A 458339-nucleotide genomic window follows, 5' to 3' on the forward strand; every position below is an offset into this window, starting at 1 on the left:
GAAACGCAATCGGATCCAGCTTGAGCGCTTCAGCCATTTCGTCCATCGCGATCTCGATGGCCATCGATCCCGGGGTTTCGCCGGGTGCCCGCATGGCATTGGCCTCAGGCAGGTCGACCACGGCAAGCCGCGTCGCCGTCATGCGGTTGGCGCCAGCGTAGAGCAGACGTGTTTGCGCCACGCCGGATTCCGGCTTGCCTTCTGCCAGGTCGCCAGACCAGCTTTCGTGTGCAATGGCGGTGATTTTTCCTGCTGTGGTCATGCCGATGCGAATCCGTTGGATGGTGGCAGCGCGATGGATGGAGTTGTTGAACGTGAACGGTCGAGTCAATGCAAGCTTGACCGGGCGCTTGGCCGCCCGTGCACCCAACGCTGCGAGCAGTGCATCGGCGCGCAGGAAGAGTTTGCCGCCAAAGCCGCCGCCGATGTAGGGCGAAATGATGCGCACGTTTTCTTTCGGGATATCGAGCGTGAGCGCCAGGTCGGTCGCGGTCCAGTCGACCATTTGGGTCGACGTCCAGAGCGTCAGGTGCGCGCCGTCCCATTTCGCTGTCGAGGCGAACGGCTCCATCATGGCGTGGGCCTGGTCCGGCGTGGTGTACATCGCGTCCAACTGCACTTCGGCCGCAGCGAAGGCGCCTGCGAAGTCCCCCACCGCCGTATCCGGCGGCCCGCCGCCGCCAATGGTCTTTGGCATCACCCCGGTGTCCTTTACCGCGGCCACATCGTAAACGCCACGAATGCGCTCGTAGTCGATTCGGATAAGTTGGGCGGCAGCGCGCGCCGTCTCGAAGGTGTCGGCAACGACGATGGCCGTTGCTTGGTGATAGTGCTGGATGTCGGGGCCCGCCAGCAGATTGGCGGTGTTGAACTTGCCTTTGCCCAGTTTGCCGGCATTGCGATACGTGACGACGGCGATCACGCCAGGGGCGCGCTCAGCTTCGGTCACGTCGATCGATCGGATGCGGCCCTTTGCGATAGCCGAACCCACCACATAGCCGTAAGCGGGATTGTTGACCGCCTCATGATGCTCGTAGGCGTAAGGTGCGGTGCCGGTCGTCTTGAGCGGCCCATCGATCCGATCGACGGGCTGGCCCACGATCTTCATCTGATCGATGGGGTTTTCAGTGGCGGGGCGATCGAATTTCATGGTTTAGATCCTCGCGTCGAGCAGCACCGCGCTCAGCGTCCGTTGGGCCAGCAGCAGCTTGAATTCATTCTCGTGCGTCGCCCGCGCCTCGGCAAAGAGCGTGTCGGTAACGGCCTTTGCCCCCTGCGGCAGATTGCGATCCGCCACACTGCTGCGCCAGGGTTTGTGCGCCACCCCGCCGAACGCGACGCGGCCGGTACCATCGGCCTGCACGATCGCCGCAACGGAGACCAAGGCAAACGCGTAGGACGCACGGTCGCGTACCTTGCGATAAATATGTCTGCCACCGACAGGTGGCGGCAGGGTGACTGCGGTGATCAGTTCGCCGCGTTCGAGCACCGTTTCAATGTGCGGCGTATCGCCCGGCAGGCGATGGAAATCGGCAATCGGGATGACGCGTGCCGTGCCATCGGGCCGAATGGTTTCCACCTGTGCATCCAACGTGCGCATGGCCACGGCCATATCGCTGGGATGCGTGGCGATGCACGCGTCGCTTGCGCCCACCACGGCATGCTGTCGGCTGAAGCCGCCCACTGCCGCGCAGCCACTGCCTGGCACGCGTTTATTACAGGGCTGATTGGTGTCGTAGAAGTAAGGGCAACGCGTGCGCTGCAGGAGATTGCCCGAGGTGGTGGCCGCATTGCGCAGCTGGCCCGAGGCGCCAGCCAGCAACGCACGCGACAGCAAACCGTAATCGCGCTTGATTCGGGTGTCCGCGGCCAGGTCGGTGTTACGCACGAGGGCGCCGATCCGTACGCCGCCATCGGGTGTGGCGTCGATCGTGTCGAGCCCCAGCCCATTGACGTCGATCAGGTGCGCCGGCTTCTCGATCTGCAATTTCATCAGGTCGAGAAGATTGGTGCCGCCGGCAATGAACTTGGCATCCGGAATGCGCGCGGCGGTTGCAGCGGCTTCGGCAGGTGAGCGCGCACGCTCATAGGTAAATGCCTTCATGCGTTGCTCCCGGCGACTTCCGTGATGGCGTCGATGATGTTGGGATACGCAGCGCAACGGCAGAGATTGCCGCTCATGCGTTCGCGAATCTCTTCGGCCGAGAGCAGGGGTTGCGCCATGAGGTCGGCGCTCACATGACTGGGTACACCGTCATTGATCTCGCCTAATACGGCGACGGCCGAACAGATCTGGCCGGGCGTGCAGTAACCACATTGATAGCCGTCATGCTTGATGAATGCGGCCTGCATGGGATGCAGGGTGTCCGGCGTGCCGAGCCCTTCGATCGTCGTGATCTCCGCACCCTGTTGCATGACGGCAAGCGTGAGGCACGAATTGATACGCCGGCCGTTCACGATCACCGTACAGGCACCGCACTGCCCATGATCGCAGCCCTTCTTGGTACCGGTGAGGTTGAGGTGATCGCGTAGCGCATCGAGCAGGCTGGTGCGCAGATCCAGATCGAGTTCGTGAATCCGACCATTCACGTTGAGGGTGGTTGTCGATGTCAGGCGCGATCCCGCTGCACCCGGGGCGCCTGAAGCGCCTTGTGCCCCGGCAAGGGTAGGCACCGCCATGGTCGTCACGGAAGCTGCGCCAACCTTGAACAGGTCGCGCCGGGATATCTTGAATGGGGTGGGGTCTTCCATGGGGCTATTCCCTTGTGGCGTGAACGTTGCGGTGACGACTGCCAGGCGGCGCCGGTGGCGAGCATGAGGGTCGACAGGGCTTTCGAGGATGGTACGTGTGCGGTGGCGACCTGATTAGGGGGTCAATTGCGCATACGGCCATTAGCAGCATTCATGAATCTGTCAGCAACGAGATGCGTCAGTTGTGGCGCTTGCAAACGGCGCGACGGCGCATACCTCACGCGCGACGCCGCAGGCTTAGCGATCGACACGCTGCTGCAGATGCGCGGAGTAGCGATCGCCGGTGACTTCGATGGTCGATACGGTTCGTTCGATGTTTGCCAGGTCGTCCTTCGATAGTGCGACGTTCGCGGCACCAAGATTCTCTTCAAGCCGGTGAAGTTTGGTGGTGCCGGGAATCGGCACGATCCATGGTTTTTGCGCAAGCAGCCAGGCCAGCGCGATCTGAGCAGGCGTCACATCCCGATCTTGTGCGATCCGCCCGAGCAGGTCGACCAAGGCTCGATTGGCTTGACGCGCCGCGGTCGAAAAGCGCGGCACCACATTACGAAAATCCGTACTGTCGAACGCGGTATTTGCATCGATCGCGCCGGTGAGAAAGCCCTTGCCCAGTGGGCTGAACGGCACAAACCCGATGCCCAGTTCTTCCAGCGTGGGCAAGATCGTTTCTTCAGGCTCGCGCCACCACAACGAGTATTCGCTTTGCAGGGCAGTCACGGGTTGCACGGCATGCGCACGTCGAATCGTGGCCGCGCCCGCTTCGGAAAGGCCGAAGTGCTTGACCTTGCCTGCGGCGATCAAATCCTTGACCGCGCCAGCCACTTCCTCGATGGGTACATTGGGATCGACCCGATGCTGATAGAGCAGATCGATCACATCGGTATTCAAGCGCTTCAACGAGTCGTCCACTGCCTGCCTGATGTGTTCCGGACGACTGTTCATGCCGCGCTGCGCGCCGGTTTCCGGATCGAAATCGAAACCGAATTTGGTGGCGATCTTGATGTGCCGGCGAAAGGGCGCAAGCGCTTCGCCCAGCAGCGACTCGTTCGTGAAGGGGCCGTAGACTTCTGCCGTGTCGAAGAAGGTCACGCCGCGCTCGTAGGCGGCGCGGATCAGGGCGATGGCCTGATCTTTGTCTGTGGCCGGGCCGTATCCATAACTTAATCCCATGCAGCCTAAGCCAAGCGCCGAGACTTCAAGACCGGATTTGCCCAATGTGCGTGTTTGCATGATCGTTCTCCTTTAATACGTCAAAGCTGGAACGACTTCACTCTACGCAGCGTGGGCGCGGGGGACTAGACCGTTAAGTCGGCAAAGGTTTATGAGCTGCGCTCATGAAATGTCAGGACGGGAATGCCATCCGATGACGTCACGCATCTCGATCAGGCCATTCTCCGCGCATCCATCGATGCACATCGCCCTCAAGCCAACCTTGCGCCAAGGCGTCGTTGTCAATCGGGCTGGGAAAACGGTTTCCCCGCATCAGATCCTGAATGCAGTGCCGGCTCAACCCGGTCAATGCCGTGACATCGCTCCAGCCGATCGCGGCCGACGATTCGGCCATCTGGCGCAAATCATGTGTGCGCAAGTCACCGATCATTGCGGTTGCTGGCTGTATTGTTCATCGGTCACTTTTTCCAGCCATTCGACCGCTTTCCCGTCCACGGCTTCGGCAACGGCGATATGCGTCATGGCTGTATTGGCGCTTGCGCCATGCCAGTGTTTGACTGCAGGTGCGATCCAGACGATGTCGCCAGGTTTGATGGTTTGCACAGGTTTGCCCAGCTCTTGAACCAGGCCGATTCCCGAGGTGACAATCAATGTTTGACCCAGCGGGTGGGTGTGCCAGGCCGTGCGTGCACCCGGCTCGAACGTAACAGTGGCACCCCCGATGCGTGCGGGTGCTTCGCCTTGAAAAGGCGCGTCGATGCGAACCGTACCCGTGAAGTAATCGGCCGGACCTTTGGCTGAGGGATGGGTTCCTGCTGATGTGATTTTGATCATCGAGACTTCCTTGGCAGATTGAGCGCATGCGCCTGATCCAATGAGCGAGAGCAATGCTGCGATCAGGGTAAACCGCTTCATCATAGTGTTCCTCCGCATTTGCGACGCTTGCTTTAAGCCTCTCGAATCTAGCAGTTCGCCGCCGTGCTGATTAGCCGTTCAGGCGTGCATGGTCTTATGAGGTCAGTTCATGATTGGGAACCAGGCAACAGTCTGCGCGTCGAATGGCGGTGTAATGTGTTTGATTAATCGGCAGCAGTCGCATGCCACCCTGGGGCAAATTGATAAATGGCGCGAGAGAACTACAACGATCTGCTTGCCTTTGTGACGGTGGCGCGAGAGGGCAGTTTTACGCGCGCGGCCGCGCAGCTGGGCGTTTCGCAATCTGCGTTGAGTCACACCGTGCGTGGACTGGAAGCGCGGCTCGGTATCCGGTTGCTGACGCGCACCACGCGCAGCGTTTCGCCTACCGAAGCGGGCGCGCGCCTGCTGTTGACGATCGGCCCCCGATTTGAAGATATCGACGCCGAAATCGCCGCCGTGACGGAATTTCGCGATAAACCGGCGGGCACCATCCGCATCACCAGCGCCGAAAACGCCATCGATACGGTGCTCTGGCCCAAGCTCATCGACGTGCTGCCGAAGTACCCGGATTTGAACGTGGAAATCACGGTGGATTACGGCCTGTCGGACATTGTGGCGCAGCGATATGACGTTGGCGTGCGCTTGGGCGATCAGGTCGCCAAGGACATGATTGCGATGCGTATCGGCCCCGATCTGCGGATGACGGTCGTGGCTGCACCAGCCTATTTTTACGATCGCCCAGTGCCGACCACGCCGCAGGCGCTGGCCGATCATCGCTGCATCAATTTGCGGCTGCCCACGCATGGCAGCTTGCTCGTCTGGGATTTCGAAAAAGACGGCCACGTCGTCAAAGTCCGCGTCGAAGGGCAATGGGTGTTCAACAGCAGCTCGCAGATCCTTCGCGCGGCGCTCGCAGGCTGCGGGCTGGCATTCCTGCCCGAGAGCATGGTGGATGAGCATGTTGCCGAAGGCCGGCTGTGCAAGGTGTTGGAGGACTGGTGTCACGTTTTTCCCGGTTACCACCTCTACTATCCCAGCCGCCGCCAGAAGTCGGCCGCGCTCGGCGTACTCCTGGACGCATTGCGCTATCCGAGTGAGCCGGCCGTTCGCGATTGATACGGATGTTCGTGCACGTGTGCGCGGAAAGCCTGCATCGCCTCGCCGATGGCCGATGCCACCGCTTCGTCGCCAAATACCAAGCCCTGCAACGGAATGAAGTGCACATTCTCAATTCCGATCGAGGCCAGCGCATACTTCAGATAAGGCGTCAGGAAGTCGACCTGCCTGGCCCGGTCGCCAACGTGAAAGCCACCCGAGCTCACCAGGACGAACGTCGGGCGATCTTTCAATGATCCCACCTTGCCGTGTGGCGTCGCTGTGAAGCTGCGATTGATGCGGATGATGTGATCGAGCCAAAGCTTCAGTGCTGCCGGCACCGTAAAGTTGTGCATCGGCGTCACGATAAAAAGCACGTCGTGCCGCTCCAGTTCCGAGATCAGTGCTTCGGACTCGACAAACGCCGATGCATCGTGCGGTTGGTTCGAGGTGATGGCATGCGCGTAATCGGAGCCGATCGGTGTGATGGGGGTGCGCACCAGATCGCGTACCGTAAGTTCGACGCGATCCCAACCCGCATCCGCGATCATGCGATTGGCCAGGCGATAGCCATGACTGTCGCAACCGTAGGGGCCACTGTTTACGATCAAAATGCGTGTCATGCCGTGGATACTCGCGACTGAGGGTGGGCGGTAGGGTGTTCGTCGGTGGCCAGTGTTGCATCGTCATGTGGCATATCGTGTGGCGTGGCAAGCGGCTCGACGAAATGCATGCCGCGCGCGAGCAACCCCTGCCGGAAGTAGAAGCGCTGCGCCAGGGCCATGTGCAGTCCGGTATCGAGCACCAGATGATCGCAGTGCAGGTGCGTGGCCTCATTGCGCACGGCCTGCAGCAGACGGCTGCCGATGTGCGCGCGCTGCAGCGTGTGCGCAACCACCAGGTCGTCCACATACACGAAGCGGCCATAAAGCAGATTGTCTTGTTGGCGATAGCCCGCGACACCAACGATCGTCTGCTCGCGATACGCTGCAAGCAGGCGATACCCCTGCGCGCACTGATGGCGAATTCTTGCGGCAAAGCCGGCCGGATCGTCGAGATGCGGGCGCAGTTCCTTCATGACTGAAAACGCGGCGTGCAAGGCGTCGTCGTCATGCTCGATATGCATGATCTTCATGACGGCATTCACTCCGGCATCTTACGAAACGCGATGGCAAACCGGTTCCAGCTATTGATCGACGTCACCAGCAGCGTCAGTTCGACCAGTTCGGCATCGGTAAAGTGGGGACGCACCTCCTCCCAGACGCTATCGGGCACATGATTGTGCGAAACCAGCGTCAACGATTCCGTCCAGGCCAATGCCGCGCGCTCGCGGTCGCTGAAGAACGGCGTCTCGCGCCAAGCGGAGACTGTGGCCAGGCGACGCTCGTTTTCACCCGCGCGGCGGGCGTCGGTCACATGCATGTCCAGGCAAAAGGCGCAGCCGTTGATTTGCGACGCTCGCAGCCGCACCATTTCCTTGAGTAGGATATCGAGCGTTCCTTTGTCGATCTGCGCCTCAACGCCGCGCATCGCGCGGATCGCTTCTTTGTTGGCGGTGTAGAAATCGAGTCGTTGTTGCATGGCAAGCTCCAGAATGAAAGTGGACGGCGTGGGAGGAAGACGGGGGCGGGCGGCGCGTTTCCTTTGGTATGTAGTATGCGAAGATCATGGCTTCGTTAGAAGATCCAAGAAATGTCAAAACGACTAGTCCAAGATTTGCGTCTTCCGGTCGACGTCGCGCTTGATCGCTCGACGGCGCTGCCGATGTACCTGCAGATCTGCCGCCGGTTCAAGACGGCGATCGAACAGGGTCATCTCAAACCGGGCGATCGCGTGCCGAGCGCGCGGGCGCTGGCAACGGAACTCGCCGTCGCCCGCGGTACCGTCGATATGGCGTACCGGATCCTGGCCGACGAGGGATACGTGCAGGTAAGAGGCGCGGCGGGCACGGTGATCTCGCCCACGTTGCCGGCGCCTGAAGCGGGAACCGTTAGGCCGGTACCTGCGGCGGATCCGGACACGCATCCGTCGCACATCGACCATGACGGCAATATGCCGAAGCCGCTGCAGATGGGGCTGCCGGCGTTGGACGCGTTTCCGCGCAAGGTGTGGAATCGGCTGGTGGGCCACCGGCTGAGAAGCGGTGACGTCTCCCGGCTGGCCTATCCGCATCCTGCGGGTCTCGATCAATTGCGGCAGCGTATCGCGACCTATCTGGGCGTATCGCGCGGCGTGAGTTGCCTGCCCGAGCAGGTGTTCATCACGACCGGGTTGCGGGCCACGCTGGAACTGACGTTACGCAGCCTCTCCAAAGCGGGCGATGGGTTCTGGTTCGAAGACCCCGGCTACATTCTTGCGCGGCCGTTTCTGTTGAACACCGGGCTCAGGGTGGTGCCTGTGCCGGTGGATCGGCACGGCTTGCAGGTGGACGAAGGTAAGCGGCTGGCGCCGGATGCGAGGTTTGCGATGGTGACGCCTTCGCACCAGAGTCCGCTGGGCGTGACCTTGTCGCTGGAACGCCGGATGGCGCTGCTCGATTGGGCGAGCAGTGTGGGCAGCTGGATCATCGAAGATGACTACGACAGCGAGTTCCGTTATCAAGGGCGTCCATTGCCCGCGCTCAAGAGCCTGGATCGCCACGATCGTGTGATCTACAGCGGCACGTTCAGCAAAGTGATGTTTCCCGGTCTGCGGCTCGCATATGTGGTGGCGCCGCTGAGCGTGGTCGATCGCTTCGAGGCGGTGGCCTACAACCTGAATGCCGGGTGCCCGTTTCTGTTTCAGGCCGGCGTTGCCGACTTCATGGCCGAGGGCCATTTCTCGCGGCATTTGAAGAAGATGCGCGCGCTGTACGCGCAGCGGCGCGCCATCACGCAACGCGTCTTCAATCACCTGCTGGCAGACCAGTTGCGCATCGATCTGCTTGCGGGTGGCCTGCATGTGCTGGCCACGCTGCCCGATGCGGCGGACGACGCCGGGATGGCGGCGCACGTGCATGCAGCGGGCTTGGCCGCCAATCCGCTATCGCCCTGGTATATGGCCGCACGGCCAAAGAAAGGACTGCTGCTGGGATTCGCCAATCTCGTTGACGAAGACGATGCCATACGTGTGGCGCGCCGGTTACGGCATGCGTTGTCGGCGGCCGCCGATTATTGAAGATTATCGATAAGTGTGTGCTGAGTTTCTGCACTAGTCGCCGGGATGGACCACGGGTACATTTGTCGGCTGATGCATTCAGCGCGATGTCAGCCTGCTTTTGCCGTGACGTTGAGATCGTGCTGAGCCCCCCTCGACACTACTCGGAGCATGCACGATGAAGAAACGCCATGTTTGGCTGACGGCGATCACGTTGGCCACCGTCTTGGGCGCCCAAGCCCCCACGTACGCGCAAACGGTGCAGGCGCCAACCTCGCCATCGCGCACCCCCGATGTGATTTATGTGCCAACCCCGAGGCCGGTGGTCGACGCCATGCTCAAAGTGGCGAAGGTGGGTAAGGACGACGTGCTGTATGACCTGGGGTCGGGCGACGGTCGCATCCCGGTCACGGCGGCCAAGCAGTTCGGCACCCTTGGCACGGGCTTCGATCTCGATCCGAAGCGTATCGAAGAAGCCAACGCAAATGCGAAAGAGCAGGGCGTGACGGACAAGGTGAAGTTCGTTCAGGCCGATCTGTTCGAACAGGATTTGTCCAAAGCCACTGTGATCAGCCTTTACCTGCTGCCGTCGTTGAATTTGAAACTGCGGCCCAAATTGCTGGCGTTGAAACCCGGCACGCGCATTGTGTCCCATGCGTTCGACATGGGCGATTGGACGCCCGACCAGACACTCACGGTCGAGGGATCGACGGTGTATTTCTGGACGGTGCCCAAGCGCTGATCGCGCCGCTGATCGCGCCGCTTTGCTGCGCGCGTTCAGCGATTCCAGCTTGGGCTAACGCGACGCGCCTGAGCTCGCGTTCATGAAAAATCTCAGCATTTCGCGGCTGGCATCGGGGCCGGCGGCGTCGGTATAAGACCCTGCCGCATCGCCGCCCGACCATGCATGGCGCGCGCCGTGCACCACCCAGTATTCTGCGATCACCGTGCCATCCCCGGCGCGCTTCACGGTGCGGGTGGCGCCGCGGCCTCCGGCTTGCGCTGCGCCGATCTCTTCGACCTGATTGGCGGCCTTGGGATCCGCGCAGGCCGCAAAGGCACGCTCGCCATTGATGGGATGTACGGTTGAATCGGCATCGCCGTGAAAGACGATCGTGCGCACCGCGCACGTCGATGTGGCTTCACCGCCGCCACCCACCCCGTTCATGGCCATCATCGCCGAGGGCAGATCCGTGGCGGCACCCGCTGCCAGGCCCGAATGCACGCCAACTGCGGCATACAGATCCGGGTAGGCGCGGCCCATGATGGCGGCCATCGCGCCGCCGGCCGACAGGCCCGCCACGAATACGCGCTTGGGATCGATCGGAAGCGTTGCCATCACCTCGCGCGTTGCGCCCGCAATCATTGCCGGTTCGCCGCGATCGCGCGCTTGATGGTTGTGCTTGAACCAGTTCCAGCAGCGCTGCGGATTGGCCTGCTGCGATTGGGCTGGGTAGAGCACCGCAAAGCCCTGTTCCTGGGCCAGGCGATTCATCGTGGTGCCTGCGGCGAAGTCGTCAGGGTTTTGTGTGCAGCCATGCAGCATCACCAACAATGGCATCGGCGCCTGCGTGGTGCGGGCAGGGATGAAGAGCTTGTAATCCATCTGGCCGGCCGCGCCGCTATAGCGTTGCGCCTCGAACGTGGCCGATTCTGGCGCTCTGGTTTGCGGCGCAGGCGTGTCAAGGACGACCGGTGCTGCCGGCGCAGCGTTCGTCGCCTGTGCCGTGTGGATGGGGCGCGTGGGTTCATCGACATCGCGCGCGTCGACGTCGATGATGTCGGCCGCTGCAAACATCTGCGGGCGGTTGGACGCGGCCCCACTCGCGTCGGTCGGATACGCATCGGTCGTGTGTGCATACGCAGCACGGGGCTCGGCCGCGCGCGCCGCGGTGGTTCGCGCCTTGGGCGGTGCGATCGGTGCAGGCATCATCGCGCGCTGAATGGCGGCCGTGGCGGCGTGCAGATTGCCGGCACGGGTGTGGCGGGTGGCCTCGTCCATCAGGTACTGGAAGTCGCTGGGCATGAGGGGTCTCGATGGTCGGTAGGTCAAGTCAGCGGATGCGCTGCTTGAGGGCGGTCTTGACGGCCGGGCTTGCGTGAAGCGCGCCCAGTACGGTCAAGGACTCGATGGTGGCCAGTGCGAGGGCCGGGGTGACGTCGGTCGCAATCGACGCCAGGCCCAGCACGCGGATCTGGAGCGTTTCTCCGGCGGCCTTGACGGCTTCGAGATCGGCAGCGGTGTAGTGCTGGATGCCGAGCACGAGCGTTTTGCGTGCCACTGCCTGGCGCACAGCATCGTTGTGCACCGAGAGCTGGTTGCGGATCGCGGTGCGGATGAGATCGGTGCGGTTGGCATAAAAGCCTTCCTGCACCAGCAGATCGATCTGACCCAGGTCGACGCAACCGACGTTGACGGTGATTTTTTCATCGGCGGGTTTGGGCGCCGTGGCGAGGGTGTGGCTACGAGGAGGCATAATGCATCATACCATCCAAGTGGATGGTATGTGGAATTTTCTGACTATCACTACAATCTGATCCGCAGCGAACATCGGGCGGCAGGGCGCCCGGGGCCGGATGGCCACATTGCGTGTTCGCCGGGTGCACGACACACCAAGAAGCTGGGGTGCCGCGCGCGTGGCAAGAATTGCTTCTCCAACGGCCGACTCGACATCGCGATACCCATGTTTACCGACAGCACCACGCCGCGTGCCGCGACGACGCGCCTCTTCATGGCCGCCATCGCGCTCTACAGTCTGATCGTCTGGCCCATCATTCGCGCCGATCGTTTTTATATCGACGATCTGGGGCGCTCGCTTTCGGGCTACCTGGGATGGGCGCGCGACGGCAGGCCGCTCGCCAATGTGCTGATGGAGTCGCTGAGCCTCGGATATCCCATCACCGACATCGCACCCATTCCGCAGGTGCTGTGTCTGCTTCTGCTGGCCTACGTGGCGGTGATGATCGGACGGCGTTTCTCGCTCGATGGCTTATGGCGGGCGCCGTTGGTGGCCTTGCCCATCGCCGCCAATCCCTTCTATCTCGAAAACCTCTCCTACAAATTCGACTCCGTCACGATGACGGCCGCCGTCGTGTTCGCGGTGGCGGCGGCGGTCGCCATTCCCACGCGCGGATGGCGCCTGGCCCTGGGGGCCCTGGCATTGATCGCGAGCCTGTGCCTCTACCAGGCGGCGATCGATATCTTCCTGATCTTCGCGCTGGTCGAAGCAGTGTGGGGCATGAAGACGTTCGAGGCACCGGGCCGCTTGCTCAAGCGTTTGCTGGGCCGGGGCGTACAGGCGGTGTCGGCGTTGGCGATCTATCAGAAGATCGCTGCCGTCACCGTGCAGGGCGACTACGCGAGCAGCCATGCGGGCATGGTGTCGCTGGCTGAAGCGCCTGCCGCAATCCTGCTCAACCTGCAGCATTATTGGGAATTCGTGCTCGGCACGATCACCTCGATCTGGGGCACGTTGCTGCTGATCACGATCGCTTTGGGTGTGCTGGCAGCTGTGGCGATCGCGGTGCGCTACCTGCGCGCGCAATGGGCGTCGATGTCCGTGCTCATCCGAGCGGCCTGCATCGTGGCGGCGGTGTGCCTGCCGGTTGCCCTGGTCGTCGCGCCCTGGGGGCCGCTCCTGTTGCTGAAAGCGCCAGTCTTCGCGCCGCGTGTGATGTTGGGTTTCGGTGCGTTGGTGTCGGCATCGTTGCTGATGTTGCTGGGGCTGCTGATGCTGGTCGGTGCATCGCGCCGCTGGCAGATCGCGGTCTTGTCGATACCCGCCTATGGCCTGATTCTGCTGGCGGTGGCGTACGGCAATTCGTTGACGCTGCAGAAGGATTACGAAGCACGCATTGCAGAGACCTTGAGCGACGATCTGGCCGAGATGGAAGCCACAAGCGGCGTCACGCAATACACACTGCGCGGCAACGTGGGCCGACCGCCGGTGCTCGAGCACAACATCAGAAAATTCGCGCTGCTGCGCGCGCTCGTGCCGGTCCATCTCACCGAAGCGTGGGGATGGGCCGGCGTGCTGCTCAAGCACTACGGCGTCGAGCTGCCGTATGTGGTGCCGCCGTACGAGGCCGCGCTGACGGTGGACTTCTGCGCCTTGCCCCGAACCATCGTGCGACGCAACTATCAGATCGCGCAAGTGGGCGCGACGGCCGTCGTGATCTTCAGGCGTTCGGACTGCGCGCGGTTGAAGACGAAGTGACGGCAGCCCGCTGACGCCTCAGCGCCTGCGTGACGATGCCGTGCGATCGTGGCTGCGCACTTTGCGCTTGACGCGCCGCCACCCGATGACGACACCGGTCGCGCTCAGTGCGAACCCGCCCACGCTCAGCACGATCAGGACGATGTCCCACAGCGGGCGTCGCGTGAGCAGCGGCAACGCGTCCCAACTATGCAAAAACGCGAAGAGCCAGCGCCCGACCCGTTTGCGCGCATCGGTCTGTTGCACGATCCGGCCGGTATGCGGATCGATGTACACCCATGTGGCCTGGGCATCGTCGAACGTCACCCGCCATATCGGCAAGGGCTTCTCCACATGGCCGAGCATGGCATGCGCTTCCCGCGCGTAGTAATAGGTGTCGTAGTCGGGCAGGATGTCGATCGCCTGGATGCTCGCGTGCGGCCGCAAGCGCGCGGCGGCCGCACGCAGCGCGGTGGCATCAATGGTGGCCGGCGCGGCGGTCACGCCATCGAAGACGGCCGGGCGGCCGTTCTCGGCTTGCGCGAGCAGGAAAGGCTGCCCGGCTGCGACCGTCCAAGTCAGCTCCTTGATCGGTGCCGCGTGGGTGTCGCGCAGATGGTCCTCCACGGCCGCCAACGGGGTCAATGACTTTGCACGATCGAGACGCGCGTCACGATAAGCCGCCACGTCCAGCGGCGGCGCATCGCTGCTGAACACCTTCCAGGGATTCATCGACATGAGCCCGCTGAAGATCCACGTGAAGGTGATGGCTGCGAACGCCAGCCCCAGCGCGTGATGCCAGTGCATGAACGGCTCGCGATACGGCGAGCGGCTGCCGCTGGCGTAGGGCCGCGAAAAGCGCCAGCGCAGAATGCCCACAATGCTGCCGGTGATCGTGAGCACCACACCCGCCACCGACAGCCACACCACAATCTGGTGCCAGTAGCCGTCGAACCGATTGCCCCGAAGCGGGTACAGCCAATGTATCCACGCGCCCACATAGTTCCAGCCGCGCTCGGTGCGCGTGGCGTCGAGCACCACCTCGCCAGTCATCGACGACACGTAAAGCCGTGTTTGCGCGGGATCGTGCATGTCGATGCGATGCAGGGGGCGATGGCGGTCCAGCGCACCCGAATGCGTAAACACATCTTCTTCGAGCGTGCCCGCATAATCGCCGGTGTAGCGGCCGGCGAAGTAAGCCCGCGCCGTGGCCTGTGCCACGGTGGCATCGGCAGCTGCCGCGCGTTGCCCGCTTGCGGCGTCGACGATCGCAATGGGCCCGCGCGCGGGTGTGATGCGATACACGGGCAAACCGGCACGCGACGCCGCCAGGCTGAGCTCCAGCGGATCGGCCACACCGGCCGCGTTCAGGGCTTGCAGCGGATCGATCCGAACGCCTGCGGCGTTCAACGCGGGCAGCGCACTTCGCCGTTCCTGCGGCGTGAGCTTCGGGTAGCCCACATACATCATCACCACACCCGAAAAGAACCACATCGCCAAGAACGCGCAGAGCCCGATGCCCGCCCAACGATGCATGAGATACAGCCCGCGCTTGAACCGGACGTTCATCAGAAGCGCGCCTGCAGCGACAGCTCCACCGATCGCGGTGCGCCCAGGTAATACATCGGCGTGCCGGTCACGCTCGAGGCGTACACCTTGTCCGTCAGATTACGCACGCGCGCCGTGACCGTGAAGTTGCGGTCGATGCGATGCGAGAGTGCGGCGTCCAGCGTCAGATACGACGGTGCCCACACCGTATTGGCGGCATTGGCGTAGGTCTTGCCCACATAGCGCGCGCCCAATCCTGCCCGCCAATCGGGCAGGAAGGCGTAGTCGGCCCACAGGTTGGCGACCTGTCGCGGCGTGCCGGTGGGCACCTTGCCATGGCGCGATATGGCCACGCCACCCACATTCTGCGAAAAATCGTCGTATTGCGGATCGATGAAGGCGATGTTGCCTTGAACCGAGATCTGGCGCGTCACTTGAAAGCCGCCGGCCAATTCGATCCCTCGCGCAGACTGCTCGCCCACAGGCAAGCTGACGGTCGGGTTGAGCGGATCCGGCGTCGACAGATTCTTGCGTTTGATCTCGTATACCGCGATCGTCGCGGTGCCGCGGCTATCCCAGAAGTCGAACTTGGCCCCTACCTCCGCCTGCCTGCCGGTCGTCAGCTTATCGTTGTTCAACACATCCGCAAACGACGCGGTGGACAGGATGCCCGAAGGGGGGTCGGCCGCCGTGGCGTATTGCGCGTAGAGGGTTGCCCCTGGATTGACCATCCAGTTCACGCCCAGGCGACCCGTAAGTGGCGAATACTTACGCGATGCGCTGGCCGGTGAAGTCGCCGTAACGGCGCGACGGTTGGTCAGATCGAGGTCGATGAAATCTTTACGCAACGCCGACACGATCGAGACGCCGGGCAGCACTTCGGTACGATTTTCCGCCGTCAGTGCAAAGGTCGTGACCTTGTTTTCGCGGTCGGGCACGAATCCGGGTTGCATGCCTGGAATGCTGTAGAAGCCGCGATTGGTGAAGTCGTAGGGATTGACGGTATCGAGCGTTGACGACAGGCTGGTGGGATAACGCGTTTGCTTGTTGACGCTGATATCAGCGCCAACGGACCAGTCGCTTTTCAAGCTGCCCAGCATGCCGCGATACAGGCCTTCCACGCGATTGCCGATCAACTGCTGCCTGTGCCGTTGCAGCAGGGGGCTGGATCGCAGCACACCGGTGTTGGTGGCATTGAAGCGATACACCTCCAGATTCTGGAAGTCGCGCTGCGCCTCGTAGTAATAGAGGGTGTTCTTCAGGCTTAACTTGTCGCTGGGTTGCCACTCGGTGAGCGATCGCGCCCAGATCACGGATTGCGCATACAAGCCATCGTCGATGTTGTAGTTCTTGAAGCGCGTGCCGGAAAGGATCTCGCCTTCGCCTTCGACCATGCCGTTTTCGTTGACCTTCAGCGGTGTGCCCCAATAGGGGCGATGCACCTTCTCGCGCTGATATTCGAATGCCAGGGTATGGGTGAGGGTGGGGCCCAGATCGGACAGCAGCGACGCGGCCACCTGGTCGGCGCGCGAGCGATTGCCGTCCACGTACCCGTCGCTGCGCGTCGAGTTGGCGTCGATGCGGAAGAAGTTGCCGCGCCCGCCAGGCTCGCCCGTGAGCTGACGATTCAGGCCAACGGAAAACTGGCGCGTGTTGAATGAGCCCAGCCGAACCTGACCCTCGGAGAAGGTATCGCGTTGCGCCGTCTTGGTAACATAGTTGATGGCGCCGCCCACGGCGCCGGCACCAAACAGAAAGGTCGACGGTCCGCCAATCGCTTCGACGCGATCGTAGATCCAGCTATCCACCGGGCGCGCGGCCACGGCATCGTATTGCACGGAAATGCCATTGAACAATTGGCTGATCTGCGTGCCACTGAAACCGCGGTAGCTGACCGAACCGGCCGAGCCGGGAGGCGAAGCATTGTCGACGCCCGGAATGCCGCGTGCAATCTCTTGCGTATTGAGCGCGCCACGGGCCTCGATCTGCTCGCGCGTGATCACCGTGACCGATGCGGGGGTTTCGCGAATCGTCAGACCCAGGCGGCTACCGGTGCCGTCGACCGCGTTGAGGTCGATCGGCCCGTTCGGCTCGGCAGTGCCGCGGACAGTGATGGGGGCCAGTTGCGGCACCGCGGTATCGGTGGCCGGGGTCGCTTGTGCGAACGCCGGTGCGGTCACGCACAGGCCGAGCGCGCACAGCGCCGTGGGGAGTGTGAAGGATGTGTTCATGAGGCGTACACAGGTCTTGACCGCTCGCGCGCGATAGGGTCGCGGAGCTGTCCGCCATGCGAACGAAGACGCATGGCGCGAGTGGATGAACGGCGTCGATCGCCGAGCGATGCAGGGGGGTCTACCCGTGCGCGGCCTGGCTAGCCGGTCCGCACGCCGGGCAGCTTACGTACGCTGCGGTGGCGCACGCGCAAGCGCAGCCGTCCAGGCATGGAGCCGGGCGGGGGCTTGATAGAAAAGCGGCGGATACGCGATGCGCTCGGCGCTGGGTTGTGTGAGCGACAAGGCGGGGGGCACGATCGCCAGATCGGCATGGGCATGCCGGCAAAAGGGGCAGTGCTGCCCCTGGTGCTCATCCGAGTGCGAGGAATGATCGCTTGAGGGCACGTCGATTTCGATCGCGCCCACGCCGGCGTGGGTGCAGAGCTCGACCAGTACCCGTGAGGGCGTTGACGAATGCGGTGCGAGGTGAGCGAATGACGGCGCAAGCATCCCCCACAGGAGGGCCAGCAGGGCCATCCCGATCAGAGGTTTGGAGAGCAAGGTGTGCCGTGTCATCGGCGGCGAGTATATCGTTTCAAATCGACTGTCGCTATCCGGGATTGCCGCCAAGCGCTTGGCAAAGTGTCACCTTTGCGTGGAAGACGCCAATGACATGAAGTGTTGCGCCCCGATCGGCGGATAATGGCGGCGGCCTCGAACCTGGCCTTCCGCTTATCGTTCTCAATCGAATCGTTCAATGATGACGCTGTATCTCGTGGTGGCGCTCGGCGCTGCCGTTGCCGGCTTTGTTCAAGGATTGTCGGGCTTCGCCTTCGGGTTGGTGGCGATGTCGTTCTGGGTGTGGGTACTCGATCCCCCGGTGGCTGCTTCGCTGACCGTGTTCGGAGGGCTGCTGGGTCAGTTGATTGCAGCATTTTCGGTCAGGCGCGGCTTCAGCTGGCGTCAACTGCTGCCATTCGTGTTTGGCGGCGTGGCGGGCATTCCGGTGGGCGTCTGGCTGCTTCCCATGGTCGATGCCGGCACCTTCAAGATCGGTCTTGGCATCGTCTTGCTCATTTGGTGTCCCACCATGCTTTTTGCGCAGCACATTCCCAGGATCACCTTCGGCGGAAAGATCGGCGATGCGCTTGCCGGCGCAGCGGGTGGCGTCCTGGGCGGGTTTGGCGGATTTACCGGCGTCATCCCCACGTTATGGTGTGTGCTGCGAGGCTTTCCTCGCGAAGAGCAGCGCGCGATCATCCAGAATTTCAATCTGGCCATGCTGATCGTGATCATGGGCACCTACATTGCCTCAGGACTCGTCTCGCTCAACACGCTGCCCCTGTTCGCGATCGTGGCGCCCGCAATGCTTATTCCCACGCTATTGGGAACGCGGCTGTACAAAGGCATATCCGATCTGCGATTTCGTCAGATCGTACTGGGCTTGCTGACGGCGTCGGGGCTCATGATGCTTGCGTCGGGCCTGTCCAGCGCGTTGCGATAGCCCCGCTTCAATTGCCGGCGTTGCCGTGCGGTACCGCCGTCCCGGCAGAATCCTGCCCCGGCCCGACAGCCTCGGGCTAAGATGCCCCATTCATTTTTCTCACATCATGGCTGATATCGATAGCGCGCCGAAGGCATCTTCACGCAACGCTCGCGCGGCACACACCGTGACGGCGCATGACGTGGCGCGGGTGGCTGGCGTCTCGGCGATCACCGTTTCACGCGCGTTGAATACGCCGCATCAAGTTGCGGCCGAAACGTTGCGCCGCGTGCAGGCCGCGATTGCGCAAACCGGCTACGTGCCCAATCTGCTCGCCAAAAGTTTGAACGCGAACACCAGCACACGCCTGGTGGCGGCCGTGGTGCCCACGATATCCGGCCCGATCTTCGCGGCCAGCATGCAGGCGCTCACCAAAGCCCTGGCGGCCGAGCGCTATCAACTGATGTTGGGGCAAACCTTCTATGAAGCCGGCCGTGAAGACGATCTGCTCGATGCCATCATCGGGCGCCGCCCCGACGGCATCGTGCTCACCGGCGTCATGCACTCGGCGTTGGGCCGCCGCCGATTGCAGGCGGCCGGTATTCCCGTGGTCGAAACCTGGGACCTCACCGACGATCCCATCGACATGGTGGTGGGTTTTTCGCATGAGAAAGTGGGCGCGGCCGTTTGCGACTTTCTGCATCGCAAAGGGTGCCGCAGGATTGCCGTGATCGCTGCGCGCGATGTGCGGGCCGAGCGTCGCACGGCGGCGTTCCAGAAGCATGCGCGAACGCTGGGTTTACCGGAGGTGCCGGTGGTGTTCGCCGAGGCTCCCGGTACGCTCGCCGGTGGACGCGTATGCTTCGCGCAACTCATGGCCCTGCAACCCGATACCGATGCCGTGTTTTGCAGCTCCGATATGCTGGCGCTGGGTGCACTGACCGAAGCCCAGGCGCTGGGTATTTCGATTCCGGAGCGCATGGCCGTGGTCGGTTTCGGCGATCTCGATTTCGCGCGCAGCCTGCATCCGGCACTGGCGTCGGTGCGGGTGGACGGCGATGCGATCGGCGGCCAGGCGGCACGTTTCATCATCGATGCCGCGCAAGGTAAACCGATTGCCGAGCGGGTGGTCGATGTGGGCTTTACCATCGTCGATCGCCACAGCAGCGAGCGGTGATCGAGCCGCAGTCTGTCCCAAACCTAGGGTAATCCACTACAAACGGAAGGATGTACGACAACGATGTTAGCGCTAACATAAGTCACTCAAAAAAACGATACCGGTAGGAGACACCATGAAATTGCACGCTTTGTTTGCAGTGGCTGCGCTGAGCCTCAGCGCGTTGGCGCAGGCCGCCAGCTATCCTGAACGCCCCGTCACGATCGTCGTGCCGTTCCCACCGGGCGGCTCGACCGACAATATCGCGCGCATCATCGGCGCCAAGCTGACCGAGCGCATGGGCCAGCCGTTCCCGATCGAAAACAAGGCCGGCGCTACGGGCGCGATCGGCGCAGCGCAGGTCAAGCGTGCCGCGCCCGACGGCTATACGCTGCTGGTGTCGTCGCTGGCGGTGTTCGTGGTCAATCCGCATTTGCAGAAAAACCTGCAATACGATCCCACCAAGGATTTCGATCTCATCACGGTCGCGGTGCAAGCGCCCAATGTGCTGGTCGCCGGACCCGCCGGCACGGCGGCCGACGTGAAGGCACTACTTGCCGACGCGCGTGCCAAGCCCGATTCGCAAACCTTCGCCTCGTCGGGTAGCGGGTCTTCCGATCACCTCACGGCGGAATTGTTCTGGCAGCAAAGCGGTACCAAGGGCGTTCATGTGCCCTACAAGGGCGGTGCACCAGCCATCTCCGATCTGCTGGGCGGCCAGGTGCAGTACTCGTTTGCCAACATCAACGCGGTGCTGAGTCATATTCAGGCCGGCAAGCTGCGCGCGTTGGCCGTGACGGGCGACAAGCGTTCGCCGTTGCTGCCCAATGTGCCCACGATGACGGAAGCGGGTGTGAAGAATGTGGACGTGTATTCGTGGCAGGCCGTGGCCGCGCCCAAGGGATTGCCGCCCGAGATCCGCAGTCGCCTGAACAAGGAAATTGTGGCTGCCGTCAACGATCCTTCGGTCAAGCCCAAGCTGCTGGAGCAAGGCTTCGAGATCGTGGGCAATTCGCCAGAAGCGTTCGACAAGTTTCAAGCGCAGGAACTCGCGCGCTGGAAGACGGTGATCGACACCGGCAACATCACGGCCAATTGATTTCCGGCAACGGATTCGCCGTCCGCGCCGTACCGCATTCACTTCGTAGACCAGGACCCTCATGACCGCCGTTTCCACCCCCTCAGATTCCGCAGCGCCCGTCGTTGTGGACATGCAAGTCATCCCCGTTGCCGGCCACGACAGCATGCTGCTCAATCTGAGCGGCGCGCATGGTCCGTTCTTCACGCGCAATATCGTCATACTGAAAGACAGCGCAGGCCATACCGGCGTGGGTGAGGTACCCGGAGGCGAAGCGATCCGCACCACGCTCGAGCAGGCGCGCGATCTGATCCTCAATCAATCGATCGGTGCTTACCAACGCCTGCTGCATCGCGTACGTACGCGCTTTGCCGATCGCGATACGGCGGGGCGCGGCAATCAGACCTTCGATCTGCGCACGACCGTGCATGTGGTGACCGCGCTGGAATCGGCTTTGCTCGATCTGCTGGGTCAGCATCTGGGCGTGACGGTGGCCGAACTGCTGGGCGAAGGCCAGCAGCGCGATGCCGTCGAAATGCTGGGCTATCTGTTTTACGTGGGCGACCGCCGCGCGACCGATCTGGCTTACCGCAGCGAAGACGATGCCGATTCGGATTGGTTTCGCCTCCGCCACGAGAAAGCGCTGACGCCGGACGCGATCGTTGCCTTGGCGCATGCCGCACGCGAACGTTACGGCTTCAACGACTTCAAGCTCAAGGGCGGCGTGTTGCGAGGCGAGGAAGAGATCGATGCGATCCATGCCCTGCATGATGCGTTCCCCGATGCCCGTATCACGCTCGATCCCAATGGCGGCTGGTTGCTCAAGGATGCGATCCGCCTGTGCAAGGATATGGGCGGCATCATGGCGTATGCCGAAGATCCCTGCGGCGCGGAAGGCGGATACTCGGGACGCGAGGTGATGGCCGAATTCCGGCGCGCCACGGGGCTGCCGACGGCCACCAATATGATTGCCACCGATTGGCGCCAGATGGGCCACGCCATCACGCTGCAGTCGGTCGATATCCCACTGGCCGATCCGCATTTCTGGACGATGCAAGGCTCGGTGCGCGTGGCGCAGATGTGCCACGACTGGGGGCTGACCTGGGGGTCGCATTCGAACAATCACTTCGACATTTCGCTGGCCATGTTCACGCAGGTGGCCGCTGCGGCACCCGGCAAGATCACGGCAATCGACACGCACTGGATCTGGCAGGATGGACAACGCCTCACGCAGAATCCGCTGAAGATCGAAGGCGGCATGGTGCAGGTGCCCAAGCGCGCTGGCCTGGGTGTGGACATCGACATGGATCAGCTCGAGCGAGCGCATCGCCTGTATCTCGAACACGGCCTGGGCGCGCGCGACGATGCGGTCGCGATGCAGTACCTGGTGCCCAACTGGACCTTCGACAACAAGCGTCCTTGCCTGGTGCGCTGACCGCGGTCAGTGCACGATCTGACTCAGGAACGCCCGCGTGCGCGCATGCTGCGGGCGATCGAAGAAGGCGTCGGGCGTGTTGGTCTCGATGATGCGGCCGCGCTCCATGAACACCACGCGATCCGCTACCCGCCGCGCAAAGCCCATCTCATGCGTCACGCAAAGCATCGTCATGCCGTCCTGAGCCAGGCTCGCCATCGTATCGAGCACTTCTTTCACCATCTCGGGATCGAGTGCCGAGGTCGGCTCATCGAACAGCATGATGCGCGGCGTCATGCACAACGACCGTGCAATGGCCACGCGTTGCTGCTGTCCACCCGATAGCTGCCCCGGAAATTTGTGCGCCTGTTCGGGGATCCGTACCCGCTCCAGAAACTGCATGGCGAGTGCCTCGGCATCGGCACGCGATTGCTTGCGCACCCACATCGGCGCCAGTGTGCAGTTCTCGAGTACGGTGAGGTGGGGAAACAGATTGAAGTGCTGGAACACCATGCCGGCGTCGCTGCGCACCTGATCGATATTGCGCAGGTCGTCTGTAAGGTCCACGCCATTGACCACGATGCTGCCTTGTTCGTGACGTTCCAGGCGGTTGACGCAGCGGATCAACGTCGACTTGCCGGACCCCGATGGCCCACAGATCACCAGGCGTTCGCCATCCTTGACGGTGAGATTGATGTCGTCCAGCGCATGAAAGTCGCCGTACCACTTGTGCATGCCGGCGATCGCTACGGCGGCGCTCGGTTGAGGGGCATTCATCGATGATTCTCTTTGCGAAATGAAGTGTGAAACGCCGGCCGCTCAGCGCGCCGCGGTGCGTTGATATTTGCGTTCGAGCCACATGGCATAGCGCGAGAGGCTGAAGCAGATGGCGAAGTAGATGCCGGCGATGAACAGGTAGGTTTCAACATAGGGCGTGGGCCAGGCCGGATCGGTAAGCGCCACGCGCCCCGAACTCAACAGATCGAACAGGCCCACGATCAGCACCAGACTGGTGTTCTTGATCATGACGATGGCGGTATTGGTAAGCGGGGCAATCACGGCGCGCACGGCCTGCGGCAGCACCACCAGACGGGTCATCTGCCACCACGTCAACCCCAGCGCACGCGACGCCTCGCCTTGCCCCTGTGGGATGGCCTGGAGCCCGCCACGGATCACCTCCGCCAGATAAGCCGCGGAGAACACCGTGAGGGCAGCGCCCGCGCGCAGCAGGCTGTCGATCGACATGCCTGCCGGGAGCATGATCGGCAGCAGGATCGACGCGATGAAGAGCAGACTGACGAGCGGCAGTCCGCGAATCAATTCGATGAGCGCGATCGAGAGCATGCGTGCCACGGGAAGCTCGGAGCGCCGCCCCAGGGCAAGCACGATGGCGAACGGAAAGCCCAGCCCCAGCGCGCATACGGCCAGCAGGAGGGTAACGGGCAGGCCGCCCCACGATGCCGTGGGCACCGCTTCCAACCCCAGCATGCCGCCGCGCATGAGCAGCACTGCGCCCACCATCGCAACGATCCACACCACGCCGAGTGTGCGGCCCCAGAAGCGGGGCGGCAGGCTGCCTGCGCTCAATGCCAGCAGCATCACGCACACCACGGCAGGGCGCCATTGCTGTGCGGGCGGGTAGATGCCGAACAGGATCTGCCGCATCTTCTCGCCAAGGAACGCCCAGCAGGCGCCGCCGGCCGCACGGCACGCGCCGCCATCGGCCCCCGGCCACACGCTCTGGATGAATGCCCAATCGATGACGTGCTTGGCGGCATACACCAGAATCGCCAGCGTGACGACGGTGGCCAGCGCACTGATCGCATCGCCGAACAGACGCGACATGACCTGCGACCGCTCGGCAGGCGGCGCGATCGCCACGGCTTCGGCGGGCAACGCCAGGGTGGGTGCGGGTGGAGTGAGCGTATTCATCAACGTTGCACCAGGCTGATACGACGGTTGTAGGCATTCATGAAGAGCGATACCGAGAGGCTGATCGTCAGGAACACGGCCATCAGCACCACGATGCCCTCGATCGCCTGTCCCGTTTGATTGATCGTGGTGGCGACCACGAAGGCGAGATCGGGATAGCCCACGGCAAGCGCCAGCGTGGTGTTCTTGATGATCGATAGATACTGGCTGGTCATCGGCGGCACGATGATGCGCAGGGCTTGCGGCAGAATCAATAGCCGCATGATGTGCCAGGGCCGCAGTCCCAGCGATCGTCCGGCTTCCCACTGTCCGCGGCCGACGGCTTCGATGCCGCCGCGGATGATCTCGCCGGTGAAGGCGGCCGAGTACAGCACGAGGCCGATCAGCAGCGCCGAGAATTCCGGCGTGAATGCCATGCCGCCCGTGAAGTTGAGGCCGCGCAGGTAAGGCAGCTCCCATGAGGCGACCGCACGACCCGACAACAGGACGGCGGTGATGGCGACGGCCGCCATTGCGATGGCGATCGACACCATGGGAAGACGCGTCTTCCAGTGCTTGCGGATCACGGGCTTCGCCAGCATCACCGCCAATACGAAGAGCAGCGCTGCACACACCACACCCCAGAACAGGGTGCTATTGCCGGCCACGGCCAGTTTGGGAAACATGAAACCGCGGATCGACAGGAATACGCCGGGCAGGGGTTGATAAGCCTGGCGCGCCGAGGGCAGGTTGACCGTGACCATGCCGTACCAGAACAGCAGTTGCACCACGAGCGGCGTATTGCGAATGACCTCGACGTAGGTGGCGGCAATCGCGGTGATGAGCGGATGCGTACTGCGGCGGGCCAGGGCGAGGGCGAAGCCCAGTACCGTGCTTGCCGCGATCACGAGCACGGAGATGAATACCGTGTTGACGATTCCCACCACAAACGCATGGCCGAAGGTATCGGTGGTCTGGTAGGCAAGCAGACTTTCCGAGATCGGAAACCGTGCGGCCTGATCCATAAAGTCGAAGCCGACGGTGATGCCGCGGCGCATCAGGTTTTCACGCGCGTTCAACACCAGCCACACAATGCCGCCGACGGCGCCGCACGCCAGCAAGCCTTGCAGCCACCACGCACGCACCCGGCTATCGAACCACAGTGCTCTGAACATAAGCTATCCCACTGCCCTTCTCAGGCGTCGATCAGTTGAAGACGTACGGGTACATCAAGCCGCCGTTGCGATAGAGCCGGTTCATGCCACGCTCGAGCTTGAGCGGGCTGTTCATGCCGACGGTGCGTTCATAGATTTCGCCGTAGTTGCCCAGTTGCTTGACGATGTTGTACGCCCAGCGTTCGTCCAATCCGAGCGCCTTGCCGTTGCCGGCCTCCACGCCGAGAAAGCGGGCGATACGCGGATCGTCCGACTTCAGCATTTGATCGACGTTGGCCTGCGTGATGCCCATGTCTTCGGCGGCAATGGTGGCCTGAATCGCGTATTTCACGATATCGAACCATTGCTCATCGCCATGCCGCACCGATGGCGTGAGCGCCTCGCTGTTGCCGCTGGCCGGAAAGATGATGTAGTCGTCGGGCTTTTGCGCCTGGCTGGCGCGCACCGAAGCGAGCGCCGAGGCATCGGTCATGAGGGCATCGCAGCGGCCTGAAAAGAAGGCCTGGCGCGATGCCGCCACGTTGTCGAACACCACGGGTTTCAGATCCAGCTTGAACTTGCGCGACAGGTCGGCCACGGTGACTTCGTTGGTCGAGCCCGTTTGCACGCAGATCGACGCGCCGGTCATCTCCTTCGTCTCCTTGATCCCGAGATCGCGGCGCACCATGAAGGCGTCGTACTCGTAGTAGTTGGGATAGGTGAAGTTGATGCCATTGGCGTCGCGGCGCAAGGTCCACGACGTGGTGCGCGGCAGCACATCGATTTGACCGGTCTGCAGCGCGGTCAGGCGTTGTTGGCCGTTGAGCGGCACGAAGCGCGCCTTGCTCTTGTCGCCCAATACGGCGATCGCGATGGCGCGGCAGGTGTCCACATCCAGCCCCTGCCATTCACCCTTTTGGTCGGGTGCCGAGAAGCCCACAGTGCTGCCCCCCGCGCCGCAAATCAGATAGCCCCGATCGCGCACTTGCTTCAAGGTGGTGCCGTCGCCCGCCGGGGTCACTTGCGCCGGCGCGGCTGTGGCTGGTGTGTCTGCGGCATGCGCGACGGTGCCGCCGATGAACGACAGGGCGCAGGCGATGACGGTGGTGTTCAGCAATTTCATTGGTATTCCCCTTGGATGTTCTGGTGCCGTAAATGCCGGGAACGAGGTCTCGGCAGAACGATGACTTCAAATCGCTTATTTCTAATGGCTACTTGCTGATCGATACTTGCTTGCTCACTTCCGCCGGCGCGCCGGGTGCACTGACGTCATCGTGAGCGAGCGGTCATGCCGTCGCGTGGTGGGCACGTTCGATGTTGCGGAAAAGCGCCTCGAGATCCTCGCGTAGGTCGTCCGGATCCTCGAGTCCGACGCTGATGCGCAAGATCGTGGTGGCCTCGTCCCAGGTGGACAAGGCGCGGTCGCGGGCAATTTCCATCGGCACGATCAGGCTGTGCGTGCCGCCCCATGAGGCGCCGATCTGAAAGACGTTCATCTGCGACAGCGCATCGGCCACGCCGGCTTCGTAACCGCGCCGCAACACCACGCTGAAGACGCCGGTGGCACCCGTGAAGTCTCGTTGCCACAACGCATGCCCGGGGCACGACGGCAGGGCCGGATGCAACACGCGCTCGGCGGCCGGTGAGTTCACCAGCGCCTGGGCAAATGCCAGGGCATGCTGTGCCATGTGACGCACACGCACGCCCATCGTTTCGAGGCCGCGCAATACCAGGAAGCAGTCATCGGGCGACACGCCGATGCCGAGCATGCGCATGGTGTCTTTCAGGCGCCGGTGATGCTCGACCGTGTTGACCGAGATCGAGCCCATCAGCAGGTCTGAGTGGCCACTGATGTATTTGGTGATGGCTTCAATCGAGAAATCCACGCCGTGCTTGAGCGGTTTGAAGTTCAGGGGCGTGGCCCAGGTGTTGTCGCACCCGACCAGTGCTCCGTGCGCATGCGCGGCAGCGGCGATCGCCGGGATGTCCTGCACTTCCATGGTGGTGGAGCCGGGCGATTCAACCCACACGAGCTTGACCGTATCGTCGATCAGATCGGCAATGCCGGCGCCGATGTTTTGGTCGTACACCCGATGGTGGATGCCGCGCGGGGCCAGATAGTTGGCGGCGAAGCCTTTGACCGGCGGGTAGGCCGAGTCCGGAATGAGGACCGTATCGCCGGCATTCAGCAGGGTCAGCAGGGTCACGGCGATCGCGGCCTGGCCCGAAGGCAGCAGCGCGGTTCGCACGCCGCCCTCGAGCGCGGTCAGCCGCGCTTCCAGCGCCCGCGTCGTGGGTGTGCCGTGCAGCCCGTAGGTAAAGCCGTCCGGACCGCGATATTTGCGTTCGAGATAAGACTTGGCATCGGGAAAGACGATGGTCGAGGCTCGGTGGGTGGGCACCGATAAGCTGGCAAAACCCTCGCTCGATACGGGCGGGTTGTTGACGCAGTGAGTGAGATCGCGCATGAAAGCTCCTAACAGGATGGCTTCAAGCGTAGGACTCGGATCTACAAATAACAATGATGAAAACATCGAAGGCTATGCAATAAACTGATAGGTTTACGACGGGTGCAGCGATGAACTTCAAGCAGATCGAAGCGTTCAGAACGGTCATGATCAGCGGCTCTGCCTCGCTGGCGGCCGATTTGCTGCAGGTTTCCCAACCAGCGATCAGCCGCAGCATCCAGGAATTGGAGAAGTCGCTGGGGTTTTCCCTATTCGACCGCATCCGGGGGCGGTTGGTGCCCACTGCCGAGGGCCAGCTCTTCTTTCGCGACGTGACGGCCTCGTTCATCGGGCTGGATCATTTGCGCGCGAGCGCCGCGCGAATCCGGGAGTTTGGGTCGGGCGAGATCCGCCTTGCGTCGCTGTCGGCGTTGGGGGCGACCTTGGTGCCCAAGGCGCTCAAGCGGTTTTTCGAACAGCATCCTGGCACCGCCGTCACGCTGCAGATCATGACCTCATCGGCCATCCGGGATCTGGTGGCCGAAGGGCGATTCGATGTGGGGCTCGCGGCCGACGAGATCGACATCTCGGGAATCGACCATCAAACGTTCACCACGCCGGCCGCCGTCTGTGCGATTCCCGCGGCGCATCCTCTGGCGCAGCGCGCCGTGATCCGGCCGCAGGATCTCGACGGTCAGCGGTTCATCGCGCTGTCGCCTGAAGATACGGTGCGGCGTCAGCTCAATGAGGTGTGCGATCAGGCCGGGGTTCGGCCGGTGGTCGTGGTCGAGACGCCTAATTCAGCCACGGTTTGCGCCTTGGCCATGGAGGGTGTGGGCATCGGCCTGACCAATCCCTATGCCACCGATGGGTATGGCTTGCGGGGCGTGGTGTTTCGGCCTTTTGCGCCCGCGATCCATTTCAAGAGTCTGCTGATTTTCCGTCCCGATATGCGCAAGTCGCGCATCGTGCGCGATCTGGTGAAAGCCTTGATGGCGGCGCGCAACGCGCGCGCCGGGCAAGATCGTGGGCCTATCCGGGTAACACCTGACTGATATAAACGTAACTCGGCGTTGTACAATTGGGTTGGGTGTTTGATTCGCGCCATTGCGGATCGGCAGGTATATGCGCAAGGTCGGGCCGCCGCGCGGAGTTTCGACGACTATGCCTCGCATCACCTCTACTGGCCCTCACCGCCATTCGAGCGGTTATCTCCTGCTCCAGCGCCCTTTCGCGCGCTTCAATCCCGCCTTGTGGCAGGGTCCATGAACGTTGCTTTTTGGCTCGCACTGGCTGGCGGCTGGCTGGTATGCATCATGGCGATCTGGTTCCTGCTTTGGCGTGCCGGACGCAGCGAGCAAGCCATGCTGCGTATTCGCCTCCAGCGCGTCACGCATCCCGGTGTGTCGATCACCGGGCAGGGCTTTTTCTTCATTCGCTACACGAAATCCCATTCGAACTGCATCGAGTACTTTGCGCATCGGCGTATGAAGCGCCAGCGCTTGCGTGCATTGCAATTGGACGACGATGTGAACGTGCTTGAGCATGGCTCGGCGCGTTCGTTCGATTGGTTGCGTTGGTAGCGCAACACATCGCTTCAAAGGTTATTTCATGAAGACCGAAAATTCCGGCCGTCTCTGGGCTGTGTATGGCGCCATGCGCGCGTTCGTTCAAAATCAGGCCGCGGGCGGCATCCTGCTGATGGCCGCGGCAACGCTGGCGCTGATCGTGGCCAACAGCCCGGTGGCACCGATCTACTTCGACACCTTAGCCTCGTACGTGGCCGGCCTGAGTGTGCTGCATTGGATCAACGATGCGCTGATGGCTGTGTTCTTTCTTCTCGTCGGGTTGGAGATCAAACGAGAAGTGCTGCTCGGCCAGCTCTCCACATGGTCGCAACGCGCTCTACCTGGTTTCGCGGCGCTGGGCGGCATGGTGCTGCCGGCGCTCGTTTACCTTTCGGTCAATCTGGGTGAGGGCGGAGCGCCGATGGGATGGGCGATTCCCGCCGCCACCGACATTGCGTTTGCGTTAGGCGTGTTGTCGTTGCTCGGCCCGCGTGTGCCCGTGTCACTGAAGATCTTCCTTACTGCATTGGCCATCATCGACGACCTTGGCGCTGTGCTGATCATTGCCGCGTTCTACACCGCCGACGTCAATTTCATCGCATTGGGTAGTGCAGCGCTGGCCGCGGCAGTGCTGGTCGGCATGAACCGCGGCGGCGTCCAGCGATTGCTGCCGTACGTACTCGTAGGTGCGCTGCTGTGGTTCTGCTTTTTGAAATCCGGTGTGCATGCCACGCTGGCCGGGGTGGTACTGGCATTGACCATTCCTTTGCGCGTACCGACGCTTCGAGAGCCCGACGCCGCACCGCTTTTGCGCTTGGAGCATGCCTTGGTGCCATGGGTCACGTTTCTCATCATTCCCATCTTTGGATTTGCGAATGCCGGCGTGTCGTTTGCCGGGATGTCGCTGGCGAGCCTGAGCGAACCGGTGCCGTTGGGTGTGGCGCTGGGCCTTTTCGTTGGCAAGCAGGTTGGCGTGTTCGGCTTTGCCATGCTTGCCATCAAGTTGCGGTTGGCGGTGATGCCTTCCGGCGCGGGCTGGGTGCAACTCTACGGCGTTGCGCTGCTATGCGGCATCGGCTTCACGATGAGCCTGTTCATCGGCTTGCTGGCATTCAACGATGCGCCGGCGCTGCAGGATGCCACCAAGCTCGGGGTATTGCTGGGCTCGGTGGCATCGGCGATCTGCGGCGCGCTGTTGCTGCGCTGGCGCGCTTCGGTCGCACCCGCTGATGGCCAGGCGTTGTCGCGACACCCATCGGGACCGACATCAATGTAGTTGTTTAAATCAACGATTTGGCCTATATTGTCTTCACATCAGATCGGCGCCGGCGATGTCTCGGCGCCGTCCCTTGCGAGGAGACAATCATGTTCAAACACTTTGTGTGCGCGGCCGCACTCAGCGGCTTGGTGGCGTTTTCGTCTGCGCACGCCGCCGATACGGCACGGCATCGCGATGTCTTGAAAACCGGCGACGTCACACTCGACGTGATCGTGGAAGGGCAGGGCGACCCCATCGTGCTCCTGCCTTCACGTGGCCGCGATTCGGAGGACTACGACCGCGTGGCCGAGGGCCTGGTCAACGCCGGCTATCAGGTACTGCGTCCGCAACCGCGCGGCATCGGCAAGAGCACCGGGCCCATGCAGGGGGTGACGCTGCACGACTTTGCCCATGACACCGCCTACGTCATTCGCCATTACGGGCAGGGCAAGCCCGCCATCGTCGTGGGCCATGCCTTCGGCAACTGGGTGGCGCGCATGACGGCGGTCGATCATCCCGAACTGGTGCGCGGCGTGGTCATCGCGGCTGCGGCCGCAAAAAACTATCCCCTGGCATTGAGCGAGAAAGTCGGCAAGAGTGCCGACATGCGCTTGCCGGAAGCGGAGCGCATGGGATACGTGCGCGAGCTCTTCTTCGCGCCACGTAGCGATGCCAGCGTATGGAAGGAAGGCTGGTACGCGCAAACGAGCACCATGCAGAGCGAAGCGGGGAAGGCCACCAAGCAATCCGACTGGTGGTCGGGCGGCAAGGCGCCGCTGCTGGACCTGCAGGCGGCAGACGATCCCTTCAAGCCGCTGACGAGCCGCAATGAGATGAAGGATGAGTTTGGCGACCGCGTCACGATCAAGGTGATCGATCGGGCCAGCCATGCGCTGATCCCGGAGCAACCCGCCGCGGTGGTGGACGCCATCGTGACCTGGGCCAAAACCCTGCCGCCCGCCAAATCCTGAATCGCTATCGAGACGCCGAGCATGACACTTTCCCTGACCACCCTGCGCTACGGCGTGACCGACCATATTGCGACCGTGACCCTCAATCGCCCGGATGCACGCAATGCACTCAACGTGGCGATGTGCGGTGAACTCGTCGACGTGATGAATGCCGCAGCCACCGACGATGACGTTCGCGTGGTGCTGATCGCGGCCGAAGGCACCGCCTTTTGCGCGGGGGCGGACCTGAAAGAACGCAAAACGATGACGCATGCCGACATGACGGCGCGCCGCGTGCGCGGCTTTGCCGCCTATGCGGCGATCGAGCGGCTGGCCAAACCTGTGATTGCGGTGGTGCATGGCGCGGCTTTTGGGTCGGGATGTGAGATTGCTGCCGCCAGCGACTTCATTCTTGCCTCCGAGGCCGCTGCGTTTTGCTATCCCGAGGTCGGGTGGGGTACGGTGGGCGCCACGCAGCGCTTGCCGCGTGTGGTGGGACCGCGCATGGCAAAGGAACTGCTCTTCACGGGCCGAAAATTCGATGCGCATGAGGCCCTCGCGATGGGACTGGTCAACCACGTCTACGACGCTGATCGCTTGACGGCAGAGGCGCACGCAATGGCCACGAAGATTGCGGCCGCCAATCCGCTGACGGTGCGGCTGACGAAGCATAGTGTGGATACCGGATTGGAAGGCACGCGCGAAGGTGCGATGGCCGTCGAGTTGCTCGCGATCGAGGAGAACCTGCGCGGCTCGGATTGGCAGGCCGCCATCGCCGGCTTCGGACGCGCGGCGGCGTCCGATGCATCCAGGGCATCCGAAGGGCGGGGCGCTTCGAAGGGAAACCATGATGGCGAATGACGTATTGACACTGCCGAAGGTGCTCGCAAATACCGTCGCCGCACGTGGCGCATGTGAAGCCTTCGTCGCACCCGGCGAACGTCTGGATTGGAACGCGCTGGCACAAGGCGCCGACCGCATCGCGCGGGCGCTGCAGGCTGCGGGCGTGCGCCATGGCGATCACCTGGGCATCATGCTGGGCAACGGCGGCTTGTGGCTGCAGTGTTTCTTCGCGTGCGCCACCCTGGGCGCCGTCACCGTGCCGATCAACACGCGATTCAAAACCGAAGAGTTGAACTTTTGCTTGAAGCAGGCGGATGTGACGTGCCTGATCGTGGCGGACGCGTTCCTGGGCATTGACTACATCGATCTGCTTGCGCAGGTTGAACCCGCCATCCAGACGGCGCTGCCGGGCAAGGTGTTGCCGTTGCTCAAGCGCGTAGTGGTGGTTGGCGCGAACGTGCCGGCTGCCGGTGTCGGGTTCGATACCTTTCTGGCGCAAGGCGACGCGGCGCTGGATATGGCGGCAGTGACGGCACAGGTACGCCCCGACGATGTGTTGCTGATCCAGTACACGTCGGGAACCACATCCTTCCCGAAGGGCGTGATGCTCACGCATGCGAACATGCTGGGCAATGCGCGCGCTGCCGCTGTGCGGATGGGCGTGCACGCCGAGGATCGGTATTTCAGCATTCGCCCTTATTTCCATGTGGCGGGCACGACGTTATCGATTCTCGTGGCCGTGGTCACCGGATGCTGCCTGCTCACGCTACCGAAGTTCGAAGTGGGCGAGGCGCTGCAGATGCTGGCGCAGGAGCGTTGCACGTTGACGTCCGGCAACGACACGATCTTTCTGATGCTCATGGGTCATCCCGAATTCGACCGCAGCAGGCTGCACTTGCGCGGGGGTTGGGCCGCGGCGGGGCCCGAGGTGATGCAGAAGATCAAGGATGTGATGGGTGTGCCCGCGATCTGCAATGCCTACGGTCAATCCGAAGCGTCGCCAAACATCGTCATGTCGCAGCATGACGACGCCTTCGCGCTGCGTGCCCATGGGTGGGCGTTGCCGCATCCCGGCATGCAGGTGCGGATCGTCGAGCCGGGCACGACGCAGGAACTGCCGCGGGGTGAGCGGGGCGAGATCCAGGCGCGTGGCTGGAGCGTGATGAAGGGCTACTACAACATGCCCGAGGCGACCGCGAATGCGCTGGCGCCGGACGGTTGGCTGAGTACCGGCGACCTGGGTGAAATGGATGCCGAGGGGCGCATGCGCATGGTCGGGCGCTTGAAGGACATGTTCCGCGTTGGGGGCGAGAATGTGGCACCGGCCGAAGTGGAAGAAGTGCTGCATGGCCATGAGGCGGTTCAACTCGCGCAGGTGATCGGCGTGCCCGATCCGCGTTTAGGTGAAGTGGGGGCCGCGTTCGTACTGTTGAAGGCCGGCCGGCACGCCACACCCGAAGAACTCACGCAGTGGTGCAAGGCCCGTTGCGCCAATTTCAAGGTGCCGCGGTATCTCGCCATCGTGGATTCGTTCGAGCACATCGGCATGACGGGCAGTTCGAAGGTGCAGAAAAACAAGCTGCGCGCGCATGCGATCGAGGTGTTCGGGCTGGCGCAGGGAGCATCGGCATGAGCGATGTGGTGTTGTGCGAGTGTTTCGCCCGCGACGGCCTGCAGCATGAATCCGACTTCATCGCGACGGCGATCAAGGGGGAGCTGATCGCGCGCTTTGCGGCGATGGGCTTCACCCGTGTGGAGGCCACGTCCTACTCCAATCCGAAGGTGGTGCCGCAGTTCGCGGATGCGAGTGAGGTTCTGGCCGCGCTGCCACGGCGCGAAGGCGTGTTCTACAAGGCCACGTGTGCCAACGTGCGTGCGGTCGAGCGCGCGGTGGCCGATCATGAAGCGGGCATCGGCGCGAACGAAATCAGTCTGCTCGTGTCGGCCACGAATGCGCATTCGGCGCGCAATCTGAAACGCACGAAGGCCGAGCAATGGGAAAACGTGGACGCCATGGCGGCCGCTGCCTCTGCCCGTTTTCGGTTGATCGGCACCATATCCGTGGCGTTTGGCTGTCCGTTCGAGGGCGCCGTCGATCCGCACGCGGTGCTGGACGATGTGGGGCGCTTTGCCGCGGCAGGGGTGACGCATGTGACGTTGGGCGATACGACGGGCATGGCCACGCCGGCTGCGGTGCGCGCGCTCTATGGCGCCATGCAGGCGCAATATCCGAATGTGACACCGATTGCGCATTTTCACGATACCCGCGCGACCGGACTGGTCAACTACGTTGCCGCCCATGAGGCCGGCGTGCGTTATTTCGACTGCGCCTTCGGCGGGGTGGGCGGCCACCCTGCCAAGGTGAAATACGGCGGCGGCTTTACCGGCAATGTGTGCACCGAGGATCTCGTCAATCTGTTTGAATCAATGGGCATCGACACCGGCATCGATCTGGACGCCATGATGCACGTTGCGATGCGCTGCCAGGAGGTGCTTGGGCGCAGCCTGCACAGCCGGGTCGCCGAGAGCGGGCTGAATCCGTTGATTGTTCGCGCAGTCCCGTAAAAAGGCACACGACCTGCGCCCGACACGATGGCATTGTTTATGATGCGGGACGCAGGCACGTGATGGCGTGCATTCATTTCTCTCATCGACTCTACTCAGCTTCCCTATGGCCTCACGCGAAGACAGCAAGCCCGCCGCCGCCAAGCGTTCCGCGCCAACGGATCTCAAGGCGCTTTTCTCCTATCGCCTGAATCGGCTGGCCTTCGTGTCGAGCCGCTTGGCCGCCGCTCAGAACGAAACCAGTTACGCAATGGGTCCGCGGGATTGGCGCGTGATTGCCTTGTTGGCGGCGCATGCGCCCATGTCGTTGAACGCGTTGGCCCGCGAATCGAATATCGACAAGAGCCAGGCCAGCCGAACGGTGGCGGATCTGATCGAGCGCAAGCTGATCAAGCGCAGCGCGGATGAGACCGATGGCCGCGGCGTGAGCCTGGATCTCACGACTGCGGGTCGTACGCTGTACAAGAAGGTTTTTCCTGCCGCCATCGCGCGCAATGAAACGCTGCTCAGCGTGTTGAGCCCGGCAGAGCGCGAGGTGCTCGAACGCGCCGTGGACAAGCTCACCGATCATGGCTTGAGCCTGCTCGATGCCACGCCGGATACCCTGGCGCCGCGCCGCGGCCGCAAGGCCGGCCCCAGGTAGACCATCGCCCGCTGCGGCGCTATTCCGTCAAGCTGCCCAGGCAGTCGCGATTCGCCGCATGGATCGCGGCGGCAGGTGCTTGCCTGCGCGATAGCGTCAGTCGTTCGGCTGGCGTGTTCCGGCAGGTATCGAGGCGGTGAACATGCTGTCGCCCTGGGCGCGAAACGCTCGGTCGAGATGTTGTAGTTGATTAAATCAACTAAATAAAAGAAAATGATTGCAAAGCCATTAGCTTGAACAGCAGGAGACAACATGACCGAGCTCGTCGTCGATACGCATGGTGCGGTACGCGTTTTGCGTTTGAACCGCCCCGAGAAACACAACGCACTGAACACCACACTGACGCAATCGCTGCTCGATGCCTTGCACGCGGCCGACCGCGACGATCAGGTGAATGCGATTGTGCTCACCGGCAACGGCAAGTCGTTCTGCGCCGGCGCGGATACCACTGAATTCTCCAGTCTGACGGTGGAGCAACCCCAGGCCGTGATGCGCCGTGCCGATCTGACGACCGCTTTGCACAGCGCGTTCTCCCAGATCGCCACCCCGGTGATCGCCGCCGTACATGGCAACGCGCTGGGCGGTGGCGCGGGCCTGGCCCTGGCCTGCGATCTGACGGTGATGGCCGACGATGTGCGGTACGGCTACCCCGAGCTCAAGCACGGCATCGTGGCCGCCGTGGTGATGGCCAATCTGGTGCGCCAGGTTGGCCGCAAGCATGCCTTCGAGTTGCTGGCGATGGCCGAGCCGATCGACGGCGCACGCGCGCTGGCGTTAGGTATCGCCAATCGTGTCGTTTCAAGTGCCCAGGTGCTGGAAGCAGCGATTGCGATGGCCACGCGCCTGGCAAGTTGGAGCCCCGTTGCGATGGGGCTCACAAAGCGGTCGTTTCATCGCGCGGCCGACCTGGCGTTGGTGGATGCCTTGGGCGTCGGCCGGGATGCCAACGTCATCATGCGCAGTTTCCGATAGCGCATGTCGCTTGGCGCGGCCCACGTCACGCCTTTTTTTGTCCTGGTAGTTGACGATATCAACTACCAATATCAACGACCAATATCAACGACCAATGACGATGATGCCGGTGCCGGGAATGCATGGCGGCGTTGTCGAGGAGATGCCCATGTCGACCCTTGATTCGCGCTTCCCCATGGCGGCGCCCGATTGCTGGAGAAACGTATGCGGCCACTAGACGGCATCACGATTCTCGATTTGTCGCGCGTGCTGGCGTGCCCATTTGCCTCGATGATTCTGGCGGAGATGGGCGCAACCGTGATCAAGGTGGAGCAACCCGACGGCGGCGACGAAACGCGCGCGTTCGAGCCCAAGGTGAAGGGCGAGAACGGTACCGAATCGGCTTACTACCTCGCCTTCAATCGCAGCAAGCAGTCGATCACGATCAACTTCCGCACGGAAGCCGGCCAGGCGCTGGTGCGCAAGCTGGCAGCGCAGGCCGATGTGCTGGTCGAGAATTTTCCGGTGGGCACATTGAAGAAGTATGGCTTGGATCGTGCTGCTATTGCGCCGTCCAATCCAGCGCTGATCTATTTCTCTTGCACAGGGTTTGGCATGACGGGGCCCTATGCCCCGCGCAAGGGATACGACACGGTGTTCCAAGCCATGGGCGGCATCATGAGCCTGACCGGTGAGCGCGGCGGAGGGCCGGTGAAGCCGGGCCTGCCGGTCGCCGATCTGACGTCAGGGTTGTGGGCCGCGATCGGGATTCTCTCGGCCCTGGTGGGCCGCGCGAAAACCGGGCAGGGCTGCCACATCGACTTCTCGATGCTGGACGGTCAGGTGGGATTGCTGTCGTTGGCGGCGGCGCGCTATTTCGCGCTGGGAGAAGTGCCGCCGCGTCTGGGCACCGAGCATCCCGGACGCGTGCCGTCGGCCGCGTTCGAGTGCGCCGATGGCAAATGGGTGCAAATCACCGGCAGCGATCAACACTGGAAGCCGTTGTGCACGGTGCTCGGTTTGACGGCGTGGGGCGACGATCCCGAGTTGGCCAGGAATGCCGTGCGCGTGGCGCGACGCGCTGAGGTCTCTCGGGGGCTGGCCGAGGCGATTGCCACCTTCGATCGCGAGACCTTGTGCCAACGCTGTGATGCCGTGGGCGTGCCGGCCGGTCCCATTCTCGATGTGAGCGAGATCCTGAGCAACGAGCACGTGCTCGCGCGCGGCATGGTGGGCCAGTACGACCATCCGCATATCGGTCAGTTCAACGCGATTCCGGTGCCGTTCAAGTTCGAGGGCTACGACAACCCCAGTCTCGATCGCCCGCCGTTGTTGGGCGAGCACACGCAACACATTCTGCGCGAGCGTCTCGGCCTGTCCGATGACGATATTGCGTTGCTGTCCACACAAGGCGCCATCTGAGCGCATGTGCTTTCCAGAACCGGTGAGGAGACCATCATCATGTCAGTATTGAAAGGAATCGGCCTGAGCCTCGCGCTGAGCCTGAGTTGTTCGGTGGCTGTCGCGCAGGACTATCCCACGCAACCCATCATGCTCGTCAATCCTTATGCCGCAGGCGGCCCGGCCGACGTCGTGGCGCGTGCGCTGGCGCGCGAACTGGAGAAGCAACTGGGCCGCGCCGTGGTCGTCGAGAACAAGCCCGGCGGCGGTGCCTCGATCGGCACTGGTCTGGTGGCACGTGCCAAACCGGATGGATACACGCTGCTGCTTGGCACATCCGCCGCGCACGTGGTCACGCCCCTCATGCAAAAGACGCCTTACGATGGGGTGAGCGATTTCGACTTCGTGGCGATCGTGGCCAATCAGCCGAACATGGTGGTCGTCAATCCGAAGGTCGGTGTGAAGACCCTGGCCGAGCTGATCGACAAGGCGCGCAGTGCGCCGGGAAAGATCAATTACGCATCGGCCGGCCCCGGCAGTTCGCCGCATCTTGGCGGTGAGCTGTTTCGGCAACGCGCGAATATCGACATCGTCCACATTCCCTACAGCGGTGCCGCCCCTGCCATCAACGATCTGGTAGGCGGTCAGGTCGACATGGCGTTGCTCAACCTGTCGGCCAGCCTGCCGTTCATCAAGGATAAGCGCTTGATCCCGTTGGCCTACGCAGCGAAGAAGCGCTCGCCGTTATTGCCGGATGTGCCCACGCTGGAGGAGTCGGGTGTAAAGGGTGCCGAGTCGGCCTCCTGGTACAGCCTGGCCGCACCGAAAGGCACGCCGCCGGCCGTGATCGAGAAACTGAATAAGGCGGTCGCCACGATCAACAAGGACGATCGCTACAAGCAATTGATGGATGCCCAGGGGGTTGAGGTGCTGACGCAATCTGCTGCCGACGCCACGGCCTTCGTCAACAAGGATCGCGAAGCGATGAAGGTACTGGCCAAATCGGCTGGACTGGTGCAGCAGTAAGGGCAGGGGCGATCCGGGCGTTGCCCGCCCGGTCGGCCCAAACGCCCAGGCATCACCACATAAGCATCACCGCAGCGACGCTGCGCGATCGAGTGCGGCTTCGGTTTCCACCACGAGCCGGCGCAGCAGGTCACCCGCCGGCACGATGTCGTCGATCAAGCCGGCGCTCTGTCCGGCCTCGGTCTTGCCATCGGCCACATCGCCATCGAGCGCCGCCTGTTTGAGCGATCGACTGGCGAAGAGCAGATTCAGATCGTCATCGCCGGCCGCCGACCCCTCGGCGTGCTGATAAGCCTGCGAAAACGCATTCTTCAGCATGCGGATGGGCGATCGGCCGCGGCCGACCAGCGTGGTGTCGGCCACCCCTGCCGCTTGCACCGCCGCCTTGTAGGCCGGGTGCACGCCCGCCTCCGGCGTCATCATGAAGCGGGTGCCCAGTTGCGCACCGTCGGCACCCAGGCACAACGCTGCCGCAATCCCGGCACCATCGGCGATACCTCCCGCGGCAATGATAGGAATGGACACCCGGCTCGCGATCGCCCGCACCAGCACCAGGGTGCCGATCTCGTCAGGCCCGGGATGGCCGCCGGCCTCCAGGCCCACAGCGATGACGCCATCCACGCCCGCCTGTTCGGCCTTGGCCGCATGCAGCGGGCTGGCCGCCACCTGCAGCCATGTGGCGCCGGCATCCTTGAACCGCGCCAGATATTTCTGCGGTCCGCCTTGCGAGGCGATGATCACGGGCACCTGCTCGGCCAGTGCGATCGCCACGTAGTCGGCGGCGCGCTTGTTGTAGAGCGGGATATTGACCGCAAAGGGCTTCGCGGTGATGGCACGCAGCGCGCGGATGGCCGCTTCGAGCGCTTCCGGATACATCGGACCCGCAGCGATCACGCCCAGCCCACCGGCTTCGGACACTGCGGCAGGCAATGCCGCGTTCGACGACGCCCAACTCATGCCCGCTTGCACGATGGGATATTGAATGCCGAGCAGGGTATTCAGACGGGTATGAAGGGGCATGGGCGCGAAACCTGACAAGAAAAACGATGCACGATTATCGGCTATATAGTTGATATATACAACTATAACGGCAGGTCTCGTCGTGACGAAGGCGGGGCGAGGCGTTCGGTTTTTCGGCGTCGGCCCTTGTTCCGGCGATGAATTGATATAACATTGCGATTCTCGCGCCGATCGCTCTTCGACGCGCATACCAGGTTCCCCAGTGGCCCGCTCACTGATTCATCGCATGTCGCTGCCCCGGTTTTCGCCTCTGCGCGCAAGCCGGCGTTTGCACGCCGTCATGTTGGTCTGGGCGATGTTGACGCTGCTGTGTGCACCGGTCGCCGCCACGCTGCATGCGTTTACGCATCTTCATTCGGTCACGACGGTGTTGTCGGCCGATACCGCGGCGCTCCCACAGCCGGGCGAGCATTGCGATATGTGCGCGCAATGGGAGGCCTTCGGTGATGGCCTGATCGGCAAGACGGTGTTCTTTCACCCCGATCTGCACATCGTTTTCGACTTCCGATCGCCGGCTGTGGCGGTCGATACCGCCACCACGCGCTGGTACATGCAGCGCGCACCCCCGCTCGCCTGAGCGCATCGTCTTCCCACTCTCCGATCCGACTTGGCCGTACAACGCGCCGATTCCTGTTGCGCGTTTTGCGATGCGGGCAGGGCGGCGTGCGGCCGCACTCAGGCTGATTCACATGTTTATCGATCATGGCACCTCGGTGCCCTGCGTTCAACGCCGACGCTTGCGCGTGGCGCTACTGACGCCCCTGGCCCTTTCCGTCACGCTCGGCTGCGCGGCGCATGCACAGGCCAGCGACGTTGCCGCCTCGTCCGCCGACGTGTCGGCGTCTTCCAATGCTGCCGCCCTGGCACCGATCATCGTGACCGGTAATCCCCTCGGCAGCGATGCGCTGTCGTCGCCGACGGCGGCGATCGATGGCCGCGATCTCGACTTGCGCCGGGCCGCCACGCTTGGCGAAACGCTCAATGGGGTGCCGGGGGTTTGGACCAGTACGTACGGACCGATGGTGGGCCGGCCCATCATCCGCGGCCTGGATGGCGACCGCATTCGTCTGCTGCAGAATGGGGTGGGCACGTTGGACGCATCGTCCCTTTCCTACGATCACGCGGTGCCTCAGGATCCGTTGTCCACCAATCGGATCGAAGTGCTGCGCGGTCCTGCCGCATTGCTTTACGGCGGCAACGCGATCGGTGGCGTCATCAACACCATCGATAATCGCATTCCCACCGAGCCGATCGACGGCATGCATGGCGAGGCCACTGCCAACTACGGCAGCGGCAACAACGATCGCGATGGCGCCGTCCAACTCGAAGGTGGCGACGGCAAGTTTGCGATTCACGCAGACGTGTTCGGTCGCACCACCGACGACCTGCGCATCCCGGGCGACGCCCGATCCGCTCGCCTGCGCGCCCTGGATCCGCAAGACGACGAGGCGCGCCGTCGCCTGCCCAACAGCGATGGTCGCGACAGCGGCGGTGCCCTGGGCATGTCATTGACGGGTGAGCATGGCTACGGTGGCCTGTCATACAGCGGCTATGACTCGAACTATGGCTCTGTGGCGGAAGACAGCGTGCGCATCAAGATGCGGTCGCAGCGCTTCGGCGCGGCAGGCGAATTGCGCGATCTCGACGGCTTTTTCAAAAGCGTCAAGGCCAGCTTTGCTTACACCGACTATCAGCACAAGGAGGTCGACGACGGCGAGACGGGGACCGTGTTCAAGAATCGCGGCTACGAGGCGCGCATCGAAGCAAGGCACCGCGACTTTGGGCCGGTGCAGGGTGTGGTCGGTGTGCAGTTCGGACAGACGCAGTTCTCGGCGTTGGGCTCAGAAGCCTTGGTGCCCACCACCGATACCAACACTGGCGCAGTCTTCCTGCTTGAAGAATGGACGGTCAACGATCGCCTCACATTGAGCGCCGGTGGCCGTATGGACTTCACGCGGTTGTCGCCCTCGGCCGGCGGCAACGACCGCTTCGCGGATGCGCAGAAGCGCAACTTCAATGCGGGCAGTCTATCGCTGGGCGCGGTGTACAAACTCGATCCGATATGGTCGCTGGCGGGCAATACCGCGTATACGGAACGGGCACCGACCTTCTATGAGGTGTATGCGAACGGGCCGCACGAGGCGACTGGACAGTACCTGTTGGGCGATCAGAATCTGAGCAAGGAAAGGGCCTTCTCGACCGATCTCGCGCTGCGTTTCAAGGACGGGCCGCATCACGGCAGCGTGGGCGTGTTCTACAGCCACTTCAACAACTATCTGGCTGAACTCAATACGGGTCGGTATCGCAACGACGACGGCGACGTGGTGGGTGCCGGCACCGACGACGCGCTTCCTGAAGCCATGTATCGTGGCGTTCCCGCCGACTTCTACGGCTTCGAGGCCGAGAGCAGCTTCCGGGTGCTGCAGCGTGATGGACACGCGTTGGATCTGTTGCTCTCGGGCGATTACACCCGCGCGCGCAACCGCGACTCAGGCCAGCCGTTGCCGCGCATCCCGCCGCTGCGATTGCGGGCCGGGTTGGACTATGCCTATGGCCCGTTCGATGCCGGCGTGAGCGTCACACGCGCTTTCTCCCAGCATCGCCGTCCCGACGAGGATCTGCCTACCGACAGCTACACCAGCCTGGACGCGACCAGTGGCTACCGGTTCAAAGCGAGTGGTGTGCAGTGGCGCGCGTACGTGAAGGGGATCAACCTGACCAACGAAACGATCCGGTACGCGACCTCGGTACTGCGCGATATCGCGCCGCAATCGGGCCGCGCCGTACTGGTGGGGATACGCGGCAGCTTCTGAGCCGAGGGCCGCCGGGATCAGTTCTCGGCGGTGATCTTGCCGTCGGTCACGATCTGATCGGTCGCGCGGGGTACGTCTCCGCTGCGTGTGCTGCGGTCATGCAGCAATAGGGGACCAGCAGGATGCCAAGGCGCTGCGCCCAACGGGGGGTGTTCATGTCTCTCTCCTAGGCGGCCGTCGATGCAGCCGGGTTTTTACTTAATTGCATTTTAGGACGGCAAGATGCAAAATTAAAACCTATGGAAAACACCAATCCTCGCCCGGTTTACGGAAGTCTTGCGATCGACGGCACGCAAGCGGCCTTCATCGATATGCCCGCCATGTTTGGCGATGCCTACCGTCGCCTCCCCATCGTGCTGCGATTGCTGCTCGAAAACGTGCTGCGCAACATGCAGGGGGAAGAGCGGGATGCCGCGGTGGCGGCGTTGTTCGCCTGGACGACAACGGGCAGCAGCCAGGCCGAGATTGCCTTTCAACCCGGCCGGGTGCTGATGCACGACACCACCAGCACACCGGCCCTGGTGGACATTGCCGCCATGCGGGATGCACTGCGCGAAGCGGGCGCCGATCCTCACCTCCTCAATCCCGGGTTGCCGGTGGATGTGTCGGTCGATCACTCGTTGGCGGTAGAGGCCTTTGCCCGCCCCGATGCGGCGTACATCAACCTCGGCTTTGAAATGCGGCGCAACGCCGAGCGCTATCGTTTCCTGCGTTGGGCGTCCTCGGCACTGAGCAATGTGCGCATCAACCCGCCCGGCACCGGCATCATGCACACCCTCAACATGGAGCAGTTGGCCACGGTGGTGAAGCACGATCCGCAAGCAAATGGCCCTACGGTGTACCCCGACATGATGTTGGGTACGGACAGCCACACGCCGATGATCAACGGACTGGGTGTATTGGGATGGGGCGTGGGAGGCCTGGAAGCGCAGACGGTGATGTTCGGCATGCCCACCATGCTGCGCATTCCGGACGTGTGCGGGGTGCGGCTCGCAGGCGCGCTGCGGCCGGGCGTGACGGCGACCGACCTGGCGCTGACGATCACGCAGCGGTTGCGCGCGTTGGATGTGGCGGGTGATTTCGTCGAGTTTTTCGGGCCGGGCGTGGCCACGCTTTCAGCGGGCACGCGGTGCGTGGTGGCCAATATGGCGCCGGAGTATGGCGCAACGACCGGCTACTTTCCGATCGACAACGCAACGCTCACCTACTTGCGCGAGACGGGGCGATCGGCCGCTCATATCGCCTTGGTCGATGCTTATGCGCGTCGTGTTGGCATTGCACTCGACCCCGATGCAACACCGGTTTACTCGCGCACCCTCGATATCGATCTTGGCGCGATCGACATGCATGTGGCGGGGCCAAAGCGGCCCCAGGATTTGCTGCCGTTCGGCGCCACGCGCGCGACGCTGCGGGCGTTGAATGTCACGCCGCGCGGGGCGAGCAATGCGATGTTGCCGCGGCACGCGATTGCCATTGCCGCCATTACCAGTTGCACCAATACCTCCGATCCGCGCCTGCTGGTGATGGCGGGCCTGGTCGCGCGGCGTGCGCGTGAGCTGGGCATGACCGTGCCCGCGTGGGTGAAAACGTCTTTGGCGCCAGGGTCACCGGCGGCCGCGCGCTATCTTGAGCGCGCGGGGCTGCTCGACGATCTGTCGGCGGTAGGGTTCGACATCGTGGGGTATGGCTGCACCACCTGCATCGGCAATTCCGGCGGCTTGCCTGCGGTCATTCAAGCGGCGATGGCGGCCGGTACCGTGCATCCCGTTGCGGTGCTCTCGGGCAATCGCAATTTCACCGGGCGCATTCATCCCGATCTGGATCTCGGTTTTCTGATGTCGCCGCCGCTGGTGGTGGCGTTTGCGTTGGCGGGCGATGCCGAGCGCGACTTGAGTGAGGAGCCGGTCGGACTCAGCGCGACGGGTGATGCGGTGTATGTGCGCGACCTGTGGCCCACCGATGAGGCGATCGACCACGCGCTCGCCGCGAGCGCCGAACCCGCCGACTACCGCGAAGCCTTTCGCATTGCGAGCGAGAGCCCGGCGTGGCGGCAACTCGACGCGCCGAACACCCCCTGTTTTCCGTGGGACGACACATCGACCGCGCTGCGCCGGCCGCCGTTTGCATCGCGCGATGAGGGCAGCCAGTTGGGCATCTACACTGCCTACCCCTTGCTGATCGTGGGCGACGATATTACGACCGACCATATCTCGCCTGCGAGCGCGATCCCGTCGGACAGCCTCGTCGCCGATTTCCTCGTGGCGCGCGGTGACGATCGCCACGATCTCAATGTGTTCGCTTCCCGCCGCGGCAACTGGGAAGTGATGATGCGCGCGGCCTTTCACAGCAAGAGTCTGAAGAACCTGCTGTGCCCGGCCGCGCCGGTCGCGCACACCCTGCATGTGCCCAGCGGCGAGATCCAGCCGATCTGGGAGGTGGCCGACCGCTACCGCCGCGAGGGCAATGCGGTCGTGCTGGTGGCTGGCGCCCGGTATGGCACAGGTTCGTCGCGCGACTGGGCCGCGAAAGGGCAGCGGCTGCTGGGCATCCGCGCGGTGCTGGCCACGAGCTTCGAACGCATTCATCGGTCGAATCTGATCGGCATGGGTATCCTGCCGCTGCAGTTTGCCGAAGGGGTGGGCCCGGAGACGCTACGCCTGGCGCCGGGCGATCGCATCGAGGTTCAGGCCGAGGCGGCACACATCGCGCCGCGCGCCGCGGTGGCGGCGTTCGTTCATCGCCGCAACGGCACCCGCACGCCCGTAAGCGTCACGGCAGCCGTCGAGACGCAACTCGAAGTGGCCTTGCTGCGCGCAGGTGGTGTGATTCCAGCTATTCTTGAGCGCACGCTTGCGGCGCAGCATCCGGCCGCGCCCGAGGTTAGCCGATAGTCCGCGGTAGCGGACGGGATGTCATGAGCGCTCAACACACCATTCTTTCCCAGATCATCGCGATCATCGAGCAGGATCAGTTGCCGATCGGCGCGCATCTCGCCGCGCAGAAGATCGCCGATCGCTTGCGGGTTTCACGCTCGCCGGTGAACGACGCGTTGGTGGTCTTGAGCGAGAGCGGCATCGTCGCACGCCAGCCCAATCGCGGCTACTTCCTGGCGCAGGATCCGTCGTCCATCGACCCAAGCTTGCAGAAGCGCGCCGGGTGGACCGAGGTCGACGTGGTCACCGACACCTATTTCAAGATCGCCGATGCGCTCTTGCGTGGCGAGCTGCCTTTGGAATGCAGCGAGGCACTGTTGCGCGCCCGTTATGGTTTGACGAACGAACAGGTCAAGGCATTGCTCACACGTATTTCGACCGAAGGCTGGGTAAGCAGAAAGCCGGGATACGGTTGGGCGTTCTCATCGATGATGACCACACCCGACAGTCTGCTGCAATCCTATCGGTTGCGCCTCGCGCTGGAACCTGCGGCGCTGCTCGAACCCGGCTATCGCTTGCTTCCCGGTGTGCTCGAACGCTGCCGTGCCGCAGAACAGCACTTGCTCGACGGCGGCATCGATACCGATACGGCCGATCAACTCCACGATCGCGGTGTGCGCTTTCACGAGTCGTTGGTCGAGGCTTCGGGCAACCCGTTTTTTATCGACACCATCAAACGTGTGAATCGCGTGCGAAGGTTGCTGTCGTATCGCTCGATGCGCGATCGCGCGCGCTACAAGCAGCATTGCGCGCAGCATCTCGAGGTGTTGCGATTGCTGGAACAGGAGCGTAATGAAGAGGCGTCCGAAGCGTTGGCCGAGCATCTGCGCAGCACGTTGAAAAACTTGACGCAAATCAGCGGCATGTTGCGCTCGTAAAGCACACGCGATGCGAAGCGGCGGCCTGTTCGTAAAGCACATCAGGCGTTTTATTTGGCCTTTGTTTTTGACCGATGACTGTGTTGCGGCCTTGGCCGCCTTTGACTGGAGCACCGATGAACAACCCTTCCGAAAGCGTACGTAGTGCCTTTTTGCGCGGCAACACCCTGCGCGCCTCCATCAACGTGGGCAATCCGATCCTGGCGCACGTGAAAGCGGATGGCCAGGCTGGTGGCGTGTCCGTCGATCTGGCTGGTGAACTGGCCAAGCGCCTGGGTGCCGAGCTTGAATTGGTGGTGTTCAAGTCCGCAGGCGAGTCGGTGGATGCGGTGGCGGCCGAGCAGGCCGATTTCGGCTTCTTTGCGATCGATCCCAAGCGCGGCGAGCAGATCGGCTTCACCGACCCGTATGTGGTGATCGAAGGTGCCTACCTGGTACGTAACGATTCCCCGATCAAGGCAAACGAGGAAGTGGATGCAGAGGGCGTTTCCGTCACGGTGGGCAAGGGCAGCGCCTACGATCTCTATCTGTCGCGCACACTCAAGCATGCCACGATCGAACGTGCGCCCACGTCGCCCACGGTCGTCTCCACCTTCATCGAAAAGCACTACGACGTGGCCGCCGGCGTGAAGCAGCAACTGCAGGCTGACGCCGCCAAGCTCGACAATGTGCGCATGCTCGAGGGCCACTTCATGCTGATCCGCCAGGCGATGGGCGTACCCAAAAGCCGCGGTGCGGAAGCGCTTGCGTATCTGGCGGCTTTCGTGACGGATATGAAGGCGTCGGGCTTCGTTACCGAGGCCTTGGCGCGGCATAACGTGAGTGGCGCAGTGGTGCCCAAGCCCGGCGAATAGTCCGGTCAGCACAGCAGACGCCCCAAAATGAAAGGGGCGCCATCATGGAGACGACGTATGTACGCCTACGTAGGCACGCGCACTACACGCGAACGCAACGCGCGTGGGGAAGGCATCAGTGTGTTCCGCTACCACGCGGCATCGGGTGCGCTATCACTGGTGCAGGTGCTGGGTGAACTGTCGAACCCCTCGTATTTGCTCGCGCATCCCCGGCAACCCGTGCTCTACACCGTGCACGGCGATGGTGGCGAAGTCAGCGCTTTCAAGCGCGATGCGGCCACGGGGGCGCTTACGTTCTGGCATCGTCAGGCCTGCGAGGGTATCAATCCGGTGCATCTTGCATTGAGCCCTTCTGGCCGCTACCTGGTCGTGTCGAACCATCGAACCGGCACGTTGGCCGTGCTGCCGGTGGCGGAGGATGGGCAACTTGGCGCGGTGAGTCAATTGATCGGGATCGAAGGCGAACCCGGTCCGCATCGCATCGAGCAGCCCTTTTCCAAACCGCACTTCAATATCTTCGATCCTTCGGGCCGGTATGTGGCGGTGCCTGACAAAGGCCTCGATCGGGTGTTCATTCATGCCGCCGATGCGGAGGCACTCAGCGCGACGCCGGTATGCGTCGTGCACGCGCGCGAGTCTGCCGGGCCGCGCCATGCGGCGTTTCATCCGTCGGGGCGGTTCATGTATGTGATCAACGAACTCGACAACACCGTCACAGCGCATACCTTCGATGCGGCCACCGGCACGGCGATCCCGTTCCAGCTCCTGCCGTCGTTGTCGGATGCGTGCACCGGCAACAGCCGCGCGGCCGGCATCAGCACCGATGCGGCGGGGCGCTTTTTGTATGTGTCCAATCGTGGGCATGACGGCATCGGCGTCTTTGCGATCGATGCCGCAAGCGGCAGGCTCAGCCTGGTTGAATTCGCGCAATCGCTTGGCAAGACGCCACGGTTTTTCACGCTCTCGCCCGATGGCCGATTCATGTTTGTGGCCAACGAAGAAAGCGACACGATCGTGCGCTTTGCGGTGGATCGGGAAACAGGCCGGCTCACGTCGGATGGGGCGGTGACGCAGGTGGCGAGCCCGGTCTGCATCGTGTTTGCTTGATCACAGTACACTGCGGCGCATGATACGTACGCTGGAACCCCAAGATACCGATGCCGTGGTCGCCCTTTGGCTCGCGGCATCGCTCAATGCCCACCATTTCATCGCGCCCGAGTATTGGCAGTCCCAAGTCGCAGCGATGCGAGACGATTATTTGCCCAACTCGGAAACCTACGTTTTCGAACGCGATGGTTCGATTCAGGGCTTCGTGTCGCTTCATGAGGCGAAGCTGGCGGCCTTGTTCGTGGCGCCCGAAGCACAAGGCGCGGGCATGGGGAGTCAGTTGCTTGCGCGGGTCGCGCAGCGGCATCCGGTACTGCAATTACGCGTGTACGAAAAGAATCCTGCCGCGATTCGATTTTATGTGCAGCATGGGTTCCGTTTACTGAGCATCGAAACGGACGGCAAAACCGGTGAGCGCGAGCTGCTGATGGACAGCGCCGTGGTCGACCGGCAGGACGACGGCGTCACCTTCGCGTTCGGCGATTCGCCCGAAATGGCCGACGACTTGCTTGCCCGCGTATTGGCGGGGCAGAAGACGGCAACCTGCGGGGCACTTGCCCAATACGCGGATGGAAGCGAGCCGCTACCGCGCGTTGGGCGGCAGGATACCGTGCTGGACGGCGCCGGGCGACCGGCATGCATCATCGAAACGACAGCAGTGGATATTCAACGCTTCGAAGACGTGCGTGCCGAGTTTGCCGTAGCCGAAGGCGAGGGTACGTACGACGAATGGCGGGAAGGCCACCGCAGCTACTTCGAGCGCAACGGCGGCTTCGATCCGCGCATGGCGCTGGTGTGCCAACGTTTCGTCGTGGCGCAAGTAATACCTACCAACAGCCGTTGATCCACCCTGCGCAGCAGGCGCGTGACCAGCGACCGCCCTATTCAGATTTGAGATCGAACGGCGTACACCGCTCGTGCCAGCAGGTTTATTTTGCGCCCGGCACCGCGTCATGCGAGTGGATCTGCAGCGCTTCCAGAAACCGCGACACCATGTTGTAGGCCGCCACGGTAGCGGTCAATTCCACCACCAGCTTGGGCGTGAGCTGCGCGCTCACCGCGTCGAATACGTCTTGCGGCACTTGCACGTGGCGGGTCATCGCATCGGTGTAAGCCAGCACGGCACGCTGGGTGTCGCTGTAGCACGATGCCGTTTCCCAGCCATCGAGCGCATCCAGTTGCGCTTGGGTCACCCCTTCCTTCAGCGCGATCGGCGCATGCTGCTCGGCTTCATACGGCGCGCCGTTCAACACCGCCACGCGCATGATGACGAGCTCACGAAGCCCGCCGTCCAACGTGGATTGCTGGCGAATCGCGGTGAGATAGGTCAGCCAGCCGCCTGCCACCGGGGGACTGTGCAGCAGCATTTGATACAGGTGCAAAATGCTGCCGCGCTCGGCCTTGACGCGTTCTGCAAGGTCGCGCACCTCGGGCTGCTGCAAGTCGGCATAGGGAATACGGGCCATGATGTTGTCTCCTCGTTTTGAGTGTGATGAATGTTCGTTTTAACGATCGTGGTGCGTCAACGTTCTTCCGTACGGCGTTGCGGGACTGCCGAATGACCGCCATAACGCGTTGCCGCGAGACCGTGTGCTCATGGGTTACCGAGGCGCTGCCTGACGGTATTGGCATGTAACCGCGTCATCACGCGATCGCAGGCAGATGCTGCTTCAGATGATCGATCACGCAACGAGCCCGTGACGACAGTGGCCATTCGGAACGGTGGATGAGCCAGAGCGTATCGACCACGGGGCTGCCGCAGGCGAGCACCTTGATCGCTTCGGGCTGCGGAAAGGCTTCTCGCGCATAACGAGGAATCACCGTAAAGCCCAGGCCGCGCGCCACGGGCTCGAGCATCTGCCCGATCTGATTGATGTAGCCATGGCGCGGCACTGTGCGAATGCCGGGATTGGACGGAAAGTGGCGGCTCAGCAACCGGGTGGCCATGCCTTGGCCATCCGGGTGATCGATGAACCCCATGCGATGCAGATCCGCCCAGCTTTCCACTTTTTCGCCTGCGGGGATGACCAATTCGAGAGGCTCTTCAGCAAACGGTTGCGCGGCAATACGCGCGTCGTCCGGTTTGAGCGTGACGAGCCCGAGCTCGTACTCCTTCTGCAGCACGGCCTCCAGCGCTTCGCGATCTGGCGCGAACCGATGGCGGATGGTGAGGTTGCGATTGCCCTGCTGCATGCTCAGCAGAATGGGATACAGCGCCAGCCCGACGCTGCCGGGGGTGATCAAACTGAATTCGCCGCTGCACGCATCGGCGTCGGACAGGCGCACCTTGAGCCGATTATCGGCCTGCTCGATTTCGTTGCAGTACGCCAGGAACATCGTGCCGGCAGGGGTGAGCTCGAGCTGGCGCGGACGCCGCAGGATGAGCGTGCCGAGTTCGCCTTCGAGATGCCGCACGTGCTGGCTGACGGCGGCTTGCGTGAGCCCCAGCCGATCCGCCGCGCGCGTGAAGCTGCCCAACTCGGCGATGGCAACGAACGTATGCAACCACTGCGGGTTCATCATAAAGATAACTTATCGATCCAATAAGAATGCATTAGTTTACATTGTGCTCGCGCACCCGTAGCCTTGCAACATTCGCGGAAATGCGTTCGTCGGCGGCCTTCCTGCCGGCCATCACACGCGCCGCACCCCCCATTTGAGAATTGCAATGTCAGCGCTGTTTAGTCCGTTTCAACTGAAAGACATCACCTTACGTAATCGCATCGCCGTGCCGCCCATGTGCCAATACAGTGCCGATGAGGGCATGACGAACGATTGGCATCTGGCGCATTACACCAGCCTGGCGCGTGGCGGCGCCGGCCTCGTCATCGTGGAGGCGACCGCCGTGTCGCCGGAAGGTCGAATCACCCCGGGCTGCACCGGGCTCTGGAACGATGCGCAGGCCGAAGGCATGGCCCGTATCGCGGCCAGCATCAAGGCGGCGGGCGCCGTACCCGGCATCCAGATCGCGCATGCCGGCCGCAAGGCCAGTGCGAACCGGCCGTGGGAAGGCGACGATCATATCGCCGCCGGCGATGCGCGCGCGTGGGAAACCATTGCCCCGTCGGCCGTGGCCTTCGGTGCCAATCTGCCGCAAGTGCCCCACGCCATGACGCTGGCCGATATCGCCCGCGTGAAAGCCGATTTTGCCGCCGCCGCGCAACGCGCACGTAACGCAGGGTTCGAGTATCTCGAACTGCATTTTGCCCATGGGTATCTTGCGCAAACCTTCTTCTCGTCGCACTCGAATCGACGTGATGACCAATACGGCGGCGATCTGGATGGCCGCAGCCGTTTCATGCTCGAAACGCTGGCTGCAGTGCGTGAAGTGTGGCCCGAGAATTTGCCGCTGACCGCGCGGTTTGGCGTGATCGAGTACGACGGCCGCGATGAAGAAACGTTGTCGGAGTCGATTGCGGTCACGCGCGCCATGCGCAGTGGCGGTCTGGATCTGCTCAACGTGAGCGTGGGCTTCACGATTCCGGATACTTCGATCCCGTGGGGCGGCGCGTTTCTGGCACCGGTTGCCAAACGCGTGAAGCGCGAAGCGAATATCCCGGTGGCGTCGTCGTGGGGCATCGACGATCCGATCGAAGCGGATCGCGCAGTGGCCGATGGGCAAATGGATCTGGTTATGATCGGCCGCGCGCACCTGGCCAATCCGCACTTTACCTACCAGGCCGCCCAGAAGCTGAAGGCCGATCGTCCGTCGTGGGTACTGCCGGCGCCTTACGCGCATTGGCTGGAGCGTTATCGCTCATCTGCCGCCGCTTAACGGCGCTGACGCACCGGCATGACATGCGCGCTCTGTAAGGCGAGGCTGGATCGCCTGGCATGGCTGGCGATCCCGCTGTCGATGTCAGCCTCAGCGTGACATCGCTTGAGCACGTGGGCGCCGCCCCAAGCGGCCGCCGACGCGTCAACGCTCGCGCGTTAAATCACTTGACCCTGGCACAGATATTTCACGTGCATGTAGTCGTCGAGCCCATAGCGCGAGCCTTCGCGGCCATAGCCTGATTCCTTGACCCCGCCGAAGGGCGCCGAGGCGGCAGCCAATGCGCCTTCGTTGATGCCGACGATGCCGCTTTCCAGCGCATCCGCCACGCGCCATACACGGCGAATATCCGTCGAATAGAAGTACGCCGCCAGTCCATACGGCGTATCGTTGGCGTTGGCGATCACTTGTGCTTCCGTGTCGAAGCTGCTCACGGCAACCACAGGCCCGAACGTTTCTTCGCACGAGCACGCCATGGTCGTCGTCACGCCATCGAGCACCGTGGGCGCGTAGTAATGCGGGCCATCGCGTTCGCTGTCGCGGATGCGTGCGCCGCCCACCACCACTTTGGCGCCGCCGGCCAGGGCATCTTTCACATGCGCTTCGATCTTGTCGATCGCACGCGAATTGATCATCGGGCCGATTTGCGAGGTGCTGTCGGTGGCGGGCCCCACCTTCAGTGCGCCCACCTTTGCGGCCAGCTTTTCCACAAACGCGGCATGCACGCCCGATTGCACGAAGACGCGATTGGGCGAGACGCAGGTTTGACCGCCATTGCGAAACTTCGCGACCATCAAGCCATCGACTGCCGCATCGATATCGGCGTCGTCGAACACGATGAAGGGTGCATTGCCGCCGAGTTCGAGCGACAGCTTTTTCAGTGTGTCGGCCGACGCGCGCGCGAGATGCTTGCCCACGGCGGTCGAGCCGGTAAACGTCACCTTGCGCACGCGTTTGTCCGCGAGCCACACATCAACCACTTCAGGCGTTTTCGCGCGCGAGGCGGTAACGATATTCAGCACGCCATCGGGCAAGCCCGCCTCCCGCGCCAGCTTCACAAGCGCAAGCGAGGTGAGAGGGGTGTCTTCGGCCGGCTTGGCGACCACCGTGCATCCTGCAGCCAACGCCGGCGCGATCTTGCGGGCGATCATCGCGGCCGGAAAATTCCATGGTGTGATGGCGGCCACCACACCCACCGGCTCTTTCACCGTCATGAGCTTGCGGCCCATTGCGGGCTCGGGAATCATGTCGCCATAAGTGCGCACAGCTTCTTCGGAAAACCATTCCACGTAGCTGGCGGCATACATCACCTCGCCCTTGCCCTCGGCCAGGGGCTTGCCTTGCTCGCGCGAAATGAGGCGGCCCAGGTCGTCCACATGCTCGGTAATCAGCGCCAGCCATTTTTTGAGGATCTGGGCGCGATCGCGCGAGGGCAGCTTGCGCCATGCGGGAAAGGCCGCCGACGCGGCATCCACCGCCGCGCGCGCATCGTCGGCGCCGCTGTCGGGCACTTGCGCAAAAACGGTGTCGGTGGCGGGGTCGGACACATCGAGCGTGGCACCGGAAGCGGCGGGCACCCAGTGTTTTCCGATCAGGTTAAGACCAGGCAGCAGATCCTGGCGAGCAAGCGTCAAAGGCATGGTGTGGCGTTCCGGTTCAGGCTGGGAAAGTGAAGCGTTCGATGGCGCTGCCTTGGAACAGGTCACCCGCACCAACGCGTCCGATCGGATCATAGTAATGCAACGGGATGCATGCGTTCCTTCGCCAATGCGATCCGATATCCAGTCCCGTGCGATAGCATTGCAGTCGTTTCCCGCAATGTTGCGATCGACCCCACCAAGGAGTGTGGCAGTGTGCTCTGCCGATGTTCTCGACTGCCGCCCAGGCGGCGATGTGGTGCTGCGCGAGATGACAGCATCCGATCTCGTGTTCGCGCACGCGTTGTCGCAGGGCGCGCGCTGGCCGCATCGTCTGGAAGATTGGCAGCAGGCCTGGCCATTGGGCGAGGGCGTCGTGGCCGAGCGCGATGGCGCTGTGATCGGCACGGCGATGCGCTGGCGGTGGGGTGAACGTCATGCCACCGTGGGCCTGGTGATCGTGTCGCCGCAGCATCAGGGGCAACGCGTGGGTCAGCGTTTGATGGCGAGCGTGCTCGAACCGCTGGGCGATCGCACGGTGATGTTGTTCGCGACGCCCGAGGGCCGCGGCCTGTATGCACGCATGGGGTTCGATGCGATCGGTCAGGCACGGCAGCATCAGGGCGTGGCTGCCCAGGTGCCGTCGCAAACGTTGAATACAGGCGCACATCTGCGTGCCATGGATCGTCACGATCTGGCGGCGCTTGTGGCGTTGGATACCGCCGCGCGAGGGATGCCGCGCGATCGTCTGATTGCGGCCTTGATCGAGACGGGTGACACGGTGGTGCTCGATGCCGCGGATGGCGTACAAGGCTTCGCCACGCTGCGCCGCTTTGGCCGCGGCATGACGATCGGCCCTGTCGTGGCGACGGATGTGACGGGTGCGCAGAGGCTGATCGCACACTTCCTCAATCGTCACGTTGGCTGCTTCATTCGGATCGACGTCGACCGAGACAGCGCGCTGTCCGGCTGGCTTGAACGTTGCGGCTTGGCGGGTGTGGACGCGCCTGCCGTCATGGTGCGTGGAATTCCCGCGAAACCGGAGGCCGGTGTGCAGGCGTTTGCGCTTGTGTCGCAGGCACTGGGTTGATCGCGGCTGAGGTGCCATGCCGCGATCGCCGCAACTTATTCCGAGGGCCGTCGGCGCATCGTCAGCGCAATGGGCAACACGCCCAGGAGCAGGCCCAGCAGTAGAAGTTCGAGCGGGCCCCAGGTGTAAGGCAGCACCCAGGAGGCATCGATGAATGCCCACGCATAACCGGGATGCTGCGGATCGATGCGTGCCTGCACCGGCGTGCCCTGTTTGCGAGCGACCTCCGCATCCATACGGGCATCGGTGGGGAAGAACCTGAAATCCAGCGACTCGGCCTGGCCGCGATATGTTTGTCCTTGCCACGCGTAGCGAAAGCCACAGTCGATTTGATCGTGCCCTTTCCGCGTGCCGTAATAGCGATGCTCACACTCCACAAGCGTGGCCGGCACGTTTTCAAGCGATGAAAAGCCCAGCAGCGAAACTGTCTTGCTCAAGCGATCGGATACGCCGTAGAGGCATACCAGCATCGCCAGCAGGATGATCGCGGTCCACAGGCGCCACAGATGGCGGGCGGCTTTGCGAGGTCTGTCGTTGATGGGCACGAGTTCATCGGTCGTGCGATCGAGCACATAGTCTGCACGCCTGTGCATGCTTGTGCGCGGCAAACGATATAACGCATAGCCCAGGGCGCCTGCGAGGATGGCGACCAGGAAGGCGCCGAGCGAAGGTGTGGCGAGCCAGCGCTCGTCGGGCGTGCTGGCCATTTTCTTATCGCGGTAAAACAGCTCTACCGTGCGGGTCTTGATGCCGCGCTGCGCCTGCAGTTCGCGATCGAGACTCGCCGGCGTTGCAAAGGGGCTTTTGCTGGTCCATACCGTAACGGGTGAGTGGAAGGCCGCATTCGCGTACGTGTAGTGCGCCAGACACCGGATGGCGTGCTCGCGCTTCACACCGTCACGCACCACGGTGCACGAATCGATCGATGCCGACACCCGAATGGGATCGTCGGCCCAGGTGGCAAATCTGGAGAAAGCGATTGGCGAAACGGTGTAGACGATCGCCACCAGCAACGCTGCGCCGGGCACGACAAAGCAGAAGACATTGGCGATGAGATGCTTCAACCGGTTCATGCTTGCCGGTCCGAGGCTGGTCCGAGGTGGTCAGCATTCACACATGAATTCAAAACACGACTCCTCACTTTTCAGCCGGGTTGTGGCCCTTTGGCATTCGGGATGGATTGCCAGCGCTCGGGCATCTTAATCGGCATGACCGATGTTCGGCCAACATTGACGCAGCCTGCACCACCCCAGGAAAACCCGTGTGGAATAAGTAGCGAAAACAATGGTTTACTGCAACATGGATCCAATATATTGGCTCCATTAGGGCCGTTGCTGTTGCGCTGATGCGGTGCCGCCGCGTGAGTGCCCGGTGCTGCCGCCGTTGCCGGATGCCTTCCGGTGCGCCTCCTTCACGTGAGAGTCCAACCATGACGATGCTTCGCAGCCTGACCGCTTCAACGCTATTGCTGTTCGGCGTCACGGCCTATGCCGCCGACGCCTACCCTACGCACGCGATGGAATTGATGGTGGCCTACCAGGCCGGTGGTGGCAGCGACAACACCGCGCGCGCCATTGCCGAAGCAGCTCGTCCGCTCATGCCGCATCCACTCGTGGTGGTCAACAAACCTGGCGCAAGCGGCTCCATCGGCTGGGCCTACGTCGCCAATGCGCAACCGGACGGCTACAAACTGGTGTTGATGACGCCGGAGATGCTCGTGGTGCCGCTATTGGGCATTGGCAAAACCACCATTGCCGACTTCCAGCCCGTTGCACGGTTCACCGACGACCCTTCTTCGGTAACCGTACGGGCCGATGCGCCCTGGGACACCCTTGAAGCGTTCCTCGACTACGCGCGCGCCAATCCGCAGAAGGTGACGATTTCCAATGCCGGCATCGGCACGATTCCGCATATTGCGGCCGTCGCGTTGGGTGAGAAATCGAAAAGCACGTTTACGCACGTGCCGTATCAAGGCTCGTCACCCGCCATCATGGGATTGATTGCCGGCGACGTGCAAGCGACCACAGTGGCGTATGCCGAGTTGCGCCAGCACGTGGAAACCGGCAAGCTCAAAACGCTCGCCGTGATGGCGCAGAAACGCGTGGCGGGACTGGACAATGTGCCCACGATGAAAGAGCGTGGTCTGGACCTCCAATACGGCGTGTGGCGCGGCATCGGCCTGCCGAAAGCCGCGCCTGCGGCGGTGCTCGAGAAATGGCGCGAGGTCGCGCGAGCGCTATCGCAAAATGCAGGATTTCAAACCACGATGGTCAAACAGAACCTGACGCCGGCTTATGCCGACACGCCGGAATTCGTGGCAGAGATCGATCGGCAAAGCACGGCGTTCACCGCGCTTGTGCCCACCCTCAATATGAAAGACTGATCGATCTGTCGTGAAAGCCGCCGCTTCGGCGGCGGGGTGGTGCGCTTAGAACGATGCCGTCACCGTGGCGTAGTACGCGCGGCCCGGTTCGTTATAGGTCGCGGCACCGGCTTCGGATCCACCGCCTTCGCGATAGAGCTTCTTGTCGAACAGATTGCTCACGCCCACGCGAAACTGCAGGTTCTTGTTGACCTTGTAGCCGGTGCTCAAACCCAACAGCGCGTACGGGCTCACGCTTTGCAAGCCGTCGCCGGTGCTTTCGTTGCCCGTGCGCAGGTTGAGCGTGGGCGCTTCCTGCTTGCCGAAGTAGGTCACGTTGGCCTGGAACGACAACTGTTCGGTATAGAACCAGTCGAGTGTGGAGTTCACCGTGTACTTCGGAATGATGCTCAGCGGCTCGCCGTTGTCCTTGTTTTTCGACTGCAGCATGTAGGTGAAGTTGGTGTTCCAGTCGAGCGTATTGGTCAACGGCACAAACAAATTGCCTTCCAAGCCTTCGACGACGGCCTTGCCGCTATTGGTCCATTGCAATACGCGCGAGCCGTTCGGCAGGCGATAAAGGAAATCGGTGCCCGCGACGATCTTGTTTTTGTAATCGTTGCGGAAGTACGCCGCGCTGGTGCGCCACGTACCGGTGTCGTACTCGAAACCGATTTCCTTGTTTACGCTGATCTCGGGACGCAAATCGTCGTTGCCGACGAGATAGCAGCCATTCGAGTTGGTTTGCGATGCCAGGCATCCATTGCCGCGGCTGTACAGCAAGTAGTTCGGGTTCGACTGGTAAAGGTTGGGCGCTTTATAGGCGCGTGCAATGCCGCCCTTCAGCGTCAGGCGATCCGTGGCCTGGAATGAGCTGTTCAGGCTTGGGCTCCAATTGGAGCCGAACTTGTCGCTGTGATCGAGCCGTACACCCGGCGTGAGGATGGTGCGGCTGCCGGCTTCCATATTGTTTTCGACGAAAAGCGCGTAGCTGTTTTGCTTGGTCTTCGATTCGCGATCGGCATAGCCCGTATTGCCGATCGAGCCGCTGCCGTAGGTCTGCCGCGTGCCGCTGGGATCGTCCAGCGATTCGCGCAGATACTCGGCGCCTACCGTGGCCACTTGTTTGACGCCGAGCGTAAACGGTACGTTCACTTCGCCGGCCGTGCGCAGATTGCGCAACCGCGCCGTCGAAAATCCCATGTCGACCGGTGCACCTTCCGGTCCACCCGCCAAGCCTTCCTGCTGACGCGAGTTGCGCGTGTAGTCGTAGCCGATCGACGCGCGCGAGGTGCCCCAGCTGTAATCGCCGCGATGGGTCAAGCCCAGCGTTTCGCGATACATGCGATTGGTTTCCGTACCGTAGAGGCTATCCGAAAACGCACTGTTGACGTTATTCATCGTGTCGCCGGCGTAATCGTTGCCTTGGCGGCTATATCCAAAATCGAAATCCAGCGCATTGCGCGCATCGGCTTGCCACGAAAACGTCGAGCGAAAATCCTTGTTCGTCACGCCTTCACGACCGGAGGTCGACACGACGCCGTTTGCGCCTTCATCCGCGCGCCCGGCATTGATATCACGCGCATCGGCATTGGTTTTGTTGTAGTTGCCGGACAGGCGGAAACTCACGGTATCCGACAGCGGTCCGCTCAAGCGGATGCCGACGCGATTGGTATTGCCCTCGTCGGTATTTTCCGGTTGATTCAGGTAGTACGTCATCGATCCCGAAAGCTTGTCGGTCGGGCGTTTGGTAATGATGTTGACCACGCCGCCCATGGCGCCGGAACCATAGCGTGCGGCAGCCGGTCCGCGAATGACTTCGATGCGTTCGACTTCCTCGGCAGGCACCCAGTTGGTGTCGCCGCGCGTATCGCGGTCGCCGTCCCAGCCGTAACGCACGGCATTGCGCGAGCTCACCGGTTTGCCGTCGACCAGAATCAACGTGTTTTCCGGACCCATGCCGCGGATGTCGATCTGACGGTTATTGCCGCGCGCGCCGCTGGCGCTGTTGCCGGTCAGGTTCACGCCGGGCGCGCGGCGAATGATGTCCGACAAGTCATTGGTGGGGGGGCGGCGCTCGATTTCGGCCGCGGTAATGGTGGAGGCGCCCAACGACTCCTTGATCTCGTCCTCGGCCGTGCCGAGCACTTGCACGGTGTCCATTTCCTGGACGGCAGAGGGCGGCAGAACCTGGGCAAACGCGGCCCCTGACGTGACGAGAAACACCGCCGCACTGGCGTAGCGGAGGGTGAAAAGGGGCGGGCGCATCCTGATTTCCTTAAAGAATTTCTAATTAAGAATGATTGTTATTGTTTTTTAGCGATGGCATTATGTCAGGACTCGTTCAGGAAAAGCTTTGCGCAAACACCTGTTCGCTTTGTGAAATCGCCGAGTCATCCGGCCCTCAATCCGGATGCAACCACGGCCGCTACCGCCACGCGTTTTGCCTATGTTGTCTATGTCTGGTGTGACCACGCCCTATGCGGGCCACACAGTGCGTTTCCACTCCGGCCACACCACCGCGCAGTATTACGTGCGCGCGCCGTTGGGCGTGGAGCCCACTCTGGATGGACTGTTCGACGCCACGGAGTTGGCAGCGGGTTTGCGTCTATTGCGCGTGGACTTGAAAGACGTGCGCGGTGTGAATGTGCACGGCACGCTCGAGCCGGGGTTGCGCATTGCACTGGTGATCGGCGGGAAATCCGATGTGAGCTATGGCGATCGCCGATTGGTGCTGGATCCCGCGCAGGATCAGGCCGCCCGCGGATCGATCGTGTCGCTCAAGCGTCGCGAATCGTTTTTCAGACAATCCCGGCGAGGCGAGCGCGAACGCACCGCGGCGTTGACGCTGAGCACTACCTGGTTGCAAAGCCGTCTGGGCATCGACCTCACCCACAACGCGTTCTTTGCGCGCCATCTTGCCGCACGCACCTGGACGCCTTCACAACAAGCGGTGACGCTCGTCGAACAGATGCTGCGGCCACCCGAACTCTCGCCGGCGTTGTGGCGCCTGTATCTCGAGTCGCGGGCATTGGATGTGATCGTCGAAGCGCTAAGCTGCTTCGAGCCAAAATCCGTAAGTTCGCTGCCGGACGCAACGGCATGGCAACTCGTGCGCGGAACATCGCCCACTGCATCGCTGCGCGAGCGCGATCGCATGCGGATGTGCGAGGTGCGCGACCTGCTTGATAGCGCGGAAGCGGAGTCGCTCTCGCTGCACGACATTGCGCAGCGCGCGTGCGTAAGCGTCAATACGTTGCAACGTCATTTTCGCGCGACGTGGGGCAAGACGGTCGTGAACTACTTGCGCGATGCGCGGCTGATGCGCGCACGCGTGGCGTTGGAACGCGATGGTGCCACGGTGGGTGAGGCCGCTGACATCGCCGGCTACACGAGCGCCGCCAATTTCGCGACGGCGTTCAAGCGCTGTTTCGACATCTCGCCGGGGCAAGTGCGCTCGCGGCGGTGACGGCACGTTTCGAATGCTCGCGATTGAATAGCCAGCGACGAACATCACGCAATGCGGCAAGGCGATATTGGGCAAGATGATCGTGCGCGGCACGCACCGCGCACGATGTCAATGAGGGCCTATGCAAGCGTCCTCATTCGTTGACATCAATCCACCGTCGCGCCCGACAGCTTGACCACCTCGGCCCAGCGTTTCACGTCGGCCTCGTGCACCTTCTTGAAGGCTTCCGGACTGGGATCCGCGGCGGGGGCGATACCTTGCGTATCGGTGAGCCACGACTTGAATTCCGGCGTTTGAATGATGCGCACCACTTCGGCGCTCATCTTTTTCTGAATCGCTTCAGGCAATTTCGCCGGGCCCATCAGGCCATACCACGTGCTGCTCTCATAGCCGGCCAAGCCGCAGCCATCGGCAATCGTCGGCACGCCGGGCAGCGCCGGGATCGGTTTGGACACGGTGACGCCCAGGGCGCGCACCTTTCCGCCCTTCACGGCTGCAATACTGGGGGCGGACTGATTGAACATGAAGTCGACTTCGCCAGCCAGCAGCGCCGTCATGGCGGGACCTTGGCCGCGATATGGCACATGCACGATCTCCAGTTTGCCCATGTTGCCGAACAGCGCGCCAGCCAAATGGCCTGATGCGCCATTGCCCGTGGAGGCGTAATTCAGCTTGCCCGGATTCTTGCGGGCGATGGCCATCAGGTCCTGGCACGATTTCACGTCGGGGTATTTGTCGGTATTGACGAGCAACACATTGGGCACGTCACCCAGCAGGGCGATGTGCGTGAAGTCGCGTTGAACGTCGAACGGCAGGCTCTTGTAGAGCGCTGCGTTGATCGCGTGCGTGCCGGCCGTGGCAAACAGGAACGTATAGCCGTCGGGGGCGGCGCGGGCCACGATGTCGGAGGCCACGTTGCCGCCGGCGCCGGTACGGTTGTCGGACACGATCGGCACGTTCCAGGCGGCGGTGAGTTCCTGGCCCAGCTTGCGGGTGTAGATATCGGTGCCGGCGCCTCCGGGGAAGCCTCCGACGATGGTGATGGCACGGGTAGGCCAGGCGGCCTCTTGGGCGACGGCAGGCGCGTTGACGGCAAGCGCCACGGCCGCGGCAAGTACTAAACGCAACATGATTGGGTTCCCCTTGTTGTTGTGCGTAAAGAAAGCGGACCTCCAGTAAATCGGAGGCACGTTGCACACGTTCAGACCGTCGCGTTAACAGCCGAGGCCTTGCAAACATGCGCAGGCTAGATGTCACAAATTAATTATGCCGTGAATACGTGCCTGTATACAGCTTCGTTTCATGCTCGTTTTCCCCAGTCATCCTGCTGCATGCTGGCGGGTCCAGGCCATTTGTTTCAAGGCGCCACGACCCGCCGCGCCTGATCCAACCGCTGTGATCGGGCCAGGATGCTTGTCGGGCCTAAGCGGCGATTGTTCTGCACGCTGCGTACTTCCCGCCAGAGACATGCGCTTGCAGCCATCCAAAAGGCTTACTGCTTCGTACGTATTCTTTAGGATTGGAAGGCGGCTTATCTTTGAACCAAGTGAAGCCAATCTTTCTGCTTTGTAACGAGTGATACCCCTCGCAAGCAGCCGGCATTTCAGGCGTGCCGCTCGCTACGCTTCGGGCCTCGACCAATAAGGAGAAGTCCTTGTCCACCACTGCAGCATCATCGAATTCCTGTCCAACACCATCCAAGCGCTCGTCCGGATGGCTGCGGGTACTTGTGGTCGTGGCCACCGTCATCGGACTGTATGCCGTCGATGGGCCGTCCAAAGGGCAGGTCAGTGCCAGCGATGCCGTCACGCATCCAGACAAGCCGATGACCGACAGCGCAAAGGTATCCGGTTTGGGCGCAAGCACCGTCTCTGGACTCGGCGTGAACGGCGTGGCCGGATTGAACGGTTCGGGTGTTCGCAAGTAAGCGGCGATTCTTTTCTCTGGAGTCTCCGCTCTCCTTAAGTCTCTCTTAAGTCGTCAGGCGAACAATCGGTCGGGTCTTGAATCGATCGACAGGCCGCCGCGATGAGAACCCACCAATCCCGACAGGCACTGACCGCCTGGCAGTTGATCCGCCCCTTTTGGGTTTCGGATGAGCGTTGGGCCGCGCGCGGCTTGATCGCGGCGATCATCGCGATGAACCTGACCATCGTGTACATCAACGTGCGCCTCAATGCGTGGAATGCGGGCTTCTACAACGCACTGGAAGGCAAGCAGATCGAGGCATTCGGGGGGTTGCTCTGGACATTCACCTGGCTGGCGTTCAGCTTCATCATCCTCGCCGTCTACAGCCTTTACCTGCGGCAGGCACTGGGGTTTCGTTGGCGGCAGTGGATGACGCGCCGGTATATCCACGAGTGGCTCGGCGATCATGCGTTTTATCGTATCGAGCGCGATGGGATGGCCGATAACCCCGATCAGCGGATTGCAGATGATCTGCAAGGCTTGGCGACCACGACGCTGTCTCTCTTTCTGGATTTGATTTCAACCGTCGTCACGCTGGTGTCGTTCATGTCGATTCTGTGGACGCTTGGCGGCGCGGCCAGCATCGTACTGGCCCAGCATCAGATCGATATTCCTGGCTACATGGTGTGGGCAGCACTCGTGTACGCCTTGGTGGGTTCGGTGCTGATCAAGCGGTTCGGTGCGCCCCTGGTGGCCATCAACTACCGGCAGCAGCAGGTCGAAGCCGACTTTCGCTTCGGCCTGATACGCGTGCGTGAAAATGCCGAGCAGATCGCCCTTTACGGCGGCGCGCAAGCGGAAGCGTCGGACGCGGGCACGCGCTTCGGTCATATCCGGGACAACTGGCGGCGCATCATGTCGCTCACCAAGCGGCTGACGTTCATGACGTCGATGTATTCGCAGGCGGCCATCATTCTGCCGCTGGCGTTAGCCACGCCGCATTACTTCGCCGGCGCGTATTCGTTTGGTGTGCTGATTCAGGTGGCACGCGCCTTCGGCACGGTGAGCGATTCGCTGTCGTGGTTCATCCTCAATTACGCGACCCTGGCGGAGTGGCGCGCCACGGTAAATCGATTGCGCGAATTCAAGTTGGCATTGGCGCGCGGCGAGCACCGCGAGACCTCGCTCACCCCAACCGCGATGCGTACGGGTGGCCCAGCCGCATGGGTCACCCCGCTACCGCGCGCGCTGCTGCGCACGCAATCGCTTCATCTGCAGCGCCCCGATGGTTCGCCGCTCGTGGCCATCCCTGATCTCAGCGTTGCCCCCGGCGAGCGCTGGCTGATCAAGGGCGCATCCGGGGTCGGCAAAAGTACGTTGCTGCGCGCAGTGGCAGGTCTATGGCCCTATCGCACCGGGGCGGTCGTCATCGCCGACAACACGCATATGCTGTTCGTGCCGCAACAAAGCTACATGCCGATCGGCACGTTGAAGGCCGCCCTCTGTTATCCCGATACCGAGGCGCGTTTCGACGACGCGTCCTGCGCGAGGGTGCTCGAGCAATGTGGCCTGGCGGCGTTGATTCCCGCGTTGCAGCAGCCCGATCACTGGGGACGCCGCCTGTCGCCCGGAGAGCAGCAGCGGGTGGGCTTTGCGCGTGTGTTATTGCAGCGGCCCCAGGTGGTTTTCCTGGACGAATCCACAAGTGCCCTGGATCTCGACACCGAGCGCAGGCTATATCGTGTACTGATCGAACAGTTGCCCCAAACGGCAATCCTGAGCGTGGCGCACCGCGAATCGTTGGCCGATTTTCACCCGCGCACGCTTACACTTGAGGCTGACGCCGCCGCGACCGGGTCGGCGCCCGAGGCGGGGTGGAACCATGCGCTTGTTGTTGGTTGAAGACGATCAGATGGTGGGGCAAGCCGTTTGCGCCGGATTGCGGCAGGACGGCTTTGCGATCGATTGGGTCACGGACGGGGAGCAGGCGACGACGGCATTGCGCGTCGAAACCTTCGACCTGGTGCTGCTGGATCTGGGGCTGCCCGGAAAGAGCGGCATCGAGGTGCTGCGCAGTCTGCGCGCGCGTGGCGCACAGCATCCGGTGATTATCCTGACCGCACGCGATGCGGTAGCCGATCGCATCGCCGGATTGGACGCCGGTGCGGACGACTACGTCATCAAGCCGTTCGATCTGGATGAGCTGGCGGCGCGCATCCGGGCCTTGACGCGACGGCGGGCCGGCCGGGCCGAGCCAGTGATTCAATATGGCGCGATGACGCTCAATCCCGCCACGCGTGAAGTGCGAATGGACGGGGCGCCGGTGCATCTCTCGGGGCGCGAGTTTGCACTGTTGCAGGCCTTGCTGGATCGGCCGGGTGCGGTGTTGTCTCGCGCGCAGCTCGAAGAGAAACTTTATGGATGGGATGACAGCGTGGGCAGCAATGCAGTCGAAGTACATATTCATGCCTTGCGCAAAAAACTGGGCGTGGACCTCATCAAGAACGTGCGCGGGGTAGGCTACCGCGTGCCGCAGTGAAGGCCCGGTCGATGCGTGCAATCGAGACGCGGGGCGTAAAGTCGATTCGTCGCACGCTGTTGCTGTGGCTGGCCGTGGGATTGTCCTGCGGCATTGCACTGGCCGGTTCGGCACTGTATTTTCAAGCGCGCGTCGAAGCCGATGCGCTGTTCGATTATCAGCTCAAGCAGATCTCGGCGTCGTTGCCGCGCGAAGCCTTCGCGCCGATCGCTCCCGCTCGGCAGGGCGCGATCGCCGCCGGTGAAGACATCCTGATCCAGATCTGGGACAACAACGGGTCGGTGATTTATCGCTCGCATTCGCGCATGGCGCTGCCGCAACGTGCTGAGCTCGGGTTTGCCAATGTGCCGCGAGACGACGGCATGTGGCGCATCTACGCGGCACAGATCGGCAACACCGTAGTGCAGATCGGTCAGCCGCAAAGCGCGCGCCAAGCCGTGGCCGCGCAGATGGCCATCAAGACGGTCGCCCCCTTGCTGCTCTTCTTTCCCATTTTGGGCATCATCATCTGGATCGCCGTGGGACGCGGCCTGGCACCGGTGCGCCGCGCCGCGGCTGACGTCCAGGCGCGCGATGCCGATCAATTGAGTCCGATTTCCGAGGGCGGCCTGCCCACCGAGATTCAGCCGCTGATGCATGCGCTCAACGACCTGCTGGCAAGGCTGCAGGATGCCATGCAGGCACAACGGGCTTTTGTGGCCGACGCCGCGCATGAACTGCGTACGCCGTTGACGGCGTTGCGGTTGCAGGCGCAGGTGGCGGAGCGGGCGCAAACGCCCGAGGAGCGTGCCGCAGCCTTCAATCATCTCAAACGTGGCATCGATCGCAGCAGTCATCTGTTGCAGCAGTTGCTGATCCTCGCCCGACAGGAGCCTGGCGCTTCGGACGATCACGTCGAAGACGTTGCCGTGGTGCCCATCGTGCAGGAAGCGATCGCGGATTTTGCAGCGGTGGCCGACGCTAAAGGTATCGATCTCGGTGTGATCGATCAAACGCCCGTCTTCGTGCGCGGCAACGCCGCCGCGTTGCGTATTCTGTTGGGCACCTTGATCGATAACGCGCTGCATTACACGCCGCGCGCAGGCGTCGTCGACGTTTTCGTTCGCGAAGACGCCGAAGGTTGCGTGGTGGGCATTCAGGATGGCGGTCCCGGTATCGACGACGCGGATCGCGCGCGCGTGTTCGATCGCTTCTATCGTGCGCCCAGTGCCCATCTGCATCATGCCAACGGGAGCGGTCTGGGGTTGACGATTGCCCAACGCATCGCGGATGCCCACGGTGCGCGCATCGCGTTGTCCAATACCGACCGGGGTTTGCTGGCAGAAGTGCGGCTGCCCAGAAGGCTTTGATGGGCGATGGCGAACGCAGCCTGACCATCTATTGCGTTGGCGTTCGTTATGCGCGCAGGTTCGTCGTCGCGGGCGGATGCCCTGAATGCCATTTTCCGACGCCTGGCAGAGTGATGAATATCGACTCACTGCGCTGAAAAAATTCGATCTCTTAAGTTTGCGTTAAGTCTGCCTTTCTACGCTTCTACCTCATCGGGACATCGTGTCCCCGGTCCCAAGGAGTGCATCATGAAAGGTCAAGTCTTTGCGCGTTCAGCGCTTGCAGCCGCCGTCCTGACGGCCGTTACCGGCGGAATCGTCTACTCGTCCGCAGGTGCCGCTGTGGCGCAGACGACGCCGGTTTCGCTGGTCGCGCCCAGCAGCAGTAGCGTCACCCATACCCCCGGCCTGGCCACGGCCACCGATTTCTCGGGCATCGTCGAGAAGGCCGGGCCTGCAGTCGTCAACATCAGCGTGACGGGTAAATCCACCGCGGCTGACGATGACGACTCGGCAGGCATTCCCGGCTTGTCACCCGACGATCCAATGAACGAATTTTTCCGCCGCTTCGGTCCTCAGGCGCAAATGCCGAGCAAGCCGCATATGACGCGGGGCCAGGGCTCGGGCTTTATCGTGAGCGCCGATGGCTTGATTCTCACCAATGCACACGTGGTGGATGGGGCGACCGACGTGACGGTGCGCCTGACGGACCGACGCGAATTCAAAGCGAAAGTGCTCGGCGCCGATAAGCAAAGCGACATTGCGGTGATTCGCATCGACGCCAAGGATCTGCCGGTGGTGCGCATCGGCAATCCCGGCGATGCCAAGGTGGGCGAACCTGTGCTCGCCATCGGCTCACCCTATGGTTTCGACAACACCGCCACGGCCGGCATCATCAGCGCCAAGTCGCGCAGCTTGCCCGAGGACACCTACGTGCCGTTCATCCAAACGGACGTGGCCGTGAATCCCGGCAACTCCGGCGGTCCGCTCTTCAATGCGCAAGGTGAGGTGATCGGCATCAACTCGCAGATCTACAGCCGCACGGGTGGCTATCAGGGCCTGTCGTTCGCGATTCCGATCGACGTGGCCACCAAGGTGCAGCAGCAATTGGTGGCGCACGGTCATGTGACCCGCGGTCGTTTGGGTGTGGCTGTGCAAGAGGTCAACCAGGCGTTGGCGCGGTCGTTCGGGCTTGAAAAAGCCGGCGGCGCATTGGTGAGTTCGGTCGAGAAGGACAGCCCCGCGGCCAAGGGCGGTTTGCAGGTGGGCGACGTGATCACGGGCTTCAACGGCCGTGCGATCGAGCATTCGTCTGACTTGCCTGCCGCAGTGGCTGACGCCACGCCCGGCAGCGCGGCGAAGGTTGCCGTGATGCGCGAGAAGGCGGAGAAGACCTTGTCGGTCACGATCGGCGAATGGAAGGTCGCACAGAGCGACGCCAAGAAGGGGCAATCCGACCAGGCCAAACTGGGTCTGGCGGTGCGCCAACTTTCACCTCAGGAGCGCGCGCAATCGGGTATCGAGTCGGGCCTCCTGGTGGCCAGCGCCAATGGCCCCGCCGCAGTGGCCGGCATTCAGGCCGGCGACGTCATCCTGGCTTTCAACGGCGTTCCGTTGAAAGACGTGGATCAGTTACGCAAACTGGTGGATGGCGCGGGCAAGAACGTCGCACTGCTGGTGCAACGTGACGACAGCAAAATCTTTATCCCGCTGACGTTGGGATAAGGCCCGCGATCGTTGCGTGTGTGGCGCCGCCTCGTGCGACGCCACGCACGCGCGGCGCTTTTTTGCTATGAATCGAAACGGATTCCGCGGTTCCGAAAGCCACTGAAACAGCTTATACACCCGGTATCTCGATAGCAGCGACAGACACACGAAAGCGATGCTAATTTCCCTTCAACGCCGATACATGCGGGTTTCGACGGCGTCGATTGGAGAATAAAAAATGAGCATCACCAAACGTATCAGTCAGGCTTTCCTCGTTGCCGTTCTTGCCCTGGGTGTGAGCGGCGCCGCATGGGCAGATAAGCAAACGCGCAATACCGTGATCGGTGCAGGTTTGGGTGGGGTCGCCGGCGCATTGTTGTCGGAAGGCGATCCTTGGGTCACCGTGGGCGGTGCAGCAGCGGGTGGTGTATTGGGTCACGTGATCACCGACGACGATGACCGTCGCGGCCGTCGCAACTGGGACCGCGGCGATCGCCGCCACGACGACTACCGTCGCGCCGGTTATCGCAAACATCACGATGATCGTCGCCATTGGAAAAACAAGCGTCACCATCATCGTCATTGATGTCATGCCCCCTGGCGTTTGTATCCGGAATGCCAATGCGTAAACAGGGTGTAGCAGTGCTGGTGTGACGGTCGGCAAAGTTCGATACTCCCGCTAACTGGGAGAATCGCCGGCCGCATTTCCCTTTCTTCCGATGCGAGCCGGCGTCGGGAGAACACACATGCAGCAGTCTTCATGGCGCAATACGATTGCGCCCGTCACGTTTACGGGCTCGGCCCTGATCGCACTTGGCTTGATCGTTTACGCGAGCTTATTGCCGGAGCAGGCCAAGGCCGTCTTCACCCACGCCAACGATTGGATCATCGCCGAGGCGGGATGGTTTTACCTGCTGTCGGTTGGCATATTCGTTCTGTTTCTGCTGGGGCTGGCCATCAGCCCCTTCGGCCGTATCAAGTTGGGACCTGACGAGTCCACGCCTGATTACAGTTACGGCACCTGGGTGGCCATGCTGTTCAGCGCCGGCATGGGCATCGGCATTGTGTTCTACGGTGTTGCCGAGCCGATTACGCACTTCTCCAAGCCGCCGGTGGCCGAGGCGATGACGCCACAGGCCGCGCGCGATGCCATGGAAATCACGTTTTTCCACTGGGGTGTGCATGCCTGGGCCATTTACGCGGTACTCGGATTGGCGCTGGCTTACTTCGGCTATCGCCGCGGCCAGCCGCTAACGCTGCGTTCGGCGTTTCATCCACTGCTCGGCGATCGCATCCATGGTCCCATCGGCGATCTGATCGATATTTTTGCGGTCGTGGGCACGATGGCCGGTCTGGCGACGTCGTTGGGTTTGGGCGTGTCGCAGCTGAACGCCAGCCTGTTCTACCTGTTCGATCTGCCGCAAACGCTCAATATTCAGCTCATTCTGATTGCCGTGGTCACGCTGCTGGCGACGCTCACGGTGGCGACCGGACTGGACAACGGCATCCGGCGTTTGAGCGAGCTGATCTTGATCGTGTCGTTCATCTTGATGGCGTTGCTGTTGGCGCTTGGCCCCACTGCCTTCCTGCTGCAGGCGTTCGTCGAGAATATCGGCCTTTATCTCAATGGCTTTATCGGGCGCACCTTTCACAGCTTTGCGTATGAGCCCTCCGAATGGGCAGGCAAGTGGACATTGTTTTATTGGGGCTGGTGGATTTCCTGGTCGCCGTTCGTCGGCATGTTCATCGCGCGTATTTCTCGCGGCCGCACGATCCGGCAGTTTCTGCTCGGCGTGCTTTTCGCACCGGCGGGCTTCAGCTTTATCTGGTTCACGATTTTTGGGGATCTGGCCATCTGGCTGGATATCCATCAGGCGGGCGGCGCTATCTCGAAAACCGTGGCCGACAACATGCCGATCGCGCTCTTCACGGTATTTGAGTATCTGCCGTTCTCGACCGTATTGGCATGGATCACCGGGCTGCTGGTCGCCGTGTACTTTGTGACGGCATCGGATGCAGGCGCACTGGTGATCGCAATGATCACCGCGAAGTCCGGCGAGGAAGAGCCGGCGTTGTGGTTGCGTGTTTTCTGGGCGCTTACATGCGGTGCGTTTGCGGGTTGCCTGCTGTTATTGGGCGGATTGGAGGCCGTGCAGATGGCGGCCGTGATCGCGGCCTTGCCGTTGGCCATCGTGATGTTGTTCATGTGCTGGGGAATTTGGAAGGCACTGAACGACGAGGCGTCGATGCAGGCGAGTGCGCGTTTGCAGGCGGTGCCGCTGATGCCGATCGAGGGGGCCGTGCCGTGGCGCCGCCGCCTCAGCGCAATCATCAGTCATCCCAACAAGGCGCAGATCGACAAATACTTCGCGTCGACGGTGACCCCAGCGTTGGCAGCGGTGGTGGCCGAACTGCAAAAGCGCGAACTCGTGGCCGAAACCGAAGCGCTGGAGGACGGCGTGCAATTGAAAGTCGTCCATGGCGAGAACACGCCCGAATTCATTTATGCGGTGCGTGCAGTGAGCCAGGCGATTCCGGCCTTTGCGCTGTCCGACTCGGGCAGCACCACGAGCCCGCGGCGGCGCTATTACCGCGCCGAGGTGTTCCTGACGCAAGGCGGGCGGGGCTATGACATCTATGGCTATAGCGGCGATCAGCTGATTGCCGACGTGATCAATCACTACGATCGCTTCCGGCATTATCTTTACACGACGCAGTAGGCGGTGCCCGGCTGCCCGCCATTTCAAGCCTGCGTCTGACTGGTCGTGGTGGTATTGGCGGAAGGCGCCGGCTGAACAAGCCAGTGCAAAGCGGTAAAAAAATAGGCCTCCCGTTTACGACCGGGAGGCCTATCTACTGCTTACGTACCCCGATGCATTGGGGCCGTATGTACTGCGGAACAGCATCGGTACTGCGAGGGTAATACATGAACTGCGGGTACAGGTAATACTTGAACAACGGGTACTGCATGTACTGTCTACTCAACAACGTCGATTACTGCGACTGCATGTACTGCGACTGCGGGTCTTGCTTCCACTCAAACACATGCGCGGAGAGGCATGTCCGTTGCCAGCGGATCGCACCGCGGATCGCCGCGGCGCGTGGCGCTTTCAATTAGCCCTTCGTGGGCGGGTAGTCCAACGTGCCGAACGTGTAGGTGCCGTCAGCTTTGGCTTGACGCAGTTCTTGCACGACTTGAGCGCGGCTTTCGGTGGCGCCGGTTTGGGCGACTTGGGGCGGGTAGTCGAGCGTACCGAAGGTCACTTCGCCGTTGTTTTGAGCGGCGGCCAATTCGGTTTGAACTTCAGCGCGGGTCAGGCTCGAACGTTGAACGATCGGAGCGGGGTATTCCAGATTACCGAAGGTGTAGCTACCGTCAGCCTTGGCTTGTTGCAGTTCGGCGACGACTTCGGCGCGCGTCTTGTCATGGCCGAGGTCGGCGGCTTGTGCGCTCACACCAATCAGCGAAAGGGAAAGAACTAGGGCAGTGGTAAGGGTCTTCATGGTCAATCTCCAGTCAATTGTCTCAGCGCGTCTTGCGCTGGGGTCTTATCGTCTTTGCGTCGTGTGTGACGACTTGATGACTGAATTGTGAACCTATCGAGACCTAGGATAAACCCTTATAACCGCAAAACATTATCCCAAAAAATCGGGTAATAAGCGCCATCAGCCCGGTAAGCTACGAATATTGGTAACGTGAGACGCGATTTGCAACACGATACCGTCCCGCAGCAATCCCTGATTACAGCAATGTGCCTGCCAGCGCTGCGGCAACCAGCAACGCGCCCGTCCAGAGGTTGGCGCGAAACAGCATGAAATTCTGTTCGGGCCGCTTCAAGTCGAATTTGGCGAGTTGCCAGAACAGGTGCACGGCAATGGCAGCCATGCCGAGGTAGTAGGCGGGATGCATGTCCAACGACCAGCCGCCCCACGTCCATAGCGCGATCGTGCCCACATAGAAACCGCTGACCCACGTTTTGCCGTTGGCGCCGAAGCGCAGGGCCGTGGAGTGCAGGCCCAATTGCGCATCGTCGCGCACATCCACGTAGGCGTAGATGGTGTCGTACCCAATCTGCCACAGCACGGCGCCCAACCACATCGCCACCGCGGCCAAGGGGACGGCGTTGTGCACGTCGGACCAGGCCATCAGCATGCCCCAGTTGAATGCAATGCCCAGCACGGCTTGCGGCCAATAGGTAAAGCGCTTGCACAGCGGATAAATGAAGACGATGGGCAGCAGCGCCACCGCCAGCCAGCGGCTCATCGGATTGATGAAGAACAGCAGCACGGCGCACACGACCAATTGCGCGAACAAAAACCAGAGCGCTTTCTTCAGCGTGATCTGCCCACTGGTAAGCGGCCGAAAACGTGTGCGCTCCACATGCTGATCGATGTCGCGATCGCATATGTCGTTGATCGTGCATCCCACGCCGCGCATGAGCAGGGCGCCCAGCGAAAAGATGATGAGCCGTGCGAGGGTGGGAAGCCCCGAAGACGCTTGCACCAGTGCCGCCAGGCACGGCAGCAACGTCAGCCAGGTACCGATGGGCCGATCGAGTCGGCACAGCCGGGCATAGGGTCCCCACGATGCGGGGAGCCAGCGCGCGACCCAATCGTCGGCAATGATGTCGTTCAGATCGGGGGCGGGGCGGGCGGTGACGGCCATGGATCAGCGTCCGTAATTGGCGATCAGTCGGCCCAACGTGGCAATGCCGGCGCGGATCTTGGCCTCGGGCACGGTAACGAAGCTCAGCCGCAACGTGTTGTGGACGGGCGCCGACGCATAGAAGGGCGCGCCTGGCACGAATGCCACTTTTTCAGCGATCGCTTGCGCGAGCAGCACGCTGCTGTCGATATGAGCGGGCAGCGTCACCCAGATGAACATGCCGCCTTCAGGCCGGGTATAGGCAACGTCTGCCGGGAAGTGCTCGGTAATGGCGTCGAGCATGTAGCCGCATTGCTTGCGGTACAACTCGCGCACCATGGGCAGATGCTGCGCAAGAAAGCCATCCTTGATGATTTCGTACACGGCCATTTGCGTAAGCGTGGAGGTGTGCAGATCGGTGGCCTGTTTGGCCTGCACGAGCTTATTGATGATGGTGCGATTGGCCGCGATGTAGCCCAGCCGCAGCCCGGGTGCCAGCACCTTCGAGAACGAGCCCAGGCGGATGACGTTGGCGCTTGCTGCAGGGGCGAGCGACAGCAAACTCGGCGCATGCTCACCTGCGTAGCGCAGCTCGCCATAGGGGTCGTCTTCCACCACAGGGAGGCCCAGTCGCGCCGCTTGCGTGACCAGATCCTGGCGGCGCGTCGTATCCAGCGTGCGGCCGGTGGGATTCTGAAAATTGGGCAGCGCATAAAGAAAGCGTGCCCCCTCGGCCAGCGCCGGCGTGATCGCTTCGGGCACCAGGCCGCCGTCGTCCGTTGCGACCGACGCGTATTGCGGTTGATAAAGGCTGAACGACTGCAGCGCGCCAAGATAGCTGGGCGTTTCGACCAGTACTTTGCTGTCCTTGTCGATCAATACCTTGCCCAGCAGATCCAACGCTTGCTGCGAGCCCGACACGATCAGGATTTCATCGGGCGTGACCCGTGCGCCATTGCGGCTGAGATCCTCGGCCACCCATGCCCGCAGCGGCGCGTAGCCCTCGGTGGGGCCGTACTGAAGTGCGACGCGCGGTTGCTCGGTCAACACACGATCGAAAGCCTGGCGTACCACTTCCGCCGGAAATCCGTCCGGTGCCGGCAGTCCGCCCGCAAACGACGTGATATCGGGGCGCTCGGTAACTTTGAGAATCTCGCGAATGGCGGAACTCGTCAGTTGTTGCGCGCGTTCGGAAAAAGTGCAGGCGGAGTCGAGAGGGGTGTCCATGAGGCAGCGTTCTGGCAGGCGCGAAGCGTGAAGGAAGGGAAGATTGTCCCACTTTTAGGCGGGATTTCGGCAAGCCCAAATCTGTCGCGCGCCTAAAATGTGCGATTGCCGATGGGTTTTTCGATGGAACGAGATCATGTTTGACCGCTTGATTCTGGATGGCGACACCAAAGCCGCACGCTACGAGGCGCTGGCCGGACACGCGCGTGCGCTGCTCGCCGGTGAACACGACCGCATCGCCAATGCCGCCAATCTGAGTGCGTTGGCGTTCGAAACGTTGCCCGATCTGAACTGGGCGGGATTTTACTTTTTCGACGGGACGGAACTCGTGCTGGGCCCCTTCCAGGGCCGTCCCGCCTGCGTGCGGATCCCGCTCGATCGCGGGGTGTGTGGCGCGGCCGCCAGCCAACGTCAGTCGCAGGTCGTGCCCGATGTGCATGCGTTTCCCGGCCACATTGCCTGCGACGCCGCGTCGCGGTCCGAAGTGGTGGTGCCGCTGGTGCGCAATGGCGAGCTGATCGGCGTGTGGGATGTCGATAGCCCGGTGGCCGGCCGATTCGATGAAGACGATCGCGTCGGCATGGAGGCGCTTTGCGCGATCTATCTGGACAGTCTGCGGGGCTGACGGCAGGCGCGCCGCGCCCACCAACGGGCGCATCGAGGCGTTCTCACAAAGCCAGCGCTTGCCGCACAACGTTCAGACGTCCGTGCATCGCGGTGCCGCTAGCGCGGCTGTCGCTTGATTGGCGTGCCGTTGTGCCGTCCTAATCAGGCGTCGCGTTTGCCTTCACGCTGCGGCAGTCACGCGCTGGCTGTACAGCCGGCAGAGCGGCCAGCCCGCAGCCACGATCAGCAATCCCAATACGGTGCCGGCCCCTGCATAGAGCGCACTGGCCACGGCCAGCGCGGCACACGTGAGCGCAAACAGCATCGGCGTAAACGGATAGCCGGGCACCCGAAACGGGCGGTGCCGGTCCGGATCCAGGCGCCGCAATCGCCAGACGGCGCCGGCCACCAGGGTCATGAAAAGCCAGAACGCCGGCGCCGTCACCGCCACCATGGCCTCGACGCCATTGGGCGTAAATGCACCGTACAGCACCAACAGCAGCGTCAACCCGGCCTGCAGGATAAGCGCCGCAATCGGCGCACGTCCGGCCTGGCTCCAGCGGGCAAGGGGAGCGAGCCGAGGCACATCGCGGCCGAGTGCCGCGTACACACGGGCGCCGGTCATGATGGTGGCGTTCATGGTGGTCAAGGCAGTGCAGCAGATCAGGATCCCGAGCACCCAGGCGCCGTAGGGGCCGGCCACCACCCTCATCACGTCGAGCCCGATCGCGTCGGCTTCACGCAGTTGCTCCAGGCCGAACAAGCGCAAAAATGCCAGATTGGTGAGGATGTACAGCACCGCGACCAGGCCGGTGCCCAGGAACAGCACGCGGCTCACGTTGCGCGCGGGATTGCGCAACTCGCCAGACAGATACGCCGCCTCGTTCCAGCCGCCGAACGTGAGCAGCACAAACACCATGCCCATACCCAGCGAGCCTGCGATAGGCGCGTCGCGAATGCCCGCCACGGCAGCATCGCCGGCGGCAGAGGGGGGCAGGCCGCCCGGCGCCAGCCACGCCGCAGCGGCGATCAGGCCGATCAGCGCCAGCAAGGTCAGGGCGGTGAGGATGCGCTGCAAGGTGCGCGACGTGCGGGCGCCGGCCATGTTGAGCAAGGTCAGCGCGATCACCGACAGCCCGGCATGCCAGGCAATGCCGAATTGCCCCAGCGGCATCCATTGCTGCGCGTAGCCGCCATACAAGAATGCAACCACCGCGATCCCACCGGTTTGCATCACCGTGCCGCGGGCCCAGGCAAAGAGCAAGGCGACGCGGGGTCCCCAGGCACGATTGAGATACAGATACTCGCCGCCGTGATCGGGATAGGCCGAGCCCAGTTCGGCATAGCACAACGCGCCGATCAACATCACCAGGCCGCCCACGATCCACAGGCCGAGATAGATTTCGGTGGTGGCGGCATAGCGGGCCACCATCGGCGGAAAGCCGAAGATCCCCACGCCCACGACCACCCCCACCAGTACACAGACGGCGTCGATCACCGATAGCGAGCGGCGGCCCGAACCGTGGCGCCGCGTGCCCGGCGACGCGGCAGGCGTCGGCGACGACGGCGCATCAAGCGGGGATCTTGCGGGCGGGGGTACCAGGGCCATGCGAGTCTTATAACGTACGGTTGGGGGCTTATTCATGACAAAGCCGTGGCGCTTTCGTTCCCTGCCCGCCCGAATAGGCCACAGGGCGTCAAGCCGCTTGCTGAGCGATCGCCGCTTGCTCGGTCGGGTAAAGCCGTTATGCAAAGCGATGCCGTTGCGCAAAGCAATGCCGCCCGATTGGGGCGGCATGCAGTCTGGTCTGGCAATCGATCAATGCAGGTCGTATTGACTGACGCCTTTGACAGGCCCGTCTCTATCGCCGACAGGCCTATCGCTCCGACCGATTTACTTCTTCATGGCGTCGACCGTCTTTTCCAGCGCGCGACCCTTCTCGAGATGGGCCTGCAGGCTGGGCAGCGTTTTGGCGGCGAAGGCCTTCACATCCGCATCCTTGGCATCGTCCGCCGCATCCTTGAAGGCTTCGACCGCATCTTCGTGCGCATCGACCGCGATGTCGTCCGAATAGTCATCGTCGAAATCATGGCCCGTTTTCTTGTTCAGGTCTTCGATGTCCTTGCGCATGCCGCGCGGCAGTTCGGTCGGCAGGGTGAAGCCCTTGGCTGCTGCCAGGGTTTTGAGTTCGCCGGCCACCTTGGTGTGGTCCGTGATCATCATTTGGGCGAAGTCCTTCACTTCCTGGGACTGGCCTTTTTGTACCGCGACCTTGCTGGCCTCGATTTCGAACATGCCACTTTCAGCCGCAATGCGGAGGAATTTCTGGTCACCGCGCGACAACTCGGCAGCCGAAGCCGCGCCCGCCATACCCAGCGCCAACGCGATACCTACGGCCGTCATTTTCATCTTGTTCATGTCGATCTCCTCGATTAATCGTGGGATCACCTAGGCAAGCCGTGTGCCGTGCGTGGTGCGCCCCTACCTTGCCGTCGAGTACAGTGCGGGCTGTCTGTCGCGCGCGCCCGGGCGCCGCCTTGCCATCGTTTTGGATCGAATCATGCCGTTTTCCCTTCATGTCGTGGCGACTGTGTTGTTTGCCGTCGCGATTCTGCACACCTTCTCGGTGCCCGTGTTTGCGCGCCTGGCGCACCGCGGCGGGCGGCATGCGGGCGTCTGGCATCTGCTATCCGAGGTCGAGGCGGTGTTTGGGTTCTGGGCCTTCGTGCTGATCGCCGCGCTGGCTCTTTTGGGGGGCGTCGATACCGCCGTGTCCTATATGGATACGCGCAACTTTACTGAGCCGTTGTTCGTTTTCGCCATCATGGTAGTGGCGGCCAGCCGGCCGATCCTCGAGCTGGTGAACGGCGTGGTGCGTCTGCTGGCGCGGGCAATGCCCTTGCGCCGTGAGTACGCGACCTTTTTCGTCGTGATGGCGTTTGTGCCGCTTTCCGGCAGCCTGATCACCGAACCGGCCGCCATGACGCTGGCCGCGCTGTTGCTGCGGTCGACGTATTTTCGGGTGCAAGGGCATGCCGGCTTCAAGTATCTGACCTTGGGCGTGCTGCTGGTCAACGTGTCGATCGGCGGCGTGTTGACGTCCTACGCCGCGCCGCCGGTATTGATGGTGGCGGCCACGTTCGGCTGGGATACGCCGTTCATGTTTCTGCACTTCGGATGGCGCGCGGCTGTCGCCGTCATCATCAATGCCTTAGTGCTCACGTTGATTTGCCGCGCAGCGCTCACCGCTGCCAGTCTGGACACAGCCGATCGCGACGGGCAGGCGCGCGCCGCGGTCCCCGCCATTGTGATTGCGGTGCATGTGGCGTTTTTGGTGGCGATCGTGCTGACGGCCCATCATCCCGCCTTGTTTCTCGGGCTTTTGATGTTGTTCCTGGGCTACACCGAAGCCTACAAGCAGCATCAGAGCCGGTTGATGATCAAGGAAGGGTTAATGGTGGGCTTCTTCCTGGCGGGATTGGTGGTGCTGGGGGGCTTGCAACAATGGTGGTTGCAGGATGCGCTGGGCAGCCTCTCGCCTCAGGTGCTGTTTTTCGGGGCGACGGCTTTGACGGCCATTACAGATAACGCCGCGCTGACTTATCTGGGATCGCTCGTCGAGGGTACCAGCGACGCGTGGCGCTATATGCTGGTGGCGGGGGCGGTGACGGGCGGCGGACTGACGGTGATTGCCAACGCGCCCAATCCGGCGGCATTTTCCATTCTCAAGAACCAGTTTCCGGATGGCAGCATCTCGGCGTTGCATCTCTTTTTGGCGGCGCTGGTACCCACTTGCGTGGCCGCCGGGATGTTTCTGCTGCCAGTATAGGGTCGGACGGTTTGGTCGCCGATCGGGCGATCGATTGGGCTGCCCTGGGCCACTGACCGGGCTGCCGATCTGCCTACCGAGGAGCTACCGACCATCTTCCGATAAGCTTACCGATGGGCCTACCGATGGGCCTACCGATGGGCCTACCGATGACGCCCGCCAAACGGTCCAATCGGCCTCTGGCACACATGTAACGGCCGAGATTTCCAGACGATTGCGCCGTCGGGCCGGACGCGATCTCATGAATGACGCTAAAACCCGCTAAAATCAAAGACTTTCCCTCGTTTCAGGCGCGCGGTCTGCCGATGCGCCACTCTGCCTCTTCCCGGGGTCATTCATGCCTATCTACGCTTACAAATGCAGCGCATGCGGCTACGCCCATGACACGCTGCAAAAGATGTCCGATCCTCCGCTTACGGTATGTCCCGAGTGCGGTCAAAGCACTTACAGCAAGCAGGTCACCGCGGCCGGCTTTCAGTTGAAGGGCTCGGGCTGGTATGTGACCGACTTCCGTAATAACGGCAGCGCCGGCGGTACCACGGCCCCGGCTGTCGGCGGTGACAAATCGGGAGGCGCCGCAGGCGACAAATCAAGCGAGAAGTCAACCGACAAACCGGCAGCGACCGAGTCCGCCAAACCTGCGGGCGAATCGGCCAAGCCTGCCGCCGCACCCGCGTCGAGTTCCAATACGGGCGGCTCGTCGTCCGGCCCGGCCTCGACCTGATCGTCGACGAGAGCGTGTGATCAAAAAGTATTTCGTCACGGGTCTGATCATCTGGGTGCCCCTGGTCATCACGGTGTGGGTGATCGGCTTGCTCGTCTCCACCCTCGAAGGCGTGGTGCCGGCGTTTCTGTCGTCGCAATCGCTCTTCGGCATCAATATCCCCGGGTTCCGGGTGGTGCTGGTGATCGCGACGGTGTTCGTGACGGGCATGCTCACGGCCAACTTGATCGGTCGCACGCTGGTGGAGCAGTGGGAAAACCTGCTCGGCCGCATTCCGCTGGTGCGATCCATCTACACCTCGGTCAAGCAGGTCAGCGATACCGTGCTCGCCCCGAATGGCCAGGCCTTTCGCCAGGCGGTCCTGGTGCAGTATCCGCGGGCCGGCTCCTGGACGATTGCCTTTCTCACCGGCGCGCCGGGGGGTGAAGTGGCGGCGCATCTGCCTGGCGAACACGTCAGTGTGTATGTGCCCACCACACCCAATCCCACGTCCGGTTTTTTCCTGATGATGGCGCGCGACGATGTCGTTGCGCTGGAAATGAGCGTGGACGAAGCGCTCAAATATATTGTTTCGATGGGGGTCGTGGTGCCTGCGTCGCGGGTGCCGGCCGCAGTGCCGCCGCTGGCGGACGCGGACCGCGCGGCGCCGATCGATCCCAACCTGTAAACCTTTCGCAAGAAGCCAAACAACGGAGTTATCCCGAATGCGTACCTGCTATACCGGCCAGGTTTGCCGTGACCACCTCGATCAGACCGTCACCTTGTTCGGATGGGTCAATCGCCGCCGCGACCACGGTGGGGTGATCTTCATCGACCTGCGCGATCGCGCAGGGCTGGCACAGATCGTGTTCGATCCGGACAATGCTGCGGCCTTCGCCACGGCCGAGTCGCTGCGCAATGAGTTTTGCGTGCGCATCACCGGCCTGGTTCGCCTGCGCCCCGAAGGCACGGCCAACGCCGATCTCGCCTCCGGCGAAATCGAAGTGCTGTGCCGCGAAGTCGAGATTCTCAACGCATCGGTCACGCCGCCGTTCCAGCTCGATGACGACAACCTGTCCGAAACCACGCGCTTGACGCACCGGGTGCTGGATCTGCGCCGTCCGCAGATGCAAAACAACCTGATGCTGCGCTATCGCGTGTCGATCGAAGTGCGCAAGTTTCTCGATGGACTGGGCTTCATCGATATCGAAACGCCGATGCTTACGAAGAGCACGCCCGAAGGCGCGCGCGATTACCTCGTGCCGTCGCGCGTGAACGCCGGCAACTTCTTTGCATTGCCCCAGTCGCCGCAGCTCTTCAAGCAGATGCTGATGGTGTCGGGCTTCGACCGTTACTACCAGATCGTCAAGTGCTTCCGCGATGAGGATTTGCGTGCCGACCGCCAGCCCGAGTTCACGCAGATCGATTGCGAAACGTCGTTCCTGAACGAAACGCAGATCCGCGAGATTTTCGAAGGCATGATCCGTCACGTCTTCAAGGTCGTGCAGAACGTCGACCTGCCGTCGCCGTTCCCCATCATGACCTGGACCGAAGCCATGCAGCGCTATGGTTCGGACAAGCCCGATCTGCGTGTCAACCTCGAGTTCACCGATCTGAGCGATGTCATGAAAGACGTCGACTTCAAGGTGTTCTCGGCCGCCGCCAATGCTGCGGGCAGCCGTGTGGTTGGCCTGCGCGTGCCGGGCGGTGCGGAAATGTCGCGTAGCGAGATCGACGGCTACACGCAATTCGTGGGCATCTATGGCGCCAAGGGCCTGGCCTACATCAAGGTCAACGACATCTCGAAGGGCCGTGAAGGCCTGCAGTCGCCCATCGTCAAGAACCTGCACGACGCCGCGCTCACCGCGATGCTCGAACGCACGGGCGCCCAGAATGGCGACATCGTGTTCTTCGGGGCCGACCGTGAAAAAGTCGTCAACGACGCCATCGGCGCACTGCGCGTGCGTATCGGTCACAGCGAGTTCGGTCAGAAGAACAATCTGTCCGCCAAGGGCTGGAAACCGTTGTGGGTGGTCGACTTCCCGATGTTCGAATTCGACGAGGAAGAGAACCGCTACACGGCGGCGCACCATCCGTTCACGAGCCCCAAGGATGGCCACGAAGACCTGCTCACGACCGATCCGAGCAAGGCGATCGCCAAGGCTTACGACATGGTGCTCAACGGTTGGGAAATCGGCGGCGGGTCGGTTCGTATTCACCGCGAAGAAATTCAGAGCAAGGTGTTTCGCGCCCTCAAGATCGATGCCGAAGAAGCCCGTGAGAAGTTCGGCTTCCTGCTCGACGCATTGCAATACGGCGCGCCTCCGCACGGCGGTATCGCCTTCGGTCTGGACCGCATCTGCACGATGATGACCGGTGCCGAATCGATTCGCGACGTGATCGCTTTCCCCAAAACGCAGCGGGCACAGTGCCTGCTCACGCAAGCACCGTCGCCGGTCGACGAGAAGCAATTGCGCGAGCTTCACATTCGCTTGCGCAGTACCGAGGTCAAGTAAGCGCATGGCGCAGTAACGAGAAGGGGTGACATGACAGCGCTGAGGGTGGTGAGCTACAACATCCACAAGGGCCGCTCGGCGTTGTTGAGTCGGGAGTCCCTGAATGCGCTGCGCTTGGAGCTCTACGGTTTGCGCCCCGACCTGCTCTTTCTCCAGGAAGTGCAGGGCCGCAACGAAAAAGCCTCGCGATTCGATGCCCAGCACGAATCGCTTGGCGCCGCGTTGCACATGTCCGTCGCGTATGGCCGCAATGCCATTCGCGATCAGACGGACCACGGCAACGCATTGTTGTCGCGCTTCAAGATCATCTCGTACGAAAACCAGGACATTTCCGATCACCGGATGGAGCAGCGCGGACTGCTGCATGCCACGGTGGATATCGGTGGTCGCGAGGTGCACTGCTTCGTGGTTCATCTGGGCCTCTTTGCCGGTGGCCGCTCGCGTCAGATCACGGCCTTGATCGAGCGCATTCAGCGGCTCGTGCCCGAGGGCGATCCGATCTTGATCGCCGGCGATTTCAACGATTGGGGCGACCGGTTGGCGCCGCACTTCGTGCAGCAATTGGGGCTTTACGAGGTGTTCTCGCATGCACCGCGCACGCATGGGGGCGAGGTCCCCAAGCTGCGCGATTCGATGCGGCGGATGGCCAATGTGCTGCGCGGCGTACCCAATGCCTTCGAGGCGCTCGACCGGACCCGTCAGTTGGGGATGAGCGGCTCGGCCTATTGCCCGCTGCCGCCGCCTCGCACGTTCCCCGCCGTCTTTCCTTTCCTGCGGCTTGACCGCATCTATCAGCGCGGCTTTGCCGTGCGCAGCGCGCGCGTGTTGCGTGGGCGTGAGTGGGCCAAACTTTCGGACCATTCGCCCTTGCTCACCGAGCTCGAGTTGCCGTGAGGGGCAACATCGTCCAGCTGGACTGGACCGACGGCAACGCCATTACCCTGCTCGAAAACGGCACCGATTTCTTTCCCGCATTATGCGCGGCGATCGACAATGCACGGCACAGCGTGCATCTCGAAACCTATATCTTTGTGCTCGATCGCACCGGCATCCGCGTACTCGACTCGCTGATGAAGGCCGCACGCCGCGGGATCAAGGTACGCGTGGTGCTGGATGGATTCGGCAGCGCCGACCAGGCGCAAAACGTGCAGTCGCAATTGCGTGGTGCCGGCGCGCAATGCCTGGTCTATCGGCCCGAGCCGAAGTGGTTCGTTCGCTGGGTGCCATCGCGGCAACGGTTGCGCCGCCTGCATCGCAAGCTTGCGGTCGTCGACGGCGAGACGGCGTTTGTCGGCGGCATCAACATACTGGACGATTACGACGACCTCGATCCTACGGATGGAGTACCGGTGCCGCGTTTCGACTACGCCGTCGAGGTGCGCGGGCCGGTTGTTCCCTACGTGCAGCATGCGCAGGAACTGCTGTGGGTACGCTTGAACTGGTCGCGCCTGCGCAAGCATCCACGCGACTGGCGCAAGCTGCGCCTGCGGCGTCCGCGGCCGCGCAGTACGCAGGATCGTGCTGCAGGCACACTGCGCGCAGCCCTGGTGTTGCGCGACAACGTGCGGTACCGCAAGACCTTCGAAAGTGCTTATCTGTATGGCATTCAAACCGCGCGCCGCGAGATCCTGATCGCCAATGCCTATTTCCTGCCGGGCAAGCAGTTCCGCGACGAGCTGATTCGCGCTGCCCGCCGCGGGGTTCGGGTCCGGGTACTCGTGCAGGGCAAGATCGAGTACCGCATGCAGTATCACGCCACGCGTGCGCTGTATGCGCCGCTGCTGGCGGCGGGCATCGATATCGTCGAATACATGCCTAGTTATCTGCACGCCAAGGTGGCCGTCATCGACGACATCGCCGTCGTGGGGTCGTCCAATATCGACCCGTTCAGCTTCCTGCTCGCGCGCGAGGCCAATGTGGTGGTGGATGACCGCGCCTTCGCTGCGCAGCTTCGCACGTCGCTCGAGGCGGCCATCGACGCGGGCGGCAGCCGCATCCTGGCGCATGATTATCACGGTCGGGGGTGGGTGCGTCGCTTTGCCGACGGCCTGTCGTATCGCTTGATGCGCATCGGCATTTCGTGGTCCGGCGTGCCGGGCGAGTATTGAGTCTCCGGCCGGTGCTTTCCGCTTGCGGTAATTACCTATGTAAATAGGCATGTCGCAGCGTTTTTGTTGGTTCACCGATGCGTTACGCTGGTGGCTGATAAAAAGGAGACTGAGCATGCTGCAAACCCCATCGTCCGGCGTGGCGCGTCCCGCTGCGCACATTAGAAAGATCGGTGTTCTGGGTGCCGGTGTGATGGGGGCGCAGATCGCCGCTCATTGTGTGAACGCGGGGGTGCCGGTGGTGCTGTTCGATTTGCCCGCCAAGGGCGATGATCGCAACGGCATCGCGCACAAGGCCATCGCGCAGCTTAAAAAGCTCAATCCCGCACCATTGGCGCATCCCGATCTGGCCGCGCGGATTCGCGCCGCCAATTACGGCGACGATCTCGAATTGCTGGGCGATTGCGATCTGATCATCGAAGCCATCGCCGAGCGCCTGGACTACAAACGCGATCTGTATCACAAGATCGCCGCGCATGTCGCGCCTCACGCCGTCCTCGCCAGCAACACGTCCGGCCTCTCGATCGAGTCGTTGTCGCAAGCCTTGCCCGATGCGCTCAAGCACCGCTTTTGCGGCGTGCACTTCTTCAATCCGCCGCGCTACATGCCGCTAGTCGAACTCATTCCTACGGCTGCCACCAAGCCGCACCTGCTCGATCAGCTAGAGACCTTTCTTGTCTCGGTGCTGGGCAAAAGCGTCGTGCGCGCGCGCGACACGCCCAACTTCATCGGCAACCGCATCGGTGTGTTCGGCATCCTGTCCACGATGATCGAGGCCGAGCGTGCCGGCCTCACGTACGAGCAGGTCGACGAGCTCACCGGCAGCCGATTGGGGCGGGCCAAATCCGGCACATTCCGCACGGCCGATGTGGTAGGGCTGGACACACTCGCACATGTGATCAAGACCATGCAGGATGGCCTGCCCGACGATCCCTTTCGCGCGCACTTTGCCACCCCTGCGGTGCTTGGCGCGTTGCTCGAAAAGGGCGCGCTTGGACAGAAGACGGGTGCCGGCTTCTACCGCAAGGACGGCAAGACCATCTTGCGGCTCGACCCCACAGCGGGCGAGTATGTGCCGGCCGACGCGCACGTGGATGACGAGGTGGCGGCAATCCTGGCGCAGCGCGATCCGGTCAAGCGCATGGCGGCGCTGCATGCATCGGATCATCCGCAAGCGCGTTTCGTATGGGCCTTGCTGCGCGATACCTTCCACTACAGTGCAGTGCATCTCGCGGATATCGCCGATACCGCCCGGGACGTCGATTTCGCCATGCGCTGGGGTTTCGGTCACGGACAGGGACCCTTCGAGCTGTGGCAGAGCGCAGGATGGACGCAGATCGCCGAATGGATCGAAGACGACATCGCCAGCGGCGAAGCGCTTTCCGATGCGCCCTTGCCGGCGTGGGTGCGCACGGGGCCTGTGGCCGATGCGGGCGGTGTGCACACGGCGGCGGGATCCTGGAATCCGGCCTCCGCCCGGTTTGAACCGAGATCCGATCTGCCGGTGTATGCGCGGCAGCTCTTTCCACCACTGCTGGCCGGCGAGCGGCAGACACTTTCGGGCGATACCGTATTCGAAGACGATGCCGTGCGCGCGTGGACCTTGCCCGCGCCGAATCCGGATCGCATTCTTATCGTCTCATTCAAAACCAAGATGCACACCATCAGTCCGGCCGTGACGGCGGGGCTGCTGCGCGCCATTGCGCTTGCTGAAGAACGCTTTGAGGGTGTCGTGATCTGGCAGCCGCGCGAGCCGTTTTCTGCAGGTGCCGATCTACAGGGCGTATTGGAGGCCGTGCTGCGCAACGGGCCAGGGGCCATCGAAGGCGAAGAGCGTCATCTGCAAGAGGCCGCGCAACGCATGCGCTACGCGCAAGTGCCCACGGTGGTCGCGCTCACCGGTTTGGCCCTGGGGGGTGGGTGCGAGCTTTCCGTGCATGCCACGCAGCGTGTGGCGCACCTTGAAACCTATATCGGCCTGGTCGAAGTGGGCGTGGGTTTGATCCCCGGTGCAGGCGGCCTGACGTTCTGCGCGCGGCGTGCGGCCGAGCTGCATGCGCAGGTTGCACCCGACCAGCCGCTGCTCAGCGTGCTCAAGCGCTTCGCTGAAGCCGTCGCCGGCGCCACGGTGTCGAAATCGGCGCTGGAAGCCCGCCAGATCGGTTATCTCCGCGAAAGCGATCCGGTGGTCATGAACGTCAACGAGCTGCTGTATGTGGCTGTGCACCAGGCGCACGGCCTGGCGGTGGCCGGGTATCGGCCGCCCGTGGCCGTGCCGTTCCAGGTGGCTGGCCGCGATGGCGCCGCCACGCTATCGAGCCAACTGCTCAACTTGCGCGATGGCGGCTTCATTTCGGACTACGACTATGAGCTTGGCCGCCATGTCGCCCGGATACTGTGCGGCGGGGATGTCGATCCCGGTACGCTGGTCGACGAGGCATATCTGCTCGCGCTCGAGCGTCGAGCCTTTCTGACGCTTCTGGGTCAGGAAAAAACGCAGGCGCGCATCGGCGGGTTGTTGAAAACGGGCAAGCCGTTGCGAAATTAAGGTGGATTCGACTCTCGCCAACGGCGTGGTGCCATCGTGCCAATCGTCGTGGGCGCGCCCGAACTGTTGCGGAAAAAAGACGCTAAATGAACGTCAGCGCGCAATACGCGCTACTTTGAATGCAAAGAGGCCGAGCTGACACGTTGGCGCGGTACATAACGATGTGGAGACTGATGCATGACTCGAACGCTCAACGACGCTTACATCGTGGCCGCGACCCGCTCCGCCGTGGGCCGGGCGCCACGTGGAGCCTTACGCGTCAAACGTCCCGACGACCTGTTGGCTGACGTACTTCGCGCCGCCATGGCGCAAGTGCCCACGCTCGATCCCGCAGCGATCGAGGACGCCATCATCGGCTGCGCGCGTCCCGAGGGTGCGCAAGGGCTCAACGTTGCACGCATCGCGGTGTTGCTCGCGGGTCTGCCCGATAGCGTGGCCGGCGTCACCGTCAACCGCTTCTGCGCCAGCGGGCTCACTGCGATTGCTATGGCTGCCGACCGTATTCGTACGGGCGAAGCCGACGTCATCATCGCCGGCGGCACCGAGTCGCTGAGCCAGGTGCCCATGACCGGATTTGCACCGTCTTTCTCTCCCGATATCTTCAAGCAGGACGACAACCTCGCCATCGCGTATGGCATGGGCCTGACCGCCGAGCGTGTCGCGGAGCAATGGAACGTGTCGCGCGAGGACCAGGATGCGTTCGCCTACACGTCGCATCAACGGGCGATTGCCGCGCAGGACAGTGGGCAGTTCAACGATGAGATCACGTCCGTGATGGTGACCCATCGCGGGGCCGACCTGGATACGCACGAACAGGTATCGCACACCACCGAGTTCACGCTCGATGAAGGCCCGCGGCGCGACACCACACCCGAGGCGCTGGCCAAGCTCCGATCCGTATTCGCAGCCCGCGGATCGGTCACGGCAGGCAACAGTTCCCAAACGTCCGACGGCGCAGGCGTGTTGATCCTGGCTTCCGGCGCAGCCGTTAAAGCCCATGGTTTGACGCCATTGGCCCGCTTTTCTTCGTACGCCGTGCGCGGTGTACCGCCGGAGATCATGGGTATTGGCCCAAAAGCGGCAGTGCCGGCCGCACTTAAATCGGCAGGCTTCACGCAGGACCAGATGGATTGGATCGAGTTGAACGAGGCGTTTGCCGCCCAGTCGCTCGCGGTGATTCGCGATCTCGGGTTAGACCCTGCTCGTGTCAATCCATTGGGTGGCGCGATCGCACTGGGGCACCCATTGGGCGCCACGGGTGCGATTCGTGCTGTCACGCTCGTGCACGGACTGCGGCGACGCAATCTGTCACGCGGGATGGTCACGATGTGCGTCGGGACCGGCATGGGCGCGGCAGGAATCTTCGAACGTATGTAAGTGCTTGCTAACTGGTAAGGCGTAGAAGACAGTGGACTTAAAACATACCCTTGATCTTCGGCATAAGTTGGACCTCAACAAGGTGCTCATTGGTGCGGCAGCGTTGGTCGGCGCCTTTATGCTGTATGGTCTCGTCAAAGAAGCGACGCCCGAAGGGCAGGAAATGAAAAAAGGGCGCGCTGCGATCGATTTATGTTGGCGCGAATTCGATCGGCGCCCGGCGAGCGACAACGCCGGCGTGGCTGCCACATGCAAGAAACTGGAAGATCGCTTTTCGGATACGTTTGGCCGCAGTCCTTGATTTCGAGACCAGTGAGTACGTTAATAAGACGTGGCCTAGGATCGCCAACATTCGATACTAGTAAGCGGATCGCGCGCAATCGATAAAGCGATGGTAACTGGCGCTTCGAGCGATCACGGCTCATCATTTTGTAATCTGTTTGACTGCAATTACTTGCGAGGTGCAGACTAGAATCACATATGCGTCCACCATAAGAGGTCGCGTGACCTCTACAAGTAAGAACGCACCTAGAGCATGCCAAGTACAGGCGCTAAAAAATCGCGGTCATTGCCCGCCTCGGGCCGATGCTCACAATTAATCGAAGAAAGATGATGTAGGCGACAGCTGTGCACAGCGCGGCTAGCAGGGTGATCGCCGTCCTTATCCGGAACCATGCCGGGTGCTTTGGCCATTGCGTGATCCCCAGCGTCAGGTTGCACATCTTCTGAGGGGTCTTAAGGCCTCAATTCCCCACACGTTGCAGTGTTTGCTATTTGGCTTGGCTGATGGCGTTACGGGCGTTAGCGCCGTCAATCTCTCTTCCAACGGCGGGGCGACAGCGCTTGCTATGACCGTGTCTGCGCGGGCAAAGCCGACGCGGATCATCGCCAGCGCCACTGATTCGTTGAGTTAGGCGCCAATGACGGGCTTTTTGCCGTCATTCTCGACCGATCATTGCGCAGGACGACGTGCTCGCAATCGCCTATGGCACGGGTGTGACCGCCAGGCGCGTCGCCAAGCTGTGGAAAGTGTCGCGAGAAGATCACGAAAATTGACAACGATTGTTTGCTCAATCCCCTCTAGCGGCGCATTATAAACGCGCCGTGGTCATCTACGATCTGTTGGAGATTGGCTCGTACGTGGCTTTCACGACTGAATTTTCCTGTACGGTTCGGCTCGAAAGACCAACTTTGAGTGAACCAACGGGAGGCTATTTTAAGCCGATCGAAAGCACTTTGTCTATTTAGACTAATACTTTTCACACCAAATTGCTCGACAAAAAAATGAATAGAAATGAGAGCATTTTAAACATTGAAAAGTCAAATTTAATTAGGTCTGTGCAGTTCCCAGCAATCGATGGGATAAGAATATACGCCGCAGCGATTGTATTCTTTCAGCATGTTTTAGGCGGAATCGTAATTGAGTACTATAAAATAGACATTTTGCGATTCAATTATAGATCGGATAATGGATGGTTGAGAGCTGTTAATTATCTATCGGATGGAAATCATGGCGTAGACGTATTCTTCATTCTAAGTGGTTTTTTGATGTCGCGAATATTAGTCAGAAAATCTAGCAGTTTCAGCTATGTGGGATTTATCTGGAGCAGATTGAAAAGAATATATCCCGCATTCTTCGTATCTTTAGTGGTTTGTACGGCGTGCGTGACAACTATCTTTGGTTGGGATTGGGATGGCAGTCGCTTCGTGAAAAACATGTTCTTCTTGAATGCTTTTCCTGTGTTCGGCGTTTTACCATACAATCATGTTTCTTGGTCGTTAGGTTACGAATTTGCCTTCTATTTTCTCATTCCTGTGATTATATTCTTGGCAAGATTTTTCGACGTACGGATCTGCGCAGGAATCTTATTGCTTAGCGCATATTTTTTGATACCAGACAATTATTTCCGATTTTTGGCGCTTTTTATAGGTGCATTTATTGGATCGTTCTCTGATCGATTTCTAAGTGCTGTCGCGGAGAAAGTTCCTTTGATCTTGCCCTTTGTCATCTATATTTTGTTGGGTTTAGCAAGGGCGGTATATGACTTGAAATTTTCTTCAACCTATTGCGTATTCATTTTTACTTCTTCCATCTTATTTATTTGTATTGTGTGGAATGAGGGTTGCTGGCTAAATCGTTTTTTGAGTAAGAAAGTTTTTAGAGCTCTAGGTTCTTTATCTTATTCAATTTACTTGTACCATTCTATTGTGGCTTCGCTTGTTTTGCACAAAGTGACTCCGTGGCCTGCATCAGCGTTTGGTGTAGTGTGGGCCGTAATCATCTCAATAGCTCTAACATTACTGGTTTCATATTTTTCGTATGTTCTTTTCGAGAAGTGGTATTTTTCAGATGATCGTCGAGTAAAAAAAATTGCGCCAAATCAACGTGTGCTTTAGCTAAATCTTTTTTTCGGTTTGCCCGAAATTACTAGTGCGGTTCCAGCAAGTATCACGCTGGCGCCTGTAAGGATGGGCCGCGTAATGACTTCCCCAAGCAAAAACGCACCCCAGAACATGCCAAATACAGGCACCAGAAACGTCACGGTTACTGCCCGCGTTGGGCCGATATTGGCGATCAACCGAAAGAAGATAATGTAGGCAATGGTCGTACACAGAACGGCCAGCAGGATAATCGCCGTCCATGCTCGGATCGATACTGGTTGCTCTGGCCACTGCATGATTGCGAGAGGCATCAGCATGATGGCCGCCATCGTCATGGTGCCTGTGGCGCTGGTCAGCGCATCCACGCCCGTGAGGAAGCGCTTGGTGAAGTTGGCGCCGATGCCGTAGCACAGGGGTGCCACGATCGCGGCCAGCACCGCCGGACCGCTTCCGCCGCTCGTGAAATCGAGCTTGTCCCACACCAGGGCCACAATACCCAGAAAACCTACGGCCAAGCCCAATGCGCTGGTCCACGGCAGGCGGTCCTTCAACCATAGCCACCCGATCACGCCGCCCCACATCGGTGCCACGGCATTGGCGATCGACAGAAAACCGGCGCCGAGCGAACCGGCCGCGTAGGCATACAACGCAAAGGGCAATGCTGCATTGAACGCGCCCACGCCAAATAACGGCAGCGCATTGCGCACCAGCGGCCCCAACCGGCCTTGCCATAGCGCGAAGGGCAGCAAGCACGCCGCTGCGATGCCCACCCGCAACTCAGCGAGCGCCATCGTCCCAAACTCGGGCGCAGCCATACGCATGAACAAAAAAGAGCCGCCCCACACGGCGGCCAACAGCAACAGATCCGTTAAATCGCGACTACGCATGCTTTTTCACCGACACCACGTTTTTCATTTTGACCCGATGCGCGACGACTGCCGCAAACACGCTTAGGCACGCGGCGGCGATTAGCCCTAGCCGCACCCCTTCGAGAACCGACGTGTAGGTGATGGCAATGCCAGTGGCGGCCGTGCCGACCGCACTGCCGATGGCCCGCGTTGTCTGTACCAGCGCGGACGCAATGCCGATATCGCGCCGCTCGCTGAGCATCTGCATGAAGAGCGTCATGTTGGGCAGCAAAAAGCCCAAGGCGGTACCGTTGACCGTGAACGACAGCAAAATCCACCAGGCGGGTGTACCGGCGTGGATGAACAGCACCATCACACAGCCAGTCGCCAGCAAAAGGCCACCGAAAACCATCAGCCGTTGCGGCTCCGATTGGCGCGGGAACAACTGGCCGTTGATGATGCTGCCCAGTGAAATGGCAGCCACCAGCGGCGTCATCAGCAAACCGGCGGCGCTGGGGGAATAGCCCAGCTCGCGCTGCAAAATCAGCGGGCTATAGAAAATCAGGATGAACATTACCGCGCCGATCGCGAACGCAGCGAGATTGAGCAGCCGTGGCTCCCAACCCCGCAGTACGCGCAGCGGAAAGATGGGGGCGCTCACGCGTCGCTCGTAGGGGAGCAGCAGTGCCACGGCCGCCACGGCTGCGATAGCCAGGGCAATGGCCAGCATGGGCGACCCTGCGCCACCGCGCGCGAATCCGATCTGCAGTGCGCCGAGCGGTGCGGCCACCGCTACGATCAGCAGTAATCCCCCCACCCAATCGATTTTGCGGGCACCGTCGATCGTGGGATGGAACTTGGGGAAGTAGCGCCAGATTAGAAAGAAGGAGGCCAATGCGGCTATCGGCGCCACGAAGAACGCCGCGCGCCAGCCAAATTCCTGCGTGATTGCGCCGCCCATCAGCGGACCGATGCCGCTGGCCATGGCAAACGCCGCCGACACCAGCGCCATCCATCGCACCCGCTCGCGCGCATCGGGAAACAAGTCGGCAGGTGCCGCGAACGCCGTGGCGATCATCATGCCCCCGCCGATGCCCTGCAGGGTTCGGAACATGATCAGCTGGGGCATCGATTGGGCCAGACCACAGGCCACTGAGCCGGCCGCCACGATCGCCAGCGAGATCAGCATCAATGGTTTGCGGCCGAACATGTCGCCCAGACGGCCAAAGATCAGGATCGAAGCGGCGGTGGCCAGCAAATAGCCGGTACCCACCCAGGAATACAGTGCCATCCCACCCAGTGCTTCAGCGACCCGCGGCAGAATCGTGGTCACGATCGTGGAGTCGAACGCGACCAATACGACCGTGGCGGCCACCCCCGCCATCGCGAGCAGGAGATCGCGGCGTGACCGTTCGGCGGGCTTCGGTGCTGCTGCTGCTGCGGAGGAAGAACTGCCGTCGGAACGGGTAGGTGAGGTCATGCCTCAAGAATATCACCCGTTCGTTAACGTGCTACCGAAAAAGTGTGTGATATCCGACTAAAAGAACCACGACAAACGCCGGAATTGCCCACGTAAGCATCGGATTGCGCATGCCGTCCTCAGCTACCATAGGCGGCGCGGGTGGCGCAGTGGTCGGCACGCGCGTGATGTGATCCATGAAGGCGGTCATGAAGGTGTCGACGACCTTGTTACCTGCTTTGACCAGCATTGGCTCGCCGACCTGGGCCAATTTGCCGCCTGCCATGCCTGCCACGGTGTAGGCGAGGCGGGTGCCGTCATCCTTGGTCGTCAGGTTGACCTGCGCGGTGCCGATCACCAGTCCGGCCGCGCGGCCCTTGCCTTCGAAGGCCAAGGTGCAGCTATCTGGCGCCTGGATGTCGGAAAGCAACAGTTCGCCTTCGTATTCAGCCTCGATACCGCAGGCCTTGCTGTGCAAGGTCACCCAGTACTCCGTAGGCGATCGTTGTTCCATCCGGGCGCATCCCGGAATGCATTTTTGCAGCACGGTCGGGTCTGTTAACGCATCCCAAACCTGATGTTGCGGTTTCGGGATCCAATGGGCGTCTTTGATGTGCATGGCTGTCTCCTCTGCACGGGCTGCTTGGTGCAACCTCTAACGTGGGGTTTGGTGTCTTTATTTTGCGCTTGTTTACGCTGCAAGGGAACGGTGTTGCAAAGTAGAATTACAGACGTACGCACTGTTAAAAACAAAAACAACTATGGGCGTGTTACAAATGACCTGTGCCATTAAACTAGCGGCGCTTTCGACTCTGGGCTCCGTGTGATCTACATCGTTACCGCATTCCTGACCTCCCTCGTGGTGACGCTTCTCGTCGTCAGGTACTCCCATCTCCATGCGCAGTTCACCGCCGACAGCGATCTGACGGGGGTGCAAAAATTCCATACCCGTCCGGTCCCCCGTGTAGGTGGCGTCGCCCTGCTCGTCGCGCTCCTAGTGATCTGGGGGCTGCTCTGGTTTACCGAGCGCGAGCAATTCAAAGAATTCGGTTTGCTGATCGTGGCCAGCCTGCTGGCGTTCGCCGGCGGCTTGGCGGAAGACCTTACGAAGAAAGTGCGGGCATCCGTGCGACTGGTGCTGGCCATGCTCGCGGGCGGCGTTGGCTTCTATCTGCTGGATGGCGCCATCACTCGCATCGATATCATCGGGCTCGACTGGCTGCTGCAGTTCGGGGCCTTCTCACTGATTTTTACGATGTTCGCCGTGGGTGGCGCCGCCAACGCCGTCAACATCATCGACGGCTACAACGGGCTGGCTGCCTTTGTTTCGGCCACCATCTTCGCCGGTTTCGCCTACGTGTCGTTTTACCTGGGCGATCGGCTGCTGTTGGTGTCCTCGGTGGCGATGCTGGGAGCGATCGGCGGATTCTTCGTCTGGAACTATCCCAAGGGGCTGATTTTCCTGGGCGACGGCGGGGCGTACCTGATCGGCTTCATGATCGGCGAGATCTCGGTGCTGATGCTGGCGCGCCACCCGATCGTGTCGGCTTGGTTCCCGCTGTTGATTTGCGTCTACCCGGTTTTCGAAACGCTGTTCTCTATATATAGGAAGCGCTTGTTGCGCGGCGGTTCGCCTGGGATGCCTGACGGGGTGCACTTGCACATGCTCGTCTACCGGCGCCTGGTGCGTTGGGCTGTGGGCTCGCGCGACGAGAAGCGCCAGGTGCAACGCAACGCCATGACCTCGCCTTACCTGTGGCTGTTGTCCTCGCTGGCAGTCATTCCCGCCGTGCTGTTCTGGCAGCAGCAAACGGTATTGATGATTTTCGTGTTTTTGTTTGCCGTCACTTATGTGTCGCTCTATCGCGCAGTGGTTCGATTCGAGACGCCCCGTTGGTTGGTGCTGACCAAACGGGCGCTGGGACCGCTGGCGCTGGGTCGTGGCGACGCCTCGTTCCCAGGTGCTGCGGTCGAGGTCGATCAGATCGCGCATCAGCGTGTAGCGATCTTGATGGGCTGTTACAACGGACAAACCTATCTCCGGGAGCAACTCGATTCCATCGAAGCACAGACGCACCGCAACTGGGTGCTGTGGGTGTCGGACGATGGCTCGACCGACGATACCGCCAAGATACTCGACGAGTACCGTAGCCGCTGGGGTGAAGACAAATTACGTGTGGTCGATGGACCGCATCAGGGCTTTGCCCGTAATTTCCTGAGTTTGGTTGCGCGGCCGGAGATCGAAGCGGACTTCTTTGCCTATTGCGATCAGGACGACGTATGGGTAGCGTCCAAGCTGGCGCGAGCGCTGGACGTCCTTGAGCGGGTGAGAGAGGGTGACCAGCCCCAGCTTTACTGTTCGCGCACCCTGCTGGTAGACGCCAAGTCACAGCCGCTTGGGTTTTCGCCGCTTTTTGACCGCAAGCCCGGCTTCAAGAACGCGCTGGTGCAGAACATCGGGGGCGGCAATACGATGATCTTCGATGCCGCGGCGCGCAAGATCATTGCCGATGCGGGTTGGGACCTGGACGTCGTGGCGCACGACTGGTGGACCTACATCGCGATCAGTGCAGCCGGAGGGCATACCATCTATGATCCGAAGCCTGCATTGCGCTACCGCCAGCATGGGTCCAACCTCATTGGCTCCAATGTGGGCATGGGTGCCCGATTTGGCCGTGTGTTCAAATTGTTCCAAGGCCAGTGGCATCGATGGAACGATGCCAATGCAGTGGGATTGCGGCGCATCGACCATGCATTGACGGGATCTGCCAAGCGCACGTTTACAGAATTTGAAGCCGCGCGGCTGGGATCCTCGTTGTTCGGGCGTTATGCCGCCATGAAACGCGCAGGCGTCTATCGCCAGACGACACTCGGAAATCTCGGCCTTATCGTGGCCGTCCTTTTTAAAAAAATGTAGCTATGACTATTATCGTGACCGGCGGTGCCGGCTTTATCGGTGGCAACTTTGTACTGGATTGGTTGAGGCAGTCTGACGAGAAGATCGTCAACGTCGACAAATTGACCTATGCAGGCAATTTGCAGACGCTTGAGTCGGTCGCCGGCAATCCCAATTACCGCTTTGTGCAAGCCGATATCGGCGATCGCGCGGCGATCGATGCGCTGCTGGCTGAAGAAAAACCGCGTGCGGTTCTCAACTTCGCCGCCGAGTCCCATGTTGATCGCTCGATCCATGGCCCCGGCGACTTCATCCAGACAAACGTGGTGGGCACATTCAACCTGCTCGAATCGGTGCGCGCCTATTGGAGCGCGCTTGAAGAACCCGCGCGCAGCGACTTCCGTTTTCTGCATGTTTCCACCGACGAAGTCTATGGCACGCTGAGCGCGGAAGATCCGCCGTTTACCGAAGAGAACACGTACGAACCCAACAGCCCGTACAGCGCCAGCAAGGCGGCGTCCGATCACCTCGTTCGCGCCTGGCACCACACGTACGGCCTGCCGGTGTTGACCACCAATTGCAGCAATAACTACGGTCCGTATCACTTCCCCGAGAAGCTGATCCCGCTCGTGATCGCCAATGCCCGCGCCGGCAAGCCGCTGCCTATCTATGGCGATGGCCAGCAGGTGCGCGATTGGCTGTACGTAACCGATCACTGCTCCGCGATTCGCCGCGTACTCGAAAGTGGCAAGCTGGGCGAAACCTACAACGTCGGCGGTTGGAACGAAAAGGCCAATCTGGAAGTGGTGCACACCATCTGTGCGATTTTGGATGAGCTGCAACCGCGCGCTGATGGCGAGCCGTACACCAAGCAGATCACGTTCGTGAAAGACCGCCCCGGCCATGATCGCCGTTACGCGATCGACGCGCGCAAACTTGAGCGCGAATTGGGCTGGAAGCCCGCCGAAACGTTCGAATCCGGCATTCGCAAAACGGTGCAATGGTATTTGGACAACACCGAATGGGTCGATAACGTCATGAGCGGCAACTACCGCGACTGGCTCAAGAAGCAATACACCGCATGAAGATACTCCTCCTCGGCAAAGACGGGCAGGTGGGTTGGGAGCTGCAACGCGCGCTCGCGCCCCTCGGCGAACTCGTGGCGCACGGGCGCGACCGGGCCAATCTCGAAGACATCCCGAGCGTCGTTGCGCTGATTCGCACCGAACGGCCTGACGTGATCGTCAACGCGGCGGCCTATACGGCAGTAGATAAAGCTGAAAGCGATGCAGATCGAGCCGATCTGATCAACCATCGGGCTGTGGCTGCCATTGCTGCCGAAGCGCATGCGCTGGGCGCTTGGTTTGTGCACTATTCGACCGACTACGTGTTTGCCGGCGACAAGAGCGCACCGTATGTCGAAAGCGATTCGATCGCGCCTCAAAGCGTTTATGGGTCGACCAAGCAGTTGGGCGAAGCGGCGATTGCAGCGTCAGGTTGCAAGCACCTCGTCTTTCGCACTAGTTGGGTATTTGCCGCACGCGGCGGCAACTTCGCCAAGACCATGCTGCGGCTCGCAGCGGACCGCGATGAATTGCGCGTGGTGGGCGACCAGACGGGTGCGCCGACCAGCGCCGAGCTCATCGCGGATGCGACCGCATTATGTATTTATCGCACGAAGGTGCAGCCGGATGACGCATATTCAGGCATTTACCATCTCGTGGCGGGCGGCGAAACCACGTGGCACGGCTATGCGCAATACGTGATCGGTCTGGCGGCGGCAAAGGGGGCGGTGTTAAAGGCCAAACCGGAACAGGTTCATCCCATCGCTACGACCGACTATCCCGTTCCCGCCAAACGGCCGGCGAACAGCCGGCTCGATACACAGAAAATCCAACGAACTTTCGCCCTGTCCCTGCCCGATTGGAAGGTACACGTTGCGCGACTGATCGACGAAATCGTAATTTAGGAAGAGCCATGAAACGTAAAGGCATCATCTTGGCCGGCGGCGCCGGCACCCGTTTGCATCCGGCTACGCTGTCGATCTCGAAACAGCTCTTGCCGGTGTACGACAAGCCGATGATCTACTACCCGTTGAGCACGTTGATGCTTGCAGGCATCCGAGACGTCTTGATCATCAGCACGCCGCAAGATACGCCCCGTTTCCAGCAGTTGTTGGGTGATGGTTCGCAGTGGGGCATGTCGCTGGAATATGCCGTGCAGCCTAGTCCGGATGGTTTGGCGCAAGCCTTCATCATCGGCGAGGAGTTCTTGGCCGGTGCGCCTAGCGCATTGGTATTGGGCGACAATATTTTCCACGGTCACGACATCGTCGATTTGTTGTCGACTGCAAGTCAACAAACTTCAGGTGCAACAGTCTTCGCTTATCACGTCACCGACCCGGAAAGATACGGCGTCGTTGATTTTGATGCTGCGGGCAAAGCCATCAGCATCGAAGAAAAGCCGCAGCAGCCCAAAAGCAACTTTGCGGTGACGGGTCTCTACTTTTACGATAACCAAGTGGTCGACATCGCGAAGTCGGTGAAACCCAGTGTTCGCGGCGAGCTCGAAATCACTGCAGTAAATCAATCCTATCTCGAACGCAGCGAGCTGAAGGTGCAAATCATGCAGCGGGGTTATGCCTGGCTCGATACCGGTACGCATGACAGCCTGCTGGAGGCGAGCCAGTTCATTGCCACCCTGGAGCACAGGCAAGGTTTGAAGATAGCGTGTCCGGAAGAAATTTCCTGGCGTAATGGTTTCATCACCACCGAGCAATTGCTGGAATTGGCCAAGCCAATGGCCAAGAACGGCTACGGACAATATTTAATGCGTTTGCCCACGGAGAAAGTTTGATCGTGATTGTTACCGCAACCGCTATTCCGGAAGTACTGATTCTTGAGCCAAAAGTTTTCGGGGACGCTCGAGGATTTTTCATGGAGAGCTTCAATGCCAAAGCGTTTGGAGAAGCTTCAGGTCTCGACGTCAATTTCGTGCAGGATAACCACTCCCGTTCAGCGCACGGCGTCTTGCGCGGACTGCATTATCAGCTTGAGCAGCCTCAGGGCAAACTGGTGCGCGTCACCCAAGGTGCGGTGTTTGACGTAGCGGTGGACATTCGGCGTTCGTCGCCCACGTTTGGGAGATGGGTTGGCGTGGAACTGTCAAGCGACAATCATCGTCAACTGTGGGTTCCAGCGGGCTTTGCGCACGGCTTTGTCGTGATTAGCGACAGTGCGGACTTTTTGTACAAGACGACGGATTACTATGCGCCCCATGCAGAGCGCAGCATCGCGTGGAACGATCCGGAAATCGGCATCGCGTGGCCCACGGGAATAGAGCCGAAGTTGTCGGCTAAGGACCAAGTGGCGTCAATGCTGGCCAAGGCCGAAGTTTTCGAATGACGATCGCGCCTGGGTTCGATTATCGAAGTTGGCATGTTCGCGTCAGTGACGCGCCCCAAGCAAAATTTTCAGATACGCCACGATGAATATTCTTTACATCCAGGGATCCGAGCTTCCGTGTGAGCAAGGAACCCTCGCGGATGTCATCGTGCATGGCGGCCGCTGCACGCATAGCGTCTGGCTGTTGCGTCAAATGCATGCACGACTCGGTCCTCACGGTGTGTATATCGCCTTGTTCGAAGAGGTATCGCCTCGGGCCTTGGCTGCAGCGCATGCGAATGCCGCTATTGTCTTCGCGCATGTCGATGCCGTTGAAGCGCCCACAAAAAGCGAGTCTGCGTCGTCGTCACCCTCAATGGCTGCCCCGTCGCGGCCAAGCCGGCAGATGCTGCTGGCCTGCAAAGACACCAAATCGACACCTGTATCTCCGCTGATGCTTGGCATCGTGCACGAACTCATCCGCCAGCGCGCGATCAGCGAGACGCTTGCCGGCGATCTGATTCGAGTTCAGAGTTATTACGATGGCATCCGGCAATCCCGATTCTGGCGCGCCACTGCGCCGATGCGCCAAGCCGGGAATACTGTCAAGAATGTCGCCTCGGTTGGGCGTTACGCCAAGACCGTGGCAGGCCGACATGGTGGCTGGTCCAATGCGCTGTCCGCAGCCATGAATGCTTATCGACATCTCGGGTTCAAGGGCGTGCTGCGAAAGCTCACCACCTCGGCTCGCAGCCTGCAACACGTAGAGGCTTCAAGCGCCACCTATTCCTACGCCGAGTGGGTCGCCCGCTATGACACCCTTGAAGCAGGGCGGCTCGAAACACTACGAGCCGAGTTGAACGCGTTGGATGACCCCCCGCTCATTTCCATTGTGGTGCCCGTCTTTAACGCTCCGGAAGCCACGTTGCGTGCGATGCTGGACTCGGTGATAGCCCAGATCTATGGTAACTGGGAATTGTGCATTGCGGACGACATGTCACCTGGTCCACACGTGCGTGCAGTCCTGGACGAATACGCCGGGGCTGACAACCGCATCAAGATCGTTTATCGCACGCAAAACGGCCATATTTCGGAGGCCAGCAACTCTGCTCTGGAGATCGCGACAGGCGAATTCGTCGCTTTGCTCGATCATGACGACATTTTGCCTCCCCACGCGCTTTTCATGGTGGTGAAGTATCTCGCCGAGCATCCTGATGCTGATTTGCTTTATAGCGACGAAGACAAGATCAACGAGCGTGGCGAGCGCGTCGATCCCTACTTCAAACCAGACTGGAATCCGGAGCTTTTGCGTACGCAAAATTACTTCTGCCATTTTGGCGTTTATCGGACAGCGCTGATCAGGGAAGTGGGCGGGTTTCGCATGGGTTTCGAAGGCAGTCAAGATCATGATCTCGTGCTGCGCTGCGTGGAACGGGTGCCTGCGCAAAATATCGTTCATATTCCACACGTGCTTTATCACTGGCGTATTTCTGCCGGTAGCACGGCTGCCGGCGAGTCCGAGAAGCCGTATGCACAGGATGCGGCGTTCAAGGCCATTGACGAACATCTGGCTCGATGTGGCGTGAAGGCTCATGTCGAACTGACGCCTGCCGGACAGAGGCACATCTGTTATGCCTTACCGGACCCGGCGCCATTGGTGACCATCGTCATCCCCACGAAAGATGGGGTTGGCTTGCTCAAGCAATGCATCGACAGCGTGCTGGGTATATCCACCTACCGAAATATCGAAATTCTGATCGTCGACAATGGCAGCACGGAGCCCGCCACGCTCGCCTATTTCGATGGTCTGACGGGGCAGCCCGATGTGCGGGTAATGCGCGATCCGAGACCGTTCAATTATTCCGCGCTGAACAATGCCGCGGTGCAGGAAGCGCAGGGCGAGTTCATTTGCCTCATGAATAACGACATTCAGGTCATCACGCCGGGATGGCTGGAAGAGATGGTCGGTCTGGCGATGCAGCCAGGTGCGGGATGCGTCGGTGCACGCCTCTGGTACCCGAACGACACACTGCAACACGGTGGGGTAATTCTTGGTATTGGCGGGATAGCAGGGCATTCGCATCTGAAATTGGCGCGCGGTGAGGGAGGGTATTTCTCCCGAGCGGCGCTGACGCAAAATCTGTCGTGCGTGACTGCAGCCTGTCTCGTGGTCAGTCGCTCCGTTTACCGGGAAGTTGACGGCCTTGACGAAGGGCTGGCAGTTGCATTCAATGACGTGGATTTCTGCCTGCGCGTGCGTGAGGCCGGTTACCGCAATGTGTATGCGGCATTTGCTGAGTTGTATCACCACGAATCTGCGACTCGTGGCAGCGATCTGACGCCCGAAAAGCAGCTTCGTTTTCAGAGTGAGTGCGCATACATGAAGGAACGCTGGGGTGATGCGCTGACCAATGACCCGGCTTACAACCCGAATCTGGACCTGAAGTTCAGCGTTCCGACTTTCTTGTATGCGGATCCGCCCCGCATCGGACAATTCGAATGAGAGTGTGCGATGAGCACGCTATTCCCAATAATTTTTTGGTTCGGATGCGCTTGATCGGCCGTCCGATATCCTGCATGTCGAACATTCAATGAAATTTCCAATGTCCCCTTTGAGTCTCTTCGCGGTGGTTGTTCGCCAGCGACAGCTGATTCTTCAAATGACACGACGCGAGATAACGATGCGTTATCAGGGATCGGTACTAGGGCTGGTCTGGTCCTTCTTCATACCGGTGCTGATGCTGGCTGTCTACACTTTCGTCTTCAGCGAAATTTTCAAGGCCCGATGGGGCGAGGGCGGCGACTCCAAAACGCAGTTTGCGCTGATCCTGTTTTCCGGGTTGCTGCTATTCAATTTCTTCGCTGAATGCATCAATAGGGCACCGTCTCTTATTCTGGGCAACGCGAATTTCGTCAAGAAAGTGATCTTTCCACTTGAAATTCTGCCGATGGTTGCGGTGGGCGCCGGCCTGTTCAACTTGCTGGTCAGTTTTATTGTCTGGCTACTCTTCTATTTCATCTTTTTCGGGCTTCCGCCGGTCACCATTCTGCTGTTCCCGGTCGTCGCGTTGCCGCTGGTGCTGCTTACTTTGGGCCTCTCATGGTTCCTGGCCGCACTCGGCGTTTTCTTGCGAGATGTGGCGCAGATCACCACGGTCATTACGACGACGTTGATGTTTCTTACCCCGATTTTCTATCCTGCAACGGCAATTCCGGAGCGTTACCGTTTCCTGCTGCACCTCAATCCGCTGGCCGTGGTCGTGGAGCAGGCGCGCGGTGCAACAATTTTCGGAGTAGGTCCTGACGCGCTGTTGCTGGGTGCGTCCTATCTGGGAAGTATTGTGGTTTTCTGGCTGGGTCTGGCATTTTTTCAACGCACCCGGGGAGCATTCGCCGATGTCATGTGATCTGGCCATTCGTGTTAACGGCGTCAGCAAGTGCTTCGAAATTTACGACAATCCGCGCGATCGCCTATTGCAGATGCTGTTCCGCAGCCGTCGTCAGTATTACCGCGAGTTCTGGGCCCTCCGCGATATTTCCTTTGAAGTGCCTCGGGGCGAAACCGTAGGCATCGTGGGTCGCAATGGCTCGGGCAAGTCCACACTGTTGCAGATCATCTGTGGCACGCTTTCGCCCACTGCCGGCAGCGTGATGACAAACGGGCGCGTCGGCGCGCTCCTGGAGCTTGGTTCGGGATTCAACCCCGAGTTCACCGGGCGTGAAAACGTTTACATGAGTGGCGCCGTGCTGGGCCTGACACGCAAAGAACTGGACGAACGTTTCGACGATATTCTTTCGTTCGCCGATATTGGCGAGTTTATCGATCAGCCCGTCAAATCCTATTCGAGCGGGATGGTCGTGCGCCTGGCTTTTGCGGTGCAGTCTCAGGTTCAGCCCGACGTGTTGATCGTCGACGAAGCCCTGGCTGTAGGTGACGCGCGTTTTCAGGCAAAGTGCTTCGATCGCCTGAAGCGGCTCAAGGATAATGGCACGAGCATTCTCCTCGTGACCCATTCCGGCGAACAGATCGTCAATCATTGCTCCCGGGCCATTCTGCTGAACGCTGGATCGGTTGTGGTAGAGGGGAAACCCCGCACTGTCATGAACCGGTATATGGACCTGCTGTTTGGGCGGGAGCGTGCGCTCGAGAACGATAACGATAGCGTAGCGCTGTCGCCCGATACGTTGGCAGACCAGAACGCCACGTCCGACACCAAACTGGATTTCTCGTCGGATGTGTATGCGACGCGATTTGGCTACAACGCCCACGAATACCGCTGGGGCGACGGTGCGGCGACCTTGTTGGATTTCATGCTGAAAGCCAACAACGAGGAATTTCCGACTGTGATCCTGTCGGGTGCAAAGATGCATCTGTCGCTGGCGGTACGATTCAATATGCAGATCGTCCGCCCCATCCTGGGCATCGAGATTCGAACGAAGGAAGGGGTGACGGTGGGCGGGACGAACTCGGAATTGGTGTATTGCGAGGAACTGTTTGCGCTCGGAGCCGCCGAAAGCACGGCGGTCGCAGCGGTTGATTTCGATCTCGACCTTGCCGCAGGCGACTATTTCATTTCGCTGGGCATTTCTTCGCGTCGGGGCGACGACATCATCCCGCACGACCGGCGCTACGATTCGATCCATATGACAGTGTCGCCGACGCCGACGTTTTATGGCTTGGTCGACCTGAAGTTGGCCATGACGGCTGCAACGCGCTGATGCGCCGATCACCACCGGGCCTCCTGCATGACTGGCGCAGGCACCGAGATTCAACCTGACGAGCTCGATGTAAAAATATTGATGCAGATCCCACGAGCAATTGTGTCGTTGCTTGAGTCAAAGCAGCGGCTGACCGGACAAGAAGATGATTTCAGATTTCAAGGATTTTGAGCGCGACGCGGTATCTGGCGTATGGCGTCACCGCAATGCTGCACCCTTCGACTATTCGGATGGTGACGTTCACGAGGAGTATGTTTATTCGGCCATCCGCGACGCCGGTGACGTATCGACCAGCTCTGCAGACCTGACCGACAAGATCGTCGACTGGCCATCCATGTACCATTTGAGCCGACGCCGCGCGAATCTGCTGCGACCGGCTGCATCTTGGTTTGCGGGCAAGCGCGTGCTGGAAATTGGCAGCGGTTGCGGCGCCATCTCGCGTTTCCTGGGTGAATCGGGAGCCCATGTCGTTGGCCTGGAGGGAAGCTTCCGACGCGCGAGAATTGCGCGTGAGCGCTGCCGCGATCTCGACAATGTCGAGATCTTGTGTGGCACCAGTGACGATGCGGAGAACCTGGGTCAGTTTGACGCGGTCCTGCTGATCGGCGTGTTGGAATACGCTCGCAAGTATCTTGGACCGGAGGGTACGCAACGACTTCTGGCAACCTGTCGTGCGCGCGCAGCCGAGTCCGGCGTGCTCGTGGTTGCCATCGAAAACCAGCTCGGACTGAAGTACCTCTCGGGCGAGGTCGAAGACCATCTAAGCATCGCGATGTTCGGTGTCGAAGACCGCTACAGTGCTGAAGGAGTAACCACCTTCGGTCGGCGGGCACTTGGGAAGTTGCTGGCTGATGCCGGCTTCGAACACCAGGATTGGTGGTATCCATTTCCAGACTACAAAATGCCGATTTCGGTGCTTAACGACGCGGCGATGTCCGGCGAGGTGCAAGGCGACCTGTCGCCACTCATAACGGAAACACTTGCCCTCGACCCCCAGCGCACCTACAAGGAAGTTTTTTCACCGGAACGCGCTTGGTTGCCCGTGTTTCGAAATGGATTGGGTGGTGATCTCGCCAATTCGTTTCTTGTATTTTCATCGGCCATGCCACAGCAGGTTGTTCCGACGTCATCGGTTGCCTACCATTACTCGGCAGAGCGCCGCCGCGAGTACGCCAAACAGGTCCGCATCGATGCCGACGCTGGAGGCGCGCTCAAGGTGGTTCGGTCGAAGATTTTCCCTGAAAGCGTTCCGGTTTCGAGCACTGCGGTAATGTCGATCGAGGATGATCCCCGGTTCTCCGGTGGCAGTCACTGGCAGCAGCGGCTCAGCATGATCATGGCGACCGAGGGCTGGTCGATTGAGGATTTCGAGGGCTGGTTCGACGTGTGGTTCAAGGCAATCGTGGACCGCGTCGATGTGAGCTCCGAGCGAATTGATGAAGCGTTTCTCGGTACCGAGATTTCTTCCAAATTCATCGATGCGACGCCGCGCAATCTGCTGGTGCAGGATGACACGGCAGTTCAATTCATCGATTTGGAATGGCGACTGGATCATCCTATCGAGTTGGGATATTTGCTCTTTCGTGGTGTGTATGTCTCGCTGGGCAGCCTTGGTGCTGTAGCCGTACCCAAAGCCGACACACCAATGAGGTTTGCGGAGTTTTTCGAGGCAGCCATGAGCTCCCGCGGTGTCGTCATTAACCCCGAAACGCTTGAACGATACATGCGCAAGGAGATGTCGTTTGCAAGTCTGACCAGCGGAAAGTCCGTGGACTTCAATGTCATGGTGAACGCCAGGCTGCATGTGCGACCGCCTTTTCTCGAGGAACTCACGCGCGCACGTGATCGACTGGCTTCGCTCGAAGCCGACGTGGGCTATCTGAAGCAGGTCAATGTCGAGAAAGATGACCAGATGCAAGCCGTCAATGGGGAACTATTGATAGCTCGAGATCAGATGAATTCGCTCGTGGCCGACGTTGCCTTCATGAAGCGCGCGAATCTTGAAAAAGATGTGGAACTTGAGCGCGTGAGCGGCGAGCTGATGGTGTCACGCGATCAATTGTCTTCTTCGGTCGCCGATGTGGCATTCCTGAAGCGCCTGATTGCCGAGAAGGACCTGGAAATCGATCGCCTGATGCACTCCATCCCCGTCGAATCTGGGCGGCGAGAAGATGCCGTCAATGACGCAGCTGTGGAATTGATGAGCGCACATGGCCTGGCCAGCGAAGAGCTTGCTGAAATCAAGGCTTCCAGGGCCTACGCATTGGAGCAAGCCAGCAGAAGCCCACGATCGTTGAAAACGACGGCGAGCATGATCAGCCTGGCCGCATCCATCATTTTGCCGGATGCGCTCAAAACCCCGATTCGGCGCATGCGTCAAGGCAGTAAGAAAGGCCCGAAATGAACGTTAGCAGGACATTCGCATGAGCATGGATGATCAGCACGGGAGCATTTCGCCCCTGGAGCGTTATACGCCTGGAGCCGCGTTCAGGGTGAGGCGCAACATTGCGAAGGACACCATACTCAATGCACTACCGCCCTCCCGCAAGCGGGAGGGCACGTACAAGATTTCGCACGCGCTTCCGGTTACCGCTCAAGTCGTGATCGATGCAGTAAAGGCAGCTGCGTTGAATCCGGCGCGCGCATTCGTCCTGTCGGTCAGCCACGATGACTTCATGTCGACATGCGGCGGCGTGCAAAACTGCATCGGTGACGAACAGGTTGCATTGGCGAGGGCAGGTGTGCCATATCTCTCCATCTGTCCGAATGTGCCGTTGCTCGCGCTAAGCCAGAACACTGACGTGACGACGTTCGAGGTGTTGGTAGCCGTCGATGGTCAGCGGGTCGGAATGCTTTACCTCTCTGATCTGATCAATGTCGTACGTATGCTGTCAGGCGAAGGTTTTCGTGGGCAGGCCGTGGTGCATCACATGCTGGGATATGCCCCTGAGCATCTGGTGCATCTCGTCAGCGAATGCTTGCTGGGTCGTCCCTATCTGTGGATACACGATGCGTTCACCATTTGCCCAAGCATTCATCTCCTGCGTAACGAGATGACGTTCTGCGGCGCACCGAAAGCGACGTCCATGGCATGCAATGTGTGCAATTCGGGTGCGGAACGCGTCACGCACGAAAAGCGCATCGCAGCACTCTTTTCGGCTTTGCATCCTATTGTGGTCGCGCCCTCACGCACAATGGCCGATTTCTGGAAGCGAGCGACGCACTATCCGCATGCAGACGTTCTGGTGGAACCGCCAGCAACGCTTCAATTCATCAAGGATCTCGATGGCATTGAAGATGGGCCGATAAGGATTGCGTTTCTCGGCGTTCCTGCCATTCACAAGGGCTGGCATGTGTTCGAATCTCTCGCGCGTTGGTATGCCAACGATTCGCGCTATGCATTTGTACATGTCGGGTTTTCCGATGGAGTGATTCCGGGTACGCAGTTCCAGCACGTCAACGTCACCCGTGAAAACCGCGCGGCGATGATCGATGCACTTGTGAGCCTCGATGTGCACGTAACCATCAACTGGTCATTATGTTTCGAGAGCTTCTCATTCACCACGCATGAATCATTCGCTGCCGGCGCTTACGTGATCGCGCGGGCCGGGGCGGGTCATGTGGCCACGCTGCTTCGCTCAGACTATGCCGATCGTGGACTCGAGCTCGATTCTGAAGTCCAGCTCCAGGCGCTTCTTGCCGGCGATGGCTTGGTTGAGCGTGTCCGGCAGGCGAAACGTAGCCGTGGGGTGATGACGCCGGGATCGGGAGTCAGCGCCCGCATCATTGAGGAGCTGTCCCATGCGTGAGATCGCCTGCTATACGAGCGCCACATTCAGCTACCTCGACCGAGCCCGGGTCTGGGCCGAAAGTGTGCGTCGATTCCATCCCGAGTGGGAGATCGTGCTGCTGCTCTCCGACGAGGCGCCCGCTGGATTCAAGTTCGATCCTGATCAGGAGGCTTTCGACCGGATCGTGCACATCTCCGAGCTGGGTATTGAAGATTGGCGCCGTTGGATGTTCGGTCACGACATCGTTGAGCTTTGCACGGCGGTAAAAGGCACCATGATGGACCGGTTGCTGACCGAGGGCTACCAGCGGGTGGTCTATCTCGATCCTGACATTGCACTCTTCGCGCCGTTGGACGAGATGTTGGACATGCTGGAGCGGCATTCAGTGGTGTTGACGCCTCATGTTACGCGCGCTGCCACGTTGATGCATGACATCATCGACAATGAAATCAGTTCTCTGCAGCATGGCGTCTACAACCTGGGTTTTGTGGCGGTCAACAACACATCGGCGGGGCGCGAATATGGTGCCTGGTGGCGAGACCGGCTGATGCATTTTTGTCACGACGACGTTCCGAACGGTCTTTTCACCGATCAACGCTGGTGCGACCTGGTTCCGGCGTTGTTCGACAATGTTGGTATTCTGCGGCACTCGGGTTATAACGTCGCCTCGTGGAATCTGGGCCATCGCCCTGTTACCGTCACGAAGGAGGGGGATATATTCGCCGGAGACGATCCGCTGCGATTCTTCCATTTCACGAAGGTCAACACCGTTGGCGAAAACATGCTGGAACGGTATTCCTATGGGCGAACCGACGTGTTCGAGTTGTTACGTTGGTACCGTGAACGTCTGAAATTTCATCTGGCGGATGGCTTGCCAACGGGATGGTGGGCCTACGGCACATTTGCTGATGGCACCCCCATAAACAAGAGTCGTCGGTTGATTTGGCGCAATCGAAGCGACGCTCGGGAATTATTCCAGGATCCTTATGCGTGCGGGCCCGGCTCTTTCAAGGAGTGGTGCGATGAACACGGTTTCTGAGGAATCCACGCACATGAAACACACCGATGACCCTTTGGCGACTTCCAAATCCTCAGCGGATATGACATCTGAAAATCGACGTGCTTCCCTTCTTGAAGCACAGCCGGCACATCCTGGCGACGTACCTCTTAACCTGGATTTTCCGGGCGGGACGTCGCAACCCGTTGATAGTGCGCGGGCGCAGATGGCGGCATTGGCTGCCGAGCTTCGCGCGCACGAAATCATGCTCTTTACAGAGCGCGAGCGGTATCGCGATGCGCTTGAAGCGTTGCGTTGCGAGATCGAGGGTCTTCGCCAGGAGCGGGTCGCGATGGAGCAGCAGCAGGCGGCGCTGCGACACCAGGTCGCAGCACTTTACAGCTCCATGTCGTGGCGAATGACCATGCCGGTTCGAATGACCATACGTCTGTTGAAGGGCGACTGGCGCGAGATCAAACGGATTATGGCTGCGAAATTCAAGTGAGCTGATTCGCCCCGCGACGTCGATACCTTCGGCCGGGCTGCGTACTTCACTCCCATACCAACTACCTACAGCAAACAACATGACGGCCAAAACACTCGTTTTCACCAGTGCAGCATTGAACTACATTCCGAAAGTCCGGATGCTGTTCAATTCCTTGCGGGAATTTCATCCCGAGATCGAGTTGCATCTTGCGCTGTCAGATCTCCTGCCGTCTGATGTCGACCTTTCCGGTGAGCCATTTGACGAGGTGCACCCCATCGACACGTTGGGTATCGATCAATGGCGTCCCTGGGCTTTCTGCCACAACATTGTTGAACTTTCGACGGCGATCAAACCGTTCGTGCTGCAAAAGCTATTGGCACGACCCGATGTTGCTCGCGTCATCTACTTCGATCCCGATATGGTGTTGTTCTCTCGTCTGGACGACATGCTCGACCGACTGGTCGAAGGCGATGCGGACGTTGTGCTCACACCTCATCAAACGGATCCCGATTCGTCGTTGCGCGCCGTGATGGACAACGAGATCAGCAGCCTGAAACACGGCATTTATAACTTAGGCTTTGTTGGGGTACGTACGGCTGACGAAGGGAAACGTTTTGCCAAGTGGTGGGGCGACCGTATTTACCACTTCTGCCGAGCAGATATTCCCAATGGCCTGTTCACCGATCAGCGCTGGGTCGACTTGGCCCCTGCCTTTTTCGATGGTGTGCGCATCTTGCGGTCGCCGCGTTACAACGTCGCGACCTGGAACCTCACAACCCGTTTGGTGACGGGCAATATGAACGATGGCTTCCTGGTCAACGGTCAGCCATTGGGGTTCTACCACTTTACGGGGTTCGACAGCGGTGCTCATCACACCATGGCGCAGGTAAATGCCGGCCCCGAGAGCGATATTCATCTACTTGTGGACTGGTACAAACGCGAGACGGCTGCGTTGGTAGACGATCCGCTGAGCAACCAGACATGGGCGTTCGGCCAGTATTCCAACGGTCAGCGCATCAAGCCGATCGAACGCGTCATCTACCGCGAACGCGTTGATCTTCAGCGAGCATTCCCCAAACCGTTCGACGCAGACGGTGGTTATTTGCAGTGGTTGACACATCAGGCGCCCATCGAATACCCGGGGGTGGGAACCGGTGAGCCGGACGCTGCTCTGGATGTGTTGAAGGCTCAGTTGTCCGTGGGCTTCCAGGGCGCGGCTTGAAGCTTGTGCGCGTGACGGCGCCGTTGCCAAACGGGCGCTGATATCCAGTTTTGCAGCCATTAGATCGACGGTTAGTCAAAAAGCGAGTGGGAAATGGTATTCAGCTCGGTTGTATTTGTTTTTTATTTTCTGCCACTTTTCCTGACTATCTACTATCTGACAGGCATCAGAAACGCTGTTCTCCTTACAGGCAGCGCAGTCTTCTACGTCTGGGGCGAGGGCATTTATCTGTTATTGCTGCTTGGGCTGTTGGTATTCAACCGCGCGGCCGGGGTATGGATCGAGCAAAGCAGTGATCGCCGCCGGGCCCTGATCCTGTCGATTTCAATTTTGGCGAACGTTCTCGTCCTAGGCATATTCAAATACAGTCAGTTCCTTGTCGACGTAGCCTCACAAGCAATGGGCACCGATGCGCCACGGCTTGGGATTCATCTGCCACTAGGCATTTCTTTTTTCATTTTCCAACTCGTTTCGTATCTGGTTGAAGTCCATCGGCGTTCGATTTCGGCAGAGCGCAGTTTCGTCCGGCTATCGACTTACGTCATGATGTTTCCTCACCTCGTTGCTGGGCCGATCGTTCGTTATACGGACATCGAAGGTGAGCTGAAGAGCCGCTCGGTTACGTCCGAGAAAATTGGACTGGGCATTCAGTATTTTGTGGTTGGCCTATGCCAGAAAGTGATGATCGCCAACGCGGTTGCGCCGGCTGCCGACCATCTTTTCGGCCTGCCACCAGGTGAAATCACAACATCCATAGCATGGCTCGGCACCGTTGCTTATACCCTGCAAATCTATTTTGATTTCTGTGGTTACTCAAATATGGCGATCGGGCTCGCGTTTATGTTGGGATTTCGCTTCCCCAAAAATTTCGACTACCCCTACGCTTCAAGATCGATCACCGAATTCTGGCGCCGATGGCATATGTCGCTTTCATTCTGGTTTCGCGATTATGTCTACATCCCGCTGGGCGGCAGCCGGGGCGGTCACGCCGCTACGGTGTTCAATCTGGCGGTGGTGTTCTTCGTCACAGGTTTGTGGCACGGGGCGGCCTGGACGTTCATCATTTGGGGACTATTTCACGGGCTGTTTGTCATCCTGGAGCGCCTCTTTCTCGCTGATATCCTGCGCCGGATTCCCACGCTGGCGGCCCGATGCTATACGCTCTTGGTGGTCATGATTGGATGGGTGCTCTTTCGCGCCGACAATTTCGGAGAGGCGAAGGCCGTGGTGTCCGCAATGTTTGGATTCGGAGGGCAAAGCCAGGGCTGGAACCCAATTTGGACGTGGATGACCCCCGAATGCGTAGTCGCGTTGTGTGTGGGATCGATCATTTGCTTCCCAGTGATCCCGGCGCTGCTGCAGCGTATGCGCGTCAGGACTGTCGAGGGCTCACCGGAGCCCGGATCGCGACAGCACACGATCGCGCTCGTTCATATTTTGCCCGCGCCGATTCTCCTTATCGGAGCGGTTATAAGTATGACCTTACTCGCGGGTAGTCTGTTGAACCCGTTCCTTTACTTCCGCTTCTAAGCTCCGATGACACGTCCACCGAATCGCGGCGATGAGCCCATGCTGCAGCGTACGAAGTCCCATAGCTGGCTGCCGTTGATTGTCTGGAGCGTGGTGCTCATTGCGCTCTTCCATTTGTTCCCGCTGCTGCATTTCGCGCAACCGGGCCTGCAGGAGAACAGGGTACTGGCCAGCGCCCCGTCGGTGCCCCGGACCATGGCAGAATGGTCCGAACTTCCGCGTCGCCTGGATGCTTTCGCGATCGATAATTTCGCGATGCGTCCCTACCTGATTTCCGTCTTGAATCTGGTGCGGTACAAATTGGGATATTCAGGATCCAAGCGCGTAGTCGTAGGTCAGGATGGTTGGCTTTTCTTCGATAACGACACACATCTTGGCATCGTAGCTGGCGAGCTTCGCGCGCCAGCTACGGAGGTGGCGAACTGGGCTCGTGGTTTCGAACAGCGCAGAGCATATCTACAGCGTAGAAATGCCGAATTTTTCATGCTCGTGGCGCCGGTAAAGGAAGACATTTTCCCGGAGCATCGGCCGTCATGGATGCCACGAGAGCGAGTCACCACCGAGATCGACGATTTCTTGGGTGCATTGAGTCCTGAAGACCGCGCACGAGTGGCAGATCCTCGAGACACCATCATCGCGCGCAAGCACGAAGCCATTCTGTACGACCAGTTCGATACTCACTGGACCGGCTTAGGCGCCTATTTGGGATACCAGGCGCTGATGGAAGTCATGTCCAGACGTTATCCGGACATGACTGCACTTCCCGCCAGCGCCTTTACGCCGACGCCGCAGGCCCCCAACCGCATGCAACGCGACCTAGCTCTGATGCTGGGAATATCCAATTTCATCAAGCAGGATCGGGTCTCCTACGCCACAATTCCCGAAAATGACCCTGCAAGAACCGAATTCCTGGGGCCCCGAACGGACTGGACTGCCCCGCAAATCATGCACACCGAGAGTAAAGGCGGCCGCACGTTACTGCTGCTGCGCGACTCGTTTTCATCGGAGTTGGTGCCGCTTCTGAAACCTCACTTCAGCCGCATCATTTCGGTCCACGTCCAAGACGGTTTTTTTCGTGAGGACCTGGTGGAAAAGTACCGGCCGGACGTCGTCGCGCTGGTGATGATCGAAACCGGTATGCGTTTCTCGATGGACCTGAAGCCCGCACTGGCCCAATCTATACCGCCGTTGCCGTGACGTCGCCCCGCGGCCGGTTGAAAGAGGCTGCCAGCATCAGCATTCCCACAATCGTGCTCAGCACGCCAAAATACTGGTAACGGAAGTCGCAGGCGATTCCCACCAGCAAATAGGATGCGGTGAAGGTCAAGCCCGACGCCGAAATTATCGTGGCGAGTACATCTCGGCGATAAGCGCTCACGCCACAAACAACGATGCCGAGAAGAAACCAGATCCCGCCAGCGAACCAGTACAGGTTATCCATTGCATAGCGGTAGAGAAAACTCTTGGCTTGCGTCTCGGCCGGCAAAAATACGGCAGCGTCGGGCACGGGCTGTCCTGTCGCTTGCAAAGCGGGAACCGCATCGGTCGCTATCCCAACATGCATGGGCAGGCACCGGCCACCCGCGTGATTGAGGGTCAATAACGCCTGCCACGTGGACCATCGATGTCCGATCCAGGCGCCAGGTTCGGACACGATCGACGCGCCCCACAATGACAATATCCGTTTGTTGGCCTGAAGCGGTGCGAGCGACTGGAATGTCTTGTTTAGATAGTCGACCCTTTCCGGCGAATATTCCTTTGCGGACGCGTCAATCAACGCCCGCCCGTTGATGCCATAAGATCCACTCAGTGCCTCCATTGCGACAGGCGAACGCGAGGCGACGGCAGCAATGTCGTAGCTGGCGAGAACGCCCAATCCTACTGAAAGGCCCCCTGTCGCTCGAGGCGCGATGACTTGGTTGGAAATGAATTGAAGTGCTGCGGTCGTCGCGAGAAGTCCCGTCATCAGCGCGAGGAAACTGACTAATGCCTGCTTCTTTTGCGGCCAGCAAAGCTGCACCGCTATGTACAGGCAGCCTGCCGTCGCGACGATGATGCCTTGTTGGCGGATCAACGTGGCTGCCGCGAAGAGAACCACGGCAACGAGCAGCGCCAGGGAACGCCTGCTTCGAATATGCGAAGCAACGCCGAAACCCAGCAACGCGACGTTCGCGAAAAACACGTCCTTCCAAACGGTGCCGTTGTAAATCAGTACCAGAGGCGAGAGCGACATCACGATGATGACTGCCAACACGACGATCCGGTAGCGCGGATCGTAGCCGCGCAGCAGCAGGTACGTGCCCAAGTAGAATGCCGCCGAGCTGGTCATCATGAAGCCAGCGGTCACATTGAGTTTGTAGTACGCCCCGAGCAGCGCGCTCATGATTGGCGGGTTGAAGGACATTGACTTGCCTTGAACGCCCTCGGCCAACTGAAACACGGAGTCCATCGAGAAGTGACCCGGGAAATTCAGAGCCAAGCTGATCAAATATCCCAAAAGCAGCGTCCAGGCCAGGGAGGTCTGCCAGAGACGATGCGATGGGGACTGAGTGGCGTAAGCGCTGATCTTGGTAGTTGGCATCTGGGTAAAGAATGAGGGCGTACGAGTCAGGTCAGGCCGGAGCTGACGAGTGAGCATCGATCAGAACGACATACCCGATAGCTGAATATGCGTTCGGGCAGATCAGGAAGACGGGCGGGTCGGGCTGTCAACTGCTGATTCTGACGCGTTCTTGCGCGGCAGCAACTTGCTGATTGCGCGCGACGGGGCATTGGCGACGTCGTAATTGACGAATGCCAGCAACAGCTGAATGCCGGCGATCATTGGAAGTGCCGCAAGCATTACGGTTCCGATCGGCGTGGAAATGTCGTGCGTCGAAGAGTTGATCCAGTGCACTGCACCGAAAAGCACGCCGAAAAGAAAGAAAAACACACCAAAAATCAATTCAAGCGAGGCGGCATTCATATCACGCAAAAAATACGAATAAAATATTCTCTTGAAAGCGTTCCGCGTATGTTTTCCCAGGAACTCAAGAAAGATTTTCTTGATCTTCAGGTTGGATTCTTCATCGCCATAATGCGCGTGCATCGGAACATCGGTTACGACGGCGCGTAACGTATTCAGGCGAAAAAGCATGTCGGTTTCGAAAAAATATCTGCTGCTGATTTTATCGAACGGTAATTTCGCTGCGACTCTCGTATCGATCGCCGTATAGCCATTGGTTGGGTCGAATATTCCCCAATATCCGCTCGAAATCTTTGTCATGAACGAAAGGCCGGCATTGCCAAAAAGTCGAATTTTCGGCATTTGATTAATTTCGGCGAGATCGTAGAAGCGGTTGCCTTTTGTGTAGTCGGACCATCCCTCGACAATAGGCATCACAAATCGCGGCAGCAGTTTTGGATCCATCTGACCGTCGCCGTCCACTTTCACAACGATATCCATTCCCTCTTCGATGGCCGCCTGGTATCCCGTAAGAACAGCCCCACCCACACCGGCGTTCTGCACATGCCTTATGACGCGTACGCGAGGGTCGTGACAATGCGTCTCGACATAATCGCCAGACTTATCCGGGCAACAATCGTCGACAACGTAAATACGCTGGACCTCTGGGCCAAAATTATCAAGCACGCCGATAATATGCGCCGTGACCTTATACGAGGGAATGACGACGGCGATCTTTGGATCAATAATCATATTGAATTGGATATAAGTTAACCGAAGCGGGTCACTACGACGATGCCAGCGACTACCAATGCACCCCCAACGATTGCACCTGTACTAAGTGGTTCGCGAAACAAAAACGTACTTGCGATGGGGACAAGTACGAAACTCAGCGCCATATAGTTGTAAGCTTTGTTAAGTGGAACGTACCGTAGCAGGCTAATCCAAAGAAGTGTCGTCAAGCCATAAAGGATTCCCGCCGCTCCTACGATCAAAAGCGCCTTGGTATCGAACCAAGTTCCGGCATGCTGTATTTCGCTACCGGCCTTCTTAAAAAGCAATTGTCCGCATGCGATCGCGATAACGCATGTTAATGCCCAGACGGTATGCAAAGGTGACATATAAACCTTATGATATTTGTGATTGGGTGTGCCTAAATGAGTTGGTGTGTCGTGTAGTCCGATCAAGTCGAGGACATAGCAGGCGCTCACGTGGGGCATGGCACACAACTTTTGCATCGACTGAATGTTACCGCGATTGTTGTGGGTCATCTTCCTGCGGGTTGCAGGAGTAAGCCGCCATTGGCGATATTGCGTTGTTGACCGGCCACAGAACAGTTCAGCCGATCAACCAGTCTCCACGGCATTTGGCTCTCGGATTAGATGAGCTAACTACGGTCAGTAGTGGGCATCGTTACGCAACGTCAATGTCCTTATGGCTCGTCAACCACATAGCAACTTCTAGGCGCAGCTCGCAGCTGTGGACGTTGACGTAACCTTGCTGCGTGATGACGAAGCTGCACTTGGAATGGAATGCCGGATGGGAAACGGTCGCTGCGTTGCATTGGAAATGCGCCACTCACGATATCTATGCACAGGAATTCGCGCAGATCCGCGGTGCCTTTTACGATGTATTGGTGACAACTGCGAACGTCGATTTTCCCGCACTCGAGAACGCGGGTTATTGGTTCACCGCTATGGTGGAGGCTTCGAGTACGTCGCCGTTTCACACGATGGTGGTGTACATTCGATCACCGTCGCTGCTTCGTCCATTTGGCGCGTTTGGATGAATGCACTGCGGTTGTATCGGTGGATCAGGAATCCGCTGATTTTGCGTTGCCGATGCCGCTATATTTCTCAAGCAACGCATGTCGTCGACGCCATAGCCAGCGGCTCGGGCACCACGCCTGTGTCGCGCCAAATCGTGGAATTTCTGGTCAAGATGCGTATTCTGTTGGCTCTGTTCATCATATTTTTCGCTGGATGGACCTTCTCTGCACATGCGGTGGTGGTTTTTGGCGGAACATTAAAAAACCTGATCGTCTTGGCTCCATTTCTTATCGGGGCGCTGATGTGGCTTTTCCATTTGTTCGACAGGCCGATGCCGCTTTCGGAGGGCGCCAAGCTCTCCATCCCAGGTATCCAAAGGTTTGAGCGGTCTCAAACGACAGCACTGCGCGTTTTTCTGTTAGCTGTAGCACCCTTCACCGTCGCCCTGCCTTTTGCATTTTTTCTCATTTACACCGCGTCTGTGTTAGTGGCATGTTTGATGACGCCCGACACGTGTGAAGCCCCCCCCGACGTACACGTCGAGATGCGTTGGGATTCGTGGGGCGTCGTCTTATTCGTCGGCATTGCTTTTACGATGCTGTCGTTCGCGATCTCCAGGGCCGATCTGGATGATGCTTTTTATGCAGCGGTGGCTGCGCACGCGGCCGCTAATCCCGAGATTGCCCTCCTAAGTGTTGACCCTATGCATGGCGAAGTGGGTCTGCCCATGATGTTTCCTAGCTACAAGTTCGCCTCGTTCGAATTGTTGGCTGCCGCTTTGGGCTGGATGCTCTCGTTGCCGGCGATGAGCGTTTACTACGTTGGGCTGATACCTGTTTGGGGGGCGGCGGCTACGCTTGCAACCTTCGCGCTCGCGCGCGAGTTGTTTCCACGGCGCTGGCTGGTGGGCGGGGTTGCGGCTTTCCTGCTGATGGCCCTAATGGGCGAAATGCACCGGGCTCCAGCGAACTTCTCCTTTGTTCGGATTTTCCAAGGGAAAGCGGTCTTCCTATGCGTTTTCCTTCCGGCGATCTTTTATTTCGCTTCACGATATTTTTCCGATAGAGCACGGCGTTCGGATCTGTTTCTTCTGCTGTGCTGCCAGATCGGCGCAATAGGTTGTTCGAATTTCGCCATGCTGGCCGCACCGCTGGCGACAGGCGGCGCGGTGCTTTCCCAGCTTCCCAATGTGCGTAGCCGGGGATGGCGTCCGTTCATTTTGGCAATGCTGGTGCCGCTGGTGGCCTTGCCCTATCTGATAGATGTCGCTTTGAATTCGCGTGGTTCGCCAATCCTCGGATTTTCTAACGAAAGTCCTCTTAGCGTTTGGTCAACGGTATTTGGCACCCATCAGCAGTATTTGATTGTTCTTCTTCTCATGGCGGGGCCGTTGTTAGCGAGAAATGGCCCGCTTCGCTGGGCGTTGGCAATTCCGCCCTTGCTGCTCTTCTCCATCTATCTGAATCCATGGTTCGCCGGGTTCATTTCCCACTACATCACGACGCCTGCGGTTTATTGGCGCGTAGTATGGACATTTCCAATCTTGATCTTTGGATCGATTGGAATTGCCGTGATCATGGATGAGTGGCGCCGACCGTCGGTGCCACGTATCCTGCGTGCGATGCCCGTCTTGCTGCTCGTGATCGGCATTGCGCTAGCGCTACCGTACAACACGCTGCGCCACGACAACATCGGAGCCTTTCATGGATTTGCAAAAGACAAGATCGCCAAGGCTGATGTAGTCCTAGCCCGAAAAGTCATTGCGCTCGATGTGGGGGAGGGCGGCAGGGTATTGGCGCCCGACGCCGTCGCGGGCGTAATTAGCCGCTACGAACGACATCCAAAATTGATCAGTGTGCGCGGGTCATATCTCGACATGCTGGCATATGCCATGCCAGAGGATGAATACGTCCGCCGTCGCGCGCTTTACGATTTTGTCGTGTCCGGCAAAGCTGCTAACGAATCGTTACTGCGGACGGCTCTGGATCAGTTGGATGTCAATATCATCGTCATGGCGCGCGACACAATTACAGACGGAGTTCGCAAGTCATTGGCAACCAATGACTTCTTCGAGATAGACGCCACTCACGGCTACGTCATTCTCCGACGCGGCTAGCCAGGTCGAGGCACAACAACGGGTCGCACCGCCTCTCGTTGGACCTCTGATAGCAACTGATTTCGCTCTTGTTCCTGTCGTGGGCGGTGATACTGCTCCCAGCATTAACGATCCCCCGATAGTGCGTATGGGCGTTGGTGCTACGTCGTAATGGACGGAGGGCGAATAATAAGCACCAAGGGGAAATAAATGTAAGGTGGCGACTGCCGATCGTATCGGCGAATTGCGTTGCTAGGCATGATCGCTGACATTCGGTCCAGCCAAAGTAGGGCTAAAATCGCGGGTTCGTCGGCTTATTTGCACGTCGTCCCAATGAACGCTCGCTGGCTTGGCGCATTGGTTGCAGCAGAGGATACTTAATGAATCAAGTCCCACTGGTCGTGGATCTCGACGGTACGTTATTGCGATCGGATACGCTTTTCGAGACTTGGTTGAGTGTCTTGAAAGCGTCGCCGTTGACGGCCTTGGCATCGATCTCCTGGGTGGCGAAGGGCAAGGCGTTCTTGAAGCAACGCCTCGCCGAAGAAAGCGAGGTCGACGTCGCATTGCTCCCTTTCAATTCGTCTGTGCTCGAAATGATGCACAGTGCGAGTGACGCCGGTCGCCCCGTCGTGCTCGCGACAGCAACCCACAAAATTTATGCTGATCGCATTGCCGCGTATCTCGGCGGCTTTGCCGACGTGATCGCCACGGAGGATGACGTCAATCTTTCATCACATCGAAAACGAGATGTTCTGGTGGCGCGTTATGGGTCCAAGGGTTTCGATTACATCGGAAATTCTCACGACGACATCGCGGTCTGGAAAGAGGCGCGTGAGGTGCACATTGTCGAGCCGCACCGCGGCGTGGTGCGCAAAGCCAGTGAAAACGGAGACGTGCACTCGGTGACCGCCGAGGCTACCCCCAAGTGGCGCACATGGGTAAAAGCGCTACGCCTGCACCAATGGATCAAGAACCTTCTCATCTTCGTCCCGCTTCTGGCCAGTCACCGCTTGGCCGAGGTGCCGATGATCGGCACCGGCATTCTCGCGTTCATCGCTTTCGGTTTGTGCGCATCGAGTGTGTATGTGCTCAACGATCTTCTCGATCTGGCCGACGATCGTCAGCACACGACCAAGCGAAATCGACCTTTCGCAGCCGGCAAGTTGGAGATCAAGCATGGCCTGTTCGCAGTGCCCATTCTGCTGCTCCTTGCCTTCGGACTGGCGGCGCTGTTCCTGCCGCTCGCGTTCTCTTTGGCCCTAGTCGGTTACTACATCGTTACCCTGCTCTATTCGCTATGGCTGAAACGCCAGATGATGGTCGACGTGGTTACGCTCGGCGTGCTGTATACCTGCCGCATCATCGCAGGCGCGTTGGCTTTCCAGATCGCCCTGACGTTCTGGATGCTCGCCTTCTCGATGTTCATGTTCTTGAGTCTTGCGCTGGTCAAACGTTATGCCGAGCTGGGCGAAGCGCGGCGCCGCGGCAAGGAAGGCCAAACGCGCGGCCGTGGCTACTTCCCTGACGATCTAGAGATGATTTCATCGCTCGGCGCCGCATCCGGCTATATCGCCGTCATGGTGCTCGCCCTCTACATCCAGGAACAAAACATCATCGCGCTCTACCGGCATCCGGAAGTGCTGTGGCTTTCGTGTCCCTTGCTGCTGTTCTGGATTTCGCGCACCTGGATGCTGACGCATCGGGGTGAGATGCATGATGATCCTATCGTTTTCGCCGTGAAGGATCGTGTGAGTCTCGTCGTGGGCGCGTTGTTCGGCATCATTTTCTGGATTGCGACGTGAGTTTGCCCACGCGTCTGTCATGGGGCCGTTATCCGGCCACGCCTCAAGCGGCCCACGCAGCGGCGTGGCGTGACGACGTGCCGGCTTTGCTGCAGTCTCTCGGAAAACGCTATGCCAGCACACTGCCTTTCGGCAATGGCCGCAGTTACGGTGACAGCTGCTATGCCGAGTCGAATCATGTGATTGCGATGGACGGCCTCAATCGATTCATCGAAGCCGATTGGGCCAGTGGGCGCATCAAAGCCGAAGCAGGGGTGTTGCTTGCCGACGTGCTGAGTATCGCCGTGCCCAATGGTTGGTTCGTGCCGGTTACGCCGGGCACGAAGTACGTGACATTGGGCGGGGCGATTGCCAACGACGTACATGGCAAGAACCATCATGTCCGTGGCACATTTGGGCGGCATGTGTTGTCGTTCGGACTGTCGCGTTCCGATAAAGCAGCGGAATTAGTGTGCTCGCCCACGCAAAATAAGGCGCTATTCGCGGCGTCGATAGGGGGGCTTGGACTGACCGGCATCATTACCTGGGTCGAGTTTCAATTGATGCCGATCGTGTCCCCGGCGATCGATGTGACGTCGTACAAGTTCGGTTCACTGGCGGAGTTCTTTACGCTTTCCGCCGAGCTCGATCCGGTCCATGAATATGGTGTGGCGTGGGTGGATTGCCTGGCAACGGGAGAGGCCGCGGGCCGTGGCATCTACATGGTGGGCGATCATGCACGTATTGGCGAGCTTGAGATCAAGCCGAGCAGTAAGCGAAGCGTGCCGTTCGTATTGCCAATTTCCGCGATCAATAACGTCACGCTGCGTGCTTTCAATTCGGCTTACTACGCCAAGCAGAAAGCCGGAAAACAGCAATCGCGCACCGATTTCGAGCCGTTCTTTTACCCGCTCGACGGTATTCTTCACTGGAATCGCATTTATGGCCGGCGCGGTTTTCAGCAGTTTCAGTGCGTGATTCCGGATCACAGCGCCGAACCGGCAACGCGGGCGTTGCTCGCAGCGATTGCGCGATCGGGCACCGGTTCGTTTTTGGCAGTACTCAAGCGCTGCGGCAACATTGCCTCGCCTGGATTGATGTCGTTCCCGATGGCGGGCACGTCGCTGGCGCTGGATTTTCCCAATAACGCGCGCCTGGATCGTCTGCTGCGCGAACTCGACGTTATCGTCAACGAGGCGGGAGGCAGGTTGTATCCGGCGAAAGACGCACACATGCGCGGCGAGGATTTTCGCAGCGCCTATCCCCAATGGCATGAAGTGGAAGCCTTGCGCGATCCGCTTTTGTGCTCGCAGTTCTGGAAAAGAGTGACGCAGTCATGAAAAAGATTTTGATCATCGGCGCCACGTCGGCCATTGCGCATGCCTGCGCACGAAACTGGGCAGGCGAGAAGGCCGCCTTTTTTCTGGTGGGCCGCAATACCGAGAAGCTGGCACAGGCCGCTGACGATCTGCGCGCACGCGGTGCGGTATCGGTGGATGTGCATGCCCTGGACATGAATGACTTCGATGCGCACGGCGCCATGCTGGATGCGTGCTATCGCACGTTGACGCATATCGATGTGGCGCTGATTGCACACGGCACGCTGCCGGACCAACAGCAGTGCGAGCAAAGCGCCGACCATGCACTCAAGGAATTTTCGAGCAATGGCTTGAGTGTGATTGCCGTATTGACGGATCTGGCGAACCGGATGGAGAAAGATCGTCATGGCACGATCGCGGTGATTTCTTCTGTTGCGGGCGAGCGCGGACGGCCGACCAATTATCTGTATGGATCGGCCAAGGCGGCCGTGACGGCATTCTGCGAAGGGCTGCGCGCACGCATGTTTAAGGTAGGCGTACATGTGTTGACCATCAAGCCGGGCTTCGTCGATACGCCGATGACGCAAGGACTGCCGTTGCCGGGGCCCCTGGTGGCGTCGGCCGAGAAAGTGGCTGCGATCATCTGCAAGGCTGTCGAACGCAAGTCGGATTCGGTCTATGCGCCGCATTTCTGGGCGTTGATCATGCTCGCGATTCGCAATGTGCCGACGGTGCTATTCAAGCGTTTGAATCTTTGATGGCGGTGTACGCATCGACCCAACATTGATTCACTCCCTCCATTCGAATTTGATATGACATCCTCACCCAAAATCGTTTTAACCGGCGGCGCCGGTCTTGTCGGTCAGAACCTGGTTGCGCATCTGAAGCGCAAGGGGTTTACCAATCTCGTGGTGCTCGACAAGCACAAGTCGAATCTAGAGATTCTGCGCAAGTTCCACCCCGACATCGTCGTGGAATATGCGGATCTTGCCGAAGCCGGTGATTGGGCGCGTCATTTCGAGGGCGCTGACGAAGTCGTGATGCTGCAGGCGCAGATCGGTGACCCGAATCCGGAACCGTTCATTCGCAACAACATCACGTCGACTGAACGCATTCTGGAAGTCATCAAGCGATACAACGTTCCCCATACGGTGCATATCAGTTCATCGGTAGTGGAATCGGTCGCCAAGGACGATTACACCAATACGAAGCGCGCCCAAGAGAAGATCGTGCTTGCCAGCGGTATCAATACCGTCGTGTTGCGTCCCACATTGATGTTTGGGTGGTTCGATCGCAAGCATCTGGGGTGGTTGTCGCGCTTCATGCAACGCATGCCGGTGTTTCCGATCCCGGGCAATGGCCGCTACATGCGCCAGCCGCTGTACGTGGGCGACTTCTGCAGCATTATCGTGAGCTGCATCGAGAAGGGCATCAGTGGCCAGATCTACAACATCAGCGGGCGTGAGAAGGTCGATTACATCGACATCATTCGCGAGATCAAGCGGGCGACCAATGCGCGCGCGAAGATCGTGAAGATTCCGTATGGTCTTTTTTACGCGCTGTTGAAGGTGTGGGGCACCTTCGACAAAAATCCGCCGTTTACCGCCGATCAGTTGCAGGCGCTCGTCGCTCACGACGAGTTTGAAGTGATCGATTGGCCCACGATCTTTGGTGTGACGGCAACGCCGTTTGCGCAGGCCATCGACCAAACCATGAACGATCCCGAGTACGGCAAAGTCGTATTGGAGTTTTGAGCGTGACGATGAATAACCAGAACGTGCCGCCGGCGCCCGCAACGCCTGCGAATACCGCAAACGCTGCGAATCCTTTGAACCCCGTGAATTCGCAGGCCACCGGTGTCGACGCCAGCGCCGCAGCCGGCACATACGCTGGGGCCGCAGCCGGCACGACGTTCACCGGCGCCTTGCCCGGCAAGCAGCGCATCGCCGTGCTCGGCGCAGGCCCCATGGGGCTGGCTGTTGCGTATCAGCTCGCACGAGACGGTCACGAACCCGTGATATTCGAAGCGGACGATCGCATTGGCGGCATGACGGCGTCATTCGATTTCAATGGTCTGCACATCGAACGCTATTACCACTTTCACTGCATCTCGGACCATGCTTTTTTGAAGGTGTTGGACGAGCTCGGCCTGGCCGACAAGATGCATTGGACCGAAACCAAAATGGGGTATTACTACAAGGGCAAAGTCGTGCCTTGGGGTAATCCGATCGCGCTCTTGAAGTTTCCAGGGTTGAGCTTGATTGCCAAGTTCCGCTATGGGTTGCACGCGTTTCTGTCCACCAAGCGCAACGACTGGAAGCCGCTCGATAACGTCGAAGCATCAGGCTGGATCCGCCGCTGGGTGGGCAAGGAAGCTTACGAGGTGCTGTGGCGCCGCTTGTTCGAATACAAGTTCTACAACTACGCGAATAACTTGTCGGCGGCGTGGATCTGGAGCCGCATTCGTCGTATCGGCCGCTCGCGCTACAGCCTGTTTCGCGAGAAGTTAGGGTATCTGGATGGCGGCTCGAATACGCTGCTTGAAGGGATGCGCTCGGATATCGAAAGCCACGGCGGCGTGTTTCGCTTGAAGACACCGGTAACGCGTGTGCGCATGGAAGATAGCGTGATCAAAGGTGTGGAAACGCCAGAAGGTTTCGAGGCGTTCGACAAGGTGATCAGCACGATTCCGTTGCCGCTGGTCTCGCGCGTGATGCCGGATCTGCCTCAGGATGTGCTGGCCAAGTTCGGCTCGATGCACAACATTGCAGTGGTCTGCATCATCGCCAAGCTGCGCAAGCCGGTATCCGAGAATTTCTGGCTCAACATCAATTCACCCGAGATGGATATTCCGGGTCTGGTCGAATATTCGAATCTGCGACCGATGCCGCACCACATCGTGTACGTGCCTTATTACGTGCCCGGCGAGCATCCCTTGTATCAGGAGCCGGATGCGCACTTCATCGAGAAAGTGAAGCGCTATCTAAAGACGATCAATCCCGACCTGGTGGAAGAGGATTTCATTGATATCAAGGCAAGTCGTTATCGCTACGCGCAACCGATTTGCGAGCCCGGCTTCCCGGCGCGTCTGCCTGATGTGGCGTTGCCCGTGAAAGGGTTGTGGGCGGCCGACACGTCGTATTACTACCCCGAAGATCGGGGCATCTCGGAAAGTATCGATTTCGGCCGCAAGATGGCCCGGCAGGCGGCAGCGTGACCTCGGCTTTTCTGTCGCGGCAGTTCGTGGTGTTCATCGTCACGGGCGGCACGGCCGCGCTCGTCAATTTTCTGAGCCGCATCGCCTACAACCAGGTGATGGGATATCAGGCCGCCGTGATCGTGGCCTATCTGACGGGGATGGTGACGGCATTTATTCTCGCCAAGCTTTTCGTGTTCAAGGAAAGCAAGCAGGGGCTGCACCGTTCCGCGCTGATGTTTTGCCTGGTCAATGTGGTGGCGATCGCGCAAACCTGGGCAATCAGTGTGAGTTTGGCATATTACGTATTGCCGGCGATGGGCGTCACATCCTATGTGCGCGAGATTGCACACGCGGTGGGTGTGGTGTTTCCCGTGTTCACGAGCTATCTCGGCCACAAGCATTTTTCCTTTCGCTGATCCACGGGCGGCGATATGCGCATCAATCACGCACTGATTAGTTTGGCCATCGTGACGGCGGCGTATCTGGGCGTGCTCGTGTGGCTGGATGGCGAGAGAGGCGTGTTTGCGCTGCTGCCCACGCTGGCGAGCGCGATGCCGGTGCTGCTCGCGCTTACGGTCGCCTCGTGGCTGTTGCGGTACGCGCGGTGGTGGTGGCTGCTTCGAATGGCAGGGCATCAGCTGAATGGGTGGCGGGCGCTCGCGGCCTATTTGGCGGGCTTTGCCTTTACCGCGACACCGGGCAAGGTAGGTGAGCTTGTACGCATTCGGTATTACGGCAGGCAAGGCGTGCCCGCCGAAACGGTGGTGGCGGCGTTCGTCTTCGAGCGCATGCTCGATCTGGTGGCAGTGCTGCTCTTGGCGTTCTTGGGGTGGGGCGCGTTTGGTGGCATCTACACCACGTTGTTGATATTCGTGACGGTGGTCGTCGCTGCAGTGCTTGTGTGCGCGTTCTTCCCAGCGTTGTTGCAGGCCATTGGCGATCGGTTGGTGGCGTGGTCCATGCCGCGCATTGCGGCAGTCGTGCTTACCGTGTGTGCCGGTGTGGTGGGCTTGCGGCAGTGGTTGACGGTTGGGCGCGTGCTGAAGGCCTTGCTCCTGGGCATCGCCGCGTGGGGCGTTACGGCTGGCGCCTTTGCGTGGCTGTTGTCCGAGCTGGGGATGGCGTTGCCCTGGCAGCGGGCGCTGGCGATCTATCCGGCGGCCATGCTGGCAGGCGCGGCGTCCATGTTGCCGGGCGGACTGGGATCGACCGAGGCGGTCATTGTTGCGCTATTGGGCGATCAAGGTGTGGCGCTTGGCCTTGCGTCCCTGGCTGCCGTGGGTATCCGGTTGGCGACGTTATGGTTCGCCATCGTTGCCGGACTGATTGCAGTGATTCGCCTGGAAATGCTTGATCGTGCGCATGTGCGGCGCGCCGGCGGCGGCACGTATTCATGATCGACACTCCAGATCTTTCGCCCGCGCGTAACGCTATCGGTGAGCCGACTGCAGCTCAACGATCAAGCGTCTGGAGCCGAGTCCGCGCTGGCGTGGCCCGATTGGGCGTGCTTGGCCATGCCGGCATGGTCATGGCGGTACTGGCGGTAGTGTTTATTGCTTTTGCGGTGGTGGGCGGCGTGCGGCAATACGTGCCTGTGCCGTATTGGGACATGTGGCAAGGCTATATCGGGTTCCTTACGCAGAGCGATCTGTCGACATGGCAAGCGTGGTGGGGGCAGCATAACGAGCATCGCATCCTGATTTCTCGTGCGTTGTTCTGGCTCGACTTCAATTTGTTTGGCGCAACGTTCATTTTTCTGGTGATCGTGAACTACCTGCTGGCCGCGGCGGCAGTGATGCTTTTCCTATGGGCATTGCGGGAACGAATCGGGGCCTTGGCGGCACCGTCCGGCGCGTTGCTTGTTGCGGCGCTGATACCGGTCGCGGGATTTTCCTGGGCCCAATCGGAGAACTTCAACTGGGCGTTTCAAAGTCAGTTCTTTCTGGCGCAGAGTGTGCCGTTGGCGGCTTTGCTGGCGCTGTATCGATCGCAGTCGCCCTTGCATCGCCGCTGGTTCGCCGCGGCTTGCGTGCTGGGCGTCGCCGCGTGTGCGACGATGGCAAACGGCGTGGGCGCGTTGCCATTGCTGGTTGTGATGGCGGTGCTGTCGGGTCAATCCAGACGCCGGGTTCTCGTGCTGGGCATACTGACGGTGGCGACACTGGGCTATTACTTCAGCGACTATCAGTCGTCTGCCGCCACCCGGTCGATCGATGTGCTCACGCAGCACGCCGTTGCACTTGCACAGTACACGCTGGTTTATCTGGGCGCGCCCGTGTTCTGGGCCATTTCCAATCAGGCGACGTTGCCGACGAGTCTGGCGGCGCCTTTGGCAGCGGCTGCAGGCAGCGTGCTGTTCTTGTCGGCACTTGGTTACCTGGCGCACGCGACTCGCCGGGAGCCTCGCGACGGGTTGGGCATCGCACTGTCGCTTTTCATGTTGTACGTCACAGCAACCGCGCTGTTGACCGCATTGGGTCGATATGACCATGGGATTGCGCAGGCGGCGTCCAGTCGTTATCAGACACCGGCATTGATGGCTTGGTGTGCCCTGCTTGTGCTGCTGGCGCCGGCGCTTTTGCGCGGGCTAGCGCGGCTGCCGTGGATGGGCGCCGCGGCGCTGTTGATGATTCCGCTCGCAATGTGGCCCGTACAGCACTCGGCACTCAATCATAATCGAGAGAATGCTTTCGAACGCTGGATCGCAGTGCTGGCGTTGGACATGAAGATACGCGATCAGGGGCAGATCGGACGCATCTACCCGAATGCCGATCACGCCTTGGTTTTGAGCAAGCCGCTTGATGCCGATGACGTGGGCGTGTTTGGCGATCCGTTGCTGGATCCGGTCGACCAGACCGTCGGTCTGCCGATGCAGAACGATGCGCCCATGTTGCAGTGCGGCGGATCGCTAACGCAGCTTCAACCGATTGCTGGCGATGACCGATTCCTGCGCATCGATGGCTTGATCAGCAGCCCCTGGGCGCGACGTACGCCGTCCCTGGTGTCAATGCGAAGTGCAGATGGGCGGGTGGTCGGTTTCGCCCTCACCATGGTGCGCGGGCGCGACGCGAGAAACGATGCGGCATCGCTCACTGACCTGACGAGATTTTCCGGGTATGTGGACGTAAAACAACTTGGCGCGTCGCTCGTATTGATCGGTCAGGCACCGGCATGCAGGTTGCAAGTGCAGGTGCCGGGCCGTCCCTTTACAATCCGGAACTAGTATCCAGCCCGCTTGCACGCCCGATCTTGGCGCCTGGCTTTCGTCGACATTACCTGCCGCTAGAGGCGTGACCGAGCGCACGAGACATGGTCTTCAGTTCCATTACGTTCCTGTTTTATTTCTTGCCGATTTTCTTCGGCATCTACTATTTCACGTCGTACAAGAATCTGACGCTGTTGCTGGGCAGCATCGTCTTTTACGCGTGGGGAGAGCCCAGGTTCGTTCCGTTGCTTCTGGCATCGGCCACACTGAATTACGTTTTCGGTGCGCTGGTATTTCGTGCAGCCGGACGTATGAAGTGGTGGATTCTCGTGGCGGGCGTGGCGTTGAATCTCCTGGTATTGATTTACTTCAAGTACACCGGCTTTCTGCTCTCGGCGTTCAACGATTTGATCGGACCCCACCGGTCGCCGCTGCCCGTGCCGGAGATTCTGCTTCCACTGGGGATTTCCTTTTGGACCTTCCAGGGGATTTCCTATCTGATCGACGTCTATCGTGGCGTGATACCCGCACAGAGCAGCTTTGTGAACTTCGCGATGTACAAGGCGATGTTTCCGCAGCTTATTGCCGGGCCCATCGTTCGTTATCAACAGGTGGCGCGTGAGATTAGCTCCCGCCACATCGGCAACGCCGATGTGATGAGCGGATTGGCGCAGTTTCTGGTGGGGCTGGCGCAGAAAGTGCTGATTTCAAATACGGTTGCCATCTCGGCCGATCGCATTTTCGGACTTGAGTCCGCGGGCCTGTCGCCCGGTTTGGCGTGGTGGGGCATCGTCGCTTATTCGATCCAGATCTTCTATGACTTCGCCGGCTACTCAAACATGGCGATCGGTCTTGGACGCATGCTCGGCTTTCAGTATCCGATCAATTTTGCTCAGCCTTATTCCTCGCTGTCGATTACCGAGTTCTGGCGTCGCTGGCACATCAGCTTGTCGAGCTGGTTTCGAGATTACCTCTACATCCCGCTGGGTGGCAGTCGCGTAGGTCCCTGGCGCATTTACTTCAATCTGTCATTGGTTTTCCTACTCTGTGGGCTATGGCACGGGGCAGCGTGGACGTTCGTGGTGTGGGGCGCCTGGCATGGGCTGCTGCTGGTGATCGAGCGGGCGGGTGGGTCGAACTTGCTCGCGCGTCTGCCGAGCGTGATATGCAGGGTCTATACCTTGCTGGCCGTGATGCTGGGCTGGGTGTTCTTTCGAGCGGACACCGTGCCGCACGCCGTGTCGTATCTTGCCGTGATGTTTGGGGCATCGAGCGGCACCGCTGCGCCGTGGCAGATGTACGTGCCGCACACCGCGGTGGTGGCGATCGTGATCGGCGCGGGGCTTGCCCTTTTTCGGCGCGATCAATGGCCGGGCGCGATTCAGCAGCGCATGCTCGACGCGCAGTGGTTGAAAGCGCTCGCGGTGCCCACGCTGGCCATTCTCTTCATGGTGAGTGTGGCGAGCCTGGCAGCAGGCACGTATAACCCCTTCATCTATTTCCGGTTTTGATCATGGTCCACGACAATCATCGACGACGTGGGTGGGGCCCGGTAGCTGGGTGGCTGGTCGTGGCGGCATTTGCAATACCTGCGATCATTGGCGCACTCTCGCCTCCAACGATCAAGGCGGAGAATCGTCTGTTCGCACAATGGCCCGGTTTGCCGCGCACGGTAGAGGCGACGTTTGCATGGCCGGCCAAGGTCAGCGATTACGTGAACGATCAGTTCGGCTTGCGCGATCCGCTGATTCGGCTCAATAACCGGCTGCGTTTCGAGTTGTTTGCCGAGTCGGCGAAGAAAGACATTTTGCTTGGCCGCGAAGATTGGTTGTTTCGCTCGGCAGACGGCGAGAATGCGCCTTTGGATGGCATGTTGTTGCGTGCCTGTGGCAAGGGGTCGCCGCTATGGAGCACCGACTATCAGGCGGATGTGATCGACCGGATCCTTTCGGCCACGGTGTCGCGTGGGTTCAATGCGCGCCTGCTCATCGTGCCCGCCGCCTCGAATGTTTATCGCGATCATCTGCCTGGCTGGTTCGGCGACTATTGCGGCGGCTCGTATCCGATACAGCAGGTTGTGAAGTCACCGTTGCTCGACAACGCCAATCGGACACGCGTGCTCTATCCCCTGCAACGCATGCAGCGCGAGCGCGAGCAATACGAGGTCTATCCGCGCTCCAATTTTCATTGGGACGGCGAAGCGGTGCGACGGCAGGCGGCTGAACTGGCGCAGGCGTATGGACGCCCGGCAGGGACGCCCTTGATCACTTCCGTGATCGACAAGGTGCCTGAGAATATCGGCGAGGCGCTCATCGGGGTGCCGAGTCCCCGCAATCGCGTGCTGGAACCGGATCTCGTTGCGTCTGGCATTGAAGGCTGTACGGGCGGCGCAGGATGCTTTGGATCAGTCGAGGATATTGCGGCGCGCCTGATGATCGTGTCGCACTATAAAAATCCGAAAGCCGCGCCCGGAAAACTCGTGATTATCTCGGACTCGTTCGGCCCGTATTTGAGCCGATGGATGACGCCGTACTATCGCGAGGTCGTGCAGTTGGCGACCAACACGATCCGCAGCTTGAGCGCAGAGGATATGCAACGGCTGGCGTCGTTTGTATTTTCGGAAGAGGGGGGCGATGTGCTGTTCCTCTACAACGAGCTCAACGTGAGCGAAGTGTTGCTGGCGACGAACGTCGAGACCTTCCTGCCCTTTATCACGTCACCGTCAAAGGGGGGAAGGGACGATAGCCATTTGCCGATCGGTTTCTATCCCACAAATGCCGAGTGGGTGTTTGGATTTGCGCGTGGGCGGCCGATGTTTCTGACGCGCAATGGCGACGCCGCGCGCACGCGTTATGTGCCGGGTGCCCTACTAACGTTTCGCGATGGCGAGCGACGCCGGATCACAGAGGCTGTTTCCCTGGGCGACTATCTGCACGTGTATTACGAGGGCGCGATTGTTGACGGCAATCGGGCTGGGCCACCGGATCGGGTGACCGTATCACCACCATAAGGCGGCGCAGCGCCACTCGCGTGGAGGGCTCTGCGAGCCGCTCCGCTTGCGGCGCAGGTCGCTTGCGCCGATCGGTTGCCTGAGCGCAACCTGATTTGAGATCAGGTGTTATTGCCTGCTCTGGCGGGTAGCTGAACGCTGTAGGGCTCCGGATTGATGGCAATATTTACTGCATGTCCCGCATCGATGTGTCTGGCCTGTTCGGTCCATGGTTTATGCGGATAAATGTATTTGCGCCACCATTCCAGTCCACCGTTCTCGACCGCACCGATACTTAGCACGAGCGTCAACATGCCGACGATTTTCTTCCAATGCGCGTTCGCATAGAGTGCGCCGGCGAGGATCCACACGGTGAGCACTTTGGGAATGTAGAAATATCGATCGTCCATCGTCGGAAAGTCGAGGTGGCGTGAATGCCCCGGCATGAATTTCAGCCATGTCGAACCAAGCACGAAGGCGATGAAGACAAGCAGGGCAACGTTCAAGCGCCGTTGAGTTGAGAACCATGCCAATGCGAAAACGATTGCCCCAAAGCAGAGCGTGAGCATTAGCGCATACCAGGTATCGCTACGCCAACCATACGCCAGGCTTCCCATCCAGCGATCGAGAATCGTGAGCGCCAAATGTAGCGGTTCGCGTTCGCCTTGAAAGCTCACATAGTTCGAGGCGACGGAAATGATTTGAACGAGGGCGGCGATGCCTGCCAGCGCGGCGAGCCAGACGGCGTGTCGATCACGGTGCTCGAAAGCGCGCCATAAGAACAGCGGCAAAGCGAAAAGTGAAAAAGGTCCCGACAGGCCCGCAAGCCCTACGAATATTCGTTGATTAATGCGATTGGCGAATGCCTCTGGGGTTGACGTCATGGCGATCAGCGGCAGCGCACATGCCATGATCCATTGCGCATTGGTAATGGTGCCGAAGACTTCGCCCGTGTGAGGAACGGCAAACAACAGCAGCGCCAATAACCACGCGTACGGCAATCGGCAGAATGCGACGATTAATGCGACCCACGCCATTACACCGAGATTGATCCAGGCGTAGATCGTCGGCGCCCATACTGCGCTGAATGGCGCAGCGATCAATGCGGTAAGTCGTGGAACTGCATGCACGTAGCCGGCAAAGGGCGTGAACAGCGCATCCACACCCAGCAGCAGTTGCTCCTGCAAAAAGACCTTGCCATCTTCCGCGTACAGATAAGGGCGCCAGAGTGCCGACCCGACCCGGTGTACATACAGGCCCATTGCGGCAATCGCAGCCAGCAGAGGAAGTGCGTTTCTCTTTAGCAAATGCAGTCTCCTTCGAATCGTTATTTTGATGACGCTGCTACTGCTACTGCTACTGCTACTGCTAACCGCCAACCGCCAACCGCCAACCGCTAACCGCTATTTGCGGCTCCCCTCTTAATCCACAGTCTGCCGTGGCGTTTCGGCGATCGCAGATTCGGTTTTGGGCCCGATCGTCAACGAGCGAGGCGCCGGCGGCGGTGTGACGTTCATGGGCGTCAGGCTGATGTTCATCTGCTCGGACCAGAGCTTCGGGTCGTTGGATTCGATCGTCACCGATGCCACGCGTCGTTGTCCGGGGGCGTTGAGCTGGAGGTCGCGCAACTGCTCGGGTTTATCGACATAAGGCGACGCCAGGAAGCCGCTGCGACCGATGCCCGGAATGAAGCGATGGCGAATGGTCTCGCCGTTTTCCAATTGCAGTACGATCCATACTCGCGGCAGTTTGTAGAGCGTGCTTACCGCACGGCCCAGCATCGTGGGCGAGATGTCGACGGTCATCCACACGGGGGTATCGGTGGGCAGGCGAATCGGGTTATTGGTGCGGACCCGTGTCGATTGCGTTTTTGCAGGTGTCAGGCGGTCGTGAAGGGTCTTGTCGTCCTTCTTCATCACCATCCAGCGTCCCGCCATTTCTGTCGCGCCGTAGTGCGTAAGCAGCGTACGCAGACTCAAGCTGTCGTCCAGCGCCGGCAAGCGACCATCGATGGGATCGAAGGCGAAGAGCACCGTGTCGGGTGCGGCATCGCTCGTGAGATGAGCGTTGTTGAGTTGATTAAGCTCCGGGGTGTATACGGAATAGCTTTGAAAGACGGGGCGCCCCGCCCACTTCAACCCCGCGGCAAGCAGTCCCGAAATCTCGGTGGGATAGATGTCGACTGTGCCGGTAATCGCCGGCATGGGCTCCTGGCTGCGAATGGCGGCAAGTGATGCGTCATATTGCGCCTGCAAGGCTTCGGGCGTGTTGACGCGTGTGGCGAGCCCGTCGACCGTGCCGCGCCAGGTCTGCGCGAGCCGATCGACGATGAAGGGACCATTTACCGGAAGGATCGCATTGCCCATGGCGCCCCACGCCAACGCGCTTACGATCAAACCTGCCGCCGCGTGGCGCACGGGCAGCAGCATGGCACCCATCAAGCCGATAAAAAGTAGCAATTCGCCCGAAATGAAAACGTGGCCATCCTGACGCACGAAACCTGCTTTGAAGCTCACGAACAATGTGAAGGCCAGCCCCAGCAGTAGGACATAACCTGGCAGGCCCATGTGGCGTGCGGCTCGGCGATAGAACAGGGCAAAAAGGGCGATCGCACCGACGGCATAGATCACGACGACGGCAGCGGGCCCGTTTGCAGACATCGCATTGGTGTAGCCCGATACGACAGGGGCTTGAGCCAGGAAAAAATGCGGCAATGCATCCAGAGGCTGGCCGGCGATAAGCCAGGCGCCGGCCAGGGACAGCGCAAACAGCACGGCAAAGCTGATGGCAGCCGCCACATGCCGTCGAATCAGAACAATAAAAATCAGCGCCGATGCGAAACCGCTGGTGGCAGCGAAGCTGCCTTTGATCAGTGGGGAAAATGCAATCGCGCAAGTGGCGAGGGCGATGCCGATCAGAACCGCGGGCCCAGGCCGTAGGCGCCAGGGCGATGTCTCATCCTGCGTGCAGCGTACGACAACCGCCAACAGTGCAAAGGGCAACGCCATGAATGCCGCGTCGCGATTGAGCAAAAAGGAGACGATCACCGGAAGTCCGACGAGCAGCCAGACGCGACGCGGCCAAGCCAACATGAGAAATGCCGCGCAAAATCCCAAGGCGTAGACGATACTGCCGCCGATCATCAGGCCGTCTGTTGCGGGGTGATAGCTTCTGCTATAAACCGACGCGTAGGGTCCAAAAGTAAAGACCACATCGCCACCGAAGACGGCGCCATGCGCCAAAGCGTCGTTCAAGCCGTATTTCCAGGAAGGGTCCAAACCGATCGATGGAAAATGCGGCGCCCATGGCACGAAAAATAATCCCGCCAGAATCAAACCCAATAATCCGACGAGAGTGCTTGCAACGGGCGCGTTGCGAGTCGGAGTTTGATTTTGAGTAGAGGCTGAATAACTCATAAGCGCTTGTCTTGTCGGGAAAATTTGGGCGAAGTATGCCATATGGCAGGCCATTTTCAGACTTTCTGTAAGCTGGTAGCGAGGCCGTCGGCCACTCGATTTAATCCGTGCGGGGTTCGACGTCAAACACCATTGATTGGGTGATACCGATACGCGCGACCTTCGATAACGACGGGCGCTGAGATATCAACAACGCTTCGCCAATCCGTCCTGCGGCGACGGCACTTCCATTCAAATTGTCAGGTTCGTATCATCCACATGGCCGTCCCCTCATCCCCCCGGGACCGTAATGAGTTAAATTCCCGAGGTTTCCAGCAGTCATTGGCCTAGCAACCGCTACATGCCCACAAGAATCCTGATCGTTCGCACCTCGTCGTTAGGCGACCTCGTCCACATGCTGCCGGCGATCTCCGATATCGCGCGCCATGTGCCCGATCCGCACATCGATTGGGTCGCCGAAGAGTCCTTTGCGGAGATTCCCGCCTGGCATCCGGCGGTCAATGAGGTCATCAAGGTCGCCCATCGGCGCTGGCGCAAGTCCTGGTTTTCGGCCAGCGTGCGCACCGAGCGCGCGGCCCTCAAGCGCAAGCTCAAGAGTTCGCAGTACGACATCGTGCTGGATATGCAGGCCTTGCTCAAATCGGCGTGGTTGGTACGCCAGACCCATGGCGTACGGCATGGTCTGGACTTCAAATCGGCCCGCGAGCCGCTGGCGTCGTTTTTCTACGATGTGCGGCATCGGGTGCAATTCTGGCAACCGGCGGTGATCCGGCAGCGTGAGTTGGCGGGCAAGACGTTCGGCTATACGCCGGAGGGGCCGCCGGATTTCGGGCTGCAGATGTTCAAGCGCGATACCGGCGAGCATCCCTATGCGGTCATCATGCCGTCGGCCAGCCGCGACGATAAGCTGTGGCCGGTCGAGGATTGGCATGCCGTGTTCGATCTGCTGCAGTCGCGGGGCTGCGCCTTGAAGCTGCTGGCCGGCAACGCCCAGGAGACGGCGCGGGCGCAGCAACTGATTGCCGGGCGCGCCAATGCGGAAGTGCTGCCGCGCATGGGGCTCACCGAGATCGCTGAGGTGTTGGCCGGCGCACGCATGATGGTGGGGTTGGATAGTGGGTTGACGCATTTGTCCGCTGCGGTGGGCCGACCCACCATCGGTATTTACAAGGCGTCCACTCCGGTGCGCACGCCGTTGACCGGCTCGGCATTCAATGCCAGCCTGGGCGATCGGGGTGCATCGCCGTCGCGCAGCGTGGTGCTGGCGGCGGTGGACCAAGCGTTGGCGGCGGCTTGAAGATGCGGCGGCCTCTCTACACGCTGTTGCTGAGATTGGCCGCGCCTCTGATCTGGCTTTGGATGGCCAGACGCGCCCGCCGGGCAGGCGGCGAGTGGGGCATTTTTTCGAAGGCGCGATTCGGCCATCCGGTCGAGGGTGTGGCGACCGATCCGGTGACGCGCCCGGTGTGGGTGCATGCCGTGAGCCTGGGCGAAACCCGGGCGGCGCATCCCCTGATCGCGGCGTTGTTGGCACAAGGCCATAAGGTACTGCTTACGCATACGACGGCCACCGGCCGGGAAGAGGGCGCACGTGCTTTTGCCGACGCCATCGCATCCAAACAGTTGCTGCAGACTTGGCTGCCTTACGACTTTCCCGCCTCGACCGATCGTTTCATCCAAGCTTATCGGCCTCGGATCGGTCTGCTGATCGAGCGTGAGGTGTGGCCCAATCTGCTCGCATCGGCGCGCTATTTCAAAGTGCCGATGGCCCTGGTCAGCGCCCGCTTTTCGGACAGCGCCTTGCGTCAGGCGCGCAATATGGGCCATGTGATGAAAGAGGCGTTCAGCGGGATCGATACCGTGCTGGCGCAAACCAGCGCCGATGCGACGCGGCTGCGGCAAGCCGGCGCATCGCCGGTGCGGGTGACGGGCAATATCAAGTTCGATGTGCAACTGCCGGAAGCGCAGATTGCCGCCGGCCGACGGTGGCGCGAGTTGGCGGCGCGTCCGGTCATCGCGCTGGCGAGCACGCGCGAGGGCGAGGATGAGCCGTTTGTCGAGGCCATCAAGGCGCAGGTGTCGGACCACACGCTGTTCTGGTTGATTCCGCGCCATCCCCAGCGCTTCGGCTCGGCTACCGAGACGGTGCGCCGGGGCGGGCTGGGCTTCGAGTGCCGGTCGAATATGAACCGTGCCTGCGAGTTTCCGGCACCTCCAGCGGCCGAGACGCGCGTGATGATGGGCGATACGCTGGGCGAGATGGGCTTTTACTACGCCGCGTCGGACGTGGCGATTATCGGCGGCAGCTTCGCACAATTGGGCGGGCAGAATCTGATCGAGTCCTGTGCGGCCGGCACGCCCGTGATTTTCGGGCCGCATACGTTCAATTTCGAGCAAGCCGCCGAGGACGCCATTGCAGCGGGCGCGGCGATTCGCGTGGCCGACGCGCAAGCCGCCATCGCGGCCGCCCAGGCGCTGATTGCCGATGCCCCGCGTCTGGCCCAGATGCGCACCGCTGCCCGCGCGTGGGGGCAGGGTCATGCGGGCGCCACGCGCCGCACGGTGGATGCGTTGCAGACTTGGCTGACGCCTCGCGGGTCTTGAGGGCTGCCTGAGGCGGCACGGTACGAGGCTTGCGCCTGGAGCCGTTGCGGCTACCTCAGCCGCGGAGCGCGGCCCTCATGAACCTATTCGAAAGCACCCTGCTGCTCCTGCTGGTGGCCATTGTGCTGCTGCAAGTGTCCCGGCGCTTCTCCATCCCTTATCCCACGATGCTCGCGCTGGCCGGACTTGGCGTTGCAGCCTTGCCCTGGGCGCCCGCGATCGAAATCGATCCCCAGCTGGCTTTGGCGCTGTTCATCGCGCCCGCGCTGCTGGAAGCGGGCTACGACCTGCCGCCGCGGGTGTTGCTGCGCAATTGGTTGCCGCTGTTGGCCTTGGCAGCCGTCGCGGTGTTGCTCACCACGGCGGCGGTCGCGTGGCTCGGCATGGCGATGGCGGCGTTGCCGCTGGCGGCTGCGGTGGCGCTGGGAGCGATCGTCGCACCGCCCGACGCGGCTGCGGCGGCTGCCGTGCTGTCGCGCTTCAATCTGCCGCGCCATACGGTGGTGGTGCTGAAAGGCGAGAGCCTGCTCAACGATGCCGTGGCGCTATTGATTTTCGGCGCAGCGGTGGGCTTTGCCGCAGCACCCGATGAGGGCTGGGGGCTTGTGCCCATGCTGGCGCTGGCCGCCCCGGGCGGATTGCTGTTGGGGTTCGCGATCGGCCGCCTTTATGTGGCGTTGGCGGGTCGGATGGCAGGCACGTTGGGTGGCACGCTGTTCGAGTTCGTGACGACGTTCGTGGCCTGGATCGTGGCGGAGCGTTTGCATCTTTCTGCGGTGCTGTGTGTGGTGGCCTATGCCATGACGGCGGCGCGCTTCATTCCCGAGCGGCAGGCGGCCAGCGATCGGGTGCACTCCTATGCGGTGTGGGAAACGATCGTGTTCCTGCTCAATATCCTCGCCTTTTTGATGCTGGGGCTGGAGGCACGTGTGATCGTGACCAAGCTGGCTGCGGCAGAACTCTGGAGCGCTCTGATTTTCGCGGGCGCCGTGTTGCTCGTGGTGATTGCGGTGCGGCTGGTGTGGGTGGTGCTTTACACCCGCGTGGTGCGGTCGGTCGGCAGCGATCGCGGCCATGATCAGCGGCCGACGATGGCACAGGGTGTGGTGGTTGCCTGGTGCGGCATGCGCGGCCTGGTGACGCTGGCGGCGGCGTTGGCGCTGCCGGCGTCATTCCCGTCGCGCGATCTGATCTTGTTGAGCGCGCTCGCCGTGGTGCTGGGCACGCTTGTGGTGCAAGGCCTGACGCTGGGGCCGTTGATCGGCTGGCTGGGCTTGAAAGCGGACGATTCGATGGCGCGTGAGTTGAGTGCAGCGCGGCTGATCTTGCTGGACCGCGCCCTGGATGCGTTGGGCACGCGCGAGGATGAGGCGGCTGTGCGTGTGCGGCAGAGTTATCTGGAAGACCGGGAGGCGTCCGAGGCGGGCAGCCATCCCCGGGCCGGTCAGCAGGTGCATCGTCTGTTGCGCAAGGGCATCAAGGCCAAGCGCGCGGCTTTGGCAGAGCTGCGACGCGACGACAAGATCGAAGACGACGTGTTTCATGTGCTCGAGCGCGAGCTCGATTGGGCCGAACTGGCGTCGTCGCCACCGGAGCGTTTCGAGATTCTGGAGGAGTGAGGGGTTAACGCAACGCGATATCGGCGGGTATGGCGAGCGAACACCCAACGCCGTCGTCACGATCGCCGATCGATGTCAGTACGCCTTCGGCGGTACGCGCATATCCGGAGAACGACGCGCGTTTATTGGCGCTGTCGGCTGTCAACACGCGCGTTGCAGGATCGATCATGACCCAGCCTACGATGCGTTTGTCGGCATTCGCCAGGCTCGCCGCTTTCAGGTCGACACTGGCGGCATGTTCGATCCAGCCTGCTACTTTCACATGGTCGGGATCGTCGGCAAGCGTGTCGATGTGCGTAATGCCGGCTTTGCAGGTGGCGAAGGTGCCAAGCAACTGCGAGGTGCCCATGTGCTTCGAGACGTCGCGATAAGGCGGTTGGGCGAAGATCGAGATGCCGCGCGCAGCGGCCTGCCGTGCCGTGTTTTGCACGAACGCAACCGCAGGAAACACCTTTTTGATTTGCGGTGTGTCGTGCACGGTCATGGCCAAAGCCAACGCCGATACCTCACGCTCGAAAGCCGTGCCGGAATGCGTGAGCACAGCGTGCGTTTGTGCTGCAAGTAAGCCCGTCAACGCGGCCAGTGCGACAACACCGGCGGCCTGTGCACGCCGCACGGTGGCGTTCAACATCACCGGCGCATAGATCACGGCGACGGCGACCCAGGCCATGAGCGCGGGCGTGGCGTAGCGGCTGCTCAAGGCCTGATCGGCGCCGAACATCGCCCGCCCGCCAGCGGTGGCGGCCGCCGTGGCGATCAGATAAGCCAGGTAGGCGAGCACGGCGGTGGTGGGCTTGTGGCGCGTGGCCAGCGGGAGAATTTTCCAGGCGCGCCAAGCGGTCAAGAGGCACAACACAGCGCCTGCAATCACCGCCGCCGAGCGTGCATATGCGCCACCGTCCATCAAATGAAAAACGGGTGCGCCCAGGTAGCGCAGCACATAGCGTACGAACTGGAACGGCATCGTCGTCAAGGTGCCAACGATCGAACCGTGACCCGGCGGTGACTGATAGGTGGCGAAGTAGGCGACGAGCGTTACCGCACTGGCGATCGCCAAAAGCAGGATGCGCGTGCTGCCGTGGCGCAGAACGATCGCCGTGAGCATCAGCAACGGAAGGGCGAGCACGCCGTTGGCCATCGTGACCGCAGACGCCACGCCGAGTGCGCATGCCGCGACAAACAGCCATGTGGCGCGTGCGCCATCGTCCGAGCGGTACAGGCAGATGAGCGCGGCGAGCGGCAGGAGTTGCACCAAAAAGAACTGGCTTTGAAACGCCCAGGTGAGGTTCTCGTGCTGCATCCACAGGAAGAGAGCAGCGGTGTTGGCGCACGCGAAGATGAAGCGCGGCGTGCGGTGTGCGCTGCGACGGGCACCCGCCGCCTGATCACGCAGCACCGATATCCACAGCGCGGCCGCTGCGGCAATCATCAATAATTGCGTGGCGATCAGGAAGTAGCCCAGACCGTCGAACCAGGCGATGTCGATGAAAAACAGCAGGCGCGCCAGGACGATGCGATGTTCGTTATGTTGCGCCCACCATGAATCGACCATGCCGTCGGTCGCGTTCATGTAGAACTGCAGGTAGCCGTTCCACATGTCCCAATAGGGCACCGGCGAGTGATGCTGGAAGGCGCCGGCCACAGCGAGGGCGACGATCGCCGCACTGAGCAGAAGGGCGGTGCGGCGTTGGAGCAGATCTGACATGCTGACGAGCCTGTTCGGCGCGCCAGCAGCGAGAGGTCAAGTCGTGTACGTTGGGCGCAACGATGCCGGGTGCATCGTTAACGCGGTGCGTGACTGACCGGCAACGTGGCGCTCGTGAAAAGCGCGCAGTATGTCAAAGCGCTTCCGGCCAAATGCTTCTGCCTCACTTGCTCGGCACGCGCGCAATCGGTGGCTGTACCGTGATCTTGTCGGCATTCAATTCGGTATTGGCCTTCAACGGTTCGCGACCCGCTTCGGAAGGCGGCGTACCGAAAAAGCCGGCCCCGATGCCCCAGACGATGGCGGCAGCAGCGGCGAGCACCACAAACAGAAGACGCAGCATTACGACACCTCTGCCGCTTGCGTGGCGGCGATGTGCGCCAGCCCATCGAGCACGGGATGTTCGAGCATTTCGATGGGGGCGACCGAACAATGGATGACGGCAGCCGCCTCGGCGAGCAGGCGGCGCGTTTCGTCGGCCACTTCGGGCCAACCGCCGCCGGCCACGAATACCGCAGGGGGTTGGCCGTAGTGGCGGCAACCGGCGAGCCATTGGCGCATCAAGGCACCCGCTTGCGCAGCGGCCACACCGGAGGCGATCGCCTGATGCGTATCGGTGGGGAAATCGACCACGGCACCATCGGCCAGCGGCAGGTTGGCAGTGCCTGAGACAAGTGACGTTTTCATCAACGCTGGACCGGGCAGGATCATGCCGCCTTCGAAGACGTTGTCGGGCCCCACGGTATCCAACGTGGTGGCCGTGCCGAAGCAGGCCAGCAGGAAGGGGCCATGGCCGAAATCCTGGTGTGCCGTGACGCCGACGAGCGAGGCCCAGCGGTCTGCGCCCAACTGCTGCGGCTGGGCATAGCGATTGGTGAGGCCGTACGCCTCGCCTTGCGCGCGCAACCAGCGCACGGTGACGCCTTGTCGGGCGAAGGCTGCGGCGATCGCGTCGCCTTGCTTGTCGCCAGCGACGTTCACGCCAATGGCGCCGAGGGGACGCACGGGCAGCGCCGCCAGCCAGGCGTCCACGGCAGCGATGTCGGTGTTGTCGAAGGCGGCCGATTCGGTGTCGCGCCGGCCGATGGGCGCGGCGGCGATCGCGGCGCCATCCGGCGAGACGGCTTGCGCGGCCAACCGTGCCGCATGGGCGGTTTCGCTGAACGTGCCGAGCTTGATGCGGCTGTTACCCGAATCGATCAAAATCATCATGACGACAACCGTACTGAAATATCGCCGACGGAGACCGGCAAGAGACCGCTGTCGGTGCGCAGCATCAACCGGCCCAGGGCATCGCAGCCGGCCGCGACGCCGCTGAGTTTGACAGCGCCCTGATCGAGCACATTGACCGGCTGACCCGCCAGGGCATCGATGTGGTCGAAACGGCGCAGGAAGGCTTCGAAATGCTCGCGCTCGAAGATCTGCAAGGCATCGTGCCAGGCGCGCGCGAGCGCGGCCACCACGGCGGCCACGGTGTCGGGCGCGGGCACGCGGCCGGTGACGTCGCCCCAGTCGGCGATGTCGCGCCCCAGGGCGGTGGAAAGTTGCTGGCTGTCGCGCAGGTTCATGCCCAGGCCGATGACGACGGTGAAGCCGGCATCGGCGCCGCCACGGTTGCGTGTGGTTTCGACCAGAATGCCGGCGAGTTTGGCGCCGCGCCATTGCACGTCGTTGGGCCATTTCATGCGCAGATCGTCGCCGCCGAGACCGGCCAGCGTGCGCAGGGCCTCGCAGGCGGCTATCCCGGCCAAAGGCGAGAGGGCGGGCAATTGGCTGGGGGCGGCATGCACGTCGAATGCGCAGGAGAACATCAGGCAGTCGCCCGGCGCATTGACCCAGGCGCGTCCCGCGCGGCCGCGACCCTGGTGTTGCTGATGCGTGCCCAGAAGCCACGGTTTGGGCGGATTGTGCTCGCGCGCGCGCGTCAGCAGGTCGGCATTGGTGGAGCCGGTTTCTGCCAGCCACGTCACATCGGTGAACGCGGGCAGGCGGGCGTGCACGGCATGCGCCAGGGCGGCAGGCTCGGGCGGGGACGAATGAGGGGCGCGATCGAACATGGCGGCGATTGTAGGGCACCCCGTATATGATTGCTGTTGTTTCTCCTGGGAGGTTCGGCTGCGGGGCCGCAACATCACATTTGGCCGAAGAAAAAACTGTTTCCCCTGAACCACGCGATCCGGTGCCGGTACGGCATGAGGCGGGCGCGTGCGCGGTGGCGGGCGATTGGAGCATGCAGACGTTGAGCGCCGCAGGCGAGATTGCCGCGCGCCGGCGGGCGTTGGCGCGTGCCACGCCCGATACGCGCTGGGATCTCACTGCGTTGGCGCGCCTGGACACCCTGGGCGCGCATGTGCTGTGGCGGGCCTGGGGCGACCGGTTGCCCGATCACATCACCTTGTCGGCGCCGCATCGGGAGATCTTTACCGTTCTGGGCCGTCAACCGAAGGCCGAGGTGCCCAAGGACAAGCCCGATCCCCTTGGCTGGCTGGTGTGGCTGGGCGCATTCCTGATCGAAGGGGGGCGGCACGCCCGCGCCCTGGTTGAAATGCTGGGCCATCTGGTGTTCGACCTGGGCAAATTCATCACGCATCCCACGCGGGGGCCCTGGCGTGAAATCTCGGCCCAGATCTTTCGGATTGGTGCCCAGGCCCTGGGCATTACCGCATTGGTGGGGTTTCTGATCGGGGTGGTGCTGTCGTATTTGTCTGCCCAGCAGTTGTCGACGTTCGGCGCCGACCGGTTTCTGGTGCGGCTGTTGGGCGCATCGATCGTGCGGGAGCTGGGGCCGCTGTTGGCGGCCATTCTGGTTGCGGGCCGGTCGGGCTCGGCGATCACCGCCCAATTGGGGGTGATGCGGCTCACGCAGGAACTCGATGCGCTGCGTGTGATGGGCATTTCGCACAGCCAGCGGTTGATCTTGCCCCGCGTGGTCGCCCTGGCCGTGGCGATGCCGCTTCTCGTGCTCTGGACGGATGCGGCGGCGCTTCTGGGCGGAATGCTGGCTGCGCAGGCCACCTTGGGCATGACGCCACAGTACTTCTTCGGGGCGCTCCCCGATGCCATTTCGCAGATCAACTACGCGATCGGCATGGGCAAAGGGGTGGCGTTCGGCGTGACCATCGCGTTGATTGCCTGCCATTTCGGGCTGCGCATCGAGCCCAACACGACCAGCCTGGGCCGCGGCACGACGCAATCGGTCGTCACCGCCATTACCGCTGTGATTCTGGTGGACGCCGTGTTTGCGATCGCGTTGGCCGGTATCGGCTTGCCGGGGCAAGGATGATGAAACCCGTCATCACGATCGAAAACCTGCGCACCGCCTTTGGCGATCACGTGGTTCACGACGACCTGTCGCTCACCGTGAATGAAGGGGAGATTCTGTCGCTCGTGGGCGGGTCGGGTTCCGGAAAGACCACGCTCCTGCGCCAGATCATTGCGCTCGATCAGCCCGCGGCCGGCCGGGTGGAAGTGCTCGACAAGGATCTGAGCACGTTGTCGGCAAACGACCGGCGGCGCCTGGCACGGCGCTGGGGCGTGCTGTTCCAGGCGGGGGCGCTGTTTTCGTCGCTGACGGTGTTCGACAACGTGGCATTGCCGCTGCGCGAGTTGCGCACGATCCCTGAGGATCTGGTGCGCGATCTGGTGATGAGCCGGCTCGATATGGTGGGGTTGAGCGCTCGCGACGCCGCCAAGCGGCCGTCGGATCTATCGGGCGGGATGGTCAAGCGCGTGGCGCTGGCCCGGGCGCTGTCGCTGGATCCAGCCTTGCTGTTTCTCGACGAGCCGACGGCCGGGCTCGACCCGCAGCGGTCGGACGAATTTGTCGCCTTGGTGCGGGCCTTGCACCGGCATTTGAAATTTACCGTGGTGATGGTGACGCACGATCTCGATACGTTGCTCGCCTTGTCCACGCGCATCGCGGTCCTGGCCGACAAGCGGGTCATCGCATGCGGCACGGCACAGGAGGTATTGCAGGTGGACCATCCTTTCATTCACACGTTCTTCTTGGGCGAGCGCGGACGCCGCGCCTTGGCCGAGTTGGCGCCCGAGGAGGCGGCTCATGGAAAATCGTAGCCATGCGTTATTGGCCGGCCTGTTCACATTGATCTTGCTGATTGCCGCCGCGGCCGTCGCCTTCTGGCTGGGCCGCGATCGCACCGCACTCCTGCCCTACGAATTGCTTTCCTCGCAGTCGGTGAGCGGGCTGTCGCCTCAGGCGCCGGTGCGCTATCAAGGCGTGCCGGTGGGGCGCGTGCTCACGATGTCGCTGGATCCAAACAAGCCAGGGCAAGTGCGTATCCGGATCGGCGTCAATGCCGATACGCCGATCACGTCGTCGACGTGGGCCGAATTGCAGGCGCGCGGCGTGACCGGATCGTCCGTGGTGGAGTTGCATGAGGAGGGCAGTTCGCGCGAGCGGTTGGCGACCTCCGCCGCATCCCCCGCAACCATTCCGTTACGCGGCGGGTTTTTCTCGCGCATCGAAGATCGCGGCGATGCGATTCTTGCAAACGTGGAAGCGGTAACCGGGCAATTGAAGACGATGCTGTCGTCGGCGAACATGCAGGCGCTGCAAAGCACACTGCAAAATGTCGCCAGCGTGACCGAATCGTTGCGCGGCACCGCGCAGTCGCTGCAGCCGGCCGCGCAACGGGCCGAGCCTTTGCTGGCGGCGCTCACGCGCGCGACCGAGCAGGCCAATGCGATGGCGCGCGACGTGGGCGAACTGACCCGTGCGGCCCGTCAGGCGTTGGTGCGCTTGAACGCCAACGACGGACCGATGTCGATGGCTACCCGCAGCATGGATGAACTCTCGTGGGCGGCGTCGCGCCTGGCCAACGACACGCTGCCGCGGGTGTCCGGCATGGCAGAGAATATCGGCACGGCCGCCCGCGGCGTGACCTCGACCATGCAGCGGCTGGACAACGCGCCGCAGTCTTTGATTTTCGGGGCGCCACCGGCGCGTCCCGGGCCGGGTGAGCCTGGCTTTGCCGGGTTCGGCGCCAATACGGGAGCGCAATGATGCGAGCTGCAGTTTACTTTTCACCCCAGCGCGTGCGTCGCGGTGCCTTGCTTTGCACCTTGGCCGCGGTAGTGGCCCTGGCCGGGTGTGCCGGCCGGCAGGTGTCGTCCACCCCACAACGCTACGATCTGGGGGCCGATACGGCGGCCGCGCCGGCTGTGGCTTCGCGCGCGCCGTTGGCGTTATCGTTTGCGGCGGCGCCAACGATCGGCGACGGCGGGATGATCTGGCGCATCGGCGATAGCGCCAGTCCGCAAACGTATGCCACCGTGCGGTGGGCGGCGGCGCCGGCCGATCTGGTGCGCCAGCGCCTGATCGATCGCTTGTCGCGTCAGGGGCCCGTCGTGACCGAAACGCTGGTGGCCGGCGTGCCGCAATTGCGGGTCACGCTGGCGCGCTTCGAACAGGTCTTTGCGCCGGATGGCGCCTCGAGTCGTGGCGAGATTTCGCTGCAGGCCTTGCTGGTACAGGATCGCACGGTGATCGCGCAAACGCGTATCGACGAGGCCGTCGCGGCGCCCACACAGGACGCCGCAGGTGGCGTGGCGGCATTGCGTACGGCCACGTCCCAGGCGGGCGATGCGTTGGCGGTGTGGCTGGCGCGGCAAGGTGGCGGTGCGCCACGCGGTGGCACGCAAGGCGCGATGACTCCCCCTGCGGCGCGCGGGACAAGGTAACCCCGTCGCGATCCGCAGCCCGGGCGATATCGATTCAATGCAGTGAGCAGAAAGACAGGATTCAGACATGGCAGCACGTACCGACACCATCACATTTACCGGCGAGGCCGGCGCGATCGATTGCGCCATCGACTGGCCCGACGGTGCACCGCGCGGCTGGGCGCTGGTGCTGCACCCGCATCCCTTGCAGGGTGGGGCGCGTGAGAACAAGATCGTGACGACGATTGCGCGCGCTTGTGTGCAGCGTGGCCTGGTCGCGGTGCGCCCCAATTTTCGGGGGGTGGGCGCGTCCGAGGGCAGCTTCGATCGCGCGCAGGGTGAAACGGCCGATATGGTGGCGCTCGCGACGCAGTTTCGCGAACGTTATCCCGATCAGGCCGCGCAGCCGTGGCTGTTGGCCGGCTTTTCGTTCGGTACCGCCGTCGCCGCGCAAACGTATAGCGTTCTTGCGGAAGCGGGCGACGCCGTGTTGCCGAGCACCGTGCTCTTGACGGGCCCGGCCGTGGGGCGCTTCACCTTTCGCGAGGTAACGCTGCCCGACGACACGGTATTGGTGCATGGCGAAACGGATGAGGTCGTGCCGCTTGCCGAGGCGATGGATTGGGCGCGCTCGCGTGCGTTGCCGGTCGTGGTGGTGCCGGATGCCTCGCACTTTTTCCACGGCAAGTTGCTGACGATCAAGCAGCAGACGTTGGCCTGTCTGACGCGGGTATTGGCAAGCTGATGCCGATCGCGGCGGATGCGTCGGGAGGGGTGTGCCAGGTGCTGGCCTGCACCGCTTGAGTCTTACAGCGCTGGGGCAAGTTGCCCGGTTTCGAAGCCTTCTTCGCCGCCCGCCGGCGGTGGCGTGTCGCCGGGGGGCGCGGTGCGGCTGACGTAGCGATCGAGAAAATGCTCGAACGATTCCGCCGTCATGGGGCGCTCGAGCAGAAAGCCCTGCACCTGATCGCAGTCCAGCGTGCGCAGCACCTGCAACTGGCTTTCCGTTTCCACGCCTTCGGCCACGACTTGCATGCCGAGTGAATGCGCCAGCGCCACAATGGCCGAGACCACCGCCTTGCCTTGATCGCCCTGGGCGTCAAGCCCGTTGGTGAAAAAGCGGTCGATCTTCAACTGCTGCACGCGAAATTGCTGCAGATAGGCCAGACTGGAATACCCGGTACCAAAATCGTCGATCGCGATTTCGAAACCCTGCGCATGAAAGTCGGCAAAGATCCGCGCGGTCAGATCGGGATCGTTCATCGCCACCGTTTCCGTGATCTCGAACATGATGCGCTCTGGAGACACGCCATAGCTGTCGACGATGGTTCGCATCTGCTCGACCACGGTGGCATGACGCAACTGCACCGGCGACAAGTTGACGGCCACCTTCAGCGGCGCGCGGCCATGCGCATCCCAGGCGCACAGATAGCGGCACACTTCACGCAGCACCCAGTGGCCGATGTCGATGATCTGACCTGACTTTTCGGCGATCGGAATGAAGTCGTTGGGCTGCAAGTCTCCCAGCTTCGGATCGGTCCAGCGGATCAGCGCCTCGGCACCGGTCAGATGATTGGCCATGCCGGAAAACTTGGGCTGGAAGTGCAGGGTGAAGCGGTTCTGCGCCAACGCATCCTGCAGGGCCTGCTGGATGGCCAGAATCCGGACGGCATTCTCGCCCATCGTCGATTCGTAAAAGCGGTACGTGTTGCGCCCGTCTTGCTTGGCGGCATACATCGCAAGGTCCGCATGCGACAACAGGCTGTCGACGCTGTCGCCATCGCGCGGGTAGGTCGCAATGCCAATGCTCGGTGTCACCCGCAGTGCCGTGTCGCCCGCCAGCAGATCGCGCTGCATGGCTTGCTTGATGGCGCGCGCGTAGGGGCCCGCGTCCTCGGCCGCTTCGAGGCGATCGATCAACACCACGAATTCGTCGCCCCCGATGCGCGCGATCGTGCCGCGGTCACCCATCGTTTCGCGCAAGCGTTGCGCGAAGGCCTTCAGCATCCGATCGCCGGCGGCATGTCCCAGACTGTCGTTGATCGACTTGAAACCGTCCAGATCCATGAACAACACCGCCACATGGTGCGTCTGCCGTTTGGCCAGCGTGACCGCGTCCTCGATCGCTTTGACGAGTGTGGTTCGATTGGCGAGATCGGTCAGCGTATCGGTGGTGGCCATGCGCAGCAGCACCACGTTGAGCTTTTCAAGCGATCCGGTCAGGTTGCGCTTGGACGCCGAATAGCGCGATTCGAGGGTCGACAGAATCAGCGTGGCCAACATGATCGCCACCGTAAACACCGCGACGAGAAACGTCAGGGTCTGCGGCGCCATGCCATCGCTGTTTGCCGCCATGCAAATGCTGCCCAGCGGGAAGTGCGCGGCGGCCATCCCCGTGTAGTGCATGCCGGTGATCGCAAACGCCATTACCAGCGAGGCCGCGAGCCGTTTGGCCAGCAGGAATCGCTGATCTTCCTGACGCAGGGCGTGGGCGACCCAGAGCGCGGCCAGAGAGGCACCGATGGCGATCGCGATGGATCCGGCGAACAGCAGCGGATCGTAGGCAATGCCGGGTGCCATGCGCATGGCCGCCATGCCGAGATAATGCATGCCGGAAATGCCTGCCCCCATGACCAGGCCGCCGCCGATCAAACTGCGCCACGTCATGACGCGGCGCGTGGCCACATAAAGCGCCACGTATCCCGCGATGATGGCAATCACCAATGACCAAAGCGTGATGCTCAGGTCGTAGCCCAGTTCGATGGGGAGCTTGAAAGCGAGCATGCCCACGAAGTGCATCGACCAGACGCCGACGCCCAACACCACGGCACCGCCCGTGAGCCAGATGCGGCGTGCGAAGTGCGAACTCGCCAGATAGATTCGGCCGGCGAGACTGAGCGCGGTATACGACGCCATGCCGGCCACGGCCAGCGAAAGTAATACAGTCCAGAGGTTGTAACTGCCACTCATGAAGACGGATCCGCGAGGGGGCTGAACGGCGAGCGAGCGTGGGCGGGGTTGGGATTTCTGCCTGGCGGCGCGGACGGTGAAACGGTTAGGCGCGCAGTTTAAGATGATTCAATTGGAATGACGAAGTTTGTTACTTCTTTGTCGCGGAATTGCCGATTATTTCGTTTTTTCCGGTTCTTTGGCCCGCTTGTGGGTTGCATCACGTTGCAAGTTTGTGGCGATTTGGGAACTCATGTGGCTCGAATCTGTCCCAGCCGCTGCCTATAATCATGTTCGCGCCGCGTGCCCGTTGCCGGTCGCGTGCCAATTTTCTGCGACCTACCCCCCCGCTCGATGACCCAATCCTCCGCATTTCGCTCGTTCCCGCTGATCTCCCTTCGTCGTGCCGTTGCCACTGCCGTAGCTGTTTCGATGCTCGCATCGACGCCGCTCGCCCTGGCGCAGACGGCGGCTGCGCCCGCCGCTGCCGCTGCCGCGGCAAATCCCACGCCGCCGGCGGCGTCGGGTTCGCAGGTCGCCAAAACGGATGGGTCGGTGGTCTCGCAGGTGAGCGATCTCGGCACCATTCCCGTGCCTACCGTTGCGGCGCGCGCCTGGATCTCGATCGACGTCAACAGCGGGCAGGTATTGGCCTCGTCCAGTCCCGACACCAAGGTCGAGCCAGCATCGCTCACGAAGATCATGACGGCGTACGTCGTCTTTAATGCGCTGGATGAAAAACGCCTGACGCTGGATCAGCAAGTCACCATTTCCGAGAAAGCATGGCGCACGGGCGGCTCGCGCATGTTCATCGAGCCGCGCAAGCCGGTGACGGTGGATGAGCTCAATCAAGGCGTCATCGTGCAATCGGGCAATGACGCCTCGGTGGCCCTGGCTGAGGCGGTGGGCGGCAGCGAAGCCGCGTTCGCCACGCTGATGAACCAGGAAGCCCAGCGCCTGGGCATGAATCAAACGCATTTCATGAATGCGACCGGTCTGCCCGACCCGCAGCACATGACGTCGGTGCGCGATCTGGCAACGCTCGCGTCGCACCTGATCACCGATCATCCCCAGTACTTCCACTACTACAGCCAGAAAGAGTACACGTACAACAAGATCACGCAGCCCAACCGCAACCGGTTGCTGTGGGCCGATCCGTCGGTCGACGGCATGAAGACCGGTCATACCGATGCGGCCGGTTACTGCCTGGTCGCGACCGCCAAGCGCGGTGACCGTCGCGTGCTGACCGTGGTGGTGGGTGCCAACAGCGAAGCCAGCCGTGCCGAAGAAAGCCTCAAGCTCTTGAACTGGAGCTTCCAGAACTTCGACACCGTGAACCTGTTCGACAACACGCAGCCTTCCCTTGACGCCCGCGTGTGGGAAGGCAAGACCGAAGTCGTCAAACTCGGCCCCCCGCGCCCGATCTCGATCTCCGTGCCGCGCGGCCGGGGTGCCGAGGTCAAGCCCGTTGCCAATCGCAACGATCCGCTGATCGCGCCGCTCGAAAAAGGCCAGAACGTCGGCACGCTGCAGCTCACGCTCGACGGCAAAGTGCTGCGCACCGAGCCGCTGGTGGTGCTGGAGCCCGTCGAACGCGCCGGCTTCTTTGGCCGCATGGTCGATATGGCCAAGCGCTGGTGGGCCAAGTAATCCCATCTCACGCGGCCGACGCCTTTTGGCATTCGGCGCGATAATGGAGGGGCAGGCATCACGCCTGCCCCTTTTTTGCATCAGGAGTAGGTCGGCATGATCACGGGCGTACCGGACGAGAGTCAGGTCTATTTGAATGGCGCATTCATGCGCATTGGCGAAGCGCACGTTTCCGTGCTGGATCGTGGGTTTATTTTCGGCGACGGGATCTACGAAGTCGTGCCGGTTTACAACGGGCATGCCTTCCGCATGAAGGAACATCTCGATCGCCTGGATCGCAGCCTGAAGGCGCTGCGCATCGAGCCGCCGTTCGATCGTGCCGGATGGATCGACCTCATCGAGCAACTCGTGGCACGCGCCGCCCAGCCCACGTGTTTCGTGTATCTGCAGATCACCCGCGGCGTGGCCAAGCGCGATCACGCGTTTCCCACCACACCGGTGGTGCCCACGGTATTCGGCATGACCACCGCGTTCGTGCCGCCCGGCCCGGCTGTGCGTGAAAAGGGCATGGCCGCCATCGGTATCGCCGACGAGCGTTGGCTGCATTGCGAGATCAAATCGGTGTCGTTGCTGGGTAATGTGTTGGCCAAGCAGCAAGCGGTCGACGCCGGTGTCGATGAAGTGATCCAGTTTCGCGACGGCTTTCTCACTGAGGGCTCGTCGACCAATATCTGGGTGGTCAAGGATGGCACGCTATCCGGCCCGCCAAAAAATAATTTGATTCTGGAAGGCATCCGCTACGGGTTGGTCGCCGAACTGGCCGCCGAAGCCGGCATTCCTTTCGAGATGCGGCCCATCGGACAGGCAGAAGTTGCTGCGGCCGATGAGTTGCTGTTGACGTCGGCCACCAAAGAGGTGCTTCCGATCGTCACGTTCGACGGCCAGCCGGTCGGCACCGGTCGTCCCGGCGCGGTCTATGCCGCGTTGCGCGCGGCCTACGACGCCCGCATCGCCGCGCTTTGATTGGAGAGGTGACCATGAATATGCCCGAGATTCCCCCAGAACAATCGCTCATCGAATACCCCAGCGACTTCCCCATCAAAGTCATGGGCAAGCAGCATCCGGCGCTGGCGCAAACGCTCACAGAAGTCGTGGTCAAACATGACCCGCAATTCGACCCCAACACGGTCGAGATGCGGCCTAGCAAAGGCGGCAATTACATTGGGCTGACCTTCACCGTACGCGCGACGTCTCGTGAGCAACTCGATACGCTGTATCGCGAATTGCACGCGCATCCGATGGTCAAGATCATCCTCTAGCATGCACCGCTGGTTGGAACGGCCTGCCGACTATCTCACCGTTTGGCAGGCCATGCAGGCTTATACCGCCGCCCGCACGGCGGATACCCCGGATGCCATCTGGGTGTGCGAGCATGCGCCGGTGTATACGCTCGGGCAGGCGGGCCGGCCCGAGCATGTGCTCTGCGCGGGCGACATTCCCGTCGTGCACACCGATCGGGGCGGCCAGGTCACTTATCACGGCCCGGGCCAAGTGGTCGCGTACAGCCTGATCGACCTGCGTCGGGCGGGCATGTACGTCAAAGAATATGTGGCGTGGCTTGAAGAAGCCGCCATCCGCACGCTGGCTGAGTTGGGCGTGCCGGACGCCTGTAGGCAGCCGGGTCGGCCCGGCGTCTATCTGATCGACACACAAACCGGCCTGCCCGCCAAGATCGCAGCGCTGGGTGTGAAGATCCGCAATGGCTGCGCTTATCACGGTGTGGCGCTCAATGTGGATCTCGATCTCGCACCGTTTGCTGGCATCAATCCCTGCGGCTATGAGGGCCTGGTCACCACTGACGTCGCCCGGGCCGGCGGCCGTGCCGATCTGATCGAGGCTGGGGACCGGCTGGCGGCGCATATCGCTGTGCGGTTCGGGGCAGCCTAATCCTCTCGTTCGTTGAAAAATCAGACGGTTTGAACTGTAGAATTTGTAGTCAGTGGGCTACGGTTCTATAATGAATATCGTCGCCACTTCGCAATTCAATGCTTGGTTGAGCGGCCTCAAAGATCTGAATGGTCGCGCCCGTATCCAGGCACGTATTCAGCGCTTCGCCGCAGGCAATCCCGGCCATGGGCGGCGACTGTCAGCCACTGTGTCCGAGCTGAAGATCGACGTGGGGCCGGGATATCGGGTGTATTACGCTTTGCGTAGAAATGAGCTCGTCATCCTCTTGGCAGGTGGAGACAAGTCAACGCAAGTTCGGGACATCGCGTTGGCAACGGCGCTCGCTGCCAATTTATGAGACTGAACGACGATGGCAAAAACCGAAATCTCGCGTTATGACGTGGCTAAGCATCTGAGAACGCCACACGAAATGGCCTTGTATCTGGACGCAAGCATCGAAGAGAGTGGCGGCGATGCCGCCTTCATCGCCAAGGCGCTTGGTGACATTGCGCGCGCACAGGGCATGACAAGCGTAGCGAAAAAGGCGGGCGTCTCTCGAGAAAGCTTATACAAGGCGCTTTCCGGCAACCGAAGCCCGGATTTTGCGACCATTCTCAAGGTGGCTCGTGCGCTCGGCCTGAAGTTGCACGCGGTTGCCGTTTGAATGAGCCCGGGCACCGGCACAGATAAAGAATGACCGGCTGGCGGCGCACATCGCGGCGCGGTTCGGGGCTGGGGGCTCAGCGCGGTACACTAGATTTTTGCGCCGGATCGCGTCCACAGGGGCCGACATGTGCGGCGCCGAACGCTTCAAGGGTTTCTATGTCCACGCCTAACGAACCGAGCCTGCAGCCCGCTGCTGCGAGCACCGCGCCGCCCTCCGATATGCAAGCCACGCCCGTGTCTTATGACGCGACGCAAAAGCAGAAGTCGCAAGCCAAGACGTCGCGCATTCCCATCAAGATCGTGCCCGCCGAGCGTCTGCGAAAGCCCGAGTGGATCCGCGTGCGCGCCGCGACCCCGGGCTCGCGCTTCTACGACATCAAACGCATCTTGCGGGAGCACAATCTGCACACGGTGTGCGAAGAGGCGTCCTGTCCCAACATCGGCGAGTGCTTCGGCAAGGGCACGGCCACGTTCATGATCATGGGCGACAAGTGCACCCGCCGTTGCCCGTTCTGCGATGTGGGTCACGGCCGGCCGGATCCGCTGGATACCAACGAGCCCGAGAATCTCGCGCGTACGATCGCAGCGCTCAAGCTGTCGTACGTGGTGATCACGTCGGTGGACCGCGACGACCTGCGCGATGGCGGGGCGGCGCACTTCGTCGAGTGCATTCAGCGCGTGCGCGCGCTGTCGCCCACGACACGTATCGAAGTGCTGGTGCCGGACTTCCGCGGCCGCCTCGATCGCGCGCTGGACATCCTCAACGGTGGCCCGCCCGATGTGATGAACCACAATCTCGAAACCGCGCCCCGCCTGTACAAGCAGGCGCGTCCGGGGTCGGACTATATGCACTCGCTCAAGCTGCTGGCCGAGTTCAAGAAGCTGCACCCGGATGTGCCGACCAAATCGGGCATCATGGTGGGTCTGGGCGAAACCGACGAAGAAGTGCTGCAGGTGATGCGCGACATGCGCGACCACAACGTGGATATGCTCACGATCGGTCAGTATCTGCAGCCGTCGGAGCACCATCTGCCCGTGTTGCGCTATGTGCATCCCGACACCTTCGCGATGTACGAGCGCGAGGCCTACGACATGGGCTTCTCGCACGCGGCAGTGGGCGCCATGGTGCGCTCGTCTTATCACGCTGACGAACAGGCACACGCCGCCGGCGTCAACTGAAGCCTTGGGGTGCCGGCAGCGGCATCTCCTCCCTGCGGATCTGAGGGTGCTTCAGTTGCCCGGCGCTTCAATCGTGGGAATGCGCTAGAGATAGCGGCCGCGACCCCTGGTGTCCGTCAGGCCGCAAACGCGCCGTGCACTGGCGCAGTTATCCGTTTCTGAGTCGTTCGCTGCGCCAATACACATCCGATCGACCGGCATGTGCATTGAGCGCGCGCGCCAGCACGAAAAGCAAATCGCTGAGCCGATTCAGATACTGACGCACCGGGGCGTTGATCGTCGTGTCGCGGCCCAGCGCAATCACACTGCGTTCGGCGCGCCGGCATACGGTGCGCGAGATGTGCGCGAGCGCGGCCGCGCGCGTGCCGCCAGGCAGGATGAACTCCTTGAGCGGCGCGAGTTCGGCGTTGTAATGCGCCAGTCGCGTGTCCAGAAACGCGACTTGTGCGTCGCGCAACGCCACGTGCCCGGGGATACACAGCTCGGCGCCCATATCGAACAGATCGTGCTGGACGGTCAGAATGTCGGCTGCGATGCCTTCAGGTAGTCCTTCAGCCGCCAGAACGCCCAGCGTGCTGTTGAGTTCGTCCACGTCGCCCATCGCGGCGATGCGCGGTTCGTCCTTGCCCAGGCGCGCGCCGTCGCCCCGACCGGTGGTGCCGTCGTCACCCGTGCGGGTGGCGATAACGGATAAGCGGTTTCCCATGTCGATGATGCCTTGCAATATGATGGGGTATCCTACACCGAAGGCTTGGGTCCAGCTGTGAGCGACCCTGCCGTTCCATAGGAGAACGACTATGGCATTTTTAAGACGAAAACTGTTGTGTGCAATTGCCGGTGCCGTGGTGGCCACGGCCGCGACCTCTGCCGTGATGGCGCAAACCGCCAACTCCTCCGGCGAAGTGCGTCGGGTGGACGCTGCAACCGGCAAGATCGCGATCAAGCATGGCGCGATTTCGGCGCTCGATTTGCCGGCCATGACGCTGGTGTATCAGGCTGCCCCCAATCTGCTTGAAGGCGTGAAAGCGGGCGATAAGGTCTCGTTTACCGCCAAGCGGGAAAACGACAGCTATGTGGTGACGGAGCTGAAGAAGTAGGCGAAGTTGCCTAGGTCCGCACCAGAAAGCCGCCCGAGGGCGGCTTTTGCACGTCTGGGAGGTTCCAGGGGGCCGCACCGTACCCGAATAACGCTCAGGCCATGAGTGTCGTTCTGGCCGTCTCTACGTGGCTAACGTGCGGCGTATTCATACCGGGTAAACAGCGACGCAAAAAAACCGCCCCGAGGGGCGGCTTTGGCTGTCGAGCGGCGCACGTCTTAAAGCACGTAGCGCGCCAGATCCTGGCTGCCCGCGGCTTCCTCGAGCTTGTCGTTCACGTAGGCGGCATCGATTTTCACGAATTCGCCCGAGCTGGCGGTCGCGTCGAAGGACAAGTCCTCCAGCAGCTTTTCCATTACGGTGTAGAGACGGCGCGCGCCGATATTCTCGGTTTTCTCGTTGACCGAGAATGCCAACTCGGCCAACCGCGCCACGCCTTCGTCGGTGAAGTCGAGCTTCACCGATTCGGTTTCCATCAAGGCGGTGTACTGCTTGGTCAACGACGCGTCGGTGTTGGACAGAATGCGCACGAAGTCCTCGGCCGACAACGAATCGAGCTCGACGCGGATCGGGAAACGGCCCTGCAACTCCGGGATCAGGTCCGACGGACGCGCCAGATGGAAGGCGCCCGATGCGATGAAGAGGATGTGGTCCGTGCGCACCATGCCATAGCGCGTGGTGACGGTGGTGCCTTCCACGAGGGGCAGCAGATCCCGCTGCACGCCCTGGCGCGACACTTCGCCGCCACTGGCGCCGCCTTCCTGGCGGGCGGCAATCTTGTCGATTTCGTCCAGAAACACGATACCGTTCTGCTCGACGTTGGCGATGGCGGCCGTCTTGAGGTCGTCTTCATTGACGCGCTTGGCCGCCTCTTCGTCGATCAGAAGCTTAAAAGCTTCCTTGACCTTCATCTTGCGTGGCTTTTTCTTGTCCTTCGCCAACCCGGCAAACATCCCGCGCAACTGCTCGGTCATCTCTTCCATGCCCGGTGGCCCCATGATGTCCATCTGCTGGGGCGACTGCGCAATCTCGATCTCGATGTCGAGGTCGTCGATCGTGCCTTCACGCAAACGCTTGCGGAAGGTCTGGCGCGCGGTGCTGTCTTCACCGCGTTCCGGCTCGCCACTGCTGTTGCGCGAGGGCGGCACGAGCACATCGAGGATGCGATCTTCGGCGGCGTCTTCGGCATGCGAACGGACGCGGCGCATTTCGATTTCGCGCGTTTGCTTGATGGCGTATTCGGTCAGGTCGCGGATGATGGTGTCGACATCGCGGCCCACGTAACCGACTTCAGTGAACTTGGTGGCTTCGATCTTGATGAACGGCGCGTTGACCAACTTGGCCAGACGGCGAGCGATCTCGGTCTTGCCCACGCCCGTGGGGCCGATCATCAGAATGTTCTTGGGATGAATTTCGTGGCGCAGCGGTTCGGCCACTTGCTGACGGCGCCAGCGGTTGCGCAAGGCAACGGCGACGGCGCGCTTGGCCTTGTTCTGGCCTACGATGTATTTGTCGAGTTCGGAGACGATCTCTCCGGGCGTCATGTTGGATGCGGACATGTCGGTTGAGCCTTTGTTCAGATCAGGAGCCGAGCGTTTCGATCACGTGATTCTGGTTGGTGTAGATGCACAGATCGCCGGCGATTTCGAGGGCTTTCTTGACGACCGCTTCAGGCGGCAGGTCGGTGTTCTGCAAGAGCGCGAGGGCTGCGGCTTGCGCGTAGCTACCTCCCGAACCGATGGCGGCCAGGCCGTTTTCGGGTTCGAGCACGTCGCCGTTGCCAGTGAGCACCAACGTGTGTTCGGTGTCGGCCACGATGAGCATCGCTTCGAGGCGGCGCAGCACGCGATCGGTGCGCCAGTCGCGCGTGAGTTCGACCGCCGCGCGCATCAGATTGCCCTGGTGCTTTTCAAGCTTCGCTTCGAAGCGTTCCTGCAGCGTGAAGGCATCGGCGGTGGCACCGGCGAAGCCTGCGAGAATCTTGTCGTGATACAGGCGGCGGATCTTGCGCGCCGTGCCTTTGATGACGATATTGCCAAGCGTGACTTGGCCATCCCCGCCCAGGGCGACATGGTTGCCGCGGCGGGCGCAAATGATGGTCGTGGCGTGAAATTGTTCCATGCTTGTCTTCCCTGTGAAGGGGGTACATGGGGACAAACCCGATAAAAAAAAGGGGCTGCGTCTCTTGCGAGACACAACCCTTCTTCAGTCGACACCAGGCGTCGTACGGCGGGAATCAGTCGCCGTAAAGTTTCTGACGTTTTTCGCGGCGTTCTTGCGCCTCGAGCGACAAGGTGGCAGTCGGACGGGCAAGCAGGCGCGGAACGCCGATCGGCTCCCCCGTCTCTTCACACCAGCCGTACTCGCCGCTATCGATGCGCGCAATCGATTGCTGCACTTTCTTGAGCAGCTTGCGTTCGCGGTCGCGCGTGCGCAACTCGAGCGCATGCTCTTCTTCGATCGTGGCGCGGTCGGCGGGATCGGGCACAAACTGCGTTTCGCGCAGGTGCTCGGTCGTTTGGCCGGCGTTGCTCAAGATGCCTTGTTCAAGCTTGCGCAGACGATCCTGGAAGAATGCCAGCTGGCGGTCGTTCATATAGTCGGACTCGGGCATGGCCAGCAATTCTTGTTCGCTGGGCAGATCAATCGGCGCATCGCCCGATTTACTTGATTTTTTGGTTGCTGCCTTGGTAGCCATGAAAACACTCCGTTGTGATTCGATTCCGTGCGGCGCGCACGACTGCAACTGCTACTGATTTACGCCGCCAGACACTGCTCCAATCCCCGGGTAAAGATATCCTGGGGCAACTTGCGGCCAATAAAGACCATTTTGGTCGATTTCTTTTCCTTGGCTCCCCAGGGTTTGCCGGGTTCCGCGCCCATCATCATGTGAACACCCTGAAACAGCATGCGCCGATTCAGGCCCTTCATGTACAGAATGCCTTTGTAACGCAGCAGGTCGGGGCCATAAACCTGCACCACGCCGCCGAGAAACTCTTCCAGGCGGACGGGATCGAACGGCTTGTCGGCGCGGAAGACGAAGGCGCCTATTTCATCGTCGTGGACGTGATGATGGTGATGGCCGTGGTTGTGCGCGGGATTCGTACACGTGGCCGGATCGTGGTCATGATCGTCGTGATCGTGATCGTGGCCATGGTCGTGCCCATGATCGTGGTCATGACCATGATCGTGATCGTGCGCGGCATCCGGGTGATCGGCGGCCAGGAAATCGGGGTCGATGTCGAGAATGGAATTGAGGTTGAAGCCGCTGATGTCGATGATCGACTTCAGGTCCACTTCGCCGAAATTGACCGGGGTGATCGGTGCGCGCGGATTGATGCGCGCCACGCGATGACGCAGGGCCTGGTAGTCGGCCTCGTTGACCAGATCCTTCTTCGAGATCAGGATGCGGTCGGCAAAGCCGACCTGCTTCTGGGCTTCGGGCTGCTCGTCCAGCGTGCTCATGCCATGCAGGGCGTCCACCACGGTCACGACAGCATCGAGCCGATAATATTCGGCGATTTCGTCGTCCATGAAGAACGTCTGGCACACCGGACCGGGGTTGGCCATGCCGGTGGTCTCGAGAATGACGCGTTCGAAGGTGAGCGTGCCGGCCTCGCGCTTGATGCGCAGGTCGGTCAGGGTATTCATCAGGTCGCCGCGCACGGTGCAGCACACGCAGCCGTTGCTGAGTTCGATGATCTGCTCGTCGCTGTCCTGGATGAGCAATTCGTTATCGATGCTCTCGGGTCCGAACTCGTTTTCGATGACGGCGACGCGGCGGCCGTGAAATTCGGTCAGGATGCGCTTGAGCAGCGTCGTCTTGCCCGCACCGAGGAAACCGGTGAGGATCGTAACGGGGACCATTTTGTCCAAGCTGCGTGGGGTAGTCATGACAAACCAGAAGTTCAAAGTTCGCAGCAAACAGATGTGTGCGCGATGAGGCGAAAAGGGGCCGGCCATGCGACCGGACGCCGGATTACAGCACAGTCGAGTCCAGGGGGCAAACCCCAAAGCGTCTGCCGGACATGCCTGGTAAGAACATTTACGAAGCCGTCAAAACGGAGCGCGTTCGGGTCATACCCGCTCACCCGTTTGATTACCATCGAAATCAATGTTTGTGACTATGGCCGTGCGCATGGCTGTGACTGCCGTCGTGATCCGTCACTTTTTGGCAGGCCGGACACAAGGCACGGATTTCGGTTTCGTGAGAAGTGAGGGCATATCCCGTTTTTGCAACCCGGTCGGCCAGTTGTTGGCTCATGGCGGGATCGCTGATCTCGGCCACGTTGCCGCATCGGGTACAGACCACCAGCAGATCGTGAGGTTCCCCGCCGGCGTCGTGGCAGGCGCTCCAGGCATTGACGGCGTCCAGGCGATGGATCAGCCCTTCTTCCAGCAGAAAATCCAGCGCCCGGTAAACGGTCGGAGGCGCCGCGCCCGGATGAACAGCCCGCATTTCTTCGAGCAGTTCGTACGCTTTCAGACTGCGGTCATGCTTGAGCAGCAGCTCAAGCACCTTGCGCCGGATGGGCGTTAACCGCTTGCCGCGTTCCGCACACAAGGCTTCGGCCACATCGAGACGATCGGTGACGGGCTTGGAACGGGCGGAGCGGGCGGGTGCGGTCATGACGCGAAAACACTGTTCTTGAGCAAAAGCGGGCGCATGCGCCCACGACCCCCGCACGGTATCAGAAAACAGGTCGGAAAGCCCATTGGTCAGATGGTATGATATAACATCCTTTAGTTAGACAGCGCGTCCTTCTGCATGGCATCCCCTCGTTTTACCGGCACCTCGCTGCCCCCCACCCGCCGGTCCTCTCTATTACTGGCGTCGGCTGGCGCGCGCGTCGGCGGCGCAGTGATAGTGGCGGCAGCCTTATGGGCGTTGACCGGCTGGGCGCTGGGATGGTGGACGGCATGATGGCGGGCGTGCTGCCGGCGCGCGGTGGGCCGCGCGCCTCGATCGAGCTGGAGGCCGCGTCATTCGGTTGGCGCGGGCGCGCGGCGGTACGCAACGTCACCGGGCGATTCTCGCCCGGCGCGATGACGGCCATCGTCGGACCCAACGGTGCCGGAAAGTCCACGTTGATGAAGGGCATGATGGGGCTACTGCGGCCCGGGTCCGGCCGGGTGCATGTGCGCGACGCCGATCGCGGAGCGCTGGCGTGGCTGCCGCAGGCCGGCGATCTCGATCGCAGTTTTCCGATGTCGGTCTATGACCTGGTGGCCATGGGCGCGTGGCGCCGCACCGGTCCCTGGTCGCGACTGTCGGCCGCCGAGCATGCGCGCACCGAGCGGGTGCTCGCCGTGGTGCGCATGAGCGATGCCGCCGATCGCGCAGTTGGGACGTTGTCGGGCGGTCAACTGCAGCGGGTGCTGTTTGCGCGCATGTTGATGCAGGACGCCGATATGGTGTTGCTGGACGAGCCGTTCGCGGCGGTCGACCGGCACACGACCGAAGAACTGATGGCGTTGCTGTGCGACGGGCACACGCAGGGGCAGGGCGTGATTGCGGTGCTGCACGATCTGGAACTGGTGCGCGAATATTTCCCGCGGACGTTGCTTCTGGCGGGCGACGTGATCGCGTGGGGACCGACGGCAGAGGTGCTGACGCCCGAGAACTTGCGCCGCGCGCGCGACCGTCATGAGGCAGCGCGATGACGCTATATGACTTGGTGGCCGCGCCGTTCATCGATTTCGGCTTCATGCGCCGCGCCTTGGCTGGCGCGACTGCGCTGGCGTTCGGCGCCGCGCCCCTTGGCGTGTTTCTCGTATTGCGGCGCATGAGTTTGATGGGCGATGCGATGGCGCATGCCATTTTGCCGGGCGTGGCTGCCGGATTCTTGCTGTCCGGGCTCTCGCTCACGGCGATGATGATCGGCGGCGCCTTGACGGGCCTGGCCGTGTCGTTGCTTGCTGGCGCAGTGGCGCGTCTGACGCCTTTACGTGAGGACGCGAGCTTTGCAGCGTTCTATTTGATCTCGCTGGGCCTGGGCGTGCTGCTGGTATCGGTGCGCGGCTCGAACATGGATCTGCTGCATGTGCTGTTCGGCACGGTGCTCGGGCTGGGCGACGATGCCTTGATGTTGGTCACCGTGTGCGCATCGCTGACATTGATCGTTCTGGCGATCGTTTATCGCCTGCTGGTGGCGGAGTGCCTGGATCCGGGTTTTTTGCGTGCGAGCGGCGGCGGCGGATCCTTCGTGCACATGGTCTTCCTGACCTTGGTGGTGATGAATCTGGTCGCCGGCTTTCAGGTGCTCGGCACCCTGATGGTGGTGGGCATGATGATGTTGCCGGCCGCCGCCGCGCGTTTCTGGGCCCGCTCCGCGGGTGGCCAGATCGCGCTGGCGTGCGCCGTGGGCGCGTGCTCGGCCGTGGTGGGCCTGCTCATTTCTTATCACCTGAACGTGACCGCATCGCCCGCCATCATCCTGAGCGCCGGCGCGGCCTATCTGATTTCAGTCGTTGGCGGGCCGTATGGCGGTCTCGTCTATCTGGCGCGCCGCGCCAAACCGCCAGCCGGCTCGGCCTGGCCCCCTAACGGAGAATACAAATGAACTCGACGCGCTCGGCACGCCGCCGCACTCTGGGTTTGCTATCGGCCGCACTCATGGCGCTGAACATCGGTGCGGTTCACGCGGCCGACGCTCCGATGTCCGTGGTGGCCAGCTTTTCCATTCTGGCCGACATCGCCCGCGAAGTCGGGGGCCCCGATGTCAAGGTCGACACGCTGGTGGGACCCGATGGCGATGCCCACAGCTACGAGCCCACGCCGCAGGACGCCAAACGTTTGAGTACCGCGCGCGTGTTGGTGGTGAACGGCCTGGACTTCGAGGCATGGTTGCCGCGGTTGACGCAATCGTCGGGCTTCAAGGGGCAGACGATCGTGGCCAGTACGGGTGTGACGCCACGCCCGTTTGCAAGCGGCCATGATCATGACCATGAGCATGATCAAGGTAAGGATGGCGGTCACGATCATGATCACGACAAGGCAGGCGCCGATGCCCACGGGCATAAACACGCCGCCGGTCACGCGCACGGCGCGCACGATCACGGCAGCAACGATCCGCACGCGTGGCAGGATCTGCGCAACGGCGTGCGTTACGCGCAGAACATCGCCGAAGGTTTCGCTGCCGCCGATCCGGCGCGTGCCGCTGGCTATCGGGCTCGCGCGGCCGCTTATGTGGATCGGCTGCAAGCCTTGAATGCCCGCATCACGTCACAGTTTGCGGCCATTCCCGCGGCACAGCGCAAGGTGGTCACCTCGCACGATGCCTTCGGATACTTCGGCCAGGCCTATGGCATCGTGTTCATCTCTCCGGTGGGCATGTCGACCGACGCGGAACCTTCTGCGGCCGATATGGCGCGGCTGATCGCCCAGGTGAAGCGCGATAAGATTCGAGCTGTTTTTGTTGAAAACATCAGCAGCCCGCGTCTGGTCGAGCAGATCGCCCGCGAAACCGGGGCGCGCACCGGCGGCACGCTTTACTCCGATGCGCTGTCCAAGCCAGGGCAGCCGGCTGCGACTTACCTCGGAATGTTCGAATGGAACGCCAAACAACTCGTCAACGCCTTGCAGCCCTGATCCACCGGGCGGCGCGGTTGCCCGTTACGCGGCGCCTCGCCGGGTTGGCGCTCGCGCAGGCGGTGTGCTGGCCGGTTGCGACACTCGCCCATCCGCATATGTGGATCGACGCACGTGCCGTGTTCGATGTGGATGCGGCGGGCAATCTGACGGCGATCGAGCAGCGGTGGATGTTTGATGAGATGTTTTCGACCTACGCCATGCAAGGCGTGAAAAAGCAAAAGGGCGGCGCGTATCCGCCCGATAAATTACGGGCCATGGCCGATGACTGGATGCAGGCCTTGGGGGATCCGATCTCGCACTACTTCACACGCGTGACGGTCGATGGCGAATCGCTTCAATACGCGCCGCCGCGCGACCCGGCAGTGCAATGGGATGCCAAGCTGCAGCGTTTGGTGTTGCGCTTTACGTTGCCATTGGCCAAGCCGGTCGCGCTGGCCGGCAAGCGAGCCGATATCGACATCTACGACCCCACGTATTTCGTGGCCTATGCGTTCGATGCGCCGGGCGCGATCGCGCTGGCGTCCGGAGCACCGTCGACGTGCAAGCCGACCTACCGGCCGCCTCGCCAATTGGACTACGCCACCATGCAACAACTCGCCGCCATTCCGCCCGATCCCGACAGCTTGCCCGACGAGTTGCTGGCGATCACCAAGGGACTCACGCATCGTGTCGAGGTGGCATGCGCGGCATCGTGATGCAGAGGCAGCGCCTGCGGGATCGAGGCCGATTGGGCAAGGGTGCGGCGGTACGTGCCGTAAAGCCGATGTGGCAAGCGGCGGCGTCAAAGACAGCAATGCGCATTTCGCCCGCGTTTGCCCGTCGCGTATGGCGTGACGCGATGGTGGTGATCGCTATCGGAATGGCACTTGGGATCATTGCGCTCTGGGCACCGACAGCCGGGGCACAAGGCGCGCATCCGTTCGGTGTGCCTGAATCGGCGCGGGGCGGCACCGGGCCGGAATGGTTGTCGGGCTTTTTCGGCCAGGTGTCGATCTGGCAATCGCACTTTTATCGGCAGCTCACGCATGCGGTGCGGGCGTGGCAGCAGGATGGCCATGCGGCTTGGACGCTGATCGGGCTGTCGTTCGCGTACGGCGTATTCCACGCGATGGGCCCGGGGCACGGCAAGGCGGTGATCACGGCGTATGTGCTCGCCAACCGGCAAACGGCACGCAATGGCGCCTTGCTGGCGATGCTGTCGGCACTGGTGCAGGCGTTGGTGGCCATCGCAATGGTGCTCGTGCTCGCGGCGGTATTGAACGTGACGGCGGCCACGATGAATCAGGCCACGTGGTGGTTGGAAGCGGTGTCGTACGCGGTGATTACCGCACTCGGTGCGTATCTTGTGTGGACACGCGCGGTGCGGCCGTTGTGGCGGCGTGGTGCACCTGCAGGTGAGCCGCATGCCCACCATGCCCCTGCTGATGCCCACGTCCATGTTCATGCCGATGCGCATTCGCATGCGTCTGCAGAGGACCATTCGCATCGCCATCACCACGAGGCTGCCCGGGTTCACTTGCATCACCACGATCATGTCCACGACGATGCCTGCGGATGCGGGCACGCCCATGTACCGGATCCGGCATTGGTCAGCGGCCCGCTCAATCTGCGGCGTGCTTGGTCGGCCATCGCGGCCGTTGGCCTGCGTCCGTGCAGTGGCGCGATCATCGTATTGGTGTTCGCGCTCTCTCAGGATTTCCTGTTTGCCGGCATCGCGTCGGCGTTGGCGATGGGCCTGGGCACCGGTCTTACGGTGGCGGCGCTGGCGTGTCTGGCGGTAGGTGCCGGTGCGCTGGCCGAGCGAATCGGGCGCAGCGGCGGCAGCCGTTGGATGGGTCCGCTACGCTACGGCATACAGGCGCTGGCGGCGATTGCGGTGCTGCTATTGGGGATATCGCTGCTGGGTGGGCAGATGGCCATGATGGGGTGAGGCAACACTCGCGCTGGAATGTGAATAAATAAAACGTTATATCGTTCCATTATGTAATGAAACTATATATCATTCCGTCTCGTATCGAATACCGGACAGGAATGCCCCATGCGTCTTCGCATCTCACCTTTGGCCCTGGCGCTCGCCACGGCTTCGCTTTCTCCCTTCGCAGTGGCCCAACAGCGCATCCCGGCCGCGTCCCCCGCAGCCGTCTCGCCCGCCATCCTTGCGCCCATCACCGTCTCGGCCAGCGCGCTGGGCACGGCGGTGGACAGCATGACCACGCCCGTCATCGTGCTGGACGACGATGGCTTGATGTCGCGGCGTCAATCGACATTGGGCGACACGCTCAACGGCCTGCCCGGCATTCATGCCGATACCTTCGGCGGGGGCGCAAGCCGGCCGGTGATTCGCGGGCAAACGGCGCCGCGCGTCAAGGTGCTGTCGGATGGATCTGAACTGCAGGATGCGTCGAGTGTGTCGCCGGATCATGCGGTCACGATCGAACCTTTGCTGGCCCGCAAGGTGGAAGTGCTGCGCGGCCCCGCTACCCTGCTGTATGGCGGCGGCGCAATCGGTGGCGTGGTCAACGTGCTTGATAACAAGATCCCGACGGCAGTGCCTGAAAACGGCGTTGAAGGCGAGGCCGAAGTGCGCGGTGCGACGGGAACGCGCGAGCGGGCCGGCGCCGTCGGCATCACGGCAGGCGAGGGCAACTTCGCGGTGCGCGTGGAGGGCATGAAGCGCGAGAGCGATGACTACCGCGTGCCGGACTGGTCGTCGCGGCATGTCGATGGGTCGTACAGCAAGTCGCAGCAGGGCAGCCTGGGACTCTCGTGGATCACGCCGCGTGGCTACCTGGGCGTGGCCTATACCTATCTGGACAGCAAGTACGGTTTGCCGGGCCACAACCACGAGTACGAGGGCTGCCACCCGCATGGTTCCACATTGCACTGCGGCGGTCATGGTCACGATCACGGTGAGGAAGAAGGCGATGCGCACGACCATGATCATGAGCACGGCGCCGAACCGCCGCCTTACGTCAAGCTGCGCAGCGAGCGTTTCGATCTGCGTGGCGAGTATCGCGAGCCGATCGCGGGTATCGAGAAGATCCGGCTGCGCGGCGGCCTGACGGATTACAAGCACAGCGAAATCGAAGACGGCGCTGCCGGCACGATTTTCCGCAACCGCGGCTACGACGCCCGACTTGAAGTCGAGCATAAACCGGTGCTCGGATTGCGCGGCGTCGTGGGCGTGCAAAACGCGTACAGCGATTTTCGTGCAGACGGTGAAGAGGGTTTTCTGCCGCGCAGCAAAACCCGTTCGACGGGCCTCTTTCTGCTCGAAGAGTATCGGCTTGCAGACGCCTGGCGCCTGGAGTTCGGCGCCCGTCACGATTGGCAGCGCGTGAAGCCCGTCGATGGGCAGCCGGCATCCGATCTCACGGGCAATTCGTTCTCGGCCTCGGCGATCTGGGACTTCGCGCCCCAGTACTCGGTGGCGCTGTCGTTGTCGCGCTCGCAGCGCTTGCCGACCGCACAGGAGCTGTATGCGGACGGCGTGCACTTGGCCACCAACACATTCGAAATCGGCGATGCCGACCTGAAAGCGGAAACGTCGCAAAACATCGATCTGACGCTGCGCAAGACCGCAGGCGATACGACGTTCAGTGTGAGTGCCTTTCATAATCGCGTGAAGGACTACATCTACGCCAACACCCTGGATCGCTTCGAGGATTTTCGTTTGATCGAGTATGCGCAGCAAGACGCCGAATTCACGGGTATCGAAGGCGAGATCCGGCACCGGTTCACGCCGATATTCTCAGCGAGTGTGTTCGGCGACTACGTGCGCGGCAAGCTCACTGGCGGTCAGGGCAACCTGCCCCGTATTCCAGCGGCCCGACTGGGTGTGCGAGGCGATGCCACGTGGCAGCAGTGGGGCGCGGGCGTCGAAGTGGCGCATGTGTTTCGTCAGAACGATATCGCCGACTTCGAATCGCGCACCGGTGGCTACGATCTGGTGAGCGCGATCGTGAGCTATCGCACCAGTCTGGGTCCCAAGGACGCCACCACGATCTACCTGCGTGGCAATAATCTTCTGGACAAGCTCGCCTACAACCACGCCTCGTTCATTTCGCGCGCGGCGCCGCTTGCCGGACGTTCGATCATGTTGGGTGTACGGACCACGTTCTAGACGCGGCGTAAAGGTCGTCTTGCGTTGCCCTGCTGCCTGGGGCGGCGCCTGACGGCTCAGCGTGTTTTGCGATTGGCGCGCGGATGCGCCTGGTCGTAGGCCTTTGCCAGGTGCTGGAAATCGAGTCGCGTGTAGATCTGGGTGGTGGAGATGTTGGCGTGACCCAGCATCTCCTGCACGGCGCGCAGATCCTGCGCCGATTGCAGCACGTGGCTCGCAAAGCTATGGCGCAACACGTGGGGGTGCACGTGGGTGGGCAGTCCGGCCGATTGCGCCACGCGCTGCAATTGCAATTGCACCACCCGCGGTGAAATGCGCGCGCCGCGCGTGCCCAGGAAAAGCGCCGCGCGATCGCTGACTGCGGCATCGGGGGCGAGCATCGCCGCGCGAACCGCCAGCCACGCTTCCAGTGCGGCGATCGCCTGCTTGCCCACCGGCACATTGCGGCGCTTGTTGCCCTTGCCCACCACATTGACTTCATGCTCCGGCAGGTCGAGCCAGCTCGCCGACGTGTAGTCGCCCTCGCGCAGGTATTGCACGTCAAGGCCGACCAGTTCCGATAATCGCAGGCCGCTGGCGTACAGCAACTCGAACATCGCCTGGTCGCGCAGGGCGACCGGATCGCTGCTGCCCGTGCCGGTCGGGCGGTCGAGCAAGGCTTGCGCATGTTCGACCGACAGTGCCTTGGGCAACCCGCGTGCTGCTTTGGGCGCACGCACGCCGGCAACGGGATTCGCGGCGAGGCCGACCTGCGGCCCCCACCATTGATAGAACCCCCGCCAGGCCGCCAAGGTGCGCGCCAGACTGCGCGCGCCCAGGCCCTGCGCGTGCGCGCGGCCGATGTATTGACGGATGTGTCCCTGGGCGAGCGCGGTCAGCTCGCGCCCATCGGCGAGGGCGACGAGGCGCGCCAGATCGTGCCGGTAGCCGCTCAGCGTATGCGGCGAATATCGGCGATGCGCCGCCAGATGCTGCAGCCAGTTCTCCATCGGAGCGGGAAGCATCGTCATGGCGGCATGGGTTTATGCGGGCGGCAACGGCGCGGGCGAGCCGTTGGCTGCCACGCCGTCCACGCCGAACTCAGAGGTGGCCGGGGCATTCAGGCGCTGCAGGGCGGCCGCGGCCAACTGCGCGATCACATCGAGAAAAGCGGTGCCCATCTCGGTGTGAAAGCGTTGGGCGTCATCCGAGGCGAGTACCAGTAACCCGATCGTGGGGGCATCGGCGGCGGTGCGCAGCGCTACGAGGGCCAACGACTTGGGCGGTTCGCGCAGCCAGCCGGCCGCCTCGAATCCGGTGTCGTTGCCGCAATAGGGTTTTTTCAAACTGGCGGCAAACGTCCGCACATCGTCCGATACGCCGTCGGTAAAGCCGCAACCGGCGGCGCCGGCCAGATCCCACACGCGCAAGGCGACATCGCTCAATTTGAATTGTTCGGCCAGGCCCAGCGCAATCTCGGCGGGAATGCGATGGGGCACGCTTTCGCCGAGCAAACGCGCGCTCCACTGGGTGATGTGCTGACCGATCAACTCGTTGGCGGTGGCATTGCGGATCAGTTCGGCCAGCCGCCATTCGATATCGCGGTTGCGCTCGCGCAGCGTCAGAATCTGGCGCTCGCCCAGCGAAATCGCACGGGTGCCGTGCGGCGAGGGAATCTCCAGCGTGGCGAACACGTCGGCGTGCGTCTGGAAAAAGTCCGGGCGTGCCTGCAGGAAAGCAGCGACGTCCGAAGCGTCGAGGTCTTGGGATTCGGTCATGGCATTCAACGGGTGAGGGCCAGAGAAAAGACGAGTGCGTCGATATCGATCTGGCCCGGGAAAACGGAAACGGCAGGTCCGGTCATGCGCAATGCCTGACCGTCCCACGCGATATGAAGGGTGCCGCCGCGGGTGTGCACCGCGACCGGGCTATCGAGCACGCCGCGTCGAATGCCGGCTGCGACGGCGGCGCAGGCGCCGGTGCCGCAGGCCAGCGTTTCGCCGGCGCCACGCTCATACACCCGCAAGCGGATATGGTGCCGATCGACGATCTGCATGAAGCCGGCGTTGACGCGGCGCGGAAAGCGCGGATGCGACTCGATGCGCGGGCCTACCCGTTCGACGGGGGCATGATCGACGTCATCGACGATCTGCACGGCATGGGGGTTGGAAATGGCGACGGTCGATAGCCACACCGGCTGCAGTTCGCCTTCGATGGGCAACGCCCAAAGAATGGCGTCGCCCTCGGCGCGTGACGCCAGACCGACCGTTTCGAAGGGCAGGTCGGCCGGGTCGAAGCGGGTGCTGCCCATGTCGACGGTGACCTGATTATCGTCGCCTTCGTTCAGCAGAATGACGCCGGTGGCGATTTCGGCGCGCAGCGGGTTGCGGTCGGAAAGACCCTGCTCGTGCACGAAGCGCACGAAACAGCGGGCCCCATTGCCGCAGTGCTCCACTTCGCCGCCATCGGCGTTGTAGATGCGATAACGAAAGTCGGCGTCGTCGCGCGTGGCCGGTTCGACCACCAGGATTTGATCGGCGCCGATGCCGAAATGGCGGTCGGCGAGCGCGCGGGCGCGCTCCGGCGTCATCTCGATGGACTGCCGGACGCCGTCGAGCACGACGAAGTCGTTGCCAGCGCCATGCATTTTGGTGAAATTCCAGATCATCCCGGCATTATCGCGCATAAGCCGGGGGCGAAACAGGTGTCAGTAAATTTTCGGTTCACCGGGCGGCCGCGTCTTGAAACGCCGATGCACCCAGTAGTACTGGCTTGGGCGCGCACGCACCCAGTCTTCCAGATCGCGGTTCAGTCGTGCCGTCGCGTCTTCCAGGGAATCGTCGCCTGGAAAGTCGGTCATCGGCGGCAGCACTTCGACCAGATAGCGGCCGGTTTCCGGGTCCCAGGTCTCGATCACCGGCAGGACAGCCGCGTCGAACTTGCGCGCGATCTGCGCCGTGGCGGGGATCGTGGCGGCCGGGATGCCGAAGAACGGCACAAAGATCGATCCTTCGCGGCCGAAATCCATATCGGGCAGGTAATACAGCGGGCGATCGGCACGGAGATGGCGGATCAAACCGCGAATGCCTTCCTTGCGGCTCACCAGATGGATGTCGTTGAAGCGGCCGCGCCCGGCGCGCACGATGGCGTCGATATCGGGATCGCTTTGGGGGGTATACATCGTGGCCCCGGCTTCGACCTTGATCGTCAGGATGGTCGCTGCCGCATCCAGGCCCACGAAGTGGGGCGCCAGGAAAATGATCGGCCGCTTGGCTGCGCGCAGCGGCGGCACATGCTCGAATCCGCGCACCTCGATCATCGCGTCGATGGCTTCACGCGTGCCGAACCACAAGACGCCCCGATCGACGAACGACTGCGCCAGCGCGCGCATGTGCGCTCGCACCCAACGCTCACGCACCGCCACAGGCTCGCCAGGGAAGCACAACCCGATATTGGTGCGCACGATGTGCACGCGCCGCTTGGCCACGCGCATGGCGATCCAGCCCAGCGCCGCCCCGATCCGCAGGCGGTTGGCCGTCGGCATGCGCCCGAACCACGACAGCAGCGCGGTAAGCGCGCGCGTCTTCACACTACTCATGACGCATCGGCCGACATGACATCCGACGGTTGCGGCGCGCCAGCCGGCGCCTTGTAGCGGTTATAGCTCCAGAGGTATTGCTCGGGAATGCGACGAATCAAGGTTTCCATCTGCGAGTTGAACAGTTGCGCCTGCTGGCGCGCATCGGTGGGGATAGGATCCGGAACGCGGGTGAAATGGATGCGCCATCCTTTGCCGCGCGGCAAGCGTTCGCCGACCGCGATGATAACGGCAACACCGGTCTGGATCGCCAGTTTGCCCGGCAGCGTCACGGTGTAGGCCGGCTTGTCGAAAAAAGTGGCCCACACGCCGGTGCCGCTGCTGGGCACCTGGTCGGGCAGCATACCTACCGACTCGCCGCGTTTCAACGCGCGCACGAAGGCGCGGACGCCTTGCGTCGTGGCCGGCACCGCCGTCACGCGGGGCGTATCCCGGATGTGTTCCATGATGGGCACGAGGATGCGCTGGCGCGGCGGTCGAAACATGACCGTCAGGGGGACGAGGCCCGAAATATGGCGCGCGGTGATCTCGTAGCAGCCCAGGTGCGGCGTGAGGAAAAGGATGCCGCGATTCTCGGCCAGGGCATCGGTGATGACGTGATCGTCATTCGAGAACGTGCGGGCGACGCAGTATTCGGGATAGAGCCACACCTTGGGGGTCTCCACGATCATGGCCCCCGATTCAGCGGCGGCGCGGCGCGCGAAGGCGGCCTGCGGGTAGCCCGCCTGGGCGGCATTGGCGCGCAGGCGGCTGCGGTAACGGCCCGGAAGGGCGTAGATGAACAGACCCAGAACGCGCCCCAGACCATGCAGGATGGGCAGCGGCAGACGGGCGATGAGGCGAATGATGAACAACGGCATACAGCAATCGGTTGACCGTCCACTTGAAAGGTGTGGACCTGGCGACACGCGTTGCAAGGCGTGGTCGGCGTATTTTCGCTTAAAATCATCCAAGTCGCCGAGTTAACCGACAACTTGCGGAGCGACGAAGTCCTGGAATGCGAATTGCCGTGAAGCACATCGCATGCCGAGAGACCTCAAAATCCGCTAAAGCGTCGCGCCCAGTTCGTTGCAGCAGCCTTGCCGCTACAAAGATGGGGTGCAGCGCGCCTCGTTCAATCTATTGGCAGTGCTTGCACTGCCTCACGTACGCAAGGACGCAATGCCGTGAGCAAAAACGACTTTCTCTTTACCTCCGAGTCCGTCTCCGAAGGTCACCCCGATAAGGTCGCCGACCAGATTTCCGATGCCGTGCTCGATGCGATCTTCACGCAGGATCCCCATGCGCGCGTCGCCGCCGAAACGCTGTGCAACACCGGCCTGGTCGTCCTGGCCGGTGAAATCACCACCACCGCCAACGTCGATTACATCCAGGTCGCGCGCGACACCATTCGCCGCATCGGCTACGACAACACCGATTACGGGATCGATTACAAAGGTTGCGCCGTGCTCGTCGCGTACGACAAGCAATCGCCGGATATCGCTCAGGGCGTGGACCGCACCTCTGAGGACTACCTCAACCAGGGCGCTGGCGACCAGGGCCTGATGTTCGGCTACGCCTGCGACGAAACGCCTGACCTGATGCCTGCCCCGATCTGGTACGCGCACCGTCTCGTGCAGCGCCAGAGCGAGCTGCGCAAGGACGGCCGCCTGCCGTGGCTGCGCCCGGATGCCAAGTCGCAAGTCACCTTCCGCTATGTGGACGGCCGCCCGGCCGAGGTCGACACGGTGGTGCTGTCCACGCAGCACGCACCTGAAATGACGCAGGAAGCCATTCATGAAGCCGTGATCGAAGAGATCATCAAGCCGTGCTTCCCCGATGGCCTGATCACGCCCAAGACGCGCTATCTGGTCAACCCCACGGGCCGCTTCGTCATCGGCGGTCCGCAAGGCGATTGCGGCTTGACCGGGCGCAAGATCATTGTGGACACCTACGGCGGCGCATGCCCGCACGGCGGCGGCGCATTTTCGGGCAAGGATCCGTCCAAGGTCGACCGCTCGGCTGCGTATGCCGCGCGCTACGTAGCCAAGAACGTGGTGGCGGCCGGCCTGGCGCGTCAGTGCCAGGTGCAGGTGAGCTACGCCATCGGCGTGGCCGAGCCCATCAACGTCACGGTGTATACCGAAGGCACGGGCGTCATCCCCGATGACGAGATCGCCAAGTTGGTGCGCGAGCATTTCGACCTGCGCCCCAAGGGCATCGTCAACATGCTCGACCTGCTCCGCCCGATCTACTCGGCCACGGCAGCGTACGGTCACTTCGGCCGTTCCGAGCCCGAGTTCTCGTGGGAAGCCACCGACAAGATCGCCGAGCTCAAGCGCGCGGCCTGATCCCGTCGTCGATATGTCACGCTAAAGGGAAGATGCAATGAGTCTCTGGAAACGCCGGATCGCCGGCCTCACCCTGACGGGTGTTCTGGCCGGGTCGATGGTGGGCCATGCGGGTGCTGCCGAGCCGATCAAGATCGGCGAGATCAACAGCTACAAGTCCCAGCCGGCGTTTCTCGAGCCGTACCGTAAAGGGATGGAGCTTGCCGTAGAGGAAATCAACGGGGCAGGCGGCATCGATGGCCGCAAGCTCGTGCTGATCACCCGCGACGACAACGCCAATCCCGGCGACGCCGTGCGAGCGGCCGAAGAGTTGCTCACGCGCGAACGCGTGGACGTGCTCGCCGGCTCTTTCCTGTCGCATATCGGTCTGGCGTTGGCGGACTTTGCCCGCCAGCGCAAAACCTTCTTCCTGGCGAGCGAAACGATCACCGACAAGGTCGTGTGGGAAAACGGCAACCGCTATACGTTCCGGTTGCGCACGTCGGGCTATATGTTGACCGCCATGTTGATTCCCGAGGCGGCCAAGCTTAACAAGAAGCGTTGGGCGATCGTGTATCCCAATTACGAGTATGGCCAGTCTGCCGCTGCCACGTTCAAGACCTTGCTTCGCGCAGTACAGCCCGATGTCGAGTTCGTGGCCGAGCAGGCCACGCCCTTGGGCAAGGTGGACGCGGGCAGCGTGGTGCAGGCCCTGGCCGACGCGAAGCCCGATGCCATTTTCAATGTGCTGTTTGCCGCCGACGTGGCCAAGTTCGCGCGCGAAGGCAATGTGCGCGGCCTGTTTCCGGCCACCCCGGTGGTCAGCCTGCTCACGGGCGAGCCTGAGTACCTGGATCCCATGGGCGCCGATACGCCCGAGGGCTGGATCGTCACGGGCTATCCGTGGCAGCGCATCGACACCCCCGAGCACAAGGCCTTCCTGGACGCTTATCAGGCCAAGTTCAAGGACCACCCTCGTTTCGGTTCCATCATCGGCTACACCACGATCCAGTCACTTGCCGCCGGTATCCGCCGCGCGGGTGGCAGCACCGATACCGAAAAGCTGATCGCGGCCTTTACCGGCCTCGAGCTCGGCAGTCCTTTCGGCCCGATTCAGTACCGCGCGATCGACCATCAATCGACGCTGGGCGCCTTCGTGGGCAAGCTGGGCATCAAGGACGGCAAAGGCATCATGGTCGACCCCGTGTATCGTCCCGGCGGCGACTTTTTCCCCCCCGACGACGAGGTCAAGCGCCGCCGTCCCGCGCAGTAAATCGCGGTATCCCCGATACCGTCAGGGATACCTTCCGCGGCGCTGGACCGCAGTGCTATCCTGATTTCATGACCGACTTCAAAGAGGTCGCGCGGTCCCGTGCCGCCGACGCTTCTCCCCCGCCCGCAGTGCAGAAGCGGGATTCGTTTACCGCCACCGACTCACCTTGCGTGGCGGTGTGCTCCACCTTGTTCGACGATATCTGCCGGGGCTGCGGTCGTACGGCCATGGAAGTGTCCAATTGGGTCTTCATGGACGAGGCCGAGCGGCAAGCCGTCTGGACTCGCATCCTGGCCCAGGGCTATCCGCGCCGCAACAACAAGTAGGCCTCTGCGCGTTTTCCCGCGAGTGGCGCTTTCTTCCCGCCGTCCTTCCCGTTACAATACCGGCCAGACCTGAGGAGCGTTGCGACGGCCGAGCACTGTGGTGCCGGCTGCCAGGCTCAGGTTTCCTGGTTTTGGGTGTGGCCCTCGGGGCGGCATCCAGGCAACGGCGCTCACCTTTGTCGCATGCATTGGCCAAGGGCGAGCGCGTTCAACCGTCGTGAACTGCAATCGTTCGGCCTGCATGCCTTTCCAAGGTTTGCGCCTAGGCGCCGTTCAAAATTGTGGAGCACGTATGAATACCGTTACCGATAAAAATGTAGCCCAGGGCGACTTCATCGTTGCCGATATGTCGCTGGCCGGTTGGGGCCAACGCGAAATCGCCATCGCCGAAACCGAAATGCCGGGCCTGATGGCCACGCGTGAAGAATATGCCGCATCGCAGCCGTTGAAGGGCGCGCGCATCGCCGGCAGCCTGCACATGACGATCCAGACCGCCGTGCTCATCCAGACGCTCGAAGCGTTGGGCGCGCAGGTGCGTTGGGCGTCGTGCAATATTTTCTCGACCCAGGATCACGCCGCTGCGGCCATCGCCGCCAACGGCACGCCCGTATTTGCCGTCAAGGGCGAAACGTTGGCCGAGTACTGGGACTACACGCACAAGCTGTTCGAGTGGCCCAATGGCGAACACGCCAACATGATCCTGGACGACGGCGGTGATGCCACGTTGATGTTGCATCTGGGTGCCAAGGCCGAGAAGGATATGTCGGTATTGGCCAAGCCGGGCAGCGAAGAAGAACGTGTGCTCTACGCCGCCATCAAGGCCACGATCGCGCGCGATCCCAAGTGGTACTCGACCCGTCTGGCCCAGATCAAGGGTGTGACGGAAGAAACCACCACGGGCGTGCTGCGTCTGTATCAGATGTCGCAAAAGGGTGAGCTGGCGTTTGCCGCCATCAACGTCAACGACTCGGTCACCAAGTCCAAGTTCGACAATCTCTACGGCTGCCGCGAGTCGCTGGTCGACGGCATCAAGCGCGCCACCGATGTGATGGTGGCCGGCAAGATCGCGGTCGTGGCCGGTTACGGCGACGTGGGCAAGGGTTGCGCACAAGCACTGGTCGCCTTGCGCGCCCAGGTGTGGGTCACCGAAATCGATCCGATCTGCGCGTTGCAGGCCGCGATGGAAGGCTTCAAGGTCGTGACGATGGACGAAGCGGCGGCCCATGCCGACATCTTCGTCACCGCCACCGGCAACTACCATGTGATCACCCGGGAGCACATGGACAAGATGAAAGACCAGGCCATCGTCTGCAACATCGGTCACTTCGACAACGAAATCGACGTCGCCGGTATCGAGGACCTCACCTGGGAAGAGATCAAGCCCCAGGTCGATCACGTGATCTTCCCCGATGGCAAGCGCATCATCCTGTTGGCGCAAGGCCGCCTGGTCAACCTCGGTTGCGGCACGGGTCACCCGTCGTTCGTGATGTCGTCGTCGTTCACGAACCAGACGATCGCCCAGATCGAATTGTTCACGCGCAATGACGCCTACGAAACCGGCAAGGTTTTCGTGTTGCCCAAGCATCTGGATGAAAAGGTCGCACGCCTGCACCTGAAGAAACTCGGTGTGAACCTGACCACGTTGCGTCAGGATCAGGCCGACTACATCAGCGTGCCGGTCGAAGGCCCGTTCAAGTCCAACCACTACCGCTACTGATTACCCACCCACTGCACTTTGCTCGGAGATAGGCCATGTTGACCATGCTTCTCGTTTGGATTTTGAACGCCGTCGCCTTGTTGGTGGTGGCCTATCTGCTACCCGGTATTGCCGTGGCGAGCTTCGGCTCGGCACTGATCGCCGCGCTGGTGTTGGGCTTGTTGAACATGCTGGTCAAGCCGGTGCTGGTGCTGCTCACGCTGCCCATCACCATCATCACGCTCGGGCTTTTCCTGCTGGTGCTCAACGCACTGCTGTTCTGGTTCGCCGGCAGCGTGCTCAAGGGCTTCCAGGTCAACGGCTTCTGGTGGGCCGTGGGTGGCGCGATTCTGTATTCGCTGATCTCGGGGCTGCTGTCCCGCATCATCGCCTGATCAACACAACGGTCCGCATCCATGTCTGTTACCGATACCCCGGCGATCAGCCTCGAGTTTTTTCCGCCCCGCGACATCGCTGCCGCCGAGCGCCTCGTGCGCGCGGCCAAGCAGATGCTGGCCATGCATCCGCGCTACGTCAGCGTCACGTTCGGGGCGGGGGGCTCGACGCGTGCGGGTACGGCCACGACGGTGCGCACGTTGAGCAACCTCGGTTGCGAAGCGGCGCCGCACTTGTCGTGCGTGGGTTCCACCCGTGACGATCTGCGTGCGATTCTCGCGGCGTATAAAGCCGAGGGCATCAAGCGCGTGGTGGCGCTGCGCGGCGACCTGCCGTCGGGCATGGGCGGGGATGCGGGCGAGTTGCGTTATGCCAGCGACCTGGTCGCCTTCATCCGCGAGGAGATGGGCGACTGGTTTCACATCGAGGTGGCGGCTTATCCGGAAATGCATCCGCAAGCCGCCAACCCCGAATCCGACCTCGACAACTTCAAGCGCAAGGTCGATCTGGGCGCGGATAGCGCGATCACCCAGTACTTTTTCAATCCCGATGCGTACTTCGATTTCGTTGATCGGGCACAAGCTCGCGGCGTGACGGTGCCCATCGTGCCGGGCATCATGCCCATCACCAATCACACGCAGCTCATGCGTTTTTCCGACATGTGCGGCGCCGAAGTCCCTCGCTGGATTCGGTTGCGTCTTGCCTCCTTCGGCGACGACAAGGCATCGATCCGGTCGTTCGGTGTGGACGTGGTGACCGCGCTCTGCCAGAACCTGCTCGACAACGGCGCCCCTGGCCTGCACTTCTATTCGCTCAACAGCGCCGAGGCGCCGATGGCGATCTGGAAGAACCTCGATCTGGGCGGCGAAAAGCGCGCACTCGCGGCGTCCTGAAAAGCGGACGGAAGCACCTTTTACGATGGCCATCGCCCTGCTAATTTGATCGCCCGATCATGAGCAGGGAAAGGCAGTGCGGTCTAGTTGTGAACGTTGCAGGGTATTTACAACGCGTTGGTTCGCAAAGGCGGCGGCTCGAGCGGGTATTTCGGAAGCAGCGCTTTGCAAGGCCTCGAGAGAATTATCGCTGGGTCAGGGTGACAACCTGGGCGGGGGGGTGTGGAAGAAGCGCGCAGAAAAAAATCTTTATCGTGAAATCGTGCTCGCAAAGGCGGGATACTGGTGGATATTCGTTTACCTTTTCCAAAAGCGCGATCGTGCAAATATCTCGCGAGACGAACTTCTCGCGTTTCGCGAAATGGCCGCGTTATATTCTAAAGATGCCAACCTTGCTGGAAAAAATTCGCTCTGTGTGTTGAACGAGATCTGCCAACATGAAAGCCAAACCCCTGCAAGAATTCAAGTCACCTGCCTTTGAGGCGATACACAGCGCTGTTTCTGATTTGCGCGAAGCCGGTAGGGTCGATGACACGAAAATGCTCGAATTCGATGCGATGTGCCTCAAGGCAGCGTCGCCTCTGCATCCAGACGACATCGTTCGTATGCGTCGGGCGGCAAAGGTGAGTCAAGCCGTGTTTGCGCATTACCTCAACACCCGAACAGCCACGGTGAGCGCGTGGGAAGCGGGTCTGAAGCAACCGCGCGGCATGGCTGCAAAGCTACTGCAGGTCGTAAAGAAGCACGGTCTGGAAGTGCTCGTTTAACTTAACGATACGGAGCGATCACGGTCATCGCACCGGCACCGGATCAGCGCGCATTGACCTCGATCGTCAGCTGCGGCTTGAAGTCCACCTGCTCGCCTTTCTTTTCATACCCCAGCGGGTTGGCCACGACGCGGCAGCCGTCCTTCACATAATCGAAGGCACAGTGCAGATGGCCATGCAGCCACACGTCCGCCTTGGGCAGTAGCGCATCGAGCCGGTTGCAGAAACCGGCCGTACCCGGCGTAAGTCCATAGCGCGGGTCGGCACTGGCCAGCGTGGGGGCGAAGTGCGTGACCGCCACCGTCGGGCCATCGAAGGGCGTATCCAGTGCCTCGGTCAGCCACGCTTGGCATGCCAATGCGTGCTCACGCATCTCCTCGGCCATGAACGGCATTCCATTACGCGTGGTGCCGGCCTTTTCCAGATAAAAATTGGCCGCGCGAAAGGCCTTGCCGCGTTTGCGCAGCGCCTGGGTCATATCGTCGCGTGGCTCAACGAGTGCGTCGAAATCGCTCCACAACGTGGTGCCAACAAACCGCACGCCGTCGATGATGCGCGTCTCGCGTTCCAGCCATTGAATATCCAGCCCATCGCACAATTCGCGAAGGCGCGCATGCGTGGCGTCGAAATCGGCGCTGTCGTATTCGTGGTTGCCGGGTACGAACAGCACGGGTGCCGGCCAGCCATGGCGCGGCGAGAAGCGGGCCAGGCCGTAGTCGTCCTCTTCAAGGCGCGAGCCGTTCTGATACGACCCCACGTCGCCTGCCAGCACGAGCAGGTCGGCCGCAGGATCGGGGATCGCTTCAAAGCTGGGATCGTTCTCGAGATGCAGATCCGAGAGCAGTTGGATTTTCATTTGGGTCAATGATATCGCGGGCGGCGGCGTGGGCGCAGCACCACGCAGCGGCCGCATCGACGGTGCTGTACCTGAATCACGTCAAGCCGAGTGCGTTTGCGCCGCTTTGCGCGCCGCGAGTTTGTCCTCGGCATGCTGCGCGTCTTCGTCGCCTTTGTACCGCTTGAGGCCGTCGATATCGAGCACCCGCACGGCGCCGTATTCCACGTGCAGCAGGCCAGCCGTTTCCAATGTGCTTAACGCCTGATTGGCGCGCTGGCGTGAAACGCGCGCGAGATACCCCACCTCTTCCTGCGTGATCGCCAGGCGCATGCCCATGCCGGGATAGAGCAGGGGATTGAAAAGCTCCGCCAGGCAGCGCGCCACGCGTGCATCGGCATCGAGCAGCCGGTCGTTTTCAGCCTTGCCGATGAATTGGGCGACGCGTTCGTTGAGCTGATGCAGCAAATAGCGATTGAACGGAAAGCTGGTATCGAGCAGCCATTCGAACGTGGCCGCCGGCAGGCGCGCGATGGCGCTGTCGCGCAAGGCCACCACGTCGTACTTGCGGATTTCGTGCTTGAGCAGCGATCCCTCGCCGATCCAGCCGCCGGCCGGTACGCCGGTAAGCGATGCCTGCTTGCCATCCGCATTGCCCACCGACACTTTCACCAGTCCCGACAGTACGCCGATCCAGGCCTGCGCAAGTTCGCCCTTGCGTTCGACGATGGCGCCGGCGTCGATATGGGCCACCGTGATGTCCTGCTCCACGCGCGCCCGTTGGTCGGCGTCGAGTTGACGAAACCAGGCGGCGGCTAAGTGGAGGGAGTCGGACAGCTGCATCGGTGTATACCCTTGAACGTGCGCGAATGTCATGCTCGCGACAGTTGGTCGGCGCTAAATGCTTATACCTTATGTCCTGCAATAAATCTAAACATCTAAAAGCAGCGGCATCCGGCGTTAAGTCGACGGCGGAATGACCGACAGGAGACAACGTGGAGCACGCCCTGCCCGCATCCCCACCGATGCCGGCAGCGACGGATACCTTTCCGTCGCTGTTGTTCGCCCATGCCGCCGCCCGCGGCGACCGGCCCGCGATCCGCGAGAAGGATCTCGGCATCTGGCAGACCCTGTCCTGGCGCGATGTGGCCGATGCCGCCCGAACGATGGCGCATGGTCTGGCCGCACTCGGCGTGCGATCCGGTCACCATGTGGCCGTGGTGGGCGAGAACCGGCCACGCTTGTACATCGCGATGATGGCCACGCAGATGCTGGGCGCGATTCCGGTGCCGCTCTATCAGGATGCCGTAGCGCAGGAAATGGTTTATGTGCTGCAGGATGCCGCCGTGCGCGTGGCGGTGGTGGAGGATCAGGAGCAGGTCGACAAGATGCTGGAGATCCGTGGGCAGTGCCCCGATCTGGCCTATGTGGTGTATGACGATCCGCGTGGGTTGCGCCACTACAGCGATCCGATGCTGGTGGCCTGGGAAGCCGCCGAGCAGCAGGGCCGGGATCATGCCGCCGCGCATCCCGACTACGTCACCCAGGCTGCGGCGGCGGTAAACCCGCACGACACGGCCGCGATGTTCTACACCTCGGGCACCACCGGCAAGCCCAAAGGCGTGGTGCTCACTCACCACGCACTGATCGACCGCGCGCAGGCGATTGCCGAGCTCGAAAATCTTACCGATCGCGAGGATGTACTGGCGTATCTGCCGCCCGCCTGGATCGGGCAAAACATGTTTTCGTACACGCAGTTGTTGGTGACGGGATTTACCGTCAACCATCCCGAATCGCCCGAGACGGTGGCGATCGACATGCGCGATATCGGCCCCACTTATTACTTTGCGCCACCACGCGTGCTCGAGGCCTTGCTCACGCAGGTGACGATCCGCATGGAAGACGCGAGCCGGATCAAGCGCGCCATGTACAAGCGCGCGATGGCCTTGGCCAGCCGAGTCGGCACACGCATTCTCGATGGTGAATCGGTAAGCGCCTGGGACCGATTCAAGTACGGCGTCGGCAACCTCTGCGTCTATGGCCCGCTGCGCAACAGCCTGGGCATGAGCCGCGTGCGCGTGGCGTATACGGCCGGCGAAGCCATCGGGCCCGACCTGTTCGTTTTCTACCGCTCGATCGGCATCAATCTCAAGCAGCTGTATGGATCGACCGAGACGTCGGTATTCGTATGCGTGCAGGCCGATGGCCGCGTACGGGCCGATACGGTTGGGCCGCCGGTGGCAGGTGTGCAGATCAAGATCGCCGGCAACGGTGAGATTCTGGTCAAGAGTCCGGGGCTCTTCAAGGCATACTACGGCAACCCCGACGCCACGCGTGAGGCATTCGATGCCGAGGGCTGGTTTCTCACGGGCGACGCGGGTTACCTGGACGAAGAAGGCCAACTCAAGATCATCGACCGCGCCAAGGATGTGGGCAAACTCGCCGACGGCGGGCTGTTTGCGCCCAAGTACATCGAAAACAAGCTCAAGTTCTTTCCGTTCATCAAGGAGGCGGTGGCCTTCGGCGCCAATCGCGACGAGGTGTGCGCCTTCATCAACATCGATCTCGAAGCGGTGGGCAATTGGGCTGAGCGTCGCGGCATGCCATACGCCGGCTATACCGATCTGGCGAGCAAGACCGAGGTGTACGACCTCATCACCGAATGCGTGGAACAGGTGAATGCCGATCTCGCGGGTGATCCGCAGTTGTCGGGTTCGCAGATCCATCGCTTTCTGATTCTGCACAAGGAGCTGGATCCTGATGACGACGAGCTGACGCGCACCCGCAAGGTTCGCCGCGCCTTCATCGCCACCAAGTACGCCGTGCTGGTGGACGCCTTGTTCGAAGGCCGCACCAGCCAATATATCGATACCGAAGTGAAGTTCGAAGACGGCCGCTCCGGCCGCGTTTCGGCTGACCTGCGGATCGCCACGGCTCGCACGCTTCCCGTGCGCGCGCAAGCCAAGGCCGCCTGACCATGACGCAATCGACATCCCGCAACGACCGCATCGGCGAGGTCATCCTCGATCTGCAGCACATTTCGCTGGCCTTCGGCGGCGTGAAGGCGCTCACCGATATCTCCTTCGATGTGCGCGAGCATGAGATCCGCGCCATCATCGGCCCCAACGGCGCCGGCAAAAGCTCGATGCTCAACGTGATCAACGGTGTCTATACCCCGCAGCAAGGCGAGATCCGACTGCACGGCGAACAGTTTCGCCGCATGACGCCGCGGCGCGCGGCCGAGATGGGCGTGGCGCGTACGTTTCAGAATCTGGCGTTGTTCAAGGGCATGAGCGTGCTGGACAACATCATGGCCGGCCGCAACCTGCGCATGACCAGCAGCCTCTTCGCGCAGGCGATCCGGCTCGGGCCGGCGGCACGTGAAGAGATGCAGCATCGCCAGTTCGTCGAGAACATCATCGATTTTCTGGAGATCCAGGCCTTTCGGAAGACGCCTGTGGGCCGCTTGCCTTACGGCCTGCAAAAGCGCGTCGATCTTGGGCGTGCGCTGGCGATGGAGCCGCGCATTCTGTTGCTCGATGAGCCGATGGCGGGCATGAACATCGAAGAGAAGCAGGACATGAGCCGCTTCATTCTCGACGTGAATGACGAGTTCGGCACGACGATCGTGCTGATCGAACATGACATGGGCGTGGTGATGGATATCTCGGATCGTGTCGTGGTGCTGGACTACGGCAAGAAGATCGGCGACGGCGAACCCGAAGCGGTGCGCGCCAACGAAGATGTGGTGCGCGCCTATCTCGGCGTGGCCCACTGAGCGAACAAGGGAACACACACCATGGCATTCTTTTTGGAAACCCTGTTCGGCGGCTTGATGAGCGGCATGCTGTACGCGCTGATCGGGTTGGGCTTCGTGCTGATCTTCAAGGCATCGGGCGTCTTCAACTTTGCGCAAGGGGCGATGGTGCTGGTGGCCGCGCTCGCCATGGCGCGCTTCTCGGAATGGATTCCGCGCTGGTTCGGCTTCGAGAACATGCTGTTGGCCAACGTGCTGGCCTTCATTGTGGCGGCTGCGATGATGTTCCTGCTGGCCGTGGTGATCGAGCGTCTGGTGCTGCGGCATCTGGTCAATCAGGATCTGGCCACCTTGCTGATGGCCACGCTGGGCATCAGCTATTTTCTCGACGGCGCCGGCCAGATTGCCTTCGGCAGTTCGGTGTATTCGATCAATGTGGGCATGCCCAAGGAGCCGTTGTTCATCCTCGAATCGATTTTCGAGGGCGGTTTGTTGATCAGTCTGGAGGATCTGACGGCCGCGGTGATTGCCGCACTGCTGGTCGCGGCGCTGGCCGTGTTCTTTCAATTCACCGCCACGGGGCGCGCCTTGCGCGCAGTGGCCGACGATCATCAGGCCGCGCAATCGATCGGCATTCCGCTCAATCGCATCTGGGTCATCGTGTGGTGTGTGGCGGGCCTGGTGGCGCTGGTCGCGGGTGTGATCTGGGGCTCGAAGTTCGGCGTGCAGTTCACCCTTTCGACGGCAGCGCTGCGGGCGTTGCCCGTGGTCATCCTGGGCGGATTGACCTCGGTGCCGGGCGCCATCATCGGCGGTCTCATCATCGGTGTGGGCGAGAAACTCTCGGAGGTGTATCTGGGCCCCTTCGTGGGCGGCGGCATCGAGATCTGGTTTGCCTACGTGCTCGCGCTCGTCTTCCTGCTGTTTCGGCCGCAAGGGCTGTTCGGCGAAAAAATCATCGACCGGGTCTGAGGAAACACCGCCATGTTCTATCGCGAAAACGGTCAATTCAAAACCAGCTATGCCGCCGATCAGCAGATCTTCCCGATCCTGCAGGACCGCGTCGCCATCCTCATCCTGCTGGCGATCGCGTTCATCGGCGTACCGATGCTGGCGAGCGACTATCTGCTGCGCGCCATCCTGATTCCGTTCCTGATCCTGTCGCTGGCGGCAGTGGGCCTGAATATTCTGGTGGGCTACTGCGGCCAGATCTCGTTGGGTACGGGTGCCTTCATGGCCGTAGGCGCCTATGCCGCCTGGAACTTCGGCACGCGTTTTCCCGGCATGCCGCTGCTGGCGCAGATTCTGCTGGGCGGCGCATGCGCCACGGTGGTGGGTGTGGCGTTCGGCATTCCCAGTCTGCGTATTCGCGGGCTGTATCTGGCGGTGGCCACGCTGGCGGCGCAGTTCTTCATCGACTGGGCATTCCTGCGTATCCCGTTTTTCACCAACTACTCGTCTTCGGGCAACGTGTCCGTGCCGGCCCTGTTCGCATTTGGTTTGCCGGTGCATAGCGCGATGCAGAAGTACCTGTTCGTGCTGCTCTTCGTCGTGGTGTTTTCGCTCATGGCCAAGAACCTGGTGCGCGGCGCGCTCGGCCGCCAATGGATGGCGATTCGCGATATGGATGTGGCAGCCGCCGTGATCGGCATCCGGCCGATGTACGCCAAGCTCACGGCCTTTGCGGTGAGCTCGTTCATCGTGGGCGTGGCCGGCGCGCTGTGGGGCTTTATCCACCTGGGCTCATGGGAACCCCTGGCATTCGACTTGAGCCGCTCCTTCCAATTGCTCTTCATGGTGATCATCGGCGGGCTCGGCTCGATCGTCGGCAGCTTCTACGGCGCGGCGTTCATCGTGCTGGTGCCGGTGGCGCTGTCGGGCATTCCGCGTTGGCTTGGGCTGCCGTTGCCGGTGGATCTGATCGTGCACATCGAGCACATGGTGTTCGGCGCGCTGATCGTGTTCTTCCTGATTGCGGAGCCGCACGGTCTGGCGCGGTTGTGGAGCATCGGCCGCGAGAAGCTGCGCATCTGGCCGTTTCCGCATTGAGTTGTCTTGAATGACGAAGTCTTGACGCACGAATGATGGCCGCTGGAGCACCCTCCGGCGCCAATTGAATACCTGGCAATAGACCGGGCCAATCCTGGTGTGCTGGCACACCGTCTGGAGGTAGTGGAGATGAAACGTCTGAACATCAAGTCCGTCGCACGCATATTGGCGGTCGCCGGCGTGGCAAGCGCCATGGGCGCCATCGCAATGCCGGCCCAGGCCGCCGATCAGTTCGTGCCGCTGCTGGTCTATCGCACCGGCTCGTTCGCGCCGCTGGGCATTCCCTGGGCCGATGGCAAATTGGATTACCTCAAGCTGGTCAACGCGCGCGATGGCGGCGTGAACGGCGTGAAGATCACGTATGAAGAATGCGAAACGGCGTATGCCACGGATCGCGGTGTGGAGTGCTATGAGCGTCTGAAGGGCCAGGGCCCCACGGGCGCATCGGGCTTCGACTCGCAGAGTACCGGCATTACCTTCGCCATCAGCGACAAGGCGCCGATCGACAAGGTGCCGGTCGAAACCGTGGGCTACGGTCTCTCGCAATCGGCCGACGGCACGGTGTTCGAATGGAACTTCCCGCTGTTGGGCACGTACTGGACCGCGGCCGACACCATGATCCAGGACATCGCCAAGAAAGAAGGCGGTGAAGACAAGCTCAAGGGCAAGAAGATCGCCCTGGTCTATCACGACTCGCCGTATGGCAAGGAGCCGATCGCGCTTTTGCAGAAACGGGCCGAGAAAAATGGCTTCGCGCTGTCGCTCTTTCCGGTGACGGCGCCTGGCGTCGAACAGAAATCGACCTGGTTGCAGATTCGTCAGCAACGTCCGGATTACGTGCTGCTCTGGAGCGCCGGCATCATGACGCCGACGGCCATTCGTGAAGCGCAGGCCAGCGGCTATCCGCGCGAGAAAATGTACGCCATCTGGTGGGCAGGTTCGGAAGGCGACGTGAAGGATCTGGGGCAGGTCGCCAAAGGCTACAACGCCGTCACGATTCACAACAGCGGCGCCAAGGGCAAGGTGTACGAAGATCTCAAGAAATTCGTCTACGACAAGGGTGAGGGCGCCGATCGCAGCGGCACCACGACCTTGGGCACCCTGGCGCACACGCGCGGCATGATGATCTCGATGCTGCAGGTGGAAGCCATCCGGGCTGCGCAGGAGAAGTACGGCAAGGGCAAATCGATGACGCCGGAGCAGGTGCGTTGGGGCTTCGAGAACCTCAACCTCACGCAAGAGCGGCTCGATGCGCTGGGCTTCGGCGAAATCATGCGGCCGGTGAAAACCTCGTGCGCCAATCACATGGGCGACGACTGGTCGCGCATCGTGCAGTGGGATGGTGCGAAGTTCAACATCGTGTCGGACTGGTATACGTCGGACAAGTCGATCGTGGGCCCGTTGGTCAAGGATGCCGCGGCCCGTTACGCCAAAGAGAAGAACATCACGCCGCGCACCTGCGGCTGATCGGAGACGCGTCATGATCGAATCGCCCGCTCAATTGCCGTCCGCGGCGGCTCCGGCACCCGAACTGCTGCTGGACGTCAATGGTATCGAGGTCATCTACAACCATGTGATCCTCGTGCTCAAAGGCGTGTCGTTGCAGGTGCCTCTGGGGCGCATCGTTGCGCTCCTGGGTGCCAATGGAGCGGGCAAGACCACCACGCTGCGGGCGATTTCCAATCTGCTGCAAGGCGAGCGCGGCGACGTCACCAAGGGCGAGATCCGCTACCGCAATGAGCGGGTCGATAAGCTCACGCCGGCCGATATGGTCAAGCGTGGCGTGGTGCAGGTGATGGAGGGCCGTCATTGCTTTGCGCATCTGACGATCGAGGAAAACCTGCTGTCCGGGGCGTATACACGCCGCTTGAACCGCGGCGACATGAACGCCGCGCTCGAGCGCGTGTATGCGTATTTTCCACGGCTCAAACAACGCCGTGCCAGTCAGGCGGGTTACACGTCGGGCGGCGAGCAGCAGATGACCGCGATCGGCCGCGCGTTGATGGCCGACCCGCACATGATCCTGTTGGACGAGCCGTCGATGGGCCTGGCGCCGCAGATCGTGGAAGAAATCTTCCACATCGTGCGTGATCTGAATACGCGCGAAAAGGTGAGTTTTCTGCTCGCCGAACAAAACACGAACATCGCGTTGCGGTACGCCGACTACGGCTACATCCTGGAGAACGGTCGCGTCATGATGGACGGCGAGGCCAGTGCCCTGGCGCGCAACGAAGACGTGAAAGAGTTTTATCTGGGCATCGCCAGCGGCGAACGCAAGAGCTTTCGCGACAACAAATTTTATCGTCGGCGCAAGCGCTGGCTGGCCTAACCGGCACTCCCCTTCAGAGGTTCACATGGCAGAATTTTTCGATGCATTGGAGACGCGCGCGCCCGAAGCGCGTGAGCAAGCGCTGATGCACGCGCTGCCCGCGACGCTGGCGCAAGCGGTGGCGCGCGCGCCGGCCATCGCGCGGCAACTGGCGGGGGTGGATCCACGGGCCGTCACCTCGCGTGCGGCGCTGCAGCGGGTGCCGGTGCTGCGCAAGCACGCCTTGCTCGAGGCGCAAACCGCTGCGCGCGAGGCGGGGCCGGCCGGTGCGGCCAGCGCCTTTGGCGGCTTCTCGGCAATCGGGTGGGGCGATGCCGCCCGCGTGTTTTCGTCACCGGGGCCGATCTACGAACCCGAGAGCCGCCGGCCCGATTACTGGCGGTTTGCGCGCGCGTTGTACGCCGCGGGTTTCCGCTCGCGCGAGCTGGTCTACAACTGCTTCGCCTACCATTTTTCGCCGGCGGGTTCGATGATGGAAACGGCGGCGCATGCCTTGGGATGCACGGTATTTCCTGGCGGCACGGGTCAGACCGAACAGCAGGTGCGCACGATCGCCGATCTGGCACCCGGCGGCTATACCGGCACGCCGAGCTTCTTGAAGATCATTCTGGAGAAGGCCGACGAACTCGGCGTGGCGCTCCCATCGCTCAAGCGCGCGCTGGTGTCGGGTGAAGCGTTTCCGCCGTCCTTGCGCACGTGGTTGCAGGCGCGCGGTGTGGAGGGCTATCAGGCCTACGGCAGTGCCGATCTCGGCATGATCGCCTTCGAGACGGCAGCACGCGAAGGGCTGGTGGTGGGCGAAGACGTGATCCTGGAGATCGTGCGCCCCGGCACTGACGACGCCGTGGCCGATGGCGAAGTGGGCGAGGTGGTCGTCACCACGCTCAACCCGGACTATCCGCTGGTGCGGTTCGGCACCGGCGATCTTTCGGCGCTGATGCCGGGTGCGTCGCCGTGCGGCCGTACCAATGTCCGGATCAAGGGCTGGATGGGGCGCGCCGACCAGACCGCCAAAGTGCGCGGTTTGTTCGTGCACCCGTCGCAGGTGGCTGAGGTGCTGCGCCGTTATCCGGAAGCCGGCCGTGCGCGGCTGACGATTTCGGGCGAGGCGGGCGCCGACGCCATGACGTTGACGGTGGAAACGGCGGCGGCCTCGGAAGCGCTGGCGTCGCGCATGGCCGAATCGATGCGTGACGTGACCAAGCTGCGCGCGTCAGTCACGTGCGTGGCACCGGGCAGCTTGCCCAACGACGGCAAGATCATTGACGACACGCGCAGTTTTGCATGACGAGAATGTGCGCTTTTTCAGGCACGGTCGACGCGCACGCAGCGGTCGCGGGATGTAGGATGCAGTTTGGTTATAAGGGGTTGCGCGCAAGTTATTTGGACGGCGCCGCGCGCGCGGCTAAGCTTGCCATCCGGCACGCGACCTGCGGTGCCGATCGATCTACACCCGAGGACATGTCATGCGATTAATCAAAGGTTTGGCGGGCGCAGCCCTGATGGCGGCAGTGAGCCAGGGCGCATTTGCCGCCCAACCCGCGTCCACATTGGATACGGTCAAGAACCGCGGCCATGTGCAATGCGGCACCACGACCGGCTTCGCAGGGTTCTCGGCGCCCGATGCCAAGGGCGAATGGACCGGGCTCGACGTCGACCTCTGCCGTGCCGTGGCGGCCGCCGTGTTCGGCGATGCAAGCAAGTTCAAGATCACGCCGCTCAATTCGCAGCAGCGTTTTACCGCGCTGCAGTCCGGCGAAGTGGATCTGCTGGCTCGCAACACCACCGTCACGCAGCAACGCGATACGGCATTGGGGCTGATTCATGCCGGCATCAATTTCTACGACGGACAGGGCTTCCTGGTGCCGAAGAAGTTGGGCGTGGCAAGCGCGAAGGAACTCGATGGCGCCACCATCTGCCTGCAAACCGGCACCTCGAACGAGAACACCCTGGCCGACTGGGCCCGCGCCAACAAGGTGAAGTACTCCCCTGTGGTGATCGAAACGTTCAACGAAGTGGTCAACGCGTTTGCCACGGGCCGCTGCGACGTGTTCAGCACCGATGCGTCGGGTCTGGCCTCGATCCGCATTTCGCGTCTGCAAAACCCGGACGATTACGTGGTGCTGCCCGAGATCATCTCGAAAGAGCCATTGGGTCCGTTTGTGCGCCAGGGTGACGATGCGTGGCTGAACGTCGTGAAGTGGACGTTGTCGGCCATGATCGAAACGGAAGAGTATGGCGTCACGTCCAAGAATGTGGACGAACAACTCAAGAGCCCGAATCCCAATATCCAGCGCATCCTCGGTGTTACGCCCGGTTCCGGCAAGAACCTTGGGCTTGACGAAAAGTGGGCCTACAACATCGTCAAGCAAGTGGGCAACTACGGCGAGAGCTTCGAACGCAACGTGGGGCAGGGCAGCCCGCTGAAGATCAAGCGCGGCTTGAACGCGCAGTGGACCGATGGCGGCTTGATGTACGCGCTGCCGATTCGCTGAGTGCATTGCGCTGGACCGACGCAGGAGGTCCGTCTGGCGCGTGCTGCCTGACCGCCAACCACGCGGTCAGGGCTCGGCGTTCAACTGGAGCGCCGTGCTGATGCATCGGTTGCGCGCGCGCGGCGCATGTCGCTCGGGCGCGCTTATTTATGCTGCGCGTTTTGCCGCGACGGCGTTGCCGGCGCGGCTCGATCCTTTGCGGTCCAGGTGCGCGGCCATCCATTGGCCGATATCCACCACGGCATCGAAATCCACGCCCGTTTCGATATTCAGGCCCCGCAGCATGTACAGCACGTCTTCGGTCGCCACGTTGCCGGTCGCGCCCTTGGCATAGGGGCAGCCGCCCAGGCCCGCCACCGACGTATGAAAGATCGCGATATCCGTTTCGAGTGCAGCGAGGATATTGGCCAGCGCCTGACCATAGGTGTCGTGAAAGTGACCCGACACCCGTGCGGGATCCACATGCGCCGTCACGGCGCGCATCACATTGCGCACGTGCTGCGGCGTGCCCACGCCGATGGTATCGGCCACATCGATTTCGTCGCAGCCCATGTCCATGAACGTGCGTGCTACGCGCACCACGTCTTCGATCGGCACGTCGCCTTGATACGGACATCCCAATGCGGTGCTGATGCTGCCGCGCAGACGGATGCCGGCAGCCTTGGCCGCTTCCGCCACCGGCGCGAAACGCTCGAGCGATTCGGCAATCGAGCAATTGATGTTCTTTTGCGAGAATGCCTCGCTGGCGGCACCGAAGATCACGACTTCGTCTGCGCCCGCAGCGCGTGCGGCATCGAAGCCTTTCATATTGGGGGTGAGCACCGAATACACCACGCCCGGGCGGCGCTGAATGCGCGCCATCACCTCGGCGGCATCGGCCATCTGCGGCACCCATTTGGGCGACACGAACGAGGTGGCTTCCACGTTGGGAAAGCCTGCCTGGGTCAGGCGGTCGACGAGTTCGACCTTGACGTCCGTGGGCACGATCTGCTTTTCGTTCTGCAGACCGTCTCGGGGCGACACTTCAACAATCTTGACGCGGCTGGGCATGGACATGGCGACTTCCTGAAGGCCCGCCGATCGTGTTGTCTGCCACTACGCGCCGGGCTTGTTATTGAGTATGGGAATAACGGTTAGTGTAAGCGGACATCGTCATCGGCGAGCCCGGCGCTGATAGCGATCGCCCGTCAGCGCATGCACGTCGCCGGCGAGTTCGAGGGTGACCAGCCGCGCACTCAAGCTGGCCGCGTCCAGGCCCGTGCGTGCGGCCAGCGTTTCGATCGATACCGGGTCGAAGCCCAGGGCGGACAAAAGAGGGTCTGCCTGATCGGCACGGGCGCGGGTTTGCGCCTTGACGCGGGCGACGACCGACTGCGCGGTACGGCTGCCGCCGTCGCCATTTCCCTCGCCATCCGCTTCATCGCCATCGATCACCGCGTCCTCCCCGGTCTCCACGATGCGCGTGCGACGTGTGTCGGCGAGGGGATTTTTGCGGCCGAACAGATCGGGTGCGCGCAGTTCTTCCAGGATGTCCTCCGCGGTTTCGACGAGCTTCGCACCTTGCCGGATCAAGGCGTGGCAGCCGCGCGCCAGCGGCGAGTGGATCGATCCCGGGATGGCGAAGACCTCGCGGTTGGCGTCGGCCGCCAGACGGGCGGTGATCAACGAGCCGCTTTGCACCGCGGCTTCGACGACCAGCACGCCCTGCGACAGGCCTGCGATCAGCCGGTTGCGGCGCGGAAAGTGGTGCTTGCGTGGGCCGCTGCCCAGCGGCAATTCGGAGATCAGCGCACCGTGGGCTGCGATCGCGTCGGCAAGTTTGCGGTGACGCGTCGGATAGACGAGATCCACACCTGTCCCCATGACGGCGATTGTGCCGGCGGCCTGTGGACCGGCCTCGATGGCCCCGCCATGTGCGGCTGCATCGATGCCTTGCGCCAGACCGCTCACCACGCACCAGCCGCTGCCGGCCAAGGTACGCGCGAACGCGCGAGCGTTATCGAGTCCGTCAGCGGTAGCGCTGCGGGCGCCGACGATGGCCAGCGCGGCGCGTTGTAGCGTCGGCAGATGACCGCGAACGTACAGCAGCAGGGGTGGGTCGGGCAGCGTGAGCAGCGCCGGGGGATAGGTGGGGTCGGCCAGCGTTACGATGTGGCGGTCGGCGTGCGCGAGCCAATCCTGCGTGGTCTCGATCGCTTCCACGATGTCCGATAGCGGGGGCCGGTGCAGCGTTTCGGCTATGGCGGGCGGCACGACGGCCAAGAGTCGTGCTATCGGTTGCTCGAAGATATCGCGGGGCAAGCCAAATGCCTTGAGGAGGGCATAGGCGTGCACCCCCAGATGCGGCGTGAGAGAGAGCCGCAGCCAATAGGGCAGGTCATGAGGGGAAGGGAGAGCATCCATCGAACGAGTGTCGCACGTCAAAAACACCGCGCTCAGGCGATAGGGATGACATTGTCATACCTGAAATAGGCGCAGGCACATCGGCCACGTTGATAGGCACAGACGCATCGGTAACGTCGCGACGGCCCGATCGGCAACGGCAACGCTCGCTTCGGGATGGCAACGGCGTGGCTGAGGAATCACCTTGTATTCCTGGGGATCGTCGGACGTTTCAGGGAACGGATGACCTGGCCCTGGGGATCGCAGCGGCCCGATACGAGAACGCGATGGCCGCAGTAAATGGGGCCGGTAGAGAAAGACGATTAGAAATCAAGGACATGATGAATTATCATAGGGGTTATTTCACTTTTTCCGCGATTCGCGATCCCTTTCCATGGCTTTGCTTTCCATCCTCCAATACCCCGATGCGCGCCTGAACAAGAAGGCCAAGCCTGTGGCCGTGGTGGACGATCGTATCCGCAAGCTGGTGAAGGATATGGCCGAAACCATGTATGACGCCCCCGGCGTCGGATTGGCTGCCACGCAGGTCGACGTGCACGAACGCGTCGTCACGATCGACGTGTCGGAAGACGGGTCGGCGCTGCAAACCTTCATCAATCCGGAAATCGTCTGGAAAAGTGAAGAGTTGCGCACCTACGAAGAAGGCTGCCTGTCGGTGCCTGGCGTCTACGACGAAGTCGAACGTGCAGCGCGTGTTCGCGTCAAGGCGCTGGATCGCGACGGCAAACCGTTTGAAATCGAATGCGATGGTCTATTGGCCGTATGCATCCAGCACGAGATCGATCACCTCGACGGCAAAGTTTTCGTCGAGTACCTCTCGTTGCTGAAGCAGAACCGCATCAAGACCAAAATGCGCAAAGCCGAACGCGAAGCGATGCGCGCGTAACGCGCGGCGATCGAGATGCGTATCGTTTTTGCGGGCACGCCCGAATTCGCCCGTCTGGCGCTCGTCGCGCTGATCGAGGCCGGTCACACCATTCCTCTTGTATTGACGCAACCCGACCGGCCTGCCGGCCGTGGGCTCAAGCTCACGCCCAGCCCGGTCAAGCAGGCCGCGCTCGACGCCGGTATTCCCGTGGCGCAGCCGCGCAGTCTGCGGCTGGACGGCAAGTATCCCGATGAAGCGGCAGCGGCGCATCGACTGCTGACCGAGGCGGCGCCGGATGTGATGGTGGTGGCCGCCTACGGTTTGATTCTGCCCCAATGGACGCTGGATCTGCCGCGCTTGGGGTGCTTGAACATTCATGCCAGCTTGCTGCCGCGATGGCGCGGCGCCGCGCCGATCCAGCGTGCGATCGAAGCGGGCGACGCGCAGACCGGCATCACGATCATGCAGATGGACGTGGGCCTCGATACGGGCGATATGCTCGATATCCGCTCGGTGCCGATCGGCCCGAACGATACCGCGGCCACGCTGCACGATGCGTTGGCTGCAGTGGGTGCGCGCGCCATTGTGGATGTGGTGCAGGCGATGGCAGATGGGCACGCGCCTGCGCCGCAGCCGCAACCTGAAGCGGGCGTGACCTACGCCGCCAAACTCGACAAGGCCGAGGCTGCGCTCGACTGGTCGCTGCCGGCCGAGACGCTGGCGCGCCGGATCCGCGCGTTCGATCCCGTGCCCGGCGCGACCACGCGTTTGCCCGGTCTGGCCGACCCGGTCAAGGTGTGGGCCGCGCACGTGCTCGCGGCCGATGCGGCCGGGACATCGTCGGGCACCGCCAACCCTGGAGACGTGCTTGCCGCCACGCCCGAAGGCATCGACGTGGCAACCGGTGCCGGCGTGTTGCGCCTGACGGTGCTGCAAAAGCCGGGCGCGAAGCGGCAGCCGGTCGATGTGTTCGTTCGGGGCTGGTCGCCGGCTTAGTTGGCGTCCATAGCCTCAGCATTTACGGCGGCAAATCCGCCTTGTCGCCAAGCAGCCAGTCGCCCATTTCCTGCGGTTTTGTAAACAGCCGATCGGGCGATTCGGCTGCGAGTGTGTCGCCGTCGTTGTAGCCCCAGGCGACTGCACCGGCGAGCCAGCCGCTGGCGCGCGCCGCCGCGATATCGCGCAATTCGTCGCCGATCAGGATCGCGCGATCGCCTGCGATGCCGTTGTCGCGCGCCAGGCGTTTGAGCTTGGCAGGCTTGCCGAAGACGTCAGCGCCGCACGCAAAGGTGTCGATGCAGTCGGCAGCAGATCCCAGCACCTGGCGCACATTGTTCTCGGCGTTCGAGCTCACGACCGCCAAATGTATGCCGCCCGCCTTCAGCCGCGCCAATTGATCGGCCATGCCGTCAAAAAGCAGCAACTCGGGCGTGACGGCCGCCATGCGGCTGCGCACATGCGACAGGATGATCGGTGCCTTCCACAAAGGGATGCCGAGAAACGCCATGATCCCGCGCGCGTCGCGCGTGCGCAGCATCTTCTTCTCCTCGGCCGTGGCGTGACGAAAGCCGTAGCGCTCAGCCACGCTGTCGAAGATGCTGTCGAACCAGGGAAAGGTATCCGCCAGGGTGCCGTCGAAATCAAAGGCTGCGAGCTGCACGCGCACTTAGAGCTTCTCCGCGCGGATCCATTTCGATACGGTGGGCGGTTCATAAGCCGCGAAGCGGTCGAGCAGGCTTACGGGATCGCTCTCGATGGCGAGCATCGCGCGATGCTGCGGCTGCATGAAGGATTCTTCCACCGTGTGGTCCAGAAAGCCGGCGAGTTGATCGTAGTAGCCCGCCACGTTCAGCAGGCCCACCGGTTTCTTGTGAAAGCCGAGTTGCGCCCACGTCCACGTTTCGAAGATTTCTTCCAGCGTGCCCACGCCGCCGGGCATGGCGATGAAGCCATCGGCGCGCTCGGCCATCAGCGTCTTGCGTTGATGCATCGAATCGACCACGACAAGTTCGGTGAGTGACAGGTGCGCAAGTTCTTTCTTCATCAGCGCATCGGGAATGATGCCGGTAACGCGTCCACCTGCCGCCATGACGGCGTCCGCAACCACGCCCATGATGCCGACACTGGCACCGCCATAGACCAGGCCGATATCGCGTTCGGCAAGCGCGCGACCGAGTTGCTGCGCGACTTCGGTATACACGGGTTGACGGCCGGCGTTGGAGCCGCAATACACACAAACGTTTTGAATAGGCATAAACATCGCTAAGAAAATGGTGCTGCAGAACTAAAAGATGGAAGCGTTATCACTCGCATCTTGGCAACGAGAATCACTGTTAAGTGTACGAAAAATGGCTCGCGAGGCACGGAAAATGCTGAATCCATGACCGATGACATCAGCACGGCGCGCGAGTTGTTGTACTCCTTGCACGCGAGTGTGAAGCATACCGAAGTGAATCGAATGTTGTCGCACGTCGATGAGGCGGGCGATGCAAGGCCAGCGACACAGAGTGGTCGCCGTGCTTAACTTATTTGGAGTGAAAAGCCATGGATCAACGTACACAAAACACCAATACCGAAACCGGCGAATTTGAAATCGACGTCGAAAGCATTCGCCAACGTGCTCGCCAAAGCCTGGAAGACGGGGCCGTTACCGATGGCTATCGCGGCGATCGCGAAACCGTATTGAAGTTGTTGAATGAAGCCCTCGCCACCGAGCTGGTCTGTGTGCTGCGCTACAAGCGCCACTACTTCATGGCCACGGGTTTGAATGCCGAACCGGTCGCCGCTGAGTTTCTCGAGCACGCCAATGAAGAGCAGGGCCATGCCGATACGTTGGCCGAGCGGATTGTGCAATTGGGCGGTGAGCCCAATATGTCGCCGAAGGGCCTCCTCGAGCGCAGCCACTCCGAATACGTCGAGTGCAATACGCTTGACGAAATGATTCGCGAAAACCTGGTTGCCGAGCGTATCGCGATCGACAGCTATCGTCAGATGATCGACTATATCGGCGACAAGGATCCCACGACGCGTCGTGTATTGGAAGAGATTCTCGCCGTTGAAGAAGAGCACGCCGACGATCTGTCGGACTTCCTGTAATCCGCTTTTTTTACTGGCGCGGCGGCGAACCGTGAGTGGCATCGCCTAAACCGTCAGCTCGTCGTTGCCTGCGCGTTGCCGTCGCGCATGGCATGCGGCGAAAAAAATGCCCCGAACGCACTCTCCGGTGTTCGGGGCATTATCTTGTTCAAGCGAACGATTGTTCAGTCGAACCCACGCGCGCTCGACCTCAGACCGTATCGGCCCACAGGTCGTATTCGTCTGCATCGGTAACCACCGTGCGCACCAGATCGCCGGGCTTGAGCACGCGATCGCTGGCCACGTACACACAACCGTCGATTTCGGGCGCATCGGCACTCGATCGGCCCACTGCGCCGTCTTCGTCGACCTCGTCGATCAGCACGTCGATTTCACGACCTACCTTGGCTTGCAGGCGTGCCGCCGAGATGGCTTGCTGATGCGCCATGAAGCGCTCCCAGCGCTCCTGCTTCACTTCGTCCGGTACCGGATCGGGCAAATCGTTGGCCGGCGCGCCGCCCACGGGCGAGTACTGGAAGCAACCCACGCGATCCAGTTGCGCTTCGGTCATCCACTCGAGCAGATACTCGAACTCGGCTTCGGTTTCTCCGGGGAAGCCCACGATGAAGGTCGAGCGGATGGTCAAGTCAGGACAGGCCTGGCGCCATTGCTTGATGCGCGCGAGCGTTTTGTCTTCGAACGCCGGACGCTTCATCAGCTTCAGGATGCGCGGGCTGGCATGCTGGAAGGGGATGTCGAGGTAGGGCAGTACCTTGCCGTCGGTCATTAGCGGGATGATTTCGTCGACGCTGGGGTACGGATACACATAGTGCAAACGCGTCCACACCCCCAGATCCGACAACGCCGAACAGAGCTCGGTCATGCGCGTCTTGACGGGGCGGCCGTTCCAGAAGCCGCTGCGATATTTCACGTCCACGCCGTACGCACTGGTGTCTTGCGAGATGACCAGCAGCTCTTTGACGCCGGCCTTGACCAGGCGCTCGGCCTCGCTCAGCACATCACCGACCGGCCGGCTGACCAGATTGCCGCGCATCGACGGGATGATGCAGAAGCTGCAGCGATGGTTGCAGCCTTCGGAAATCTTCAGGTAGGCGTAGTGGCGCGGCGTGAGCTTGATGCCTTGGGGCGGCACGAGATCCACGTAGGGATCGTGCGTGAGCGACGGGGGCGCGGCATCGTGCACGGCGCGCACGACCTCCTCGTATTGCTGCGGGCCGGTAACCGAGAGCACGCTCGGATGAACCTCGCGAATCACCGAGGCATCCACGCCCATGCAGCCGGTGACGATAACCTTGCCGTTTTCGGCGATGGCCTCGCCGATGGCGTCGAGCGATTCGGCCTTGGCGCTATCGATGAAACCGCAGGTGTTCACGACCACCACATCGGCGTCTTCGTAGGAGGGCGACACCACGTAGCCCTCCATGCGCAGTTGCGTCAGAATCCGTTCGGAGTCGACGAGGGCTTTCGGACAGCCGAGCGAGACGAACCCCACACGCGGGCTCGAGTCTTTGGTAGCTGTTAATTCTGAAGGGTTTTTCACAGTGCGATCTGGAAGAGGGGCTGCCGGGCGGGAAAGATCTGCGCGGCAATCAAGGCCAATCGGGCATTTTAACCGCCCGGCATCATTTCACGGCCTGTTGTCACCAAACAGGGTCTGACGTGTCGCCGTATCGCATCATTCCGGGGCGCGATAGCCATGCGGCGGGGCTTTCATGGCGTTCAGCACGTCAGGGGCGCCCTGCAGGTGGCGAATGGCCGCGTGCAGTTCGGCCGCCTGCGGCCAGGTGCGTTTCAGGTAGCTCAGCCACAATTTGACGCGGCCGTGCTCATGCAGGCAATCGACGCGATCCTGAAGCTTCTTCAGGTACATGGCAATGTGTTGCACCACCAGCGGCCATTCGTCCGGCGTGGGCGTATCTGCCATCGTGCCGCGGATGCGCTGGGTCAGAAAGGGGTCCGATACGGCGCCGCGGCCGATCATCACGTCGGCGCAGCCACTGATGGCGCGGCACCGGGCCCAGTCGGCCACCGTCCAGACCTCGCCATTGGCAATCACCGGTACCTTCACGGCGGCGGCGATGTGCGCGATCCATTCCCAGTGCGCCGGCGGGCGGTAGCCGTGATCGCGGGTACGGGCGTGCACCACGAGCGCCTCGGCACCGCCGTCGGCCAGCGCCGTGGCGCAGGCCACGGCCAGCGACGTGTCCGAAACGCCCAGCCGCATTTTTGCCGTCACGGGGATGCCGGCGGGCACGGCGGCGCGCACGGCGGCCACGATCCGGTGCAGCACGTCAGGCGTGGCCAGCAGCATGGCGCCGCCGCCATGCCGGTTCACGACCTTGGCGGGGCAGCCGAAATTGAGATCGATGCCGTGCGGGGAAAGGGTTGCGGCGAAGGACGCATTGCGCGCCAGCCAGTCCGGGTCGCTGCCGAGCAGTTGGATCACCATCGGCGTGCCGCCCGGGGTAAAACCGCCCGCCATGATTTCGGGGCAGTCGCGCTCGTACACGCGGGCGGGCAGGAGCGATCCCGTGATGCGCACGAACTCGGACACGCAGCCGTCGAAGGCACCCGTGCTCGTCAATACGTCGCGCAGCACGTAATCCGCCAGCCCCTCCATGGGGGCGAGGAAGAGGCGGCTCATGCGGCGAGTGGTCGCTGGGCGGGACTGACGGGCGTAGCGGCATGCGATCGGCGGCGCGCAAGCGCGGCGGCATGGGCCTTGGGCGGCAAAAACATGGCGGTGGGGCGTAGGGCTCGGCGCGCGATGCGCCGGCAGCAAAAATAAGGGGCGATGCACGCACATGGCGTTCGCGGGCCCGAGTTTACCCCGATCGCGGGGTTTGGCTGCACGACCAACAGGGCAATGGCACCGGTACAACGCGTCCAGCAGTTACCATATCGATCCTAACCTGCTTTATGAACACCATGTCCGACGTCGATTCTTCCCGCGCCAGCCCGCCTTTGTCCTCGCTTTTGCTCGCCACGGCCCAGGTCACGGAGGCCGTTTTGGGTGGCCAGTCGATGACGGAGGCGCTTGCCGCCGTCTCCACGCCGTCGCGGGCGGCGACGCAAGCCTTGGCGTTCCACACCATGCGGCAACTGGGCTGGGCCCGGGCCGTCAAGAATCAACTGATCGCGCGCACGCCGCCCAGCCCCTTGCTCGATGCGCTGGCCCTGGTGGCCATTGCACTGCTCAAGCCCTCGGATGCCGCCAGCAAAGCCGCCATCATCGATTTTCATACGGCGGCCATGCCGTCGTACGCGCCGCATACCGTGGTCGACCAGGCCGTGACGGCCGCCGCCAACGATGAAGAGATGGCGCGGTTCAAGGGGTTGCTCAACGGCAGCCTGCGGCGCTTCCTGCGTGAGCGCAACGACGTGCTGCGGATGATCGATCGCGATCTCGAGGCCAAGTGGAATCACCCGATGTGGTGGATCGCCCTCGTGCGCAACACCTATCCGCAGCAGTGGGAAGAAGTGCTGGCCGGGGCGCAGCGTCCCGCGCCGCTCACCCTGCGCGTCAATCGCCGCCAAGCCACGCCCGAGCAGGTCATCGCCGCGTTCGCCGAAGCCGGTGTGACGGCCGTGCCGGTGGGCGAGAGCGGTCTCATGCTCACCCAGCCGCGTCCCGTCACGCAGTTACCGGGATTCGCCGAAGGTTGGTGGTCGGTGCAGGATGCGGGCGCGCAGTTGGCTGCGCCGTTGCTGCCGCTGAAGGATGGGATGCGCGTGCTCGATGCGTGCGCGGCGCCCGGCGGTAAAACGGCGCACATGCTGGAGCTGGCCGATGTAGAGATGCTGGCGCTGGATTCGGATGCCAAGCGGCTTGCGCGCGTGACCGAAAATCTCGATCGCCTGAAATTGAATTCGTCCAAGGTGACGGTGAAAGCCGCCAGTGCGCTCGATCTGGATAGCTGGTGGGACGGCAAGCCGTTCGACGCCGTGCTCGCCGATGTGCCGTGCACCGCGTCGGGCATCGTGCGCCGGCACCCCGATATCCGCTGGTTGCGTCGTCAGGACGACGTGGCGCGCACTGCCACGCTGCAGAGCCGCATGACCGATGCCCTGTGGCGCACCGTTGCGCCCGGCGGTCATATGCTTTACGTCACGTGCTCGATCTTTCCGGCCGAAGGCGCGCGTCAGGCGGCCGCGTTCTCGCGTCGTCATGCCGATGCCGAACGTTTGAATGCGCCCGGTCAATTGCTGCCGATTGCTGCGGAAGCAACAGCCGAAACACAGCGCGACGGTTTTTTCTACGCCCTGTTTGCCAAGCAGTCCTGAATCGCCAAGAATAGGACTCGATCCTTACGTCACCCCAGCCGATGATGTTGCGCCTGTTGCTCGTGTTGATGCTGCTCTGCTCGCCCTTTCTCGGCGAGCCTGCTCAGGCCGCCTCGCCGGCCGTCACGCGCATCGAGCCCCGCATCGAGCGGGATCGGCTGCTGATCGACGCCGATGTCGATTTCGAGCTCAACAATCAGTTGCGCGATGCGGCGCAGCGCGGCGTGCCGCTGTATTTCACGGCCGATGCGATCATCACGCGCCATCGCTGGTGGTGGTTCGATCGCACCGAGGTGGATACGCAGATGACCTGGCGCATCGTCTACAACGCGTTGACGCGGCAGTGGCGCGTGGGCGTGGGCGAATTGACGCTGCCGGTATCGTCGCTGGACGATGCCATGGATGTGATGCGGCGCATCCGCAATTGGGACGTCGGCAGCACCGAGGGGCTCGACGTGGGCACCCATTACACCGGGCAGATGCGCTTGCGCCTGGACACGGCGCTGTTGCCGCGGCCCTTTCAGGTGAATGCACTGAATAACAGTTCCTGGACTCCCGCGACGCCGTGGGCCGAATTCGAATTCTCGATTTCCTCCAAGCAGGACGGGGCGCAATGAAGCGCCTGCTCAATATCGCTTTTGTGATTGGCGGGTTGAGCGGCCTGATGCTGCTGGGGCTGCTGGCGTGGTCCACTGGCAATGCCTCGCGGTTCGCGCAGTACTACGACGTGCTGTTGATCCTGAACGGCGTGTTCGCCACCGCGATGTTCCTGTGGGTGGTGTCGCTGATCGTCAAGCTGGCGCGGCAGATTCGCAGGCGCCAGTTCGGCGCGCGCCTCACTGCCCGTTTTGCGCTCGCCTTCGCCCTGGTGGGCGTGGTGCCGGGCGCGTTGATCTACGTGGTGTCGGTGCAGTTCATGTCGCGCTCGATCGAGTCGTGGTTCAACGTACGGGTCGATAGTGCGCTCGAAGCCGGCTTGAACCTGGGGCGCGCCGCGCTGGATTCGCTCCTGGCCGATCTGGATGCCCGGGGCAAATCCATGGCCAATGAATTGGGCAATACGCCCGATAGCGAACTGGCGACTGTGCTCACGCGGCTGCGCAACGCGAACGGCATCCAGGATGCACTGATCTTTACCGGTGCCGGACGCGCCGTCGCCTTCTCGACCAATCAGTACGGTCAGTTGTTGCCTGAAGTGCCGCCTTCCACCGTGCTCAATCAGTTGCGGGTGGCGCGCGGCTATTCGCAGGCCGAAGCGGACGAGCCCAACGATCTCGACAACGATGGCGGCCTGCATCTGCGGGTGATTTTGCCGCTGCCGGCGCCGGCGCGTTTCGACAGCCTCATCGGCGCGGCAGCCGAGCCGCGCTGGTTGCAACTGGTGCAGCCGGTGCCCGAGCAGATCGCCCGCAATGCCAACCGCGTGCAGCAGGGCTTCCGCGATTATCAGGAGCTTGCGCTCTCCCGCCTGGGCCTGCGCAAGCTTTACGGCATCACGCTCACCCTGGCGCTGATGATGGCGGTGTTTTCCGCGATTGCGGTCGCGCTGTCGTTGTCGAAGCGGCTCGTGCGCCCCTTGTTGCGCCTGGCCGGCGGCACGCAGGCGGTCGGGGTGGGTGACTACACGCCATTGCCCGAGCCTCCGGCGCGCGACGAGGTGGGCCAGTTGACGCGGTCTTTCAATGCGATGACGCGTCAGCTGGACGAGGCGCGCCGCATGGTGGAAACCAATCGCCAGCAACTGCTGCGGTCCAACGTCTATCTCGAGAATGTGCTGTCCAACCTGTCGTCGGGCGTGCTGGTGTTCGACGAAGGATTTCGCGTGACCACGGTCAATCAGGGCGCGCAGGATATCCTGCAGGCCGATCTGCGCCATGTGATCGGCCGTCCGCTCGAAACGGCCGACGGCATGCTGTCGTTTGCCGGCGTGGTGCGCGAGGCGTTTGCGGCCCACAGCGCCGTCGGTTCGGAGCGTCAGCACTGGCAGCAGCAGTTCGAGATCACGATCACGCCTACCGGCGCCGACGATACGGTGCAGATGCTCACGTTGCTTGCACGCGGCAGCCATCTGCGCGTGGATGGCCGGGGCAACGGGTATCTGGTGGTGTTCGATGACATTACCGAGGTGATCTCGGCCAACCGCACCGTGGCCTGGGGCGAAGTCGCCCGCCGCCTCGCGCATGAGATCAAGAATCCGCTTACCCCGATTCAGTTGTCGGCCGAGCGTCTGGCCATGAAGCTGGCCGATAAACTCGCTCCTGCCGATGCGCAGATGCTGGCCCGTTCGACCAACACCATCGTCAACCAGGTCGCTTCGCTCAAGCATATGGTGGACGACTTCCGCGAATTTGCGCGCACGCCGCCCGCCGTGATGCAGCAGATCGATTTCAATGCGTTGGTGGCCGATGTGCTGGCCTTGTACGGCTGGGATCCGGTCGACGGCCATGCGCGTGAAGGTGAGAAGGTTCTGCCGCTCGAAGTGGAGCTGGCACCGGAATTGCCTACGATCGAAGGCGACCCGACGCAATTGCGTCAGGTCATCCACAATTTATTGAGCAATGCGCGCGATGCACTGGTCGATCGTCCCGATGTGGGACTGGTGCGGGTGACGACGCGTTTGGTCGATAGCGATCCGGCCGATTCGGCGGCACCGCAGGCTGTGCGTTTTACCGTGATGGACAATGGCCCTGGGTTTTCGTCCAAGGTCATGCAACGGGTGTTCGAGCCGTACGTAACCACGAAATCCCACGGTACTGGGTTAGGATTGGCTATTGTGCGCAAGATTGTGGAAGAACACGGGGGAAGAATCGATGTCGCCAACCGCCGCGAAGGCGGTGCGCGAGTCTCGGTTCTATTGACACGACTCGCGGTGCCAGGCAGCGTTCTGGACGGGAACCCGCAAGATCGGGATAATGCGGCTACGCAATAGGTGGACGGTTTATGGCCAGAATTCTGGTGGTTGACGACGAAGTTGGGATTCGAGAGCTTTTGTCGGAAATTCTCTACGACGAAGGGCACACAGTCGAGCTCGCCGAAAACGCTGCGCAAGCGCGCACTGCGCGGCTGCGTGCGCGTCCGGATCTGGTGCTGCTCGATATCTGGATGCCGGATACCGACGGGGTCAGCCTGCTGAAAGAGTGGGGCTCGCAAGGGCTGCTCGATATGCCCGTCATCATGATGAGCGGCCACGCCACCATCGATACCGCCGTCGAAGCCACACGTATCGGCGCCATGGACTTTCTTGAAAAGCCCATCACGCTGCAACGTCTGCTCAAGACCATCGCGTCCGGGCTGGCGAGGGGGCGGGCACCGCAAGCCGTGGCGGCCACGCCGGTATTTGCACCGGCAGCGCTAGCGGCCAGTGCGGCGGATACCGATCGTCCGGTCACCATTCCGGCCGCCGCGCCCGCGGTGCCCGAAGATACGTCGCCCAATGCCACCGGGTCGCTCGGCAGCATTTCGCTCGATCAGCCGCTGCGCGACGCGCGCGACGAATTCGAGCGCATCTATTTCGAGTATCACCTGGGCCGCGAAAATCACAGCATGACGCGCGTGTCCGAGAAAACGGGTCTTGAGCGTACCCATCTGTATCGCAAGCTCAAACAACTGGGTATCGAGTCGGCGCGCAAGCGGAACGCATGAAGGTGTTGATCATGGGCGCTGGCCGAGTCGGGTCCAGCGTCGCCGAGAATCTGGTGTCCGAGCAAAACGACATCACGATCATCGACGCCAATCCAACTGATCTGCAGTATCTCCAGGAACGCTTCGATCTGCGTGCCGTCCATGGCGACGGCACGCAGGTGTCGGTGCTGCGCAGCGCCGGCATCGAGGATGCGGATCTGTTCATCGCCTGTGCGGCTTCGGACTCTGCCAATCTGGTGGCGTGCAGGATCGCCCGGCAATTGTTCAATGTGCCGCGCCGCATTGCGCGTATCCGATCGCCGGAGTTTGCCGAGCACGACATGCTGATGGGTGACGACGGCTTTTGCATCGACGCCCTGATCAGCCCCGAGCGCAGCGTCAGCAACTATCTGCATAGCCTGATCGAGTTTCCGGAAGCCCTGCAAGTGGTGGAGTTTGCCCATGGCCGTGTGAGCGTGATCACGGCGCGGGTGGAAACCGGCAGCCCGATGGCGAATCACTCGTTGAATTCGCTGCGTGAAGTGTTCCCCGACGTGACCGCACGCGTGGTCGACGTACTGCGCAATGGCCGCCAGATTCAAACCGGTCCCGACGTGGTGATCGTGCCGGGCGACGAAGTGATTCTGGTGGTCGATACCCGCCACGCCCGCAAAGCGGTGCGGCAGCTGCGCGATGGCGAGAAAAGCGTGCGCCGCGTCATGATCGCCGGCGGCGGCAATATCGGGATGCGCCTCGCCAAGCAACTGGCGCAGGAAAAATACAGTGTGCGCCTGATCGAGCGCAGCCCGGTGCGCTGCGAGTATCTCGCTGCCAATCTGCCCGACAGCGTGCTGGTGCTGCAGGGCAACGGTACCGACGAGGCGCTGCTCGCGCGCGAGAACATCGACGATATGGACACGTTTCTGGCGCTCACCAGCGACGATGAAGACAACATCATGTCGTCGCTGCTCGCCAAGCGGCTGGGCGCGCGCAAGGTGATTGCGCTGATCAACCGCCAGGCATACGGCGAGTTGATGCAGGGCAGCCTGATCGATATCGCGGTGTCGCCCTCGCAGGCCACCATGAGCGAGATTCTGCAGCATGTGCGCCGGGGCGATGTCGTGGCGGTACATCGGTTGCGGCAAGGCGTGGCCGAGGCGCTCGAGGCGATCGCGCACGGCGATCGCAAGAGTTCGCGTGTGGTGGGCCGTCGGGTGCGCGAGATCCGCCTGCCCAAGGGAGCGGCCATCGGCGCGATCGTGCGGGGTGACGAGATCTTGATGCCGGATGACGATACGGTGATTGCGTCGGACGATCATGTGATCGTATTTGTGCCCAGCCGCGATCAGATGGCCCAGGTCGAAAAGCTGTTCCAGGTTTCGGCCTCATTCTTCTAAGTCCGCGTCGAGCGCGCAATCATGGCAAGCCTCTTGTCCCTTCGCGATACCACCCTCACGGTGCGCCAGAAACTATGGATGGGCACGGGCCTCATCACGGTCTGTGCCTGCTCGCTCGGGTTCTGGCTGATCTGGCTGGGCTATGCCGACTACCGCCGTACCGACGACAGCCGGGCCAACATGGCGCTGTTTCGGGCCGCCATCCTGGCGTCGGACGCGGTGTCATCCGAACGCTCGCCAGGCAACGAGGCCATCAGCGAAACGGGCGACGCGACGGACGAAGCGTTGCGCCGGCTCGAGGCTGCGCGGCTGCAGAGCGATCTGGCGCTGGATGAGCTGGCCAATCGCTGGAACGATGTGGTCGGCATTCGGTTGCCGAGCGCCGATGCACAGTTCGAGAAGGTGCGGGCGAGCCTGGAAGCGGCCCGCCGCGAAGTCGATTTTCAAGCGCATCTGCCGCGCGAGACGCGCGAGCAATCCGGTGTCGAGGCCTCCGTGGTGGGCATGTTTGCCGTGGTCGATGCACTGCAGCCGGTGATCGTCGAGGCCGGGCAACGCCTCTTTCGCACCGATCCCGCCATGGCCGATGCCGTCGTGCTGACGTCGATGCTGGCACGCATGCGTGAATATGCCGACCGGATTTCGGGCAAGTTGCTGGCGCCGATGGTGACCGATAGCGCCATGTCGCTGGGACGTCAGATTGACCTGGGCGAGATGATGGGCCGGGTCGTGCAGACCTGGGACTATGTGTCGTTCATGCTGCAGCTGTACCGCGAAGACGAACACATCGGTGAGAGCTATCGCCAGGTCGCCACGAAGTATTTTGGCGAGGGCCACGTCCTCATCGAGACGATGATTCGCGAAGGCCGGGGGCGCGGTAATTATTCCATCGGCAGCGCCGAGTTCACGCGCCGCATGGTGCCTTACGTCGAAGAAATCGAAAACCTGCGGGACGCGATTTTTGCGCTCAACAGCGCGCAGATCCAGCAAGCCCTCGACGACGCGCGCTGGCGCATGTGGGCGTCGGCCCTTATCACCTTCGCGATCCTGGCGGTGCTGCTTGCCGCCCTTGTGATCAGCCACCGCGGCGTGTTTGGACCGTTGCTCTATGCGCGCGACGAGATCGTCGCCCTGGCGCGCGACGGGGGCGGGCATGCCCTGCCGCCACGTCCCACGGGAAGCGCCGAGATCCAGGCGCTTTTCGGTGCGCTCGATATCCTGCGCGCCACGCAACGCCGCCGCGAACGGCTCGAGAAAGAGCGCGAGTTGCTCTCGGTGCACTTGAAGCAGCAGGCACAGACGGATGCGCTCACCGAATTGCAGAATCGCCGCGCGCTCGAGATGATCGGCCAGAATCTGGCGCAGTATTCGCCGCACGAGGCGGCGCTGGCGGGACTGATCCTGCTGGATGTGGATCATTTCAAGGCCGTCAACGATGCGCACGGTCATCCCGTGGGCGACGTGGTGCTGCAGCAGGTGGCGCAGACCCTGAAAGCCCAGTGCGGCGAGGCGGATATCGTGGCGCGCTACGGCGGTGAAGAATTCGCCGTGCTCGTGTTGGACACCAATGTGATCGCCATTGGAATACTGGCCGAAAGGATTCGCGAGGCGTGCGAGCAACTGGTCATCCCGGTGAAGGACGACGTGCGCGTGCAATTGACGGTCAGCGCCGGTGCGGTCGTCGGCCAGCGTGGACTGGACAGTTGGCAGCCTCTGGTTGAACTCGCGGACGCCGCGCTCTATCGCGCCAAGCGGGCCGGGCGCAATCGGGTGGTGGTCGATCCGGGTGTGGACGCCGGTCAGGCTTTCAAACGGGGACGGGTATGAAGGGTCTGCCTGCAATATTGAACGTGGTCGGCCTCACCATGGTGCTGTTTGCGCTGACCATGTTGATTCCCACCGTCGTGGCCTTCGTGGGCGCCGACGCTGCGCAGGATGCGTTCGTGGACGGTTTTCTGCTGGCCCTTGGCATCGGCGGCGCAATCTGGCTGGCGACCCGCCGCTTTCGCGGTGAGTTGCGGCAGCGCGATGGCTTTCTGCTGGTGTCGCTGGTTTGGGCCGGCCTGCCGGCCTTGGCCGCCATCCCGCTGTTGATTTTCTTCAATCGCGCAGGGATGCCGCTGTCCTTCACGGACGCGTACTTCGAAGCGATGTCCGGACTCACGACCACCGGGGCCACGGTGCTGAGCGGCCTTGACCGCTTGCCGCCCTCGATCAATCTGTGGCGCGCCACGCTCGTGTGGATCGGCGGTATGGGCATCCTGGTGCTGGCCGTCGCCATTCTGCCGCTTCTGGGCGTGGGCGGCCATCAGGTGTTCCGCGCCGAAACGCCGGGCCCGATGAAGGACGAGCGCCTCACCCCACGCATCGCAAGCACCGCCAAGGCGTTGTACGCCGTGTATGTGAGCCTCTCGGTGCTGTGTCTGCTCGCGTATCGCGTGGCCGGGTTGTCCTGGTTCGAGGCGTGGTGCCACATGGCGACCACGATGGGCCTGGGCGGCTTTTCCACCTGGGACGATGGCTTTGCGCATTTCGATTCGATCCCTGTCGAATTGGTCGCGATCGTGTTCATGCTGATCGCGGGCATCAACTTCGCCACGCATTTCACCGCGTTCCGCAGCCGTAGCCTCAAGCCCTACGGGCGCTGTCCCGAAGCGATCCCCTATCTGCTGGTGACGCTGGGCGCGGGGCTGTTCGTTTCGGCCTATCTGTACTTCGACAATATCCATCCGGAATTCTGGGAAGCCTTGCGCTACGGCATGTTCAACACCATTTCGGTGGCGACCACTACCGGCTATGCCAACACCGATTACGTCCAGTGGCCGCTGCCGTTGCCGTTGCTGCTGTTGGTGCTGGCGGGCTTCGCCACATCGGCGGGATCGACGGGCGGCGGGATCAAGATGATTCGTGCCGTGCTGCTGATCAAGAATGCCCGCGCCGAGCTGGTGACCATGCTGCATCCGCATGCCGTGCATCCGGTCCGGATTCGAGGCCGCGTGGTGCCCACGCGCGTGATGGCCTCAGTGCTCGCGTTCGTGCTCGTCTACATTCTGTCGATCGGTGTGCTCACGGCCGTGATGCTGCTGTCGGGCTTGGAGCCCCTGCTTGCATTTTCCGCCGTGCTCGCCACGGTCAATAACACCGGCCCTGGCCTGGGCGCGATCGGCCCCATGGGCAGCTTCGGCATGCTCACCGACTTCCAGACCTGGGTGTGCACCTTCGCCATGCTGATCGGACGACTGGAGCTATTCACCGTGCTGGTGTTGTTCACACCGGCATTCTGGCGGCGGTAGTCAGAAGGATGGCGCTATGTCATCCACCGGGACGGGCGTCCGCATTGCTTCCTGAACTGCCGCGTCTTCAGGCTGGACATCCTCCGTGTTTTCCCCACCTCGGGATATCCCGATAGTCAGTTAAATCGGCTTGAATGGGCCGTTTGCGCGACACGTGCCGCCGAGAGCCGCACCATTGCACGGTTGTGAGTGCTTGCTCACATGCCGGCTAGGCGGCTTTATGCGTGTTGGCGTGAGATGCGCACATTTGTCACGATTTTGACTGCATGTTGCAGCATCGGGCCGCTAGAATCGCGCCATAAATTACGCCCCATGCAGCGCCGGTCCGCGGGCCGGTACGCATAACGGGATGCTTCACCCCAGAACGATTATCAGGAGCCAGGGAGATGGAACTCATCACGTTTGTCCCGTCGACGCCGAACAGTTTGGGTATCGAACTCGAGCTGCAACTCATTCACCCCCGTAGCAACGATCTCGCCGCCGCATCCGAGGAGCTGTTGGCGCAGATTGCCGACCAGCGTTTCGCTGACCGCGTCAAACCCGAAATTACCCGCTCGATGATCGAGCTCAATTCCTCCGTGCACGAGCATCCTATGGGACTGCTCGTGGAGATGCGCGAGATGCGCGATGCCCTGTGCGAAGCGGCCGATGCCGTGGGGGTTGCCGTGTCGGGCGGGGGCACACATCCGTTCATGCGCTGGCAGGATCGTGCGATTTCCGACACGCCGCGTTTCCAGTACCTGGCCGAAATGTACGGTTATCTTGCGCGCCAATTCACGGTCTTCGGGCAGCATATTCACGTTGGTGTGAAGTCCGGCGACGAGGCGATCGGGCTGGTGCATCGCTTGTCGCCTTACGTCCCGCATTTGATTGCGATGTCGGCCTCGTCGCCCTACTGCGAAGGCGTGGACACGATGTTCTCGTGCTCCCGATTGAACGCAGTCAACAGCTTTCCGTTGGCCGGTCACATGCCGCCCGAGGTGCGCGACTGGTATGGCTTCGAGGCGCACATCGCACAGCTGCGATCGTATGGGCTGGCCGAGAGCATCAAGGATTTGTACTGGGACATCCGCCCCAAGCCAGAGTTCGGCACGGTGGAAGTACGCATCTGCGATACGCCGCTGACGGTCGAGCGTGCGTGCCGCCTGGCGGCGTTCACGCAGGCATTGGCGATCCTGGTGATGCGCGACCCGCCGCCGGTCGAGGGGGCGTTTCTCACTTATCGCACCAATCACTTTCAAGCGTGCCGGTTCGGGCTCCAGGGCAATTACGTGACGCCGGACGGCCAGCGGATGCGCCTCATGGATCACCTGCGCGGCACTTTCGGGCGGCTTCTGGCGGTGGCCGACGAGTTGGGCACACGCGACATGATCGAGACGCTGCGAGATGAGATGTTCAAGTCGGGCAACGATGCGCGCTGGCTGCGCAGCCAGTTCCATCGGGTGCACGATCTGCCCCTGGTGGTGGAAAGCATGACGCGGGCGTTTCGCGGCCAGCGCGAAGCGATCGAACAGACCGCGGCGCGCAAGCGCATCCGGGCGCTATCGGAGCCCATGCACGATGTGCAGGCGCTTGCCGCACCTGAAGTCGCCATCGTGACGGAGCAGTTGCACTAATCCCGGTTGGGCTTACTTACCGGGACGTGAAATGGCGCTGACGGACAAGTAAGTCTCATCCAGCGAGCGGCGCGAACCGGCGCGCCATGCGTGGCCGTAAGCGACTTCAATAGTGAGCTTGATCAAGCCATCATCGCCGCGTTGCGCCTCGAGGGCGGCCAGCAAGCGATTTCGCCAGGCAGGAGTGGCAAGCCCCGGGCGGCGTTGCGTGCTGGGATTGCCGCCCAGCGCCCGCACGTCCGCGAGCAACCGAACCGGATCGCGATAGGTGAGGGTGAGCGTCTCCTGATCCATCACCGGATCGGCAAAGCCTTGTTCGACCAGCAGGTCGCCAAAGTCGTGCATATCCACGAACGACGGCGTTTGCGTGCGCAGGCCTGCGGCGGCCACGGCGTCGCGCAATTCACGCAGCGTTCCTGGTCCCAGACAGGAAAACATCGCCAGGCCGTTGACCTTCAGGATGCGTCGCCACTCGCCCAGCACAGCGTGCGGCGCGGGATGCCAGTGCATGGCCAGGTTCGACCACACCAGATCGAGCGACTCCGGCGCCAGGCCCGTGGCCGCGAGATCGGCCTGCACAAATTCAGGCCGCGTCGCGCCCTGTTTGCCGAGGCGGCCCAGCCATTGGCGCAGTCCGCCGGTGTCGTATTGCTTGCGCGCGAGCGCCAGCAGCGGTTCGCATGCGTCCAGTCCGAGATAGGCGGCCTGTGGATAACGTTCGCGCAGTAACGGCAAGTTGGCGCCGGCGCCGCACCCGGCATCCAGGAGTTGCGTGGGATCGTTGCGGATGTAGCGCAGGCGGCCGAGCATGCGTTGTGCAACTTCACCGTAAAGAAACTGGGCGTCGCTGAGATCGCCGCGGCGTGCGAACTGGCGCGCGACGGTGGCCGCGTGAATGGGCAGGGTGGGATAAGTAGCGGGTGACATAACTGTCGCGCTCGGCTTGCCGAGCGCTTGAAAGATGATCAGATGAGTGTGCGGCGCGCGAAACGGATGCGATCTGCCGCAGTTTCATCCAGGATGGTTGGCATTATGGCGCATTCGTTTTCTGGCGGCGCACGGCGGCCGCGTTCAGGCATGCCACGCCGGGCAATTGCCCCTTGTGCGGCGCCGCTGCACGGGGTGGCCTGCTGTGCCGCGGATGCCGCCACCAGGTGTGCACGCCCCGCGATCCCGAGCGGCCCATCCGTTGCCCACGATGCGCGCTGCCCCTGGGCTTGGGTAAGCCTTGCTTTGACTGCATCGGCGCGCCGCCGGCATTCATGCGCGCCATCGTTGCCTATGACTATCTGATGCCGGGCGACACCTTGATGCGCGCGTTCAAAAGCAGTGGCGATGCGCGGCGGGCCGACGCACTGGCCGAATTGCTGGCCCGGGCTATCGATGCAACGCCGGCGCTTGATGCACGCGCGTCGTCTGGCTCAAGGTTGGCGGCTGGTGCCTGCGCTGCCGCCAACGCTTCACCGGTGTCGCCAGCGCTGCTGGTGCCCATCCCGGCGAGTGCCGCCGGATTGAGGCGTCGCGGCTTCAACCCGGCCGGCGAAATTGCCCGGGCATTGCGCTGGCGCTTGCGCGTGCCCCTTGCGCGCGGGGCCTTGTTGCGTACCCGCGAAAGCGGTCAGCAAAGTGCGCGCACTCGCGAGGCGCGATGGCGTGAGGTCGAAGGCCTCTTCGAGTCGCGCACGCTCGTGAATGGGTATCACGTGATGCTCGTCGACGATGTGATGACTACGGGCAGCACGCTGGATGCGGCGGCCCGGGCGGTACTGGCGCAGGGTGCTGTCGCGGTGACGGCGCTGGCGGTTGCCCGTGCCGTACGATAACGGCGGGCGCTGGCACAATAGCGCCCGTGCGCAATGCTCGCGCCATACAGGAACCCAAACAGATGTTTCACGTCGTGCTGGTCTCGCCCGAGATCCCTCCCAATACCGGAAACGCCATTCGTCTTTGCGCGAATACCGGGTCGCAGCTGCATCTGGTCAAGCCGCTGGGCTTTGAACTGGACGATGCGCGCTTGCGTCGCGCGGGGCTGGACTATCACGAGTGGCAGCCGATGCAGGTGCACGATCACCTCGCCGATGCATTGGCGGCGACGGGCGCGGCGGTCGACCGCATTTTTGCGCTCACCACCCGTGCTTCGCGCAGCGTGGCGGACGTGACCTTTGCGCCGGGCGATGTCTTCGTGTTCGGCCGTGAAACGGCCGGCTTGTCCGACGCGGATCACGAGCGCTTTGCGCCTGCGCAGCGTCTTCGCCTGCCGATGCGCGCAGGACAACGCAGTTTGAATTTGTCGAACGCCGTGGCCGTGATGGTGTTCGAGGCGTGGCGCCAGAACGGCTTCGCAGGCGCGAGCTGAGCGTGGCCGTGCTCCGCCTGCGTCAGCCGATCAATCCAACGACAGCTTCAGCGTATCGATCACCGTGTCGTAGCGTGCCTTTTCATCGCGCATCCGGCGCGTGAGCGCTTCGGGCGTGGATGCCGCCGGCGTGAAGTACTGCAACGCCATTTGCTTGCGCAGCGGTTCGCTGGTGATGATGCGGGCCAGTTCGCTGTTCAACCGCTCGATGATGGGAGTGGGCGTGCCGGCGGGGGCCAGCACGGCATTCCAGGAGATCGATTCGAAGCCCGGATAGCCTTGCTCGACCATCGTGGGCAGATCGGGCAACAGGGGGCTGCGCGCGAGGCTGGTCACGGCCAGCGCACGGGCTTTGCCGGCCCTCACTTGCGGCATGGCGATCGCCGGCACCATGAAGCCGGCTTGGACGTCGCCTGAAATGATGGCGGTGATGACCTGCGGAAATCCTGAATACGGGATGTGTGCCAGATCGACCTTGGCCTGCTGCTTGAACATTTCCATGGCAAGGTGGGCGGAGCTGCCCGGGCCCACAGAGCCGTAGTTCAACGCGCCGGGGCGCGACGTGGCCAGCTTGGCCAGATCCCCCGCCGTGTAGATGTTGGCCATGTCGCCGGACACGGTCAGCACATTTGGGCTGGTCGCCACCAGTGAAATCGGCGCGAGATCGGTGAAGGGGTCGTAGCCGAGCGTCTTCTTGTAGAGCGTGGGGGCGGTAACCAGGGGGCCATTGATCGTGTAGAGCAGCGTGTTGCCGTCCGCCTCGGAACGGGCCACGAACCGCGTACCGATATTGCCGCCCGCGCCGGGCTTGTTTTCGACCACGATGGGCTGCCCCAGCGATTGCGACAGCGGTTCGGCGATCGCGCGGGCGAGGGTGTCGGGTGACGACCCGGCCGGAAACGGCACCACCAGGTGAATGGGGCGATCGGGCCATGCAGCCAATGCGGTTGCGGAGAATCCGCCGGTCAGCACGGCAAGCAGCAGTCCGGCGGCGAGGCGCGCGCGATGCCGCCCCGTTCGTAGGCGATCGGCAAAAACCATGATGGATGTCTCCTGGTCGGGTAGGTCTGTTCTAGGTAGGGGTAATCAGGCCGGCGGGCGCAGTGTCGGTGCTCGACTCATAGCGCGCCTCGCGCGCCAGCAGCGCGGAGACTGCGGTTTCTGCGGCAACACCGTCAAACAGTACGGCGCACACTGCTTCGGTAATCGGCAGGTCCACATCCATGCGATGCGCACGGGCCAATGCCGCGCGTGCGCACCGTACGCCTTCGGCAGTGATGCCGGAGGCAAGAATATCGGCCAGGGGGCGGCCAGCGCCGATCTCCAGGCCCACGCGCCGGTTGCGCGACAAGTCGCCCGTGGCGGTGAGCACCAGATCGCCCAGTCCGGTGAGGCCGGAGAACGTTTCGGCTTGCGCGCCGAGCGCCACGCCAAAGCGCGCCATTTCAGCCAGTCCGCGGGTGATGAGCGCCGCGCGGGCATTCGTGCCCAGCGCCAGCCCATCGGCCACGCCGCAGGCCACCGCGATCACGTTTTTAAGCGCACCGCCGACTTCGACGCCGACGACGTCTGTGCCGGCATAGACCCGAACCGCCGCGCCATGCAAGGCGCGGATCGTGAGTTCGCAGGTAGCTGCATTGTGGCTCGCCACCGTCAGGGCAACGGGCAATCCTTGCGCCACTTCGCGGGCGAAGGACGGGCCGGACAGGACGCCGATGGGAGGTGGGGCACCTTTCGCGCCGGGCGGATAAAGCGCGGCGAGCGCATCCTGCGCGATCTCGTGCGGCAGGCGCGCCGTATCGGATTCGAACCCTTTACAGGTCCAGACGATATGGGTTTGGGTGGCGCCGCGGCGTTTCAACCGCGCGGCCACATCGCGGCACGTTGCGGCGAGGCCGGCAACGGGCACGCCGAGAATGATCAGAACGTGCGCGCCGTCGCGATGCGCGTCTTCGAAGGCGGCATCGAGATCCGCCGTGATCGACAACGCATCAGGAAGCGCCACGCCTGGGAGGTAGCGGGCATTGTTGCCCGTTTCGCGCATGAGCGCGGCCTGGCCGGCATCGCGAGCCCACAATGTAGTGGGTGCGCGCCGGCTGGCGGCTGCTGCCAATGCGGTACCCCAGCTTCCCGCGCCGAGGACGAGAACGCGCAATGACGGCTCGGTGGCGGGAGGAGGCATGGTGGGGTGTTGCAGTGGCGGCAAGGGATTACTGACGCGTGGCGCTGGCCGGCAGAATGATGCCGGGGTCGGCGTCTTTCGTGGCGTCGTTCTGGCTTTGGGCGACTTCGGCCAGGCGCTGTTCGTACAACGCCTGGAAGTTTACTTCGGCCAGGTGCAGCGGGGGCAGCGACGTGCGGGTGATCGCATCGGCGATGTTGGCGCGCAGGTAGGGGTAAAGCATGGTCGGGCATACGATGCCCAGCAGCGGATCGAGCTGATCTTCAGGGATGTTGGCCAGTTCGAAAATGCCGGCTTGCGTGCCTTCCACCAGGTACAACGTCTTGTCGTTGATGCGCGTGGTCACCGTTGCCGTCACGGTCGATTCGAACACGGTTTCAGCCAGGCGCTGACCGCCGACGTTGATCGTGACTTCGACTTGCGGGGTGTCCTGTTCGAGGAACACGTGCGGCGCATTGGGCATCTCGACCGACAGGTCTTTCAGATACACACGCTGCATGTTGAAGGAGGGGTCGCTGCTGGCTTGAGCGGCTTGGTCTTGGTCGGCCATGAGTAATTCCGGTGAAGGTGAGAGGGAGAGGGCTGGACTCAGGCGGCGAGCATGGGCTCGAGCTTGCCTGCGCGATCGAGCGCGAACAGGTCGTCGCAGCCACCGACGTGCGTATCGCCGATGTAAATCTGGGGCACCGTACGGCGGCCCGTGCGCTCGATCATGGTCTGCTTGAGCGAGGGGTCTTGATCGACACGCAATTTCTCAAGCGTCTCGACGCCTTTTTGCTTGAGCAATTGCTCAGCACGCAGGCAGTAAGGGCACACGGCGGTGCAATACATCACGACTTTATTCATCTTGCATTCCAATCGAAGGCGGGTAAATGAGGGCCGCTTGAAGCCGCATCCTACGCTTTTTGCGTGACGGGCAAAGCCGCCTGGCTCCAGGCGCGCATGCCGCCTTCCATGACATGCACGTTTTCGAAGCCCAGGGTTTTCAATTTGGCCACGGCCCGCGTGGAGTCGCGACCGAGTGCGCAAACCAGGACGATCGGCTTGTTCTTGGGCAAAGCGGCGACTTTTTGCTCGAGTTCGGCAAACGGCACGCTGCGTGCCTGCGCGATGTGGCCGGCCTGATACTGGTCAAGGGGACGCAGGTCCACCCAGACCGCTTGTTGCCGGTTGACCATCTGGATGGCCTCGCCGGTGGACAAGCCGCCGCGGCCGCCCGATCGGCCGCCACGGATGGCGGGCCAAGCCAGCATCCCGCCGGCGACGAGCGCGATGGCGACGATGAAAAGGTTGTTCTGGCTGGTCAAAAATTGCACAAATTCCACGGAGTATCCCGAAAGCGCGGCAGCCGCGATAAAAGTTGCCGGATTAAAAATGGTCGATTCGGGGCCGAAATTCCCCCCGCCGACACGGTTGATATCGAAGGCAAAGCAGGCAATTATAAAATGACGCTCATTCTTCGTCCTTCAATAGCATTCTCACGGGCTTTTTCATGCACAAACTTGTACTGATGCGTCACGGCGAAAGCCAATGGAACCTCGATAACCGTTTTACCGGATGGTACGACGTCGACCTCACCGATACCGGCCGCGAACAGGCCCGCAAGGCCGGCGAACTGCTCAAGCAGGAAGGCTACCGCTTCGATATCGCGTATACCTCGGTGCTCAAGCGCGCCATCCGTACATTGTGGATCGCTTTGGATGCGATGGATGCGATGTACACGCCCATCCATAACAACTGGCGCCTGAACGAGCGGCACTACGGCGCACTGCAGGGGTTGAACAAGGCCGAGACGGCCGCCCAGTACGGCGACGAGCAAGTGTTGGTGTGGCGCCGTGCCTACGCCATTGCGCCTAATCCGCTCGAGTTGGACGATCCGCGTCATCCGCGCTTCGACAGCCGCTACGCCAAGGTGCCCGCAGACCAACTGCCGGCCACCGAATGCCTGAAGGATACGGTCGAACGCGTGCTGCCGATCTGGAACGAATCGATTGCGCCCGCCATCCGCGCCGGCCGCAACGTGCTGATCGCTGCGCACGGCAATAGCTTGCGCGCCTTGATCAAGCATCTGGACGGGATTTCGGACGACGATATCGTGGCGTTGAACATCCCCACGGGTCAGCCGCTGGTTTACGAGCTGGACGACGACCTCAAGCCGATTCGCCATTACTATCTGGGCGATCCCGCCGAAATCGAGGCGGCAATGGCGGCAGTGGCCGCCCAGGGCAAGGCAAAGAAGGACTGACGATGCGGCGGGCGGTAGGCGTGCTGGTGATGGCGGGGCTGTTGGCGCCGTCAGTGGGTGTGTTCGCCGCCGATCTGGCGGCGCGGCAGACCGAGGCGGCACGCGAGCAGCAAACGCTGCGCGCCCGTATCGACGACTTGCAGACCGCGCTGGAGCAGCGCGAGTCGGCACGCAAGGAGGCTGCCGACGCGTTGCGGCAGTCTGAAACCGAGATTTCGCGCATCAATCGCCGCCTGGCAGAACTGGCCGAGCAGCAGCGTGGGGCAGAACGCGAGCTCGCCGATCTCAAGCGGCAGATCGTGGTGCAGCAAGGCATTCTGGCCAAGCGCCAGACCGAACTCAGCGGCCAGTTGCGGGCGCAGTACAGCAGCGGGTTGTCTCCCTGGACAGCGCTCTTGTCCGGCGACGACCCCCAGCAATTGGGACGCAATCTCGGCTATCTGGATTACGTCGCCCAGGCGCGCGCCCGGGCGTTGACGCAATTGCAGCAGGATATCGAGCGGCTGGCGTCGCTGCGCAAGCAGGCCGATGGCCGTGCGGCGGAACTCGAATCGGTGGCCGTCGAAACCCGCACCGAGAAAACGGCGCTGGTCACGCAGCAGAAAGAGCGTGCCACCGTCGTCGCCAAGTTGGAAGGACAGATTTCAGCCCAGCGTGCCGAGGCGGCTCGCCTGGGACGTGACGATCAGCGGCTCGGCCGCCTGATCGACGATCTGGATGCGGCCTTGGTGAAGCAGGCCGAGGAGGCTCGCCGAGCGGAAGAGGCGCGCCGCGTGGCGGCCGAGGAAGCCCGCCGCCAGGCCCAGATTCAGGCCGAAAAGGCGCGCGAAGCCGAGGCCGTCCGCCGTGCTGCGCAAGAAAAGAAGCTGGCCGACGCGCGTCGCGAGGCCGAAGCGACCGCCAGGCAGGCCGAAGCGGCGCGGGCGGCCGATGCCGCACGTCAATCAGCCGAATCCACCAAACGCGCCGAGGCCGCGCAGGCCGCCGCCCGCGATGCGGCGCGGGTGCGTGAACAGGTCGAGTCCGCAATGCAGCGCGACCGAGAGCAGGCGACGCAGGCGGCAGAGCAAGCCGCAATGGCCCAGCAGGCCGCCCAGGCGCAGCAAGGCCAGTCGCCGGAACCGTCCGGCGTGCGGGCCGGCGCGCGGCCCATTCCGCAGTCCGAAGCGCGGGGCACGCTCGACGTGGCGTCGTTGCGCCGGGCCGGCGAAGGCGTCAGCCCCCCGCCGGCACGCGTCGTGCGTGAGGCTGACGACACCGATCGGGCGCATGCTGCCAGCGGCAACGGCTTGCGACGCGGGTTGCAACCGCCGGTGCGGGGTGAGATTCAAGGCCGATTCGGCGTGGGCCGGCCCGACGGGGGCACCTGGCGCGGCATCGTGTTGCGGGCGGCCGAAGGCACCCCCGTACATGCCGTGGCACCCGGAACGGTGGTCTATGCCCAGTGGTTGCGAGGATTCGGTAACCTTGTCATCGTCGATCACGGGAACAAATACCTCACTGTGTATGCCTATAACCAAAGCGTCCTGAAAGCCGTCGGCGATTCTGTCCGGGCGGGTGAGACCATCGCCCTGGTGGGCGCTACGGGCGGCCAAGTGGAATCGGGCCTATACTTTGAAATTCGCCATCAAGGCGCTCCGGTTGATCCAGCCCAGTGGCTGGCGTTATAGCCGGCGTCAACATCAGGAAGTGTGTATGGGCGCTCGCAAATCTCGCAGTGTTGGTCTCCTTGCCGTCGGCGCTATCGCCGGCGCGTTGCTTAGTGTGGGCGTAACTGCGGTCGCACAGCGCGGCAGCCCCTTGCCGCTGGACGAATTGCGCCAGCTCAGCAATGTCTTTGGCGCCATCAAGAACAACTACGTCGAAAACGTCGACGATAAAACGCTGATCAATAACGCCATCGCCGGCATGGTCTCCAATCTCGACCCGCATTCGGCCTATCTCGACGCCGATGCGTTCAAGGATATGCAGACGGCCACGCAGGGTGAGTTCGGCGGTCTGGGCATCGAAGTGGGTGCCGAAGACGGATTCGTCAAGGTCATTTCGCCGATCGAAGATACGCCGGCCGCGCGCGCCGGTGTGCTCGCGGGCGACCTGATCGTCAAGATCGACGACAAGCCGACCAAGGGCATGGCGCTCAACGATGCCGTCAAGCTGATGCGCGGCGCGCCCAAAACGCCGATCGTGTTGACGATCATGCGTGGCGATCAGGCCAAGCCCATCGTGCTGAAGGTCGTACGCGACGTCATCAAGGTGCGCAGCGTGCGCAGCAAGATGCTCGACAACAATATCGGCTATATCCGCGTGGCGCAGTTCCAGGAAAAAACCGGTGCCGATCTGGCACGCCAGTTGAAGGACCTGGGCCAGAAGCAAGCCCCGCGCGGCTTGGTGCTCGATTTGCGTAACGATCCGGGCGGCCTGCTCACCGGCGCCATCGGCGTTTCGGCGGCTTTCCTGCCGCCAGATGCGCTGGTCGTGTCCACCGATGGCCGTACGCCCGATTCGCGTCACAAGTATCTGGCGACGCCTTCTGAATATGCCCGTGGCGAAAACGATTACCTGATGGGCTTGCCCGCTTGGGTGAAAACGGTGCCGATGGTGGTATTGGTGAACGTGGGTTCGGCGTCGGCGTCCGAGATCGTGGCGGGCGCGTTGCAGGATCACAATCGCGCCAAGGTGCTCGGCAACCGCACGTTCGGCAAGGGTTCGGTGCAGGTCATCCTGCCGCTGTCGCCCGACACGGCCGTCAAGCTGACCACGTCGCGCTACTTCACGCCGAAGAACCGCTCGATCCAGGCTACCGGCATCGTCCCCGACATCATCGTGGCCGATACCTCGGAAGGCGATCTGTTCCGCCTGCCGCGCGAAGCCGATCTGGAACGCCACCTGTCCAACCAGCAGACGGCTGACGAGATCAAGTCTTCGCAAGAGCAATCCGAAGCCACGCCGCCCAAGATGTTCGAGTTCGGTGCAGCCGACGACTTCCAGCTCAAGCAAGCGATCAACGTGCTGGACGGCAAGCCGGTGCAAAAGGCCGTCGTGCCCAAGCCCGCGCAAAAGGCAGCCGACGCGTCCAATGCCGGCAACGCCACGCGCGGCGCCGGCAAGGGCACGGCAGCGCCTGCGGCATCGTCGCCGGCGGCGCCGGCCACGCAGCACATGCGCATCACGCCGTCCGGAGCGGAACCCGCCCGCGCGCAATGAACGACGAGCAACTCCTGCGGTATGCCCGCCACGTGCTGTTGGACGAGGTGGGCATAGAAGGCCAGGAAAGTTTCCTGGCGACGCGGGCGCTGATCGTCGGGGCCGGAGGCCTGGGGTCGCCGGCGGCGCTTTATCTCACCACAGCCGGTCTTGGCGACATCACGCTCGTCGATGACGACACGGTCGAACTGAGCAATCTGCAACGCCAGATTTTGCACCCCACAGCCCATCTCGGTCAGTTCAAGGCCGAGTCCGGCCGCACGACGCTTGCCGCCTACAACCCCGAAACGCGGGTGCATGCCCGTGTCGAACGCTTGAGCGCGGATGCGCTGGATGCGGCTGTGGCTGCGGCCCACATCGTGCTGGATTGCACCGATAACTTCGCCACCCGTCACGCCATCAACCGTGCGTGCGTGCATCACCGCAAGCCGTTGGTGTCGGGTGCGGCCATTCGATTCGACGGGCAGGTCGCCGTCTTCGATCTGCGCCGCGACGACGCACCGTGCTATCACTGCCTGTTTCCCGAGGGTGAGGACGTCGAGGCCGCCAACTGCGCCACGATGGGCGTTTTCGCGCCCCTGGTGGGCATCATCGGCAGCATGCAAGCCGCCGAAGCGCTCAAGCTGGCTGCCGGTATCGGCGAAAGCCTGTCGGGACGATTGTTGATGCTCGATGCGCGCTACATGCAGTGGCGCCAGGTCAACGTGCGGCGCGACCCGCACTGCGCCGTCTGCGGCGATCGTGTGCGTTCGGATAACGTTCTTGAAACGAGTCCTTCCGCTGAGCGTGCGCCCGGCGCGTGCGACGATCGCACTCATGGTGTCGTCGACCAAGACGATCATGGCCACGACGATGACGTGAAAGTGCAGCAAGTGGGCAGGGCCCAACCGCTTGCGACGGCCACCTGATCGCGCGCCATCTTTTCGCTTTATCTCGATCGCTTTCCTCCTTACCAACCTCTCCCGCTCGCCTTTTTCATGACGACTGAATTCGCCTCTCGCCTGCTGCAAGCCCTTGGTTCCGAATGCGTGCTCACGCAACCCGACGACATCGCGCCGTGGTTGACCGACTGGCGCGGTATCTATCGCGGCAATGCGCAAGCCGTGGTGCGGCCCCGCACGGTGGAAGAGGTGTCCAAGGCGTTGGCAATGTGCAATGACGCTGGCGTGGCCGTGGTGCCGCGCGGCGGCAACACCGGGTTGTGCGGCGGTGCCACGCCCGATGCCGAACCCACAAACGTGGTGATCTGCCTGGACCGGATGACGGCGGTGCGCAGTATCGATACGGTGGCAAACACCATGGTGGCCGAAGCCGGCTGCATCCTGGGCAATTTGCGCCGCGCGGCACAGGATGCCGACCGCTTGTTGCCCTTGAGCCTGGCGGCCGAAGATTCGAGTCAGATCGGCGGCAACCTCGCCACCAACGCGGGTGGCGTCAACGTGGTGCGCTATGGCATGACGCGAGAGCTCGTGCTCGGCATCGAAGCCGTGCTGCCCAACGGCGAGATCTTTCACGGCTTGCGCACGCTGCGCAAGGACAACACCGGCTACGATCTCAAGCAACTTTTCATCGGCTCGGAAGGCACGCTCGGCATCATCACGGCCGTTGCGCTGCGCCTCTATGCGCGCGCCGATGTGCGCTCGGTGGTGCTGGCGGCCGTGGAGTCGCCGGCGCAGGCGCTGGAACTTTTCGAGCGGTTGTTCGCCAAGTGCGGCGCGCGCATGCAGGCATTCGAGTTTTTCACCGGCGATTGCCTGGACATCACCTTGAAGCATGCAGAAGGGCTGCAAGAGCCCTTCGATCAACGCTACCCCGGCTATGTGCTGCTCGAGTTGGCCGACACGACCGACGAGGCCGCGCTCAACGCGCTGCTCGAAAGCGTGATCGGCGATGCCCTGGAAGACGGCTTGTGCGTAGATGCCGCCGTGTCGGCGTCGCTCGCGCAACTGCAGACGTTGTGGAAGCTGCGCGAAGAAATTTCCGAGGCGCAGCGTGCCGATGGCCCCCATCTCAAGCACGACATCTCGCTGCCCATCGAGCACATTCCGGCGTTCATGGTGTCCGCCGAGGCACGGATTCGCGCGGTCGAACCTGGCGTGCGGCCCTTCATTTTCGGCCACTTCGGCGACGGCAACCTGCACTACAACCTGTCGCGTCCCGAAGGTGCGCCCACCGATTGGGCAGCCAAGGAGGGCTACGCGTTGACAGCCGAAGTGCTGGACGAAGTGATGCAATATGGCGGCAGCATCAGCGCCGAGCACGGCATCGGCCAGTTGAAGCTGCAAGACTTCAAACGATTGAAGAACCCGCTCGAGCAACGCATGATGCACGACATCAAGCGCCTGCTCGATCCCAAGGGCATCATGAATCCGGGCAAATTGTTGTCTTGAGGGCAGCCGGTGCGTGCGCAACGCACCGGGCGCGATGCACCTGCGCATTGCCTTGAAAGCGCGGAGGGGGGCGGGATGAGCGAGGTCTCACGCACAGGGCACTAGTCATATGTCACGAGGCATGAGGCATGAGGCATGAGGCATGAGGCATGAGGCATGAGGCATGAGGCACGAGGCATGAGGCATGAGGCACGAGGCATGAGGCATGAGGCATGAGGCATATGTCGCGAGTCATACGTCACGAGGCACGAGGCAAGCCGCCTCCCGAACGATACGCGCCGCGTGGCGTCGCGTGCAGCGACGTCAGGCGATCGCCGGCCTCAGCCCAGCAGAATCTTGATCTGCGGCTCGATGTGCGTAGTGGGGGCCACGCGCCAGCCGCTTTGCGCGTAGCGCAGCCACCGGCCCAGCACCACGTGTGTCAGCAGGCTCGCGTGCGCGGCGATGTCGGCGTCGGCGGGGAGGTCGCCATCCGATACGGCAACCCGTAGCGCCTGCTTCAACGATGCCTCGATGCGGTCGTTGATGCGGTTGATGCGCTCTTGCAGCCGATTATCTTCGGTGACCAGGGCGTCGCCCGTGAGCACGCGTGTGATGCCGCGATTGCGCTCTGAAAACGTGACCAGCATCATCACCATGTGCCGCGCCTGCGGCAGCCCTTGCGGATGAGCGTCGATGATCTGATTGATCAGAGAAAAGACGCTGGTTTCGATGAAGGTGATAAGCCCCTCGAACATCTGCGCCTTGCTGGCGAAGTGACGATAGAGTGCCGCTTCGGAAACCTGCATTCTCGCTGCCAATGCGGCCGTGGTGACGCGAGCCGCATGCGGCTGCTCCAACATCTCGGCCAGCGTTTGCAGAATCTGGGTTTTGCGTTCGCCTGGTTGAGTTGCCATCAGCATGCAACGCCCACGACAAGCGGGAGCGTAGTGAGGGTTATGACGCTGCCGATATCAGCGCAGCGGACGCCGGCGAATCAGCAGATCGGTCACTGAGTTTACCCGCAAGTCGACGTATCCCGGCCGTGCACGCCCACGTTTTGCAAATGGTGTGCCGGGATGAAAAACGTGCACGGTGCGCAGGCCGGCACGGCGCGCCCCGCGCAGATTGGCCAGCGTGTCTTCGACCAGAACGGTCTGCTTCGGCAGGGCGCCTTCACGTGCCAACACATAGCGCAGGAGCGCAGCAGAGGGCTTGGGGCGGTACTGATTGTGCCAATGCATATGCTCGATGCCCCACAGGCTCTCGAACTGCTGCAGGATGCCCAGGTGACGCAGCACCGAACGAGCATAGTCGAGCGGTGCATTGGTGAGCAGCACCTTGCGGCCGGGCAGGCGCCGCAGCTTTTGCGCCAGTCCTTTTTCGGCGCGGATCAGCGGCGCCAATTCGAAATCATGGCAGCGCGCCAGAAACGTTTTCGCGTCCACCCCATGGTGCTTGACCATGCCGATCATCGTCGCGCCGTACTGCTTCCAATACTTCACGCGGTACTGGTTGGCGGTCGCATCGTCGACGCCGAGCGCTTCGGCCACCGCAGCCGTCATCCCCCGGTCGATATAAGGGAAGATGGCGTGTGAGGTGTCGTGCAGCGTGTTGTCCAAGTCGAACAGCCACAAGGGCCCCGACGTGCGCCCGCCCGCGCCCGGCACCGAGCCGGCCCTGCGGTTGCGGCGCAGCCGCAGGGCCGGGCGCAGCAGTTGTCGCCCAGCGGGCATCAGAACGAGCTGATCATCGTGCCCACGCCCTGATCCGTCAGGATCTCGAGCAACAGGCAGTGCGGCACGCGGCCGTCGACGATGTGAACCGAATTGACGCCGTTCTTTGCCGCATCCAGTGCCGACGAAATCTTGGGCAGCATGCCGCCGGAGATCGTGCCGTCGGCAAACAGCTCATCGATGGTTTGCGCCGACAGGCTGCGCAGCAACTTGCCGTTCTTGTCCAGCACGCCCGGGGTATTGGTGAGCATCAACAGCTTTTCCGCGCCCAACACTTCGGCCATCTTGCCGGCGACGATGTCGGCATTGATGTTGTACGCCGTGCCGTCTTCGCCATAGCCGATCGGCGAAATCACCGGGATGAACTGATCGTCCTGCAGGGCCTTGACCACTGCCGGCTCGACGCGCTTGATGTCGCCCACGAAACCAATGTCGAAAGGCTCGTTGGGATTGTCCTTGTTGGGCAGGTACTTCTTCTGCGCCAGGATCAGGCCGCCATCCTTGCCGGTGAGGCCCACCGCCTTGCCGCCGACTTCGTTGATCATCATCACGATGTCTTGCTGCACCTGGCCGCCCAGCACCCACTCGACCACTTCCATGGTTTCGGCGTCGGTTACGCGCATGCCCTGGATGAAGGTGCCTTGCTTGCCGATGCGGCGCAGGGCGTCGTCGATTTGCGGGCCACCGCCGTGCACCACGATCGGATTCAAGCCGACCAGCTTGAGAAGAACGACGTCGTGGGCAAAGGCGCGCTGCAGGCTCTCGTCCGTCATGGCGTTGCCGCCGTACTTGACCACGATCGTCTTGCCGTGGAATCGGCGCAGATAGGGCAAGGCTTCGGACAGCACGCTGGCTTTGATGGCGGGAGACATTACGGCAGCAGGCTCGGGGGTGTCGGTCATGGCGTCATCGCAAAAAGATGGAAAAAAAGCTTGCTGCTCCCGGGTCAAGGGTGCGATCGCAAGCCGTCCGCGTCGATTGTAGACTGCTTGGGCGATGCTCGCAGGGAGCACGGCATATCGTTATAACAAGTGGTTTCGCACCTTGCGTTACAGTGCGTGAACCGACGCTTCGAACCTCGGCGTTTCATCATCAGGAGACATTTCAATGCGCATTTCGGCACTCACTCGGGCCTTGCTGGCCTCAACGCTCTTGTTCGCCGCAGGCGCGCAAGCCGGCACCCTGCACATCGCCGCCTCCGAGGTGCCGCATGCCCAGTTGCTCGAGTTCGTGAAGCCGCAGCTCAAGAAGGAAGGGGTCGATCTGGATATCAAGGTGTTCAGCGACTACGTTCAGCCCAATCTGCAGGTCGCCGATAAACAATTGGATGCTAATTTTTTCCAGCACCAGCCCTATCTGGACACGTTCAACAAGGATCGCGGCGCCACGCTCGTGTCGGTGGGCGCCATCCACGTCGAGCCGTTTGGCGCGTACTCCAAGAAGGTCAAGGCTGTGGGCGACCTGAAGCAAGGCGCAACCGTGGCCATCCCCAACGACCCGTCCAATAGCGGCCGGGCGCTCCTGCTCCTGCAGAAGAACGGCCTGATCAAGCTCAAGGATCCGAGCAACATCACCGCCACGCCGATCGATATCACGGATAATCCCAAGGGGCTGAAGTTCCGCGAGCTCGAGGCCGCGATGCTGCCGCGTTCGCTCGATGATGTGGATCTCGCGCTGATCAATACCAACTACGCGCTGGAAGCGGGCCTGGTGCCTACCAAAGATGCCTTGTTCATCGAGGGTTCGGATTCACCTTACGCCAATCTGATCGTCACGCGTACCGACAATCGCGATTCGCCCGACGTGAAGAAATTGGTTGAGGCGCTGCACACGCCCGAAGTGAAAGCCTTCATCGAGAAGCAGTACAAGGGCGCCATCGTGCCCGCGTTCTGATCCGACGCGGCGGAACCGCCGGCACCGATTGCTGGCTGCCGGAATGTAAAAACGCGCTGGCCTCTGGAACGAGGGCAGCGCGTTTTTCGTTGTGGGGTGTAGGGCGGGGGCGTATATCGAGGCGTGCATCAGCGATGCGCACCAGATGCCTGCGATTGTGCCCCCCGTGTGAGCACAACGACCTGCGTGGCAGCGGTCAGCCTGCGGCGAGCGCTTTCTGGACCGTGGCCTGGAATTCGCCTTTGTCGTACTCACCCAGATAGCGCTTGATGATGTGACCTTGCTTGTCGATCAGAAAGGCCGTGGGCGTGAGTTTCACGTCGCCGAAGGCGCGCGCGAGCTCGCCCTTGGCATCCACCGACACCATGAACGGCAACTTGCGCGTCTGCGCGTAATTGAGCACGTAATTGGGCGGGTCGTACTGCATCGCCACCGCAACGGTCTCGAAGCCCTTGGGCGAATAGGTGTTGTAGTTGGCAATGGTGTCGGGCATCTGCGCCACACAGGTCACGCAGCTCGTGGCCCAGAATTTGACCAGCACGACCTTGCCGCGCAGGTCTTGCATGCTCATGGTCTTGCCGTCCAGCCCGGTGAACGTGACGTCGGGCGCGGCCTGCACCGGCCGCCAGACGAACCACGAGCCGATGCCGGCGATCACCGCCACGGTCAGAACGAGGATGAGCTTTTTCATCGGATGGGCATCGCTTCCACGCCGCCTGAACCGCCGGTGGGCGCAGTGAGGTTATTGCCGGAGCCGTTCTCGATCGGCGCGGGCGTTTGCTCGGCTTTGGGCTCGGACTTGTTCTTGTCGTCGCCCGCTTCGCTGCCGGACAGTGCCACGGCCTCGTCGCGTGTGATGATCTCGAAGAGCTTGACCACCCGCTTCACGCCGCTCACGCCTGCTGCGGCATTGCCGGCGTACTGGCTTTCCTTCTCGGTAACCTTGCCCAGCAGATAGACCACATTGGCGTCGGTCGTGGTCACGATCGTGGCCGAGGGTACGAACTTGGTGTTCAAGAGGGCCGACTTCACCTTGGATGTGATCCAGGTGTCGCTCGTGCGCCCGCTGAAGTCGCGGGTGAAGCCGACGTTGAGCTGGTTGTACACCACCTTCACGTTTTGCACGCCGCGGGCGACATCGGTGGCCTTGGCCTTCACACTCTCGTTGGCGGCATCGCCCGACAGCAACAACCGGCCGTTGTAGGCCGTGGCATTGATGCGCGAGGTATCACCGAAATTCTGGCGCATCAGGCTTTGCACCTTGAACTCGATGTTTTGATCGTCGAGCTGCGTGCCTGACGACCGGCGATCGGTAATCACGACTGCCGATCCAGCGGCGGCACCACCGACGACCAGCGGAACGCACGCGGTGAGCGATGCAGCCCCGGCTGCCAACATGAGGGCGAGCGCCAGCGGGCGAACGTAGGATTTGCGGCGGATCGTCGTCATTCGGAATCTCCCAACAGCAATGCATCGATGCCGTCGCACAAGGCGTGCAACAGCAATATGTGAACTTCCTGGATACGCATCGTGCGATCGTGGGGCACGCAGAGATGGACGTCGTTTGACGTCATGAGTTCCCCCAGCACGCCGCCATCCTTGCCCGACAGCGCCACGATGTGCATGTCGCGCTCGTGCGCAGCGCCCACGGCCCGCAGCACGTTGGCCGAATTGCCGCTGGTGGAAATGCACACCAGCACGTCACCGGCTTGCCCCAGCGCATTTACCTGCCGCTCGAAGATTTCGTCAAAACCGTAGTCGTTGCCGACGGCGGTCATGATCGAGGTATCCACGTTGAGGGCGATACCGGCGAGCGGCAGGCGCTCGCGTTCGAAGCGGCCGACGAGTTCGGCAATGAAGTGTTGTGCATCGGCCGCCGAGCCGCCGTTGCCACAGGCGAGAATCTTGCCATTATTGGCGAGCGCGGCAAACATCAGATCCACCGCCTGGGCAAGCGGATCCACGAGTGCGGTGCGGCTATCTTCGAAAGCCTGGACGGCATCGGTGAAATGCGACGCCATGCGAGAGGTCATATCCATGGCGCGCATTATCTCACGCGCGCGCAGCGGCTGCGCAGCCTCGTCAACGTGTAAACGCACTGCGTAGCCAATGGACGCGATCGCCTTCGAACGCGATCACATCGAAGCGGCAGCACGGCGTGCGGCCCCGGAACGCGCGACGTGCGAGGGCGGGGAGGAACCACTGTGCCGCCCGTATCAGGCGCCGTTGCTTGGCCGTACCCACGCTGCCGGCGGCCCCGCCAAACCGGGCGGCCTGGCGTGCGCGCACTTCGATGAAGACGAGGTCGTCGCCGTCGCGGGCGACCAGATCGATTTCGCCCAACGGGCACCAGAGGTTGCGCGCCAGGCACTGCAAGCCGGCATCTTCGATCAGCCGCAGCGCAGCCGCCTCGGTTTGCATGCCGCGCTGTTGGGCGGCTGTCGGCACGGCGGGTGGCCGGCAGGTCGGCGACGTCGACAGTGAGTGCGCTGCCTGCACCCGCTGGGGTGCCGATCCCGCCGACGATTGGGGTGTGGCCGGCGCCGTGGCGCGCTTTTTGTCTGCGGCCTCGCGTCGCTTGCGCTGCCGTTGCTGCGCCTTGAGCGCTCGCGCCTGCGCCTGTTGGGCCGCGGCAAAGGCGGTGGCGTGATCGGTGGGTAACCCAGGCTCAGCGAGCGACGCAGGCGCCGTAGGCTGAGCGTCTGGCGTCGCCATTTCTGGCGGAACGGGAGGTACGGTCTGCGGCACGAGAACACGTGAGAAAGCGGGCAAAGTACCCCGGGCGTCTACACTGGCACATCTTTTACGTGACGCGCGCCGCAATGAATCAAACTCTCCCTTTGTCGCCCACCGGCGAGATCTGGCAACGCCAAGCCGAGCGCGTCGTGCAGCAGCATTGGCCGCGCGGGGCGCTTTACGTGGTGGCCACGCCCATCGGCAATCTGGGCGACATCGGATTGCGCGCATGGCATGCATTGGCGCACGCCGATGTGATTGCCGCCGAAGATACGCGCGCCACCCGCACGTTGTGCGAGGCCTGGGGCATCGGCACGCCGTTGATCGCGGCCCATCGCCACAACGAAGCCACTGCCGCCGAAGCCATTTGCGCCCGGCTCGAGGCCGGCGAGCGCGTGGCGTTGGTGTCCGATGCCGGTGCGCCTGCCGTCAGCGATCCCGGCGCCCGAGTGGTGCGTGCGGTGCGCGAGCGCGGCCTGCCTGTGATCCCGATTCCAGGCCCCAGCGCCGTGATCACCGCGCTGATGGGCAGCGGCGTCACGACCGATGAGAATCCCGCCTTCGCTTTTGCGGGCTTTGCGCCGCCCAAGTCCACGGCGCGTGTGCGGTGGCTCAAGCAATGGTCGGCCTTGCCGGCCCCGGTCGTCTTTTTCGAGTCGCCGCATCGATTGCGCGCCACCGTGGGCGATCTGCGCGAGGTATGCGGGCCGACGCGCCGGCTCACGATTGCGCGCGAGCTCACGAAGCGCTTCGAAGAGATTGCGACGGTGGCACTGGACGAGGCCATCGCGTGGCTGGATGGCGATGCTCATCGCGAGCAAGGCGAGTTCGTGCTCATTCTGCACGCCGCGCCTGTGATCGCGGCGCCAACGGACGATGAGGACTTACTTGCCACGTCCGGCACGTGGAATCGCGACACGCTGCTCGATGCGTTGTTGTCGCGCTTATCCGTGCGCGACGCCGCGCGCGTTGCGGCCGACATCACCGGGCTGTCGCGCGATGCGCTTTATCGGCAGGCGCTGGCACGCAAGGCTGCCGGCGAAACGGACGACGCTGAGGAATAGGACTGACTGGCGCTCCAGGTACATGCCGGGGCGGGCGCTGGCGCTCGCTCGAGGCCGAAACCAAGAAGACGGCAGGCGCCGGTGCGTAGGGCACTCGCCGGCATTGCGCGACGCGTTGACGTTCACAACGGGCGTCGATTCAGCGCAGGCAGACGATTACGGCAAGGCCAGGCTCGGCATGATGCCGGTGCGGGCATGTACCGTTTGTGCGGCCGACAGGGCGGCTTCGCGGCTGGCGAACGGACCGAGTTTCACCCGGTACAGGCTGTCGCCGGAAGGTTCGAGCATTGCGGGCGGCGTCTGGCCGGCCATCTCGCCGTTGACCCGGGACACCAGCGTTTGCGCATTGGCCGGCTGGCTGAAAGCCCCCAGCTGCAGAAACACGCCGCTGCCCGAAGCGGCCGAGGCAGATGCCACGGCTGCCGGGGGAGGCGTATAGGCCGGCGCGGGCGGTGGCAGGGGCGCGGGCGCCGATGATGCCCGGTCGCCCTCGAACGATGTCGTTGCCGGCCCGGGCGTGAGGTCTGCCGGCAGTGGCGGGGGCGACGAGGACGGCACATCAAGATTGCTCGTCATCGTCGGGCTGCCGGCATAGATGGGGGTGGCTGCCGGAGCGCCGGCCATCACTGGCGGGGCCGCAGGTGCCGGCGCGCTCGAGCCGCCGGCTGCCATCATGCGGATTTCATCGGGCATCAACCGTTCGACCACGACTTCACCACTACCGGGGCCGACGATACCCAGCCGATGCGCAGCCGCGTAAGACAGATCCATGATGCGATCGTCGTGAAAGGGGCCGCGATCGTTGACGCGCACGATGACCGATTTGCCGTTGATCATGCTGGTGACGCGGGCATAGCTGGGCAGCGGCAACGTGGTGTGCGCTGCCGTCATGCTGTACATGTTGTACGACTCGCCGATGGAGGTCGAGTTGCCGTGAAATTTCTTGCCGTACCAGGAGGCCAAGCCGCGACGCTTGTACGCCGAGTTGCTGGTATCGGGCACGTAGCGCTTGCCGAACACCACATAGGGCTTGTTGGCGCCGCTGGCAAAGGGCTCGATGCGCGGCACGGCATCGGGGATATTGTCGATATCGGATGGGATGTCGGTGCCCGGGCCATCGTCCTTGTAATAGCCGCCGCCGCGCTTCTTACCGCCGCCGCTCGTGCCGCAGCCCGCGATGGCCAGTGCAAGCAGAACGGTTCCCGCCAGCCCGAACCAGCGTCGGGCGTGGCCTGAACGCGCGCTCATTCCGTTTCGGCCGGCAGTTGCCGGCGATGGCGCACCAGGAGCGGTTGATGGTCGGCAAAACGCTCGGCCAGCTTCTCGACCACATACACCGAACGATGCTGGCCACCGGTGCAGCCGATGCCCACCGTGAGATAACTGCGCGTGTCCTGGATGTATTGCGGCAACCATTTGCGCATGAACGCGGCGATGTCGTCGATCATCTCGGCCACGCTGTCGAAGGTTTCGAGCCAGTCGGCCACGGGCTTGTCGCGCCCGGTGAGCGGGCGCAGGGCGCGATCGTAATGAGGATTGGGCAGGCAGCGCACGTCGAACACCAGATCCGCATCGCGCGGCACGCCGCGTTTGTATGCGAACGATTCGAAGGTGAGCACCAGCGGCGGACGATCCGTCTGGATCAGATCGCGCATCCACGCGCGCAGTTGCCCTGGCGTGAGGTCGGACGTGTCGATGACATGACCTTCCTCGCGCATGGACGCGAGCAGTTCGCGCTCCAGCGCAATGCAGTCATGCAGCGAGGCCGGCTTGTTGGCCAGACGCAGCCGATCCGTGAGGGGATGGCGGCGGCGCGATTCGGAGTAGCGCTGCAGAAGCGTATTGTCGTCTGCGTCAAGAAACACCGCGCGCAGATTGGTATTGAGCGCGCGCAGCGACGCGATCACCGCAGGAAGCTCGACGAGTTCGCCAGGCGATCGGACATCGATGGCGACGGCAACGCGGCGCATCGACGGATCGTTACGCGCATTGGCGATGAATTCGGACAAGAAGCGCACAGGCAGGTTGTCGACGCAGATATAACCCGCGTCTTCAAGCATGCGCAGGGCAACCGACTTGCCGGAGCCGGAAATACCGGTGAGTAGGACGACGCTCAACATGGGCATGATTGTGCATGATTTTTGGAAGTGCTGTCACCGCGCGTTGTCACACATTGGCCTACACTGGCCGATCGCGCATGTTTTGCGCATGTCGCGCCATCGGCGCGCAGCACGATTTGGTGGGTGAGTATGCTTCGATCGTTCCGTTGTTCTCGCTCGCGCTGGGCGATGCACACGCTGCTGCTGGCGCTCGCCTGTCAGAGCGCAGCCCTCACGCAACATGCCGCTGCGCAGTCCAACGCGTTCAGTGCGGTGAGTGCGATGAGTGACACGAATGCGGCAAACGCGTCCAGCGCGTCGGCCGCGCCGGCGATCGCACCCGTCACGGCAACGACGGCAGCGGCAGGCGATCCGGCACCGTCGTCCGGCTCGCTTCGTCCCAACACCATGGCCGCGCGCGTGGCAGCCTGTACCGCCTGTCATGGCGAGCAGGGCCGCGCCGGCGCCGACGGCTACTACCCGCGCCTGGCCGGCAAACCGCAGGATTATCTGTATCAGCAACTGCTGCATTTTCGCGATGGCGATCGCATCTATCGGCCGATGACGCATTTGCTCGCACCGCTTCCGGATGCGTACTTGTACGAGATCGCCGGCTACTTCGCCGCACAGCATGCGCCGTATCCTGCGCCCGCGCGCGGCCCGGCCTCATCCTCGCTGCTCGAGCGGGGACGGATGCTCACACAGCAGGGCGACCCGGCGCGCGATGTGCCGGCGTGTGTGGCGTGCCATGGCGCCAGGCTCAGCGGGCTGGCACCTGCGATTCCGGGGCTGTTGGGATTGCCGCGGGATTACATCGGCGCGCAGATCGGCAGTTGGCGAGGCGACCTGCGCCGCGCCGCCGAGCCCGATTGCATGGCCGAGGTGTCCAAACGGTTGACGCCTGAAGACGTCGCCGCGGTGGCGGCCTGGCTGTCGTCCTTGCCGGTGCCCGAGCCTTATGCGCCCGAGGCTGCGGCGAGTCTGACGTTGCCATTGGCCTGTGGCTCTCAAACCTTTCCCATGCCGGTCGCCGGGGGTGCGCAATGAAGCGCCTGCTGCTCGTGGGTGTGGCGGTGATCGTGCTGGCCGGCGCCGGTCTGGCGGCGATGTATACGGTCGGCATCCGCGACGACGCGGCACCGCCGGCATATTCGAAGGTGGCCAGCGACCCGCCCGAGGCGCGCATCGAGCGCGGCCGTTATCTGGCGCGTCTGGGCAACTGCGCGGCGTGTCACACGGTCGCGGGCGGCCAGCCCTACGCCGGCGGCACTGCGATTCCCACTGCGTTCGGCACGCTGTACGGACCCAACATCTCCAGCGATCCCGAGCATGGCATCGGCTCGTGGACGGAAGACGATTTCTGGCAGGCCCTGCATAACGGCAAGGCGCCGGATGGGACGTTGCTGTATCCCGCCTTTCCCTTTACCGAGTACACGCGCATGCCGCGCGATGACGTCGATGCGTTGTTTGCCTTTCTGCGCACGGTGCCGGCGTCCGATCAGGCCAGTCGGCCGCACGATCTCGCCTACCCCTACGATCAACGCGTGCTCCTGGCCTTCTGGCGGGCTCTGTATTTCAAGGCTGAGACGTGGGTGGCCGATGCCACGCAATCGTTGCCGTGGAATCGCGGCCGTTATCTGGTCGAGGGGCCGGGACACTGTGCGGCCTGTCATACGGCGCGCAACAGTCTAGGCGCGAGTGTCGCAGGCGCGCCGTTGGGCGGCGCCATGATCGACGGTCTGGGTTGGTACGCACCGCCACTCACCGGCGACACAGCCACCGGGCTTGGACAATGGTCGCGTGCGGATATCGCCGCGTTATTGACCTCCGGGGTATCGGCGCGCGGGGCGGCTTCCGGACCGATGGTGGAGGTGGTGACCGGCAGTACGCAGTATCTGACGGCGGAAGATGCCGATGCGATCGCGCAGTACTTGAAATCATTGCCGGCGAGCGCTAGGCCAAGCACCGGTGCGCGGCCATCGCAAGCCACGATGGACATCGGCGCGCAACGTTATCGGCAGTACTGCGTGCAGTGTCATCAAGCCAACGGCGAAGGCAGCGGCACCGCCTGGCCCCCGCTGGCCGGCAATCTTTCGGTGACGGCGCCGTCGCCCATCAACGCCATTCGCATGGTGCTCGATGGTGGCTATGCCGCATCGACTGCCGCCAATCCGCGTCCGCACGGCATGCCGCCCTACGGTCAGGTGCTCAATGACAACGACATCGCTGCGTTGACGACGTACATCCGCAATAGTTGGGGCAATGAAGCGAGCGCCGTGACGTCGCTGGAGGTCAAACGCGCGCGCGGCCAGTAAGGCCTTCTTACTTGCTGCCTTCCAGGATCGCCATGGCCTGGCGTTCCATGAATTCGCCCAGCGTATCGATGCCGCGCAACTTCAAGATCGTGTTGCGTACGGCCGCTTCGACCAGCACCGCCAGGTTGCGGCCTGCAGCCACTTGCAGCATGACCTTGCGAATGGGCAATCCCAGCATGTCCTGGGTAATGTCTTGCAGGGGCAAGCGTTCGAATTTGTCTTGTGCGGTAGCACGCACCAGGTGCACGATGAGCTTCAAGCGCATCTTGCGGCGTACCGAGGTCTCACCGAAGATGGTGCGGATATCGAGCAGTCCCAATCCGCGCACTTCGAGCAGATTGCGCAGCAGTTCGGGGCAGTGGCCTTCGATGTAATTCGGGGCCGTGCGCGAGAATTCGACGGCATCGTCCGCCACCAGGCCATGGCCGCGCGAAATCAATTCGAGCGCCAGTTCGCTCTTGCCGAGGCCCGACTCGCCGGTGATCAGCACGCCCAGTCCCAGCACGTCGAGAAACACACCATGCACCGTGGTGGTGGGGGCGAGCTTCTTGCCGAAATAGATGCGCAACAGATCGATCAATTGCGCCGCAGGTACCGGTGTGGACATCAGCGGCACATGGTGCTGCTCGCACTGGTCGATCAGGTCTTGCGGCGGGCTCAACCCATCGCCGAGCAGAATGGCCGGCACACCGCCGATCAGCAGCTCGTCCATGTGATGCATGCGGCGGCGCATGTCGATACGGGTGTAGTACGACAATTCGACCTGGCCGAACACCTGGATGCGCGAGGGATGAATGAGGTTCAGGTGGCCGACGAGATCGGCGGCAGCCATGCCGTCATCCGGGATCGGCCGGTCCGCAGCGTCGGCGCCGGCGATCCACGTAAACGGAATGCTTTCGGCGTTATCGCGAACGAGATCCTGAACGGTAAGCATGGCTGAGAACTCAGAGTTCGCCGGTGGTCAGCATCCGATGAACCACAGCGGGATCGGTTTCGGACACCAGGGCGTGGCGCAAGGGTTTGTTGGACATCAACTGCGCCAACTCGGCCAGGATATCCAGATGCTGTTGCGTGGCGTTTTCGGGCACCAACAGGAAGAGCAGCAGCGTGACGGGCTGACCATCCGGGGCATCGAACGACACGGGCTGCTCGAGGCGGATAAACGCGGCGAGCGCCTGGTCCAGGCCCTTGACGCGGCCATGAGGCACGGCCACACCCTGGCCCAGTGCGGTCGAGCCCAGACGTTCGCGTGCGAACAGGCTGTCGAAGACGACGGCACGGGTCAATCCGTGATGATTTTCAAAGAGAAGCCCGGCTTGCTCGAAGGCCCGCTTTTTACTGGTTGCAGCCAGATCGAGCAGGACGTTGCTGGCGGGCAGAATGCGCGACAAATGGTTCATGAACACATTATATGGGGAGTATGTCGCGGTGCAAAAAACGTTTCGGGATGAGTCGCTGCCACCCATTTGGGGGAGCACATTGGCCGACGTTGCAAGAGATAGCGAGGAGTTGTTTGCAGGGGGCTGTTGGCCGATGTCCGCGCGAGCGGCGGAGCATCGGAACCATCAGAACAAATCAAAAAGTCACACAGAACGCAAATGCGCATGCATGTCGCTCAAGCGCGATGGCCTCTAGACAACGGGGGCCACAATTTGCCGCTTGGCGGGCTCTGCCGCATGGTTCTGTACCTTGTCCTTGTGTTTGATGACCTGTCGATCGAGTTTGTCGGCAAGCAGATCGATGGCGGCATACAGATTCTCTTCCGTTGCCTCGCAATGAATGTCCTTGCCGCTAAGCCGCATGGTGACTTCTGCTTTGTGTCGCAGTGGCTCGGCCGATAGGATGACCTGGGTGTCGATGACATGGTCGAAGTGCCGTAGCACACGCGCCAATTTGTTCATGACGTACTCACGAACAGCTGGGGAGACTTCAAGGTGACGACCGCAAATACTCAGGTTCATAGGGTGCTCTCCTATCAAAGATAAAGGGTGCGCAAAACTGCGCATGACGTCGTAAGGCAAGCTCCTGTCATATCGATGAACGAGTAACTAGTGTATAGGCTTTGGCCGCTCGCACAAGCCCCCAAAACCTTCTAAATGTGGCGCGGGCCCGGCGCTCATAGCGCGCGGGCCCGCGGCGTGAAACCATTGGATTGCGAGCATCACATCTTGAAATGTTCGCCCAGGTAAACGCGCCGAACGGCGGGGTCGCCCACGATCTCGTCGGGATGCCCATCCGTAAGCACCTTGCCTTCCGAGATGATGTAGGCGCGGTCGCAGATGCCGAGCGTTTCGCGCACGTTGTGATCGGTGATCAGCACGCCGATGCCGCGGCTTTTCAGAAAGCGCACGATCCGCTGAATTTCGATCACCGCGATGGGGTCCACGCCGGCAAACGGCTCATCGAGCAGGATGAAGCGCGGCGCCGTCGCCAAGGCGCGGGCGATCTCCACGCGGCGGCGCTCGCCCCCGGAAAGCGAGATGGCCGTGTTGGAGCGAATGTGCGTGATCTGCAGCTCTTCCAGCAGCGCTTCGAGGCGCTCGTTGACCTGGGGCGTCTTGAGCGTTTTGTCGTGCTCGTCGCGTTGCAGCTCGAGCACGGCGCGAATATTCTGCTCGACCGTCAACCGCCGGAATACCGAGGCGTCCTGCGGCAGATACGATAGCCCCATGCGCGCCCGCTTGTGGATGGGCATGGAGGTGATGGGGCTGCCGTCGATCTCGATCCGGCCGGCATCGGCGGGTACGAGACCCACGATCATGTAGAAGCTCGTGGTTTTGCCAGCGCCGTTGGGGCCGAGCAGCCCCACCACTTCGCCGCTATCGACCGATAGCGACACGTCCTGAACGACCGTGCGCCCGCCGTAGGTTTTGCGAAGACCCGTCGCAACCAGACGCCCTTGTTTGACGTCGGTGCTGGACAGGGCGGTGGCTTGCGTGGAAGTTGTTTGAGTCATGCTGCAAAGGATTGGGTGACGACGGCGCGGCCGCTTCAGGGCGCCTTGGGCGCGGGAGCTTTCGATTGGCGGCAGGCCGCGATGGCAGCGTCCGACTTGGCACGCGGCTCGGCCACGGAGCGCACGCGCCCGCCGGCCGCGGAGGAATCGGGTCCGCCCATGGCTTCATAGGTGCCGGTGGATTCGATATAGCGCACGCGTTCGCCGCGGATGCTGTCGAAGGGTTTGCCGCAGGCATAGCGGGTGACGATGGCCTGTCCGATCAGGTCGAATTGCTTTTTCTTGTCGTCATACTCGGCGCGCAAGCCGGTGCCGACCACGGTTTCGAACGTTTCAGGGCGTTCCTGGCGAATCTCGACGAGCTTGCCCTTATTGGCTGTGGCCGTGCCTTGCTGGTTGCCGTCCGGCAATTCGCGCATTTCGAGCGTGTCGGACGTCAGTTTCATCAGGCCGCGCGTCATCACCACATTGCCGGTGAACGTGCTGATCTTCTTTAGGTCGTCGTACTTGAGGGTATCGGACAGAATCAGCGTGCTCGGCTCTTCGGCCGCCGGTTTGGCGCCGGAGGTGGCACCGGCAGGCTTCGCGCCGGCGGCAGGCGCCGGTTGTGCGGCGTACGCGGCGCCGGCCATCAGCGTGGCGCAGAGTGCCGCACCGGCGAGCCATGCGTGAGGACGGAGGGGGCGATTCTGGGTCATGGTTGTCGGGGCGTGGAAGGAGGGAGGGTCGTCGCGTTGCGGCGTCGCGTCTGCGCGCCATCGATCGTCACATCGCTGGAAGAAAACACCTGCAACTGGCGCGAATTGTTGTCGTAATGCATGCCGGTGCCGTTCATGACCGAACGGCCTTGCGTGACCTGCGCCGGCAATGCGGTCTCGACCACATTATCGTCCGGCAGCACGGTCAACGACTGGCTGCGCACATCGAGGGCGTCGCGCTCGGCGTCGGCCTTGCGGTGGACGTGCGCATCGCCGTTCATCACGATGCGCGAGCCGCCTTTGTCCATTGTGGCGGTTTTCGACGTGGCGACTGTGACGGGGGTGTCCGGTTGGACGCCGAACGCGCGTGGCGTCTCGATGTCGTAAGAATCGTCGTCGGGGAAATGCTGCAGATAATCGCCTTCGAGGCGATTGATCGGAATGCCGGCAGGATCGGTGCGCAACATGACGAAGTTACGCGACCACGAATCCATCTCATGGGTAAGCCGGCGCGGCGGATCCACCGCGATGGAGCGCTGTGCGTAGTCGGCCGCCCACCACGTGCCGGCGACCAGCACCAGAAGCAGCAGCAGTGCGATCAGCGTAGGAAATCTATCTCTCATGCATCCGTTCGCAATTCATGTTTATTGGATGGCGCCAGGGCCGAGCAGCCCCGGGGACGACAGGAACGCGCCCAGGCGCCCGCGGGCGGCCAGGAGCAGGTCGCAGCACTCGCGTACCGCGCCGTTGCCGCCGGGCAACGTCGAAATCCAATGGGCCGATTGCGCCACGTAGGCCGGGGCGTTGGGCACGCTGGCCGCAAACCCGGCACGTTGCAGAGCGGACAAATCGATGATGTCGTCTCCCATAAATCCTGTCTCTGATAGTGAGACGCCAATACGCTGCGCCAGTTCCGCCAGCGCCGCACCTTTGTCGCGCACGCCTTGCATGACGTCCGAAATGCCGAGCTCCGCGGCGCGGCGCGCCAGAATCGGACCCGAACGCCCGGTCACGAAGGCCACCGCAAGGCCACCTTCACGCAGGAGGCGCAAGCCATGCCCGTCGAGCACATGAAAGCGCTTGAGCGTTTCGCCGTGCTCGCCATAGTACAGGCTGCCGTCGGTCATGACGCCGTCCACATCGAACACCATCAGGCGTACTGCTGCGGCACGTTCGCGCACGGCGGGCGCCACGCGGGCCAGAACCAGCGCGTCGACGGGGTGTGTGGGGCTGGGGGTACCGGTCATCAAGGTGGTCATATCACTTTCGCTGCCATCAAATCGTGCATATGCAAGGCGCCGATCAATACGCCTTCCTGGTCGCAAACAAGCATTTGCGTAATGCGGCCATCGTCCATTTCGCGGGCGGCCGTGGCGGCCAGCGCGTCCGGGTCGATCACGCGGGGATCGCGCGTCATGACGGATTCGAGCGTCAGGCCGCGAATATCGCCCCGGCGTTCGATCAGGCGCCGCAAGTCGCCGTCGGTGAAGATGCCCTGCGGCCGCTTGCCGGGGTCGACGGCGATCGCCATGCCCATCCCTTTGGCGGACATGATTTCGAGCACGTGCGAGATCGAGGCATCCAATTGCGCAACGGGCAGGGCGTCGCCTGCGCGCATGACGTCCGAGACGTGCGTAAGCAATTGGCGCCCGAGTGCTCCGCCCGGGTGGGAGCGGGCAAAGTCTTCGCTGCCGAAACCGCGGGCTTCCAGGCAGGCCACCGCGAGGGCGTCGCCCAGCGCCAGCGCCACCGTGGTGCTCGCCGTGGGGGCGAGGTTGAGCGGACAGGCTTCCTTGGCCACGCCCACGTCCAGATGCACGTCGGCATCGCGGGCCAGGTCGGAGGCGGCATTGCCGGTCATGGCGATGACGGGCGCGCCCAGCCGCCGTGCCGCCGGCAGGATCGTCAGCAGCTCCTGGCCGGAGCCGGAGTAGGAGATCGCCAGCAGCACGTCCTGGCTCGTCAGCATGCCCAGATCGCCGTGCACGGCTTCGGCAGCATGCAGGAAGAATGCGGGGGTGCCGGTCGAGGCCAGCGTGGCGGCGATCTTGCGCGCGATATGGCCGGTTTTGCCGATGCCGCTCACGACCACGCGGCCGGGGCAGGCGAGGATGAGCTGTGCGGCGCGCACGAAGGCGTTGTCGAGCCGCGCTTGCAGCGCAACGATGGCCTCGGCTTCCACAGCCAGAGTGCGTCGCGCGGAAGCCAGCATGGCGTCAGGAGTTGCAGCGGAAAGAGCTTTCATGGCGGGATTTTAATCTCAGCTTGGCGTCAGGCGCAGGATTTGCCGCTATGCGAGGGCTATGGCATTCTGTCGGCCACCTTTTCCGGGCTGATCCAAGCCTCTCCGCCTTGTTTTCTGAAGACACCCCATGACCGCTTATCCCGCTCCCGTGTTGGGCTCGCCCCTTTCCTCCCGTGCCACCCGCGTCATGCTGCTGGGCTCCGGCGAGCTGGGTAAGGAAGTCATCATCGCGCTGCAACGGTTGGGTGTGGAGGTAATTGCCGTGGATCGTTACGCCGACGCCCCGGGCCATCAGGTGGCGCACCGCGCCCATGTGGTGTCGATGACGGACGCCGCCGCACTGCGCGCGGTGATCGCCGCTGAGCGTCCCGACGTCATCGTGCCGGAAATCGAAGCGATTGCGACCGATCTGTTGGTCGAACTCGAAGCCGCCGGCGAGGTGCGCGTCACGCCCACCGCACGCGCCGCGCAGCTCACGATGAATCGCGAAGGCATCCGCCGCCTGGCCGCCGAGACGCTCGGCTTGCCCACGTCACCTTACCGATTCGTCGACACCGAAGAGGAACTGCGCGCGGCGATTGGCGACGGCATCGGCTATCCCTGCGTCGTCAAACCGGTGATGTCGTCGTCCGGCAAAGGGCAGTCGGTGCTCAAGTCTGACGCCGATGTGGCGACTGCCTGGCAATACGCGCAGGAGGGCGGCCGGGTGGGCAAAGGCCGCGCCATTGTCGAAGGCTTTATCCGTTTCGACTACGAAATTACATTGTTGACCGTGCGCGCCCGCAATGCCGCGGGTGAAGTAGACACTTATTTCTGCGATCCCATCGGTCACGTGCAAGTCGACGGCGACTATGTGGAAAGCTGGCAACCGTGCGCCATGTCGCCTGCGGCCCTGGATCGTGCCCGCGAGGTGGCGCGTGCAGTGACCGGCGAGTTGGGCGGCCTGGGCATTTTCGGCGTCGAACTGTTTGTGGCCGGCGACGAGGTCTGGTTTTCTGAGGTCAGCCCGCGTCCGCACGACACCGGCATGGTCACGATGGCCACCCAGGCACAAAACGAATTCGAGCTGCATGCGCGCGCGTTGCTGGGATTACCCGTGGACACCGCCTTGCGCCAGCCCGGTGCCAGCAGCGTGATCTACGGCGGCGTGGACGCGCGTGGCGTGGTGTTCGAAGGGGTGGCCGATGCGTTGTCCGAGGCCGGCACCGATATTCGGCTATTCGGTAAACCCGAGTCGTTCGTCAAGCGCCGCATGGGCGTGGCGCTCGCCGTGGCGGACGACGTCGAGTCCGCACGCGCCAAGGCGAAACGCGCGTCTGCCAAGGTGCGCGTCATCGTGTGACGGCCAACCAAACGTAAGTTTTCCCTCAAGCGCGGCGATGCCGCGCTTTTTCTTGCGCAATATCAAAGCGCTGCTCCCCAGTCAGGCGTAGCTTCACGTCCGTCGTCTCAACACAACGTTGGGCGGGACCCCGTTACGTTCGCTTGCGTTGCTTTCCTGGATGTTCGATAATTTCAGTAATTACTGAAATCAATGTAACTCAACATCGCAACGCTTGCCGGACGCTCCCCACAATGCCCCTCAGCCCACAAAACGAACGGTTCATCTTGCACTTCGGCGAGATGGGCAGCCGATGGGGCGTCAATCGCACCGTTGGTCAGATTTACGCCTTGCTCTTCATTTCCGAACAGCCGCTGCATGCCGACGACATCTCGGAAACCCTTGGGTTTTCGCGCTCGAACGTAAGCATGGGTCTGAAGGAATTGCAGTCCTGGCGTCTGGTACGCATGGGGCATCAGGTGGGCGACCGGCGCGATTACTTCGAAACGCCCAAGGACGTTTGGGAGATCTTTCGCACGTTGATGGAAGAGAAACGCAAGCGCGAGATCGATCCCACGCTCACGCTGTTGCGCGAAAACCTGCTCGAGGCGCCCGCCAGTGACAAGGAAGCGTATGCGCAACAGCGCATGCGGGACATGTTGGAACTGATCGAGCTCTCGACGGGTTGGTTCGACGAAATTCAGCGCCTGCCGCCGGAAACGCTGCAGGGACTGATGAAGCTGGGATCGCGCGTACAAAAAGTATTGGGCTTCGCAGGCAAGCTCGGAGGCGCCGGCCGCAGTGCCGCGCATAACAAGGAAAAACCATGATCGACTTTGACGTCGTCAATTTGTCGCGGCTGCAGTTCGCCGCGACGGCGATGTACCACTTCATCTTCGTACCCCTCACGTTGGGGCTGTCGTTCATGCTCGCCATCATGGAGAGTGTGTACGTCATGACGGGTCGCAAGATCTGGAAAACGATGACGATGTTCTGGGGCACGCTGTTCGGCATCAACTTCGCGCTAGGCGTGGGCACCGGCATCGTGATGGAATTCCAGTTCGGCATGAACTGGTCCTACTACAGTCATTACGTGGGCGACGTCTTCGGCGCACCGTTGGCGCTGGAAGGCCTGATGGCGTTCTTCCTGGAAGCCACCTTCGTGGGCCTGTTCTTCTTCGGCTGGAATCGCCTGTCGAAGATCGGCCACCTCACCGTTACCTGGCTGGTGGCATTCGGCACCAACTTCTCGGCCCTGTGGATTCTGATTGCCAACGGCTGGATGCAAAATCCGGTGGGTGCCGTGTTCAATCCCGACACGATGCGCATGGAAATGACGGACTTTGCCGCCGTGGTGTTCAACCCCGTTGCACAAGCCAAGTTCGTGCATACCGTCAGTGCCGGCTATGTGGCGGGTGCCATGTTTGTGATGTCGGTCAGTGCCTGGTATCTGCTGCGTGGCCGTCACATCGATCTGGCCAAGCGTTCGATGGTCGTGGCCGCAAGCTTCGGCCTGGCCGGCGCGCTGTCCGTGGTCGTGCTGGGTGACGAAAGCGGTTACCTCAATACCGAACATCAGAAAATGAAGATCGCGGCGATGGAGTCGATGTGGCACACCGAGCCTGCGCCCGCCGCCTTCAACCTTTTCGCCATTCCCAATCAGGAGAAGCGCGACAACGACTTCGCGGTCGAGATTCCGTATGTGATGGGCTTGATCGGCACGCGCTCGCTGACCACACCGCTCTTGGGCATTCACGATCTGGTCGATCGTGCCGAAGATCGTATTCGCGACGGCATCACGGCCTACGCAGCATTGCAGCGCATCCGCGCCAACCCCGCCGATAGCGATGCGCGGGCCATCTTCGATAAAACCTGGCCGCACCTGGGCTACGGCTTGTTGCTCAAGCGCTACCACGAGGATATTACGCAGGCGACCGAAGCCGACATCGAAAAGGCCGCTTGGGATACGGTGCCCAGCGTGGGGCCGCTGTTCTGGGCGTTCCGCATCATGGTGGCCGTTGGGATGTACCTGATCCTGTTCTTCGGCGTGGCGTTCTGGCTGGCCTCGCGCGGCCGGCTCGAAGGGCATCCGCGTTTGCTCAAGATCGCCGTGTGGAGCTTGCCGCTGCCGTGGATCGCCATTGAAAGCGGTTGGTTTGTGGCCGAAGCCGGGCGCCAGCCCTGGGTGATCGAGGGCGTGCTGCCCACGTACTACGCCGCATCGGGCCTGTCGTTTACCGATCTCGTGATCAGCCTGAGCATCTTCCTGGTGCTCTACACGGTGCTGTTCATCATCGGTACGCGGATTCTCCTGAAGGCCATCAAGGCCGGGCCGAAGACCGACGCCGGCGCCGCCCAACCTGACGACCGCGATCCCGTGCGCGCCGCGCTCGCCGCATCCTGATCGAGAGTAACCATGGAACAACTTATCCCTTTCGAGTACGGCACCTTGCGTGTCATCTGGTGGGCCCTGATGGGCGTGCTGCTGATCGGCTTCGCCGTCATGGACGGCTTCGATCTGGGTGTGGCGGCGCTGTTGCCGGTGCTGGGCCGCAACGACGGCGAACGCCGCATTCTGCTCAACGTGGTGGGACCGGTCTGGGAAGGCAACCAGGTGTGGCTCATCACTGCGGGTGGCGCGTTGTTTGCCGCCTGGCCGTTGATCTACGCCGCATCGTTTTCGGCGTTCTATCTGGCGATGATGCTCGTGCTGGTCGCGCTGATCTTGCGTCCGGTCGGCTTCAAATATCGCAGCAAGCTGACGGATCCCACCTGGCGCCGCACCTGGGATGGCGTGCTGTGCTTCTCGGGTGTGGTGGCCGCGCTGGTCTTCGGTGTGGCGATGGGCAATCTGATCGGCGGCACGCCGATAGGCATGGATGCCAATAGTCTGCGTCCGATGTGGCACGGCAGTTTCTTCAGCCTCTTTACGCCGTTCACCCTGTTTGCAGGCGTGCTGTCGGTGGTCATGCTCGCAATGCATGGCGCGGTGTTGCTGGCGTGGCGCACGGGTGAACCGATCGCCTCGCGGGCGCGCGCCTGGGGAATGCTGTTCGCGGTGTTGACCGCGGCACTGTTTGCCCTGGGCGGCGTGTGGGTGGCGCACGGTATCGATGGTCACGTCATCACCAGCGCCGTCGATCCGCACGGGCCAGCCAATCCCATGCTCAAAACCGTCGCGGTGAGCGCGGGCGCGTGGATGAACAATTTCACGACCTATCCGGCCATGTGGCTGGGCCCGATCGCCGGCGTGGCAGGCGCGTTGCTGGCGGCGGTGCTCCTGGCAGTGCGTGCCCGGGTCACGGCGTTCCTGGCATCGGCCGTCTCGATCGGCGGTGTGATCGCCACCGTGGGCTTTGCGATGTTCCCCTTCATCATGCCGTCGTCTTTTGAGGCGCGTGCCGGCCTCACCGTATGGGATGCGTCGTCGAGCCTGATGACGTTGTGGATCATGTTGCTCGCGGTGTGTTTCTTTCTGCCCATCATCACCGTCTACACCTCCTGGGTGTATCGCGTGATGCGCGGTGAAGTCAATCAATCGACGGTGGACGACAGTCCCCACGCATACTGATCAGGAGGCATGCACCATGTGGTACTTCTCTTGGATTCTCGGCTTGAGCCTGGCCTGCGCATTCGGCATTCTGAATGCAATGTGGTTCGAGTTGCGCGAAGGGCATTCACACGATCCCTTCCGTCCCGTCGACCCGATGTCGCCGGCTGACGAGTAAGTCGTATGAGCCACGCTGCGCCTCGCATCGCTACATTGCCGGGACCGCTCGCGCCCGCCGGCAGGCGTCTGGCGCCTGCTGCCGAAACGCGCGTGCCCACCGCCGATTCGGGCGAGCGGGTGCGCGCACGGGTGCACATGCGGTGGCTGTCGGGTCATGCGCGACTTGCACGTCGGGCGTTGCTATGGGCAACGGCGCTGCCGTTGGTTGCCGGCGTCGCGTTGGTGGTGCAGGCCTGGCTGCTGGCCGCGGTGATCGATCGCGTCGTGACGCACGGTGCGCCGCTTGCCGACGAATGGCGAAGTGTGGGCACGGTCGCCGCATTGTGGGCGCTGCGCACTGGGTTGAACTGGGCGGGCGAGCGGGCGGGCACGCGCGCCGCCGAAACCATCAAGTACGACATTCGAACCTCGCTCTTCGCGCGACTGGCGGCGCTGGGGCCAGGATGGACGCGGGCCCGGCGCTCGGGCGAACTCGCCGGTGCCCTGGTCGATCAAGTCGACGCGATCGAAGGGTATTTTGCGCGCTATCTGCCATCGATGATCGCCGCCACCGTGTTGCCGATTGCGTTTTCGGTGGTGCTCATGCCCGCTGATATCGTGGCGGCGCTGGTGCTGCTGGTGACCGCGCCGCTGATCCCGGTATTCATGGCGCTGGTGGGGTGGGGCGCTGAAGCGGCCAGCCGCCGGCATCAACGTGCGATGTCGCGGTTGACCGGGTTCTTCGCCGACCGGCTGCGCGGTGCAGCCACCCTTAAATTGTTTGGCCGCGCGCAAGCTGAAAGTCAGGCCGTTGCAGCGGCCAGCCATGCGCTGCGCGAACGCACGATGACGGTGTTGCGCATTGCATTTCTGTCTTCTGCCGTGCTGGAGTTTTTCGCGGCACTGGGCGTGGCGGGCGTGGCCACCTATTTCGGATTGAGTTATCTGGGATTTCTCGACCTGCGCAGCACGCCGCTGACGTTGAGCATCGGCATGTTCTGTTTGTTCATGGCGCCTGAGGTCTATGCGCCGCTGCGGCAGTTTGCCGCGAATTATCACGACCGGGCGGCGGCACGCGCTGCCGTCGCCCAACTCGACGTCATGTTCGAGGGGCTGCCCACTCAGGATCGGGCGCAGCACGAAGGCGTGCGTCCCGCTGTGAATGCGCGCGGCGCCGCGGTGCTGGTCGAGGGGCTTCGCGTGTCGCACGCGCCTGACGCCACGCCGGTGCTGTGCGACGTCGCATGGAGCGTGGCGCCCGGCGAGCACGTCGCCTTGATGGGGGCGAGTGGCGCTGGAAAATCGACGCTGCTGGAGGTGTTGGCACGGCTGCGCACCGATGGCGACAGTGTGCGGCTCGATGACGTCGCACTGAGCAAGTGGGACGAAGGCGCATTGCGATCGCGGGTGGCCTGGATCGGTCAAAAGCCCTTTCTGCTTGCGGGCTCGATTGCCGACAATATCAGGGTGGGCGTGCCTGACGCGAGCGATGACCAGGTAAGGCATGCCGCCGACATGGCGTGTGTGACCGATTTTGCCCGGCACCTGCCCGATGGGTTGAACACCTTGCTCGATGCACGATCGCGCGGCGTGTCGGGGGGACAGGCACAACGCATCGCGCTGGCGCGGCTTTATCTTCGCGACCCCGCATTGATTCTTCTCGATGAACCCACCGCACATCTGGATGCGCAGACGGCGGCGCGGGTGATCGACAACCTATTGCAATTTGCCGAGCATCGCACGCTGGTCCTGGCCACGCATGATGCCGCCATCGCTGCGCGCATGCAGCAGACCGTTACCCTGGCGGCAGGCCGGATCGTGGCGTGCGGCGCGGCGGCCGCCGAGTGCGGCAAGAGGCACGTATGACAACAGTATGGCGCTGGTTGTTGCCCTTGTATGCCGAGCGTGCCGGGCGTCTGGCCGCTACCGTGGCCCTGGCGTTGATCGCCGTGGCCGCCGGCGTGGGCCTGCTCGGGGTGTCTGGGTGGTTTTTGACGGGGGCGGCGTTGGCGGGTGCGTTATCCACCTTCAATCTTTTCGTGCCGTCGGCGCTCGTGCGCATGCTGTCGTTCGTGCGCATCGGCGCGCGCTATTCGGAGCGGCTCGTGGGGCATGCCGCCACGCTGCACCTGCTTGCCGATCTGCGTCAACGCGTGTTCGACAATGCGTTGCAGCGCTCGCCGCGCAAACTTGCCGCTTTTCGCGGCGGCGATCTGGTCGCGCGCCTTACGGGCGACGTGGATGCGCTCGATGCCGTGTTCTTGTTCGTGGCGGTCCCTTTGGTGACCGCGCTGCTGTCGGGCGCCGTGATGACGGCCGTGCTGCATGCCTGGACCCCGGCCGCCGCGCCGATCTTTGCCGGCTTGGCGCTGGCAGTCGTGCTGGGTACTCCGATGCTGCTCGTTTCAGCATCGCGTCGTCCGGGCCGCGACGCGCAGGCCCAGGCCGGCGCATTGCGCACGGAAGTACTCGATCTGGTCGAAGGCCACGATGCCTTGTTGGGGCTGGGCGCCTTGACCGACACGCAAGCGCGATTTGCGGCGCAGTGCGCACAGGCCGCGGCGGCGCGCAAGCGCCTGGCTGGATTGGCCGTCAATGGGCACGCCCTGGCGCATCTGGTGGCGGGTGCCGCCACACTGACGGTGCTGGTCGCGGGGATCGATGCCGTACGCGACGGCACATTGAGCGGTGCCTTGATGGCTGGCCTGGTCTTCGCCACGATGGCGTATTTCGAATCGGTGGGTGCGGTGGTGCGCGGCGCGGCGCGGCTGGGCGCGGCGCGTGCCGCCGCCGAACGCATCGACGCCGTGCTGCAGGCCGGTGACGATCCGCGCGATCCCGCACAGCCGCAGGCCCTCCCGGCGCAAGGGGCCATCGTGCTCGACGGTGTCGATTACGCCTACCCGGCGCGCGGGTCGCTGCCGCCGCAGCGGGTGCTGCACCAAGTGTCGTTGCAGATCGATGCCGGCGAACGAGTGGCGTTGCGGGGCGCCAGCGGTTCCGGTAAATCGACGTTGCTCAATCTCTTGATGCGTCTGGAAGACCCCACCGCGGGCGCGGTGCGCTACGCAGGCCGCGACTTGCGTGATGCCGCTCAGGCCGAGGTGCATCGGCGTTTCGCGCTGCTCACACAGGATGCGCCGATCTTTCTGGGCACCTTGCGCACCAATCTGCTGGTGGGCAACGGCGCGGCCGGCGAAGCGGATCTATGGCGGGTGCTCGATGCGGCCCGGCTGGGTGATTTTGTGCGCACGCTGCCACAGGGCCTGGACACCTGGACCGACGAGTCGGGCGGTTCGCTCTCGGCCGGGCAGGCGCGCCGCTTGTGTCTCGCGCGTGCGCTGCTTTCGCCGGCACCTGTATTGGTGCTGGACGAGCCGACCGTGGGCCTGGACGACGTTACCGAACAGACCTTCCTCACCGATCTGGCGACGGCGGCGAGCGGTCGCACGGTCATCCTGGCCACCCATGCCGCGCTGCCGGCGGGTGCGGTGCATCGCGTGTTGCGATTGATGGACGGAAATCTGGTCTAAGCGCGGCGGCGCGGTTATAGTTGCCCCTGCTTCATTCTCCCAGGCCGCATTTTCATGCAGACCGACAACGTCGAACTGATTCGACGCACCATTCGCAGCGTGTCCGATTGGCCCAAACCCGGCGTCACGTTTCGCGACATCACCCCGGTGCTCCAGGACCCGCGCACCTTTCGCGTGCTTATCGATCTATTCGTTTATCGATATATGCGGCAACGACTCGATGTGGTGGCGGGCGTCGATGCGCGCGGCTTCATCGTCGGCAGCGTGTTGGCCTATGAACTGAACCTGGGTTTCGTTCCCGTACGCAAGAAGGGCAAGTTGCCCTCGCGCACGGTCACCGAGGATTACACGCTCGAGTACGGTAATGCGTCGGTGGAGATGCATGCCGATTCGGTGCGCACGGGCCAACGCGTGCTGCTGGTCGACGATCTGATTGCGACCGGCGGCACCATGATCGCCGCGATCAAGCTCCTGCAGCGGTTGGGCGCCAACGTGGTCGAAGCCGCGTCGATCATCGATCTGCCGGAACTCGGCGGCTCGGAAGCGATTGCGAAAACGGGTACGCCCCTGTTCTCGGTGTGCAGCTTTACCAACGACGCACCCTGATCCTGCCACGCTGGTTGCACGGCGGCGCATCACCTCGCGCCGTCATGTGACGGCCGTGCGCGCAGCATGCCTTCCAACGTCGCGCTACGCTGTGCTTTCCGTCAGGCGCGGCTGGATGAAATCCAGAAACGCGCGCGTCTTGGCGGGCGGCGTGCGTGACGGCAGCAGCGCGAAAAGCGGGATCGGCGTCAAGCTCCATTCCGGCAACACCCGCACCAGCCCACCGTTGGCAATCGCGCGTTCCATCGCCGCGAACACCGGCAGCGGCGTGATGCCCAAGCCTTGGCCCGCTATGCGGCCGCTTACCCCGATGTTGTTTGCCGCCAGGCGTCCCGAGACCTTGACGCGCTGCACCTGTGCGCCCGAATGCAGCATCCAGTACGAATACGCATCGGTCATGTCGGGGCGCAGACACTCGTGATGTGCGAGATCGGACGGCACGCGCGGCTCCCCATAGCGTTCAAGATACGCGGGCGCCGCGAACAGATGATGCTGCATCAACACGAGTTGTCGTGAGATCAGCGTGGAATCGGGCTGCTGGCCGAACCGCAACACCAGATCGAATGGATTGCTGATCGGATCGATGGGCCGCATGCTCAGGTCGAGATCGCATTCGATCTCAGGATACGTTTCGGTAAACGGTCCGATGACGGCGGGCAGGAACAACTGCGCCAGGCTGGTCGGGATCGAGATGCGCAACCGGCCCTTGGGCTGCACCGCCATCGTCAGCAACTGATCGTGCGCCACGCGCGCTTCGTCGACGATATGCCTGCAGCGCTCGAAGTACAGCGTGCCGGCCTCCGTAAGCGTCAGGCGCCGGGTGCTGCGCGTCAACAACTTCATTCCGATCGCTTGCTCGAGCTCCGTCACGCGCTTGGACACGGTCGTGGTCGGCAGGCCGAGCGCCTGCGCGGCGTGGCTGAAATTTCCTAGTTTGGCGACTTCGACGAAAACGGCAATGTCGTTGAGTTGGACGTCTTCCACGCGTGGCCTGTGTGTTGGATGGCGATCGGATGGGGACCGCGACGAGAGCGTGATTGTATGCCGCGAGCCGGCCGCGATGTGGCGGGCGACGTGCCGAGATATGGACGACGCGACCGGTGCCGCATGGGCCTTGCGCGCAATGGCGCATGCCGCGTTCGATGTGGGCGAAAAGCAACTGATTGCGGGGTTTGGCAGACGCCAGCCCCCGTGAATCAGTCTGAGAATGTGGGCTTGCCACACCGCTCCCAGGCGGTGCGAAAGAGACTTGAATTCACCCGGTCAAGGCCGGAGATCAACAGTCTTTTTCGATCACCATCAAGGGCGACATCATGCAAAAAATCTGGACGAAACGCGCGCTGGGCGTGGCATTGGCAGCAGCGGGCCTGGCGGGTGCCGCCACCGCATCCGCGCAAGAATCCGCCATCACGCTCTATGGCATTCTGGACGCCGGCGTCGGGCACGAGCGCGTGTCCTTCGATACCTACGCGCCGCGCGCGAATCTGAACGCGCCGCGCGTGGCCAACGGCCGCGTGCATCAAAGCCGCACCGGTGCCATCGGCGGCGTGCTGAGCGGCTCGCGGTTCGGCATGCGCGGTACGCACGGCCTGGGCAACGGCAGCTACGCCAACTTCAAACTCGAATCCGGATTCAACACGTTGAATGGTCAATCGGGGCAGGGCGGCCGCCTGTTCGGGCGCGACGCCTGGGTGGGTCTGGGCAATTCGAGCTGGGGCGAGTTGCGCGTGGGCCGCCAGGGCAACGGTGGCGACAAGTACCTGGGAACGATCGATCCCTTCGGTACGGCTTACGGTGTGTCGGGTGTGGATACCGTCATGGGCGTCTCGGTGCGCGGCGACAACATGGTGTCGTACCACACCCCCAATATCAACGGCTTCGAAATCATGACCGGCTACTCGTTCCAGGTGGACGATGGCATGAACGAAGGCGACGAAGCTTTTGCCACGGCAAACAGCACGCGCCTGTTCACTGCCGGGCTCAAGTATGCGTCGGGCCCCTTCACGATGGTTGCCACCTACGATCGCCTCAATCCGCGCAACAACGCCACGAACGATCGGGACGATGGCCGACCCGGCAAGGCCGAGGCGCGTCTGCAGGCGTTCATGGTGGGCGGTGTGTACGACTTCGAAGTTTTCCGCTTGAGTGCCGCCTACAGCAACACGCGCGACGGTTGGCTGGGCACGAAAAACCTGGGCCGCATGCCGTTCGGCAGCGATGTGGCATTCGATCCGGATAGCGGCGGCATTGGCGGCATGCAAGAGCCGAAAGCGCGTTGGGGCGACTTCGCCCTGGCCAATGGCTTCCGTTCACACGCGACGATGTTGGGTGTGGCCATTCCGTTTGGCGCCAATGAGGTCTATGGCTCGTGGCAGCGCGCCACGGCCAACAACAAAAAGCTGACGGGTGGCGATTCCACGTTCAGCGTGTATGCCTTGGGCTACAAGCACGCGCTGTCCAAGCGCACGGATCTGTATGCCTATGGCGCTTACACCACAAACTACGCGTTCGTGGATAACGCGAAGGGGCAATCCTTCGGTGTGGGCATGCGCCACGCGTTCTGATCGCAGGCGCTAGCGCAGGTTCAATGCAAAACCGTCTCCTGGCCAGAGACGGTTTTAAGGTCATTCAGCGCTTAGGCATTCAGCGCTTAGGCATTCAGCGCTTCAGCCATTCAACGCGTCTGCCATTGAACGCGTCGGCCATTCAACGCTACAGAAACAGCTTGTACGCCGGGTTGTCGGTCTCGTTCCAGTTGGGATAACCCAGATCTGAAACGAACGCCTTGAATTGCTTCTTGTCCGACGGCGGCACCTGGATGCCAACGAGGATGCGGCCGTAGTCGGCACCCTGATTGCGATAGTGAAACAGGCTGATGTTCCAATCCGGATTCATGGCGTTCAAAAAGCGCATCAACGCGCCCGGGCGTTCCGGGAACTCGAAGCGATAAAGCAGTTCGTTGGAGGCCAGTCCCGAGCGCCCGCCCACCATGTGACGCAAATGGGTCTTGGCCATTTCGTCGTGGGTGAGGTCGAGCGTATCGAATCCGTGACGGCGCAGCGTGCTGGCTATCTTGGCCGGCTCTGCGGCCGACGACACCTGAATGCCCACGAATACATGCGCACGATCGGCGTCCGAAATGCGGTAGTTGAATTCGGTCACGCTGCGATCGCCCACCAATTCGCACAGGCGCCGGAAGCTGCCGCGTTGCTCGGGCATCGAGACGGCGAAAACCGCTTCGCGCATCTCGCCCACTTCGGCCCGATCGGATACGAAGCGCAGGCGATCGAAGTTCATGTTCGCGCCGCACGCGATGGCGACGACGGTTTTGTTCTTCCACTTGTTTTCAGTGACGTATTTCTTCGCGCCGGCGATGGCCAGTGCGCCGGCGGGCTCGAGCACGCTGCGCGTTTCCTGAAACACATCCTTGATTGCCGCGCAGATGGCGTCGGTGTTCACGACCACGAAATCGTCCACGTACTGACGAACGAGCCGGAACGTTTCGACGCCGACCTGCTTAACTGCCGTGCCGTCCGAAAACAGACCGACGTCGGTCAACATGACACGGCGGCCTGCGCGCACGCTGCGCAGCATTGCATCCGAATCTTCAGTTTGCACGCCGATGATTTTGATGTCGGGCCGCAATTGCTTGATGTAGGCAGCCACGCCGGATATCAGACCGCCGCCACCTATCGCGGCGAAAATCGCGTCGATCTGGCCGGGATGCTGGCGCAGGATTTCCATGCCGATCGTGCCCTGGCCGGCGATCACATCGGGATCGTCGAAGGGATGCACGAACGTCAGCTTTTGTGCGCGCTCGAGTTCTTGCGCATGCGTGAAGGCGTCGGAAAAGCTTTCGCCGGCCAACACCACTTCGCCGCCCATGCGGCGTACCGCCTCGATCTTGACCTGTGGCGTGGTGGTGGGCATCACGATCACGGCGCGGCAACCCAGCCGCTTGGCCGACAGCGCCACCCCTTGTGCATGGTTGCCCGCCGATGCCGCGATTACGCCGCGCGCGAGCGCAGCTGGCGGCAAGTTCGCCATCTTGTTGTAAGCACCGCGCAACTTGAAGCTGAAGACCGCTTGCGTATCTTCGCGCTTGAAGTAAATCGAATTGCCGAACCGTTGCGAAAGCAGCGGGGCGAGCTCGAGCGGCGATTCGACGGCGACGTCGTACACCTTAGACGTAAGAATGCGTTTGAGGTAATCGGTGGACATGGACGACACTAAGAAGGGGGGAACCGGCAGCCGGGCAGATTACCATAGCGCTCTTGATGGGCCGAGCGCGGTTTTACGCACTTATCGGACCGATTTACGGATGGCGTGATGGAAGCTTCGCTGCTGGCGTTCATACAGAGTGCACTGGCCTATCTGGCCTTGCCGCAGGTCGGGTTGTCCGCGATTTTCGTGATCGCGTTGGTGTCGGCCACGTTGCTGCCGCTGGGCTCCGAACCGGCCGTGTTTGCCTATATCAAGGTCGCGCCCGATATGTTCTGGCCGGCGGTGCTGATCGCCACGGCCGGCAATACGATCGGCGGCGTGATTACGTATGGCATGGGATGGGCGGCCAAGCGCGCCGCCGACCGCATTCGTCATCGCGATGCGGCCGCAACGCACACCGGAGACGCATCAGCGGCATCGGCAGCGCCAGCAGCATCGGCAGCAACGGCGGCACAGACTGCTGTGGCCCCTGGCGGACGGTGGCATCAGCGCAGTCATGCCTGGCTCGATCGTGCCGGGCCTCCGGCCTTGTTGCTGGCCTGGTTGCCGGTGATCGGCGACCCGCTGTGCGCGGTAGCGGGTTGGCTGCAACTGCGCTTTTGGCCCAGCGTCATCTACATGACAATCGGCAAATTCGGACGCTATGTGGTGATGACCGGTGGCCTGCTCTGGTTGTTTCCGAGCGCATGAAAGTTTGCCGGTGCAAAACGTTTCCAACTGCATGAAAGTTTGCCGGCGGATAACGGTTCCCGATGCATGAAAGTCTCCCGGCGCATAGAAACAGGATGGCTCAGGCGGCATTGGGTTCGAGCGACCCCGCGGTTTTGCTTATATGTTCCGGCACCAAAACGAGGCGGGTCTTATAACGCGGTGGGATATGGCGCCAGTCGGAAAGCCGCCCTGTTGCATCGTGCGCCGCCCTTGCAGAAGCCGCTATTTCAGGCCCTTGTGAGGCCGCCGACGCTACATTTGGCATGAAAAATCGGGGTTTCCCAGGGAAAACCCGTCATCGCGGCGTCCCTTGCCTTAAACTACCGCTTTAAGAGCCCTCACTCTGCTCCCCTCATGAATGCCCCCGTCGCCAGCCACCTCCTGACCGAGGCCATCTCGCCCGCATCGCAGTCGCGCTTGCGTGAAATCCCCTACAACTACACGTCGCTCTCCGATCGCGAGATCGTGACGCGGTTGCTCGGCATCGATGCCTGGCAGTTGTTGTCGGACCTCCGGGGCGAGCGCCGCACGGGGCGGTCGGCGCGAATGCTGTACGAAGTGCTGGGCGACATCTGGGTCGTGCAACGCAATCCGTACCTGCAGGACGACCTGCTCGATAATCCCAAGCGCCGCAAGCAACTGATCGAAGCGCTGCATCACCGTTTGAACGAGATCGACAAGCGTCGCGGAAGCGGCGTGGATCACGGCCCGCAAGCCGATGCGATGCGCGATGAGCGCGTGGTGGCCTTGCTGCAGCGGGCGCACGGTGCGGTCACGGCGTTCGAGAACAGCTTTGCCACGACCGATGGCTTGCGCCGCCAGACGCTCAAGGCGCTGGGTCGCATTACCCATAAAGACAACATCAAGTTCGATGGCCTGTCGCGCGTGTCCCACGTGACGGACGCGACCGACTGGCGCGTCGAGTACCCCTTTGTGGTGCTCACGCCCGATCGTGAAGACGAGATCGCTGCACTGGTGCGTGCCTGTATCGAACTCGATCTGACCATCATTCCGCGTGGGGGCGGCACCGGCTATACGGGCGGGGCGATTCCGCTCACGTGGAAGTCGGTGGTGATCAATACCGAGAAATTCGACGCGATCGGCGCGGTCGAGTCCTGTACGTTGCCGGGGCTTACCGAGCCCGTGGCCGTGATTCATACCGGTGCCGGTGTGGTCACCAAGCGGGTGTCCGAAGCCGCCGAGCGGGCGGGTTTCGTGTTTGCCGTGGACCCCACCTCGGCCGAAGCGTCGTGCGTGGGCGGTAACGTGGCCATGAATGCAGGCGGCAAGAAAGCCGTGCTGTGGGGCACCGCGTTGGACAACCTCGCCAGCTGGCGCATGGTCGATTCCGACGGCAACTGGCTCGACGTCACGCGACTGGCCCACAACATGGGCAAGATCCATGATGTGGAAAGCGTGCAGTTCGAGCTCGCCTGGTCGGATGGCCGTCACAAGCCGGGGCAGACCCCGCTCAAGCGCGAAACCCTCACCATCGAGGGCCGCAAGTTCCGCAAGGAAGGCCTGGGCAAGGATGTGACCGACAAGTTTCTCGCTGGCTTGCCCGGCGTGCAGAAAGAGGGCTGCGACGGCCTTATTACGTCGGCCACTTGGGTGCTGCATCGCATGCCGAAGCACACGCGCACGGTGTGCATGGAGTTTTTCGGCCAGGCGCGCGACGCGATTCCGTCGATCGTCGAAATCAAAAGTTATCTGGATGGCGCGGGCCGCGAGCGTGGTGCCATCCTTGCCGGCCTGGAGCATCTGGACGAGCGCTATCTGCGCGCGGTGCGCTACGCCACGAAGAGCAAGCGCGGCGTGTTGCCGAAGATGGTGTTGATCGGCGACATCGTGGGCGACGACGACAGCGCGGTGGCGGCCGCCGCCAGCGAAGTCGTGCGTCTGGCCAATACGCGCCATGGCGAGGGTTTCGTTGCGGTAAGCGCCGATGCGCGCAAGACCTTCTGGCTCGATCGTTCCCGCACGGCCGCCATTGCGCGTCACACCAACGCCTTCAAGATCAATGAAGACGTCGTGATTCCGCTGGGCCGCATGGGCGAGTACACCGATCACATCGAACGCATCAATATCGAGCTGTCCACGCGCAACAAGCTGCGATTGCTCGATGCCTTGGATACCTTGCTTGCGCAGCCGTTGCCACGCGCCAAGGTGGACACGTCCGACGAGTCGGATAATGCACGCGCCGAGTGGCTGGACGAAGGCGCGCGCCAAGGCGTGGCGCTCGTGGCGCAAACGCGCTACCGATGGCAGTGGCTGCTCCACAATCTGGATGTGCCGCTGGCCGACCTGATCGCGCACCTCGAGGCGTTGGCGCTCACGCCGTTGCGCGATGCGCTTACCGATCGGCTGGCCGCGCAACCGCAAGCGCGCGTGTTCGACGTGGTGCAGGACCGCACGATCCGCTTGTCGTGGAAGACGGAAGTGCTTACGCCGTTCACACAGATTTTCGCCGGCTCGGCCGGAGAGTGCGTGCTGGACGAGATTCGCGCCGTGCATCAACGCGTGCTCAAGAGCCGCGTGTTCGTGGCGCTGCACATGCATGCCGGCGACGGCAACGTCCACACGAACATTCCCGTCAACTCCGACGATTACGAGATGCTGCAGGAGGCCAACGAAACGGTCGTGCGCATCATGCAGATCGCGCGCGATCTGGATGGCGTGATTTCGGGTGAACACGGCATCGGTCTGACCAAGTACGAGTTCCTCACCGCCGAAGAGCTGGCGCCGTTCCAGGCCTATAAGCGGCGCGTCGATCCGAACAATCACTTCAACGCCGGCAAACTCATGCCCGGTGCGGATTTGCGCAACGCCTGGACGCCCAGCTTCAACCTGATGGGCCACGAATCGCTCATCATGCAGCAGAGCGAGATCGGCGCGATTTCGCATGCGGTGAAGGATTGCTTGCGTTGCGGCAAGTGCAAGCCGGTGTGCGCCACGCACGTGCCGCGCGCCAACCTGCTGTACTCGCCGCGCAACAAGATTCTGGCGACCTCGCTGCTGATCGAAGCCTTCCTGTATGAAGAGCAAACCCGGCGCGGCGTGAGCCTGAAGCATTGGGAAGAGTTTGAAGACGTGGCCGATCACTGCACGGTATGCCACAAGTGCTACAACCCCTGTCCGGTCGATATCGACTTCGGCGATGTGTCGATGCAGATGCGCGCGTTGCTGCGCCGCATGGGGCAGAAGTCATTCAACCCCGGCACCACGGCGGCGATGTTCTTCCTGAACGCGAAGGACCCCACCACGATCAACGCCACGCGTCAGGCGATGGTGGGCGTCGGCTACAAGGTACAGCGCGCGGCGCATGACCTGCTGGCCGGCTTTGCCAAGAAGCAGACCAAGGCACCGCCTTCGACCGTGGGCCGCGCGCCGTTGCGCGAGCAGATCGTGCACTTCGTCAACAAGAAGATGCCGGGTGGACTGCCCAAGCAATCCGCGCGCAAGTTGCTGGATATCGAAGACGCGAACTACGTGCCGATCATCCGCAATCCCAAGACCACCAGCTCGGAAACCGAAGCGGTGTTCTATTTCCCGGGTTGCGGATCGGAGCGGCTGTTTTCGCAGGTCGGCCTGGCCACGCAGGCCATGCTCTGGCATGCCGGCGTGCAAACGGTGCTGCCGCCGGGTTATCTGTGCTGTGGCTATCCGCAACGCGGCAACGGCATGACGGACAAGGCCGAGCAGATCATTACCGATAACCGGGTGCTGTTCCACCGCGTGGCCAATACGCTCAACTACCTCGATATCAAGACGGTGGTCGTGAGCTGCGGCACCTGCTACGACCAGCTCTCGGGTTATGAATTCGAGAAGATTTTCCCCGGCTGCCGCTTGATCGACATCCACGAGTACCTGCTCGAAAAGGGCATGAAGCTCGAGGGTGTGAACGGCGTGCGGTACATGTACCACGATCCCTGTCACACCCCCATGAAGCTGCAGGAGCCGATGAAAACGGTGCGGGCGCTGGTGGGCGAAGAAACCATCAAAAGCGACCGGTGCTGCGGTGAATCCGGCACGCTGGCGGTGACCCGGCCCGATATCTCGACGCAGATCCGCTTCCGCAAGGAAGAGGAAATGCAGAAGAACATCGACCAGGTGCGCGCGACCGGCCATGGCGGCGACATCAAAGTGCTCACGTCATGCCCGTCATGCCTGCAAGGCTTGTCGCGCTATGAAGGCGATACCGCCGCGCAGGCCGACTACATCGTGGTCGAAATGGCGCGCCATGTGCTGGGTGCGTCGTGGATGGAAGACTACGTGCGTCACGCCAATGAAGGCGGCATCGAGCGCGTGCTGGTGTAGTGCCAGCCAGCATGGCTTGAACAGAGGAATGGGGGCGGCCTGCGTATGTGTTGGGCCGCCTTTCATTTCGCCGCACGCTCCGGCGTAAGCGGTGCGCAATGAACCTGGGCGCGCACGCCTGCCGCGTGCCCGGTCCCTTTGCTTCAATATCGCAGCGTGGCGTCCCGCCCGGCGGATGCTGCCTGCGCCAGGGCTTTCGTAATCACGCTGGTGGTCACGTTGGCAAAATAGCAGGCGCCCAGTGCGCCGTATTTGTCTTCGTCCTGCGGCGTCAACGCGATGATCCCGGCGCATTTGCCGGCGCCGACGATTGCCGCCAGACCTTGTGCGATCGCCGCCTGAACCGGCGGGGCGTTCCAGTCGCTGCCATGACCCATCGCATGCGCCAGATCGTTGGGCCCGATGAACACGGCGTCCACACCTTCGACGGCAGCGATCTCACTGGCGCGTGCAATCGCTTCCGGCGTTTCGATCATCACGATCAGGCTGATGCCGTCGTTGCTGCGCTGTGTGTGACCCGCGCCGCCGAATGCGCCATAGCCCGCCGCACGGGTGCTGAAGGCGCTGCCGCGCTTGCCCAGTGGCGGATAGCGCACCATGTCGACCAGGCGCTGCGCCTGGTCTGCGGTTTCGACCATCGGCACTTGTACGGCACTGGCACCCATGTCCAGGATGCGCGGGATATCGCGCTCGAAGCAGCGCACCACCGGCACGATGCCGCTGGCACGCGCCGCGCGCAGCATGTGTTCGGTGGTGCCGAAGTCCGCACTGCCGTGTTCGTTGTCGATGATGATGAAATCGAATCCGGCATAGCCGCACATCTCGACGATCGCGGGGCTGGGCAAGCCGTTGAAGACGCCGCGCAGGCGTTTCCCGCTGCGCAGCATCGCGGGCATGGCGCCGTCCAGGGGATAGCGGGGTTCGGTCATGCGGGTCTCCTTTTTTGATGCGCTATTGTCATTCGCTCTTGATGCCGGCGTCTTTGATCACGGTACGCCACTTCTCGATCTCGGCGAGCTGGAAGGTGGCGAATGCGGCCGAATCGCGGCCGTCCGGCTGTACGCCCAACTGCAGCAACTTGGCCCGCACTTCGGGGATCTTGACGACTGCGGCAATCTCGGTCGCCATCTTTGCCACGATGGGAGCGGGCGTGCCGGCGGGTGCAAAAATGCCTTGCCACGACTGCATCTCGAATCCCGGCAAGCCCTGTTCGGCCAGGGGCTTCACGCCCGGCAAATCGTCGAGCGGTTTGGCCGACGTTACGCCGAGTACCTTCACGCGCTTGGCGTCGATCATGGGGCGAGCGGCTGCGACGGTTTCGAAGATCACATCGATCTGGCCGCCGATGAGATCCACCATCGCTTGCGAGCCGCCTTTGTAGATGATCTGACGCATGCGGGTTTTGGAGATCGACTGAAACAGCTCGCCCGACAAATGCTGCGAGGTGCCGGCGCCAGCCGAGCCGTAGGTGAGACCATCGGGATCGGCGCGCGCGGCATCGATCACATCCTGCACGGTGTTGAAGCGGCTATCGGCCCGCACCACGAGTGCGTTGCTCACCATGCCCACGAGCGATACCGGAACGAAGTCCTTTACCGGGTCATAGCCCAGCGATTTGATGAAGAAGGGATTGACTGCATGCGTGGTGATCGTGCCGCCCATCACGGTGTAGCCATCGGGCTCTGCGCGGGCTACCTGCTGCGTACCGACGAGCCCGGAGACGCCGGGCTTGTTTTCCACGATGACCGACTGGCCCAGACGGGTGCTCAATTGTTCGGCCATCAAGCGTGCCACACCATCCGATACCCCGCCCGGCGAAAACGGCACGATGTAGCGGATGGGTTTGGTGGGCCAAGCCGGGGCGGCCTGCGCGTGCGCAAGCGGGCCGGCGAGCGCGAGCGCTGCGGTGCAGATCGCGCTGCGGATCAGATGCCATGTCATTATTTTGTCTCCATGAATGAATCGGTGGGCTGGTGGCGCCAGAGGCGCTCCAGTCCTGTGTTGTCGAATACGGTCAATGTGTTGGTCGGGTCTTGTATGTTGAGTCGTGGCATGCGGCCAGTGTGGGGTCGCCTCTGATGCGTTGAGTCGTCGCTTGTCTCGGTTCGCACCGGCGTCAGTTCGTGTCGGTCGGGTGGTCGATGACGTCAGATCGCCAATGGCCTCATGCATGCCGAATCGTGTCCCGTTCCACGAGCAGGCAGGGCACGACCACATCGCGTGCGCGCAATACACCGTGCATCTGCTCGCTGAGCAATGCCACCGTGGCATCCACCATGGGTTCCACTTCCTGACGCACGGTCGTCAGGCGATAGCCGCCCCAGGCCGCTTGCGGTACGTCGTCGAACCCGATCAGGCCCACGTCGTTCGGCACATCGAGCGCGAGTTCGTGACGCATCACATCCAGCGCGGCAATCGCCATGTGGTCGTTGGCGGCAAAGAGCGCATCGAGATCGGAGCCGGGAGCGAAGAGGCGGCGGGTGGCGGCGCGGGCGAGATCGAAGTTGTACTGGCCAACCTCGCGGCGTGCGACGGTCATGCCGGCTTGTGCCAAGGCGTCGTTGAAGCCGCGCTCGCGTTCGCGGCTGGTCGACGAATCTTCCAGCCCCGCAAGAAAACCGATGCGGCGGTAGCCGCGTGCGACCAGAAGTTCAGCCGCCATGCGCCCGCCGGCATAGTTGTCGGACGTGACGGAACTGGTGGCATGCCGCGCCAAGCCGCCGATATCCGAAATCCGGTTGAACTGCACCACCGGAATGCCCAGATCGGCGCAACTGCCGGCCAGGGTGCGCGAGAGCCGGGCGGAGGCCATGACCACGCCGTCGGCCTGGTATTGCAGGATTTCGGCGAGCACGCCATCGGCAGCCTCGTCGATCTCGGCGATGAACATGAGCACGTGATAGCCCTCGCTCTGCAACTTCTGCGAGAGCTTTTCGATCACCAGGGGATAGAACTGATTTTCGAGATAGCTCATCACGAGCGCCACGATGTGACTGCGGCGGGTGATCAAGCTGCGTGCCAAGGCGTTCGGACGGTAGCCGAGCTTTTGCGCGGCAGCCAGTACCTTGCGGCGCGTCTCTTCGGACACGCTGGCCCCGGGTGTGAACGTGCGGCTCACAGCCGACTGCGACACCATCGCCAGGTCGGCCACATCCTGCGCACGCGGCGCACTTTTCATGCGGCGCTCCAGCCGCCATCCAGCATGAGCGCGCTGCCGGTCATCAGGCTGGCGGCGTCGCTCGCCAGAAACACCACCGCGCCCATGACTTCGCTCACCTGCCCCACACGGCCGAGTGCGATGCGGTCGCACACCCAGCGCCGGAAATCGGGCGCCTCGAACATGGGCGCCGTCATGGCGGTTTCAATGAAGGTGGGGCAAAGCGTATTCACGCGGATTTGCTGCGGCCCAAGTTCCCAGGCGAGCGCCTTCGTCATGCCCTCTACCGCATGCTTGCTGGCACAGTAAAGGGTGCGCCCCGGGCTGCCCACATGGCCCATCTGCGAGGAGATGGTGATGATCGAACCGGGCTTGCCGGCGGCGATCAGGCGGCGCGCCACGGCACGGCTGGTATAGAACGTGGCTTTCACATTCAGTTCGAGCACGGCGTCTATATCGCCATTGCTCAAGTCCACCATCGGCTTGGGCCGGTTCATCCCGGCGTTGTTGATGAGGATATCGAAGGGCTCGCGTTCGGCAACTTCCCGGTCGACCGCTGCGCAGTCCGTCACGTCCAGCACCAGCGGGTCGCAAGCGATGCCGTCCGCGCGCATGGCGTCGCACGCCGCGTGAAGTTCGGGCGCGCGCCGGGCCACCACCGTAACGTGTGCACCCGCGCGGCCAAGCGCCACCGCGGCGGCCAGACCGATGCCGCCGCTGCCGCCCGTGACCAACGCGCGGCGGCCATCGAGCCGAAAGCTCGGCCCTTGAGGCAATGTGATCATCCGCGCGCCTCGATCGGTTCGTACCAGGGCAGATCCGGGCGGTTGCCGTAGCGGCGCACGCGGATATTGGCCTGTTCGCCATGGCCCGAAAAATTTTCCATGTGGCACAACCGTGAACCGTATTCGCCGATCGTCACGCTGGCTTCATCGGTGAGCACGCGTTGGTAGGTGCAAGTCTTCAGGAACTTGCCTACCCAAAGCCCGCCCGTGTAGCGCGCGGCGCGGTTGGTGGGCAGCGTGTGATTGGTGCCGATCACTTTGTCGCCGTAGCTCACATTGGTGCGGGGCCCGAGGAAGAGGGCGCCGTAGTTCGTCATGTGCGCAAGAAAGTAGTCCGGATCGCGCGTCATCACCTGCACGTGCTCGAAGGCCAGATCGTCGGCCACCTGCAGCATTTCTTCGTACGTATCGCACACGATCACTTCGCCGCAATCCGCCCAGCTTATGGCGGCCATGTCGGCCGTGGGCAGAATGGTCAGCTGGCGGTCGATTTCGGCCAGCGTGTCGCGCGCCAGTTGTTCGCTGTTCGTGAGCAGGATGCAGGGCGAGGTGGGGCCATGCTCGGCCTGCCCGAGCAGGTCGACGGCGCACAGTTCACCGTCGACGCTGTCATCGGCGATGACCAGGGTTTCGGTCGGGCCGGCAAAGAGATCGATGCCCACGCGGCCATACAACTGTCGCTTGGCTTCGGCGACATACATATTGCCCGGGCCCACCAGCATATCCACGGCCGGCACGCTGGGCGTGCCCACCGCCATCGCGACCACGGCCTGTACGCCGCCCAGCACGAGGATCTCATCGGCACCGGCCATGGACATGGCCGTCACGATCGCAGGATGGGGCTTGCCTTGGTAAGGCGGTGCGGTGGCCACCACACGCTTCACGCCGGCCACCTTCGCGGTCAGCACGCTCATGTGGGCCGAGGCCAGCATCGGATACTTGCCGCCGGGGATGTAGCAACCCACTGCATTCACGGGAATGTGCTTGTGGCCCAGCACCACACCGGGGTGCGTTTCCACTTCCACGTCCTGCATCGAATCGCGCTGGATCTGCGCAAACTTGCGGATCTGTGCTTGCGCGAAGGTGATGTCTTCGATTTCGCGGGCAGACAACTGGCGGCGGGCCGCCTCAATGTCGGCTTGCGATAACCGGAAGTCGGCCGGCTCCCAATTATCGAACTTGCGGCTGTACTCGCGAACCGCGTCGTCGCCGTTGGTCTCGATGTGCTGGATGATCCCTTCGACCGTGGCGCGCACCTTGGCATCGTCGCCGGTTTTCACGTCGGCCGAGCGGCCGCGTTTCAAATATCTGATCATGGTAGTCAAAGCCCCGGATGTGGAAGCACTTGCGTGGCATGCCGTGCAGTGCGGTTAAAGCGTGCCGTGTAAACAGCGAGTGGGACCACTTTCAGTGTCTTGCATACGTATGCAAATCAGTAGAAACCCTAGGTTTTGACGACTCTTGGCATTCAAGGGATCAGAAAATGAAGAATGCCCCGCAAGGCAATCTGTTCCTTTGGGGATCAGATCAGCCAGCGGGGCATCCAGGTGGGCACTATCTAGGTGGGAGCAACGACACCGGCGCTACGAAGCGGGCGCTACGAAGCGGGCGCAGCGCAGCCTGATCGACGCAGCCGTGCGACCATCGGCGCCGCTGGGGTGCCGCGATCACCGCGCTGCGGGCATCTGCGCCTGGGACTTACTTCGCGAAGAGCGAACCCAGATCGGCAAACGACTTGAATTCCAGAGCGTTACCCGACGGATCCATGAAGAACATCGTGGCTTGCTCGCCCGGCTCGCCCTTGAAACGGATATAGGGCTTGATGACGAAGTTCGTGCCGGCGGCCGTCAGCTTGTCGGCCAGGGCTTGCCAGGTGGCCATCGGCAGCACGGCGCCGAAGTGGCGCACGGGCACTTGATGATCGTCCACTGCGCTGGTGGCACCGGCGCTGGTGCACTCTTCGGGCGACAGGTGGGCCACGATCTGGTGACCGTAGAAGTTGAAGTCCACCCAGTGTTCGGAGCTGCGACCTTCCGGACAGCCCAGCAATTCGCCGTAGAACGCGCGGGCTTCGGCGATGTCGCGTACCGGGAAGGCCAGGTGAAACGGCGGCAGGGTCGTTTGGCCGGCGAGCGATTGAGCGGGGGCGGTGGCAGTGTTCATGGATGCACTCTCAAGACAAATTGAATGGGGGGAACTGATGACGCTAGTTTAGGAGCGTTTTTTTCGATTGAAAAATGATATTTTTTGGTTCTCACCATAAAATATATCGATGCTCAAAGAATTTGCGACCTTTATCGCCGTGGCGCGGGATGGCACGTTTACCGGCGCCGGGCAGCGGCTCGGATTGACGCAATCGGCTGTCAGCGCCCAGATCAAGCGCCTGGAAGAATATCTTGGCGCACCGCTTTTCGAGCGCACGCCGAAATCGGTGCAGCTCAACGCGTACGGTCGAGACGTCTTGCCCCAGGCCGAAGCCGCGCTTGCCCTGGTCGATCGAATGGGAGCGGGCGAGGAGCGGGCGCCGCGTTCGGGTTTGCTGCGGCTGGGGGCGATCACATCGGCGCAACAGGATATCGTCGTTGCTGCCATGCGGATGCTGCGCGACACGCATCCCGATGTGCGCGTGCGGGTGCTGCCCGGTGTATCGCTGTCGTTGCTGGGGCAAGTGGATGCGGGCGAAATCGATTTGGCCGTGGCGATTCTGCCGCCTTTCGCGCTGCCGCCCGAACTCTATTGGACGCCGTTGCTGTCCGAGCCGATCGGTCTGGCGATGCCGGCGCATTTGGGCGATATGCCTTGGCGCGAAGCGCTCGCCACGCAAGCGTTCGTGCGCTACGACAAGGCCTCGTTCGGCGGGCGCCTGGTGGATATGTTCTTGCGCCGGCATCGCATTACGGTGATGGAGTTGGTGGAGCTGGACGATATCGATGCGATCGGCAACATGGTGCGTCAGGGTTTGGGCGTGGCATTGATGCCCCGCACGGCGCGCCTCGATATGACAGGTATCGGCTGGTCGACCCTCGACGAACTCGCCTTCGAGCGCGAGATCGGTATCGTCGGGCGCAAGCGGGACGACGACCAGGGGTTGGCCGCCACGTTTGCAAAGTGCCTGGTGGCGGCCGCGCGGCAACGATGATGCGTTTGTGAATGGCGCGCAGCGACACGGATGCGGGCCGGCGCGGAACGATTCGTGCTGTACACGACGCTTCAGATCACGCTGGCGCTCGCGCGCAAAGGACCGAATATGGATGACACGACCCCCCGCATGTCCACGCTGTTTCAGCAGTTGGGACTGGACGACAGCGACGAAGCGATCGCCACGTTCATCAAGGATGGCCAACTGGCGTCCGAGGTGAACATCGTCGATGCGCCGTACTGGAGCGATGCACAGCGCCACTTCATCGGCGAGCAACTTGGCGCGGACGCCGCCTGGGCAATCGTGGTGGATCAGTTGAACGAATCGCTGCACGAGAACTCGGTCAAGCGTCAGACCGGTCTGGATTGAGTTCGCACCGCAAGCCGGAGCCGCCCGCTGGGGCAGTGCTCCGGTACCAGCGCCGCCAAGCGTTGGGGGCACGGCAGTGCGCGGTGGATCGACATGAGCCCCAGGCCGCGTGAGTCGACAACGATGTCGCCCTTCCCTCTGTGTGACTCACACCGCGACGGTGTTGCATTGCAATAAGTAACCGTTGTTCGTGCTGTTTTTCTCACATTCGAGAATCGTGCAGAGCGGTGACACTTGGTCCGCACGGGCCGCCACGTCGATTGCAGGCCCGATATTCGAGTCGAGTCTGAGAAATGAAAACGTTGAGTCTGAAGTCCAAGCTGCGATTGGCGATGGTGCTGATGTGGGTTGGCTTGTTGGCGCTGGGTGGCTGGTCGGCCATGAACGCACGCGACATCATGATGCAGGAGCGTCGCGATGGCTTGGAGCGCATTGTGGAAGTGGCCAGCAGCATCGTGGGGGGCTTCGCCGCCCAGGTGAATAACCGCACGCTGACGCCCGAAGAAGGCAAGAAACAAGCGCTCGATCAACTGCGCAAACTGCGTTACGACAGCGACAACTTCGTGTTCGTGGTGGATTCGGCGCCACTCTTGCTGATGCACCCCAACGGCACGTCGATCATCGGCAAAAACGTGGGCGACCGCAAGGACACCAACGGCAAGGCGTACTACCAGGAGATGGTGGACGTCGGCAAGCGCGACGGCCAGGGTTTCGTCGAGTACATGGCGGCGAAGTCGACGAATGCCGAAGACCGTGCGCTCAAGATCAGCTTCGTGTCGTACTACCAGCCGTGGGACTGGTTCATTTCGTCGGGCGTGCTGGTTGATGACGTGCAAACGGCGTTCTACAGCAACCTGATCAAGGCGCTCATCATCCTGGCCGTGATCGGCGCACTGGTGACGATCGTGATGATGCTGATCAACCGCAGCGTGACGCGCAGCCTGGGTGGCGATCCGTCGGAAGCTGCGGCGATCGCGCAACGCATCGCGTCGGGCGATCTCACGCAACGCGTGGCGGTGGGTGCAAACGATACGTCGAGCATGATGTATGCGATGAGCCGCATGCAGCACAATCTGGCGCACACGATCGGCGCGATTCGTGAAGGCACGGATAGCCTGAACGTCGCTGCGCGCGAGATATCGGCCGGCAACATCGACTTGTCGTCTCGCACCGAAGAGCAGGCCGCCTCGTTGGAAGAAACCGCGGCGAGCATGGAAGAGCTGACAGCCACCGTGCGCCAAAATGCCGGCAGCGCCGGTCAAGCGGCGACGCTGGCGCAAACCGCGTCGGGCATTGCCGCCAAGGGGGGCGAAGTGGTCGGCAACGTGGTCACCACGATGGCCGGCATCACCGACAGCTCGCGCCGCATCGCCGAAATCATCAGCGTGATCGACAGCATCGCGTTTCAGACCAATATCCTCGCGTTGAACGCCGCCGTCGAAGCCGCCCGCGCGGGCGAGCAGGGCAAGGGCTTTGCCGTGGTCGCCAGCGAAGTGCGCAATCTGGCGCAGCGCAGCGCGCAAGCCGCCAAGGAAATCAAGGCGCTGATCGATGATTCCGTGACGAAGGTGGGTGCGGGCTCGACGCTGGTCAATCAGGCCGGGCAGACGATGGAAGAGATCGTTCAAGCCATCAAGCGCGTGACCGACATCATGGGCGAAATCACGGTGGCATCCAACGAGCAGAGCTCGGGTATCGAACAGGTCAGCCTGGCCGTGACGCAAATGGATCAGATGACGCAGCAGAATGCTGCGCTGGTCGAACAGGCGGCCGCCGTGACCGCGACGATGGAAGATCAGGTGTCGCGATTGCATGAGTCGGTGTCGGCCTTTAAAGTGCCGGGCGCAGCCGCGCATGCCGGCGCGCACGCCCATGCACCCGAACGCGCGCAGATGACGTCCCCGCGTGGCCAGTCGCCCGCCGCCATGGCGCTCGCGTTCGACAACGCGGGCGCTTAATCCCCTTATTCAGGTCAGGAGGTGCGGCGCATCGCCGCCTCCTGGCCTTTTCTCTTTTTCTGGTTGAAGGAATCTCGATGCCTATTCGCTCGTCCATCTCGCGTCGCCCCGTTGCGATCCAAACCACTGCTGTGTTTGCCCTCGTCTCGGCATTGTTTGCCGCGCCCGCCGCGCAGGCGGCCGTGACTGCATTCGACGTGCAGACGCGCGACGCGCAGGCCTTGGAAGGCCGTGTGTTCGGCCCGGCTGGCACTGCAGAGAAAATCTCCGGTGTGGCCACCATCGCACTCGATCCGCAAGACGCGCGCAACGCGGGTATCACCGATCTGAGCCTGGCGCCGCGCAACGCAGCCGGGCGCGTGGAAGCGCGTGCGGATGTGGTGATCCTGCGCCCCGCCAGGCCCAATGGCACCCTGATCGTCGAAGCCCCTAACCGCGGCCGAAAATTGATCGGCGCCGTGGTCGACGAGGGCAGCGTGCCGGGCAGCAGCCGGTTGAAAGAAGCGGGCGATGCCGGCAATGGGTTTTTGCTTTCGCAAGGCTATACGCTGGCGTGGGTGGGGTGGCAGGAAGACGTGCCCGCGGATGCCGGCATGCGCATTGTGCTGCCCACGATCCCAGGCGTGACGGGTGCCTCGCGCGATGAGTGGGTATTCACGAAAGCGAGTGCCACCGAGCGTGTGGCGCTCAGCTACCCGGCTGCCACGCAAGCGCATGCCCGTTTGACCGTGCGCGCGCAACGCCTGGATGCCCGTAGCAATCCCGCCGACTTGTCGTTCCGCTTTATCGATGACAACACGATCGAGATTGCACGGCCCAAGAACATGCCGGTCGATACGATCTATGAATTCACCTACACCGCACGCGATCCCAAGCCGATGGCGATGGGCTTTGCCGCGATCCGCGACGTGACGGCGTTTCTCACGCATGACGTCACGTCCGCCAATCCCCTGGCGGTGAACGGCAAGCCGGCCATCGCCAAGACGATCGGCTTGGGTGTGTCGCAATCGGGCCGGGTGCTGCGCGACTACCTCTATCAAGGCTTCAACCAGGACGAGGCGGGACGTCAGGTTTTCGACGGGTTGCTGCTGCAGATTCCGGGCGCGCGCCGCACCTTCACCAACACGCGCTTCGCACAACTGTCGCGTAATCCCGGCCCGCACGCCGACGATCTCTATCCGGTGGATCAGTTTCCGTCGGCCTACGAGGTGAGCCGCGATCCGTTTACGGGTAAGCAAGACGGTTTGCTGCAGCAATGCCGCGCAACCGACACGTGCCCGCGTATCGTGCAGATCGATTCCGAATATGAATTCTGGGCGTCGCACGCCAGCCAGCTCGTGACCGACGGTCGCGGCCGCGATCTGCCGTTGCCGGCCGAGGTGCGCGCGTTCATGGTGGTGGGCTCGCAGCACTTCCCCAGCCCGGTCTCCAAGGCGATGCCGACGTGCGCATTGCCCACCAGCCCCGTCAGCCCGGCGCCGGCCACCCGGGCCTTGTTGACGGCACTCAATCAGTGGGTGACCGTGGGCACGCAGCCGCCGGCGAGCCGTTATCCCACGCGTGCGCAGGGTACGTTGTCGCAGGCTCAAGGCTTGTATCCCGCCATTCCCGGTTTGCCCTATCGCGCGGCGTACGTGGCCTCGCATCGGATCACCGAGGGCGCCCGCTTGCCGATCGCACAGGGCGAGTACCCGCTCTATATGCCGCGTGTGGACGCCGACGGCAACGGGATCGGCGGACTGCGTCTGCCGATCGTGGCGGCGCCGCGCGGCACCTACGTGGGCTGGAATCCGAAGAGCAACAATCCGGAAGGGTTGTGCACGCAGATGGGCAGCGCCGTCCCCTTTGCGGCGACCCGCGCCGAGCGCATCGCGCGCAAGGATCCGCGTTTGTCGATCGAAGAGCGTTATGCGGACGACGCCGCGTATGTGGCGGCCGTCAAAGCTTCCGCGGATAAGCTCGTTGACCAGCGATTGTTGTTGGCCGACGATGCGGCGGCTGCCGTGGCTGAAGCGCGCGCAGGAAAGCTCGCCAAGCTTGATCAGTGATCATGACGGTCGCACCGCATCGGCATCATGCGGTGCAGCGCGCGGCGCTGAACGGTGTGCCGTTTTCATCGTCATGCTCGCGCGGTATCGCTGACGATGACCTCGACCGTCGTGTCGCGCGCTGTGCGGTATCGTTGCTGCTTTGGGTGCGTCGATGAAGATGCGCAAGAAGGGCGACCTACCCACCAAAATCTGCGTGCGCTGCGGCCTGCCGTTTACCTGGCGCAAGAAATGGGAAAAGGTGTGGGACGAGGTGAAGTACTGCTCCGAGCGCTGCCGCCGTGGCGGCTGACGCGCGTCGTGAACACGTCTGCGGCCGGGCTCCGGCGCGATGCGCCTGGCCCTACTTGCCTTTGAACGCAGGCGGCCGCTTTTCGGCGAACGCTTTCATACCCTCCAGATAGTCGTCGGTATACCCCATCGTTTTCTGAATCTCGGCCTCCAGATCGAGCTGTTGCGAGAGCGTGTTGGCCGCGCTTGCCTGCACCAACTGCTTCGTGCCGCCATACGCGCGCGTCGGCCCGAGGGCCAGCCGATTCACGATTTCGTCCAGCGTCTGGCTGTAGGCGTCATCGGGGATGCACTTCCAGATCAGGCCCCAGGCTTCAGCCTGCGCCGCACTCACCGGTTCGCCAAATAGAAAGGTGCCCATCGCCCGTGCGGTGCCGATCTGGCGCGGCAGAAAATACGTGCCGCCTGCATCCGGCACCAAACCGATCTTGCTGAAGGCCTGGATGAAGGTCGCCGACGCCACGGCAAACACCACATCGCAGGCGAGCGCCACGCTGGCACCGGCGCCGGCCGCCACCCCATTGACCACCGCTACCACCGGTACCGGCAGCGCGCGGATGGTTTGAATCAATGGCGCGTAATGCGCCGTCAGTCCGGCGCTCAGGTCGCGCCGCTCGCCTTCGGATAGCGGCTTGCGATCGTTCAGGTCCTGGCCCGCGCAAAACCCGCGTCCGCGGCCTGTGATGACGACCCCACGCAGATCCTGCTGCGCTTGCAGAAACGCAAAGGCATGCTTGAGTTCGCCGTGCATTACATCGGTGAAACTATTCAGCCGGTCGGGCCGATCGAGCGTGATCACGCCCACGCCTTGACGGTACGCGAAGGCAATCGCGCCATAGTGACCCGCGTGACCGTCGTTTTCGGCCGTTGCAGAAGCCTTGGCGGCAGCAGAGGCACCATAAGCAGCAGAAGCACCAGAAGCAGTAGAAGTCGGACCCGTCATGCCAGCGTCTCCAGGATACGAAAATGCTCGGACGTATCGCCGAGCAGCAGTTCCAATGCGGTCAAGCGTTTGAAGTAGTCGCCGATTTCCATCTCGTCGGTCATGCCCATGCCGCCGTGCAGTTGAATGGCTTGCTCGCCGATGAAGCGGCCCGCACGCGCGGTTTCGATCTTGGCTTGCGAGATCATTTTCGCGCGGCGCGGTGCATCCGTCTCGGACAAGGCGGCCACCGCGACGTAAGCCATCGACAGTGCCATTTCCTTGGCCACGAGCATGTCGGCCAGGCGGTGCTGCAAGGCTTGGAACGACGCCAGCGGCTGACCGAATTGCCGCCGGTCTTTCAGGTAAGTGGCCGTGAGATCGATCGCGCGCTGCATCGCACCCGCCGCTTGAATCGAGAGCGCAGCGATGCCCCATTCGATGCCGGTGGCCAGCGCGCGATCGGCATCGCGCCCATCCACCAGCAAGGCGCTGTGCGGCAAAGGCGCGTTCTCAAACACGATATCCGCACAGCGGCTGCGATCGAAGGTGGGCGCGTCGATCACGCGAACATGAGCGGTGTCGGCGGGCACCACGAAAATCGCCGTGCGACCTTCTTCCGTGCGCGCCGACACGATCCAATGGGTGGCGGCAGCGCCGTGCCACACCTGTTTCTTCAGGCCGGTGAGGCGATAGCCATCCGGTGCCGCGGTCGCATGCATCGACATGGGCCGCGTGTGATAGCGGCGATTGGGTTCCTGGTAGGCCACGGCGAGCACGACCGTGCCTTGCGCCACGCCAGGCAGCAGCGCGGCGTGATGGGCTTCGTTGTCTGTAGCGGCGATGAGCGCGGCGCCCATCACGGCGCTGGGAATCACGGGTTCATCGACCAGGCCGCGGCCCAGCGCCAGATGCACCGGCACCAGACTCGACGGGTCTTCGCCAAAACCTTCATACGCCGGCGCGATCGTGAGGCCCAACACGCCCATGTCGGCCAGGGTCTCCCACGCGCCGGCATCCACCACGCCCTGCGCCTGGCGCGCGCGTCGTTTCGGCATCGTCCATTCGGACTGCACCAATCGCTCCAGGCTTTCAGCCAGCATGCGCTGCGATTCGCTATATACAAAATCCATGGTTGTCTTCTCGCTTGGTTTGCTATCGATCGGGCGGTGGCGGCGTCACAGCCCCAGCAGCATCCGCGCGATGATGTTCTTTTGCACCTCGGTCGAGCCGCCGTAGATCGTGGTCTTGCGCATGTCGAGATAGCCCGCGCCCATGGCGCAGGCCACGTCGTCACCGGGCGCATCGTCGGCATCGTCGGCGATCATCCAGCGCGGATCGTAGGCCCAGGCGTCGGGGCCGGCGGCCTCCATCTGCAAGCGGGCGAGCTGCTGCTGGATCTCGGAGCCGCGGATCTTCAGGATCGACGCCTCGGGGCCCGGCGCACCCTCATTGGCGGCCGCGACGCGCAGGAGCAGCATCTCCAGCGCGGCGATGTCGATCTCGACTTGCGCGATCTTGTCCTTCATCCGCACGTCGTCGGCCATTGCGCCGTCGCCGGTTTGCTGATGGCGGCAAAGCGACTTGAGCACCTCGAGTTCGCGGTAACAATGCCCCAGGCCGGCGATGCCGGTGCGTTCGTGCCCCAGCAGATACTTGGCGTACGTCCAGCCCTGGTTTTCTTCGCCGACGCGATCGCCGACCGGCACGCGCACGTTCTCCAGCCAGACTTCATTGATGTCGTGCCCGCCGTCCAGCGTGGTGATGGGGCGCACCGTGACGCCCGGCGCGCGCATGTCGATCAACAGCATCGAGATGCCGCTCTGCTTCTTTGCTTGCGGATCCGTGCGTACCAGGCAAAACATCCAGTCGGCGTACTGCGCCAGCGTGGTCCACGTCTTTTGACCGTTGACGATATAGTGGTCGCCGTCGCGCTCGGCCCGGGTCGAGAGCGAGGCCAGGTCGGACCCCGATCCCGGTTCGGAGTATCCCTGGCACCACCAATCCTGCATCGTGACGATCCGAGGCAGCAGTCGGGCTTTCTGTTCGTCACTGCCGTACTTCAGCAGTACAGGACCGATCATGGTGAGGCCGAACGGCAAGAGGCGCGGGGCACCGGCCTTGTAGGTTTCCACCTCGAAGATCAGGCGCTCCATGGCATTCCATCCGGTGCCGCCATGGGCGACCGGCCAATTGGGGGCGCCCCAGCCTTGCTCGGCCAGCGCCAGGTGCCAGCGCACGTAATCGTCTTTTTCAAGCCGTCGATGGCGCATCACCTTGTCGCGGATATCCGCCGGCAGCTTGTCAGCCACGAATGCGCGCACGGTATCGCGAAAGGCACGCTCTTCGGGCGTCCAGTTGAGATTCATGATGTGTCTCCTCCTTCTCCAATCTAGTCCCAGGGTGGGGTGGGGCGCAATTTCCCTTTTTGGAACACGCGCTTATCCTGAGCCGAATGGTGTGCCTGGCAAATGCCTGACACGCGTCAGCAGGCAATCCGGGCCGGTCGCCCACGATGGCGACGCTTCGTGTGTCCGGAAGGCCCGGTTAAGCAATGAAGAATGGTCAAGCGCGCAACGGATACGCAAAACTCGACGTTCTGTTCCTCTCTTGAAGACGAGCCATGCCGAATACTGAGTCCGCCGCGATGCCGCAGGGCGCCGATCTGCATTACCGCACTGCGTTGGACAGCGGGCAGTTCCTGATCCAGCATTGCGTGGCCTGCGATCGGGCGGTGTTCTTTCCCCGCATGCTGTGTCCGCATTGCGGCAGCGTCGATCTCACCTGGATCGCACCCACCGGTGCCGGCATCGTGTATTCGACTACCGTGGTGCGCCGCAAGGCCGACGCCGGCGGCGACTATAACGTGGCCCTGATCGACCTGCAGGAAGGCGTGCGTCTGATGTCGCGAGTGGAAGGAATGCCGCCCGCCGACGTGCGCATCGGCATGAAGGTGCAGGCCCGCGTCGATCAGGTCGACGGACACGGCTTGCTGGTTTTTACCCGCCAGGGAGAACAGCAGTGACCATCGAATCCTTGAGAGGTGATGTCGCGATCGCAGGGGTGGGGCAGGCCGGCCTGGGCGATGCCACCGGCTTCACCGAAATGGAGATCCTTGTGCAGGCGGCGCAGCACGCGGTGGCCGACGCGGGCCTGACCATGCAGGATATCGACGGCATCTGCACGGCCAGTGTCGCGGCCACCATGTGGGTGATGCCGGTGATCGAGCATCTGGGCATTCGGCCCACGTTCATCGACAGCACCATGCTGGGCGGATCGAGTTTCGTGGCGCACATCATGCCGGCGATTCAAGCCCTGGCGAGCGGGCAGTGCAACGCCGTGCTGGTGTGCTACGGCAGCACGCAGCGCACGTCCACCGTCAACCGGGCGGAAGTGGGGCGCATGCGCAAGCACATGGATCCGCAACCGTACGAGGCGCCGTACGACCCCTTGTCGCCGATCAGTTCGTACGCGCTGGCGGCGGCGCGTCACATGCACCAGTACGGCACGACGCGCGAGCAATTGGCCGAGGTGGCGTTGGCCGCCAATCAATGGGCACAGCGCAATCCGGAAGCGCTGGCGCGCGAGCCGCTCACGCTGGACAAGATTCTGGGCGCGCGGATGGTGTCCGATCCCCTGACGGTGCGCGACTGCTGTCTGGTGAGCGACGGCGCAGGGGCCTACGTGCTCGTGCGTGCCGACCGCGCCCGCGATCTGCCGCAAAAGCCGGTGTATGTGCTGGGCAATGCGACGGCGGTCTGGAATCGCCAGATTTCGTCGATGCACGATCTGACGATCACCGCCGCGCAGGAGTCGGGCCGGCGCGCCTTTGCGATGGCCGGCGTCACGCCCGCCGATATCGATGTGGTGGAGGTGTACGACGCTTTCACGATCAACACCATTCTCTTTCTTGAAGATCTGGGCTTCTGCAAAAAGGGCGAAGGGGGTGCGTTCGTGAGCGGCGGTGCAATCGCGCCGGGCGGGCGGTTGCCGGTCAACACCAATGGCGGCGGGTTGTCGTGCATCCACCCTGGCATGTACGGCATCTTCATCATGATCGAAGCCGTGCGGCAATTGCGCGGCGTAGCGGGTGAGCGTCAGATCGACGATGCGCAACTGGCGGTCGTACACGGCAACGGCGGCACCTTGTCGAGCCAGTCCACCGCTATTTTGGGGACGGCCAACACACTTTGATTTCAAGACGCCCACGGCACTCGATTGCGGTGGCACATATAAGAGCAACCCAACCATGGGTTGAGGAGACAGGGCATGACGTTCAAGGGCATTTCGGCCGGTGCGGCCGTGGTAGTCGCGTTGATGACAGTACCTGTGGCGCACGCCGCCGACTGGCCCGACCGGCCCCTCCGGCTGGTCGTGGGTTATGCGCCGGGAGGTCCGGTGGACACCACCGCGCGTGTCTTCTCGAAGTATCTGGGCGATAAGCTCGGGCAGACGGTGGTGGTGGAAAACCGGTCGGGCGCGAGCGGCATCATCGGTGCGCAGGCCGTCACGAATGCGCCGGCCGATGGCTACCTGCTCTATTTCGCGGCCAGCCCCACGATGACCATGTCGCCGCTGGTACAGAAAACGGAAAACTTCGATCCTCGCCGCGACTTCAGTTATCTGGGGTTGATCGTCAACTACACGAATGTGCTCGTGATCGGCCCGCAATCGCCGGCCACGTCGGTGAAGGAACTGGTCGACGCGGCCCGTGCCAATCCGCAAGCCGTGTCGTTCGGGTCGGCCGGCATTGGCGCCTCGAATCATTTGTCGGCCGAGCTGATGAAGATCAAATCCAATGCGCCCATGCTGCATGTGCCTTATCGCGGCAATTCGCCTGCCATGCTGGATGTGGTCAGCGGCAAGATCACCTTCATGTTCGACATCACGAGTACGGCGATTCCTTTCATCAAGAGCGGCAAGGCGCGCGCGCTGGCGGTGACGTCGCGCACACGCAATCCCGAGCTGCCCGATGTGCCCACGATGATCGAAGCGGGTATTCCGGACTACGAAGTGACCGGCTGGTATGCGCTGGTGGGGCCCAAGGCCTTGCCGGCCAACATCGCCGCCAAACTCACGCAGGCCCTGGCCGACGTATCCGCGGATCCCGCATTCAGGAAGTCGATGATCGACGGCGGCTACACCATCGACAACGGTGGGCCGGCTGTCTTGCAAAAGCGCATCGCCAACGAGTACGCGCTGTGGGAAGACGTGATCAAGAAAGCCGGCATCAAGGCGGAGTGATGACGCGGGCGCTATTCGATCTTGATATCGGCGGCTTTGATCACCTTGGCCCATTTGGCCAGTTCGGCGCCGATGAACTGGCCAAATTCGGCGGGGGTGCCGGGCTTGGGTTCCGCGCCTGCCGCGATCATGTTCCTGGCCAGTTCCGGATCGGACATGACCGCGACCAGATCGGCATTGACGCGGTCGATGACCGCCTTTGGCGTTTTGGCCGGCGCGAGCAATCCCGTCCACGAATACGCTTCGTAGCCGGCCAGGCCTTCGGCGGCGATCGTCGGCACGTCGGGGACCAGCGCCGAAGGCTCCAGATTGCCCACGCCCAGCGCCCGCACCCGGCCTGTCTTGATGTGCGGCACGGCACTTGGGCCATCGGCAAACATCACCTGCACCTGCCCGCCCAGCAGATCCTGCATGGCCGGCGCGCTGCCGCGATAAGGCACATGCTGGATCTTGATGCCCGCCATGCTGTTGAAGAGTTCGCCTGCCAGGTGCGTGCCGCCGCCCGTGCCCGACGAGCCGAAGGAGAGCTTGCCCGGATTCGCCCGGGCGTAAGCGATCAGCTCTTTCACGCTCTTGACCGGCAACGAGGGGTTGACCACGAGGATGATCGGAAAGATCGCCACCATGCCCACGGGCGCGAAGTCACGCGTGACGTCATAGCTCAGGTCGCTGCGCAGGCTGGGCAGCACCGTGTGATGGATCGACGCGAAGAAAAAGTTGTAGCCGTCGGGCTCGGCGCGGACGGCCAGTTGCGCGCCAACGATGCCGCCGGCGCCGGCTTTGTTGTCGACCACGGTCGGTTGGCGCCAGCGCCGGCCCAGCGGCTGCGTGACGAAACGCGCGGTGACGTCCACCGGGCCACCCGGCGGAAAGGGCACCACGAAGTTCACGGCATGGGTGGGCCAGTCGGCAGCGCGCGCCCATGTGGGCAACATGGCGCTCCCGCACGCGGCAGCCAAAGCGGTCAATACGTGACGGCGGTTGAGGTCGGTCATGATTGTGGTCTCCATATGAGTGCCGCTTGCCCATCGCCGGGTGACGTTGGGGGGCCGCATCCCGTTCATCGCGCCGCATGCGGACGCGATAGACGGCCATTATTTACTGCGCACCGTCATTCGGGTTTTGGCTTTGCGAAACCCTGCCTTTACGGCTACCGATATGCCGTGATGCAAGCGTTGCCGATCGCACTTGCCGTGCGGCGGCACGGCAAGGCCGGCTTATCCGAAGGATTGCGATCCAGGGAGTCGAACGCGTGAAATACGACACGATCAAGCAATGGGACTTTCCCACAGTCGAACAGACCTACACCGAGAAGGACACCATCCTGTATGCCCTGGGCATCGGGCTTGGCGCGGATCCGATGGATACGCGGCAGTTGGCGTATGTGTATGAAGCCAATCTGCGCGCGTTTCCCACGCAAAGCGTGGTGCTGGCCTATCCCGGCTTCTGGATGCGCGATCCGCGGGCTGAAATCGACTGGGTGAGACTCGTGCATGGCGAGCAACGGCTGCAGATGCATTGCCCGTTGCCTGCCGCCGGTACCGTCACGGCCAAAACGCGTGTGACGCATGTGATCGACAAAGGCCCCGAGCGCGGCGCGCTGGTGGTGAGCGAGCGCACGTTGCTGGGCGGGAACGGCGAGAAGATCGCCACGATTTCGCAAACCACGTTCTGCCGTGGCGATGGCGGATTCGGGCAGGGCGACGAGAGCCCGCCGCCATTGCCTCCCACCCCCAATACGCCGCCCGACCGAACCGTCACGCTGGCGATCTCACCGCGTGCAGCGCTGATCTATCGGTTATCGGCCGATCCCAATCCGCTGCACATCGATCCCGACGTGGCGCGGCAAGCCGGATATCCGCGCCCGATCCTGCATGGGTTGGCGACCTATGGGGTGGCGGCGCAGGCCGTCGTGCAAACCTATTGCGGGCACGACGCGCAGCGATTGACCGGACTCGACCTGCGCTTTTCGGCGCCGGTGTATCCGGGCGAGACGCTGGCAGTCGATCTCTGGCAAGACGGGCCCGGACGGGTGCGCCTGCTGGCGCGCGTGCCGGCGCGAGACAAGGTCGTGCTCAGTCACGGCACGGCAACTTATAACGAAGGCCTTTAAATGACGACAACACGCAGCAGCCCGCTTTCCGATATTCGTGTGCTGGACCTGAGCCGCATTCTGGCGGGTCCGTGGTGCACGCAAAACCTCGCCGATCTGGGCGCGGATGTGATCAAGGTCGAAAAACCCGGCAGCGGCGACGACACACGTGGCTGGGGGCCACCCTATCTGAAAGACGATGCAGGGCAGGACACCTCCGAAGCGGCGTATTACTTGAGCACCAACCGAAACAAGCGCTCGATCGAAGTGGATATCGCCACCGCCGAAGGCGCCGATCTGATTCGCGAACTGGCGCGCAAGAGCGACGTGCTGGTCGAGAACTACAAAGTGGGCGGCTTGAAGAAATACGGCCTGGACTACGACGCATTGAAGGCGATCAATCCGGCATTGATCTATTGCTCGGTGACCGGCTTCGGGCATGATGGCCCTTATCGCGAACGGCCCGGTTACGACTTCATGATCCAGGGCATGGCCGGTCTGATGAGCATCACCGGCGAGCGCGACGATCTGCCGGGCGGCGGCCCGCAGAAGGCGGGTGTGGCCGTTACCGATATCGTCACCGGCATGTACGCTTCGGTCGCCATTCTTGGCGCACTCGCCGAGCGGCATCGCAGTGGGCTGGGGCAGCATCTCGACATCGCCTTGCTCGACTGCCATGTGGCGATGCTCGCCAACCAGAACTCCAACTTCTTCAACTCCGGCGTGGCGCCCAAACGCGCGGGCAATGCGCATCAGAATGTGGTGCCGTACCAGGTGTTTGCTGCGAGCGATGGCCACCTCATCGTGGCGGTGGGCAACGATAGTCAGTTTCGCGCCTTCTGCGCCATCATTGGCGCCGTCGAACTCGGTACCGATGCGCGCTATGCGACCAATAAGCAGCGTGTGATCAATCGCGTGGCGCTGATCGAGCGGTTGACCGCGATCATGGCGTCAGGCAAGCGCGACGCGTGGCTGCAAAAGCTGGAAGCCGTGGGTGTGCCGTGCGGGCCGATCAACGATATCGAACAGGTCTTCGACAACCCGCAGGTGCAGGCCCGCGGACTGCGCCAGGAGATGACGCATCCCCTGGCCGGGCGCGCATCGGTCACGGCCAGCCCGTTGCGGTTCTCGGACACGCCCGTGCAGTACCGCCGCGCGCCGCCGATGCTCGGCGAGCACACCGAAGAAGTGTTGCGCGAGGTGCTGGGGATGGATGCGGCGAGCGTTGCCACTTTCGCGGGTTCGGTGTGAGACGGCATACTCGGCTGAACTGCCGCTCAATCGTTAGCCGGCAATGTCTTCAAGCCTCGTGCAGGCGAGCGGCCAATCACCGCAAACTGCACCACGAAGAATACGCTGGATGCCCACAGGCACGCGTCGACGCCGAAGCGTGCCGCGAGGAGCGCGCCGATCGCCGCGCCGATCGGGCGCGAGCCGTAGGTGGCGGCAAGAATGACCGACGACACACGACCCAGCATCGCATTGGGCGTGACCGTTTGCCGAAGCGTGGTGGTAGCGATCGTCCATAAAATCGGACCGGCACCGAACAGAAACATGGCCACGGCGGCAAGGGTCGCCGCGGCCATGGTCGACGTCGTCAACATCAGCAACGACGCCAGCAAGGCACTTGCCGGACCGACCATGATCATCGTGCCGAACGACACCCGTTTCGATAGCGCCGGTGCAAGCAGGGCACCCGCGACCATCCCCGCGCCATAGCTGCCCAATGTCAGCCCGACCCCGGTCGCATTCAATCCGAGCCGGTCGATCGCGTACGCCACATACACCGCCTGCAGAATGAACCACGCGGTATTGAAGAACGTCGATCCAATCAATAGCGGTCGCAGCAGCGGTTGGGTCCACACGAATGCCGCGCCGTCGCGCAGATCGTGCCAGACGTGCTTGCGAGGCGGTTGGCATTGCGTGTGTGCATTGGGTAACGACGATGCAGCGGCATCAGCGGATGCCGGCGAATCGGTGGAAGCAGGCGACAGGAACCCGCGGGTCGTGGCGTGCGGCAAGCGCAGCAACAGCAACAGCGCGACGATCGAGAGCGCGGTCGCCAGCACATATGCGGCCGGCGCCCCCATCATGCCGACCAAGCTTCCTCCGGCGGCCGGCCCCGCCACAAACGCGGTGCTGCGTGCCAGTTCGATCGAACGATTGGCAGCGGTCAATTGCGCGCGCGGCACCAGTTGCGGCACCAATGCCGGCGCCGCCACGCTATAGAGCACTGTGCCGGCGGCGCCGACGAATCCTAACAAGGCCAACCCATTTAGCCCGAGCGCTTGCGCCGCCAGCAATGCCACAATGGCAAGGAGGGCGCCCGCGCGCAACGCTTCGGCAGTCACCATCAGCGTGCGCCGGGCGTAACGATCCGCGAGTACGCCTGCCGGTAGCGCGAAGAGCAGGAAGGGCAGCGTTTGCGCGGTTTGCAGCGCGCCCGTTTGGGCGGCCGTGGCACCGAAGGCCAGCACCGCCGCGAGCGGGGCAGCGGCCAGCGCGATCTGTTCGGAAAACTGCGCGGCGAAGTTGGATTGCACGAGCCGGCGAAACGCCGTGGCGCCAGTGCGGGAGCGTTGTTCGTCAACAGTAAGCGGGTGGGGAATCATGACGGCACCGAGTAGAGGTGACGCCAGTGTGGCGGGCACGGAACTTACGCACACTCCGATTCTTGCGATGGCATCAGACGTTGCGGCCGAACGGCCAACGCACTCGAAGAAAAATCGAAAGAGGGATGCGGCACTGGCGTCTCACCCTGCTTCAACCGTCTCTCAGCGGCTGCTTTCAGCTTCCCGTCATGAAACTATCATGAACGACAGTCAGTATGGCGCACCTTCAAACTCGCACGCACGCCGTCACATGCCCCGCTATCCGCTGCCTTTCCGTTTTCTACCGACCGCCATCGCGCGCGGCCTGATCGTTTGCGCAATCACGCTGCCGCTGGCAGCTTGCGGTGGCGATGACGACGATGCGCCCGCCACGCCGCCCGTGACAGCGCCGGAAACGCCCATCGTCACGCCGCCGGTGGTCGTGCCGCCGGAGACCACGCCGCCGGTCACCCAGCCGCCTGTGACCGAAACGCCGGCACCCGAGCCCGAACAACCGCAGCCGGAACCCGAGCCCGAACCGGAAGTGCCCGTAGAAGCCACCCCGCAAACGATCTCCCTCGCCTTTGCGGGCCGTTATTCGGCAGGCGCCTTCGGCGTGAGCGCGGCAGAAATTCCCGCGTTCGATCCGGCGAGCAAACGCACGTTCATCGTCAACGCCCAGAAGGGCATGGTCGACGTGCTGAACACGCTAGACCCCGCCAATCCCACGTTGATCGGCTCGATCGACGCCACGAGCATCGCCCCGGGCGCCACCGTCAACAGTGTGTCCCTGCGCGATGGCATCGTTGCGCTCGCCATCGAATCGGCCGTGAAAACCGATCCGGGATTCGTCGCGTTTTACCGCGCCGATACCCTGGCAAAACTCAGCCAGGTGGGCGTGGGCGCGTTGCCCGATATGCTCACCTTTACCCCCGATGGCAAGTATGTGCTGGTTGCCAATGAAGGCGAGCCCAGCGACGATTACCAGATCGATCCGGAGGGGTCGGTCAGCATCATCGATGTGAGCGACCTCAATGCGCCGACGGCACGCGTCGCCGCTTTTACGCCGTTCAACAGCAAGGCGGCCGAGCTGCGCGCCGCAGGGGTACGCATCTTCGGCCCCAATGCCACGGTGGCGCAGGATGTGGAACCGGAGTACATCGCCGTCTCCGCAGATAGCCGCACCGCGTGGGTTGCGCTGCAAGAAAACAATGCCCTGGCGCGCATCGATATCGGCAGCGCTACGGTCACGGCCATCTCGGCATTGGGTTTCAAGGATCATGGTCTGGAAGCCAACGCGCTGGACGCCAGCGACGAACCGGTCGGCATCAACATCAGCACCTTCGCCGGCGTGAAGGGCATGTACATGCCCGATGCCATCGCTTCGTATGCGGTGGGCGGCAAGACCTATCTCGTCACCGCCAATGAAGGCGATGCGCGGGCCTGGGGTGAAGACAATCCGGACTACTTCGGTGGCTTCGACGCGAGCAAGGGTTTCGTTGAGGAATTCCGCGTGAAGCATCTGGTGCACCGTAGCGGCTTCGATCGCCGCCGCGGCGACGATCTGCCGCCGCAATTGCGCGCGTTGGCGGCCGGCGCATTGCTCAACCCGGATGTCTTCGCTTATTGCGGCGCCAAGCCCGGCGACCCCGGCAAATGCCGTGATGACGATGTGCTGGGCCGTCTCAATGTGACGTGGACGATGGGCTATCGCCAGGACGCCAGCGGCAATCCGGTTATGTTCAATGCCGCCGGTGCCCAGGATGCGAGCGGCGACCGGTTGATGTACGACGCGCTGTATGCCTTCGGCGGCCGATCGTTCTCGATCCGCGATGAGGATGGCGCGCTGGTGTGGGACTCCGGTGAACAGTTCGAGCGCTATCTGGCCGGCGACACGTGCAAGGTGGGCCCCAACCGCGACATCGACTGCAAGCTGTATTTCAATTCGGGTCACGACGAGGGCGATGCGCAAGACTCGCGCAGCGATGCCAAAGGCCCGGAGCCCGAAGGCGTGGCATTGGGCAAGATCGGCAACAAAACCTTCGCCTTCATCGGCCTGGAGCGCATGGGCGGCATCATGGTCTACGACGTCACCAATCCCACCGCACCCACCTTTGTCGATTACTACAACACGCGCAGCGACTGGACGACTGCTGATCCGTCGACGGTGCTGAGCACCGCGGGCGATCTGGGGCCGGAAGGGTTGACGTTCGTGTCGGCCGCCCAGTCACCCACGGGCAGCGCCTTGTTGATCGTCGGCAATGAAGTCAGCGGCACAACCGCCGTATACAACATTGCGCAGACGATAGCGCCTTGATTGAAAGCTGATACCTGCTTACTTGAAAGCAGACGCCCGCTTACGCGACCGGCGCTTCGGCACCGGGCGCGTCCTGATGGCCATAGGCGCGCCGCACGTGCTCGAGAAAGGCACTCATCGCTGCACTGGCGTGACGCCGATTCGGATAATAGAGATACCAGCAGGGCAAGGTGGGGCTCCAGTCTTCCAATAGCCGCACCAGCTTGCCCTCACGTACCGGCTCGCTGACGTAATCCTCTAGAAGATGGGCCACCCCCTGGCCGGCCAGAGCAGCCTGCAGCTCCTGATGTGCCGAGCTCAATGTGAGGCGGCCCTGCGGTACGACGTTCAACGACGTGCCGTCTTTTTCAAACGCCCATGAGACGAGCGTGCCACTCGGAAATCGGCGGCGGATCGCATCGTGCGCGGCGAGCGCATCGGGTACTGTCGGCACGCCGCGGCGCTGCACGTACTGCGGCGAGGCCACGATGGCATAGCGCAACGGTGGCCCCAAGGGCATGGCGATCATGTCCTGCGCGAGCTGCTTGCCGAACCGTACCCCGGCATCGAATCCCTGCTCGACGATATCCACTAAGGCCGCATCGCTGATGAGTTCGACCTTGACGTCGGGATGTACCTGCATGAAGTCGAAGACGAGCGGACACAGCACATGATCCACCGCGGGTCCGGGCGCGTTGATCCGCAAGGTGCCCGTCGGGCTGGTGCGCAATTGATCCAGGTCATTGACCGCGACATGGATGTCGCGCAGCGCCGGCGCCAGCCGATCGAGCAGCCGCGCACCGGCCTCCGTTGGTGCCACGCTGCGCGTGGTGCGATTGAGCAACCGTATCCCCAATGACGTCTCGAGTGCATTCATGCTTTGGCTCAACGCCGAGGACGATATGCCGCGCTCACTGGCTGCCGCGCGAAAGCTGCCGCAGCGCACGATCGTGGCGAAAATCTCGAGGCTATCAAGTCGAAGCTGTGCCATTGCGCAGTTCTGCTCATCGATTCGTTAAGGGTGAGGCATCTTATCAATGCCGGTTGTGGCTGTCATAGTGCCAGCGAATGGCGGTGAGGGTCACCGCATCACCCCGCGCGGCATGACATGACATCGTGTCGCGCTCACGGCGATCGCACGCTGCATAAGTCGTGAACTTGCCGCGAAACCGATTAACGCGCCGAGTGTCGACGCGCTCACATGATGTCTTCCCTGAAATCGGAGAACTTTGATGCACGAACCGCTTCTGTCGATCAATCGCCGCAAAGTGATGCTTTCCGCCGCCGCTGCCGGCGTGTCTGGCCTGGTGCTCGGCCGCGCGTTCGATGCGCCGGCTCTCGCGCAGGGTGCCGCGACTTCAGTGGCACACTCAATGTCGAATGCGGCCCACTATCACTTTCGTGTGGGCGATATCAAAGCGACCGTCGTCAGCGATGGTTTGATTGGCGGCCCACCGAGGATTTATGCCAGCGATGCGCCGGAACTGGATCTGAGCGAAGCGCTGCGGCAGGCGTTTCTACCGTCGGATTATCTGACGCTCAATCTGAATACGTTGCTTATCGAGACGGGCGGACGTCGCATCCTGCTTGAAGCGGGGGCGGGTCAGACGATGGGTCAGCATGGTGGGAAGCTATTCGCCAATCTGGCTGCGCTTGGATTACGTCCAGACGATATCGATGTGATTGTCGTCTCTCACACGCACCCCGATCATGTCGGCAATCTTCGCGCGGCAGATGGGAGCAAGGCCTTTCCTCGAGCGACGGTGTTTGCGCCCCGCGCCGATTGGGATTTCTTTGTGCGCGGTGAACCGGATCTCTCGTATATGCCGGTGCCGGAGGAGTTTCGGCGCCGCTTCGGCGCGGCCATCAAGCGCAGCCTCGAACCGATTGCCAAGGAGGTCGAACTCTTTGACGCCGGAACGGAGATCGTCCCGGGCCTGACCACCCTGGTCGCGGCCGGGCACACGCCAGGCATGGCCACCTTTCTCGTCCACTCCGGCGATGCGCAACTGCTATTGACGGCCGACCTTGCGTATCACCCTGTGGTCAATATCGACCACGCCTGGTTGCCAGGCCCTGATCGCGATAAGGAAACCGCGCAAGCGGCGCGGCAACGCATCTTCGATCGCGCGGCGAGCGAGCGCATGCTCGTGCTCGGCTTTCACTATCCCTTTCCAGGCTTGGGCCGCATGCTCAAACTCGATCATGGCTACGCCTGGGTGCCTGCCCATTGGCAGGTGTGAGGCACGTATGCCTCACACCGCCGCCGCCACCTGCGCCGGCGCCCGTTTGATCACGGCATAAATCAACGCCGTCACAACGCTGCCCGCAAGGATGGCGAGGATATACATCCACGGCCGGTTCATCGCCCCCGGGATCAGCAGCACGAAGAAACCCCCGTGCGGCGCGACCAGGCGGCAGCCTGCCCAGGCCACCAACGCCCCCGTGACGATGCCCCCGATGACGCTGGCCGGAATCACTCGTAGAGGATCTTTTGCGGCAAATGGAATGGCGCCTTCCGAGATGAAGCACATCCCCAGAATGCCGGCGGCCTTGCCGGCTTCGCGTTCGCGCGGGTCGAACTTGCGCTGGGCGATCAGCGTGGCGAGCGCCATCCCGATCGGGGGCACCATGCCGGCCGCCATCGTGACGGCCATGGGACCATGAACGTTGGAGGCCAACAATCCCACCGTGAAAGCGTAGGCAGCCTTGTTGATGGGGCCACCCAGGTCGATGCACATCATCGCGCCCAGCAGCACACCCAGCGCGATCGCGTTGGTGGTGCCCATATTGTTCAGAAACGCGGTAAGCGACGCCAGGATGAGGGCGACCTGGCCACCGACGAGATAAATCATCACCATGCCGGTGATCAGGCTGGCCACCAGCGGAATGATCAGAATAGGCTTGAGGGCCTCGATGCTCGCCGGCAGATGCAAGTGCTTGCTGATGAGCCTGGCGCAATAGCCACCGATGAAGCCCGCCAGAATGCCACCGATGAACCCGGCGCCCAGGCTGCCGGCCAGTGCGCCGCCGATCATGCCGGGGGCGAGTCCGGGCCGGTCGGCGATGGAGTACGCGATGTAGCCTGCCAGCACGGGAATCATCAGCAAGAATGCGGCATCGCCCGTTTGCTTGAGCGCGGCGGCCAACGTGCCGGGCTCCTTGAACGCTTCGATGCCGAATACGAACGACAATGCGATCAGCAGGCCGCCTGCAACGACCATCGGCAACATGTACGACACGCCAGTCAGCAGGTGCTTGTAGAGGCCCAGGCCTTCACGCGCTTCCGAATCCTTGCCCGCACGATCCGGGGCTGGCGTGTCGCCCGCGGCAGGTGCGCTTACGCGACCTTCCGCCAGCGCGCGCTTGAGCGTTCCCGCACCGTCCTTCAGCGCGACGCCCGTCTTGCAGCGATAGATGCGTTTGCCGGCAAACCGCGCAGTATCGACTTCGATGTCGACGGCGAGCAGCACCACATCGGCGGCGGCGATATCTTCAGGCGTCAAAGGATTGCGCGCGCCCACCGAGCCGCGCGTTTCCACGGCCAGCTGGATACCGTTTTCGCGCGCCGCCTGCTGCAACGCTTCGGCGGCCATGAAGGTATGGGCCACCCCGGTGGGGCATGCAGTAATGGCGACGATGCGGGGTACTGCACTCTTTGCCGGTGACACTGGCAGATCGGTGCCCACGTCGTTGCCCTCAGCCGTGGCCGCCGGCGCGATCCGAGCGCGATCGGCAGCGGCCTGCAGGAATGCACCCGGGTCCTTCAGCGCTTCCGCAGGCGTGGCGGACACGCTGGCAAGGCCCGCCAACGGGCCATGTCGATCGGCGCCGGCTCCCACATAAAGCACCCAGTCGGCGGCGGCGATATCTGCAGCGTTCAGCGGCGCGCGGGCGGTGGTTTGGTGAGCCGCACGCACCTCGAATGCCGATTGCCATCCGAGCCGTTGCGCGGCGGCGTGCAGCAAGCGCGCGGTGATGCCGTTGGCAATCTCGCCGTCGGGGCCCGCGGATACGATGACGATATTCATGGTTGTCTCGTCCATGTTGTCGATGGTGTTGAATCGATCGCCGATACGACGACGTTATGTTCGATGCGATGCAGGGCAGGCAGATCCGGCAGGCCGAATCCAACCTGCGTGACGGCGTAGGTACCGCAGGCCGCAGCCAGGCGCAATGTGGCCTCGGGCGGGAGGTGCTGGCCAAGCGCGTGCACCATGCCGGCGAGCAGCGTGTCGCCGGCGCCCACGGTACTGCGCACGTCGACGGTGGGCGGTACGGCGTGCCAGCCGCCGGTAGCGGTCATCCACGTGACGCCGGCTGCCCCATCGGAGACGACCACATTGGCCACGCCGTCATGCACCAGACGCGCGGCCGCCGCGTGCCATGCGGCGCGGTCGTGCGCGGGTAAGCCCAGCGCGGCCACCAGTTCTTCGACATTGGGTTTGACCAGCCACGGGCCGGTGGCGAGCACGGCAGCCAGTGCCGCACCGCTGGTGTCGATGGCGATGCGGGGATTGAACGGTTTGAGTCGGGCAAGCAGCGCGGTGAGCCACGCGGCATCGATACCGCGCGGCAGGCTGCCTGCAAACACGACTGCATCATGCTGGGGCGCTAGCGCGCAAAGTTGGTCCGCCAAGTGCGCGGCCTGCATGTCGTTCACCAGGAAACCAGGGCTGTTGAGATCGGTGTTCCGGCCTGCGGCCCCGACGTCGCTCGGCACGGCGGCGACGGCATCGGCGTTCGTCGCGGCGACGGCATCACCATCGCTGTCATGTTGGCCATTGCCAGGTTCGCGGCGTTCAACCACCTTTACATTGCAGCGCGTCTCGCCAGGAACGCGGATGAACGCGTCACGCCAATGGCGTTGCGCAAACAACTGCTCGAACATCGCCGCGTTGTTCTGGCCCAGAAATCCCGTCACGGTAAGCGTGTGACCGAGATCGCCGAGCGCTTGCGCCACGTTGATGCCCTTGCCGGCGGCATGGGTGGCGACATCGCGCACCCGATGCACGTTACCCGGGATCAAGGCGTCTACCGTCATCGTCATGTCGATGGCGGGATTGAGGGTGACGGTGAGGATGCGGGCCATCACGCGTCCCCGGCAACCAGCGCGCGCACGGCTTGCGCCGAAGGCGCCGCCAGTGCGTGTTGCGCCAACGCGATTGCGTCGTCACGGCGTAGCTCGCGGATGTCGGCTTTTACGCGTGCGATGGCCGAGGTGGACATGCTCAGTTCGTCCACGCCGAGGCCCACGAGGATCGGTACGGCCTGCGTATCGCCGGCCAGCTCGCCGCAGACGCCTACCCACTTGCCCTGCGCATGTGCGGCGCGCACGGTGGCATCAATCAGCCGCAGTACGGCAGGATGCAGGCCATCCGCCTGCGCGGAGAGTTGAGGATGGCCGCGATCGATGGCCAGGGTGTATTGCGTGAGGTCGTTGGTGCCGATGCTGAAGAAGTCGACTTCCTGTGCGAAGTGTTCGGCGATGAGCACAGCTGCAGGCACTTCGATCATGATGCCCACTTGCAGATCGACCGCCGATTGCGGCCCGGCTTCGGCGATCGCCCGGTCGACCATGGCGCGCGCCGCGCGCCATTCGAACAGGTCGCCCACCATCGGAAACATGATGCGCAAGGGTCGGCCGCGGGCGGCTTGCAGCAATGCGCGCAACTGCGCTTGAAGGACCTCGGGGCGCGTCAGGCTCAAGCGGATGCCCCGCACGCCCAGAAACGGGTTGTCTTCATGGGGCATCGGCCAGTACGACAACGGCTTGTCGCCACCCACGTCCAGCGTGCGCACCACGACGGGACGGCCATCGAAATCGTCAAAGAGCCTGCCATAGGAGGCGACCTGTTCGTCGTGCGTGGGCTCGCGGTCTTGCGCCATGAACAGAAATTCGGTGCGCAGCAATCCCACGCCTTCGGCGCCCGCGGCCACGGCGGCGGCGCCGGATGCGGTGTTACCCAGGTTGACGCAGATCTCGACCTGATGGCCGTCGATCGTGCGGGCGGCTTCCTGACTATGCGCGTCGGCGCGCGTCTGACGCATCTGACGTTGCGCGCGCTGCGCGACGGCACGTTCCAAGGCGTCGGTATCGGGCGAGATGGTGAACGTGCCGCGTTCACCATCGATCAGGACGGGCACATCCGGCGCGAGCGCCAGGACGCCGTCGCCTGCGCCCACGATCGCGGCAATGCCCAGCGAGCGGGCCACGATGGCGCTGTGGGAGGTGGAGCCGCCGCGCGCGGTGAGGATGCCGGCGACGCGCGTGGCATCCAGGCGCGCCACGTCGGACGGTCCCACTTCCGTCATGATCAATACGTATGGCGTATCGGGTTCAGGTGGCGTTTCGATGCCGCAGAGCCGCGCGAGCACGCGCCGTCCGATGTCGCGCAGGTCGGCGGCGCGTTCGGCGAGCAGGGCGTCTTTCAATGCTTCCTGTTCGGTGGCTGCCTCCTGGATGACGTCGGCCCAGGCGGCTTCGGCGCTTGCCCCTTTCTTCATGCGCGCGCCGGCCCGCTCGCGCAGATCGGGGTCGTCCAGCATCTCGAGATGTGCAGTGAAAATGCCGCGAATGTCGTTGGACGTGCAGTGATCGAGCCAGGTGGCGAGATCCGTGCGCACCGTGCCCAGAGCGGCATCGAGCCGGGCGTTTTCGTGCGCGGGCGATTCGCCCTGCGGCGGATAGACGAACGTGGGTACGACCGCCAGGTAGGCGGGGCCGCTGGCAATGCCGGGTGACGCCGGCACGCCGCGATGTTCCACACCGGAGGCCGGGGGCGGCGGCGCCGCGAGCATCGGCTTGGCGGCAGGCGCAGCCCCTTTATCGGTGGCGTGTGAGCCGTTGAATGTGCCGCCGAATGTGCCGCCGAACGCAGCGTCGTCGGCCGCTTCATCGGCATCGACGATGGGGGGCAAGGGATCGAAGGCTTCGCCCAGGCCTTGCTCGACGGCGGCGACCAGTGCCGGCAGGGCGGTTTGGGCGACGGCGGGCTCGGCGCTGAACACGAGTGTTTGCCCGCGGCGCGCACCCAGGCTGAGCAGACGGCTCAAACTCTTGGCCGAGACGGCGGCGTGGCCACCGGCCAGCCGCACGCGCACATCGCCTTCGAACGCCTTGGCGATGCGGGCGAGCTGGTTGGCCGGGCGGGCATGCAATCCCAACGGATTGGGCAGGCGCACGCGCGCCTGTGGCCAGTCGGGTGCCTGCTCGGCCCCCAACGTGCGGGCCACGTTGCGGGGGTCGGTTTGATCGAGCAGTTGATCGCCTTGACCGGCCGCGAGCAAGTCGCACAGCCGCACGACGACGGCCGTGTGCGACTCGCCCATGCTGGCCAGGCAGAAGAGACCGCGTACGGCGTCGCCATCGATGGCGACGCGATCTTGCGGCGTGACGAAAGCCAGCCCGGGGCGCGACACGTCGATATCGCTATCCAGCCACCACAGGCCATCGCCCATGGGCAACGGCGTCTTGGTCATCAGCGCACTGGCAAACCCGGCGGACGCGCAGGCTGCGTGCTTCAGCAGGCGGGCGCCGGCCCACACCAGCTCTTCGAGATCGGTGGCGGGCACGCCCAGCGCGATCAGGCTCTCGTCCAGCATCAGCGCGGCGGGTCCGCCCTTGAGCAACGCCACGATGGCGTCGGCATCGGGCGCGGCGCGCAATGCCCCTTCCAGCGACTCATTGGACAGTGCGCGCGTAAGCATCTGCAGAATGCCCAGGTGCTCGTCCGATTGCGCCGCGATGCCCACGGCCAGATAGACGATCTGCCCGTCGCCCCAGTCCACGCCGTCGGGAAACTGCAGAATGCGCACGCCGGTGGTGCGTACGCTGGCGCGTGAGTCGGGGGTGCCGTGGGGAATGGCCACGCCCTGGCCCAGATACGTGGCACCTTGCGTTTCGCGCGTCTGCATACCGAGCAGATAGGCCGCATCGGTCAGGCCGTCGGCCGTCATCGCTTCGGCCATTTGCGCCAGCGCTTGGGATTTGTCGGCCGCGTGACGGTGCATGCGCACCTGGTCGGCTGTGAAGTCGAGCATGTGTGTCTCCTGGACGTGCCATCGAGTAACGCTTGGCTTGCTGAATCGATTCAGCTATGCTGTTTGCACGTTAACTCAAAATCTCGCGTTGCGCATCCGGCAGACGGTTTAATCAGACGCAACGTCGCAGATCCGCCATGAAACTCAAAGATATCGCCGCGTTGGCCGGCGTCTCGGTAACGACTGCCAGCTACGTGATAAACGGGCGCGCCCAGGATCGCCGGATCAGTCCCGAAACGGCGCAGCGCGTACTCGACGTAGCGGCTGAGTACAAGTGGCAGCCCGATGCCGGTGCGGCGGGCCTGCGGCGCGGGCAAACGCGCAGCATCGGCTTCATCGTGCCGGATCTCGAAAATCCCAGTTATGCCAAGCTCGCAAAGCGGCTTGAGCAGGGCGCGCGTGCGCAAGGCTATCAACTGCTGGTGGCCTCGTCCGACGATATCGCCGAGCATGAGCGAACGCTCGTCGCCACGTTGCGCGCGCGCCGTTGCGATGGTTTGATCGTGGCCAGTTGTCTGGCAGGCGACGATGGCGTGTATCGCCAAGCGCAAGACGCGGGACTGCCCGTGGTGGCGCTCGATCGCGAGCTGGACGCGGATCGCTTCGTCTCATTCGTGAGCGACGATCGGCAGGCGGGTGAACGGTTGACGCAGGCGCTGATCGATCCGGCCCCGCCTTCCGTCGCGTTCATCAGCGCGCGTGAAGAACTGCCCATCAGCAAGTGGCGCCTGGCGGGTTTTCGCGACGCCATCGCAGGCTATGACGGCGACGTCACCGTGCGCCACACCACCACCTTCGCGCGCGAGTATGGCTACGAGGAAATGCGCGATGTGCTGGCCGCCGGCGGGGCGCTTCCCGCGGCGATTCTCACCACCTCCTATGTGCTGCTCACCGGCGTACTGGATGCGCTGACCGAGCACCGCAGCGACTGGACCGCGCACACGCGGCTGGCGACCTTCGGCGAGGCCCAGTTACTGGATTTTCTGCCCGGCCGGGTCGATAGCATGGGCCAACAGCATGGCGCATTGGCGAGCGGCGCGCTGGACGCGTTGCTGCGCCAGATCGAAGGCGTGCCCGTCGCGCCGGGTGTGCGTCGCATCGAACGTGTATTCAAGCAGCGGCGCGTGCATTAAGCTCCTGGTTTACCCGTCGTCATTCGCCAGGACTGACCATGACTGTTGTGCACGATCCGCATGCGATTCAAACGCTCGAGCAGCTCGAATCGATTTTCGATGGCGTGAGCGAAGCCGCGCTCAAAAAGGAATTGACGTACGTGCATCCTGCCTATCGGGCGATGATCGAAGCATCGCCCTTCGCGGTGCTTGCCACCGTGGGCGCCGACGGCATGGATGCGTCCCCACGCGGCGACCCGGCTGGTTTCGTGGTCGTGCAGGATGAGAAGACGTTGCTGTTGCCGGAGCGGCGCGGCAACAACCGCGTTGATAGCCTGCGCAACATGCTGATCGATCCACGCGTCGGTTTGCTGTTTCTGATCCCGGGAGTGGGCGAAACGCTGCGTGTGAATGGCCGCGCCACCATCACTGCCAATCCCGAATTGCTGGATCGGTTTGTCATCGACGGCAAGCCACCCCGCTGCGTCGTGGTGATTGACGTCGATGCGGTGTACTTCCAGTGCAGCAGGGCCATCGTGCGTGCCAAGCTTTGGCAGACCGCCCCGCCGCGCGCAAGCGTAAACGTCCCGACTGCCGGAGCGATGCTCGCTGCGGTAACGGCGGGCGATATCGACGGCGGCAAGTACGATCGCGAATTGCCGGCGCGGGTCGAGTCCACCCTGTATTGATGCAGGCCCCGAGGGGATGGCATTCAAGACGGCACGTTGAGGTGCCGGGATGACATGCGTGCTGCCTCGATGACGTTGAAGCGGCCACTGTAGCGTCGGAAACACGACGCCACAGTGGCCGCCGAACGGCGCAGGCGTTACGCCGTGCGGTCGCAGCGGATCGTGATCGGGTGATCGCGCAAAGCCACCATCACGGCATCGGTCACGTCGCCGTCCACGTCGGTCAGCACATACCCGATCTCGCCGTTGGTCTGCAGCGTTTGGCCGACGATGTTCAAGCCGTGGCTGGCGAGCAGGCTATCGAGCGTGGCCAGTGCACCCGGCTGGTTGCGGTGTACGTGCAAAAGGCGCGCGCAGCCCGACTGTTCGATAAACGGCAGTTCGGGGAAATTGACCGCACCTTTGGTGGTGCCGAATTCCATGAAGCGCACGAGTTTCTCGGCCACTTCGCGGCCGATGTTCTCTTGCGACTCTTGCGTGCTGCCGCCGATGTGGGGCGTGAGAATCACGTTGGGCAGGCCCAGCAGGGGGCTGTCCAGCGGCTCGTCGGCGCTCTTGGGTTCGGTAGGAAACACATCGAGTGCCGCACCGGCGATATGACCGGAGGTCAGTGCCGCGTGCAGGGCGGGGATGTCGACCACACCGCCCCGCGACGCATTGATCAGGATGGCACCACGCTTCATGCGCGACAGGGCGGCCGCGTCGATGATGTTCTCGGTCGATTTGCCGCCGGGTACGTGCAGCGTCACTACATCGGCCTGTTCGAGCAATTCGGCCATCGAGGTCGCGGCCCGCGCGTTGCCCAACGGAAGTTTGGCTTCCACGTCGTGAAACACCACGCGCATCCCCAACGCTTCGGCAAGCGTGCTGATCTGCGAGCCGATATTGCCGTAGCCGATGATGCCCAGCGTTTTGCCGCGGGCCTCGAACGCGCCGGCAGCGGTCTTGTCCCAGTGGCCTTGATGCACGCGCAGATTCTTTTCGGGAATGCGGCGCAGCAGCAGGATGGCTTCGCCCAGCACCAGCTCGGCGACCGAGCGCGTATTCGAAAACGGCGCGTTGAACACCGGAATGCCGCGTTGCATGGCGCCATCCAGATCGACCTGATTGGTGCCGATGCAGAAGCAGCCGATGACGCGCGCGTTGTGCGCGGCGGCCAAGGCGTCGCGGTCCATCTGCGTGCGGGAGCGGATGCCCACGATCTCGGCGTCGCGCAGGGCGGCCTGCAGCTCGGCCGACGGCAGGGCCGACGAAAAGGTTGCGATGTCGGTGTAGCCTGCGGCGGCAAAAACCGCGCGTGCGCTGGCGTGAATGTTCTCGAAAAGGACGATCTGTGCCACGTGGAAATCCCGGTGTGTCGGTTAAAGCAATCGTCTATTTTGACCGAAAACGCCGCCGGACCCGGTTACACCCGCGCTGTCACAAGGGAGATTCGGCTTCCGCCAGACGTTCAGGCGGGAACACCAGTGAAAAGGTGCTGCCCTTGCCGACCTCGCTCTGAATGTCGAGTTCGGCATCGTGGCGCATGGCGATGTGCTTGGTAATGGCCAATCCGAGCCCGGTGCCGCCGACTGCGCGCGAGCGTCCCCGATCGACGCGGTAGAAGCGCTCGGTAAGGCGCGAGATGTGCCGGCTGGCAATGCCGATGCCGCTGTCCTTCACGGCATAGCGCGCGGTATCGCCTTCGCGCGTCCAGCGCACCGCAATCGCGCCGCCATCCGGCGTGTAGCGCACGGCGTTGGTCAGCAGGTTGGCCACGGCCGACGAGATTTCCGGTTCCGCACCCAGCACGTCGAGATCCGGGTCGATATCCCAACTGAAGGTATGGCGTCCGGCCGACAGCGCTTCGCTCTGCTGGCGCGCAGCGTCGATGAGCGGGCTCATGCGGACGCGCTGCGGTTCGGCCGACGGTGAGGATTCCAACGTCGATAGCGTGAGCAGGTCGGCCACGATCGATTGCATGCGCAACGCCTGCTCGGTCATGAGCGCCATATATTGTTCGCGCTGCTCGTCCGACAGCGCCTCTTCGGGCATGTCGCGCAGGGTTTCCAGAAAGCCCGCCAATACCGTCAGCGGCGTGCGCAGCTCGTGCGAGACGTTGGCGACGAAGTCGCGCCGCGTGGTTTCGAGCTTCTCGATCTGCGTCACATCGCGCGTGACCAGCAGGCGGTGATCGCGCGCATAGGCCGTGAGCTGCATCATCAAGAGATGATCGTGATGACCGCGCGTGACGCGCACCAGAATCGGCTCCGGCCATTCGGCCTGGTGCGCATAGGCCGAAAACTCCGGCGAGCGCACGAGGTTGAGAATGTTGTGGCCGCGATCGGCGGGCAGGCGCACGCCGAGATGTTCTTGCGCCATGCGATTGGCCCAGTCGATCTGCAGGTCGGCATTGAGCGTGACGGCACCATCGGGCAGCGCCTGCGCGGCCGCCAACATGCTCTTCATGGCTTCCCGGCCGGCTTCGATATCGCGCGACTGCGCCCGGGTGTATCGGTAGAGCGGCGCGAGAATGTCGTCCCAGCGCCCCACCGACAGCGGCGGTGTGCTGTCGGGTTGCCGGGCCCACTGGGCAACCCGCTGCATCCGCACGGCGCGCCAGATCAGGGTGATCGTCAGCGCGCCGATCATGACGAGATAGCCCCACGGAGCGCCCACACTCACATGGACGACCAGGGAAAGGATCGCCCAGGCGATCACGAGGAATGCCGTGCGCAGCCAGATCATGAACGGCTTTTTAACGCGTCGGAAGCTGTGCCGTAAACCGATACCCGCTGCCGCGGACCGTTTCGACATGCAAATCGTGTCCGCTGGGCTCCAGCGCCTTGCGCAGACGGCGAATATGCACATCCACGGTACGTTCTTCCACGAAGACGTGATCGCCCCACACCTGATCGAGCAACTGCGAGCGTGAGAAAACGCGCTCGGGATGCGTCATGAAGAAGTGCAGCAAGCGGAATTCGGTGGGACCGATCTGCAGGCTGTGACCGCTACCCGACAACCGGTGGGTGACCGGATCGAGTCGCAGGCCGCCCACATCGATCAGATCGTCGGTCAACTGCGGCGCCCGGCGGCGCAGCACCGCCTTGATGCGCGCCATCAGCTCTTTCGGCGAGAAGGGCTTGGTAATGTAGTCGTCGGCACCGGCTTCAAGGCCGTCGACCTTGTCTTGCTCGGCGCCTTTGGCGGTGAGCATGATGACCGGTACCGTGCGGGTGCGTTCGTCGTTGCGCAGCTTGCGGGCCAGAGCGAGGCCCGAGGTGCCCGGCAACATCCAGTCGAGCAGGATGAGGTCGGGCAATTCGGCGCGAATCAAGGTTTGTGCCTGATCGGCGTCGAACGCGCGTAAAACCTTATGGCCCGCGAAGGACAGGTTGACGGCAATCAGTTCCTGAATGGCGGGTTCGTCTTCGACGACTAGGATGGTGCTGGACATGTTTGACCGGGTAGAGCACGCCGATGCGGCGCGAACATTGCGATAGTATGGCCGCAATATTTCAGGTATGTGACGGTGCGTCATATTGCATCGGCTACCATTGAGCCTTACACGGGAATTTAGCCATGAATCGCTCCACCTCGTCTTCGGATCGTGCCGCCGCGCCGGGCACGACGCACTTTGGTTTCGAATCGGTCGCCGAGTCGGAAAAAGCGCGCCGCGTGGCCGACGTGTTTCACTCCGTCGCCTCGCGCTATGACGTCATGAATGACTTGATGTCGGGCGGGCTGCACCGTATCTGGAAGGCGTTCACCATCAGCCGCGCGGCCATTCGCCCCGGCATGAAGGTGCTCGATATCGCCGGTGGCACGGGCGATCTGGCACGTGCCTTCGCCAAGCGCGCCGGCGACACCGGCGAGGTGTGGCTCACCGACATCAACGAATCGATGCTGCGCGTGGGCCGCGATCGCATGACCGATGCGGGTCTCTTGCTGCCCACTGCCGTGTGCGATGCCGAGCACTTGCCGTTTCCCGACGGTCATTTCGATCGCGTCAGCGTGGCCTTCGGCTTGCGCAATATGACGCACAAGGATCGCGCACTGGCCGAGATGGCGCGGGTGCTCAAACCCGGCGGCAAATTGCTGGTGCTCGAGTTCTCGCGCGTGGCGCCGCCCCTGGCTCCCGTCTACGATCTCTATTCGTTCAAGGTGCTGCCGTGGTTGGGCAAGCATGTGGCCAAGGACGAGGAAAGCTATCGCTATCTGGCTGAATCGATCCGGATGCATCCGGATCAGGAAACGTTGTCCGACATGCTGCGGGCGGCCGGACTCGACCGGGTGCAGCATTTCAACCTGACGGCCGGCGTGGCGGCGTTGCACGAGGGCGTCAAGCTCTCCTGATCGCGCCGCGGCGTTTTCAAGCCCGCCGGGGGATGTGTCCGGCGGGCTTTTGCATGGACGCAAATAAGACGGAACTTGCTCCCCGTCCACTTGTCCATTATTCTTAGGCTATTCAGTTAACTGTAAGAAAGAGGCGACTGCGCGCCGATGACCATACCGGTCGTCGAAAACGTGCCCCTGTCGCCCTTGAGGAGCTCGACATGTCCACCTTTTCATTCCGTCGTATCGTAGCGGCTGCGGCGATTGCCATCGTCAGCACGACGATGCTCGTCACGTCGTTCGACGCCGAGGCGCGTCGCATGGGCGGCGGGTCCAGCGCTGGCCGTCAATCGACCAATGTGATGCAAAACCGTCAGGCGACCACGCCGCCGGCAACGCCGCGCGCTAATGCCGCCGCTGCGCCGGCAGCAGGCGCTGCCGCCGGTACGGCTGCGGCCGCCGGTGCCCGTTCGGGTGCATCGCGCTGGTTGGGCCCGATCGCCGGTATCGCCGCCGGTCTGGGTATCGCGGCACTGCTCTCCAGCTTCGGCTTGGGCGGCGCGTTCCTCGAATTCCTGTCGAGTGCCATCCTGGTGGCGTTGGTCGTCTTCGCGGTGATCTTCCTGGTGCGCCGCCTGCGTGGCGGTGGTGCCCGTACGGCAACCCAAGGCGCCTACGGCGGCAATGCTGCCCGTCAAGACAACCGCGATTCGGACAACAAGCCGATGTGGCGTGAAACCTTGAAGCCGGCACCTGCTGCCCCGGTCGCGGCGGCTGCTGCCGCACCGATGGCTGCAACGGCGGCATCGAACACCGGTTCGGGTACGCAAACCGATGCCAACGGCGACTGGTTCATTCCGGGCGACTTCGATACGCCGCGTTTCCTGGCGCAGGCCAAGGAGCAGTTCATCCGCATCCAGGGCATCTGGGATAGCGGCAATACCGATGAACTGCGCGACGTGCTCACCGACGACCTGATCGCCGAACTCAAGCCGCAATTGCTCGAGCGCCAAGGCACCAACAAAACCGAAGTGGTGCTGCTCAATGCCGAGCTGCTCGGTATCGAAACGGTGTCGGACGGCAATCTGGCCAGCGTGCGCTTCTCGGGCATGCTGCGCGAAGATCCGGGCGCCGAGGCGTTCCGCTTCGAAGAAGTCTGGAACCTGTACAAGCCGGCGCAAGGCGGTTGGTTGTTGGCCGGTATTCAGCAAATTCCGGTCGAGTACGCCAGCTAAGCTTTATTGCCATCACGCCTGACAGCCCATGCTGACAGGCGCGGCCCCAGGCTCACCTCAAACCCACCCATGCGGTGGGTTTGTTGCGTCTGGGGCGAGCGGGCCGTAAAGCGATTTGCAGGTGGTGCGCAGTGCGGTGGCGAAGTGTTGCTCGGCCGCGCGGCGCGGGCCCTGTGCGCGCATGAACATGGCGATCGGCGGCAGCGTCCAGTCGAATGAGTACGGCACCACGGCAACGCCCGCAATCCGCACGAGCTCATCGGCAATGTCGGCCGGCACGATCGATACTGCGCGGCTGCTCCCCACGATCAACTCCCCAATCAGCTTGGAAGAGTGGCTTTCCACCACCGGCGCGGGCGGGGTCAATCCAGCGCTCAGAAAGAGGTCGGTGACCTGCTCGCGAATCGGCGTGAGCGGTGCCCCCAGAATCCAGTCCAGTTCGGCCAGCGCCGGCCAATTCAAGGGGCCGCGCGACAGCTGGGCCGCCAGACGCCTGCTGGCGATCAGGCGTGGCGTCTGGCGGTACAGCACTTCGAAGGCGATGTGCTTGACGTCCGTGGCGGACGAGGCGCGACCGATCACGATATCCACAGTGTGATCGCGCAACTGTGCGAGCAATTGGTCGCTGTTGCCTTCGTGGATCGACACGCTCACGCGCGCTTCGCCTGCGGCAGGCGCGCGCTGCATCGCCGCCGAGAGGATGTGGCCAGACACGAACGGCGTTACGCCAACATGCACGTGCGCACCCTGGCCGGAAGCCACGGCCTCCATGTCCTGCACTAGGTGCCCCAGGTCATTCACCATCGCTTTCGCACGTGCCAGCACCACGTCGCCCAGCGCGGTAGGCGCCATCCCGCGCACGGACCGGTCGAACAGCGGCGCGCCAAACATGCTTTCCAGTTCCGCCAACGCATTGGTGATGGCGGGCTGGCTGCTGGCCATATGCTCGGCGGCGCGGGTCAATGAGCCGTGCTGCCGGATGCTCAGCAGCAGGATCAGATGCCTCATCTTCAAGCGGCCACTCAGCCGCCGGAGCACCTCGGCGGCGTCAAATGTGGCCACAGGGTCGTCCAAACATCATGAAAAAGTGATGAAGCGATAGTAAACCCAAATAATCTTCTAATGGCTCGGCTTTAAAATCGAGTTTCAAGAAGGCACCGCCCCCGAATCGGTCGGGTGCAAGCGCGCAAGAGGGCAAGACTATGAAGAGCACGGATCGTCAGACAGCGTTGGACTATCACGAGTTTCCGGTACCGGGAAAAATCGCGGTCTCGGCAAGCAAGCCACTGGTCACGCAGCGCGATCTGGCGCTGGCCTACACCCCCGGTGTGGCCGCCGCATGCGAAGAAATCGTGGCCGATCCGCTCAACGCGTTTAGGTTCACGGCGCGTGGCAACCTGGTGGGTGTGATCACCAACGGCACGGCTGTGCTGGGCCTGGGCAACATCGGCGCGCTGGCCTCCAAGCCGGTGATGGAAGGCAAGGCAGTGCTCTTCAAGAAATTCGCCGGCATCGACGTTTTCGATATCGAGATCAATGAAAGCGATCCCGACAAGCTGGTCGAGATCATTGCGGGTCTGGAACCCACCTTCGGCGGCATCAACCTCGAAGACATCAAGGCGCCCGAGTGCTTTACCGTCGAGCGCAAACTCCGCGAGCGCATGAAGATCCCGGTCTTTCACGACGATCAACACGGCACGGCGATCACGGTGGCGGCGGCCTTCATCAACGGCCTGAAAGTGGTCGAGAAGGACATCAAACAGGTCAAGGTGGTGGTGTCCGGTGCAGGTGCCGCAGCGTTGGCCTGCCTGGAGCTCATGGTGGATCTGGGCCTGCCCAAATCGAACATCTGGGTGACCGACATCGAAGGCGTGGTGTACGAAGGCCGCACGGTGCTGATGGATCCGGACAAGGCGGGGTTCGCACAGGCGACGTCGTTGCGCACCCTGGGTGAAGTGATCGATGGCGCCGATATGTTCCTGGGGCTCTCGGCGGGTGGCGTGCTCAAGGCCGATATGGTGGCACGTATGGCGCCGCGCCCGTTCATCCTGGCGTTGGCCAATCCCACGCCCGAGATCCTGCCCGAAGTGGCGCACGCCGTGCGTGACGATGTGGTGATGGCAACAGGCCGTTCCGACTACCCCAATCAGGTCAACAACGTTCTGTGCTTTCCCTACATCTTCCGCGGCGCCATGGATGTGGGCGCCACCACGATCACGCGTGAAATGGAGATCGCGGCCGTATACGCCATCGCGGGTCTGGCCGAAGAAGAACAGAACGACGTCGTGGCGGCGGCTTACGGCAGCTACGACCTGGCGTTCGGCCCGCAGTATCTGATTCCAAAGCCCTTCGATCCGCGCCTCATCGTGCGCATCGCACCGGCCGTCGCCAAAGCGGCGATGGACTGCGGCGTGGCCACGCGGCCGTTGAGCGACATGGATGCCTATGCCGAGCAACTGCAGCAGTTTGTGTATCGCTCCGGCGCGTTCATGAAGCCGCTGTTTGCCGCGGCCAAGGCCCATGTGCGTGACGGCGGCCGGGCGCGCATCGTGTTTACCGAAGGCGAAGACGAGCGCGTGCTGCGCGCGGTGCAGGTGGTGGTCGACGAGAAACTGGCCCGTCCCATTCTGGTGGGCCGGCCTGAAGTGTTGACGGCGCGCATCCAGAAGCTGGGCCTGCGGCTCAAGCTCGGCCAGGATGTGGAAGTGACGAGCCCGCATTACGACGAGCGCTTTCATCAGTACTGGACGACCTATTGGGAATTGATGTGCCGCAACGGCATCACCAAGGAAATGGCGCGCGTCGAAATGCGTCGTCGCTTGACGTTGATCGGCGCGATGATGGTGCGGTTGGGCGACGCCGACGGCATGATCTGTGGCACCGTCGGCGCGTATCACGACCATCTGCGCTTCATCGATGAAGTGATCGGCAAGGCACCGGGCGCCAAAACCTACGCCGCGATGAGCATTCTGCTGCTGGACGAGCGCACGCTGGCCCTGACCGATACGCACGTCAACGACGATCCTTCGGCGGAGCAGATCGCCGAGATCACGGTTGCGGCCGCCAAGGTGATGGAGGGCCTGAACCTCGCGCCAAAGGTGGCGTTGCTGTCGCGCTCCAACTTCGGATCGAGCAGTTCGGCATCGGGCGGGAAGATGCGCCGCGCGCTCGACCTGGTGCTTGAGCAGGCGCCCGATCTGGAAGTCGACGGCGAGATGCATGGCGATTGCGCGTTGGACGAGGCACTGCGTTCGCGCATTCTGCCCACGTCGCGTTTGAAGGGTGCGGCCAACCTGTTGGTCTGCCCCAACGTGGATGCAGGCAACATCGCCTACAACCTGCTCAAGACGGCAGCCGGCAGCAATGTGGCCGTGGGCCCGTTCCTGCTGGGGGCGAATGCGCCGGTGCACATCCTGACGTCGAGCTCGACGGTGCGCCGCATTATCAACATGGCCGCGTTGACCGTCGTGGACGCCAATCGCGCCGCGCTGAAGGCAGAAACGCTCTGACGCCGCACGCGCGTCGGCCTGCGGTCCGGTGCGCGCACGTGCGAGCCCGGCGGGCAACCTGCCACCATCCGGCCAACCGACCCGCAGACCGACCCGATACATGACCCGCCCCCCGGTCGTGAATGGCTGTCGACCGAACGCCCCCGCTGGAGATGCCCGCGGGGGCGTTCTGCCGCCCGTGCCATGCATCGCGGCAGCGGGCCGGACGTGTTACGGCAGGAGACGGCGGTGCAACTTACCGGCGTGGGCTGAATCGAAGCTGAGCGATCTATTTTTTGGCCGGGCCAATACCCGGTAAACTCCCAAGACGTGGCGAGTCCGCCACGACGATTGTCCGGATTGCCGACGCATTGCCCATGTTTTCCCTCCCTGGATTGCCCCCACCCGATCGCGTGTTTGCACGAGCGATCAATGTGCTGCTCACGCGTGAGGCGTGGGCCCGCGAGCGGCTGGCCCGGCACGGTGGGAAAACGGTGCGGTTTGCGTCGGGCAAGGTGAGTCTGAGTCTGACGGTCACGTCCGAGGGATTGCTGACCGCCGCCGATCCGGCGATCGTGCCCGATGTCGTGTTGACCGTTCCACCCGAAAAGCTGTCGTGGGCGCGGTTTGCGCCGCCCAACGATGCGGGCGCGGCCTTTTTGGAGATCACGCATATCTCCGGCGACGCGGGTCTGGCGCAGGTGGTGTCCGATCTGGCCAAGCATCTGCGCTGGGATGCCGAGGACGATTTTGCCAGGCTGGTGGGCGATGTGCCGGCCAACCGCCTGACCGCCGGCGCCCGATCGCTGGCACGTGGTGCCCGGCATGCGGGCCGGAACGCGGCGGCCAATGTGGCTGAATACTTATCGGAGGAGCGTGGTGTGATTGTCGGTAAATCGCTGATGCAGGGCTTTTCGCACGATGCCGACCGGGTTCGGCGCGATGCCGAATCGCTCGCCGCACGCGTGGCCGATCTCACCGCGCGTCTGGATCGCCGCGATATGGGCAGGTCGTAGTCCATGCTGACGCTGCTGCGGTTTTTTCGTATCGTCTGGATTTCGCTGCGCTTCGGCCTGGACGAACTCGTGCTGTCCAGCTTCAACCACCCGGTTGCAACAGGCTTGTTGCGCGTCATCCGCTTCGGTACGCGGCCCAAGTCGCCGCGCGGCGTTCGCCTGCGACGGGCGCTCGAAACGCTGGGCCCCATTTTCGTCAAGTTCGGCCAGGTGCTGTCCACGCGCCGCGATCTGATCCCCGCGGATATCGCCGTCGAGCTGGCGCTGTTGCAGGATCGTGTGCCGCCGTTTCCATCGGCGGAAGCCGCCGCCTGCATCAAGGCTGCCTTGGGGGCGCCGCCCGAAAAGCTATTCGCCCATTTCGAAGTCGACCCGGTAGCGTCGGCCTCGATTGCCCAGGTTCACTTTGCCGTGCTGCACGACGGCCGCGATGTGGCCGTGAAAGTATTGCGCCCCGGCATGCTGGGCATCATCGATCAGGATCTGGCGCTGCTCAAGCTTGTGGCGCGGGTGATCGAAAAACTGGGACCCGACGGCCGCAGGCTCAAGCCGCGCGAAGTGGTTGCGGAGTTCGACAAATACCTGCACGACGAGCTCGATCTGGTGCGCGAGGCATCCAATTGCAGCCAGTTGCGCCGTAATTTCGGTCCGGATACCGGGCGCGGCGGCATGCTGATGGTGCCTGAGGTGGTGTGGGAGTACACCGCCACCACGGTGTTCACGATGGAGCGCATGCGCGGCATTCCGATCAGCCAGATCGATCGGCTGCGGGCGGCGGGGGTCGATATCGAGAAGCTGGCCCGCAGCGGCGTCGAGATCTTCTTCACACAGGTGTTTGCGGACGGCTTCTTTCATGCCGACATGCACCCAGGTAATATTTACGTGTCCGATCAAGCGGAAACACTGGGTCAGTACATCGCGCTGGATTTCGGCATCGTCGGGTCATTGTCCGAATTCGACAAGAACTATCTGGCGCAAAATTTCCTCGCTTTTTTCCATCGGGACTACCGTCGTGTGGCGCAGTTACACATCGAATCGGGTTGGGTTCCGGCGGATACGCGCGAAGAAGAGCTCGAAGGCGCGGTACGTGCTGTATGTGAGCCGTACTTCGATCGTCCGCTTTCTGAAATCTCGCTCGGCCAGGTGTTGATGCGCCTCTTCCAGACCTCGCGACGATTTAATGTCGAAATTCAGCCGCAACTGGTACTGTTGCAAAAGACGCTGCTGAACATCGAGGGCATGGGGCGCGACCTGGATCCGAATCTGGATTTGTGGAAAACAGCCAAGCCTTATCTCGAACGCTGGATGCATGAGCGTATGGGATTTGCCGGATTGCGGCAGAAACTGAAAAAAGAAGCCGTGCATTGGGCACAGCTTCTCCCCGAAATCCCCCGGTTGGTTCACGACAATTTGAACCGACCGCACGCTTCTCCGGTCTTAATCAATGAATTGGTGCTGCTACGACGTGCGCAAGAACAAAATAACCGCCTGTTGACAGCCATTGCAGCCGTTTTGGCGGTTGCGGTGGCGGTAGGCATTTGGGCGATCACACGTTGATCAATCACAGGCAGTCCACCTGACCGGACTAAAACGGTCATGGAAATATAACAAGACGGTCACGATGCATTCGTGCCACGAGGGGATAACGGTGTATGCGACCACTCAAGCGTGCCGCCACCGACCCGCCATCCTCATCGGCCAGGACTGACTTCATGTTTGCGCGGGAACACGACATTAAGGGCTAGATCATGCTTTATCCTGAACTCTTCAAGAATATGGAAGCGGTGCGCTGGAATATGGGCACCGATATCCCGTGGCATTTGTTCGATCGCAGCAAACTCACCGATGAGCAGGCCCAAACCGTCAAGATGAACGCCATCACCGAGTGGGCGGCACTGCCCGCGGTGGAAATGTTCCTGCGTGACAACCGGGAAGATAGTGATTTCAGCGCCTTCATGTCGGTGTGGTTTTTCGAAGAGCAGAAGCACTCGCTGGTGATGATGGAGTATCTGCGCCGTTTCGTGCCGGATATGTGTCCCACCGAAGAAGAGCTGCACAAGGTGCGCTTCGATTTCGATCCGGCGCCCGAGCTCGAAACATTGATGCTGCACTTCTGCGGCGAAGTGCGCCTGAACCACTGGTACCGCCGGGCGGCCGAATGGCATACCGAGCCGGTCATCAAAGAAATCTACCGTACGTTGGCACGTGACGAAGCGCGTCACGCCGGTGCTTACCTGCAGTACATGCGCCGGGCCCTGCATAACCGCGGTGAGTCGGTCAGCCAGCACGCACGCGTCGCGTTCTCGAAGATCGGCGTACTGATGGCGTCCGCGTCGCGCACGCCCCAGGCGTTGCACCCGACCAACCTGCACGTCAACAAGGACATGTTCCCCAATGACACCGTGCAGTCCAAGCTGCCCGAGCCGGGCTGGCTGGAGCATTGGCTGAACAGCCAGATTCACTTCGACAACGATTGGGAAGGCAAGGTGGCCTCGCGCATCCTGCATATCCTGTCGAAGCTCATGGATCGCAGTTTCGATACGGTCAAGGACCTGAATCTGTTCCGCAAGGAAATGACCAACAGTCTCGCCGCTCAAAAGCATAGCGAGAGCGGCATCATCCAGGTGCCGGCCGGAGTGCTGCGTTGAGCGCAGTGCCAGCCGTGCCCCAGGCGCGGTTCGAGGTCAAGGTGATGTCGCGGGAAGCCTGCGAAGCGGCTGTCGCAGCGGGCCAATTCGCCCGGCCGCTGGTGTTTACCAATGGCGTGTTCGATCTGTTGCATCGCGGGCACGCGACCTACCTGGATCAGGCGGCTCAGTTGGGGGCCACGTTGATCGTGGCCATCAACACCGACGCTTCGGTCAAGCGGTTGGGAAAGGGCGACGATCGCCCGCTCAATACGACAGTGGATCGCGCGGCCGTATTAGCGGCGCTGAGCTGCGTGGATGCGGTCACGGTGTTCGAAGAACAGACGCCCGAAGCGCTGATTGCTGCCTTGAAGCCTGATTTGATCGTGAAGGGCGGCGACTACGACATGGCCGTGCTGCCGGAAACCGCGTTGGTCGAATCATGGGGCGGCCGCGCGGTGGCGATCCCGTTTGAATTCGAACGATCAACGACTGCGTTGGTTAAGAAAATCCGGGGGCGCTGAGTCCGGCACCTGGCTGCCATCGGGTGGTACCCATGGCGCTGAAATGCCTTTGGTTGCCGTATTCGGTGTCGAATCCGGTGCCGTATTCGGGAACGCGTTGGGCGCCGCATTGGGTGCCAGATAGGGAGCGGGAGAGGGCGTCGGCATGGCGCCCGGCGCGCTTCTCGAACGCCCAGCAGGCGCTGCCGACGACCCCGCAGGCGGGGCGACGGGGCTGCCGTAGATCGGTGCTGCCGGCGTGCTCAGACCCGATCCGCTCGTCGGTCCTCCGGTCGTTCCAGCGGCAGGCGCGATAGCAGGCCCCAACGGGCCGCCAGCGCCGCGATTGCTGCGGGCGTTGCCGCCGGCCGCTTTGCCTGGTGCCAGGCCCGTCATGCCCGACCTGCGGGTGTCCGCCGGCTTTTCGATCGCGGGCGGACCGAACCGCAACAACTGATTGATGGCATCCAGATCGGCTTCGGCCAGAATGCCGCTCGTCGCTTTCAGGCGCAAGCCGTCGATCAGGGTGTTGTAGCGCACCTGCGCCAGATCGCGCTGGGTCGCATAGAGCTGCTGCTCAGCATTGAGCACATCCAGATTGATCCGCACGCCAACTTCATAGCCCAGCCGGTTGGCCTCGACGGCCGAGCGGCTCGAGCGCTCGCCGGCTTCCAGCGCGCGTACGCGCAGCAGACCCGTCGTGACACCGGTGTAGTACTGGCGTGCCAGTTGCAGGGCCTGGCGGCGCGACGTTTCGGCATTGAAGCGCGCGCGTTGCTCGAGCTGCACACTCTCCGTGACGCGTGACGAGACGGCGCCGCCGGTATAGAAGGGCATCGACACGACGACACCGATGCTGTTGTCGATCGGTCGGCCCGAACCGGGATTAGTCAGGCGCGAGTCGGTAGCGCTGCCTGACGAGGCGCGCAGGGCGACGATGGGGTAGAAGCCGCTGCGTGCGATCTCGATATCGCGTTGCGCGATGCGGGTTTGCAGCTCTGCGCGCACCACTTCCAGGCTGGAGCTCTGCGCCTGCGACGACCATGCCTCTAGGCGTGCCGGTTGGGGCGCCGGCAGTGGCGTGCCGCTGGGCAGGCGAGCGAGGCTGCCGGGTGGGTTGCCGACGATCTGCGTCAGGCGGTCGCGCTGCACCTCGAGCAGGTTCTGCAACTGCAGTTCTTGCGCCACGATCAAGTCGTAGCGGGACTGCGCCTCATAGGTATCGGTGATCGTGGCATTGCCGAGCTCGAAGTTGCGTTGCGCCGATTCCACCTGCTCGGCAATGGCGCTTTTCTCAGCGACGGTGGCAGCAAGCTGATCCTCGAACGACAGCACGTTGAAGTAGGCTTCGGACACGCGCAACAGCAGATCCTGAAACGCCTGCTGCAGCTGGACTTCGACATCGGCGACGACGAGCTTCGATTGCTCGTAGGTTTTATAGCTGCCCCAGTCGAACAAGGGCTGCGTGAGCACGAGATCCCAGGTGCCCCGTGTGCCGGAGGTGTCGCGGCGAAAGCCCGAGGTGCTGCGCACATCCCGATACTCGCCGCCGGCCTCGGCCGACACATAGGGGAGCAGATTGGCACGGGCCTGCGGCTGCCGCTCGAGGCCGGCGCGGTAGGCGGCGCGTGCGGCCGAATAGGTGGGGTCGCTGACCAGCGCGTCGCGCCAGGCCTGCATCAGATCCTGCGAATGGCTGGTCGTCGCGCTTGCCCATAGGGCCAGCGCGCATCCGATGCGGGCGGCCAGCCGGGCGGTGTGCACCGTTTAGAACTTGAATTGCGAAACGGTCGCGCCGCGCAACGGCTTGATGACCGTTTCGAACAACGTCACGGTTTCGAAAGTGGCCGCCGTAGTGCGCGTGATGCGGCAGGCCGTCATCACGGGCGCTTGCCCGACCACGATGACCATGCGGCCGCCCACACGCAACTGATAGCGCAGGGCGTCCGGTACGACCGGGACCGAACCGGTGACGAGAATCGCATCGTATTCGGTGGAGCCCCAGCCATTGCGGCCATCGCCGGTTTCGACCTTGACGTTCTTCACGCCATTCTGCTGCAGATTGGCCTGAGCGAACCCGGCCAGACGGCTATCGATTTCGACCGACGTGACCTGCTGCGCAATATGGGCGATCAAGGCGGCCTGATAACCCGACCCCGTGCCGATTTCGAGCACACAGTCGTTGGCGTTGAGCAACAATTCCTGCGTCAGGCGAGCTTCGACCTTCGGCGCCAGCATGGTTTCGCGCGTATCGGCACCGTTCACCGTCAACGGCAGCTCCAGGTCGGAAAACGCCATCGCACGCACCGGGGCCGGCACGAACGCTTCGCGGCGCACGTCGAACAAGGTGGCGAGCACCGTTTCGTCGAGCACATCCCAAGGCCGGATCTGCTGTTCGATCATGTTGAAACGGGCTTGTTCGAGATCGGGGAGCGTGGAAGCGTTCATGATGACGGAAATTAGGAGTAGCGGATAAAAGGACGGCGCGCGGTCTATTGTACCGATTCGTGACGGCGGGCTACCACAGCGCGTGGAAGTGATGCACCGGCCCGTGACCGGAGCCCACATTGAGCGTGTCGGCAGCAGCCAGGGCCGCGGTGAGGTAGTCCTTGGCGCGCCGCGCGGCTTCGGGCACATCGTTCGTTTGCGGAATCAGCGCAGCCAGCGCAGCCGACAGCGTGCAACCGGTGCCATGGGTGTTTTTGGTGAGAATGCGGCGGCCCGGCAATTCGATCATGCGATCGCCGTCGAAGAGCAGATCGACGATGTCGTCACTGGGCAAATGCCCGCCTTTGAGCATCACCCAGCGATGGCCGGAGTACGCCAGCAGATTGCGCAGCTTCTCGGCCACGCGGCGCATTTCGCGGATCGTGTCGACCTGGCGTTCGCCGAGCAGCACGCCGGCTTCGGGCAGATTGGGCGTGAGCACGGTCGTTTGCGGCAACAGGGCTTCGCGCAGCGCGCCGACGGCTTTGCGCTCGAGCAGCATGTCGCCGCTTTTGGCGATCATCACCGGATCGAGCACGATGTGGGCCGGGGTGTGCTTGGCGAGCTTCTCGGCCACGACCAACGTCACGCGCTCCTGGCCCAGCATCCCGATCTTGACGGCCGCAATGGCTACGTCGTCGAACAGCGTGTCGATCTGCAAGCCGACGAAATCGGGGTCGACCGGCGAGATACCGGTCACGCCTTTGGTGTTCTGTGCCGTCAGGGCAGCGATCACGCCGCATCCATACGTGCCCAGCGCGCTCATCGTCTTGACGTCGGCGAGCACGCCCGCACCGGCTGAGGGATCCACCCCGGCAATGCTGAGGGTGTTGTAGATGGGATCGGCCACGGTCAACCTTTGTGCGCGGTAATCAAGCCTTCGGTGGGCGAGCTGGGCTGGGCGCTGTAGAGCTTTTTGGGCACGCGTCCAGCCAGATAGGCTTCGCGGCCGGCTTCAACCGCCTTTTTCATGGCGCTGGCCATCAGAATGGGATCGCGGGCGCCGGCGATGGCGGTGTTCATCAACACCCCGTCGCAGCCGAGTTCCATGGCGATGGCGGCATCCGAGGCCGTGCCCACGCCGGCATCCACGAGCACCGGCACGCGAGCCTGATCGATGATGAGGCGCAGGTTCCATGGGTTGAGAATGCCCATGCCCGAGCCGATCAACGAGGCCAGCGGCATCACCGCCACCACGCCGATATCTTCGAGCATGCGGCACTGGATGGGATCGTCGGTGCAATACACCATCACCTGAAAGCCGTCTTTGACCAAGGTGCGGGCGGCAGCCAGCGTTTCCGGCATGTTGGGAAACAGGTTGGTCGGGTCGCCCAGCACTTCCAGCTTCACCAGCGAGTGACCGTCGAGCAGCTCGCGCGCCAGACGCAGCGTGCGCACGGCATCATCGGCGGAATAGCAGCCCGCCGTGTTGGGCAACAAGGTGAACTGCGAGGGCGGCACGCTGTCGAGCAGGCTGGGCTCGTTGGCATTCTGGCCGATATTGGTGCGGCGGATGGCGACAGTGACGATTTGCGTGCCGCTGGCGTCGAGCGCCTCGCGGGTTTGCGCAAAATCGCGATACTTGCCGGTGCCGACGAGCAGTCGCGACGTGTAGGCCTTGCCGGCAATGGTAAGCGTGTCGGGAGCGGATGTGGTCATGGGGCGATGCGTGAGGGTCGCGGGCGAGCCGCGATGAAAGGCGTAGGAGGCCGCGCACGAGGCGGCGCTTAATCCGCCATGATAAAGCAGTGTGGCGAAATGCGGTCCGATTCAGCTGCGGCCGATCGGGCTTGCCTCGTTCAGACGCGCCAGAATGCCGTCCAACGTCTCACCAACGTTGTGCGCGCTACGTTTTGCCGTTTGATATAGCTTGATCATGAAGTCGTAGCCGTTCTCGCCGTCATCCACTGCCCAATTGTCCAGCCGCTCCCCATCGAGGGTATTCAGCGAAAACGCGACGAAGCCCAAGTCGGTATTCTCGTCGAAGCCAGACCAGATCTGAAACTTCGTTCCGGGCGAGATCTGAACTTCAAACGTGCTCGCGTGGAAGGTTTTGCCCCATTTCACTTCGCCCTGGTCGGTGCGTGAAAGGAGCTTGTGGACAATTTCGCGATAGTCGTTGGGAATAGCCATGTCAGAACGCCGCCATTGCGGTTTTGGAAGCCAAGGTTATAAATTCGTCGCGCGTGGCAGATACTCGTGCGAGTAGTTCGAGTCGATTGTCCACATCGAGCCGGTTTATCGATTGGGCGCGGCTGAGATCCGATTCGATCCTCCAGATGTTCTCTTTCATGCTTGGCCAGCGTTTGGATTCATTTACGTGTGGCCCCGTCGGGTGGCCTTCCAGTTCTGCCACCATCTCGCGAAGTCGAACTGCCGCGCTTGCAGATGCCTCGATACGTGTCTGCACCAGCACATCGTGCAATACCTTCGTTTGCGCCGCAATTTTCTGCAAGTTGGTCATCGACTCAAATCGTCGAAACGAATGTACGGTAGCAACGGTCGCGGCCTTTGCCGCTTCCGCAGCGGTATGCGTTTTGTTGATCTGCCTGACTGCAATGGCGAATCCAAGCACGGTAACCAAGAGCCCCACAATCCCGATCGTATCGGAGAACGTGAGCGTCTCAGGCCATGCCGAGAAATGCCAACGATCCAACGAAAATGCGGGAAGGAATGTGATGTGATCGGAGAGACGCATTGCACAACATGTGGCTGACGAAGCTTTGTAAGTTCGGGACCCTGCGCCCGACTTAGTGGGTCAAGTGAGGTGCCTCCTGCTGGCTTCCAGTGTAATCCTGGTGCCTTTGGCAAACACGAACCTTTACCTTCAGTCTTTCGCGTTCCGCACGCCGTCCAGCGCTGCGCAAAGTGTGGCGGTGGCGTCCACCAGGCGGGGGCCGGGGCGGTACAGCAGGTCGGCATCGATGGCGATCAAGCGGCCGCGGCGCGCGGCGGGCAGGCCCAGGCGTTGCCAGAATTGCAGCTTGGATGCCGTGTCGGCGTCGCCAGCCACGCCGGTGACGATCGCATCGATATCGCTGGCCAGCAGCGCTTCGCGCGACAGTTGCGCGGCGGCCGTCGGCAATCCGGCAAACACATTGACGCCGCCGCACAACCGTAGCGCATCGCTCACGATGCTGCTGCCGTTGAGGGTGTAGATCGGCGCTTCGGCGACTGCGATGAATACGCGTACGGGCGTGCGTTGCGCGTAGGTGCGTTCAAGCCGATCGAGTTGCTGCTCGAGCGCCGTCGCACCGGCATCCGCGACCCCAGTCGTGCCAAACACCCTGCCCATATCCTGGACCGCTTTCGGGATCGCGCGCAGGGTGGTGGGATCGCTGGCATACACGGGCGGCGCGCCCGCGCCCAGCACCTGCAGCAATCGGATTGCCGGTGCGGATTGCCATCCCAGAATAAGGTCGGGCGCGAGGGTGGCCACCCGCTCGGCGTTAGGTTGAAAACCTTCACCTACCGATGGGATGGCCGCCGCTTCCGGTGGAAAGTTGCTGCCGGCGTCACGTCCCACCAACTGGCGACCGGCGCCGGCCGCGAACACGAGTTCGGTAATGTGCGGCGCGAGCGACACCGCGCGTTGCACCGGTGCCGCGAGATGCAAGGCCTGGCCGCGATCGTCCACCACGTCGATCTCGGCACGAGCCGCGTCAGGCAGTATCGCGGCGAGCACAAACAACACACCCGCCAGAGTCGCAAAACGATGGCGGGTGCAGGCCGCGCGGCCGATCGGCCACGCCTCAACCGCCGCGTGCTTCTCAGGCGCGGCGGTCATGGCTTTACATCTTCCAGTTCAGATTGAAGAAGACGTTCGAGCCGGGCGTGTAGTAGCTGTTGGCCAAGGTGTAGTCTCGATCCAGCACGTTGTTCCAACGCACCTGGGCTTGCAGGCGATTGGTGATGTCGTACGACGCCAGAAGATTGAGCAGCGTGTAGCCGCCCAGGCGCGTCGTGTTTGCCGCATCATCGTAACGCTTGCCCGACACGAGCACTTCCGTGCCCACCTTGAACGCGCCGAAGCGATGGTCGGCACCGAAACGGAACACTTGCTTGGCGCGACGGGCCAGTTGATTGCCCGTCTTGTCGTCTTCCGGATTCGAGAAGTCGGCGCTGCCGCGCAAGGTGGTGGCACCGATGTCGTGTTCGGCAGACAAGGTGACGCCTTCGAGCGTGGCGCGATTCACGTTGTACGGCAGATAGTCAGGCGGGCCGCTGGCGATCAGATCCTTGACCTTGTTGCGGTACACCACGGCCGACAGGCGCGTGGCGTCGCCGGTGTAGCGGATGCTGGCTTCCACATTGCGCGAGCGCTCGGGCTTCAGATCCGGATTGCCGTAAAACGGGAAGTACAGATCCTGGAACGTCGGGGTCTTGAAGCCGGTGTTGCCGGCCACGCCCACCCGCACGCGCGGTGTGAGGTCGAAACCGTAGGCGATGCCGCCCGTGGTTTCGTCGTCATATACCGAGCTGTGATCATTGCGCGCGTTGAGCTGCACATGGTGCGGACCGAACTCGCCGCGATAGATCAGGCCCACCGAATTGGTGTCGCGATCGTTGGGCGAGTAGGACGTGCTGCCGGTGACGCGTTCTTCGAGGCGCTCGAGCACCAGCGAGAGTTGTTGCTGCTGCGTGAGCTTGAAGTTGTTCTGCCACGTATACGTGTGCTGTTCGCTGCCGAAGCGCGAGGGGAACGACGACAGGTTGCGCTGATCGTCGCGGCCATAGCCCAGGCGGGCCACGCTCTGCCAACGATCGGTGATGTCGTCGGTGCTGGTGATCGTGTAGACCTGCTGGCGCGTGATCGCGCGGTCGTTGTAATACGCACCGGTGAGGAAGTCAGGGCCGGCATCGTATTGGCCGTTGATGCGCGCCGAGTAAGCGGTCACACCCACGTGATGGCCGGGCGCCCAGCGATAACCCAACGAACCCGAGAAGTCATTCTGGTAGTAGCCGTCGCGATCCGGATTGTGCGAAAAATTCTTGGGCGAGGTCGCGTTGAATCCGCGGCTCTGGCCGTAGCCGGCCGACAGCGAGTAGTCGAACCCTTGCGACGCGCCCGACAAGCCCAGGCGGGTGCGGGCGGTGCCGTAGGTGCCGTAGCCCACCGAGCCGTAGGCCGACAGCGGACGGTCTTCGTTGCCGCGGCGCGTGATGATGTTGACCACACCGCCGATGGCGTCGGCGCCGTACAGGCTACTGGCCGAACCGCGCAGCACTTCCACGCGCTCGATGGCGTCGGGCGGAAAGGTCTCGAGGAACGCCAGGCCCGTCACCGGCGAGTTGACGCGAATGCCGTCCACCAGCACCAGGGTCTGGTTGGAGTTCGCACCGCGGATGAACAGGCTGGACGACGTTTGCGGGCCGCCGTTATTGCTGTACTCGATACCGGGCGCACGCGAGAGCACTTCGGCCAGGCTGCTTTGGCCGGCGGCATCCAGCGTTTGACGGTCGATCACGGTCACATCGCCCAGCACATCGCGCGCATCTTGCGGCGCACGGGCGGTGACGACGATGGTGTCGAGCGTGTTGGCGGGAGCGGTGGTTTGCGCGACGGCAAAGAGCGGAGCCAGACAGGCGGCGAGGCCTGCGCACTGGCGCAATACGGGGGATGTCATGAGAGCTTGAACCCAGGTGTGACGCGCGACCCCGCACGTCGTTCACGAAAATGGCGCGGCAGCCTCATCGGGCAGCGCACCGTGTCGAAACCGGCCGGTATCGGGCTGGCCTGCAGAACGCAGGCTGACCGTTGCGGGGGCAGCACAGGCTGGGGGCGAACCCTTCCTGTTTCCCGTTTAACTTTCGCAGTGCGCGGCTTCGAAGCTCGTTGGCTCGAAGCCGGCGCGCCGAAAGCACCGTTTCGGGGCGAAACTGTATCACGGGGTAAGCGCTCCTTCGACCTGTTTGGTACGATTGAGGGTTGATTTTTCGGCGCTTTTTGCGTTTACGCCACATTCAGGGTCACGCGTGTCCACTCCCAGACTTCATTACCCCCTCTCCGCCTATACCCACGGTGGCGCTTTTGTTGAAGCGCTGGCGCAGCGCATCCTGATTCTGGATGGCGCGATGGGCACGATGATCCAGCAATACAAACTCGGCGAAGCAGACTTCCGCGGCGAGCGTTTTGCCGACCACGATAAGGACCTGAAGGGCGATAACGAGCTGCTGTCGCTCACGCGCCCCGACGTCATTCTCGCCATCCATCGCGAGTACCTCGAAGCGGGCGCCGACGTGCTCGAGACGAACACGTTCGGTGCGACCTCGATTGCGCAAGGCGACTACGACTTGCCCGACACGGCCTACGAGCTCAACGTCGCGTCGGCCAAGCTCGCGCGCCAGGCCTGTGATGAGTTCAGTACGCCCGAGAAGCCGCGTTTCGTGGCGGGCGCCCTGGGGCCGCAACCCAAAACGGCCTCCATCTCGCCGGATGTGAACGATCCGGGCGCGCGCAACGTCACCTTCGATCAATTGCGCGAGGCGTATATCGAGCAGCTCAACGGCTTGCTCGATGGCGGCATCGATATCGTGCTGATCGAAACGATCTTTGACACGCTCAATGCCAAGGCCGCAATCTTCGCCACCGAAGAGGTGTTCGAGGCGCGCGGTGTACGGTTGCCCGTGATGATCTCCGGCACCGTCACCGATGCGTCGGGCCGAATCCTGTCGGGGCAGACGGTTGAAGCCTTCTGGAACTCGGTGCGTCACGCCCGCCCGGTCACTATTGGACTGAACTGCGCACTCGGTGCAGCGCTGATGCGCCCCTACATCGCCGAGTTGGCCAAGATCACCGACACCTATGTGTGCGTGTATCCCAATGCCGGCCTGCCCAATCCCATGAGCGACACGGGCTTCGATGAAACGCCGGAAGATACGTCCGCGTTGCTGGAAGAGTTTGCCCGCGCCGGCTTGGTGAATATGTCAGGCGGCTGCTGCGGCACCACCCCGGATCACATTCGCGCCATCGCTGCGAAGGTCGGCAGCCTCACGCCGCGCGTGGTGCCCGAGATCGCCGTGAAAACCCGGCTCTCCGGCCTGGAGGCGCTCAACATCGATGAAGACACGCTCTTCGTCAACGTTGGGGAGCGCACCAACGTCACCGGCAGCAAGATGTTTGCGCGGCTGATCCGCGAGGAAAAATACGACGAGGCGCTCGCGGTCGCGCGCCAGCAGGTCGAGAACGGCGCACAGATCATCGATATCAACATGGACGAAGCCATGTTGGACTCGCTGGCGTGCATGCATCGCTTCCTGAACCTGATCGCCTCCGAACCGGATATCGCCCGCGTACCGGTGATGATCGACAGCTCGAAGTGGGACGTGATCGAAGCCGGCCTGAAGTGCGTGCAGGGCAAGCCGATCGTCAATTCGATCTCGATGAAGGAGGGCATCGAGCCCTTCCTGCATCACGCCAAGCTGTGCCGCCGTTACGGTGCCGCCGTGGTGGTGATGGCGTTCGACGAAGAGGGCCAGGCCGATACGCTGCAGCGCCGCAAGGACATCTGCGGCAAGGCCTATCGCATCCTGGTCGACGAGGTGGGTTTTCCGCCTGAGGACATTATCTTCGATCCCAACGTGTTTGCGGTCGCCACCGGCATCGACGAGCACAACCATTACGCCGTCGATTTCATCGAAGGCACCAAGTGGATCCGCGAGAACCTGCCGCACGCCCGGATTTCGGGCGGTATCTCCAACGTCAGCTTCTCGTTCCGCGGCAATGAGTTGATGCGCGAAGCGATCCACACCGTCTTCCTGTATTACGCCATCGGCGAAGGCCTGACGATGGGGATCGTCAACGCCGGGCAGTTGGGCGTGTATGCGGATCTGGACAACAACCTGCGCGACTTGGTCGAGGACGTCATCCTCGATCGCAATCCGCCGGTGGGCAAAACCGATCCGGCCGACGAGCGCACGCCGACCGAACGTCTCGTGCAGTTGGCCGAAACGGTCAAGGGCTCCGGCGCCAAGAAGGAAGAAGACCTGGCCTGGCGCGACCAGGAAGTCGAAAAGCGGCTGTCGCACGCGCTCGTTCTGGGGATCACGGCGTTCATCGTCGAAGACACCGAAGAAGTGCGCCAGAAGATTTTCGATCGTGGCGGCCGCCCGATCGAAGTCATCGAAGGCCCGCTGATGGACGGCATGAATATCGTGGGCGACCTGTTCGGTGCCGGCAAGATGTTCCTGCCGCAGGTGGTGAAGTCGGCACGGGTGATGAAACAGGCCGTGGCCCATCTGATCCCGTTCATCGAAGAGGAAAAGCGGCAGATCGCCGCGGCCGGTGGCGACGTGCGCGCCAAGGGCAAGATCGTGATCGCCACCGTGAAGGGCGATGTGCACGATATCGGCAAGAACATCGTATCGGTGGTCCTGCAGTGCAATAACTTCGAGGTCGTCAACATGGGCGTCATGGTGCCGTGCGCCAAGATTCTCGAAACGGCCAAGGCCGAGAAGGTCGACATCATCGGGCTCTCCGGCTTGATCACGCCCAGTCTCGAAGAAATGGCCTACGTGGCGTCCGAGATGCAGCGCGATGATTATTTCCGCAGCCGCAAGATGCCTTTGCTGATCGGCGGCGCCACCACCAGCCGCGTGCACACGGCCGTCAAGATTGCGCCGCATTACGAAGGCCCCACCATTTACGTGCCCGATGCCAGCCGGTCGGTAGGCGTGGCGACCAATCTGATGTCGTCGCAGGCTGAGGCCTACATCGCCGAGATCGCGTCCGACTACGACGACGTGCGCCGGCGTCATGCGAACCGCAAGGCCACCCCGCTCTTGCCGCTGTCCGATGCGCGCAAAACCAAGCCTGCCATCGACTGGTCGACGTACACGCCGCCGCGACCCAAATTCATCGGTCGCCGCACGTTCAAGAATTACGATCTGGCCGACATCGCCCAGTATCTGGACTGGACCCCGTTCTTCCAGACATGGAGCCTCTTCGGCCAATACCCAGCCATTCTCGACGACAAGGTGGTGGGCGAGCAGGCACGCAAGGTATTGGCCGATGGCCAGGCCATGCTCAAACGCATCATCGAAAATCGGTGGTTGTCGGCCAATGGCGTGATCGCTTTCTATCCGGCCAACACGGTCAATGAGGAAGACATCGAGGTGTATGCCGACGAGTCGCGCGAAAAGGTGCTCTTTACCTGGCGTAATTTGCGTCAGCAGGGCGCCAAGCGTGAAGGCGTGGAAAACAAATGCCTGGCCGACTACATCGCACCGAAGTCGACCGGCGTCGCCGATTACATCGGCCTCTTCGCGGTAACGGGTGGGCTGGGCATCGAGAAGAAAGAAGCCGAGTTCGAGAAAGCGCTCGACGACTACTCCAGCATCATGCTCAAGGCCATGGCCGACCGCCTGGCCGAAGCGTTTGCCGAGTGCCTGCACTCGCGCGTGCGCCGCGACCTGTGGGGCTACATCGCCGACGAGTCGCTCACCAATGAGGATTTGATCGCCGAGAAGTACCAAGGCATCCGGCCCGCGCCAGGCTATCCGGCTTGCCCCGAGCACATCGTCAAGCGCGAGATGTTCGAGGTACTGGACTGCGAAGACATCGGCATGCAGCTCACCGAGAGCTACGCCATGATGCCGGCCTCGAGCGTGTCGGGCTTTTACTTCAGTCATCCGCAGTCGCAGTACTTCAACGTCGGCCTGATCGGCGACGACCAGTTTCAGGACATGGTCGAGCGCAGCGAGCGTCGCGAAGAAGACGTGCGGCGCTCGCTCGCCGCGCAGTTGGGCTGAACGCAATGACCCAAGGGGAGGCGCGCGCACCTGTTGATGTGTCGGGCGGCACGCCCATGCGTCGCCAGGCCTTGGGTGCGTTCGTGCGCGAGGCGCGATCGCGGCTCACGCCGCGCATGGCAGGCTTGCCCGATGGGCCGCGCCGGCGCACGCCCGGTTTGCGGCGCGAAGAGGTCGCGCAACTGTGCGGCATCAGCGTCACCTGGTACACCTGGATCGAGCAAGGGCGCGACGTGGTCGTGTCGCCGGCCGTGTGGGCGCGACTCGCAGGGGTATTGCAAATGGCGCGCGCCGAACGCGCGTACCTGTTCGAGCTGGCCGAATGCGCCGATCCGCAAGCCCCGCGTGACGACCCGGTCGGCATGCAGGGCGTGCTCGATGCCTGCGTTGCGGCGGTCGATGCGCCCGCCTATGTGCTGGATCGCGCGTGGAATATCCTGGCTTTCAACGGTGCGTTCGACACGCTCTTTGCGGGCTATACCACCCGCGATGCGGCCCCCAACTTGTTGCGCTACATCTTCATGGCACCGGAGGCTCGCGCGCTGGTGGTCGATTGGGAGCAGCGCGCCCGCCGCGTGGTGGCGGAGTTTCGCGCCGATGCCGGTGCCCATCTCGATGAACCGGATGTGCAGGTGCTGGCCGAGTCGCTTAGCCGCGACAGTACGGTCTTTGCCCACTGGTGGACGCGCCACGCCGTGATCGAACGCGAAGGGGGCTTGCGCGAATTCGACCATCCGAAATCGGGCCGGCTGCGCTTTCAGCAAGTCACGTTTCGCCTGGCCACGCATCCTGAGCTGAAGCTGGTGATGTTGCTGCAGGACAAGGCAGACGCCGAGTCGGCGGGGTAGTGCGGTGGGCGCTGGTTAGCCGCCCACCAGACCATACCTACAGCTTGTGATACACCTCGGCGCCGCGGCGCACGAACTCTACCGCTTTCTCCTGCATGCCCAGCTTGAGCGCGTCGCTTTCAGAAACCTTCTGATTGGCTGCGTATTCGCGCACATCCTGCGTGATCTTCATGCTGCAGAAATGCGGGCCGCACATCGAGCAGAAGTGCGCGACTTTCATCGAGTCCTTCGGCAGGGTTTCGTCGTGAAATTCCTTTGCGGTATCCGGATCGAGCCCGAGGTTGAACTGATCGTCCCAGCGAAACTCGAAGCGCGCCTTCGAGAGCGCGTTGTCGCGAATCGCCGAACCCGGATGACCCTTCGCCAGATCGGCGGCGTGCGCCGCAATCTTGTAGGTGATGATGCCGTCCTTCACATCTTTCTTGTTCGGCAAGCCAAGGTGTTCCTTGGGCGTCACGTAGCACAGCATGGCCGTGCCGTACCAGCCGATCAAGGCCGCGCCGATGCCCGACGTGATGTGGTCGTAGCCAGGGGCGATATCGGTGGTCAGCGGGCCCAGGGTGTAGAAGGGCGCTTCATGGCAGTGCTCGAGCTGCAGATCCATGTTCTCTTTGATCATCTGCATCGGCACGTGGCCCGGGCCTTCGATCATGACCTGCACGTCGTGTTGCCACGCGACTTTCGTCAGCTCGCCCAACGTTTTGAGTTCGGCAAATTGTGCTTCGTCGTTGGCGTCGTAGGCAGAGCCAGGGCGAAGGCCGTCGCCGAGCGAGAAGCTCACGTCGTAGGCCTTCATGATTTCACAGATCTCTTCGAAGCGTTCGTAAAGAAAGCTTTCCTTGTGATGCGCCAGACACCACTTCGCCATGATCGAGCCGCCACGCGACACGATGCCCGTCATGCGGTCGGCGGTCATCGGAATGAAGGGCAGGCGCACGCCGGCGTGGATGGTGAAGTAGTCCACCCCTTGCTCGGCTTGTTCGATCAAGGTGTCACGGAAAATTTCCCAGGTCAGGTCTTCGGCTTTGCCGTCCACCTTCTCGAGGGCTTGATAGATCGGCACCGTGCCGATCGGCACCGGCGAGTTGCGAATGATCCACTCGCGGGTTTCGTGAATGTGCTTGCCGGTGGACAAATCCATCACCGTGTCGCCGCCCCAGCGGATCGCCCAGGTCATCTTCTCGACTTCGGCGTTGATGTTGGAACTGAGCGCGGAGTTGCCGATGTTGGCGTTGATCTTGACCAGAAAGTTGCGGCCGATGGCCATCGGCTCCACTTCGGGGTGGTTGATGTTGGCTGGAATGATGGCCCGCCCGCGTGCGATCTCGTCGCGCACGAACTCGGGGGTGATCGTGGCCGGGATCGCGGCGCCGAACGATTGCCCGGGATGCTGGCGCAGCAACCGTTTGACCAGTTTCTCGCCATCCGGGCCGCTGGCGCGCAGCGATTCCAGATAGTGTTCGCGGCGCAGGCCCTCGCGCAGCGCCACGTACTCCATTTCGGGTGTGACGATGCCGCGGCGGGCATAGTGCATTTGCGACACGTTGGCGCCGGCCTTGGCACGGCGGGGCGGTCGCTGCAGATCGAAGCGCAGCGCCGTGAGTTGCGGGTCGGTCAATCGGGCGCGGCCGTAGTCGCTCGACGGGCCTGCCAGCACTTCCGTGTCGCCGCGTTCGTCGATCCAGGCGCGGCGCACTTCCGGCAGGCCGCGCCGAATGTCGATTTTCACGGTGGGGTCGGTATACGGACCGCTGGTGTCGTATACCGTCAGCGGCGGATTGGTCTCACCGCCAAACATCGTGGGCGTGTCGGCCTGCGTGATTTCGCGAAACGGCACGCGAATATCGGGGCGCGAGCCTTGTTCGTAAATCTTGCGGGATTGCGGCAGCGGCGCCACGGCGGCGGCATCGACTTCCGCGGTGGCGGCTAAAAACTTGGGATTGGCGTTCATGAAAGCTCCAAAAAAGTTGGAGCCGATCGGGGAGATCGATATGCCGGGCAAGCGGTTTGCTACTGCCAGCCGGAAAGCGCTCCCAGCATCGGCATTATCCGTACTGGTCAGAAGGGACTCTCTCAACCGAAACCGGGCGTAGCCCGCAATCAGTACCCCTGCGTGAGCGGCAATTATAGGGTGGCGAGTGATCAATCTCGATGTGCCAAGTGGATAATCGCTTTTACATCTTGAATCAGAACACTTGGACGAGGGCGGGTTTGCCCCTGTACACTTTTTTGTAACTGCCGATTTTAAAAATTCGGTTCCCTGGAACCAAGTACATAGGAAGAAACACTATGCCCATCAACGTCCGTAAATTGGCGCCTGCACTGGTTGTGCTCAGCTTGGCTTTGGCAGGTTGCCAAACGCCTTCGCAACGCGCCGCCGGCACCACGCCTGCGACGTCGACCGCACCTGCCGGCACGCCTGCACCCGCGACTTCGCCGGCCGAAGCGTCGACCAGTTCGCCGGTCGAGTTCTATCTGGCTCAGCCGCAGAGTGCTCCCGGCATGATGGAAGTGAAGCTGCCCGACGGCGCCCTGTACATGCAGCGTCAGGCCGTACTGACCCGTGACGACCTGTCCGAGTCGGCCGCGCTCGTCGACAAGCAAGGTGTGAACTTCGTAGGTCTGCGCTTCACTGAAGCTGGTGCACGCAAGCTGACCGACATCTCCACGCAAAACATCGGCAAGATGCTCGCGCTGGTGGTCGACCGTCAACTGGTCGCCGCACCGCGCATCTCTGAGCCGCTGAATCGCGGCGTGCTGGCCTTCAGCGTCGGTTCGGCGCAAGAAGCGACCGAACTGGCTGCCCGCATCCGCGGCGATGCCGCTGTGCCGCCCGCCGGCGTGGCACCGGGTTCGACCGGCGCTCCCGGTTCGATGGGCGTGCCGCCCGCCGCCCCGCGCCGTTAAGCGTCAAAGCCATACCCGGTAACCGCAAGGGAGCCGTTCACCGCGCCGCTGGTTCATCCACGGCGCGGTTTATTTTTGGGTGACGGCTTGGTGCGCGAGCGGGCTGCAATCGCATAGTCGTCGACCATGACGCGCGCGACGTTTTCGACGGTGCGGCGCTGGTCCTCGGTCAGGGCCTCGTATTCGCTGCGCGAGATCGATGCAAAGGGCCAATCGCCGTCGCCTGCCGTCGATGCGCGGCCTTCCATGAGCCGATGTTGTTTCGGCGGCGCGGCGGGCCCGTATCCCGGCGTCGCCGGCGCCATGGGACCCTTTCCTGATTCGAGCCACTCGGGATTGACCTCTAGCGCCCGCGCCAGATCCATGATGCGTCGCGACTGCTTGCGCTGCCGACCCTCATAGCTCGCAACGGCCGCTTGCGACATGCCTGACGCCTCGCCCAGTTCTCGCTGCGTCATCCCGCGCAGATGGCGGGTATCCCTCAATCGGTCTGAAAATGTCTTCACAACCCGATTGAATCTTGCACCTCGATCACAATGGTGATTACGACATCACGTATGTGATTTTCTAGAGAGCAAGTGCCATGCGATATCGACCTGGACTTATCGTCCTGCAAGCTGCGGGCGTCGCCGGCAGTGACTACGCGGCGTTGTTGTTGGACCAGGGCTACGATGTGCAGGCCTTTGAAAGTCCGTCAGCGTTTGCACGCCTGTATGCGCCGCATGGGGCGGTGGCCATCCTGCTGGTGGGCGATGCCCGGCCGCTCGATGAGGCAATGGCATGCATTCGTCGGGTGGATGCCGCCACGCCCGTCGTCGTCGTTCGGGCCGGTGCCGACGTCGCGCTGCGCGTGCTGGCGCTGCAGGCCGGCGCGGATGCGTGTTATGCCTCGGATGTGTCGGCGATTGAACTCGCCGCCGCGTTGCGTGCGGTCGTACGTCGCCTCGCGCAGCCGGGCGCAATGGACTTGTCCGCGAATCGGGTTGATTGGACGTCCATCCTGCGCCGATCGCATCGCGACGTGTCGCCGGGGTGGCGGTTGCTGGATGGCGGCAGCACGTTGGTCAGTCCAAGCAACGATTGTCTGCGGCTGACCGCCTCGGAACGCGTGCTGATGGTGTTGCTGATCGGCATGGCGGGGCGGCCGCTGCACCGTAGCGATATGGCCGAAGCCGCGTGGCCGAGCCATGCCGCCATCGGAATCGGTGCCAACAAACCGCGCAGCGTGGATGTGCTCGTCTCCCGCTTGAAGCGCAAGGCCGAGCGCCAGGGCATGGTGCTGCCGGTGATGGCCGTGCGGCGGTGGGGTTATATGTTTTTGGGTGACGTCATACCGTCATCGGCTGCGATGTGCAGCGATTGACGCCCGACGCTTGAAGCGCCGCAGCCGTGCTATCCAGTGCATACGTTCCACGTGGGGATGGCGGCTGGCGATCGGTAAGGGACGACCGCCAACGTTGACTACGCTTTGGGGTTCGCCACGATCACGAGGTTATCCCGATGCATCAATTCGGGATCGGTCATGCTGCCCAGTATCTGCGCAATGCGCGTTGAGGGCTCACGCAAGATGCGGCGCGTATCGGCGGCTGAATAGTTGATCAGCCCGCGCGCGCATTCGCGGCCAGCGTCATCCATGCAGGCCACCACATCGCCGCGCTCGAACTCGCCTTCGACCGACACCACGCCGATCGACAGCAAACTTTTGCCTTCCTGCGTGAGGGCGCGCACGGCACCCGCATCCAGCACCACGCGGCCGCGCAGACGCAGATGATCTGCCAGCCATTGCTTGCGTGCCGACCATACCGGCAGCACCGCGCGCAGTTCCGTGCCGATCGACTCGCCTTGGGACAAGCGCGTCAATACGTTTTGCTCGCGGCCGCTGGCGATCACCGTGTGGGCGCCGCTGCGGGCCGCGCGTTTCGCGGCCAGAATTTTCGTCAGCATGCCGCCGGTTCCCACCGTGCTGCCCGCGCCGCCCGCCATGGCTTCGAGCACGGGATCGCCCGCCTGGCCTTGTGCAATGAACGGCGCATCGGGCTGCTTGCGGGGATCCGCGCCATACAGGCCGCGCTGGTCGGTCAGAATGATGAGGGCATCGGCTTCGATCAGGTTGGTGACCAGCGCCCCTAACGTATCGTTGTCGCCGAACCGAATTTCGTCGGTGACCACGGTATCGTTTTCATTCACGATCGGCACGACGCCCAGGCGCAGCAGCGCAAACAAGGTCGAGCGTGCGTTCAGGTAGCGATGACGATCGGCTAGATCTTCGTGGGTAAGCAGGATCTGTGCGGTATGCAGGCCGTGCTGCGCAAACGCGGCCTCGTAGGCTTGCACGAGGCCCATCTGGCCCACGGCCGCCGCAGCTTGCAATTCGTGCATCACCACGGGGCGCTTGCGCCAGCCCAGCCGCGCCATGCCTTCGGCGATGGCGCCGCTGGACACGAGCACGACTTCGCGGCCTTGCTGGCGCAAGGTAGCGATCTGGGCAGCCCAGTGCGCAACGGCGGGGCGGTCCAGGCCGCGGCCCTCGTTGGTGACCAGGGATGATCCGACTTTGACCACAATGCGATGCGCGGACGCGATCGCCGAGGCCGAAGAGGAAGAAACTGCCTCACCGGCAGCAGGTGAGCCCAAGTCGGAGTGCATCATCGTTCGGTATTGGAGCGGGTCTCGTCGAAGCGGGGATCGGTGGGCTCAACCCGGCTGGCGTCGGAGCGGGTTTCGTCGAAGCGCGGATCGGGTGCGATGTAGCTGCCATCGGCGCGATCCTGCGTTTCGTGCTCGGCGCGCGCTGCGGCGTCCAGCGCATCCTGCAACGCATAGATCAGATCCTGCGTGCCGTCGCCCGTCAGGCCGGAGATGGCGAATACCGGGCCCTTCCAGCCGTAGTCGGCCACGAAGCGCTTCTTGGTTTCTTCGGCATCGGCCACCATGTCGAACTTGTTGAGCACGAGCCAGCGCGGCTTGTCGGCCAGCTCCGGATCGTAGCGGCGCAATTCCTCAACGATGGCGCGGGCGTCCGACACGGCTTGCGGAACCGGATCGAAATCCGGATCGGGCGACGACACATCGACCAGATGCAAAAGTACCCGCGTGCGCGCCAGGTGGCGCAGGAACAGGTGACCCAGACCGGCACCTTCCGAGGCGCCTTCGATCAGTCCCGGAATATCGGCCACGACAAAGCTGCGGGCTGCCGACGTACGCACCACACCCAGGTTGGGATGCAACGTGGTGAACGGATAATCGGCAATCTTCGGACGCGCATTGGACACGCGGCTGATGAACGTGGACTTGCCGGCATTGGGCAGGCCCAGGAGGCCCACGTCGGCCAGCACCTTGAGTTCGAGGCGCAGCTTGCGTTGCTCGCCCTCGCGGCCCGGCGTCCATTGACGCGGTGCGCGGTTCACGCTCGACTTGAAGTGCAGGTTGCCCATGCCGCCGTCGCCGCCGGCAGCCAGCGTGACCTGTTCGCCGTGGGTGTTCAAGTCGAACAGCTGATCGCCCGTTTCGGCGTCGTGAATGATGGTGCCTACCGGCACGCGCAGCGTGATGTCGGGGGCGGCGGCGCCGAACTGATCCGAGCCGCGGCCGTTCTCGCCGCCTTTGGCGCGATGCAGGCGGGCGTAGCGGAAGTCGATCAGCGTGTTGATGTTGCGGTCGGCGATGGCGAAGATGCTGCCGCCGCGTCCGCCGTCACCGCCGTCGGGGCCGCCGAACGGAATGAATTTTTCGCGGCGAAAGCTCGCCACGCCATTGCCGCCTTTGCCGGCGACGACTTCGATGGTGGCTTCGTCAACGAATTTCATGATGGATGTCGATATAAAAAGAGTGGGAGAGCAGAGCGGCCGGCATCACCATAGCGATATGCCGGCCCGAGCGGTCTGACGCCTTTTGGGCCGCCATGCAAAAAGCCCTGCCGCGCGCGACAGGGCTTTCAGCATACCGCTAGATCTATCGTTGCTCGCGCGAGATTACTCGGCGGCTGCGACGATGGACACGGTGCGCTTGTTCAAGGCGCCCTTGACCGAGAACTTCACGTTGCCGTCGACCAGCGCATACAGCGTGTGGTCTTTGCCGATGCCGACGTTCACACCGGGGTGGAACGACGTACCGCGCTGACGCACGATGATCGAGCCTGCATTGATGAGTTCGCCGCCAAATGCCTTGACGCCGAGTCGCTTCGATTCTGAGTCGCGACCGTTACGCGTAGAGCCGCCGCCCTTTTTCTGTGCCATGTTTAGCTCCTGCTAATTAGCGACCGATTCAAATCGGATCCGAGGCGCGAGCCTTAGATCGTGATGTCGCTGATTTGAATTTCGGTGTAGTTTTGACGGTGGCCCTGACGCTTCTGATAGTGCTTGCGACGGCGCATCTTGAAGATCTTGACTTTGTCGTGGCGGCCATGCGCAAGAACCGTTGCCGTGACCGCAGCGCCCGTGACGAACGGCGTACCAACTTTCAGTTGATCGCCTTCGCCCACGGACAGTACGTCCAGGGTGATTTCTTGCCCAATGTCAGCCGGTATCTGTTCGATTTTAAGTTTTTCACCGCTGGCAACACGATACTGCTTGCCACCGGTTTTTATGACCGCGTACATGGGATATTCCTTGGAAAATTCAGCGAATAAATGCTGAGCCAAAGATTCTAGCGCGGGATCCCGAAGAAGTCAAAAAGCTGTGCTGGGGCAAGACCTTAGCGCCGTACGGGTGTTGTTTTCAAGCGGCGCACCCTGGCGCGCGCGGATGGCTCAATCCGGCACTACTCCCGGGCCCCCCTTGCGCCCGCCCGTATAATCTCAGGCGAAATCCCGCATTGCCCCGGGCGCCGCGCATACGCTTTTCAGCGACCGCACCTCGTTGCATGTTGTTTGATGCCTGATGAGCCGTCCGGCTCCTTGATTCGGAAACGTCTTGAACCTGCCTGAACTGATTGCCCCCATCGCCGAGGACATGAAAGAGGTCGACGCGGTCATTCGCGCTCGTCTCGACTCCGAAGTCGTTCTGATCCGAACCATTGGCGATTACATCGTGGGCGCCGGCGGCAAGCGCATGCGCCCCGCGCTGGTGCTGATGATCGCGCGTGCCCTGGGTTACGAAGGGCGCAATCATCACGTCCTGGCCGCTGTCGTGGAGTTCATCCATACGGCCACTTTGCTGCACGACGACGTCGTCGACGAATCCGATCTGCGCCGCGGCCGCCAGACGGCCAACGCCGTCTTCGGCAATGCCGCCAGCGTGCTGGTGGGCGACTATCTGTATTCGCGCTCGTTCGAAATGATGGTGGATGTGGATTCGATGCGGGTCATGAAGATCCTGTCAGAAGCCACTACTGTGATCGCCGAAGGCGAAGTGCTGCAATTGCTCAACGTGCACGATCCGGATGTGTCGCAAGAACGCTATCTGCAAGTGGTGCGCTACAAAACGGCAAAGCTGTTCGAAGCCGCTGCCCGCGTGGGCGCGGTCATCGCCAATGCCACGCCCGAGCAGGAAGAGGCCGCTGCAGCCTATGGCCGCCACATCGGCACCGCCTTCCAATTGGTGGACGATGTGCTCGACTACAGCGGCGCGGCCGACGCGCTGGGCAAGAACGTGGGCGATGATTTGCGCGAAGGCAAACCCACGCTGCCGCTGATCCGCGTGATGGAAGTGGGCACGCCCGAGCAGCGCGCCATGATCCGCACGGCGATCGAAACCGGCGACGCCGATTTCGAAGCTGTGGCCGCCGCGATTCGCGAAACGGATGCCCTGGAGCATGCCCGCGAGGCGGCGCGCCAGGAGGCACAGTTGGCGCGCGAAGCACTCGCCGGCTACCCAATTTCCGTTTATCAAGAATCTCTGTTAGAATTTTGCGCTTTCGCGGTTAACCGAGATCGCTGAAGAAAAAAGGTTGAAAGACCTGGGTCAAACGACATGCGGCGAAAGCCTTCCACGTTGATTGGCCCGAGCAGGAAGTTGGGCGCATTTTGCTGACGGACGAATGTCTGGAGGCCACGTTATTGAGCGTAAAGTTCAACCGTGATGTGGGCACAACAAGCAGGTCACCGAAGTTCGCACGATAGAAAAGTACGCGCAGCACGAAAAATGCCGTGAATACCGCCTACAATGCACGACGGTAAATTGCACGACAACGGGGCGTAGCTCAGCCTGGTAGAGTACTGCGTTCGGGACGCAGGAGTCGGAGGTTCGAATCCTCTCGCCCCGACCATTGATTTGGTCAACACCTTGTACCAGCAAGGACCAAGAAGCACAGCTCAGGCTGTGCTTTTTTGTTTTCTGGCGACGCTATCATTGCTGCCGGCGTTACCTTGGCGCCATGATCTCGCTGCCACGAGCGCTGCCGGCGCCGCCAACCCGCGTTCGGCTCTGCCTCCCCCCGCTACTACCGCCGCAATCCCGCCAGCAGCGCCCGCATGCTCGCAAGGGCTTTCCCCGCGGCTGCGCGCGGATCCTCGGCACTTGCAATCCACAGCGATGCATTGAGCGCCGCGCCATTGACCAGATAAGCCGTTGCTTCGGCATCCACAGGCTTGATCACCTTCTGATCGATCAACGTTTCGATGCTGCGCTTCGTGCTGGCCAGACAGGCGCTCTGACTTGCCCAACGCGTGGGGTCGCCCAGAACGGCCGGGCCGTCGAGCAGCACGATTCGCTGAATTTCAGGTTCGAGCGCCAGCTCGATCCACGCCACGCTTTCTTCGACGAACCCGTCCCAGGGGGTGGCAGCCTGGTCCACGATCGCCTGCAGCCGCAGGGCGGATTCTGCATCGATCTGCGCAATCACTGCCTCCAGCAGGCCTTTCTTGCCGCCGAAGTGATGGTAAAGCGCGCCGCGGGTGAGATCGGCATCGGCCGTCAGATCTTCCGTGGCGGTGTCGGCATAGCCCTTGGCACCGAACGCCTTGCGGCCGGCGGCGATGAGTTTGCCGCGCGTGCTGGCGATCATGTCCGAGCGTTTTTGACGCGTCATGACGTCCCTTCTCCTGAATCATGCATTGACATACACAGTGTATGTCAATTACTTTGTTCACATACACTGTGTACGCGAGTGACGTGCGTCGTGCAAGTGCCTTTCAATTTAGGACTGACGAATGAACCCGATTCAAAACCAGCAGATAGTTCTGGCGGCGCGCCCCGACGCTGATTTGCAACTTACCGACTTCCGATTGGAAGAGGTCGATATGCCTGTTCCCGGCGCAGGCGAGGTGCTGCTCGAAACCATCTATCTCTCGATCGATCCCTACATGCGCTGGTGGATCCGCGGCGAGAAGTCCTACAACGATCCGATCGAGATCGGGCAAGTGATGGTGGGGGGCACGGTGTCGCGCGTGCGGCAATCCCGTCATCCGGAATGGCCGGTGGGGACGTGGGTATTGGCGTTCTCGGGATGGCGGCGTTTTGCCGTATCGGATGGGAGCGACCTGCGTCGCATCGATCCCGACATCGCCCCGCCATCCACCGCCCTGGGCGTGCTGGGTATGACGGGATTCACCGCTTACTCCGGCCTGCGCAATATCGGACGTCCGAAGGCGGGCGAAACGGTGGTGGTGGCAGGCGCCAGCGGTGCGGTGGGCTCGGCAGTGGGGCAGATCGCACGCATTCATGGGGCGCGCGCCGTCGGGATAACCACTGGGGCAGAGAAGCTTGCTTATGTGAGGGACGAATTGGGGTTCGATGCGGTTGCCGATTACAAGGCGCCTGACTTTGCGGCGCAGTTAGCCAAGGCCAGCCCGAATGGTATCGACGTGTACTTTGAAAATGTGGGCGGCAAAGTGTGGGACACCGTGCTGCCGAGGTTGAATATGTTTGCACGGGTTCCCGTCTGCGGTTTGATCTCGCAATACAACGCGCGCACGGGCGGCACTGGCGGCGACGATCGATTGCCGAATGCCATGGCGCTGATCATGGGCAAGAGCCTGACGTTGCGCGGCTTCATTCAAACCGAGTTTGCCGCTACGCAAATGGACGACTTTCTGCGCGATGCAGGGCAGTGGATCGCGGACGGTAAGTTGCGGTATCGCGAGCATGTCGTGCACGGACTCGACGCGGCGCCGCAGGCATTGATTGGGCTATTGAAAGGCCAGAACTTCGGGAAGACGCTGGTACAGGTCGGCGAGCCCTGAGCGAGCGCTGCGATGAGGGCGCAAGCCTATCTGAACGCGATGGCCGAAGGCGCATCAACGGCGTGGCACCCGAATGCGATCATCGTAAGCGCATGCGCCCACCACGCCGCACCTTCTCTACTGCGTTGTCGCCCAGGCCCGTCGGCTTGGTGAAAAAAATACCGCGACGACGGCATCCAAGAGTAGAGTCGCGGTAGAGCCTGCTGCTTTTCCGCGTGATGCGGATTGAGGTTCAAGCGTAGTCGCCTTTGTTATCCAACGTTCTCTGGGGGACATATGGAACAAATTCTGATTGACTTGATTGCAGGCGCGGCAGGGGGCAACGCCGTCGGAAAAACATCGCCGAAGTTCGATCTCGGCACGGTGGGCAATACGATTGCAGGTTTGGTGGGCGGCGGTATTCTCGGTCAAATCGTGACGATGCTGATGCCCGCCGTCGCAGGCGCCGTACAAAGCGGCAACTTCAGTATCCAGGCCATCATCGCGCAGCTTGTTGCCGGTGGCGCTGGCGGTGCGATTCTGACCGCAATCGTGGGTGCGGTGAAAAATCGGAACAAGACGGTCTGATTCGCATCGTGTGACGTTGGCGCCAACACACCAACACACCAACACGATTACCCGATTACCCGATTACGTTATTTCCGTCGCCGCCGCGTGCGGCGCAGGCGCGGACTGCGCGGTTTCCAAAAATTCTCGTATCTCGTTGATATACGTCGCGCGATTGTCTGTTCCTTTCCAGTGCGCAACCTTCCGTGCATGGGGCGACAACGCAACGATCTCATCGGCCACCTCGGCGGGATGGAGCAGGTCGTTGCCTGCCAGCACGAGCAGGGGCACAGGGTTGCGTTGCACGGCGTCGCGCGTCACGCTGTAGACGAAATCGCGATCGAAGAGGTTGCGTCGAAAACCGGCAATATCGTCGGCGGTGACTGACGCATTGCGCTGCTGCACGCCCGCGGCCCACTCCTCGAACGTCTCTGCACGGCTATCGGCGTTCTGTTCGGTAAGCCCGATCGGTTGCTGCAACACAGCCGCTGTCACACGGCTGGGTGCCTGTTCGCAGAGCTTCAATGCGAAGGACGCGCCGATGCATGACCCCAGCACGTGAAAGCGGTCAATGCCCAACGCATCCAGCAAACCAAGATGATCTTGAACATACGTGTGCCAACCATCGCCGGCGCGCACCGGTGCGTGTGAGCGACCGGCGTTACGCTGATCGATCGCAATCACGCGATAGTCAAGGGCGAACGCTGCGATCGGATCGGGCCAATCGCGTGGCCGGCCATCGCGCGTCGTGCGCCACAGTTCGATGTGCGAGAGCAGGCCGCCGGGTGCCAGGAGCAGCAGAGGATGGCCTTGACCGTATTCTTCGTAATAGAGGTCGGCGTCGCCGATCTTGAGGGTGGGCATGTCGATGCCTTGAAAAAGTGTGAATGATCACGCGACTGCGTAACGTCGCAACGTCGCAATGTCGCAACGGCGTAATGTCGCAACGGCGTAATGTCGTGATGGTGTAGTGGTTCAACCACATCACGCACCACGCATCACGCACCATGCACTACGCACTACGCACTACGCACTACGCACTACGCCATTGCGTCATTGCGCCATTGCGTGGTCACGGGACCGCGTGCTCGCAACCGTCGCGCGGGCGCGTTGTTTGCTCGCCGTTGTCGCAGGACGCGGTGTGAAGGACAGCTTGCTCGACGGCAATGCAAGGGTCTCAGTTGATGGCAACGTTGGCGGCCTTCAAGAGCGGCGGGAACGTTTGCACATCGCGTGCAATGCGCTCGACGAAAGTTGCCGACGCACTGCCGACGGGCTCGAATCCCAGCCCCGTCAGCTTGCCGCGCAAGGTGCCTCGCGAGACCGCGTTGCTTACCGCATGCTGGATGTCGGCAATGATTGGATCCGGTGTGCCGGCTGGGGCAAGCAAACCGAACCAGCCCGTACCGGCGTCCACGTCAAGGCCTGCCTGCTTGACGGTGGGCGTATCGGGCACGACGGCACTGCGCGTGTCCTGCACCACCGCCAACGCACGCAGCGCGCCGCTTTCGATCTGGCTCGTCACCGCCGGCAAGGCAACGATCGCAGCGTCCGTTTCGCCGCCCAGCACACCGATGACGGCCGGTCCCGCGCCCTTGTAGGGGATGTGCTGCAACGTGCCGTCGATGCGCGCCTGCAATCGCGTCAATGCGATGTGGTTGCTGTTGCCGAAGCCCGGTGTGCCGATGTTGACCACGCGTTCGCTGGCCAGTTGACGCAGGTCCTGAAGCGATTGCAGGGAAGATGCGCTGCGCACCACGATCACGGTAGGCGCTGTGGCCACGATGCTGATCGGCGAAAAGCTGCGCGTGGCGTCGTAGTTGATATTGCCTTTGAAGAGCGTCTCGTTGGCGACCAGCATGTCGCCAGTCAATAGCAGCGTGTAGCCATCGGGTTCGGCGCGAGCCACCTGTTCGGCACCGATATTGCCGCCGGCGCCAGCACGATTCTCGACGACGACCGGCACGTTCCAGCGTGAGCCGAGCGCGTCGGCAAGACTGCGTCCCAGGACATCCATGGCGCCGCCGGGGGCAAGCGGCAGAATCAATCGAACGGGCTTGTCGGGCCATGCGGCATGTGCAGCAGGGGTGAGCAGCGTGGCAGTAATGATGGCCAGGCACGCGGTGAAGCGGGAGAAGGCGTTAGGCATTGATGAACGTTCAAGTAAATGCAGAATGCCAAGTGTGAGCCTGCGTCCGCCGCACGCGAACGACCGACTGGTGATAAGGAAATAAGGCACATCGCATATGCCGCACAGCTTGTACTGCGCGAGCGAACAGTTTGTCGCAACGGACCCGGCCGCAGTGGATCGCGTGCGCCAGGTTTGGGTGAAAGGTGCAAAAGTGGGTTCAGGACAGTCCAAAGGCATTCCAAGCGCTGGTGGCAGAAAAACGCAGACCAGTCCTGAGATCATCACGCTGATTCTCACGCACCGCATGTCATCTGATCAGACGCCTTAGTCCTCCCACTTTCAGTGCTGTCTTATCCACGTTTGCGTTGCTTCCCGTTAATCGATCTGAGAGGCTGAACGCGTCGATCCGATTTGCGGGAGAGCTCATCATGGTCGCAGTGCCTCTATCGCGGCGCATGTCCGCAGAAGCGTTTGGAACGTTCTGGTTGGTGTTTGGCGGGTGCGGGAGCGCCGTTTTTGCCGCCACCTTTCCGCAAACCGGTATCGGGTTCGCCGGCGTCAGTCTGGCGTTTGGCCTGACCGTGCTGACCATGGCCTACTCGATCGGCCATGTGTCGGGTTGCCACCTCAATCCCGCCGTCACCCTTGGACTTTGGTCGGGCGGGCGGTTTCCCGCCAAGGACATTGCGCCCTATATCGTCGCGCAGCTTATCGGTGCCATCGTGGCGGCATTTCTCATCCTGCAGATTGCGGGCGGCAAGCGCGGCTTCATGCTGGCGGTCAATGGGCTTGCCGTGAATGGCTTCGGCAGCTTGTCGCCGGGCGGCTACGGCATGATGTCCGCCCTCCTCATCGAAATCGTCCTCACCTTGGGATTCGTGATCGTGATCCTCGGGTCGACCGATACACGTGCGCCGTCGGGATTCGCCCCCATCGCCATCGGTCTGGCATTGACCTTGATCCACCTGATCAGCATCCCCATCACCAATACGTCGGTCAATCCTGCGCGCAGCACCGGACCCGCGCTGTTCGTGGGTGGCTTGGCGCTGGAGCAGCTGTGGCTCTTCTGGGTCGCCCCGATCATCGGCGGGCTCTTGGGCGGGATCGCTTATCGCGGGCTGGCAGGCGATCCGCCCGTACCGGATATCGTGGGCGAATCGATTGCGGCGCGGGTCGAGCGATCCTGAGTGACTGCGCCGGCGTGACAGGGCTAAACCAGAAGGTCACCTAGAAACGCATACGCAAATCCAAAGTAGATGAACACGCCCACGAGATCCATGATGGAAGTAATCATCGGCGAACTCAGCGTGGCGGGATCGGTGCCGATCCTGCGCGCGGCAAACGGCAGCAGTCCGCCGATGATGCCACCCAGCATCGTGCAGCAGAGCATGCTCAAGCCCACGACCAGCAGCACGTCGCTGTTTACGTCCTTGCTGAAGTACGCCAGGATGGCTTCGAGCATGGCGATGCACACGCCCAATGCCAACGCCAACGGGATCTCGCGTTTGATCACGAACCACACATCGCGCCAGCGCAGTTTCAGCTCACCCAGTGCCATGGCGCGGATCACCAACGTGGCCGATTGGCTGCCGGTGTTGCCGCCCATATCGACGATGGGTGCAATGAATGCCGCGAGGATGAGAACTTCAGTCAGGATCTCTTCCTGGTGTGCGACGAACGTGCTCGTCAGGATGCCGAACACCGTGAGGATGGCCAGCCAGAACACGCGCTGTTTGAACATGCTTGCAAAGCTTGAGCTGCGCAAACTGAGATCGGCGTTGCCCAACAGGGCCGTGCCGCCGAATTGCGCGAGCCGCTTGCCCTCATGCAGTCGATCGAGGTCCATGGCGTCGTCGACGGTCACGATGCCCAGCATCCGCCGGTCGTCGTCTGTCACGGGTATCGCCAGCAGGTCGTGGCGACTGATGAGATCGACGGCGTCTTGTGCGGGCGCCTCGGCATGAACGGCAACCGGTTCGGGTCGCATCAGCGTGGCGACCTGGGCTGACGGTGGTGCCATGACCAATTCGCGTAGCGATAATGTGCCGATCAGCCGTGCGCCGGAATCGATGACATAGATCACATAGATCGTTGCCGAGCTCGACGCCGCGGCGCGCAGGGTGTTCAGTGCGTCGGCAGCAGTGAGTTGGGCGGCGACGCTGGCATAGCGTGGCGTGGCAATGGCACCGGCAGTGCCGGCGGGATAGGAAACGTGCTTGAGGATGTGGTTCATGGGGAACACTCCTTTTTTCTTTTCTTTGGTTTTTATTCAAGAGCAGACTGCGCGGCGGGGAGCGAAGATATCTTCGGGTGCGCAGGGTGCCCTCAACTGAGGCACTGTGCTGGCGGCTGCCAGCACGTCAGGGCAGAAGCGACGCCGTGGTGATGACAATGCCGACGGTGACGATGCTGTTCGCAGCGTTGCGACCGAAGGTGTGGCCCGCGCTGGCGTCGATCTGCATTCGATCGGGAATCACGTCGTGTCGCAGGCTCACCTGCCATGCCGGACGTTCGCCCGTCACGCCGTAGGCTTCGATCGCCGCGCGGGTGCGCGGTGCCACGCCCATGTCCAAGGCAGATGACCATGTTCCGCGGCCCCGATAGCGATGCGTATCTGTGTTCCACGCGCGCGTCACGCCTGCATTGACGTGTGCCATCAAGGTGTCGCCAGCGAGGGGGAATGAGGCGATACCGATGGCGCTGGTGTCGCCCAATGCATTGCGATGGCTGCGGCGATCGCGTTGATCGGCAAGCGCGACGGCAAGCCCCCGCGATACGTCGTCATAGCGCTGGATAACGTGTTTGACTTGCCACGTAGTGAGCGTGCCGCGGTCGATGCCGCTTACACCCCGCGCGCCGCCCAAACCCAGCTCGGTGCGGTCGACGGGGCTGCACGCGGCATTGAGCCACAGTGTCTTCTCGGATGGGGCTTCGTTGCCGGTGCGTTGCATCCAGCTTTCGATCTGGCAGGCGCCGGGTGCCACGACATCGGCGTCGTCGGTCATCAAGGGGCGGCCGGCGAGGGCGGGGAACGCCGCCATGACGCCGGTCGCCAGCAGGGCGGTCTTCAAGACGGCCTTCAGGGCGGGCGCCAGCGGCATGGTGGCAATGGTGAGCGGGGCCGACCGCTCGGCATGGCGGTTCGCCGGCCATGTGCCAAGCATGAACGGATACTTTTTACGGGTGGTGCGAAACATGATTGTTCTCCGGTCGCCCATGCGCAACCGGAACCGCTCATGCATCAGGAATGAGCGGTCTCGCGGCGCGGCGAAGGCATCGTTGTTTGTGGGTGTGGAAGACGGGGGGGCGCCTAGGGCCACTCGGGTCGGGATCCATAACGGTCTCCTTAGAAAAAAGCGCAACGTACAAACGCGACACCTGCGTGCCGCAACACGACTGAAGCCAGAGGCTGCACAGGGTGCAGGCGACGGACGCAGACGACGGACGCAGGCGAACGAAGCAGGCGACGGACGCAGACGACGGACGCAGACGAACCAACGCAAACGAATGGGCGCACAACAACGGAACGCTCAAGACGTTGCCGTGCTGCAGTGATCGGGTGTATCGACGGGGAACGTCGACGAACAGAACCGTCGTCGACGAATGCCGCTACTCGTGTTGTGGCGAGATAGCGGCAGGGGAAGCCTGCGCGTTATCTTGCCGAGGGTGTGGCCAATGCATCTCGCACCGGCCGACGACTTTCGCTCGAACAAGGCGCCACGTGGGCCTCCGCAGAAATTGGAACAGGCGGAAGTATAGGGAGCTCGCCGCGTCGGGTAAATGGCTTTTTCAATTGGTCCGCGCGATCAACCTGCTGTGCGGGCGCCATGTTCTGCGACACTACCGCGCTTTCATATTCAATCCGTTGACCGCCATGATTCTGAGACGCGCGATTCCTGCCGATATTCCTGAAATGTTCCGGGTGCGAACCGGCGTACGCGAAAACCATATGTCGATCGCTGAGATGGCAGCGGTGGGCATCACGGCCGACTCGATCGAGGCCATGTTGGCGGGGTCGGTACGCGGGTGGGTCCTGCAAGAGGGTGACCGCTTGGTGGCATTCGCTTTGGCGGACGGTGCGGACGGTTGCGTCTTCGCCTTGTTCGTCGATCGCGGCCACGAAGGCAAAGGCATCGGTCGCCAACTGATGAATGAAGTGGAAACATGGCTGTTTTCCCTCGGCCTGCAAGAGATTTGGCTCGAGACCGATGTCGATTTGCGTGTGCGCGCGAACGGCTTTTATCGGCGTTTGGGTTGGCAAGAGGCAGGCTTGCAGAGCGACGGTCAACAGCGTTTCGTAAAACGCGCTTGATCGATTCCCGAAATATTGCAGTGCAAGAAAAGTCTGGCGAAGAAGCGTAGAATTAGTTGGTATGTCATCTATATTCATCCTATCGACCTATCATGCCTGACGCTTCTACTGCACATTTCGGGCGATTGGTGGCCAATACCGGGCGTGTCTGGCGCCGCGCCGTCGATCGCAAGCTCCAGCCCTTCGGCCTTACCGAGGCCACCTGGCTGCCTTTGGTGCGGATTGCGCGCGCCGCTCAACCCATGCGGCAGAAGGATCTTGCTGCAGCGCTCGCGCTCGACGGCTCGTCCGTGGTGCGGCTGATCGACGCACTTGCCGAGGCGGGACTGGTCACGCGGCAGGAGGGTGCGGAGGATCGCCGGGCGCGCGAGATTGTGTGCACGCCTTCCGGCCTTGCCACAGTGGCCAAGGTTGAAATGATGGCGCTACAGGTGCGTGAGGAGGCGCTGCGGGATCTGCCGCCGACGCACGTGGCGATCGCCATGGACGTGCTGGATCACGTCTGTGCCGTGCTGGGCAACGTGGTCGAGGAGGAAACGGCATGAGCGCGATTCCGACGTCTACTGTATCCGGCGCGGTGCCGTCGGCGGGCACGGCGGCACAGGCAGCATCGCTGCCTCCACGTGTGCCGTTGTGGTTGTTGGCGCTGTTCACATTCAGCGGCACGCTGGCAATGCATATCTTCGTGCCTGCGCTAGCCTTGGCGAGCGCGGATTTGCAGGCCAGCAGCTCGGCCATGCAGATGACGGTGAGCCTGTACATCCTGGGCTTGGCGTTGGGTCAACTGGTGTACGGGCCCCTGGCGGACCGGTTCGGCCGGCGGCCGATTCTGATGGTGGGCCTGTCGATCTACACCGTGGCCGGTGTGGTGGCGATGGTTGCACCTGACGCGTACTCACTGATCGCGGCCAGGCTCTTTCAAGCCCTGGGCGGCTGTGCGGGACTGGTGCTGGGCCGGGCGATCGTGCGCGACACGGCCCTGCCCGCGCAGGCAGCAAAGCGCCTGGCGTTGATGAATTTGATGGTGACTCTGGGGCCGGGTGCGGCACCGATCCTGGGCGCGCTTCTCGCGGGTAATCTGGGCTGGCGCTCGATTTTCGTCGTGCTCACCTTGCTGGGCGTGGTCAACCTCGTGCTGGCCTGGAGGATGTTGCCCGAAACGGGCACGGCCAATATGAACGTCAGCGCCGCTACCTTCGTACGGCACTACAAGCACTTGCTGCGGTCACCTGCTTTTTTGGGCTTTGCCGTGGGCGGCGGCGCCGCGACGACATCGATGTATGCCTTCATCGCATCGGCGCCGTTCATCTTTTCGGGGCAGATGCATCGCCCGCCCGGCGAAGTGGGCCTCTATCTGGCGATTCTGGTTTCTGGCGTGTGGGTGGGCAGCATGCTCACAGGTTGGCTGATCGCGCGCGTGCCGCTCAATCGTCTGATGGTGGGGGCCAATTTGTTCAGTGTATTGGGCGCGGTCATTTTCCTGGTCGTGGTGCTGTCGGGTCAGATGACACCGGTGTGGGTGATTGCACCGATGTTCCTGTTTACGGTGGGGGCAGGGGTGGCATCGCCCGCGGCACTGACGCAAGCCGTGAGCGTAGATCCGTTGGTGATCGGGTCGGCCTCGGGCTTGTATGGTTTCGTGCAGATGGCGGTCGGCGCCCTGTGTACCGCCGTCGTGGGGTTCGGCAGTTCGCCGGCGTTGTCGGCCGCGCTCGTGTTGGTGGGGGCAGGCATCGTCGCGCAAGCGGCGTTCTGGGTGGCGTTGCGTCAGCCGGTGCGCAATCGGCACTGACCCGGCGCCACCCCGGCACTGACGTCCGGCGGCGGTGAGTCACCGGTCATGGTTGAGCCCCCGGCGGCGCATGGCGTCATGTATTCTGCTGGGCTGTCGGCGGCACGCCGGCATTCCCGTTTTTTTGTTCGAAGGACGACCCGCATGAATGCCCTCTATTGGCACGATGGTCAGTGGACCACCGAAAACCCGAAACTACTCGGCCCCGCCGACCACGCCTTTTGGATGGCCAGCATGGTGTTCGACGGAGCGCGCGCATTTCGCGGGCTCACACCCGATCTCGACTTGCATTGCCAGCGTGTGATTCGCTCCGCCGAAAAAATGCTGATGAAGCCGCAGATCACCTGGGAACGTGTATATGCGTTGTGTCTGGAAGCGGTTGCGCAGTTTCCGGAAGGCAGTGAGCTTTATCTGAAGCCGATGTTTTATTGCGCCGACGGTTTCTTGCTGCCCGACGCCGACAAAACCCAGTTCGTGTTGCACGTGTTCAAGGTGCCGATGCCGGGTGAGCAGGGCTTCTCGGCATGCATCTCGAGCTTCGCACGCTCGTGGTCGAATATGGCGCCTACCGACGCCAAGGCATCGTGCCTGTACCCCAACGGTCAGCGCGCGATTCGCGAGGCAACGAGTAAAGGATTCGACAACGCCATCATGCTCGATGGCGATGGCAACGTGGCCGAGTTCGCCACCAGCAATCTGTGGATCGTGAAGGATGGCGTGGTGGCGACGCCCGCCGACAACGGCACCTTCCTGAACGGCATTACGCGCAAACGCGTGCTGGCGTTGCTGCGCGAAGATGGTGTGACGGTTGAGGAGCGTACGATCACCCCGGCCGATATCGATCAAGCCGACGAAGTGTTTTCGTCGGGCAACTACGGCAAGGTGGTACACGTGAGCCGTGTGGAAGAACGCCATTTTGAATACGGTCCGATGGCGCGCCGGGCGCATCGTTTGTATATGGCGTACGCGGAAGGCGGTCGAGCGAAGGCCAACGTTGCTGCGTGAATAACCTGCTGCGCGATTGCTGCCTAACTTCTGCGTAGTTGCTGCGTAATTGCTGCACCGGCTGGCGCGCAAGGCAGCATCAGTGCGTGCATGTCACCCGTTTATTCGGTGCACATGTTTTCGGAAGCACGCAGATGCCGGAAGACGTTGGAAGCAAAGTGCCGAGCATGCGGAATCCATTTCGCGTCCTCGGCCTTTTCATTTTCGCCGCGCCACAATACGATTGTAAAAAGTGGGCAAGTTCGCGTCGGGCACGATAATCGCGCCCGGCAGGCGTCGCCGCATGTCGCGGCGCCCGACTCTTTTATCGAGATCAATATGAAAAAAGCGATATTGCTTCTGGCGGCAGGCACTCTGGCACTGAGCGCACTGGGTACGGCCCAAGCAGCGCAAGAATCGAAGGGCTGCGCGGCAAAAATTCAAAATATCAAAGCCGACCTGGAAAACGCGCGCGCGCACAAAAACCGCGCGCAGATTTCCGGTTTGGAAACGGCCCTGTCGCGTACCCAGGCCAACTGCACCGACGCGTCCCTGGCCAAGGAGCGCGCCGACGATGTCGCCAAGGCGCAGGACAAGGTTAAAGAGCGCGAACAAGACTTGGCGGAAGCCCAGGCAAAGAACGACAAAAGCAAGATCCGCAAGGCGACGTCCAAGCTCGATGAGGCCAAAAAAGATCTTGCGCACGCACAAGCGGAAATCGGCAAGTAAGTCGCTGGCGCGACATTACATCGCCGGCGTTTGGCGATCCGCGCCGCTTTACCCCCGTGCCGTATCTGAAACGTCCGCCACCCGTGCGGACGTTTCTGCATCTTGCGGCATGAACCGGGTGGTGCCGCTGCCTCGCGCATCATGCTGCATGACATCGCGCGGCCGTCCTTGTGCATCCAGCAGCACCTGGCCGATGCCTGAGCCATTCCATAACCGCTCGCCAGCCTGGCGGCGGTCCGGCAAGCGGTTGCGAATTTCCAGATGCCGGCGTTTGGTGAGCCAGTTCAACGGCGAATGCCGCGCATAAAGCCAACGATTCGCGCGATCCAGCCAGTTCAGGAGTTGGGATGGGAATTCATTCTTGATGCCGCTGCTGGTGATCTGCCAGACATCGGGACCGCGATCGCGATGACGGATCCGGATGTCGTACATGAACGAATAATGCACGTCGCCCGACAGCACCACGTAATTGCCCGGGGTGCGCGAGTGGCGAAAGATGTTCATCATCACATTCGCCGCGCCACGATGGGCCATCCAGTTTTCGGCGTCGACCATCAGTGACTGACCTGCCCATGTGAAGACGCGTTGCACGGTTTCGATGAGCTTTACACCAAACATCGGCGCAGCCGACACGATGACGGCAGAAGGCTCGTCAAGCAAGGCCTGCTGAAGTTCGCACAGCGACTCCCAATCCATCAGGCCCGACGGCTGGCTGGGAAGACGCGTACTGCGCCAGCGTTGCGTGCGCGTGTCGAGCACGATCACCTTGGGCTGCGTGGGCAGGACGTACCCCCACTTCGAGAACGCCAGCAGATCGCCGATAAGCGCGTCCTGATGTGCGCCGTTCATCCGATTTTCCGAGTCGACGTCCGACGTGAGTGCACGCGCTTTGGCCCGCAGGCCGACGAACGCGTCGGCGTTGTTGCCCCAGCCCTGGCATAGCGCATAGGCCAGCAAGGCATTGCCCACGATACGGCGCGAGAAGGGATGGCCGTAAGCTTCCTCTTCCCATCGGGCCGACAGATTCCAGTCGTCGGTAACGTCGTGATCGTCGAAGATCATCAACGTGGGCAAGTGCGCCATCGCGCGCGCCGCCTGCGGCAGGGTGGCACGAAACCCGGTCAGATCACGTGCTTCTGCGCGATAGGCGTCGCGATGCTCGGCGTCGATCGCCGGCATCGGGACCTCGCCGATCAGCGCCCACGGCGTAGGCGACCACACCAGCAGATACATCGCGAGCACTTCAGCAAGCGTGACCAAGTGATTATGTGCGCTCGATGTGGTGAAAATAGGCTTTTTCACGCCGCCGAAGAAGCGCTCGCGCAGGGCCTCGTTGGCACGAAACGCCGGCAACAGCGACTCGCGTCGATAGTAGGTCGCGGGATGCGCATACAGTTCCGTGCTGTCGGCTACCGTCGCACCCTCGAGGGTTTCGCCGTACAGCCCGAGCCGCGCGATCAGGGCGTGGACGGCGGCCAGCATCGGGCCCGCGACGTCGTCGGCGTACACCTGATCGCCGCACAGCATGAGCATCGACGGCCGGCTCGTCGGCTGGCCGATGCAGGCTTGCACCAGCGCATCGGCGCGCGCCATGCCGTCGTCGGCGCAATGGTGCGGCTTGCGGCAGGAGCCAAAGAGAATGTTGTCTGCGCGGGCACGCAAGACGAAGGTGGGGCAGGAGGCCCAACCGTGGACCAGGTGCGGTGCCCAGTCCGCAATGCCGGTGGTGTCGTTCCCCGCGGTCGCGTGCAAACGCAGGTCGTAATCGATCTCGGTGTCGACCGGCAAGGGGTCGTCCAGCGTGACGTCGATGAAATGCAAGAACGCATGCGTGCCGACCGGCAATATGCGCAGCATCCGGTCGTCCAGTTCAATACTTTTCACTTGGCGGTCTGCTGCCGCGGTGTGACTCAGTTGGAGGGTGATGGATAGCGGGCGGCTTCCTACCAGCCATAACAACACACGGCCGGGCTCAAGCCGCCGAAGCAGGGGGCCGGCAAGCACGGGAGGCAGATCGACAGGGGATCCAGCAGGGGTGGGAACGCGCGTTGACATGGCGCCAAGCGTAGCAAAAACAGGGCCTTCAAATGAGGAGGATCATCTATGACAAGTCATGTCGCAGAGGGTGGGATTGGTCGGCACGCGTTTCATGATCAATCCCTCGGCGGGGATGTTTTTGGTGCTTAGAAAAGATTCTGTTATTTCGTGACCGATATCGACAAAATGCGCCAGCACACCCATTTTCAGATGTTGTAACTCGTTGATTTTGTGCGACAACGTTCTCGCGTCTTCACATTTCGACGTTCGCCCTGCGTATTGCCGTTCTCGTTACAGCGCGTCCATACTCCCTGCAGAAAATCAAAACGGCAGGTAGAGGAGAGGACGATGGACAAGGCAGGAGTTGGGCTGCGCGCGATCGGTGCAGCGAGTCTGGTGGCGATGCTTGCGGGTTGCGCCGGCATGGCGCAGAACGAGGCTGATCGACTGAATGTTGCTGGGCTGACGCAACCGGTGAAGATCGTGCGCGACAAGGCAGGTGTATCGCATATCTACGCGCAAAACACGCACGATTTGTTCTTTGCGCAAGGGTTCAGCGCGGCGCGCGATCGGCTTTGGCAACTGGATCAATGGCGTCGCCAGGGCGAGGGCAAGATGGCCGAGCAATTCGGCCCACGCTTCATCGCTCAGGACCGTGCCGCCCGCATGTTCCTGTATCGCGGCGATCTCGAAAAGGAATACGCCAGCTATCACCCCGAGGCCAAGCAGATCCTGGAAGCCTTCGCTGCGGGGATCAACGCTTACGTGGATGAGGCCCGCGCCGATCCGGCGAAGCTGCCGCCCGAGTTTCGGATGACGGGCACGCAGCCCGGCTACTGGAGCCCGCAGACGTCGCTGATCCGCATCTACGGCATTACGCGCAACGTGAAAGACGAGGTGCAACTGGCCGAACAGATCGCCGCTGTGGGTACCGCTCGCGCAACCGCGCTCAATGTGTTCGAGCCGCCGATTACGCCGCAGGTGCCGGCGGGCCTGGATCTCACCCAGTTCAATACGGGACTTCTCGCCAACTACATGCTCGCGCGCGATGGGCAGAAGTTCAAGGCGGAGGACTTCCCACGCAGCCCGTTGACGTTGGCTGAACGCGAAACGCTCGCCAAGAACCTTTCCGATGCGCGCATGGCCGTGGCTGACATGGGCCAGAATCCTTATGCGCCGCGCTACGAAAGCAACAACTGGACGGTCTCGGGCAGCCGCACGGCGACCGGAAAACCGTTGCTGGCAAACGACCCGCATCGCTCGATCAGCATGCCGTCGTTGCGTTATATGGTGCACTTGAATGCGCCAGGCTGGAACGTGATCGGTGCGGGGGAACCGGCCTTGCCTGGCGTATCCATCGGCCACAACGATCGCGTGGCGTTCGGCCTGACCATCTTTGCATTCGGCGACGAAGAAGATCTCTACGTGTACGACACGCGTCCCGGTGCACCTGATGAGTATCGCTACGGTAACGGCTGGGAGCGCATGAACACGGTCAATGAGACGATCGCAGTGCGCGGTGAAGCCAACCGCAACGCCCCGATCAAATTCACGCGCCACGGTCCGGTGATCCACGAGGATCCGATCAATCACAAGGCCTATGCCATCCGCGCGGCATATCTTGAGTTTCCAGGCACGGCCGCGTATCTGGCGAGTTTGCGTTTGAATCAGGCGCAGGACTGGAATGAATTCGTGGCCGGCATGAACCGCCATTACACGCCCGGCGAAAATATGGTGTACGCCGACGTCGATGGCAATATCGGCTGGTTCGGCGGCGCCTTGGCGCCGGTGCGGCCGCAGACCGATTGGTCGGGCATGCTGCCGGTGCCGGGCGATGGCCGCTACGAGTGGAACGGGTTGATCCAGGGTGACGCCTTGCCGCGGATCTTCAATCCGCAGCAAGGCTATATCGCGACGGCGAACGCATACAACCTGCCGCCGGGATATGTGCACCGCGATGTGTCGGGGCGCACCTGGGCCGAGCCGTTCCGTCAGCAGCGGATCGACGAAGTGCTGAGCGGCAAGAGTGGCTTTACGTTGGAAGACATGAAGGCGCTGCAGTACGACGATGTGTCGCTGCCGGCACGTGAGATGGTGGGCTACGCCAAGCAGCTGAACTCGGTGCAGCCGTTGGCGGGCGAAGGCATTCGCCAGCTGCGCAACTGGAACGCGACGATGGCCACGGACTCCACTGCGGCCACGATCTATTCGTACTGGATGCCCGAGGTGGTGCAGCGCGTGACCGAAGTGGCCGTGCCCGCGAACGCGCGCAAGCAGTTCGGCAAGCTGCAGACGCGGCAAGTGCTGGACATGCTGAAACGGCCGGGCCCCGCGTTCGGCGCCGATCCGGTCGCAGGCCGCAATGCGCTGCTGTTGCAGGCGCTGGATGCCGGCATGCAAAAGCTCGTGGCCAGCCGTGGCAACGATGCCAAGAACTGGGCGTGGGGCAGTCTGCACCACATCAAGTTCGATCATGCCTTGGCGCCGTTCATGCCTGAAGATCAACGCGCGAAGTACGCCACCGAGCGGTATCCGGTCAGCGGCGACAACGACACCGTGCATCGCGGGACCTACCGCGCTTCCGACTTCCGCCAGATCAGCGGCGCGTCCTTCCGGCAAGTGATCGACGTCTCGAACTGGGATCGCTCGATGGTGCAGAACACGCCGGGGCAGTCGGCCGATCCGACGAGCCCGTTCTATCAGAACTTGTTGAAGGGTTGGGCGACCGGCGAATATTCGCCGATGCCGTTCAGCGCGCAAGCGGTCGAGCGTGAAAAGCACGATACGCTGACATTGCAGCCTTCAGGCGCGCGGGCACCCGTGGCGCGATAAGGGGATGTGCAAGGCGAGTGCGGTAAACGGAAGACATTGCCGCACTTGATGATTGCAAGACAATAAGCTGGGGCGCCAATCGGCGCCCCATTTTTTTCATATCTATCGGCTACCCGACTCGGCATGGGCGGCATCGAAAAAGTAGTCCTTCCACGATCCGGCTTTATTGCTCAGTACGCCAAGCTCCTGCAACTTCGTGGCGTACACGAATGTTTGCTGCGGCGTAATGGTGCGGTCGGCCTCGCAAAAGACCGATTCGTCAGATGCTTATAACCGCTGCGCCAATAACGACGATTGCCACGGCGATCGACCGCTACGCGCGCTTGATATTGGGTGCCGCGAGGCCTTCGATCATCACGTTGATGCAGGCTGGCTTGCCACTGGCCTGGGCATCGAGCACGGCTTGCGCCATGTCGTGCGGCGCAGTCACGAATGCGCCGAAGCCACCGAACGCGGTGGCAACCTGATCGTAGCGGGTAGGCAGCAATTCGCAGCCGATGGTGCGGTCTTGTCCGTAATCGCGCACCTGGATCTGGTACTCGGCATTCCAGCGCGCATCGTTGCCGACCACTGCCACGAAGGGCAGGTCGTAGCGTACGGCGGTGTCGAACTCGGCCGAATGGAAGCCGAACGTGCCGTCGCCCAGCACCGCCACCACTGGTGCCTCCGGGACGGCTACGCGTGCCGCCGCGGCAAATGGCAGTGCCGCGCCGATGGATCCGGCGATGCCATTGATCACCCGGTGTGGCGCCGATAGACACGCTTGCGCCCACTGTCCGATTTCGCCGCCGTCGACCACCAGGACGCTATCGGGGTGACTATCGAGCAAGGCCTGCAGTGGACGGCAAGCGGCAACGGGATGCAGCCGCTCTTCATGCGGTGAGGTCGCGTCGTCCCAGGCTGCAGGGCGAAATGCGATCGCAGCGCGAACGTCGTGGCGCCAGGACGAAGGTTTGGTGCCATGGACATGGTCAGCTGGCTCTGAAGACGATGTGGCAGGCGCCTTGGCAAGGCGCGCGCGATCTTCAGTGGCGGTGAGCAATGCCGCGATGGCCGATGCTGCATCGGCCGAGGCGGCATGCGTGAGGCGATCGCCGAACGCGTTTTGCGTACGTTCGAGTTCGTGGCGGTCGGCGTCGATCTGCATCACGACGGCCGCGCCATTGAAGGCAGGCGTTTGCCCGAATTTGAGGGTGAAGTCCAAACGTTTGCCGAGCAGCAGGATGCAATCGCTTTGCGCCAGCATCTCGCTGAAGGCACCGAGGCTGGGATCGCCGATGCCGCGCGGACTTTCCATGCCGACGACCGGCACGCCGAGCGCATGCTCGAGCGCTGCCGCCTGGCCGCGGGCCGTGCGCGTCATCGAGGCTGGGCCGGTCAAGATCAGCGGCCGGGCGGCTGCGCGCAAACGCGCGACGATGGCTTGGGCAGATGCGGGGTCGAGCGCCAATGGATGAGGTTCGAACGCGGCCGCAGCATGCGGCGTCAGGGCCGACACGTGTGCTTCCAGCACATCGGTGGGTAAGCTCACATGCACCGGTCCGGGGCGTCCGGATCGGGCCACGACGATGGCGCGCGCGATGTCCTGCGACAGCGCCTCGGCCGATTGCGCCGTCCATGAGGCTTTGGTGAGCGGGGCGGCCAGATCGGCCTGGCGCATTTCCTGAAACGCGCCCATGCCCAGTTGCGTGAGCGGTGCGTGGCCCGATAGCAGCACCACGGGCGACTCGGCCTGCGATGCGGTGTAGAGCGCCGCGATCGCATTGGCGTGGCCTGGGCCGCCCGTCACGAGCGCGATACCGACTTTGCCGGTAATGCGGGCGTAGGCGTCGGCCATGTGCACCGTGGCGGCCTCGTGACGGGTGTGGATCAGGCGAATGCCCGACTGCACGCACGCATCGAAGATCGGCATGATGTGATTGCCCGACAGCGTGAAAAGAGTATCTACGCCAGCGTCGGACAGCGTGCGGATCAGCGCGTCTGCGCCGCGGTAGGGGACTGCAGGGGGCATGTCGGTCTCCGGATTCTCGTTCTTATGGTCGTCGTCTGCCATCATCGCTGAGTCCACGTCGGCTGCCAAGCCGGTAAGCCGCGCGCGTCAGGGCAGGAGTGAGGCGGGAGGCGTTGCCGCGACTGCGCCAGCGCCGCGCGCGGCAGCCAGATCGTCGGGCGTGTTGATGTTGGCGAATGCCTGCGCCGCTTCGGGTTCGTCGAAGGGCACGGCAATCATGCCGATGGCGTTTTGCCAAAGGCCGACTTTGCGATCGCCGGCATCGAGAAAGGCAGTCAGGGCGGGGAGCAGGTCGCGCTTGAGCACCATGCAAGTGGCCTGGCGGCGTCCATCGGCAACGGCAAAGGCGCCTGGTCTGTCGGTGGCGAGCGCCGCCGCGAGCAACCGATCGACCAGATCGAGCGGAATATATGGGGCGTCGCAGGGGGTGGCGGCAAGCCAGGGCGTCTTGCAGGCGGCCAACCCGGCGGCCAGGCCCGCCAGCGGGCCCGCATACGTGCCCCAGCGGGCATCGTCGGCATACACCGGTCCGAAAGCACTATAGACGTCGTGGTGACGATTGGCGCTGACGATCAAGTTATCGACCTGGCGTTGCAGGCGTGCCGCAACGTGGGCGGCAATCGTTCGATCGCCCAGCATCAGCAAACCCTTGTCCGCGCTATCCATTCGTGCGCCTTGACCGCCCGCGAGCAGCAGGCCGGTGACCGGCGGACGAGGAATCATTTGGCGACTACGTCCATGGCCGAGAAACGGGAGAACGGTGTCGACGTCTCGGCTTTCACATTCCACACCGCGCCGGGCGCCAATTGCGAGGTGCTGTCGGTGGTGCTGCCCACTTCCTTGTTCTGCTCGTCATAGAGTTTGAAGGTGACGGAAAGCGCATCGATCAGCCGATCCGACACGTTCGTGACGTTGCCGGTGATGGTGGTGACCCCGGAGGTCATATCGCGATTGGCGGCAAGGCCGGAAACGTTCACGCCGCGTGCGAGCGTTTGCGCCAGCGAGATCTGGCAGGCGAGGGCAACGACGGCAAAGGCAAGCAGTTTTTTCATGACGAAGTCTCCAACGTGCCGAAGCGCCCAGGAGTCAGGGCGGTGGCGTCAGGCAGCACGATAGAGGGGCGGGGTGAAGTCTGCAATGTCTGCGCCCAGTCACGTTGTATCCAGCTGTCACGTTTTTGTCCCGATTCGGCTTTTGAGCAGGGTGACGCGGACGAGAATGACGAGCGGATAACGTCCAGCGCTGCTTCTCGAATGATTACTCGGTAGAACGCCACGTCGCCGATCACGCAGGGCGAGCGAATCTCGAAACCGGAGAATAAGTTTGACTTACAATATCGTAGTAACGTTTATGTATGCTGACGCGATTTGAGTGGGATGCTGCCAAAGCGGTCCTCAACTTGCGAAAACACGGCGTGAGCTTTGAGTTGGCAATGCGGGTTTTTGCAGATCCGTTCGCGCTGACCGGCCCGGACCGTGTGGTTGGTCGAGAGCAGCGCTGGCAGACGCTGGGCCTCGTAGAAAACCATCTTCTGCTGCTTGCAGCGCACACGGTGTACGAAGTGAATGAAGACGGCGTTGCGATTGAGGTCATCCGGTTGATCTCAGCCCGGGCAGCCGATCGAAAGGAAAGGCGACGATATGAGCAGGAAAACCGTTAAGCATGAGATCGATCTCGCTGACCTCCCGCCCTTGAGCGAGAAGCAGAAAGCGGAGCTGTCGGCCCTCTCTGGTCGAGCCGGGAGCGACGTGGACTATAGCGAGCTGTCCACGCTCACCGCCGCGTTCTGGAAAGATGCAGAGCGCGGCAAGTTCTACAAGCCGACCAAAACATCGACAACCGTGCGCATCGATTCGGATGTGTTGGCGTGGTTACGCTCGCAGGGAAAAGGCTATCAATCGCGCATTAACGCAATTTTGCGGCGGGAAATGCTGGCTTCATTGAAATGAGGTCCCTTTTTTCACACCGTCGCGATCGGCGTGACCGGTGAGCCGATCGCGTGCGGCAGGCGTAGCGGTGGGGCGGTCAACATGAAGCGATGGCGGCCATGGGCATGGAGCCAGTCGGCCAGGTCGCCCAGATACCAGAGTTCGGCCAAGGGCAACCCAAGCTTGAACAAGCAGTGATGATGCAGCGGCAACATCGCGCGCGGACCCGTGCCCTCACGGGCAGGAAACGCTTCGACCGCATAGTTGTCGGCGCAGATGGCGGCGATGCCGCTCGCCGTGATCCAGTCGAGCAGGCCGGCATCGGTGCCGTCCAGCGCCGCGCCGTAACTGTGCAGCACCGCCGCATCGGGCTTGCCGTTCATTTCGACCACGGCTTCGGCGAAGCCGGTGCGCAGCACGAGCATGTCGCCCGGTTCGACCTCGATGCCGTCGGCATCCAGCACCTGCTGGATATGCGACAGGCCGATCAGCGTGCGGCCGGTACCGAAGTGGCGTTTGAGATCCAGCAGCACCCCGCGGCCTTGCATGCCGTGATGCGCGAGATTTTCGATCCCCAGTTTGTGCGCGGCCGATGGGCCCTTGGCCTCGCCGTGGCAACTGCAATCGTCACCATCGGCAGGGCCGGTGATGTGCTCGCCGGCGCGATAGCCGTTGTAGTACACGCGTTCGGCCACGCCGTCACCGTCGGCGTCGAATAGTGCGCCCACATGGGCCAGGGCGTCCCATTGCGTGGAGTACTGCATCGAAAGCAGCACCTGATCGTCGCTTAGCACATCCAATGCATCGGGATTGACGCGCTGGAGCGGGAAGTTGAGATACGGCGTGCCTTCCAGGCGCGTGGGGCTGAGCTGCGGCGGATGGCGGCGCGGGTTCATCACGTTGCCGCCCGGCAGATCGAGCGGCAACGACAGGCAGAATGTCTTGCCGGTGAGGATCTCGCGCGCGCCCTTGAGCACTTGGGCTTCGGTCAGCAGATTGACGCGTCCCAGTTGGTCGTCGGGACCAAAGTCGCCCCAGTTCGACCCATCGGGTCGTTGCTTGTAGCGTGCCACGATTTACTCCTTGAGAAGAAACTCGACGACCGTGCGATTGAAGTCGTCCGCCGCTTCCCAGTTCGACAAGTGGGAGACGTCGAATTCGACATACGCCGAACCGGCGATCGCTTGATGAATGGCTTGACCTTCAGCCGGTGTGGCGGCAACGTCGTGAGTTCCTGCGATCACGAGCGTGGGGGCCACGATCTCGCTCATTTGGGCGCGCAGGTCGGCGTCGCGCAGCGCCGCACAGTTGCCGATATAGCCGGTGTCGTTGGTGCGGCGAAGGATGTCGATGAGCACTTGCGTGAGGCCAGGTTCGCGCGTGCGAAACGCCGGGGTGAGCCAGCGATCGACAATGCCGGCGGCCATGTTGTTCAGTCCCGTTTGCCGCACGGTATCGATGCGCGTCTGCCAACTCGCTTCGGTGCCCAATCGCGCCCCGGTGTTGCACAACACCAGCTTGCCTACGCGATCGGGATGCGCGAGTGCGAGCGCCAGCCCCGTGGTGCCGCCCATGGAGAGGCCGCAGAAGTGCGCACGGGGGATGTCGAGCGTGTTGAGCAATTCGACGACGTCGCCGCTCAGTTGGTCGAAGGTGTATTCGCCTTCCGGCACGCTGGAGGCACCATGGCCGCGGGTGTCGTAGCGCAGCACGCGAAAATGCTGCGTGAGCGCGGGGATTTGTCGCGCCCACATATCGGCCGACGTGCCGAGCGAGTTGGAGAGAACGACGACGGGGGCGCTCTCGGGTCCGTCGATGACGTAATAAAGACGAGTCTGGCTAAGGTCGGCGTAGGGCATAGGGGGCGTGGTCGTCGGTAGTTTGAGAAAGGTGCAGAACGTTAAAGAAAGTTCTTGCCGTCGAGATAGGCTTTGCGCCACCGCGTGATGTTTACGCGCTCGAACAGATCGACGGCCGTGAAGGGATCTTCGGCGATCAGCGCTTCGGCTTCGGCGCGTGAATCGACATCGACGATATAGATGCCGCCGCCGAGATCGGTGCCGTCATCGGCGAGCTTGGCGCCGCACGCGAGCAGCTTGGCCTTGTTGCGTTCCAGGAACTCGAGATGGGCCGCGCGGGCGCCTTTGCGCACATCCTGGTGGCCGGGCTTGTCGAACGTTTCGATCAGATAGGGCATGGTGGGTGTCCTTGGAAAACTAGATGGCAGAGGGATGACGCGCAAGCGCCGTCACCTTGACGTCCATGTAGGGAAACAGCGGCAACGACGACAGCAACTGATGCAGCGCGTCGTTGCTTTCCACGTCGAAGATGCTGACATTTGCATAGCGGCCCACGACGCGCCACAGGCTTACCCATTGGCCATCCTGCTGCAGCTTCTGCGCCAAGGCCTTTTCGTCGGCCTTGAGTTTGTCGGCTTGGGCGGCGGGCATGTCCACCGGCAGATTGACCTGCATTTCAACCATGAAAATCATTGTGTGTTCCTTGAGATTGAACCGGCGTCGTGGCGCGTGCTGGGTCACGCGCCGACGCGTTCAGTGGTAAAGAGGATGAAGTGCGTCCCGTAGGATGGGCGTGCACGCAGCGGCGATCGCCGCCACGTGCGTGCCTGCTCACCAGATCGACGGCAGGGCGTAGCCTAGAGGGCGTCATTGGGTTGCGATCAGGCCGCAAACTGCAGCGGCAGACCGGTCATGCGCTCGAGCTCGGCGCGGGTCATGTCGCCGAACATTTCGGTTACGGTTACGCCTTTCGCATCGATGTCGAACACGGCCACGTCGGTATACACGCGCGACACGCAAGCCACGCCGGTCAGGGGATACGTGCATTGTTCGACGAGCTTGCTGGCGCCTTCGCGGGTCAACAGGTCCATCATCACGAAGACTTGCTTGGCCCCGATCGCCAGATCCATGGCCCCGCCCACGGCGGGGATGGCGTCCGGCGCGCCGGTGTGCCAGTTGGCGAGGTCACCCGTCTTGGACACCTGAAAGGCGCCCAGCACGCAGATGTCGAGGTGGCCGCCCCGCATCATGCCGAATGAGTCGGCGTGATGAAAGTAGGCCGCGCCAGGCAGCTCGGTGACGGGCTGCTTGCCGGCGTTGATCATGTCGTAATCTTCCTGGCCCTTCTCGGGCGCCGGGCCCATGCCCAACATGCCGTTTTCAGTGTGCAGGATGATTTCACGGCCGGCGGGCAAATGATTGGCCACAAGCGTGGGCAAGCCGATGCCGAGGTTGACGACGTCGCCTTCCTTGATGTCCTGGGCCACGCGGGCGGCCATCTGGTCGCGATTCAAACGAGTGCTCATGCTGCCTCCTTGGCCGACGCCGGAGCGATGGCGACGACGCGTTGGACGAAAATGCCTTGGGTGGCGACGGCTTCGGGATCGAGCGTGCCCAGTTCGACAACTTCACGCACCTGCGCCACGGCCACCCGGGCGGCGCTGGCCATGATGGGACCGAAGTTGCGCGCTGTTTTGCGATAGACCAGATTACCCCAGCGATCGCCACGGTCGGCTTTGATCAAGGCGTAGTCGGCATGCAAGGGATACTCGAGCACATAGCCGCGGCCGTCGATCTCGCGCGTCTCGCGGCCTTCGGCCAATGGCGTGCCGTAGCCGGTGGGGGTAAAGAATGCACCGATGCCGGCGCCGGCCGCGCGGATGCGCTCGGCCAGATTGCCTTGCGGCACCAGTTCGAGTTCGAGTTTGCCGCTGCGGTACAGACCATCGAAAATCTGCGAATCGACCTGACGCGGAAACGAGCACACGATCTTGCGCACGCGGCCCGCACCCAGCAGCGCGGCCAGGCCGGTGGTGCCATTGCCGGCGTTGTTGTTGACGATGACGAGATCGCGCGCGCCTTGCGCGAGCAGCGCGTCGATGAGTTCGATCGGCTGACCGGCCGGACCGAAGCCGCCGATCATCACTGTGGCGCCGTCGGGGATGTCTGCCACGGCCTCGGCCGCGCTATCTAGGATCTTGGAAATCATGGATCTTCAGTGTTCCTGGGCTATGCCATAATGTTCGCTATAAGAACAAAACGTCTTTAGACGAACGAAGTGAACAAGGGGGACAAGATGTCCGAAAAACTGCAAACGACGAAAAAGAAAACACGGCCGGGCGCTGCCGCAACTGCGACCGAGCGCCAGGCCCCCGGCGACGGCTATGTGCAATCGTTTGCGCGCGGCCTGGCCGTGATTCGCGCCTTTGGCCCGGAGCACAGCAGCATGACGCTGAGTGCGGTGGCCGATCGCACGGGATTGACCCGCGCCGGCGCGCGCCGCATTCTGCTCACGCTGGTGCATCTGGGTTACGTCACGCATGACGGCCGCCTGTTTACGCTCACGCCGCGCATTCTCGAGCTCGGTTATGCGTACCTGTCGGCCACACCGTTGTGGAACCTGGCCTTGCCCTACATGGAGCAGGTGGCCGAAACCACGCGCGAGTCGTGTTCGGTATCGGTACTCGAAGGCACCGATGTGGTCTATATCCTGCGGCTGGCCACGCACAAGGTGATGTCCATCAACCTTGCCGTGGGGAGCCGGTTGCCGGCCTGGGCGACGTCGATGGGGCGCGTGTTGCTGGCAAGTTTGCCCGAGCCGGAACTCGACGACCTGCTCTCGCGCAGTGACATCCGCGCCTACACGCCCGCCACGATCACCGATCGCGCCGCACTCAAGAAGCACATCGCCCTCGCGGGCACACGGGGTTATGCCTGCGTCACGAAAGAACTCGAGCCCGGTCTGCAATCCGTGGCAGTGCCCATCATCGATCGCAGCGGCCGGGCGATCGCCGCGATGAACATCAGCACACACGCCAGCCGCTATACCCGCGCTGAAATGCTGCGCGTGTTTCTCCCGCCGTTGACCCACGCCGCCGAGCACATCAACGCCGCGCTCGCGCGCCGTTAGCGACGCCGAGGGCAGGGTCGACGGCAACGACATCGACGCGCATGATTGTCGTGGCGTCGTCCACGAAGTCGCGCGCATTGCATCGTCAGCGGTGGCAGGCCTGGACGTCATGATCAAATGGGCGCCACACCCAAGGTGGTGCCGCCGCAAACGTAGAGCGTCTGACCGGTGACGAAGCCGTTGTCCGGCGAGAGAAAGAAGAGGGCGGCGCGCGCCACATCTTCCGGCGTGCCCAAACGTCTGACGACGATGCTGTTGATGATGGCCTGGGTGCGCGGCGCGCCTTCAGGATTGCTGCGCGTGAACAGCTCGGTGGCGATCGGGCCCGGCGCGACGGCGTTGACGGTAATGCCGTCGCCGCCCAGCTCCATGGCCAGGGTGCGTGTCATGCCGATCATGCCGGCCTTGGTGGCCGAGTAGACCGTGCGCTCCGGTTTGCCCAGGGCGGCGCGCGACGCCATATTCACAATGCGCCCGAAGCCTGCCCGGCGCATGGCCGGCAGTGCCGCCTGCACCAGAATCATGCTGGCGCGCAGATGCAGCCCGACCACGAAATCGAGATCGGCCAGCGAGGCATCGTCGATCGTGGCGGGGCGTGTGGCCCCGGCATTGTTGACCACGCCGACGATGTCGTAGCGCTCGGCGATTTCGCCGGCAACGCGCTGGGTTTGCCCGGCATCGGTGAGATCGGCGGTCATATCGATCACGCCGGGAATAGGTGTGGCAGGCGGACGGATATCGATATTGACCACGCGCAGTCCTTGCGCGACCAGGCCGCGCGAGATGGCGGCGCCGATGCCGCCGCTGGCCCCGGTCACGATATAGATCTGTTCTTTCACGCTATGTTTCCTTCAGGTAGAACGTGCGCCGTTCGTTCATGCCGCCGGTGCGGGATGCACGCCCAGGTAACCCCACAACAATACGGCGACGATGTAGATCACGCCAACCCACAGCATCATGATCACGGTGTAGCCCATCACGTCGCGCAGCTTGAGCTTGGAGAGCGCCAACGCCGGCAGAATCCAGAACGGCTGCACCAGGTCGTTCCAGGCATTGCCCAGCATGACGGCCATCGTGGTTTGATTGAGTGCACTGCCCAGCGATTTGGCGGCATCGATCATGAACGGGCCTTGGATCACCCAGTGACCGCCGGCCGACGGCGCGAAGAAGTTGATGACGTAGGAGCTCAAGAGGCCCCAGAACGGCAGGCTTTCGGGCGTGGCCACATTGACGAAGGCATGCGAAATCGTGTTGACCAGGCCGGATGCGGCCATGATGGCCATGATGCCGGCATAGAACGGATACTGCAGGATGATGCCCGAGATGGTCTTGATGCCTTCGGTCAGGCGCGCCACGTAGGCGGCCGGGGTGCCCAGCAATATGATGCCCAGAAACAGGATGATGAAGTTGATCATGTTCAGATCGAGCGAGCCGCCCGTCTGAAAGTGCACGATGGCGTAGCCGATGCCCAGCAGACCGATCAGACCGCTCAGGATGCGGCTGTTGTTCAGGCGGGAGGCCAGCGTGTTTTCGGTTTCCATGTCGCCGGCCATTGCGGTCGTCTTCTCGGCCTTGTCGATATCGGGATTCACTTCGACTACCTTCTCACCGGCTTTGGGATGCAGCCAGGCATTGAGCAAGGGCAGCGTCACCAGCACCACGAGCGACGTGATCAACATCGGTGCAGAGAAAATCGTTTCCGAGAGCGGAATGGTGCCCATCTGCTTGGCCAGCGGATGGTTCGCGGTAGAGACCAGCACCGGGATGCTTGCCGACAACCCGAGGCCGTACATCGTGAAACCGCTATAAGCGGCCGCGATGATGAGGGGGTAGTGCACGCCCTTGATCTTGAGCGCCAGCTTCTTGGCGACGACGCCGCCGATCACCAGCCCGAAGCCCCAGTTCAAGTAGCTGCCCACGCTGCCCACCAGCGTGGCGACCACGATGGCCATGTAGGGCGTGTGCACGCGCGCGACGATGCGGTTGAGCATGCGGTCGGTCAGCGGTGCCGTGGCGAGCACGTAACCCATCGCCAGAATGACGGCCATCTGGGTGGTGAACGCCAGCAGGCTCCAGAAGCCATCGCCCCAGGCCTTCGTCATCTCCATGACGCCCTTGCCCTCGATGCCCACTGCAAGCAGCACGGTCAACAGGGTCAATGCAATGGCGAAAACGAACGGGTCGGGAAGATACTTGCGCATCAGCTCGGTGAAAAACGCAGTGAGCTTACTCATGATGGTTAATGCTGCCTCGAAATTATTGTGAGTGTGTCGAACGGTGGTCGCCCGGCGCGCCCGCAAGGACGTGCCGGACAACGGAAATCAGGAATCGGTGTGTGAGGCGGGCGCGGCGGGTGGCTTGGGTTGGCCCTCCGCGCGGCTGTCGAGCCACGCGGCCAGGGCACGCAGGTCGTCGCTCTTCTGGCGCAGCAGCGCTTCACGGTCGGCGTCGCTCCACCTATAAAAACCCTCGCCTGTTTTGGCGCCGAGTTGGCCATCCGCCACTTTTTGCGTAAGCAGTGCCGACGGCGTGGTGCGGTTATCGAGATCGGCGTAGAGGTAGCTGGCAATGGCGTGATGCACGTCCAGGCCATTGAGGTCGCGTTGCTCGAGCGGGCCGGATAGCGCCAGGCGAATGCCCAGGCTCCATTTCACCACCTCGTCGATATCCTCCGCGCTGGCAATGCCTTTCTCGAGCAGCGACATCGCTTCGCGCGCCAATGCGTGCTGGATGCGATTGGCGATGAACCCGGGGATGTCCTGCTTCACGAGTACCGGGCGCTTGCCGCCCTGGCGCAGGAGCGTCATCACGCGTTCCACGGTGCCGGCACTGGTGGCGGCGTTGCGGACGACTTCGACCAGCGGAATCACATCTGCCGGCATGAAGAAGTGCGTGCCCACGAAACGGTCGGGACGCTGCGTCGACTGCGCGATGCTCGTAATCGACAGGCCCGACGTGTTGGTGGCGAAGATCGTGGCGGGGTCGCACACGGCATCGAGGTCGGCAAAGATCTTTTGCTTGAGCGCCAGGTTTTCAGGCACTGCCTCGATTACCAGCGCAGCCGATGCGGCGGCCTGCAATTCGGCCGCCAGCGCGATGCGGGCAGACGCCTCGCTGCGCGCCGCGTCGGGCAGATCCGAGAGTCGCATCGCCAAGGTGCTTCGGGCGCGGTCGAGGGCGCCGGCCACGGGGTCGATCAGGGTGACGTCAAGGCCGTGCCGGGCAAACAGTGCGGCGATGCTGCACCCCATTGCGCCGGCACCCACGATGGCGACGCGCGAAAGGGAAGCGGTCATAACTGTCTCGTGAATGTTCGCGATACGAACATACGTACGTATCGCGAATGATTATTTTGGGCGATGGTAGCGAGCGGCGATGGCGCGAGCCAGAACGGACACGATAAAACGTCCGTCAGATGGACACATCAGCGCCGGGTTTTCGCATCTTTCGATGCGGCAATGCAGCAATCAGGGTTTGAATGGTCGTGGGCGGCGCGCCGCTCAGCCGTTGGCGCTGCCGCCTGCCACCCTTGACCGTGCAGAAGAATGACGGACCATCGAGGCCGCAATGTTGCGTTCATTCAGCGGACGCCGGGATGAACGCAAACGGCTATGCCGAGGCGCCCGAAAAGGGTGCGAATTTCGCCTTCATTCCTCGCCCTCATTCCTCGGCATTCGGCTTCGTGGCCCGCGGTCTTCGGCCACCAGCAGACGGCGCCAAGCCGGGAACCTTCTGCCTGCAACCGTTGGCCATGGCAATGCGCAAGGTCGGGCTCAACCCGAGTTGCGCAATCCCGCTGCGATGCCGTTGATCGTGAGGTGAATTACCCGTTGTTCGCGTTCGTCCATCGCCCCATTGCCTTTGGCCTGGCGGCTGCGGTGACGGCGGATGAGTTCGATCTGCAAATAGTTGAGCGGATCGATGTAGGCAAAGCGTTCGCGCAGCGAAGCTTGCAGCGATGGGTTGTCCGCCAGCAATTCGCGTTGCGTCAACAGCTTGAGCACCTTGAGTGTGCGGGCATGCTCTTGCGAGATGATGCCGAAGATGCGATCGCGAATCGCCTTCTGCGGCACCAGTTGCGCATAGCCGGCGGCGATCGTGAGATCGGACTTGGCGAGCACCATTTCCATATTGGACAGCATCGTGCGAAATACCGGCCAGTCGCGCGCCATGCTGCGCAAGAGCGCCAGGCGTGCGCGCTGCGTACCCGGCGCACCCTCGGCACCCTGCTCGAGATACTCTTCGATCGCCGATCCCACGCCGTACCAGCCGGTGAGCATCAGGCGGCATTGCGCCCACGAAAAGCCCCAGGGGATGGCGCGCAGATCTTCGATGCGCTGCCCCTTCTTGCGGGAGGCGGGGCGGGAACCGATATTCAACCCGGCGATTTCATTGACCGGCGTGGAGGAAAAGTAATACTGCGTGAAGCCCGAGGTGTCGTAGACCAGGCCGCGATACGCGCGCTGGGCGCGGGCCGACATATGCGCCAACGCCGCGCCGTAACGGGCGAAGTGCACTTCTTCCGCATCGCGTGCCGCGCGTTGCGGCACCAGACTCGTCTCCAGGGTGGCTGCCACCAGCAATTCCAGATGCCAGCGTCCCACCTCGGCATCCTTGTACTTGCTTTGAATGACTTCGCCTTGCTCGGTGAGCCGGATCTGGCCGTCGACCGTGCCGGGCGGCTGCGCCAGGATGGCATCGAAGCTCGAACCGCCGCCACGTCCCACCGAACCGCCGCGGCCATGGAAGAGGCGCAGTTTGACCTTGTGACGGTTGAATACGTCGAGCAGCGCACGTTCGGCTTCGTACAACGACCAGTTGGATGTGAGAAAGCCGCCGTCCTTGTTGCTGTCCGAGTAGCCGAGCATGACTTCCTGCGCCCCCTCCTGCGAGCGCGCGATGCGGCCCCGCACTTCGGGCAGCCGCAGCCATGCGTCCATGATGCCGGGACCATTTTCCAGATCGGGGATGGTCTCGAACAGCGGCACGACCATCAGCCCGTCATTGCCGCCGCGGCCCTCGGAATCGGCGGGTGATGTGAGTCCGCCTTCGCGTTGCAGCACCAGCACTTCGAGCAGGTCGCTCAAGGTTTCGGTGTGCGACACGATGGCCTGGCGAATGGCGTGCTTGCCGAAGCGCGCGCGGGCCGAAGCAGCGGCGCGAAAGACACCGAGTTCGCGGCGCGTTTCCTCGCTGTATTCGACCCAGGGGGAAGAGAGTGGGCGGCCCTGGGCAAGTTCGGCGCGCAGCAGGGCCACGCGCTCGTCTTCGGAAAGCAGGTTGTATTCGAGGGGCTTGCCGTCGTGCTGCATGCCGGCGCGCGTGAAGAGCTCGGTCAGGGTGCGTTCGTGCACGTCCGAACTTTGGCGCAGGTCCAGCGTGGCCAGGTGAAAACCGAACACGGCCACGGCTTGCCGCAGCCCGCTCAGGCGCAGGCGCGCGATGGGCGCGGCATGGTGCGCGGCGAGCGAATCGTCGATGATGGCAAGGTCGTGCGCGAAGGCGTCGGGACCCGTGTAGGGCTCGGCCTGGGCGGTGGGCCGGCGTGCCGGACTGCTGCCCGTAAGCACACGTGCCGTCGCGTCCAATCGGGCATACATGCCCACGAGGGCGCGGCGATACGGCTCATCCTGACGATGCGGAGAAACATCGCCGCCGGCATCGGCCAGCGTTTGCAGCGCATCGTCGGCATCGATGAGCAGCGTGCTGATCGACAACTCGGCTCCCAGCGCATGCACGTCCGTCAGGTAATAGTCGAACAGCACCGTGGCCTGACGCAGGGTGGCGCGATCGAGCGTTTCGGCGTCGACGTTGGGATTGCCGTCACGATCGCCGCCGATCCAGCTGCCCATGCGCAGGAAGGGGGCGAGCGGCGCGGGCGGCTGCGCGAAGGGCGCCGGCGTATCGCGCTCGAGCAGGCGCGACATATCGGCATACAAGCGCGGTACCACCGTGAGGAACGTGCTGCGGTAGTACGACAGCGCATTCTCGATTTCGTCTGCGACGGTGAGGCGCTCGTAGCGCAGCATCCGCGTCTGCCACAGCGTGGCGATGCGCCCCAGCAGATTGCGCTGCAGTTCGGCGGCTTCGTCGGACGTCAACTCGCGGTCGTGCTGCATGAGCGCGGCCGCGATTTCGCGATGCACGTCGAGCGTACTCTTGCGTTGCACTTCGGTGGGGTGAGCGGTGAGTACGGGCATGACGAGCGCGTCGTCCACCCATTTGCGCACGCGGGCGGTGCCCACGCCCTGCGCCTTCAACATGCTCAAGGCATCGCGCAGGCTGCCGCGCGAGGGCGTATCGTCAGCCAGTGCCCGTTCGCGTTGTCGGCGGTTCTGGTCGCGGTCTTCGGCGATGTTGGCCAGATGCAGAAAGTAGCTGAATGCGCGTGCGACCGAGTTGGCGTCATGTCCCTTCAACGTCCGTACCTGCTTGGCGATCGCCTCGCCATCGTGCGGCGCATCGGCGCGGCGCAGGCTGACGGCATGGCGCCGCAACGCCTCGATCGTGTCGTAGATCCGTTTGCCCTCGCACGCCTGTATGACCTCGCCGAGCAATCGCCCGAGCAGTCGAATGTCATTACGCATGGGTTCGAGGGAGACTGACTTCGGGCGCACAGCAGACATGAAAGGAATTCCAAGGTCGGGTGTTGCAGGGAAAATCCATTGTACGCACGGGGGCGCGTCGTGACACACGGACCCGCAGGCGGATTCGCGAAGACGTCGACGTCTTCGTGTGCACGTTGAAAGTCGCCGTGTGTACGTTAAAGTTCGTCTTTATCCCCCTGTCGCCGTCTGCTCAACGATATGTCTGTCTTGCCATCCACACGCCGTGCGCTCGTCCTGTTTTCGGGCGGTCAGGATTCGACCACCTGCCTCGCCTGGGCGCTCGATCGCTATGCGCGCGTCGAAACGGTCGCGTTCGACTACGGCCAGCGCCATCGCATCGAACTCGATGCCCGCCTGAAAGTGCGTGCTGCCATCGTTGCGCAGTACCCGCATTGGGCTGAGCGATTGGGGGACGATCATCTGCTGGATCTGTCGGTACTGGGTGAGATCGGCGGCACGGCGATGACCGAAGATCGCGCCATCGAAATGCAGGCCAATGGGCTGCCCAACACCTTCGTGCCGGGTCGCAATTTGATGTTCCTGACGCTGGCGGCTGCGTTGGGCTACCGGCGCCAGATCGACGTGCTCGTGGGCGGAATGTGCGAAACCGATTTTTCAGGCTATCCGGATTGCCGCGACGACACGATCAAGGCGCAGCAAGTCGCCTTGGGGCTGGGTCTGGGCGCCCGGCTCACGATCGAGACGCCTTTGATGTGGATCGACAAGGCCGAGACCTGGGCGCTGGCCGAGCAGCTTGGCGGCCAGGCCCTGGTGGACATCGTGGTTGAGGAGAGCCACACCTGCTATCTGGGCGAGCGCGGTGCGCGCCACGCCTGGGGCTACGGATGTGGGCATTGTCCCGCATGTGCATTGCGCGCGGCGGGGTGGGGGCGCTGGCAGGCGGCCAAGTCGGCCGCCTGACGTTCGACGTTTGACGCCTGACGCTCAACAAGCGAGGCGTGATGATCGACGGTAACGCTCGGGGATCAACGATCCCGCGAGTACACCCGCACGGCACGATTGCCCGCTTCACGACCATCGGCCACGCTATCGGCCTGTGCCTTGGCGAATGCGCGGCGCTCGGCTTCGGCTTCGTCGACCGTGAACGGCACGGCGGCGCGATCGAAGCCGGTGTGGCCATCCGCTTCCCAATGTTCGGCTTGTTGCTCAATGTCGATGGCGCCGGCCCGTTGAAGCACGGTCGTCGCGGTTTGCAATTGCGCCTCGTCGGCGACTTCCACGATCACCAGCGCGCCACCGCGGCGCATGGCCTCGTGATAATGGCCGGTTTCTTCAGAACGATCGTCGGGGCCAAACATATTGGCGAAAAAGTGTTCGATGGTTTCGAGCACGCTGCGCTCGGGGTGCGCATGCGCATCGGCTTCTGCATCGGTCGAACCCGGCTCGCGCGGAGCGAGCTCATGCGATGTGGTGGCAGCGCGCGCATGCACGTCGATATGTTCGATGTGAATGCCGGCATACACCAGCGCGGCCGAGGTTTCGTTCGCACGGTCATACGAATCGAATACGCCGATAACGGTTTGGGCCATGGTCGTTCTCCAAGTATCGACGAATGAAGGCAGCGGGCAAAGCAGGTGGCATGCCTGCTGCGTCAAGCGCTAGCGTAGCGCGCATTGCGCGATCGGGGAAAACTTCTCATGATCCCCGATCCGGCGGCGCCGTATCGCCTGCGCCCAAGTCGCGTTGCATCAGCACCGTATCCAGCCAGCGCCCGAACTTGAATCCTACGGATTGCAAGGTACCTGCCGTGCGAAAGCCATGGCGGGCATGCAGCGCGAGCGAGCCCGCGTTGGCGCTGTCGCCCACGTTGGCGATCAACTGTCGCCAGCCCCCGGCTTCGCATCGGGTAATCACCTCGGCCAGCAACAGGCTGCCGACGCCGCGCCCGGTCATGCCGGGTTTGATATACACCGAGTCCTCCGCCGTATGACGATAGGCCGGACGTGGCCGGTAATGGGTGGCGTAGGCGAAGCCGACGATCTCGCCGACGCTTTCTGCGACCAGATACGGCAAGCCAAGGCCGAGCACATTGGCGCGGCGCTGCGCCATCTCTGCGATCGACGGCGGCTCGGTTTCGAATGAGCCCGTGCCGTGCAGCACATGATGCGCATAGATCGCCTTGATCGCAGGGAGGTCGGCATCGGTGGCGTCGCGCACGCTCGGTGCGTCTCCAGGGGACGACGCATCATGCGGCGTGGCTTCGTTGTTGGGAGTAGCGCACATCATGATTGAGGTAAGAGGCGATTGAGAAAGAGTAAAGAGGACGGTGGATGGCGGGTGAGCAACCAAGTCAGCAAGCAACTGAACAAGCAACTGAACAAGCAACTGAAAAAGGACCTGAACAAGCAGTGAGCTAGCAACTTCACAGGCAACTGAACAGGGGAGCGAAGAAGGGATCCCTAAAAGCGCGCTGTAAAACGGAAGCCGGCCGTCATTTCAAGGCCTATGTGCGTCCGGCGTCAAGCCGCACTATCATGTCGGGTTTTCCACCCGCGACTCTCCCGCTTCTCAGACCATCATGCCGCACTATCGATCACGCACGACTACCCATGGCCGCAACATGGCCGGCGCCCGCGCTCTCTGGCGCGCCACCGGCATGACGGACGGCGACTTCGGCAAACCCATCATTGCCGTGGTCAATTCGTTCACCCAGTTCGTACCGGGCCACGTGCATCTGCGCGACCTGGGCGCGTTGGTGGCCAAGCAGATCGAAGCGGCCGGCGGCGTAGCCAAGGAATTCAACACCATCGCCGTGGACGACGGCATCGCGATGGGCCACGGCGGCATGCTGTACTCGTTGCCCTCGCGTGAACTCATCGCCGATTCGGTCGAGTACATGGTCAACGCGCATTGTGCCGACGCCATGGTGTGCATCTCGAACTGCGACAAGATCACCCCGGGCATGTTGATGGCGGCAATGCGCCTGAACATCCCTGTGGTGTTCGTGTCGGGTGGCCCGATGGAGGCCGGCAAGGTCAAGTCGCCTACCGACGGCCGCGTGATTGCCAAGATCGATCTGATCGACGCCATGATCAAGGCCGCGGACCCCAAGGTCAGCGATGCCGAGGTCGAGGCGGTCGAACGCAGTGCGTGCCCCACGTGCGGTTCCTGTTCCGGTATGTTCACGGCCAATTCGATGAACTGCCTGACCGAAGCATTGGGCCTCGCCCTGCCGGGTAACGGCACGATCGTCGCCACGCACGCGTGGCGCCGTGGCTTGTTCGAACGCGCCGGCTCGTTGGTCGTTGAACTGTGCAAACGCTATTACGAGCAGGACGATGCCTCGGTATTGCCGCGCAATATCGCATCGCGCTCGGCGTTCGAGAACGCAATGACGCTGGATGTGGCGATGGGCGGCTCGACCAACACCGTGCTGCATTTGCTGGCAGCTGCGCAGGAAGCGGGCGTGGACTTCACCATGGCCGACATCGATCGCATCTCGCGCAATGTACCTTGCCTGTGCAAAGCGGCACCGCTCACCGACAAGTTCCATATCGAAGACGTGCATCGCGCCGGTGGCGTGATCGGCATCCTGGGTGAGTTGGGCCGTGCCGGCTTGCTCGATCTGGCAACCGGCAACGTGCACAGCGGCACCTTGGGTGGTGCGATCGCCGCCTGGGACATCAACGGCGGCGCCGGCGAAGCCGCGCAGAAGTTCTATCGTGCGGCGCCCGGCGGCGTGCCCACGCAGGTGGCGTTCAGCCAGGATCAAACGTTCCTGACGCTTGATCTCGACCGCAAGGACGGCTGCATCCGCAGCGTGCCCAACGCCTATTCGAAAGACGGCGGCCTGGCCGTGCTGTACGGCAATATCGCCGAGAAGGGCTGCATTGTGAAAACGGCCGGCGTCGATGAAAGCCAATGGGTGTTCAGCGGTCGTGCGCGCGTATTCGAAAGCCAGGACGATGCGGTCGAAGCCATTCTGGGCGACGTGGTGCAACCGGGCGACGTGGTCGTCATCCGCTACGAGGGGCCCAAGGGTGGGCCCGGCATGCAGGAGATGCTGTACCCCACGTCGTATCTCAAGTCCAAGGGTCTGGGCAAGCAGTGCGCGCTGTTTACCGACGGGCGTTTTTCCGGCGGTTCGTCAGGCTTGGTGATCGGCCACGCCTCGCCGGAAGCGGCCGAAGGTGGCACGATCGGGCTGGTGGAAGACGGCGACGCCATCGAGATCGACATCCCCAATCGTCGCATCGCCTTGGGCGTTGACGACGCCACCCTGGTCGCGCGCCGCGCTGCGATGGCAGCACGCGGCGCCGACGCATGGCAGCCGATCGGCCGCGAGCGTTATGTGTCGCAGGCCTTGCAGGCGTACGCCGCATTGGCGACCAGCGCCGACCGCGGTGCGGTGCGCGACGTGTCGCAACTCAAGCGCGGCTGACCGCAGCGGGCCCGAGACTGGACCCATAACGAAGCGAAGGAAAGGGTGGCGATACGCCACCCTTTTTCTATTCCAGGCTGACACCAGCTCTGCGTCGCCACTGTCAGCAAGGCGAGAAGGTGCGCCAGTTCGCGCCGCGCCCATCCGTACAAAAGTGTACTCAGAATATTCATGGATATCAGTGTTCGAACAATACTGTTTGGCTCATGATCCGCCTCCATGACGAATGTCCGCGTGGACCGCCTGTGCACCGATGCCAGGCAAGTCTGAATTGGAGCCAACGCACATGAATATTCAAGCTCGGCAGGTTGTTGAAAGCGCCCCCCTCATGACGGCATCGATTCGAGCCGCTGGGACGGCAGCCCCGGACGCCCGCCGCTGGCTCGTCTTGGTCGTCCTGCTGACGGGCACGCTCCTGCCGCCGCTGGATTTCTTCATCGTCAACGTATCCTTGCCGGCCATGCGAACCGCTCTGCAAGCCTCTGCCGACGTCTCGCAGTTGGTGATCTCGGTGTATGCCGCGGCCTATGCTGTCACCCTGATCCTGGGCGGTCGTTTAGGCGATCTCTATGGCCGCAAGCGTGTCTTCATTGCAGGCATGCTTGGCTTTGGCGTCGCCTCAGTATTGTGTGGCTTGGCACCGTCGCCGGGCATGCTCGTCGTCGGTCGCCTGTTGCAAGGAATTTCGGCGGCGATCATGGCGCCGCAATCATTGGCATCGATACACGCCCTCTTTCCGGCAGCCGAGAAGAATCGCGCGCTCAGTCTTTACGGTGCGACATTCGGCCTGGCCTCGGTGGGTGGACAACTGCTGGGGGGTGTGCTGGTCTCGGCAAGTCCATGGGGGCTGGGGTGGCGCAGCATTTTCCTGATCAACCTTCCCATCATCATCGTGGCCGTTCCTGCTGCAATGGTGCTGCTGTCGGAAAGCCGGGCCGAGCGTTCGCCTCGTCTGGACGTGCCGGGAGCATTGCTGCTGGCGGTGGGCTTGCTGGCGCTTGTGGTGCCACTTATCGAAGGGCAGGAACGTCACTGGCCGTGGTGGTGCACAGTGCCGCTGGTCCTTAGCCTACCGACGTTATCGCTCTTTTGGCAGTATGAAAAGGCGCAAGAGCGCGCCGGCAGGACGCCTCTGGTACGCCCCTCACTTCTGGCCGTGCGTGGATTGCAACGCACTCTGGCATCGACCTTCTTCTTCTATGCGCTCGCTGCGTTCTTCCTGGTATTTGCCGTGTATGAACAGGCCGGCCTGGGACACGATGCATTGGCAGCCGGCCTGGCCATCCTGCCGCTCGGCGTCGGATTTTTACTCGGTCCGTTGTGCAGCGCATACATCGCCCGGCGACTGGGTTCGCGTACCGCCAGCTTTGGCATGGTTCTGGAGGTGCTCGGTCTGGTCTTGGTCGCAACGCTGGCGTTCGCCGGCGAGTCGTCATGGCTTGCGCTGCCCTTGTTCCTCACCGGCGTCGGGCAGGGTATCGCTCTTCCTGCGCTGGTGCGCATGAACGTGGACCATGTCGAAACACGTTGGGCCGGACTGGCTTCGGGCTTGGTCAGCGCCACCTTGCAGATCAGCGCTGCGGTGAGCGTTGCCGTGTTCGGCGGACTATTCGTTGCCATCGCACCTGATGGTGCCAGCGCTCACGATGTGCGGCTTGCCTTTGCAGTGGCTTCACTGGCCATCGGCGCGTCGCTGGCATTGGCAGCACGACTGAGTTGGAAACGCCAGAACATTTAGGTCCTCATCGATGTACGGAAGCTCAAGATTGAGCGAAAGGAGAAACGCATGACAAAGACGTGGTTGATCACTGGATGCTCTGGCGGCTTCGGTCGCCATCTGGCGGAAAAGGCGGCGGCACGTGGCGACAATGTCGTGGCGACGGCACGGGACCCCGGAGCGCTGCGCGACCTGGCGAGCCGATTCCCGGATACGCTGCGCGTTGCCGCCCTGGACGTCACCGACTCGGCGTCGATCCATGCAGCGGTGGCATTGACTGCCGAGGTATTCGGCAGACTGGACGTGTTGGTCAATAACGCCGGTCACGGATTCATGGGTGCCATCGAGGAAGCGGTTCCAGGCGAGTATCGTCCGCTTTTCGATGTGAACCTGTTCGGCTTGATCGAAACGACACGTGCGGCGTTGCCGCTGATGCGGCGCTCGGGCGGGTGCAGGATCGTCAACCTGTCATCAGGCGCCGGTCTGATCGGCACGGGCGGGCACGGCTATTACAACGCCACCAAGTTCGCGGTGGAAGGCCTGTCGGAAGCGCTCGCGCAGGAAGTGGCGCCGATGGGCATACGCGTGCTCATTGTCGAGCCTGGCCCGTTTCGCACTGCATTTCTGGGACGCTCGATTGCGGTCGCCAGGCAGCGAATTGAGGACTATTCAGCGACCGCAGGCGCGGCCCGCGCCTATCGCGACGGCAACGACGGGCGCCAGTCGGGCGATCCGGTCAAGGCCGTCGCAGTGATGATGCAGGCGATCGACGCAGAGGATCCACCGCTGCATCTACCGCTTGGTCCACGTGCGCATGCGAGTGCCGAGCGCAAGTTGGCGGCATTGCGCAAGGACATCGATGCCTGGCGCAAGATCTCGATTGACACTGATTTCGATCAGGCATCGACTTAAGCGCGCAGCCCTTTCATCGCGTCAGTAGTCGCCACGGTAGAGCTCGCCGGCCAGCACATTGCGCCAATTCTGCCAGGTCAGCCGTGTTGCCTCGGTCTCCTCGCGATTGTAGGGCGCGTCATAAATGATGTGCCGCCAGGACGGCTTCACGGCGCCTTCAATGCGGGGTTTGTCGTCGATGATGAGGTCGCCCCGCACCAGCGTTTTGTCGCGCGTGAGGATCATGCGCTGGGTGGCCTCGCGGCCCAGGTGGCGCTCTACCCACTGATACTTCTCCGCCACGCAATTTTCATATTGCGTGAGCGGCGAGGTGCAGATGCGCACATCCCAGCCCATGGCCAGGAGCGCATGAAAGGCCTCGACCGCGCCCGGAACCGGTGGCAGATCGCGAATGAAACCGGGTGCCGTATAGATCGCCTCGGCTTTGCCCCGCAAGGCGGGCGGGTAGTCGTCGAGAATCTTGAACGACCGCCGGTCCTCGTAGGCCACCGGCGGGATCTCGGGGTAATGCGTGGCCCACGCCGCGAGGAATGCATGCTCGAAATCGGCAAGGACGCCGTCCTGGTCCAGCAAGATCAACATGGGAGTGGCCGCAGTGAATGGAGGCTGCGATCTTACTAAACCCGGCCAAGGCCTATGCGCGGCACTGCCCACGCGGCCTGCTTCGGGTGCGCAGACGACGACGATGAAGCGGGCCGAACACCGAACTAGTGTGCCGAAGGCGTCCGGGTTGGCGCCGTTACGGACGGAATGCGGCACGATAGCCACAGAGTGCGTGCAATTAGCGCATAGAACGTTTAGAATCAAAATTGTTCCATTTTGTTACTCCAGCAGGGGCATGCGCGCCGCTGCTGTACGCCCTCTTTTTGGTTTACATAGCGATGACTGCGAGCGACCGGCCTGATTTTCAGGCAGAAGAAGCGCTGCTGATCGAAGCGGCCGGCATGGTGCCGCTCGAGACCGGTTATCCGGGGTCGCCCCGTCGCCGGGCGTTCGAGGCCTGGCGTGACCAAAGCCCCGCCCATCGCGCAGCGGGTGACGCCGCCGAGCGCATGCTGCATGTGTATGCCCAGCGTGCGGGCGCCTATTTCGAACAGGAAAGTGCTGCGCCCAGCCCTACGCGCCGTCAATGGCTTGGCCGCGCCGCGCTGGGCGTCGCCATGATCGGCGCGGCCGGCGTGGGTGGGAGCTATGTGTTGCCCTGGCGCGAGTGGCTCGCCGATTACCACACGGGCGTGGGCGCGCGGCGCGAGGTCGTGTTGCAGGACGGCAGCGTCCTGATCCTGAATACCGATACCTCAGTGGATGTGCGTTTCGATGCTACGCGTCGCACGATTGTGCTTACGCGCGGTGAGATCAGCGTTCGCGTCGCGCCCGATCGCGCGTTGGCGGCCCGTCCCTTCGTCGTCGTCACGGCGCAAGGGCAGATCGATGCCGCCAATAGTCATTTCGCCGTACGGCAGGACGAGGGCCGCACTCGGGTCGCGGTTCTGTCAGGATCCGCCACTTTGGTAGACAGCCGCCCGGGTGCGGCAGGATCGCGCATGCTGCTGGGAGGATGGCAAGCTGAGTTGGGTCCCGGGTTGGAGGACACGCCGCCGGTGCCGGCCGACAACCGCGTGCTGGCCTGGACGCATGGGCTCCTGATCGCCCAGGATATGCGCCTGCAGGATGTTGCCGCCGAACTCACCCGCTATCGCCGCGGTGTGGTGCGCTGTGGTGGCGATGTCGCCGACCTGAAGGTGACGGGTGTGTTTCCGGTCGAGGATACCGATCGGGTGTTGGGCACGTTGCAAGCCACCTATCCCATTCGCACGCGCTACGTGACGCGCTATTGGGTTGAACTCGTCTCACGCTAGTCCCGGGCGGCGACGCATTTTGTTTCGCAATGCTGAATGCCGACAGTCAAGGCACGCGACGTGCAAGCTATCGTCGAACCCGTTACGGGATCGACGCATTCAGATCGACGTATTCAAGGAGTAGATATGCCAGCCGACCACAGCGCCGAGGTGCAGGAAAAGCCGCGCCGCCGCCACTTTTCAATGATCCGCGAGTTTCACCTCGCGGATTTCTTTACGCTGGGCAATGCCGCCTGCGGCGTGGCCGGCGTCTTTCTCGCGATGGTCTATCTGGTCACGCAAAATCCGCAGCACTTTCTGGCGGCGGCCGTGATGGCGCCCGCTGCCTTTGCGTTCGACGTGCTGGACGGGCGTATCGCACGGTGGCGGCAGCAGCATTCGGCATTGGGTCGCGAGCTCGATTCGCTGGCCGACGTGATTTCGTTCGGCGTGGCACCCGCCGCGTTAGGCTTTGCGTCCGGCATGCACGGCGGCTGGGATGTGGTCGGCATGATCTATTTCGTGTGCTGCGGTGTGAGCCGACTGGCCCGCTATAACGTCACGGCCGAATCGATGTCCGGTGAAAGCGGCAAGGTGAGCTACTTCGAAGGCACGCCGATTCCCACCAGCGTGGTCATTACCGGCGTGCTGGCGTGGGCAGCTTGGCAGGGCCGGTTGGGCGAGGCGCTGTGGGGTGGCATCATGGCGATCGGCCCATGGGATCTGCACCCGTTGAGCCTGCTGTTCGTGCTCTCCGGTACGTTGATGATCAGCCGCACGCTGCGCATCCCGAAGTTTTAATCCCAGCATAAATACATACGGAAAAAGGGCGGACATGATGTCCGCCCTTTTTCATGCCGCCGGTCTTTTGCGTTCGGCCAGGAAAATACCGCCCAGCACGCAAGCCAACGCCACGGCGTGATAGCTCGCAAAGGGTTCGCCCAGGATCAGGACGGACATGATGGCGCCGAAGATCGGCACCAGATTGATGAACAAGCCGGCGCGGCTTGGGCCGATCAAGGCCACACCCCGCATGAACAGCAGCTGCGCGATGAATGATGGTCCCAGGCCGATGTACATCACGATCGCAAACGCCTTGGGTGTGGCGGGCATCATGAGATCGCCGGATGCCGCTTCGATCAGAAACAGCGGCAAGCTCGCTACCATTCCCACGCATGCGAGTGCGGTGAAGAACACGATCGCCGGCACCGCCGGGCGATGCGGCAGGCCCAGCGCATAGCCCGCATAGCAGATCCCGGCAATGACCACGTAAATGTCGCCGATATTGAATTGCAGCGTGGTGAGCGCTTCGAGATGACCGCGCGTGGCCATATACAAGATACCGACCAGGGTGAGCGCGACGCCAGCCAACGTGAGCGCGTTTGTGCGCTTGCGCTGGAACAGGAAGGCGCCGATCAGCACGAATACCGGTATGGCGCCCTGAATGATCGACAGGTTGATGCCCGACGTATGGCTGGCCGCCACGTAAAGCAGATTGCCGTATGCCGTCATGCCGCCGATCGCCATCGGCAGGATCAACTTCCAATGCGGCAGTAGGGCGCGCCAGTGCGTGGCGACGTCGCGGCGGGCAATGACGATCAGCGACACGGCGCAGATCAGCCAACGGAAAAAACTCAGTGCCATCGGCGAGATCTCGCCCACAGCCATGCGCGCGGCCACCATGTTGCCACCCCAGAACAGGGTCGTGACGATCAGAAGGAAGTAGGCGCGACGGGAGGTGTTTGAGGGCTGCACGCCGGGATTAGACCACGCGGTCGATGACGTCGTGCGATCTGTGCGAAGCGTCTCGTGTTCAGCGTTCGGTGGGGAAGCCTGGCGGGTGTGAAGCTTTCATCGAATGCGCGTTTTGAAAGCTAGACCGCATTTTTCGCTGGCGCGACGTCAGTCCCGTGTCAGTGATAACCCTTGGATTCAGGCAGTTGACAACGGACAGAAAGCGGGTTGGTAGCTTGACTCTCTAATCTTCGATCGCGGCCATGACAGTTAGGGCCGGCGCCGGAACCGGCGCATATCGCCACGGCTCGTTGCGGGCCTGAGGATGGAGGAGAGCAACATGGAATCAACCACGACAAAGTTCAAGAAAGACTATTACGGCGGGGCGCTGATGGTGCTCATCGGCGTAGGGGCGGTGACGGCGGCGATGAGCTACCACATCGGTACGTTGGCGCACATGGGGCCGGGCTATTTTCCCGCCGCGTTGGGTGTGCTTCTGGCCATCGTGGGCGCAATGATCGCGTTTTCGGCACGCTCCGGTCAGCCCGAAGCACCCCCTCCGGGTCATCACTCGGCGATCCCCGATATGCGTGGCAGCGTATGCATTCTGCTGGGCATTCTCGCCTTTCTGCTCTTCGGAAAATACGGCGGCTTGCTGCCGGCGACATTTGCCATCGTCTTCATCTCGGCACTGGGCGACCGCAGCAACAGCATCGTGCAGGCGGCCCTTCTGGCGGTGTGCATGTCGGCCATTGCCGTCGTCGTTTTCTGGTGGGCGCTGCAACTGCAGTTGCCCCTGTTCCGTTTCGGTTGAGCCATCATGATCCAACAATCGCTTCTCGATCTCTGGTACGGCTTCGGTGTTGCCTTTCAATGGCATAACCTCCTGTGGTCGTTCTTTGGCGTGCTGGTGGGCAATCTCATTGGCGTGTTGCCCGGCATGGGCGCGCTGTCCGCCATTTCGATCCTGCTGCCGCTGACCTACGTGATGCAGCCGGTGCCTGCCATTCTGATGCTCGCCGGCATCTTCTACGGTTCGCAATATGGCGGCGCCATCGGCGCCATTCTGCTCAACCTGCCCTCGCATCCGCCGCATGCCGTGACGTGTCTGGATGGGTATCCGATGACCAAGATGGGCAAGGGGGGGACGGCGCTCGGCATCACGATGATCTCCTCGTTCTTTGCCGCCTCGGTCGGCATCATCGTGATGATCTTCGCGTCGCCTTTGCTGGTGGAAGTGGCGTTCAAGTTCGGGCCCACCGAAATTTTCTCGATCATGTTGCTGGGCTTGCTCGCCGGCGCCACGATGTCGCGCGGATCACCGCTGAAAGGCGTGGCGATGACGCTGTTCGGGCTGATGTGCGGCGTGGTCGGCACCGATGTGAACACAGGCACGATCCGCTTTTCGTTTGGCTTGATCGACGTGTCCGATGGCCTGGAACTCGTGGCGATCTCGATGGGCCTGTTCGGCGTGGCCGACTTTCTGATGAGCGTCAATCGCATGACGGCCATCGGTGGCGGCATGAAGCTGCGTCTGCGCGATATGCGGCCGAGCCGAGCCGAGATGAAGGAGGCATTTTTCCCGATGGTGCGCGGCACATTGGTGGGGACGCTGTTTGGCGCCATGCCCGGCACGGGCCCGACCATCACCACGTTCATCGCCTACGCGCTCGAACGCAAGGTGTCGAAAACGCCGGAGAAGTTCGGCACCGGCATGATCGCCGGGGTCGCGGCACCCGAAGCCTCGTCGCATTCGAAAACGCAGGTCGACTTCATCCCGACGATGAGTCTGGGTATCCCCGGCGATGCCGTGATGGCGTTGATTCTGGGCGCGTTGCTGATTCAGGGCATCCAGCCGGGTCCGCAGTTGATTACCGAACACCCCGATATGTTCTGGGGCCTGATCGCCAGTTTCTGGGTGGGCAATGTGCTGCTCATCATCCTGAACGTGCCGTTGATCGGTGTGTGGGTAAAACTGCTGCGGGTGCCATACCGGTTTCTGTTTCCCTCGGCGCTGTTCTTCATTGCGGTGGGGGTGTACAGCACGCAGAACAGTCTCTTTCAGATCTGGGAAGTGCTGGCGTTCGGCATCATTGGCGCAGTATTGATGACGTTGAACTTCTCCGTCGCGCCCATCCTGCTTGGCTTCGTGCTCGGCCCGATGGTGGAGGAGAATTTCAGGCGGGCATTATTGCTCTCGCGCGGCAGCATGACGGTGTTCGTGGAGCGCCCGATCAGCGCGTGCTTCATTGCCGCGAGTGCTTTGCTGATTCTCGTGCAGTTGTGGTCGTTCGCTCGGAAGGGAAAAACCAAAACGTCGAACCTGCTGCCGCAAGTGCCCAAGGTCGAGGGACAACAGGAATAGTTCGCCGGCCACACGATTTTTTTGGATCACGCTCACGCGTGTGGGTTTTGTGCCGAGGGCGTTTCGCTCTCGGCAGTTTTTTTTGTGCGCGGCGACGTGTGTTGTGTCTTGGCGGCGTAGGGCTGCGCGGCAGGATGCGTAACGCGCGCGATCGCTTAATGCTCGTCTTGCGACAACGAGCTCAACAGCCGTCGCCGCTCGCGGCTGTTGGCCAAGTGAATGCGCATGGCTGTGCGGGCCGATTCGGGATCGTGGCTGGCAATGGCCGAAAGGATGCTTTCGTGCTCCACGTACACCTTCTCCAGATAAGACGTGGGACTGGTGTCGCCGGGCACCGTCTGCGCCAGCCGCGATCGCGGAATCACCGTGGCACCGAGCGCGCCGAGCATCGAACTGAAGTGCACGTTTTGCGTGGCGCGCGCAATCTCGAGATGAAACTGAAAATCGGCGACCACGGCATCTTCGCCATTGCGCACGGCATGATGAAAGGCCGCTTGCGCATCGCGCATCGCCTGAAGATTGGCATCGGTGCGACGCAGGGCCGCGAGCGACGCGGCCTCGGCTTCCAGTCCGATACGCAACTCGAGCATCGCAATCACATCGTTGATGGTGGCGAGTTGTTCGGCACCGATGCGAAAGGGGGCGCTCTCACCCAGTGCGTTGACGAACGTGCCCACGCCATGCCGGGTCTGCATCAATCCTGCCGCTTGAAGCTTCGAGATCGCCTCACGCACGACCGTTCGGCTCACGCCGAACTCGCGCATGATCTCCGCCTCGGTAGGCAACTTGTCGCCCGGCGCCAAAGTGCCGCTGCGAACGCGCCCGGTCAGCTCGTCGACCAAGGCTTGCGCCAGATTGCGCGGCTTGCGGGGGAAAGTGGGGGAACGGGCATCCATGGCTACTACTCCGATATTGCCGTCAGGCAGCTGGAGTGTAACGGAACCCTGCTGACTTGTTCTGTCGTCATACAACGATTGACGATACAACTTGACTAAGAGGCCCGTTTTAGCCGGATTTTGCAAAGGTTATTGACGATTCTGCCGTAATCGGGAAATATAGTCGTACGACAACCGACAAAATCGGGCAATTTCTTTAGGAGACAAAATGGCATTTCCGTTTAAGGCGACTGTGCGCGCCCTGGCCCTGACAGGCGCGTTGACTGCAGCGTCCACCGCCGCCTTTACCGCCAATGCGGCCGATGCATGGCCAGCCGCCAAGCCGATTCGCCTTGTGGTGCCGTTCGCGGCCGGCGGCACGTCCGATGTGCTGGCGCGTACGCTGGCCAAGGAAATGCAGGGTGAGTTGAACCAGACGATCGTGGTGGAAAACAAGGGCGGCGCGGGTGGCGTGCTGGGTGCCGATAGCGTGGCCAAGTCGGAAGCCGACGGCTACACGCTGCTGTTGGGCACCATCGCCACCAACGCCATCAATCCTGCTCTGTTGCCCAACATCGCCTACGATGCGGCGCGCGACTTTGCGCCGATCATTCTCCTGGGCAGCATCAGCAATGTGCTGATCGTGGGTGAGGCGCAGCCTTACAAAACGGTCAAGGACGTGATCGACGCGGCCAAGGCGAAGCCCGACACGCTGGCCTTCGGCTCGGCGGGGCAAGGCACCTCGCAGCATTTGTCCGGTGAAGTGTTCAAGTTGCTCACCGGCGCACAACTCACGCACGTGCCGTATCGCGGCAGCGCACCGGCGGTGCAGGATTTGATCGGTGGACAAATTCCGATGTCGTTCGAAACCGCATTGGTCGCGTTGCCGCACATCGCCAGCGGCAAGATCCGTGCACTTGCCGTGACCTCGGCCAAGCGGACGCAGGTGATGCCTGACGTGCCCACGATGCAGGAGGCCGGCGTGCCGGGCTTCGACGTGAGCAGTTGGCAAGGCATTTACGCGCCGGCCGGCACGCCCAAGCCGGTGGTGGACAGGCTCAATAAAGCGCTGACCACGATCATTGCCAAGCCGGATGTGCGCGCGAAGATGGACGCGCTGGGCCTGGAGTACACCGTCAATACGCCCGAGCAATTCGCGGCTTTCCAGAAGACCGAGCAGGCGAAGTGGGCCAAGGTCATCAAGGACGGCAACATCAAGACGCAGTAAATCACGGCCCAGTAAATCAAGGCGTCGTAGATCCAGACGCAGTAGACCTGCGTGGGCGGGGAGGGCGTCATTGGCGTCATTGGCGTCAGCCCCGCTCTTATCGATCCGCTAGGCCCCCACTCAAGTCTTACCTGCACGCGCGGCGTCCCACAGGCTCATGAGCGTGGCGATCGCCGCGTTGAGCACCGCGAGCTTCACACCGTCTCTGGCGGACACCGCCACCCCCAGCAGAAAACTGTTGAACGCGATGCCCATGGCGCGGGCATTGGTGCGCTCGTCGAGCTCGCCCGCGGTCACGCCGCGTTCGACGCATCGCACGAATCCTTGAAGCGTTCGCGCGCGCGACGCCGCCAGCGGCTGGGTCAGATGCGCGTGCGCAGGGCTGGGCGCGCTCATGGTGCCCAATGTCACCATGCAGCCCTTGGGATGCCCCGGCTCACACTGCATTTTCGTGGAGCGGCGCAGCGCAAGCTCGACGGCCGCCCTCGGAGCAAGGTCATCGTCCCAGAGGCAATCCGTGACGCGTGCGTAGGTGTCCAGGTAACACTGCACCGCCTCCGCATACAAGGCTTCCTTCGAGCCGAATGCAGCGTAGAAGCTGGGGCTGGAGATGCCGCCGCCAATGCCGGCTTTCAGCTGGCTCAGCGATGTGACCTCGTAACCCTGTTCCCAGAAAAGATGCATCGCTTGCTCGACAGCCTGCTGTCGGTCGAATGTTCTGGGGCGACCCATCTGTGCCATCGTGGCCTCCGTTTGTCATGACTTAAATACTACTCGATACAAAAGTCCTTGACGAGCGTCGAACCGGCAGCCTACATTTATACCGATCGATATATATGTAGTCCAGACTCAATGCGCTTCAGGTGCGATGGGCCCACCCCTTCGATAGGACATTCCCTTGTGAATCATTCTTCCATCCAGACGGCAGCGGCAACGCCGGATCGCTTACCCATGGCCGCGCTATTGGCTCTGGCCATGACGGGCTTCATTTGCATCGTGATGGAGACGTTGCCCGCAGGACTCCTGCCGCAGATCAGTTCAGGCCTTGGCATCAGTCAGGCGATCACGGGTCAGATGGTGACGGCTTATGCGCTGGGTTCGTTGCTGGCAGCCATTCCGTTGACGATCGCGACGCGCGGCTGGCGGCGGCGCAATGTTCTGCTGTTGACCATCGTCGGCTTCTTCATCTTCAATTCGATCACTGCGCTTTCCAGCCACTATGTGCTGACGTTGGTCGCCCGCTTCTTTGCAGGTGTTGCAGCGGGGCTCGCCTGGAGCCTGATCGCGGGTTACGCCCGACGCATGGTCGCACCGCATCAGCAAGGTCGTGCCTTGGCCGTCGCGATGGTCGGCACCCCGATTGCCTTATCCCTGGGTGTACCCCTGGGCACCCTGATGGGGTCGATCGTGGGTTGGCAAACCGCATTCTGGATCATGTCAGGGTTGGCGCTGCTCTTGATCGTGTGGGTGATCGCCAAGGTCCCTGACTATCCCGGACAATCCGCGCACGAGCGCCTGCCTCTGCGAGAAGTGTTCACCCGTCCCGGGGTCAGGCCTGTGCTCGCCGTCGTGATCGCCTGGATGCTGGCGCACAACATGCTCTACACCTACATCGCCCCGTTTGTGGCGCCCGCAGGGCTTGGCGAGCGGATCGACCTTGTGCTGCTGACCTTCGGTGTGGCAGCGCTCGTCGGCATCTGGTTTGCCGGCATGCTTGTGGATAAGCATTTGCGTGCCACCGTGTTGGCCAGCCTCGCGGCATTTGCCCTGACCGCGCTTCTGTTTGGCTTCGGTGCGCGATCCCCCATCGTGATCTACATCGGTGTGGCCGTGTGGGGGATCACATTCGGTGGCGCGGCCACGTTGCTCCAGACGGCACTGGCCGATGCGGCCGGAAGCGGTGCCGACGTGGCCATGTCGATGAATGTGGTCGCCTGGAATGCGGCGATTGCGGGAGGCGGCGTCATGGGCGGGATGCTGCTCGGCTCCGTGGGCGTGGGTGCGTTTCCCTGGACGTTGACGATCCTGATCGCGATCGCACTCGTCATTGCCTGGCAGGCGCGATCGCATGCCTTCCGGCCTGGCGTGCGCCGCGGCGGCCCGGCCGCTGTCGGGCATTGAAGCATGAAAGCAAAAAGCGCAGTCAGGGACTGCGCTTTTCGTTTTGATCGGTGGGCGCAAGCGGCCGCCATCCTCTGGCTGAGCCACTTGCCGCGACGCGTGTGAGGCGCCGGCCACCTCTCGTCTTACGCGTCGCGTGCGGGTTCGCCGTCCGTCGTGCGCACCAGCTTGAGCGGGTTGCCACGCTTGAGCGCATCGGGCAACAACGCATCGGGCAGATCCTGATAGCAGACCGGCCGCAGGAAGCGGTCGATTGCCGTGGCGCCTACCGAGGTGAACGACGCATTCGAGGTCGCCGGGAAGGGGCCGCCGTGCACCATCGCATGGCTGACTTCCACACCCGTGGGATAACCGTTGGCCAGGATGCGGCCAGCGCGGCGTTCGAGCACGGGCAGCAGCCCGCGTGCGGTGTCGATGTCGGCGTCGTCCAGCATGAGCGTGGCCGTGAGCTGGCCTTCAAGGTGCTCGGCTACCGCGCGCATTTCGGCCACATCGCTGCACCCGATCACGATGGAGCTGGGGCCGAAAACTTCGGCTTCCAGTGCTTGCGAGCCCAGCAGATCCTTGGCGCTGGCGCCAAACACCACGGGGCCTGCCGCGCAACTATCCGCTTGCGAGGGCTTGCCTTCGCCGATGGCCTTGACGCCAGGCTGCGATCCCAACTCGGCTACGCCGCGTTGGTACGCATCGAAGATGCCGGGCGTGAGCATGGTCGCTGCACCTTTCTCGGCAACCGCTTTGGCTGCGGCCGCGCGAAAACGATCCAATGCCGGGCCTTCGATGCCGATGACCAGACCGGGATTCGTGCAGAACTGACCCACGCCCATGACGAGCGAATCGACATAGCCGCTGGCGATCGTTTCGGCGCGTTGTTCCAAGGCCGCCGGCATCAGGAACACCGGATTGATGCTGCTCATCTCGGCATACACCGGAATCGGCTCGGCGCGCGATTGCGCCGTGGCGACCAACGAGAGCCCACCCTGGCGCGACCCGGTAAAGCCAACGGCTTTGATCGCGGGATGCGCGACCAAGGCTTCGCCGATGTCGCGTCCTGCGCCGATCAACAGCGAGAACACACCTTCGGGCAGCTTGTGCTGAGCGACCGCTTTCTGAATGGCGCGGCCCACCATTTCGGACGTGCCCAGATGCGCGCTGTGTGCCTTGACGATGACCGGGCAACCCGCAGCGAACGCGGAGGCCGTGTCGCCGCCGGCGACCGAGAAGGCCAGCGGGAAGTTGCTGGCGCCGAACACGGCAACCGGGCCCAATGGCAACTTCTGCAAGCGCAGATCGGCGCGCGGTAGCGGCGTGCGGGCCGGTTGCGCGGGGTCGATCGTGGCCGTGAGGAAATGGCCGTCGCGCACGACGCGAGCAAACAGTCGAAGTTGACCGACGGTGCGGCCGCGCTCGCCTTGCAGACGCGCCAGCGGCAAGCCGCTTTCCTGATGCGCGCGCTCGATCAGCGCGTCGCCCAGGTCGAGAATGTTCTGGGCGATCGTTTCGAGAAATTGTGCGCGCGTTTCGAGCGGCAGGGCACGAAACGGGTCGAACGCCTGTTGAGCCAGACCGGCCGCGCGCTCGACATCGTCGCGCGTGCCCAGGCCGAACGCGGGTTCGAGTTCGGCCCGCGATGCGGGATTGATCGCGCGTTGCGTGCCGGCGCTACCGCGCACGGCAGCGGCGCCAATCAGCATGTCGCCTTGTAAAGTCATATGCAGTTCCTTATTGAGGACCGAGCTTCTTGATCAGCGCGTCCAGCATCTCGAATTCTTCGGGCGTCAGATCCGTCAACGGCGCGCGGACCGGGCCGCCATCATGGCCGACCAGCTTGGCGCCCGCCTTGACGATACTGACGGCATAGCCTGCACGGCGGTTACGAATGTCGAGGTAGGGCAGGAAGAAGTCGTCGATCAGTTTGTTGATGGTGGCGTGATCGTCGGCAGCAACGGCCTTGTAGAAATCCATGGCCGTCTTGGGGATGAAGTTGAAAACGGCCGACGAGTACACGGGCACGCCGAGCGCCTTGTAGGCTGCGGCGTACACCTCAGCCGTGGGCAGGCCACCCAGGTACGAGAAGCGGTCGCCAAGTTTGCGGCGGATGCGCACCATCGGTTCGATTTCACCGATGCCATCCTTGAAGCCGATTAGGTTGGGGCAACGATCGGCCAATTTGACCAGGCTGTCTGCCGTCAGACGCGAATTGGCGCGGTTGTAGACGATCACACCGATCTTGACCGACTTGCACACCTGCTCGACGTAGGCGCAAATGCCGTCTTGCGACGCTTCGGTCAGATAGTGCGGCAACAGCAGGATGCCCTTGGCACCTTGACGCTCGGCTTCCTGGGCATAGGCAATGGCCGTACGGGTAGGGCCGCCGGCACCAGCCAGAATGGGTACCTTGCCGGCGCACGTGGTGACGGCGGTGCGCACCACATCCGAATATTCCTGCGGGGCCAGCGAGAAGAACTCACCCGTGCCGCCGGCAGCAAACAGCGCGGTGGCGCCATAGGGGGCCAGCCACTCGAGGCGCTCGATATAGCTCTTCGGACGGAAGTCGCCTTGTTCGTCGAAGTCGGTAATCGGGAAAGAAAGCAGGCCTTGCGAAACGATTTCTTTGAGTTCTTGCGGGGTCGTCATGGATAGCGGTCCGTTGCGAGTGGCCCAAGGGCCGGGGGCTGGAGAAAAGTAACGCGGTGGCATCGCCGGTGGCGTGGACGATAGCCATTAAGTGATAGGTCATCGTACAACATAACCGCATCGACGGCCAGGGGGGGCGCATGCCAATGCATCAAAAAACACTGTTTTTAACTGCTGCAGAAGACGAGTTGCGACGAAGCGATCGTCCTCCCGTATAATCTGGGTCGTACGATGACATAGACTTCATGGCCGCTCGGGACCCAGCCCGAAGCGGCCGCGTGCGAGGACGACAAATCATGCAAGAGGCGGTAAAAACGGCGCCCATCTCGATCAAGGTCCATCCGGCCGACAACGTCGCGATTGTGGCCAATGATGGCGGCCTGCCGGCAGGAACGGTGTTTCCGGATGGACTGACGTTGCGAGAAGGTATTCCGCAAGGTCACAAGATCGCCCTGGTCGACTTGAATGTGGGCGACCCCGTCGTCCGATACAACGTCGTCGTGGGATTTGCGGCCGTGGCATTGCCCGCGGGCAGTTGGGTCAATGAGCGCGTCACCACCATGCCTGAGGCGCTGGCGCTGCACGATCTGCCGATGGCCACGCGCGCGGCAACCGAGATGGCCCCGCTCGAAGGCTATACGTTCCAAGGCTTTCGCAATGCCGATGGATCGGTCGGCACGCGCAATATCCTCGCCATCACCACGACGGTGCAGTGTGTGCAAGGCGTGGTTGAACATGCCGTGCGCCGGATCAAGGCGGAAATGCTGCCGCGTTATCCCAACGTCGACGATGTGATCGGAATCGAGCATACCTACGGTTGCGGCGTGGCGATCGATGCGCCCGATGCCGCGATCCCGATTCGCACATTGCGCAATATCAGCCTGAACCCCAACTTCGGCGGCACCGCCATGATGGTGAGCCTGGGTTGCGAGAAACTGCAGCCCGAGCGCTTGCTGCCGCGCGGCACGATTCCCATTCGTGCGGGCGCCGGCATGACCGGTGAAACCGCCGACGACGGCAGAATCGATACCGTGGTGTTGCAGGACGACGAGAACGTGGGTTTCGAATCCATGATCGACGCCATCATGCAGACGGCCGAACGCCACCTCGCCATTTTGGATCGCCGCCGCCGCGAGACCTGTCCGGTCTCCGATCTCGTGGTGGGTGTGCAGTGCGGCGGCAGCGATGCGTTTTCCGGTGTGACCGCCAATCCAGCCGTCGGCTTTGCCGCCGATCTATTGGTGCGCGCAGGCGCCGCCATCATGTTTTCCGAGAACACGGAAGTGCGCGACGGTATCGATCAACTCACGTCGCGCGCGGCTACCCCCGAGATCGCCGAAGCCTTGATCCGCGAGATGGATTGGTACGACCGCTATCTCGCGCGCGGCATGGCGGATCGCAGTGCCAATACGTCGCCCGGCAATAAAAAGGGTGGGCTGTCCAACATCGTCGAGAAGGCGATGGGATCGATCGTGAAGTCGGGTTCCTCGCCGATCGCGGGCGTGCTGTCGCCGGGCGACAAGCTCGATCGCAAGGGGTTGATCTTCGCGGCGACGCCGGCGAGCGATTTCATCTGCGGCACGCTGCAGTTGGCGGCGGGCATGAACCTGCATATTTTCACCACCGGACGCGGCACACCTTATGGTCTGGCGCAGGTGCCGGTAATCAAGGTGGCTACGCGCAGCGATCTGGCGCGCCGGTGGCACGACCTGATGGACGTGAACGCCGGCCGCATCGCCACGGGCGACGCCACGATCGAAGATGTGGGCTGGGAACTCTTCAATCTGATGCTGGACGTCGCCAGCGGGCGCAAACAAACCTGCGCCGAGAAGCTCAAGCTGCACAACGCGCTGGCGCTCTTCAACCCCGGGCCGGTGACCTGATCGCAATTGCATCCGTCTGCGCGCCGACGCGCAGGCGGATTGCTGACGCGGACCCGGATCGCCAACGTACAGCCGGATCGCTGACGTGCGGGTGGATCACCAACGTACAGCCGGCCGGCTCACAGCAGCTTGCCGGGATTCATCAACTGGTTGGGATCGAGCGCGCGCTTGATCATCAGCATCAAATCCATCTCGACGGGCGACTTGTAGCGGCGCAACGCGTCGCGCCGGAGTTGTCCCACGCCGTGCTCCGCGCTGATGGTGCCGCCGCGCTGGACGACGATGTCGTGCACGCAGAGATTGAGCGACGTGGTGAGCCGAGCGAAGTCGTCGTCCGGGATATCCAGCGGCAGCAGCGCGTTGTAATGCAGATTGCCGTCGCCGACGTGTCCGAAATTGATCACGCTGGCCTGCGGGAACCGCGCGGCAACGGCGGCATCCGCTTCGTCGATGAACGCCGCCAGGCGCGAGATGGGGAGGGCGATGTCGTGCTTGATCGCTTTGCCGCCGCGCACCTGCGCTTGCGAGATGCCCTCGCGCACCCGCCACATCATGGCTGCGCGGGCGGCATCGTCGGCGACCTGCGCGTCGTCGATCGTGCCTGATTGTGTGGCCAGCGCCAGCGCCTGCCGCAGCCTGTCTGCGAGATCGTCATCCGGGGTGCCGGCGAGTTCGATCAACGCATGATACGCATGGGCGTCGCGCAGGGGCATCGGCGCATCGTCACGCTGCGCCGCGTCGATATCGAGGCACGATGCGGACATCATTTCGAACGCCGTCACGCTTTGCCCAAAGGTGGCCTGCAACGACGTCAGCAACGCGACGATGCTTGCAGGCGTGGACGCACCCACCCATGCCACGGCGCATGCGGGTGCAAGCGGTGAGAGTTTCAGTACCGCGCCGGTAATCACGCCCAATGTGCCCTCCGAGCCGATGAACAAGCTCTTCAGGTCGTAGCCGGCGTTGTCCTTGCGCAAGCCGCGCAACCCATCCCATACGCGGCCGTCCGGCAGCACGACTTCGAGCCCGAGCGTGAGTTCACGGGCATTGCCATAGCGCAGCACCGCAGTGCCGCCTGCGTTGGTGGCGAGGTTGCCGCCGATCGTGCATTGCCCTTGCGCACCCAGGCTCAGGGGGAAGTGCCGCGCTGCCTCGTGCGCGGCCCGCTGTACATCGGCCAACAGCACACCCGCATCCACCGTGAGCGTGTTGTTGATCGTATCCACTTCGCGAATCCGAGTCATGCGCGACAGGCTCAACACGACCTGCGCACCGCTGGCGTCCGGCGTGGCGCCGCCACTCATGCCGGTATTGCCGCCTTGCGGCACCACCGGCGTTCCCGTCTGATGGCACAAGCGCATCACGGCAGACACTTCGGTGGTCGTGCGCGGCCGCACGACCACAGGGGTACGGCCCTCATATCGGCCGAGCCAATCGCGCAGATAAGAAGCTTGCTCGTCGGGATCCCGGATCACGCCGGCCTCGCCCACGAGGTGCGAAAGGCCGCCGATCAGGTCGCGGGCGTGCATCAGGCGCGATGCCAGCCGAGCAGCACGCGGGCGACGGCCATGCCGGTGGCGGCCTGGGTCGGCTCGACCACCGGAATGCCCAATTCGTCCTGCAGCCAATCGCGATAGGCGGCCATGCCGGCGCAGCCGAGCACCACCACATCCGACTGATGATCGTCGCGCAGACGGCGACCCACGTCGAGCAACCGTTCTCGCGTACGTGTTTCGTCGGACAGTTCGACCACGCCGAGCTCGAGCGGCAGTTCGGCCGCGATGCGGCCGGTAAAGCCGCTCGCGCCGAAGAAGCGCGCATGGCGCGAAATGGATTGCCGCAGGATGGCGATGACGCCAATCCGCTGGCCCAGCGTCATGGCGGTGAGCATGCCGCATTCGCTGATGCCGAGTACGGGTTTGCGCGTGACTTCGCGCACCGCGTGCAGGCCCGGGTCGCTGAAGCAGGCAATCACGAACCCGCCGGCGGCATCGCCATGCTGCGCGTCGAGCGCGCGCACCAATCGCGCAAGCGGCAGCGTCACACTTTCGACGTCCATTTGCGTCTGTACGCCGGGTGGGCCTTCTTCGAGGGTCACGCTCACGATCTTGGGGCCGCCGGCCACCCGCAACGGGTCGAGCGCCGTGTCGAACGCCGCCGTGACGGCTTGCGTGGAATTCGGGTTGATCACGAAAATGGTGCGATCCATGGGCGGTATCCTGAAAAGGCGCGGGTGCTTCGCGGGCCGGCGGCCAGTGCGTCGAGTCTAGCAGTGGGGTCGTGCGCGAAGCCTTGTCCATTTGTGCGCCACCCTTAACCCTTTGTTATGCTTTTCCCTCACCTTCTCGCCCATTGCCCATGCAACTGAACCTGCGCCAAATCGAAGTCTTTCGCGCGGTCATGACGACCGGCTCGATCAGCGGGGCGGCCAAGTTGCTGTTCGTCTCGCAGCCGGCGGTCAGTCGATTGCTGTCGCATACCGAGCAGCGGCTGGCGTTTGCGCTATTCGAGCGGATCAAAGGCCGGCTTTATCCCACGCCCGAGGCACGGCAGCTCTTTCGGGAAGTGGAGCAGGTGTATGCGGGTGTGCGGCGCGTGGGAGAACTGGCAAGCGAACTGGCCGAGCGGCGCAGCGGCATTTTGCATATCGTGTCCAGCCCCAGTCTGGGGCACATGTTGATTCCGCTGTCGATCGCGCGCTTTCGCGGCACGCATCCCGACGTCAAGATCACGTTCTATCCGTTGCCTTATCAAGCGCTGACGCAGGCGTTGCTCGAGAGCCGCGCCGAGCTGGGCGTTACCATCGTTTCGGATGCGCATCCCAATCTGCTGCAGCAGCCATTGGGGCAGGGGCAACTGGTGTGCATCTGCCCTTACAACCATCCGCTGGCCCACCGTGCGCAGTTGACGATCGCCGATCTGCAGCCCTATCCCCTCATTTCTTACGGCGCGGACACGCCGTTCGGCGTGCTGGTCGATCAGATGTACCAGGAAGCGGGGCACACGCGGCGCGTGGCGGTCGAAGTGAGTTCGCCGCAGAACGCCTGCTCGCTGGTGCAGGTGGGTGCCGGCATCGCCATCGTGGACGCTTTCAGCGTCAAGAGCCGCACGTCGGGCGACTTCGTGGTGCGCCCGGTCGCACACGCCAAAACGTTGACGGCCAATCTCGTGCAATCGCGATTCGAACCGCTCTCGCAACTGGCGCAAGGCTTTGTCGATACCTTGCGCGCCACCATGCAGGAACAGGGCTTCGCGCTGGACCCGGATGCCGCGCCGGAAGCGATCTCCGGGTAATCCTCAGGTTAACCATGCGTTATAGGGCACCGATAAAAAAGCAAGTGGAGGCGTGATCGATCCGCATTAGGATGACTGACGATTCGACGGGTTGTGTTCCGAATCGCTTCTTCCTCACGGAGACCAGATGGCTGCGCCGCTTGACGCGAAAGGCGTCTTCACGATTTGTCCGACCCCCTTTGACGACACCCTTGCGGTGGACACCCGCAGCATTGGCACGTTGGTGGACTTCCTGCTGGGCACGGGCGTGACCGGGTTGGCGATTCTTGGCTTTCTCGGCGAGCTGCACAAGCTGTCGAACGCCGAGCGGCGGCTAGTGCTGGAAACCTTCATCACGCATACCGACGGCCGTGTGCCGGTGTGGGTGGGGGTGCGTGCGCACGGCATCACGGGCGCCATCGAGCAGGCGCGCGAGGCGCAGGAGATGGGTGCGGCGGCCGTATTTGCCGCGCCGCTCGATCATGCCAACGATGCCCTGCTGTTCGACTACTACCAGGCCGTGGCCCAAGCGATCGACATTCCGGTGGTGATTCACGACTTCCCGGATTCGTTCGGTACCGAGATCAAGCCGGAAGTGGTGGCGCGGCTGGGTCGAGAGGGCGGCGTGCACATGATCAAGATGGAAGAGCCTCCCGTGGGGCAGAAGATCAGCCGGATCCGGGCGCTGGCCGGCGATGACGCGATGAAGATCTTCGGCGGGCTGGGTGGGGTGTACTTCCTGGAAGAGCTGCAGCGCGGCGCCGTGGGCACGATGACCGGCTTTGCATTTCCAGAGATTCTGGTCGCCATCTACGACGCGTTTGCCGCGGGCGACCGGGCGGGCGCAGCCGCGATCTTCGATCGCTACTGCCCGCTGATCCGTTACGAGTTTCAGCCCAAGATCGGCCTGGCATTGCGCAAGTACATCTATCAGCAGCGGGGCGCGATTGCGAGCGATGCGCTACGCGCGCCCGGCATGCGCATCGATCCGGTCACAATAGCCGAACTCGAGGCGACCGTCGCCCGGGTCGGCCTGGCCTTGAACGGCAGCCGTCAACCGGTCAAGCGTTAAAGGACACACATCACATGGATCTGGGACTCAAAGGCAAGCGGGCGTTGGTATGCGCCTCCAGTAAAGGATTGGGGCGCGCCTGCGCGATATCGCTGGCGCGCGAAGGCGTGAACCTGGTGATGGTGGCGCGTGGCGCCGAGGCATTGGAAGCGGCTGCCGAATCGATTCGTATCGAGAGCGGTGTGACGGTGACGGCCATTGCCGCCGATGTCACCACCCAGGAAGGCCGCGAGAAAGTGCTGGCCGCCTGCCCCGATCCCGACATCCTCGTCACCAATGCCGGCGGCCCGAAGCCGGGCGATTTTCGCGAGTGGTCGCGCGACGACTGGATCGCCGCGATCGACGCCAATATGCTCACGCCGATCGAGCTGATCCGCGCCACGGTCGATACGATGATCGCGCGCAAGTTCGGGCGTATCGTCAACATCACCTCCGCCGCGGTGAAAATGCCGATCGAGATTCTGGGCCTGTCCAACGGCGCACGCGCCGGGCTGACCGGTTTCGTGGCCGGACTGGCACGCCAGACCGTGGCGCACAACGTGACGATCAACAACCTCTTGCCCGGTCCGTTCGAAACCGATCGGCTGCGGCAGACGGCCGCCAAGACGGCGGAAAACACGGGCAAGTCGATCGACGACGTGATGGCGGCGCGATTGAGCGGCATTCCCGCCGGCCGCTACGGCGATCCGGCCGAGTTCGGCGACGCCTGCGCATTTCTGTGCAGTGCCCAGGCCGGGTTCATGACCGGCCAAAACCTGGTGCTCGATGGCGGTATCTATCCCGGCACGCTTTGATTGTCTAACCGAAGAAGCACGATGACTTTGCCCTCCGAGTTCGATCTGACGATACGCAACGGCCGCATTTCGACGGCCAGCGATACTTATCATGCCGACATCGGCGTGCGTGACGGGGTGATCGTCGCGATCGGCAGCGGCTTGGCGCCGGGCGCGCGGGATATCGATGCCGCCGGCCGTTGGGTGCTGCCGGGGGGCATCGATAGTCATTGCCATGTCGAGCAGCTCTCGGGCATGGGCATGATGTGCGCCGACGATTTCTACAGTGCCTCGGTGTCGGCCGCGTTTGGCGGCACGACCACCATCATTCCGTTTGCCGCGCAGCATCGCGGCGATCTGCTGCCCGAGGTGGTGGCCGATTACGCGAAGCGCGCGGCCGAGAAGGCCGTCATCGACTACGGCTTTCACCTCATCGTGTCCGACCCCACCGAGCAGGCGCTCAAGCACGATCTGCCGGCGTTGATCAAAAGCGGCATCACGTCGTTCAAGGTGTTCATGACCTATGAACGGATGAAGCTCGACGATTTTCAATTGCTCGACGTGCTGGACATGGCCGACCGCGAAGGCGCGCTGGTGATGGTGCACGCCGAGAACAACGACATGATTCGTTGGGTGGCGCGACGGCTGGTCGAGCGTGGCATGACCGCGCCCAAGTATCACGCCGTCGCGCACACGCCCCTGGCCGAGAGCGAGGCGACGAATCGCGCGGTTGCCTTGGCGCGGATGATGGATGTGCCGCTGATGATCGTGCACGTGGCAGGCCTCGAAGCCGTGCGCGTGGTGCATTCGTCGCAGGCGCTGGGGCTGCCGATCCATGCCGAAAGCTGCCCGCAGTATCTGTTTCTCACCGCCGAAGATCTGGATCTGCCGGGGCTCGAAGGGGCAAAGTTCTGCTGCAGTCCGCCGCCGCGCGATCCCGAGTCGCAGGCCGCCGTCTGGCAGGGTCTGCTCGACGGCACGCTGCAGATGTTTTCATCCGATCATGCACCGTACCGCTTCGACGAAAGCGGCAAACTGCCCAAGGGCGAGGCCACCACGTTCAAGGATATGGCCAATGGCCTGCCGGGGCTGGAGGTACGCATGCCGCTGCTGTTTTCAGAAGGGGTGATGACGGGTCGCATGACCATCGAACGGTTTGTGGCGTTGACCGCCACCAATCACGCCCGCACCTACGGCCTGCATCCGCGCAAAGGCACGATCGCCATAGGTGCCGATGCGGACATCGGGATCTGGAATCCCGAGCGGCGCGTGACGATTTCCACCACCATGCTGCACGACAATGTGGGCTATACCCCCTATGAAGGCCGCGAGGTGCAGGGCTGGCCAGAGATCGTGGTGAGCCGGGGCCGCATCGTCGTGGAAGATGGCGTGCTCGATGCCGAGCGCGGCAGTGGCCGGTTTCTGGTGCGCGGCACGCCCGAGCCCGTGCTGCGGCAACGTTTGAACGGCAACCCCACTGCGCTGGTGCGCAAGTATTTCGGGAGCCGGCACAACCAATAGGCATGATCGTGCAGCACGCCGAGATCGCCACGCCCGCAGAGGCCAAGATGGCGCCGGTGCCGGGGAGGAGGACCGAGAGTGATGTTCGGCCAGGGCGACCTGGCATGCGTTTTTACTTTTACGCCGCACTGCTTCACCTTTGCCGCCCAGCGGCGGCCGGCACCCGACCGTTCGATCGATGAGCGGGCGAGCGCCGGACGTGCACGGGCCAAGCCGCCTCTTCCTTAAGGACTACTGCCATGACACGCTTTTCCCTTTCGCTGCATCGTGCAGGCCGCGTCGGCCTGGCGCTATTGATGAGCGGCGCCTGCGCCTCGGCGGCCTGGGCCGCCAAGCCTCTGGTCACCGGGGTCGACGCCACGTTTGCGCCGCATGCCATGCCCAAGCTGGGCGGTGGGCTGGATGGATTCAATATCGAACTCGGTCAGGCGATCGCTAAGAAACTGGGCACCACGATCGAGATCGAAGGTACCGAGTACGCCGCGCTGATCCCCGGTCTGAATGCCAAGAAATACGATTTCGTGCTGGCGCCCACCACGGTCACACCGGAACGTGCAAAGGCATTGCTGTTTTCGGAAGGCTATCTGAATACCGACTACACCTTCGTCGTGGCCAAGAAGGCGCCGGACCTCACATCGCTTGAAGAGCTGAAAGGCAAGACGGTGGCGGTGAACAAGGGATCGGCCTATGAAAACTGGGCGCGCGACAACGCGGCCAAGTACGGTTTCAAGTACGACGTGTACGCGACCAATGCCGATGCGATTCAGGCCGTGCAATCGGGTCGTGCGGATACCAACCTCGCCGGCAACACCGTCTCGGCCTGGGCGGCGAAGCAGAACCCCGCCGTTCGCACCACGATGACGATTCCTACGGGGCTCGTGTGGGCGCTGGCATTTCGCCTGGACGACAAGGCCGGCCGCGATCGCGTCTCGATGGCGCTCAAATGCCTGAAGCAGGATGGAACGGTCTCCAAGCTCGCACAAAAGTGGTTCGGCTTTACGCCGGCTGCCGGCACCGCAGCAGTGACGATCGTGCCGGGTCAGGGCGTGCCGGATCTGCCGGGTTACGACGCCACGCCGGTCAAGCTGGAATGCGCCGCATAACGCGATTGGGCGGTTGAACGACCTCGAGGGGCATGGCCGGCGCCATGCCTGCACGCATTCTGGAGTACGTGATGGCGACGCCTATCCTGCAGATTTCGAATCTGCATAAGTCCTACGGCAGCACTGCGGTGCTCAAAGGCATCGATCTCGATGTGCATCCCGGTGAACTGGTGTTCATCATCGGGCCGTCCGGATCGGGCAAGAGCAGCCTGCTGCGCTGCTGCAATCGGCTGGAGGAATCAACCTCGGGCTCGATCGTGGTCGACGGCGACGATATCACCGCGCCGCGCGCCGATCTGAACCGCATCCGTCAGAACATCGGCATGGTGTTTCAGCACTTCAATCTTTATCGCCACATGACCGTGCTGGGCAATGTGACGCTGGCCTTGCGCCGCGTGCAAAAGCTGTCGCGCGCCGATGCGGATGCGCGCGGTCATGAAGCGCTTGCCCGCGTAGGCCTGGCGGAGAAGGCGACCGCTTATCCGGACGCGCTGTCGGGCGGGCAGCAACAGCGTGTGGGCATTGCCCGGTCGCTCGCGCTGCGGCCCAAGGTGGTGTTGTTCGATGAGCCCACCAGCGCGCTCGATCCGGAACTCGTGGGCAGCGTGCTCAACGTCATGCGCGAACTCAAGGACGACGGCATGACGATGATGGTGGTCAGCCACGAAATGGGTTTTGCGCGGTCGGCGGCCGATCGGGTGGTGTTCATGGACGGCGGCGTGGTCGTGGAGGAGGGCACACCGCAGGCGGTGTTCGGCGCACCGCAACACCCGCGCACGCAATCCTTTCTGTCGCGCATGACCGAGCACGCCGCCTGAGGCGGGCCAGGAACACCATGGATCTGAAAGCACTGCAGTTTTCCTTTTTCAATGCCGAGATCGCGTGGCGGTATCTGCCCGACATCCTGCAAGGGATGTGGATGACGATCCAGTTGGGCGTGGCCGTGGCGGCCACCGGTCTGGCCCTGGGGTTGCTGCTCGCGATTGTGCGGGCGTTGCGCGTGACGCCCATCAACTTCTTCATCGTGTGCTTTGCCGACATCCTGCGCGCCCTGCCGCCGCTGGTGGTCATCATGGTGCTTTTTTTCGCGTTTCCCTATATTCAGATGCCGATGTCGGCATTCACCGCGACCTGGTTATCGCTCTCGCTGGTGCTGGCGGCGTTTTCCGAAGAGATTTTCTGGGCCGGCATTCTGTCGGTGCCCAAGGGGCAGGCCGAGGCCGCGCGCTCCACGGGCCTGTCGTGGCTGCAAAGCATGGCGTTCGTGGTAATGCCGCAGGCGTTTCGCCTGACGGTAGCCCCGCTCACCAATCGGGTGATCGCCATCACCAAGAGCACGGCGCTCGGATCGGTCGTGGGGTTGAGCGAGGTGCTCAACAACGCGCAATCGGCCAGCAGCAATGCCGGCAATGCAACGCCGCTCACGCTGGCCGCCATTGCATGCCTGATCATTTTCGTCCCCGTGGTGTTGCTCGGGCGCTGGACCGAAACCCGGTTCAAGTGGACGCATTGAGGCCCTGCCATGGACGACATTCTTCAGAACTTTTTCAATCTCGATATCTACATCAGCGTGGCGCCGTACCTGTTGCAGGGACTGGGCCAAACGTTGATGCTGTCGGCGCTTGTGATTCCGGTGGGCATCGTTTCCGGGCTGGCGATCGGCGTGCTCTCGATCACCTTGAAGCGGCGCTGGGCGCGCCTCCTGTTGGCGATCTACATCGACTTCTTTCGCGCCTTGCCGCCCCTGGTGCTGCTGATCTTCATCTATTTCGGCACGCCATTCCTGGGGCTCGACCTGCCCAAACTTCTGGCGGTGGCCATCGGCTTCATGCTGAATAACTCGTCGTACTACGGCGAGGTGTTTCGTGCGGGCCTGGAGAGCGTGCCAAAAGGGCAGGTCGAGGCGGCGCGCTCAACCGGTTTGAGCGCCGTGCAAACGCTTTGGTATGTGCAGATCCCGCAAGCCACGCGCAATGTGATGCCGGACCTGATCAGCAACACCCTGGAAGTGGTCAAGCTCACGACGCTGGCCAGCGCGGTGGCGATGCCGGAGTTGCTGCGCGTGGCGCGCGATGCGCAATCGCTGGTGTACAACCCGTCGCCGATCGTGTTGGCCGCGCTGTTCTATCTGGCGCTGTTGTGGCCGGTGGTGCGTCTCTTGAGCCGCTTCGAGCACCGCAATCTGGGCGCGAAAGGATGATAATGTTGCGGCCATGCTGCGTATTCTAGGCAAGGCCTCCTCCATCAATGTTCGCAAGGTGCTCTGGACCTGCGAGGAACTCGCTCTGCCCTTCGAGCGTGAAGACTGGGGGGCGGGATGGCGGTCCACCCACTCGGCCGAATTCCTTGCGCTCAATCCCAATGCGATGGTGCCGGTGATTCAAGACGGCGATTTTGTGCTGTGGGAGTCCAACGCCATCATTCGTTATCTCGCCACGCAATATGGCGGCGCGGCGCTCTACCCGGCACAGGCCCGGAATCGGGCGAAGATCGATCAGTGGATCGATTGGCAAGCCTCGGATCTGAACCGGTCGTGGAGCTACGCCTTCATGGCGCTGGCGCGGCAGTCGCCCGCGCATGCCGATGCGGATGCCGTTGCCGCCTCGTGCACGGCGTGGTCGGGCTTCATGCAGGTGCTCGAGCAGCAGTTGCAGCGCACCGGTGCGTATGTGGCCGGCGCCGCGTTCTCGCTCGCGGACATTCCCGTAGGGTTATCGGTCAATCGCTGGTTCAGAACGCCCTTCGCCCATCCCGATCTGCCGGCCGTGACCGCGTATTTTGCCCGGCTGGGTGAGCGTCCGGGATTCCGCAAACACGGCGATAACGGCACGCCGTAAGGGCACGACGCCCTGACGGCGTCATCCGCCCGCCGCGATACCCGGTATCCCTTGACGAATCGCTTTCGAAAAATCGTCGCTCGGCGTCGTGGCTCGGGCGCGGTCGGTGATACGGCCGCGGGCGCGATATTCCTCGATCGTCGTCGCGCCGCTGAATACGCCGAGATCGAACAGGTATTCCGGTAGATAGCCGGAAGCCAGCAGGCGGTAATCCCAAGGCAGGCCATCCACGATCCGCTTGGCCATGTGATACACGATCGTCGTGCAGTTGGCCGTCACGGTATTGTAGAAACGCGGCTCGGCGGGCAGCGCATTGGCTTGTTCGACATAAGCAAGAAACAGTGAGCGCCGCGCTTCGGGCGACATGTTCACGCGAAAGAGGTAGTCGTCTTCGTCGCGCACGTTGGTGCGCACGCGCACGATGTCGCGTTCGTCGGCCGCCACCACGCTCAATTCGAATTGCTTGAAAAAGCCGCCCAGTTCGGAAAACGATTCATGCCGCTCGCGACGGATCTCGACGGAAAAGACGATCTGTTCGCCGCCTTCGAAGCCGAACGACACCAGCGTGTGGGCGATCGCGGGCATGCCCCAATACGACACGATCATGTCGGTGGACTGAAGCTTGGTCAGATCGTAGTGGCGGGTTTCCCACCGTGGCGTGACATCGGTATTGCTCCTCCAGTCGAAGTTGCGAACGTTGGTGAGGGTGACGCGGTCGCCGTCCACCACGCCCTGAGTCTGCTGGGCCACATCCGGCGCCCAGTCGCGGTTATTCGTGGGCACGATCGTCCACCACCATAGGCAGACGCCCAGCGTGCCGATGGCGTAGAGGGCGAGGGCCTCCCGGGGACGCTGGCGCACGCAGACCAGCGCGGCGATGGCCAGGACGGCGGTCAGGAAGATCAACGAGAGCGTGCCCACAGAGGCGAGCGGACGCTGCACCCAAAGCGCCAACCCGGTCCACACTGCCGTCGCCACGATTGCCACCCGCAGCAGGATGCGGCCGATCATGCGCGCTCTCCGTTGGCCGCGACGGGATGGCGACAGGCGCGCCGGCCGCGCCGCGCCCGGTCGACGGCGAAACGGCGTGCCGACGCCCCGCGTAGTCGGTGACGGGTGGGTGCCGGACAGATCTGCGGCGAGCGCGGATCACGTCCACAGTCGGGTGCGGGGAAGGGGGCAAGCGGGGGCTGCGGCATGAGCGGACTCGAATGGGGACGGCACGATCATACCGGCGCGCGCGATGCTTTAGAATTTCGGCCATGCCGATCGCGCCACACCGACGCCGGGCGTCCCGCCCCTACCTGCACCGATTGCTGTGCCTGTTGGTGTTGGCGTTCGTCGTTCGCGCCCTGATCCCCACCGGATTCATGCCGCGCGCCGATCCCGCGCATGGGGGCGAGATGGCCCTGTCGCTGTGCACCGCCGCGGGCGACATGGTGACGATGAAGGTCGATATGGGGCGCTCGGCACCCGATGCGCCCGATCCCCAGCATGCCAGCGCGGACTGCGCGTTCAACATGCTCAGTCACCAGGCGCTGACCCTGCCGCCGTGGCCGGCGGTCATCATGTCGGCCCCCCAGGCGCGAAACGTTGCGCCGCCGGTGATTCGCCAGGCCGCGCTGCCGGCGTTGCCCGCAGCCGGCCCCCCTTTGGGATCGAGGGCACCACCGCCGCTCGCAGGCTGATTTGCCGTCGCGTGGCTGCACCCATTGGGCTGCCGGCCATAGGCGACGCGTTTCGATCTTCGGGGGTGATGGCGCCAACTCGGCGCGCGCCCGAAGTGTGTGGCTCAAGACAGGAGGCAGCAATGCCTGATACCCCCATTTTTTCACCCGTGGCCAATCCTGGCCGACGGTTTTGCCTGGGCGCCCTGGGCGCCACCGCGCTGATGCTGGCGGGCTGCGGCCGTGCCGACCCGCTCGAGGTGCACGGCACCGATATTACCGGCGCGAAATTTGCGCGTTCGTTTTCGCTCAAGGATCCCGCAGGTCGTGTTCGCACCCTCGAGGAGTTCAAGGGCCGTGCGGTGCTGGTGTTCTTCGGTTTCACCCAATGCCCTGATGTGTGCCCGACGGCGCTCGTGCGGGCGGCGGATGCAAAGAAGCTTTTGGGCGATCAGGGCGATCGGTTGCAGGTGGTGTTCATCACGGTGGATCCCGAGCGGGACGTGCCTGAAGTCCTGGGCGCCTACACCACGGCGTTCGATCCGGATTTTCTCGGACTGTATGGCGATATCCCGACCACGGCGGCCACGGCCAAGGAATTCAAGGTGTTCTATCAGAAGGTGGCCACAGGCGACTCTTACACCATGGATCACACGGCGCTGAGTTATCTGATCGATCCCCAAGGCAAGGTGCGCGTCATGATCCGCGACGATCAGAGCGCGCCGGATTTGGCCAATGACATCCGCCAGGTGCTGCGCGACGTTTGAGCGTGGCGAAAGGCTTGATGCAGGCGAATGCAGCGCGTTGGCCGATGCCTGGGACGGTTTTTGCTATCCGGCTTGAGCCACGCGTTTACATGGATAACAATCGAGAAAGAGGATTTTGTATGTCACGCAAATTTATCGGTCACGCTTTGATGCTGGCTGTCTTTGCTTTTTCAGGCACTGCCGCGGCGCAGTCGGTAGGTCAGGCGCACGATATCGTCGTGTCCGACGCCTGGGTGCGCGCCACGGTGCCGCAGCAGCGCGCAACGGGCGTATTCATGCGCGTTACCTCCGGCAAAGACGCCCGGCTGGTGGGCGCCAGTTCACCGGTAGCGGCCATTACGGAAGTGCACGAGATGGTGCGCGAGAACGACGTGATGCGCATGCGCCAGGTCAAGGCAGTCGACTTGCCAGCGGCCAAGGTTGTGGGCTTCGAGCCTGGCAGTTACCACATCATGTTGATCGATCTGAAGCAGCAGATCAAGGAAGGCGACATGGTGCCGGTCACCCTCGAGATCGACGTGGGTGGCGGGCATAAGAGCGTCGTGCTCGAGGCGCGTGCTCGCCCCTTGAATGCGCGCGCGCAACCCGCCGACGCGCACGGCGCAAAAACGCAAGGTGCGTCCGGCGCGCATGGCGCGCATTGAGCGCGGCAGCCCGTTATCCCCTCGGGTGAGCGGGCCGGTGAGGCGACACCCGCCTTACCCCGATCGCTGCCATTTGCCCTGCGGCGGGCTCACATGCCCGTCGCACCTGCTTGAACGCCAGCCGCGAGCATCTGTGCCGTCGCGGCCGATAGCGTCCACCCCAGATGGCCATGGCCGGTGTTGTAGAACACGCCGGGGCGTTTGCCGGCACCCACGCGCGGCATCATGTTGGGCATCATCGGCCGCAAGCCGCTCCAGGCCACGATGCGCCCCGTTTCGACTTCGGGAAAGTGCCGGCGGGTCCAGTCGATCAGCGGTTGCACGCGATCGGCGCGGATGTCCTTGTTGAAGCCGTTGAACTCGGCGGTGCCGGCCACTCTGAAGCGGTCGCCCAGGCGGCTGGTCACGATTTTCGCGGCCTCATCGAGCAAGCTCACGTGGGGTGCCGCCGCGATGCTGCGGGAATCGTCCAGGTGGACGCTGATCGAATAGCCTTTGACCGGATAGATATTGACGGTGTCGCCCAGCATGGCGGCAAACCTGCGGCTTGCCGCGCCGGCGCAGATGACGACGGCATCGAAAGCCAGCGTATGCGTGGTATTGGCCTGGTCGCCTTGCGAACCCTGCCTGGCGATCTGGATCAGATGTTTCCCACCCGTCTGGCGAATGCGTTGCACGTCGCTGTCCATCGTAAACGTCACACCGCGGCGTGCGCACGCGTCCGCCAGGCCGCGCGTGAATTTATGGATGTCGCCGGTCGCGTCGGAGGGCGTGAAAAAGCCGCCGTAGCAGTCCTGTGTAAGCGCCGGCTCGATGTGGCGGGCTTCGGCCGGTGTGACGGCATGACGTTCCAGGCCACCCTCCCGCAGCAGCAGGTTGGCGCGCTGCGCGGTCTCGAAGCTTTTTCGGTCGTGATAGATGTGGAGGATGCCGCGCCGCTCGAGATCGAAGTCGATGCCTTCGTCTTCCGCCATCGCATAAAGATGCTCGCGGGCTTCGATGGCCATGCGGGTGGTGGCGATGGTGTTGGCGCGGTAGTGCGGAATGTTGCCGACGAAGGCGGCCAGCCAGGTATATTTGTGCAGGCTAAACGCCGGATTCAAGCTGAGCGGCGCATCGCGCCGAAACATCCAGCGCAGTCCCTTGAGCAGGGTGGCCGTGCTGTTCCAGACTTCGGCATTGCTGGCCGAGAGCTGGCCGCCGTTGGCGAACGAGGTTTCCATCGCGGGATAGCGTTGCCGATCGATGACGGTAACGTCGTGGCCGAGTTTGACGAGGGCGTAGGCGGAGGTGACACCGGTGATACCGGCGCCGATGATGGCGATACGAGACATGAGGTGGCGTCCAGGCAAAGGGTGGTTGCGGCCCAACGGCCACAACACCCCATCTGTCCTTTGACCTGAGAGTTTCACCGGCAGCATGGCCGGTTCCCCTTCGGTGGGCGCGATCATGCGCCGCTCTCCAGATTGTCTTGCCTGCGTAGTCCGGTGTGCCTGAGAGTTTCCGGGGTGGTTGCTCCGTCGGCGTCAGCGCGAGGGCTGATCTCTTCTGCGCAGGGTTTGATCGACAGCGGTCACGATAATCGAAGGCCGGTCTCCACACAAGGGCCTGCTCCAGGTAAAAGCGGCATGAACAGGTTGAGCCGTGCGATCAAAGTGAGCGGCCTAAGCCCTAAGCAATCGGTTCAGACAGGTCAAGACGTTTTCGAATCATGGGGCCGGACCGCTTACCCGTCGTGCAAACGCCTGCGGTGGATTCACCTTTGTTACGCGGTTGCGCTGAATCCGCCTGCGGGACGGGCGAGCGTCGCCGCGAAGCGCTCGCTGTCCTGCTGCAGCACATCGATGTGTTCGACGGCACGCGCATCGCCACCCTGGCGAGCGACGTCGCGCAAGGCGTCGAAGGCTTGCGCGCTCGTGGTGGCGGTATTTGCGATCGTCATTGCGTCCCGGATCTCGATCTGTGCGCGTGAGGCGCCGGCGAGCACTTGAGTCAGATGGGCTTGCGCCTGGGCCAATGCCTGCGCGTTGCCGTTTTCGCGCGCGATGTCGATCATCGCCGTGGCGCCTGCTTCGATGGCGGTGTTGAAGGCCTCGACCTTTGCGTCGATGTACTTGTCGATCGCCGCCTGCGCAAGGCCGTGCGCGTCGCCCTCGAGCAGGCTGTCGTTAGCAGCGTCGAGCTTCATTTTCTGACTCGCGATATCGGCGGCCATCGAGGTGTCGGTCCATTGCGTCAGAGGAGACGACATGGCGCGCTGAAATGCGTCGAGCATCGCATTGGCTTGGGCAATCGATTCCGGTTTGCCCGCGGCCACGGCTGCCGCGATCTCAAATGCGTGATGGGCGGTCTGAGGGTCGGAGAAGATCGGGTGCGACAGGTCGGTGGTGGAAACGGTGTTGGCGGTCGCGCTTTGGCGCAGGCCCATCAGTGCGGCGTCGGGCTCGGTGTGCTGGGTCTCGCTAAGCGCGGCAGGCGCGGGGCGCGACGCACGCTCGGTGCGCAAGCGATCCAGTGCGCCGGCCGATAATGTGACCTGCGCGGCAGGCAACGACTTGCCGGTGATGGCGTCGCGGTCGGCGGCGCTGATCGGCGATGCGGGGGGCGTTGCGGAGATTGCGGCAAGTTCGGTAGCGGGCAGGGCAGATATGGCAGTCATGGCGCAGGCGTCCGGAAAACGTGAAGGTCCAGCGCGGTCTACGGCAGGCTAAATGTAAAACTTAAGAGGTCGTCAGTGGCCTGGGGGCGCGGCGAGAATCGCCACCGATGTGTGCGTCTGAAATGCGTTGAAGCATATTCACCGAATCCCCCCAATCCTGGGCATTCGTTTTCCCTTGCGCGGGAGTAAAGTGTGCTTATCATCGCGGCGCGTGCGTAGTGCCAAGCGGTGTCAGGAGCGTTCAAATGAAGCGGTATCAATTACGTGCAATCGGCCTCGCCCTTGTGTTGGCGACGGTAAGCAGTCAGGCACTGGCGGGCCCCGGTTGGGGTGGTCGCGGCTATGGCGGGGGTTATCACGGCGGCGGTTACCATGGGGGTGGCGGTTATCGCGGCCCGAATGGCTGGTGGATCGGCGGTGCACTGGCGCTGGCCGCTGCCGGCACGGTGATCGCCATCAATTCGCAGCCGCGTTACAGCTATGCACCGCCCGTGTATGCCCAACCCGTTTATGCGGCTCCCGTGTACGCGCAGCCGGTGTACGGCGCGCCCGTCTATGCCGCACCGCCGGTGCAATACGCACCCGCTCCGGTCTATGCGCCGCAGGTCGAATATGCACCAGTGCAACGTGTGGCATCCAGTGGCCCCGATGTGGTGGCGTATCCCAGCCGCGGTCAGGGTTCGGATCAGCAAGGGCGCGATCGCTACGAGTGCCATCAGTGGGCCGTCAACCAAAGCGGGTTCGATCCGTCCTATGTCACGCAATACACCACGTCGGCCAACACCGAATCGTATCGTCGCGCCGTAGGTGCCTGCATGACCGGCCGTGGCTACAGCGTGAACTAGCATTCACGACATCCGTGGCCCGGCGCCCGGGCTCAAAGTGGGCCGTGGAAGGTCTGGGAGCGGGTCGGATACAAACATGAATCGCGCCGTCCGTGTGGAAAACCCACATTGGACGGCGTTTTTTCGTCCATTGATTGGCCGTGGCTGCTACAGTCACAGTCCATCCACTGGACGTTTTGCATGTCATCCGCCGCCGCTTCCTCGACCCCCTCCCCTTCGAACGCCTTGCCCGCCGCCCGACCGCACTCTCTTTTCGAAGATCTCGCTGCCTTGGTCATCGGTACCTTGCTGGTTTCGTTCGCGCTGGCGCTCTACAAGCAGTCGGGATTGCTGACGGGCAGCACCGCAGGGCTGGCATTCCTGATCCATTACAAGACGCAGTTGCCGTTCGGCGCGACGTTTTTCGTGATCAACATGCCGTTTTACTGGCTCTCCCTGCGGCGTATGGGACTGGCCTTCACCCTCAAGACCATGGCGGCTGTGGGATTGATTTCGGCCTTTGCCGAGCTGCATTCCCGTTACCTGACCGTGGCGCAGCTGGAGCCGTTCTATGTGGCACCGCTGGGTGGCGTACTGATGGGCGTGGGCTTGCTGGTGCTGTTTCGCCACAAGGCGAGTCTGGGCGGCGTCAGCATCCTGTCGGTCTATCTTCAAGAACGTTATGGCTTTGCGGCCGGAAAATTCCAGATGATCGTGGATCTGTGCATTATGCTTGCGGCTCTGTTCGTCGTAGGCACGCCGGCGTTGATCGCATCGATCGTCGGCGTAACCGCGCTCAACCTCGTCGTGGCAATGAATCACCGCCCTGGCCGCTATGTCGCGGGATAAGCATCGGGCGGCTTCGGCTGCAGGGTGCCCATGTTTCATCGCGAATTAGCCTGGCTCTACCTCAAGGGATTGTTGCTTGCCGTCGTCTTCGGCGCCGTTGGCGCGTTGGCGGCGGAAGGGTTTCGCCATGGGCTCGAACTCGCCACACAGGCCCTGTTCGGCCGCGATTCGGACATCTCCGTCATCATGGGCGATCTGGCGTGGATCGCGAAGCTTGGGGTGCCGGCTGCCGGCGGGCTGCTCGCCGGATTGATCCTGGTGTACGCCGACCGCTATCAAAAAGCGCGCGGGTTTGGCGGGGGCGACTATCTCGAAACGATCGACGGCCGCACCGGTGCCATCCCCGCAGTGCCGTCGCTGCTGCGCTGCCTGTCGTCGTTCTGCTCGATCGTATCGGGCGGGTCGATCGGTAAAGAGGGGGCGATGGTGCAACTCTCGTCCACCGTCGCTTCGATGTTTGCTCGCCGCATCGACTGGCTGCGCGGCGAGCGTTTTCAAATGACAATCGCCGTGGCGGCCACCGGTGGGCTGGCTGCCGTTTATCACACGCCGCTGGCGGCGGCGATTTTCATCGCCGAAATCGCCTTCGGCGGCATCGAGTTCCGGCGTCTGGCGCTGTTGTTCACGGCCGCCGTGGTCGCGACCTGGATCGTGTCGGCCATGGGCCAGTTCACGCCCACTTATCCTTTGCCGATCCATGCCTTCGATCTGGATGCGTCGGCATTGGCCGTCACGATCGTCGTTGGCGTGGTGGCGGGATTGGGCGGCGCCTTGATGCTGGCCGCCATCCGGTCGGGCAAGAGCCTGTTTGCGCTGGTGCCGGGCGGCGTCGTGGCGCGTATGACGTTGGGCGGATTGATCGTAGGCGGCATCATTTGCGTGGCGCCCGAGGTGGCCGGCAACGGCTTCTTCCCCATCACCCAATTGCTGGGCGGCGACATGCTGACCACGGCAGTGCTCGCCCTGCTCGGCTTGAAGATCATCGCCACGGCAGCCACCGTGGGGGCGGGCGCGGTGGGCGGCTTGTTTACGCCCGCATTATTGATCGGCGCGCTCAGCGGCATGAGTTGCATCGCGGGCCTCAATGCGTTGTTCGGCACGGACCACAGCCCCGTGTTGTTTGCGGTGGTGGGCATGGCAGCAGCCTTGGCTGCCACCACACAAGCGCCGTTGATGTCGACGTTGATGGTGTTTGAAATGACGCAAGAGCCCTTGCTGATTTTCCCCATCATGCTGGCCACCGTGGTCGCCTATGGCACGGCCAACGTGGTGGGGCAGCCGGGCACGTATGCCATCATCGATCGGCACCGCCTGAGGTTCGCCAGCCGCAGCCGTTTGTATGAGCTCACCGCCAGCGCCGCCATGCGGCCGCTCGACCGCTACGTGCTCGACACCGCCACGCTGCAAGAAGCCTGGGATGTCGGGCACGAGGCCAAGAACCGCTTCGTATTTGTATTGAATGCCGATCATGCGTTCGTGGGCGCGGTCTGGATGCACGACATCGTCGACGAGATGGCGCGCGGTGAAAGCGATGGCACACCGCGTACCTTGCCGTCGCTGATCAGCCCCGAATTTCCCACGCTGTTTGCAAGCGACCGTCTCGTGGATATCTGGGAGAAAGTGGTGGCGTCCCCCGCGGAACGGTTGCCCGTGCTCGCCGACGGCACGAGCAAACGCGTGATGGGTGTGCTGCCCAAGAGTGTGGTGCTGGAACAGGCACGCCGCGCGTTTGTGTGACGTGCGCGCGGCATGAACGTCGATCAAGCGTTGCCCGGTTGCCGGTGAACAGATTCAGGCCAACCCGTCCGCTGTTTCCATGACGCGCACGCGTTCGCGTGGCGCCGCGGTGTCGTCGGGACGATCGAGTTCGGCGCGCAGCCGCGGCAGGCTGTCGGGATAACGTGCGGCGATGAACGCGATCATCCGCTCCCGAATGTGGCAGCGCAGATCGAAGGCCGTACCCGAATCGCGCGCGCTTACCAGCAGACGAACCTGCATGGCCCGATCGGTGGCATCCGTGACGTGCAGGACGCACACGCGCTTATCCCAGAGCTCGCAGGCTTTGCACAGGCGTTCGAACTCGGCGCGTACAGCATCCACCGGCACGCCGAAATCCAGCCACAAAAAGACGGTACCCAGGATGGTGGACGATTGATGCGTCCAGTTTTCGAACGGGTTCTCGATAAACCATTGCAGCGGCACGATCATCCGGCGCTCGTCCCAGATGCGAACGACCACGAAGGTACCGGTGATTTCTTCCACCCGGCCCCATTCACCATTGACGATCAACACGTCGTCGATACGGATCGGTTGTGAAAAAGCAATCTGCAAGCCGGCGATGAAATTGCCGAGCACGGGGCGCGCAGCGATACCGGCGACCAGCCCGGCCACGCCGGCCGAAGCCAGCAGGCTGGCGCCGAATTGCCGCGCGCCGGGCAGCGTGAGCAACACGAAAGCGAAGCCCAGCAAACCGGCGATGAAGTAGGCGCTGCGGGCCAGCACCCGCGTCTGCGTGAGGATGCGCCGCGCTTTCAGGTTGTCGGATACATCGAAGGGATTTTGCGCGATGATGGTTTCGCTGATCGACTGAATGCAGCGGATGGCCAGCCACGTGAGCGCCAGAATCAGCGATACCGTCACCCCATAGGAAATCGGGGTCAGGTAGGGCACGCCGGACGGCGCACCGGAGAGCACGACGCGCCAGGCGAAGAGCACGAGGCACATCCGGCTGGCGCCGAACGCAACGGTGGTCGCGTGCGTGGTGAACGGGCGCCGGCGTGCGATGCGTCGCAGCAGCGCGATGCCCACGCGATGCAGCATGACCGCCAGCAGCGTGGCGGCCAGTCCGAAGCCTAGAATGAACATCCAGGCGCGGAGCGGGTCGCGAACCGCTTCGGGAAGAAAACTAAAATCCATATCGGGAGTCGTATACGGGCTTTAATAGACCGAGGATACCTAACAATGCGCGCTGCCGGGGGTATAAATGCCGCAATGCAGCAAAGAGTTACGGTTAACCGATTGTGCAGGCGTGATCCAAGTGCGGGCCGACGAAACGGCGGTGCCGGATCAGTCGAACGCTCAAGGCGAACTGAGCGGGCAGGGATGAATCGCTTGCTTATGCACGAGCCGGGCACATCAGGCTGATCGATTGTGTACCGACGAACCGGATGCGCAGGAATGAGTCGAACAGAAAGAGGGAGATGCAATGCACGCTCAAGATGACATGCGAATCCGACTATTGATCATCGATCCGCAAAACGACTTTTGCGACACGCCCGCTGGGTTGTTGCCTGAAGGTGAGACACCTGCGCTTGCCGTACCCGGTGCCCATCAGGACATGGTGCGCCTGGCAGCGTTGCTGCATCGCTGTGGCGCGCACATCGATGCAGTGGCGGTCACTCACGATACGCACGATCGTCTTCACATCGCGCATCCTACCTACTGGCGCGATGGCGCAGGCGCAGCCGTAACGCCCTTCACGCCCATTACTGCGCAGGATCTGCGCGAGCAGCGGTTCGCGACCGCCGATCCCGACGAGCATCACTACGCCCTGGGCTACTTGGACACCCTTGAAGCGCAATCGCGCTATTCGCTGATGGTGTGGCCCGAGCATTGCATCGACGGCACGTGGGGCCACGCTGTGCATCCCGCCGTGGCGGCGGCATGCGCGCAATGGATCCATACCACCGGTAAATCCGTACTCGACATTTACAAGGGCAGCAATCCGCGCACGGAACATTACAGCGCGGTGCGCGCCGAGGTGCCGCATCCCGACGACCCCGGCACGCATACGAACACGTCGCTGCTCGAATGGACGGACGACGCCGACGTGCTGTGGGTGGCGGGCGAAGCCGCGAGCCACTGCGTGCGCGCCACGCTGGACGATGTGCTGGCCCATCGCGGTGACCTGCACGCGCGGCCGGTGGTCGTGATCGGCGATTGCATGGCGCCGGTGGCGGGGTTCGAGGCGCTGTATGCCCGATATCGCGCTGAGGCGATTGAGCGCGGGGTGCAGTGGCACGACAGTACGTCGTTGATGGTGGCTTAGGCGGGGGATGCCGCGTCAGCCCCAATCGCACACTGTGCCGACGGGGTCGATACGGTGCTGCGCCGCGTGCGGCGTATCGCTTACACCCGCTCGGCGTATGCGCTACGGGCGCCATCCAGCAGCGCCTGCACCAGGCGATTGTCCTGATCCGCCAGCCGGCAGGCAAAGGCGATCTGTCGTGATGGGCCGTGTTTGCCCAAAGGCAAGACGCGCACCGGATGCACCTGCAATACGCCGGGGCCGGGGTCCGGCAGCACCGAAACCCCCAGTCCTTCGGACACCATGGCCGTCAAGGCTGCCAGCGACTGCACGTCAATGCGGGAGCGCGCCTCGGGGGCGTGTTTGGCCACATAACGTGCGGCAATCCGCCCGCCTACGGTACTGCGGTCGAACCGGATCCATTCATAGGCGGCAAAGCACTCTGCCAGGGTACCTGTGCGCGCGGCCAGCGGGGCGATGCCAATGAGTTTTTCCTTCGCCAGCGGGGTCCACGAGAGCCGGCGCGAGCCGCCGGTCTCAGGTTGCGTGATGATCGCGGCATCGATCTCGCCGCGATTGAGTTGATCCACGAGTTCGCTCACGCGTCCTCGCACCGGCCGGACGTCAAGTTGCGGATAGCGTGCGGCAACGCAGCGCAGCAACGCCGGCATCAGACTCACCTGCAGCGGTTCGATCGTACCCAGCCGCACGCGCCCGGCCAACGCCGGCGAATGGCGGCGCCGCAAGCCATCCAGGCGCTGCAGCGTTTCCTGCACGGCATCGTTCACTTCGCGGGCGAACGCCGTGGGTCGCGCAGAGAGTGATGAACGATCGAAGAGCGGTTGGCCGAAGTAGGCCTCCATGTGCTTCATCTGCAGGCTGACGGCACTCGGGCTCAGATTCATCTCCGTTGCCGCTGCCGCGAAGCTCCCGCAGCGCAGCACGGCATTCAATGTTCCGAAGGCTTCCAGCTTCATGAGGTTTTCTCATCAAAGACTACACATAACCTCGCTTTATATCATCGGCGCGGTGCACTAGCATCACTGCACCATAACGACATCTCCCGCGCCGCATTGCCTACCCGCATCGGACCCGGGACACGGAGACAGACGATGAATAAAACCTTTGCATGGTTGCGCGCCGCCACAGTTGTCGCGATCGCCGGTGCGTGCGCCGGGGTAGCCCAGGCGGCCGATACGGCACCTGCCAAAGTGACGATCCCGCAAGCGATGACGATCGTAGTTCCCTTCCCGCCGGGCGGCAGCAACGACGTCTTAGCGCGCGTGCTGGCCGAGCGGTTGTCGGCCAAGCTGGGCAACACCATCATCATCGAAAACCGTCCGGGTGCAGGCGGCGCCATCGGTGCGGAGTTCGTCGCGCGTGCGCCCAAGGATGGCTCGGTGCTGATGCTGTCGTCCTCGACCTTTACCACCAATGCCGCCGTGCAGCCGGCGCTCAAGTACAACGTCAACGACAGCTTTGACGCGATCGCGATGCTGGCCACGAGCCCGATGGCGCTGGTGGTGGGCAAGGACAGCACCTACACCGATGTCAAAACCTTGCTTGCCGACGGCCGCAAGGAGAAAGGCAAGCTCAACTACGGTTCGGCCGGTCTGGGTTCGGTCAATCAGATGGCGGCGGAAATTCTGGCGGGGGGCGAAAAGTCGACCTATACACATGTGCCCTACAAGGGCATGTCGCAAGCCTTGAACGATCTGGCCGGCGGCCGGGTTGACTTCGTGATCGGCAGCTTTGCGTCGATCTCGTCGATGCTCAAGGGCAATCGCTTGCGCGTGCTGGCCGTGACGTCACCGCAACGTTCGCCGTTCTATCCCGATATTCCCACCATTGCCGAAGTGCAGCCCGGCTACTCGGTTGAGTTGTGGTGGGGCGTGCTGGCGCCTGCTGGCGTGCCTGCCCCGCTCGTCGAGCGTGTGAATGCCGAGGTCCGCTCGATCGTCAGTGAAGAGAAGATGAAAGAAATGTTCGCGCAGGAAAGTGCCACGCCTGCGGCGCTCTCGGTGGCCCAGTTCGAGCAACTGGTAGCCTCCGATGCTGCAAAATGGAAGCAGGTCGCGCAAGAGCGCAACATCGTCGCCGAATAACCCAGGCGTGAAGGAGCGATCGGGGCGTGCCGTGCCTGCGGATCGCCCCGCCGCCGAACCAAAGGACACCCGATGCGAAGCAAACTATTCGTGCCCGGCTCGCGCCCGGAGCTTTTTCCCAAGGCCCTGGCCAGTGTTGCCGACGGCCTGTCGTTCGATCTCGAAGATTCGGTCACCGAGCCGCGCAAGGACGAGGCGCGCGCCACGCTGCGCGCGTTCCTGCTGTCTGATGCCGCACAGGTGGCGCATGGCAAGACCGTCATCGTGCGCGTGAATGCGTTGGATACGCCGCACTTTGCGGCCGATGTGGCGGCGGTCACGCAGCCGGGCGTGCATCTGATCAACGTGCCCAAGGTCGAAACGCCGGAGGATGTGTTGCAGGCGGCGCAGGCCGTCGAGGCGGCCGAACGCGCCAATGGCGCTACGGTGCCGGTCAAGCTGCTGCTCAATATCGAATCGCCCCGCGCCTTTCGCGCTGCGGCCAGCCTGGCTTGCGCGCACGAGCGCGTTGCCGGATTGCAGTTGGGCCTGGGCGACTTGTTCGAGCCGTTGGGCATCGATCGCCGCGCCATTGCCGCCATCGATCAGGCGATGTTTCAGATTCGCATGGCGGCGGGTGAGGGAGGCGTCTTTGCCTACGATTCGGCCTTTGCGAATATCGCGGACGTCGAGGGCTTCCGCGCCGAAGCCGCGCAGGCGCGACGCCTGGGATTCCTGGGCAAGAGCTGCATTCATCCGAGTCAGGTCGCGTTGGCCAACGAGGCGTTTCGGCCCACCGACGACGAGATCGCGCATGCCGTCAAAGTGGTGGCCGCCGCGCGCGAAGCCGATGCCGAAGGCCGTGGCGCCTATGTGGTGGACGGCAAGATGATCGATGGCCCGTTCGTGCGCCGCGCCGAACGCATTGTGGCGACGGCACGTCAGTTGGGGCTGGTGGCATGAACGACACCGTCCTATCCCCACAGACCGCCGCCAGTGCGGCAGACCCCCGCACGGCGTCCCGCACGGGTCCGTTGAGCGGCATTCGCGTGCTCGATCTGAGCGCTTATATCGCCGGCCCCTATGGATGCACGCTGCTTGCCGACCAGGGCGCAGAGATCGTCAAGATCGAGCCACCGGTGGGCGATAACCTGCGCAAGTATCCGTCGACGCTCGATACCGAAAGCCGCGCGTTTCTGGGCGTGAACCGCAGCAAGCGCGGCATCGCGCTCGATCTCAAGCAGCCCGATGCATTGGACATCCTGAAGGATCTCGTGCGCACGGCCGACGTGCTGGTGCATAATTTTCGGCCGACGGTGCCGCCGCGCCTGGGCATTGGCTACGAGCAGTTGCGCGAGATCAATCCGCGTCTGGTGTATTGCGCCGTCAGTGGCTATGGCGATACCGGGCCGCTCAAAGACAAAGCCGGCTACGACCAGGTGCTGCAGACGATGACGGGCATGTGCGCGATGCAGGGCAAGGCCGGTGGCGCGCCCGAGATCCTGTACGGCTCGATCGTGGACTATTACGCCTCGGCGCTATTGGCCAGCGGCGTCGCCTCGGCGCTGTATGAACGCGAAAAGAGTGGCGAAGGCCAGTATGTGGGCATCTCGCTGATGCGCAGTGCGTTGGCCCTGCAGTCGGCGCGGTTGATCTGGGCGGACGCCGAACCGCGTGAAGTGGGTCGCGACATGCGCTCAGGCGGGATCACCGGCATCCATCCCACGCGCGAGGGTTATCTGTACATTTCGGCCAATACGCCGCATTTCTGGGCGGCGCTGTGCGAACGCACGGGCTTGCAGGCGTTGGCCACCGATTCGCGTTACGACTCGGTGCGCAAGCGTGCGCAGCATCATGCCGAGATCGTGCCGCAGTTGCATGCGGCGTTGGCTGCGCGATCGGCGCTCGAGTGGGAGCAGCTGTTTGGCGAAGCGGTGCCGTGCGCCGCGGCGCGTACCGTGGAGGATATGTTCGATTTTCCGCAGGTGCTGGCCGAAGGCATGGTGGCCGAGTACGACCACCCCGTGGTGGGCCGTTATCGTGGTTTTGCCGAGCCGATCCGCTACGGCCGCACGCCGGGCTCGGCGCCGTATGCTGCGCCGGTGTTCGGGCAGGATACGGATGCGGTGTTGGCGGAGTGTGGACTGTCGGCCGAGCAGATCGCGGCGCTCAGGGCGCGGGGTGTGGTGCTGTAGGTTGGAAGCGGTGGGCTTATGGCATCAAGCCGTGGGTGAGGGCGTAGGCACGCAGCGCGTCGCCTCACGCCCCTAAAAACGTGAAGTCCATCGTGCGGGTGTGATAGTGCAGACCGCCGTCTTGCACGATCAGGAAATCGGCGCGAGCGGGGCCGGCGTTGTGATGCGAGTGGGGCGCGCCGGCCGGCGTGACGAGCGTGGCCCAAGGGGTCCAGTCGTGTGCCTGACCATCCACCGTCGAAAAGCATTTCTCGCCCGACACCACCAACGTGAGCGCTGCGGCATTGTGGCGGTGCGACGACTGCAGGCATTGCGGCGGCAAGGTGTTGAGCGATAGCGTGAGCGTGGGATGGATGTTGCGCGACGCGATCAGCGTATCGCTGGAAAACACCAACGCCATGCCGGACGTGCCGGGATCGGGTTCGGTGGCATGAATTTTAAGAAGTTGCGCAGCGATATCGGCACCTGGGCAATGCACGGGTTGCAGGGTAGTGGCCAGTGCCGGATGCGCTTGCAGCCCGAATTGTGCGAGCAGCGGTTCGTCGCTCACGCTCCACAACACGGCTGCCTCGCCGCCGGCGCGCCAGGTTAACGCGCCACCCGGCAGTGCCAGTACATCGCCCGGCGCCCAGGCCAATGTTTCCTCGCCCACCGTCACCGTGCCCGCTCCGGCGATCACATACCAGAGCGCGCCGCTGGCCCGCAGATCGACGGATAAGGTGTCGCCGGCGTTGATCCGGGCATAGCGGGCGAGCATGAGCGGCGTGGTGGCCGGCATTGCACAGCCCAGGGCCGAAGATTGATCGCAGTCGTACAGACCGGTGGGGCTATCGGAGGCCATGGCGGCGCGTGCGGGGGTATCGAAGAGGCGTGCAGGAACAGCCGGCAGCTTGACGTTGAAGGCGTTGGCCGAGTTGAAGTAGCGGGCCCGCGCTTGCGCGTCGGTAGCGGGTTGTGCCACCGTTTGCACGCCCATGGCGGCCATCGAGGGTTTGGCCGCGGTAAGACTATTTCCAGAAGACATAACGTTTTTCCAGCATATTGACGCCGCCGAAGAACACCAGGCTAATGGCGGAGGCAACGAAGATGGCAGCCCACACTTGGACGAAGTCGATCTGCAGCACGGCCTGGAAGATCGTCCAGCCCAGGCCGCCGGTGGCGCCCAGCATCTCGGTCACGATGGCCACGATCATGGCGCGCACGGTAGACACGCGCATGCCCGCAGCGGTGAGCGGAATGGCGGCCGGTACCCGCAGTCGCCAGATGATGGCGGCGGGGCTGGCACCGAAGCTGCGCATCAGATCGACCGCGCGGCGGTCGACCCGATCCAGCCCCGATAACGCATGCAGAAAGACCGTGAAACCGACGGCAATCGCCACCATCACGATCTTGGACGTGGGCCCGATGCCGAACCACAGCAGAATCAGCGGGGCGTAGGCGACCACTGGCACCGAGTTCAGCGCCGTTGCCATGGGCAGCAATACGCGGCGTGCGCGCGGCATCATCGTGAGCGCGATGGCCAGAACGATGCCCACCGCGCTCCCGGCGAAGAAGCCTGCAATCGCCTCCCACATCGTCATGAGCGCTGCATTCCACAGCAGTTGGTGCTGCGCGACAATGGCGGCAAGAATGCGGCTGACGCTGGGCAGCACATACACCGGCAAATCCAGCAATCGGGCGGCCGCTTCCCACAAGATGATGACGCCCACGACGCCGATGGCGCCGTTGACGAGAGTGCGCCGTGAGGCGTGAGAACGTGCGCTCATGTTTGCTCAGCCTTCCAGAAGACGAATTTCCTTTCCGCCAGGGCCACCAGGCCATAGAACGTGGTGCCGAGCAAACCGGCCACCAGAATGGCGGCCCACAGCGCTACCACCTGTTCGTTGTACATGGCCTGCAGCAACAGCACGCCCAGGCCCACGGTGTCGCCGAACCACTCACCGGCAATGGCACCCAAGAGACTCAGGGTGCAGGCCAGCCGCAATGCGACGAAGATCTGCGGCAGCGCGGCCGGCAGCAGCAACTGGCGCATGAGTTTGAAGCGCGACGCGCCGAAGCTGCGCAGCAGATCGACCTGCCGCGGGTCGACCGATTCGATGCCGTTGAGCGTATTGACCGTAACGGGAAAGAACGTGAGGTAGAACGCGATCACGGCTTTGGCGAGAATGGTGTTGCCGAACCACAGCACGACCACGGCGCCGAAGGCAATGACCGGGATCGTCTGGGAGATCACGAAAAGCGGAAAGATGATCTCGCGCAGACGGCGGGATTGCGAGAAGACGACGCCGTTGAACACGCCGACGACTGCGCCCACGCTGAAGCCCAACAGCGTTTCGGAGGCGGTGCGCAAGAATCCGGCAATGTAGGCGTCGGGCACTTGCGCGATCGATTGCAGGATGACGCTCAGGCGGGGCAGGTAGTAGGGCCTGACACCGGTCGCGATGACCAGGCCCTCCCACAACGCCGCCACGACGAGCAGCGCGGCCGCGCCGCGCAGCACCGACATCGCGGCGGGACGCAAGGCTGCGGCCGCGGCGCTCATGGCAGACGATCCTGCATCGGAATGGCTTTCAGGAAACGATCGTCGAATGCGACCGACACGTCGACCTTCTTGGTCAGCACATTGTTCTTGAGCAGGAATTCCTCAGCCTTCTGCAACGCAACCGGATCGATGGTGAAAAGCCCTTCGGTTTTCGCCTTGCCCGAGGTCATCAAACGATATGCCTCGGTGAGCATGGCTTCCTGGTGCGCACGATCGAGCGTGGGCGAGGTTTTCATGACGATATCGACGGCTTCCTTGGGATTGGCCATCGCATCGCGCCAGCCGCGAATCGAGGCGCGCAGAAAGCCCTCGACGAGCTGCGGTTGCTTGGCGGCGGTATCGCGCGAGACGATCAGGGTGTCGCGCGGAAACGTGATGCCGTAGTCTTCGGCCACGAAGTACTTCAGATCGTCGGCCTTCATGCGGCCCTTGATCGTGTTCAGTTCGTTGTACCAGGTGGCGGTGACCACGTCGATGTCGCCGTTGACGAACGGCGTCACGCTCACCTGCTGCGGCTGGATGTCGACTTTCGCGCGGTCGATGCCTTCGTTGCCGAGCATGCCGAAGAGCACGTAATTGGCGCCGGTAAACCAGGTCGTGACCTTCTTGCCTTCGAAGTCCTTCAGCGTTTTGACGGGGCCGTCTTTGCGGGTGACGAACACGAACGGCGTGATCTGGTGTGCCACGCCGACGGACACGATCGGCATGCCCTTGTCGATGGCGGCCATCACGCTATCCGAGCCGCCGGAGAGGCCGAAGGTGTCTGCGCCGGTGGCAACCAGGTTCTCGGTCAACAGATTCGGGCCGCCCGGATTGATCGTGAGATCGATGCCTTCCTGTTTGTAGTAGCCCTTTTCAAGCGCGTAATAGAACCCCGCGAACTGCGTTTGCGGCAACCACTTCAGGCGCAAGGAGGCTTTCACCTGCGCTTTGGCATCGGCGGCTGCCGCAGGCGTCAATTGCGCGACCGCCAGCGTGGCGGTGCAGGCCAGTAAGGTAAGCAAACGTCGAATGGTCATGATGTTTCCCCTGTGTTGTGTGGGCAAAGCAACTGGCGTCGTGATGCGCGGTCGCGCAGCGACTTGAAAGCGGCAATCAGAACGGACGCGTTCCCGCGACCGTGGTGCGATGCATGACGCGGCGGTACCGGTTGTCGTCATACGGCGTGGCGCAATGCATGGTGCAGCGGTTGTCCCAGATGATGAGATCGCCCTGCTGCCATTTGTGGCGGTACGTGAACGCGTCAGAAATGGCGTGTGCGTTGAGGGCGGCCAGCAGGGACGTGCTTTCCTCGGCGGGCAAGCCGTCGATCTGCTTGACGATGTCCTGACCCACATACAGCGACAGGCGGCCGGTGGTCGGGTGCGTACGCACGACGGGATGGACGACGTCGGGCGTGCGCGCCTTTTGCTCATCGGTGAGCGGCGCGCGATCGGCGAAGGCGCGGCTGTAATAGCCTTCGTACGAATGCGTGGCCGTCATGTTGCGGATCCGGGTTTGCGTGGCGGGCGGCAATGATTCCCAGGCGAGATGCATGCTCGCGAACAGGGTGTCGGCGCCTTCCGGCGGGACTTCCACCGAATACAGCAGCGACCCCATGCTGGGCTCGGCCACATACGACAGGTCTGAATGCCAGTTCCACCCTTCCTTGTGGTTGCCGATCGGTTTGCCCTGTTCGCTGACGTTGGAGAGCACATAGATTTCGGGCAGGCCGGTGGTGAGGAACTGCTTGAGCACGTGGGTGAGCAGGTCGCCGAAGCGGCGGCTGATATCCACATGGCGGGCGTTGCTCAGCGTTTGGCCGCGCACCAGGATCAGCGAGTGCGTGTCCAGTGCGCTCACCAGCGCATCGACCACGGCATCGCTATCCGGATTCGACAAATCGAGATCGGTGACTTCGATGCCGAAACCGGGGTGCAGCGGGCGCGAGGCAAATGGGGCGGGGGTGGCCGTGCTCATACGTTGTGACATGGACATGATTCAGCTCCTGTAAGACGGATCGTCGCGATCGAGTTGACGGATGAAGGCGGGCCATTCGCGCTCGCCGGCGATCAGGATGTCGCCCTTGTTTTCCCAGAACTGGCGTGCGGCTTTCTCGCACACTTCGGGCGTGGGGGCGAGGATGGGGCCGGCGCCACCGGCTGTGGCGGCCTGCATGCTGAGCTGGATGCGTGCGGCGCGCTCGAAGTAATACAGCAGCATGAAGGCCTCGCCGGGCGTGCGGCCCAGCGTGAGCACGCCGTGATTGCGCATCACCATGACGTAGTGTTCGCCGAGGTCGTGCACCAGACGCTGCTGCTCGTCGAGATCGATGGCCACGCCTTCATAGTCGTGAAACGCCTGGCGCTGATAGAAACGCATGGCGAACTGCGAGAGCGGCAACAGCCCTTGCGCTTGCGCGGATACGGCAATGCTGGCATCCGAGTGGGTATGCAGCACGCAAACGGCATCGTGCCGTGCCTGGTGAATGGCGCCATGGATCACGAAGCCGGCAACGTTTACCGTGTGCGATGTGGGGCTGAGCACGTTGCCGGCGAGATCGATCCGCACAAGCGATGAGGCCGTGATCTCCTCGAACAGCAAGCCGTACGGATTGATCAGAAACTCGTTCGTCGTGCCGGGCACGCGCATCGAGATGTGGTTGTAGATCAGGTCGTCGAGCCCCAGGCGGGCCACGAGCCGGTAGCAGGCCGCGAGGGCCACGCGTGCCGCCCATTCTTCAGGCGCAACGTGCGGGCGCAGATCGGGTTGGGCGCTCATCAGTGGCTCCCGGTTTGGGCGGTGAACGACTTCATGCTTTCCTCCTCGATGGCTTCGAGCAGGATGCGTTTCTGCGCGATGAATTCGGGCGACGTGACGATATCGGCGTTACGCGGGCGGCTGAGTGTGACGGGCAGCTCCAGCTTCACGCGCCCCGGCCGCGCGGTCATCACGAGCACGCGATCGCCGAGAAACAGGGCTTCGTCCACGTCGTGCGTGATGAACAGAATCGTGCGGCGGTGCTTTTGCCAGACGTCCAGCAGCCAGCGCTGCATCATGCTGCGCGTAAGCGCATCCAGCGCGCCGAACGGTTCATCCAGCAGCATCAGGTCGCGCTTGAACATGAACGTGCGCATCAGCGCTACGCGCTGGCGCATGCCGCCCGAAAGTTGATGCGGATACTGCTGCTCGAAGCCGGCCAGGCCGAACTCCGGCAGCATGGCCAGTGCTTCGCGGCGCGCGTCGCTTTTGCGTGCGCCCTCCATCTCCACGGCCAGGATGGCGTTGTCGATCACGGTACGCCAGGGCAGCAACAGATCGCGTTGCGGCATGAACGACACCTGCCCCAGCAGATCGCGCGCGCGGCAGGGCTTGCCCAGAAACTGCAGGCTGCCGCCGTCGTCGGGTTCTTCCAGGCCGGCCACGATGTTGAACAACGTGCTCTTGCCGCAGCCGCTGGGGCCGACCACGGTGACGAATTCGCCAGGGGCGATGTCCACACTCAAGCCGTTCAGGGCCTGCACGGCGCCGAAGGTTTTTGAGATGTTGGTCAGGGCGAGGAGGCTGCTGCTGCGCGAGCGCGCCGCGGTGGTGCCGGCTGCAGTCGATGCCGGTGCTGACACCGATGCCGCCAGGGGGGCAACGCCGGCCGGGGCGTTCAGCGCGGCAGCGGCTGGCGCAGTGGCGGGCACGCCGGGAAACATACCGGAAAGTCGATGAGCGGTCATGGGGTCTTCGCAGAGGTGATCAGACGATCGAGGACGTCGGTCAATACGCGGGCGCCGGCGTAAAGATCGGCGGGCGCGGTGTATTCCGCCTCGTTGTGCGTGATGCCGTCACGGGACGGCACGAAAATCATGGCGGTGGGGCAGGTCGCATGCAGATAGCGGGCGTCATGACCGGCGGCCGACGGCAAGTCGCGATGGGGAATGGCAAGTGCCGTGGCGGCGCGATCGATGTGTTCGCGCAAAGCGTGCGGGAACGTGAGCGAATCGGCGGCCGACAGGCGCACGACCTCGACCGCGCAGGGGCCCCGATGCGCCGTACAGATGGGTTCGATCCGATCCGAGAGCGTCCGCAGCGTTTCGGTATCCGGGTGGCGCAGGTCGATCGAGAACACCACGCGGCTGGCGACCACCGACGGGGCGCTGGGCGTCACATCGAAGCGGCCCACCGTGAACTTCACGCAATCCTGCGCATCGTGGATCTCGGCGGCCAATGCCTGCACCATGGCCGTGGCAGCCAGCAGGGCATCCTTGCGTTCGGCGCGGGTGGACGTGCCGGCATGCGCCGCCTCGCCATGCACCGTGACGCGATAGGTGTGCTTGCCCTGAATCCCGGTGACCACGCCAACCTGAAGGCCTTCGCGTTCCAGCACAGGTCCCTGTTCGATGTGCGCTTCGATGTAGGCGTGCACGGCGCCACCCAGCGCGCGCGTGGGCATCGTGACAAGGCCGGGTGCCAGCGCCGCCAGTGCGTCGGCCACCGTCGCGCCCTCGGCGTCGGTGACCGCCAGCGTGTCTTCCAGGCTGCGGGCGCCGGCAAACGCGGCCGAGCCGAGCATGCCGGGGGCGAAGCGCGAGCCTTCTTCATTCATCCACGCCACGATGTCGACCGGCATGTCGGGTTGGCGGCCGGCATCGATCAGGGCTTGCACGGCTTCGAGCGCCGCAACCACACCGTATACGCCGTCGTACTTGCCGCCGGTAGGTTGGCTGTCCAGATGCGAGCCCGACATCACGGGCGCGGCATCGGCGTGCAGGCCCGCCCATCGCAGAAAGAAATTGCCGGCCGGATCGCGCGACGGCGTCAACCCCAGCGGCGCGCCCCATGCGGCCATCAGCCGCTGCGCGTCGCCGTCGGCGGGCGACAAGGCCGGGCGGTCGACGCCGCCGGCCGCAGTGGCGCCCAGGCGGGCCATCTCTGCCAGTCGATCGTTGAGCCGTTCGGCGTTGACGAAGTCCGATGCGCGGTTCGTCATGAGGTCTTCATGATTTCGGTGGGCGCCGAGCGCGGATCGCGTGCACCCCATTTATCTTGCTCGACGGTAGCGAGGAAGTCGGATACGAATTGATTGAACAGCGCCGGCTCCTCGATGTTGAGCGTGTGGCCGGTCTTGGGGAGCACCAGCAGGCCGCTCGCGGGCACCGTCTTTTTCAGGAAAATGCCCGGCTGCAAGCAATGATCGTCTTCATCGCCCACTACGATCAGTGTCGGCACGGTCATGCGCTTGAGCTCGTCTTCGAGATCGTAGATCGACGGCCGGCGCGCTTGCACACCGCGCATCGTCATCGCCGAGCCGATCGACGAATGCTCGCCCAATTGCGTAGCGAACTCCTGCCAGCCGCGTGGATCCTTGACCTGGAACACGATGCGCGATGCCGCGGTGGCATAGGTGGGTGCGAAGGCAGGCGCGCCTTTGTTTTCGAATTGATCGGCCACGGCCAGCGACACATCGCGGAAGTACGCTTCGAAGGCTTTTTCCGCACCGTACCCGGCACCCGCCACGACCAGCGAACGCGCCCGGTCGGGATGATGCAACCCGAAGTGCAGGGTGGCGAAGCCGCCCATCGACAGGCCGACGATGTGGGCGCGGTCGATGTTCAGTCCATTCAGCACATCGATCATGTCGTTGACGGCATTGACCTGAGAGTACGCATCGACGCGTTCCGGCACCTGCGAGGGCAGGTAGCCGCGCGCGCTGTAGGTGATGCAGCGATATCGGCGCGTGAAGTACCGCATCTGCGGCTCCCAGCTGCGCCAGTCGCCGCCGAACTCGTGCACGAACAGAATCGGCGTCCCCGATCCGGCTTCTTCGTAATGCAGCGCAACGCCGTCGCGCGTGGTGATCGTAGGCATCGTGTTTCCTTAGAACAGGGCAGCCGGCGCGGGCATCGTGCGCGCGCGTTCCACCATGGCGGGCAGCAGTTCGCAGAACCGGTCGGCCCAGGCTTCGGGCACCGTGAGGCTGATTTTCACGAAGCGGTGGCCGAAGCGTTGTGTGTGATACGTGCCCTGGCGGATCATGATGCCCTCGGTCTGGTACGCCGCGACCAACGCTTCGGGCGTGATGCCGGCATCGACCGTTTCCATGATGAGCAGGTTGGCCTGCGACGGATACACCGGCAGATGCAAGCCCGGCACTCCGGCGGCGGCCTTGGCCACGGCCGCCTGATTGCGGCGCTGACGGCGCTGGATCTCTGGAAACCATTCGGCTTTGGTTTCGAGGCCGGCAATGGCCGCACGCTGCGACAGCACATTGCTGCCGAGGTTGTTGGGAGGTGCCGCCGCCAGCATTTCGATGATGTCCGGATTGGCAATGATGGCGCCCAGTCGCATTCCGGCCAGCCCCAGCCACTTCGAGAAGCTGACGGTCATGATCGTCTTCTCGGGATAGAAGTTGTACGCCGGTGTGAAGTGGTCGGCGAACTGCGAGTAGGTCGAGTCGTGGATCAGATAGGCATCGGCTTCGCGCGCGATCGCGGCGATGGCTTCGATCTCGTCGGCGGTGTGGCAGGTGCCCAGGGGGTTGTTGGGATCGACCAGATAGATCACGCGGGTGCGCGGCGTGATCGCCGCTTTCAATTGTTCCGCGGTGAGTTTGTAGCCTTGGGCGGCGTCGTAGATCGGCAGCTCGATCACGGTGGCGCCAGCCTGGCGCGCGAAGTGCATCGGCCACGCCCAACTGGGATCGGTGGTGACGAAATCGGTGTCGGGCTTGCAGATCGTGCGGCAGACGTTGTAGAGGCCTTCCACGGCGCCGTCGGTGACGAAGGCGCTTGCGCCGGGCACGCCGGCATCCTCGATGATCAGCTGGCGCAACCGCTCGAAGCCTGCCGGTGGCGCATAGGCGTGATAGTCGCCGCGCTTGAGCGCGTCGATCACCGCTTCGATGACCGCCGGATGCGGGTCGAAGTGATTGGTGTTCTGACCCAACCACATCAGGCCGGGTGTATTGCACAGCGTATCGAAATACGCGTTACGGGCTTCGAAGCGGCGCATGGGGTCTCCGCTCAGATGATGGAGCGGCGCGAAGCAATGCCGCCGTCGATGGTGACGATGGTGCCGGTGATGTAGCCGGCGCGATCGGATGCGAGATACACCATCAGGTCGGCGACTTCCTCGGCGCTCGCGGGTCGCTTGGCGGGGTATTTGTCGAACAGTTCTTCCCACCGGCCTTCGTCGCCGTACCAATCGAGCGCGCGGCGCTTCATCAACTTCACCATGCGGTCGGTGGCGACCGGGCCGGGATTGACGCCGACCACGCGGATGCCGTCATCGAGACTGCGTCCGCCCACGCCGCGCGTAAACGCCATCATCGCGGCGTTGCCGGTGGTGCCGACGATGTAGTTGGCATCCCAGTTCTCGCCCGAGTTGCCGATGTCGTTGACGATGACGCCGCTGCCGCGTTTCTTCATGTGCGCGTACATCTCGCGCGTGAGCGTGACGTAGGAGAAGATCTTGAGATCGAGGCTGTCGCGCCAGACCTGATCCGATATCTGATCCAGCGGTCCGGCGGACGAGTCGGCGGCGTTGTTGACCAGGATGTCGGCCTCGGCGCACTCTTCAGCAAGGCGCAACACGTTTTCCGTGACCGACAGATCCATTGCATGCACGTGCACGGTGGTGCCATATTGCGATGACAGGGCTTCCTTCGCCGCGGCCAGGCCGTCGACCGAACGCGCCGCCAGATACAACGTCGAAATACCTTCGCGCGCAAAGCTGTGCGCCGTGGCCAGACCGATGCCCTTGGATGCGCCTGTGATCAGCGCCGACTTACCTTTCAGACCGAGTTCCATCTACCTATCGCATCCTTGGCTTAAATGCATGCAATGTGGCCGGTAATGTATTCAACCAGGCCATCACGCTTGCCGTGTTCGAAGAATCCGCGACGCCATCGGCGATTTTGCGGTGATTCACAACAAGCAACATGCATGCCAACTTTTTACTCAGGAGCGCGCCAGTGCTGGCGTTGCGCTGTGCCCCGATGCGGTGCCAAATGTGGATCAGCATGCGCCGAATGTGTGCATACAAAACGCTGGCTGATGTATACATTGAACGGTAAAATGGCGACTTGTCTGCTTACTTGATCACTCGTACAACGCCATGGCCTCTACGCTCAGCCGTTCCCAACAGATACTCGAAGCCCTTGAGGGCGAGATTTTTTCCGGTCAGTTGGGTCCGGGGGCTCGCCTGGATGAAGTCGAATTAGCCGCGCGATTCAAGGTGTCGCGCACGCCGGTGCGCGAAGCGCTGCGTCATCTGGCGTCGGCGGGATTGATCCAAATGCGCACGCGTCAGCCGGCGCTGGTGGTGTCGTTGTCTGCCCACCGCTTGATCGAGATGTTCCAGGTGATGGCCGAGCTCGAGGCGTTATGCGCCCGCATGGCGGCACGCCGGATCTCGGCGGCGCAGATCGCTGAAATGAGCGTATTGCATCGCGAGCTCGAGGCGCTGTCGAACACCAATGAAGTGGACGCGTTTTACGAGGTCAACCGGCGCTTTCATGAATTGATCTATGAGGCCGCGCAAAACGGCTTTCTGGCGGAGCAAACCCGCACGCTGCGCAATCGTATCGGCGCGTATCGCAAACTTGTTACGCACAAGCCCAGCCGCCGCACGGCGACGCTGGACGAACATGGCGAGATCTTGCGCTGCATCGTGACCGGCGATGAGGAGGGTGCCGCCAACGCCATGCGGGGTCACGTCAATCTATTGGGCGAGAAGCTGCTCGACTTCATCGCCGTGTTTCCGGCAGCCAAGGCAGCCTGAACGCGGGTCTAGCGGCTGTGCGCTACTGACGCGTATCGGCCCCGCCACCCGATCCTGATGTGGCGCCGGATCCCTGCATGCCGCCGCTGCCGGTTGATCCCGTCGTGCTGCCGCTTTTGCCTTTCGAATCACGGGTATCCGAACCGCCGTCGCCCTTGGACGACTGGGTTGGCTTCACCGCGCCCGATTGCGCCGGGGGCGCCGTTTTTTCTTTTTGCTGGGCGCGCTCTTGTGAGCGCTGCTCGACGCTTGGGCCCTGTGCTGGCGGTGCCGTCGTCGAGGAGGCCGCGGCCGCAGCAGCCCACGGTGCCGCCATCATGCCGATCGACAGCACGGCCACCCGCAGTGCGGCGGTGGTTAAGGAGGATGTCAGATATCGGCTCATGGTTTTCCCTAGAATGGGTGCGTAATGCAGAAAAAAAGCGGGCAAGCGCCATGCCGGGCAGAGCATTTGCTGCGTTCGCCGCGCGAGTCGGGGGCCCACGTATCGGCGGCCCCACCACCGGAGTGATGCATGGAAGAGAAACCGGTCCAAGGACGGCGTGGCATTTTGAAGGCCATCACGCTGGGTGTTCCGGGGGCATGGGTTGCGGGCGCACATGCGGCCACGGCACCGGCACCCGCAGCGGCGCCGGGCGCCACCCCATCCCCTCATGCGATGCCGATGGCCGGCCCGCCCGGTGACCGAACGCTCAAATTTTTCAATGCCAACGAGGCGCAGGCGATGGATGCCATCTGTGCGCGTCTTATTCCTGCCGACGATCTGGGACCCGGCGCGAAAGAGGCCGGGGTGACGTTCTTCATGGACGGCCAACTGGCGGGCGCCTGGGGCACCGGTGACCAACTCTATCGACAGGGGCCGTTCGAAAAGGGCACGCCCGAGCAGGGCTACCAACTGTCGTTCACCCCCGCCGAAATGATCCGTCGCGGACTGGCGTCGTTGGACGCGGCCACGCGCAAGCAGGACGGCAAGCCGTTTGCAGCGCTCAGTGCCGAGCAGCAGGATGCCTGGCTGCAAAAGATGCAGGCGGGTGATCTCGATTTCTCGCCGCTGCCGTCGGATGTGTTCTTTCAAGCGTTGCTCGAAGGCACGATCGAGGGATTTTTCTCCGACCCGATGTATGGCGGCAACGTCGATATGGTGGGCTGGAAGCTGGTCGGGTTCCCGGGTGCGTTCGCAAGTTTTTCCAACGACATCGAACGTCACGGCGTGATCTGGGCCGGCCAGCCGGTATCGATTGCCACGGCGAAAGCCCACAACATGATGGATGGCGACTCACATGGCTAAAACCTTACCGGCCGTGGATGTGGCCATCGTCGGCGGCGGATGGACCGGCGCCATCATCGGTAAAGAACTCGCTGCCGCCAATCAACGCGTGGTGGTGCTCGAGCGGGGGGAGGCACGGTGGCCGTCACCCGACTTTCAGGGCCCCAATGTGCATGACGAGTTGAAGTACACCCGTCGCCATGCGCTGCATCAGAATGCCGCCAGCGAGACCTACACCTTCCGCAATAACACCGATCAAAAAGCATTGCCGATGCGGCGCTGGCAGTTTGCCTATCCCGGCACGCATCTGGGCGGCGCCGGCAATCACTGGTCGGGCGCGTATTACCGTTTCGATCCTACCGACTTCAAGATCCGCAGTCACTATACCGAACGCTACGGTGCCAAGATTTTCGACGCCGATCTCACCAGTCAAGACTGGCCGATGTCGTACGACGAACTTGAACCCTACTTCGACCGGTTCGATTATCTGATCGGCGCTTCAGGTCAGGCGGGCAATCTGAAAGGGCAGAAGCAGGCTGACGGCAACCCGTTCGAACCCTGGCGCTCAAGGCCATATCCCAATCCGCCGATGAAAGTGCCTTTTGCCCCAGCCTTGTTCGGCGCGGCCGCGAAAGGATTGGGCTACCACCCGTATGTGCAGCCGTCGGCGTTGGCCACGCGGCCGTATGTGAACTCCGAAGGGTTGCACATGAGCGCCTGTGTGTACTGCGGATTCTGTTCGAACTTCGGCTGCGAGCATTTCGCAAAAGCATCGCCACAGGTCTGTATTCTGCCGGTGGCGATGAAGATGTCGAATTTCGAGATTCGCACCGGCGCCCACGTGCTGAAAGTGGAACTCACCGAAGACAAGAAGCGCGCGCGGGGCGTGAGCTACGTGGATGCTGCGGGCGAAGAGGTCTTCCAGCCGGCCGAGATCGTGGTGATGTGTGCGTTCAGCATCAACAATGTACGGTTGCTCTTGCTCTCGGGCATAGGCAAACCGTTCGACCCGGTCACCAATACGGGTGTGGTGGGGCGCAATTACACGCACCAGACCACGTCGGGCGTGAATCTGTTTTTCGACGAAGCCACCAACATCAATCCCTTCATGGGGGCCGGTGCGGTGGCCGTCACGATGGATGATTTCAGTGCCGACAACTTCGACCACGGACCGCATGGATTCGTGGGCGGCGGCTACCTGCAGATTCAGGTGGTGAGCGGTGCACCGATCGGGTATCACCCCACACCGAAAGGCACCCCGTCGTGGGGCTCCGAATGGAAGAAACAGGTCAAGCGCTACTACAACCATTCGGCCTCGATCACGATCACCGGTTCGGCGCAGCCGACCCGCGGCACCTATCTCAGCCTTGACCCGACCTACAAGGACGCCTGGGGCTTGCCGCTCTTGCGCATCACCTACGATTTTCCCGACAACGACATTCGCATGTCGGCCTTCCTTACCGAGAAGGGCGATGAAATCGGCCGTGCAATGAAAGGCGTGGTGCGCACCGAACCCGGTCCGCGCAAGAAGCCGTTTACCGCGACGTCGTATCAGTCGACCCACCTCACGGGCGGCACGGCGATCGGCGACGATCCCAACACCAGCGTGGTCAACCGTTTCGGTCAGGTGTGGGACGTGCCCAATGTGTTCGTTGCCGGCGCGTCGCTGTTTCCGCAGAACTCCGGCTACAACCCCACCGGTACCGTAGGCGCCACCGCCTATTGGATCGTCGAGAAAATCAAAGCGGACTATCTTCGTTCGCCCGGACCGCTGGTGTCATGATGCAAACCAATCGCATGGGAATGATGGTGACGGTGGGCTTGATGATCGGCTTGCCGGTGATTACTTTGGTGGCGACGGGTTATCAGATGGTGGGGTTGGGCGGCGAGGGGCTGATTCGGCCCACGGCCGTCACACCGCGCGCGGCACCGATCGCTGCGCCTGCCGCTGCTACCGGGGCGGCACCTGCCACAGGCACCGCACCCGCCAGCCCGGCTCAAGGAACGGCGCCCGCCACGTCGCCCAACACGTCGCCCACAACGACGTCCGGTGCGCCTGCTGCGGGGTCTGCTGCACCTGCTGCGGCAGCGGGGGGCATGGCCACCACGGCGGCACCGGCCGCGCCTGCTGCCGCCTCCCAAGGCACGGCACCCACGGCTTTGCCCGCACCCACACCGGTGCCGGGACGCAGCGCGCTGGACTTCTCGCCCAGCCGTCCGTCTTGGGAGGCGCCACTGCAAAAGGCCGATGCCAAGATGGGCCAGCAACTCGCCTCGGCGGGACGTCCTGCTGGCGGCGTGCAAGCCTGCGTGGCCTGTCATGGTGCGCAGGGCGTCGCGGCGCCGGGCGGCATCTTTCCCAACCTCGCCGGCCTGAGCGGCGAATACATGGCCAAGCAGCTCACCGACTACCGCAGCGGCGCCCGCAATCATCCATTGATGACGGCCATCGCCAAAGGCATGACCGACGATGAGATCGGGCAGGTCTCGAAGTACTACGCCAGCTTGCCGGCCCAGGCGGTGGCACCGAAGTTGTCTGGCCCTGAAAGCGCCCGCAAGCTCGATGTGCTGGGCGAGAACGGTCGCGCGCTGCCTGCCTGTGCGAACTGCCATGGTGTGCAAGGGCAGGGCGAAGGGCCGCTGCTTCCGCGCCTGGCGGGGCAGCCGAAGGGCTACTTCATCGATCAGATGAATGCCTTTCGCAACGGCCAACGGCAGAACGACGACGTGGGCGTGATGCGCGCGTTTGCGCAACGGCTCACGCCTGAAGAGATCGATGCGCTGGGGACGTACTACGAAGGCATGACGGCGGCAGCAAAGTAGCGGCAGCAGCCGCCGCGTCTGTTGCATCGTCACCACGAAATGGTGCAGTGCACACAAAGCGGCTCTGCCCGCATTAAACTGAATACTTCACCCCGATACGGGGTATGCCTTGTATTTGCGCACCATGCCGTTCGCCACCGCTCTTGCTCCCCTTCTTCGCCCATTGCGCCGCATGGTCGGGGCGATCAAGCATCTGGCGTCGCCGTATCAACGCTATCGTCATGCGCAGGCGCTGCACGCCATTCGCGTGGCCCTGGCGATGCTCGTCACCATCATGATCACCAGCGGGCTGCACATCCCGCATGGCGACTGGGCATCCGTCTCGATGCTGATTGTGATCGGCGGCATCCAGCATCATGGCAACATCCGCAAGAAGGCCACCGAACGCGCCCTGGGCACCGTGATCGGTGCCGTCACCGGGCTGGCGTTCATTCTCGTGCACGCCTTGTTTGGTGTGGAGTGGTTGACCTACGGGTTGCTCGCCCTGGCCGCCGGGATCTGCGGTTACTACGCGATCGGGCGCGCGGGTTATGTGGCACTCCTGACGGCCATCACCATGATCATTGTGGCCGGCCACGGGGATAACTCGATCGAAACCGGCATGTGGCGCGGCTTCAATGTGCTGGTCGGCATCGTGGTGGCGCTGGCCTTTTCGTTCGCTTTGCCGCTGCATGCCACATACTCGTGGCGCTTCGGCATGGCGCTCAATCTGCGCCGATGCGCCTCGCTTGTGCGCCGCACGCTATCGGACGATCCCTTGTCGCCGGAGGCCCGCAACGCCATGATCGGCGAACTCAACCGCCGCTCGATTTCGATGCGCAACCTGATGCCGTCGGTTGCCAAGGAGATGGAAATCCCCATGGCGCGTCTGGAAGAAATTCAGACGTTGCACCGTTCGATTTTGAGCACACTCGAAATGATGTCCGCCACGCCACTCAAGCAGGCCGACGCCGCTGCATGGCAGCGCACGATGACGTCGTTTCAAAACGAAGGCCGCTACATGAGCCTCGTACTGTTGGCCATGGCGCGTGCGCTGCGGGCCGGTGACGCCACGCAACTCAAGCGCGCGACGATCCCGGATACGCCGCCCGCCGCACCGGCCTATTTGAACGCAGCAGATGTGCCGGTGGGCTTGCAGGGGCCGTACTGGCTTTCGCATCAGCTTGCCAGCCAGATCGATCGGCTGCGCAGGTTGCTGGTGGCTACGCGCCGTGCGCGGATGCGTGCCAAGGCGAAGGGCGAGAAAGACGCCAAGGACGAAGCTGCGGCGTAAGGCGTGGTGCAGGTGTGGGCGCACTGGCGAAGCGCCCATGGTTGCTCCAACTGCATCGACGATGCCCCGTTGATTGCAGGGCGGTGGCAGAGGTGTGCAAGCGCCTGGGCACTTCGATCATGAGCGCTTCGATCGGCATGCGCGCTGCGATCACGTCACCTTGATGGCCAGCTTGCCGAAGTTTTTACCTGACAGCAGCCCGATGAAGGCTTCGGGCGCACGGTCCAGGCCGTCGACGATATCTTCGCGATATTTGACTTTGCCCTCCTTGATCCACTGCGCCATTTCCTTCAGGAAGGCCGGCTGCTGATCGATGAAGTCGAACTGGATGAAACCGCGCAACATGATGCGCTTTGCCAGCACCTGCTGCATCAACGCCGGCAAGCGATCGGGGCCGTCCGTCTTCAAGCCATCGTACTGCGCGATCAACCCGCACACCGGTACGCGCGAGAACGTATTGAGCAGCGGGAAGACGGCATCCCATACGGCGCCGCCGACGTTCTCGAAATAGACGTCGATGCCGTCCGGGCAGGCGCGCGCCAACTGCTCGGCGAAGTCCGGCGCGTGATGGTCGATGGCGGCATCGAATCCGAGTTCGTTTTTGACGAACGCACACTTCTCGGGGCCGCCGGCGATGCCGATGGCGCGCGCGCCCTTGATATGGGCGATCTGTCCCACGGCCGAACCAACCGGGCCACTCGCTGCGGCGACCACTACCGTTTCGCCGGCTTTGGGCTGGCCGAGCGTGAGCAAGCCGCTATAGGCCGTGAAGCCCGGCATGCCGAGCACGCCCAACGCCGTGGAAATGGGGGCGGCCTGCGGATCGATCTTGCGCAGTCCCTTGCCATCGGACACCGCATAGGTTTGCCAGCCTGAATGCGACAGCACGATATCGCCCACCGCAAATTTCGGATGGCGGCTCTCGATCACTTCGCACACCGTGCCGCCTTCCATCACCGCGCCCACGGCCACCGGCTCCGAGTACGACTTCGCGTCGTTCATGCGACCGCGCATGTAGGGATCGAGCGACAGATAGCGCACCTGCAGCAGCACTTGGCCATCGGCCGGCGTGGGTGCCGGCGCTTCCTTGAGTTCGAAGGCCTCGGGCGTGACGCGGCCCTGGGGGCGTTGCTTCAGAATGATCTTGCGGTTGATGTGTGGCGTGGCCATCTGCGCACCCTTTATTTGCACGCGCCGATCGAAGGAGCCGGTCGGCGCCAAGTGAAGAGGAGAATGCGCAGCAGGAGGCGTGCCGGTTCCGGCATCGCGCATTGCCTGCAAGACGCGCTGCGCAGTCGCCTCAAGCGCTACGAGCCACGCATTACGCGTCGATTTCGCTCAAGACCGCGATCGCTGCGGCGATGCCGCCCTGGCCGAACGGCACGCCCTGCGCGGTCATGCCGGCTTCGATCGCGCCCAGGCATCCCAGGATCATCGCCGGGTTGATGTCGCCCAGGTGGCCGATACGAAAGGCACGGCCCGACAACGATCCCAGGCCGCCCGCCACCGCAACCTGAAAGCGTTCGCGTGTGGCATCGCGCAGGGCTTCGGGATCGAACGCCGCCGGATCCACCGCCACCGTCGTGACCGATGCCGAACGCGCTTCGGGCACTTCGCCGAAGAAGCGCAGGGCCCCGGCCGTGCTCCATGCTTGCACCGCGGCGCGCACCGCGCGTGCCGTTCGGTCATGGCGCGCCAGTACGACGTCCAGGCCTTCTTCGAGAATCAATGCCAACGCGGCTTCCAGTCCCATCAGCAGGTTTTGCGGCGGCGTGCCGCAAAACTTGCGGTAGATGAATTCGCTTTTACGACGCACCCAGTCCCAGTACACGCGCGGCGTGGGGTTGGCGGCAGCCACCGCCATCGCCCGTGCGTCGACCGCCATGAACGACAGGCCCGGCGGCACCATCAGTGCCTTCTGCGATGCGCCCAGGGCCACGTTCACACCCCAGCCGTCCATGTCGAAGGGCGATGCACCCAGGGACGCCACCACGTCCACCACCAGCAACGCCGGATGGCCGGCGCGATCGATGGCGGCACGTACGGCAGGGATGTCGCTCGTCATGCCGCTGGCCGTGTCGGTATGCACGACGAGGACCGCTGTAACGACGTGACCCGTGTCTTCACGCAAAGCGGTCTCGATTGCCGCCACATCCACCGGATAGCCGTCCCGGTACGGCGTGCGCACGACCTTGGCGCCGAACGCTTCGGCATGCTGGGCCCAGGTTTCGGAAAAATGCCCGCTGCCCGGCACCATCACCGTCTCGCCCGGGGCGATCAGGTTGACGATGGCCGCCTCCCACGCGCCATGGCCATTGGCGGCATACATGAAGACATCCGCGTCACGGGTGCGAAAGACCTGCCGCAAGCCATCCTCGCAGGCGGCCACCATGGTGGCCAGGCGGGGATCGCCCATATCCATGGGCTGACGGCTCATCTCGTTGAGCACGTCCTCCGGCACGCGGGTGGGGCCGGGGGAGTGAAGGAAGCGCTGACCTGAAATGCGTTTGGACGGATGCATGACTACCTGAAGAGGAAAGGACGCGAGAAGGAAAGTGAGCTGACGTAATGTTTTGGGATCGAGGCAAGGGCGATTAGAAGAGCGCGGCCGCGAGCGCCATCGCGCGAAACGCGAGCGGAATCAACAACGCGGCGAGGATGACCTGCAGTCCAAGGGCCAGGCCGGCATAGGCGCCCGCGTCCGGGTCCACCTGCAGTGCGCGCGCGGCGCCGATGCCGTGCGAGGCGGTGCCCAGCGCATAACCGCGTGCTGCCCAGCCGCTGGGGTGTTTCGGGATCCGCATCGCATCGAACAGGTAGCGGCCGGTGAGCGCGCCCACCAGACCGGTGAGCACGGCAAACACCGCCGAAAGCGCCGGGATACCGCCAATCGCTTCGGCGATGCCCATGGCCACCGGTGCAGTGACGGACTTGGGCGCGAGTGAGAGCACGATATCGGTTGGCAGGCCAAGCAGCCAGCCCAGCACGACCGCGCTCAGGCTGGCGGTGGCGCCGCCGATGAGTGCGGCCTGCAACAGGCGGCGCCAGCGGCGTTGCAATTCGTGGCGCCGAAACCAGAGCGGCCACGCCAGCGCGACGACGGCGGGCCCCAGCAGGAAATGAATGAATTGCGCACCGGAAAAGTAGGTTTGATAGGGCACGCCGGAGAGGAGCAGGCCCGCAGCGATGAGCACGATGCTCCATAGCACCGGATTCGCCCAGGGCGCTTGATTGCAGCGCAGATAGGCGGCATGCGCGACCAGATACACGACCAGCGTTGCGGTAAGCCCGAACAGCGGCGTGGACGACAGATACACCCACAGATTGACGAAATCACTCATCGTTGTCGTCCCGGCCCAGGCGCAGCGCCCAAAGCGTGGCGGCCATGCCGGCCCACGTGGAGAGTGCGATCACGAGCATGATCCGTCCGCCGTATTCGCTGAGCAGGGTGAGGTGCGTCATGACGCCCACCCCGACGGGGATGAACAGCAGCGAAAGATGGGAAAGCAGAAATTGGGCGCACTCGGCAACCGGGCTGCGCACCACGGACCAGCGCAGCGCGACCAGCAGCAGCATCATGCCGATCACGGGGCCCGGCAGCGGTAAGTGGAGGGCACGGGAAATCACCTCGCCGGCGGCCTGCAGCGCGAGGAGCCAGGCGAAGCCGCGCAAGGCGTGCATGACGACAGTCTCAAACGATAGGAAGAACTGCCCGGGATGATACCAAGCCGTGCGACTTAGGGTTACTGCTTACTAAAGTTTTGAAACAACTAGCCGTTATTGGGGATGAGCCGGATCAGGCTCTTACCTTCGTCGTGCCCGGCCGTCGTGTCGTATCCCGCGCCCCTGGCCATCTCGCCCCTGGAATACATCGTGTCCTTATTCTCTCGTAGTGCCTTCGCCGATCTGAGCGTCGGTAAAAAGCTGGGTTTAGGCTTTGGCTTCACGCTTATCCTCTCTTTGGTCATCGCCGTGGGCAGCGTGCTCAGCCTGCAACGCACACTCGGCCAGTTCGACCGGGTGGCGTTGACGACCCAGATGGAAGGCGATGTGGACGATGCGCGTCTGTCGCGTACCCGGTACGGGCAGTCGTCGTCGGCGGCCGATATTCGCGACAACGAAAAAGCCATGGCTGAGATCGACGCGCGTTTGACCGAGGCGCAGACGATGGCATGGGCACCGGCCGACCAGGACGCGCTCGCCAAGATCGGCGACAACGTCAAGATCTATCGCACGCGTCGCGATGCCATGGTGCGCGAGCGTGAAGCCACGCTTGCGGCGCGCACGGCCTGGGAGCAAACGGCCGACCAGGCCACCAAGTCGCTGCAGAAGTTGCGGGATGCCCTGACCGAAGCGCTTCAGGCCGAAATCGTGATGAGCCAGTTGGTGTCGATGGGCGGATTCAGCCCGGCGGGTGACGGGGGGGCCGAAGCGACCGCGGCGGGCGGTGAACCCCTCGCCTATGTGGTGATGGATGCCGGCGCCGTGGCGCAATTGCTGGCCGAGGCGCGCTATTCGGTCACGATGCTGGCCCTGCAGCGTACGGCCGAGCGCGAATCGCAAGCGTTGACGGCGGTAGACAAAGTGTCGGCTGCCGCGCAGTTGGTGCACGACAAATTGCCCGAGAATTCGGACAACCGCAAACTGGCTCAGGACGTCCGCACGCAGGTGCAGCGCTATCGTCAGCAGGTGGCGGGCTACATGGCCATCGTGAACCGAGAGAACGCGGCAATCGCGCAAATGGGTCAAACCGCCGAAGGCCTGTCGGCCGAAATCGGCGGCATCGCCGGCCGTCAGACGATCGAAACCCGCAGCTTTGTGGGCCAGGCGGTAACGCTGACGATCATTGTGTCGGCCGTGGTGACCCTGCTGGGGATATTGTCGGCGTGGCTCATTACGCGCCAGATGACGCGCCCGTTGCGCGATGCGGTGGGTGTCGCCGAACGCATTGCCGATGGCGACCTGAGCACCCCGGTGCAGGTGAACCGTCGCGACGAAATCGGGCAGTTGCTGTATTCGATGCAGCGCATGCAGGCCTTCCTGGTCGAGACGGTGTCGCTTGTGCGCGATAGCGTGGATCAGATCAATCTGGGGTCGCGTGAGATCGCGGCAGGCAATGCCGATTTGTCTTCACGCACCGAGCAGCAGGCCGCCTCGCTGGAAGAAACGGCGGCGAGCATGGAGCAGTTGTCGGCCACGGTGAAGCAAAACGCCGATAGCGCAGCGCAAGCCAATCGCCTGGCCCAGACTGCCTCGGGGGCCGCGCACGATGGCGGCGCTGCCGTGTCGCGCGTGGTGACGACCATGCAGAGCATCTCGAACCGTTCGAATCGGATCACCGACATCGTGGCGACCATCGAAGGGATTGCATTTCAGACGAACATCCTGGCGCTGAATGCGGCGGTGGAAGCGGCACGGGCCGGCGAGCAAGGCAAGGGCTTTGCCGTGGTCGCCACCGAGGTGCGGTCGCTCGCGCAACGTAGTGCGACGGCGGCCAAGGAGATCAAGGGCTTGATCGAAGACTCCGTATCGGCGGTGAGCGATGGTTCGCGTCAGGTGGCCGATGCCTCGCGCACGATCGAGGATGTGATGAAGGCCGTGACGCAAGCGACCGATCTGATGAGCGAGATCGCCGCGAGTTCGCATGAACAGGCCAACGGCATCGAGCAAGTGAATCGCGCGGTCACGCAGATGGATCAGACCACGCAGCAGAATGCGTCGCTGGTGGAGGAGGCTGCGGCGGCGGCCGCCGCGCTGGAAGATCAGGCCGTGCATCTGGCGCAGGCCGTGGCCGTGTTTCGTCTGCAGCAGGACGCGGGCGTAGCACGCCTGACGCACGCGCGACCGGCGCTGTTGGCGAGTTAACGCAAACACCGTCATCGATCGATGTCGATCGGCACATGCCGCGATGCCCTGGGCCATCGCGGCATTTTTTCAACGGTCGTGAAGCGCGCCCGCAATCGAGGCCGACAACATATCGGCATGGGTCAAACCCGGAAACTCGACCATGTCGACCACCCAATCGCTGCGTTGCGATAATTGTTGGGTAACGGCTTTCGTGTTGTCGGGTCGTTCCGGCGGCGCCACATCGTGGCCGACCATGATGGTCAGGCGCCGCGCCGCGCCGTTGGCCGATATGGAAGCACGTGCAATCGTCTGCAGCAGATATCGGCCGTTCCACCAGAACGACGGGCTGGCTGCGACGTAGCGGGTAAACGCGTTCGGCTGCGTCAGCAGCACATGCAATGCGAACAGCCCGCCATACGAATGACCGTAGAGGGTTTGGTCGTTCGCATCGATTGGGTAGTGGGCGGCCACGAAGGGTTTGATGCGTGTTTCGAGGGTGTCGAGAAAACGGTCGGCACCGCCGCCGGGCAGCGTCTTGCCCACAGCGTCCGGATCGCGCGGTGCGCCAACGGGGCTGTCGGCGCCGGGTGAGGGGGGCGTGTAGTCGTAAGAGCGTGCGGCTTGCCGCAGGCTGGCGTCGATGTCGTAGCCGATGCCCACAATCACCGCACCTGGGCGCCTGCTGTCCTGTACGCTGGCAGCCGTGTCGGTAAGGCTTTCGAACACCGTGTCGCCGTCCAGCATATAGATCACGGGATAGCCCGCGGCGGGTGGCGGACTGGTGGGCTGCCAGATGAAAAGGCGCAAATCCGGACGCGGATCGTCGCGCGTCAGCAGGTATTGCGTCACTTCCGCCGCCGGCACACCCGTAGCGAGTTCGGCAGGCTGCGCAGGCATGGGCTTGGCGGGCGGCGGCGGATCGTATGCGGTGGCGGTAGCGGCGACGAGCGGGGTGGCGGTAGCGGCGATGAGCGCGCCGCCGCCTGCAACGCGGGCAGTGGACTTGGGCAAGATCGTGATCCTGTAGCGGGGCAGGTAATGCTGCGCTTGGGGGGCGGGACGGCGTCAGTCTACCAGCGGCGCGGTAGGGCTCGGCCGTATGCTTTCCCCATGCTGACGACAGCATCGAACGTCAAACAGGGGGTGGGAGACGGACTACCGTGTCGCTCGCCCCACCGTCATGTCGAGCGGCATGCCGTGCACGTCCGCCATCTTGGCGCGCTGCGCCAGCACGAGATTCAACGCTTGGCTCAGCGCATCCAGCGGGCGGCTGTCCGCATCGCTTTTGCGCGTGACCAGCGAAAATTGCAGTGTGGGCGCACCCGCCAGTCGCAGCACGCGCACGGGGTACGTCAGGCAGATGCTGGGGTCGGACAATTGCACCAGCGATATCCCCAGCCCGGCACTTACCATCGCGACGATGGCCTGCGCGCCATCGAGCTCCAGCGTGCTGTGCTTATCGGGCACATGCGTGTTGATGTAGCGCGCTGCCATGCGGCCGGTGACGGTGTTGCGTGCATAGCGGATCCATTCGTACTCGCGAAACAGGGCAGCGAGCGACGTGCGCGTTTCGTCGGGCGGCACGATCAGCAGCAGTTCGCGTTGCGTCAGATCCTGCCAGTTCAGCCGTGCCGAGCCGCCGGTCTCGGGTTGTGCGACTACGGCGGCGTCCAGCGTGCCGGCTTTGACGGCGTCGGTCAGTTCGGCCGTACGCCCGCGGGCAGGCATCACGCGCAAGTTCGGGTGGGCATCGCGCAGGTAGCGCATCGTGCCGGGGATCAGTACGGCCTGCATCGACTCGATCACCCCCAGCCGCAGGGTGCCTTCCACGGTCACGGTGGGCCGCAGCCGCAGGGCTTCCAGTTGATCCATGGCTTGCCGCATGGTGGCGGCCACGTCGAACGCCAACTGCCGGGGGCGCACCTGCAATCCTGATCGATCGAACAATTGCTGCCCCAGGTATTGCTCCAACTGCTTCATCTGCATGCTCACCGCGCTGGGGGTGATGTTGGTCTCCTTGGCAGCCGCCGCCAGTGTGCCGTGCTGGAGCACCGCATCCAGCGTGGTGAAGAGCGCGAGCTTCATCAGAATTCCTTACGTAGTCGCCAAATATTCATCGATTTATTCTGACTATGCCACGTCCTACACTCCTTGACTATGGTGCCGCACGGGCGGCGCGGCAGAGCGCGAGGCAGATCGCGCGCCATCCGAGGAAATCATGATGAGTGAACCCGCATTTCGTCCGCAGGCCTGGCTGGCCGCGGATCTGGATCAAGACCGGTCGTGGGTGCATCGGCTGTCGGCCGATGCCGTGGCAGGCGTGGAAGCGGCGCTGGCGGCCGCCAAGCAGTCGGACAAACCGATGCTCGAGATGACGGCTGACGATTTTCCATTGAATGCGGCGGCGCGCGACGCCTTGACGCGCGCGTTCGATGCTACGCAAGGGCGCTTCGGCCTGTGCCTGCTGAAAGGATTTCCGGTCGAGCGCTGGAGTGAAGACGATGCCCGGTTGGCCTATTGGGGCATCGGATTGCATGTGGGCGTGGCCCGCACGCAAAACCGTGCCAGCAATGTGATGACCGATGTGCGTAACGAAGGCGGTTCGTACAAGACCAAGAACGGCCGCGGCTACAACACCAACGCGGGTCTCGATTTTCATATGGACTCGTGCGATGTGGTGGCCTTGTTGTGCTTGCAGACGGCAAAGTCGGGTGGCGAGAGCAAGATCGTGAGTTCGATGGCGCTGCGCGATGCGATTGCACGCGAGCATCCCGAATTGATTCCGGTATTGCAGTCGCCGTACTTCCACAGTTATCAAGGCACCCAGGATCCGGCGCAGCCGCCGTTCTATCGCTGCCCGATTCTGGGGAGTGACGACACCTATTTCTCGTTTCGCACCAATCGCAAGAACACCACGGCGGCGCAACGCGACTTCGACGACGTACCGCGCTTGAGCGACGCGCAAAGTGAGGCGCTCGACCTGCTGGATACGTTGATGCCGGATCCCGTTTATTGCTTTTCGATGTGGCTCGAGCGCGGCGATCTGCAGTTGCTCAACAACTATGTGATCCTGCATTCACGCACCAACTTCGAAGACCATGATGAGCCCGAACGGCGGCGCCATCTGCTGCGCTTGTGGTTGGCGATTCCCGGCTCGCAGCCGCTGCCCCCCGAATGGCGCGAGTACTACGGCGATGTGCGTCCGGGTGCCGTGCGCGGTGGCGTACGAGGCAGCGCGATCACCGAGGCGTTTCTCGATTACGAGCGCCGCCAGGCACAACGGATGAAAATGCCGTTGGGGCTGTAGCAGCCTGATGATGACGGTGGTGATGGAGGCCTGGATCGCGCAGCAACGCTAAACAGGCCGGCATGCAGCGCGATGCGGCGGTGTATCGCGAGCAACGTTTACAACCTTGCAACATCTTCTGGTGCATCTGATCCGTATGTAGGGGTACAGGCGGCTTAAACGCTTGAGCACTTACCCCAAATACATCAGGAGATTGCCATGAAAGTCATCACCACCGCTGTCGTTCTTTCCTTCGCTTTGATTGGCGCCTCCGCACAGGCCGCCGACATGACCAAGAGCCGCGATCAGGTTCGCCAGGAACTGGCCGAAGCCAAGTCGAACGGCACCTACAGCTTCGGCGAACTGGCTTATGTGCCCAAGGCACAAAGCGGCCGTTCGATCATGACGGAACCCGTCAATCTGCGTACCAGCCAGCGTGCGGTGGGCAGCTTCGGCGATCTGGATTACCCGCGCGGCGCCGTGCCGCTGAACCGCATGATGTAAGCCGTTCGCAGCGGCGTGTCATTGCACGACTGCATCGTGCCGGTTTGACGCATCGCATGCGTCCAGCCCGCATCATGCAACATACGATCGACGAGGTGCCCCAAGGCATGCTCGTCGATCGGCATTTCAGGGTCGCCCGGCGCATCGTGCGCCGCCTCGCTCAATTGCGTGCCGTCCGCAAGGACGATCGAGACGGACGCACCGAAATGCGCGGGATAGCGCGCATCGATCTCAACGTCGGTGTGTAGCGTGACGCGCTCGCGCAGCGCCGCGCAGGTGGCGTCATCGATGGCATGGGCCTCGAATGTCGGCATCCATACTTCCCCCCACAGCAATGCCGCAGCCACTGTGTGCTGCAAACTGAAGCGCGCTTGCAAGGGCGTGGCGGGATGCGTTCGATCGCAGAACGCCAACGCATCGGCGTAGGTATGTATATCGATGCGCGCGATGGCATTCACCGGTCCATTTGCTTCTGGATCGATAGCAGTATCGCCATCTGCATCTATCGCTGCGCCGTCCAACTCGGCAGCAGGATACCGCTGGGGCATACGAGCCAGCAATCGCTCACGCAGTCGCAACGCTGCGGCGATCGCAGGATGAGCGTGGCGGCACGCGGGCCAGGGTTTCAGGCTGGTCTCGTGGATCTTCCAAGGTGCTTCGGCGAGCAGTACGAGCGGGCGTGCGTCGGGGCACATCGCGGCAAACATGCCTTTCTCACCTTCCAGCGCATGTGCGGGGCCCTGCAATCCTGCGTGCGCCATCCATGCCGCCTGCAGTCCGGTGTGCGCGGCTTGTGCGGTGTGCCACGCCTTGCCGTCGCAGGGTTCCATGCGGATCTGCCACAGGCCCGAGGCGCGTGTGACGGCCAGTGCCAGCGCGTGCGCCGTGCGCGTGGCGTCCAGTCCGAGAAGCGATGCGGCAGTAGCCGCTGCGCCCACATTGCCGCACGTGGCGGTGTTGTGCCACAGCGCATAGTGAGACGGTCCCATCGCCAGCCCGAGACGGATCATTGCGTCATACCCGCGCACGATCGCATCGAGAACGAGGGGCTCGCCGGCGCCGGTCAGGCGTGCCAGATGACGCGCGACCGGCATGACGATCGGACCGGGATGCACCAGCGCTGCGCGGTGCGTGTCGTCCATTTCGTAGAGACTGCCCAGCGACGCTTCGTATTGGAAGTGCGCCACATGGCGCGCATCGGCAAGCGTTCGATCCGCACGCCATTCGGCACCGGCCGCCGCCTGCCACAACGGCTCGCCCATCGCGCCCGCGGCAGCCAGCGCCGCACTGCCGCGCCAATATGCCAGATGCGTGGCGGCCCGGGCGCGATCGGCCGCTTCGATCGGGCGCGCGAGCAGCAGGGCGAGTTGCTGAAGCAACGATGGCGAGGGTGGGGTAGCGGCGTTCGTCATGGCAGGCGCGCGATGCGGGTGGGGAGCGCAGAGGCGCGCGTCACACCGGCGGGCACTGCGCCGTGAACCAGTCGGCGATATCGCTGCCGGTTTTGAAGCAGACGTCGGGATGCGCCATCAGCGTGTCGAGGATCTGTTCGAAGTACCCGAAGCGGTGCGGTACGCCCATCAAGTGGGGATGCAGGCCCAGCGCCATCACGCGCGGCCGGGTCTGGCATTCGCGTTCGAAGAGCTTGAGCGTCTGTTGCACACGCAGCAGAAACTCAGGCGACGAGTGCTTTTCCACGGCGTAGATGATCGAGTCGTTGAGCTCCAGGTTGTAGGGCATTTGCAGCAGGGCACCGCGATCCACGCGCAACCAGTTCGGTACGTCGTCCACCACCCAGTCGCACACGTATCCCACGCCCGCATCGGCCAGCGCTTCGGGCGTGCGGTCCGTTTCGCGCAGACCCGGGCTGAGCCAGCCGCGAGGTCGCGTGCCGGTGAAGGCCTGCATGGTGTCGAGGCACTGCGCGATGATGTCCGCCTCCACGCCGTCGTGATTCAGGGCCTTCTGATGCATGCCGTGGCCGATGAACTCCCAGTTGGCGTCGAGCATGGCTTCGGCTGCGCGCGGATAGGCGGCAATCACACCGGCATTGCAACTGGTGGACGCCGGCAAGCCGCGATCTTGAATCGCGCGCAGCATGCGCGGCAGCCCGGCACGCATGCCGTAGTCGGCCCAACTGAAGTTGGGCACGTCGGGCACCGTTTCCTTGCCATGCGGCGGCGTGATGATGGTGCGCGGCATGGGCTCGTCGAAGCGCCAGTGTTCGACATTGACCACCAGGTGCACCATGATCGCACCGTCGGCATGCGGCGCGAGGGCGGGGCCTTCGTCGGAGAAACGATAGGGAATGCGGGGATTGGCCATGAAAGCGGATATCCGTCGGAGATGAGAGGCGGGGCGGCGTGACGGCTCAATGCCGCATCTGCTGCATGATGTCGCGCTTGAGGCGATTGAATACATCGCCGGTGATGAGGTCGATCGAGCGCGGTCGTTCGATCGGCACCGTGATGCGGGTGGCGATGCGCCCGGGGCGAGCCGACATCACGTAGATCGTGTCGGCCAGCAGAATCGCCTCATCGATATCGTGCGTGACGAACACCACGGTCGTGCGCAGGGTTTGCCAGACGGACAGCAGCAGCTCCTGCATCGTGAGGCGCGTTTGCGCGTCGAGCGCGCCAAACGGCTCGTCCATCAGCAGCACTTTGGAGCCCAGGGTGAGCACGCGGGCGATGCCCACCCGTTGCCGCATGCCGCCCGACAACTGCACCGGCAGATGCTTGGTGAAGCCCGAAAGCCCGGTGATCTCGAGCATTTCGCGGGCACGATCTTCATACTGGCTGCGTGGCAGACCTGCGATCTTCGGGCCGAACACCACGTTTTCCCACACATTGAGCCAGGGGAAGAGTGCGGCTTCCTGGAACACCACGCCGCGATCCGGGCCGGGTTTCGTGATGGCCGTACCGGCCACCGAGAGCGTGCCGTCCGAGGCGGCTTCAAAGCCGGCGATCAGATTGAGCAGGGTGGATTTGCCGCATCCCGATGGCCCCAGCAGGGCCACGAATTCGCCGGCTTGCACCTGCAGGTCGATCTCGTCCAGCGCATGCACCGGCGTGATGCCGGGATAGGTTTTGCTCAATTTTGAAATGGCGATATCCGACATGTGCACCTCAATGATTTTGCAGCATGCGCCACACCAGCACACGACGTTCGATCCATACGATCAACCGGTCGCTGATGAAACCCATCAGTCCGATCGACACCATGTCGGCCAGCACGATATCCATGCGGCCCACGTAATACGCGTCCCAGAGCACATAGCCCAGGCCGGATTTCACGGCCACCATTTCGGAGACGATTACCGCGGTCCAGGAAATGCCCAGCCCGATGCGCAGCCCGGTGAAGATGGACGGCATGGCGGCCGGCAACACCACGCGCCGCAGCACCTGCGACGACGAGGCACCCATCATGCGCGCGGCCCGCACCAGATTGCGGTCCACGTCGCGCGCCCCTTGCGTGGTGTTGACCACGATGGCGTAGAAGCCGCCGAGGAAGATAAGAAAGATCGAGCCCATGTCGCGGATGCCGAAGAGCGCGATCGAGAAGGGCAGCCAGGCGGTGATCGGAATCGGCCGCATGCCTTGCACGAGCGGATCGAGCATCAGGGAGGTGATGCGGCTCCAGCCGATCGCCAGGCCGAGCGGAATGGCGCACACCATCGCCAACGCGAAGCCTTGCGCCACGCGCAGGGTGGAGTACTGCACGTTGCTCAACCATGTGCCCAGGTAGGGGTTCAGACCCATGCCGGGGCTGGCGAAGATCCAGTCATACCAGGCGCGGCCCACTTGCGCCGGCGTGGGCACCACGCCGGCCATGCCCGGCGACTGACCAACCAGTTGCCAGCCGATCAGGATCAGCACCGGCACGCACAGACCCATGGCCAGACGCCCCAGCGCCCGGCCCCAGTCGCGCGTGGCGGTGCGCGGTGCGGCGGGCTGCCGCAAAGCCGAAGTACTCATATGCCGATCTCCAGTAGCCCGTGCGGGCGAGGGGTGCGCCGCGCGCGGTCGTTCAAGGCTTCATGGCCGCTTGGGCGAGTGAGGGATCCCATACGGTGTCGATCGTGCCGCTGACGTCCTTGGGGATCACGCCGAGTTCGTTGAAGGTCTTGGCTTGCCGGCGCAACTGATCCAGGTCGAGCACGCCGCCGAGCTTGATGAGTTTGGCCGATTCGCGCGTCACGTCGATCGGCAGCCCGGTGTACTTCGAGTAGGCTTGCGCAAACGCTTCCGGATCCTTGGCCAGCCGTTCTTCTTCTTTCTTGTAGGCCCACATGAAGCACCGCATCGCTTCGGGCTTGCTCTTGAGCGCATCGCGGGTCGCGGCAAGCAGGCCAAGTTCGGCACCCACTGCTTTGGATTGACTGTATTCGAGCTTCGAGAAGTAGCCTTTGTCGGTCGCCACGATCTGCGATTCGAACGGTTCCCACAATGCGACGGCATCGACGTCGCCCCGTTCCAGCGATTGCACGAATGCGGTGCCGCCACCCTGGATGTTGACGGCGGTGAAGCTGGTGTAGGGCACCTTTTTCTCGGCGAGCGTCGCGGCCCATTGGAACCAGACGGCCGAGCCGGGGGCGATACCCAGCCGCTTGCCTTTCAGATCGTCCCAGTCGTCGATCTTCACGCCTTTCTTGACGACCAGATACTTGGGCGAGTCCGCCACGCCTGACAGGCCCACCAGGCGATCGCTGCCTTGCGCAAGTGCGATGGCGAGATCGGCGGGACCGATGCCCGACACATCCACCGATCCGGACAGCAGCGCCGTACGGGCATCCGCATAACGCACGAATTCCACCGGCTTGACCGTCACATTGCAGGCCTTGAGCGGTTCGGTAATTCCCAGCATGGGCGACAGATGTCCCACCTTTACGAATCCCACCGTCAACGTCTCCGGTTTGGGCGCGGCGGGTGGTTGCGGGCCGACGGCCCATGCGTGGCCGGCAGCCATCGCCAGCGTGGCGAAAAGTCCAGCGCGAAAGTGCTTGTTCATGTTTTTCCCCTTGGTCACGAATCACACTGCAACCGGCGCGGAGCGTTTCCGAACCGGCAGAAAATGGCGGGCTACCGCCCGGTGAAAACTGCCGGCCGTTTGGCCTTGAATGCCGCTTGCCCTTCCTGGTAATCGTCGCTCGCAAAGCACGCGCGCACGGCATCCGTCACCTGTGCCGCGCTTGGCGCGTCGGGCTCGTTGGTGAGGTGCCGCAACGCCAATTTTGCCGCGCGTATCGTGAGCGGCGCATTGGCGGCCACCTTGCGGATGCGCGCCTGAACCGTTGCTGCGAAGTCAGCATCGTCGAACACCTCGTGCGCGACGCCGACGCGGGCGGCCTCTGCACCATCGAACGTGCGGGCCGTCAAGAAAAGATCGGCCGTTCGCGCCGCACCGATCATCTCGGTCATGCGGGCCACGCCCGCCAACGTGTAGCCCAGCCCCAGACGGGCGGCCGGCATGCGAAAGCGGGCGCTGCGGTTGCAGTACCGCAAGTCGCACGACAGGGCCATGCCGAGCCCGCCGCCCATGCAGACGCCCTGGATCTCGGCGATCACCGGATGGGGCGAGTTGCTGAGCGCGGCCTGCGCATCGGCCACGGCATGTTCGTAGCGCAGCACTTGTTCGGGGTCGCGGCGCTGTTGGCCGAACTCCGAAATGTCGGCGCCTGACACGAACGCCCGTTCGCCTGCGCCCGCCAGCACGATCGCGCGCGTATCCGGATGGGCGTCGGCCTGTCGTACGAAGTCGAGCAACTGTTGCCACATCGTCAACGACATGGCGTTGAAGCGCGAGGGATTGTCGATCTCGATGCGGGCAACGCCGTCGGCATGGCTGAAGGTCACGCGGCCGGGCGGGTGGGAAAGCGTATCCATATCGATCCTTTAAACGGCCTGCGCGGCGCGCAACGCTTCGATGTCGCCGGCGCTATAGCCCGCTTCCTGCAGCACTTCATCGGTGTGTTCGCCCCAGCCTGGCGCCGTGCGGGCGATATGTGCTGGCGTGCGCTCGAGCGTCACCGGTTGTGAAATGACCGTGCGCGTGCCGCCCTGCCAGGCGTCGCATTCCTGTGCCACTTTGAGATGCTGAATCTGCGGATCCTCGAACATCTGCGGCACGGTATAAACCGGCCCGGCCGGCACACCGGCGGCGTTGAGCACGTCCACCCAGTGCTGCACGGAATGCGCGGCAAACACGGCCTGGATCTCGGCGTTGAGCCGCTTGCGGTTCTGCACGCGTAGCTTTTCAGTGGCGTATTCGGGATCGTTCAGCCATTCGGGTTTATCGATGACGGCGCAAAACCGCTTCCAGTTGCCTTCGCCCGAAGCGCCAAGATTGAACATGCCGTCATCGGCGCTGAACAGCCCCATCGGGCTGCTGGTGGGATGGTCGTTGCCTTCCTGCACCGGCACATCGCCTTCGTTCAAATAACGCGCCGCTTGAAAATCCATCATGGCGATCTGGCCATGCAACAGCGAGGCGTGCACCCATTGTCCTTCGCCCGAGGTCTCGCGTTCCAGCAGCGCGGTCAGGATGCCCAACGCGGCATAAAGCCCCGTGCTGGAGTCGCCCACCGCCAGGCCCGCGCGCACCGGGCCCTGGCCCGGCAAGCCCGTCACGGACATCAACCCGCCCATGCCTTGAATGATCTGATCGAAACCGGGCCGCTCGGCGTAGGGACCGGTTTGGCCGAAGCCCGAAATGCTCGCGAGGATCACGCGCGGATTGATCGCGCGCAGCGATTCGTAATCCACGCCCAGGCGGAACTTGACGTCGGGACGCCAGTTTTCAACGACCACGTCGGCATCGGCCACCAGGCGTTTGAACACCGCCAGCCCCTCAGGTTTTTTCAGGTTCAGCGTGAGCGAGCGTTTGTTGCGGTTCAGGTTCTGGAAGTCGCCGCTCCAGCGATCTGCGGCAAACATCGCTTCGTTGGGATCGATGCCGGGTGGCGGCTCGATGCGGATGACGTCGGCGCCGAAGTCGGCCAGCATGCGCACGCAAGTGGGGCCGGCGCGCACGCGCGACAGGTCCAGCACGCGAAAACGTTGCAGCGCCGGGGAGGCTGAGAGTTGGGGCATGGTGTCAGCGCCTGGGAAGAGCGGCAGGCGAGCCTGCCGATGGGGTGAAACTGCGACGGAACCCGCGGCCATCGAAGCGGCGGCGCTCGATGTCGGCGGCAAAAGCCAGCAAGGTGCCTTCGTCGCCCCGCCGTGCAATGGCCTGCAGGCAGATCGGCCGGCCATCGTCGGCATAGGCCACCGGAAATACGGCGGCGGGGAGATCCAGATAGTTGACGAAGGCCATCCAACTGAACATGGCCACCAATTGACGCGCGTCGAAGTCGGGTGACGCGGTGTGCACGTGCCGCCAATCGGGAACGCCCCGCGGCAGCGCGGGCGTCAACAGCACGTCGGCGTCGTTGAAAATCGAGTTCGCAATCAGCGCCCGGTGCGCGGTGCGTGACCGATAGGCTTGGGCATACCAAGGCGCGGGGATGACCGCGCCCGCCAGCGCCACGGCGCGCGGCAGGGCATGCAACACCGGGCCCTGCCCCGCCAGCGCCTGCGCATGCGTGGTGGCAGCTTCGGTGTGCAGCATCACGTCGGCCAGACGCGTCCATTCGGCCAGATGCGGCAGCGGCGTCTCAGTGCACGTGCTGCCCGCACGGGCAAACTCATCGGTCACGGCGTGCAATGCCTTGGCGACTTCCGCCGTCATGCCCAGACGCGTGTCTGCGCGATCCCAGCAGTGTGCAATGCGCCAGCGGCTGGGTGGGGCAGCCATCCGAATCGTGCTGCAGGCGGCGAGGAGCGCAGCGGCGTCGGCGGTGCTGCGGGTAAGCAAACCGACCGTGTCCAGACCCGGCGCCAGCGGCACCACGCCGCGGTTCGACAAGCGATGGCGTGAGGGCTTGAATCCCAGCACACCGCACGTGGCCGCCGGCATGCGCACCGACCCAGCGGTATCGGTGCCCAGGGCGCCATAGCACAGGCCTGCGGCCACCGCTGCGCCGGATCCGCTGGACGAGCCGCCAACGACGGCCTCGGTATCGACAGGATTGACCACGCGCGGGGCATGTGGGTTCTCGCCGGTCGCGCCGCAGGCGTGTTCGGCCATTACCAACGCAGCCAGCGGCGTGGCGCCCGCATTCGCGAGCCGTTGGACCACGGGTGCGGCGCGGTCAGGCACCGCGCCCGTCGCCCGGGCTTCAGCGATCGCCGCCGCATCGCGGCCGCAGCCCGCCGCACGCTCGGCGAGGTCGAAGATATCCTTGTGAGCGACGCCCACACCAGCGAGCGGCGCCGTGGGGTTAAGCGTGGCCGGCAGATCGAGCAGTGCCGCAACGCAATGCCCCGCATCGTGTGCGATCGCATCGCGTTGCGCGCGAAGTGCCACGATCGGGTCGTAGCGGCCGCTCGCGATGTCTGCGCGTAACGCGGCGATGCTGTCGGGCAGGCCGGCGGGCGTGATCATCGGGCTGTCCCGTCAAACTTGCGCGTGGCGGTAGTCGCCGGCGCCAGCCGCAGCAGGGTGCGGGCGACCGCACGCGCCTCGTCGACATTCACGGCGATGCCGGATGCCGCGAACAGCGCCGGCAAGGCTTGCGCAAGCGCGTCGCGATCGGGTAACGATGGATTCCCTGCAAGCGGATTTTCAGTAATACTCATGGTGCGCCATATGTATTTCTTGTAAATCTATAAATATATTTATAAGGTCAGGGATAATTTCGCTCAATCAGTGTTTACGCGCATGCCATGAAAGTCAGTGAACGAATCCGCTTGGGGCTTGAAGACGACATCCGGCAGGGCCTGCTCCTGCCGGGCGATCCGATCGACGAGCAAGATATCGCCGGCCGCTACGGCGTCTCGCGCACGCCGGTGCGTGAGGCGCTGTTGCAGCTGAAGGTGCAGGGCATTCTCGATAGTCAGCCGCGCGCAGGCATGGTGGTCGCGCGCATGGATGTGCAGGAACTGCTGGCGATCTGGGAGTTGATGGCCGAGATGGAGGGGGTCTGCGCCCGGTTGGCATGCGAGCGCATGACCGCAGACGAGCGCGCCGAGTTGACCGCGTTGCACCGACGTGCCGCCGAGGTGGTCGAGGCCGACGATATGCAGGGCTGGCGCGACGTCAATCACGACTTTCACGAGATGCTTTATCACGCCTGCCGCAATCCCTATCTGCGTCAGGATCTGCTGCGCTTACGCGCGCGCACGGGTGCCTATCTGCGGCACACCTTCAGCGCCGTGGGGCGCATCCGAGCCTCGTATGAACAGCATGGCGAATTGGTGGCCGCGATACAGGCCGAAGATGCCGAACTCGCGCATCGCATGATGATGCGCCACATCAGTCTGGGTCAGGGTGCCAAGGGCCTGGCCGACTTCATCATCAATCTGCCACGGTCGATGGTGAAGGCGTCGTGATCGCCCTCGCCAGGTCCTGGCGGATCATGGTCATCAGGGCATCGGTCCTGAGCTGAGGAAGATGGGCCGCCAAGGCCCCGCCGGTTCAGCGCCCGGCGGCCTTGGCGCTGATGCCGTTGGCCACGCCCATGTCCGTCTTGGGCACATCGGTCACGATGATGCGCACATCGTCCCCGGCGATGCCGAGACTGTCGCAGATCGCGCCGTTCAGGGCGGCGAACAAGGCGTCCTTCAACGCTTCCGTGCGCCCGGTGATGAGCTTCACGTCGGCGCGCGCCATCGGGTGGCCGATCTCGCCGGCGACGATCACGTGGGCCGGTTCGATTTCCTGCAGCGTAATCCGCACCGAGGCCAACGGCGCCGCGATGCTGTCCACGATGGCTTGGCTCGACGTCTTGAGCAGCGCCGTTTTCTGGGCGGCGCTATAGCCGGTCATGATCTGCATGGCAACGATGGGCATGATGGTCTCTCGTGATGGATTAGCTGTATTTTCCCACGGCGTGGCGCGCCACGAAGTGGCCGGGACCCACCTCGACCAGCGGCTGCACCACGGGCTCATCGCCCAACGCGCGTACGGTGGACGGAATCTCATCCACCAGCAGCGAACGCTGGCGATGGCGGCGCTGCGGATCCGCCACCGGCACGGCCGACATGAGTTTTTTGGTGTACGGATGCTGTGGCGCCTCGAAGACGGCGCGGCGCGGGCCGATCTCGACGATCTGGCCCAGGTACATCACGGCCACACGATGGCTCACGCGCTCGACCACCGCCATGTCGTGCGAGATGAACAGGAACGACACGCCCAATTCACGCTGCAGATCCAGCAGCAGGTTGACGATCTGCGCCTGAATCGACACGTCCAGTGCCGACACGGACTCGTCCGCAATCACGACCTTGGGGTTGAGCGCCAAGGCGCGTGCAATGCAGATCCGTTGCCGCTGCCCGCCCGAAAACTCGTGCGGATAGCGGTCGATCATCTCGGGCGACAGCCCGCACTTGTCCATCAGCCAGCGCACGCGCTCTTGCGCCTTGCGGCCACGCGCCACGTTGTGGATCAACAGCGGCTCCATGATGGAGTAGCCTACCGTCATGCGGGGATCGAGCGAGGCGAACGGATCCTGGAAGATGATCTGGATATGCTGGCGCAACCGTTGCATGGCCGAGCCGCGCAAGGTGCGGATGTTCTGGCCGTCGAACGTGATGTCGCCCGACTGGCTCTTGACCAGTTGCAGCAGCGATCGGCCGGTGGTGGTCTTGCCGCAACCCGACTCGCCCACCAACGACAGCGTCTCGCCTGGGAAGAGATCGAAACTGACCTGCTCGACAGCGTGCACGCGGCGTTGCGTGCGGCCCAGAATGCCTCCGGGGATATCGAAGCGCGTGACCAGATTGCGAATCTGCAGGATCGGGCCGTTCTCGCGGCGCACGGTGTCCGTGGGCGGTGCCACCGGCACGGCTTCCACGCCGGCGGCGGCCTGGGCGACCTCCAGCAATGGGAAGGGCGCTGGCGCATCGGTGCCGTTCATCGCACCCAAACGCGGCACGGCCGAAAGCAATGCGCGCGTGTAGGGATGCTGCGGCGCTGAAAAGATCTCGTCCGACGTGCCGTCTTCGACCTTCTCGCCGCGATACATCACCAGCACGCGGTCGGCCACTTCAGCCACCACCCCCATATCGTGCGTGATGAAGATCACGCCCATGTCCATTTCTTCCTGCAATTGACGGATCAATTGCAGGATCTGCGCCTGGATGGTCACATCCAGCGCGGTGGTGGGTTCGTCGGCGATCAGCACTTGCGGCTTGCACGACAGCGCCATCGCGATCATCACGCGCTGGCGCATCCCGCCCGAGAGCTGATGCGGATAACGATCGAGGATGGCGCGCGCATCGGGAATGCGCACCTGCTCGAGCATGCGTAGCGTCTCGGCGCGGGCGGCAGCTGCATCGAGATTCTGATGCAGCTGCAGCGCTTCGGCGATCTGTACCCCGGCCGTGAAGCTGGGGTTGAGCGAGGTCATCGGCTCCTGGAAGATCATGGCGATGTCGGAGCCGCGCACGCTTTGCAGCTGGCGGTCGGACGCACGCATCATGTCGACCGTTTCGCCATTGCGGCGGCGCAGGCGCAGGCCATCGGCGGTGATGGCGCCGCCACCGTATTCGATCAGCCGCATCAGCGACAGCGACGTCACCGATTTGCCCGAGCCCGACTCGCCGACGATGGCCAGCGTTTCGCGGCGATCGACGTGAAACGACACATTGCGAACGGCGCGCACCGCGCCTTGTTGCGTGGCGAAGTCGACCGAGAGATTGTCGACTTGCAATACGCGTTGGGTATCCAGATTGGCCGTGGTCATTTCTCTTGTCGCGGATCCAGGGCGTCGCGCAAACCGTCACCCAGCATGTTGAAACCCAGCACTGCCAGGAAGATCGCCGCACCGGGGAAGATCGACATCCAGGGTGCCTGCGTCATGAAGTTCTTTGCCGTGTTGAGCATCGAGCCCCACGACGGCGTGGGCGGCTGCAAGCCCAACCCAAGGAAGGACAGGCTCGCCTCGGCGATGATGGCCGTGGCGATCGTGATCGTGGCCTGCACGATCAAGGGCGGCATCACGTTCGGGAAAATGTGGCGGCAGATGATGCGCGTATCCGAGGCGCCCAGCGCACGGGCGCTCTGCACGTAGTCTTCCTTGGTGATCGACAGCACCTGTCCGCGCGTCAGCCGTACGAAATTGGGTGCGGCCGATACCCCGATCGCGATCATCGCATTGCTCAGGCTGGGGCCGAGGAAGGCCGCCAGCGCGATGGCGAGAATCAGGAACGGAATGGCCAACAGGGCCTCGGTGGCACGCGAGATGATGCTGTCGGTCCAGCCGCCGAAGTAGCCGGAAATCAAGCCGAAGGGCACGCCCACGGCCAGCGCGATCAGCACCGACACCACCCCGGCCATCAATGAGGCGCGGGCGCCATAGACGAGCCGGCTGAAGATGTCGCGGCCCAGTTCGTCCGAGCCGAGCCACATGGCGGCCGAGGGGGCCTTGCGAATGGCCATGAAGCTGGTCTGCAGCGGATCGTGTGTGGCGATCCACGGCGCGAAGAGGGCGAGAATGGCGAAGATCAGCACCACGATGGCGCCGAACACGGCCCCACGGTTGCGTTTGAATTTGTGCCAGGCGCGGTGGCGGCGGCGTGCCGGGGCCACCATGGCCGGGGCGGCGACGGAAGTCGCGATCGGCGTACTCATGCGTGTCTCAGGCGAGGATTGATAAGGATGTACAGCACGTCGGCCACGAGGTTCATGATGATGAAACCGGCGGCCACCACCAGGACCACGCCCTGCACGACGGCGTAGTCGCGATTGAAGACGGCATCGACGATCAGTTTGCCGAAGCCCGGGATCGTAAAGACCTGCTCGGTGAGCACGGCACCGGCGAGCAGTTCGCCGAAGAGCAGCGTGACCAACGTAACGATGGGCATGAGCGCATTGCGCAGCGCGTGGCGCAACACCACGCCGCGCGGCGAGACGCCCTTGGCGCGCGCGGTGCGCACGTAATCGGCATTGAGCGCCTCGAGCATCGACGAGCGCGTGTGCCGCATCAGATACGCGGCGAGCGCGGTGGACAGCACGATCGAAGGCATCAGCATCGTCTTGAACGACAGCCAGAGGTCTTGCGAGGGCGGCACATAGCCCGACGCCGGCAACAGGCGCCACTGCACCGAGACCAGCATGATGAGCAGGATGCCGAGCCAGAAGTTGGGAATGGACATCCCCGAGAGCGCGGCCACGTTGGCCCCGTACTCGACCTTGGTGCCTTTCTTGACCGCCGCGAGAATGCCGGCCGGTATGCCGATGAGCAGCGCCCAGAACATCGCCATCACCGCCAGTTGCAGCGTAACGGGCAGCTTTTGAGCGATGAGCGTGGTCACCGGCACATCGGTGCGCAGCGAGCGGCCGAGGTCGCCTTGCAGCACCTGACCCACCCACGCGGCGTACTGCATCGGCAGGGGATCGTCGAGCCGGTACTTGTCGCGCAGGTAGTCGAGCACGGCGGGATCGCGCTCTTCACCCGCGAGGGTCAGTACCGGATCGCCCGGGAGGATTTTCTGCAGCCCGAACACGATCATCGACACCAGAATCAGCGTCGGGATCGCGACGAGCACGCGGCGCAAAATAAGCTTGAGCATGGGGAAATCAGCCTGCGGTAACGCCCTTCAGGCGGATCATGCCGTCGGGATAGGGAACGAAGCCCTTGATCTTCTTCTGCACCGCGAAAGGCCACGGCTGGAAGTAAATATTGATCTGGGGCAACTCGTCCTGAATGATGGTTTGCGCCTGATCGTAAAGCGCCTTGCGTGCGGCCGTGTCGTTCACTGTGCGGGCTTCGCCCAGCAAACGATCGACGTCGGGGTTGCTGTATTTGCCGTCGTTGAGGGCGCCCTTGGTCGTGAGGAACCCATAGATGTTGCCATCCGGATCGACCCGGCCCGACCAGCCGATGATGATGACATCGAAGTTGCCGGCGATCGCTTCTTTCTGCATCGCGGCGTATTCGGTGGGACGCAGGCTCAGATCGAACCCGGCCTCGGCGGCCATCGCCTGGGTCATCTCGGCCATGGCCGAGGTGGTCGTGTTGTTGCCGAACATGAGCTCAGCCTTCACGCGCTCCACACCGGCTTCCTTCAGCAATGCTTTCGCCTTGGCCACGTTGCGCTGGGTCACGGGGAACTTGTCGCTGCTGTAGGGGCTGGCGGGCGGGAAGGGCTGCTGGGCCGGCTCGAACAGGCCGCCGCCGATCACTTCGTTGATCACGTTGCGATCGAGGATGAGCTGGAACGCCTGACGCACGCGCTTGTCCTTGAACGGGCTGGTCTTGGCGCGCTCACCGTTGCCGATGTTGAAGCGGAACTGCTGAAAGCCCAGGCCGGCCACGGTCGAGAGCGTCAGATTGGCGTCGCCCTTGACTTGCGCGGCGTCAGAAGGATTGATGCGTTCGACGATATCCAGATCGCCCGCGCGCAGGTTCGACAGTCGCACGGTGGTATCGGGGATCGGCAGGAACGTGAGGCGCTTGAACGCGAAATCCTTGGTGTTGTAGTAACCGTCGAATTTCTCCAGCACGATGCGATCGTTCTGCACCCGCTGCACGAATTTGTACGGGCCCGAGCACACGGGCGCACGGCCCACGGCGGCCGGATCCTGGTCGTTGAAGGTTTTGGGCGAGAGCATCATGCCGGCCCGGTCGGACAACTGCGCGATCAGGGTCGCGTCGGCTTGCTTCAAGGTCAGCACCAGCGTTTCGGCGTCCGGCGCTTCCACTTTTGCAACCGACGTCAGTTCGCTCTTGCGCAGGCTGTCCTGCAGCGTCATGGCGCGATCGAGGTTGGCCTTGGCGGCGGCAGCGTCGAATTTGGCACCATCATGGAAGGTCGCATCGGTGCGCAGCTTGAAGGTCAGCACCGTGTTGTCGGCGTTCCACGACCACGACTGCGCCAGTTGCGGAATGAACTCGAGCTTCGAATTGATGTCCACCAGCTTGTCGCACAGCGACGTAAACACGATGCGGCCCACGTACGTGCGTGCGCGGTGCGGATCCAGCACGTCGGGATCTTCCTGCAGCCCGATGCGCAGGTTTTGAGCCATCGAGGGTGTCGCGGCCAGTGCCAAAAGCACTGCGCCGATCGTGATGCGCAAACGTTTCATGCTGATTTTCCCTATGTAGGTCGTATGGTTACGTCCAGTGGCCATTCGTCTTCGCGGGCGGCCTGACCGGCGAGCTTACCGTCTGGCGACCACAAAAATCAATTTGACTTGTTTTTGTTACTGACAAGAAAAGTTTATTGATCGACGACGTGATTTCGCGGGCGTTGGCGGGCAGGCGGTACATGGCGTGCTGATGGCGCGCCGCTGATTAGACAACAAGGGGAAGCTGAAAAATGGGTTTGAACGGGATTTTTTGCGGGATAGGGCGACGGTTGCCGGTGCATCGGGCGGCGCTCGCACTGGGTGTGGGCGCCGTCCTGGCCGTACCGATGGCGTGGGCGGCTGCGGATACCCCTCGAAATGTGTTGATCAAGAACGGCTATGTGCTGACGATGGACGGGGCGCTGGGCGACTTGCCGCGCGCTGACGTGCGGATTCGCGCGGGCCGGATCAGTGACGTCGGCCCCGGGCTGACGGCCGACCCAAGCAGCGAGATCATCGACGCGGCAGGGCAGGTCGTGATGCCGGGATTTGTGGATACCCATTCGCACTTGTGGATCACGGCCTTGCGCGGGCAGTATCGCAACACGCCCGATACCGCGTTTTTCACCACCACGAACCGGCTCGCGCCCCATTTCACGCCCGACGACACCTACGTCGGCATCCTGCTCGGCACGGTCGAAGGCGCGTATGGCGGCATCACTACGATGACCGATTTCTTCGACAACGTGCAAACCCGCGATCACATGACGGCAGCGCTGGCCGCCTTGCGCGATGCGCCGTTGCGCGCCCGGCTGCTCTACGGTGCGCAAAGCAAGACGACGGCCCGGCAGACCGATCTGCCGCATGTGCAGGCCTTGGCGCAAGACTGGGGGCGGCACAGCGCCGATGGCCGCATCAGCCTGGGGCTCGCCTGGCGGTTGCCGCCCAAGCTCGACGACGCCACGGTGTGGCCCGCCAAGCTCGAAGAGCTGGATACCGCACGGCGTTTGAAGCTGCCGGTGGCCGTACACGTGAGCGGTAACGCCGAGGCGATGTTTGACGCGCTGATCTCGCGGCGGTTGCTGGGCCCCGATATGCAGGTGGTGCACGCCACAGATGCGCGGTCGGATCAGATTGCAGCGCTCAATCAGGCAGGTGCGAGCCTGGCGCTCACCCCGCTGACGGAACAGCGTGTGGGCTACGGGCTCACCGTTTTGTCGACCTATGCGGATGTCCAACGGCTGGGCTTGGGTATCGACGGCAACGCTCTGGCGGGGTCGGCCGACATGTTCGGCACGATGCGATTGGCCGCGCTGACGCAAGCGGGTGAGGCGCGCCGCGAAACGTTGGTCTCGCCACGCGACCTGCTGGCGCTGGCCACGATTCGCGGCGCTGCCGCCTTGGGGATGCATGACCAGGTGGGCTCATTGACGCCCGGCAAACGTGCCGATGTGCAGATCATCGACATGAATGCGCTGAACATCGGCCCCTATGCGGGCGGCGATCCATCGGCGTGGCTGGTGTATTCCGCGACCCCGGCCAACGTGCGCACCGTGATTGCGGACGGCCGCGTGGTCAAGCGCGACGGCGCCATGGTGGGCATCGATGTACCGGCGCTGATGCAACGCGCCCGCGCCAGCGTGGCGGGCATTCTCGAGCGCGCCGAGAAGGCCGCGCCCGTCAATGCGAAATGAGTTGGCCGAGGAAGCTGCGGGCCCGTTCGGTCTTGGGTGCGCTGAAGAAATGCTGCGGCGTATCGGTTTCGACGATGCGGCCCTCGTCCATGAACACGACGCGGTCGCCCACATCGCGGGCGAACCCCATTTCGTGGGTGACGCAGATCATTGTCATGCCGTCGCGCGCCAGCGACACCATCGTATCGAGCACATCCTTCACCATCTCGGGATCGAGCGCCGAGGTGGGTTCGTCGAAGAGCATCACTTTGGGCTGCATGCACAGCGCGCGGGCGATGGCGACGCGCTGTTTCTGGCCGCCTGAGATCTGCCCCGGATATTGACCGGCCAGTTGCGGGATCTTGACCCGATCCAGGTACGCCATGGCGCGTGCCTCGGCCTCGGCGCGCGGCACCTTCTTCACCAACATCGGCGCCAGCACGCAGTTTTCCAGCACCGTCAGGTGCGGAAAGAGATTGAAGTGCTGAAACACCATGCCCACATCGGCACGGATCGCTTCGATATTGCGGTTGTCGTCGGTAAGCTCGATGCCGCACACCGTAACGGTTCCCTTCTGGTGCTGTTCGAGGCGGTTGAGCAGCCGGATCGTGGTCGACTTTCCCGAGCCGGACGGGCCGCACAGAATCACTTTTTCGCCAGCATGCACATCGAGCGCCAAGCTATCGAGCACGCGAAAATCGCCGTACCATTTGCTCACCCCGCGCATTGAAATGATTGGCGGCGAGGCAGCAGCATCGGCTTGGAGCGCCGCACGGCGTGACGTGGCGAATGCTGCAGATGTCGGGGTGGAGGCAGGTTGCAATCCGGCCTCGGGTGAGGATGTGGGGATCATTATCGTCAAGCCTTTGTGAGATCGTTGTTCTCGCCCGAACCGCTCCAGTAGCCGGGTACCGTGAGTTTCTTCTCCGAGCGCCGGAAGATCCACGACACCACACTGCACATCGCAAAGTAGATGATGCCCACGAGCGTATATACCGTGAGCGCCTGGAACGTGGCCCCCGCCAGCATTTCGCCCGCACGCATCAACTCATACACACTGATGACGGCCACGAGCGACGTCTCTTTCACCAGCACCAGCGCGTAGTTGCCCAGCGCGGGAAAGATGGTGCGCAGCGCCTGCGGCAACACCACGTTCTTCAACCGTTGCGTCTTGGATAATCCCAAGGCGCGCGCGGCTTCGTACTGACCCGAGTCGACCGACTGAATCCCGCTGCGGAAAAGCTCGGCGAGGTAGGCGCCCAGATTGAGCGTGAGCCCCATCACGCCCGCCACGAAACCGTCGATCACGATGCCCAGTTCGGGCAAGCCGTAGTAGATGAAGAACAGTTGCAGAAGCAGCGGTGTGCCGCGGATGATCTCGATGTAGAGCTTGGCGAGCTTGCGTGGCAACGCCGCGCCCGAGAGCCGGCACAGGCACACCAGCAGGCCGAGCGCTACAGCGAGAAAGGCAGAGGCGAAGAACAGCGCCAGCGTCCACATCGAGCCTTCGGCCAACGGCACCAGGTACATCTTCAGCGTTACGAGGTCCATGCCGCGCTCCGGTCAGCGTCGTGGAGGGCCGGCGTCATTTGCTGAGCAGTTCCGAGACGCCCCATTTCTGGCCGATCGCCGCGAGTTCGCCGTTTGCCTTAATCTCGGCAATGCCTTTGTTGACGGCGGCAAGCAACTCGGCATTGCCCTTTTCGACCGCAAGCCCAACCTGCCACACCCGTTGCGGTTGATACCCTTCAACCATTTTCACACCCGGAATGTTCTTGCTCTTGATCTGATAAAGCACGCTCGGGGGATCGACGATGCCCAGCTCGACGCGGCCGGCGCGCACATCGGACAGCAACGTGACGTAATCGGGATACGTCGACACCTTGGTGTCCGGCATGTCCTTGATCATTTTGAACTGAACGGAGTCCACCAACACACCGATCTTCGATCCCTTCAGATCGTCGAAATTCTTGATCTGCTTGGTCGATCGTGTGCCTGCGACCAGACCTTCGCCCCATTCGTAAACCGGCGTGGAGAAATCGATGACGCGAGCGCGTTCTTCGGTGATGAACAGGGGCGCCGACATCAGATCCACACGCCCCGACGTGAGCGTGGGAATCAACCCGGCAAACGGCACCGACGACAGATTGAGCCCGACGCCGATTTTCTTGGCCAGCGCTTGCGACACATCGACCATGATGCCTTCGAGCTGGTTGCTCTCAGGGTTGAGAAATCCGTGCGGCGGACCGCCCGCGGTAGTCACCACATTGATGGTTCGCGCGGCTTGAACCTCGGCCAGCGATCGTGCAGAGGCTGATGGCGCCTGCGCGAACAGGGTCGCGGCGAGTGTGATTAAGGCGATGCGATGCAGTGTCATGCTTACCCCTTGTTATGTGATGTTGGCCAGGTTCAAGCCGGCCGGCCAGCCGGAAAATCGCGCACGGCAACGGCTGCCAGGGCGAGAAACTCTTGCACCACGGTTGCCGCCAGAAAGGCCGTCATGCCGCCCACGTCCTGCGGCGGCGACACCGTGTTCACATCGAAGGCGACGAAGTTCAGTCCGCTCAGTCGACGCAGCAGCGCGAGGCCTTCGCGCGCGCTGAGCCCGCCCCATTCCGGCGTGCACACACCGGGCGCGCATGAGGGATCGAAGATGTCCATGTCGAAGCACAAATACACCGGGCGGTTGCCGACCTTGTCGCGGATCTCGTCCAGCAGCGCCGCCTGTTGGGGAACGAAATCGTCGAAGGGCACGACGGCGTAGCCGACCTCGCGCGTGTATTCCCACACCCCCGTCATAAACGACATGCCGCGTGCGCCGACGTGATAGCTCGCATCCACGTCGAACAGTTTCTCTTCCGCTGCGCGCGTGAACGTGGTGGCCGTGTTGTAGCCCGCAATCGGATACGTATCGGTGTGCGCATCGAAGTGCAGCACGACGAAATCGGGATACCGGCTTGCGACGGCGCGCAGTTGCGGCAAGGTGACGGCGCCGTCACCGCCCAGCGACACGGGAATGGCACCCGTATCCAGGATGGCGCCGATCGCTTGCTCGATCAGCGGAAAGGCGGTGTCGGGGTCGCCGGCGGGGCAGCGCACGTTGCCGGTGTCCACCAGACGCAGATACGCATTGGCATTGTCGATGCCGGTGCGTTCGGCCAGATCGAAATCGCGCAGCAGACGCGATTGCTCGCGGATGGCGTCGGGACCTTGGCGCGAGCCGACGCGAAACGGGTGCGTGCCGCAATCGAAAGGCAGGCCCACGATGCAGGCGCGCGGCGCGGCGCCTGTGGGGGCGTCCGGCACGCCCATGAAAGAGGCGGTGCGGTGAAAAGCGGTGTCGTTCAACCAGGACACGAAAACTCCGATGCAAAAGAAGGGCGTCGCATGCGCTGTGGCGCTGCGATCGTCCGGCAACCGTATCGCAGTGCGATATGGCCGTGGTGAAAATACGATAGCCGGACGCGTGCCGTTTCGGCAATTGGGTATTTACCCAGGGGCCGCTTTTGATCGTTGATGGAGAGCTGAGCAGCGTCGGCCAGATGCAATAGGTGGTGGCCGTCCGGCCGACACAGCAGGTGCGGTCGGCATGCAAGGATGCAAGCGGTCAAGCCTGCCGGCGTTTTTTCGCTTGGCCGGCCTTACACCGCCGTGCCGGCGGCCTGGTCGTAGTAGGGCGGTGTGGTGTGGATCGTGCGCGAGGCGCTGATGGCCTGCGCGGTTTCGACGACTTGCGGTCCGAACACGCTTTGGGCTTCTTCGAAGCTCCAGCGGCTGGACGGCACCGACACATTGACCGAGCCCACCGGCGTACCGCCCGGGGCGACGACCGGCGCACTGATGGTGATGTCGCCAGGATAGATTTCGCCGTTCGAACGGCCGAAGCCGTGCTTGCGCGCGAACTCCACTTCCTGCGTCAGCTTGTCGAGCGTGGTGATCGTGTTGCCGGTGTAGGCGGTGCGCGAGGACTGTCGCAGGATCTCCTTGACGCGCCGGTCGTCCAGGCGCGACATCACGGCACGGCCACCGGCCGAGCAGTACATCGGCAGGCGAGTGCCCACCGCCATGTTGACGAACATCTCCTTGTGCGTGGCAAAGCGCGCCACGTACACCATATCGATGCCATCGGGCTCGGCGAGGCTGCAGGTTTCCTGGCTGGTGCGGTTAAGCGTATGGAGAAAGGCGTGTCCACCCAGTACGAAGGGGCTCGTTTGCAGATAGCGCATGCCCAGTTGCAGCGATAGAGGCGACAACGAAAACCGTTTGCTCTTGGGATCCTTGCGCAGGTAGCCCATCGTCCATAGCGTGTGGGCAAAGCGTTGCACGGCGCTCTTGGTGAGCCCGCAGGCGCTGGCCAGCTCGGGCAACGTCATGGCGGGATGCTGCTCGTCGAAGGCCGCCAGTACCGAAACGCCGCGTGCGAGCGCCGCCACGAAAAGACGCGAGTCGTCACCGGGCGGCTGGGAAGGAGTGCTGGGCATGAGGGCAAGGTGCGCGATGCGTGAAGAGAGGCCGACTTTATCGCATCGCTTGCCGCGATAAAAGGGGTGCCGCGCGTCGCGTACGCGTTGCCGCGACGATGAGACGTACGACAGTCGACGCGGGGAGCGCCTTATCCGTCGATCGGCGCAATTCCGAGGCTGGCCGCCAACGCATTCAATGCCGCGATCGAAGAGACGGCCAAGACGAGGCTGTCGCCCTGGCGCGCGCGGTTGGCCGCTTCGTACTCGCCGGGGTATTGCACGGCATCGGCACCGGGTTGTGCGCGTGCACTTTTCAGATAGGTCGTGAACGCTTCGACCTCGGCGGTTTGCCATGTGGTGTCGAGCGACACGCGCGGGTCGATGATGAGCGCGAACATATTATTCTTGGCCGCAGCCGAGCGCTTGTGCGCGGGCTGGATAGTGCCGCCGCCCGACAGCACGCCGGCGAGCAGTTCGGCCGCCAGCCCCAGGGCATAGCCTTTGTGGCCGCCAAACGGAAGCAGCGCACCGGGTGGATCGGTAAACAAGGCGGCCGGATCGTTGGTGGGGTGACCTGCGGCATCGATGAGGGCGCCCGGCGGCGCCGGCTGGCCGGTCGCGGCGAGTACGCGTGCCTTGTTCATGGCGATGGTGCTAGTGGCCATATCCATCACGAACGGCGGGCGGCCATTGGGCATGGGGCCCGCAAAACACAGCGGATTGGTGGTGAGGCGCGCCTCGCTGCCGTTGAACGGCGCCACCATGGGCGGGCGGCCGATCACGTTGGTGAAGGCGAGCAAAATGCAGCCGGCTGCGGCCACGCGTTCGCCGTAATGTCCCATGCGGCCCAGGTGGTGCGACTGCTTGAGAGTGACGATGCATTGGCCGTGCTCGTGCGCACGGGCCAGGCCGGCGTCGATGACGACCTTGCCCCCGTGCTGGCCCAAGCCCAGGTGGGCGTCGTAGCAGAGCATCACGCCTTGATCGGCGAAGCACTCGGGACGTGCCGCGCCGTCGGCATGGCCGCCGTCGAGCATGGCCACGTAATGCGGCAGGATCGACAGCCCGTGGCTGGCGTAGC

The 458339-nt window shown here is 62.7% G+C and carries 414 protein-coding genes, 1 tRNA gene, 5 pseudogenes and 4 riboswitches (2 of these 424 cut by a window edge); of the genes and pseudogenes, 227 read left to right on the forward strand and 193 right to left on the reverse strand.

Annotated elements, in window-relative coordinates; translation table 11 throughout:
* From paoC to EYW45_RS11470, 6 genes are all read right to left on the reverse strand, one after another.
* Positions 1-1150: the 5' portion of an aldehyde oxidoreductase molybdenum-binding subunit PaoC gene (gene paoC / locus EYW45_RS11445; protein WP_161135542.1), read on the reverse strand. 1061 nt of this gene lie to the left of the window's left edge; 1150 of the gene's 2211 nt are visible here — the first part of the coding sequence; it begins with the start codon at positions 1148-1150; the stop codon falls past the left edge of the window.
* A gap of 3 nt (positions 1151-1153) precedes the next feature.
* Positions 1154-2104 carry an FAD binding domain-containing protein gene (locus EYW45_RS11450; RefSeq protein WP_161135543.1) on the reverse strand — a complete coding sequence of 317 codons (951 nt, stop codon included), beginning with the start codon at positions 2102-2104 and terminating at the stop codon, positions 1154-1156.
* The gene (gene paoA / locus EYW45_RS11455; protein WP_161135544.1) at positions 2101-2751 is read right to left on the reverse strand and encodes an aldehyde dehydrogenase iron-sulfur subunit PaoA; all 651 of its coding nucleotides are present in this window, start codon (positions 2749-2751) and stop codon (positions 2101-2103) included. Before paoA ends, EYW45_RS11450 begins: the two co-directional genes overlap by 4 nt.
* 237 nt (positions 2752-2988) lie before the next feature.
* On the reverse strand, positions 2989-3981 hold the full coding sequence (locus EYW45_RS11460) for an aldo/keto reductase (RefSeq protein WP_161135545.1): 993 nt from the start codon (positions 3979-3981) through the stop codon (positions 2989-2991).
* Positions 3982-4120: 139 nt separating this feature from the next.
* A complete protein-coding gene (locus tag EYW45_RS25030; protein ID WP_407924915.1) occupies positions 4121-4351 on the reverse strand; it encodes an AlpA family phage regulatory protein in 231 nt (76 codons plus the stop codon).
* Positions 4348-4755: a (R)-mandelonitrile lyase gene (locus EYW45_RS11470; protein WP_161135547.1), complete on the reverse strand. Its 408-nt coding sequence runs from the start codon at positions 4753-4755 to the stop codon at positions 4348-4350. The genes EYW45_RS25030 and EYW45_RS11470 overlap by 4 nt, the downstream gene beginning before the upstream one ends.
* 288 nt (positions 4756-5043) lie before the next feature.
* Between EYW45_RS11470 and EYW45_RS11475 the strand changes: the two genes are divergently transcribed.
* Positions 5044-5955 carry a LysR family transcriptional regulator gene (locus tag EYW45_RS11475; RefSeq protein WP_161135548.1) on the forward strand — a complete coding sequence of 304 codons (912 nt, stop codon included), beginning with the start codon at positions 5044-5046 and terminating at the stop codon, positions 5953-5955.
* Here the strand turns inward: EYW45_RS11475 and EYW45_RS11480 are convergent.
* Genes EYW45_RS11480 through EYW45_RS11490 form a run of 3 tightly spaced genes read right to left on the reverse strand, consistent with a single transcriptional unit; the run spans position 5925 to position 7515 of the window.
* The gene (locus tag EYW45_RS11480; protein WP_161135549.1) at positions 5925-6557 is read right to left on the reverse strand and encodes an FMN-dependent NADH-azoreductase; all 633 of its coding nucleotides are present in this window, start codon (positions 6555-6557) and stop codon (positions 5925-5927) included. The two genes, EYW45_RS11475 and EYW45_RS11480, sit on opposite strands and share 31 nt — an antisense overlap.
* Positions 6554-7069, reverse strand: coding sequence for a GNAT family N-acetyltransferase (locus tag EYW45_RS11485; RefSeq protein WP_161135550.1), 516 nt, complete (start codon positions 7067-7069; stop codon positions 6554-6556). The genes EYW45_RS11480 and EYW45_RS11485 overlap by 4 nt, the downstream gene beginning before the upstream one ends.
* Positions 7070-7077: 8 nt before the next feature.
* A complete protein-coding gene (locus tag EYW45_RS11490) occupies positions 7078-7515 on the reverse strand; it encodes a carboxymuconolactone decarboxylase family protein (RefSeq protein WP_161135551.1) in 438 nt (145 codons plus the stop codon).
* 111 nt (positions 7516-7626) lie between these two features.
* Here EYW45_RS11490 and pdxR point away from each other — a divergent pair, with 111 nt between their 5' ends.
* On the forward strand, positions 7627-9090 hold the full coding sequence (gene pdxR / locus EYW45_RS11495) for a MocR-like pyridoxine biosynthesis transcription factor PdxR (RefSeq protein WP_161135552.1): 1464 nt from the start codon (positions 7627-7629) through the stop codon (positions 9088-9090).
* 157 nt (positions 9091-9247) lie between these two features.
* A complete protein-coding gene (locus EYW45_RS11500; protein ID WP_161135553.1) occupies positions 9248-9811 on the forward strand; it encodes a class I SAM-dependent methyltransferase in 564 nt (187 codons plus the stop codon).
* A gap of 54 nt (positions 9812-9865) precedes the next feature.
* On the opposite strand, the gene EYW45_RS11505 is transcribed toward EYW45_RS11500, so the two are convergent.
* Positions 9866-11095, reverse strand: coding sequence for an extracellular catalytic domain type 1 short-chain-length polyhydroxyalkanoate depolymerase (locus EYW45_RS11505; RefSeq protein WP_161135554.1), 1230 nt, complete (start codon positions 11093-11095; stop codon positions 9866-9868).
* Between the two features lie 28 nt (positions 11096-11123).
* Positions 11124-11546 (reverse strand): CopG family transcriptional regulator, encoded by a 423-nt coding sequence (locus tag EYW45_RS11510; protein WP_161135555.1) that lies wholly within the window; start codon positions 11544-11546, stop codon positions 11124-11126.
* A gap of 30 nt (positions 11547-11576) precedes the next feature.
* On the opposite strand from EYW45_RS11510, the gene EYW45_RS11515 reads away from it, so the two are divergent.
* Positions 11577-13286: a glucosyltransferase domain-containing protein gene (locus EYW45_RS11515; RefSeq protein WP_161135556.1), complete on the forward strand. Its 1710-nt coding sequence runs from the start codon at positions 11577-11579 to the stop codon at positions 13284-13286.
* 18 nt (positions 13287-13304) lie between these two features.
* Here the strand turns inward: EYW45_RS11515 and EYW45_RS11520 are convergent, their stop codons facing one another.
* The 3 genes from EYW45_RS11520 to EYW45_RS11530 all read right to left on the reverse strand — a co-directional run bounded on the left by EYW45_RS11520 (position 13305) and on the right by EYW45_RS11530 (position 17587).
* Positions 13305-14834: a PepSY domain-containing protein gene (locus tag EYW45_RS11520; RefSeq protein ID WP_161135557.1), complete on the reverse strand. Its 1530-nt coding sequence runs from the start codon at positions 14832-14834 to the stop codon at positions 13305-13307.
* Positions 14834-17044, reverse strand: a complete 2211-nt coding sequence (locus tag EYW45_RS11525; RefSeq protein WP_161135558.1) for a TonB-dependent receptor — start codon at positions 17042-17044, stop codon at positions 14834-14836. Before EYW45_RS11525 ends, EYW45_RS11520 begins: the two co-directional genes overlap by 1 nt.
* Before the next feature lie 165 nt (positions 17045-17209).
* Positions 17210-17587, reverse strand: coding sequence for a DUF2946 domain-containing protein (locus tag EYW45_RS11530; protein ID WP_161135559.1), 378 nt, complete (start codon positions 17585-17587; stop codon positions 17210-17212).
* Between the two features lie 196 nt (positions 17588-17783).
* Between EYW45_RS11530 and EYW45_RS11535 the strand changes: the two genes are divergently transcribed.
* The 4 genes from EYW45_RS11535 to gudD all read left to right on the forward strand — a co-directional run bounded on the left by EYW45_RS11535 (position 17784) and on the right by gudD (position 22178).
* Positions 17784-18530, forward strand: a complete 747-nt coding sequence (locus EYW45_RS11535) for a sulfite exporter TauE/SafE family protein (protein WP_161135560.1) — start codon at positions 17784-17786, stop codon at positions 18528-18530.
* 106 nt (positions 18531-18636) lie between these two features.
* Positions 18637-19686: a LacI family DNA-binding transcriptional regulator gene (locus EYW45_RS11540; RefSeq protein ID WP_161135561.1), complete on the forward strand. Its 1050-nt coding sequence runs from the start codon at positions 18637-18639 to the stop codon at positions 19684-19686.
* A gap of 115 nt (positions 19687-19801) precedes the next feature.
* Positions 19802-20764, forward strand: coding sequence for a Bug family tripartite tricarboxylate transporter substrate binding protein (locus tag EYW45_RS11545; protein WP_161135562.1), 963 nt, complete (start codon positions 19802-19804; stop codon positions 20762-20764).
* 61 nt (positions 20765-20825) lie between these two features.
* Entirely contained in the window at positions 20826-22178 is a 1353-nt protein-coding gene (gene gudD, locus EYW45_RS11550) for a glucarate dehydratase (RefSeq protein ID WP_161135563.1), read from the forward strand.
* Positions 22179-22184: 6 nt separating this feature from the next.
* Here the strand turns inward: gudD and EYW45_RS11555 are convergent, their stop codons facing one another.
* The 5 genes from EYW45_RS11555 to metC all read right to left on the reverse strand — a co-directional run bounded on the left by EYW45_RS11555 (position 22185) and on the right by metC (position 27690).
* The gene (locus EYW45_RS11555; RefSeq protein WP_161135564.1) at positions 22185-22934 is read right to left on the reverse strand and encodes an amino acid ABC transporter ATP-binding protein; all 750 of its coding nucleotides are present in this window, start codon (positions 22932-22934) and stop codon (positions 22185-22187) included.
* A 42-nt stretch (positions 22935-22976) separates the two neighbouring features.
* On the reverse strand, positions 22977-24089 hold the full coding sequence (locus tag EYW45_RS11560; protein WP_161135565.1) for an amino acid ABC transporter permease: 1113 nt from the start codon (positions 24087-24089) through the stop codon (positions 22977-22979).
* Positions 24089-25243: an amino acid ABC transporter permease gene (locus EYW45_RS11565; RefSeq protein WP_161135566.1), complete on the reverse strand. Its 1155-nt coding sequence runs from the start codon at positions 25241-25243 to the stop codon at positions 24089-24091. The genes EYW45_RS11560 and EYW45_RS11565 overlap by 1 nt, the downstream gene beginning before the upstream one ends.
* Before the next feature lie 31 nt (positions 25244-25274).
* On the reverse strand, positions 25275-26345 hold the full coding sequence (locus EYW45_RS11570) for an amino acid ABC transporter substrate-binding protein (protein WP_161135567.1): 1071 nt from the start codon (positions 26343-26345) through the stop codon (positions 25275-25277).
* Positions 26346-26508: 163 nt separating this feature from the next.
* Positions 26509-27690, reverse strand: a complete 1182-nt coding sequence (gene metC / locus EYW45_RS11575; protein WP_161135568.1) for a cystathionine beta-lyase — start codon at positions 27688-27690, stop codon at positions 26509-26511.
* A gap of 110 nt (positions 27691-27800) precedes the next feature.
* Between metC and EYW45_RS11580 the strand changes: the two genes are divergently transcribed.
* The 11 genes from EYW45_RS11580 to EYW45_RS11630 all read left to right on the forward strand — a co-directional run bounded on the left by EYW45_RS11580 (position 27801) and on the right by EYW45_RS11630 (position 38874).
* Positions 27801-28724 carry a LysR substrate-binding domain-containing protein gene (locus EYW45_RS11580; RefSeq protein WP_161135569.1) on the forward strand — a complete coding sequence of 308 codons (924 nt, stop codon included), beginning with the start codon at positions 27801-27803 and terminating at the stop codon, positions 28722-28724.
* Between the two features lie 210 nt (positions 28725-28934).
* Complete coding sequence (locus tag EYW45_RS11585) at positions 28935-29252, forward strand: hypothetical protein (protein ID WP_161135570.1); 318 nt, start codon at positions 28935-28937, stop codon at positions 29250-29252.
* 28 nt (positions 29253-29280) lie between these two features.
* Complete coding sequence (gene nhaA / locus EYW45_RS11590; RefSeq protein ID WP_161135571.1) at positions 29281-30513, forward strand: Na+/H+ antiporter NhaA; 1233 nt, start codon at positions 29281-29283, stop codon at positions 30511-30513.
* Positions 30514-30602: 89 nt separating this feature from the next.
* Complete coding sequence (locus tag EYW45_RS11595) at positions 30603-31466, forward strand: alpha/beta fold hydrolase (RefSeq protein ID WP_161135572.1); 864 nt, start codon at positions 30603-30605, stop codon at positions 31464-31466.
* 21 nt (positions 31467-31487) lie between these two features.
* Positions 31488-32306, forward strand: a complete 819-nt coding sequence (locus EYW45_RS11600) for an enoyl-CoA hydratase/isomerase family protein (RefSeq protein WP_161135573.1) — start codon at positions 31488-31490, stop codon at positions 32304-32306.
* Complete coding sequence (locus EYW45_RS11605; protein ID WP_161136212.1) at positions 32296-33921, forward strand: AMP-binding protein; 1626 nt, start codon at positions 32296-32298, stop codon at positions 33919-33921. The genes EYW45_RS11600 and EYW45_RS11605 overlap by 11 nt, the downstream gene beginning before the upstream one ends.
* Positions 33918-34853 carry a hydroxymethylglutaryl-CoA lyase gene (locus EYW45_RS11610; protein WP_161135574.1) on the forward strand — a complete coding sequence of 312 codons (936 nt, stop codon included), beginning with the start codon at positions 33918-33920 and terminating at the stop codon, positions 34851-34853. The genes EYW45_RS11605 and EYW45_RS11610 overlap by 4 nt, the downstream gene beginning before the upstream one ends.
* 106 nt (positions 34854-34959) lie before the next feature.
* Positions 34960-35496, forward strand: coding sequence for a MarR family winged helix-turn-helix transcriptional regulator (locus tag EYW45_RS11615; protein ID WP_161135575.1), 537 nt, complete (start codon positions 34960-34962; stop codon positions 35494-35496).
* 252 nt (positions 35497-35748) lie between these two features.
* A complete protein-coding gene (locus EYW45_RS11620; RefSeq protein ID WP_161135576.1) occupies positions 35749-36468 on the forward strand; it encodes an enoyl-CoA hydratase/isomerase family protein in 720 nt (239 codons plus the stop codon).
* Between the two features lie 204 nt (positions 36469-36672).
* On the forward strand, positions 36673-37869 hold the full coding sequence (locus EYW45_RS11625; RefSeq protein ID WP_161135577.1) for a CaiB/BaiF CoA transferase family protein: 1197 nt from the start codon (positions 36673-36675) through the stop codon (positions 37867-37869).
* A gap of 39 nt (positions 37870-37908) precedes the next feature.
* Positions 37909-38874, forward strand: coding sequence for a Bug family tripartite tricarboxylate transporter substrate binding protein (locus tag EYW45_RS11630; RefSeq protein WP_161135578.1), 966 nt, complete (start codon positions 37909-37911; stop codon positions 38872-38874).
* 66 nt (positions 38875-38940) lie between these two features.
* Here EYW45_RS11630 and EYW45_RS11635 read toward each other — a convergent pair whose 3' ends face one another.
* The gene (locus EYW45_RS11635) at positions 38941-39894 is read right to left on the reverse strand and encodes an NAD(P)H-dependent flavin oxidoreductase (protein ID WP_161135579.1); all 954 of its coding nucleotides are present in this window, start codon (positions 39892-39894) and stop codon (positions 38941-38943) included.
* Positions 39895-40120: 226 nt separating this feature from the next.
* Here EYW45_RS11635 and EYW45_RS11640 point away from each other — a divergent pair, with 226 nt between their 5' ends.
* From EYW45_RS11640 to EYW45_RS11670, 7 genes are all read left to right on the forward strand, one after another.
* Positions 40121-40471: a hypothetical protein gene (locus tag EYW45_RS11640; protein WP_161135580.1), complete on the forward strand. Its 351-nt coding sequence runs from the start codon at positions 40121-40123 to the stop codon at positions 40469-40471.
* A 112-nt stretch (positions 40472-40583) separates the two neighbouring features.
* Positions 40584-42707, forward strand: a complete 2124-nt coding sequence (locus EYW45_RS11645) for a TonB-dependent receptor (protein ID WP_161135581.1) — start codon at positions 40584-40586, stop codon at positions 42705-42707.
* 239 nt (positions 42708-42946) lie between these two features.
* Positions 42947-45598, forward strand: a complete 2652-nt coding sequence (acnA, locus tag EYW45_RS11650) for an aconitate hydratase AcnA (protein WP_161135582.1) — start codon at positions 42947-42949, stop codon at positions 45596-45598.
* A gap of 23 nt (positions 45599-45621) precedes the next feature.
* A complete protein-coding gene (locus tag EYW45_RS11655; RefSeq protein WP_161135583.1) occupies positions 45622-46518 on the forward strand; it encodes a GntR family transcriptional regulator in 897 nt (298 codons plus the stop codon).
* Between the two features lie 116 nt (positions 46519-46634).
* Positions 46635-47372: an ABC transporter substrate-binding protein gene (locus EYW45_RS11660; RefSeq protein ID WP_161135584.1), complete on the forward strand. Its 738-nt coding sequence runs from the start codon at positions 46635-46637 to the stop codon at positions 47370-47372.
* Positions 47373-47429: 57 nt separating this feature from the next.
* Positions 47430-48479 carry a lactonase family protein gene (locus EYW45_RS11665; RefSeq protein ID WP_161135585.1) on the forward strand — a complete coding sequence of 350 codons (1050 nt, stop codon included), beginning with the start codon at positions 47430-47432 and terminating at the stop codon, positions 48477-48479.
* 19 nt (positions 48480-48498) lie between these two features.
* Positions 48499-49323, forward strand: coding sequence for an N-acetyltransferase (locus tag EYW45_RS11670; RefSeq protein WP_161135586.1), 825 nt, complete (start codon positions 48499-48501; stop codon positions 49321-49323).
* Positions 49324-49408: 85 nt separating this feature from the next.
* On the opposite strand, the gene EYW45_RS11675 is transcribed toward EYW45_RS11670, so the two are convergent.
* A complete protein-coding gene (locus EYW45_RS11675) occupies positions 49409-49945 on the reverse strand; it encodes a carboxymuconolactone decarboxylase family protein (protein ID WP_161135587.1) in 537 nt (178 codons plus the stop codon).
* Positions 49946-50123: 178 nt separating this feature from the next.
* Positions 50124-51002, reverse strand: a complete 879-nt coding sequence (locus tag EYW45_RS11680; protein WP_161135588.1) for a LysR family transcriptional regulator — start codon at positions 51000-51002, stop codon at positions 50124-50126.
* 145 nt (positions 51003-51147) lie between these two features.
* Here EYW45_RS11680 and EYW45_RS11685 point away from each other — a divergent pair, with 145 nt between their 5' ends.
* Positions 51148-52254 carry an NADH:flavin oxidoreductase/NADH oxidase gene (locus EYW45_RS11685; protein ID WP_161135589.1) on the forward strand — a complete coding sequence of 369 codons (1107 nt, stop codon included), beginning with the start codon at positions 51148-51150 and terminating at the stop codon, positions 52252-52254.
* A 158-nt stretch (positions 52255-52412) separates the two neighbouring features.
* On the opposite strand, the gene EYW45_RS11690 is transcribed toward EYW45_RS11685, so the two are convergent.
* Positions 52413-53894 (reverse strand): NAD-dependent succinate-semialdehyde dehydrogenase, encoded by a 1482-nt coding sequence (locus EYW45_RS11690; RefSeq protein WP_161135590.1) that lies wholly within the window; start codon positions 53892-53894, stop codon positions 52413-52415.
* 268 nt (positions 53895-54162) lie between these two features.
* On the opposite strand from EYW45_RS11690, the gene EYW45_RS11695 reads away from it, so the two are divergent.
* Positions 54163-54981: a GNAT family N-acetyltransferase gene (locus tag EYW45_RS11695; RefSeq protein ID WP_235939050.1), complete on the forward strand. Its 819-nt coding sequence runs from the start codon at positions 54163-54165 to the stop codon at positions 54979-54981.
* Between the two features lie 35 nt (positions 54982-55016).
* On the opposite strand, the gene EYW45_RS11700 is transcribed toward EYW45_RS11695, so the two are convergent.
* Positions 55017-56054, reverse strand: coding sequence for a DUF3592 domain-containing protein (locus EYW45_RS11700; RefSeq protein ID WP_161135592.1), 1038 nt, complete (start codon positions 56052-56054; stop codon positions 55017-55019).
* Positions 56055-56410: 356 nt separating this feature from the next.
* Here EYW45_RS11700 and EYW45_RS11705 point away from each other — a divergent pair, with 356 nt between their 5' ends.
* Positions 56411-57364 carry a tripartite tricarboxylate transporter substrate binding protein gene (locus EYW45_RS11705; RefSeq protein WP_161135593.1) on the forward strand — a complete coding sequence of 318 codons (954 nt, stop codon included), beginning with the start codon at positions 56411-56413 and terminating at the stop codon, positions 57362-57364.
* 45 nt (positions 57365-57409) lie between these two features.
* Here the strand turns inward: EYW45_RS11705 and EYW45_RS11710 are convergent, their stop codons facing one another.
* Positions 57410-59611 carry a FepA family TonB-dependent siderophore receptor gene (locus EYW45_RS11710; RefSeq protein ID WP_161135594.1) on the reverse strand — a complete coding sequence of 734 codons (2202 nt, stop codon included), beginning with the start codon at positions 59609-59611 and terminating at the stop codon, positions 57410-57412.
* 181 nt (positions 59612-59792) lie between these two features.
* Between EYW45_RS11710 and EYW45_RS11715 the strand changes: the two genes are divergently transcribed.
* Positions 59793-60812 carry a helix-turn-helix transcriptional regulator gene (locus EYW45_RS11715; RefSeq protein ID WP_161135595.1) on the forward strand — a complete coding sequence of 340 codons (1020 nt, stop codon included), beginning with the start codon at positions 59793-59795 and terminating at the stop codon, positions 60810-60812.
* A 146-nt stretch (positions 60813-60958) separates the two neighbouring features.
* Here the strand turns inward: EYW45_RS11715 and EYW45_RS11720 are convergent, their stop codons facing one another.
* Positions 60959-61942 carry a Bug family tripartite tricarboxylate transporter substrate binding protein gene (locus EYW45_RS11720; protein WP_161135596.1) on the reverse strand — a complete coding sequence of 328 codons (984 nt, stop codon included), beginning with the start codon at positions 61940-61942 and terminating at the stop codon, positions 60959-60961.
* Between the two features lie 524 nt (positions 61943-62466).
* Between EYW45_RS11720 and EYW45_RS11725 the strand changes: the two genes are divergently transcribed.
* The 7 genes from EYW45_RS11725 to EYW45_RS11755 all read left to right on the forward strand — a co-directional run bounded on the left by EYW45_RS11725 (position 62467) and on the right by EYW45_RS11755 (position 71014).
* The gene (locus tag EYW45_RS11725) at positions 62467-62739 is read left to right on the forward strand and encodes a hypothetical protein (RefSeq protein WP_161135597.1); all 273 of its coding nucleotides are present in this window, start codon (positions 62467-62469) and stop codon (positions 62737-62739) included.
* Between the two features lie 101 nt (positions 62740-62840).
* Positions 62841-64622, forward strand: a complete 1782-nt coding sequence (locus EYW45_RS11730) for an ABC transporter ATP-binding protein/permease (RefSeq protein WP_161135598.1) — start codon at positions 62841-62843, stop codon at positions 64620-64622.
* Positions 64603-65259 (forward strand): response regulator, encoded by a 657-nt coding sequence (locus EYW45_RS11735; RefSeq protein WP_161135599.1) that lies wholly within the window; start codon positions 64603-64605, stop codon positions 65257-65259. The genes EYW45_RS11730 and EYW45_RS11735 overlap by 20 nt, the downstream gene beginning before the upstream one ends.
* Before the next feature lie 11 nt (positions 65260-65270).
* A complete protein-coding gene (locus EYW45_RS11740; RefSeq protein ID WP_161135600.1) occupies positions 65271-66608 on the forward strand; it encodes an ATP-binding protein in 1338 nt (445 codons plus the stop codon).
* Between the two features lie 228 nt (positions 66609-66836).
* Complete coding sequence (locus EYW45_RS11745) at positions 66837-68312, forward strand: DegQ family serine endoprotease (RefSeq protein ID WP_161135601.1); 1476 nt, start codon at positions 66837-66839, stop codon at positions 68310-68312.
* 220 nt (positions 68313-68532) lie between these two features.
* The gene (locus EYW45_RS11750) at positions 68533-68880 is read left to right on the forward strand and encodes a glycine zipper 2TM domain-containing protein (RefSeq protein ID WP_161135602.1); all 348 of its coding nucleotides are present in this window, start codon (positions 68533-68535) and stop codon (positions 68878-68880) included.
* 160 nt (positions 68881-69040) lie between these two features.
* On the forward strand, positions 69041-71014 hold the full coding sequence (locus EYW45_RS11755; RefSeq protein ID WP_202444690.1) for a BCCT family transporter: 1974 nt from the start codon (positions 69041-69043) through the stop codon (positions 71012-71014).
* Between the two features lie 394 nt (positions 71015-71408).
* Here EYW45_RS11755 and EYW45_RS11760 read toward each other — a convergent pair whose 3' ends face one another.
* The 3 genes from EYW45_RS11760 to EYW45_RS11770 form a co-directional block, all read right to left on the reverse strand.
* On the reverse strand, positions 71409-71798 hold the full coding sequence (locus EYW45_RS11760; protein WP_161135603.1) for a DUF4148 domain-containing protein: 390 nt from the start codon (positions 71796-71798) through the stop codon (positions 71409-71411).
* 238 nt (positions 71799-72036) lie between these two features.
* Positions 72037-72960, reverse strand: a complete 924-nt coding sequence (ubiA, locus tag EYW45_RS11765) for a 4-hydroxybenzoate octaprenyltransferase (protein ID WP_161135604.1) — start codon at positions 72958-72960, stop codon at positions 72037-72039.
* 3 nt (positions 72961-72963) lie between these two features.
* Complete coding sequence (locus EYW45_RS11770) at positions 72964-74166, reverse strand: aminotransferase-like domain-containing protein (RefSeq protein WP_161135605.1); 1203 nt, start codon at positions 74164-74166, stop codon at positions 72964-72966.
* Positions 74167-74302: 136 nt separating this feature from the next.
* On the opposite strand from EYW45_RS11770, the gene EYW45_RS11775 reads away from it, so the two are divergent.
* Positions 74303-74791, forward strand: a complete 489-nt coding sequence (locus EYW45_RS11775) for a GAF domain-containing protein (protein ID WP_161135606.1) — start codon at positions 74303-74305, stop codon at positions 74789-74791.
* Between the two features lie 162 nt (positions 74792-74953).
* On the opposite strand, the gene EYW45_RS11780 is transcribed toward EYW45_RS11775, so the two are convergent.
* Positions 74954-76381 carry an APC family permease gene (locus tag EYW45_RS11780; RefSeq protein ID WP_161135607.1) on the reverse strand — a complete coding sequence of 476 codons (1428 nt, stop codon included), beginning with the start codon at positions 76379-76381 and terminating at the stop codon, positions 74954-74956.
* Positions 76382-76666: 285 nt separating this feature from the next.
* A complete protein-coding gene (locus EYW45_RS11785; protein ID WP_161135608.1) occupies positions 76667-77191 on the reverse strand; it encodes a DUF4142 domain-containing protein in 525 nt (174 codons plus the stop codon).
* 142 nt (positions 77192-77333) lie between these two features.
* On the opposite strand from EYW45_RS11785, the gene EYW45_RS11790 reads away from it, so the two are divergent.
* From EYW45_RS11790 to EYW45_RS11835, 10 genes are all read left to right on the forward strand, one after another.
* A complete protein-coding gene (locus tag EYW45_RS11790; protein ID WP_161135609.1) occupies positions 77334-78602 on the forward strand; it encodes a putative Na+/H+ antiporter in 1269 nt (422 codons plus the stop codon).
* 337 nt (positions 78603-78939) lie between these two features.
* Positions 78940-79326, forward strand: a complete 387-nt coding sequence (locus EYW45_RS11795; protein ID WP_161135610.1) for an FmdB family zinc ribbon protein — start codon at positions 78940-78942, stop codon at positions 79324-79326.
* Between the two features lie 16 nt (positions 79327-79342).
* Positions 79343-79993 carry a DUF502 domain-containing protein gene (locus EYW45_RS11800; protein WP_161135611.1) on the forward strand — a complete coding sequence of 217 codons (651 nt, stop codon included), beginning with the start codon at positions 79343-79345 and terminating at the stop codon, positions 79991-79993.
* A 37-nt stretch (positions 79994-80030) separates the two neighbouring features.
* Positions 80031-81821, forward strand: coding sequence for an aspartate--tRNA ligase (gene aspS, locus EYW45_RS11805; protein WP_161135612.1), 1791 nt, complete (start codon positions 80031-80033; stop codon positions 81819-81821).
* Between the two features lie 30 nt (positions 81822-81851).
* Positions 81852-82715, forward strand: a complete 864-nt coding sequence (locus EYW45_RS11810) for an endonuclease/exonuclease/phosphatase family protein (protein ID WP_161135613.1) — start codon at positions 81852-81854, stop codon at positions 82713-82715.
* Positions 82712-83929 (forward strand): cardiolipin synthase ClsB, encoded by a 1218-nt coding sequence (gene clsB / locus EYW45_RS11815; protein ID WP_161135614.1) that lies wholly within the window; start codon positions 82712-82714, stop codon positions 83927-83929. The genes EYW45_RS11810 and clsB overlap by 4 nt, the downstream gene beginning before the upstream one ends.
* A gap of 115 nt (positions 83930-84044) precedes the next feature.
* A complete protein-coding gene (locus tag EYW45_RS11820; RefSeq protein ID WP_161135615.1) occupies positions 84045-86477 on the forward strand; it encodes a 3-hydroxyacyl-CoA dehydrogenase/enoyl-CoA hydratase family protein in 2433 nt (810 codons plus the stop codon).
* Positions 86478-86654: 177 nt separating this feature from the next.
* The gene (locus EYW45_RS11825) at positions 86655-87854 is read left to right on the forward strand and encodes an acetyl-CoA C-acyltransferase (protein WP_161135616.1); all 1200 of its coding nucleotides are present in this window, start codon (positions 86655-86657) and stop codon (positions 87852-87854) included.
* Positions 87855-87921: 67 nt separating this feature from the next.
* A complete protein-coding gene (locus EYW45_RS11830) occupies positions 87922-88155 on the forward strand; it encodes a hypothetical protein (RefSeq protein ID WP_161135617.1) in 234 nt (77 codons plus the stop codon).
* Positions 88156-89138: 983 nt separating this feature from the next.
* The gene (locus EYW45_RS11835) at positions 89139-90251 is read left to right on the forward strand and encodes an acyltransferase family protein (RefSeq protein WP_161135618.1); all 1113 of its coding nucleotides are present in this window, start codon (positions 89139-89141) and stop codon (positions 90249-90251) included.
* On the opposite strand, the gene EYW45_RS11840 is transcribed toward EYW45_RS11835, so the two are convergent.
* Genes EYW45_RS11840 through EYW45_RS11850 form a run of 3 tightly spaced genes read right to left on the reverse strand, consistent with a single transcriptional unit; the run spans position 90248 to position 93162 of the window.
* Complete coding sequence (locus tag EYW45_RS11840) at positions 90248-91123, reverse strand: DMT family transporter (RefSeq protein ID WP_161135619.1); 876 nt, start codon at positions 91121-91123, stop codon at positions 90248-90250. The genes EYW45_RS11835 and EYW45_RS11840 overlap by 4 nt on opposite strands.
* Positions 91116-92564: an MFS transporter gene (locus tag EYW45_RS11845; protein ID WP_161135620.1), complete on the reverse strand. Its 1449-nt coding sequence runs from the start codon at positions 92562-92564 to the stop codon at positions 91116-91118. The genes EYW45_RS11840 and EYW45_RS11845 overlap by 8 nt, the downstream gene beginning before the upstream one ends.
* Positions 92565-92595: 31 nt before the next feature.
* Complete coding sequence (locus tag EYW45_RS11850) at positions 92596-93162, reverse strand: CoxG family protein (protein WP_161135621.1); 567 nt, start codon at positions 93160-93162, stop codon at positions 92596-92598.
* 204 nt (positions 93163-93366) lie between these two features.
* On the opposite strand from EYW45_RS11850, the pseudogene EYW45_RS24510 reads away from it, so the two are divergent.
* The 16 genes and pseudogenes from EYW45_RS24510 to EYW45_RS11925 form a co-directional block, all read left to right on the forward strand.
* Positions 93367-94458, forward strand: a pseudogene (locus EYW45_RS24510) (MraY family glycosyltransferase); the annotation flags it as partial.
* 96 nt (positions 94459-94554) lie between these two features.
* Positions 94555-95460, forward strand: coding sequence for a glycosyltransferase family 2 protein (locus EYW45_RS24515; protein WP_235939053.1), 906 nt, complete (start codon positions 94555-94557; stop codon positions 95458-95460).
* Positions 95461-95462: 2 nt separating this feature from the next.
* Positions 95463-96524 carry a dTDP-glucose 4,6-dehydratase gene (rfbB, locus tag EYW45_RS11860; RefSeq protein WP_161135623.1) on the forward strand — a complete coding sequence of 354 codons (1062 nt, stop codon included), beginning with the start codon at positions 95463-95465 and terminating at the stop codon, positions 96522-96524.
* The gene (rfbD, locus tag EYW45_RS11865) at positions 96521-97408 is read left to right on the forward strand and encodes a dTDP-4-dehydrorhamnose reductase (RefSeq protein ID WP_161135624.1); all 888 of its coding nucleotides are present in this window, start codon (positions 96521-96523) and stop codon (positions 97406-97408) included. Before rfbB ends, rfbD begins: the two co-directional genes overlap by 4 nt.
* 8 nt (positions 97409-97416) lie before the next feature.
* Entirely contained in the window at positions 97417-98295 is an 879-nt protein-coding gene (gene rfbA / locus EYW45_RS11870; RefSeq protein WP_161135625.1) for a glucose-1-phosphate thymidylyltransferase RfbA, read from the forward strand.
* Complete coding sequence (gene rfbC / locus EYW45_RS11875) at positions 98292-98843, forward strand: dTDP-4-dehydrorhamnose 3,5-epimerase (protein ID WP_202444691.1); 552 nt, start codon at positions 98292-98294, stop codon at positions 98841-98843. Before rfbA ends, rfbC begins: the two co-directional genes overlap by 4 nt.
* A gap of 82 nt (positions 98844-98925) precedes the next feature.
* A complete protein-coding gene (locus tag EYW45_RS11880) occupies positions 98926-101325 on the forward strand; it encodes a glycosyltransferase family 2 protein (RefSeq protein ID WP_235939015.1) in 2400 nt (799 codons plus the stop codon).
* A 100-nt stretch (positions 101326-101425) separates the two neighbouring features.
* Complete coding sequence (locus tag EYW45_RS11885) at positions 101426-102229, forward strand: ABC transporter permease (RefSeq protein WP_235939016.1); 804 nt, start codon at positions 101426-101428, stop codon at positions 102227-102229.
* Complete coding sequence (locus tag EYW45_RS11890) at positions 102219-103541, forward strand: ABC transporter ATP-binding protein (RefSeq protein ID WP_161135627.1); 1323 nt, start codon at positions 102219-102221, stop codon at positions 103539-103541. The genes EYW45_RS11885 and EYW45_RS11890 overlap by 11 nt, the downstream gene beginning before the upstream one ends.
* A 145-nt stretch (positions 103542-103686) precedes the next feature.
* Complete coding sequence (locus EYW45_RS11895) at positions 103687-105945, forward strand: class I SAM-dependent methyltransferase (RefSeq protein WP_161135628.1); 2259 nt, start codon at positions 103687-103689, stop codon at positions 105943-105945.
* A gap of 19 nt (positions 105946-105964) precedes the next feature.
* Entirely contained in the window at positions 105965-107350 is a 1386-nt protein-coding gene (locus tag EYW45_RS11900) for a hypothetical protein (protein WP_161135629.1), read from the forward strand.
* Positions 107343-108371, forward strand: a complete 1029-nt coding sequence (locus EYW45_RS11905) for a hypothetical protein (protein ID WP_161135630.1) — start codon at positions 107343-107345, stop codon at positions 108369-108371. Before EYW45_RS11900 ends, EYW45_RS11905 begins: the two co-directional genes overlap by 8 nt.
* The gene (locus tag EYW45_RS11910) at positions 108355-108834 is read left to right on the forward strand and encodes a hypothetical protein (protein ID WP_161135631.1); all 480 of its coding nucleotides are present in this window, start codon (positions 108355-108357) and stop codon (positions 108832-108834) included. Before EYW45_RS11905 ends, EYW45_RS11910 begins: the two co-directional genes overlap by 17 nt.
* A gap of 79 nt (positions 108835-108913) precedes the next feature.
* Entirely contained in the window at positions 108914-110038 is a 1125-nt protein-coding gene (locus tag EYW45_RS11915; protein WP_161135632.1) for a glycosyl transferase, read from the forward strand.
* Positions 110039-110131: 93 nt separating this feature from the next.
* The gene (locus EYW45_RS11920; RefSeq protein ID WP_161135633.1) at positions 110132-111568 is read left to right on the forward strand and encodes an MBOAT family O-acyltransferase; all 1437 of its coding nucleotides are present in this window, start codon (positions 110132-110134) and stop codon (positions 111566-111568) included.
* A gap of 39 nt (positions 111569-111607) precedes the next feature.
* Positions 111608-112765 (forward strand): alginate O-acetyltransferase AlgX-related protein, encoded by a 1158-nt coding sequence (locus EYW45_RS11925; protein WP_161135634.1) that lies wholly within the window; start codon positions 111608-111610, stop codon positions 112763-112765.
* On the opposite strand, the gene EYW45_RS11930 is transcribed toward EYW45_RS11925, so the two are convergent.
* The 3 genes from EYW45_RS11930 to EYW45_RS11940 are packed head-to-tail and all read right to left on the reverse strand — an operon-like array spanning position 112746 to position 115783.
* The gene (locus tag EYW45_RS11930; RefSeq protein WP_161135635.1) at positions 112746-114206 is read right to left on the reverse strand and encodes a hypothetical protein; all 1461 of its coding nucleotides are present in this window, start codon (positions 114204-114206) and stop codon (positions 112746-112748) included. The genes EYW45_RS11925 and EYW45_RS11930 overlap by 20 nt on opposite strands.
* A 45-nt stretch (positions 114207-114251) precedes the next feature.
* Positions 114252-115265 (reverse strand): glycosyltransferase family 2 protein, encoded by a 1014-nt coding sequence (locus EYW45_RS11935; protein WP_161135636.1) that lies wholly within the window; start codon positions 115263-115265, stop codon positions 114252-114254.
* A gap of 17 nt (positions 115266-115282) precedes the next feature.
* Entirely contained in the window at positions 115283-115783 is a 501-nt protein-coding gene (locus EYW45_RS11940) for an EamA family transporter (RefSeq protein WP_161135637.1), read from the reverse strand.
* A 251-nt stretch (positions 115784-116034) separates the two neighbouring features.
* Here EYW45_RS11940 and EYW45_RS11945 point away from each other — a divergent pair, with 251 nt between their 5' ends.
* The 12 genes from EYW45_RS11945 to EYW45_RS12000 all read left to right on the forward strand — a co-directional run bounded on the left by EYW45_RS11945 (position 116035) and on the right by EYW45_RS12000 (position 130893).
* Positions 116035-116301: a hypothetical protein gene (locus tag EYW45_RS11945; protein ID WP_161135638.1), complete on the forward strand. Its 267-nt coding sequence runs from the start codon at positions 116035-116037 to the stop codon at positions 116299-116301.
* Positions 116298-118397 carry a DUF6077 domain-containing protein gene (locus EYW45_RS11950; RefSeq protein ID WP_161135639.1) on the forward strand — a complete coding sequence of 700 codons (2100 nt, stop codon included), beginning with the start codon at positions 116298-116300 and terminating at the stop codon, positions 118395-118397. The genes EYW45_RS11945 and EYW45_RS11950 overlap by 4 nt, the downstream gene beginning before the upstream one ends.
* Before the next feature lie 359 nt (positions 118398-118756).
* Positions 118757-120181 (forward strand): UbiA family prenyltransferase, encoded by a 1425-nt coding sequence (locus tag EYW45_RS11955; RefSeq protein WP_161135640.1) that lies wholly within the window; start codon positions 118757-118759, stop codon positions 120179-120181.
* A gap of 2 nt (positions 120182-120183) precedes the next feature.
* Positions 120184-121500 carry an FAD-binding oxidoreductase gene (locus tag EYW45_RS11960; RefSeq protein WP_161136216.1) on the forward strand — a complete coding sequence of 439 codons (1317 nt, stop codon included), beginning with the start codon at positions 120184-120186 and terminating at the stop codon, positions 121498-121500.
* Complete coding sequence (locus EYW45_RS11965; protein ID WP_161135641.1) at positions 121497-122237, forward strand: SDR family oxidoreductase; 741 nt, start codon at positions 121497-121499, stop codon at positions 122235-122237. The genes EYW45_RS11960 and EYW45_RS11965 overlap by 4 nt, the downstream gene beginning before the upstream one ends.
* Before the next feature lie 54 nt (positions 122238-122291).
* A complete protein-coding gene (locus tag EYW45_RS11970) occupies positions 122292-123233 on the forward strand; it encodes an NAD-dependent epimerase/dehydratase family protein (RefSeq protein ID WP_161135642.1) in 942 nt (313 codons plus the stop codon).
* A gap of 212 nt (positions 123234-123445) precedes the next feature.
* Complete coding sequence (locus EYW45_RS11975) at positions 123446-124696, forward strand: NAD(P)/FAD-dependent oxidoreductase (RefSeq protein WP_235939054.1); 1251 nt, start codon at positions 123446-123448, stop codon at positions 124694-124696.
* Positions 124693-125094: a GtrA family protein gene (locus EYW45_RS11980; protein WP_161135643.1), complete on the forward strand. Its 402-nt coding sequence runs from the start codon at positions 124693-124695 to the stop codon at positions 125092-125094. The genes EYW45_RS11975 and EYW45_RS11980 overlap by 4 nt, the downstream gene beginning before the upstream one ends.
* A 15-nt stretch (positions 125095-125109) precedes the next feature.
* Positions 125110-126075, forward strand: a complete 966-nt coding sequence (locus EYW45_RS11985; protein ID WP_161135644.1) for a lysylphosphatidylglycerol synthase transmembrane domain-containing protein — start codon at positions 125110-125112, stop codon at positions 126073-126075.
* The gene (locus tag EYW45_RS11990) at positions 126072-127901 is read left to right on the forward strand and encodes a hypothetical protein (RefSeq protein ID WP_161135645.1); all 1830 of its coding nucleotides are present in this window, start codon (positions 126072-126074) and stop codon (positions 127899-127901) included. The genes EYW45_RS11985 and EYW45_RS11990 overlap by 4 nt, the downstream gene beginning before the upstream one ends.
* An 86-nt stretch (positions 127902-127987) precedes the next feature.
* Positions 127988-129394 (forward strand): MBOAT family O-acyltransferase, encoded by a 1407-nt coding sequence (locus EYW45_RS11995; protein ID WP_161135646.1) that lies wholly within the window; start codon positions 127988-127990, stop codon positions 129392-129394.
* Positions 129395-129396: 2 nt separating this feature from the next.
* A complete protein-coding gene (locus EYW45_RS12000; protein WP_161135647.1) occupies positions 129397-130893 on the forward strand; it encodes a hypothetical protein in 1497 nt (498 codons plus the stop codon).
* A gap of 101 nt (positions 130894-130994) precedes the next feature.
* Here the strand turns inward: EYW45_RS12000 and EYW45_RS12005 are convergent, their stop codons facing one another.
* Both EYW45_RS12005 and EYW45_RS12010 read right to left on the reverse strand, forming a co-directional pair.
* The gene (locus tag EYW45_RS12005; RefSeq protein ID WP_161135648.1) at positions 130995-132134 is read right to left on the reverse strand and encodes a hypothetical protein; all 1140 of its coding nucleotides are present in this window, start codon (positions 132132-132134) and stop codon (positions 130995-130997) included.
* Positions 132135-132293: 159 nt separating this feature from the next.
* A complete protein-coding gene (locus EYW45_RS12010; protein WP_161135649.1) occupies positions 132294-134126 on the reverse strand; it encodes an MFS transporter in 1833 nt (610 codons plus the stop codon).
* A gap of 502 nt (positions 134127-134628) precedes the next feature.
* On the opposite strand from EYW45_RS12010, the gene waaC reads away from it, so the two are divergent.
* From waaC to EYW45_RS12025, 3 genes are all read left to right on the forward strand, one after another.
* Entirely contained in the window at positions 134629-135585 is a 957-nt protein-coding gene (waaC, locus tag EYW45_RS12015) for a lipopolysaccharide heptosyltransferase I (protein ID WP_161135650.1), read from the forward strand.
* A 2-nt stretch (positions 135586-135587) separates the two neighbouring features.
* On the forward strand, positions 135588-136892 hold the full coding sequence (locus EYW45_RS12020; protein WP_161135651.1) for a 3-deoxy-D-manno-octulosonic acid transferase: 1305 nt from the start codon (positions 135588-135590) through the stop codon (positions 136890-136892).
* 77 nt (positions 136893-136969) lie between these two features.
* On the forward strand, positions 136970-138511 hold the full coding sequence (locus EYW45_RS12025; protein ID WP_161135652.1) for a cation:proton antiporter: 1542 nt from the start codon (positions 136970-136972) through the stop codon (positions 138509-138511).
* Positions 138512-138515: 4 nt separating this feature from the next.
* Here the strand turns inward: EYW45_RS12025 and EYW45_RS12030 are convergent, their stop codons facing one another.
* The 4 genes from EYW45_RS12030 to EYW45_RS12045 form a co-directional block, all read right to left on the reverse strand.
* On the reverse strand, positions 138516-140216 hold the full coding sequence (locus EYW45_RS12030; protein ID WP_161135653.1) for a hypothetical protein: 1701 nt from the start codon (positions 140214-140216) through the stop codon (positions 138516-138518).
* A 163-nt stretch (positions 140217-140379) separates the two neighbouring features.
* Complete coding sequence (locus EYW45_RS12035) at positions 140380-140559, reverse strand: hypothetical protein (protein WP_161135654.1); 180 nt, start codon at positions 140557-140559, stop codon at positions 140380-140382.
* Positions 140559-141428 (reverse strand): type III pantothenate kinase, encoded by an 870-nt coding sequence (locus EYW45_RS12040; RefSeq protein WP_161135655.1) that lies wholly within the window; start codon positions 141426-141428, stop codon positions 140559-140561. Before EYW45_RS12040 ends, EYW45_RS12035 begins: the two co-directional genes overlap by 1 nt.
* The gene (locus EYW45_RS12045) at positions 141425-142273 is read right to left on the reverse strand and encodes a biotin--[acetyl-CoA-carboxylase] ligase (protein ID WP_161135656.1); all 849 of its coding nucleotides are present in this window, start codon (positions 142271-142273) and stop codon (positions 141425-141427) included. The genes EYW45_RS12040 and EYW45_RS12045 overlap by 4 nt, the downstream gene beginning before the upstream one ends.
* Before the next feature lie 173 nt (positions 142274-142446).
* On the opposite strand from EYW45_RS12045, the gene EYW45_RS12050 reads away from it, so the two are divergent.
* The 5 genes from EYW45_RS12050 to EYW45_RS12070 all read left to right on the forward strand — a co-directional run bounded on the left by EYW45_RS12050 (position 142447) and on the right by EYW45_RS12070 (position 146640).
* Positions 142447-143499: an MlaE family ABC transporter permease gene (locus EYW45_RS12050; protein WP_235939017.1), complete on the forward strand. Its 1053-nt coding sequence runs from the start codon at positions 142447-142449 to the stop codon at positions 143497-143499.
* Positions 143496-144290, forward strand: coding sequence for an ABC transporter ATP-binding protein (locus tag EYW45_RS12055; protein ID WP_161135658.1), 795 nt, complete (start codon positions 143496-143498; stop codon positions 144288-144290). Before EYW45_RS12050 ends, EYW45_RS12055 begins: the two co-directional genes overlap by 4 nt.
* Positions 144277-145239: an MlaD family protein gene (locus tag EYW45_RS12060; RefSeq protein ID WP_161135659.1), complete on the forward strand. Its 963-nt coding sequence runs from the start codon at positions 144277-144279 to the stop codon at positions 145237-145239. Before EYW45_RS12055 ends, EYW45_RS12060 begins: the two co-directional genes overlap by 14 nt.
* The gene (locus tag EYW45_RS12065; RefSeq protein WP_161136218.1) at positions 145239-145916 is read left to right on the forward strand and encodes an ABC-type transport auxiliary lipoprotein family protein; all 678 of its coding nucleotides are present in this window, start codon (positions 145239-145241) and stop codon (positions 145914-145916) included. The genes EYW45_RS12060 and EYW45_RS12065 overlap by 1 nt, the downstream gene beginning before the upstream one ends.
* Positions 145917-145983: 67 nt before the next feature.
* Positions 145984-146640: an alpha/beta hydrolase gene (locus EYW45_RS12070; protein WP_161135660.1), complete on the forward strand. Its 657-nt coding sequence runs from the start codon at positions 145984-145986 to the stop codon at positions 146638-146640.
* Between the two features lie 62 nt (positions 146641-146702).
* Here the strand turns inward: EYW45_RS12070 and EYW45_RS12075 are convergent, their stop codons facing one another.
* On the reverse strand, positions 146703-148865 hold the full coding sequence (locus EYW45_RS12075) for a putative bifunctional diguanylate cyclase/phosphodiesterase (protein WP_161135661.1): 2163 nt from the start codon (positions 148863-148865) through the stop codon (positions 146703-146705).
* A 333-nt stretch (positions 148866-149198) separates the two neighbouring features.
* On the opposite strand from EYW45_RS12075, the gene EYW45_RS12080 reads away from it, so the two are divergent.
* The 7 genes from EYW45_RS12080 to lipA all read left to right on the forward strand — a co-directional run bounded on the left by EYW45_RS12080 (position 149199) and on the right by lipA (position 154226).
* On the forward strand, positions 149199-150494 hold the full coding sequence (locus tag EYW45_RS12080) for a D-alanyl-D-alanine carboxypeptidase family protein (protein WP_161135662.1): 1296 nt from the start codon (positions 149199-149201) through the stop codon (positions 150492-150494).
* A gap of 96 nt (positions 150495-150590) precedes the next feature.
* Entirely contained in the window at positions 150591-151457 is an 867-nt protein-coding gene (locus EYW45_RS12085) for a D-amino acid aminotransferase (RefSeq protein WP_161135663.1), read from the forward strand.
* 20 nt (positions 151458-151477) lie between these two features.
* A complete protein-coding gene (locus EYW45_RS12090) occupies positions 151478-151753 on the forward strand; it encodes a DUF493 family protein (RefSeq protein ID WP_161136219.1) in 276 nt (91 codons plus the stop codon).
* 1 nt (position 151754) lies between these two features.
* Complete coding sequence (lipB, locus tag EYW45_RS12095) at positions 151755-152381, forward strand: lipoyl(octanoyl) transferase LipB (protein WP_161135664.1); 627 nt, start codon at positions 151755-151757, stop codon at positions 152379-152381.
* Between the two features lie 70 nt (positions 152382-152451).
* Positions 152452-152739 carry a type II toxin-antitoxin system RelE/ParE family toxin gene (locus EYW45_RS12100; RefSeq protein ID WP_161135665.1) on the forward strand — a complete coding sequence of 96 codons (288 nt, stop codon included), beginning with the start codon at positions 152452-152454 and terminating at the stop codon, positions 152737-152739.
* A gap of 12 nt (positions 152740-152751) precedes the next feature.
* Positions 152752-153045: an addiction module antidote protein gene (locus tag EYW45_RS12105; protein WP_161135666.1), complete on the forward strand. Its 294-nt coding sequence runs from the start codon at positions 152752-152754 to the stop codon at positions 153043-153045.
* A gap of 221 nt (positions 153046-153266) precedes the next feature.
* Complete coding sequence (gene lipA, locus EYW45_RS12110) at positions 153267-154226, forward strand: lipoyl synthase (protein ID WP_407924923.1); 960 nt, start codon at positions 153267-153269, stop codon at positions 154224-154226.
* A gap of 148 nt (positions 154227-154374) precedes the next feature.
* Here the strand turns inward: lipA and EYW45_RS12115 are convergent, their stop codons facing one another.
* A complete protein-coding gene (locus EYW45_RS12115; RefSeq protein ID WP_161135668.1) occupies positions 154375-154932 on the reverse strand; it encodes a cob(I)yrinic acid a,c-diamide adenosyltransferase in 558 nt (185 codons plus the stop codon).
* Positions 154933-155023: 91 nt separating this feature from the next.
* On the opposite strand from EYW45_RS12115, the gene EYW45_RS12120 reads away from it, so the two are divergent.
* Positions 155024-155323: a copper-binding protein gene (locus EYW45_RS12120; protein ID WP_161135669.1), complete on the forward strand. Its 300-nt coding sequence runs from the start codon at positions 155024-155026 to the stop codon at positions 155321-155323.
* A gap of 218 nt (positions 155324-155541) precedes the next feature.
* Here EYW45_RS12120 and hslU read toward each other — a convergent pair whose 3' ends face one another.
* The 5 genes from hslU to EYW45_RS12145 form a co-directional block, all read right to left on the reverse strand.
* Positions 155542-156882, reverse strand: coding sequence for an ATP-dependent protease ATPase subunit HslU (hslU, locus tag EYW45_RS12125; protein ID WP_161135670.1), 1341 nt, complete (start codon positions 156880-156882; stop codon positions 155542-155544).
* Between the two features lie 22 nt (positions 156883-156904).
* Positions 156905-157444, reverse strand: coding sequence for an ATP-dependent protease subunit HslV (gene hslV, locus EYW45_RS12130; RefSeq protein WP_161135671.1), 540 nt, complete (start codon positions 157442-157444; stop codon positions 156905-156907).
* A 115-nt stretch (positions 157445-157559) separates the two neighbouring features.
* A complete protein-coding gene (gene dksA, locus EYW45_RS12135; protein ID WP_161135672.1) occupies positions 157560-158021 on the reverse strand; it encodes an RNA polymerase-binding protein DksA in 462 nt (153 codons plus the stop codon).
* Positions 158022-158080: 59 nt separating this feature from the next.
* Positions 158081-159217 carry a CobW family GTP-binding protein gene (locus EYW45_RS12140; RefSeq protein ID WP_161135673.1) on the reverse strand — a complete coding sequence of 379 codons (1137 nt, stop codon included), beginning with the start codon at positions 159215-159217 and terminating at the stop codon, positions 158081-158083.
* Between the two features lie 217 nt (positions 159218-159434).
* Positions 159435-159953, reverse strand: a complete 519-nt coding sequence (locus EYW45_RS12145; protein ID WP_161135674.1) for a Fur family transcriptional regulator — start codon at positions 159951-159953, stop codon at positions 159435-159437.
* A 293-nt stretch (positions 159954-160246) separates the two neighbouring features.
* Between EYW45_RS12145 and EYW45_RS12150 the strand changes: the two genes are divergently transcribed.
* The 6 genes from EYW45_RS12150 (at position 160247) to EYW45_RS12175 (ending at position 167040) form a co-directional block, all read left to right on the forward strand.
* Positions 160247-160987 (forward strand): metal ABC transporter ATP-binding protein, encoded by a 741-nt coding sequence (locus tag EYW45_RS12150; protein ID WP_202444723.1) that lies wholly within the window; start codon positions 160247-160249, stop codon positions 160985-160987.
* Entirely contained in the window at positions 160984-161886 is a 903-nt protein-coding gene (locus tag EYW45_RS12155) for a metal ABC transporter permease (RefSeq protein ID WP_161135675.1), read from the forward strand. The genes EYW45_RS12150 and EYW45_RS12155 overlap by 4 nt, the downstream gene beginning before the upstream one ends.
* Positions 161883-162914 (forward strand): metal ABC transporter solute-binding protein, Zn/Mn family, encoded by a 1032-nt coding sequence (locus EYW45_RS12160; RefSeq protein WP_161135676.1) that lies wholly within the window; start codon positions 161883-161885, stop codon positions 162912-162914. Before EYW45_RS12155 ends, EYW45_RS12160 begins: the two co-directional genes overlap by 4 nt.
* Positions 162875-163612, forward strand: a complete 738-nt coding sequence (locus tag EYW45_RS12165; protein WP_161135677.1) for a DUF1007 family protein — start codon at positions 162875-162877, stop codon at positions 163610-163612. The genes EYW45_RS12160 and EYW45_RS12165 overlap by 40 nt, the downstream gene beginning before the upstream one ends.
* A gap of 143 nt (positions 163613-163755) precedes the next feature.
* On the forward strand, positions 163756-164847 hold the full coding sequence (locus EYW45_RS12170; RefSeq protein ID WP_161136221.1) for a nickel/cobalt transporter: 1092 nt from the start codon (positions 163756-163758) through the stop codon (positions 164845-164847).
* A gap of 108 nt (positions 164848-164955) precedes the next feature.
* Complete coding sequence (locus EYW45_RS12175) at positions 164956-167040, forward strand: TonB-dependent receptor domain-containing protein (RefSeq protein WP_161135678.1); 2085 nt, start codon at positions 164956-164958, stop codon at positions 167038-167040.
* Positions 167041-167096: 56 nt separating this feature from the next.
* On the opposite strand, the gene xerC is transcribed toward EYW45_RS12175, so the two are convergent.
* The 5 genes from xerC to EYW45_RS12200 are packed head-to-tail and all read right to left on the reverse strand — an operon-like array spanning position 167097 to position 171477.
* Positions 167097-168050, reverse strand: a complete 954-nt coding sequence (xerC, locus tag EYW45_RS12180) for a tyrosine recombinase XerC (RefSeq protein WP_161135679.1) — start codon at positions 168048-168050, stop codon at positions 167097-167099.
* A 12-nt stretch (positions 168051-168062) separates the two neighbouring features.
* A complete protein-coding gene (locus tag EYW45_RS12185) occupies positions 168063-168806 on the reverse strand; it encodes a DUF484 family protein (protein WP_407924916.1) in 744 nt (247 codons plus the stop codon).
* A complete protein-coding gene (gene dapF / locus EYW45_RS12190) occupies positions 168803-169705 on the reverse strand; it encodes a diaminopimelate epimerase (RefSeq protein ID WP_161135681.1) in 903 nt (300 codons plus the stop codon). The genes EYW45_RS12185 and dapF overlap by 4 nt, the downstream gene beginning before the upstream one ends.
* Positions 169706-169726: 21 nt before the next feature.
* Entirely contained in the window at positions 169727-170617 is an 891-nt protein-coding gene (locus EYW45_RS12195; RefSeq protein WP_161135682.1) for a lysophospholipid acyltransferase family protein, read from the reverse strand.
* Positions 170614-171477, reverse strand: a complete 864-nt coding sequence (locus EYW45_RS12200; RefSeq protein ID WP_161135683.1) for a lysophospholipid acyltransferase family protein — start codon at positions 171475-171477, stop codon at positions 170614-170616. The genes EYW45_RS12195 and EYW45_RS12200 overlap by 4 nt, the downstream gene beginning before the upstream one ends.
* A gap of 306 nt (positions 171478-171783) precedes the next feature.
* Between EYW45_RS12200 and metK the strand changes: the two genes are divergently transcribed.
* The 8 genes from metK (at position 171784) to EYW45_RS12240 (ending at position 178277) form a co-directional block, all read left to right on the forward strand.
* Entirely contained in the window at positions 171784-172947 is a 1164-nt protein-coding gene (gene metK / locus EYW45_RS12205) for a methionine adenosyltransferase (protein ID WP_161135684.1), read from the forward strand.
* A 97-nt stretch (positions 172948-173044) separates the two neighbouring features.
* Positions 173045-174199 carry an ABC transporter substrate-binding protein gene (locus EYW45_RS12210; protein ID WP_235939056.1) on the forward strand — a complete coding sequence of 385 codons (1155 nt, stop codon included), beginning with the start codon at positions 173045-173047 and terminating at the stop codon, positions 174197-174199.
* A 68-nt stretch (positions 174200-174267) separates the two neighbouring features.
* Complete coding sequence (locus EYW45_RS12215) at positions 174268-174525, forward strand: DUF1289 domain-containing protein (RefSeq protein ID WP_161135686.1); 258 nt, start codon at positions 174268-174270, stop codon at positions 174523-174525.
* Between the two features lie 65 nt (positions 174526-174590).
* Positions 174591-174704, forward strand: a riboswitch (S-adenosyl-L-homocysteine riboswitch).
* Positions 174705-174817: 113 nt separating this feature from the next.
* Positions 174818-176242, forward strand: a complete 1425-nt coding sequence (ahcY, locus tag EYW45_RS12220) for an adenosylhomocysteinase (protein ID WP_161135687.1) — start codon at positions 174818-174820, stop codon at positions 176240-176242.
* A gap of 38 nt (positions 176243-176280) precedes the next feature.
* Positions 176281-176616, forward strand: coding sequence for a phage holin family protein (locus EYW45_RS12225; RefSeq protein ID WP_161136222.1), 336 nt, complete (start codon positions 176281-176283; stop codon positions 176614-176616).
* 21 nt (positions 176617-176637) lie between these two features.
* Entirely contained in the window at positions 176638-177510 is an 873-nt protein-coding gene (metF, locus tag EYW45_RS12230; RefSeq protein WP_161135688.1) for a methylenetetrahydrofolate reductase [NAD(P)H], read from the forward strand.
* 76 nt (positions 177511-177586) lie between these two features.
* Complete coding sequence (locus EYW45_RS12235) at positions 177587-177991, forward strand: type II toxin-antitoxin system RelE/ParE family toxin (RefSeq protein WP_161135689.1); 405 nt, start codon at positions 177587-177589, stop codon at positions 177989-177991.
* Entirely contained in the window at positions 177948-178277 is a 330-nt protein-coding gene (locus EYW45_RS12240; RefSeq protein WP_161135690.1) for a helix-turn-helix domain-containing protein, read from the forward strand. Before EYW45_RS12235 ends, EYW45_RS12240 begins: the two co-directional genes overlap by 44 nt.
* Positions 178278-178320: 43 nt before the next feature.
* Here EYW45_RS12240 and EYW45_RS12245 read toward each other — a convergent pair whose 3' ends face one another.
* Entirely contained in the window at positions 178321-179133 is an 813-nt protein-coding gene (locus EYW45_RS12245) for a metallophosphoesterase (RefSeq protein ID WP_161135691.1), read from the reverse strand.
* Between the two features lie 81 nt (positions 179134-179214).
* Positions 179215-179955, reverse strand: a complete 741-nt coding sequence (locus EYW45_RS12250) for a Crp/Fnr family transcriptional regulator (RefSeq protein ID WP_161135692.1) — start codon at positions 179953-179955, stop codon at positions 179215-179217.
* A gap of 152 nt (positions 179956-180107) precedes the next feature.
* On the opposite strand from EYW45_RS12250, the gene EYW45_RS12255 reads away from it, so the two are divergent.
* From EYW45_RS12255 to EYW45_RS12290, 8 genes are all read left to right on the forward strand, one after another.
* A complete protein-coding gene (locus tag EYW45_RS12255; RefSeq protein WP_161135693.1) occupies positions 180108-182087 on the forward strand; it encodes an AMP-dependent synthetase/ligase in 1980 nt (659 codons plus the stop codon).
* A 2-nt stretch (positions 182088-182089) separates the two neighbouring features.
* Positions 182090-182890, forward strand: a complete 801-nt coding sequence (locus EYW45_RS12260; RefSeq protein WP_161135694.1) for an ABC transporter ATP-binding protein — start codon at positions 182090-182092, stop codon at positions 182888-182890.
* Between the two features lie 21 nt (positions 182891-182911).
* Positions 182912-183841 carry a branched-chain amino acid ABC transporter permease gene (locus EYW45_RS12265; protein ID WP_161135695.1) on the forward strand — a complete coding sequence of 310 codons (930 nt, stop codon included), beginning with the start codon at positions 182912-182914 and terminating at the stop codon, positions 183839-183841.
* Between the two features lie 12 nt (positions 183842-183853).
* The gene (locus EYW45_RS12270) at positions 183854-184918 is read left to right on the forward strand and encodes a branched-chain amino acid ABC transporter permease (protein ID WP_161135696.1); all 1065 of its coding nucleotides are present in this window, start codon (positions 183854-183856) and stop codon (positions 184916-184918) included.
* Positions 184919-185047: 129 nt separating this feature from the next.
* A complete protein-coding gene (locus EYW45_RS12275; protein WP_161135697.1) occupies positions 185048-186385 on the forward strand; it encodes an ABC transporter substrate-binding protein in 1338 nt (445 codons plus the stop codon).
* 13 nt (positions 186386-186398) lie between these two features.
* Positions 186399-187247: an ABC transporter ATP-binding protein gene (locus EYW45_RS12280; protein ID WP_161135698.1), complete on the forward strand. Its 849-nt coding sequence runs from the start codon at positions 186399-186401 to the stop codon at positions 187245-187247.
* Between the two features lie 25 nt (positions 187248-187272).
* Complete coding sequence (locus EYW45_RS12285; protein ID WP_161135699.1) at positions 187273-188535, forward strand: phenylacetate--CoA ligase family protein; 1263 nt, start codon at positions 187273-187275, stop codon at positions 188533-188535.
* A gap of 178 nt (positions 188536-188713) precedes the next feature.
* A complete protein-coding gene (locus EYW45_RS12290) occupies positions 188714-189742 on the forward strand; it encodes an amino acid ABC transporter substrate-binding protein (protein WP_161135700.1) in 1029 nt (342 codons plus the stop codon).
* 147 nt (positions 189743-189889) lie between these two features.
* Here the strand turns inward: EYW45_RS12290 and EYW45_RS12295 are convergent, their stop codons facing one another.
* Positions 189890-190798, reverse strand: a complete 909-nt coding sequence (locus tag EYW45_RS12295) for a hydroxymethylglutaryl-CoA lyase (RefSeq protein WP_161135701.1) — start codon at positions 190796-190798, stop codon at positions 189890-189892.
* Positions 190799-190894: 96 nt separating this feature from the next.
* Positions 190895-192145: a DNA-processing protein DprA gene (dprA, locus tag EYW45_RS12300; protein ID WP_161135702.1), complete on the reverse strand. Its 1251-nt coding sequence runs from the start codon at positions 192143-192145 to the stop codon at positions 190895-190897.
* A gap of 373 nt (positions 192146-192518) precedes the next feature.
* On the opposite strand from dprA, the gene def reads away from it, so the two are divergent.
* Positions 192519-193031: a peptide deformylase gene (gene def / locus EYW45_RS12305; RefSeq protein WP_161135703.1), complete on the forward strand. Its 513-nt coding sequence runs from the start codon at positions 192519-192521 to the stop codon at positions 193029-193031.
* Between the two features lie 15 nt (positions 193032-193046).
* Positions 193047-194009: a methionyl-tRNA formyltransferase gene (fmt, locus tag EYW45_RS12310; protein WP_161135704.1), complete on the forward strand. Its 963-nt coding sequence runs from the start codon at positions 193047-193049 to the stop codon at positions 194007-194009.
* A gap of 22 nt (positions 194010-194031) precedes the next feature.
* Here the strand turns inward: fmt and EYW45_RS12315 are convergent, their stop codons facing one another.
* Both EYW45_RS12315 and EYW45_RS12320 read right to left on the reverse strand, forming a co-directional pair.
* Positions 194032-194679, reverse strand: coding sequence for an HAD hydrolase-like protein (locus EYW45_RS12315; protein ID WP_161135705.1), 648 nt, complete (start codon positions 194677-194679; stop codon positions 194032-194034).
* Positions 194680-195267, reverse strand: coding sequence for an LOG family protein (locus EYW45_RS12320; RefSeq protein ID WP_161135706.1), 588 nt, complete (start codon positions 195265-195267; stop codon positions 194680-194682). It lies immediately after the preceding gene.
* A gap of 290 nt (positions 195268-195557) precedes the next feature.
* Here EYW45_RS12320 and EYW45_RS12325 point away from each other — a divergent pair, with 290 nt between their 5' ends.
* Positions 195558-196109 carry a ferritin-like domain-containing protein gene (locus EYW45_RS12325; protein ID WP_161135707.1) on the forward strand — a complete coding sequence of 184 codons (552 nt, stop codon included), beginning with the start codon at positions 195558-195560 and terminating at the stop codon, positions 196107-196109.
* 190 nt (positions 196110-196299) lie between these two features.
* On the opposite strand, the gene rimO is transcribed toward EYW45_RS12325, so the two are convergent.
* Both rimO and EYW45_RS12335 read right to left on the reverse strand, forming a co-directional pair.
* The gene (gene rimO / locus EYW45_RS12330; protein WP_161135708.1) at positions 196300-197649 is read right to left on the reverse strand and encodes a 30S ribosomal protein S12 methylthiotransferase RimO; all 1350 of its coding nucleotides are present in this window, start codon (positions 197647-197649) and stop codon (positions 196300-196302) included.
* Positions 197650-197784: 135 nt separating this feature from the next.
* Entirely contained in the window at positions 197785-198753 is a 969-nt protein-coding gene (locus EYW45_RS12335; RefSeq protein ID WP_161135709.1) for a tRNA dihydrouridine synthase, read from the reverse strand.
* A gap of 275 nt (positions 198754-199028) precedes the next feature.
* Here EYW45_RS12335 and rsmB point away from each other — a divergent pair, with 275 nt between their 5' ends.
* From rsmB to EYW45_RS12375, 8 genes are all read left to right on the forward strand, one after another.
* Positions 199029-200393 carry a 16S rRNA (cytosine(967)-C(5))-methyltransferase RsmB gene (gene rsmB / locus EYW45_RS12340; RefSeq protein ID WP_161135710.1) on the forward strand — a complete coding sequence of 455 codons (1365 nt, stop codon included), beginning with the start codon at positions 199029-199031 and terminating at the stop codon, positions 200391-200393.
* Positions 200394-200434: 41 nt separating this feature from the next.
* Complete coding sequence (locus tag EYW45_RS12345; RefSeq protein ID WP_161135711.1) at positions 200435-201010, forward strand: DUF4390 domain-containing protein; 576 nt, start codon at positions 200435-200437, stop codon at positions 201008-201010.
* The gene (locus EYW45_RS12350; RefSeq protein WP_161135712.1) at positions 201007-203322 is read left to right on the forward strand and encodes a sensor histidine kinase; all 2316 of its coding nucleotides are present in this window, start codon (positions 201007-201009) and stop codon (positions 203320-203322) included. The genes EYW45_RS12345 and EYW45_RS12350 overlap by 4 nt, the downstream gene beginning before the upstream one ends.
* A gap of 11 nt (positions 203323-203333) precedes the next feature.
* Positions 203334-204035: a response regulator gene (locus tag EYW45_RS12355; protein WP_161135713.1), complete on the forward strand. Its 702-nt coding sequence runs from the start codon at positions 203334-203336 to the stop codon at positions 204033-204035.
* Positions 204032-205411 carry a Trk system potassium transporter TrkA gene (trkA, locus tag EYW45_RS12360; RefSeq protein ID WP_161135714.1) on the forward strand — a complete coding sequence of 460 codons (1380 nt, stop codon included), beginning with the start codon at positions 204032-204034 and terminating at the stop codon, positions 205409-205411. The genes EYW45_RS12355 and trkA overlap by 4 nt, the downstream gene beginning before the upstream one ends.
* Positions 205412-205444: 33 nt before the next feature.
* Entirely contained in the window at positions 205445-207238 is a 1794-nt protein-coding gene (locus tag EYW45_RS12365) for a GGDEF domain-containing protein (RefSeq protein WP_235939018.1), read from the forward strand.
* Positions 207235-208704, forward strand: a complete 1470-nt coding sequence (locus EYW45_RS12370) for a TrkH family potassium uptake protein (protein WP_161135716.1) — start codon at positions 207235-207237, stop codon at positions 208702-208704. The genes EYW45_RS12365 and EYW45_RS12370 overlap by 4 nt, the downstream gene beginning before the upstream one ends.
* A 386-nt stretch (positions 208705-209090) precedes the next feature.
* On the forward strand, positions 209091-210320 hold the full coding sequence (locus EYW45_RS12375) for a YbdK family carboxylate-amine ligase (RefSeq protein WP_161135717.1): 1230 nt from the start codon (positions 209091-209093) through the stop codon (positions 210318-210320).
* A 12-nt stretch (positions 210321-210332) separates the two neighbouring features.
* On the opposite strand, the gene EYW45_RS12380 is transcribed toward EYW45_RS12375, so the two are convergent.
* On the reverse strand, positions 210333-211247 hold the full coding sequence (locus tag EYW45_RS12380) for a methyltransferase domain-containing protein (protein ID WP_161135718.1): 915 nt from the start codon (positions 211245-211247) through the stop codon (positions 210333-210335).
* Between the two features lie 335 nt (positions 211248-211582).
* Here EYW45_RS12380 and EYW45_RS12385 point away from each other — a divergent pair, with 335 nt between their 5' ends.
* A complete protein-coding gene (locus tag EYW45_RS12385) occupies positions 211583-212143 on the forward strand; it encodes a ComF family protein (RefSeq protein ID WP_235939019.1) in 561 nt (186 codons plus the stop codon).
* 62 nt (positions 212144-212205) lie between these two features.
* Positions 212206-212676: a tRNA (cytidine(34)-2'-O)-methyltransferase gene (locus tag EYW45_RS12390; RefSeq protein WP_161135719.1), complete on the forward strand. Its 471-nt coding sequence runs from the start codon at positions 212206-212208 to the stop codon at positions 212674-212676.
* A gap of 30 nt (positions 212677-212706) precedes the next feature.
* On the opposite strand, the gene EYW45_RS12395 is transcribed toward EYW45_RS12390, so the two are convergent.
* The 5 genes from EYW45_RS12395 to EYW45_RS12415 are packed head-to-tail and all read right to left on the reverse strand — an operon-like array spanning position 212707 to position 216183.
* On the reverse strand, positions 212707-213717 hold the full coding sequence (locus tag EYW45_RS12395; protein ID WP_161135720.1) for a Bug family tripartite tricarboxylate transporter substrate binding protein: 1011 nt from the start codon (positions 213715-213717) through the stop codon (positions 212707-212709).
* Between the two features lie 31 nt (positions 213718-213748).
* The gene (locus tag EYW45_RS12400; RefSeq protein ID WP_161135721.1) at positions 213749-214858 is read right to left on the reverse strand and encodes an NAD(P)H-dependent glycerol-3-phosphate dehydrogenase; all 1110 of its coding nucleotides are present in this window, start codon (positions 214856-214858) and stop codon (positions 213749-213751) included.
* Between the two features lie 28 nt (positions 214859-214886).
* Positions 214887-215408 (reverse strand): protein-export chaperone SecB, encoded by a 522-nt coding sequence (gene secB, locus EYW45_RS12405; RefSeq protein WP_161135722.1) that lies wholly within the window; start codon positions 215406-215408, stop codon positions 214887-214889.
* A 38-nt stretch (positions 215409-215446) separates the two neighbouring features.
* The gene (grxC, locus tag EYW45_RS12410) at positions 215447-215704 is read right to left on the reverse strand and encodes a glutaredoxin 3 (RefSeq protein ID WP_161135723.1); all 258 of its coding nucleotides are present in this window, start codon (positions 215702-215704) and stop codon (positions 215447-215449) included.
* A 50-nt stretch (positions 215705-215754) separates the two neighbouring features.
* Complete coding sequence (locus EYW45_RS12415) at positions 215755-216183, reverse strand: rhodanese-like domain-containing protein (protein WP_161135724.1); 429 nt, start codon at positions 216181-216183, stop codon at positions 215755-215757.
* 167 nt (positions 216184-216350) lie between these two features.
* Here EYW45_RS12415 and gpmA point away from each other — a divergent pair, with 167 nt between their 5' ends.
* From gpmA to EYW45_RS12440, 5 genes and pseudogenes are all read left to right on the forward strand, one after another.
* The gene (gene gpmA, locus EYW45_RS12420) at positions 216351-217103 is read left to right on the forward strand and encodes a 2,3-diphosphoglycerate-dependent phosphoglycerate mutase (RefSeq protein WP_161135725.1); all 753 of its coding nucleotides are present in this window, start codon (positions 216351-216353) and stop codon (positions 217101-217103) included.
* 2 nt (positions 217104-217105) lie between these two features.
* A complete protein-coding gene (locus tag EYW45_RS12425) occupies positions 217106-218773 on the forward strand; it encodes a murein hydrolase activator EnvC family protein (RefSeq protein WP_161135726.1) in 1668 nt (555 codons plus the stop codon).
* Between the two features lie 25 nt (positions 218774-218798).
* The gene (locus EYW45_RS12430; RefSeq protein ID WP_161135727.1) at positions 218799-220307 is read left to right on the forward strand and encodes a S41 family peptidase; all 1509 of its coding nucleotides are present in this window, start codon (positions 218799-218801) and stop codon (positions 220305-220307) included.
* Positions 220304-221044, forward strand: a pseudogene (locus EYW45_RS12435) (HesA/MoeB/ThiF family protein); the annotation flags it as partial. The gene EYW45_RS12430 and the pseudogene EYW45_RS12435, both read left to right, overlap by 4 nt.
* Before the next feature lie 240 nt (positions 221045-221284).
* On the forward strand, positions 221285-222697 hold the full coding sequence (locus EYW45_RS12440; RefSeq protein WP_161135729.1) for an FAD-binding oxidoreductase: 1413 nt from the start codon (positions 221285-221287) through the stop codon (positions 222695-222697).
* 320 nt (positions 222698-223017) lie between these two features.
* Here the strand turns inward: EYW45_RS12440 and slmA are convergent, their stop codons facing one another.
* From slmA to argB, 3 genes are read right to left on the reverse strand one after another with little or no spacing between them, the layout of a single operon-like run.
* Complete coding sequence (gene slmA, locus EYW45_RS12445; RefSeq protein WP_161135730.1) at positions 223018-223593, reverse strand: nucleoid occlusion factor SlmA; 576 nt, start codon at positions 223591-223593, stop codon at positions 223018-223020.
* Between the two features lie 57 nt (positions 223594-223650).
* A complete protein-coding gene (locus tag EYW45_RS12450; RefSeq protein ID WP_161135731.1) occupies positions 223651-224412 on the reverse strand; it encodes a pyrimidine 5'-nucleotidase in 762 nt (253 codons plus the stop codon).
* Positions 224412-225314, reverse strand: a complete 903-nt coding sequence (gene argB / locus EYW45_RS12455; protein WP_161135732.1) for an acetylglutamate kinase — start codon at positions 225312-225314, stop codon at positions 224412-224414. Before argB ends, EYW45_RS12450 begins: the two co-directional genes overlap by 1 nt.
* Positions 225315-225519: 205 nt before the next feature.
* On the opposite strand from argB, the gene EYW45_RS12460 reads away from it, so the two are divergent.
* Positions 225520-226305 (forward strand): MetQ/NlpA family ABC transporter substrate-binding protein, encoded by a 786-nt coding sequence (locus tag EYW45_RS12460; RefSeq protein WP_161135733.1) that lies wholly within the window; start codon positions 225520-225522, stop codon positions 226303-226305.
* 196 nt (positions 226306-226501) lie between these two features.
* On the opposite strand, the gene EYW45_RS12465 is transcribed toward EYW45_RS12460, so the two are convergent.
* Genes EYW45_RS12465 through EYW45_RS24320 form a run of 4 tightly spaced genes read right to left on the reverse strand, consistent with a single transcriptional unit; the run spans position 226502 to position 229053 of the window.
* Positions 226502-226996, reverse strand: a complete 495-nt coding sequence (locus EYW45_RS12465) for a peroxiredoxin family protein (RefSeq protein ID WP_161135734.1) — start codon at positions 226994-226996, stop codon at positions 226502-226504.
* A complete protein-coding gene (locus EYW45_RS12470; protein WP_161135735.1) occupies positions 226993-227754 on the reverse strand; it encodes a BON domain-containing protein in 762 nt (253 codons plus the stop codon). The genes EYW45_RS12465 and EYW45_RS12470 overlap by 4 nt, the downstream gene beginning before the upstream one ends.
* Positions 227751-228344, reverse strand: a complete 594-nt coding sequence (locus EYW45_RS12475) for a phosphoheptose isomerase (RefSeq protein ID WP_161135736.1) — start codon at positions 228342-228344, stop codon at positions 227751-227753. Before EYW45_RS12475 ends, EYW45_RS12470 begins: the two co-directional genes overlap by 4 nt.
* Positions 228345-228387: 43 nt before the next feature.
* Positions 228388-229053, reverse strand: coding sequence for a YraN family protein (locus tag EYW45_RS24320; protein ID WP_328703625.1), 666 nt, complete (start codon positions 229051-229053; stop codon positions 228388-228390).
* A 74-nt stretch (positions 229054-229127) separates the two neighbouring features.
* Between EYW45_RS24320 and rsmI the strand changes: the two genes are divergently transcribed.
* Positions 229128-230105: a 16S rRNA (cytidine(1402)-2'-O)-methyltransferase gene (gene rsmI, locus EYW45_RS12485; protein ID WP_161135737.1), complete on the forward strand. Its 978-nt coding sequence runs from the start codon at positions 229128-229130 to the stop codon at positions 230103-230105.
* 156 nt (positions 230106-230261) lie between these two features.
* Here rsmI and EYW45_RS12490 read toward each other — a convergent pair whose 3' ends face one another.
* Together EYW45_RS12490 and rapZ are read right to left on the reverse strand one after the other, a co-directional pair.
* On the reverse strand, positions 230262-231353 hold the full coding sequence (locus EYW45_RS12490; RefSeq protein WP_161135738.1) for a septal ring lytic transglycosylase RlpA family protein: 1092 nt from the start codon (positions 231351-231353) through the stop codon (positions 230262-230264).
* The gene (gene rapZ / locus EYW45_RS12495; protein ID WP_161136225.1) at positions 231350-232225 is read right to left on the reverse strand and encodes an RNase adapter RapZ; all 876 of its coding nucleotides are present in this window, start codon (positions 232223-232225) and stop codon (positions 231350-231352) included. Before rapZ ends, EYW45_RS12490 begins: the two co-directional genes overlap by 4 nt.
* Positions 232226-232612: 387 nt before the next feature.
* On the opposite strand from rapZ, the gene EYW45_RS12500 reads away from it, so the two are divergent.
* Both EYW45_RS12500 and EYW45_RS12505 read left to right on the forward strand, forming a co-directional pair.
* The gene (locus EYW45_RS12500) at positions 232613-233251 is read left to right on the forward strand and encodes a c-type cytochrome (RefSeq protein WP_235939058.1); all 639 of its coding nucleotides are present in this window, start codon (positions 232613-232615) and stop codon (positions 233249-233251) included.
* On the forward strand, positions 233248-234519 hold the full coding sequence (locus EYW45_RS12505; protein ID WP_161135739.1) for a cytochrome c: 1272 nt from the start codon (positions 233248-233250) through the stop codon (positions 234517-234519). Before EYW45_RS12500 ends, EYW45_RS12505 begins: the two co-directional genes overlap by 4 nt.
* Positions 234520-234526: 7 nt before the next feature.
* On the opposite strand, the gene hprK is transcribed toward EYW45_RS12505, so the two are convergent.
* The 8 genes from hprK to EYW45_RS12545 form a co-directional block, all read right to left on the reverse strand.
* Positions 234527-235453, reverse strand: coding sequence for an HPr(Ser) kinase/phosphatase (gene hprK, locus EYW45_RS12510; RefSeq protein ID WP_161135740.1), 927 nt, complete (start codon positions 235451-235453; stop codon positions 234527-234529).
* 10 nt (positions 235454-235463) lie between these two features.
* The gene (locus EYW45_RS12515; protein WP_161135741.1) at positions 235464-235919 is read right to left on the reverse strand and encodes a PTS sugar transporter subunit IIA; all 456 of its coding nucleotides are present in this window, start codon (positions 235917-235919) and stop codon (positions 235464-235466) included.
* A 231-nt stretch (positions 235920-236150) separates the two neighbouring features.
* The gene (gene hpf / locus EYW45_RS12520) at positions 236151-236480 is read right to left on the reverse strand and encodes a ribosome hibernation-promoting factor, HPF/YfiA family (protein ID WP_161135742.1); all 330 of its coding nucleotides are present in this window, start codon (positions 236478-236480) and stop codon (positions 236151-236153) included.
* Positions 236481-236680: 200 nt separating this feature from the next.
* Positions 236681-237475 carry an LPS export ABC transporter ATP-binding protein gene (gene lptB / locus EYW45_RS12525; RefSeq protein ID WP_161135743.1) on the reverse strand — a complete coding sequence of 265 codons (795 nt, stop codon included), beginning with the start codon at positions 237473-237475 and terminating at the stop codon, positions 236681-236683.
* A gap of 35 nt (positions 237476-237510) precedes the next feature.
* Positions 237511-238173, reverse strand: a complete 663-nt coding sequence (lptA, locus tag EYW45_RS12530) for a lipopolysaccharide transport periplasmic protein LptA (RefSeq protein WP_202444694.1) — start codon at positions 238171-238173, stop codon at positions 237511-237513.
* The gene (gene lptC / locus EYW45_RS12535; RefSeq protein ID WP_161135744.1) at positions 238170-238796 is read right to left on the reverse strand and encodes an LPS export ABC transporter periplasmic protein LptC; all 627 of its coding nucleotides are present in this window, start codon (positions 238794-238796) and stop codon (positions 238170-238172) included. Before lptC ends, lptA begins: the two co-directional genes overlap by 4 nt.
* A gap of 21 nt (positions 238797-238817) precedes the next feature.
* Complete coding sequence (locus tag EYW45_RS12540) at positions 238818-239420, reverse strand: KdsC family phosphatase (protein WP_161136228.1); 603 nt, start codon at positions 239418-239420, stop codon at positions 238818-238820.
* Positions 239421-239428: 8 nt separating this feature from the next.
* Positions 239429-240418 (reverse strand): KpsF/GutQ family sugar-phosphate isomerase, encoded by a 990-nt coding sequence (locus EYW45_RS12545; protein WP_161135745.1) that lies wholly within the window; start codon positions 240416-240418, stop codon positions 239429-239431.
* A gap of 127 nt (positions 240419-240545) precedes the next feature.
* On the opposite strand from EYW45_RS12545, the gene purT reads away from it, so the two are divergent.
* The 8 genes from purT (at position 240546) to EYW45_RS12585 (ending at position 249587) form a co-directional block, all read left to right on the forward strand.
* Positions 240546-241760 carry a formate-dependent phosphoribosylglycinamide formyltransferase gene (gene purT / locus EYW45_RS12550; RefSeq protein WP_161135746.1) on the forward strand — a complete coding sequence of 405 codons (1215 nt, stop codon included), beginning with the start codon at positions 240546-240548 and terminating at the stop codon, positions 241758-241760.
* A 233-nt stretch (positions 241761-241993) separates the two neighbouring features.
* A complete protein-coding gene (locus EYW45_RS12555) occupies positions 241994-242569 on the forward strand; it encodes a GbsR/MarR family transcriptional regulator (RefSeq protein ID WP_161135747.1) in 576 nt (191 codons plus the stop codon).
* On the forward strand, positions 242566-244143 hold the full coding sequence (locus tag EYW45_RS12560; protein WP_161135748.1) for a cytochrome ubiquinol oxidase subunit I: 1578 nt from the start codon (positions 242566-242568) through the stop codon (positions 244141-244143). Before EYW45_RS12555 ends, EYW45_RS12560 begins: the two co-directional genes overlap by 4 nt.
* A 12-nt stretch (positions 244144-244155) precedes the next feature.
* On the forward strand, positions 244156-245310 hold the full coding sequence (gene cydB / locus EYW45_RS12565; RefSeq protein WP_161135749.1) for a cytochrome d ubiquinol oxidase subunit II: 1155 nt from the start codon (positions 244156-244158) through the stop codon (positions 245308-245310).
* A 16-nt stretch (positions 245311-245326) separates the two neighbouring features.
* A complete protein-coding gene (gene cydX, locus EYW45_RS12570; protein ID WP_161135750.1) occupies positions 245327-245467 on the forward strand; it encodes a cytochrome bd-I oxidase subunit CydX in 141 nt (46 codons plus the stop codon).
* A 137-nt stretch (positions 245468-245604) separates the two neighbouring features.
* The gene (cydD, locus tag EYW45_RS12575) at positions 245605-247314 is read left to right on the forward strand and encodes a thiol reductant ABC exporter subunit CydD (protein WP_161136229.1); all 1710 of its coding nucleotides are present in this window, start codon (positions 245605-245607) and stop codon (positions 247312-247314) included.
* Positions 247311-248981, forward strand: a complete 1671-nt coding sequence (cydC, locus tag EYW45_RS12580; protein ID WP_161135751.1) for a thiol reductant ABC exporter subunit CydC — start codon at positions 247311-247313, stop codon at positions 248979-248981. Before cydD ends, cydC begins: the two co-directional genes overlap by 4 nt.
* A 54-nt stretch (positions 248982-249035) precedes the next feature.
* On the forward strand, positions 249036-249587 hold the full coding sequence (locus tag EYW45_RS12585) for an adenine phosphoribosyltransferase (RefSeq protein ID WP_161135752.1): 552 nt from the start codon (positions 249036-249038) through the stop codon (positions 249585-249587).
* A gap of 84 nt (positions 249588-249671) precedes the next feature.
* Here EYW45_RS12585 and EYW45_RS12590 read toward each other — a convergent pair whose 3' ends face one another.
* Positions 249672-250571, reverse strand: coding sequence for a LysR family transcriptional regulator (locus EYW45_RS12590; protein WP_161135753.1), 900 nt, complete (start codon positions 250569-250571; stop codon positions 249672-249674).
* Between the two features lie 329 nt (positions 250572-250900).
* Between EYW45_RS12590 and EYW45_RS12595 the strand changes: the two genes are divergently transcribed.
* Positions 250901-252151 carry a porin gene (locus EYW45_RS12595; RefSeq protein ID WP_161135754.1) on the forward strand — a complete coding sequence of 417 codons (1251 nt, stop codon included), beginning with the start codon at positions 250901-250903 and terminating at the stop codon, positions 252149-252151.
* Positions 252152-252299: 148 nt separating this feature from the next.
* Here the strand turns inward: EYW45_RS12595 and ilvA are convergent, their stop codons facing one another.
* Positions 252300-253808 (reverse strand): threonine ammonia-lyase, biosynthetic, encoded by a 1509-nt coding sequence (ilvA, locus tag EYW45_RS12600; RefSeq protein WP_161135755.1) that lies wholly within the window; start codon positions 253806-253808, stop codon positions 252300-252302.
* A gap of 108 nt (positions 253809-253916) precedes the next feature.
* On the opposite strand from ilvA, the gene EYW45_RS12605 reads away from it, so the two are divergent.
* Both EYW45_RS12605 and EYW45_RS12610 read left to right on the forward strand, forming a co-directional pair.
* Positions 253917-254501 carry a YqaA family protein gene (locus EYW45_RS12605; RefSeq protein WP_161135756.1) on the forward strand — a complete coding sequence of 195 codons (585 nt, stop codon included), beginning with the start codon at positions 253917-253919 and terminating at the stop codon, positions 254499-254501.
* Positions 254502-254876: 375 nt separating this feature from the next.
* On the forward strand, positions 254877-258839 hold the full coding sequence (locus EYW45_RS12610; RefSeq protein ID WP_161135757.1) for a DUF3683 domain-containing protein: 3963 nt from the start codon (positions 254877-254879) through the stop codon (positions 258837-258839).
* A 143-nt stretch (positions 258840-258982) separates the two neighbouring features.
* On the opposite strand, the gene EYW45_RS12615 is transcribed toward EYW45_RS12610, so the two are convergent.
* From EYW45_RS12615 to EYW45_RS12640, 6 genes are all read right to left on the reverse strand, one after another.
* Positions 258983-259768 carry an HpcH/HpaI aldolase family protein gene (locus EYW45_RS12615; RefSeq protein WP_161135758.1) on the reverse strand — a complete coding sequence of 262 codons (786 nt, stop codon included), beginning with the start codon at positions 259766-259768 and terminating at the stop codon, positions 258983-258985.
* 28 nt (positions 259769-259796) lie between these two features.
* A complete protein-coding gene (locus EYW45_RS12620) occupies positions 259797-260780 on the reverse strand; it encodes a Bug family tripartite tricarboxylate transporter substrate binding protein (RefSeq protein WP_161135759.1) in 984 nt (327 codons plus the stop codon).
* Between the two features lie 223 nt (positions 260781-261003).
* The gene (locus tag EYW45_RS12625; RefSeq protein ID WP_161135760.1) at positions 261004-262017 is read right to left on the reverse strand and encodes a LacI family DNA-binding transcriptional regulator; all 1014 of its coding nucleotides are present in this window, start codon (positions 262015-262017) and stop codon (positions 261004-261006) included.
* Positions 262014-262781 (reverse strand): SDR family NAD(P)-dependent oxidoreductase, encoded by a 768-nt coding sequence (locus tag EYW45_RS12630; protein WP_161135761.1) that lies wholly within the window; start codon positions 262779-262781, stop codon positions 262014-262016. The genes EYW45_RS12625 and EYW45_RS12630 overlap by 4 nt, the downstream gene beginning before the upstream one ends.
* Positions 262778-264097, reverse strand: coding sequence for a histidinol dehydrogenase (gene hisD / locus EYW45_RS12635; RefSeq protein ID WP_161135762.1), 1320 nt, complete (start codon positions 264095-264097; stop codon positions 262778-262780). Before hisD ends, EYW45_RS12630 begins: the two co-directional genes overlap by 4 nt.
* 382 nt (positions 264098-264479) lie before the next feature.
* Positions 264480-264944, reverse strand: a complete 465-nt coding sequence (locus tag EYW45_RS12640; protein ID WP_161135763.1) for a VOC family protein — start codon at positions 264942-264944, stop codon at positions 264480-264482.
* Positions 264945-265053: 109 nt separating this feature from the next.
* On the opposite strand from EYW45_RS12640, the gene EYW45_RS12645 reads away from it, so the two are divergent.
* The 5 genes from EYW45_RS12645 (at position 265054) to EYW45_RS12665 (ending at position 270587) form a co-directional block, all read left to right on the forward strand.
* Positions 265054-265920 (forward strand): LysR family transcriptional regulator, encoded by an 867-nt coding sequence (locus EYW45_RS12645; protein WP_161135764.1) that lies wholly within the window; start codon positions 265054-265056, stop codon positions 265918-265920.
* 108 nt (positions 265921-266028) lie between these two features.
* Complete coding sequence (locus tag EYW45_RS12650; RefSeq protein WP_161135765.1) at positions 266029-266289, forward strand: DUF2789 family protein; 261 nt, start codon at positions 266029-266031, stop codon at positions 266287-266289.
* A 293-nt stretch (positions 266290-266582) separates the two neighbouring features.
* Positions 266583-268247, forward strand: coding sequence for a methyl-accepting chemotaxis protein (locus EYW45_RS24865; protein WP_161135766.1), 1665 nt, complete (start codon positions 266583-266585; stop codon positions 268245-268247).
* 77 nt (positions 268248-268324) lie between these two features.
* On the forward strand, positions 268325-270295 hold the full coding sequence (locus tag EYW45_RS12660) for an alpha/beta hydrolase domain-containing protein (RefSeq protein WP_161135767.1): 1971 nt from the start codon (positions 268325-268327) through the stop codon (positions 270293-270295).
* Positions 270296-270449: 154 nt separating this feature from the next.
* Positions 270450-270587, forward strand: coding sequence for a DUF2256 domain-containing protein (locus EYW45_RS12665; protein ID WP_161135768.1), 138 nt, complete (start codon positions 270450-270452; stop codon positions 270585-270587).
* A 51-nt stretch (positions 270588-270638) separates the two neighbouring features.
* On the opposite strand, the gene EYW45_RS12670 is transcribed toward EYW45_RS12665, so the two are convergent.
* The 3 genes from EYW45_RS12670 to EYW45_RS12680 are packed head-to-tail and all read right to left on the reverse strand — an operon-like array spanning position 270639 to position 273877.
* Positions 270639-271529: an enoyl-CoA hydratase-related protein gene (locus tag EYW45_RS12670; RefSeq protein WP_161135769.1), complete on the reverse strand. Its 891-nt coding sequence runs from the start codon at positions 271527-271529 to the stop codon at positions 270639-270641.
* A complete protein-coding gene (locus EYW45_RS12675) occupies positions 271526-272641 on the reverse strand; it encodes an acyl-CoA dehydrogenase family protein (RefSeq protein WP_161135770.1) in 1116 nt (371 codons plus the stop codon). The genes EYW45_RS12670 and EYW45_RS12675 overlap by 4 nt, the downstream gene beginning before the upstream one ends.
* A 45-nt stretch (positions 272642-272686) precedes the next feature.
* A complete protein-coding gene (locus tag EYW45_RS12680; protein ID WP_161135771.1) occupies positions 272687-273877 on the reverse strand; it encodes an acyl-CoA dehydrogenase family protein in 1191 nt (396 codons plus the stop codon).
* Positions 273878-274155: 278 nt separating this feature from the next.
* On the opposite strand from EYW45_RS12680, the gene EYW45_RS12685 reads away from it, so the two are divergent.
* From EYW45_RS12685 to EYW45_RS12695, 3 genes are all read left to right on the forward strand, one after another.
* Positions 274156-274533, forward strand: a complete 378-nt coding sequence (locus EYW45_RS12685) for a Zn-ribbon domain-containing OB-fold protein (RefSeq protein ID WP_407924924.1) — start codon at positions 274156-274158, stop codon at positions 274531-274533.
* A complete protein-coding gene (locus EYW45_RS12690; RefSeq protein WP_161135773.1) occupies positions 274530-275702 on the forward strand; it encodes a thiolase in 1173 nt (390 codons plus the stop codon). Before EYW45_RS12685 ends, EYW45_RS12690 begins: the two co-directional genes overlap by 4 nt.
* A gap of 75 nt (positions 275703-275777) precedes the next feature.
* Positions 275778-276752, forward strand: a complete 975-nt coding sequence (locus EYW45_RS12695; protein ID WP_161135774.1) for a Bug family tripartite tricarboxylate transporter substrate binding protein — start codon at positions 275778-275780, stop codon at positions 276750-276752.
* Between the two features lie 11 nt (positions 276753-276763).
* On the opposite strand, the gene EYW45_RS12700 is transcribed toward EYW45_RS12695, so the two are convergent.
* Positions 276764-277747, reverse strand: coding sequence for a Bug family tripartite tricarboxylate transporter substrate binding protein (locus tag EYW45_RS12700; RefSeq protein WP_161135775.1), 984 nt, complete (start codon positions 277745-277747; stop codon positions 276764-276766).
* Between the two features lie 257 nt (positions 277748-278004).
* Here EYW45_RS12700 and EYW45_RS12705 point away from each other — a divergent pair, with 257 nt between their 5' ends.
* On the forward strand, positions 278005-278865 hold the full coding sequence (locus EYW45_RS12705; protein WP_161135776.1) for a MaoC/PaaZ C-terminal domain-containing protein: 861 nt from the start codon (positions 278005-278007) through the stop codon (positions 278863-278865).
* A complete protein-coding gene (locus EYW45_RS12710) occupies positions 278866-280095 on the forward strand; it encodes a CaiB/BaiF CoA transferase family protein (RefSeq protein ID WP_161135777.1) in 1230 nt (409 codons plus the stop codon).
* Positions 280096-280121: 26 nt separating this feature from the next.
* Here EYW45_RS12710 and EYW45_RS12715 read toward each other — a convergent pair whose 3' ends face one another.
* Positions 280122-281456: an MFS transporter gene (locus tag EYW45_RS12715; protein WP_161135778.1), complete on the reverse strand. Its 1335-nt coding sequence runs from the start codon at positions 281454-281456 to the stop codon at positions 280122-280124.
* A 199-nt stretch (positions 281457-281655) separates the two neighbouring features.
* On the opposite strand from EYW45_RS12715, the gene EYW45_RS12720 reads away from it, so the two are divergent.
* A complete protein-coding gene (locus tag EYW45_RS12720; protein WP_235939020.1) occupies positions 281656-283752 on the forward strand; it encodes a choice-of-anchor I family protein in 2097 nt (698 codons plus the stop codon).
* Positions 283753-283792: 40 nt separating this feature from the next.
* Here EYW45_RS12720 and EYW45_RS12725 read toward each other — a convergent pair whose 3' ends face one another.
* Positions 283793-284722: a LysR family transcriptional regulator gene (locus EYW45_RS12725; protein ID WP_161135779.1), complete on the reverse strand. Its 930-nt coding sequence runs from the start codon at positions 284720-284722 to the stop codon at positions 283793-283795.
* Positions 284723-284963: 241 nt separating this feature from the next.
* On the opposite strand from EYW45_RS12725, the gene EYW45_RS12730 reads away from it, so the two are divergent.
* Positions 284964-285974 carry an MBL fold metallo-hydrolase gene (locus EYW45_RS12730; protein WP_202444695.1) on the forward strand — a complete coding sequence of 337 codons (1011 nt, stop codon included), beginning with the start codon at positions 284964-284966 and terminating at the stop codon, positions 285972-285974.
* A 12-nt stretch (positions 285975-285986) separates the two neighbouring features.
* Here EYW45_RS12730 and EYW45_RS12735 read toward each other — a convergent pair whose 3' ends face one another.
* From EYW45_RS12735 to ptsP, 3 genes are read right to left on the reverse strand one after another with little or no spacing between them, the layout of a single operon-like run.
* The gene (locus EYW45_RS12735; protein WP_161135780.1) at positions 285987-287762 is read right to left on the reverse strand and encodes a fructose-specific PTS transporter subunit EIIC; all 1776 of its coding nucleotides are present in this window, start codon (positions 287760-287762) and stop codon (positions 285987-285989) included.
* Positions 287759-288823, reverse strand: coding sequence for a 1-phosphofructokinase family hexose kinase (locus EYW45_RS12740; RefSeq protein WP_161135781.1), 1065 nt, complete (start codon positions 288821-288823; stop codon positions 287759-287761). The genes EYW45_RS12735 and EYW45_RS12740 overlap by 4 nt, the downstream gene beginning before the upstream one ends.
* A complete protein-coding gene (gene ptsP, locus EYW45_RS12745) occupies positions 288823-291774 on the reverse strand; it encodes a phosphoenolpyruvate--protein phosphotransferase (protein WP_161135782.1) in 2952 nt (983 codons plus the stop codon). The genes EYW45_RS12740 and ptsP overlap by 1 nt, the downstream gene beginning before the upstream one ends.
* Positions 291775-291911: 137 nt before the next feature.
* On the opposite strand from ptsP, the gene cra reads away from it, so the two are divergent.
* A complete protein-coding gene (gene cra / locus EYW45_RS12750) occupies positions 291912-292907 on the forward strand; it encodes a catabolite repressor/activator (RefSeq protein WP_161135783.1) in 996 nt (331 codons plus the stop codon).
* Positions 292908-292945: 38 nt separating this feature from the next.
* Positions 292946-293575, forward strand: a complete 630-nt coding sequence (locus tag EYW45_RS12755; protein WP_161135784.1) for a pyridoxamine 5'-phosphate oxidase family protein — start codon at positions 292946-292948, stop codon at positions 293573-293575.
* A gap of 137 nt (positions 293576-293712) precedes the next feature.
* Here EYW45_RS12755 and serA read toward each other — a convergent pair whose 3' ends face one another.
* The 3 genes from serA to phoB all read right to left on the reverse strand — a co-directional run bounded on the left by serA (position 293713) and on the right by phoB (position 297011).
* A complete protein-coding gene (gene serA / locus EYW45_RS12760; RefSeq protein ID WP_161135785.1) occupies positions 293713-294915 on the reverse strand; it encodes a phosphoglycerate dehydrogenase in 1203 nt (400 codons plus the stop codon).
* Positions 294916-294994: 79 nt separating this feature from the next.
* Positions 294995-296302, reverse strand: coding sequence for a phosphate regulon sensor histidine kinase PhoR (gene phoR / locus EYW45_RS12765; RefSeq protein ID WP_161136231.1), 1308 nt, complete (start codon positions 296300-296302; stop codon positions 294995-294997).
* A gap of 10 nt (positions 296303-296312) precedes the next feature.
* Positions 296313-297011 carry a phosphate regulon transcriptional regulator PhoB gene (phoB, locus tag EYW45_RS12770; protein ID WP_161135786.1) on the reverse strand — a complete coding sequence of 233 codons (699 nt, stop codon included), beginning with the start codon at positions 297009-297011 and terminating at the stop codon, positions 296313-296315.
* Between the two features lie 125 nt (positions 297012-297136).
* Here phoB and ubiE point away from each other — a divergent pair, with 125 nt between their 5' ends.
* Positions 297137-297910, forward strand: coding sequence for a bifunctional demethylmenaquinone methyltransferase/2-methoxy-6-polyprenyl-1,4-benzoquinol methylase UbiE (gene ubiE / locus EYW45_RS12775; RefSeq protein WP_161135787.1), 774 nt, complete (start codon positions 297137-297139; stop codon positions 297908-297910).
* A 200-nt stretch (positions 297911-298110) separates the two neighbouring features.
* Positions 298111-299124, forward strand: a complete 1014-nt coding sequence (locus tag EYW45_RS12780; RefSeq protein ID WP_161135788.1) for a Tim44 domain-containing protein — start codon at positions 298111-298113, stop codon at positions 299122-299124.
* Between the two features lie 57 nt (positions 299125-299181).
* Here EYW45_RS12780 and EYW45_RS12785 read toward each other — a convergent pair whose 3' ends face one another.
* Positions 299182-300132: a LysR family transcriptional regulator gene (locus EYW45_RS12785; RefSeq protein ID WP_161136232.1), complete on the reverse strand. Its 951-nt coding sequence runs from the start codon at positions 300130-300132 to the stop codon at positions 299182-299184.
* Positions 300133-300326: 194 nt separating this feature from the next.
* On the opposite strand from EYW45_RS12785, the gene EYW45_RS12790 reads away from it, so the two are divergent.
* The 5 genes from EYW45_RS12790 to rfaE2 all read left to right on the forward strand — a co-directional run bounded on the left by EYW45_RS12790 (position 300327) and on the right by rfaE2 (position 306779).
* Positions 300327-302633, forward strand: coding sequence for an NADP-dependent malic enzyme (locus EYW45_RS12790; RefSeq protein ID WP_161135789.1), 2307 nt, complete (start codon positions 300327-300329; stop codon positions 302631-302633).
* 356 nt (positions 302634-302989) lie between these two features.
* A complete protein-coding gene (locus tag EYW45_RS12795; protein ID WP_161135790.1) occupies positions 302990-303628 on the forward strand; it encodes a ubiquinone biosynthesis accessory factor UbiJ in 639 nt (212 codons plus the stop codon).
* Between the two features lie 3 nt (positions 303629-303631).
* The gene (ubiB, locus tag EYW45_RS12800) at positions 303632-305185 is read left to right on the forward strand and encodes a ubiquinone biosynthesis regulatory protein kinase UbiB (protein WP_161135791.1); all 1554 of its coding nucleotides are present in this window, start codon (positions 303632-303634) and stop codon (positions 305183-305185) included.
* A gap of 191 nt (positions 305186-305376) precedes the next feature.
* Positions 305377-306276, forward strand: coding sequence for a ferritin family protein (locus EYW45_RS12805; RefSeq protein ID WP_161135792.1), 900 nt, complete (start codon positions 305377-305379; stop codon positions 306274-306276).
* Between the two features lie 44 nt (positions 306277-306320).
* Positions 306321-306779, forward strand: coding sequence for a D-glycero-beta-D-manno-heptose 1-phosphate adenylyltransferase (rfaE2, locus tag EYW45_RS12810; RefSeq protein ID WP_202444732.1), 459 nt, complete (start codon positions 306321-306323; stop codon positions 306777-306779).
* Positions 306780-307202: 423 nt separating this feature from the next.
* On the opposite strand, the pseudogene EYW45_RS12815 reads toward rfaE2, so the two are convergent.
* The 8 genes and pseudogenes from EYW45_RS12815 to EYW45_RS12850 all read right to left on the reverse strand — a co-directional run.
* Positions 307203-308507 (reverse strand): annotated as a pseudogene (locus EYW45_RS12815) (TolC family outer membrane protein); the annotation flags it as partial.
* 18 nt (positions 308508-308525) lie between these two features.
* Positions 308526-309206, reverse strand: coding sequence for a protein-L-isoaspartate O-methyltransferase family protein (locus EYW45_RS12820; RefSeq protein WP_161135793.1), 681 nt, complete (start codon positions 309204-309206; stop codon positions 308526-308528).
* 70 nt (positions 309207-309276) lie between these two features.
* Entirely contained in the window at positions 309277-310095 is an 819-nt protein-coding gene (gene thiD / locus EYW45_RS12825; protein ID WP_328703626.1) for a bifunctional hydroxymethylpyrimidine kinase/phosphomethylpyrimidine kinase, read from the reverse strand.
* A 2-nt stretch (positions 310096-310097) separates the two neighbouring features.
* Positions 310098-310904, reverse strand: a complete 807-nt coding sequence (locus EYW45_RS12830; RefSeq protein WP_161135795.1) for a thiazole synthase — start codon at positions 310902-310904, stop codon at positions 310098-310100.
* Between the two features lie 111 nt (positions 310905-311015).
* On the reverse strand, positions 311016-311378 hold the full coding sequence (locus tag EYW45_RS12835; protein ID WP_161135796.1) for a hypothetical protein: 363 nt from the start codon (positions 311376-311378) through the stop codon (positions 311016-311018).
* Position 311379: 1 nt separating this feature from the next.
* A complete protein-coding gene (locus EYW45_RS12840; RefSeq protein WP_161135797.1) occupies positions 311380-311943 on the reverse strand; it encodes a hypothetical protein in 564 nt (187 codons plus the stop codon).
* 129 nt (positions 311944-312072) lie between these two features.
* Complete coding sequence (locus EYW45_RS12845; RefSeq protein ID WP_161135798.1) at positions 312073-313032, reverse strand: cobalamin-binding protein; 960 nt, start codon at positions 313030-313032, stop codon at positions 312073-312075.
* Positions 313033-313036: 4 nt separating this feature from the next.
* Positions 313037-314872 (reverse strand): TonB-dependent receptor domain-containing protein, encoded by a 1836-nt coding sequence (locus tag EYW45_RS12850; protein ID WP_161135799.1) that lies wholly within the window; start codon positions 314870-314872, stop codon positions 313037-313039.
* 85 nt (positions 314873-314957) lie between these two features.
* Positions 314958-315118: riboswitch (cobalamin riboswitch) on the reverse strand.
* A gap of 103 nt (positions 315119-315221) precedes the next feature.
* On the opposite strand from EYW45_RS12850, the gene metH reads away from it, so the two are divergent.
* Positions 315222-318995, forward strand: coding sequence for a methionine synthase (gene metH, locus EYW45_RS12855; protein WP_161135800.1), 3774 nt, complete (start codon positions 315222-315224; stop codon positions 318993-318995).
* 5 nt (positions 318996-319000) lie between these two features.
* Entirely contained in the window at positions 319001-319843 is an 843-nt protein-coding gene (locus EYW45_RS12860) for a helix-turn-helix transcriptional regulator (protein WP_235939021.1), read from the forward strand.
* Positions 319844-319880: 37 nt separating this feature from the next.
* On the opposite strand, the gene thiC is transcribed toward EYW45_RS12860, so the two are convergent.
* On the reverse strand, positions 319881-321794 hold the full coding sequence (gene thiC / locus EYW45_RS12865) for a phosphomethylpyrimidine synthase ThiC (RefSeq protein WP_161135801.1): 1914 nt from the start codon (positions 321792-321794) through the stop codon (positions 319881-319883).
* 338 nt (positions 321795-322132) lie between these two features.
* Here thiC and EYW45_RS12870 point away from each other — a divergent pair, with 338 nt between their 5' ends.
* Entirely contained in the window at positions 322133-322750 is a 618-nt protein-coding gene (locus EYW45_RS12870) for a SecDF P1 head subdomain-containing protein (RefSeq protein ID WP_161135802.1), read from the forward strand.
* Positions 322751-322803: 53 nt separating this feature from the next.
* Here EYW45_RS12870 and EYW45_RS12875 read toward each other — a convergent pair whose 3' ends face one another.
* Complete coding sequence (locus tag EYW45_RS12875; protein ID WP_161135803.1) at positions 322804-323256, reverse strand: helix-turn-helix domain-containing protein; 453 nt, start codon at positions 323254-323256, stop codon at positions 322804-322806.
* Between the two features lie 77 nt (positions 323257-323333).
* Between EYW45_RS12875 and EYW45_RS12880 the strand changes: the two genes are divergently transcribed.
* Entirely contained in the window at positions 323334-324113 is a 780-nt protein-coding gene (locus EYW45_RS12880; RefSeq protein ID WP_161135804.1) for a response regulator transcription factor, read from the forward strand.
* 98 nt (positions 324114-324211) lie between these two features.
* Here EYW45_RS12880 and proB read toward each other — a convergent pair whose 3' ends face one another.
* The 4 genes from proB to rplU all read right to left on the reverse strand — a co-directional run bounded on the left by proB (position 324212) and on the right by rplU (position 327347).
* The gene (gene proB, locus EYW45_RS12885) at positions 324212-325396 is read right to left on the reverse strand and encodes a glutamate 5-kinase (protein ID WP_161136236.1); all 1185 of its coding nucleotides are present in this window, start codon (positions 325394-325396) and stop codon (positions 324212-324214) included.
* Positions 325396-326556: a GTPase ObgE gene (gene obgE, locus EYW45_RS12890; RefSeq protein WP_161135805.1), complete on the reverse strand. Its 1161-nt coding sequence runs from the start codon at positions 326554-326556 to the stop codon at positions 325396-325398. Before obgE ends, proB begins: the two co-directional genes overlap by 1 nt.
* 165 nt (positions 326557-326721) lie before the next feature.
* Positions 326722-326985: a 50S ribosomal protein L27 gene (gene rpmA, locus EYW45_RS12895; protein ID WP_161135806.1), complete on the reverse strand. Its 264-nt coding sequence runs from the start codon at positions 326983-326985 to the stop codon at positions 326722-326724.
* Between the two features lie 53 nt (positions 326986-327038).
* On the reverse strand, positions 327039-327347 hold the full coding sequence (gene rplU, locus EYW45_RS12900) for a 50S ribosomal protein L21 (protein ID WP_161135807.1): 309 nt from the start codon (positions 327345-327347) through the stop codon (positions 327039-327041).
* Between the two features lie 313 nt (positions 327348-327660).
* Between rplU and ispB the strand changes: the two genes are divergently transcribed.
* Together ispB and EYW45_RS12910 are read left to right on the forward strand one after the other, a co-directional pair.
* On the forward strand, positions 327661-328626 hold the full coding sequence (gene ispB, locus EYW45_RS12905) for an octaprenyl diphosphate synthase (protein ID WP_161135808.1): 966 nt from the start codon (positions 327661-327663) through the stop codon (positions 328624-328626).
* Positions 328627-328877: 251 nt separating this feature from the next.
* Positions 328878-328954, forward strand: a tRNA-Pro gene (locus EYW45_RS12910).
* A 174-nt stretch (positions 328955-329128) separates the two neighbouring features.
* On the opposite strand, the gene EYW45_RS12915 is transcribed toward EYW45_RS12910, so the two are convergent.
* Positions 329129-329716 (reverse strand): TetR/AcrR family transcriptional regulator, encoded by a 588-nt coding sequence (locus EYW45_RS12915; RefSeq protein WP_202444697.1) that lies wholly within the window; start codon positions 329714-329716, stop codon positions 329129-329131.
* A 121-nt stretch (positions 329717-329837) separates the two neighbouring features.
* On the opposite strand from EYW45_RS12915, the gene EYW45_RS12920 reads away from it, so the two are divergent.
* Complete coding sequence (locus EYW45_RS12920) at positions 329838-330869, forward strand: NADP-dependent oxidoreductase (RefSeq protein WP_161135809.1); 1032 nt, start codon at positions 329838-329840, stop codon at positions 330867-330869.
* A gap of 276 nt (positions 330870-331145) precedes the next feature.
* Positions 331146-331436, forward strand: a complete 291-nt coding sequence (locus EYW45_RS12925; protein WP_161135810.1) for a hypothetical protein — start codon at positions 331146-331148, stop codon at positions 331434-331436.
* Between the two features lie 63 nt (positions 331437-331499).
* On the opposite strand, the gene EYW45_RS12930 is transcribed toward EYW45_RS12925, so the two are convergent.
* Together EYW45_RS12930 and EYW45_RS12935 are read right to left on the reverse strand one after the other, a co-directional pair.
* Positions 331500-332279 (reverse strand): alpha/beta fold hydrolase, encoded by a 780-nt coding sequence (locus tag EYW45_RS12930; RefSeq protein ID WP_161135811.1) that lies wholly within the window; start codon positions 332277-332279, stop codon positions 331500-331502.
* A gap of 313 nt (positions 332280-332592) precedes the next feature.
* Complete coding sequence (locus EYW45_RS12935; protein ID WP_161135812.1) at positions 332593-333564, reverse strand: Bug family tripartite tricarboxylate transporter substrate binding protein; 972 nt, start codon at positions 333562-333564, stop codon at positions 332593-332595.
* A 419-nt stretch (positions 333565-333983) separates the two neighbouring features.
* Between EYW45_RS12935 and aqpZ the strand changes: the two genes are divergently transcribed.
* Complete coding sequence (gene aqpZ, locus EYW45_RS12940; RefSeq protein ID WP_328703639.1) at positions 333984-334733, forward strand: aquaporin Z; 750 nt, start codon at positions 333984-333986, stop codon at positions 334731-334733.
* A 23-nt stretch (positions 334734-334756) separates the two neighbouring features.
* Here aqpZ and mgtE read toward each other — a convergent pair whose 3' ends face one another.
* Together mgtE and EYW45_RS12950 are read right to left on the reverse strand one after the other, a co-directional pair.
* Positions 334757-335779 carry a magnesium transporter gene (mgtE, locus tag EYW45_RS12945; protein ID WP_161135814.1) on the reverse strand — a complete coding sequence of 341 codons (1023 nt, stop codon included), beginning with the start codon at positions 335777-335779 and terminating at the stop codon, positions 334757-334759.
* 127 nt (positions 335780-335906) lie between these two features.
* Positions 335907-336743, reverse strand: a complete 837-nt coding sequence (locus EYW45_RS12950; RefSeq protein WP_161135815.1) for a hypothetical protein — start codon at positions 336741-336743, stop codon at positions 335907-335909.
* A 677-nt stretch (positions 336744-337420) separates the two neighbouring features.
* Here EYW45_RS12950 and EYW45_RS12955 point away from each other — a divergent pair.
* The 5 genes from EYW45_RS12955 (at position 337421) to EYW45_RS12975 (ending at position 341363) form a co-directional block, all read left to right on the forward strand.
* On the forward strand, positions 337421-337858 hold the full coding sequence (locus EYW45_RS12955) for a GNAT family N-acetyltransferase (protein ID WP_161135816.1): 438 nt from the start codon (positions 337421-337423) through the stop codon (positions 337856-337858).
* 92 nt (positions 337859-337950) lie between these two features.
* Positions 337951-338403: a MarR family winged helix-turn-helix transcriptional regulator gene (locus EYW45_RS12960; protein WP_161135817.1), complete on the forward strand. Its 453-nt coding sequence runs from the start codon at positions 337951-337953 to the stop codon at positions 338401-338403.
* Positions 338400-339650, forward strand: coding sequence for a multidrug effflux MFS transporter (locus tag EYW45_RS12965; protein WP_161135818.1), 1251 nt, complete (start codon positions 338400-338402; stop codon positions 339648-339650). The genes EYW45_RS12960 and EYW45_RS12965 overlap by 4 nt, the downstream gene beginning before the upstream one ends.
* Before the next feature lie 144 nt (positions 339651-339794).
* Positions 339795-340655, forward strand: coding sequence for a branched-chain amino acid aminotransferase (locus EYW45_RS12970; protein WP_161135819.1), 861 nt, complete (start codon positions 339795-339797; stop codon positions 340653-340655).
* Positions 340656-340745: 90 nt separating this feature from the next.
* The gene (locus tag EYW45_RS12975) at positions 340746-341363 is read left to right on the forward strand and encodes a DUF1090 domain-containing protein (protein ID WP_161135820.1); all 618 of its coding nucleotides are present in this window, start codon (positions 340746-340748) and stop codon (positions 341361-341363) included.
* A gap of 48 nt (positions 341364-341411) precedes the next feature.
* Here EYW45_RS12975 and EYW45_RS12980 read toward each other — a convergent pair whose 3' ends face one another.
* A complete protein-coding gene (locus EYW45_RS12980) occupies positions 341412-343247 on the reverse strand; it encodes a metallophosphoesterase family protein (RefSeq protein WP_328703627.1) in 1836 nt (611 codons plus the stop codon).
* A 555-nt stretch (positions 343248-343802) separates the two neighbouring features.
* Between EYW45_RS12980 and EYW45_RS12985 the strand changes: the two genes are divergently transcribed.
* Positions 343803-346232, forward strand: coding sequence for a penicillin acylase family protein (locus tag EYW45_RS12985; RefSeq protein ID WP_407924925.1), 2430 nt, complete (start codon positions 343803-343805; stop codon positions 346230-346232).
* 313 nt (positions 346233-346545) lie between these two features.
* Here the strand turns inward: EYW45_RS12985 and EYW45_RS12995 are convergent, their stop codons facing one another.
* The 3 genes from EYW45_RS12995 to EYW45_RS13005 all read right to left on the reverse strand — a co-directional run bounded on the left by EYW45_RS12995 (position 346546) and on the right by EYW45_RS13005 (position 349295).
* Positions 346546-348243, reverse strand: a complete 1698-nt coding sequence (locus EYW45_RS12995) for a thiamine pyrophosphate-binding protein (RefSeq protein WP_161135823.1) — start codon at positions 348241-348243, stop codon at positions 346546-346548.
* Between the two features lie 87 nt (positions 348244-348330).
* Positions 348331-348966: a molybdenum cofactor guanylyltransferase MobA gene (gene mobA, locus EYW45_RS13000; protein WP_161135824.1), complete on the reverse strand. Its 636-nt coding sequence runs from the start codon at positions 348964-348966 to the stop codon at positions 348331-348333.
* The gene (locus EYW45_RS13005; RefSeq protein ID WP_161135825.1) at positions 348963-349295 is read right to left on the reverse strand and encodes an FxLYD domain-containing protein; all 333 of its coding nucleotides are present in this window, start codon (positions 349293-349295) and stop codon (positions 348963-348965) included. The genes mobA and EYW45_RS13005 overlap by 4 nt, the downstream gene beginning before the upstream one ends.
* A 302-nt stretch (positions 349296-349597) precedes the next feature.
* Between EYW45_RS13005 and EYW45_RS13010 the strand changes: the two genes are divergently transcribed.
* Together EYW45_RS13010 and EYW45_RS13015 are read left to right on the forward strand one after the other, a co-directional pair.
* A complete protein-coding gene (locus EYW45_RS13010) occupies positions 349598-349903 on the forward strand; it encodes a BrnT family toxin (RefSeq protein ID WP_161135826.1) in 306 nt (101 codons plus the stop codon).
* Entirely contained in the window at positions 349884-350192 is a 309-nt protein-coding gene (locus EYW45_RS13015) for a BrnA antitoxin family protein (protein WP_161135827.1), read from the forward strand. The genes EYW45_RS13010 and EYW45_RS13015 overlap by 20 nt, the downstream gene beginning before the upstream one ends.
* 11 nt (positions 350193-350203) lie before the next feature.
* Here EYW45_RS13015 and EYW45_RS13020 read toward each other — a convergent pair whose 3' ends face one another.
* The 6 genes from EYW45_RS13020 to EYW45_RS13045 form a co-directional block, all read right to left on the reverse strand.
* A complete protein-coding gene (locus EYW45_RS13020) occupies positions 350204-351244 on the reverse strand; it encodes a cyclase family protein (protein ID WP_161135828.1) in 1041 nt (346 codons plus the stop codon).
* Between the two features lie 3 nt (positions 351245-351247).
* A complete protein-coding gene (gene pcaD / locus EYW45_RS13025; RefSeq protein ID WP_161135829.1) occupies positions 351248-352030 on the reverse strand; it encodes a 3-oxoadipate enol-lactonase in 783 nt (260 codons plus the stop codon).
* Positions 352031-352071: 41 nt separating this feature from the next.
* Positions 352072-352368, reverse strand: a complete 297-nt coding sequence (locus tag EYW45_RS13030) for a YciI family protein (protein ID WP_161135830.1) — start codon at positions 352366-352368, stop codon at positions 352072-352074.
* 19 nt (positions 352369-352387) lie between these two features.
* Complete coding sequence (gene catC, locus EYW45_RS13035) at positions 352388-352663, reverse strand: muconolactone Delta-isomerase (RefSeq protein WP_161135831.1); 276 nt, start codon at positions 352661-352663, stop codon at positions 352388-352390.
* A gap of 188 nt (positions 352664-352851) precedes the next feature.
* On the reverse strand, positions 352852-353496 hold the full coding sequence (locus tag EYW45_RS13040) for a 3-oxoacid CoA-transferase subunit B (protein WP_161135832.1): 645 nt from the start codon (positions 353494-353496) through the stop codon (positions 352852-352854).
* The gene (locus tag EYW45_RS13045; protein WP_161135833.1) at positions 353493-354179 is read right to left on the reverse strand and encodes a 3-oxoacid CoA-transferase subunit A; all 687 of its coding nucleotides are present in this window, start codon (positions 354177-354179) and stop codon (positions 353493-353495) included. Before EYW45_RS13045 ends, EYW45_RS13040 begins: the two co-directional genes overlap by 4 nt.
* An 87-nt stretch (positions 354180-354266) precedes the next feature.
* On the opposite strand from EYW45_RS13045, the gene EYW45_RS13050 reads away from it, so the two are divergent.
* A complete protein-coding gene (locus EYW45_RS13050; protein ID WP_161135834.1) occupies positions 354267-355100 on the forward strand; it encodes an IclR family transcriptional regulator in 834 nt (277 codons plus the stop codon).
* A gap of 113 nt (positions 355101-355213) precedes the next feature.
* On the opposite strand, the gene EYW45_RS13055 is transcribed toward EYW45_RS13050, so the two are convergent.
* The 4 genes from EYW45_RS13055 to ppc all read right to left on the reverse strand — a co-directional run bounded on the left by EYW45_RS13055 (position 355214) and on the right by ppc (position 361726).
* A complete protein-coding gene (locus EYW45_RS13055; RefSeq protein WP_161135835.1) occupies positions 355214-355939 on the reverse strand; it encodes an SDR family NAD(P)-dependent oxidoreductase in 726 nt (241 codons plus the stop codon).
* Between the two features lie 36 nt (positions 355940-355975).
* Entirely contained in the window at positions 355976-357334 is a 1359-nt protein-coding gene (locus EYW45_RS13060) for a short-chain fatty acid transporter (RefSeq protein ID WP_161135836.1), read from the reverse strand.
* A gap of 87 nt (positions 357335-357421) precedes the next feature.
* On the reverse strand, positions 357422-358396 hold the full coding sequence (locus EYW45_RS13065) for an FAD-dependent oxidoreductase (RefSeq protein ID WP_161135837.1): 975 nt from the start codon (positions 358394-358396) through the stop codon (positions 357422-357424).
* A 477-nt stretch (positions 358397-358873) separates the two neighbouring features.
* Positions 358874-361726, reverse strand: a complete 2853-nt coding sequence (gene ppc / locus EYW45_RS13070; RefSeq protein WP_161135838.1) for a phosphoenolpyruvate carboxylase — start codon at positions 361724-361726, stop codon at positions 358874-358876.
* 180 nt (positions 361727-361906) lie between these two features.
* Between ppc and queC the strand changes: the two genes are divergently transcribed.
* Entirely contained in the window at positions 361907-362629 is a 723-nt protein-coding gene (gene queC, locus EYW45_RS13075; RefSeq protein ID WP_161135839.1) for a 7-cyano-7-deazaguanine synthase QueC, read from the forward strand.
* A gap of 65 nt (positions 362630-362694) precedes the next feature.
* Here the strand turns inward: queC and EYW45_RS13080 are convergent, their stop codons facing one another.
* Positions 362695-363258, reverse strand: a complete 564-nt coding sequence (locus tag EYW45_RS13080; protein ID WP_161135840.1) for a hypothetical protein — start codon at positions 363256-363258, stop codon at positions 362695-362697.
* Between the two features lie 106 nt (positions 363259-363364).
* Positions 363365-363952, reverse strand: a complete 588-nt coding sequence (locus tag EYW45_RS13085) for a GNAT family N-acetyltransferase (protein ID WP_161136238.1) — start codon at positions 363950-363952, stop codon at positions 363365-363367.
* Positions 363953-364247: 295 nt separating this feature from the next.
* Here EYW45_RS13085 and ilvD point away from each other — a divergent pair, with 295 nt between their 5' ends.
* The 3 genes from ilvD to EYW45_RS13100 all read left to right on the forward strand — a co-directional run bounded on the left by ilvD (position 364248) and on the right by EYW45_RS13100 (position 368739).
* Positions 364248-366110 carry a dihydroxy-acid dehydratase gene (ilvD, locus tag EYW45_RS13090; RefSeq protein ID WP_161135841.1) on the forward strand — a complete coding sequence of 621 codons (1863 nt, stop codon included), beginning with the start codon at positions 364248-364250 and terminating at the stop codon, positions 366108-366110.
* A gap of 286 nt (positions 366111-366396) precedes the next feature.
* Positions 366397-367848, forward strand: coding sequence for an MFS transporter (locus EYW45_RS13095; protein ID WP_407924917.1), 1452 nt, complete (start codon positions 366397-366399; stop codon positions 367846-367848).
* A 48-nt stretch (positions 367849-367896) separates the two neighbouring features.
* On the forward strand, positions 367897-368739 hold the full coding sequence (locus EYW45_RS13100) for an oxidoreductase (RefSeq protein WP_161135842.1): 843 nt from the start codon (positions 367897-367899) through the stop codon (positions 368737-368739).
* A 21-nt stretch (positions 368740-368760) separates the two neighbouring features.
* Here the strand turns inward: EYW45_RS13100 and EYW45_RS13105 are convergent, their stop codons facing one another.
* Positions 368761-369321, reverse strand: a complete 561-nt coding sequence (locus EYW45_RS13105) for a 5'-3'-deoxyribonucleotidase (protein WP_161135843.1) — start codon at positions 369319-369321, stop codon at positions 368761-368763.
* Positions 369322-369620: 299 nt separating this feature from the next.
* On the opposite strand from EYW45_RS13105, the gene EYW45_RS13110 reads away from it, so the two are divergent.
* Positions 369621-370598, forward strand: coding sequence for a FecR family protein (locus EYW45_RS13110; RefSeq protein ID WP_161135844.1), 978 nt, complete (start codon positions 369621-369623; stop codon positions 370596-370598).
* A 126-nt stretch (positions 370599-370724) separates the two neighbouring features.
* Entirely contained in the window at positions 370725-371378 is a 654-nt protein-coding gene (locus EYW45_RS13115; protein ID WP_235939022.1) for a CDP-alcohol phosphatidyltransferase family protein, read from the forward strand.
* A gap of 51 nt (positions 371379-371429) precedes the next feature.
* Here the strand turns inward: EYW45_RS13115 and EYW45_RS13120 are convergent, their stop codons facing one another.
* Positions 371430-372332, reverse strand: a complete 903-nt coding sequence (locus tag EYW45_RS13120; RefSeq protein WP_202444698.1) for a DMT family transporter — start codon at positions 372330-372332, stop codon at positions 371430-371432.
* 319 nt (positions 372333-372651) lie between these two features.
* Between EYW45_RS13120 and EYW45_RS13125 the strand changes: the two genes are divergently transcribed.
* Complete coding sequence (locus EYW45_RS13125) at positions 372652-373125, forward strand: tripartite tricarboxylate transporter TctB family protein (protein WP_235939023.1); 474 nt, start codon at positions 372652-372654, stop codon at positions 373123-373125.
* A 6-nt stretch (positions 373126-373131) separates the two neighbouring features.
* Positions 373132-374676 (forward strand): tripartite tricarboxylate transporter permease, encoded by a 1545-nt coding sequence (locus EYW45_RS13130; RefSeq protein WP_161135845.1) that lies wholly within the window; start codon positions 373132-373134, stop codon positions 374674-374676.
* 155 nt (positions 374677-374831) lie between these two features.
* On the opposite strand, the gene EYW45_RS13135 is transcribed toward EYW45_RS13130, so the two are convergent.
* Positions 374832-375572, reverse strand: coding sequence for a FadR/GntR family transcriptional regulator (locus EYW45_RS13135; protein ID WP_161135846.1), 741 nt, complete (start codon positions 375570-375572; stop codon positions 374832-374834).
* 208 nt (positions 375573-375780) lie between these two features.
* On the opposite strand from EYW45_RS13135, the gene EYW45_RS13140 reads away from it, so the two are divergent.
* Positions 375781-376779: a Bug family tripartite tricarboxylate transporter substrate binding protein gene (locus tag EYW45_RS13140; protein ID WP_161135847.1), complete on the forward strand. Its 999-nt coding sequence runs from the start codon at positions 375781-375783 to the stop codon at positions 376777-376779.
* Positions 376780-376899: 120 nt separating this feature from the next.
* Here the strand turns inward: EYW45_RS13140 and EYW45_RS13145 are convergent, their stop codons facing one another.
* Entirely contained in the window at positions 376900-377463 is a 564-nt protein-coding gene (locus EYW45_RS13145) for a TetR/AcrR family transcriptional regulator (RefSeq protein ID WP_235939024.1), read from the reverse strand.
* 267 nt (positions 377464-377730) lie between these two features.
* Between EYW45_RS13145 and EYW45_RS13150 the strand changes: the two genes are divergently transcribed.
* On the forward strand, positions 377731-378900 hold the full coding sequence (locus EYW45_RS13150; RefSeq protein ID WP_328703640.1) for an MFS transporter: 1170 nt from the start codon (positions 377731-377733) through the stop codon (positions 378898-378900).
* Between the two features lie 125 nt (positions 378901-379025).
* Here the strand turns inward: EYW45_RS13150 and EYW45_RS13155 are convergent, their stop codons facing one another.
* A complete protein-coding gene (locus tag EYW45_RS13155) occupies positions 379026-380612 on the reverse strand; it encodes an aldehyde dehydrogenase (NADP(+)) (protein ID WP_161135850.1) in 1587 nt (528 codons plus the stop codon).
* A 10-nt stretch (positions 380613-380622) separates the two neighbouring features.
* The gene (kdgD, locus tag EYW45_RS13160; RefSeq protein WP_161135851.1) at positions 380623-381537 is read right to left on the reverse strand and encodes a 5-dehydro-4-deoxyglucarate dehydratase; all 915 of its coding nucleotides are present in this window, start codon (positions 381535-381537) and stop codon (positions 380623-380625) included.
* Between the two features lie 296 nt (positions 381538-381833).
* On the opposite strand from kdgD, the gene garD reads away from it, so the two are divergent.
* Positions 381834-383420, forward strand: coding sequence for a galactarate dehydratase (gene garD / locus EYW45_RS13165; protein ID WP_161135852.1), 1587 nt, complete (start codon positions 381834-381836; stop codon positions 383418-383420).
* Between the two features lie 119 nt (positions 383421-383539).
* Here garD and EYW45_RS13170 read toward each other — a convergent pair whose 3' ends face one another.
* On the reverse strand, positions 383540-384949 hold the full coding sequence (locus tag EYW45_RS13170) for an FAD-binding oxidoreductase (RefSeq protein WP_161135853.1): 1410 nt from the start codon (positions 384947-384949) through the stop codon (positions 383540-383542).
* Positions 384949-385629, reverse strand: a complete 681-nt coding sequence (locus EYW45_RS13175) for an aspartate/glutamate racemase family protein (RefSeq protein ID WP_161135854.1) — start codon at positions 385627-385629, stop codon at positions 384949-384951. Before EYW45_RS13175 ends, EYW45_RS13170 begins: the two co-directional genes overlap by 1 nt.
* Before the next feature lie 149 nt (positions 385630-385778).
* Here EYW45_RS13175 and EYW45_RS13180 point away from each other — a divergent pair, with 149 nt between their 5' ends.
* The 9 genes from EYW45_RS13180 to EYW45_RS13220 all read left to right on the forward strand — a co-directional run bounded on the left by EYW45_RS13180 (position 385779) and on the right by EYW45_RS13220 (position 393999).
* A complete protein-coding gene (locus tag EYW45_RS13180) occupies positions 385779-386714 on the forward strand; it encodes a LysR substrate-binding domain-containing protein (protein ID WP_161135855.1) in 936 nt (311 codons plus the stop codon).
* Between the two features lie 127 nt (positions 386715-386841).
* Positions 386842-387765 (forward strand): dihydrodipicolinate synthase family protein, encoded by a 924-nt coding sequence (locus tag EYW45_RS13185; RefSeq protein ID WP_161135856.1) that lies wholly within the window; start codon positions 386842-386844, stop codon positions 387763-387765.
* A gap of 14 nt (positions 387766-387779) precedes the next feature.
* Complete coding sequence (locus EYW45_RS13190; protein ID WP_161135857.1) at positions 387780-388559, forward strand: SDR family oxidoreductase; 780 nt, start codon at positions 387780-387782, stop codon at positions 388557-388559.
* Between the two features lie 21 nt (positions 388560-388580).
* Positions 388581-390059, forward strand: coding sequence for a dihydropyrimidinase (gene hydA / locus EYW45_RS13195; protein WP_161135858.1), 1479 nt, complete (start codon positions 388581-388583; stop codon positions 390057-390059).
* Positions 390060-390298: 239 nt separating this feature from the next.
* A complete protein-coding gene (locus tag EYW45_RS13200) occupies positions 390299-391162 on the forward strand; it encodes a transporter substrate-binding domain-containing protein (protein ID WP_161135859.1) in 864 nt (287 codons plus the stop codon).
* A gap of 44 nt (positions 391163-391206) precedes the next feature.
* On the forward strand, positions 391207-391980 hold the full coding sequence (locus tag EYW45_RS13205; protein ID WP_328703628.1) for an amino acid ABC transporter ATP-binding protein: 774 nt from the start codon (positions 391207-391209) through the stop codon (positions 391978-391980).
* A gap of 17 nt (positions 391981-391997) precedes the next feature.
* Positions 391998-392675: an amino acid ABC transporter permease gene (locus tag EYW45_RS13210; RefSeq protein WP_235939025.1), complete on the forward strand. Its 678-nt coding sequence runs from the start codon at positions 391998-392000 to the stop codon at positions 392673-392675.
* Positions 392676-392684: 9 nt separating this feature from the next.
* Positions 392685-393362 (forward strand): amino acid ABC transporter permease, encoded by a 678-nt coding sequence (locus EYW45_RS13215; RefSeq protein ID WP_161135860.1) that lies wholly within the window; start codon positions 392685-392687, stop codon positions 393360-393362.
* Positions 393363-393375: 13 nt separating this feature from the next.
* On the forward strand, positions 393376-393999 hold the full coding sequence (locus EYW45_RS13220; protein ID WP_161135861.1) for a glutathione S-transferase family protein: 624 nt from the start codon (positions 393376-393378) through the stop codon (positions 393997-393999).
* Between the two features lie 21 nt (positions 394000-394020).
* On the opposite strand, the gene EYW45_RS13225 is transcribed toward EYW45_RS13220, so the two are convergent.
* Positions 394021-395010: an Lnb N-terminal periplasmic domain-containing protein gene (locus tag EYW45_RS13225; protein ID WP_161135862.1), complete on the reverse strand. Its 990-nt coding sequence runs from the start codon at positions 395008-395010 to the stop codon at positions 394021-394023.
* Between the two features lie 251 nt (positions 395011-395261).
* Between EYW45_RS13225 and EYW45_RS13230 the strand changes: the two genes are divergently transcribed.
* From EYW45_RS13230 to EYW45_RS13240, 3 genes are all read left to right on the forward strand, one after another.
* Positions 395262-395687: a DUF2946 family protein gene (locus EYW45_RS13230; protein WP_161135863.1), complete on the forward strand. Its 426-nt coding sequence runs from the start codon at positions 395262-395264 to the stop codon at positions 395685-395687.
* Between the two features lie 122 nt (positions 395688-395809).
* The gene (locus EYW45_RS13235) at positions 395810-396433 is read left to right on the forward strand and encodes an SCO family protein (RefSeq protein ID WP_161135864.1); all 624 of its coding nucleotides are present in this window, start codon (positions 395810-395812) and stop codon (positions 396431-396433) included.
* Between the two features lie 119 nt (positions 396434-396552).
* Positions 396553-397077: a copper chaperone PCu(A)C gene (locus EYW45_RS13240; RefSeq protein WP_161135865.1), complete on the forward strand. Its 525-nt coding sequence runs from the start codon at positions 396553-396555 to the stop codon at positions 397075-397077.
* A gap of 89 nt (positions 397078-397166) precedes the next feature.
* On the opposite strand, the gene EYW45_RS13245 is transcribed toward EYW45_RS13240, so the two are convergent.
* Positions 397167-398411 (reverse strand): D-amino acid dehydrogenase, encoded by a 1245-nt coding sequence (locus tag EYW45_RS13245; RefSeq protein ID WP_161135866.1) that lies wholly within the window; start codon positions 398409-398411, stop codon positions 397167-397169.
* 49 nt (positions 398412-398460) lie between these two features.
* Positions 398461-398546, reverse strand: a riboswitch (glycine riboswitch).
* A 1-nt stretch (position 398547) separates the two neighbouring features.
* A riboswitch (glycine riboswitch) is annotated at positions 398548-398638 on the reverse strand.
* A 204-nt stretch (positions 398639-398842) separates the two neighbouring features.
* Positions 398843-399736 (reverse strand): hypothetical protein, encoded by an 894-nt coding sequence (locus EYW45_RS13250; RefSeq protein ID WP_161135867.1) that lies wholly within the window; start codon positions 399734-399736, stop codon positions 398843-398845.
* A gap of 245 nt (positions 399737-399981) precedes the next feature.
* On the opposite strand from EYW45_RS13250, the gene EYW45_RS13255 reads away from it, so the two are divergent.
* The 3 genes from EYW45_RS13255 (at position 399982) to EYW45_RS13265 (ending at position 403146) form a co-directional block, all read left to right on the forward strand.
* Positions 399982-400581 carry a hypothetical protein gene (locus EYW45_RS13255; protein ID WP_161135868.1) on the forward strand — a complete coding sequence of 200 codons (600 nt, stop codon included), beginning with the start codon at positions 399982-399984 and terminating at the stop codon, positions 400579-400581.
* A 180-nt stretch (positions 400582-400761) separates the two neighbouring features.
* The gene (locus EYW45_RS13260; RefSeq protein WP_161135869.1) at positions 400762-401409 is read left to right on the forward strand and encodes a YitT family protein; all 648 of its coding nucleotides are present in this window, start codon (positions 400762-400764) and stop codon (positions 401407-401409) included.
* Between the two features lie 30 nt (positions 401410-401439).
* Positions 401440-403146 carry a chloride channel protein gene (locus tag EYW45_RS13265; protein ID WP_161135870.1) on the forward strand — a complete coding sequence of 569 codons (1707 nt, stop codon included), beginning with the start codon at positions 401440-401442 and terminating at the stop codon, positions 403144-403146.
* Between the two features lie 54 nt (positions 403147-403200).
* Here the strand turns inward: EYW45_RS13265 and EYW45_RS13270 are convergent, their stop codons facing one another.
* Positions 403201-404325 (reverse strand): mechanosensitive ion channel family protein, encoded by a 1125-nt coding sequence (locus EYW45_RS13270; protein WP_161135871.1) that lies wholly within the window; start codon positions 404323-404325, stop codon positions 403201-403203.
* A 289-nt stretch (positions 404326-404614) separates the two neighbouring features.
* Here EYW45_RS13270 and EYW45_RS13275 point away from each other — a divergent pair, with 289 nt between their 5' ends.
* Positions 404615-405457 (forward strand): isochorismatase family protein, encoded by an 843-nt coding sequence (locus EYW45_RS13275; protein WP_161135872.1) that lies wholly within the window; start codon positions 404615-404617, stop codon positions 405455-405457.
* A gap of 80 nt (positions 405458-405537) precedes the next feature.
* On the opposite strand, the gene EYW45_RS13280 is transcribed toward EYW45_RS13275, so the two are convergent.
* Complete coding sequence (locus EYW45_RS13280) at positions 405538-406413, reverse strand: LysR family transcriptional regulator (RefSeq protein WP_161135873.1); 876 nt, start codon at positions 406411-406413, stop codon at positions 405538-405540.
* Positions 406414-406548: 135 nt separating this feature from the next.
* Here EYW45_RS13280 and EYW45_RS13285 point away from each other — a divergent pair, with 135 nt between their 5' ends.
* From EYW45_RS13285 to EYW45_RS13295, 3 genes are all read left to right on the forward strand, one after another.
* A complete protein-coding gene (locus EYW45_RS13285; protein WP_161135874.1) occupies positions 406549-407541 on the forward strand; it encodes a tripartite tricarboxylate transporter substrate-binding protein in 993 nt (330 codons plus the stop codon).
* A gap of 72 nt (positions 407542-407613) precedes the next feature.
* Positions 407614-408483: an HpcH/HpaI aldolase/citrate lyase family protein gene (locus tag EYW45_RS13290; RefSeq protein ID WP_161135875.1), complete on the forward strand. Its 870-nt coding sequence runs from the start codon at positions 407614-407616 to the stop codon at positions 408481-408483.
* Complete coding sequence (locus EYW45_RS13295) at positions 408480-409715, forward strand: CaiB/BaiF CoA transferase family protein (protein WP_161135876.1); 1236 nt, start codon at positions 408480-408482, stop codon at positions 409713-409715. Before EYW45_RS13290 ends, EYW45_RS13295 begins: the two co-directional genes overlap by 4 nt.
* A gap of 64 nt (positions 409716-409779) precedes the next feature.
* Here EYW45_RS13295 and EYW45_RS13300 read toward each other — a convergent pair whose 3' ends face one another.
* From EYW45_RS13300 to EYW45_RS13350, 11 genes are all read right to left on the reverse strand, one after another.
* A complete protein-coding gene (locus EYW45_RS13300; protein ID WP_161135877.1) occupies positions 409780-410739 on the reverse strand; it encodes a cupin domain-containing protein in 960 nt (319 codons plus the stop codon).
* Positions 410723-411481 carry an ABC transporter permease gene (locus tag EYW45_RS13305; RefSeq protein WP_161135878.1) on the reverse strand — a complete coding sequence of 253 codons (759 nt, stop codon included), beginning with the start codon at positions 411479-411481 and terminating at the stop codon, positions 410723-410725. The genes EYW45_RS13300 and EYW45_RS13305 overlap by 17 nt, the downstream gene beginning before the upstream one ends.
* Entirely contained in the window at positions 411478-412257 is a 780-nt protein-coding gene (locus tag EYW45_RS13310; RefSeq protein ID WP_161135879.1) for an ABC transporter permease, read from the reverse strand. The genes EYW45_RS13305 and EYW45_RS13310 overlap by 4 nt, the downstream gene beginning before the upstream one ends.
* The gene (locus EYW45_RS13315) at positions 412254-413276 is read right to left on the reverse strand and encodes an ABC transporter substrate-binding protein (RefSeq protein ID WP_161135880.1); all 1023 of its coding nucleotides are present in this window, start codon (positions 413274-413276) and stop codon (positions 412254-412256) included. The genes EYW45_RS13310 and EYW45_RS13315 overlap by 4 nt, the downstream gene beginning before the upstream one ends.
* 76 nt (positions 413277-413352) lie before the next feature.
* Positions 413353-414234, reverse strand: a complete 882-nt coding sequence (locus EYW45_RS13320; RefSeq protein ID WP_235939026.1) for a TauD/TfdA dioxygenase family protein — start codon at positions 414232-414234, stop codon at positions 413353-413355.
* 3 nt (positions 414235-414237) lie between these two features.
* Positions 414238-415017, reverse strand: coding sequence for a class II aldolase/adducin family protein (locus EYW45_RS13325; protein ID WP_161135881.1), 780 nt, complete (start codon positions 415015-415017; stop codon positions 414238-414240).
* Positions 415017-415964, reverse strand: a complete 948-nt coding sequence (locus tag EYW45_RS13330; protein WP_235939027.1) for an ABC transporter ATP-binding protein — start codon at positions 415962-415964, stop codon at positions 415017-415019. Before EYW45_RS13330 ends, EYW45_RS13325 begins: the two co-directional genes overlap by 1 nt.
* The gene (locus EYW45_RS13335) at positions 415961-417217 is read right to left on the reverse strand and encodes a M20 family metallo-hydrolase (protein WP_161135882.1); all 1257 of its coding nucleotides are present in this window, start codon (positions 417215-417217) and stop codon (positions 415961-415963) included. The genes EYW45_RS13330 and EYW45_RS13335 overlap by 4 nt, the downstream gene beginning before the upstream one ends.
* Complete coding sequence (locus EYW45_RS13340; RefSeq protein WP_161135883.1) at positions 417214-418095, reverse strand: alpha/beta fold hydrolase; 882 nt, start codon at positions 418093-418095, stop codon at positions 417214-417216. Before EYW45_RS13340 ends, EYW45_RS13335 begins: the two co-directional genes overlap by 4 nt.
* A 9-nt stretch (positions 418096-418104) precedes the next feature.
* Positions 418105-419238, reverse strand: coding sequence for a pyridoxal phosphate-dependent aminotransferase (locus tag EYW45_RS13345; RefSeq protein ID WP_161135884.1), 1134 nt, complete (start codon positions 419236-419238; stop codon positions 418105-418107).
* A gap of 11 nt (positions 419239-419249) precedes the next feature.
* The gene (locus EYW45_RS13350) at positions 419250-420035 is read right to left on the reverse strand and encodes an SDR family oxidoreductase (RefSeq protein WP_161135885.1); all 786 of its coding nucleotides are present in this window, start codon (positions 420033-420035) and stop codon (positions 419250-419252) included.
* A 307-nt stretch (positions 420036-420342) separates the two neighbouring features.
* Here EYW45_RS13350 and EYW45_RS13355 point away from each other — a divergent pair, with 307 nt between their 5' ends.
* Positions 420343-421008, forward strand: coding sequence for a GntR family transcriptional regulator (locus tag EYW45_RS13355; RefSeq protein WP_161135886.1), 666 nt, complete (start codon positions 420343-420345; stop codon positions 421006-421008).
* Between the two features lie 22 nt (positions 421009-421030).
* Here the strand turns inward: EYW45_RS13355 and EYW45_RS13360 are convergent, their stop codons facing one another.
* On the reverse strand, positions 421031-421393 hold the full coding sequence (locus tag EYW45_RS13360; protein ID WP_161135887.1) for a hypothetical protein: 363 nt from the start codon (positions 421391-421393) through the stop codon (positions 421031-421033).
* Between the two features lie 129 nt (positions 421394-421522).
* On the opposite strand from EYW45_RS13360, the gene EYW45_RS13365 reads away from it, so the two are divergent.
* From EYW45_RS13365 to EYW45_RS13380, 4 genes are all read left to right on the forward strand, one after another.
* Positions 421523-422296: a gluconate 2-dehydrogenase subunit 3 family protein gene (locus EYW45_RS13365; protein ID WP_161135888.1), complete on the forward strand. Its 774-nt coding sequence runs from the start codon at positions 421523-421525 to the stop codon at positions 422294-422296.
* Positions 422289-424058, forward strand: coding sequence for a GMC family oxidoreductase (locus EYW45_RS13370; protein ID WP_161135889.1), 1770 nt, complete (start codon positions 422289-422291; stop codon positions 424056-424058). The genes EYW45_RS13365 and EYW45_RS13370 overlap by 8 nt, the downstream gene beginning before the upstream one ends.
* Positions 424055-425098, forward strand: a complete 1044-nt coding sequence (locus tag EYW45_RS13375; RefSeq protein ID WP_235939028.1) for a c-type cytochrome — start codon at positions 424055-424057, stop codon at positions 425096-425098. Before EYW45_RS13370 ends, EYW45_RS13375 begins: the two co-directional genes overlap by 4 nt.
* Before the next feature lie 124 nt (positions 425099-425222).
* On the forward strand, positions 425223-426371 hold the full coding sequence (locus tag EYW45_RS13380; protein ID WP_161135890.1) for an FUSC family protein: 1149 nt from the start codon (positions 425223-425225) through the stop codon (positions 426369-426371).
* A 150-nt stretch (positions 426372-426521) separates the two neighbouring features.
* Here EYW45_RS13380 and EYW45_RS13385 read toward each other — a convergent pair whose 3' ends face one another.
* The 4 genes from EYW45_RS13385 to EYW45_RS13400 form a co-directional block, all read right to left on the reverse strand.
* Complete coding sequence (locus EYW45_RS13385) at positions 426522-427541, reverse strand: NADP-dependent oxidoreductase (protein WP_161135891.1); 1020 nt, start codon at positions 427539-427541, stop codon at positions 426522-426524.
* Between the two features lie 151 nt (positions 427542-427692).
* Entirely contained in the window at positions 427693-428892 is a 1200-nt protein-coding gene (locus EYW45_RS13390; RefSeq protein ID WP_161135892.1) for a pyridoxal-phosphate-dependent aminotransferase family protein, read from the reverse strand.
* A 73-nt stretch (positions 428893-428965) separates the two neighbouring features.
* Positions 428966-429712: an LrgB family protein gene (locus EYW45_RS13395; protein WP_161135893.1), complete on the reverse strand. Its 747-nt coding sequence runs from the start codon at positions 429710-429712 to the stop codon at positions 428966-428968.
* Positions 429705-430052 carry a CidA/LrgA family protein gene (locus tag EYW45_RS13400; protein ID WP_161135894.1) on the reverse strand — a complete coding sequence of 116 codons (348 nt, stop codon included), beginning with the start codon at positions 430050-430052 and terminating at the stop codon, positions 429705-429707. The genes EYW45_RS13395 and EYW45_RS13400 overlap by 8 nt, the downstream gene beginning before the upstream one ends.
* Before the next feature lie 105 nt (positions 430053-430157).
* Between EYW45_RS13400 and EYW45_RS25100 the strand changes: the two are divergent.
* Together EYW45_RS25100 and EYW45_RS25105 are read left to right on the forward strand one after the other, a co-directional pair.
* Positions 430158-431126: pseudogene (locus EYW45_RS25100) on the forward strand (methyl-accepting chemotaxis protein); the annotation flags it as partial.
* 75 nt (positions 431127-431201) lie between these two features.
* Positions 431202-432236: pseudogene (locus EYW45_RS25105) on the forward strand (methyl-accepting chemotaxis protein); the annotation flags it as partial.
* A gap of 69 nt (positions 432237-432305) precedes the next feature.
* Here the strand turns inward: EYW45_RS25105 and EYW45_RS13410 are convergent.
* Both EYW45_RS13410 and EYW45_RS13415 read right to left on the reverse strand, forming a co-directional pair.
* On the reverse strand, positions 432306-433229 hold the full coding sequence (locus EYW45_RS13410; protein WP_161135896.1) for an alpha/beta hydrolase: 924 nt from the start codon (positions 433227-433229) through the stop codon (positions 432306-432308).
* Between the two features lie 144 nt (positions 433230-433373).
* A complete protein-coding gene (locus EYW45_RS13415) occupies positions 433374-434303 on the reverse strand; it encodes a LysR family transcriptional regulator (protein ID WP_161135897.1) in 930 nt (309 codons plus the stop codon).
* A 136-nt stretch (positions 434304-434439) separates the two neighbouring features.
* Between EYW45_RS13415 and EYW45_RS13420 the strand changes: the two genes are divergently transcribed.
* Both EYW45_RS13420 and EYW45_RS13425 read left to right on the forward strand, forming a co-directional pair.
* On the forward strand, positions 434440-435525 hold the full coding sequence (locus EYW45_RS13420) for a TauD/TfdA family dioxygenase (RefSeq protein ID WP_235939029.1): 1086 nt from the start codon (positions 434440-434442) through the stop codon (positions 435523-435525).
* A gap of 198 nt (positions 435526-435723) precedes the next feature.
* Positions 435724-436008: a DUF4148 domain-containing protein gene (locus EYW45_RS13425; protein ID WP_161135899.1), complete on the forward strand. Its 285-nt coding sequence runs from the start codon at positions 435724-435726 to the stop codon at positions 436006-436008.
* Here EYW45_RS13425 and EYW45_RS13430 read toward each other — a convergent pair.
* The 9 genes from EYW45_RS13430 to EYW45_RS13470 all read right to left on the reverse strand — a co-directional run bounded on the left by EYW45_RS13430 (position 435969) and on the right by EYW45_RS13470 (position 444689).
* Complete coding sequence (locus EYW45_RS13430; RefSeq protein WP_161135900.1) at positions 435969-437420, reverse strand: MmgE/PrpD family protein; 1452 nt, start codon at positions 437418-437420, stop codon at positions 435969-435971. The two genes, EYW45_RS13425 and EYW45_RS13430, sit on opposite strands and share 40 nt — an antisense overlap.
* Positions 437421-437460: 40 nt before the next feature.
* Positions 437461-438333, reverse strand: a complete 873-nt coding sequence (locus EYW45_RS13435; RefSeq protein WP_161135901.1) for a polysaccharide deacetylase family protein — start codon at positions 438331-438333, stop codon at positions 437461-437463.
* Positions 438334-438379: 46 nt separating this feature from the next.
* Entirely contained in the window at positions 438380-439129 is a 750-nt protein-coding gene (locus EYW45_RS13440) for an ABC transporter ATP-binding protein (protein ID WP_161135902.1), read from the reverse strand.
* A gap of 7 nt (positions 439130-439136) precedes the next feature.
* Entirely contained in the window at positions 439137-439985 is an 849-nt protein-coding gene (locus EYW45_RS13445; protein WP_161135903.1) for an ABC transporter permease, read from the reverse strand.
* A gap of 52 nt (positions 439986-440037) precedes the next feature.
* Complete coding sequence (locus tag EYW45_RS13450) at positions 440038-441018, reverse strand: ABC transporter substrate-binding protein (protein WP_161135904.1); 981 nt, start codon at positions 441016-441018, stop codon at positions 440038-440040.
* Positions 441019-441089: 71 nt separating this feature from the next.
* A complete protein-coding gene (locus EYW45_RS13455) occupies positions 441090-441893 on the reverse strand; it encodes an enoyl-CoA hydratase (protein ID WP_161135905.1) in 804 nt (267 codons plus the stop codon).
* Between the two features lie 9 nt (positions 441894-441902).
* Positions 441903-443099, reverse strand: a complete 1197-nt coding sequence (locus EYW45_RS13460) for a CaiB/BaiF CoA transferase family protein (RefSeq protein ID WP_161135906.1) — start codon at positions 443097-443099, stop codon at positions 441903-441905.
* Positions 443100-443103: 4 nt separating this feature from the next.
* Positions 443104-444495, reverse strand: coding sequence for an amidase (locus EYW45_RS13465; RefSeq protein ID WP_202444699.1), 1392 nt, complete (start codon positions 444493-444495; stop codon positions 443104-443106).
* Positions 444492-444689, reverse strand: coding sequence for a hypothetical protein (locus EYW45_RS13470; protein ID WP_161135907.1), 198 nt, complete (start codon positions 444687-444689; stop codon positions 444492-444494). The genes EYW45_RS13465 and EYW45_RS13470 overlap by 4 nt, the downstream gene beginning before the upstream one ends.
* 87 nt (positions 444690-444776) lie before the next feature.
* Between EYW45_RS13470 and EYW45_RS13475 the strand changes: the two genes are divergently transcribed.
* The gene (locus EYW45_RS13475; protein WP_161135908.1) at positions 444777-445442 is read left to right on the forward strand and encodes a GntR family transcriptional regulator; all 666 of its coding nucleotides are present in this window, start codon (positions 444777-444779) and stop codon (positions 445440-445442) included.
* Between the two features lie 85 nt (positions 445443-445527).
* On the opposite strand, the gene EYW45_RS13480 is transcribed toward EYW45_RS13475, so the two are convergent.
* Genes EYW45_RS13480 through EYW45_RS13500 form a run of 5 tightly spaced genes read right to left on the reverse strand, consistent with a single transcriptional unit; the run spans position 445528 to position 451140 of the window.
* The gene (locus EYW45_RS13480) at positions 445528-445902 is read right to left on the reverse strand and encodes a tautomerase family protein (RefSeq protein WP_161135909.1); all 375 of its coding nucleotides are present in this window, start codon (positions 445900-445902) and stop codon (positions 445528-445530) included.
* A 19-nt stretch (positions 445903-445921) separates the two neighbouring features.
* Positions 445922-447796: a dipeptide ABC transporter ATP-binding protein gene (locus EYW45_RS13485; RefSeq protein ID WP_161135910.1), complete on the reverse strand. Its 1875-nt coding sequence runs from the start codon at positions 447794-447796 to the stop codon at positions 445922-445924.
* On the reverse strand, positions 447793-448683 hold the full coding sequence (locus EYW45_RS13490) for an ABC transporter permease (protein WP_161135911.1): 891 nt from the start codon (positions 448681-448683) through the stop codon (positions 447793-447795). Before EYW45_RS13490 ends, EYW45_RS13485 begins: the two co-directional genes overlap by 4 nt.
* Positions 448680-449624: an ABC transporter permease gene (locus tag EYW45_RS13495; protein WP_161135912.1), complete on the reverse strand. Its 945-nt coding sequence runs from the start codon at positions 449622-449624 to the stop codon at positions 448680-448682. Before EYW45_RS13495 ends, EYW45_RS13490 begins: the two co-directional genes overlap by 4 nt.
* A 7-nt stretch (positions 449625-449631) precedes the next feature.
* Complete coding sequence (locus tag EYW45_RS13500) at positions 449632-451140, reverse strand: ABC transporter substrate-binding protein (protein WP_161135913.1); 1509 nt, start codon at positions 451138-451140, stop codon at positions 449632-449634.
* Positions 451141-451379: 239 nt separating this feature from the next.
* Here EYW45_RS13500 and EYW45_RS13505 point away from each other — a divergent pair, with 239 nt between their 5' ends.
* The gene (locus EYW45_RS13505) at positions 451380-452816 is read left to right on the forward strand and encodes an amidohydrolase family protein (RefSeq protein ID WP_235939030.1); all 1437 of its coding nucleotides are present in this window, start codon (positions 451380-451382) and stop codon (positions 452814-452816) included.
* Here EYW45_RS13505 and EYW45_RS13510 read toward each other — a convergent pair.
* The 6 genes from EYW45_RS13510 to EYW45_RS13535 form a co-directional block, all read right to left on the reverse strand.
* A complete protein-coding gene (locus tag EYW45_RS13510) occupies positions 452803-453522 on the reverse strand; it encodes an amino acid ABC transporter ATP-binding protein (protein WP_161136250.1) in 720 nt (239 codons plus the stop codon). The genes EYW45_RS13505 and EYW45_RS13510 overlap by 14 nt on opposite strands.
* A gap of 131 nt (positions 453523-453653) precedes the next feature.
* Positions 453654-454346 carry an amino acid ABC transporter permease gene (locus EYW45_RS13515; protein WP_161135914.1) on the reverse strand — a complete coding sequence of 231 codons (693 nt, stop codon included), beginning with the start codon at positions 454344-454346 and terminating at the stop codon, positions 453654-453656.
* A 34-nt stretch (positions 454347-454380) separates the two neighbouring features.
* Positions 454381-455172 carry an ABC transporter substrate-binding protein gene (locus EYW45_RS13520; RefSeq protein WP_161135915.1) on the reverse strand — a complete coding sequence of 264 codons (792 nt, stop codon included), beginning with the start codon at positions 455170-455172 and terminating at the stop codon, positions 454381-454383.
* A gap of 32 nt (positions 455173-455204) precedes the next feature.
* Complete coding sequence (gene speB / locus EYW45_RS13525; protein ID WP_161136251.1) at positions 455205-456107, reverse strand: agmatinase; 903 nt, start codon at positions 456105-456107, stop codon at positions 455205-455207.
* 329 nt (positions 456108-456436) lie between these two features.
* Positions 456437-457276 (reverse strand): IclR family transcriptional regulator, encoded by an 840-nt coding sequence (locus EYW45_RS13530; protein ID WP_161135916.1) that lies wholly within the window; start codon positions 457274-457276, stop codon positions 456437-456439.
* 131 nt (positions 457277-457407) lie between these two features.
* Positions 457408-458339, reverse strand: partial view of an Ldh family oxidoreductase gene (locus EYW45_RS13535; protein WP_161135917.1) — the 3' portion only. It continues 124 nt past the right edge of the window; only the last 932 of its 1056 coding nucleotides appear in the window; its start codon lies beyond the right edge, outside the window; its stop codon occupies positions 457408-457410.

Source organism: Schauerella aestuarii (assembly GCF_009866805.1).
Taxonomy (GTDB): domain Bacteria; phylum Pseudomonadota; class Gammaproteobacteria; order Burkholderiales; family Burkholderiaceae_B; genus Schauerella; species Schauerella aestuarii.

Bases quoted from the DNA above. Each gene is read 5' to 3' on its own strand.
- EYW45_RS13440 (WP_161135902.1), bottom strand. From the start codon at position 439,129: ATGTCGGATATCGCCATTTCAAAATTGAGCAAAACCTATCCCGGCATC.
- EYW45_RS13080 (WP_161135840.1), bottom strand. From the start codon at position 363,258: ATGGCCCAAACCGTTATCGGCGTATTCGATTCGTATGACCGTGCGAAC.
- EYW45_RS13250 (WP_161135867.1), bottom strand. From the start codon at position 399,736: ATGACTGCCATATCTGCCCTGCCCGCTACCGAACTTGCCGCAATCTCC.
- EYW45_RS12460 (WP_161135733.1), top strand. From the start codon at position 225,520: ATGCGCATTTCGGCACTCACTCGGGCCTTGCTGGCCTCAACGCTCTTG.
- EYW45_RS11995 (WP_161135646.1), top strand. From the start codon at position 127,988: ATGGTCTTCAGTTCCATTACGTTCCTGTTTTATTTCTTGCCGATTTTC.
- rsmB (WP_161135710.1), top strand. From the start codon at position 199,029: ATGAACACCATGTCCGACGTCGATTCTTCCCGCGCCAGCCCGCCTTTG.
- hisD (WP_161135762.1), bottom strand. From the start codon at position 264,097: ATGATCAGATATTTGAAACGCGGCCGCTCGGCCGACGTGAAAACCGGC.
- EYW45_RS13180 (WP_161135855.1), top strand. From the start codon at position 385,779: ATGCAACTGAACCTGCGCCAAATCGAAGTCTTTCGCGCGGTCATGACG.
- argB (WP_161135732.1), bottom strand. From the start codon at position 225,314: ATGACCGACACCCCCGAGCCTGCTGCCGTAATGTCTCCCGCCATCAAA.
- EYW45_RS13060 (WP_161135836.1), bottom strand. From the start codon at position 357,334: ATGAGTAAGCTCACTGCGTTTTTCACCGAGCTGATGCGCAAGTATCTT.
- EYW45_RS13510 (WP_161136250.1), bottom strand. From the start codon at position 453,522: ATGCGCGGGGTGAGCAAATGGTACGGCGATTTTCGCGTGCTCGATAGC.
- EYW45_RS13485 (WP_161135910.1), bottom strand. From the start codon at position 447,796: ATGACCACGGCCAATCTGGATACCCAACGCGTATTGCAAGTCGACAAT.
- EYW45_RS12965 (WP_161135818.1), top strand. From the start codon at position 338,400: ATGAGCGCGATTCCGACGTCTACTGTATCCGGCGCGGTGCCGTCGGCG.
- EYW45_RS13335 (WP_161135882.1), bottom strand. From the start codon at position 417,217: ATGACGAACCGCGCATCGGACTTCGTCAACGCCGAACGGCTCAACGAT.
- EYW45_RS12070 (WP_161135660.1), top strand. From the start codon at position 145,984: ATGGCAGCACGTACCGACACCATCACATTTACCGGCGAGGCCGGCGCG.
- waaC (WP_161135650.1), top strand. From the start codon at position 134,629: ATGCCCACAAGAATCCTGATCGTTCGCACCTCGTCGTTAGGCGACCTC.
- EYW45_RS11720 (WP_161135596.1), bottom strand. From the start codon at position 61,942: ATGTTGCGTTTAGTACTTGCCGCGGCCGTGGCGCTTGCCGTCAACGCG.
- EYW45_RS11610 (WP_161135574.1), top strand. From the start codon at position 33,918: ATGAGCGATGTGGTGTTGTGCGAGTGTTTCGCCCGCGACGGCCTGCAG.
- EYW45_RS12500 (WP_235939058.1), top strand. From the start codon at position 232,613: ATGGCCGCGCGCGTGGCAGCCTGTACCGCCTGTCATGGCGAGCAGGGC.
- rsmI (WP_161135737.1), top strand. From the start codon at position 229,128: ATGAATCAAACTCTCCCTTTGTCGCCCACCGGCGAGATCTGGCAACGC.
- EYW45_RS11990 (WP_161135645.1), top strand. From the start codon at position 126,072: ATGATCGACACTCCAGATCTTTCGCCCGCGCGTAACGCTATCGGTGAG.
- EYW45_RS12545 (WP_161135745.1), bottom strand. From the start codon at position 240,418: ATGAAAGCTCTTTCCGCTGCAACTCCTGACGCCATGCTGGCTTCCGCG.
- EYW45_RS11755 (WP_202444690.1), top strand. From the start codon at position 69,041: ATGCAGCAGTCTTCATGGCGCAATACGATTGCGCCCGTCACGTTTACG.
- EYW45_RS13225 (WP_161135862.1), bottom strand. From the start codon at position 395,010: ATGATCGGCCGCATCCTGCTGCGGGTGGCAATCGTGGCGACGGCAGTG.
- EYW45_RS11680 (WP_161135588.1), bottom strand. From the start codon at position 51,002: ATGATGAACCCGCAGTGGTTGCATACGTTCGTTGCCATCGCCGAGTTG.
- ilvD (WP_161135841.1), top strand. From the start codon at position 364,248: ATGCCGCACTATCGATCACGCACGACTACCCATGGCCGCAACATGGCC.
- EYW45_RS11750 (WP_161135602.1), top strand. From the start codon at position 68,533: ATGAGCATCACCAAACGTATCAGTCAGGCTTTCCTCGTTGCCGTTCTT.
- EYW45_RS11685 (WP_161135589.1), top strand. From the start codon at position 51,148: ATGTCAGCGCTGTTTAGTCCGTTTCAACTGAAAGACATCACCTTACGT.
- EYW45_RS11460 (WP_161135545.1), bottom strand. From the start codon at position 3,981: ATGCAAACACGCACATTGGGCAAATCCGGTCTTGAAGTCTCGGCGCTT.
- rfbB (WP_161135623.1), top strand. From the start codon at position 95,463: ATGACTATTATCGTGACCGGCGGTGCCGGCTTTATCGGTGGCAACTTT.
- EYW45_RS12970 (WP_161135819.1), top strand. From the start codon at position 339,795: ATGAATGCCCTCTATTGGCACGATGGTCAGTGGACCACCGAAAACCCG.
- EYW45_RS12370 (WP_161135716.1), top strand. From the start codon at position 207,235: ATGAAGGGTCTGCCTGCAATATTGAACGTGGTCGGCCTCACCATGGTG.
- cydX (WP_161135750.1), top strand. From the start codon at position 245,327: ATGTGGTACTTCTCTTGGATTCTCGGCTTGAGCCTGGCCTGCGCATTC.
- EYW45_RS12670 (WP_161135769.1), bottom strand. From the start codon at position 271,529: ATGACGGGTCCGACTTCTACTGCTTCTGGTGCTTCTGCTGCTTATGGT.
- EYW45_RS11950 (WP_161135639.1), top strand. From the start codon at position 116,298: ATGAATGCACTGCGGTTGTATCGGTGGATCAGGAATCCGCTGATTTTG.
- EYW45_RS12515 (WP_161135741.1), bottom strand. From the start codon at position 235,919: ATGAACCATTTGTCGCGCATTCTGCCCGCCAGCAACGTCCTGCTCGAT.
- EYW45_RS12280 (WP_161135698.1), top strand. From the start codon at position 186,399: ATGATCGAATCGCCCGCTCAATTGCCGTCCGCGGCGGCTCCGGCACCC.
- EYW45_RS13500 (WP_161135913.1), bottom strand. From the start codon at position 451,140: ATGAAACGTTTGCGCATCACGATCGGCGCAGTGCTTTTGGCACTGGCC.
- EYW45_RS11715 (WP_161135595.1), top strand. From the start codon at position 59,793: ATGTTGTCTATGTCTGGTGTGACCACGCCCTATGCGGGCCACACAGTG.
- EYW45_RS11915 (WP_161135632.1), top strand. From the start codon at position 108,914: ATGACGGCCAAAACACTCGTTTTCACCAGTGCAGCATTGAACTACATT.
- EYW45_RS12950 (WP_161135815.1), bottom strand. From the start codon at position 336,743: ATGTTTCGCACCACCCGTAAAAAGTATCCGTTCATGCTTGGCACATGG.
- garD (WP_161135852.1), top strand. From the start codon at position 381,834: ATGCAAGAGGCGGTAAAAACGGCGCCCATCTCGATCAAGGTCCATCCG.
- EYW45_RS11925 (WP_161135634.1), top strand. From the start codon at position 111,608: ATGCTGCAGCGTACGAAGTCCCATAGCTGGCTGCCGTTGATTGTCTGG.
- EYW45_RS12755 (WP_161135784.1), top strand. From the start codon at position 292,946: ATGACTGTTGTGCACGATCCGCATGCGATTCAAACGCTCGAGCAGCTC.
- EYW45_RS13135 (WP_161135846.1), bottom strand. From the start codon at position 375,572: ATGGATGCCCGTTCCCCCACTTTCCCCCGCAAGCCGCGCAATCTGGCG.
- EYW45_RS12065 (WP_161136218.1), top strand. From the start codon at position 145,239: ATGCGAGCTGCAGTTTACTTTTCACCCCAGCGCGTGCGTCGCGGTGCC.
- EYW45_RS11480 (WP_161135549.1), bottom strand. From the start codon at position 6,557: ATGACACGCATTTTGATCGTAAACAGTGGCCCCTACGGTTGCGACAGT.
- EYW45_RS13520 (WP_161135915.1), bottom strand. From the start codon at position 455,172: ATGACACTGCATCGCATCGCCTTAATCACACTCGCCGCGACCCTGTTC.
- mobA (WP_161135824.1), bottom strand. From the start codon at position 348,966: ATGATTCCTCGTCCGCCGGTCACCGGCCTGCTGCTCGCGGGCGGTCAA.
- EYW45_RS13105 (WP_161135843.1), bottom strand. From the start codon at position 369,321: ATGTTGATCTTGCTGGACCAGGACGGCGTCCTTGCCGATTTCGAGCAT.
- hslU (WP_161135670.1), bottom strand. From the start codon at position 156,882: ATGTCCGCATCCAACATGACGCCCGGAGAGATCGTCTCCGAACTCGAC.
- fmt (WP_161135704.1), top strand. From the start codon at position 193,047: ATGCGTATCGTTTTTGCGGGCACGCCCGAATTCGCCCGTCTGGCGCTC.
- cydD (WP_161136229.1), top strand. From the start codon at position 245,605: ATGCGGTGGCTGTCGGGTCATGCGCGACTTGCACGTCGGGCGTTGCTA.
- EYW45_RS13375 (WP_235939028.1), top strand. From the start codon at position 424,055: ATGATGCAAACCAATCGCATGGGAATGATGGTGACGGTGGGCTTGATG.
- EYW45_RS12055 (WP_161135658.1), top strand. From the start codon at position 143,496: ATGATGAAACCCGTCATCACGATCGAAAACCTGCGCACCGCCTTTGGC.
- cydB (WP_161135749.1), top strand. From the start codon at position 244,156: ATGGAACAACTTATCCCTTTCGAGTACGGCACCTTGCGTGTCATCTGG.
- EYW45_RS11970 (WP_161135642.1), top strand. From the start codon at position 122,292: ATGACATCCTCACCCAAAATCGTTTTAACCGGCGGCGCCGGTCTTGTC.
- EYW45_RS12440 (WP_161135729.1), top strand. From the start codon at position 221,285: ATGACGACTGAATTCGCCTCTCGCCTGCTGCAAGCCCTTGGTTCCGAA.
- pcaD (WP_161135829.1), bottom strand. From the start codon at position 352,030: ATGCCCTACGCCGACCTTAGCCAGACTCGTCTTTATTACGTCATCGAC.
- EYW45_RS11790 (WP_161135609.1), top strand. From the start codon at position 77,334: ATGCCGTTTTCCCTTCATGTCGTGGCGACTGTGTTGTTTGCCGTCGCG.
- EYW45_RS12505 (WP_161135739.1), top strand. From the start codon at position 233,248: ATGAAGCGCCTGCTGCTCGTGGGTGTGGCGGTGATCGTGCTGGCCGGC.
- EYW45_RS12975 (WP_161135820.1), top strand. From the start codon at position 340,746: ATGTCACCCGTTTATTCGGTGCACATGTTTTCGGAAGCACGCAGATGC.
- EYW45_RS12045 (WP_161135656.1), bottom strand. From the start codon at position 142,273: ATGTTCGATCGCGCCCCTCATTCGTCCCCGCCCGAGCCTGCCGCCCTG.
- EYW45_RS11520 (WP_161135557.1), bottom strand. From the start codon at position 14,834: ATGAACGTCCGGTTCAAGCGCGGGCTGTATCTCATGCATCGTTGGGCG.
- hpf (WP_161135742.1), bottom strand. From the start codon at position 236,480: ATGAACCTGAGTATTTGCGGTCGTCACCTTGAAGTCTCCCCAGCTGTT.
- EYW45_RS12030 (WP_161135653.1), bottom strand. From the start codon at position 140,216: ATGTCAGATCTGCTCCAACGCCGCACCGCCCTTCTGCTCAGTGCGGCG.
- EYW45_RS11555 (WP_161135564.1), bottom strand. From the start codon at position 22,934: ATGAATGCCCCTCAACCGAGCGCCGCCGTAGCGATCGCCGGCATGCAC.
- EYW45_RS13255 (WP_161135868.1), top strand. From the start codon at position 399,982: ATGAAGCGGTATCAATTACGTGCAATCGGCCTCGCCCTTGTGTTGGCG.
- EYW45_RS13420 (WP_235939029.1), top strand. From the start codon at position 434,440: ATGAGTGAACCCGCATTTCGTCCGCAGGCCTGGCTGGCCGCGGATCTG.
- EYW45_RS13495 (WP_161135912.1), bottom strand. From the start codon at position 449,624: ATGCTCAAGCTTATTTTGCGCCGCGTGCTCGTCGCGATCCCGACGCTG.
- EYW45_RS13365 (WP_161135888.1), top strand. From the start codon at position 421,523: ATGGAAGAGAAACCGGTCCAAGGACGGCGTGGCATTTTGAAGGCCATC.
- EYW45_RS13350 (WP_161135885.1), bottom strand. From the start codon at position 420,035: ATGGAACTCGGTCTGAAAGGTAAGTCGGCGCTGATCACAGGCGCATCC.
- EYW45_RS13345 (WP_161135884.1), bottom strand. From the start codon at position 419,238: ATGCGCCGCTTCGAAGCCCGTAACGCGTATTTCGATACGCTGTGCAAT.
- EYW45_RS12615 (WP_161135758.1), bottom strand. From the start codon at position 259,768: ATGACCGAACCCCGCTATCCCCTGGACGGCGCCATGCCCGCGATGCTG.
- EYW45_RS13220 (WP_161135861.1), top strand. From the start codon at position 393,376: ATGCTGCGTATTCTAGGCAAGGCCTCCTCCATCAATGTTCGCAAGGTG.
- EYW45_RS12960 (WP_161135817.1), top strand. From the start codon at position 337,951: ATGCCTGACGCTTCTACTGCACATTTCGGGCGATTGGTGGCCAATACC.
- EYW45_RS13010 (WP_161135826.1), top strand. From the start codon at position 349,598: ATGCTGACGCGATTTGAGTGGGATGCTGCCAAAGCGGTCCTCAACTTG.
- EYW45_RS12920 (WP_161135809.1), top strand. From the start codon at position 329,838: ATGAACCCGATTCAAAACCAGCAGATAGTTCTGGCGGCGCGCCCCGAC.
- lipB (WP_161135664.1), top strand. From the start codon at position 151,755: ATGCACCGCTGGTTGGAACGGCCTGCCGACTATCTCACCGTTTGGCAG.
- EYW45_RS12820 (WP_161135793.1), bottom strand. From the start codon at position 309,206: ATGAACGCTTCCACGCTCCCCGATCTCGAACAAGCCCGTTTCAACATG.
- hydA (WP_161135858.1), top strand. From the start codon at position 388,581: ATGACTTTGCCCTCCGAGTTCGATCTGACGATACGCAACGGCCGCATT.
- EYW45_RS12275 (WP_161135697.1), top strand. From the start codon at position 185,048: ATGAAACGTCTGAACATCAAGTCCGTCGCACGCATATTGGCGGTCGCC.
- EYW45_RS11810 (WP_161135613.1), top strand. From the start codon at position 81,852: ATGACAGCGCTGAGGGTGGTGAGCTACAACATCCACAAGGGCCGCTCG.
- EYW45_RS12585 (WP_161135752.1), top strand. From the start codon at position 249,036: ATGCAGACCGACAACGTCGAACTGATTCGACGCACCATTCGCAGCGTG.
- acnA (WP_161135582.1), top strand. From the start codon at position 42,947: ATGGAAAACACCAATCCTCGCCCGGTTTACGGAAGTCTTGCGATCGAC.
- EYW45_RS12295 (WP_161135701.1), bottom strand. From the start codon at position 190,798: ATGTCCATGCCCAGCCGCGTCAAGATTGTTGAAGTGTCGCCCCGAGAC.
- EYW45_RS13475 (WP_161135908.1), top strand. From the start codon at position 444,777: ATGAAAGTCAGTGAACGAATCCGCTTGGGGCTTGAAGACGACATCCGG.
- cra (WP_161135783.1), top strand. From the start codon at position 291,912: ATGAAACTCAAAGATATCGCCGCGTTGGCCGGCGTCTCGGTAACGACT.
- EYW45_RS12350 (WP_161135712.1), top strand. From the start codon at position 201,007: ATGAAGCGCCTGCTCAATATCGCTTTTGTGATTGGCGGGTTGAGCGGC.
- phoB (WP_161135786.1), bottom strand. From the start codon at position 297,011: ATGTCCAGCACCATCCTAGTCGTCGAAGACGAACCCGCCATTCAGGAA.
- metC (WP_161135568.1), bottom strand. From the start codon at position 27,690: ATGCGCGATCTCACTCACTGCGTCAACAACCCGCCCGTATCGAGCGAG.
- EYW45_RS13260 (WP_161135869.1), top strand. From the start codon at position 400,762: ATGTCATCCGCCGCCGCTTCCTCGACCCCCTCCCCTTCGAACGCCTTG.
- EYW45_RS11620 (WP_161135576.1), top strand. From the start codon at position 35,749: ATGACCGAGCTCGTCGTCGATACGCATGGTGCGGTACGCGTTTTGCGT.
- EYW45_RS13145 (WP_235939024.1), bottom strand. From the start codon at position 377,463: ATGCATCTTTTCTGGGAACAGGGTTACGAGGTCACATCGCTGAGCCAG.
- cydC (WP_161135751.1), top strand. From the start codon at position 247,311: ATGACAACAGTATGGCGCTGGTTGTTGCCCTTGTATGCCGAGCGTGCC.
- EYW45_RS12805 (WP_161135792.1), top strand. From the start codon at position 305,377: ATGCTTTATCCTGAACTCTTCAAGAATATGGAAGCGGTGCGCTGGAAT.
- EYW45_RS11955 (WP_161135640.1), top strand. From the start codon at position 118,757: ATGAATCAAGTCCCACTGGTCGTGGATCTCGACGGTACGTTATTGCGA.
- EYW45_RS11660 (WP_161135584.1), top strand. From the start codon at position 46,635: ATGAACAACCCTTCCGAAAGCGTACGTAGTGCCTTTTTGCGCGGCAAC.
- EYW45_RS11760 (WP_161135603.1), bottom strand. From the start codon at position 71,798: ATGAAGACCCTTACCACTGCCCTAGTTCTTTCCCTTTCGCTGATTGGT.
- EYW45_RS12195 (WP_161135682.1), bottom strand. From the start codon at position 170,617: ATGAGTAGTGTGAAGACGCGCGCGCTTACCGCGCTGCTGTCGTGGTTC.
- EYW45_RS12385 (WP_235939019.1), top strand. From the start codon at position 211,583: ATGCGCGCCATCGTTGCCTATGACTATCTGATGCCGGGCGACACCTTG.
- EYW45_RS13005 (WP_161135825.1), bottom strand. From the start codon at position 349,295: ATGAAAAAACTGCTTGCCTTTGCCGTCGTTGCCCTCGCCTGCCAGATC.
- EYW45_RS12375 (WP_161135717.1), top strand. From the start codon at position 209,091: ATGGAACTCATCACGTTTGTCCCGTCGACGCCGAACAGTTTGGGTATC.
- EYW45_RS13435 (WP_161135901.1), bottom strand. From the start codon at position 438,333: ATGGCCAATCCCCGCATTCCCTATCGTTTCTCCGACGAAGGCCCCGCC.
- ilvA (WP_161135755.1), bottom strand. From the start codon at position 253,808: ATGTCCACCGATTACCTCAAACGCATTCTTACGTCTAAGGTGTACGAC.
- EYW45_RS12335 (WP_161135709.1), bottom strand. From the start codon at position 198,753: ATGAGCCGCCTCTTCCTCGCCCCCATGGAGGGGCTGGCGGATTACGTG.
- EYW45_RS13265 (WP_161135870.1), top strand. From the start codon at position 401,440: ATGTTTCATCGCGAATTAGCCTGGCTCTACCTCAAGGGATTGTTGCTT.
- EYW45_RS13085 (WP_161136238.1), bottom strand. From the start codon at position 363,952: ATGTGCGCTACTCCCAACAACGAAGCCACGCCGCATGATGCGTCGTCC.
- EYW45_RS12175 (WP_161135678.1), top strand. From the start codon at position 164,956: ATGCGTCTTCGCATCTCACCTTTGGCCCTGGCGCTCGCCACGGCTTCG.
- EYW45_RS11670 (WP_161135586.1), top strand. From the start codon at position 48,499: ATGATACGTACGCTGGAACCCCAAGATACCGATGCCGTGGTCGCCCTT.
- ubiE (WP_161135787.1), top strand. From the start codon at position 297,137: ATGAATCGCTCCACCTCGTCTTCGGATCGTGCCGCCGCGCCGGGCACG.
- EYW45_RS11895 (WP_161135628.1), top strand. From the start codon at position 103,687: ATGATTTCAGATTTCAAGGATTTTGAGCGCGACGCGGTATCTGGCGTA.
- EYW45_RS13530 (WP_161135916.1), bottom strand. From the start codon at position 457,276: ATGCCCAGCACTCCTTCCCAGCCGCCCGGTGACGACTCGCGTCTTTTC.
- EYW45_RS11890 (WP_161135627.1), top strand. From the start codon at position 102,219: ATGTCATGTGATCTGGCCATTCGTGTTAACGGCGTCAGCAAGTGCTTC.
- EYW45_RS12145 (WP_161135674.1), bottom strand. From the start codon at position 159,953: ATGACCGCACCCGCCCGCTCCGCCCGTTCCAAGCCCGTCACCGATCGT.
- EYW45_RS12930 (WP_161135811.1), bottom strand. From the start codon at position 332,279: ATGCCCACCCTCAAGATCGGCGACGCCGACCTCTATTACGAAGAATAC.
- EYW45_RS12105 (WP_161135666.1), top strand. From the start codon at position 152,752: ATGGCAAAAACCGAAATCTCGCGTTATGACGTGGCTAAGCATCTGAGA.
- EYW45_RS13415 (WP_161135897.1), bottom strand. From the start codon at position 434,303: ATGAAGCTCGCGCTCTTCACCACGCTGGATGCGGTGCTCCAGCACGGC.
- paoA (WP_161135544.1), bottom strand. From the start codon at position 2,751: ATGGAAGACCCCACCCCATTCAAGATATCCCGGCGCGACCTGTTCAAG.
- EYW45_RS13185 (WP_161135856.1), top strand. From the start codon at position 386,842: ATGGCTGCGCCGCTTGACGCGAAAGGCGTCTTCACGATTTGTCCGACC.
- EYW45_RS25030 (WP_407924915.1), bottom strand. From the start codon at position 4,351: ATGATCGGTGACTTGCGCACACATGATTTGCGCCAGATGGCCGAATCG.
- EYW45_RS12605 (WP_161135756.1), top strand. From the start codon at position 253,917: ATGGAAGCTTCGCTGCTGGCGTTCATACAGAGTGCACTGGCCTATCTG.
- slmA (WP_161135730.1), bottom strand. From the start codon at position 223,593: ATGGCAACTCAACCAGGCGAACGCAAAACCCAGATTCTGCAAACGCTG.
- EYW45_RS11900 (WP_161135629.1), top strand. From the start codon at position 105,965: ATGAGCATGGATGATCAGCACGGGAGCATTTCGCCCCTGGAGCGTTAT.
- gudD (WP_161135563.1), top strand. From the start codon at position 20,826: ATGACCGCCGTTTCCACCCCCTCAGATTCCGCAGCGCCCGTCGTTGTG.
- EYW45_RS11675 (WP_161135587.1), bottom strand. From the start codon at position 49,945: ATGGCCCGTATTCCCTATGCCGACTTGCAGCAGCCCGAGGTGCGCGAC.
- EYW45_RS11710 (WP_161135594.1), bottom strand. From the start codon at position 59,611: ATGCGCCCGCCCCTTTTCACCCTCCGCTACGCCAGTGCGGCGGTGTTT.
- queC (WP_161135839.1), top strand. From the start codon at position 361,907: ATGTCTGTCTTGCCATCCACACGCCGTGCGCTCGTCCTGTTTTCGGGC.
- EYW45_RS11615 (WP_161135575.1), top strand. From the start codon at position 34,960: ATGGCCTCACGCGAAGACAGCAAGCCCGCCGCCGCCAAGCGTTCCGCG.
- EYW45_RS13175 (WP_161135854.1), bottom strand. From the start codon at position 385,629: ATGGATCGCACCATTTTCGTGATCAACCCGAATTCCACGCAAGCCGTC.
- rfaE2 (WP_202444732.1), top strand. From the start codon at position 306,321: ATGTCGCGGGAAGCCTGCGAAGCGGCTGTCGCAGCGGGCCAATTCGCC.
- EYW45_RS12040 (WP_161135655.1), bottom strand. From the start codon at position 141,428: ATGATGATTTTGATCGATTCGGGTAACAGCCGCATCAAGCTCGGCACG.
- EYW45_RS12490 (WP_161135738.1), bottom strand. From the start codon at position 231,353: ATGAGCGCGCGTTCAGGCCACGCCCGACGCTGGTTCGGGCTGGCGGGA.
- ppc (WP_161135838.1), bottom strand. From the start codon at position 361,726: ATGTCTGCTGTGCGCCCGAAGTCAGTCTCCCTCGAACCCATGCGTAAT.
- EYW45_RS12050 (WP_235939017.1), top strand. From the start codon at position 142,447: ATGCAGACGTTGAGCGCCGCAGGCGAGATTGCCGCGCGCCGGCGGGCG.
- EYW45_RS12000 (WP_161135647.1), top strand. From the start codon at position 129,397: ATGGTCCACGACAATCATCGACGACGTGGGTGGGGCCCGGTAGCTGGG.
- EYW45_RS12115 (WP_161135668.1), bottom strand. From the start codon at position 154,932: ATGGGAAACCGCTTATCCGTTATCGCCACCCGCACGGGTGACGACGGC.
- EYW45_RS13395 (WP_161135893.1), bottom strand. From the start codon at position 429,712: ATGAGTGATTTCGTCAATCTGTGGGTGTATCTGTCGTCCACGCCGCTG.
- EYW45_RS11885 (WP_235939016.1), top strand. From the start codon at position 101,426: ATGTCCCCTTTGAGTCTCTTCGCGGTGGTTGTTCGCCAGCGACAGCTG.
- EYW45_RS11850 (WP_161135621.1), bottom strand. From the start codon at position 93,162: ATGCACATCAAAGACGCCCATTGGATCCCGAAACCGCAACATCAGGTT.
- EYW45_RS11735 (WP_161135599.1), top strand. From the start codon at position 64,603: ATGCGCTTGTTGTTGGTTGAAGACGATCAGATGGTGGGGCAAGCCGTT.
- EYW45_RS12730 (WP_202444695.1), top strand. From the start codon at position 284,964: ATGCACGAACCGCTTCTGTCGATCAATCGCCGCAAAGTGATGCTTTCC.
- EYW45_RS12320 (WP_161135706.1), bottom strand. From the start codon at position 195,267: ATGCCTATTCAAAACGTTTGTGTGTATTGCGGCTCCAACGCCGGCCGT.
- EYW45_RS12830 (WP_161135795.1), bottom strand. From the start codon at position 310,904: ATGACCACATCCGCTCCCGACACGCTTACCATTGCCGGCAAGGCCTAC.
- EYW45_RS12245 (WP_161135691.1), bottom strand. From the start codon at position 179,133: ATGAAAATCCAACTGCTCTCGGATCTGCATCTCGAGAACGATCCCAGC.
- EYW45_RS11545 (WP_161135562.1), top strand. From the start codon at position 19,802: ATGAAATTGCACGCTTTGTTTGCAGTGGCTGCGCTGAGCCTCAGCGCG.
- EYW45_RS11635 (WP_161135579.1), bottom strand. From the start codon at position 39,894: ATGCCCCTTCATACCCGTCTGAATACCCTGCTCGGCATTCAATATCCC.
- EYW45_RS11605 (WP_161136212.1), top strand. From the start codon at position 32,296: ATGGCGAATGACGTATTGACACTGCCGAAGGTGCTCGCAAATACCGTC.
- EYW45_RS13200 (WP_161135859.1), top strand. From the start codon at position 390,299: ATGACACGCTTTTCCCTTTCGCTGCATCGTGCAGGCCGCGTCGGCCTG.
- secB (WP_161135722.1), bottom strand. From the start codon at position 215,408: ATGGCCGACCAAGACCAAGCCGCTCAAGCCAGCAGCGACCCCTCCTTC.
- EYW45_RS13300 (WP_161135877.1), bottom strand. From the start codon at position 410,739: ATGTCTTCTGGAAATAGTCTTACCGCGGCCAAACCCTCGATGGCCGCC.
- EYW45_RS12995 (WP_161135823.1), bottom strand. From the start codon at position 348,243: ATGCCCCCTGCAGTCCCCTACCGCGGCGCAGACGCGCTGATCCGCACG.
- EYW45_RS12355 (WP_161135713.1), top strand. From the start codon at position 203,334: ATGGCCAGAATTCTGGTGGTTGACGACGAAGTTGGGATTCGAGAGCTT.
- kdgD (WP_161135851.1), bottom strand. From the start codon at position 381,537: ATGACGACCCCGCAAGAACTCAAAGAAATCGTTTCGCAAGGCCTGCTT.
- EYW45_RS11580 (WP_161135569.1), top strand. From the start codon at position 27,801: ATGAACTTCAAGCAGATCGAAGCGTTCAGAACGGTCATGATCAGCGGC.
- EYW45_RS12345 (WP_161135711.1), top strand. From the start codon at position 200,435: ATGATGTTGCGCCTGTTGCTCGTGTTGATGCTGCTCTGCTCGCCCTTT.
- EYW45_RS12390 (WP_161135719.1), top strand. From the start codon at position 212,206: ATGTTTCACGTCGTGCTGGTCTCGCCCGAGATCCCTCCCAATACCGGA.
- EYW45_RS12020 (WP_161135651.1), top strand. From the start codon at position 135,588: ATGCGGCGGCCTCTCTACACGCTGTTGCTGAGATTGGCCGCGCCTCTG.
- EYW45_RS13130 (WP_161135845.1), top strand. From the start codon at position 373,132: ATGATCCAACAATCGCTTCTCGATCTCTGGTACGGCTTCGGTGTTGCC.
- EYW45_RS13370 (WP_161135889.1), top strand. From the start codon at position 422,289: ATGGCTAAAACCTTACCGGCCGTGGATGTGGCCATCGTCGGCGGCGGA.
- EYW45_RS24515 (WP_235939053.1), top strand. From the start codon at position 94,555: ATGGGCTGTTACAACGGACAAACCTATCTCCGGGAGCAACTCGATTCC.
- EYW45_RS12790 (WP_161135789.1), top strand. From the start codon at position 300,327: ATGAAGAGCACGGATCGTCAGACAGCGTTGGACTATCACGAGTTTCCG.
- EYW45_RS11930 (WP_161135635.1), bottom strand. From the start codon at position 114,206: ATGCTCACTCGTCAGCTCCGGCCTGACCTGACTCGTACGCCCTCATTC.
- EYW45_RS11910 (WP_161135631.1), top strand. From the start codon at position 108,355: ATGAACACGGTTTCTGAGGAATCCACGCACATGAAACACACCGATGAC.
- EYW45_RS11745 (WP_161135601.1), top strand. From the start codon at position 66,837: ATGAAAGGTCAAGTCTTTGCGCGTTCAGCGCTTGCAGCCGCCGTCCTG.
- EYW45_RS12725 (WP_161135779.1), bottom strand. From the start codon at position 284,722: ATGGCACAGCTTCGACTTGATAGCCTCGAGATTTTCGCCACGATCGTG.
- EYW45_RS11475 (WP_161135548.1), top strand. From the start codon at position 5,044: ATGGCGCGAGAGAACTACAACGATCTGCTTGCCTTTGTGACGGTGGCG.
- EYW45_RS12270 (WP_161135696.1), top strand. From the start codon at position 183,854: ATGTTCTATCGCGAAAACGGTCAATTCAAAACCAGCTATGCCGCCGAT.
- trkA (WP_161135714.1), top strand. From the start codon at position 204,032: ATGAAGGTGTTGATCATGGGCGCTGGCCGAGTCGGGTCCAGCGTCGCC.
- EYW45_RS11510 (WP_161135555.1), bottom strand. From the start codon at position 11,546: ATGCCTCCTCGTAGCCACACCCTCGCCACGGCGCCCAAACCCGCCGAT.
- EYW45_RS11845 (WP_161135620.1), bottom strand. From the start codon at position 92,564: ATGACCTCACCTACCCGTTCCGACGGCAGTTCTTCCTCCGCAGCAGCA.
- EYW45_RS12595 (WP_161135754.1), top strand. From the start codon at position 250,901: ATGCAAAAAATCTGGACGAAACGCGCGCTGGGCGTGGCATTGGCAGCA.
- nhaA (WP_161135571.1), top strand. From the start codon at position 29,281: ATGAAGACCGAAAATTCCGGCCGTCTCTGGGCTGTGTATGGCGCCATG.
- EYW45_RS12215 (WP_161135686.1), top strand. From the start codon at position 174,268: ATGACCGACTTCAAAGAGGTCGCGCGGTCCCGTGCCGCCGACGCTTCT.
- EYW45_RS12470 (WP_161135735.1), bottom strand. From the start codon at position 227,754: ATGACGACGATCCGCCGCAAATCCTACGTTCGCCCGCTGGCGCTCGCC.
- EYW45_RS12985 (WP_407924925.1), top strand. From the start codon at position 343,803: ATGCTTGCGGGTTGCGCCGGCATGGCGCAGAACGAGGCTGATCGACTG.
- EYW45_RS12250 (WP_161135692.1), bottom strand. From the start codon at position 179,955: ATGCAGCTGTCCGACTCCCTCCACTTAGCCGCCGCCTGGTTTCGTCAA.
- EYW45_RS13465 (WP_202444699.1), bottom strand. From the start codon at position 444,495: ATGATCACGCCCGCCGGCCTGCCCGACAGCATCGCCGCGTTACGCGCA.
- EYW45_RS24865 (WP_161135766.1), top strand. From the start codon at position 266,583: ATGAAAACGTTGAGTCTGAAGTCCAAGCTGCGATTGGCGATGGTGCTG.
- EYW45_RS12430 (WP_161135727.1), top strand. From the start codon at position 218,799: ATGGGCGCTCGCAAATCTCGCAGTGTTGGTCTCCTTGCCGTCGGCGCT.
- EYW45_RS13470 (WP_161135907.1), bottom strand. From the start codon at position 444,689: ATGAGTATTACTGAAAATCCGCTTGCAGGGAATCCATCGTTACCCGAT.
- EYW45_RS13285 (WP_161135874.1), top strand. From the start codon at position 406,549: ATGAATAAAACCTTTGCATGGTTGCGCGCCGCCACAGTTGTCGCGATC.
- EYW45_RS13430 (WP_161135900.1), bottom strand. From the start codon at position 437,420: ATGACGAACGCCGCTACCCCACCCTCGCCATCGTTGCTTCAGCAACTC.
- EYW45_RS13380 (WP_161135890.1), top strand. From the start codon at position 425,223: ATGCCGTTCGCCACCGCTCTTGCTCCCCTTCTTCGCCCATTGCGCCGC.
- EYW45_RS11600 (WP_161135573.1), top strand. From the start codon at position 31,488: ATGACACTTTCCCTGACCACCCTGCGCTACGGCGTGACCGACCATATT.
- dapF (WP_161135681.1), bottom strand. From the start codon at position 169,705: ATGCGCGATAATGCCGGGATGATCTGGAATTTCACCAAAATGCATGGC.
- EYW45_RS11825 (WP_161135616.1), top strand. From the start codon at position 86,655: ATGACTCGAACGCTCAACGACGCTTACATCGTGGCCGCGACCCGCTCC.
- EYW45_RS12075 (WP_161135661.1), bottom strand. From the start codon at position 148,865: ATGAGTGGCAGTTACAACCTCTGGACTGTATTACTTTCGCTGGCCGTG.
- EYW45_RS11560 (WP_161135565.1), bottom strand. From the start codon at position 24,089: ATGAATACGCTCACTCCACCCGCACCCACCCTGGCGTTGCCCGCCGAA.
- dksA (WP_161135672.1), bottom strand. From the start codon at position 158,021: ATGGCTACCAAGGCAGCAACCAAAAAATCAAGTAAATCGGGCGATGCG.
- ahcY (WP_161135687.1), top strand. From the start codon at position 174,818: ATGAATACCGTTACCGATAAAAATGTAGCCCAGGGCGACTTCATCGTT.
- EYW45_RS13030 (WP_161135830.1), bottom strand. From the start codon at position 352,368: ATGCCCTATCTGATCGAAACGTTCGACAAGCCCGGCCACCAGGATGTG.
- EYW45_RS13400 (WP_161135894.1), bottom strand. From the start codon at position 430,052: ATGCACGCCTTGCGCGGCTTCGCCTGGCTCCTCGCGCTGCAGGCCGCC.
- EYW45_RS13190 (WP_161135857.1), top strand. From the start codon at position 387,780: ATGGATCTGGGACTCAAAGGCAAGCGGGCGTTGGTATGCGCCTCCAGT.
- EYW45_RS13245 (WP_161135866.1), bottom strand. From the start codon at position 398,411: ATGTCTCGTATCGCCATCATCGGCGCCGGTATCACCGGTGTCACCTCC.
- EYW45_RS12795 (WP_161135790.1), top strand. From the start codon at position 302,990: ATGTTTTCCCTCCCTGGATTGCCCCCACCCGATCGCGTGTTTGCACGA.
- mgtE (WP_161135814.1), bottom strand. From the start codon at position 335,779: ATGAACCACATCCTCAAGCACGTTTCCTATCCCGCCGGCACTGCCGGT.
- EYW45_RS13290 (WP_161135875.1), top strand. From the start codon at position 407,614: ATGCGAAGCAAACTATTCGTGCCCGGCTCGCGCCCGGAGCTTTTTCCC.
- rfbD (WP_161135624.1), top strand. From the start codon at position 96,521: ATGAAGATACTCCTCCTCGGCAAAGACGGGCAGGTGGGTTGGGAGCTG.
- EYW45_RS12610 (WP_161135757.1), top strand. From the start codon at position 254,877: ATGAATGCCCCCGTCGCCAGCCACCTCCTGACCGAGGCCATCTCGCCC.
- EYW45_RS11690 (WP_161135590.1), bottom strand. From the start codon at position 53,894: ATGCCTTTGACGCTTGCTCGCCAGGATCTGCTGCCTGGTCTTAACCTG.
- ptsP (WP_161135782.1), bottom strand. From the start codon at position 291,774: ATGCTCGACTTCACAGCCGACCAGGTGCGCATGCACCGTCACGCGGCC.
- EYW45_RS12150 (WP_202444723.1), top strand. From the start codon at position 160,247: ATGGCGGGCGTGCTGCCGGCGCGCGGTGGGCCGCGCGCCTCGATCGAG.
- EYW45_RS12140 (WP_161135673.1), bottom strand. From the start codon at position 159,217: ATGACTACCCCACGCAGCTTGGACAAAATGGTCCCCGTTACGATCCTC.
- EYW45_RS12060 (WP_161135659.1), top strand. From the start codon at position 144,277: ATGGAAAATCGTAGCCATGCGTTATTGGCCGGCCTGTTCACATTGATC.
- EYW45_RS13340 (WP_161135883.1), bottom strand. From the start codon at position 418,095: ATGCCTACGATCACCACGCGCGACGGCGTTGCGCTGCATTACGAAGAA.
- EYW45_RS11785 (WP_161135608.1), bottom strand. From the start codon at position 77,191: ATGAACAAGATGAAAATGACGGCCGTAGGTATCGCGTTGGCGCTGGGT.
- EYW45_RS13460 (WP_161135906.1), bottom strand. From the start codon at position 443,099: ATGCCCCAACTCTCAGCCTCCCCGGCGCTGCAACGTTTTCGCGTGCTG.
- rfbA (WP_161135625.1), top strand. From the start codon at position 97,417: ATGAAACGTAAAGGCATCATCTTGGCCGGCGGCGCCGGCACCCGTTTG.
- EYW45_RS13125 (WP_235939023.1), top strand. From the start codon at position 372,652: ATGGAATCAACCACGACAAAGTTCAAGAAAGACTATTACGGCGGGGCG.
- EYW45_RS13315 (WP_161135880.1), bottom strand. From the start codon at position 413,276: ATGACCATTCGACGTTTGCTTACCTTACTGGCCTGCACCGCCACGCTG.
- EYW45_RS13330 (WP_235939027.1), bottom strand. From the start codon at position 415,964: ATGACCGCTCATCGACTTTCCGGTATGTTTCCCGGCGTGCCCGCCACT.
- EYW45_RS12240 (WP_161135690.1), top strand. From the start codon at position 177,948: ATGAAAGCCAAACCCCTGCAAGAATTCAAGTCACCTGCCTTTGAGGCG.
- metF (WP_161135688.1), top strand. From the start codon at position 176,638: ATGTCTGTTACCGATACCCCGGCGATCAGCCTCGAGTTTTTTCCGCCC.
- EYW45_RS12450 (WP_161135731.1), bottom strand. From the start codon at position 224,412: ATGCCCGCTGGGCGACAACTGCTGCGCCCGGCCCTGCGGCTGCGCCGC.
- EYW45_RS12650 (WP_161135765.1), top strand. From the start codon at position 266,029: ATGGATGACACGACCCCCCGCATGTCCACGCTGTTTCAGCAGTTGGGA.
- EYW45_RS13445 (WP_161135903.1), bottom strand. From the start codon at position 439,985: ATGAGTACTTCGGCTTTGCGGCAGCCCGCCGCACCGCGCACCGCCACG.
- EYW45_RS12835 (WP_161135796.1), bottom strand. From the start codon at position 311,378: ATGGCTATTCCCAACGACTATCGCGAAATTGTCCACAAGCTCCTTTCA.
- EYW45_RS13325 (WP_161135881.1), bottom strand. From the start codon at position 415,017: ATGAGCGCCCAACCCGATCTGCGCCCGCACGTTGCGCCTGAAGAATGG.
- EYW45_RS13065 (WP_161135837.1), bottom strand. From the start codon at position 358,396: ATGACCGCTTCCCTTTCGCGCGTCGCCATCGTGGGTGCCGGCGCAATG.
- thiC (WP_161135801.1), bottom strand. From the start codon at position 321,794: ATGAACGCCAATCCCAAGTTTTTAGCCGCCACCGCGGAAGTCGATGCC.
- EYW45_RS11585 (WP_161135570.1), top strand. From the start codon at position 28,935: ATGAACGTTGCTTTTTGGCTCGCACTGGCTGGCGGCTGGCTGGTATGC.
- EYW45_RS11940 (WP_161135637.1), bottom strand. From the start codon at position 115,783: ATGACCCACAACAATCGCGGTAACATTCAGTCGATGCAAAAGTTGTGT.
- EYW45_RS12840 (WP_161135797.1), bottom strand. From the start codon at position 311,943: ATGCGTCTCTCCGATCACATCACATTCCTTCCCGCATTTTCGTTGGAT.
- EYW45_RS11595 (WP_161135572.1), top strand. From the start codon at position 30,603: ATGTTCAAACACTTTGTGTGCGCGGCCGCACTCAGCGGCTTGGTGGCG.
- EYW45_RS13480 (WP_161135909.1), bottom strand. From the start codon at position 445,902: ATGCCCATCGTTGCCATGCAGATCATGACCGGCTATAGCGCCGCCCAG.
- EYW45_RS12625 (WP_161135760.1), bottom strand. From the start codon at position 262,017: ATGAAAAGTGCGCCGCGTGCGCAGGATGTGGCCGACCTGGCGATGGTG.
- EYW45_RS13040 (WP_161135832.1), bottom strand. From the start codon at position 353,496: ATGAGCACTCGTTTGAATCGCGACCAGATGGCCGCCCGCGTGGCCCAG.
- EYW45_RS12915 (WP_202444697.1), bottom strand. From the start codon at position 329,716: ATGACGCGTCAAAAACGCTCGGACATGATCGCCAGCACGCGCGGCAAA.
- EYW45_RS12720 (WP_235939020.1), top strand. From the start codon at position 281,656: ATGAACGACAGTCAGTATGGCGCACCTTCAAACTCGCACGCACGCCGT.
- lptA (WP_202444694.1), bottom strand. From the start codon at position 238,173: ATGACCCAGAATCGCCCCCTCCGTCCTCACGCATGGCTCGCCGGTGCG.
- EYW45_RS11935 (WP_161135636.1), bottom strand. From the start codon at position 115,265: ATGATTATTGATCCAAAGATCGCCGTCGTCATTCCCTCGTATAAGGTC.
- EYW45_RS12555 (WP_161135747.1), top strand. From the start codon at position 241,994: ATGCCCCTCAGCCCACAAAACGAACGGTTCATCTTGCACTTCGGCGAG.
- EYW45_RS12700 (WP_161135775.1), bottom strand. From the start codon at position 277,747: ATGACCGACCTCAACCGCCGTCACGTATTGACCGCTTTGGCTGCCGCG.
- EYW45_RS11665 (WP_161135585.1), top strand. From the start codon at position 47,430: ATGTACGCCTACGTAGGCACGCGCACTACACGCGAACGCAACGCGCGT.
- rplU (WP_161135807.1), bottom strand. From the start codon at position 327,347: ATGTACGCGGTCATAAAAACCGGTGGCAAGCAGTATCGTGTTGCCAGC.
- EYW45_RS13170 (WP_161135853.1), bottom strand. From the start codon at position 384,949: ATGCACGCCCGCGACCTGATCGGCGGCCTTTCGCACCTCGTGGGCGAG.
- EYW45_RS12290 (WP_161135700.1), top strand. From the start codon at position 188,714: ATGCGATTAATCAAAGGTTTGGCGGGCGCAGCCCTGATGGCGGCAGTG.
- EYW45_RS12880 (WP_161135804.1), top strand. From the start codon at position 323,334: ATGCGATATCGACCTGGACTTATCGTCCTGCAAGCTGCGGGCGTCGCC.
- EYW45_RS12380 (WP_161135718.1), bottom strand. From the start codon at position 211,247: ATGTCACCCGCTACTTATCCCACCCTGCCCATTCACGCGGCCACCGTC.
- EYW45_RS11570 (WP_161135567.1), bottom strand. From the start codon at position 26,345: ATGAAATTGCTGAACACCACCGTCATCGCCTGCGCCCTGTCGTTCATC.
- EYW45_RS11655 (WP_161135583.1), top strand. From the start codon at position 45,622: ATGAGCGCTCAACACACCATTCTTTCCCAGATCATCGCGATCATCGAG.
- EYW45_RS12780 (WP_161135788.1), top strand. From the start codon at position 298,111: ATGTCCACCTTTTCATTCCGTCGTATCGTAGCGGCTGCGGCGATTGCC.
- EYW45_RS11985 (WP_161135644.1), top strand. From the start codon at position 125,110: ATGCGCATCAATCACGCACTGATTAGTTTGGCCATCGTGACGGCGGCG.
- EYW45_RS13280 (WP_161135873.1), bottom strand. From the start codon at position 406,413: ATGAAGCTGGAAGCCTTCGGAACATTGAATGCCGTGCTGCGCTGCGGG.
- EYW45_RS11625 (WP_161135577.1), top strand. From the start codon at position 36,673: ATGCGGCCACTAGACGGCATCACGATTCTCGATTTGTCGCGCGTGCTG.
- EYW45_RS11730 (WP_161135598.1), top strand. From the start codon at position 62,841: ATGAGAACCCACCAATCCCGACAGGCACTGACCGCCTGGCAGTTGATC.
- EYW45_RS11450 (WP_161135543.1), bottom strand. From the start codon at position 2,104: ATGAAGGCATTTACCTATGAGCGTGCGCGCTCACCTGCCGAAGCCGCT.
- EYW45_RS12860 (WP_235939021.1), top strand. From the start codon at position 319,001: ATGACCCAAGGGGAGGCGCGCGCACCTGTTGATGTGTCGGGCGGCACG.
- EYW45_RS13355 (WP_161135886.1), top strand. From the start codon at position 420,343: ATGGCCTCTACGCTCAGCCGTTCCCAACAGATACTCGAAGCCCTTGAG.
- EYW45_RS12085 (WP_161135663.1), top strand. From the start codon at position 150,591: ATGATCACGGGCGTACCGGACGAGAGTCAGGTCTATTTGAATGGCGCA.
- EYW45_RS13295 (WP_161135876.1), top strand. From the start codon at position 408,480: ATGAACGACACCGTCCTATCCCCACAGACCGCCGCCAGTGCGGCAGAC.
- EYW45_RS11770 (WP_161135605.1), bottom strand. From the start codon at position 74,166: ATGGACACCCCTCTCGACTCCGCCTGCACTTTTTCCGAACGCGCGCAA.
- ubiA (WP_161135604.1), bottom strand. From the start codon at position 72,960: ATGGCCGTCACCGCCCGCCCCGCCCCCGATCTGAACGACATCATTGCC.
- EYW45_RS13360 (WP_161135887.1), bottom strand. From the start codon at position 421,393: ATGAGCCGATATCTGACATCCTCCTTAACCACCGCCGCACTGCGGGTG.
- EYW45_RS12870 (WP_161135802.1), top strand. From the start codon at position 322,133: ATGCCCATCAACGTCCGTAAATTGGCGCCTGCACTGGTTGTGCTCAGC.
- lptC (WP_161135744.1), bottom strand. From the start codon at position 238,796: ATGAGAGATAGATTTCCTACGCTGATCGCACTGCTGCTGCTTCTGGTG.
- EYW45_RS13210 (WP_235939025.1), top strand. From the start codon at position 391,998: ATGGATCTGAAAGCACTGCAGTTTTCCTTTTTCAATGCCGAGATCGCG.
- EYW45_RS13450 (WP_161135904.1), bottom strand. From the start codon at position 441,018: ATGAACAAGCACTTTCGCGCTGGACTTTTCGCCACGCTGGCGATGGCT.
- EYW45_RS12395 (WP_161135720.1), bottom strand. From the start codon at position 213,717: ATGGTTTTTGCCGATCGCCTACGAACGGGGCGGCATCGCGCGCGCCTC.
- EYW45_RS12160 (WP_161135676.1), top strand. From the start codon at position 161,883: ATGAACTCGACGCGCTCGGCACGCCGCCGCACTCTGGGTTTGCTATCG.
- EYW45_RS13305 (WP_161135878.1), bottom strand. From the start codon at position 411,481: ATGAGCGCACGTTCTCACGCCTCACGGCGCACTCTCGTCAACGGCGCC.
- EYW45_RS13205 (WP_328703628.1), top strand. From the start codon at position 391,207: ATGCCTGCACGCATTCTGGAGTACGTGATGGCGACGCCTATCCTGCAG.
- EYW45_RS12540 (WP_161136228.1), bottom strand. From the start codon at position 239,420: ATGACCGGTACCCCCAGCCCCACACACCCCGTCGACGCGCTGGTTCTG.
- EYW45_RS12660 (WP_161135767.1), top strand. From the start codon at position 268,325: ATGCCTATTCGCTCGTCCATCTCGCGTCGCCCCGTTGCGATCCAAACC.
- EYW45_RS11485 (WP_161135550.1), bottom strand. From the start codon at position 7,069: ATGAAGATCATGCATATCGAGCATGACGACGACGCCTTGCACGCCGCG.
- EYW45_RS11835 (WP_161135618.1), top strand. From the start codon at position 89,139: ATGAATAGAAATGAGAGCATTTTAAACATTGAAAAGTCAAATTTAATT.
- EYW45_RS11880 (WP_235939015.1), top strand. From the start codon at position 98,926: ATGAATATTCTTTACATCCAGGGATCCGAGCTTCCGTGTGAGCAAGGA.
- EYW45_RS12155 (WP_161135675.1), top strand. From the start codon at position 160,984: ATGACGCTATATGACTTGGTGGCCGCGCCGTTCATCGATTTCGGCTTC.
- lipA (WP_407924923.1), top strand. From the start codon at position 153,267: ATGCAAGCCACGCCCGTGTCTTATGACGCGACGCAAAAGCAGAAGTCG.
- EYW45_RS13235 (WP_161135864.1), top strand. From the start codon at position 395,810: ATGCCTGATACCCCCATTTTTTCACCCGTGGCCAATCCTGGCCGACGG.
- EYW45_RS13115 (WP_235939022.1), top strand. From the start codon at position 370,725: ATGCCAGCCGACCACAGCGCCGAGGTGCAGGAAAAGCCGCGCCGCCGC.
- EYW45_RS13110 (WP_161135844.1), top strand. From the start codon at position 369,621: ATGACTGCGAGCGACCGGCCTGATTTTCAGGCAGAAGAAGCGCTGCTG.
- hprK (WP_161135740.1), bottom strand. From the start codon at position 235,453: ATGCTTACCGTTCAGGATCTCGTTCGCGATAACGCCGAAAGCATTCCG.
- proB (WP_161136236.1), bottom strand. From the start codon at position 325,396: ATGCACTCCGACTTGGGCTCACCTGCTGCCGGTGAGGCAGTTTCTTCC.
- EYW45_RS12640 (WP_161135763.1), bottom strand. From the start codon at position 264,944: ATGAACACTGCCACCGCCCCCGCTCAATCGCTCGCCGGCCAAACGACC.
- xerC (WP_161135679.1), bottom strand. From the start codon at position 168,050: ATGACGATGCTTCCCGCTCCGATGGAGAACTGGCTGCAGCATCTGGCG.
- EYW45_RS11965 (WP_161135641.1), top strand. From the start codon at position 121,497: ATGAAAAAGATTTTGATCATCGGCGCCACGTCGGCCATTGCGCATGCC.
- speB (WP_161136251.1), bottom strand. From the start codon at position 456,107: ATGGGCGTGCCGGACGCCCCCACAGGCGCCGCGCCGCGCGCCTGCATC.
- EYW45_RS12165 (WP_161135677.1), top strand. From the start codon at position 162,875: ATGGAACGCCAAACAACTCGTCAACGCCTTGCAGCCCTGATCCACCGG.
- aspS (WP_161135612.1), top strand. From the start codon at position 80,031: ATGCGTACCTGCTATACCGGCCAGGTTTGCCGTGACCACCTCGATCAG.
- EYW45_RS12710 (WP_161135777.1), top strand. From the start codon at position 278,866: ATGACGACAACACGCAGCAGCCCGCTTTCCGATATTCGTGTGCTGGAC.
- EYW45_RS11780 (WP_161135607.1), bottom strand. From the start codon at position 76,381: ATGGCCCTGGTACCCCCGCCCGCAAGATCCCCGCTTGATGCGCCGTCG.
- EYW45_RS12665 (WP_161135768.1), top strand. From the start codon at position 270,450: ATGAAGATGCGCAAGAAGGGCGACCTACCCACCAAAATCTGCGTGCGC.
- EYW45_RS13140 (WP_161135847.1), top strand. From the start codon at position 375,781: ATGGCATTTCCGTTTAAGGCGACTGTGCGCGCCCTGGCCCTGACAGGC.
- EYW45_RS13310 (WP_161135879.1), bottom strand. From the start codon at position 412,257: ATGAGCGCCGCGGCCGCAGCCTTGCGTCCCGCCGCGATGTCGGTGCTG.
- EYW45_RS12100 (WP_161135665.1), top strand. From the start codon at position 152,452: ATGAATATCGTCGCCACTTCGCAATTCAATGCTTGGTTGAGCGGCCTC.
- EYW45_RS13100 (WP_161135842.1), top strand. From the start codon at position 367,897: ATGACAAAGACGTGGTTGATCACTGGATGCTCTGGCGGCTTCGGTCGC.
- EYW45_RS12740 (WP_161135781.1), bottom strand. From the start codon at position 288,823: ATGGCCCGCATCCTCACCGTCACCCTCAATCCCGCCATCGACATGACG.
- EYW45_RS13015 (WP_161135827.1), top strand. From the start codon at position 349,884: ATGAGCAGGAAAACCGTTAAGCATGAGATCGATCTCGCTGACCTCCCG.
- EYW45_RS13490 (WP_161135911.1), bottom strand. From the start codon at position 448,683: ATGAGTACGCCGATCGCGACTTCCGTCGCCGCCCCGGCCATGGTGGCC.
- EYW45_RS12630 (WP_161135761.1), bottom strand. From the start codon at position 262,781: ATGATCACATTGCCTCAAGGGCCGAGCTTTCGGCTCGATGGCCGCCGC.
- EYW45_RS11540 (WP_161135561.1), top strand. From the start codon at position 18,637: ATGGCTGATATCGATAGCGCGCCGAAGGCATCTTCACGCAACGCTCGC.
- EYW45_RS12260 (WP_161135694.1), top strand. From the start codon at position 182,090: ATGACGCAATCGACATCCCGCAACGACCGCATCGGCGAGGTCATCCTC.
- catC (WP_161135831.1), bottom strand. From the start codon at position 352,663: ATGATTTTCATGGTTGAAATGCAGGTCAATCTGCCGGTGGACATGCCC.
- EYW45_RS12210 (WP_235939056.1), top strand. From the start codon at position 173,045: ATGGTGGGCCATGCGGGTGCTGCCGAGCCGATCAAGATCGGCGAGATC.
- EYW45_RS12695 (WP_161135774.1), top strand. From the start codon at position 275,778: ATGACGTTCAAGGGCATTTCGGCCGGTGCGGCCGTGGTAGTCGCGTTG.
- EYW45_RS12620 (WP_161135759.1), bottom strand. From the start codon at position 260,780: ATGACATGGCATCTGATCCGCAGCGCGATCTGCACCGCAGCGCTCGCG.
- EYW45_RS12200 (WP_161135683.1), bottom strand. From the start codon at position 171,477: ATGCCGTTGTTCATCATTCGCCTCATCGCCCGTCTGCCGCTGCCCATC.
- EYW45_RS11775 (WP_161135606.1), top strand. From the start codon at position 74,303: ATGTTTGACCGCTTGATTCTGGATGGCGACACCAAAGCCGCACGCTAC.
- EYW45_RS13095 (WP_407924917.1), top strand. From the start codon at position 366,397: ATGAATATTCAAGCTCGGCAGGTTGTTGAAAGCGCCCCCCTCATGACG.
- EYW45_RS12285 (WP_161135699.1), top strand. From the start codon at position 187,273: ATGGCAGAATTTTTCGATGCATTGGAGACGCGCGCGCCCGAAGCGCGT.
- EYW45_RS12935 (WP_161135812.1), bottom strand. From the start codon at position 333,564: ATGCCTAACGCCTTCTCCCGCTTCACCGCGTGCCTGGCCATCATTACT.
- EYW45_RS11975 (WP_235939054.1), top strand. From the start codon at position 123,446: ATGGGGCTGGCTGTTGCGTATCAGCTCGCACGAGACGGTCACGAACCC.
- EYW45_RS13275 (WP_161135872.1), top strand. From the start codon at position 404,615: ATGCACGCTCAAGATGACATGCGAATCCGACTATTGATCATCGATCCG.
- grxC (WP_161135723.1), bottom strand. From the start codon at position 215,704: ATGAATAAAGTCGTGATGTATTGCACCGCCGTGTGCCCTTACTGCCTG.
- EYW45_RS12120 (WP_161135669.1), top strand. From the start codon at position 155,024: ATGGCATTTTTAAGACGAAAACTGTTGTGTGCAATTGCCGGTGCCGTG.
- EYW45_RS12560 (WP_161135748.1), top strand. From the start codon at position 242,566: ATGATCGACTTTGACGTCGTCAATTTGTCGCGGCTGCAGTTCGCCGCG.
- EYW45_RS13455 (WP_161135905.1), bottom strand. From the start codon at position 441,893: ATGGATACGCTTTCCCACCCGCCCGGCCGCGTGACCTTCAGCCATGCC.
- EYW45_RS12850 (WP_161135799.1), bottom strand. From the start codon at position 314,872: ATGACATCCCCCGTATTGCGCCAGTGCGCAGGCCTCGCCGCCTGTCTG.
- EYW45_RS11500 (WP_161135553.1), top strand. From the start codon at position 9,248: ATGAAGAAACGCCATGTTTGGCTGACGGCGATCACGTTGGCCACCGTC.
- EYW45_RS12785 (WP_161136232.1), bottom strand. From the start codon at position 300,132: ATGAGGCATCTGATCCTGCTGCTGAGCATCCGGCAGCACGGCTCATTG.
- EYW45_RS13390 (WP_161135892.1), bottom strand. From the start codon at position 428,892: ATGCATCCGTCCAAACGCATTTCAGGTCAGCGCTTCCTTCACTCCCCC.
- EYW45_RS13270 (WP_161135871.1), bottom strand. From the start codon at position 404,325: ATGGATTTTAGTTTTCTTCCCGAAGCGGTTCGCGACCCGCTCCGCGCC.
- gpmA (WP_161135725.1), top strand. From the start codon at position 216,351: ATGCACAAACTTGTACTGATGCGTCACGGCGAAAGCCAATGGAACCTC.
- EYW45_RS13240 (WP_161135865.1), top strand. From the start codon at position 396,553: ATGTCACGCAAATTTATCGGTCACGCTTTGATGCTGGCTGTCTTTGCT.
- EYW45_RS11795 (WP_161135610.1), top strand. From the start codon at position 78,940: ATGCCTATCTACGCTTACAAATGCAGCGCATGCGGCTACGCCCATGAC.
- EYW45_RS13155 (WP_161135850.1), bottom strand. From the start codon at position 380,612: ATGACTTTACAAGGCGACATGCTGATTGGCGCCGCTGCCGTGCGCGGT.
- EYW45_RS12400 (WP_161135721.1), bottom strand. From the start codon at position 214,858: ATGCCTCCTCCCGCCACCGAGCCGTCATTGCGCGTTCTCGTCCTCGGC.
- EYW45_RS13515 (WP_161135914.1), bottom strand. From the start codon at position 454,346: ATGGACCTCGTAACGCTGAAGATGTACCTGGTGCCGTTGGCCGAAGGC.
- EYW45_RS11640 (WP_161135580.1), top strand. From the start codon at position 40,121: ATGTCGCTGCCCCGGTTTTCGCCTCTGCGCGCAAGCCGGCGTTTGCAC.
- EYW45_RS12645 (WP_161135764.1), top strand. From the start codon at position 265,054: ATGCTCAAAGAATTTGCGACCTTTATCGCCGTGGCGCGGGATGGCACG.
- purT (WP_161135746.1), top strand. From the start codon at position 240,546: ATGACCGCTTATCCCGCTCCCGTGTTGGGCTCGCCCCTTTCCTCCCGT.
- EYW45_RS12675 (WP_161135770.1), bottom strand. From the start codon at position 272,641: ATGGATTTTGTATATAGCGAATCGCAGCGCATGCTGGCTGAAAGCCTG.
- EYW45_RS12005 (WP_161135648.1), bottom strand. From the start codon at position 132,134: ATGGGCCTGTATGTACACCGGGTCGGGTCGGCACTCTGGCGCCCTTAT.
- EYW45_RS12475 (WP_161135736.1), bottom strand. From the start codon at position 228,344: ATGGATATGACCTCTCGCATGGCGTCGCATTTCACCGATGCCGTCCAG.
- rpmA (WP_161135806.1), bottom strand. From the start codon at position 326,985: ATGGCACAGAAAAAGGGCGGCGGCTCTACGCGTAACGGTCGCGACTCA.
- EYW45_RS11695 (WP_235939050.1), top strand. From the start codon at position 54,163: ATGACAGCATCCGATCTCGTGTTCGCGCACGCGTTGTCGCAGGGCGCG.
- EYW45_RS12845 (WP_161135798.1), bottom strand. From the start codon at position 313,032: ATGACCGCCGCGCCTGAGAAGCACGCGGCGGTTGAGGCGTGGCCGATC.
- EYW45_RS11630 (WP_161135578.1), top strand. From the start codon at position 37,909: ATGTCAGTATTGAAAGGAATCGGCCTGAGCCTCGCGCTGAGCCTGAGT.
- EYW45_RS11840 (WP_161135619.1), bottom strand. From the start codon at position 91,123: ATGCGTAGTCGCGATTTAACGGATCTGTTGCTGTTGGCCGCCGTGTGG.
- EYW45_RS12035 (WP_161135654.1), bottom strand. From the start codon at position 140,559: ATGCTGCGTCTTCTGTTTGTGGTGCTCGCCGCTGCTGCCGCCATCGTC.
- EYW45_RS12170 (WP_161136221.1), top strand. From the start codon at position 163,756: ATGGTGGTGATCGCTATCGGAATGGCACTTGGGATCATTGCGCTCTGG.
- EYW45_RS12025 (WP_161135652.1), top strand. From the start codon at position 136,970: ATGAACCTATTCGAAAGCACCCTGCTGCTCCTGCTGGTGGCCATTGTG.
- EYW45_RS13045 (WP_161135833.1), bottom strand. From the start codon at position 354,179: ATGATTTCCAAGATCCTAGATAGCGCGGCCGAGGCCGTGGCAGACATC.
- EYW45_RS11905 (WP_161135630.1), top strand. From the start codon at position 107,343: ATGCGTGAGATCGCCTGCTATACGAGCGCCACATTCAGCTACCTCGAC.
- EYW45_RS12425 (WP_161135726.1), top strand. From the start codon at position 217,106: ATGCGGCGGGCGGTAGGCGTGCTGGTGATGGCGGGGCTGTTGGCGCCG.
- EYW45_RS11535 (WP_161135560.1), top strand. From the start codon at position 17,784: ATGATGACGCTGTATCTCGTGGTGGCGCTCGGCGCTGCCGTTGCCGGC.
- dprA (WP_161135702.1), bottom strand. From the start codon at position 192,145: ATGGATGCTCTCCCTTCCCCTCATGACCTGCCCTATTGGCTGCGGCTC.
- def (WP_161135703.1), top strand. From the start codon at position 192,519: ATGGCTTTGCTTTCCATCCTCCAATACCCCGATGCGCGCCTGAACAAG.
- lptB (WP_161135743.1), bottom strand. From the start codon at position 237,475: ATGACTCAAACAACTTCCACGCAAGCCACCGCCCTGTCCAGCACCGAC.
- EYW45_RS11740 (WP_161135600.1), top strand. From the start codon at position 65,271: ATGCGTGCAATCGAGACGCGGGGCGTAAAGTCGATTCGTCGCACGCTG.
- EYW45_RS11470 (WP_161135547.1), bottom strand. From the start codon at position 4,755: ATGATCAAAATCACATCAGCAGGAACCCATCCCTCAGCCAAAGGTCCG.
- EYW45_RS11490 (WP_161135551.1), bottom strand. From the start codon at position 7,515: ATGCAACAACGACTCGATTTCTACACCGCCAACAAAGAAGCGATCCGC.
- EYW45_RS11525 (WP_161135558.1), bottom strand. From the start codon at position 17,044: ATGAACACATCCTTCACACTCCCCACGGCGCTGTGCGCGCTCGGCCTG.
- EYW45_RS13320 (WP_235939026.1), bottom strand. From the start codon at position 414,234: ATGTCCATGTCACAACGTATGAGCACGGCCACCCCCGCCCCATTTGCC.
- pdxR (WP_161135552.1), top strand. From the start codon at position 7,627: ATGTCAAAACGACTAGTCCAAGATTTGCGTCTTCCGGTCGACGTCGCG.
- EYW45_RS12685 (WP_407924924.1), top strand. From the start codon at position 274,156: ATGCCGCAGGGCGCCGATCTGCATTACCGCACTGCGTTGGACAGCGGG.
- EYW45_RS12265 (WP_161135695.1), top strand. From the start codon at position 182,912: ATGGCATTCTTTTTGGAAACCCTGTTCGGCGGCTTGATGAGCGGCATG.
- EYW45_RS12325 (WP_161135707.1), top strand. From the start codon at position 195,558: ATGGATCAACGTACACAAAACACCAATACCGAAACCGGCGAATTTGAA.
- EYW45_RS11920 (WP_161135633.1), top strand. From the start codon at position 110,132: ATGGTATTCAGCTCGGTTGTATTTGTTTTTTATTTTCTGCCACTTTTC.
- EYW45_RS12080 (WP_161135662.1), top strand. From the start codon at position 149,199: ATGACCCAATCCTCCGCATTTCGCTCGTTCCCGCTGATCTCCCTTCGT.
- EYW45_RS13385 (WP_161135891.1), bottom strand. From the start codon at position 427,541: ATGGCCACGCCACACATCAACCGCAAGATCATTCTGAAGCAACGCCCC.
- EYW45_RS13150 (WP_328703640.1), top strand. From the start codon at position 377,731: ATGGCCGCGCTATTGGCTCTGGCCATGACGGGCTTCATTTGCATCGTG.
- EYW45_RS12925 (WP_161135810.1), top strand. From the start codon at position 331,146: ATGGAACAAATTCTGATTGACTTGATTGCAGGCGCGGCAGGGGGCAAC.
- EYW45_RS13425 (WP_161135899.1), top strand. From the start codon at position 435,724: ATGAAAGTCATCACCACCGCTGTCGTTCTTTCCTTCGCTTTGATTGGC.
- EYW45_RS11705 (WP_161135593.1), top strand. From the start codon at position 56,411: ATGACGATGCTTCGCAGCCTGACCGCTTCAACGCTATTGCTGTTCGGC.
- EYW45_RS11565 (WP_161135566.1), bottom strand. From the start codon at position 25,243: ATGTTCAGAGCACTGTGGTTCGATAGCCGGGTGCGTGCGTGGTGGCTG.
- EYW45_RS12735 (WP_161135780.1), bottom strand. From the start codon at position 287,762: ATGAATATCGTCATCGTATCCGCGGGCCCCGACGGCGAGATTGCCAAC.
- hslV (WP_161135671.1), bottom strand. From the start codon at position 157,444: ATGGAACAATTTCACGCCACGACCATCATTTGCGCCCGCCGCGGCAAC.
- EYW45_RS12090 (WP_161136219.1), top strand. From the start codon at position 151,478: ATGCCCGAGATTCCCCCAGAACAATCGCTCATCGAATACCCCAGCGAC.
- EYW45_RS12715 (WP_161135778.1), bottom strand. From the start codon at position 281,456: ATGATTCCCCACCCGCTTACTGTTGACGAACAACGCTCCCGCACTGGC.
- phoR (WP_161136231.1), bottom strand. From the start codon at position 296,302: ATGATCTGGCTGCGCACGGCATTCCTCGTGATCGCCTGGGCGATCCTT.
- rapZ (WP_161136225.1), bottom strand. From the start codon at position 232,225: ATGTTGAGCGTCGTCCTACTCACCGGTATTTCCGGCTCCGGCAAGTCG.
- EYW45_RS13230 (WP_161135863.1), top strand. From the start codon at position 395,262: ATGCCGATCGCGCCACACCGACGCCGGGCGTCCCGCCCCTACCTGCAC.
- EYW45_RS12465 (WP_161135734.1), bottom strand. From the start codon at position 226,996: ATGAAAAAGCTCATCCTCGTTCTGACCGTGGCGGTGATCGCCGGCATC.
- EYW45_RS11505 (WP_161135554.1), bottom strand. From the start codon at position 11,095: ATGCCCAGCGACTTCCAGTACCTGATGGACGAGGCCACCCGCCACACC.
- EYW45_RS13215 (WP_161135860.1), top strand. From the start codon at position 392,685: ATGGACGACATTCTTCAGAACTTTTTCAATCTCGATATCTACATCAGC.
- EYW45_RS11700 (WP_161135592.1), bottom strand. From the start codon at position 56,054: ATGAACCGGTTGAAGCATCTCATCGCCAATGTCTTCTGCTTTGTCGTG.
- EYW45_RS12955 (WP_161135816.1), top strand. From the start codon at position 337,421: ATGATTCTGAGACGCGCGATTCCTGCCGATATTCCTGAAATGTTCCGG.
- EYW45_RS11645 (WP_161135581.1), top strand. From the start codon at position 40,584: ATGTTTATCGATCATGGCACCTCGGTGCCCTGCGTTCAACGCCGACGC.
- EYW45_RS11820 (WP_161135615.1), top strand. From the start codon at position 84,045: ATGCTGCAAACCCCATCGTCCGGCGTGGCGCGTCCCGCTGCGCACATT.
- EYW45_RS13050 (WP_161135834.1), top strand. From the start codon at position 354,267: ATGTCCGAAAAACTGCAAACGACGAAAAAGAAAACACGGCCGGGCGCT.
- EYW45_RS12680 (WP_161135771.1), bottom strand. From the start codon at position 273,877: ATGAATCTCAACTGGACGCCCGAAGAGCGTGCCTTTCGCGATACCGTG.
- ubiB (WP_161135791.1), top strand. From the start codon at position 303,632: ATGCTGACGCTGCTGCGGTTTTTTCGTATCGTCTGGATTTCGCTGCGC.
- obgE (WP_161135805.1), bottom strand. From the start codon at position 326,556: ATGAAATTCGTTGACGAAGCCACCATCGAAGTCGTCGCCGGCAAAGGC.